Genomic DNA, 363,408 nt, shown 5'->3' with positions numbered 1-363,408 from the left:
GGACGGACCGGGCTCGGCGTTCCCGTCCCACTCCGGTTCCGTGTCGCCAGACGTGGTGTCGCTCATTCTGCGTCGAGGGCCTGCTTCAGCGTCTCGAGATTGATGTTTTCCATGATCTCGACATAGCCCCAGTCCTCGTCGGCCCACTCCTGGGTCTGTCCGGGAATCGGCGTCAGCGGCAGGACTTCGGTGGCGTCGGTTTCTTCGACGAGCTGGTTCGCCGCGGTCTGGGATTCGAGCGGATCCGCGCAGACGTACTGGAGGTCGTGCTCGGCAATGATCTCTTGGGCCCGCTCGATATCCTTCGGCGTCGGCTGGTCGTCCGGTGACAGTCCCGTCAGCGTCTGTACTTCGAATCCGTAGCGCTGGCCGAGATACTGGAAGGCGTTGTGACCCGCGACAAACACGACGTCTTTCGAGGCGCCCTCCAGCGCGGACTGGAACGACTCGTCGAGTTCGTCAGACGATTACGGTACGACTCGGCGTTCTCGGCGTAGGCACTGGCATTGTCGCTGTCGACGTCGACGAACCCGCTCCGGATGTTGTCGACCGCCTGCTTCGCTCGCTCCGGGTCTAGCCAGAAGTGCGGGTCCGTTCCGCCGGAGTGGTCGTGGTTGTGTCCCTCCTCGCCTTCGTGTTCGTTTTCTCCCTCGTGCTCGCCTTCGTGTTCCTCTCCACTCTCATGGTCGTGTTCACCTTCGTGCTCGCCATCGCCCTCGTGTCCGTATTCGCCGGCAGTCTCGGTCACTTCGGGTTCGATGGCCGACCCACTGCTGTTGGTGAGCGTCGCGTCGAACTCCGCGGGAGCGTGCTGGGCGAAGAGTACGTAGTGGCCCTCCGTTTCGATATCGAGGGAGAACGTCGTCTCGCCGGAATCCGCGAACTGGAGGTGGTAGAGTGACTCACTGGACGGCGTGAGGGTCTCTCCGCCTTCTACCGGTGTGTGCGTGTCGTGGTCGCCGTAGAGGGTGGTTGCGGTCTCCTCGACGTGGTGAATGCCGTGGTCGCCGCCCTCTTCGGTTGCGATAACGGCAGCTGCATCTTCGGATCAGGGCCCTCGTGGAACGTGTACGTGTAGGTGCCAGCTTCGAGGTGGTAGAGACCAACCCACTCCCACGGGACCGATTCGCCGTGGTGCTCCTCGTGGTCTCCCTCTTCGTGTTCGTCGTGGCCGTGTTCTCCTTCGCCGTCGTGGCCTTCCTCGTGGCCTTCCTCGTGTTCCCCCTCGTGGTCTTCTTCGTGACCGTGGTCGTGTCCGCCTTCGATGAGGTCGATACCAGCACCAGCAGCGACGATGTCGACATCGGCGTCGTCGTCACGGAGACTCGTCACGAGGTCGTCAGCCCAAGGCTGGAATCCCTCCATCCCGTAGAGGAAGAGATCCGATTCGAGGATCGTTCCCTGTATTTTGGAGCCAGGCTCCCACCCGTGGCCGTGTTGGCCGATCGGGACGAGCGTCTCTGCGGTCGCAGTGTCGCCTGCAACCTGACTGGCCAAGTCCCCGAATACGAAGAACGAAGACTGGGCTTCCGGCCCGGCTCCACCTGAATCATTAGAGCTGGCGTCGTTCGAGAGACAGCCAGCGAGGGAGCCGATGGTGGTGAATCCGATTCCAGTTGCGACGAGTCGTCGTCGGGTGTATCGAGGCATCTGTTGTTAACACTGATAGACTAGATAATAAGAGCTATGATTTTGTGCGGTAGAGTTAATAATCTCTATCTAGGTGAGGGAGGGACTTACTAACCGATGCCGGAATAACTAACGTGGGCTCTGGAATTGCTAATCGTTGCTACCTCAGATTCCGTATTACATAAGTCCGAGAAGCGTGCTAACAGGCATTTAGTAGCTGTGGCACCCAGATACGGTTGCAATGTGCCACTGCTTCAGCGAGTTGACCGAGATGAGTGACGAACAGCGAGCGGAGGTTCTCGAAGAACACTCGATGGAAGAACTCCGCACGGAATACTCCACCGAAGAACTAGAAACCCTCGGCGTCATCGCCTGAGGACACTTCACGTTGGTCCTACCCCGGACGACCGACAGCGTCCGCCCATCACGCAGACCCGGTCGCCTCCCGTTTCTCTGCGTACGCGAGCGTGTAGTAGTCTCGATCAGTTACCTCACCGGGATCGTTCGTAACGAGGGCCTCTTCCGAATCCATGAAGAGTCGCCGTCCGAACGTCACCTCGTACCCTGCTTCAGTCATCTTTTCGTAGGTCGTCGGTGCGTCAGTCACTTTGAACAGGATCAACCGATTCGGACCGATCGGTGCTTCGCCGTCGGTCGCCTCGCGTAGCGTCAGTTCAGCGCCAGCGTCGATGTCGACCCCGAGGACCGAAGCGAACGCCGTCACACTGCTGACACCAGGAACGACTTCGATGTCGATGCTGGGATGCTGCTCGCGAAGCGTCCGACGCAGGTGCCCGAACGTCGAGTAGATACAGGGATCGCCGAGCGTGACGAACGCCGCGTCGGCCTCTCGCGCTTTCGGCGCGACTTCCGCGGCCGCCGTCTCCCACGCTGCCTGGAGTTCTTTGGGATCGGTCGTCATCGGGAACTCGAGGTCACTCAGTTTCGATTCGGAAACGTACTCGGCTGCGACGCGCCGTGACAGTCGTCCCGGTGAGTAGACGACGTCGACCGATTCGAGTCGTCGTTTGCCGCGAACCGTGAGCAGGTCCGCCGAACCCGGTCCCAGCCCGATTCCGTAGAGCGTCATCGGTTACGTGTCCTCCTCGTGGCTCTCGATACCGTCCTGAACCACTTTCTCCGCGAGCACAGCACACGGGACGCGCATCGGCGTCAGCTCGATTCCCAAGAGATCGAGGGCGTCCTCACGGTCGAGGTCACGAACCTCCGAGAGCGTCATTCCTGGGAGTTCTTCGGCGAGCAGGCTCGCACTCGCAATGCTGATCGCACAGCCTTCTCCAGTAAACGTGACCTCTTCGATCGTCTCACCGTCCTTGGCGAGTCTGAGATCAAACGTGAGTTCGTCGCCACAGGAGGTATTCTCGCCAGTGTGCGAGAAGGTAACCGGCGAGAGGCGGCCCCACCTTCGAGGGTTACGGTAGTGATCCAGGATTACCTCCTGATACATTTTAGAACCCTGCATCTATTCGACCTTGTGTCGGGTTGCGAGTCCGGCAAGATGCGGGGCTTCCTCGCTGATAATCTCCGCCGTGGCGAGCTCGACGGCGTTCACACTTCCCGGGAGCACGAACACTGGCACGTCGCGGGCGATGCCCGCTGTCGCACGGGTTGAGACGATACGCGTTCGTACCTCCTCCCACGAGAGCCATCGGAACGCTTCGCCGAAGCCCGGCAGTTCGCGGTCGAAGAGTTCGCTCACCGCGTCCGGAGTGACGTCGTCGACGGTGACTCCCGTTCCGCCTGTGGTCACGACGAGGTCGACATCCGGTCGATCCAGGCAGTCGCTCACTGTGGTCTTGATCCGGACGTAGTCGTCCGGAACCATCCGGCGTGACGTGACGACGTGGCCCGCTTCGACGAGGATACTCGCAATGGCGTCGCCACTGGGGTCGGGTGGCGTCTTTTCGACGCCGTCTCCGCGGGACGAGGACACGGTTACGATGGCCACGCCCAGCGGGTCGATACAGTCGTGGCCGTCGGCATCAGTCGTCCGTCGGTCCGCTGCTGGAGGAAGTTCGCGGTCATTCCGGATCACGATAGGTCACCTACCACGAGGCGTTGTTCCATCGGGGGCTGCGACCACTCCATCGTCCCCGGGAACGGATTCTCGAACGCCTCCCAGTCGTCTTCCATCCCGGTCTCCGAAACGAGGCAGTCGTCGAGCGTATCGGCGATGCTGGATTCGTCCATCCCAGCCCCGATGAAGACGAGTTTCACTTCGCGGTCACCCCACTGTTCGTCCCAGTGGAGGTCCGACCGCGATTCGCGGTAGGACTCGCGCTGGAACTCGGGGAGTGTGACTGCCCACCGCCCGTTGACCTCGACGTGGGTCTGTGTTCCCGCCTGGCTCAGGTCGAGGGCGTAGCGCTCGCGGCCAGCGACCCACAGGTGGCCCTTGGCTCTGACGACGGAATCGGGGAACGAACGGAGCCACTCGCTGAAGCGTTCGGGGTGGAACGGCCGGTGGCGCTCGTAGACGAACGAGTCGACACCGAATTCCTCTGGTGGGTGACGATGGTCGTGCGCTTCGTCGTGGCTATGGTCGTGGTCGTCGCCATGTTCGTGACTGTGGTCGTCCGCCTCCGTCTGGCTCTCGTGGTGGTCGTCTGAATCGACGTCTGTGCTGTCTCCGTGATCGGTCGAGAGTGCCTGTTTCCACCGGGCGGAGTCACTCGCCTCGTCTTGATCGAACCGACCCGTTCCGAGAACTCGTTCCGGGTCGACGGTGCTTTCGGTCGTTCGGACGACGTCGACCCCGGGATGGAGTGTTCGGACGACGCGTTCGACCGCTTCGCGCTCTGTCTCGGAAACGAGATCGCACTTGTTGAGGACGAGTACGTCGCAGAACTCGACTTGCTCGGCGAGGAGGTCCGACAGCGGTCGGGCGTCGTCGTCTGTCGACTTGAGTGGGCGGCCATCGACGAACGCCTGATGGAACTGTGCGGCGTCGACCACCGTGACGGTCGTATCGAGAGCGTACAGTGCCGACGCACGTGCGGGCGAGATGAACCGCTGGGCGATGGGGACTGGATCGCTGATACCCGAGGCTTCGATGACCAGATAGTCGAACTCCTCGTCGAACGCGAGGCGTCTCAGTTCCTGATCGAGTTCGTTCTGCAGCCCACAGCAGATACAGCCGTTCGAGAGCTCCGTGACACCGCCGTCTTCCATCGAGAGTTCGGAGCCATTCTCGATGAGGTCGGCGTCGACATTCACCTCGCCGACGTCGTTGACCAGAACGGCGATATCGTACTCCTCGCCCCCGATGGTAAGGAGGTGGTTGAGCAGGGTCGTCTTTCCGGCGCCGAGCCCGCCACTGAGGATCGTGACCGGGGGTTGCTCGTCGACGGCCATCAGTCGTCAGCCAGTGCGAGTTCGCGCTGTTCGTCGGCGGTGAACGGATCCGGATACTCGTTCCAGTCCTCCTCCATTTCTGCGTCTGAGAGGACACAATCTTCCAGTCGCTCGGTTAGTGTCTCCTGATCGAATTCGCGGCCGATGAACACGAGTTCTGATCCGCGGTCGCCCCACTGGTCGTCCCAGTCCTCTTTGATGCCGGGTCGGGCGGTGAAGTAGCGCTCCTGTTGGGCCTTTGGGAGCGTGGCGATCCACGTCCCTTTCGGACCGGCCCGGACCGACTGGCCTGCTTTGTCGAGCCCCATCGCGATGTCTTCGCGACCGGCGGACCAGAAAAAGCCTTTTGCGCGAACGATACCGTCGGGAAGATCAGCAAAGAGACGAGCGATCCGCTCGGGATGGAACGGTCGGTCGGCGTCGAAGACGAAGGACGTGACGCCGTGTTCATCGGCGGCTGACTCGTGGTGATGTCCGTGCTGGAGTTCACGCTTCCACCCGGCGGACTGGCTTGCTTCCTCGAAGTCGAATCGACCCGTGTTCAGGATCTCCTCGGGATCGACGGCGCCGTGTTCGGTCCGGATGATCTTCGCTCGCGGCTGGAGCGTCTTCAGGACGGCCTCCATCTCCTCGAGTTCGTCGTCCGGGACGAGGTCGCACTTGTTCAACAGGAGAACGTCGCAGAACTCGATCTGGTCCATGAGGGCTTCCTCGGGGACACGATTGCCCTGCGGCTCCATTTCATCGTCAGTGAGCACCTGTCCGGAGTCGAAACCCTGCCAGAAGCTGTGTGCGTCGACGACACTGACCATCGTGTCGAGTTCGTAGACCCCCGTAGGGTCGAACTCCGCGTCCTCAAATCCGCGGGCGAACGTCTGGGCGACCGGAATCGGTTCGCTGATTCCAGACGATTCCACGAGGAGGTATTCGAAGTCTCGCTCTTCGGCCAATCGTCCCACTTCGTCGAGCATATCGCCACGGAGCCGACAGCAGATACACCCGTTCGACAGCTCGATGATCTCGTCGTCGTTCTGGGTGAGATCCGACTCGCGTTCGACGAGGTCGGCGTCGACGTTCACTTCGCCCATATCGTTGACTAAGATGGCAGCGTTCAGTTCCTGCTCGCTACTGAGAATGTGGTTGAGCGTCGTCGTCTTGCCGGCACCGAGGCTTCCGCTGAGAATTGTCACCGGGATTGGGTCGTTGTTGAACGGCATACGCGGGTTATGAATCTACTATACTAAAATACTAATTATTACGGTACAGTTCCCACAGTCATAACAGATACTAATAACTCAGAATAGAATTTTAGTACATGAGCGTCGTTAGCATCTCGATGCCCGAAGCGTTACTCGAACGCATCGACGAGTTCGCCGACGAACACGGGTACAGTGGTCGAAGCGAGGTCGTTCGCGAAGGCACACGGACGCTACTCGAAGAGTTTCAGGGGCAAAATATCGACGGACAGAAACAGATGTGTACAGTATCGGTGGTCTTCGAGTACTGTCAACCCGCCGTCCAACAGCGTCTCACGGGAGTACGCCACGAATACGATGCTATCGTCTCCGCGACTACCCATGCACACGTCCAGGACCAGTACTGTATGGAGTTATTCGTCCTTGAAGGGACCACGGAGGCACTATCTGGCTTCGTCAATACCGTCCGGGCAGTACCGGATGTCCAAGCGGTGGATTACTCGATTACCTCATTCGGAAGAGATCCCATTGATCAGCACATCGAGTCGTGAAGGCAAGTTGAAATCCACAGGAACGGATAGGCGCCGCGTGCTTGTATTCAGTGAGATAGGGCAGCAGCAGTTCGGACAGAGGGTGCAGTTATCTGCATGGGCGGCATCTGCGTCCATATGCCCGAAGAGGTCCTGTTCAAATCGGAAAGCGACCAGAGTCGAGAGGAAATCGCAGCGTATCTTCGCCGTGTAGCCGATAAATTGGAACAAGGAGACGGAATCACTCTGAAAGCGGGATCCGATTCCGTGACAATGGAGCCGCCAGCTCGCCCGACGTTCGAGGTCAAAGCCGAACGTGAGGGGCCGACAGATGGACCCGGTGAATTGAGTATCGAGTTCGAACTCGAATGGGACGAGAACGGCGCTGATGGAGATCGTGAGAGCAGTCAGCTGGAAATCGAGTGAGAACCAGCCGTGAGTACAGCCTAGTGCTCCGCGAGGAGCATCAGTTTGACCCGACTCACCGCATCGAAATCGCGCAAGCGATAGGTGAGGTCCCGGACACGCGGTGCCGGTCCGCTGCAGAAGAGTGTCTCGAGACACCATTCTCCTTCATGGATATGATTCGTGGTCGTGATGACGTCCTGAAACTGATGTTGTACGTCGTGAATCTCTTCGATAACCGCTTCGTGTTCGTAATCGAACGCGATGATAACGACGACGTCGCCTTCGATATCCTCCAGTCTGGTGTGTACCTCGATATACTCCTGCATCGCTTCGCGGACACCACGCGAACGTGAATCTAATCCCTCTGCCTGCCACGTCTCATCGAACTCGGAGAGGAGGTCGTCGGGGATGTTGAAGCTCGTGCGCATTAGGTGTTAATCTGTACCCCACACTTATGAGTTGTTAGCAATTGAATCTGCTAGATTATGATAGTGGCCGACGGTGGGTGAATCATTTTTCCGGTGTTCGAACACACCGTGCTGTAACGATATGGCGGCGAAAAGACAGTCTTCAGGGTGATACAGGCCTGTTGGTTCGTATTGCTTTCACTCGTCGAGTCGCAACGGCGAGTATTGTCGCCAGTATCGTCAGCGCAACAGCGCCCGCAGCTGCAATCTCGTGTGCCGGGGAGACGTGCTGGACGGTGCCGTTCACAATCGGTTCGACCGGCAACAGGGTGTGATGCGGTGTCCCGACAATCGGGACGAAGTAGTCGACAAGATCGTTGAATCCGTACCAGATTACGGCAACGAGAATCGCTCGACCCGGAAAGTCACTGTAGCGATGGATGAGGAACGCTTGGACGACCATCCCCAAGTGTGAGACGAACAGGAAGGCGTACATCACGTTCGAGGCGAGTTCTCGTCCGAACAGTGGAACGACCTGCGGTGGTGGCGTCACCGTCGCGAGAAACGCGTCTGCGAACACCGTCAGGACGTACGGCGTCCAGAGGCCGAGTTTGATACAACCGAAAAACGCCAACACGTTCAGGTACTCGTTCGACCGGCCGAGTTTGTACAGCGCCAGCGAGCAGGCGATGAACAGCGTAGCCGTCGGACTGTCCGGGACGACCGGCCACGCGACGACCGGCTCGAGCTGGAACTGGGGGATGTAGTACCAGAAGCCGAATGCCGTTCCCGCGAGGTTGATCGCGACGATTACCCACGCGTACTGCAGGGCAACGGTCTCTATCCGCCGAGGAAGTGGCGCGAGATACCGAGGGAGGCGCTCAGTCGTGTCCGCGCCCATCTGGAGAGGGTGTCTGTGTGGCTCCCAGGTTGTCGGCTTCTGTGAGGAGCGCCACCAGATCCGCTTCAGTCACTGGCTGTTCGGTCGCCCCCAGCCCTGCATCGCGAGCCACACGAACCGCACTCGGCGGGTGAAGGTTCGCGTCCGCCAACAGCTCGTCGTCGTAGAACACCGCTCGGGGCGTTCCGCTTCCAACGACGTTGCCGTCGGCCATCACACAGACTCGATCTGCGACTTCAGCGGCAAATTCGAGGTCGTGCGTCGACAGGACGACGCTGATACCGTCCTCGTGAATCTGCTCGATTCGCTCGGCGACCAGTTGGGACCGCTCGGGGTCGAGCCCTGCGAGCGGTTCGTCCAGCACGACCACGCTCGGTTCGAGGACGAGCACGCCGGCGAGGCCGACGAGGCGTTTCTCGCCGCCGCTTAGATAGTGAGGAATCCGGTCTTCGAGGTGGCCCGCGTCGACAGTCGCGAGCGCCTCACGAGCGCGCGCTCTCGCTTCATCACCGGGGACGCCGTAGTTCTGGAGGCCGAACATCACGTCATCGAGGACCGTGGGCGCGACGAGTTGCGTATCGGCGTCCTGGAAGACGAAGCCAACTTCTCTCCGTGCGTGTGCCTTGTTGTCTTCGGTGATCGGCGTGCCGTCGACGACGAGTTCGCCGTCGTCGGGAACGAGCGTCGCGTTCAGGTGTTCGAGTAGCGTCGACTTCCCGGCACCGTTGCCGCCGACGAGTGCGACGACTTCGTCGGGGTACACCGAGAAGTCGACATCGTGCATGCCGACCGTCCCGTCGGGGTAGGTGTGGGCCTCACACTGAAGATCGACGAGCGGTGAATCGTCTCGACTCACAGTCTCACCCCGTAGACCGCGACCGCTGCGTAGCCGACGACGGCAACATACGAACCGACCACGATGAATAGTTCGTGGATCGGTGGCCGCGAGACGTCGCCGTACAGCGTGATGTCGCCGTTGTAGCCACGGGCTTCCATCGACTTGACGAGTCGTTCTGACTGCTCGATTGCCGACAGCATCGTCATGCCGAGGATTCTCGCGTACAGCCGTTTGTTCGACCAGAACTCCGAGAAGTTCGCACCCCGAGAGAGCGCGGCTTTCACAGATCCTCAAGCGTCTCGATCATGACGAACGTGAACCGATAGGTGAGCAGCGCGATCTGGTCAATCGGCCGTGGGAGCAACCGCCCGAGCATGTACGCCACGTCGGTGTATTTAGTCGTCATCGACGCCATCAGGGCGAACGTGACGACCGTGAGTGATCGACAGCTGAGCTCCCCGAAGAGCACGAGCCCTGCCCACGTGACAGAAAGTTCACCGAGCGGCGTCGAGAGTGCGCCACCGATCGGCGTTCCCGGTTCGAGAAACGCCAGCGGCCCGGCGACCGAGACGATGAATAGCATCGGGAGCGTGTACCAGCCAGCGAGTCGTCGGTATGGCAGTCCCGCGAGTCCATAGACCACCAGTACGGCTCCGTATAGTCCGGCCAGGAGCGCAAGGCGGTCGAACACCGTGACGGCGAGGACGAGTGCACCGACGACACCGACCTTCGTCCATGGATTGACGCGGTGTAACGGTCCGTCTCGCCGTTCGGCGAACGCCGTGATGAGCCGCGGATCGGGAACGTGGTTCGAGAGTGTCGTCACGGTTACCGAGCTGGGCGTTCTCCGTCCTCGAAGCCACCGTAGCGGTCGACGTAGACGTACAGTCCGATACCGAGGACAACCAGTACGAGGACGATCGCGCCGAATTCGAGCATCATTCCGCCCTTCCGAATGGGGCCGGCCACCACGATACCGCGGCCGAAGTCGACAAGCGAACCGCCACCCTCCTGCACACCGCGCTGGAGGGCTTTCGCTGAGCGTTTGGCCCACGGCAGTGCGCCGCCGGTTGCGGTGAAGCCCCAGTAGCCGGCTGCGAGGAAGGCTGCGAACAGTCCGAGGAGGCCGCCGTACTGCTTCCAGCGCTGCATCAGGCCGTCACCCCGGTCGGCTCCTCCTGGGTGTCACGGTCGGCGAGGCCGACGAGGTCGGGGCGGACGGACGCGAGGAACTGGACGATGAAGCCCGTCAGGATCCCCTCGATGACGGCGACGCCGAGGTTGAGCCCGACGAGACCAGCGACGGCAATCGTCAGATCACCACGGGGGAGCGCGCTTCCGTTCACGCCGCTGACGACGATGATCGCTCCCATCAGGAACGCGCCCGCCGAGAGGCCGAGCGTCGCGGCACTGGCGCTGGCGGGGAAGACGTCCCAGTCCATCCCCATCAGCGTCTTGAACGCGTAGTAGGCGACGATGGCTTCGCTCGCGTTGACGAGCGTATTCGCCCCGAGGAGGCCGACTGCACCGTGGCCGAGCGCTGCCGAAAAAATATTGACGACCAGTGCGATGAGCGCTCCGAGCAGCGGGCCAGCAAGAATCCCCACGAGGCCAGTGAGGTTCATGTGGATGCCACCCCACACGGGGATGTTCAACTGGAAGATCGCGAAGCTCGCGGCCGCTCCGATGCCCGCGAGCGCTATCTGGTGTGTCTTGATGCCGCCCTTCCGAACTCGGTAGACGACGGCACTGATCAGTCCGGCGCCAAGCAGCGTCCAGAGTACCAGTGCCCATAGCGGGAACGAGCCTTCTCCGAGGTGAATGTGTGCCATCTCTGTTTTGCCAATTTTGGTAGCGATTATAATAAAGTTGCTGTACTAGCCCACAGTAGATAACAATCATAGCGTAGAATGGCGGTTCGTCTTGATAGAGAAGGGAGCTAACTTCCGTCGCCGCAAGTGATTTCGAACCTATTACTCGCGGATCTGTTCGTTCATGGCATCGACAGGTACGACCGTGTATTCGACTGAAACTGACTCGTCTGCTCCTCGAACGGTTCCGATGAATCGCAGGACGTCGTCGTACGCGGCTTCGATGACGAACGTCTCGACACAGCCGGCGTTGCCTTCGAGGCAGGTGTGGGAGTTCGACCGGATTGACGCTTCGAATTCGTGGCGGATATCCATCATCCGGCGTTCGATCTCCGGCTCGTCGTATCCGAAGACAGCCGTAACTGTCGCCAATACCCGCCGATCCTCGTCGTCTGTCTCTTGGTACTCTTCGAGCAGCGACTGGCACGCTTCGCGGATGACCTCACTTCGTCCGGTGTAGCCGTGTTCTTCCGCAAACGTATCGAGATCGTCCCGGAGTCGCTCCGTCATCGAGGAGCTCACGATGGGCATATATTAAAAATTGTCTCGAAGATAATAGAGATAGCGGTCTAGTAAATCGCTGTTAATAATCTTGCTGTAAGAGCGTATCAGTGGCTAGTGTCGACAGGACTTCCGAGCGCATCCCTAATTCGCGCGACGTGGTCCACGAAGTCACGAGAGGTCCGTTCACGTGGGCGCTCTAAGTCAATAGAGAACGTCGACTGCACGGTTCCCGGGTCGGCATCCATGACGACCACGCGATCAGCGAGGGTCACTGCCTCGTCGATGTCGTGGGTGACGAACACGACGGTCTGTCCGGTTTGCGTCCAGATATCGAGCAATTCGGCATGCAAGCGGTCGCGCGTCCGAGCGTCAACACTACCGAACGGTTCGTCCATCAAGAGGATCTCTGGATCGGGGGCGAGCGCGCGAGCGATACCGACGCGCTGTTTCATGCCGCCGGACAGCTCCTTCGGGTACGCGTCCTCGAAGCCGTCGAGCCCTACCAGGTCGATTAACTCCCGGACCCGTCCCTCGCAGTCGGGACAGTCACAGGCGGGCCGGTCAAGGCCAAACCGGATATTCCCGCGGACGGTTCGCCACGGGAACAGCGCGTACTCCTGAAAGACCATCCCCCTGTCCAGCCCAGGACCGGTAACCGGATCTCCACCGACCAGTATCGACCCACCATCCGGATCGTCAAGCCCGGCGATTGCTCGCAACAGCGTCGTCTTCCCACACCCCGAGGGACCGACGACACAGCAGAACTCGCCCTCCGACACCGAGAACGAGACGTCATCGAGCGCCTGCGTCGACTCGTATGACCGGCTGACGTTCTGGATAGTGATCTTCTCACGTGAGTCTCGACCGGTAGACGAGTCCGAACTCAGCGCCATGCGAGGACCCTCCGTTCGAGTAGTCGGAACCCGACGTCCATACAGAGGAACGCCAGGCTGATGAGGAACATGTAGGCGACGCTGGTCGCCATCGCGAGATTGTTCGAGGCGTTGATAATCTCGTAGCCGACGCCTGGTGCGCCGAACAGCTCGGCACCGACGACGATCATCCAGCAGCGACCAATGCTCGTCCGGAACCCAGTCAGCACTTGGGGTGCCGCACTCGGGAGCGCGACGAGTTTCAGCATCGAGAGGTCGCGCTCGACGCCGAGCGTCGATGCGGCATCGGTCAGTTCGGTCGAAACGCCCTCCACGCCACCGTAGGCGCCGTAGAAGTTGATCCAGAACGCGCCGACGAAGACGATGAACGCCGCGCCAGTGTGGTGGATGCCGAACCAGACGATGGCGAAGACGACCCACGCCAGCGGCGGGATCGGTCGCAGTACTCGGACGAGTGGTCGCAGCCAGTCGTCGAGCACACCGTTCCAGCCCATCGCAAGGCCGAGACTGATGCCACAGAGCGCGCCGAGGAGGAGGCCGGGAACGTAGTGGAACAGCGTCTGTGCGAGGTGTGCGAGCCCAGTCGGTAGTACGAGACTCGACCCCAGAACGGGAACGACAATCGCCGTTGAGGTCGCAAACAGGTCGATAAACGCGTGTACTGATTCGAGGGGGCCCGGCACCAGATACGACGGCTGGGTCGTCATCGCGCCAACCCACCAGACGAGCAGGAACACGACGAGACCGCCCAAGCCGCGGAGATACCGCCGCAGATCCCCCTCGAAGCTGCCGGCGACCACCGCGTTAGAACTGGTGTCGGTACGTGTACTCATTCCTGAATGGCGTCGTAGGGGTCGAACGCGAACAGATTTTCAGTCGCGACCGGATCCTCGATGTTGCCGACGTTGGCGACGAACTCGCCCATCGTCGCGGCCTGGTCGGTGATCGCGTGCGGGTTCGAGATGAATTCGGATGCCTTCGAGTCTATGGCGGCCGTCGCGAGGTCCTCGCTCACGTCGGAGCCGATGACCGTGGCGGCGTGGGCGGCGGCCGCATCCGGTGAGTCCGCCGTGAACTCGGTCGCTGCGACGTGCTGTTCGACCAGCGATTGGGCGACGGCGCTGTCGTCGAGCACGTGCTGGTTCGCGAAAAGCACCGTCACCGGGTGGGCTTCCAGTATATCTCCAGACCAGGCGAGTTCGCCGAAACCGTCATCTTGGCCGATGACCGTCGCGAACGGCTCCTGGATGATCGTCGCGTCGATATCGCCCGACTGGATCGTCTGGACCGCCTTCGCTGGCGGGACTTTTGACTTGTTGATTGCGGACTCCACCTCCCCCACGTTCAAGTCTTCCTGGATCCAGTATCGGAGGAGGATGTCGGGGACACTCCCGTCCGGTGGGGCACCGAACCGGACCTTGCGGCCGCGCTCTTCCTCGAAGCGCTCGAACATGGCTGGGCCTTCCTGTTCGTAGAAATCGACGAGTTCGGTCGTCCCCATGATCTTGAAGCCATTTCTCGAGTTCGCCGCGAGGATACCGGCGTTGGTCCCTTTGTCAACGAGGACCATTGCAGGAGTGATCCCGAAAAGCGCAGCGTCGACGTCCCCACTCGCGAACGCCTTGACAACACTGGGGCCGGAGCTGAACCGCTCTATTGAGACATCTGCCGGAACGTCCTCGTAGTACCCCTCTTGCTCCATCACGTAGTGTTGCATGTTCGGGTAAATCGGGACGTACGCGACCGTGACGGAATCAAGTGATGCACCTCCCTGACCGAGACAGCCAGCAATTCCCGTCGCAGCAATCGTGGATGCGCCTGCCTTCTGGAGTAGACTTCGGCGCGAGATTTGAACCATCAGTATTGCTAACTCTAGAAGTAGTTCTAATAATACCTGTGATTCTAGCAAAAGTAGTTAATACTGATAGAGGATAGATTTCGGAGATGTTGCTAGAGTTAGCGTGAATTCAGCGGGAATCCCGCGAGCGACCGCAGGGAGCGAGTGGAACGAGCGGAAGGAAGTGGACTCGCCGGAAGGGGCAGAACAGTATCAGTTCATATCGGCCAGCGGGCCAAAGTCGTCGACGGGTAGCACTGAGTAGTCGATTGTGAGCGTGTCCTTCGTCGCTCGGATCTTCCCGACGAACGTCGAGATCTCTTCGAGCGACCCTTCGAGTACGAACAGTTCCATGCAATGATGGCCGCCGACGTGGCTGTGGAAGTTCGATGCGACGATGTCCTCGTGCTCGTGGCGGAGGTGCATCATCTTCTCCTCGACGCTCGTCGTTTCGTAGTCGAAAACCACCGTGACGACGCCCATCAAGTCTCGATCTTCAAGTTTCTTATCCTCGAACTCACCGAGGAGATTCCGGCTTGCTTCACGAAGTACCTCACTGCGGCCAGTATAGCCGTGGTCGTCGGCGAACTGGTCGATTCGGTTAAGCAATTCCTCCGGCATCGAAACGCTGACCACACTCATATAACAATATGGACTACAAGAAATATTAAGGATTATCATTTTCAGCTGCGGCATTACAGTGATTATGGATATGCCCTCTCAGGATAGTGGGATACCGGCACTCTAAGAGACACCGAGTTACTTCGAAATTGTCGAGTGTTGCTGAAGCGAATATCAGGGTTAGTCGGAAGCTTGTGACGTATCTTGTTGGAGCGGAGAAGACAGAAGGTACGCATCAAATCCATCTTCCGAAGTTGTGGTTCTGCGCGAGGTCATTCGTCGCCGAGTTCCGAGAGCCGAGCCTGGATTTCCTCGGCATCCGCCTCAGAGAGCGCCTCAACACCGAACTGAACGAGTAGCGGGTAGAAGTGGCGGTTCTTCTTGAACTCGTCCTGGCCCGCCTTGCGGAGCTTTAGCTGGGACTCGAGGTAGGTATCCTCCATCTCGTCGAGGACATCGTCGGGAATGTAGATCGTCCGCCCATTCCACTCGTCCTTGATGTTCGTCTTCGTTTTGCTCGTTTCGTTCGTTTCACTCGTTGAAGTCGATTCGGTCGTTTCGGTCGATGAACTGGTTTCCACCGTTTCACTCACCTCACTCGTTTCGCTGGATTCGACCTCATCGTCCTCCTCCTCGTAGTTGCCCTCGATGCCGGAAGCATCACCCCAGCCATCGCTCATGCTTCCACCTCCTCAGGAGCAGTCTTGTCAAACGTCTCGTCGAACAGGTCGGCAATCTCGTTGAACAGGTCGCGTGCATCCTCGACGCGCTGGTTCTCCTTGCCGAAGCCAAAGACGGACACCCCCTCGCCGATCGACTGGGAGAGGTCGGTCCGCTTCGGGATCTCGAACACCGGGAGGAGTACGCCGACTTGATCTCCTCGATGGTGTCGCGGTGTTCAGCGTTCTGCTCGACACGGTTACAGACAATTGCGAGCCGATTGATGTCTCCGTACGCCTGTTCGAGGGAGCTCAGCTGCTTTGCGAAAATCTGGAGGCTGTTGGCGTTGAGCTTCTCGGGAATGACGGGGATGACGACGTTGCCGGTCGCGACGAGGGCGTTGTCGGTGAGGACGTTCAGTGATGGCGGCGTGTCGACGATGATGTAGTCGTAGTCCTTCTCGAGCTCGTCGAGTGTCATCTCCAACCGCTCGCGACTCTTCGGCGCCTCAAGCAGCGTCTGGATGTTCTTGTTGTTCGCGAGTTTCTCGCTGGCGGGAAGGATGTCGAATTCCTCGTGCTCGACGATGATGTCGTTCACCGACTCCATCTGGTCGAAGTCAAGGACGTCGAACAGCGTCGTACGGTCGGTATCGTAGTACAGGTCGTTGTAGCCAAGCGAGCAGGTGAGCCCGCCGTGATAATCGATATCGACCAGGAGGACGTCGTGGCCTCGGGCGGCGAGTGCGCCGCCAGTATGAATGACGTCGGTTGTTTTCCCCGCGCCCCCTTTCTGATTCGCCACCGTGATTCGTGCGGTATTGGTGTCGGTCATTATCTTCGTTTCGCTCGTTATGTTCGTTTCGTTCGTTTTGGTCGTTTAGTTCGGTGCGTTCGGTGAGGGTGTTTCACTCGGTGAGAGGATTACTACAATGTTAAAACCAACTGTTCGTTCCACTCGTTGAGTATAATTCGTTCATTCCTATCACATCATTCATTTCGCTCGTTTTGTTCGTTACGTTCACCGAACACTCTCTGTTTCAGCGTCGGACCAGCTCGTTCCGGTAAATTCGTTCATTACGCGAAACACTCTCGATGCGTTCGTTTCGTTCGTTCTGTTCGTTTCTCAGAGACTCCCACCCAGGGTTCGTCCAGATCTATCGCGAGGTGAGCGTATTGGCGAAAACGGGGCTTAATCTACCAAATCCACCATTGACCGTAGTTCAGATTCAATCTCCGTCATCTGATCCGGCACCCAATGGAATCGCTCCTCTATCCCCTTGTCAGTAAACCGGAGTGAAGCTCGTACGTCACGGTTCCGGTCATGTTGGAGGAGGGCGAGAGCGTACGCGAGCATCTGTGGTCGATAGTGCTCCGCGAGTTCATCCGATGTCGTAGCTGAGAGGTCGTTGGTCTTGTAGTCGATAATGTGGAATGCGTCCGGCGTGACGAGCAGCCGGTCGATATCACCGACAATCCGCGACTCATCGATTCGAGCGACAACAGAGTATTCGTCGTAAATATTCTGAAGCTGGGTATCGGACTCGATGTGATCAACAAATTCGACTGCATCTGCAGCGTGGTTGACAGCATCACGGAGGTCCGATTCTGTCGGCTCCTCACCAGCCATCTGACTCAAACGACGGATCAGGGTGGTCCACTCGTCTCTCGGTGGACGAAGTTCGTTGATCCGGTGGACGACCGTCCCAAACGTCGTTGGACTCAGGCCGGCCGACTCCTCACGCTGAGAGTAACTGTGACCGTCTGGAGACGCATCCGCCACCGCATTCACGAGGGTCGTAGCCGCGATCCGTTTCGCCGGCGCTAACGACGGCGGTGACGGAATCGATATCTCCGGCGCTGAATCAACAGCGTCGTCGTCGGTGTACCAGTCTACTGGGCGCGGCGGTCTGCGAACAGTATAGCTGGCTCCATCTATCTCAGCACGGGCCTGTCCGTCACGAACCGCCTCGCCGACGAGTGCTCCGTCGAGGAGGGCTGGCTGTAACCAGTCGCGCCACCGGTCTGCGTCGTCGAAGGCTGCAGGCTCGCCGAGTTCGATTGTATCGGACTCGTCGACACCGATGTCGTGCGTGCCGCAGAGAAGGAGGTGATCCCGCGTTCGTGTACACGCTACGTAGAGGAGGCGTTTCGACTCCGCCCGCTCCTGTGGACGTGACCGTCGGTCGGCGTACTCGTGGACGGCCGTCTTCTCGATGGAGAACGCATCGCCCGGATTCGGCCCGCCGACCGCCGGCACCGGCGGCGCGTCATCAGTTCCGTCCACGAGTCGAACGTAGCCATGGTCGTCGACGGACCGACCGAAGTTGAGATCACTCCCGAGATCGGGGACGGTGACGATCGGGAACTCAAGTCCCTTCGCGGAATGGATCGTCATAATCCGGACGCCCTCGGCGTCACCCGGAATATCTGCCTCCCCCTCACGAGGGTCGATCTCGGCTTGGCGGTCGATCCGGTGGAGCAACCCGGCAGCTGTGTGAACACCATTCTCGCTCCAAGTACGGACCTGGTCGCGGAACTTCTCGACGTTCGCGACGGCCTGTCGACCGCGTTCATCTGCACTCACACTTGCCAGATACCCGGTGTCGTCGATCACCCGGGACAGCAGGCGGTTCCACGGGAGGACGCCATCTTCGGACGGCGTCGCACAGCCGCTGAGAGTCCGCCACGTTGTGAGGAGGTCGAACGCGTCCGCGAGCTGTGGATCGTCCGTCTCGGCGAGCGCGTCCCACACTGAATCAGCCTCTGCGACCGCCGGTGCGAGGCGATCATCCGCGAATCCGAACAGCGGCGACCGAAGCACCCCGTAGAGGGAGACGTCGTCCTGTGGATCACCGAGTACTCGAAGCAGGTTCGTGAGCGCCTGGACCTCAGGCGTATCGTAGAACCCGACGCCACCGACGACAGTGTAGGGGATGTCGTACTCCTCAAGGGCGCGCTGATACCGATCCAAATGGGTTCGCCGGCGGAGGAGGATTGCCGTGTCGTCCGGCGTAGCGTCGCGATGGACACCTGTATCGGGGTCTTGGACTGTCGGCGGATCGTCGAACAGGTGGGTCAGTCGAGCAGCGAGCGCTTGCGCCTCGGCCTCGATAGTGTGGTCCAGCGCGCCTTCGGCGACCGGATGGTCGTCGCCGAAGAGCTCCGCTGCCGTATCGGCGTCGTCTGGGACAGCAAGATACTCGACACTCCCGGTCAGTCCCTCGATGTCCTCAACACGGTCGCGCTGCGTACTCAGTCCCTGAGGTGGCGCTTCGTAGGGTTCGTGGGTATCACCTTCTGGTTGGAACAGGTACTCGAAGAGCTCGTTCAGGAATGATAACGGCTCGTCCAGCGTCCGGAAATTCCCGGAGAGTTCGAGGGCGGTCGGACTCTCGGCATCGCTGTCGGGAACGTCGTCAACCCCACGAGCCTCGTTGACGGTCTGGAGTTCTCTGCGCGCATCCCCGAACGTCGTCACGTCGGCCCCACGGAATCCGTAGATGCTCTGTTTCTCGTCGCCGACCAGGAAGACGTTCGACGCCGCCTGCTCGTCAACGCCCGTGAGGAGCTTGACCAACTCCCACTGACGCGGGTCCGTGTCCTGAAACTCGTCGACCATCACGGCCGCAAACTGCTCTCGGAGCCGCTCCGTGACGGCATCGTTCGCTCGCAGGAACTCAAGCGTTGTCTCGATCACGTCGGGGAAGTCGAGCGTATCGCGTCGCTCCTTCTCGTCGGTGTAGGTTGCGAGGACGTCGTCGAAGACCCGCATCAGAGCCAGCGCGTAGTGAGCGCTATTCGCTTCCAGCTCCCCCGGCGTCGTCTCGACTGCATCCGCGTGCGGTTCGACGGCCGCGATGACCGCGTCGATAGCGTCCTTCAGGTCGTCGTAGACGTCACCGTACTCACCCCAATCGTCCCGGTCACCGACGACGTACCCCGAACTGCTGTACAGGCCACCGTTCTTCTTCTCACAGGCCTCGTAGAGGTCGAGGATTGCCCGTTGACAGTCGCGAGGATCACTTTCCTCCGGGTCGGCCGAGAGTGTGGTCGCGACTTCGGTGAAGGTCCGGTAGGCTCGAAGACCGTCTTCGTCGGCGATAGCGCCCTCGCGGTCGACACGGCCCGCAACCGTGCGTAGCTGCTCAAGGAGTCCGTCCGCATACAGCGTCTGTCGAGCGTCGGCAACGTCGAGATCACAAACGACCTCCCAGCAGATATCGACGTAGTCGTCGACTTCGGCGTCACGCCACGCCTCGAGGACAGCCTCGCTCTGTGGGCGCTCATCGAGTAGTCCAGTGAGTACATCGACCAACTGGTCGCGACTCCAGAGCTGGGCAAGGAGCTCCACGTCGTCATCGTCCTGGTTGCGTTCGAGGAACTCCGTCACGACTTCGCGTTGGAGTGTCGCGGCGCCGTCTTCGTCGAGCACGTCGAAGCCGAGCGGGACCGGAGCCTCGACGGCCCGTTCTCGCAAGAGCCGGGTACAGAACGCGTGAATGGTGTGGACATAGCCGTCCTCCAGATCGTCGAGGACGTTTCGCCAGCGGTGGTAGGCCTCTGGTGAGTCGACAGCCTCGAGCCGATCGTACACCTCCTCCCGAACGCGCTCGGTCAGTTCGGCAGCAGCCTTTCGTGTGAAGGTGATCGTGACGATGTTCTCCGGCGTGAGTGACGGGTTCTCGGCCAGTATCGTGACGTACCGCTCGGTGAGCGTTGTCGTCTTCCTGTCCCGGCGCCGGCAGTGATCGCGACGTTCCGGCCCTGGACGAGCGCGTCCTCCTGTTCCTCCGTGAGCTGAATCTCCTCGGGTTCCTCAGTCATCGCTCATCACCGTCTCGATGTCCTCGTCGTCGCGAACACGCAGCGGAACGTACGCTGCGTCGTCCTTGTGAACCGCGTCGACGAACTCCCGCTTGCGGTGATGGCGGACATCGCACGCCCGACGGTAGTCACAGTATCGGCAGTTCGCTCCGCTGGCCGAGAGAAGCGTCGTGTGGAACCGTCCGTTGCTGATCGCCTCGTCGATCTGGCCCAACCACTCCGGAACGACATCGTTCAGGAACCGGCGGAGTTCGACCTCTGAATCGAACTTCGATTCGACGCCGCGTGGAACCTTGAGGTCGTTTGGCGGTCGCACCTGATAGTACGTCGCCGAGAGCGAGCCCTCCGCGAACAGGTCACCGTCGACGACGTTGGCCGCAGCAAGCAGATAGATAGGGAGCTGGAACTTCGTGCCGCCGGTCGTCTTCGTCATATACGGTGCTCGCCCAGTCTTGTAGTCGTAGAGCGTGAGCGTCGGTTGTTCGCCATTCCGATTCACGTCAACGCGGTCGATGTAACCCCGAATCGAGACAGTCGAGCCGTCCGGTCGCTCAACTGTGAACGGCCCAGCATCCGAGTCGGGAAGTCCCTCGCCGAACGGGGCCTCGAACAAGTGTGGGCGGTCAGCGCCGTCCCGCGAGAGTTCGTTGTCGAGGAAGGTAGCGAACAACCCCTGTTCCGGTGCGTCGTGAGGTTTGCTCCCGGCCTCGTACGGAGCACTCTCGCCGTCACCCAGGCCCGCGAACAGCTCCGCCTTCCACCGTTCGTAGAACAGGCCGTCGTACTCAAAGTCAGCATCCCGGAGTTCTTCGACAGCAATCTCGCGAAGGTGTATCGCCAGGTCGTTCCGGTCGAACTCGGTGAGGTCGACATCATCTTCGGTTTCGTCCTGTAGATCCGCGAAGAACCGTTCGAGGACGTCGTGGACGTACGATCCGGTTTCGAGGGGCGTAGGGACGACCTCGACGTCGTCGGGATCCTCGATTCCGAGCACTTCGTCGGCGTAGAACTTGAACCCACACTCGACGTATCGCTCGATCCGACTCGCGCTGTAGGGTTCTCGTTCCGACGGAGGATAGACCTCAGCTACGGTCTCGGGTTCTAACACGCCGTCGTGTTCGGAGAGGCCAGCCGTTCCCCTGTTGTCCGCACAGTGGAGTCCCCGATCCGTGCGCTTGGTCTGCTCGGGGAGAGGTCACCTCGGTCGCCGGCGTGGCTGACTGCCGCACGCCGGTTCGTTGTTGCGGCGACGTGCCGCTGAAGGTCTTCGCGGGAGCCCACGCGGTCATCGACGCCGTCTTCGGGTTCGATACCTGTTACGCGCTGGAGTTCGTCGAGCACCGGCGACCGGACGACGGCGGATTCGTCATCGCCCGTCTCTTGTGTGGTGATCGTGAGTTCGTCGACGTTCGCGAGGAGCGTCGCGAAGAGATAGCGCCCCCGGAGGCGCTCGTCGCCAGTGTCGAACCGCGGATGGGCGTCGGTCATCTCCTCGAAGAAGGCCGGGCGTTCCGGCGTTACCGGGAAATGCTCGCTCGTCAGGCCCACGAGGAACACCTTCTCGAACGAGCGCATCCGGGCGTCGAGCAGCCCCATCACCTCAACGTGACCGCCAGCAGCGCGCTGTGGAACCCGAATCGGCACGCCATCGAACGCACGGGTGAACAGTGCCAACGGAGAGAGGTCGCTATTGACTGCCGCCAGCGACTCGAACGAGGAGAGGACCTCGTCCACGAGGTCGTAGGCTCGCTGTTCGACGGCTTGCTCGGCGCCGCTGGCGTAATCCTCCGTCGCCGCCTCCAGGTCGAACCGTTCGTCCAACAGTCGTCGGAGCGTCTCGGTCGCATCCTCAACGTCGCCTGTTTGGAGCGTCTCTAGCGTGGCCAGCAGCTCCTCGATCAGTGCCGCCGCCTGGTCGTCGACGTCATCGAGCAGGGGTGATACAGAAACCGTGTCGCGCCGGCGAGCAGCTGCCGTGACGGCGTTGGCTTGGTCGGTGTCGACGACGTTGACCAATGGATTCGCTAACAGGGACGTGAGGTCCTCGGCCCGCGGGTCCGGTTCAGCGAGGTTTAGGAGGTCGTGTACAACGCTTCCGGTGAACGTCCGGTTCAGCTGTGAGGCGGCAGTCGTGACGTGCGGGATGTCGAACGTATCGAACGTGTCCTCGACGTACCCCGAATAGGCCTCGGTCCCCGGGACGACGACGGCCAGGTCGTCGGGGTCGCGACCACTGGCTAACTCAGTCCGGAGTTCACGAGCGACGAAGCGAACCTCGCGCTCGGGCGTCGGGAGTTCACGCCATCGCAGAGTGTCTGGAGCAGGGACAGTGTCCGGGTCCGGGCGGTAGAGCGCCTCGGTAATCGTTCCGAAGGCCCGCCCTGACTCGTTGAGGGGTTCGAGTTCTACTGCCTCAAAGTCCAGCGCTTCGTAGACATCCAGCGCATCTTCCGCAACGGCGTCGACTCCGCTCCGGCCATCCTGGTGGAGCGGCAGCAGTGCGATCATCGGAAGTTCGTCGGCGAGGCGTTCGATGAGGCGGCGTTCGACAGGACGGAACTCGTGATATCCGGAGAGGAGGACGACATCCAGTTCCGGGGAGAATGTTGAGAGTGACTGCTCCGTCGTCGCGACGGCGTCGAACATCTCTCCCCGAGTACAGACCCACTCGTCGACGTTGTCAGCGTGGAGATTCCGGTAGTGTCGGTACGCGTCGACAGTGGCTTTCGCAATACGGTCATCGAGAGCGGAGCCCTTGAATTCCGCTACGAGCGCGTCAGCGGTCCCGACGCCGGCGTCGTCGAAGAGTGAGAAGCGGCTACTGAACGAGTCAGCGAGAGCGGCAGAGGCCGGTTCGCCGGCGAGTGCACCATCTCCATCTGTTTCGGCTGTGGTTCTGTCAAGCGCGTACTCCGCCAGCCGGCGGTTCAGCTGCCCGGAGAGGGGTTGAACCGGACCGTGGAGATGCTCATACCACTCCCGAACGACCGCATCGAGCGTCTCGGCACGAAGACGGAGGGGTTCGTGGGATGCGGCCCAGCGGTCCTCGACCATACTCCGGCGAGCGTCGTTCCGCGTTATGTAGAGGATACTCCCCAGCGAATCGGTTGCAATGTCATCAGCCCGCTGAAATGCCCGTTGTTCCAATTGGGCGTGTTTCGGACCGGTGAGAAGCGTTGAATCCATCGAACACTCCCTACCAAGATATCGGTCTCACTTCACTCTTGGCGAGACTGACAGCTTAGGAGCACCATAATTTGCTCACGGAGATATAAAAGGAATCTGAATTCCCTCAACGAGCGCTATTCACCAGATCACCGGCTCGGAGGTCTCTTGCCGCGTTCAGTCTATCTGAATCGCCTTGCTAGCGGCGTCAAGTGGATCTGTGTAGAAGACAAGCTGAAGCTGATCGAGAAGCTCGTCCGGTATCTTCGCCATATCCTCCTTGTTTTTGGCTGGCAGTAACACTGTCTTAGCCCCGGAATCTGCTGCTAATTGTAGCTTGTCGACCAGAGAACTCACGGCGACCAACTCCCCCATCAAACTCATAGCACCCAGAACAACTGCCTGAGAGCGGACAGGCCGGCCAAGAATACCTGAAACAATCCCTACAAGCAAGCCGACACTCGTCTCGCCGCCCTCGTTTGCGTCGGAGGGATTGAGCACTTGAACATTAATGTTGTACTCTTCCAGCGTCTCATCGCGGCGGAGTTCTCGCATATTTGCCTGGAGATAATCGCACGCCGTTTCGAACGATTCTTTCATGTCACTTCCCGGAGTCCCCGAGATATTCGTCTTACCTGATCCTGGGAGTGCCTGTGTTTCAATTCGGAATGGTGCGTGGCGACCCTCGCTGTTCCCGATTGTGTAAACCGTCCCAGGTTGCTGTGTTCCTGGGGGAATGAGTGTCTCATCGGCCTCCTCCGGAACCGGCACGTAGATTTCCTCTTTCGTCTCAAGATCGAGGTACGAGAACTCCACTGCTCGATATTCCATTCCTCCCATCCGCTTCAGTTGCTCCTTCACCCTTCTCCGGCCCTCCATTGCGAATTCCAGGTATTCGCGGAGTTCTTCCTTGGTGTACTCCCCATGCGGGTGAAGTAATTTGAGCAGACCAGAGACGGTTTTCCGGACAGCCCTTTCGTCTCGTTGGTTCAGGTGATCGCCGAATGCAAACTCCTCGTTGATCACGTCGCTGTAGGATTCCTTTCGGAGTTCGCGCACGAATTCGGCGAAGTAGTCCACGATAAATCCGAACTGGTCACCGAAGAACTCGGAGCGCATCTTCGGAACTTCCCATCCGGGAAGATAGTAGTGGAAGCGGTCGATAAGGGCGAGATCCTGCATATCCTCGGGGAACGGTTCAAAGAGATGGGAGCTCTTGAGAACGCCTTCGACGTCGAGGTCGATGTTTCCGACGTAGACCATCGAAGCCTGTGCAGTGAGCTCTTCAGTTCCGCGGGAGAAGCTCCCGGACTCCATGTAGTCCTTGAGCATCTGGACTGCTTCGGAGTCGCTGAACTGGAGCCCACCGACTTCGTCGAAGGCGACGACGTCCCAGCGGCCGACGAGGCCAATCCGACCGGTGTTGAGATTCAGGAAGAGCTTTGCAACGGTCGTCTTACCGCCGGAGATGAGGATGGAGTGCGGGCTAATCTCCCGATACAGGTAGCTCTTCCCGGTTCCACGGGGACCCAGCTCGACATAGTTGTAGTTCGACTCAACGAGCGGAATACATCGAGTGAGGAAGAGGAACTTCTCGCGCTCCGAAAATGCGGAAGGATCGTATCCAATGCTTTGGAGCAGGAGGTCAAGCCATTCGTCGCGCGTGAATTCACGGCGACGGTCCTTCAGCTGGTCGAGGTCGAGATTCGAAACCTGAATCGGTTTGAACGAGTCGATTCCGAACAGGCTCTTCGGACTGTTTGCGTTATCGGGGAGGTATTCCAGGTCGATGATAGCCCACACACCGCCGCCGAGGAGCTTGGGATGTTTACTGACGAGATGCTCGTTGATCTCCACATCGCTCAGGCCGAGATTCACGAACGATCCGATGTAGGCATCCTGTTGCTCGTCGAGTCGGACGTTCACCTTGTCGATGACCCGGTAGCGCCCTCGTTCGCGCACTTCGCTTTTTACGAATTCGGCTTCGTCAGGCCTGACGAAGTGCTTCGACAGAATCTCTTTGACCTTTTCGAGTCCCTCCTCAAGTGATTCCTCATCATCCGTGGCGCAGTACTGCCCGATAAGGTACTCCAGAACGTAGGTGGGTACGTTCGCGCCAGATTTGATGTCCTGAACGAGATCCTTCCGGACGACGCGTCCGGGAAAGACGTCGAGTGCTTTCTGGTCGACGTCCTCAGTAGTCATTGTAAAGGAGGAACAGAGCCGGGGGCATATTGGTGTCGGTAAAACTGGGCCAATCCATTATCGACGACTGCTTCGAATCTACTCTCGGGCCGACCGGCACAAATCGTTGAGAACGGGCAGTGGTTAGACGTCGAATCCCATATCGTCATCCCCGAAGAGCAGATCGAGATTCACCGTCTGCTTGCTTATCGTCTCTCTGGTGTCCGTATCTATGACCTCGAATTGGACCGTGTCCTCTCCGGAGATCGCGCCTTGTTTGAGCCTGACTCTGGTGGTATTGGTTCCCGGCGAGATCTCCATCGAAGCAGGGTCTGCAACGGGCTCACCGTCGATGTTCGCACGAACTTCCAGAGTCGGTGCTGGGTCGAAGGCAACTTGACCGCTTTTGGCCTCGATTTCCACAGGGACAATGGAGTTCGTGATCGGATCGGGGATGGAAACGTCGTAAGTGATCGACGCGCTTTCCTCGATTCCTTCGGTCGTTACGGTGAGACACGGGACAAGCAGCTCTTGGAGAGAAATCCCGCCGTGGAAGTAGCGCATGTTCCCACCCTGTGCCTTGAAGCACGCGACACTTCGGGGGAACAGCAACTTCAGGTCGGGGGCATCGATTCCGAGGTCAGAAAGCGCATCGGGGTCGATCTCGATGAACTCGTCCGTATCGACGAGTGGAGTATCGCTGTCGGCAGCGGCGAACCGTCGCTTTACGATGGAGGCGAGGTCAGGGGATTCGACCTTGAGATCGTCAGATAGTCGGTCTGTGTAGAGGAACCCGTGATCGCTTGTGATGACGAATCGGGTGTATCCGGCTTGCTTGAGTCGCTGGACTGTACGTTCGACGTCGTCGACGTGCGAGGCGACTTGGCTGAACGCTTCGTCGTCGTCGAGATTCTCACCGAGTTTGTCTATCGTCCCGGAGTAGACGACGCGAGGAACTGGCTCGGACTCGGTCAGCTGCTCCAGCGAGATGTCGCTCACCTCGTCCATGTCTACGACTTCGAAGCCCGCGTTGCTGAGCCGTTCAATGCGGTCCGATTTGCCGTTCATCTCCTCGCCACCGCTGGTCACGACGAGGTCGTCATCGTCCAGAGAGAGTCCGAGTTCTCCGGGGAGGTGTGCTGCCATCCCAACTTCGGTAATCGACGGCAGCGCTGCACTGACAGCGCTCAGGTTCTGTTCGAAGTCGGTCTGGCGGCCGAGATTCTCCTTGATCGCTTCGGCGAGTTCGTAGCGCAGGCCGTCACAGATGATGATCGCCGTTCCGTTATCCAAGTCAGCGAACTCCTCGTAGAACGAGGCCTGGGGGGTTCCGAGCGTCGGATCGTCACTCAGGATATCGGCGAGCGGGCGATTGACGCCCTGGAGGAAGGACATGTAGTGTCTGGTGACCCGCCGTTTCACCACCGGTTCCTTCGGGTAGACGAACGTGGTCTTCCGGGTTGCATCGATATATCGCCGATAGGACGCGTCGATCTGCCACCAGCCGTCGTCGCCCGTGTAGGCCTGGGCGAGTTCTTCTGACGTGAGGGTCTTCGCCTCGTCCGCGTCGACGGTTCCAATCTGCTGGAGGGTTTCGATGGCCCGGGCAGGGACGGACCAATCGACGAGGTCCTCGTTGCTCCAGAAGCTGTTCTGGCGGCTCGTGACGGTCTGTTCGAGATCGGCGGCGATGTCGGGGAGATCAGCGTACGTCTCTTCGGCGAGTCGTTCCATCACGAGCCGGATGAGGCCCATGTCGATACCTTTGAACGCAGTAGCGTCCCAGTGGGCGCGTTCCGATTCCACGACGGTCTCCGCAAGGTCGTAGTCTTCCTCGATTCGTTCGGCGTAGCGCCGGAACTCGGCAGGGGCGTACTGCTGCCACTCGTCACAGAACGTCGCAGCTGCGCGGGTATCGTCCGCCGCGAGTTCGTCGTACCGGGACGTCGGTGCTCGGCTGGCCACCTCGCCGAAGAGAAGCTGAGTCGCAGCTCTTTCGGGTCGAGCCCCGCCGTGACACCGTACTCCTCTCGGAGCTGGGCGTCCCAGGCGTCTGCCATCGCGTTGTCCTCAATTGTCTCACGATACTCTTCCGGGTTCGAGAGGTAGGCCCGTACCCACTCGTCCGTCTCCGGGCCAGCAGTGTCGAAGAGAACACAGAAGAACGCCAGGCGCTGAACCTCGCGGTTCTGGCCCCAGTCCTCGTAGGCATCGGGTATCTCCTCGTCGTGCTCGACGAGGAACTGCGTCACGGGCGTGTCGTCGATGTCCTGGCCTACACGGTACTGTCGCCCGAGTGCGTGGATGTCGCGGAACCACTCGGCCTCGTTCCTTGATTCAGGGATGTAGAACAGCCAGTTCTTCTCGTAGTTCGGGTCTTCTTCGTAGAGGCGGCGCTTCAGTTCGAAGTAGCTGCCATCGTAGCGCGCGAGCGTAACGTTGTCGAGGGCAGCTTCGACCTCGTCGAGGACGCCCTTGTACTTCTCCTGGGCGTCGTACCACACCCAGACCGGGTGTCGGTCGAACTTCTGCCGGAGTTCCGTGATAATGCTGTCCGCGAGATCTCCCATTAAAACTCCTTTCCTACGATAGGCTGAAGGTTGTTTCGGGTAGTCTTTCGTGCTTCGATTGGTGTCCATCCCTTATTCACATTACACCAGAGCATCTAAATCTCCCTTTAAGCTCTGAAATGCCTCCTCTGCCGCATCAATGTCCTTTGCTCCAGTGACGACCACTTTACCGGACGCAAATATCAATATCACTACTGGGTGGTCGTCAGGCCGAAAAACGAGACCTGGGAACTGTTCAGGCTCATACTCTGTATACTCTAATCCCAGACCAATTGCGAGCGCGTTTAGGTTCTGAACCTGGTCTAATTCTCCTGTACATACGTAATTCTGCATAGAGAACCATTTATCATCTGGTGTATCCAGTACTCCCCTGTCAGAAAGAAGTTCCAAGAAACGTCTTCTACAGTGGTAGGCTTCCTCTTCGGACGTTGATCCTGTAATAATATATTTTCCAGTTCTATAAACCGTAATCAGTGGCTCCACATCTTCGAGCCTTACATAGGCACCTGGGTACTTATCTGGATCAAACTCAACTTCCTCGAAATCGGCTGTTAGTCGATTTAGATCAATCTCTATCCCCAAATCACCCGACCCTACTGCGTTAACTACCTCTAAATCCATATTGGAGAAACGGCCGACTTTACCTCATCGAGAGTAACTGGACTTCAGTTTGGGAAGCCCAGTTTCGAGGACTTCGTACTGATCCCATTCCTTGAGGTTCTCCCAAATACCCTTCTCAACGTCAACTGTGACGCCGTCGTCAATCATTTTATCTATGGTTTCACGGAATTGTTCGAGATCATCAAGTTCGGTCTGGACCTCCTCCTGTCTATTCAGGAGATCTTTGTCTGGATTTTCCCGGTTTGTCTGAGCGTTTAAGGTTTCGAGTTCATTTTCGAGCTCGTTGATCCGCGGATCAAGATACTGTCCTCGGAGCTTCGGAAGGGTATTTTCATCTATTCCGTGGTAATAAAGGAAGCAACTGAACTCCTCAGCAGGGCTTTCGATTTGCCAATAAATCGGAATACGCTGCCCTCGGCGACGATATTCTTTGCAGTGGTGATATCGGAAGAACCGATTCTGAATCCAGTCAGCCACCTCTCGCCCCAAATGGTCATTAAATCGAGGTCGCCATTCATCGTCTCCCGTTAAATGCTGAACCACTTCATCTACATACCAACCGATATTCTCTTCATAACTATCACCAATTGGAACAATTTCACTATCGGGTGCCGGAAGCTGGTCGAAGGTATTCCAGTGACCAAGCGCATGTCCTATTGCAAACGAAAGCTGATCCTCAGCATATATCTCTTTACGCTCTTCATCATATGATTCACGGCGAAGATCTGCAATCGTAAATGGGGAGACGCCGAGTTCTTTTGAAGCTTCTTGTAGATCATCACCAGAGAAGGATTCAAACGCCCCCCTAAGTTTTTGATATTCTTCATCTGTTACGACCGTTGGCTCCACACCAATTTGATCGACTAGCTCCGGAACTGGCTGGTCAGACGTCAGTACGTAATCTTTTCCGATCACTCGTTCACTCTCCTGGTAAATTTGCTCTCTCGTGTCGTTAGATATTTCGTAATAGTCGAAAACTGCTTCTGAGATCTTATGCCGAATAACCAGCAAAGCCGAATCAAGAAGATCTTCTTTGAAGAGATATTCACTCATTGACTCACTTCTGAACTTCTCACCTCCGTGATAAACTGGAGCAGTTTCTAAATAGGATTGCCGTTCTTCCTGCACTTCAATAGCAATTTCTGATAGACGTTCGATTTCATCGTTCCGCCAACTAGTGTCGATAGGGATACGTTCAACGTCACCAATCTGAATGTTCAGGCCCGGATTCAGACCCTCAATAACGAATTCCGCCAGTGATGAATTGAGATAGCCAAGAATGTGAAGTATTCGGTCATTCTCGTGTGGCCCAATAAATGGGCTCCCGTCACTCGGAATCCAATTAGCTGGGAGGTGACGAACGACAAGATCGCCAAACCTTCGGTATGTCATTCCTTCATCAAAGTATCTGTCCTCGCTGGGGACGATACTATCATCGGTTGATTTGATTTCTGCTCCGTTATTTTCCCACAATGCTTTCATATTTGAGGCTTCGAAGAATGGCTCTCCCTCGCCGCTCATTACATACCTGTTCCAAGAATTATCGTTCGGGTCAACTTCCCAGTCATACCGAACAAAACGGTCGTCATTTCCGGTGTCAAGTCCCCTCAAGACATCAGCAGTATCTTTTAGATTCCCATACTTAATGAATAGGTCCAAGACTTCTTTCCCAAACCAATAGATAAATGGAGATCGATCAATTTCCAGGAATGCTGACTGGTTAGCGAAGTACTGTCGCTCTGAACTGTCTCCTACCCTAAGGTCCGTTATTGTATTGTTTAATGCTGCTGGCCTATCGTCTGCTCCTATTAAACGAATAAAACGGGACCGGCGGTTGTGCTTGGAGTTAGAAATCAGTGTACAGACATTCATGTAAGCTTCATCTCGGTTAGTAAGATGAACGACATCAACGAACTCCGAGTTCTCTAGAAGTTTTGGCCGAAGGCCCCGGAAGCTGTAATTGAACATAAATGTCTCTGGGGTGATCATAGACGCTAGTCCATCAGGGGCGAGAAACTCTGTGTTCCGCTCAATGAATGCAGCATAGGTATCCCTGCTGCTTTTGTAAGTGTCCTTAAGGAACTGAGTCAGGTCATCGCCCATTTTACCGCTATCAAGATATGGGGGGTTAGAGACGACAACACTGTAGTCCGCAACGAGTAGATCCACTAATTCAACTGTCTTTTCCACTTCTTCTGCAAACATCTCCTCAACGGGGTCGTTATGATCCAAAGCTTCAGTCGCCAGTTCCCTAACTGAGTCAAGGAGTCGATTCTTTACTTCTTCCCACGTTTCTTCGCCACCTTCACTAGTAACAAATGAGCTTTGAGTCGCAAGCCCTCCCTCTGACGTGAATTGAGACTGGCCTGATTCTTGAATTGAGTCACGGTGCTCATCAAGAATCGATTCAATCCGATCCTCAATACGGATGAGACTGCCGAACTCTCGGATGTTATCGAAGCTTCGCCAGAGTTGCTCTAGTATTTCTTCTTCGAGCTCCGACTCTGTTCGTTCAAGTACCTCCTGCTTCCTATCTCCGTTAATAAGTACCGCGTCGGCTGAAGCGATGTTCAGCTGTGGGATTGCAACTTCTGGTGATTGCTCTTTGGCCTTCAAATAAAGCGAGAGCGCGGCGATTTGCGCAGCCCCTGAATCGATATCGATACCATAGAGGTTGTTTCTGAGAATTTCCCGCGGTATGTATTTCTCTGGGACTTCCCCCTCCTCCAGATACATTTGATAAAGGATGTCAAAAGAATAAAACAGCATATGACCGCTGCCACAGGCGGGGTCAAGAACCGTAATTTCCTCAACTGACTTTTCTTCCCGGTTAATTAGTGAGTCTTGGGGGGGTGCAAGGTAGAAGCAATTCTCCTCACTGTCGATATTCGTCCGCTCCCCTTTCATTTCAAGCCACGTCCGCCCAAGAGAATTATCAACCATCCATTCGACAATATAACGTGGCGTGAAAAGCTGGGTCTTTGTTGCTATATCGGTACCTGAGACTTTGTAATTCTCTTCGTCGATGCGTTCGTCGATATCCTCACGCTCCTCCTCACCGAAATACTGGTACACCCAGCCCAGAGCTTCGTCGCTCTCCCAGGCTTCGTCGTCAATTGCGTCCAATTCGTCGAGAACCTCTTCTCGAACCTGCGCATCGAGGTCAATAGCGGTGTGTTCGGATTCCTCGAAGATCATCCGAATCTCCGCACCGATCTCCTGGTACGCCAGGTCAAGTGCGGCACCAAAACCGTCGTCTTGCGCGTTGGTGAGTTCACCAGCGATTTCGGCCACGGTGTGGTGCATGTACGACCGGTTGCCGTACTCCGGCCGTTCAGTGATGGTCTCCTCGACGAGACCACGAACCTCGATGGTTTTTAGCGCGACGAATCGGTTGAGATAGGTCTTCGTGGCTTCGCGGACGTAGTTAGTGATCGACCGTTCCAGGTTTCCATCCGTGGATTCGAGTTCTCGTTCGATGGCTGCGTCTATTCTATCGCGGGTGTGGAGTTCCTCGGCAGAGAGATGCGTCAGCTGATCCTGTGGAAGTTTCTTGTCCTCATAGATGCCGTACTTTTCGAGCTGGCGGCGAAGCTCGTCTTCGAGCGTGTGGCGTGTGCTGATGATAGTGCTTCGGATGGTTGAGCGTTGATCCGACGAGAGACCAGGTTGACCGTGTGTCGTGGACATGGATATTAGAGGGTCGCGTACTGCCACGAAACGGGCGGGACGGCAGTACGCTGTGTCGTGATTCCCGCCCGCGATGACATACCACCGACAAGCAGTTGGCGTCTCTTATAGTATTGGGTCACGGGCTCGTTCCGTCACCGTCTCGACACAGGTCGAGAGATTCAGCGCAGAGGGTTAGTTCGAGAAGTTACCCTACCGGAACCGGATCTCGACGTCTCCCTCTTGGTCAAGGAGTTCTTCGACCTTCTCTCGGAGGTCGGTGATTGGCTTCTCGATGTCGTCAACCTCAGTCACGACGGTGTTCCCGAAGATGTCGGACGTGTCCACTTTCTTGCGGGTCTTCCCATCGTCGTCATCATCCTCGATGTCGTCGATTTCGTTCTTTGCTGCGCTCTCGTACGCATCGACAGTCTGGATGTGCTCGATAAGGCGTGTGAGCGAAGGTGTGGGGTTGATGTGGTCCTTGCTGGAGATGTCCAGATCGACCGATCCCTCGCCCTGGCGCTCCGTCAAGTCCGATATTGCCGACTCCAGGTCATTGTCGTCGATGTCGTCACCTGCGTACGCACGGACGTTTTCGATGGACGCAGTGTAGGTCTCATAGCGCTGTTCGTACAGTTCCTCGTACGTCGAGGCGAAGGCCTCCGCTGCAGTCCGATAATCGGTCTTGACGTCGTTCCACTGCTCAATGACACCCTCGGTGTCCAGCGTGTTCTTGACGCGGTCAGCAGCGTCACGAGCTTCGTCGCTTATGTGAACGATGTCGTGATCAGCTGCTTCATCCACGAGTGTTTCCCACTCTCCAGAGATGAAGTCCTGAATCGTTTCGTACTCCTTCAGGTGGTTCTCGCCACCCGTTTCGCCACAGAACTCGGCAACTGCTTTTGCCGTTTTAGCGAGGTTCTCCAGTTCGTCCTCGAACTCGGCGAACTTCTTGATGCGCTTGGCGGAGGTGGGCTGCTGGAGGAGGTTGTTGAGTCTGTTCTGGAAGTCCTCGACGTCGTCGGCCAGCGGGAAGCCTACTCGCCGCAATTGCGAAAGCAGGGTGCTCGTGGTAGACTCCCATGTATTCGCTTCCTCGCGGATCCCCTCATCGACTGCTTGGTCGGTGGATTGGACTTTGCGGTCGAACAGCCGGTCGAGGAGTTGCTTTGCGTCCTCTCGCGTTTCGACGTCAACAGTCTCCCGCTCGTCGAAGGAGGTGTTCTTGAACTTCGTAACCTGGGTGAACAGCTCCTGTGCGCCGTCCTCCGTATACGTGCTGTACGTTCGCTCCTTGTACGTCGGGATGATAGCACCGTGTCGGAAGAGGACGGCAGCGGCGAGTCTGACGACGTTTCTGCTCCAGCCGTATGGCGGCTGTGCGAAGTGGCTGATTAGGTCGTCTCCAGTACGGTCTTGACCGGCTTTTTCGCGGCTCTGGATTTCGTCTTCGACTTCAGACGCGATGTATGCTTCCGCAAGAAGGTCTCCGTCCTGAATGACACCCAGTTCGGTGAGGGCTGCGGGAGTTGACGACTTATCAAGGTCACCGAATATGTCCTTGATATGACGGTCCTTCACTGAAGCAGAACCGTGGTTGAACTTGTGGAAGACCTTCGGGATGGCGTTGTCTGTCTTCCGTGATACGAGCGAACTGAGTGAGGTGTTGGTCGCGTCGAACTCCTCGGTATCGCCGTTGTAGATCAGTACGCCGCGTTGGAAGCTGCGTTTGAACTCGCGCTCGACTTCGCTGCGGAGGCGCTGGAGGTCCTCTTGCTTCTGTCCGAGTGCTTCCTGTTCTTCCTGGCTGAGTTCGTTCCCGCGCTTCTCTTTGACGACGGTGTTGATCTGGTAGATCGATTTCAGCTTGTCGTAGATGGTGTGTTGCTTCTCGTCGTCGGCGATCCAGTAGAGGGAATCGTCCTCACTGAAGCTCTGCGTCTTCAGACCGTCCGGGTCGAGGTCCTCGTATCGCTGGTAGATCGGCGAGTAGGTCTTCAGGTCGATGTAGCCCTTAGACGTGATCTCCTCACCGTCGATGTTCAAGTTCAGCTGGAACGTCTTCCCCTCGTAGTTGACGCGAGAGGTTTCGTCGAGGATGTCGTTCAGGAAGCGCTTGGACGACCGGCGGATGTCGCCAGGACCGACTTCGATCCCCTTAATCTCGTTTTCGAGCTCACGTTCAGTTTCGCGGAGGAACCGGTATCCTTCTTCGCTCCGGCCGACAAAGCCGGCGTCGACGAGCGCGTCAAGCGTATCCTCCACCTCGCCCTCCAACTCCTGGGTTGGCCCGAGTTCACGCTGGAGTGACGTGGCAATGTTGTCCGCTGTGTTCGGAATCCAGGGGAGCTGCTGGAGGAGGTAGAGAGATTTGAGGACGCGCCGTGCGGTCTCCGTGTCGGCGTCCTTCGGTTTCGCCTCGCGGATGGATTTGACGTCACTGCTGGGAATGTCGTTGCTGATCTCGTCGAAGATCATGTCCAGCGTGACCAGCGCCCCAAGTTCCTCGTTGTAGAGGTACTCCTCGTCTTTAAGGACGCTCTGTGTGACGTCAATCAGCGTCCGCTCACTCCCGGCCAACTGATCGTCGGAGCCTTTTCCGAGTGACTTGAAAATTTCCGGAAGGATGTCGAGCTGGTAGGGAAGGAACGGGTAACAGTCGATGAAGTTGTCCCGAGTAATCGGTTTCAGACTTTGGCTAGATTCGAGTTTATACTTTGCCGAGAGGAACCCTTCATGCTCGTCGTAAAGATCACCGATTGTACCCCTGTACTCCCCTTTTTTACTGAGAACACGGTCGCGGACGACTTTATCCAGGTTCTCGGAGGTGAGGTCGAACCGATGTGGGAAGCGGTCGATGACCTTCGATTCCTCGGCTTCCTTTTCCAGCACGCCGGGAATCAGCTGTTGGAGCTGCTCCTGAGACGTGACTCCGAGGAAGATTTTCCCCTTGCCCTTCTGTCCGAATTCCTCGACGATGCTCTGTAGCTCCAAGAGGAGTTGTCCGTCGTCGCCGATGAATTGGGAGATCTCGTCGATGAAGACGAAGTACCGACAGTTGTCTCCCGTCTCCTCCTCCCGTTTCTCGACGTAGTCCACGATGTCCTCAGCGAGCGTCGAAGGGTTGATCAGGACGTTATCCTGAACGTCATCAATCGCCCGAGCCGCATCGTCTTCGTCGTCGAATTCGTCGGTTGCCTCGACCAAGGCAGTCTCCATGTCCGACCGGACGAACATAGCGTCCTTGCGGGCCTCCGTCCAGTCTTTCCCGGTGTTCGTCTCGATGGCGTTGACGAAGTCGTCGTAGACTCCCAGATTCGAGTTCCTGCTCCATTTGGGCGACCCAGGGCATCGACGCGTAGCCACGTGAGGTGTTGAACTCCCGGTGAATGATCTCCGTGATTGACTCGCTCCCGGAGGCATCAGCTTTCGCGCCGATCTGAAACATCAGCACCTCCGAGTCGAATTTCTGCGTCACGGAGCCGACCGCACCGTCGAGCATTTCGTTGCCCTCGATGCGATCCCGGAACATATCGGCCGCCTGGGTATCGTCGAATTCGCGGTTTTCCAGGACGTGCCCGAGGATCTTCATGAAGTGGCTCTTCCCGGAACCGAAGAACCCCGAGACCCACATGCCGACGTCTTCCGTCTGTGCGTGTTCGGTGTCGATGACGGCCTCTAATGCGTCCGAAAAGTGCCGTTCGAGCTGCGGTGTGAGGATGTACTCTTCAAGCTCTTTCTTGACGACACTCGGGTCGTCGTTGTCGACCTTGACGACGCGGTCGATTTTCCGATTGATCGACCGGTAGAAGATTTCGTGTATCTGGTGTGATGTAGTAGTGTCACTCATGTCCGATCACCCTTGCGCGGTAATATGTTCCTTCAGATTCATCGAGGAATCTTAAGCTCTTGTCATCGACTGTCGCCGGGTAACAGAATACGATTGGGGTCTCGTCCGGCGTATTCGTTTCTAATTGTCCCATCAGAGTGGACGCGCTTGCAAACGGATAGAGAATACCCATCCGGTAGACGATGACAGTATCTGCTGTCTCTGCCTGTTCGGCGATTGCTGAAGCCAGCTTCCCCATCTCACCGTCGTCCAGCAGCGACGATTTCAGGCCGTCGAGTAGCTGCTCTTTGTCTCGGCGTTCGAGGTCAATGACGTTATCCAGAATCCCGCGTTCTTCGAGGATCGTGAAGACCAGATCACGCATATCGATTGCTGCGACGTTCTGGTCGTGATATTCCAGTTTCTCGATGAGGTTTCGAACCTCTTCATCGACCTCAATTTCGTCGCCCGGGTCGTACGTGAATACGATGAATGGGACCCCCGCTCGCTTCCCGACCTCGTCACGGTCATCTCGAACGAGCCGTTCGACCTCTTCGAGCCGTTCCTGGAACTCAGAAGGCATCGATGAGATCCTCCATACTGTCGTGCTTTCTCACGAGTCGTTGTGTAGAGCCACGTTTCTCATAATTTACGTACTGCGGGGAGATATCTCGAATCCGTCGCTGTACTTCCGACTCGTTCATAAGGAACAGTTTCCAGTCGTCGTGTTCAATAATCTCTGATGCCGAGTTCACGTCTTTCTGGAATAGTCGATACACCACGTACGCGATAGTCTCATCAGGGATGTATGTGACTGCAAATTCCTTCCGTTGGGTTCCCTCTAAGAGACCGAAGTTGCGGAGGGCGGTGAGGTACTTCGTAGCGGCCTCGTTTATTGTTGACTCAGAGCGATCCCGCAGGTCGGCGTAGTTCTCCTGAATCGATTCGATGAACTCTACGATGTCGACTGCTTGGACGGAGAGCGTTCCACGCTCAAATTCGGGGTAGAGGAAATCGGTGGTAACGAGTCGGATGAACGGATCTTGGGCGAACTCGTAGTAGAGACACCAGTCGATAACGTCACTACGGACCTCCGAGGTTATCACCTGCATCAGCGGGGTCTCGGTGTACTCCTCTTTGTCGGGGATGTGTCGACGCGTAACCTCCCGAAGAATGTTCGTTCTATATTCGTCAGTATTCTTGTTCAGGATATTCCCCTCGACGACACGGCGTTCCAGCTCCTCGTAGGAACCACATTCGACGTAGGTTTGGAGAATCCGTTTCGTCTCGTCGATGTACGTGCTGTGATGGGCGATTTTCGGGTCGAGGCTCTCTTCGTTCTCTACCTCTTCTCCATCCTCTGGTTCGACGGGTTCGTTACTCATACGAACTCATCACGCGTTCTCTGATTTAAGTTCTGACTCAAGGGTGTAGTACGGCACCTGAAGCTGGTCGGTGCACTGCCCGTAGCCCCGGAGGAGAGTGGTGAGGATTCTCCATTTGTCGGGCTCAATCTCATCTTGCGTATAACTTCTCTCGCCAACCAGATATGATTCACCCGTCCCTGGATTCTGCTGAGGCTCAGTGGTGTCTGAACTGGAGATATTCGACGCAGTTGCGGTAATAATACTGTCTGTCCAGCCCTCTTCCAGCGGCTGGACCGACAGGTCTTCGAGTGCTTCAAACGTCAGTTCGTCGTTGCTCTCCAGTTCCTCGATTGCAGCGGTAAGGCGTGATTCTATCTGGGGCCCAAAGGAGAAAAGCGAGATTGAGTCATCAGCAACTCGATCCGATTCTGCTTTGCGGCCGACTTTCAATGCGAGAGTGATTCGGGATTTCAGCCGTGTTTTTGGGGTTACTTCAGACAGCCGGGTGCGACCAGTCCCAGACAGAACCCGTGACTCCCACCAATCCTGATTACTCGATTCACCGACCCGTTCTACTATAAGGCGGGAAGCGACAAGATCCAGAAAGAAGTCATCGGCCATACCTGCTTTCTCAAGCGTTTCTCTGGTCGAGGCGAACACGTCAGCGACGTCAGCAGGGGTCATATGTGCACTCACAATAGGGGAGGGTTTAGAACCAGCGTCTCTGGTTACTCTTGGTTTCCGTAGGAGTTTAATCGCCGAGCGGGGATGAGTCCAAGATACCACCGATACACTATGGAAAATACAAGCAAAGGGGATCGGGTCCGAATAGATATCCCCGACGAAACCGATCCAGACCACCAATATCACGGAGAACACGGCGTAATTGTGAATATCTTCTCGGACGACGCCGGCAAGGAAACAGGAGATTCACGGGATTCACGACTCTATCGAATCCAGCTCGAATCAGGAGAAACGGTTGATGTTCGATGGCGAGCTATCCGTCCCCCAATTAAATAGCTGACTTCGAACAATCTGACTCAGTTAACGGGGTCTCAAGTATTCCGGAAATATACTACTTCCACAAAAGAATCGCGTCACTGCGTAGGGTTGTGTTTTATAATGAACACCGAATAGGGGTTTCCGGAAACAACCCGGTCACGCTTTTACGGTTAGGGCAAAACCAGTCTATCAAGCAACGATGATCCGCGATGCTCGCGTTCTCCGCGCCGGATTCGTCCCTCGGGAAGTTGAGCATCGCGACGCGGAAGTTAACCACCTCTAGCGTCCTCGAGCCCATCACGAACGGAGAACCCGCCGACACCGCTATCGTCACCGGACCCAGCGGAACGGGGAAGACGTGTATCTCGAAGTTCGTCACGGAACGACTGCGCGAGGAGGTCCTCGACGTCGAGGCCATCTACGTCAACTGCTGGCGTAACTACACCCGATTTCGGACGCTCTACCAGATTCTCGACGACCTCGGCGCGACCATCGACATCCACCGGCAGTCGACGCCGCACGACGAACTTGTTGATCGCCTCCAGCAGCACGACGGCCCGCGAACCGTCGTCATCCTCGACGAGGTCGACCAGCTCGAAGACCCCAGCGTCATCTACGACCTCCACAGCCTCCCGCAGTTCGCAATCATCTGCATCGCGAACAAGGAAGAGGAGCTGTTCAGCCGCGTCGACGACCGCCTCGTGAGCCGACTGCGCTCCAGCGAGCACGTCCGGATGGACAAGTACCACGACGAGCAGCTGTACGACATCCTGAGTGCTCGGGCAAAGTGGGGGCTCGACGAGGACGTCATCACCGACGACCAGCTCTACCGGATGGCCGACGCGGCCGCCGGCGACGCCCGCCTCGCAATCGGCATCCTTCGAACGGCCGCCGGCAAGGCAGATCGCGAGAATCACGAGCGTATCACCGACGACATTCTCCTGGACGCCGCCGAGGATGCTCGGGCCCAGATCAAGCAGAAGAGCCTCGACTCGCTCACGCCGCACCAGCGCGTCGTCTACGACGTCGTTCGCGAGCACGGCCCGGTCGGGCCGAGCGAAATTCACGAGCGCTATACCGAGGACGTCGATGATCCGCGGACGAAGCGGACTATCCGCACGTACCTCTCGAAGATGGAGCAGTACAACCTCCTCGAGGCGGAAGGGACGAGTCGAGACCGAGAGTACTCGCTCGTCGATTCGGCAGCGGCGTCGCCGATGCAGTGACCGTTACGCCGTCAACTATCCCGAACTGAACTCGCCGAGGCCTGATTGCTCGTGGTCCAGCGGCTCGATGACCTGGGGATCGTCGTTGCCGGGGTTGTTAACTCGCGTCGAGATCTCGTAAGCGTCAGATCGTCCTTCGGATACGGCTGGCACAGTTCTTTGCGGGTGTCCGGATCTGCGGCGAGCCAGTCAGATTCCGCGTCCTGTGGAAGGACGAGCGGCATCCGGTCGTGGATTGAGTTCATCAGGTCGTTCGGCTCCGTTGTGAGAATTGTCACGCACGAAATCGTCTCGTCGTCGCCCTCCCAGACGTCCCAGAGCCCGGCCATCGCAAACGCGGGGTCGTCCTCCCGGTGAATCCGGTAGGGTTGTTTCGACCCGCCGTTCGGTGATTTCCACTCGTAGAACCCCGACGAGAGGACAAGACAGGGACGTGATTCCCACGCCCGCTCGAAGACGCGTTTCTCGCCGGCAGTCTCGGAGCGAGCGTTGATGATGCCCTCCTCGTGCTCATCCGCCCAGAACGGAATCAGCCCCCAGTGGTAGGCGTCGATCTCGTCGGAGGCCTCGTTCGTGATGATGTAGAGGTCCTCACCTGGCGCGATGTTGTATTGGGGTGTATACCCGCCGTCAGCGACGACCTCCGCATCGAAACGGGCCTCGAGGTCGGCCCGATCGATGAAAAGCGAGTTTCGACCACACATACATCCTGATCCAACTGGGAGAGTCTTCAACGTATTTGAAAATGTGAAGGGCTGGTTCTGAGGCCCCTTCGTTTGATGGTAGATTTGGGATGATTGGCAAGTACAGAGGTTCTATACAACAGAGGAGGCGTCTATGGAAAACAGATAAACGGTACTTCTCTACTGACAACCTACAAAACTATTTCACCATTACATCCGATTGGTGTAAGCATGAAACGGGTGTTCTTCGACAAGATAGATTCTGTGGGTACATTCCCAGATAACAGAATCAAGATGGATATCATCTTCCAGGATAGTAACGGGAATGAGTATGTCTGGACGCCGAAGTGGGAAGAGGTGATGAGTATATACGCTGAGTCAGAGAGAGTAGAGGAAATGAATCTGGCAGGCGGAGAGTGGTTGGAGGAGTTGAAGGAAAAGAAGCAGTTCAGTGACGAGGTGCTGGATGAACTGGCAGAGGTTATCGCTGACGGACGTAGTACGGATGAGATAGCTGATTTCTTCGAGATAGTTGGATTTGACGCGGATGAAATGAGGTACAATTTAAGCCATGATGATCCGTTGCGGAGTAAGGCTGAGGGCCATAGTAATCGCGTTTATATTGCTAAAGAGAAGTTGCAAGAGTTGAACAGCGAGGATTACCGATATGTTGTGCAGATTGTTCAGAAGGCCGCGGATCCTAAGCAGTATATCGGCGAGCAGAAGAAGCATCAAGAAGTGGTAGAGAAGTTGAATACGGCTTTAGAGTTTGAAAATCTCCGTGTTACGGAGGATGGGCGGGTTCTTCCGATAGAAAAGGACGGTTGAATCCTTCCCCTTCGTGTGTGTAAGACTCGCAAGCTTACGTACCGGCTATTGGTATGTGGCCAAGAGGATTTCTACAGAGCCGAAAAGCCTCTGAATCGTGCGATTAGAGCTCGGTCGGTGGCAGAAGACCACAGAGAACAGGTGCTTGGTCAAGAAGTGCGTCGAAGAGCCGTTCAGTCGGTCGATACAGTGCGTGGTGTTCATCAACAGAATAAGGCGTTTTCTCATCATCTGTGTGTGAGAGAAACCCGCTTTCCAGGAATGGGGCAAGGGTACTATCCAGCGCAGTTCCGGAACGGCCAGATTCGACTTCGAGTGTGTGTCGAGAGAATTCAGAAAGGAACCGTGTACAGCAACTCAGGACGTGAGCACGTCGATCAGCGAATAGTTCGTTGAGCGCAGTACGATGGGTGCGTGTCCAATACTCATCGAGTTTGACGTATGTGCGAACGATCGGGGATAGCTCGTTCAAGGAACCAGTAGCATGGACGATGCCAAGGTCGTTGAGCGCATGTTGGTCTTTGGTGTCCAAAGACTCGCCGAGGGGATGGAGAACAGTTTGAAGCGCCTCGTGGTACCGCGAAGTGAGGAATTCCCCGGCAACAACGTGGGCGTTCACGATATTTCGAGTTGGGTGCATCGACTCGTGGTGGTCGGGGTTTCGGTGGTCGACGTGGGTTCGTGGATAGCTCATAGAGCACCTCTTCCAACGTGGCGTTGAGCATTAACATTCCGAGCAGTCAGGCTCGAGACTGCAGCTAGGTAGGTTTAACCAACACACCGCTGTCAATACGGCCGGGTGTTGGTTAACACGAAGTACGCTCGATTCAGGAACTATTCTCGGAAATAGGATCCAAACGGAGACAACTCGGGACTGTACCGGGATTGGAGGGGATCACATCGAGTTTCCTGAAACGCGGAAGCGACACGCCGCGGCTTATCGGGAACGTAGACAACTAGTCGAGTATGGGAGAACACTCAACGTCGAACCGATTGGCGGTGGACCAGCCAACTCGGGGAGCTGACCGCAATCGGTCCCTCGCTGACCAGGCCGATCCGGCTACGGACGGGATGTTGTTGCCGTCACTCGGCGACGGCATCACCCTGCTCGACGTCGAGGGAGGCCGCGGCGTCCCGATCCTGCACTCGCTCGTGCTCGACCATCTCCTCCTGCACGACGGACCCGCCTTCTGGGTCGACGCAAACGGCCACGCGACGACGACGACACTCGCTCAGATCGCGCCCAGTCAACGGTTGCTCAACCGAATCCACGTCGCACGCGGATTCACTGCCTACCAGCACTACGGCGCCGTCTGTGATCTCCCGACGGCAGTGAACAAGTCGATCCAGATGTCCACCACCGACGCCAGGGCGGCCGGTCGAGGGGAACCGAGTCGTGACGAGGACACGTCGCCCCACACACCCGCCCTCATCGTCGCGCCGGCCGTCGATGCCCAGTACCGCGCCGAAGATACCCTTGGCGAGACCCACGCGAAAACCCTCCAAGCCCGCGTCCTTGCCCGGTTAGCGACCTACGCCGAGGGGTACGACATCCCGGTGCTCGTTACGCGAAACGAACGAAACGAATTCACCGAATCGATCGCGACGGTCGCCGACCACCACCTGGAGTGTGAGCAAACCCGGATGGGGCCACGGGTCGTCGGCGAGGACTTCGAGACGCTCGTCTATCCCGTCGACGACGGCGCGTACTACCAGACGACGTTCGCGTACTGGCGGCAGCTGCTCGCGGCACGCGCCACGCAGGTCGGCGTGGAACCGACGACGCCGGCGCCGTCGACGCCGACTCCGGAAGGCGTCGGAACGGGCGTCACCGCTGACGGTGAGACGGTGGCGACCACCACGGACCCCTTGCTTGATGCGTGGACGGCGACCGGGACAGGAGGCCGATAGCGATGGGGCGCACGAACCCGACGTACCGGGATACGCTCCGGGCCATCGAAGAGCGCTGGGCGGAGTTCCGCCGGGCACTGCGGCGTCGCGACCAACCACGTTTCGACCGGCTGTTCGAGTACGCCCGCAAGCACGCCGACGCGAGCGGGCTGTTGAACCACCAGAACCCGCTGCTGCCGGCGCTGCTCAGCATCGATCTCGAACAGGAGGAGCGCCTCGACGACCACGAAGAGCGCCTCGAGGAGCTCGAAGCCGCGGTCGCAGCACGCGATGACCAGGAGAGTGCCCCACCGGACGCGAACCCGTGACGATGCCGTTCAGTATCGACTTTCTGGACGACGGCCGCGTCCTGAGTGGGAGGCAACCGCCGACGGCGCCGTCGCGACCGAGCGCGATGACTACACCCCACGCTTCTACGTGGCCGGTCGCGACCCTGATGCCGACCTCGACCTCACGACACTCGAGTCGGTGTACGACCAGCACCCGGACGTCGTCGCGACCGAGATGGTTACGCGACGGCCGGGCTTTCGACGAGACGAGGAGGCCGTTCTCACGGTCGACGTCGCCCACATCGACCGCATCACTCCACCCGCCCGGCAAGCGCGCCAGTTGTCGGCCTATCCAGTCGGGGATCTCGCCTGCTTCAACGTCGACTTCTCGCGAGAGTTCCGATACTGTCTGGAGACCGGCGCCGATCCGACGCCGGCGAGCGAACTGTCGACGCTCCGGCTCAGTGTTCCGGTGACCGAAACGAGCAACGACGTCTACGAGGAACTGTCCGTCGGCGGCGACACCGTCACCGGCTCGCCGACGGATATCCTGACCGCCGTCCAAGGGGCACTCGAAGCGCACGATCCGGACGTCCTGGTCTGCTCAACCAGCGAGATCGTCCCGACCCTGTACGAGATGGCGACGGCTGCCGGCGTCGACGACTTCTCGCTGAGTCGGTGGCCGGACATCGACTACCAGCAGCTCGCGAGCCGGTCGACGTACTCGAGCTACGGCCGCGTCGGCCACTCGCCGGCGCGGTACAACGTCCCCGGGCGGGCAATCATCGACGAGTCGAACACGTTCTTCTACGGGGAGACCAACCTCGACGGCGTCCTCGACCTCGTGTCGCGCTCGAACAAGCCCGTTCAGGAGCTCGTGTGGGCGTCGATCGGGAACGTGCTCACGGCGATCCAGATCTGCGAGGCCCACGACCGCGACGTCCTCGTGCCATGGAACTCCTGGCGTCACGAGTTCTACAAGCCGATGGGGACGCTCCACGACGCCGACCGTGGCGGCTTCATTTTCGCGCCCGAGGTCGGGTTTCACGAGAACGTCCATGAACTCGACTTCTCCTCGTTGTACCCGAACATCATCTGTACCCGGAACGTATCGCCGGACGTCATCCGGTGTGACTGCCACAGCGACCGCGACGACGTCCCCGGCCTCGGGTACTCGATCTGCGACGACCGGGGCTACCTCGTCGACGTCCTCCAGCCGATCATCGACGCCCGCGACGAGATCAAGGCGGCCATCCGTCACGAGAAGGAACGGGACGACCCCGACAAGGACCGACTGGCAGAACTGAGGGGCGGTCGGGAGCGCTGAAGTGGATCCTCGTCGCCTGCTTCGGCTATCAAGGGTTCAGCAACGCGAAGTTCGGCCGCATCGAGTGCCACGAAACGATCAACGCGTTCGCTCGCGAGATTCTGCTGACGTCGAAACAGCGACTGGAAGCTGGCGGCTGGCGCGTCGTCCACGGCATCGTCGACTCCATCTGGGTGACCCCGGACCCCGACATCGACAACGATGACCGCGAGGACCTCGGGACGCTCGCGACGGAGATCACGGAACGCGTCGAGATTCGGCTCGAACACGAGGCCCACTACGACTGGGTGGCGTTCGTGCCGCAGCGCGAGAGCGACGCCGGCGCGCTGACGAAGTACTTCGGCAAGGTCGCCGGCGACGACGACTTCAAGATCAGAGGCATCGAAGCCCGGCAGCGCTCGACCCCGCCGTTCATCGAGAACGTCCAGCGGGACTGTCTCGAACGGCTCGACGCGACTCGATCTCCGGACGCCGTACTCGACTGTCTCCAGGACGCGATCAAATGCCTCCACGCTGGAACGGTGCCGGTTGAGCAGCTCGTCGAACGGAATCGTGTCTCCAAGCCGCTGGAAGGGTACACGCAGAACACACAGAACGTGGCGGCGCTGAAGCGGGCTCGGGACCAGGACCTCGCCATCTACCCAGGACAGGATATCGAGTACGTGGTCGTCGACGACGAGAAGAGTTCTCGAGGGCGGGTCGCGTTGGCCCACGAAGAGATAGAGTCGTACGATGCGTCGTACTACGAGACGCAACTCGTCAGAGCTGTCGAGAGTGTGCTGGCACCGCTTGGCTGGGATCGGACAGAAGTTCGACGCGAGATCGCGGAAACTCGGGAAACGGACTTGACCGCCTTCACCGAGATTGGAAGAAGTTAACCAACACTATCGAGATATCGGGAGAGTTGTTGGTTATACTGAGCGCTCTTATGCAAAGCTGCGGAAAGACCGTATTGTTACACTGAACCGGCGCTAATGTGGCGATATGGTTTCTGCTCAGCCAGCGTTCGGAGCGATGTTTCGAGAGCTGATCGAGCTGGGCGTCGTCGAGATCGACACAGAACCGCTCGATGCCCGTATCAAGCGGCGACTCAAGGAATTCTGGGAGAATACGTCCTGTCCACGGTGCGGCCACCAGAGCATCGTGACGTGGGAGAGTATCGACCGAACCTGGTGCCGTGACTGCAATTTCAAGCCGGTTTTCACCTACGGAACCCCGTTCCACGAGAAGCACCTCTCCTGCGGCGAGGTGCTTCTCGCGTTCACGCTGTACGCCGATACGTTACTGAGTCTCAACCAGATCGCGCCGTTCTTCGGTCGAGCCTATAGAACCGTCTATACAGCCATTCGAGACGTGGAAGCCGCAGTTCAGCGCGGCTTCCCCGTCGTCTGGAAGCTACTCGACCAGACCATCGATGGACCGACGCAAGTCGACGAATCCGGCGAGGTTTGTTCGGGCTACAAAGGCCAAGAGCCGCCGCGGAACAGCCGTTCACGCGGCTGCTCGTCCCAAACAGGCCGATCACGCTGGCGAGGTCGTCACGGTGATCAGCTGACGCTCGTCGCGGCGTGCCGCGACTCGCTTCGCGTGATTCGCAGCCAACTGGGCATCGACTACAGCGGTGATCTTGAACCGGTGATTTAGGAGGTTGAAGACCTCTCACAGCCGCTGGGAGAGGTCTGGACCGACGGACTCCAGGCATACCGACAGATGGAGTTTGACCACCTAACGGTCGTCCACAAAGAGCGGTATGTTTCGCCCGAGGGCGTTCATATTAACCAGGCTGAGTGCCTGTTTTCGCTCGTCCAGCCGTGGTTGCGGAAGTTTCGCGGCCTGTCCAAGCAGGGCTTGGAGCAGGCCGCTCACACCTTTGGCATCGTTCGGTCACTCAACCTAGCGGGTGAATCCGCCGAGCCAATCGTTGAGTGTCTCGTTATCGGGGCTTTCCGCGATTCTACATAAGAGCGAGTAAAGGTTCGACCTAATCACTATCAAACATGCTCTCCACGCTACTCCTCTGAAACGTGCTTCACAAGTGTGTTTCACGATTCTTCGTAGTGGGCGTGGTAGTCTGCGAGATACGACCGGAGTTCCTCCTCGTCCGGGGTTCTGTCGTATCGGACAAAGTACCCGGCGATAGCGTTTCCGAGTACGAGTGACGCTCCGGCTGATAGGCCTTCAGCGAGACCGAGCACGTAACCACTCTTGAAGTGATCGTCGACGTTGCGGACGCGACGCGGACTCGGGATCTGCGGAGTACTGACAGTCAGTACTCCGTCAGCACTGGCAAGCGTCGCGCCTTTTAGTGAATGCATGACGAATTGTGAAACGCCGAGTTGCTTTCGGAGCCGCTGCACGGACGATTTCGTTCCGGAGTCGGGAACAAGTGTGTCGCAGAGTTGTCGAGTCTGATCGCGATTCGCAGTAACGACGACGGATACATGTTCATCAAGCTTCTTAAGGGCATCACACCCCCATTCGATTGTTTCACTCGAGAGCTCTGAAACTTGGCCAGTTGATAGATGAACGAACGAGGGTGGCGATTCGAGTTGGGGCCAAAGTTCTTCAGCCATCCCTTCGAGAATATCGGGAAGATCGGGTGTCGCCCACCATGTACCGAGAGCGACGGCTGCAGTCTCATCGAAACTGTCGACCAGTTTCGAGCGATCGCTCTGTTCCGTGAGAGTCGACCAGTTTAGCGGATCGGTGTTCGGTTCCGTCAGCAGGAAATTCCTGTTTTTGAACCGGACATAGTCCGTTGAGGTCGTCGGTCCGACGCTGATTATCGTCTGATCATTGAACGCCGATTCGAACTCCGGGTGGATCGGACTCCCGAACCGACCGACGAGCGTCAAATCGTACCCCAGACCGTTGAACACGTTGCCGAGGTGAGAGGCGTGGCCGCCCGGTTCGGTTTCAGTTTCTCTCCAGAGGGCACGTGGCGAACTCTCGCTGGCCTCGTACTTTACGAGCGACTCTCGGAACCGCTCGAACTGCGAGATGTGATTGTAGCGGTCACCGGAGGGTTCAATAAATTCGCGCATGCGGTCCACGAACGCATCGAACCCGATTGCGATGGAGGCGTCGCCTAATTCTGTGGGGAGCTCCGAACGACATTGTTTAAGATAGCGTGCTGTCTCGTTGGTTGGGTCGTTGCTGTCATGGCCATCGTACTCCCTGATGACGATTCGTTCAGCCGCGTAGTCCACTTTACGAGCCCCGATACCCCCGACACTGGCGAGTGTCGGTTGAACAGTATCGGCGTCAAGGTGTAGCGAAAGTGTGAGAGATGCCCTGATGTCGTATTCGGTAAAATAATAACTGGTGAGCGTCCCAGCCCGTTCGACGGCTTCACCGCTTTCCGTATCGTAACCCTCGAATTTGACTTCGATATCATCTATCGGTCGGCGGTCGGCGAGTTCGTCGATGTCTTCCAGACAATCACGGATCCGAAGGTATTCGCTGGGCAGCGATGCAGAACGCTCCTGACCGGCGATGGACCGAGCGTAGGGCCACACGGATTCAGAAACAAACCGATCGAGGACGAACACCAACCGTGGATTCGAGACGTAGTAGGCTTGGTCGTCCTCACTCTGCCCCCGGAAACCACGACGTGCCCAGTAGAGTGCATGATCTCGGTCCGCAATCAGTACGAAGTCCTCAGTCGAGGTTACGCCACGGACATCGTCAACGGTGTCCGGAAGCGTACGGTCGATAGCGACCGAGTCTTCGCTCGTTTCCAGGGGTGAAAGGTCTGAGATGATCAGACGGAGTCGCAAGTCTTCACACTCGGCCAGGAGGTCAGTGATCTCGTCGAGGCGGTCGTAGGGAACGAGCAGGAGAACATCTCGCTCGGCAGTCGAAATCAGGTCGGTGACGTACTTCTGAATCGTCGACTCGCTTTTGAACAACGCAACTCCGCTCTCGACGGTTTCGACGCTCTCATGGAACTTTTCCAGTTCGTCTTCGGCACGTTCGATTTCTTCACGCACCTGTCCAAGCGCTTCGCTTGGGTTGACCGCATACGCTTTCCGCGGATAGTCGTCGATGACTTCGACAAAGCCATCGTCACGGAGCGAGCTGACCGTGTCGTACACGCGTTGTTTGGGCACATCACTCATCTCGGCGAGATCGTTCATCGTCTGTGTCCCGCCGCGGACGAGCGCGAGATACACTTCAGCTTCGTACTTGGAGAGCCCGACGTGATCTCTAAGCGTCTCGTGGAGCATCGCTATCTTTGCATCGTCCTCTCCTCTCATTGTCTAGACCTCAGTCTACCACGGTAAGCCATTTACTTTCCTGTCGCTCCCTATGCGTCCGGGACACATAGATTTATACAATTTCATCACTCCTGTGGTTAATATGAATAGCACCAACAATGTTCCCGCTGGAGCTACCAGAATGGAACGGGATATCCTGTGTCTGACCGTCTCTGAACCGACACGGGCTCAGTTGCGTGCGTACGGCAAACACGGCGGCACTCACTGCACGCTCGACGATCTGACCGCAACAAAAATCAACGATACCGACGTGTTTTGGTGGCACCGGACGACATCTCTCGACGAGACGAGCCGCGAGGCGCTCACGTCTATCGCCGAGCAGATTCGCCCGTTTCTCGAAGACGGCGGCGGACTTCTCCTCACGCATGGTGCACTAGAGGGTGCCAGTATACTGGGGATCGAAACGTATGATCCAGATGTCACCCAGCACGCTAGAGCTGACAACGACGGGTACCTCCTCCGTCGCGCGTACACCAGCCATCCACTCTTCGACGAAATAGACGCCCTCCGACCGGGGGAGACGCCTGTATCAAGTGGCGTCGCCACTTACTACGAGTCTCTGATGCCACACGATGCAGACGTGCTTGCGGCTCGCCAGGCCGACGGCACCGATAAATACGCCCAGAAGTCTATTCTCCGATGGGGAGTCGGAGATGGTCGCGTCCTCGGGATCGGCCACGGTCTGAATTTCGAGCGAGAGAGCAGCGTACAACAGAAGTTACTCTCGAACGCCGTGTCGTATCTCGCTGGAGGCGAGACTGAGCCGTCGCCCATTGGTCGGCCGAAAGGTCGCCAGGAGTTTTCCGCGCTTCGTGATACGGTCGACGATGCAAAACACCGGCCAGCCTACCACTTCACGCCGCCGGCGAATTGGCTCAACGATCCGAATGGTGTGGTCCAGTGGAACGGGCGGTATCATCTGTTCTACCAGTACAACCCGGCCGGGCCGTTCCACGATACGATCCACTGGGGACACGCCGTCAGCGACGATTTGGTTCACTGGCAAGACGAACCGATCGCTCTCGAACCGGACCCTGACGGGCCCGACTCCGACGGTTGTTGGTCGGGGTGCTTCGTCGACGATGACGGCATCCCCCGCGTGATGTACACTGGCGGCGACGGGTGCGACCAGCTCCCGTGCCTGGCCCGGGCCGAAGACAACACGCTTCGATCCTGGAGAAAAGAACCCACGAATCCGGTAATAGAGGAGCCACCGGCTCATATAGATATCCTGACTAGCATTGACTGGAACGCCGAGTTTCGGGACCACTGCGTCTGGCGTGCTGACGGTGACTGGTACCAGCTCATCGGGAGCGGGATCGCTGACGAGGGCGGAGCGGCGCTGCTCTATCGGTCCCCGGACCTGCATGAATGGGAGTACTGTCATCCAGTGCTGACTGGCGATTGGCGCGAGACAGGACCGATGTGGGAGTGTCCGGAACTCCTGAGATTTGGCGACGATACGGTCCTCCACGTCTCGGACTATTCAAACGTCTGGTACTTCCTCGGCCCGTACAACACAGAGTCGGATCGGCTGGAACCACGAGAGCGTGGCATCCTCGATCACGGTGTCTTTTATGCACCGCAGTCGTTCACTGACGACGACGGACGAACGATTACGTTCGGTTGGCTTAAGGAGGATCGAGACTCGACAGCTCAGTGGAACGCCGGGTGGTCCGGCGCGATGTCGCTCCCGCGCGTTCTCTCTACAGAAGCGGGACGCCTGCAGGTCGATGTCCCGAGCGAGGTGACTGATCTACGTCGTTCTCATCAGTCGTTCGAGGATGTGACGATTCATCCCGACGAGAGCGGACACCTACCCGGAGTCTCGGGAGATACCCTAGAAATCCGGGCAACGGTCAATGCGGAACGGACAGGCGAATTTGGGTTCGTCCTGCGGGCGTCCCCAGACGATCAAGAGCGGACAGTCATCCGCGTGCGGCCACAGTACCGCGAACTAGTGGTTGACCGATCGGCTTCGAGTCTGGATGATGCACCGGCCGACCAAAACCATTCGATGCCGATTCGGTTGACAGAAGACGGTAAGTTCGAACTGCGATGTTTTCTAGACCGGTCGGTCTTAGAACTGTTCACCGCCGATGCACAATGTCTCACCTCGCGGATCTATCCCACGCGAGAAGACGCAGTCGAAATCGATCTCTACGCCGAAAACCGGCCAGTAACCGTTCAATCACTCGATGTGTGGGAGATGGGAACGATGCGACCCTCTACCAGTATAAAGGATTAATCACAGCTGTGGGGAAAAAATTAATACGAAGGGGTCCACAGTGGCTGGTGATGAGTAGGATAATGATCGAAAATGTACGAAAGGAGTACGACGACGACTCTGGGATCATCCGGGCCGTCGATGATGTAACCCTTACCGTCAACGACGGCGAGTTTCTCACGATCGTCGGCCCATCCGGCTCAGGGAAGTCGACGTTGCTCCGGATGATCGCCGGCCTGGAGGACATCACGGACGGCGAGATCCGCATCGGCGAACAGGTGGTGAACAACGTCGCACCACAGGATCGCGGCGTGGCGATGGTGTTCCAGAACTACGCGCTGTACCCTCACATGTCCGTCCGGAAGAACATGTCCTACGGACTGAAGCTCACGACGGACCTCTCGAAGGGAGCAATCGAACAGCGAGTTGAAGAGACTGCGGAGATGATGGGAATTGAGGATCTGCTAGAAAAGAAGCCTAACAACCTCTCGGGCGGCCAGCAGCAACGCGTCGCCACGGGACGTGCCATCGTCCGCCAGCCTGAAGTGTTCCTGTTCGACGAACCGCTGTCGAACCTCGATGCGAAGCTCAGGCTCCACATGCGGACCGAACTCCAGCGTATTCAGGAAGACCTGGAGACGACCTCGGTGTACGTCACTCACGACCAGACCGAGGCGATGACGATGTCCGACCGGATCGTCGTCCTCAACGACGGCGAAATCCAGCAGGTCGGCACACCCCGCGAAGTGTATGCAGAACCGGCCAACCGGTTCGTCGCTGATTTCATCGGCTCGCCGTCGATGAACTTCTTCGGCGTCACACTAAATAATGACCGACTGGTTGCTGACGCGTTCAGCTATACTGTTTCGGATGAGATAGCAACCCGTATCCGCCGGCGTTCGACGGGCGACTCCCTCGTGCTCGGGATCCGTCCCGAACACGTTGCAGTCGGCACTGGCGAAGACGATGTCACTGCGACACTCGATGTCCTTGAACACGAAGGGAGCGACAACTACCTCTATCTCTCGTCCGGCGACACGGAATGGACGGTCCGCGTCGACGGGAGTACCAACTTCAGATCGGGAGAGGAAGTCGCGTTCACGCTTCCTGAGGAACACGTCCACGTTTTCGACGACATGACCGACGAGAACCTTCTCACCGAGGATGAAACCGGCGTCACGGGGTCAGAGGAGGCGTCAGCAATCAAATCCTGACGAACAGCACCATACAAAAATACACCAGCGACTCACGACCAATGTCAGATAATACCAACCGTACGACCGAATCGAACACTGATCGCATCTCGCGTCGCGCTGTCCTTACGACCAGTGCCGGAGCACTTGCGGCCGGACTCGCGGGCTGTACCGGTGACGGCAACGGCGGCGATGGAGGCAGTGGCAGTGATGGTAGCGACGGCGGCAGTGGCACGACCACGGGGAGCACAACCGACCAGCAGGTCGAAATCGAATTCTGGGACTACTTCGGCGGCACCGAGGATTCCGAGATGAAGAAGCTGAAAAACGAGTTTGAGGAACGGAATCCCAACATCACGGTCAACACGCAGGCGGTGCCGTTCGGCGACGTCCCAACAAAGGTCGTCTCGGCTGCGGCCTCAGGGAACACGCCGCACGTGTTCACCTACTGGATGTCGTTCTCGTCGTACTACGAAGCGAAGGGCATCCTGGACCCCATCGACGACTACCTGTCGGACGGGCTGAACCCGTACTACGACCTCGTCGAACCCGCTGCGACGGCCGGTGGCAACGTCGTTGCCCTGCCGATGGATATCCACGCGATGATGCTTGCGACCAACGACACGGTCCTTGAGGAGGCCGGCGCCCCCATGCAGCCGACGACCCACGACGAGTTCGTCAGTGCAGCCAACGCCATCCAAGAGAACACCGACAAGCGGCCGTTCTTCCTCCAGACTGCGAACAACAGTTTCGCCGGTTTCCGGGTCTACTACTCGCTGCTTCGCCAGCAGGGTGGCAAAATGTTCGAGGGCGAGGACGGCGACCTCGGCCAGCCAGTGTTCCATGAGAGCGACGCAGGGATAGCCGCCGCTGAATTCTACGACTTAGTGACCGGCCAGCGCAACTGGGACAACGCAGACGACATTTCGGACTCGAACATCCGCGTCAACGAGTTCAAGAACGACCAGGCAGGGATGGGGTTCATCGGCAACTGGACAGCCAATAACTTCCAGAACGAGCAAAACGAGTTTATCGACGGTCTGGAGTTTACCTACCACCAGCCCTGGGGTTTCGGCGGCGACACCAAGAGTACGTTCTGTGAGAGCAATGGCTTCTTTTTCCCATCGAACCCGGACCATACCGAGGCCGAGAAGGAGGCGCGGGTGAAGTTCGTCGAGTACGTCACCCAGAACAACCCAATCTGGGCGACGAAGGCGACCCACCTCCCCTCGACGCCAGAGGTGGCGACCTCGGACACGGTGACCAGCCACCCGATCTACCAGAAGTACGAGATTGTCAAGACGCTCCAAGAGATGGCGAGCAATGGTCAGCTCACCTACCAGCCACGGGCGACGATCGACCTGTACGCACCCGAGATCGGGAAGTCACTGTCGTCGATCTACGCTCAGAACATGGAACCCCAGGAGGCGCTCACCCAGTCGGCCAACGCCATCAGCGACAGGATGAGCTAGCATGTCGGTGGAATCGGATACCGGACCGGCGTTCGCGGCCGACCTCCGACAGTGGATCGACCGGGAGACACTCGAGGCGTACGCCTTCGCGCTGCCGTACCTCGCCATCTTCGCGGTGTTCCTCGTGTACCCCTTATTGAAAGGACTGTACATGAGCTTCTTCGAGTGGAACCTTCTGAACCCGGCGCAGTCGGAGTTCGTCGGCCTCCAGAACTACGCGACTCTGCTTCAGGACCCGATGTTCTGGCAGGCGCTCAAGAACACCACCTGGTTCGTCGTGCTGACGGTCCCGTTGCTGTTGCTCGTCAGCCTCGCGATGGCGCTGGGGATCAACCGCGGCGTGAAGGGTACGAAGGTGCTGAAGTTCTTCTACTTTGTCCCGTACGTCATGACCGTCTCTATCGTCGGGTTCCTCTGGCTGCAGCTGTACTCGGCAAACGGCGCTTTCACCCATCACGTCGGCTGGCTCGTGGGCAACGTCCTCGGCCAGGAAGCGTTCGCGATGCCCGCACTGGCCCTGGTGACCGTCTGGTGGCAGGCCGGCTTCTATTTCGCAATCCTGCTGGCGGGCAGACAGGGCGTCTCCGAGCGCCTCTATGAGGCCGCCCAACTCGACGGTGCTGGTCCTCTCCGGCAGTTCAAGGACGTCACTCTCCCACAGATGCGCAACTCCATCATGTTCGTGCTGATCGCGGGAACCGTCTTCCAGTTCCGGGTGTTCGGCCAAGTCCAGACGATGACGACAGGCGGTCCGAACGGTTCGACCAATACCCTGGTGTACTACCTCTACCAGCTGGGCTTCCAGACGTTCGACCTTGGGTACGGCGCCGCCGTCGGCTACGTCATCCTGATTATCCTCGTTGGGGTCTCAATCATCAACTACTACCTCGTCGGCCAGGGGGTGGAGGGCTGATGTCGTTTGCCGACACGGCCAAAGACCTGATCGACGTCCGGGTGGACGTTCAGACCCTCTACGAGGTCGGCGTCTACGTGGTCCTGTACGGCCTGGCGCTGCTGTGGTTCATCCCTCTGCTCCGGATGTTCGCGCTGTCAGTGACCCCCTCGACACAACTGTTCGGCTTCCAGTGGGTCCCCACCCGGGTGACGCTCGCGTTCTGGATCGAGACGATCACCACGAGCGACCTGCTCGGACGCTGGATCCTCAACACGTTCATCATCGCCAGCACCACGACCGCTCTCATCGTCGTGGTCGACTCCATGGTGGCGTTCTCGCTGACGCGCCTAGAGTGGCCGGGACGCAAGGCCATTCTGGGGATCATCATCGCGTCATTCATGGTTCCGCCCCAGATCAACGTTATCCCGCTATTCACGCTGATCAATCGCCTAGGGTGGGTCAACAGCTACCAGGCCCTTGTTTTTCCGTTCGTCGCCGGGCCACTCGGGGTGTTCCTGCTAGTGCAGTTCTTCCGGGACATCCCCGAGGATCTTGAGGAGTCAGCTCGCCTGGACGGCTTCTCGACGTTCCGCATCTACGCCCAAATCATCCTTCCGCTGTCGCTGCCGGTGATCACGGCCCTGGCGCTGTTCGTGTTCGTCTGGAGCTGGAACCAGTATCTCTGGCCGCTGATCGTTCTGCAGAACGAGGCGGCGTACACCCTGCCCGTGGGCGCGACCACACTGCAGAGCGTCTACGCTCAGGAATCTAACCGCTTGATGGCGAACCTGGCGCTCATCTCGCTGCCGCTGTTCATCGTGTTCCTACTGTTCCAGGACAAGCTCATCTCTAGCGTGCAGATGCAGGCAGGGACGGGATAGCTTATGGCTGGAGATCAGGAGTCGTTCCGACGTGCGGTGGCGAGCGTTCCTGGGTTCGTCTACCGGAATAGCCTGTCTCTTGTGGTCATCAGTGTTGTCTGGTTTTTTGTGTCGCTACCGCTCGTGACGATCGGCCCAGCCACACTTGGGGCCTACGCGGCGATTCTGGACCTCCGGAGTGATCGCAATCGGATTGATCGATCACGCGTCTGTCACACGCTGCGAATGAACGGCGTTGCTGCATTGCTGTTCAGTGGCGTCCCCGTCGCCTTCGGTGCCGTCGCGGTCACCTACGGTGTCACAGCTTTGCGAGAGGGATCGCTGGTTGGCGAGGGGGCCGCCCTCCTCACGGGGTATACGGCGTTATACGTCGCGTTGGCGTTGGTGCCGACGTTCGTCCGGTTAGCCCATGGCGATAGCCCCATCGAAGCGCTTCGATTCGGTCTTGGCTGGCTGGTTCGCCATCCCACTCCCGCACTGACTACTGGCATACTTTCGATTGTGCTCTTCGCATTGCTTGCGCTGTTAACTGTTGCGTTCGTCCTACTGTTCGCTGGTTCCACGTTCGCGCTTCAAATTACGGTTGTGGAGGCGGTAGCGGGACAGTCCAGGCAGTCGCCATCAACAACACCGGTCAGAGAGCCTGCAGATACTTGACAGTGGACAGTCTGCTGTCTTGCTATTCTCCGAGCCACTTCTGAAATACTCTTGATCACAGCAATTGTGTTCTGCGCGCTCCATCGCTGCAGAGGTCTTTTAGAAAGTACTCTCATAAAAGTCGTACTCGATTTCGACGAGCATGGGTCGACCTATTGACGAGTATTAGCAGCCGCTATCACTTTTGACTATCCAAGGGGGTGGGATAGAAACGTTCTCAGGGTTAGACGGCAGGGCTAGCGGAATAGAATGTCGACACAAGCCCTGCCACCAGTAGATACGGTTGAGAACGTCTTCAATCTCTTGGAGACGGAGATCACACTGTTAGGTGAGCATCTTGATTCGTCGTTCCTTGAGCAATTCGAGGGGTTCGCCCCCGCGGCTCGGGGGCGAACACCGGATTTCGACCCGTATGGACTGTTTCTGACCCATCTGTACTGCTTCCACAACGATATCTACGGTCAACGAGCGGTCTATCGTGCCCTCCAAGACGAAACCGTCTGGCGGCAGTGTGGCTTTCCACATGCCCCGTCGCGTGACCCGATCAAACGCTTCAGAAGCGACTTTAGCATGACTGCTGAGGCGATTTTTAATCATCTGGTCGAGCAGGCCGCCCGGCGCGGCCTGCTCTCCCCGACGTTCCGGATCGACTCGACGGAAGTACGGGCGACACCCCGAGATGACTCCGACGGGGCGTGGAACTACGATCCAACAACCGATGAGAACTACTTTGGCTACGGCTGTACACTGGTCACGACTGCGAACAATGTCCCGGTTGCTGCAGCGTTCACAGACGGCGAGCAGGTTGATGAGGAGACGGCGATGCGCGTCACGCGTGACGCGCTCGCCGTCGAGAAACCGCTGTGGATGATCGGTGCTTCAGCGTTCGACATCTTGAACTGGCACGACCTGCTGCTGGAGGAGCAGGTCGTGCCAGTGGCTCCGTACAATCACCGGAACACGGACGATCCCCTCGATATCGAGTACCGGGTTGAAGACCGCGTCACGAACCACTTCGACGACATCGGTGTGTCGCAGACACAGCTCAACGAGACCTACGCTGACAGGTCACAGGTCGAGAACACGATCAACGTCTGCAAGGAGGGCGGTCTCGGGCGCGTTCCCGCCCGAGACCGCGCCATGGCGAAGGCACACGTGTTCTTATCGGTGTGTCTTCGGCTTGTCGTAGCGATCACGAATTACGAACGAGGAGGTGATCCGAGCAGTCCGAACTTAGCGCTATGAGGGTGATTTTATCCCACCCCCCCTACGACAGCCTACGAATAAGCGTCATTAAACTCCCGTTCACGGCTTATCAGCTCTTCGACACCGTGCTCAAGAATACCGCGGCCCATTGCCGTCGGCCGATAGTATGTATAAAAACCCTGGCTGTCAGCGGTCCGTCGCTGGCGCTTGTCGACGAGCCCGACATCGACGAGTTCGTCGAGATGGTAGTGGAAATTGTGGGATTCAACATCGACCGCAGTCTTGAGGTCGGCAGCACTCAGTTCGTCGTTGGCGACGAGCGTGCGGAGGATCCGGAACCGCGTCGGGTGGCCGATCGCCTGTTGCATAGCGAGATACTCCTCAAGCGTCAGCCCGCTATCCTCGGGAAGCGGCGGGTCCGGCTGACGAACCCCCTCTATTGGATGGCGATCGGTTTCGGACATTTGCGGGTGCCTCGGGTCCTACGTTGGGACGCCACGTACTTAGTCGTTCTCGACTAGAATATTCCTGAAAACACCGATATTTATATGCTACCGTTCCGAACCGACGAGCCGAATGCGGCAACGGATTATCGACAATCTCCCCCGTGCCGCTGGTGATTCAGATGCGCTCGCTCCAGTCCGGCGGGAACAGTTTCTCGTCTATCTGATGGGACCGTACCGGACATTCGACGTCGACGCACTGTTGCCGGCGGACGCCGATGTCGAAACCGATGCCCCGTCGTTTGCGACGTGGGACAAGACCAGCGGCGAGTACGCCGAAGACGAGGTGTTGCGGCTCCTGCAGGAGACGCGGGACTGCCTCCGCGACCGCGGATTTAATGCTTTTCTCGCAATCGACGTCGGGATTCCGCTCGACGAGATGGATGCCGCCACACAGAGTATCGCCTTTGCGCAAGCGAGTAATGCAACGATCTTCATCGCTCCACAGGTCGGCGACAACCTCGGTGTCGGGATCGAGATCGGGAGCGTCCTCGAGGATATTCTGTCGACAGTTGGAATGCAGGGACCGGCAGCCGATGCAACGCCGCCCGCGCGTGCGCGACGGGTTATGGTCGCGACCGAACCATCGGTTCGAAGTGCGATGCTTGGCGCCGTCCACGCGCGCTGGGACGCCAGTGTCCGGACCTTCACCGATGCCGCGGACTGCTGTCGGCTCTGCGCACAGTTCTGTACTCACATTCAAAACGAAGAACTCTATGGCTCGCTCACCCGTCTAGACTGATCGGACTCGTGGTCATCCCAGGAAGACCTCTTCGCCGGATCTGCTGCGAGAGTCACCCGACAACGATACTCAGCTATTGTACCTCGGAACCTGTTCGAAAGCTCGTGAGTTCGTCGATTCGGTCTTCCAGGTCCTCGATTTCGCTGCGGAGGACATCCGCCTCCTCGCTTTCAGTGGCCGCGAGTCGGTCTTTTAATCCCTGCAATCGCGTCTCTTTCACGTCCTCGTTGATGTCGGCTTTCCTGACGTACGCCCGCTCGTCGATATCGTAGATCCGCTGCTCTTGGAGGGTTCAAGCACAGAAACAGATAGCGTCAGCTGTCGAGAGTGAGGACAACATCTGCGTCCCAAAGGAGAGTGTACTGACTGTAATGCCCCTTCCCCTCCCCGGTACCTCGTCGACTCCCGGCAATCTCTAAGAAGCAAAGTTCGTTGAGTAGTTGCCGCGTCCGCTCAGCTGATAGCGGGTCGGTCCCGATCTGATCGCAAACATCAAGATACGTCTCGCGTATTCGCATCGTCCGGAACCATTCCCGGTCCGGTTGGTTTTTAGTGAGGTTCGCGAGCGCTACCAGGACGTGCTTGCTGTGGGGCGGGAGCCCCGAAATGAGTTCAAGCAGTCGATCAACTTCCGCTGAAGCCCGAGCGTCAGAGAGGTGAGATTCTTTCACCCGGTCGGCATTCTCTTTGTTCGCTTGGTCACCAGCGTACCGGAGAAGGCGCATTGCCTTTCGTGCGTCACCGTGTTCCTTTGCACTCAGTGCGGCAGCACGAGGAATCACCCCGTCATCGAGAACTCCCTTAGCAAAGGCATCAGTCCGATTCTGAAGGATTTCTCGGATTTGAGCTGCATCATAGGGTTCAAAGATGAACTCGTTGTGTCCGAACGAGCTCTTTGTGCGTTCACTCATATTGTCCCGGTAATTGATTTTGTTCGACACCGCAATCACCCCAATCGGAACATCAACACTTCCATCCTCCCCTGCTCGGGAAAGTGCCATCAACAAGTCGTCGTTATTGAGCTTATCAACTTCATCTAGAACGATGATGGCGGCGTCGTAAAACTCGTTCAGGACCGACCAGACCCGCTCAAAATACTCGTTCTCCGAAATCCCCCGTGCTGGGAACTTAATGCCACTTTCTGGTGGGTTAATCTCACGACCGTACTTGCTCAGAGCGTCGGAATTTCCCTTCGCCTGCTGGCAATTAACATACCCCGTAGCAAGTCTCACATCTCGGTTCTCGGCTTCTTCTTGAGCGATTTTGGAAACGTGCTTTGCGACGAGTGACTTTCCACAGCCCGTTTTTCCGTAGATGATGATAGAATTTGGCGGCTGCCCAACGACGATTGGTCCGATTTCACCAGCAACCTTCTCGATCTGCTCATCGCGACCGACTATTCGCTTCTCACTGGGGACATAGTCGATTTGAAGAATTTCCCGTTGCTCGAAGATCCCACAACCCCCCTCATCAACACTCTCAAAGACACTGTGAACCGTCTCTGACCCCTCGTTGCTATCCATTATTAAGGCCAGACGACAGCCAGTGAAATAAATATTTGGTACCAAGTTATGAGTAATAACTCCTTCATAGCGTTTGAAAGTCTAATATTGAGGGTTTTCTCCTTACACCAAACCGGGTCTACACACACCTAGTTTGGAGTAAGGAGAGGACAGACACACACCTAGTTTGGAGTAAGAAAGTCGGGAAGGGTGAGACGCGGATTAGGAGCAGTTGAGTTCGTCCTAGTTGATTTGTTGTATCTGCTTCTACTACACTACTACTTACTAGGATAACTAGACTAAAGAAACACACATAGTTTGGAGTAAGAAATCCCCTCTAAATTCAATTGAACACTCCTTTGCCACACACCTCATAGAATCCTTACTCAAAATCTGGTGTGTGTCTCTTCGCCTTTGTCATCTATTCCTTATGTATTCGAGAGAACTCGATCACTGCAGTCAGTTCCAGAACCGCTAGTCAACCGCCTCGGGATCAAGCCCCGAGGTTTGCCAGTGGACTCCGACTCTACCTTACATAATCCATCACTCGAGAGTCAGTGCTGTTCGTATACTCAGGTTCATCAGCTACTCTGACCCAGCCAGCGTCCCGTGCGCTGTTGATAGGTGTCTGCCCCGGTGTGCTGCAATCCGGGGCTCCGCCAAGTTCTTCGTAGACACACTGTGGAATCACAAACGTGAGTTCGTTCCGGTCCGCGAAGCGTTCGAGCGCCGTATATTTGTTATTCCGCTGTCGGCCACAAGCAACGAAGAATCCCGTGTCTGCGACCCACGCCACAGACTCGTCAAAAGGGTCGAATAACTCACTCATGTCTGTCGATCAATCCTCCGCTGACGGTTCCTGATCACGGGCGTTTCGGATATCGTCGAAGTAGGGGTCAGCGGATTCCATATCCTGAACGACATCTCGGAGTGCATGCAACACGGCAACCGCGAAGGCGTATTGGAGATCGAGCTCGCGGGCAGCGACCCGCTCAGACATCCCACCACCGACATACGGGATTGCATACATGAGGGCAGCAGCAAGCTTCCCAAGCCCATATTTTTCCAAGAGAAGATCGAGATCCTGGTCCTGCGGTGAGCGGCCAACAGCCTCGATAAGGGTTGGAGTGACAGTGTATTCGTCACCGTCGAGATCCGCAGTAAGCGTAATCGGGACTGCAGAATACGTGTGCGTCTTCTGAGTCTCGTCTCGGGTGACTACACCGAGGTCGACGAGTGTCCCCATATCCGAATACGCCGTCGTCCGAGGCATATCCAGCGTCGCAACGATATCGTCGATAGTGGCCTCTCCATCGCGAAGGACGAACGTGTAGAGACGGGCCAGCCGTGGTTCTTCCAGCAGCTGTGCGATCGACATGAGACCATTTATAGCCCGTTCCGGATCGCCCGCAGCTTTCGACATACGATTCATAATTCATATATTGAGTAATAACTGTCGGGGCGACATTGAGCAGAGAGTACGAAACCCCTTGAATGAGACCTATTGCTGGTGTCGGTGGATTTCATCGCGAACGATAGTCCTGATGTCCTGCTCCGGGAGGTCTGTGTCATCGGGAATATCCGGTTTCCCAAGTGGTTCAAGCTCTTGAGCGGCAGCTTGGAGCCGCTCATCTTCAGCTTCAGCGTAGAAATAGAGGTCGCGACGGTCGTCTTCGAGGGCCCTCAACGTTGATTCAGCAACAGGCGTTCCATCAGCTGCTTCAGCATAGGTATAGCCTTGCTCAACGCGTTCGAGCGCGCGACGAATAGTAAGGAACTGGTCGGCGTTGACCTGGAGATAGCCGTCTTCGACATCAAACCCGGCTGGCGGCCGGCCAGTCCATCGCCCGGCCTCTTTTGCAGCGTCAATACCTGATTGAATCCGGCGGAGCTTCTGTTTGTGCTCAACCCGGGCGAGGTCACCCATCACACCGGCGATAAGCTGACTCACTGCTCTGTCGACGAGGTCATCCTCAAGGCTAATTTCCAGCCCGACTTCCATATCCTGAACGCTAGTTTCGTGACTGAGACAGAACTCCAGGAACTCGTGGATTTCGCCGCCACCGAGTCGAGAAAGACGTGAGAGTTCGTGGACAACGACGATGTCCAGGGCCCCGTTTTTGATATCTGCTCGGAGTCGCTGGTACTCTTCACCGCGGTCAGTTTCGGTCCCGCTGATGAGATCCGCGTAGGCGTGAATTTCTGGCTCATCATACCTGTCTTCGGCAAACTCCCGGAGTTCGTCGAGCTGTCGTTGCGGGTCTTGGTCTGTTGTCGAGACACGGGCATAGATGCCGATTTTGGGCATACTTTCTGCGGTGTCGGTCGAGTATATAAGTTATCAGACTTCTAACGGCACCGTAGGAAGGACTTCCTTCTTGTAAATGAGCAGATTGAGCGTATCTCATCGGAAGATAACCAAACCCGATATCCTTCTACTATCATTTCCTCTTCTCCGTCGAAAATGATAATGAGCTTAAAATATCTTTTATTACGTCAAAATAGAACTTCATTTGTGACTGTCTGCTCGGCTGAGGCAATGTACTGGCGGCGGCTAACGGAGACTGATCTCAAAGCCAAACTCGGATATTGGGGGAATCCTGGCGGCGGCGGTGCTCACGCAAGAATCTACTTACCAGGTGATCCCGAAGACATTGCCGAATTTTTCAATCACAACGAGTGGGATGGTGGTCCGGATGGAACGATCCGCGTCCAATTGGCGCCTGTCCAACAGTACGAGGAAACCAAGGCCGAAATCGAAATCGACTACAATAACGGTCGAAACGAGTGGCAATTACCTGGCAATTCAACCGATTATCCGCTTTGGGAAACAGAACATGGGTTTATACCTAGTGCTGACGAACTTTTTGATGATGAACACGAGAATATGACTGCAGATCATGTTCCCATATTGTATTTCGTCCGTGACTCACAAGGAAGGTTTCATACTCGGATGGTGTATAATAACTCTCCAGAGAGGTTAGACCCGTTTAATATTGCATTTGACCAACGGGCCGGAGATAGCGCGAGTGGAATTGTCAAATTTAAATAAATGGTAATAGATAATATCTTAACAAACGAAACTATGGCTCTTCATAAACAGAAACATGTAACATCTTTGCAACGGCTTTATTCAAGCAAATGTCTGGGAGGTTATCGGTTTGATGTCTACTGAGGAGACGATTTTTTCGAAAGCATTCGCCAGTCTCGTCGATCAAGAGCGGCCCGAGATTTACCGGGAATCATTAGCACATCTTGTATCGGGGAAAAACGTGGTTTTCCAAGGTCCGCCTGGAACCGGAAAAACCCGGGCTGCACGGCTACTCTCACGATGGGTTTGTGGTGGGAATTCCTTTGACCTCATAACTGCTCACGCGGAACTTACCCGGTATGACCTTATCGGGGGATACACACCTGATAGTGACGGTGGCTTCACGACACAGGCGGGACCACTCGCAGAAACCGCTAAATTGTGCCAGCAGGGCCTCCGCTCGGATGGACGGCCGGCCTGGTTGATTATCGACGAATTGAATCGGGCGAACCTAGATCAGTCCTTCGGAGAAGTATTCACCCTGCTTGACCCGGATTATCGTGATACCGAAAGGCTCCAATATGGAGATGAATCAACCTATCTCCCGCACTCCTTCCGTATTCTCGCGACAATGAACACTTACGACCGAGCCCAGCTATTTGAACTCGGCTATGCATTTAGACGACGATTTGCTTTTGTAGAGGTCGGAACCCTCCTGAAGACCAGTTCATCTAAGTCAAATGACGAAGAAGAAATAGATATTCCAGCAGTACCTGACTATGAATCTCTCAAGAACGAGATTATCAAAGAGAGCGTTATTGAGAGTCTTTCATACTCCCGAACTATCTTTGAGACTTTCCCACTTTCGGCCGAGGCACAAACTGAGCAGGGCCCGTTTGGAAGGGACGCCTACCCTATCGAGCCAAGCTATGCTAGCGAGGAACTGATTGAGGAACAGTTTGAGTCTCTCTTTGAAGATCTTGACCACTACAAAGGTGAACGCGATTTTATTGATGTGTTGATTGAATTTTGTTTTATTGCGGCCAATAACGACCTCCTTGAAATTGGCCAAGCAATGGTCATTGATGCGGTAAAGTTCCTTGTGGTATATGCACTTATGTTTCCTGATGAGGTGAGCGGCGAGACTGTTGAACAAGCAGTTATTTCCTATATTGTTCCGCAATTTGAGATTGTCATGCCGGAGCTCCGACAGGCTGAAACAATCGGAACGGAGGGTGAGGTAACAGAGAACTTCGATTGTACAGTACGAGCAGCTAGTGCACTGGGACTAGAGCGTGTCGCTGCGCAGTTGCGGGATATGCAAGCATCAAGTGGGTTCACGTGAACTCAAACGCCTACAAAGAAGTAGCTACGAGAGGACGCTATACCCAAGAAGATCTTGATTTGAATAAAGCTCAGTGGGGCAATTTTAAAACCTACGTTGATGCTGTTGAGCTGGCAGTCAACTCGTCAAACAATTCTCCCCGCATTGTTGGAAGTGAAGAGTTCCGCCCCGGGGCTTGGGTGGGTAACTACAATAACTTGGTTTCTGTCACCCCAGAAAAAGTTACTACCGAACAATATGAGAAGATGGTAAATGAGGTTGCTAGCTTTGTCCACCTATTCAAAAAACCGATAGCAGATGCTATCTTACCAGAACAACCAGACTTAATTGTCGAAGGCAAAGTTGCATACCCTCGCTACAGTCAAACACTCTTATTCTATACGGAAGAACTACTTGCAGGGCGGCTACCCGTCCAGATACGGCGAAAGTCGTCCCGTGGGTTCGAATTTGAGGGACCTCCGGACCTCCAGGGGGTGATTAAAGAACGGGCAAGAGGCTCGCATATGCTTGTTTCACGTGAAACTAAATTTACGTTTGATACACCTGCCAACCATTTACTATACGAGTTTCATAGTCAAATGGCAGCTCACCTCGATCATTTGATTGAGAACTATGCACATTTACCGGAAAAAATTCCAAAACAACTCCAGCACCATATCAACTTTTTAAATACGGCTGTTCCAGAAGATGTTGTAAACAGTGATGCTAGTCCTGCCCTCAGAGATCCCACTGTCCTCGCTAAAATCCGAGGTCAATCATCCGGAGTAATAATGGAGATTGTGGACCTCTGGGAGGCATATCTCCATCAACGTGCACAGCTTGACCCCTTCGAAAATTTTGCTACAGCAATCAAACCAATTTACGAAGTATTCGAGATCTGGTGTCTGCATAGGGTGTTGGAAATTCTTGAAAATGAGTATGGTTCCTGGACCCCGAATCGTGACCGGAGTGCAGCCTCCCAGTTCGTATTTGAGGAAGCTGACGCAGTGTTATATTACGATACAAGTGTGAGCTCTCATAGTCGATATGTAGCAAATGAAGATGCTTTTGGAAAACGAGAGAGTGGGCGGCCTGATTTTGTGTTTGTTCTCAATGGCGAAATCAGGTGGCTGGCCGATGCAAAATTCCAAAACTTAGATCGACTGGGTATATCAGGCATACAGCGCTTCCTCGGATATCTGATGGACTTTATTGACACTAGCTTGGAGCAGACACCGCCAACGGCGTTACTTGGTATTGGTGACAGTTCATCCATCAAGACCTTCTCTGTCGAAGGAATACAGGTTCATCAGCTGAGCCTAATGAGCGCTGGCACACTTGAATCAACAGGATTGGAAGCAGTTCGTGATATGATTGTCGAGGAAAGTTGAGCAAACATTATTCTAATTCTCTGCACATATGGAAGATGAAATGCTTTGGCAGCCGGATAAACATCTGAGCAAGGTTTCAATCATTTAATGAGGTTGACCTAGTTCTGCCTCTAACACTACCGTCATAACTGGAAGATATGTCTTCAGTTCAAATAAGCGCACCATCTGTGAGAACGTTTTCAATATGCTCGAATACATCAAAGGCGTCTTGAACATTGTGAACACCGGTGATAGTGACCTTTCCGTTAGAGAATAGCAACACAGTACAATCGATATCCTCTGGATTGTGGATTACCGCAGGGAATTGTTCCGGTTCATACTCTGATTGTTCCATTCCGAGAGATACTACTACAGCAGCCAAATTCAGACTAGAATTAAAATCACCAGTTACAACCAGATATTTCAGTGATACAGACTCCAGCATCTCGTCCCGATTTATTCCAACATCAATTGAGCTTAGAGTCTCGAACAGCCAGCGGACAATGTCCAGAACCTCACCCCAAGACGAAGCGCCTGCAACGGTGTACGACCCTGATCGAAACACCATCGCTACCGGAGATTGCTCCTCCGGCTTGAGATACACTCGGCCAGGAAGCACGGTTTTTTCAACCGAAAGTTCAGCACCCAGTACGTCTGTATCGATTTCACCAGCCCCTAACACGCCCGAAGCGACAACATTGACTATCTGAAGACCTCGAAATTCGTCTCCTTCCGTTCCGACAGGCGTGTCCATGTACTATAGGTTCATACAGGAGTGGTGAAAATCAGCGTTTGGTCAGTCGTCCGCGTACGACTCCAACGTCTCCGAGTCGATATCCTCCGGCTCCCGACCATACTCAGCGTCGAAGTTTTTCATATACTCTATCTCGTCCTCAGCCAGCCCATACATTGGGCCAATCAAGTCGTCCACGCGATCAACAATCGGTTTGAGCTCCGCTGCGTTCTCAATCACAGTCCGAGCTTTCCCGACGAACCGATATTCCATCGCCTCCCATAGCTCCTCGCTTACCTCAATGATGTCTTCCCTATTCGCTTCAAGTGTTTCTTGATCTGGGAAGGGGAACGGTTCGATTTCCCACCAGTCAATGTTGCGCCCGTTCTTGTACACCATCCAGTACCAGTAGTAGAGTGAAGACTGGAGCGTGATGAAACTCATACGCCGTTCAAGATCCGACGAGAAGTACATCCGGTACATACTTGTTGGAGTGGTCTTGCCTTGTTCCTCGTACAAATTCACCAGCAATGGGTTAATCCAGTACAGGGCACCACGACGACGCCACATCAAGTAATCTGTCTCGTTATCTTGAAGTGCGTCCGAGAACGTTCGGTCACTGGCCTCTTTCAACTTCTCAAGCGCACTTCTCGCAGTATCGTGGCCAAGCTTCGGGATAGACAGGTTCTGACCATCACCAATCTTGTCCCCCAGAGCAAGCCCGTTCGCCTTCGCGTAGCTGATATTTGACAGCGTCTCGTTTCGATTCTCGGTGGTGAACCGGATATACCGACTTGTGTAGATGTCCGGGTCGTGCTCTCCGGTTAGCTTTCCAGTGATGATAGCTGGCTTCACGTGTGCACCCTCAAAAATTCGAGATGGGCGGTGTGCAAAACACGCCATCCGTGTTTTCTCCAACCGGCGCGTGAGATGTTTTCGTGCAGGTTCTTCGCGCTGATCGTAGGCAATGCGAAGCGTTGTGATGTTCCCGAAGTGCCCGCCGAGTTTCAGTAGCTGTAGTTCACGCTCTACGAACTGTGCAGCGATATCGTTGATTCCGCCCGTCTCATACGCACTAACTAGATACTTCGCATTGTTAGAGAGAATGTCCCCATACGGTGGGTTTCCAACGACAATGTCGAACACCATATCGTAGTTCCCGTTCTCGTCTTCCTTGCGGGCCTCCGGGAACTCTGCAGTCCAATGGAATGGCCTGCCCTCTATACGCTCTAAATCGGAGTGGAGCGGGCGACGCTCAACTTTGTTGTAATAGAACTGGTCTTTCTCGGCAAACTCAATCAACGCCTCAAGGATTTGCTCGGCAGCTTCAGCCTGACTGGAAATCCCGTTGCGGTTCTTCCTATCAGTTAGACTATCAATGTGGTTCACAATATCCATCTTCCCGCTCTTTTGCATATGATGGACATCGAACCCAGCATCCTCGAGATCCGCTATTTGCGTATCAGTGAACTTCTCTTTGTCAGTACGCTTGATCGATACTGTGTCGATGTACTGTCGTAGTTCTACAGGAGAAATTTCATCTGCAAGCTCGTACAGGACCTCTGAATCTCGGATTTCACTCTCGACAGTTTGGGTTAACCGGTCGATATACTCCTTGTTGAGATCATCTCGAAGGTCGTCTCGAAGATCGTCGATTGCTGTTTTCGATCCTTCGTTTTCCTGCTTGTATTCTTTCCGCTGGGTGAGGATTTCTTCCATTCGGTCGCTATACTCATTCAGCGTTGTAGCACCGTACCCAACAGTCGGCAGGCCAATCAGTGAGTTCCCCTCGAGGATATTCACATCAATGTTGGGGAGACGGCCATAGCTCTCCTCCCAGTCGTTCCCCTCCAAAATTTTCAGCCATGTTCGCAGTTTGGCAATCTCGGTGGCAACACGGTCAACATCGACGCCATAGATGGAGTTCAACGCAATATCGCGTTTCTGCTGGTACTTCTCTTCAGGTGACGGGTCATCACCGCCGTGCTGACCACGGTGAATGGACTGGAGTACTTGATGCAGTTGTTCCATCGCAGCCGTCAAGAAGTGACCAGAGCCACATGCAGGATCAAGAACAGTCAGATTAAGAACCGCCTCACGAGCTTTGTCAAGACCCTGGGTGCTTCCGTACCAGCCCTCGCCTTCCTCAATGTGTGCCAGAATTTCCTCCAGAGACTCTGCTTCAGCCTGCCGTCGGAACGTAGACTCTACCTCCTCGTCCAGCGTTTCTGCAAACGATTCGATGATAGTTTCCTTGACCTCACCGTCAACGGCTTGGGAGTTAATCAGGTGTGTAACGTCGTTGGGCGTGTAGTAGGCGCCAGTCTCCTTTTGTCGGTCCTCCGCCTCGCTAATGTGGTTGATGGTCATTTCGAAAACGCTTCCCAGAATCGCGGGATCGATTTCGAGGTCCATCTCATGGTTGCCCTCAATCAGTTTGTCGATGACGAGCACCATTGAAGTGTTCCGAACGTCGTAGTCGTCTTCTTGCCTGAGATTTTGACGGAACAGTCCACCGTTCAGATACGGGATTTCATCGTACCAGTCGCCGTGGAGCTCACGGTCTTCACGGGGTTCGTTGAACAGATCATAAAATAGGGGTTTGATAGTTGTTTCGTAGAGAGAAGTTGGGATGCCCTCGCTGTAGTTTTCGACACGCTCGTGCAGGAACCCTTCCTCGAGAACGCCTCGCTCCTCAAGGAATCGAATGAACATCAGACGGTTCACGAGTGTGACCGCGAACACATCCTTGTCCTTCCTCGAAGCGCCGTCAGGCGCGTCAATATCGTTTCGAAGGCACGTATCGTAATTGTGCTCGTCTGACTCACCAAACAGTACTTCGATATAAATCTCGAAGAAGTCATCGACATCTCGTTTTCGCTGGTCACGGAACTCCGTGGGTGCTGTTTTCGTGAGGAGCGGAACAAGATGGTCGGGTTGGAATGTCAGCGCGAACGCTTCCAGCTCGTTGTCAATATCGATGTCAGAGTCTGGGAGCGCTTGCTGGCTGATGATGTTCTCATTGCGTGCTAACTGCCGGAGGGCATCTCTGAAGCTGTGATGTCGGACAGCTTCGTGCTCGAAGAAGTCACCACCACGTTCAGTGCGGTAAACAACCCAGTCGAGCCCATCAGTAGCGATTCCGTCGTTCGGGAAGGAGATGTTGGACAGATAGTCGTCTACAAGCTCATCTTCAGCATCCTCGATCTTGTTCAGAGATTTGTTCTCCCCGACAATTTCGAGGGTCTGGTCGCCGTTCTGTTCCTCAAGCTTGAAATCCGGGGTTTTACGCTGTGAGGTCGGTCGCCCAGGAGATTTATGAAGACCGACTGCATTCAGGACTGGGTTGATGAGGATATCTTCTGTCCACGTTTCGGGTTCGGCCCCAATATCCCTCCTGGTGATGTTTCGATCACCGTTGAGGATTCGCTCGATTTCGTGGGGGTCGTCGAATTCATCTTCGAGTTCCTCAAGAAAGTTAGCGAGGACATCTCGAAGGTTAGAAACTGTGGTCACGTTGTCTGAATATATAATTATGGTATCTTCATACTTTCCCTCTAATCACCAAAGCGGGACTCCGTTTCCGAGTCAAGTACCGTCACTCGCTCAATATCGCCCTCTAGCAACACAATCGATTCGGTAACTCCGTCTGAAAACGGTTCGTCTGTCTCCTCATCGACCCAGTAGACGTCGTCCAGCCACAGTTCGTGGGGCTTCTCGGCGCGACTATATTCACTTACCCGGCCAATGATACGGGCATCACTTGGCGTTTTCACACGCACAACAGACGCATCGTCCATCGCCCCCTCCCACGGCTGACGGCGATGTCTTCGGTACTCACTGCGACTCCACAACACATGCTGTACTTTGCTTCGCACCTCGTAAATCAACTCCAACGAATACACTACACCCAGCGCAATTGCGATGCTAAAGTAGATTGCAACCAAGTCTAGCCGAAACTGAGGCGTGAAGAAAATCGACTCTAATTGCCCAAGACTGGTGACTGGGGAGTAGAACACTTGGTATACGCCTAGAAACATTGTGTCGATCAGCAGACTGGAAATCAGACTTGCAACTAAGATTTTGAATCGAGAGGGTTCGCGTTCAACAACACCAATCGTGGTCGCCAGCAACACCGAAATGAATCCTGGTGCGACAAGTGCGGCTAACCCAACGATACTCAACGTGGTAACCGAGACCATGTGTTATCGTTACTCGTCTGAAGAACTACCGCTAGAATCTTCGCTAGAGGTAGTGTCACTGCTAACCTCTTGTCCAGACCCGCCTTCCTCCGTCGGGATATAACCAGCGCCGTCTTCGGGAGACCATCTGGTTGTCTCAACCTTTTTTCCCTTCGAGTTCGCCCGCTGCTTCGACCCGGACAACGCTTCCCGGTTTTTCTTTTTGCTTTTTGAGAGCTCCCGCTTCGTGCTCGACGAACCGCTTGAAGAATCGCTGCTGGAGTTGGTGTCCGAGTCGTCGCTCATACTTCACGAGTATCAATAGAGCATAAAAAGCGTTAGCCTATCGTAGGTTGATTTTGATGCCCAGAATATTCCTGCACAGGTTCTTCAGTGAGTAACTGGAGCTGAAGTAGGATCTGTTAACTTTGGAGGCGGATCCGAGACAGTGCGAGCATAGAGGTACGCAGAGGGTCCTGGTTTGAGTAATGTCTGGACTGCGGTGTTTCGAACCTTAGTAATCAGATTATCAGGTGGGAAGATATTTTGGTCGTGATTATCTCCCGAATCATTGGTTCCCGCCCTCGCCACCATGGATTTTCCTCTTGTCGTGGGGTACCCGTCAACGAATCCGCGAGTGACCGTCCGGTGCGTTCTCCACAGGCGTTATCAAGGGTTATCGTTCCTCGTTCGCGTACTGGTAGTTTGGACGGACTTCCTCAAGAAGGTCTTCTACGATTTCCCAGAGAATCAGGGAGGGAGTCTGTTGGGTGAACGTGATTCCCCAGCGATCCTCCCCATTGTCGGCTGCGTATTGGAAATGTGCCCGTCCAAGATCGGCGTGGTCCTCGTCCTGATGCCATCCAGCGTGAAAGCCCGTGTTCGGGTCGGTGTAGTTGATACGGAACCAATCGTGAGGGTCCTGCCGGTACCATTTGATGGTCAGCTCCGGCGAATCAGGGCCTGTCGGGGGGTCAAGACGGTCTGGATCGAAACTCGCCCGCAGCTGCTTGGCCTCAATATCGTTTGGAACGTACTCGACTGTCGTAATTTGTGGCACGCGATCGAGGACGTCCCGCTTCAGTTGGGCGTAGAGATTCGCGTTTGGGTCGCCTCCGGGATGAGGGACTGACATTCGTTAGCTGCTAGCCTCAGCAGGGTCTGTCGTTGGGGCGAGGAAGTCCCACTCGCGGATGGCGAACCCGACGATTTTGATGCGCCGCTGCAGGTGTTCCCACTCACGAGCGATTTCACGGCGCTGGTCCTCCTCTTCGCCGTCGAGGATCTCGTCAGCTAGGGTCCCACGAAGCTGATTCGGTGACTCGACGTCGAATGTGTCCTCCCAGTCACGAATTTGTGCCTTCATCTCGGCCAGCCGATCCGTAAGCTCCTCGACGGTATGGCCGCTGTCTCGAAGGCGCATCGCTTCCTGCATCGCCTGCCGACGGTAATCAGGGTAGTACGTGGTGTGGGTACCGCTTTCGTCACGGTGGAGAATACTGTCGTCAACGAGTCGTTCAAGAACGCGCTTGGTAGGCTCGTGTGACCAGCCCGCTTCAGAGGCGATCCAATTCGCTGTCCGCGGCTCCGACAGCTGCCGTGCGACCATCCGTACACGGTCCTCGCCCGTCGTCTGACGGTTCATCAGGCTCTCAGAATATGATTCGTCTTCGGTCATAGTCTACCGTTCGCACTCTGGCTTAATATAGATTGAGGTAGTTCATTCTATATCGAGTGTTATCCTCTGACCGATCGTTCGACACATACAAACTGGATCCATAACTTAGTCATCTCCCGTTCTTGGCGGCTCTACTGCGGGGAAGGCGGCGTCAAAAGACGATTGCGGCAGTCATGTTTATTGGACGGCGTCAGGGCAGTTGAAACTGGTCGTGCTTCTCGACACAATCGGGGACGCCCGCCGACCTGCATCTGTTCACGAAGTCATTTAATATGCTCTCCGAGTATTGTCCGATAGCAAGATGGGGCACGTCCACTACCACCACCCTGCAGACAAGCAGTTCTCCCTCGCTTTCGTCAATCCAGACCCCGAGAATCTTGTGTCACAAATCGTCGACTACGATGGGAATGTAGCCGTGAAAGTCATGGAATACGAACTTGATGCAGAGTTCTACGGTGTCTACACATCTCGGGTCGGCGGCGGTGCAGTGAGCGAGATCGAACTTGACCTTAGTGACGCTCTCGCGGACATGACTGAAGACAACGGAACGATTGTCGCACGGCTTCTGGAGATCTATCGGGCGCTCCTCTCACAGAACGAGGAAGAAGAGGGGACGCCTGTGGAGGCCTACAAGAACATCGACATTGACGCCCTCCCCGAAGCGTTTGATGAGACATCGTGGGAGGGGACGGCAACAGATGTCGCTGGTCGCCTCGCATCGAATCTGATTCTCAAGCACGCTCTTCCCAACGGGAATCACCGGACTGCTGTGGCACTGGTACAGTTCTACCTACGCCGTATCAACACCGACTTTTCGATGCCCGAAACAAAAACCGAGATCGAACCCGAGACCTACGACTGGCGAGAGTGGGTCAACGAGTATATTAACGAATCAAAGCGTCTCCTGACCGTTCGTCGGAAGAACGTCCTGTTCAAACATTTGCGTGAGTTCGGAGCCACAACGCTTGAGCGGAAACATCAAGTCATGATCGATTTGTCAGAATATGAGCTTGATATGTATCCGCATGAAGCGAAGGTATTCTACGCCGAAAAGCACCAAGACCTCTGGATAGAATTTGTGGAGCAAGCAGTTGAACGAGCCGGCTTTCCAGAGTTGACCGACACTACGGGGATATCTAAAGCGGAGTTCGCAGAGAAAATCCGGCGGCTTGACTAGCAGACTGCGTTAGTCTTGGAGAGTAGCGACTAATCGGCCCGTTTCCTCGGCCTCCTCGCTACGCGACATCCCGTATGTCGCGAGCGCCTCGTCTACCGCCTCGTCAAGACTCATAGTTCAAATTTAGCTGTGTGATTGTATAAACTCTTGCATCACCCTACACGCATGCCATACGGAAGTGAGATATGGTCGTGATTATCGCGGTATGCTTGACCGCGTTTTCTACTGATTTGCACAGCGTAGTCTCAAAAGCGTTGTTTGAGGAACCAACACTCCTTTATCGTTGGCCACGAAACCAACGTGGTAGCGGATGGAACCAACGGCCGATGATCTCGATGGATACGATAACGCAACAGTGTACGACGATGGGACTGTCGTTCGTGTATCGATCCGGCGGACGGACGACGACGCCTATCCGTCGGGGTGGCGGTACACGCTTCACTACGGAGCGTTGACCGCCGGTCCCAAGACGCTCGACGACGGAACGATCCGTCGCTATGACAACTCACACGAGGACACAAAAGGCCATGAATTACACGTCGCTCCTGACCCGGAACCGGCGTTCATCGAGTTCCCGGGCATCGAGGAACTCTACGAACAGTTCTGGGACGAGATTCCGAAGCCACGCTTCGGTCCATCCAAAGACAATGGTGATACCCATGACTGAACAGAATGTGCTCGTGGTCACGGTCGACAACGAGACCAACCCGTACGAAGAAGGCCTCGAAGCGATTCAGACACTCAAAGAAGGAGAGTCCCTCAACCGGCCAGCCACTGTCCGGTTCCCAAACGAGAGTCAACTAACTGATGTGTTCAACGAACGGACATACACGCTCTTGCGCGTAATTAGGGACGAAGAACCCGACAGCATTCGTGAGACAGCACGACTGGTTGGCCGTGACAAGAAGAACGTCCACGAAGAACTCACAACACTCGAAGCGCTGGGCGTCATCCGCTTCGAGGCTGTCGGGCGGGCAAAGAAGCCAGTGTTCCCCTACGACGATCTCGTCGTCTCGCCGCTTGCTCACGACTCCGGAGATGAAGCCACTGCCGCTCCGTAATCTCTCGTTGTCTTGGGCAATTGGTCGTGATTATCGACGCATACTCGACTGAGTAGAATTATCAGTATAGAAATATTGTTAATGACGTGTAACATTGTGACTATCATGACGGTCCTTCTCGCCTTGGAGATAGACACCGAGGATTTCGCGCTTAGTCGTATCACCGCAGGCGAGGAGGATATTCACATCCTGCTCGACCGGGTCGTCCCGCTCGGTGACGAGGTAATACCTTTCTTCTGGGTGGAGGGAGTGGACTTCGAGTCGTTCGAGCGTCGCGTCCGGGCGGCACCTCAGGTGGAAAACCTAGAAGCGCTCAACCGCGTTGACGGGAGCATCCTGTACAGGGTCAAGTGGGACGGGAGCGTGTGCACGTTCACTTCGATTCTGATCACCAGCGGAGCGACAGTACTTGAAGCCCACGGCACCAACTCGTGGTCGTTCCGCCTCCGATTCGACAACCATGCCGCCCTTCGGGATTTCCACGCGCTCTGTCGGGACGCGGATATCGATTTCGAAGTTATCAACATTGCTACAGAGGCGTCGCCGATGCGCGACGACGTCCGCTACAATCTCACGCCCCTACAACACGAGACGCTCGTGACGGCCATCGAACGCGGCTATTTCGATATCCCCCGGCAAATTACGCTGGAGGAACTCTCAACGGAGTTCGACGTGAGTTCACAGGCGCTCTCGGACCGGATTCGGCGGGCAGTACAGGAGGTTCTCACATCCTCGCCGTTGCCGACGACAGCCGCGGGACTCGACGACTGACACTCTTTCAAAGCTCATTAGGATGTCTCAACGATATTTGGCATGTCGCCAGAACTATCACTGCTATTAATGGAGTCATTGGAACTGTCACCGCTATTGGTGGAGTCGCCGGAGGGGTCGCTGTCGTCGCTACTGGCGGAGTCGTCTGAATTCCCGCCGTTGGTGGAGGCGCTGGACGAGTCACTGTCATCCGCACCAACCGGTCTGTCACTCTGACTACTGCTAGTGTCGCCGGATGAATCGCTGTCGTCTCCGTTGTCGGCGTCACTATTTGTATCGCTGTCACCGCTGTTGGACTCGGTATCTCCTGAACTGTCGCCGTTGCTGGTGTCGGTTGAGGAGTCACTCTCACCGGAACTGTCGCTGCCGGTGGAGTCACCGGGCGAACCGTCGTCGTTTCCACTGTTGGCTATGCCTGCACTGTCGTCACTGCCAGTGTCACTCCCGCCGGAATCATCACCGCTGCCGGAGTCGCTGGACGAGTCACCGCCGCTGGCGGTGTGCGGGTCGCTGCTGTCGTCGTCACTAGTTGGATCGCCGTCACTGGCTGCATCGTCGTCGCTGTCGGTGGTCTCGGTGCCATCGGAGCTGCCCGAAGCGTCATCGTTGGTGCTGTCTGCGCTCTCCCCGTCAATTGATGTCGCGTCGCTGTCATCCGTCGTCGCCGATGCCGAGTTCTGGCTCGCATCGTCCGACCCAGTCGCTCCGTCGTCACTGCCCGACTCGGTGTTGGACGCGGGTTCACCTTCCGGTGCATCGGTGTCGCCGCCCGGTTCGCTGTCGCCCGCAGACTGGTCGGATGCGTCGACGCCGCTGGATTCGTCGTCGCTGGCGGACGAGTCGGTCCCGTCACCGACAGTCTGGGGCGTCTCAACCTCCCCGTCGGTGCTGCCGTCACCGGGGACGGCAGCCGTCCCAGACGCTACACCGTCGGTTGGTGGCGTGTCTGACCCGTCGTCCGATTCGTCCGGGGTGGACGCGCCGGACCCGCTGCCGTCGTCGGGTGCCGACACCCCGTCGGCGTCCGAGTCGTCGTCTCCGCCGCCGGTCGAATCCCCCTCGCCGCCGTCGTTGGGCACCCCGACAGCAGGGTCCGAGTCGGTGGTAGCGCTGTCGCCGCCCGACCCGTCCGACGAGTCCGGAGTGGGCGGCATGTCGCCGGCCGGTGGCGTGGCCAAGTCGCCGTCGGTCGTGTCTGAGCCGCCAGTGGTGTCCGTTCCGTCGTCGGAGGGGGCGTCCTCGGCTGCCGGCGTGCTATCGGCGTCACCGGCCGTCCCGCCGTCCGGAACCGAGGGCGCCTCTTGGCCGCGCTCGTCACTGCTCTCTGGACCGGACGGACTTTGGCTCGCTGTCTGGAGCGACGACATGCTCGGTCCGCCGTTCGAACCCCCTCGTGGTGGGGCGGCTTGAACCGCGAGGTCCGAGGTGGTGCCGTCCGTGCTGAAGGTGACCGTCACTGGCTCCGAGTCGCCAAACAGCGCGTGTGTGGTGATTGGTGCCCCCGGAACGGCAGCGGTCATCATCGCCGTGACGGTGACGGCGGTGACGAACACGACAAGCAGCCGGCTCATGTCCCGTCCTCCATCTCGACGCCACCGCCGACGGCGGTCGGCGCTGCCTCCTCCGCCGCTTCCGGGGCAGTCGGGTCGACACTTAGGGTCGTCCACAGCGCGAACGCAAGGCCGAGGAGGCCGGCAGTCACTATCCCGACCGAGACCGGATGGGGCACGCCGGTGGTGGCCACCTCGCGGGAGACGTTCCAACCCGCGTAGCCACAGAGGACGGCCGTCGAGAGGAGCGTCAGTTTGAGGTCAGGGGCGGGCACGCCGACGGTGTCGTCGGTCGCCGCGTCGTTCTCGACTGCCGCTGGTTCGGCGGCCATCTCCGTAGGCTTGCTCACCGTCACTGGGGGCGTCCATTCGACGAGTTCGGCTCCCGCCTCGCTGTCCGTCGCCACCGCGTCGAACATCGCCGCGATGTCAGTCCCGTCGGTCGGCGTTTCGTCCGACATCGAGTCGTCATCCTCGGTGGCCCACCGGCGGAGCGAACTCACGCCCAACAACAACAGCGGGACGACCACGAGCGCGATCTGTCCGGTCGGCGTGTTCGCCCAGATGATTACGTAGCCGATGAGCGGGATGGTGTGGACCACCCGCCCAAGGACGCTCCCGGGAGCGACCGAGGCGGTGTCGGGGTTGCCATTGGCGTCGCCTTTCGTGATGTACTGCCCGTCCTGAACACCGACGACTCGGTGAGTGACGGGTATTGACCCGCCGTTGGAGAAGGTGATGATATCACCGACCTCGACGGACGCCGCGTCCGAGACGATGACGACATCCCCGGGGGAGAGTGCGGGCTCCATGCTCCCAGAGAGAATGACGAAGCCGTGGTCGGCGCCGACCGTCTGCGGGACCGCGAAGACGAGAAACGGGAGGAGCGCGAGAACCAGACACAGGGTGCCGGCTGCTTTCGTTGCCTGTCGGAGCCGCTCGCTATCGATACCGCGCTGATCGTCGCTCCCCTGGTTCTGCCGCCCTGTCGCCGGTTCGGTATCGTTCGTATTGAAATTGGTATCGTCGGTCATGGTCGCCCACCTCCACGGGCGAGTTGGGTCAGCGGGGCCGGACAGCTCCCGTCCGAGAGCGTCGGGGCGCAGACGCTGACGACGATGTTGCTGATACCGTAGTTGGTCCCGTTGTTGTCGTTGACGGGCGTGTAGACGAGCCCGTCCGTGGTACCGTCGAGGTCAGTCGTGTCGAAACCGAACGCGTCCGCGCTGCGCGGGTAGTGTTCGTACGGTTCGGGCCCCCCCTTGACGTCGACCGCACAGAGCGGGAGCAGGGGGGTCTCCTCGTCAGTCGTGAGCGTGAACGCGACGCCGCCGTCGCCGTCCATCGCCGTCACCTCGATGCCGTAGCCGGCCAGCCCCTCGTCGAAAGAGTAGGTCTCGCCGACTTCGAGTTCGGTGTCGACTTCGACCTTCCCGATCATCCAGCAACAGTCACAGCTGTAGCCGGGTGGGCAGGGTTCGGTGTCGCTCGCACTGAATGGGTTGAGCGTCCCGTCGGTGTTTCGACACTGCACCGCGCGGATGTCAAGCGGCAGTGCGACGGACTCGCTGCCCACGTACGCGGCCAGTTCGTACTCCGCGAGGATGAACAGCTCGTCGGCAATACAGCCGCTCTCGTCGACCGGTGGGCTCTCCGCAAGCCGGACACCCTCGCGGAGCGAATCGGCCACCTGGCGGAGCGACCCCGAGGCGATGGTCGATCCGGCCCTTCCGTCCGCGTCACTGTAGGACAGCGTCACCGTGAGGAGTTCGCCCAGCGTCGTCGCTTCGGGACAGTCGGCCCAGAGCCAGATGCGGGCGGGGTTGTTGGTGCCGCCGCGGTCCTGCGGGAGACTGATTCTGAACAGATCACGGACGGGCGCGCCGGTTGAGAGGTCCTCGACGTGACCGGCGAGGGTCGTTCCGTCGCCGACGCCGTCAGGCGCCGTCAGGTCCGGTCCGTCGGGCCCGAGATCCCGCCAGTACTCGACGACGATATCGACAAGTCCGGCCGTCATCTGGGTCTCCATCGTTTCCCGGTCGCTCAGTAGGGCGACTGCGTTGTGGCCGGCGAGGCTGCCGACGCTTCCCACCGCGAGTGCGCTGAGCAGGCCGCGGCGTGAGAGGGTCATTGGCCGGTCCCTCCGTCGAACGGGCTCGACGCACCGACGGGGACCGCGCCGAACCGCAGGTCGAAGACGACCCCGTCGCCCTGCGAGCGGTTAGTCGCGGTATCGGCAGGAAACTCCCATTCGAGTGCGAGACAGCGGCTCTCCCCCGGGGCCACCGAGTCGAGGACACGCTGCCCGTCGTCGTCGCCCACGTCGCTTGTCGCGGCGAACGCGACGCTCAGCGGCGTGCTCGCGACGATGGGGCTTTCGAGCTGTTCGGCGAAATCACGGCGGCCGTTACAGGAGCCAAGCGGCGCGCCGTCGCGCCAGAGTGCCACCACGAGTTCGTCGTCGAGTTCGCCGTCGGTCGGCGAGGTGTCGCCCGCGGCCTGTTCCGGTTCGTTGATACCGTTCTCGCTGTCGGCCCCGATAGCGGCCTGCAGCCAGATATCGACAGGCTCTGAGGGGACGCTCAGGTCGTCGGCCACTTCCAGGCCCACCACGAGCGTCCCGTCGTCGCCGGGCATGACGTCGCCGACGGTAATCACCGGGCCGGCCGCCTCGATCACGAACTCCGCGTCCGTGACGTAGGCCGGGTTCGTCGCCGGGTCCAGCGTGTCGTCCAGTCCGGGGTCGCTCGTGCCGTTTTGCGTCTCCTGGAAGACACCGTTGTAGCGTTCGTACCACGCCACCCGGACCCGTCGGTCGTCGGGGTCCCCGTCGGCCGCGTAGGTGTAGTGCGTGTAGCGTGGCTGTCCGCCCAACCCGGCGACGCTGCCGAGCCCGAGGGTGCCCACACCGAGGGCGGCCAACAGTTCTCGTCGTGTAACTCTCATTTCTGAATCTCCGTCGTCGTTCGTACGCTCTGCAACACCGCTATCGTCGATAGGTATGGTGTGGTTGCCGGATCGGTATGGACCCCGGATAGGGGACCACCGGGGCGTCAGCGAGGGGTCGGATATCAGGCCGTCGCTGGGCCGCTCCCGTCGTTGTTGCGCTCCTGCTCGGTGTAGAAGCCCAGGTCGAAGCCGAGCGTGTCGCCCTGCACTTCGTTGCCGACCTCGAAGGGCAGTTCCCACGAGAGTGCGACACAGTACATCAGGCCGTTGCCTTCGAAGGCGTCGCGGTCTTCGTCGGTCGGTGGGTCCGATAGCTCGTCGTACACCGTCAGGACGTTGCCGTCCAGCGGAATGCCGTTGCCGGCCGCCATCGCCGCGAGCACGTTGTCCAGCGTGTCCTCCATGATGACCTTCTCGGCGACGAACTGGCTGGCCAGCACGCCGAAGACGGTCGGGATAGTGACGGGGTCGTCCACATCAAAGAAGAACAGGGGGTTGCTCCCCGGTCCGCCGGCCGCGCCGGCCATGTCCTGGAGGACGCTGTCGTTCGCGCTTCCGACAGAGACGGTGTAAAGGTCCGTTGCCGGGGACGGCGAGGCACTTCGCGCGTCCGTCGCCGCGTCCTGTGGGAAGCTGAACTGCGTCGAGCCCGTGCCGTTGAATGACTCGCCGTCCGAGAGGACGATGTTCGAGGCGTCGACACCCGAGCGACCGTTGGCCGCCAGTTCGTCCTGGGCGTCGTCGACACCCTCGCCAATGTAGGTACCCGTGGCGATACCACCGGCGTTGCTGTCGGGGTCCGGGTCACCGTCGCCGTCGAACGGGTCCGACGGTTCGCCGCCGGTGACGACGTTGGCCAGTTTCTGGCGCAGCCCCGTGAGGGCGCTGTCGACGACCGAGAGGTCGCTGGTCAGCCCCTGCAGGATACCCGTGCGTGGCTCGGTGTCGTCGCTGCCTTCCCCGTCGAAGTAGGCGACACCGACCTGCACGTCGGCGTTCTGGGCGTCGAGGTACTGGACGAACTCTCGGGTCGCCAGCTCGACAAGGTCGATTTTCGTCGTCTCGTCGTAGTTGCTGCCGTTGACCTGGATGGAGTCCTCGCTGACGACGCCTCCGTACTGGCGGTACAGCATCGAACCGGAGAAGTCGAGCGTCAGCATGATGTCGGCCGGCTCGGCCTCGTCGTGGACGTTGTCACAGTCGGCGTCGTACCAGAGCTTCGCCTGGATTGCGCTCGCGAGGTCGCCGCCGTCGGGCGTGTCCACGGCGAGTTCCGGGTCGGTGTTGACCCCCTCGCTCTCGGTGACGTTGTCGGCTTGCATCCAGATGTAGCCGGGGTTGTCACAGAGGTGGAGGCTGAACGTAATCTCGCCCTCGTCGCCGGGTTTCACGTCGTCCAGTTGGACGAGTGTCTCCTGAACGTCGCCGGTCGTCGGGTCGGTTCCGAAGGCGGCCTCATCGATTGGCGGGAGGTTCTCGCAGTTCAGCACCGGAAGGTTCTCCCCGTTGCTGTCCGGGTCGTCCTCGTCGAGGAAGTCGCTGTACTTTATTTGCCCGTCGTCGTTGTCGGCGACGATGGACTGCTCGCCGTCAGCGTCGTGGTCCGGGTGGGCATTGACGAACACGGTCTCGTCGTTTGCTGTGTAGGTCTGTTGCCAGTCGACCAGCAGGTCGAGTTCGCCCGCCACGAGGGAGTTGTCGGCAAACGATTCGCGGTCGCTGAAGTACGCGGACGTACCCAGCCCCGCACCCGCGGAGGCGATACCGACGGCTCCGAGGCCGGCCAGCATTTTCCGCCGGGTGAGGTTGTGAAGTTGTGGTTTGTGAGTCATTGTAATGCTATATTGGTTATTCAACAAGAATGGGCGGCGCGGTTACAGCGCGGTGCCGAACGGTGCGTCGTTGTTGCGGCTCTGTTCGGCGTCAACGACGATGTCGAAGGTGAGCGAATCTGACTGGACGTGGTTCCCAACCGCGAACGGGAGTTCCCACTCAAAGCCGATACACTGGGTCGTCGCGCCGGGGTACGGTTGCGTACTGTCTTCCTGTCGGTCTCCGTCGAGGAGGACGCCCTCCGAGAGTTCGTCGAACACCTCGGCCATCGTCCCCTCGATAATCTTCTGTTCCCCCGCGAGAACGACCTGTGCGATTTCCGCGTAGACGGTGTCGAGGTCGCTCGGGTTGGGGGCGATGAAGGCGTCGTCGGGCGAGGACGCGAGGCTCTCTAGGAGCGTCGTGTTCGCACTGCCTAACGCGATAGTGAAGATGCGGATACCTGCGGCCTTGGCGTTGTCGGCCGCGGTGGTCGCGGCGCTGGCGTTGGAGTTACCGTCGCTCAGCAGAATCATCACCTTGGACGCACCGGGGGTCGCGTTCGCGCCGTTGAGGAGTTCGTCGGCCCCCTCGTTGACGCCAGCCGCGATGGAGGTGCTCCCTCCCGCAGTGTAAGAATTGATCGCGTTCTGGACGGCCGCGTAGTTCGTCGTCAGCTCTTGGTCGGTCGTAGCGCCGCTGCTGAACGACACCGCGGCCGCCTCGTCCGGTGATGAGAGGTTGCCGACAAAATCACTCGCGGCGGTTTTGAGCGCCGACAACGGCGACCCGCTCATGGAGCCGGAGACGTCACTGACAAGTGCGACTTCCAGTTCCTGTTGCTGTCCGGTACCGGTCGGTTCGTAGACGTTGTCACAGTCCTCGTCGTACCAGACACAGACCTCGATGGCGTCTGCGAGCTCACCAATACCGTCGGTGTCCACGCCCTCCGCCACGATTTCGGGGTCGGTCTGGCCGTTTTCGGTGTTCTCCGTGATAGCGCCCGAGAGCTGGAGGTACGCCGGGTTGTCACAGATGTGGAAGCTGATAGTGACCTCGCCGGAGTCGCCGGGTTTCACGTCGTCAAGCGTGAAGATGGGAATCTCGTCGCCATTAACGAGGTACTCGTCGGCCTCGGGCGAACAGAAGTCGAAATTCTCGCCTTGGACGAGGTCCTCCCACTCCTGCATGTCAGCGGGGCTGGGTGCTTGGTCAAGCAGGTAGACGCCGTCGCCCAGCGCCTCCGCGTCGGGGTAGTTCTCCTGAATGGCGTCGAATTGGTTTTCCCCCCCGGTATACGTCGCCTTGTAGTCGAGTTTGAGGTCGACCGTCCCCGCGGTGAGTCTGTTGTTGATGAATGACTCCTCGTCGCTGAAGAACGCCGAGGTGCCCAGGCCCGCCCCCGCCGAAGCGACGCCGACGGCACCGAGGCCGGCAAGCATCTTCCGCCGGGTCAGGTTGTGGAGTTGTTTCTTTTCAGCCATGGTTTGTACTTACTCTGGCGTGGGGGTCCCCGGTGCCGGGTCGTTCTGGAACGGGGTGTCGTTGTTGCGGACCTGTTCGGTCTTGAACGCGAGGTCGAAGCTCAGCGTGTCGCCCTGGATGACGTTGCCCACCGCGAAAGGGATCTCGAACAGGAGGTAGAACGTGTAGGTGTCCCCGGCGCCGATTGCGAGGGGCACACCCTGGTCGTCCTTGATGACGTAGCCGCCGTTGGCCGCGTCGAGGATGCCGTTTGCTTCACGCGCGGTGGTGTGGTGCTGGTCGCCGTCGACCACGCCGCCGGTGTCGGGCTCACCGTACGCGACCGATAGGCTGTTCCCGGCGTTGTTGAAGACGGGGTCGAGCACCGAGAGGTCGGTCTTCATACCGCCGCTGGAGCCGTCGGTCGGGCCGCTGTAGTCCTGCCAGACTGTGCTCAGCAGGAACTCGCCGAGGTCGGCGTCGTTGTCGGCGTCGCCTTCCGCTTCCTGTTCCGGTTCGGGGTTCGCGCCGCCGGTCTCTGCGAACTCTTCCGTGCACACCTGCACGTAGCCGGGGTTGGACTCGATGTCGATGTCGAAGCAGATGATGCCCCAGTCGCCGGGCTTGACATCGTCGACCTCCAGGCCCACGACGGCGTCCTGACTGTCCGCGACTTCGGCAAGCCCGAGGCCACCGTTGTTGACCCAGTATTCGTTTGCGGCCACGACGGTCGCACTGACGGACATGTCGAGCGTCCCGGCGGTGATCGAGTTGCCCTCGAACTCTTCGGTGTCGCTGAAGTACGCGGCGGTGCCAAGTCCCGCGCCTGCGGAGGCGAGCCCCACTGCGCCGAGGCCGGCCAGCATTTTGCGTCGCGAGAGGTTGTACAGTTGTTGGTTGTCGTCGGTCATGGTTCATGCACCCGGCGTCGCCGCCTGATGTCGGCGGGTCGCTTCGGGTTGTCTGGTACCTTGGGGGGATGGGACTTCCTTATTGAGTGATTGAGCGGATAGCAGGCCTTTGTGGCCGAAATATACGACCTTCGTACCGCAGCTGGCAGCGATTGCAACGCCGCCATACCGGTATCGAGCGGATAGCTACAGTGTCCATACCAGTTCGTCCAGCGGCTGTACCGCACACGTTCAGGATACTAGTCAGATACAGCCCCATCGTACCCACAACCGTGCCGACCGTCCAGTGGGCATACGGGACGCGTACGCTCGCCGTGCCGGAGTGTAGGCGACTCATGGCTAATCCCCCGGCGGTCTCTCAGACGCGTGAACAAGATGTTCGGTCGCGACAGGCTCCCGGCGGACGACGCCTACGAACTGCTCAGTAACGACCGTCGGCGCGAGACAGTCGCGACGCTGCTTGCCAACACCGAACGCGAACTAACGCTACGGGAGCTCTCCGAACGCGTCGCAACGCGGGAGACAGGCGTCGATCCCGCACCACGGACTCATCGCGCGAGCGTCTACAACGCCCTCCACCAGACACACCTACCGAAACTCCAGACGCTCGCACTCATTGAGTACGATCGTGATCGAAAGCTGGTCCGCCCACGGCCGGCAGTGCGGTCGCTCTATCGGTACATCGACACCGTCGCCTGTTTCGGACTCTCGTGGGCCGAGTACTACCGCTTGCTGGGCATCGTCAGTCTCCTTAGCGTGGTCGTCGTCCTCGCCGAGGTGCCGTACGTCCCGGGTATCGACCCACTGGTACTCACTAGCGCGGCGCTAGCAGTGTTCGCACTCTCGACAGCCTCCCAGCTCGCCAAAACGTTCCGGGTGATGCTGTCGCTCCGGCGGAATTAATCCTGCTCGTTCATCGCCGCCCGCATTTCCTCGGAGATCGGTAGTTCCAGCAGCCGGGTCCCACACGCTCTACACGCCGCCGTGACGACTTCGTGGGTCGAACAGCAACTCTCCCGAACCGTCTCGTCGAGTTCAACGAGACCACCACAGCGGGGACAGGACTCCGCAAACAGGCGTAACGTCCCCGCGACTTCGCTCCGCATCGACACCGACAGCCTGTCCCACTCGTCAACCCGCTCGGCCAGCAGTTCCATGCCGGCCATATCGGCGAAGAAGGCCGTCCGTGAGGGCCACGAGCCGAGCAATTGGCCGTCGAGGTACGCAGCCAGCCCCGTCTCACCGTCGGCGATGAGCAGGTCGTCGGTCGACACATCAAGCAACGCTGCGAGGGCGGTCTGTTCCCCGTCGACGTCCGCTTCGAGCAGTGCCTGAGTTCTGGACGCCCACCGCGTCGCAAACGCCAAGTCCAGTCTGAGATCCGCCCCGTCGGGCGTCGTCGCCAACAGGTCCGCCCGGAACAGCACCGACCCGGGGTCGAACGTCCCGTCTGTCGCGGTCATCGGTTCCTTGTCGAACCACACGAGCACCCGTGCCGGGAGGTACCGTTTAGTCAGGGCCGGCGTTCCCGGAACCAGATAGCCACGCAGGTAGATGAGTACCAGTGACCCGACACCGACACCGACAGCCAGCGTCCGGGACTCGATGGCAACCAGTGCAGTCAACACCACAGCGAGCGCGACGTTGACGACCGTACAGGGAACACATCGGTTCCGGCCGGTGTACTCGGGATTTCTGAGGCGGGACCGAGCGGGGGTATGGCCATCTGAGGACATAGTGACTGACAATCAGTGACCTTACGAGGGAGGAAATCATAGGTATGGTTCGCGTATCCCGCTCTCCGGTCAGGTGCCCGGCCGGTCGCTTCGGTCGTGTGACAGTGTTTTATATTCCTGATGTCGCCACAACTGAGTGTAACTGTCAGTCACGTAGCAAACTTGATCGTAGCTGTGACGTTCTAGTAGCTATATCAATAGTTTTCGTACGCAACCTCAATTACTATTCCATTTTGTTGTCAATTAGTTACCGGAGGGGTGTGAGTGAAAGAACACACAGACAACAGACAACTCAAATCAATAACGACCGACGAACTATTTACGACACTCAGCAACAGACGCCGCCGCTACGTCCTCCACTATATGAAACAGGACAATGATGCTGGTCAGGTCCCAATCCGGGAGCTCTCGGAACAGCTCGCGGCATGGGAAAACGGTGTCGGGACGGATGCGGTCAACCCAAAGCAACGAAAACGAATCTACAGTGCGCTTCATCAGACCCACCTCCCGAAGATGGACCGACTCGGCATCGTCACATACGACCGGAACCGTGGCACAGTGACGATGACCGATTCGCTCGAACAGTTCGATATCTACTTTGGACTGGCCCACAAGCGAAACCTCCCGTGGAGCCAAGTGTATCTTGGACTCGGCGCGGTCTCGGCCACGCTCGCGGTCTGTGTCTGGCTCTCGGTGTGGCCGTTCGGACTGGTTCCCGACATCGCGTACGCGATGCTCATATCAGGGTGGTTCCTCGCGGTGAGCGGATACCACGTCTTCCACGACCGGTGGCGATTCCTCCGGGAGAGTGACGAACCACCGGAGATCGCGATTCCGAGGCAAAGACGAGCGGTATCGGAAGCATCAGCGGCTGAGGGTGCGACTGAGAGTCCTTCGACCGCCACGGTAGACGACCCCTCGACGAACCTGGGTCCGAACGGGGCCGGGGGGGCTGGCGCCGACACCACTGCCGTCAACTCTCCAACGGACGAAGACTAACGATGGATCGCCAGTATCGCTGGACTACAGTGCCTGTGTGACATCGCTGCCCTCAACTGACGTGGAGGGACACGGCGCTCATCGACGGTAGTACGGAACTCCGGGCTACTGACTCGAATACACAGCAGAAAAGACAGTTATTCGTCCCCGGTGCGTTCCTCTGCGATCTCGGACGATTCCTGGACAGTCTCTCGAATCTCTCGTTCTATCTGGTCTCTTCCCTTCTTGAACTCCCCTATCGCTTGGCCAGAAGACCGCGCTAGACCCGGTAGTTTGTTCGCACCGAACAGGAGTATCGCAATCGCGAGTATCGCTAACAGCTCTGTTCCGCCGGGCATACCGATGACCAGTGAGGCAGTCATAGTTCAGTACTACATTAGACAGCGATATTCATCAGTATGATACTGTTACTGGCTGGTTCGTGACCACAGCGGTACGGCTCACCTCCTGCCAGAGTTCTCAGAACAGTCGGCAGTCAGTTTGGAGGGCCACTGAGCAGCTAGGTCGTCCGAACAGTTCTGAAATCAACACTGTGAGCACTGTTCTTTGGCCCAGGATCTACGTATTCGATTTCGGTGCCTTTCACGCTAAGCAGAGGTAGCAGTTCCCTCAAGAGAACTGGTCGTGATTATCTCAGCATGTTCAATCGAGTTGTCTAACGATCAATGCAGAGGATGCAGTCATCACAGGGACTGCGTTATTTTCAGAATTGTATCTCTGAATAAGTTATTAGAACGAACGTGCGAATTGATCGCAGCAACATCCACCGAAGGCAGTCAATGCTCGGTGACCGCTCGCTCGTGAATCCAGCCGCTGACGGCGCCAATGGGAAGGGTCAGCCAAAACGTGGTGAGGAATCCGACGATGCCGACGAGCAGACCGAGCTCCACGGACGCCCTCGGCTGGGAGGGACTGGTGGCGATCAAGACGGGGACAACCAGCAGCGTCGCGACGACGTAGGTCAGCACCGTCGCAATAAAGCCGGCGAGGGGCCCGCGGTATGATATTGACTCGGGAAGCAGTAGCCACGCCACGGCGCCGCCGGCGAAGGCGGCCGGGACGACGAGTGGAATCGCCAGCAGCCCAACATACGTGAGTTCGCCCGTGACCGCAATCGGCCCGCCAAACAGCAGCGTCTGGATGCCGGTCAGGGTGACGAATGCCACCGCTGCGGCCAGCGCCGCCGTGGCGACGGCGTAGCCGGCACCGATGGCCGGTCGGCTCGCGCCGGGAAGCCGCCCTGGACCGTAGCGTTTACAGAATGCACCGACCCTCTTCACAGCGGTCGTGCTCATACCGTAGTATTCCCTCCCACCGGGTATGTTTCCACCGGCTAGCCTGTTTGACGGTGCTGAATGAAGAACGAGCCGGCTGTGTTTTTGAACCCGCTATGTCCGGAATTGACCGCCTAAAGATCTGTACTGATTAGATCGAGGTGAAACTTGTGGCGTTCGAGCGGTCTCTCACGCATAGATGCTGTGCTGTATTGATCCCTTGTACTGACCGATCATTCTTTCTCTGCAGACCGATCTCGATTTGTGCCAGATTCGCGCTCCGTATTCAGCAGAACGGTGAGAACATATTACCGGTCGAGGATTTCAACAGAGCTAATGAGTTCATCTACGCTCCTGTTCTCACTCGCGCAGGTGTGGATTCTCCGGGGTAAACCAGCCGGCAAGGCCGCCTGCATCGGTTCGGATTCCGACTGTCCGGCGTGACCAATCGACTACGGCCTTCCCCAGTGAAAAAACGACGACGGGAGCGAGAACTGCTAAGTCGATTCCGGCAGATCCACCTGCTGGGCTAGGAATGGCAACCCCGCCCGAGACCAACTCCAGTAGCAGTCCCAACACCACGAGGCCGATAATAGTCACAGGAACCACAGCCACGCCCAGCAGAATATAAAAAACAACAACCCGCTGTGCGGCCTCTACCGTCATATACGCCGACCAGTCTTCGTACGTATTCGGGACGAAGTATTCTCGTCGGAGTTCGGCTAATTGCGACGTACAAACCGCCAGTGACCCGAGGATGACTGCCGGTGACTCAAGGGCAGCTACCGGATTCGAGACGATGTCGCTCAGATACGCCCACAGCATGGCGAGAAACAGCGTAACAGTCAGAGACCGGCCGACAACGCGGAAGTTCCGTCGGTATATCGGTGGCAGGCGTGACCCGATTGCGCCCGGAAGAACATTCTCTATCCAGTCGATCGGCTCAGGGTCGCCACTCCAACGCTCTTGGTCAATCTCTTCATGGCTCCCGTACCCGACGATGTAGAAGTCGCGGTCGTCCAGTACGATTGGCTGCCTCGCGAACAGTGCCGCCACGCTGTAGGCAGCGACCATCACGACAACCTCGACCCAGTATAGAACCAGGATTTCAGACGCACGCCATCCCAGAAAGGCCACCCCTGCGGCCGGGAGCGCGTTCGACACGAGGACGAGGATCAGTGTGGACCAATGTTGATCGTTTGCCCGTCGGAGGGTCATTGGAGACATTCAACTGGGTGTCAGTATCGCTGAATCAACGATGTTTCCATCTACGAATCTCGGAGTGAAACTTGACGCGACGTGTGGAACCGATGGCCGAGCGAGAAACAATACCGTGGCCAGCAAAGACATATGTTGGAATCGGTGCTTCTTGACATGAGACCGTGACCTGGCTTCTTTAGCAATCGGGAACACAGGCAGGCGTAGACCCTATGACTGAACGCCATTGTCCGGTGTGTGATGGCCAAATGGAGAAGACGAACGTAACCGCTGAGGGAGTCGGTGACCTCTACGTCGAAACAAAAAGAGACGGTGGTGTGCTTGACCGACTCGGTGTCGGGCATCAAACGCCGCTTCATGCGTTTCTTTGTCCCGAGTGTGGGTTGACACAGCTCTATACCGAACTTTCAGAATGACAGCCTTCCAAGCGTGAACCGAGAGGAAACGAACCTCGCGTAACCAGTCGGGCTACACCTAACAACGGCGGGGTTTCCCGAGCATTGAGATATTTGTCAGTAGTGGCGTGTGAGATACAGACGAAGCGTTATAGTATCGAGGATCCGCTAATTTATAGACGGTACCATAGGGCTGTTCGCAGTCGGCCGGTCTCAACTCCGCAGGGTGCGCTCTGCGGTCCGCGGCAGTTGTTGGCTCTGAGACTGTCGATAAGTATTTTTTACACACCAATCAAATAACGGGATGATGTCAGAGCAGCCCTCCAATAGGTCGAGTAGTCTCATTAGTACAGGAACCAAGATCACAGCGGTCTTTGTCATCCTCGCTCTCGTATCGGTATTTGCGACAACGATCGTGACCGACCGTCAGTGGATTCATTTCGCTGTGCTACTTGGAGTCGGTGTCATCTTTCCGACACTCGTCAACGAATGGCGTAGCTGAATTTCTTCGGCCGAACCGACGACATGCAGCGGGAATGCTATGAATCCTTGATCTCGATATCCTTGTTCCCTTTCTCGTTCTCCCCATATTGGCTCCGGAGGTAACCTGGAATGAAGCCTGAGCGGTCGGATTTGATTAATCGGAACGCGCGTCCCGGACGGTGTTATCACCAATTCTTGAGTGATCAAATTGCCCAGTACCGATGATAACAATGACAATAAAATAGATTTATTTGTGGTTAAGAACTTAGCACCAGTCATGGAAGAGTTAAGCAAAACCCGTCTCGGGGTGATTTGTTTAGTGATAATTATTTATCTCGTAGCGTTAATCGGGTATACGTCCAATAATGATTCCTTGATGCAGCTTGGCGTTATGTCTTTACTCGTAGCTATCCTCATCTCAGCAGGTTTTGTTGGATATAAGAAAAGCCGTGAACCGGAGCCGCGCTCAAATCTATAAAATACTGGTGGACATTCTCGCCAGTTTCAGCGGTCGGAGGCGGTAGTTATACACATCTACTGAGTGCGTATTTCAAATCGATTGGTCGGAAAGATAGACAATCTGTCAGGTTACTTCATTAAGTACAGGGAGTGAGTCTTTTTATTATTGGGCGCAGCACCAACAGAGTCTTTTCATGAGAATACAGTTCTCAACTATGGTTTCAACGGAAAATCAACGATTTTTCATATCCGCTCTGGCAGGGCTGGTCGTTCTCTTTGGGCTGGTTTCGTTGACCAACCTGCCTACGTTGGTGAGACTGCCGGCCACCGTCGTAGTTGGCCTTGCAGTGCAAGGAATACTCAAGTTGACCGCTCAGTAAGCAGGTCCACTGAACAGCTGGTTCGTCCCAACGCTTCTGAAATCAACTCCGTGAGTACTATCTATTGGTTCAGTATCTGTGTATTCGATTTGTGCTCATACGTCCCGCGCTATTCACGGCATCAGCTCTTTCGGAGAAACGGGCCCTGCTTCTCGCCGGAATATCGCTGATCGGGGCGTGTTTTCGCTCCTCTCAGGAACGGTCAGCATACGATTCTTGCCATCTGTGTCTCGTAACTGGTCCGGGCCTGGCACGAGCTTCCCGCCGACGGATCGTATCAGGACCGGCCGCCAGCAGAGGCACTCAAACTGGGCCTTCGACCGGTTGGGAGGTCCATTATCATCGCGCTGTACGTGGTTGCTTCAACTACCGGCCTGGTGGTGATCGCTGCGTTCGCCGCGCCTGAGCTCCCGGCAGAACCGGTCGCCTTGTTAATGTACATCGTTCCGGTCGATGGCGCTAGGGTGTGGTTACAGGACAGCGCTATCGGATCGGTCCTCCGACATCAGGCCTGCAACCGCGCCGTAGGTTCCAGTGGGGATCGACAAGTATCTGAAAGAGATCTAATATTCCAGTCAGGGAACCGGACACGCTGCAGACCCACGTCCTCTCGTTTGCGTCACTCATCTGTGGACCTCGGAGTGAATACCGTCCGGTTTGGGCATCGTCGAGCAACTAACGAACGGTCTTATGACCGACAATAGCCATACACAGTTCATCGAAAACCTGTGCAGTACGCACGACCGGCCGGCATGTCCCTCCCACTGGAGGGATATACAATTTGTGGGGAGTTTCAACCCAAGAAACGCAGCATGGCTACCTATATTTGTCCCGCAGCATCTACGGACGTAATGTCCCTGAATATCGGAAAAGCCCTCCAGGACGGGTTCGACCGGACAGTGACACGAAACGGACTGCTGTTGATCGGTGTATTTGTCGCGTTCGGTGCGCTGAACACGGTGATCTCACAGTCGGTGTCACTCGGCGTACAACAGTGGTTCCAGGGGATTTCGGCACAAGCGGTACAGCAATCGTCGTTTGGCGGTTTCGGTGCGGCACAAACAGTGCTTGCGGTCCCGCTTCCACTGCCCGTCGTCTTGCTGCTCGCGCTGGGAACCGCACTCCTCGCGGAAGCGCTTCGGATCGTCGGGATCAGGGCGTTTGCAGCCGAACAGACACGGTCACCGACGGATCCAACCCTCCGGAACGGACTCCCACTGGCGATGCTGAACGGTGCAGTCGGTGGGACTATCGCGACCGTTCTCACGTATCTCGGTACAGCGCTGCTGATCCTCCCGGGAGTATTCGTTGCACTCTCGTTTTTCTTCGTCAGACAGGAGATCGCGTTGCAAAACAAGAACTTCGTTGCGGCACTCCGGGACAGTTGGGAACTGTCACGCGGTGAGCGGCTCGAACTGTTCGGACTTGGGGCGCTCGTTTTCGTCGTCAGTGTGCTCGCGAGTAGTCCGGCGACGGTGTTGTTCTTTTTGAGCCCGCTCCCGGCACTTGCGCTGGGGATGATCACCACTGGCATCACGACAGTGTTTGGAATCGCTGTGGCGACATGCGCGTACCAGCAACTTCAGGAGGATGACCAAGCTCCGCGCACCGGCTCGACGGTAGCGGATTCAACCCAGGACGACACGGTGGGGGTCTAATCGGTTGGTCACACAGATCTCACTCTCCAGTTGTGGGTGGTCTATGAGGAGGTCCACTGGCCGACCACAGGGGTCCGATCTGACAACGGTCGACGGCCTGGACGGTGGTCAGAGCTAGCCCCAAACCTGTGATTGGGTGATACTCCGAACCGAAGTTCTGATTTGTTGTGATTTCACGACGAGAAACGATGCGTAGCCACTCGCCAGCTAACCCGTCGGTCACCGCGACCGCAGTTACCGTCGTCGCGAATCTGCTCCCACTCTGGGGTGTCTGGGTCGGCGACTTGGCGGTCGGTTCGCTGTTGGTCATCTACTGGGTCGAAGGGGGAGCGACGGTACTCTTTGCGACAGTGAAGGCACTGCTCGCCCAACAGGGCTCACCCGACGTCGCCGGGATTGAGCCGCTCTCCGAACTGCGGGAAAAACGTGGCGGGGTATCGCTCCGAGCAGGCTGGCCACCCGTGTATCCGCGAAACCTCCCGTTCGCACTTTCGGTTCTGGGACTGTGGACGGCTGCGGTCGTCCCGGCCTCTGCCGCCTACTGGGTCGTGGTCGCGCCACAAGTTCGCCTGACACCCGTGCTGGCGCTTGGTATCTCCGGGCTGTTGATTGCGCAAGGTCGGGAGTTCCGCTTCGATTACCTACGCAAGCGCGAGTACACCGACACGTCCGCCAGGGAGATACTACTCGAACCGACACAGATCGGCCTCCTGTTAGCGGTCCTGGGATTTATCGGGATGATCGACGAGCGACTGGGTGGCCCGCTCGTACTCAGCGTCCTCGTGCTCGTCAAGACGGGGGCCACAGTTCGTCAGTTGTTCGTTGAACACCCAGCCCTGCCGGTCCCCGACCGACTCGAGGGGCGGTTCACCGAGACGGACCTCGCCGAGACGGCACCCGAAATCGACCCGCCCGATGGGGAGCCACAGAGTAGCGTCGCCGTCGCACCGTCACCTGTCCTCTTGGCGGCGCTCCCGACCGTCGCACTGGGATTCCTTCATCGGGGCGTCTTGGGAGTGTTCGCTTTACTGGGCTTTGCAGTCCTAGTTGCCGGGCCAGTTTGGCTCGCTCCGTGTGTTGCTGTGGTCCTCATCGTCGTCGGGGCCAGGATCGGCAGCTACTACCTGCGATACGGCACCATCGAGTACCGCCGTCACGAGGAGTATCTCGTCGCACACGATACGCTCTTGGATGCCCCGCAGTGGGTCGTGCCGGTCGACGGAGCGAGGTTCTCGGTCCGGAACGCCGCCACCGACCGGCTGCTGGGTACCGGAACGTTAGAGATAGAGCGTCTCGATCCCGACGATACGTCGGTACAGTTCGGACCGGTGGCGGATCTCGACGCCGCGGTCGAAACGCTGGACCTGCCGGTCGTCGAGACGGACCGTCCCGAGCGGGATCCTGCCGTAATTGCCGCGGCGCTGTTGCTCGCACTTTCCTTGTTGGTCGTCCCTGCCGGCCTCCTGTTCAGCCCGGCGGTGAGCGACGCGGAGCTAGCTGGGCTGGCAGTGGCCATCGGTCCGATGTTCCTGCTCCCGGTCGTCGCACTGGTCTGGGTAGCGCTCCGGTGGATCTGATCGGACGTGCCGACAGCGCAATGCGGAATCGGGCCATCCAGTGCTGCCCGAGGCCGATCACGAGTGGCGCACACGGATGAGTTACGGGAGAAGGACGCCAACGAATACAGTTATCGCAATACTTGCTCACGTTGAGAGATGTATAATTTAGTTATTACTATTGGGGATAGGATAGCGACCAACCCGACCCGATAGCGAGCTAGGTTTCACGGGAAATTTATCTCATTGTAGCAAGTGGCGGTGGTGCAGGATGGTTGTTAAGGCCTAATTCGGCGGATATCGGTTATCACACTCGCATAAGTCACCTACGGTAGCTTGAGGTCTATGCGATATCGTGCATATCGGCGACGAGAGGACAGGGGACGAATACCTGCTCGCTCCTGTCAGCGGTTACGAGCTGACATTGACCGGCTGTCGCGGGTGACCGCTCTTTGCTGCCAGCCACCCGCCCAGCCGCCCCGAGAGCGCGGCGATAACCGCGGCGAACCCGACTACGAGCGGGACGAACACCGCCAGCATCACGACTGACACCACTGTGAACCATGCGGGCTGGGCTAGCCCCAAGACGGAGGTGATGACGTTGGGGACCGACCACAACACGGGCAGGCTGCCGATGGCCCCAGTCCGAAACCCGACTGGGGTGCTTTCGAGGCCATGGCGTTTCGCCAGATAACCAGCAGCGAGGGCGGCGAGAGCCACACCTGAGATATCCCAGGTCCCACCGACGTCCTGCCAGTTCAGTGCAAGCGTGAGCGGGAACGACGCGACGCCGGCTAAGAAGGCGTACCGCCATGTGGGAGACGACCGTAGTCGCTGGATGGTGGAGGGCGACATATATCGTAGTGACAACGAGAGCGACATAAGATCTTTGCTACGACACGATATCGGCCAGACTGTCAAAAAGCAGCGCGAGGTCCCCGCCACGCTGTGTGCAAGAGGTGAAGCGTGTCACTCGGGGTATATTGTATGTATAAATACCGCTCACACAACAATTTTCTCACTCGGACTAAACCCGTAGTTCAAGTAATCCGATGGTACACGACTACTGGGCGGCGGTTGCCGTAGGATCTTTGACCACGAACGTCTGCAGTAATCGTTTCCACGACACCGCCAAGACGAGTACCCAGAGGCCAGTCCAGACGTTCACCATGGCTGGAGCACCGAGAACACCCTGTCCCGACAGTACCCCCTGTTTGAGTAGCGGATTCGCCATATCCAAGACAACTATTGAAAAGAGTTGTTTCGGGAGAAAGAACATACCGACGAAGACAAGCCATCGTTGCTTGCCGGTCAGGATTCGGAAGGCGCGATATAGCGGTGGGGCGATGAGAAGTCCGACGATCGTCACGCCGGTTGCGAGGAGAATTGTCGGATCCGTCGAAGTGAACACGCCTCGAAGGATGACCATCTCATCACCGCCACCACCCGCGACAGTCGACAGTCGTCCCCAGGGCATCGTAGCGAAGACGAGGCAGAACCCGAGCGAATTTTTTACCTGATTACTGTCTGATTTAAGAAAAAAGTATCCGACCCATAACAAGCCGTAGCTCCACACAAGTCCCGCGATTGGTGCCAGAACGATCTCCGGTGTCTTATAACAAGCAGTCTGCCAGGTATTGAAATTCCGTGCCCCCCAAGCCCCACAGATCAGCCGACCGACAGCTGTGTGTGCGATTTCATGGAGTTCGTTGTGGACGAACAGGAGGGCCACGAACGCGATTCCCCAGCGGGTATCGACATTCAAGGAGAGTTCTGTTGCGGAGTGGTGGGGTGCTGAGTCACTAGTTGCCATCCGAACCGCTACCAGTACCCGTCACTGATACTGACGATACCGTTTCCGATTTCAATCAATCCGCACTCGTTCGTGCGTTCGCCGATGGCACACACTGCACAGTCACTCGCCCCACGTTCTGTCTCGGCCTCAATTTGGTACTCCCCACGCTCAAGCGAAGTTCGAACACTCACCGTCTCGAGCGGACCGACCGCCAGCGTACGTTCAATAACACCGTCGCCATCGGTATCAGTGAACCTCACTGTAATCCTGCGCCCCTCTGTGTGGTCATAGTTGCGGATAACGAGGGTTTCGGCTTCTCCTCGGTCGCTCTCGACTGCATGGTGGGTCGTTGTGTCGCCGTCCGATCTATGCATCTGCATGTGTATCACTCTAGATTCTATGATTGTATATGCAGTTCCCGTGTTTCCGGAAGTGAAACACTGGGACCACCGTTAGTGCTGTCTAACTCATAGACACTCAGGACGCGACAGTAGAGAACGATGGTGAGTCACGACCCACGTAGGTTCGACAGATTGAGCCGCCGGAAAAGGAGTTCACTACCAGTCGTAACGACCAGAACACCGAGACACAGTGGCAGGAGTCCAGCAACCCACACAAGCAGGGTGAACAACCCACCAGACTCACCACCCACCAAGAGAACAAACTCGCCGAATGCCCATGTCACACCAAACAACCAGACAAGTGACGTCCAAATGTCATGCGTGACCAGCAGGTACACCGGAACCACGAACTGCCCCGCGATTACGAGTGCGAACCCGACCAACACGGGGGCAACAATGAGCGCATCTCCGACTGGATCGAACGCGAATCGCCAGAAGATGAGCCGGACTCCGGCCCACAGACCGAGCATCACCGTCGCATACGTCGCTCCACCGCCAACCAGCAGTTGGCGTTTCGTTACGAACCGCCGACCGGTAACCGACAAGATGACAGCCCCAACCGCGGCTATCACTGCAACGACCGTCGTCAGCGTCGGATCAAACGCGTGACGTGGCGTGGTCTGTCCCACAATAGATCCGCTCAACGTGAATATCTCCGACCACGATGTCGCGGTTATCAACATCACCCGCCATTGACACACCAGTAATTAAAAACGCTCGTCCGAATCCGACCGTAGATTCGTTCAAACCACCCTGACAGAAAAACAATCACTGTCGATTTATTACGGTGTGATTCGGGGAAGAATATGTTGGTACACAGGGTTTCAGAGAACAGTCCTCATGCTGTATCGCTTTCACTGAGTCGGATAGTACAAATGGCTCGTAACTCATAATTGCGTATCATTACGATTTATTATCCGGCGCCAGTGCACCGACAATATGAGGTTCCCCTCCCCCTCATACAGAGAGTATGTGGAATTCGTAGCGACCGTACTCGCGACTATTGGTGTTCTTCAATATCTCGGAGCTTTTGGCTCACTCGGTAATATTAGTATAAATTATTTTGTTGGCTTGGCCTTCATCTTGCCAGTGTTTACGTACCTTTTGACAGTCGTTTGTGGGAATATTCCTTGGATTCCACGGTGGGATAGAATGGTTCGGGAGGGGAAATAAAAGAGTTCAACTTGCACTACAGAACATGATTGATGAAATTCTGGGATTCGTTTTCGATGCATTGCTAGAACTCGTTCCTGCTGTTGTCTGGAAGCTCTTATTTCTTCTAATCGGGATTATGATGATAGGAATTGGTCTGACAGTTCTTGAACAATCAACACAAACAGGAGGAGCACTGATTGTTGTCGGGACGTTATCAATGATTGGTTCACTGGTCTCGCTATATCGATAGGGGGACGATATGCTGTATTGAATAGTGCCCTCTGAGCCGTCGTGAAGCGACGCTGATTTTGAAACTACCGGTACCACCCGCTAACAAGGATCTCAGCACCCGCTGTTGCTCGCACTCTCGCTATTGGTCGTCCCAGCCGGGCTCGTGTTCAGTCGGGCGGTGAGTGGAGCGGAGCTACCCGGGCTTGCGGTGGCCATCGGAAAATCACAGGTCAATATAGCTCCACGGTGATCGTCTCTCCCGCTTCGGTAGTGAACCTGTGTGCGTCTTCCCCAGCGACGGACATCTCGTACGAATCACGAGAAGGGAGCTCAGCTTCTTCGAATCGCTTCTCGACAGCTCGCCACTCGATCTGTATCGGGGCGCCCCGTGTCTCACTGGCGCCGATGGTGGCCGCTGCACCTGAATCGACGACGGATCCCACTATGACGGGGATATCCTGTTTCGTCTTTCCGTCTCCCACCACGCAACGAAAACTTGGTAGCTCGAACGCGTGTCTGAACAACGCGCTCTCGTTTGTGACTTCGATAGTACCAATCCGATCGGTCTCTGTATCGATCGTCTCGGCGATCGTCACCTCGTACCGTATTACCTCGCCTTCGTTCCGGTCGACGGCCGCAAGTGTGAGAGCCGCGCCGACGAGAACCACTCCGGTCGTACCGGCCAGCTCGATCCCGGCCCCGCCAACGACACCCGAACTCAGCAGCCATCCCAAACCCACGAACAGCACCGCCGAGATCGCGGAAATTGCAAACCGGCCGACCCGCTGACGATTGTACCACTTCACAAGGTAAAACGACGAAACGGCGTATCCGGCGCCGCCGGTCACGAAGCCCACGAGTGAGGCGGTACCGTCCCCGAACACCCCGACGGCCAACAGCGATAGGGAGCCAGCGTACAGTAGCGCGAGTTTGGACGTAACCGAAAGCGAGAGCAGAATATCGCGGGCGAAGTAGACGACCGCGAGGATACCGAAGACCGCACCGAACCCGTACGCAATCACACTCGGGCTGACTGGACTCATGATCGGCCTCGACTCTGAGCGTGTACCGTAGGTTCCCGTCTATCGACTCGTGTGATAGGCATTTTCGGGCAGGGTGACAGACGTACTCACACAGCGCGTTTCAGTATCTGTGGGACGACGATAACTTCGAGGGCAGCTATGCCGAGTGCTGCCCACCGGATAGTCCCGTCGAGGAACGCGAACGCGATGACTGTGATGATGACGGCGTTGATAGCTGGGAGTCCGTACTGGACGAGCGGGCTCTGGAGGATGGAGGGCATACAGCATTAGCGAACGAATGACGGATATTAGTAATTTATATTCGGAGGGACGACCCCAGCAGGACTACCGGTTTGACCACCTCCAGGGGTCGTGTATAGCTACTGTCGACGATCGGGGGGAACTGTATGCGTCGGTGGATACGGATGCTGACGAAGATCCATCCCTACAGCTACATAGTTATCGGAGTCACGGGAGTGAGTCTGACCGTCGTACTCGGCCGTCCGGGGCGCTACACGGTCGGTATTGCTACCCTCGAGTTCGATGGGTTCTGGTTCGTACTCGTCTGTTCACCATGCTGCTTGTACGTTCTGTCACTGACGAGTACGATCCAGCCGAATATGACGCGGGGCAGTAACGCGACGAACGAGCAGTCTAATTTCGAACCAACAGGCCAGAGCAGGATCCGAGGGGTTGTTGGCTTCACTCATCGCTGCTTAAATATCGGTCTCGAATCTTCTTGAAAGAGTAGATCACGACATTGATCGCCAGCACGAGAAGGACAGTGAGTACCATCCCGACTGGGTCAGTCGCACCGTACTGTAGTGGAGCACCAGACTGGAGGACAGCAGCGTTGGCAATCATCTGCGGGGACCACATTGTAGTTCCTATGAAAGATGAAATTGATTACGATACCACTATGTCTCGCCGTGCCGGCCGCTGATCGGCGGCGCAGTCACGACCCACAGGTCGTAGCCAACGACGGCAGCCATTGCGGCTGTCGGAACAGCAAGCAGTAGTCCGCCGGCGGGGTCGAAGTCGACGCCGGACAGCGAAACGCCCACGTAGAGGGCCGTCAACGACGGGCCGCCGGCGAGGGCGGCGCCGAGTCGCACCTGGCCGCTCCGGAGATAGCCCCCGCCCCAGGCGACGAGTCCCGGGACGATGACTATCAGGGAGAGCACAGCCAGCAGCCCACCGTAGACACCGCCGACGAAGTCGTTCGGGCCAGCTGACGTGACTAGAGCGGTCCCGAACAGCCAGACGAGAGATGCAAGAAGCGTCACCTGGGCAGTCCAGCGTTGCCAGTCCGGCATCGTAGGACCGTCGCGCCGATACAGTGCGTACAGCCCAGCGAGGACGAGCACGTTCGCGCTGACGGTTAACGCCGGGACGACGACGCGCTGTGCCCATACCGCGCTGAACGGCGCCGGGTCGAACACGTACGAATCCCCCGGCCGAGGGGCAGGCCAGACCCCGATCGGGAGCATCGCGCCGAGCAGACACAGCGCGCCGACGACGGCCAGCGGTCCCCCACTCCGTGTCGAGGGACGCCACATGGTCAGTCACCTCCGAGCGCTGCGACAACACCGTCGGTCGAGACCGTTACCAGACCGCCATCGAGGACCGCCGGGGGCTGGAGTCCGTCCCGCAGCGGATACCGCCAGGTCGCGTCGCCGTAGTCGGCCGTGAACGCGACCAGCCCGGCCGACTGGAGCGTCAGCAGGCCGTCGTCGGCGGCAGCGGTCACGGCGCCGCTACCGACCTGCGAGCACCACCGTGGCGTCGGCTTCCCGTCTGCCACCCGGTCGAACGCGAACGTCGCGTCGCCGGCCTCGCCCGGTGACTCGACCGCGTAGATAGTCTCGGGCGTGACGACCGGCGGGGTCAGAAACCGACCGCGATCGATCCGCCACTGTTCGGAGCCGTCCGACAGCGCCCGACCGACGAGACCGTCCCCCGTGCTGAGATACACCGTCCCGTCCGCGACGACGGCGTGCTCGTTCGTACCCGTCGGCACGGTCCACTGGCGCTTGCCGGTTTCGGCGTCGAGAGCGACCGTCTGCTCCCCGCCGACGAGGATCGTGTCGTCGGCCACCGCTGGGTCCCTGGCGTCGACTGAGGCCGTCCATCGTGGACTGCCGTCACGAGTATCTACCATCGTTAGCCCGTCGGTTGTCGGACAGATTACCCCCTCACCGGTTCGCGCCGGCGTCCCCGCACCTGTCACGTTGTCCGCACGCCACAGACTGCCCCCGTCCGCGATGTCGAGGGCGACGACGCCGTCGGCCGTCGGACAAATCACCGTCTCGTCCGTAACGATCGGGGACGCTAGGTTCTGGCCGTACCCGTGTGCTGACTCAACGGCCGCCGGCACGAGGTCGCGGCGCCATCGTTCGGTGCCGTCACGGAGCGACAGGCCGAACAGCCCTGCTTTGGTGGCTACCATGACCGTCTCCTCGGCGACGATCGGTCCACTCGTCAGCCGCTCAGTCTCGTCTCCCGAACTGACGGGGATACTCGACCGCCACTGGACTGACGGCGTCGGTGACGGAAACTCCACTGGAGTGTACCCAGTGTTCGCCGCGTCGAACCGCGGCGACGGCCACGCGCCATCGGGAAGTGTCTCGAAGGCCGACCCGTCGGCCGTCCCGACGGTGTGTGACGGCTCCGGTGTGTCGGTGTCAGGACAGGACGAGGAGCACCCGGCGATACCGGCGACCGCACCGGATACGACTGTCCCGAGGAACGTACGTCGCAACGTGGAGGGCATCAATTACGGTGTCTGACCGATTTACAAAAATAACTAGCGGAGTCTCTCAGTTAGAGAGATACCCCACTGTGTGTTACACGGGGTCCATCAGGCGCCTCATAACCAGGCGAAGAGTTGGTGGGAAATGTATATACTGATCTCACGGGAACTCACACCATATTTGTTTCCAGGAATCGTCATTTAGTGTATGCGCCCTGCCCTCCGATACGTCAGTTCACTAGGTGTTGGAGCGATAGTCACAGCGCTTGCCGCGGAGTTTGCCACAACAGATCACCTGCTTTTGATTTCGCTCCTCCCACTCTACGTGAGCGTCACGTCGATGATACTGGCTCACAGACAGCAATGGGTTTCGCTTTCCCGTGATACTCCCGATTGGTCGGCACGGAAGCGAGGTGCCATTATCGGGGGTATGGGTGCATTCACCGGCTCCCTGCTGCTTCAAGCCTCGGTTCCTGCGGGCGTTGCTGGGTTCGGGTTGTTGCTCCTCGGTATGGCTGGAGTGGTTGCCGACGTCGACGAACTGTGAGCGGTCCATGTGAGCAGCCAAGTGATACTGAGAGGGGCTAGTATCGGACTGAACACCACCGGCGGCTTCAGCAGCTACGCTGAAAGGTCTGCATACAGCCGGGTCATCCCACACTCCGGACAGAGATATGCATGGAGCGGGGTTTGATGTCCGATACCGAGTCGGTCGAGTACGCCGCCATCTCTGTCAGTGTCGACATAGAGGTCTCCGATTCCTTCGGCAGTGACAGCTGTCTTCTCCATCTGGAGATCACACTCCGGACAATGGCGTTCGGCCATGAGTTTCAGATACGGTTTTGTTGCCGACGAATAAAGGACTCGGGTCACTATTTCACGGTCGGAGAGAGATCCGACGATCGAGAAACATGCCCCTGTCTCGGCGAGTGACATCCTCCGCGCCGTGAACGGCGCGGCTTCCCGGCATGGGAATACCAGCTACGTTTCGCTGTTGCTGGCAGAGGGTTCTGACCCGTGGAAAGTCGAGAGGGTCATCTGCGAGGATTCCTCGCTCGTCTCTCGGTGGGTCGTGGCGCTGTCACAGGCGCTCCCATCCCGTGAGATGTCATTGCCCGCCGGTTTCAGCGGCAGGCTCTCACCCCACGGGTCATGGCGGTCAGCGATGTTGACCGCCGCGTTGATGTCTGCGTGGTATTCCGATACCCAACACTCGTCGTTCGTACACCGGAACTCGTCACCGTTGCGGTAGCCGACGTGTTGGCAGGCGTGGCAGGTCTGGCTGGTGTACTCCGGCCAGACGTACTCGACAGGAATACCGGCGGCTCTGGCTTTGTCTTCGATGCGTCCCTGCAACCGAGCGAACGCCCATGCGTGGAGGCGTCGGTTCATCCACTCGCCGTAATCGAGGTCTTCGCGGATGTACGAGAGGTCTTCCAGAACGACAACAGGCTTCTCGAATCGACAGGCGTACTCGATGGCACGTCGAGACGCCTTCTCGATGATGTCAGTGAGTGCGTTCTGGTAGTGGTCGAATCGCTCGTCTATCCGCCACTGGGCGGCGTCACGCTCTTGCAGGCGGGTGAGTGTCGTGAATATCTCTTTGCGAAGGTGGCGGGCACGCCCGCCGTTGACGAGGAGCGGGTTGCTTGGTGACCCATTCTCGCAGGCACAGCCCGCGAGCAGGTGAGCTTCACCGATGTCGAAGCCGACTGGCGTCACGTCATCGTCAGTACTGTCGTAGTCGGGTTCTTGCACCTCGTAGTCGACGGTGACGTGCAGTTCCCAGCTCGTGCGGTGACGCTGGAGACAGAACTCTCCCACTTCGGCACTCTCATCGAGGAGGTCATGCCACAGATCGGCTTGGGCGGGATTGATCCGCACCGGAAACCAGAGGTGGTAGTCCTCGTGGTGTGGGAGTTTCACGTACCATTCGATAGCGTTCTCTGGTTGGTGGTCAAGACTGAATCCTCGTTCGGTAAATCGGACTGGATGGTCGTCTGCAAGTTCGTCGGTATCATCAACCAGTTCGGGGACGTAGTTTTTCAGCGCGTCTTTGGCATAGCTGGACAGGTCGTAGGGAGTCACGACCTCGTTGACTGCATTTTTCGTCCCACAGCCAGAGTCAAAAGCGTCGTGTAGTGCTTCTCGGTAGCCCGAGAGTGTTTCCTGAAGCTTTCGCTCTTTGTGGGCTGTCGGGGGCGCAAGTGTGGCTTGGAGTGTCTTAGTTGCTGTTGCCATCGACTTCGAGACCTTTTTCGATGAGTTCCCGGTAGGCGCGAGGGTGGCGAACGCCGTTCTCCCGCGCATACGCTTTGACGCGCTCGTGAAGTTTGCTTCCGCGTTCGATATCTACGTCAATCTTCACAGTAATAGTTATGTTTTTAGTAAAGTAAAAAGTTATGTTTCCGGTATTCAGGACTGGCTAGACAGTGTGGTTGATCCCCTGGCAGACGCGCTTCCTCCCCGCCCTGTTTGTTCCTCGGTTCCGACAGGTGTCGGAACACTTGTCACTCACGGAAAGGGCGGGGTTTCCGCGCTGTATCAAGATGAAACAGTTCAGCGTCGACAGCAGACGTGAAGCCGCGTGACATACGAGCTCCCGATTGAGAGGGCATTATCGCCGTTCTGAGACAGCGACAGCCGTCTCGACGTCGACAGTGATCCACGCAGTCGTCGTGTTCTCCGCAGAGCGAGTCGAGACGAAGGTTACCTGGTCAGTCTCAGGGTCTAGAAGCGCATCGACTTGTGGCGGTGCCGTGTCAACACCACGTTGCCGTGGATGGTCATCACCCCAGGAACTGGAACTGTCTTGGTCATCGGTGTCAGTCATACTCGAAGAAGTGAGTGGCGACGTAATCAAACGGAGAGCAGTGTTTTCAGTGCTGAGACGGTCGTTATCCGTGAGTGCCCACTGCTGCACTTGTCGTACATGTTCTGAGTTCCAGAGACAGGCCCGGCGTCTGTCGTCGTCCTGTCGCCATGCGAACGAGTGGGCCGTCGGCCCCCGGGGATCCCTGAGTTATGTAATGCTGTATTCGATCGCCGGTGACTGGTCACACGAACGGGATCAACGCCCCGAACGGGACTGTCCAGGACATCGCGTGGTTGACCGCGGTCACGGCGAGGTTCTCCGTTCGCTCGTAGACGACCGCCCAGACGGCGCCAGCGCCACTGATGGAGAGGATCGAGTACACGAAGTGTTCGGGCGGCGAGAGCGCGAATACGATTGTGTGCATCAGTCCGAACGCGACGGCACTGACAAGAACGATACCGACGGTCCCCAAATGGGGCCGGAGCCGTCCCTGGACGATCCCGCGATAGAGCAGTTCCTCGACTGGCGCCGCGAACACGTACAGACCGGGTATCACTACCACCCAGAGGATCGGCCGGTCTATGAGTAGCGCTTTCGTCCCCTCAGCGCCATGTGACGCGGAGGGCGTCGAGATCCCGATAGCCGGAAGCACGAGTGTCAACCCGGCACTAACGGCAAAGAGTACGAACGGCAGCACCGCTATCCAGCCGAGGTCCTCGAGAGTCGGCCACCGCAGTTTCACATACCGCACCCGGTCGCCAGCGATCATCAAGAAGACGACGGCAACCACGGCGAACCCGACCTGTGTGCCGGATCTGGCGACGACCGCGTATGCATCCGTCCCTGCGATACCGAGGGTTGACGCGAGGAGAGAGGTCACGAGGATACCGCCGAAGGCCGCGACGCCGCCTGTGACGGCCAGTCCGAACGTCGAGAGGACCGCCCACACCGCCATCCGGTCGGGAACCGCGGACGCCTGCCTGGCGATGACGCTCATCGGTCCACCTCGTGGTGGTTACCCCCGATGCAGCGTAATCGTGACCCGCCTTGGGCTCGTTCGGTCCAGTACGGCTCTTGTCGACCGTGGGCCGCGACACACGGTGGCGAAGCCCCCCGTGTGTGGGCCAAATCAGTCCATCGCATCTGGTCGGTCGATCGGACGACGCCGTATTGAACCCCAGGAACCGTTTAGGACGCTTCACTCCCTAATACGAACGTATACCGGCGATCCATGAATTGGTGTACGGGCGTACACCCGGACCGGAGATAGGATCGAAACGGTCGACAGGGGGGAGATTCGGACCGGTTCTGCTAGCTTTTATTTCGTGTCGGTCTATGCTGTTGGCATGTCCGACGAACCGGCATCGCTGTTGACCAAGAACCAGCGCGAACGCGTGGCTGACGGATTCGAGTCGGTACAGGGGGCGAAACGCCGCCGGGACCGACAGCGGGTCCGCCGGCGGGTAGCCGCAGGGGTCGAGGATTTCGGCTACCTGCTCGACTACCCTGACGACCAACTGGCGGCGGCGTTCGATGACCGCGACGACGAGGCCGTTGAACGAGCTCTCGCCGAGATGCGAATTGTGAGCGAACGGATACGACTGGTACACGGTCTCGACCAAGAAGACGTGGTCGCACAGGCCAGGGAGCGCCTCCGGGAAACCGACACTGACGAGCGAACCCTTGAAACGGTCGAGCTGTGGACCCGCGAGGAGGTCAAGGCGGGGTTGCGGCCGAACTAGAGGCCGAATACGAGCCTTCGGCTTGGAAACGCCGTTCTGAATTGGCCCTGAAACTCGGGGCCATCTTGACGTTACCTGGGGTTCTGCTTGTTCCGGTTCCATTCGGAGCGGTACCCCGAGCGATCGACGGTGCCTTCGCCTTCGTCGCACTCGTCTTCGGCGGTCCCGCGCTCGCATTCGGGCTGAGTATCCTCCTGGCTCGCAGTTTCAAGTACGATCTCGTGCCTGCAATTCGCAGACTCGTCGACGACCCCGCGGGAACAGTCCGGACTCTCTGGAACCGCCTCTAATGACATCTTCTGTCAACTCGCGAGTACTCTCCTCGATCCGCTATAAGACGGCGTGAATACCTTCGCATATCAGATTTCCTCTAGTAAGCCTATTCGGTCAGCACCTCAACATCGAACTTCGAGTGCCAGCGGTACCGTCGCCCTCCCCAGACAAACGTGTCTCGCACAATGGCGTACAGTCCGAGCGGCATGGCTATCGCAAGCGCCGGGACCGTCAGGAGAAGCGAAAGCCGACGAACCCCGAACATAGCACAGATACCGACTGTCAGTCCAGTCAGTGCCAGCGCGAGCGGTGGGAAGACGATACACCCGACGAGGCCAGCCACGAGCATCCCGAACGAGAGTTTCGCCGCCGTAGGGTCGTGAGTTGTGAAGATCTGATTGAACCGGACGTGACGTTCAAGTGTCTGACGGAGACTGCCGCCGATCGGTACCGTCCTAACGCGTCGTACCGACGTAACATCGGTGTGCTCCCCGAGGAGGCCATCGTCGCTGACGGTCTGGCGGAGCTCCGAGCGGAATTCGGCTTCGTCAAGATCATCTCTGTCGAAGATGACAGCTCCACCCCATGCGTGGTCGCCGACGTACGTCCCGAGCGTGCCGCCGAGCGCGTAGATCGGTTCCAGTAGAACCGCAAGCGGATCCTGGCCGGCAAACTCCGGTAGCTCCGTTGTCGGGCCGTGTTCGGCGTAATCCTGCTGGAGTCGGTCGAGCCAATCTGGTGGATGGTGAAAGTCGTCGTCGGTCCAGACGATGCGGTCGTGGCTAGCGGCTTCCATCCCAGCAGCGATGGCGTTCGCTTTGCCGGAGCACCCAGTGGGGTCACCAGCAGTGACCAACTGGACGTTCTCCGGGAACTGTGCTCGTCCCGCGATCGGATCGTCCTTTGTATCGTGGATGATGAGGAGTTCGTCCTCGGGACCCAACTGTGCGGCGACGTCGTCGCAGGCTTCGGTCCAAGACACCGTCGGGAGGAGTACGCTTGTCGGTATGCGTGTAGACATTGATGACTCACTATGATAGCTTTCCAGGGCGAGACCGGACTCCGCCACTTAGCAGACTGATGACGACACTGCCAGCAACCGCGAACGTGACAACTGTTACCGTGAGTGCGGCGGACAGGCCGACTTCCTGCCAGAGGACGAATGCATCTGGTGAAGCCGTCAGTACGCCCACGTGGACGACACCCCTGTGATACCCTACCGGTTCAATAGCACCCGTCAGGGCCAGAAACGTTACTACTGTCCATGGCAGTGCCCCCACCACGCCGGCTACGGCACTCACCACGATCCTGCGACGCTGGCGCTGGAGTCCGTGCCCTGCGAGCCAGCCACCGGCGACAGGACCGATTCCGGTTGGGACGGCCAGGCATACGGCGATGCTGCCAAGCAGTGTCTGTGCGATGGTCCGCAATACAGTCTGTGTCTGGGTCTTCGACATCCGTACCTGGATACTGAGCGTACGTATGAATGGCTGTTTCTCGTGGCTTCATTAGCTGAAGCCAGACAGAAAGCCTAGAACGGCACAACCTATATTGACGAATCAAGAGATGACCCATGTACCGTGTCCGAGGTGCAGGATCCTGAAGCACTCGCAGACCTGCTCGGTGACGAGTGTGCGCGCACGATTCTCATCGAGGCGAAAAAAGAGCCTTGCTCGGCGGCAGAGCTCAGTGACTGCGCCGGGGTATCGGAGCCGACGGTCTACCGCCGACTCGAACGACTCCGCGAGTATGATCTTGTCACCGAGGATATCCAGCCAGTCACCGATGGGAAGAATTACAAACTCTATCGGACAGAACTCGACGGCATCGAACTTGATCTCAGCGAAGACGGCTTCGAGATTACGATTTCACGTCGGGAACGGATGGCCGACCGTTTCACACAGTTCGTAGAGGGTACCTGACATGCTTGATATACCACTCCAGATCGACCTCGAAACGCTACGCACGATTCGACAGATGAGCGAGGTGGTTCCGATGATCCTCGGATTGGCCATTAGTTACCTCGCCTACACAGCATACCGCCAAAACCAGAGCCGTCCGATGTTGTACATCGCGATTGGATTCATGCTAGTGTTGTTCGTTCAGGCCCCGCTGGCCCTAGTTTTCAGTTACGTCTTGGAACTTCCCACCCCGGTCCTCAATAGCCTCCTCCAAATCCCCGAGTTCGCCGGTCTGGGGCTGATCCTCTACGGGCTGTGGGTGCCACGGCGGGACTGACATCGATAGCTCACAGACAGACAACCGTCCGCGTGCCGAATGCACCGGTGATGTGGTGACGCCACAACCGAATCCGAGCTCTGTTGTTGACTTCAGCGAGTGAAGCCAGCAAAACCGCCCTTTTTCTATGCGTCCATATCTTCAGGTGTCGATGGCCCAACCAGATACCGACACCAACTTCGAACGAACCGACTCCCGGTCGGGTGATGCCAACCAGCGAGCCAATCGCGGTGGAATCACGGGACACGTCGTCTCCGTGTTATGGAACCGAACCGAGGGTCGCCCCCGTGCACTCTGGCGTATTCTTGGCGCAGTGGTCGCCGGATTCGTGGGGGTGCGCGTGGTCCCGGCGCTGGCGCTCGCAGGTACTGAACTCCCGCCGTCGGTGACCGGAGCCGCAATAAATCTTATTGCTGCCCTCGCCGCCCTCGTCACGGCGGTTGGCTTCGCGAAGTATGTAGACCGGCGACCGTTGACCGACTACGGACTCACATTTGGCCCGTCGTGGCTCAAGGACTTCGGCGCTGGTAGTGCCATCGCCCTGGCAGGGATGGCGGTGGCACTCCCCGTGAGTCTGATCGCCGGGTGGGCGACCGTCTCCGAGTTGTTCTCGGGTGGTACCGGAGCGAACGCGCTACCGTTCGCCGTCGCGTTCGGCCTGTTCGTCATCCAGTGGGTGCTGGTGGCTTTCTGGGAGGAGTTGATCCATCGGGGCCTCATTCTGACGGGCGCCGTCGAAGGATTCCGAAATCGGTGGCTGTCCGACCGTGGCGCGGTCGTGGCAGGCGTGGTGGCGTCCGCGCTGATATTCAGTATCACGCACTTCCCAAACTCCCCGGCTGCGTTCGGATCCCGGCTCCTACTGGGGGTTATCCTCGGCGCAGCGTACGTGTGGGCCGATTCACTGGCGCTGCCGATGGGCCTCCACTTCCTGATCAACTTCGCGACGAACAACATCTACGGCCTGGCCAACGTCAGTGAAGCCGCGGAGGTTGCGCCGATGCTGATCCGGCCGACGTTCGCCGGCCCGTCACAGTTCGTCGGGGTGTTCGGGCTGGTCAACACCGGAGCGTGGCTCTGTGTCGCTGCGCTCACTGTCGGATACGTTGTCCTCCGGAACGGCGATCTTAGGTCGCGGCTGTCCTCAGCGTACACGCAGTGAGAGTGACCGAACCAACTCTCTTCGATCTGCTGCATTGAATCTCTGCATCTCATACGTTATGCGTGCCTTTCGATGATGAGAAACTGGATGCGAAGTTGCAGCGAGGGAGAAACCCACACCGGGATTGGAACAGCACCACGGTGGATACATAGCGGTTGTGGTGAGATTAGACTAAGGAAGGCACTAATTGAAATTCTACTGTGACGTTCTTGTGGTGGTCGTGATTATCTCAGTAATCTAGGTCAATTGGACTGAGATTCTCACCCCGTTTATTCGAATTCTAATCTCTCGGTTGAGACTCTTTGTAATTGGTGGGTGCTACGTTGGTTAGGAACCTCTATTCCGAGATTCTATGTATTTCCTGCACCTAGCCGGAAGTTCTATACATTACTATCTCTCTAGCGATAACTGAGAGCTAGACCGCCGGCGTAGACTAGGAGGCAATTTCAACAATGATCGAATTAATGGACGCCACGGCCGCAAAGATTGTTTTGGCAGTTCAGCGTGGCGATTCTATCAATCGTGTCGCGAGTAAGATTGACATCTCGTACTCGTGGGTGTACGACTGGATCGAGCGGTTAGAAGACGCTGAAATTGTCGCCATTACCGATAGTGGACTCCAGATCGTCGACCACGAAATGCGTCAGCAGTACGCCGAGATGATTGCCGCGTTGTACAGCCGCGACACCATCTCCCAGGAGGACGCGTACGTCATCCCGCACTTCGGCGGCATGGAGTTCGCGTACACAGAGATCGACGCTGCGTACGTCTGGACGCACGGGGGCTACCAGATCGCTCGCGGTCACGACGACTACCCGGTGTTCATCGAAGTCCACGACCGTGACATCGAACGGTGGATTTCGTTCTTCCAGCAGTTCGGTGTCGACACGACGATCAACGAGCGCCCGGACGCCAGCGATGTCGACGGGAACGTCCACTACGTGTTGTTTCCGAAGACCGACGGTATCGACGCCGAGTGGGTCGACGGCAACCCCGTAATTCCGTTGGATACCGCCGTCGACCAGATGATGGAGAACCGTCCGGCATACGAGCCCGCCTTGGAGATCATCGCTAACGAGTACGACAGGGACGTCGACGCGTCGCACCACAGCGCGATGAGCGGGGACTAACGGGGCTGATAAAATGAGTCTCCCTGAGCGCCAATCCGAACTCGTCGACACGCATCGGGCGGTACGGGACGCCGAACTGCTGTACGTTCTCGTGGGTGGCTGGGCGGTCTCGGCGTTCCAGACGCGGTTCACGACGGACATCGACACCGTAATTCCGGACACGGCACTCGATGAGTACGACTCGCTCCTTCGCGACCTCGGGTACGAGAAGCAATTCGAGAAGGACATCTCGAACGAGTACGACGGTCGGATGGTCCAGTACACGAAGCAGGTTGGAGATAACGAAGTCAAGTTCGAGGCACTCGTCGACGCGATGGGGTGCCGACAGACGGACGCGGAGTGGTCGTATCGCTATCTCCACGAACACAGCACCGTCGAATCGCTTGAGGTCGCCGAAGACCTCGATGGTCGAATCCCGGAGCCAGCCCTCCTCTTCGCGATGAAACTCCACAGCGGCCGGAAAGCTGATACCCGCGACCTCGTCGTCATCAGCACGCGTGCGGAGTTCGACCGTATCGAACGGCACGTCCATCGAGGAGACCCGAAGAAGCTCGATGGTCAGATCGAAATAGTGTTAGATCGACTCCAGCAGGACGGCTTCAAAGACTCGTTCAAGGGAGTCTTCCGACAGGAAACGCTACCAGCGGATGCGGTTGACGACCTCGTCTCGTTCCTGTCCGAGCAGCGAGACCAACTTCGGTAAGGTGCCTGGCGCCGTCTCGGGAAACAACTGAATGTTCGACGATTGCTGACCACAGTAAGTAAGGGAATAAGGAAATTATCCACAGGGCTCGAACTGTGGACGATACACTATTGATTCGTGTCTGTCAGCAGGGTACGATGTGCCCCTGGAATGTTGGTCGTGCTTCTCGCAGCATGCAATTGAATTCAACCGGCGTGGCACCATTGGCCGGTAACCAATAGCGGTCTCGGTATCTTCAGATGGAATCGATCTCGTTGATTGCTTCGGTCGCGAGCGCACCTAATTCATCGGCCTCAATGTGCGAGTAGCGCTTACGAATCATCTTCTCTGAGCTATCGAGATACCGAGCGGCAACCGTGTATCCGAACCCGCGGACAAGGATTTCGCCCATTCCCCGTCGGCCGCCATGAGGAGCGAGATAATCGTGTTTCGGATGCTCAATGTCGACCTCCGCTGCCTCTGAGAGCCGCTGGAGAATCGACCGTGCCCCATCTGTCGTAATCGACGGCGGGTGGATATCCTCGTCGAGAGCCAACAAGAAGTCCCGAGCGTACTCATCACGGTGGTCATCGATTGCGCCTTGCTCGCCCAGTTCGTCCCGCACGAGCGTTGCAAGCGTCCGCTGATCGAACGTTGGAAATACTGGCCATTGTACCGTCGGTGGATCCATCAGCGTTCGATAGTTCCGGAGGGGCGCGATCACCGGACCGGGGAGACTTGCAATATCCCACTGCTGTTTCTTCCGATAGACATCCATGTTCCCGTCGTCTAGCGAAATCTCTCCCCACTGGACACCACGCCGCCGTGGATCGTTCGGGTCACGAAGGAGTTCACCAACTCGAACAGCTGTATATGCGATCACAAAGACTAGAGCACGGTCACGAGCCGCCTTCAGAATCGTGTATCGCGCTCGCTGCCTATCGAGAGGATCGACATCCTCCGGAAGAGTTCTGTACGTCTCGATTGCATCGGTGACTCGGTCGTCGACGTACCGGGTGAGTGTATGACGCTGCTGGGGCGTCCATATCTGCTGGTCGCCGGGTTTGCGACCGTCGTCATCCGGAAGTGGTGCCGTCGCGCTTGCCCGCCGGGCGTAGTGCCCCTCAAGATATCCCTCGTTCGTACACCAGCCACACCATGCGGAGATATAGTGGTAATACGTGTGTATGGTGTTTTGCTTGAGCGCGCGGTCACTGCCGAGATGCCGGGCGTACGCCCGGAACACTCGTTCATCGAGATCTTCGAAAGTTGGGTCACGGTCGACATCATCGGGGACGATTCCCGTCCACTCGTTCCGACCGCAGTCGCCGGCAGCCCACCGGCCGAACCGTTTGAGTTCGCGGGCTGCATTACGACGGTAGTTCCCGCCGTCACCACCACGCCCTTTCCCCTTGTCTTGGAGGTAGCGTTCGAAGGAGTCCGCGAGCGATATCGAATCAGCACGTGGTGCTGCGGGAGCCAGTTCGATCACGGGAGCAGATTGTCGTCAAGAATGTCGCTGCAATCAATCGGAATCCCCTCCCATGCGGCTTTCACAGCCTTGTATCCAGTCCACCCTTCTCGTTCCAACAACTCCCCACACGCTTCACAGAACTCGCGACGAGAAATGAGATCGTTATCGTAGAGAATGTAGAACAGAAACGGCGGCGTCACGACACGGATATCTTCGTCTTGATCGTCAACAGCGCGGCGGATCGAGCGTCGGCCCGCCGCGTCCATCAAAATAACATAGTCGATGGCCTCTGGGTTCTGTACCACTTCCTGTCTGAGCGATTCCTCGCCGGCGTCCGCGCCGTGGGGCCGGGGCACGCTCGTCACCTGCGTGAGCGGTGTGTCGTCATCCGCAAGCGCCGCAAGTGCAGCACGGCTTCCGTGATGGAGTCGGTACGGGCGACTCCCTTCAGGCGCGGTCTCGCGCGTCTCCTCGGCGTGTCGCTCTAGCTCCTGTTTACAGACGTTTGTCGTTGTGAGGCCGACGTGTTCAGTGATTTGGGTCCACAACGAGCTATTCGCAACAGCAATCAGCGTATCCGTATCGACGAGGATCGGATACCGTGTGTCACCACCAGCCATTCAGACAAGATAGTCGCTGGTGTCCGTCTCAGTAGCCTCGCGGAAGGCCTCAGTGTCCTCTTGGAGCAAATCGAACTCCTCGCCAAGGAGTACTCGAGCAGCGTCCTCTGAGATATCGCCCGCCGAGTAGCGCTCGTAAATCGCGATTTTGTCGTCGTCGGTCATCGCTCTCCGAAGCATCTCAGTAAGCCCCTCACGTCCGAGTTCACTGATATTGATGCCACCAAGATGGACGGCATCGAGTTCGTTTGCCGCCTCCTTGAGCGGGCCAGCACGGAATTTAATCGTATCGTCGAGCGATTCTTGACTCATAGTAGGGAGTACGGAGGCCGGTCGGATAAGTTGTTCCCCCTTGTGGGAACACATGGGTACAGACTCCCTCGTCTTCTCGGGCTGATTCGCAGTGGTGACTCCCACAATGAGTGGTTGAGTAACAGCTGGTCATGCTTCACGTGGGAATCGAGATCACAGCAGTTCTTACAACGATCACGATTAGCGCATCGACCACCTCACCGATTTTCCGGAAGTTTCCGGAAACAGTCAGCTTCCACAATCAAAACCACCAGACGGAAGCCACCAACGGCAGTATTACCCCCTCCGAAAGACCTCTTTCCGGAAACACCCCAGCCAGCATTTTATATCGGGCTGGAAAACAATTGCAGTATACCAATGATCCGCGATGCCCGTGTCCTCCGTGCTGGTTTCGTCCCTCGGGAGGTCGAGCATCGCGACGCCGAAGTCAATCATCTCTCTAGCGTTCTCGAACCAATCACAAACGGCGAACCCGCCGACACTGCCATCGTCACCGGGCCCAGCGGGACGGGCAAGACATGTATCTCACAATTCGTCACCGAACGACTTCGGGAAGAGGTACTGGGCGTCGAAGCAACCTACGTCAACTGCTGGCGCAACTACACCCGGTTTCGAGCGCTCTATCAGATCCTCGATGATCTCGGTGAGACGATCGATATCCATCGGCAATCGACTCCCCACGATGAGCTTGTCGACCGTCTCCAACAGTACGATGGGCCTCGCTCGGTGATTATCCTCGACGAGGTCGATCAACTCGAAGATCCAAGGCTCATCTACGACCTCCACAGCTTGCCACAGTTCGCGATTGTCTGTATCGCGAACAAGGAAGAAGAGTTGTTCAGTCGTGTCGGCGACCGGCTCGTGAGCCGCCTCCGGGCCAGTGAACACGTTCGGATGGACAAATACCACGACGAGCAACTCTACGATATTCTGCGTGCCCGCGTAAAGTGGGGTCTCGACGAGGACGTCGTCACCGACGACCAACTCTATCGGATCGCCGACGCAGCCGCCGGTGATGCCAGACTAGCAATCGGTATCCTCCGGACGGCTGCCAGCAAGGCTGATCGCGAAAATTCCGAGCGAATTACCAACAATCTCCTCCTCGATGCGGCCGAGGACGCTCGAGCACAAATCAAGCAAAAGAGTCTCGATTCGCTCACTCCACACCAGCGAGTCGTCTACGATATCGTGCGTGACCATGGTCCGATCGGACCGAGCGAGATCCACGAGCGGTATGCCGAGGCAGTCGACGATCCACGGACGAAACGGACCGTCCGAACGTACCTCTCGAAGATGGTCCAGTACAACCTCCTCGAAGCAGAGGGGACAAGTCGAGATCGAGAATACTCGCTCATGGATTCGGCCGCTACCTCGCCGATGCAGTGACGAAGCGGAACTCGAGAATTGGCCCGGACTCAGTGCACTGAGGCCGGATTATCTTTGGACAGTCGTTTCTGAGGTTGTTGACTCGCTTGGGGCCCGAATGCGCCCAGATCAGACTCGTTTGTGTAGCCTTAACCAACAGTTAGTCGCGCGTATCACAATTGTTGGTTAACAGGAGTGGGTTTGTTTCTGGAAACGTTCCCGGAAACGGTCGAGCGTCCGCGAAAACCCCGTGACTCCGAGCGGTTCACTATCTCTGACGTGCTTTCCATGAAACCCGGAAGTGCCACGCCGCGGCTTATCTGGGTCGTGGCTATCTGTGTGAGTATGGGAGACAACCAGACATCGACCCGGTTGGCAGTGGACCAGCCGACCCGAGGCGCTGATCGTAATCGATCCCTTGCTGATCAAGCGGACCCGGCCACGAACGAGTTGCTGTTGCCGTCACTCGACGACGGCATCACGCTACTTGACGTCGAAGGGGGCCGTGGCGTTCCAATCCTCCAGTCACTCGTACTCGATCATCTCCTCTTGCACGAGGGTCCTGCCTTCTGGGTTGACGCGAACGGTCACGCGACGACGACCACACTCGCTCAGATTGCGCCCAGCCAGCGATTGCTCGACCGTATCCAGGTTGCACGCGGGTTCACCGCCTACCAGCATTACGGCGCCGTCTGTGATCTCTCGACCGCTGTAAACCAGTCTATCCAGTCGACTGCTGTCGACACATGGACTCCCGCTCACCGGTCAGGGGGAAATAACGGAGACTCATCTCCCCACACGCCGTCTCTCATCGTGGCGCCAGCAGTCGATGCGCAGTACCGCAGCGACGATACGCTACGGCAGGGACAGGCTGCGACGTTACAGGCGCGAACGCTTGCCCTGCTAGCAACATATGCTGACGGCTACGACGTTCCGGTGCTCGTCACACGGAGTACAGTCGACGAATTCACCGAGCCGGTCGCGACAGCCGCCGACCACCATCTGGAGTGTCAGCAGACCCGAATGGGGCCGCGGTTCGTCGGTGACGACTTCGAGACGCTCGTCTATCCCGTCGACGACGGTGCATATTACCAGACGACGTTCGCGTACTGGCAGCAACTACTCACAGCCCGTGCTACGCAGGTCGGCCTCGAACCCTCGTCACCGACATCCACGGCGGAGACGACAGACGTCGGAACGGCGACAACAGATGATGGTGAGACGACGTCCATCGCCACAGGGCCCCTTCTGGATGCGTGGACGGCAACCAGCACTGGAGGGCACTAACGATGGGGCGCACGAACCCAACGTATCGGGATGCGCTGCGGGCGATCGAAGAGCGCTGGGCGGAGTTCCGACGGGCGCTCCGTCGCCGGGACCAACCGCGCTTCGACCGGTTGTTCGAGTACGCTCGTGAGCACGCCGACGCGAGCGGTCTGTTGAACCACCAGAATCCAGTCGTCCCCGCTCTGTTCAGTATCGACCTCGAACAGCAAGCCCGCCTCGATGGCCATGAAGAGCGCATCGAGGACCTGGAAGCCGTCATAGAACCACTCCGCGATCAACAGTCACTGGACGAGGGAGAAGACGAACAATGAGCGACCTCAAAACAGTCGCCTTCGATATCGAGACGACTGGCTTTGAGACCTCGGACCGACTGACTGTCGTCGGCTTCGATACGGCAATCAGTTCCCGCGTGTTTCTCAATACCGGCGATGACCCAGTACCGTCAGGCCTCGAAGACCGGTTGAATGCAGAACTGCGGACGCCGCTCACACTGTCAACACACGAGAACGAGTCAGCGCTGCTCGAAGGGATGGCAACGTTTGTCGAGTCGACGTTCGCCGACCGGGAGTTCAAACTCGTCGCGTACAACGGCGATACCTGGAACGGTGGCTTCGATCTGCCGTTCCTCCGGACACGGCTTACCACCCACGACATCGGGTGGCCGTTTGCTGATCTTCCCTACGTCGAGGTGCTGGATGTCTTCGAGTCACGGTTTAACACGTCTGAGGATACTCTGGATGGAGTCTACGAGGAACTCATCGGGGATGGCCTGGGTGACTTGGATCCGTTTGCCGATAGTGCAGAAGCAGTCACCGCGTGGAAGACCAGAGATTTCGAGCCGCTGGTCTTGCACAACGTCGCCGATATTCGACGGACACGGACACTGATGGACCTCGCCGAACGGTACTGTTCGACGTCAGATTTCTCGATGAAATCTCTGGAGCCAGTCTCCAGCCAATCATAGCGATGCCGTTCACAATCGATTTCCTCGACGACGGTCGCGTCATAGAATGGGACGCAACAGCCGACGGTACTGTCGCAACCGTGCGCGATGACTACACCCCACGCTTCTATGTCGCCCCTCGTGACCCCGATGTCGACCTCGACCTCACCGCACTCCAGTCCGTGTATGAGAACCATCCGGACGTCGTCGCGACCGAGAGGGTTTCACGACGGTCTGGCTTTCGACGGTACGAAGAAGCCGTCCTCGCCGTCGGTGTCACCCATATCGGCTGCGTCACCTCGCTTGCTCGGCAAGCACGCCAGCTGTCGGACTATCCGATTGGGGATCTCGCCTGCTTCAACGTGGACTTCTCACGAGAGTTCCGGTACTGTCTGGAGACCAGGACTGATCCGACCCCGGCGAGTGAACTGTCGACGCTCCGGCTCGGCGTCCCGGTGACCGAAACGAGCAACGATGTGTACGGTGAGCTGTCCGTCGGCGGAGACACCGTCGCTGGCTCACCCAGGGAGCTTGTAGCCGCCGTCCAGGCAGCCCTCGAGACACACGATCCGGACATTTTGGTCTGCTCGACGAGTGAGATCATCCCAACCCTCTACGAGATGGCGACCGAGGCCGGCGTCGACGATTTCACGCTGAGTCGGTGGCCAGATGTGGACTATCAACAGCTGGCGAGTCGGTCGACGTACTCAAGCTACGGTCGCGTCGGTCACTCCCCGGCACGATACAACGTGCCCGGACGGGCCATCATCGACGAGTCGAACACGTTCTTCTACGGGGAGACGAACCTCGATGGCGTCCTCGACCTCGTGTCGCGCTCGAAGAAACCGGTTCAGGAACTTGCGTGGACGTCGATCGGGAACGTCCTTACGGCGATTCAGATCTGTGAGGCCCACAATCGCGGTGTCCTCGTTCCGTGGAACTCCTGGCGTCACGAGTTCTACAAGCCGATGGGAACGCTCCACGATGCCGACCGTGGTGGCTTCATCTTCGCACCCGAGGTCGGCCTCCACGAGAACGTCCACGAACTCGATTTCTCGAGCCTGTATCCGAACATTATCTGTACCCGGAACGTCTCACCAGATGTCATCCGCTGTGACTGCCACAGCGACCGCAACGATGTCCCTGAACTCGGATACTCAATCTGCGACGAGCAGGGCTACCTCGTCGACGTGCTACAGCCGATCATCGACGCTCGCGACGAGATCAAGGCGGCAATCCGGCGCGAGACGAATCGGGACTACCCTGACGAGGACCGACTGGCAGAGCTCGAGGGGCGGTCGGGAGCGCTGAAGTGGATCCTTGTCGCCTGCTTCGGCTATCAGGGGTTCAGCAACGCGAAGTTCGGCCGCATCGAGTGCCACGAGGCAATCAACGCATTCGCTCGCGAGATACTGCTGACGGCGAAACAGCGGCTGGAAGCCGGCGGCTGGCGCGTCGTCCACGGTATCGTCGACTCCATTTGGGTGACCCCAGACCCCGACGTTGACGACAAAGATCGTGAGGACCTCGAGGCACTCGCAACGGAAATCACCGAGCGCGTCGAGATTCGGCTCGAACACGAAGCCCATTACGAATGGGTGGCGTTCGTCCCGCAGCGCGAGAGCGACGCCGGTGCGTTGACGAAATATTTCGGGAAGGTCGCCAACGAAGACGAGTTCAAAATCAGAGGCATCGAAGCCCGGCAGCGGTCGACCTCGCCGTTCATTGAGGACATCCAGCGGGACTGTCTCGAACGGTTCGACGCGACTCGATCTCCGGACGCCGTACTCGCCTGTCTCCAAGACGCCATCAAGCGCCTCCACGCTGGAACGGTGCCGGTCGAGCAGCTCGTCGAACGGAATCGTGTCTCCAAGCCGCTGGAGGGGTACACACAGAACACCCAGAACGTGGCGGCGCTGAAGCGGGCTCGGGAGCAGGAGCTGGCTGTTCACCCAGGACAGGACATCGAGTACGTAGTCGTCAACGACGAGAAGACCTCGCGAGAGCGGGTCGCGTTGGCTCATGAGGAGATCGAGTCGTACGATGCGTCGTATTACGAGACGCAACTCGTCAGAGCTGTCGAGAGTGTGCTGTCGCCAATGGGATGGAATCGGTCAAAAATTCGCCGAGAACTTGCGGAGACACGGGTACCGGAGTTGACAGCGTTCGCGAATACGGAGAGAGATTAACCAACATAAGGATCGTCCAGAACGAACTTGTTGGTTAATTAGGATCGACACAAGACCGAACCTCCACACCCCGGTTGCGATATGAAATCGAGAAGACCACAACCATGTTCCTATGTAACACACCTCGCTCAGAATTAATACACCCCGAGTCATGAGGAGTAATTAGACTCACAGACGAGGTGCTTCGACATGCTGACTGCTAAACCCACCCAACGGCCCGCTTCCCTGCCGATAGCCGTGGGTGGCCCGTGTTTGCTACACGGTCAGCGTGTCGAACCGGACAGTACGCTCCGGATGGAATCTGACGTCGAGCAATTCGACGCGATTCCGTCCGGCGATATCCGGACTACTTCGCCCGCATAACGCGGCCCCTCACGCGGACTACCCGTTCGGGGCCGGGGAACACGGGCCTGCCGCCTGCCACACTCCACACAGCCTGCTCTATCACGGGTGGACTGTCTGGGTGCTACTCGCGGCACAGTGATCCAGTCCGCATCGGATAGCGGTGCGGACGTGTGGCCGTTGCGGGCTGCCCGCTCCGCGGTCACGAATACACGACACCCACAGATAGCGGCGCCTCTGTGAAGCCCCGGAGTCCCCGCTGGCGAGGGACGCGGGACTTTGAATCCCGAGGTCGGGAGTTCGATTCTCCCCGGGGCGATGGCCGTCGCGTGCCGACGTGGTGTAACTCGGAAGCATACGGCCCTGTCACGGCTGCGATTCGGGTTCAAATCCCGACGTCGGCGTTCCGATCGGATGCCCATCGAGGCAGGCACACGCGGTCGACACGATGTCGACGGCGATGGACCCGGAAGGGTCTGCAACCTGCATGAGCCGGTGTGGCATTCGAGACTGCGCAGGCAGTCAGAGTACGCCCCCGCGAGGTCAGGAGCGCAGTCACTCCTGGCCTCGCACCCACAGACGAATAGACACACAATTGCTTTCGGGTCGATGGTCTAGCGGTCGAAGATCCGTGCCTTGGGTGCACGAGACCGAGGTTCAACTCCTCGTCGACCCATCTGCCGCGATGGTCTAGCCTGGTCGGACGCCTCCCTGCTACGGAGGTATCCCGAGAGGGATTCCCCGGTTCAAATCCGGGTCGTGGCGTCCTGCTGGAAAGCAGGGTTGAGGAACACCCCTCTTTCGAGGTGAGACAGGCAGACAGGTGACTGCACTCGATTTGAGATCGAGAGCCGAGAGGCTTCGGAGTTCGACTCTCCGTCTCACCGTGTGGCGGGGTTCCCCTAGTTCGGCCAAGGGGCCGTGCTGGAACCACGGTGCCTGCGAGGGCACGGGTGTTCAAATCGCCCTCCCGCCGTGTGGGCAGGTAGTTTAACGGGAAAACGGCCGCCTCCAGAGCGGACGATGGTCGTTCAAATCGATCCTTGCCCATCTCCGCGGTAGCCAAGCGGCCAACAGCGGCGGGCTTAAGACCCGCTGAACAGCTCTTCGAGGGTTCGAATCCCTCCCGCGGAACTGCGTCGCCATACCCAAGTGGTCAACGGGGCACGGTTGAGGGCCGTGTGTGCAGACTATCGCAGGTTCGAATCCTGCTGGCGACATGCCAGTCACGGTGCTGGCTCCGATATTGTGCGTCGCCGTACCCAAGTGGTCAACGGGAGGCGGCTCAGAACCGCTGGCGTAGGTCCTGCCGAGGTTCGAATCCTCGCGGCGACATGCTGCGGGATTGGGTAGCCTGGTCGATCCCGGCTGGCTCATAACCAGCAGACCCACGTTCGAATCGTGGTCCCGCAATCGCAGTTTCGACGACAAATCCTCCTGGGGCCCCCTAGCTCAATTGGCAGAGCACCCGCTTGCTCACGGCTTCGCCGTTCGCTATCCGCGGTTCTCGCTCCGCTCAAACCGCGCGCCGCAAGCGGGCGACTCCGGGTTCGAGTCCCCTAGGGAGTCCATCCACTTCCCGTGGTCCAGCGGTCGATGACGCCGCCCTGTAGAGGCGGAGACGCACGTTCGACTCGTGCCGGGAAGATCTGGCAGTTAGCTGTTTACGCAGTCAACCGCCGCTGTGGGACGGTGGAAGAGCCTGGTTCACCAACTCTCTCAACGGGTTTTCACCGGAAATCCGGTGCGACGCTGAGAGTTCCTTCGTCACACTTCTAACGTGGTCACGCAGGTTCGAATCCTGCCCGTCCCATCTGCTCCAGTGGAGTAGCGGGCAAACTCGCGGCCCTCTCACGGCCGAGCCCCCGGTTCAAATCCGGGCTGGAGCATTGGCAGACAGTCCAGTGGAGTGGATGTGCCGCTCACATCGGCAAGATCGCAGGTTCGAATCCTGCTCTGCCAATGCAGGCGCGTAGCTCAGTGGTCAGAGTCCCTCGCTGATAACGAGGTCGGCAGCGGTTCAAGTCCGCTCGCGCCTATGCGTATCGGTGGTCCAATTGGCAAGACACCAGCCTTCCAAGTTGGTGACCCCGGTTCGATTCTGGGTCGATACACTGTGGGCCCGGAGCCTATGAGAACAGGCAGCCGGCTTTTAATCGGCAGATAGCGGGTTCAAATCCCGTCGGGCCAGTCTGCCGGGCGGTCCCGCATGGTGCGGGAGGGTGGCTGTTACCCACCTTGTGTGAGGTTCGATTCCTTGGCCTGGCGTGGGGACCTGCACTCTCCCCATCTCCTCACCGCCCTGTCTTCGTGCCACGGTGGCAGAGTGGTCCAACGCACCCGCTTGCAGAGCGGGAGATCGTCGGTAAGAAAACCGTTCGCGGTTTTCGAGCCCTGCCAGTCGCGCACAGCGAAGCGAGCACGTCTGGCAACGGTTCGAATCCGACTCGTGGCTTGCTCCCGGAGTCCCCGCTGGCGAGGGATGCTACCCTTTCGAGGTAGAGGCCAAGGGTTCGATTCCCCTCGGGAGCATCGCGGAACGATAGCGCAACTGGGAGTGTCCCGGTCTGAAGAACCGGCGTGTCCAGGTTCCAGTTCTAGTCGTTCCATGCGCCCACAGCGAGTGGGCGCGCTGTGGCCGGGTTGGGGTAACTGGCAACCTTCGGCCCTGTGACGGACGAGCAGCGAGTTCGAGTCTCGCACCCGGCCTTTGCCTGTGTGGCGTAATCGGCAGCGCACGTCCGTGGTATGGACGCGGTCCAGGTTCGACTTCCGGAAGACTGCGTCTTCCGGCCCTTGCAAAGTCTTCGACTTTGCTCAGTCCTGGCACAAGCTTTCGGGACACCGTCGAGGTAGTGGGTTACTTCCTCTTGTAAGGAACAGCAGCTCACCCACCACCGACTTTCCGGTGTCCCACCATTCGTTGGTGGCCGTCGAGACGGAGTATTCCTTCCTCAGGCATCCAGCGGGTTCGACTCCCGCACCGCTCCGTCGGTTTTCCGGCCTCCACTCAGTCATGGCGACTGTCGAGTCGAAGCGTTCCTTCGAACTGGTATACATCAGGTTCAAGTCCTGACGGTAGGCTCCGGCCTATCGTGACGTCCGGGCAAAAGGATCGTCCCGACACCGGACCCGCTTCGATAGTTTTCCCGTCGCCACCATTCAGTCGGTGGTCGTCGAGTTGGAGCGTTCCTTCGCCCCTCAAGCGACAGATCCGGGTTCGAGCCCCGGGAGCGGATCGGCCGCTCTGGTGGAACTGGTACCACGGTATTTCTCGCTCCAACGATTTTCCGACCACTGCCTGTCCCTGTAGCTCAGTCCGGAACGAGCACCGGCCTTCGAAGCCGGGTGTCACAGGTTCGAATCCTGTCAGGGACGTTCTCCGCTCGTGGTGAGCGGGCCTTGGCGTCGACTGTTGCGACGCCAGTGATAGCATGGAGCTGAACGATACGAAACAGACGGTCACGGAGGCGACACGCACCACCAACCACGAGGGCGGTGAGGCGTTCCAGCTTGCGGACCCACGACTCGCACTGTACAAACGAACGATCAACCAGCTGCTGGAGGACTCGTACTACGAGGACGACACTGAGCATCTCCAAGCGGTCATCGAGCGGTTCGACGCCACAGCATCCGAGGACCCGGAGTTCATCCTCAAACTCGCCGCGTACGCCCGCCAGGAGATGCACCTGCGGGATATCCCCCAGGTCCTGCTGGTGCTCGCGGCCAACGACGACCGCTTCAAAGACGACTCGGACGAGTCGCTCATCCGAGCATGGACGCCGGCCATCGTCCAGCGAATGGACGAGACCGCGACGGCGCTGGCCGTCCACGACAACCTGTTCGCCGGGACCGCGCCCTGGCCGCTACGGCGCGGTATCGAGGACGCGCTGGTCGGGATGGCAGACGCGTACACCCTAGAGAAGTACGCACTTCCACGTCGTGAGGTGACGCTGCACGACGTGTTCAACCGCATCCACCCGACGCCCGCCGACGAAGAGCAAGAGGAATTGTTCGAGCGGTTCATGCGCGGAGACCTCGACGACTACCCGGAGGTCGATCCCCTGCCGTCGCCGAACACGTGGGAGACGGTCATCTCCGAGCAGGGGAACACGGCCGAGGCATGGGAGCAACTCATCGAAGATGACGAGTACTCTCTCCCGATCTTCGCCACGATCCGGAACCTCCGCAACATGCTCGACGCCGGCGTCGACGAGGCAACCATCATCGGCCACCTCGATCTGGAAGCAGTGCGTCGGGCGCCGCTGTACCCGTTCCGGTACTACCAGGCGTACAAAGCGCTCCAGGACGCAGGGCTCGATTCGCCTGCAGTCGAACGCTGGCTGGAACAGGCCGTCGACGTGGCCGTCGAGCACGTCCCTGACGGGCTCGGCGACACGTTCGTCGGCGTCGACCTCTCCGGGTCGATGACTGCGACACTCTCCGATCGGAGCACTCTCCAGCGCAAGGAGATCGGTGCGTTGTTCGGTGCGGTGATGGCCGAGCAGGGCGCTCGTATCGGCGGGTTCGGGTCGGATTTCCAGCAGGTGTCAACGCACGTCGATACGCCGGTGCTCCAGCGCCAGCGGGCAGCCATGGGCATCGATACTGAGGTCGGGAACTCGACGAACGGCTGGAAGGTCCTCGACTACCTCCGCGAGGAGCACATCGAGGTCGACCGCGTCGTCCTGTTCACCGACATGCAGATCTGGGACTCGACGGTCCAAATGGTCGATGGCGACCGGACAGTTCGTGATGCGTTCGAGGCATACCGCGAGGAAGTCGCGTCGGAGACGGCGCTGTACATGGTCGATCTTGCCGCGTACGGCGACCTCGTGACACCGGAGGGCTACGAGGACGTCTACAACATCTCGGGCTGGTCGGAACAAGTCCTAGAGTTCATCGGCTACGCCGAGGAGCCAGGGCAAGTCATCGGCGAAATTGCGGCGTACGACCCATCCTAACCCACTTATTGCAGTTTCTGCGCGAGTAGTGTAGTCTGGTCGATCACGCAGCCGTGCCATGGCTGGGACAGGTGTTCGAATCACCTCTCGCGCATTTGGAGTTTCCTGATGGAACGCTCCTGCCGGGTCAATTCACCAATGGAGGCGACAATGACACTCACCAATGACACTGAAACGAATCAGACCACGATGACGGTAACTGTCCGCGTTCCGAACGGGACGGACGGTGACCTGCTAACCGACGCTGAGCGGCGACTCTCTCGTGCGGATGGTGTCTCTGGTGTCACTGCTGGGGAAATCAAGCAGCTTCAGCCCGGCCTGTCGGCGACGGATGTGACCGTCGAAGTCACCATCGAAACGACGGGGACACAAAGTCCTCGATCAGTTGTGGAGTCGCTTGAGGCGCTCACCGGTATCGAGGTTAATGTCCAATAAGCTCTGACCAGACCACACCACTATTTTCGAAGCTTCGACCAGTATGCAGTCAGTGTTACCAAGACACTATTCGCTGTGTGGTCATTCCGCAGTTTTGCATGGGAGAATCGGGCGAAGGAGTTCTCCAATCGGTCTGCGAGAAAGAAACAAAGTGAACCCCACAATGTCCGCCGTTCTTTTGTCAGCCTATACGAAGGGCGAGAACGGATGAGGGCAGTCCAGGATCAGGAATTCGGACCCCACTATGTCCGCTGTTCTTATCGAACCCAGGAGAAGGATTGCAGTTTATCCTGATCAGGTATATTCCGAGAGAGTCGTCTCCTGGTCGACCATCTGAGCAACGGATTCGTGGATTCCGACCTGTGCAACTGTTTCCTCGAGAGCAGTCAGAATCATTTGAGTATCCATATCAAGCGAATATTCCCGATAGGTCCCGCCACGGCGCCCCTCGTTTCGCTCAACTGCGGAGATGATTCCGAGCATAGAGAGTTCGCCGAGATGGTCCCGCATCCGGCGTGGAACTAATGGATCAGCGCCGACTTGCTCAGCAAAGCTCGTATATCGGGGGCGAACGTCACGAGAGCGCACGGGCGTTTTCCCCTGTTGCTCGAGCGTGAGGAGGGCGTAGAGAACAAGGTGTCCGTGTTGGGTAAGGCCGGAAATACCTTCACGAATCCGTCCGCGCTCAAGTTCTTCGCGGGCGTCACGAACAAGATTGTCGGTGATGGTGTCAGTGTCGTGATCACGAGCCAAATCCCCGGCTTTCATCAGTAAGTCCAGAGACTGTCGTGCGTCACCAGCGTCTTTCGCGCCGTATGCAGCACACAGCTCAACTACGCCGTCGTCAATGACTCCCTCGTGAAAGGCAACTTCGGCCCGCTGTGAGAGAATTTCAATCAGTTCGTTCGCATCATATGCTGGGAACTGGAGTTCTTCTTCGCACAGTGAACTCTTAACTTTAGGAGAAAGGTCATCGCGAAACGAGAAATCATTAGAAATCCCAATTATTCCGATTTTTGCCTCGGTCAGGTTGCCGTTAGCCCTAGCCCGGGGGAGTTGGTAGAGTATGCTGTCGTCTTCGATATGATCGACTTCGTCTAATACGATAATGATGGTTCCACCACACGCATCAAGTTCCGACCAAAGCATATCATACACAGTCGCTCGCGGATATCCAGTAGTCGAGATTTGGTTTGAGTCGGCGCGAAACTTGTTGACGAGTCGGGTAGCGATTTGATAACTGCTGGAGAGTCCATCACAGTTGAGGATCTTCACGGTCAGCTCAATGTCATCGTACTGGGCGGCGTCTTCGATGAGATGGTCCAAGAGGAATCGAGTCCCAGCAGTCTTCCCAACACCGGTCTTCCCGTAAAGGAAAATATTGTTGGGTTGCTCACCGTTGATCACCGGCTGGAGAGCTGTTTTATATCGCTCAAGTTCCTCATCGCGACCGACGAGTTTAGCCGGTTGGTAATCCTCTCGAAGGGCATCGCGATTACGATAGATCTCGGTATCCCGTTCAAACATGCCCATTTAGCGAACACATTGAAGAGCAGGATAATAAAACCACCCTGTCCGCAGTGTCCGCTGTTTCCGCTGTTCTGAGAGTATAAAAGAACGCCGAACACTCTCACCCCACTATGTCCGCAGTAATCGTGGAAAAGGGTGGCCCTTGTTTTCAACTCCACCCCATCTTACTAGTTTATTAAAGATAGGTTTATATTATAGCGGTTTGTACTTACCGAAAAATTTGTTATACTTGTAGTGAGCGGACTACTGTCCGTTCTTTTTGTCCACATTCATCGGAGTTCCCCTCTTTCTTACTAGAGAACAGCGGACACGGTGGGGTGGGGGTATCCCTCTACGCTTGGGTCTCCATTTTTTTACTGAATCCATATAATGGAAAGTCAGTCGCTCTCTGGATGCTCTCTTCTATCAATAGCACCCCATCGTGTCCGCTGTTATTTTGTTATCTTTTCTATCGGTGCATCAGGAACGGCGGACACAGTGGGGTGCTCTACAAGGCTATCTCGGTATTTTTTCGTCCCCTGGCGTCAACTACACTAATACAGGCTCTCCTACCTATTGTCTCCACACAGCTATTCAAGCAAGGATCTACACCCCACCATGTCCGCAGTTCTTCGACTGCCATTCACTGATCGTTATCGAGAACAGCGGACACAGTGGTGTGTTCAGTCGTCCGAGTTGACTGGCCCTTTGTACTTGGATGTCACCGTATCACCTTCTCGCCACTGCCAGTAGTAGTAGCGGTTGTCGTTAATCTCCTTGATCGTGATCGTCGCCTTCGACGGGACGTCGTCCGGAAGATCGTCTGGCCGCTCGTCAATCTCGTCGTCCTCGGATTCCTCAAGACGGGCCTCACGAGCTTTGTGCTCTGCCAGTTCATCGGCGTAGCGTGCGACGTGCTGGAGCTGGTCGTAGCCGTTGAGTGTATTGACGAGATCTGTCGGGAGTTCCGCTGGCGGTGTCGGTGGCTCATAGGACATCAGCGGTCGCCTCGTATTAACCAACAAATCGCGCATGAAAAGCATTGTTGGTTAATCAAGATCGATCCTGACATATTTAATATATTTAAGTATATGCAACTGAATTGCTGACTCCGATTCGAATTTTTGCCCTCCTGGGGAGGTGGAGAGGATCTTGACATGACCGAATCGCTCCAATCCTTCAGTAGTATCGACAGCGACGCAGACCTCAGTCCCGACGCAGAGAGCGTTGCCCGGTGTGCCACGATTGCCAGTGCGCCCGATCGAGACGGCGTCGACTGGGCAACCCCTGACGAGGACTGGGGGCTCACAACTCGACGACCACTGACCTCGATCAACACCTCGGCGGGCCGTGCTCGCCCCCAGCAGACGCGGTGGGTGATCGAGGGCGACGTCGGAGCCTATGTTGCCACGCACGGCGACGGGGACCTGCTCGAAATCCCGGAAACGTACGGGGAGTTCAGCGAGATCGACACGCAGGTTGCCTTCGTCGACGGACGCAGCGAAGACTACGGATTCGGCATCGACGGACAGGCGGTCGAGAAAGCGCTTCGAGTGCTCACTGGCGGGGGCCGCTACAAGGCCAGCCAGTACACTCTCATTCCCTGTGGCCGCCAGCCCTGGGTGCTGACCGGGCCAGAAGGGACGCTGCTGTGCAGTTGTATGCCAGTCGACCGCCCAGAAGATGGTGGGCCGACAACCCAGGTCGCAACGTCTGCAGGCACCATCGAGATCGAAGAAGACGACCCGAAAGTTCTCGCTGGCGCCGCACGCTTCGTCGAGTTGCTCGCAGACGTCGACGGCGCAGTGGCCGACCACTGCACCTACGACTCGCTCCGCGGGCGGACTCGCCACACCTTCGTCGACAAGGACGGCGAGGAACGGACGATCGACGCTCCCGACCTAGCCCAGCTGGCCAGTCTGGTAACCGACCCATCCGTGATCCAGGGCACCATCGGGCGTGGCATCCAGCCACCGACCAGCGGAGAGCCGATCGTTGCCGAGTGGGACGGTCTTGACCATTCCGTCGACGACCGCGTCGACGGCGAGATTATCGCTGGCTACGAGTTCGGCTGGGAGCAATCCGACGACTGTCTCGAAGCCGTCGCGACCGTCCGAGAGTACCGCATCAGATCGAGTTACTCAACGTGGACGGTTGACTACCGAACCGATCGGCTCGCTTCGGTCGTTCCTTAGCCCGCCTCCCGTTTTGTGTTCCCCTCCGGGAAGTGGAGGGTATTCGAAATGTCACAGTCCTCAGCAGCGTGTGGAACCGACACGACGACCGACAGCCCCGACGTCAGCGGGTCCGAAGCGTCCTCGACGAGCGACGAGCCAGACGGCCTCGATACCGAGGACCTGTTCACGTTGGATTCGCCCCGACATCTCCGGATTAGCGGCGAAGTCCAGGTGTTCGATCAGATCTTCACCGCCGCCGGGGCGGTTGCGGACGAGGTTCGAGTTGGTGTGTCGACGTCGACGCTCGCGATCAGGGCGGGCGACGTCATGAACCACCTGATGGTCGACCTGAGTGTCGACGGAGACTCTTTCGAGACGTTCACGGCGGGTCCGGGGACGCTGGGGGTGGCTGTCGGCCGGGTCCGAGAAGCACTCTCGATCGGGGAACCGGACGACCTCGCGCAGTTCTCTCTCAAAGCCGCAAGCGGGGCGCTGGAGATCACGATCAACGGAATTTCCCGAACTGTGGACCTCGAACCAGTCGAGTCGCTTCGCCATCCACCGAATATTCCGCCCGTGGAGTTGCCAGCGACGGCTCACTTCGACCAGGGGGACTTCGAATTTGCACTCAAGGCAGCAAAGAAGGCCAACGACCGGTTCGATCTGATCGTCGACCCCGACGCTGCCGAACTCCGATTCGAGGCTGTCGGAGACACCGACAGCATGGTCTATCGGCGGGAGGCGACCGATCTGGTTGCATTCGACCCCGCTGACGTCCAGGCGGCGTTTGACGCCGATCTGGCCACATCGGTGAGCAACGGGCTACCAAGCGGGACCAACCGTGTTCTGCACATCGGCGACGACGTGCCACTCGTCGTCAAGTCGCAATTCCCCGACGCGGACGGAGCCTGCCAGTTCATCATCGCGCCGAAACTGCCCGATGAGTAGCTGAGTGGCAGTTTTTCTCCGGAAGCAGTGGTGTGTCTAACCAACACTGGATCCTGTTGGTTAATCCGATTTTCTGCGCCCCTGGCGGGTGAGGGGCAACCCTCGTGAGCACGATGGATCCTGCAATGCCAGACTACGAGCGCTTCGAGCGCCGACAGATCGCACAGGACCGCGACCGACAGCGGCCAGATACCGTCGAAATCGACGAGCAACGAGCCCGCGACATTGTCCAGCGGCTAGCCGACCAAGGGACGGTCTCGTTCATCCCGGGAGCGGGGGTCATCTGTCACGATCCGTCGGGCAAGCTATTCGAGTCTAACACTGCGCTGGCGTGCTTCCACAAGGGGTGGATGGCAGCCGAAACCGAGTAAGCAACAACACTGTCTGTACTGTTTTCTTCATCTCTTCACCGGGCAGTACAGTCCATAGCGATACCAATCGAGACGAGAAGAACGATGGAAATGCCACAAAGCGTATACGAACGGTGACCGTTGTCAATCTAATGTCCCTAATAGTGCCGTTCCGTGAGAAACCGTCCCTCCGTCGGCCAGGAATAGCCCTTCTCGGCCTGCTGACCATGGTCTTGATCGGTGAGTGGCTGCTCACGATCGCTGTCGGTGGTGTTCGCCAGGGATCCTCGGATTTCCCGGTGTGGCTCCCTGAGCTCGGATCAATCGGTGAGACGATTGTATTCTATAGCACGCTGTTCGATGTCCTGAAATTCGTTGCAATCCCGGCGGTCCTCCTGTGGCTTGCCTACCAGTACGGTCGTTACTCGATCGGTACCTAAGCACGTCTACCAAACAGTAGAATCACTCACCCAACTCTGAAACAAGACGGCTGCAGCAATAACGACTTATTCAATTAGCCGTGATTCAGTCAATACAGGGTACGTAGTGAGCAATTGAATAAAACCGATACGATTCCAATTTGTTACCAATAAGCCATCTGTTTTGATCATATAAAATAAAGCAGGGGTTATCCCCAGTCACAGAGTAACAGGATGTTGGAACAAGGTCGCCTCTGACAAGCGCTACGATTCAGAACTCATAGCGTTGGTATCATAATCCCAGCTGAAACGGAAGAACGGACACTGGGCCATGACCGTGAAGCATGGGACAGAGTCTGCTTTTCCGCCCACACCCCCCATTATAATAGGATGCGCAGTTCCACTCGTCTCTTGAAAACCTAATACCAAGGGAGTCTGTAGCCAATACGCACACCTACTGAGCAGCTGGTTCGTCCCAGTAGTTCTGAAAACAGCACTGTTCTCTGACAGCCTGAGCCAGCTCCCTCAAGCAGTACAGCAGCGGGATTTTCTGCCCCCCAGGGAAGGTGCGGGGTCGTGCCCGAGAGCGCGATCCGACACAGAACGATGTCGACGATACAGAGCAACCTCCCCGACCAGGAGCACAGCCAGCAGACCACTCTCTTCGACGGTTCGGACAGCCGTGCCGACGACATGCGCGAGCGCCTCAACGGGTGGGTCGAGGACCTTGCAGACCTCACCGACGAAGCCCAAGCCAGTGAGAAGTTCCAGCGCTGGCTGGACGTCCAGTCGAAGTTCCACGACTACTCGGCCCGGAACACGCTGCTCATCAAGATGCAGTGCCCCGAGGCGACCCGCGTTGCGGGGTACAACACCTGGAAAAACGAGTTCGACCGCTACGTCCAGGAAGGCGAGTCGGCCATCTGGATCTGGGCACCCATCATCACCAACAAGTGCCCAGAGTGCGGGAACTCGCCGTCCTACCACGAGAACACTGACTGCGAGTACGACGAGACCGACCCCGACGAGTGGTCCCGTGGACTGGTCGGGTTCCGGCCAGCCAGCGTCTTCGACATCTCACAGACCGACGGCGAGCCACTGCCCGAACTGGAGACCGAGACACACGGCGACCCGGCGGGACTCGTCGAGGACCTCCTGGCTGCGACCGACGAGATCGGCGTCGACGCCCAGCTCGTCGACTCCGACGAGTGGGACCACGGGTCCGCAAAGGGCGTCTGTTCGCGCCGGAGCGTGACAACGACCAATCCCGTGGTCGAGGTGGAGCACCAGGACAACCGGGCCGCGGTCGCGAGCGTGTTGATTCACGAGTTCGCCCACGCCCAGCTCCACTTCGACGTCGAAGACGGCACGGAGCGGGACAAGCGTGAGGTCGAGGCCGAAGCCGTCGCCTACATCGTCTGTCGGCACTTCGGGCTGGACCCGGACAACTCGGCGTTCTATCTCGCTGCCTGGGATGGGGACGCAGCCGAGACGCTACGGGACCGGTTGGATCGCATCTCCTCAACAGCAGCGGACCTCATCGACGCTGTCGAAAACGACTGATCGGCGCCCTTCCGATACGTCGTTGAATTGTATATCGAGTCTGCCAGTGTTTCGATAAGTGAAACCGACACAAGGCTTAGGTTTCACTCCATCCACTCTGAGCGTGGAAGGGTTTTGTCACACGCTCCTTCCATCTTTCCCCTTTGCATGACTTCGGATGATCCGATCTTGGGTACGTGTCCGGAGTGTTCCGAGCCAATTCCAGCGGCGTGGCTGCTGATCGAATACGAGAAAGCTGACGGAGACACTGGCGTGTGGGCTGAATGTCCAGCCTGCGAGACTGTTGTTAGGCCGGTGTAAGTGACCTCCTCCGCGCCCTGAAGGGCGCGGCTTCCCGAACCGCACCGCAAGCGTTGGGATATTTACTGGTCTACGGGCAAACCTGTTCTTGTGGGGCGACTCGCCCCGTCGATTTGTCGAACAGGCGCACCGATGGCTGGGCCAGACAGCCGTTACTCCTATCCACAGAGGGACTCGGAGTTACCGTCGCTCGCATATTCTCCGCCGCGTTCAAGTCGCTGTTAGCAACCAACTCGCAGTTCTCACAGACGTACAGACCACGTTCGACACGGTTCGAATCGGCTTTCATCCCACAGGCACAGCACGTTATCGACGTGGCCAGCTCGTACTCATCGACTCGCTCTACCTCAATCCCGCGTTCTTCAGCCTTGTACTCGATGTGACTCAGCAGGGTGTCAAACGCCCAGTCGTGCAGACGCTTGTTCCCGTGGCGGCCCCAGTCTTCATCCACACGAATGTTCTTGGGATGCCCGACCGCTATCGTCTCTACGCCACGGTCTGCACATTCCGCTACGATATCTTTCGAGAGTGCGTGCAGGTAGTGGGTCTGCCGCCGAGATTTCTTCTGGCGTGCCCACTCTGCATGGGTGCTAGGGCCGTTCTCGCCTTCTGTATTGTATTCTTCCTGGCGGAAGTAGTGGGCGTCTTCTTTCAGGGCGTTCCCTGGATATAGCAACGTCTCATCCCCGACTGAGACAGCCGCAGTATTACAGATTCCGAGGTCAACACCAGCCGTCTTCTCGCCAGTTGAGTCAGTGGCGTCGATGGCGATTTTACAGACGAAGTGGAGTTCCCAGTGGTCGCCGGTCCAGACAATACGGACCTGCTGTACGTCCTCGACGGCAGTCAGGTCTGCGTCCGGGCCGGTGTCGTATTCACAGAGGATGAAGTCACTCCACCCATCTTTCAGGTTCTTCCCTTTCGACAGCCGGACTTGCTGGTGTTCGGAGTCGAGTTTGAAGCCGTCTTCTTTGAACGTGATTGTTGAGCGTGGCCGGTCGTCACCGTGTTTCCGGTAGCCCGGTGGGTTAGCGTCTGGGTTGTCTTGTTCGAACCAGGACTGGAAAGCGCCAGCCAATTCTTCGACGATTGCCTGGCTTGATTGGGCGTTCAAATCTTTCCAGCACGGTTGGTTCTTCATGTAGGACTTGAGCGGTCCTTCCTCGGGTATTTCACCGGTTTCGTCCCAGATATGGCCAGCAGTCCACCGAGCGACGTTCCAGATTTTACTGCCGGAACGAGCGAGTGAATCGAGGTCCTGCACGACACCCCCACGATCGTTGGTGAGTGTCGCTGTAATGGTGCGTGTCGTGACCAGATTCACTATACATAGCCTATGACAGCACGATGATTTAATGGCTTTGTATCGGTATTGAATATCCAGCCGAGCGAAGCAGTGACGCCTTCTTACCGGAGCGTACGCGATTCACGCCCGCCCTGTTCGCTCCTCGGTTCCGACTGAGCGTCGGAACACTCGTCACTCACGGAAAGGGCGGGATTCTCTCGCTGAATCAAGATAGATCTGCGCCATCGGTGGAACACCCATCTGAGCTTACGGCCTTCACCCTCGGGGTCAAGCCCCGAGGCACTCGGCCTGTTCCGCCTGTAGATTCCCTCACTCCGGTCAGTACAAGATGTCTATGGCTCATCCCAGGTGAGGCTCTCAACGGTCGGAAATTCAGTTTTTGCGGTTTGTGGCGGATTATAGTATCGGGACTTGATGTCGTAGTATCCGAACTCCGGCGGGATACGAGTACACGCCTCTGCCAGATTTGCGTCAGCTGTGTGAGTGATGATACGGATTCGGCTGTTCCGCTCGAACAGTCGAACCGCTAATGCAACTAATGCCGCGTCTATCCAGTTGTTCGTCTCTGGGTACTTGCTCTGCTGGTTGAGAAACGAATCCGCGACGAACCGCGCTTGCTCTACTTGGCCAGCATTGGGGTCGTAACCGTCAGATCGGTTCCCGGGGAGTGGTGTCGCCACTCGAAGCCATCCTTCTTCGATTGCCGCATCAAGATACGGGTTTGCCGGTGAATCAACGGTTCCAGTATCTGCGAGTTCGTGATAGACCGCTGCTGGCACCCAGATCTCGGTCTCACCTTCCGCAACGGCACGCTGAAGCGATTGTAACTGCGGACTGGGATGTTTCCCGAGATTCCGAAACATCACGGTGTCCGCGATGTTTGCAGTATATTTCTTCGCCATTACGGTTACTCGTCGAAGAGTTCGTGTCGTAGATTGCTTTCTTCGTCGTCGAAATCATCTGGTGTGTATGTTGTCGCAGCCGAATTGTCGTCACCAAGATCAAGAATCGAATAGAGCGCCTCGACAAGATCGTACGTGGTTCCAGTGGAAAGGCCTGTAAGTTCAGCCATCTGTCGGATCGTGACATCTCCCTCGCTGTGTGCATTCACAAGGTCGTGTGCGAGTGCGAACGTGACGAGGCCACTATCGTCGAGAACGCGTTGGATAGCTGGATACTCATCTTCATGCGCAACGATTTCGACAAGTTCGGGTGTAACCGAGACCTGCGTGTTACGAACTGTCAGCTTCAGCTCGAACTCCTCGGCTGCGTACACAGCAGTCCCGGCGTCGTCTCCAACTTGGCTGATCAAACCAGCCTGTTCCAGCTTGTGAAGGTAATCGTAGACAGTCTTTTTCGAGACCGGTGTCGTTTCGACGAGTTCTGGACCGGTCATCGTTCCTGCCCGCCTGATCGACGTGTAGAGGGCAGCAAGATCTGTATTGTCAAGTAACTCCGTGAACGCCGGAATGTTCGTAATCGTCCTCGGAGTTTCCCCCGCGTTTCGAACGTGTTCCGTGTCGTAGCTCATATCGTATAGAATTACGAAACTAGAAACTATAAGTGTTTGCCTCTGACACGAGTCCAAGAGTTCCTCGGTATCCAGCGTCGTCGAGAGAGAAGCTCAGGAGAAGATGGAGTCGTCGTCCACCGAGAAATCGACGTTGCCACCGAACGCGGCCCAGAACAAGCCCAGCAAGGGACCAGCGATCGCCAGGAAGAACAGGTTACCCAATGGGTGGGGCGGCAGCAACTCCCAGAACGAGAGGGGATGCAGCGAGATTGCTGGCCCGACGAAGAACAGCACCCACCAGCCTGCCCAGATCGTCGTTGCGATCCACCGCGTCGCGAACAGCATCCCGACGAAACTGAATCCCAGGACCAGTAGCGTCGACCCAACGGGGCCGAACCCCCATACGCCGAACACCAGCAGCGGGACCGTTAGCACCAGGCAGATCGGTCCCAAGATCGCTCCCATGATAGCTCGAGCAACGGGGGAGTGGCCACTGGACTGGCCCTGTCGCCGGCGTTGCGAGCCCCCGGTGCTGACATCGTGGTCGTGGGCCTCGTTGTGGCAGCGCTCGCAGAGTGTGACGAGATTCTCGAGGTGGTTCGACCCGCCGTGACTCAGCGATGTCTGGTGGTGGGCGTGCAGCACCGGACTGTCGGGGCCACCGTAGGGTCCGCTCGGCGTTCCACAGGCCCGACAGGTCCGTTCATGGACCAGCGTGAGATCGCGCTGTCGGGCGGGTTCGTCCTCGCGGCAGTGGTGTGGTACTTCCTCTACGCCCGAAACAAGACCACACAGCAGGGTGTGCTCTCGGACTACATTCAGCATCGTGACGAGGAGCTTCCCGACCAGGTGGTCAGTGCCGCAGACGCCGTCGCCCCGACGGCGGACGAGGGCCCGACGATCATGGTCGCGCTGTCGAACCCACGAACCGAGAGCGCCCTCATCACCCTCGCCAGTGCGCTGGCGAAACACGAGGGCGGACGGGTGCTGGCGACCCATATCGTGACCGCCCCGGACCAGACAGCACTCGACACAGCTGCGGAAAACCGGTCGCGGATAGACTCCTCCTCGGAGAAGCTGCTCACGGCTGCGAAAGCCGACGGTGGCGCACTCGATGTGCCGATAGAGACGAAAACGATTCTCTCACACAGAGGAATCGAGGAGGTGTTCGACGCGGCCCGGACGAACGATGCCGACACCGTTGTGATGGGGTACGGTGGGACGCAGTTCGCCGGTGGCCGTGCTGGAGGGGCCCTCGACGAACTGGCACACGACCTCCCGTGTGACTTTCTCGTGCTGGACGGACAGGATCTGACTCTTACCGACGTGCTCGTACCGACTGCCGGTGGTCCGTCCTCCGACCTTTCTGCGGAAGTGGCTCGTGCGCTCCAGGACATCACAGACGTGACGGTATCCCTCTTCCACGTCGTCGACGCCGGCGACGAGGAGGCGGGTCGCGAATTCATCACCGATTGGGCGGCTGACCACCAGTTATCGGCCACAGAAATCCTCATCGAAACAGGAGACGTTGAGACGGCAATTGAACGAATCGGAGAGGACTACAGTCTGGTCGTTATCGGGGCAACTGAACGTGGCCTGCTGTCCCGTATCGTTCGCGGGTCGCTGGTATTGGGGGTTATCGAAACGCTCGATACTCCGGTCCTCCTGGCTGAGCGGCCATCGTCTCGGTCGCTTCGGGAGCGGCTCTTCGGTCGTAACTAGCTTTATTTGTTCTATTTTCTACACTCACCACCAGCCAGAGACAACTGAAGCCCATCGTTCAATCGAGCGGAATGAACTCCCTCCGTATTGATTGGCCAAACAGCGTACTCAGCTGAAAAGCGTCTCAATCTTCGGATTCATCGCACCAATAGCCAGTAACCTCGTCTCCATTATCACGGTCACCTACCCGATACGCCGGGCGGATTTATCGGTGCAGGCTGTGTACGATCCCCTGTATGCCTGAAGAAGTCCTGTTCAAGTCAGAGAGCAACCAGAGTCGAGAAGAGATTGCATCGTACCTCCGGAAAGTCGCGGACAATCTCGACAGCGGCGAGGCGATCAACCTGAAAGCAGGCTCCGAGTCTGTAGCGCTGAACCCACCTGCCCGGCCGACATTTGAGGTCAAAGCTGAACGCGAAGGTCCGGCTGGCAACATGACTGAACGGAGTATCGAGTTCGAACTGGAATGGGACGAGAACGACGGTGAAGAGGGCGGTGGAAGTGGTCAATTAGAAATTGAGTAGTCACTCTGCACGTCTACTGAACAGCTGGTTCGCTGACTTCAGCGTGAAAGAAATGAGGGTACCATGCTGAACTCATCCTCTGTATCTCGCACGTTACGATTGGCAGTTCTCAGTCAGGATACAGACGGCGCTGGTTGCGGAATCCATGGCCGCTGACAGCGATTTTCTGCCTCCCTGCAGAAGCGAGGGAGCTGAGAATGACCACCACGCAGACTGAACGAACCCGCGGCCGCTTCGTACTCATCGGCTGTGGCGACGCGAAAACCGACGATCCAGCCGACGCTCGCAACCTTTACACGTCGTCGTACTTCGCAGTCAAGCGAAAGTACGCTGAGGCGGCCGTCCAGTGGGCACGAACCGCCGACCGGCAAGCAAACGCTTGGGGCGTCCTCTCCACCGAACACGGCGTGTTGCTGCCCCGCCAGACGGTCGCACCGTACGACACAACGATCGAGGACCTGCGGGGCGAACCAATCGACGGAGAACCACACTACCAGCTCCCGTCGGGGGACCGAGTCGAGACCCGACTAGATCGGTGGGCGCTCCGTGTCCACTCGGCGGTGGGCGACTGGCTCCGCCGCCCGTTCGCCGCCGATCAACAGGAGTCCCCGTGTCGGGAGCTGGTCGTCCTGGCAGGCAGCGATTACGTTGATGCTCTTCGCGAGCGCGGGATCTTCGACGGACGGCCGACCGCAATTCGAACCGGTCGCGAGACCTACCGAGCGCTCCCGCCGAAAGCGACTGTCCGGTTCCCCTTCCAGGTGCGGGAGTTCGACGGGATGTTCCAGCAGATGGATTGGCTCTCCGACCGGGCCGAGTCCCTCGATGCAGCCGCCACGCCCGCCAGAGAATCGGAGCTCTCAGCCTTCGACGGAGGCTTCGAGCGCGAACGTGCCTCGTGGCAAACAGACCACAGTAGCGTCGACGTCGACGGCACTGAGCAGGCAGGCCTGGACGCATTCGAAGACGTCCCCGAACGGTTCCGTGCCACGAGGCAGACGAGTCTCGCGACCGACGGCGGCGAGGGAGGCCAAGATGTCTAGCTCACGAAGTCGTCATATCGAACGGGCAGCCGACGTTCGCGTCGGGACCCCGCTCGATCGAGAGACGATCCGGACCACTGAGACTGGGTTCCTGGCCGTCTGTGCTGACCACCACTGTTCCTGGCAGGGATTGTTCCCGAGCCGGGAGATGGCCAGCGAAGCAGTCGAGACGCACGTCGAGCGAGCCCGGCGGTCGCCAGACTACCAATACCACTACGGAAGCCAGTATCCCTTCATCGTCGAGTTGCTTGACGACACGACCGCACGAGTCTGTCCCGATCAGGATCTGGAGCCGCTCAAGCCATGGAAGGCCAGCTACGACGGTCACGGACTCACGCGAGCAGAGTGCGGGCGGCCACCTCTCGACGAGGAACTGCATCGGGGGGACCTCCTCGAGTGCCACGGTCCTGGTGATGGAATGGTCCTCCAGGTCTCTCGCACCCGATCGTTCGGCCTGCCCGCGTTCAGCATCGTCTACGTCTCGCCGGAGGCCGAGACCAACGAAGACGGAAGTTATCGGGAAGCGGACTACCGCTACCTCAACGAGTACGTCGCTCGCGACGGCGAGGCGGTTCGTGTCCCCGACTCCGATCGGCTGTCGTTCCTGGGGCAGACAGACGCACAGAGCGACCTCCGGCGCTGGAATTAACCAACACTGGGTTGGATGCCGTTGGTGTGTTGGTTAAGACGTAGCCGACCCCCGTTTTCTGTTCCTCTAGAGGGTGAGAGGATGTCGACAGACAGTTCCACTCCGACCGAGGAAACGGCTCACAACCACTCCGGCGGCTTCGAGTTCGTCACGCTCGCCGGCGACCACGAGATCGAGGCGGCGTACTCCTGGCGGTACGTCGACCGTATCAAATTGCGGGAGGGCGATACAGTCCGAATCGAGGACACCGACGGCTACTGCGGGGAGGACGAGGAGTTCCGTTGCACCTGCGGCGAGGAGTTCGAAAGCGAGGTAGCGGCGAAGATCCACCTCCGGGAACAGGCAGTTCAAGGGCCGCCAGTGCCCAACGCCGACGCCCCGAACCCGATCTCTTGGCAGGACGAAGTGACTAACGAGTATGACGGGTTCGTCCAGCTCCGCCTGGGTCGTGGTCGTTCCACCGGCAAGGTCGTCGACGGACAGGAGTATCTCGTCGCCGTCTCCCGGGCAACGTACACGCCGCCAGCTGGGTTTCGGTTCGATGCCTGGGAACCCCTGGAGTCCGGACGGCTGACGTTCCCGTCGGGCCGACCACTGTTCTCGGCGCGGTTGCTGTCGCGAGCGCTCGCGACGCTCGTCGACGGCCACCGGTACTCCCCCGAGCGGTACACACTGTACTACTTGGGCGAGGACGGGATGCTCTTGGAAGGACCAACTGACGCCATTCTGGTCGCTCCGAAACAGACCTCGCAGTAGCCTATACCGCGGTTTTCTGTTCCTCCAGCGGGTGAGAGGATGGCTACTCACCCACCCACGCAGTCGTTCCAGCATCGCCCGTCGACGAGCTGTAACTATCCGATCCACGCCGGCGGCGACCCGTTCACGGCGCCGCTCGGGGTCCGGTTTGCCGACCACGTCGACGTCGCCCCGATCAACCGGGAGACCGCAGCCGCCGTCTACGAGGCACATCATTCCTACATGGACTCGCTGCCGTTGGTCAACCTGGCACACCATGGGCTGTACTTCCAGGAATCGCTCGTCGGCGCGATCACCTACCGATATCCGCTGATCTCGAAGAAGCGAATCCGGTACGGCGTCGACGGCCAGTTGCGTCCCGAACCCGTCGACGTCAAGGCATTGCCACGAGGTATTCGTCCAACAGCCCGCCGGGTCCTCCCGTCGACAGACAAACCCGTTGTCGACAGCGAGGTCGTCGCCGGCGACACCATCGTCGAGGCCGCGCGGATCTGTCTCGGTGTTCGGATGCCCAACCTCGCGTCAGCAGCGCTAGCCCGCTCTCAGGAGCGGTTCGTTCGTGACCACGAGGAGCGCGGTATCCGATTCCTGTTGACGTGGGTCCGAGCCGATTTCGACGGCGCGATGGTTCGGGCCCTCCGAGACAAAGGCTGGACCTGTACGGGATATCGAGAGCCCGGCCAAGCGAGCAACCGCGAGGACAAGCCGATCCGGGAGCGATACAAATGGCGGTTTCTCTGCCCGGTCGAGCGCGTTCGCGAGCAGTCGACGCTCAGACGGTGGTCAGAGTGACCATCCAGTGTTCGACCTGCGGGCAACACTGGGAGCGCGACCCAGCGCTGGAGGTTGCCTGCCCGTCCTGTGGCGCAGACGTCGGCAGCCAGTGTCACCGTCCAAGCGGGCATCCCTGTGCTGTCCATGCGGGGCGAGACAAGCGAGCGCTCCGCGAGGTTGCGGGCTACGAGCAGTGTTCAGGGACGGACCCAGAGCAGCCCAACGCTTCCACAGAGAGGGGACAGTCAGGTATTACTCAGTGGGTAGAGAAATAACTCAAACAGTATTTTTATGTTATTTTCCTTGGGAAATGGGAAAATATGTTGCCAGCAACTGTTAAAGAAAGTCTGGTAAGCATTCTGGAGACGGATCGTCAGGCGGCTAGAAACGTAGCTGTCCAGTGGTTTGAGGATGCGTCACACAACGATGTCGATCTCGCAAAGGCCGACGGCCAGACCACGCTTCGGTCCTGCGGGTTCACGGCGGTCTTCGAGCACGGCGACGGCGGGTACGAGTCCCAGGGAACAGCCTCACTCAATTTCGTGTACGATGGCGAGGAGTACATTCTTCGGAGTCTCACGGTTCCTTTCGAGCCGGTGAGCCACGCCGTCGGGGCCGGAGGGTCGGTTCGGTTCCCGCCGTTGAATACCAGTTAGAGAACTCCCTCGATTGTGGCCCCCTGGTACAGTAGCTGATATTCTGAAGCCTGCAATTCAAGTACCGACGGAGTGTACAGAATAATATGAGTCAAGTGGCACGTCAGATCGTTCGTGAACTCCATGACGAGCCACATCTAGAGGGACGACGAATCACGGTTCAGTTCATCAAGACACAGATCGAAGACCGTGGTCTCAGTCCCCGAACTGTCGCTGACCGCCATGATATTGATGTCGCAGATGTGTATCGTGCACTCACGTATTATTACGATCACCCAGAAGAGATGCAGGTCGTAGAAGCCGACAGAGAGGCAGCGATCGAAGAGCACGAACACCTGACCACCGATCCTGACGACGTCCGGGACTGATGGCGTATCGTATTTTGGCCGACGAGAATATTGAGCGTGCGACGGTCACGTATCTCCGGAAGCTCAGTCACGACGTGGAGTGGATTCGAGACGTCTCCGAACTTGGTGTCGGTAGTTCTGATACCGCTATCGCCAGTTACGCGACGGCCGGAAATCGGCTGATTCTGACCCAGGATGATGATTTCTTTACCGAGATGGACCTCTCTCAGAGTCCAGGGGTTCTCTTCCAGAAAGACCAGACGCTCGCTGCACGCGAAGTCGGCGACATCGTCCACGAAATGTCTGAGTATCTCGATCAAAAGGATGTCACGCTGGAATATGTCAGTTCTAACTGGCTGTAAGAGGAGTTGACAGCTCGTCGGTTTCCTACCGTTACAGACAGACTAGCTCTCTCCCCCGGGTTTTGTGTGCCTCCTTGGAGGTGAGAGGATGTCTCGAAACCAGTCTCGACCCGGCAGTGTGGGTGTCTCGTGTCAGAACCACTCGGCGTTCATCGAGTCCATCGCGAGGAGCGCTGGCGAAGACGCTAGCGACGACCTCGAAGCCGTGGTCCTGCGGGCGGTCGCCCGGCACTCGGAGATCCTGGATCTGCCGGACGTACTGGAACTGCGGACGGTCCTGGACGTCGACCTCGACGAGACGGCGCCGCTGGAGGCCCGAGTCGCGACGATCGTCGACGCCATCGAAGCAACGGTCGCCAGCTGGCCCCAACAGGAGGCCCCGGAATGAGCTCGGAGGGGACCGCAACGCTGGGCGACTTCGGCGCCGGTGTCCGACGGTCGGAGGCGATGATCGACAAAGAGCAGGCGGCCATCGACGCGACCGTAGGCCAGTGGGAGTTCCAAGCCCGGACGCGGAACATGATCGGGTGGCACGTTCCCGAGACGACGGCGGCGCTGCTCCTGCGGTCGACGAACCAGGGCTGGGCGCTCCGGCGGGCTGGGAAGTTGATCGGGTCTCGGGATACACTCGACGAGGGACTCTCCTTAGCTCGCAAGCACATGCAAGAGCGCCCGGAGGGCCAGCGATGAGCGACGATCGCGACGCCATCCTCGACGAACTCCCGCCCGAGCGGCTGTTGGACGGCGACCACCTCCAGCCGATTCTCGCTGGGATTCGCTGTATGCGCTCTGTCGAGACCGTCCAGCAGTACCTCGCGTACGAAAACCAGCACCGGAACCGGACGCCGGTGCAATCGTACTTGCGGATGCGAGCGCGGGAGCTTCGTCGAGAGGAATCCGAGTCAGGTGAGCAGATTCCGGGCTGATTTTCTGCACCCCCGGTGGCTGAGGGGTGTCCCAACGAGGACGTCCCGCCTGCAACACATGGCTACCACAGAGACCACGACGAAGATCGACGTCGAGGAGGCTGGCCCGGACAAACGCACCGTCGCCGCACTCACCGAGGTGATGACCGTCCTGGATTCGATCGGCCGGGCGCGGGACGCACTCGGTCTGTTCCTGGTCAACTCCAGTTCTGGCTCCGAGTATCTCGTCGACACCTCCCAGGGAACGTGCGAGTGTCCCTGGCAACAGTACAACCCCCGCCAGGAGTGCAAGCACCGCAAGCGGGTCGCCTTCGCGACCGGCGAGCGACCCATCCCCGAGTGGATCGGCGCCGACGCCCTGGACGACCAGTTCGGGATGCACGTCGACGGCGAGCCGCGCCGAGCAGTGGCCGACGGGAGCGCCGCACAGGCCCGTGTCGACGATGGCAGTGTCACCGATCCAGCCGAAGACCCCTTCGCAGTCCACTCCGAAGACGAGCCACGGACCAAGCGGGCCCAGCGCGAGTCTATCGACGTCGCCTTCTTGGAACAGCCCGGTGTGTACGAGGTTCACTCGGCGTCGGACAGTCGCTACGAGGTCGACGTCCTTGAGGAGACGTGTACCTGTCCCGACACCGCCGATCGGTGCAAGCACCTCCGCCGGGTCGATATCGAGATCCGCGAGGGGCTGGTGCCCCGCCCCGACGGCAAGCTTCCCGACGCCTAGACAACCCATCCAGCAGAACATTCAAGCATGTACGTAAGGAATTCTTACATAGAGAAAATAATGAGCACTGACGAACCAGAACTGACGACGGTTACCTCGAAAGGACAAATCACAATTCCGAGTCGGCTCCGTGACGAATTCGGACTTGAGCAGGGAACGAAACTGATGGTCGTCCCGACGGAACACGGCCTGATGTTGAAGAAACTCGAACTGCCCTCCGTCGAAGAGTTTCAGTCGCGTGTCGAGGGGCGATCGGGGACGGTCGAGCTTTCGATGGACGACATCAACGAGCTCGTTCACGAAGGGCGAGATAGCGATACATGAAGGCTGTTCTCGATACGAACGTCCTAATTTCTGGAGTCATCGCAACCGGTGTTCCGCACGATTTGATGACCGCTGGATTCAAAGATGATTACCAGATTATCGTCTCCGTGGAGACACTCACCGAATTCAGGGAGACGCTTCTGAAGTACCCTGATCGCTTCCATCTGGACCCCGAGGAAGTACAGAAGGAGGTTGAAACGGTTCGGTACTTCGCCGATTTTGTCGACCCAGATGTGGAGATCTCCGCTGTGGAGGATGATCCGGATGACGACAAGTTCCTCGAAGCAGCGGTAGCTGGCAACGTCGATTACGTCGTCTCCGGCGACAAGCATCTGCTTGGACTAGAGACTTTTCGGGGAATCGAAATCGTTGAGCCACGGACATTCTACGAGCGGCTCGGACTCTAAAACGTCTTCCTAGCCGACGCGGTTGTTTTCTGACTCCCGAGGCGGGTAGAGGAGCGATTCTCCATGTCTTCGCGACCTGTCCAGACACGACTCGACGCATCGACGCAGAACTGTCCCGAGTGTAGCGCCAGCCTGGCCACGAGTAGCGAGGGAACACACTGTTCGGAGTGTGGCCTGGTCGTCGACGAGCAGCCTGTCGACCACGGCCCCGAGTGGCGCTCGTTCGACGACGAGGAGTGCAAGCGGACCGGCGCTCCCCGAACAGTCCTGCGCCACGACCGGGGCCTCTCGACGACCATCGGGGCCGCCGACAGGTCGGACATCTCCGCAAGTCGGCGCCGGCGACTTGCTCGACAGCGGCGACTCCACAGCCAGTCGAAGTTCGAGAGCAAGCGCGATCGGAATCTCGCGCACGGCCTCGGCGAGATCCGCCGGATGGTCAGCGCCCTCGAACAGGCCCACGCTGTGAGAGAGCGAGCCGCGGCACTCTTCCAGCAGGCCCAGGACGCCAGCCTCCTGCACGGGCGGTCGATCGAAGGCGGTGCAGCGGCCGCCGTGTACGCTGCTGGCCGGTGCAACGGCGTCGTTCGCATGAGCGACGTGGCCGAGATCGCTCGGTGTTCAGAAGAGCATACCTGGACCTGTTACCGGGCATTTCAAGCAAATCTCGAACTCCCGATTCCTGTTACCCTGCCCGTTGATTGGGTCCCAAAAGTCTGCTCGGACGTTCCCCGACGGGTGCCCCACGACGTGCAGCAGCACGCGAGCCAGCTAGCCGAGCGGGCCACTGAATCCGCCCAGATCAACGGAAATCCGGTGGGCATCGCAGCCGGTGCGGTGTATCTCGCCAGTCGGAACGCCGACCAGCGGATCACGCAGGAAACTCTGAGCGGGGCCACCGATCTCTCGACAACGACAATTCGGCTCTGGTTCCAGCGACTCCAGACCCACATCCTTGACTAAGAACTCGGTCAGTACATCTTTGATGACGGCAGTAGTGGGTTAGATATGTCGTTCAGTGTTAGTTGGCACACGCTGCTGGACGAGGCTGAAGAGCTTTCAGCCGATGCGGTGCTGGTGACACCACTTTCACAGACGCCGTTCCGGATCAGCGATACACAGGAACATCGAATTATCATCGAGTACGTCGAAAAAGACGAGACACGGCCACTCCAACGCGAGCAATTTGAGACGCTGTTCCGTCGGGTTAGCGATGCGTCGGCTCAAGAGTTCGATCTTGACCGGTTACCACCCGACGCTGAGCCGTTCGCTGCGGTTTGGTCACTCCACCCGCGCATGGAAGTCGATGAAGACATTGGCGTCATCCGCCAGACAGACCTCGAAACGACTACACAACTGGCCACATCCGGACAGGAAGACGAACAGACTGAGCGCGAAGAGCCGGATTTACAGCTCTATAGCGATGCGCTCCTGCTGACCGACGCCTTAGAACGCCACGATATGACCGATCCCACAGCGATCGAAACGAACGCACTCGTGGATCTCTATACGATGCTGTCAGATGTCCAGCGTAGCGCTGACGATCTTCGCAAAGAGATCGCCGACGTTCTCTTGAGTCGGCTCCATCACGACCAACCTGTCAGTGGACAGTTCGGCTCGGTCCAACGGACGACGCGTAGCCAGCGCGCGCTCAAGGACGAAGAAACGGTGGTGAACGCGTTGGAAGCGGCCGGTATCGACCGCGAACGGGTTACCAGTCTTGACCGCAACAAAGTCGATGATGCACTTGCGGTGACCGAGCTTGCAGAATCGGATCTCTACGAACTCGACACGACCGAGTACGTCCGGAAAGCCGATGTCGACGAGGAGTCCAAGGAAACACGGCTGCAAGGACTGAAAGATCGGCTCGCGGCTAGCGACGCTGCTGACGATGAGGTAGAGCAGTTACAAGCCGAGATTACGGAGCTTGAAGACCGTATCGAGGAACTCACATCGTTCACATCTGCTACTTCCTATCACACCTCCTCAACCGGAGGATAGTCGTTCGTGACCCGGCTCAACTGGTGGTGCTGGACTGGTCGGTAGAGTACAACGTTTGTTCTCATTGACTCTCAGGCTCGACCAGCGGGAAGCAATAGCCGATGGCTATCATGGCTGTTGCCACTGAGACGACGAGAAGAGGCGATAGCCATTCCGGATACACTCCTGAGAGTCCGACGATAACCAGTGGGAGGCTCCAAGCCAATCCAAACATTAGCAACGACCCACCGAGCAGACGAGTTCGGTCGTACCGAAGCAAAGAGAGTCCGAACGTCCCAATGCCACCCACGAACACGGCCAAGAGCGTGAAGAAGACGGTATCAACACTGACTGGTAGGACCGTTACGTCGGGGACGAGACCACTGGCGTCAGCTGTGACAGCCCACGCTACTATTGCGATGCTCCCAACCGGAAGCGCCGCCACGAGCGCAACCCCGACGGCAGCTGATGTCGGTGTACGGTCCGAGAGGTACTGATACGACCGAAGCAGTACGAGCGGGAGTAAGACGAAGCCGATTCCGAACGGAATTGACTTGAGAAGCCATGCGAACGGAATCTCACGTAGAATATCACTGAGGGCACCGCTAGTAGCTTCGATGAATATCAGGACGCCAGCAATCGCCAAGAGTCTCCCCGTCCAGTGTTCGATCTCATCTACTTGACTGCTAGCGAGGGCCATATCTGTAATAGACAACTCTCAGAAATATAATTGGTGCAACGCTGACTATGCACACAAATTGAGGCTATCAATCACTTTTCTAATATGAAATAAGGTAGTGGGATGTTACTGTCAAACCTTCAAAATAGAGTAGGTGGCAGACGGCCGCGACAGCGGTTTTTTGCGCCCCCAGGGGGTGAGGGGCGCTCCACAGAGAGCGTCCCGACACAGAACGATGTCTGTCAACAGCCAGGCCGACGGAGTCGCACAGCCAGCAAGCAAACCCGCTGATATTCTCATCGACGAGGTCAACGCACCAACACACCAGGTTCCCTGGCAGTCGCTGGAAGCGAAGGTCCCAACGCTCCGCTCGCCAACGGAGGTGGCTGCCTTCGTCGAGTGTGTTCTGGTCGAACTTCGCCACGAGCCAGTGGCCGCTCGGTACCGCACCAAACAGACGCAAGGCGGTGTCGAGACGATCTGGTGTCGCACCGAGCACACGGGACTGACCGTCGACGCCGAGTACGTCCAACTCCGGAATGATCCTCGAAACGGCGTCGACATCGAACCCTGCTCGCGAGCAACGGTCCGGGAGGCGCTCTGTGAGTGTCTCGATCACGAGGAACTCGGCCGCATCGACGTCCAGCCACTGGCCGCCATCACCCTGGGGGACCAGCGATGAACGAGTTTCAGGCCTTCGCACTGGTGGGCGGGTTCGCGAGTGTGCTCGGCGGAATCGGGTTGGAGATTCTGCTGTCTCGGCGGGACGGTGTCTCCGAGTCACTCGCCAGTGCGCCGACGGTGATATTCTCCTCAGCAGGCGTCGGGCTGGCACTATCGCCGCTGCTGGTCGCGACGATGCGGGCCGGGACCCTCTTCGGCTACGGCGTCGGGATCGTTTCGTTCCTGCTGCTGGCAGTAGTCCTGTTTCGGATCGTCGAAGCGATCCGCGGAGCAGCGAAGGCACAGGCGCTGCCGGACCACTAGCGCTAGCGCTCGCGAGTCGGGAGGGAAAGATCACCGAGAGCAGCCCGCTGGCGAAGCACACACAGATGCGGGCAGACCTCGGTCGACTGGAAGACCTGGCAGCTACACCAGCCAGCATGCTCGCCAGTGGAATACTTGGCGAGCGAGCAGTTGGCCGGGCAGTCGCCGTCGACAGTCACTAGAAACAGGTCCGGGCGACCGCCGCGGTCGATGTCGACGCTGGCCTCGAGTGCAGCCGTCCAGGTCGTCGACCGGGACTGGCGAATCGTCTCGAAGTCGAGGTCTCGCGTGCCCTCGGGTTGGTGGGCAACCCGCTGGTTCGGGACAGAACAATCGCTGGTCGGGGTGGGGGACTCGGCTGTTTTCATGGTGAGTCCTCGTGGTCTTTCGTACTAGCGCTAAGTGCAAGAAAGTTGGGATAGGCGCAATCTACGCCTGATTTTCTGCATCTCAGGGGAACTGAGAGATCCGCTATGGGTAGTGCCTACAGATCCAGTTCACGGAACGCAAGTCAGGAGCGAACGTGGCGCTGGAAAGACGAATCGGATCCCGAACCACTGCCGCCATCTTGGGCCGACGGCGGCCGTCGCGAGTCGCCAACGTCAGAGCAGGTCCCCGTGTATGCAGTCCAGGTTCGCACCGGGCTCTTGCTGGAGTGGAAGGTCAAACCCGCCAGCCGGAAAGTCACCGGAGCACCGCTGCGCGAGCGGCCAGCGATCCGAGCCGTCTACGTCACGGAAGACGCCACGCAGGCGATCGTCGGGGAGTGGGATGCGACAGAGAAGTCCAGCGGCTGGGTTCCCGACGAGGACTTCGCCAGTGTCCTCGCCAAACGCCCCGAGAAACTCGACCCCGTCGGGCCGACGGATCAGCAAGTGTTCCAGCGCCTACTGGCTGATCTGTACGACCTCGGTCACTGTGCTTAACCAACACTGGACCGGGGAGGCGTATGGTGTGTTGGTTAAGACGCAGCAATCCCCCGTTTTCTGTTCCTCCAGAGAGGTGAGAGGATGGCTTCTCCACACGTCGACGTCGACGACCTCATTGCGACGCTCGAACAGATCCGCCAGCGCGGCCACAGCGCCCACACTGTCTTTCGCGACTGGGTGGAGTTGATGTTGTTCGCTCTTCAGCGCCGGGACGAGCCCTATCTGGAAATTCTGGAAGGTTATCGCGAGCGGGCCGACATGGACCAGCCCGACGGGCAACGCTCCGCGGATCTGTTCGCCAACGCATTCGGTCAGCTGCAAGAACGGATGGCCGAGACCGATGCTGACGTTCTCGGGGCGGTGTACGAAGAGTACGGGATGTCCAGCGACGCCTTCGGTCAGCACTTTACCCCACACCCCGTCTGCGAGATGATGGCCGAGATCTCCGGGATCGTCGACGACAGCGAAACCGACGGTCGACAGACAGTCCTCGATCCGGCCTGCGGGAGCGGGCGGATGCTCCTGGTCGGCGCTCGACACCAGCCCACGTCGCTGTTCGTCGGGCAGGACAAGGACCCGCTCTGTGCCAAAATGGCAGCGCTAAACTGCTGTTTCTTCAACATCGATGCGTACATCGTCCAGGGCGACTCGCTGACCGTCAAGTACCAACGAGCCTGGCAGACATCCCACTCTCCGATGGGCGGGAGTGTTCGCGAACTCGACGAAGACGAGACCGAGGACCTCCGGGACTCGCTGACCGCGGCGTTCGAGAACATGGCCAAGGAGCAGTCCAAGGACGACGCTAGCCAGGCGTCCGAAGCCCAGAACGTGAACGTCTCGACGCTATCTGGCCGCGAGCAGGCGTCGTTGCTAGCCTTCGACAGCGACCACTGACCGCACTTTTCTGCGCCCCAGCGGGGTGAGGGGCGTTCCAGAGAGAGCGTTCACGACACAGAACTATGTCGACGCAAGAGCAACCAACACTGCCAGCAGAGAAAGGCGAGGAGTACCGAGAACCGGACGCAGACGAGCAGGACACCGAGAAGGCGACATCGACGGCCGGAGACGATGCGTTCCCCTCCCTGACTGTCGACGCTCGCGGCGTTGCAGAGCGGTTTCGCCGGGTCGGGGACTGGGAGCACACCGAAGCCCTGGAGACACAGGAAATCCGACTCTCGCTCTCCCACGAGATCCAGTCCTACGGCGAGTGGACCGACCTCATTGCCCCGGAGTTTAACCCGCACCGTCCCACGGTCAGGAAGGGCGATATCATCGACCGGTTGTTCGACCAACTCTCAGAACACTACGAGCGTCCGTCGGCGTCGTCGGACGACCCGGCCACCTGGACGATCAACATCAGTGGGTCAGCGGCCGCGTGGCGACGGTTCTTCCTGGAGTACGTTCAGACCGGCGCAGAGGAACACGAACACGCCTATCACGCCGTGGCACATCTCAGCCAGCTCCTCGGTCCAGACATCGCCGGCGACGGTGCAGCGCTAGCAGCACTCGATCTAATCAACGAATACGATCTGGACCACTCCAGAGAACAGTTCGTCGAGGATCTGCAGGAAGACGCGGACGACGAGTAGGACAGGACACCCCTCTATCGACCTGTTTGCCAGGAGATCAAAAGTTGCCACGATCTCCAGTGCCAGCAAAACCGTTCAGAAACCGTACCGTTTGTGCGCCTCGTCGATTGGCACAATCTCCAACACACGGACCTCTGTTTCATCCTCCAAGACGGTGTAGATGGCCGTGTAGGTCCGGGAGATGTGCAGACGGTACCGGTCACGCCGTCCGTCAATAGGGAGCTTTTCTTTGTCGCCCTGACCGCGCCCTGGATATGGGTTCTCGGCAAGATAACCCATTTTCTCCTTGCAGATTCGCTTGGTCTTCTCGTCGGCTATGCTAAGGAATTCACGGGCATCCTCACCGAGTAGGACGTCATATTCAGACATCCGAAAGGGATGTCAGATCGCCACTGTCAGCCTCTTCCAGTTCTTGGAAGCGCTGTTCCAGATCCTGTCGTCGTCGCTGTTGGGCGAGTTCTTGCAGGAGCTCATCGTACGTCTGCCCCGGCTCTTTCAATTCGTGGAGTTCCTTTCGCGTTTCCTCGGTCACTGGGATGCGCTTGTCCGCTGACATTGTTCTACACGTAGGTACAGGCCTGACAGTCTTAACAGTTAGTCTTAACAGTTCTCCCCAGCACCCGACTTCGATCGAGATATCTTGGATGACAACGGCCAGAATAGGCCCGAAAAGTAACCCACTCCCATGTTACGCTGAAGCGGAAAACAGAGTAGCAATTTCTGTTATTTGCTTGCCGAGACACCCCTCTATCGAACTGTTCTGTTTTAGTTTCACCCAGGTGGGTGAGGGTTTAAATCATATGACGAGAACAAGAAGGTGTGTGACCGATCGAAATCCTGAGTTCGATCCTGCAGACATCCGTGGCGCCGCGAGCTCGGATCCCAATGGCGGCTGTCGTGATCCGGGGCGGCCGCCCGGCAACTATCCGACCCGTGACAGGGACGATACCAGTCCCTGTGCGACCTGCTGGCGGGACATCCCCATAGGGGAGCTCGAGTGTCCATTCTGTGCCAACGAGGAAATCAGTGACTGGTCGGTCCCCGAGAGTATGCAGGAGGCGACCGTCGAGCCCTGGTCGTTCGGGCGTGTAGTGATCGCCGTCGTCGAGGCTAACTCCGACTACCACGCACGGGCGTTGGGAGCTGCAGCCTTTTCGATCGCGAGCGAAGGCGATCTGGCCCGTGACTTCGATGTCCCCTACGCGGAAGTCATGCCCCGAGCGGAGTTGAATTCTGAGCCATCGAGGACGCTTGCGAAGGGCTGGCCGAACCTACCACCGGAAGCGTCGGTCGACCACCCCGAGGGGCGGGCTATTCTGGAGGCCGCCGTCAAGGCGACCGATTGGGGCGCTCCAGATGCCGAGCCCATCATCTATCGCGAAGACGGGACGCCGCTGACCAACTCGACAGCCTACGAAGCCCTCTCGGCAGCGATGAATCTCGCCGAGGACGACTACTGGGTCGTCCCGGGTTTCGTCAAGCGCTACGAGATCGACCCCGACGGCGATGCTGTCACCCGGATGGTCAGCGAGTCATCTGTCGAGTACGAGTACTACTGCCGGACCTGTGCCGACATGCGGACCCACACGCACATCGAAACGGACGGATTCACGAGTCATCCCTACATGGACCGGCCGATCTGGGTCTGCAACAACTGTTGCCAGCCTCGGCACGAACCGACCACGGACGACAGCGGCGAGGACACGCCCGATCATTTCCCGGACGGCCTCACCAAAGACGATGCCCACGGCAACGATCCGACTCCTGAGGATCTGGCTGACAGGGAGTTCGAAGAACAAGTCGAGACCTATCAGGAGCGTCTCGGAACGTATCCCTGGAAGTAACGTCGCGGGAGCAAACCTGGGGGGTTCGAGAATCTCCCGCGACAGTTAGGGAGTTGTACAGGTGACAAATAGAGTTGATGATGCCATTCGTCAGTGTCTGGCTGGACGCTCGCTACTGAATTCTATATTGAGCAATGCTTGAGGAGCCACATTCCGGACAGGTTTCTGCCGACTGTTCGACGGTATAGCCACACTGTCGGCACTCAAATACCGGTTCTGATGAAGTCACGAACTCCCGGATACGCTCACGTATCATCGGCAGGTTCGGGATGGACGACTGTGCCACAGCTGGGACAGTCGGCCCAGATCGCATCCTCGCCATCTGTATCTTCGTACTCAAGTAGGATATGGAACCGAGTCAGGTCCGTATCACATTCCGGACATCGGCCGATTCCGTCGGTAGTTGATGACATATTGGTCATGGAGGGCGTTGTAGCTGGTTGTATGCACGCTTCTTTGTTAATTATTGTCAAGAGAGAACGAGCCTTCGTGGCTAGATTATCCTACTCTCCACTACCAGTTTGCTCTGGGCTCCGATGGATACGACTGGACACACTTGATTCCGAGTTGGTTGACCTCTCCCCGGACCTGAAGACGGAGGTATGCGTTTACGGCCTGTATCACACCCCGTTTGCAATATGAGTCTATGTACAGTTGCTCCACGACCCACCCCATTTGCAATATGAGCGCATGAACAATTGCCCCACTACCTACTCCCCGTTTGCAATATGAGCTTGAAGCCAGAAACTCCCGTTTCGCAGGAGATTCTCCACATCCCCCCCTTTTGCAATATGAGCTACCGTAACCTGATGGATTGTAAATTTGAAGTATAAAATATCAAAGTGACAACCGCACTCTCAAAATGTAGTTATGCTTTAGCCTCTCTGCTTGCGAATTCTTGGGCGATGACTGGGTACCAACACCCCGTTTGCAATATGAGCATCTAACGGATTGAACATGTTCAAAGGCGAAGCGACACCCCGTTTGCAATATGAGCTGCCAAAATTGACCATACCCATATTCTCTATTTGGATCTCGTTCAGAAACTCTTGAGATTGTTCCGAACGACCGGTTTGATCATGTCCTCTTCCTCCAAGATATCAGCAAGCCGATCGTCCTTGTCGGCTAGTGTCTCGACCATCACCTCAGCAGAGAGATTGTGGAAGATATACTCAGCGAAAACACCTCTCTCGTTGCCCCGTCCCTTCCGGTTCAACTCGATGACCTCGTAGGTATCCAGCTCCCGCATCCACCGTAGAAAACTGTGCTTCGAACGCTGCTCAATATCCTTGTGCTCAGTGATCCAGTTGTAAAGTGTATGCGCGACGGGAGCAGGCACAGACTGTTCAGTGAACAAATCTGATTGCTTGAGTTGCTGCTGGCCATATTGATTGACAATAGCAGCCGCGAAGAGCGAGACTTGCTTCTGGACGGAGACATTTTCGATTATATCGACGACATAGTTTTTCTCGACTTGGTTTTTCGCTTGCTCCACGTGCTCAGTGGTGACGATGGTTTCTTCACGTCGGTTCGCAATATTTCCGGCCTCTCGAAGGAGGTCAATCGCAAAACGGGCGTCCCCTTCGCCCTGAGCGGCGATCGCTGCGACGTACGGGATCACTTCCGTGTCGAGAGCTTCTTCGTAGAAAGCATCCTGACGGTGTTCCAAGATTTCTCGGAGTTCCTCAGCGTTGTAGTCCGCGAACGAGACCTCGGTTGGATTGAACGTACTGTCAGTTCGGGAATTGAGTCCGTTCATCAAGTTGTTCGGACTGTTTGTCGTGACGATAAGCGTGAATGCGCTGTCCATCTTGCCGATCCGTTTTGCTCGTGAGAGTTTGTAGAGAATATCCGAGAACGCAGGCGCTTTGTCTTTGTTTCGGTTGTCTCCCACGAGGAGGTCTAACTCGTCAAGAATCACGATTCCGAAGTCAAGATGATCGTCGACAATCTCGAAGAGACGATCGTAGCGAGAGCTCGTCGAGACACCAGTTTTCGAGGTATATCTCAGGTCCAGCGCTCGCTCAAACTCGTGAGTAATCTGGTGGACAGCCTCATGTTCCGACTTCTTGTGTTTGCCGTTTATCTCTACGAACTCCATCTCGATATCCCGTGTTTCACCGATATTGATAGCCTTCGTCGCGACAGTCCCGGCGATAAGAGTTTTTCCGGTACCGGAAGGACCACGAAGTAACATATCCTCGGGCTGGTCTCCATGAAGAGCCGGTTTGATGATGTTGATGACTTTATTAAGTTGTTCGTCTCGTCCGACAATTCGGTCCTCGTCAACGATAGTGTCCGGCTCGATGAGATCCTTGTTTTTGAAGACGGTATTATACTCGCTTGTGAGCTGATCGGTGATAGATAGTTGCTGTGAGTCGCCATTTCCCGACTCCTGATTCATGATTGTCGGTTGTTTCAACCGCATCTTGCAAATACCTTTCCCACCACCTGCAAGAAGAGAGCTGAACAGATACACTTTTCTTGAATAGCTGATCAGATTTTTCAGGGAACGTTAGAATTCACACCCACCCCCCATTTGCAATATGAGCGGGGACATCGAAGGAAGGGGGTCGACCTCACGACCACCCATTGAGACGCCTGTATTTTGGGAAAACAATATTAAGAGGTTCTGAACCACCGATTTACAAATAACATTCTATAATAGGAAATATTTTTATACCCCCGACTGAAACTAAACCCATAGTGCAATTAGTTCTAGATACAGATAGTGTATGAGTATCTAGAGTATCTTTTGATAGCTTCTCCCAGTGATGATCCTATTCATCCACTTTTCGCACTTGAGGCCCCTGTGCAGGTGTTTCCGTTCGACGCCTGTGTTTCTCTGGTCTCGTCTCCCAACGCTATATCGATGAAGCTCATATTGCAAATGGGGGGTGGGTGTTCCACTCCATTACATCGTCAGTTCAACCTCTTCGTCTGAAATTCGCCCACTCAACCAGGGTTCGTGGTCTTCTTTCTCGATCGAGTCGTCTACGAGTATTACTCCCCTGAAAAATCAGGGTACATCAGCATTCGGTAATTTGTCTACAGAACACTTTTCACGCATGGATGACCCAAGCACCAGTACACTCCTCACATTCACACTGAGGTGACTACTGCTTCCCGCACAGGCGTACCTTCCACCTTCGCGTGCCCGCTCCGACAGCGGTTATCGAATGCCGCTGAAACATCCCTTTGTTGGGTATGTTACGCAGAGGAATGACAACACGCCACGGGCTCCCTGCTGAGCTCTTTTTATCGGTTTATTCGCGGTTCTAAAACCTCTCATGGATGTTCTATCGGTTTCTGGCCGGTTCTTGACCCCGTGAAAGGTGGTAAAACGATCCGGCGAGGGGTGAAGCGAGCCGAATCCACACTGATAGTCTGCGCTTTATAAGGGGGTACCAGTACATGGATGACGTACGCGATTCAGTCATGTCCACTGCCGATCCCTCCATCCCACGCCCGCCCGCGGTCGCATCGAACCTCCAGGCACTCCTGGCGACGGTCGTTGAGACGATCGTGTCCCTGTTCCAGGGTATCGCCTTCTGGGCGACGATCCCGCTGCCGCTGGTCATCGCAGGCACGCTCGCGACCAACGTCGTCGCGACCCGCCCGCTCCTGGTCGGTGGCTTGGTCGTCCTGAATATCGTCTGTGCTGCTCTCGGTCACAACTACTCGCCAAAGGCATGAGCCTCGCAATGTCCACCACCCACGATACAGAACAGCAATTCAGCAAGACGACGCTGTTCTGTCCGACCTGCGAGCACGCCAGCCCGATCGAGGGCGACTGGATCATGGACGATGCCCTCCATCGCGAGCGGCTTCTCTGTCCTCGCTGCGGTGCCATCGTCGTCGATCAGCCGTCGACGTAGAAAATCTCGCTGACGGCGAGTTGGATGTGTTTGTGGGCCGGACAAAGGATAGCCAGGAGCTAAGAATTCATCGATCGACAATCCCGTACGACCACGTGGGAGGGCCTTCTTTGATCGTCCCAACAAGGTCGGGAATCTCTGCTTGGAACAGCAGAGCTCGACCTTCCTGTCGAACCGCCCGATACTCGACGGCGATAGGCGTGAATCGAGCAGTCCCTTCGCTAGCTCTGAACTGAATACTGCCGCCATCGACACTGAATTGTTCTCCGGTCTGGGCTGCCTTATCCGAATCTGGATACGCAGCCACCACTGTTTTTGTTTGTTCCTCAAGGTCGATACCAACGGACTGTGAACGTGGGGCTGTCTCACCGTCTTCGATGTACGCCGGCCCGTATGTCGTCACGATATCCATGTTCGCGACATGCCTGACAGGGTGATCATCCAGATTACGCTCTGTTCCGGCTCGCTCTAGCGTTTCCTGTAGGTGATAGTCACTCTCGTCACCTGTCAAGTCACCATCTGACCCAACCTCTACGAGCAATAGTCCATCTTCGATTACAGTTACTTTGTGGATTAGTTGCCCATTATCACTGAGTCCTCCCCCACCTCCCTCCAGCACAGTCATCCCATTCAGTTCACGTCCGTTAGCTGATGTCAGGTCCTTCAAACGTTGTTTCAATTCTGGTTTCGAAGATGACTCTGGTAGTTGGAACACAGCTACATGACGTTGCTCTTCTGCTTCACCCGTCTTGTCGATCGTGAGCGCAGCCATAGCAGGAATGTCTCGGCTATGGTGCCAACCACTCCCCTCCTGCCCAACGACAAATGGCTCGCCACCAGCTACCACATCTTTTGGAATGAGTGGCAGTCGTCCCTGTTCATTCACGTATGCTGCGGGCGCGGACAGCCATGAGACGAACTCAGGCCACGTTACGCCGTTCATCGTTTTCACTTGGCTATAGAGATTGTAGGGTTCAGCATATCCGGATGAAATTCCGGGACCGTTTTCGGACGGTTTGACCCAGTTTGAACCGCGGAGAGTCACATCGCGCTCTTCTTCACCGAATGCCCCCAGACATCCCGTCAAACTGGCACTCGCGGCTACGCCACCTAACGTACGTAGCACCGCTCTCCGATCTGTACGTGAACTATCGGACAAGTTCTTGGTCATTTCTTAATAAGCCCGAGCGGGTCATTAAAATTCTTCCTCAACCCAGGAAGGCCGGGAAACAGCGGTACTTCCCAGTTCCTGGATTTGGTAGCTTCTGTTTTCAGCTATGCCGGTCTCGCCCGATGATGAAGTTTTCACCTTGATATCTACAGAGCGAGCTATACTTTCCGGGTCAACTAAGAGTGACCCACTTGACTCCGCAACAGTATCATCAAAGGCATTCTGGCTTACGCTTTCTATCTTGAATTCAACAACTGGCCGACCACTACGATCGGTGGTCTGTACTGGAGTAAATTCTGAAATTTCGAGAATATTCCGGAGATAGTATCCTCGGATATGTTTGATAATATTCGCCCACAAGATCTCTTCATCGCCTGGGAGGTCTTCTCTATAATAACTGTTCGATGCATGAAAGTCGCTGAAAGATCTCTCTGTTTTTCCTGTGTAGTATTCATAACCACTATGCGTTTCGTATTTTATGTATAATGTCTCACCATCAAAATACACTTCATTGGCAAAATCAGAGTCCCCAACTTTCCGGTAGTGGCGATTATCCTTGAAACCACTGTGAAAGCGTAATGTTGTCCCGTCATGCTCTAGTCTGACATCGTACCCATTGTTAGCCAACGCAGTACGTGTTGAACCAACAATGGTAGCAGGGTCAGTGATCCCGTCTTGCGAGGTTCCAGCGGGGTACTCTTCCTCTGAAATATTCGGGCCTCCAAAACTGGAACATCCTGCAACCGATGCACTAACTATACCAGCACCTGATATGGCAAACTCCCGTCTGAACATGCTGTTAGACATTTATCTATTCACTCCAGCCACCGCGACACTTCGTTGACAATCCATCTGATAAATTATTGGGAAATTCCAACACAAAAGCTGAATGGATACGGTAATTATATTACCTACCGACATATTAGCTCCGACGTGTGAACGTCAAATCGGTTCTCTTGTGGATTGGCAGTCTCTTGTTGCTACTTCTCGGCGTTGTGTTTCTGTTTGGCGCCCCACCTATCGGGATTGTTCTGATAGTGGCGGGGCTGTACTTGCTTCCCGCAATAGAATTTAATTTCCAGATCGTTGAGGCACTGTTCTGGCTCGGCGGTATCGTACTCATCCTGCTGGGACTACTGTTCCTGAGTTCGACAGTGATCGGAGGTGTACTCGGTATCCTCAGTGGATTGTTAGCACTGCCACCGGCCAGAGATCTGTTGACGAGCCGTGTGGAACTCAGATTTGAACGGGCTATCATGGCTACCATCGTACTACTCGTCGCCGGGGCGTCGTTCGGTGCCATCTATGTCCAGGAAAGTCAGTCAGACCCGCCAACGATCAAACAGCACGATGCAGGTGAACAATTCAGCGTCGAGGGAACGACCAGTTCCGTTGCGTTCACGGTTGAGAAAGTTCGAACAGTCCCGACACTCCAGCCAGGTGAAACCGACGGCCAGGACGGCGAAACAAACATACTTGTCGTCGTCCGCATGGAAAATTTGGGTGAAGACCCAGTCACAGTCTGGAAAGACGATCTGGCTGTCGTAACTGAGGATGATGAGGTGTACCAGTCAGCAACAGAGGTCTCTAGTGACATCCCCTCTGACGACGAGTACACAGGGGTATCTGTCGGTGAAGTAAGCCCTCGGATTGAACCTGGAGGAGAGCTCCGGAGAACGTACGTTTTCACGGCCACTGAAGACGGAACATATCTATTCACGGTATCGACTACCGAGCAGTTCTCGCCTGCTGCCAACCACTACGTTCCGATCGGGCGCGTCGAAGTCGACACGGAGTGAACTGTACTGAGCAACTACTATTCTCATCAAAAACCCATTATGAATGACAAATCGTACACACGACGGCAGTTTGTTCGAACAGGTGGAATCGCTAGCATGCTCGCAATCGCGGGGTGTAGCGGCGAAAATGAATCAGTAACTGACCCTGACCCGCCGGATGTTGAGGAGCAAACTGAGGTGGAATCGGTGGAGCCGGTTGAGACCAATCAAACACCGACAATCAACGAGGAACAGTTGACGCCTGATGGCTATCCGCGAATAACGATGAACTGGGTGAACTATTTTAAAAATGCCCTCCCATCCCTATCAGAGGAATCTCTACTAGTCGCGACAGCTGAAGACGCCCCGCAGAGAGCGCTTGACCTAGGCGTCGTTAGTATGGTATCAGGTGCCGGGTATTATGAAGAGTACCAGACAGCCTATGGAGCCAAGGAACGGTTGCGAGTTGATGTCGGGGACACGTTGGAGACATATCACGTAGACACTCTGGAAGTAACAGAAAAAATCGAGGTCGACAGCTATCCGAACACGGTACTCATCCTTGAGAGTAATCTGGATTTGTTCGCACTCACGCGGGCAGGTGGACTCATCGCCGGTGGGAGTATCGACAAAGACAATTACATGGACCCCAAGCAAACCCTTATTGACCAGCTTCAGACCGGGGAGCAGCCCGAAGGTGGTGGGATGGCGCAAAATCCGTGGGACATTCTGCCTCTATTTGATGAGCAATACGGGCACGAGTCGCTCGATCTTTCGACGAACAACGCCGCAAGCACGCCGATGGATGGCTTCTCCAAAGAGCAGGCAAAGGAACTCGTTCTGGAGTGGTACGATGAGTCCAAATACGATGATGATGACTTCCAATACCGTGAAACACGGCTTGATGACTACCCTATCGATTCACACGAAGCATACGATGTCATCGTCAACGTTCCGGATGAGAATCTAAGTGCTACAGTCACAAGTTGGGTTGACTCGGAATACGCGACTCGCCACGCTCAAAAAGTGATTTCGCAGACGCGATGGACCTTCCACCCCGCGTTCCTCAATGAGGACTACCAAGAATCCAGTCTCGGCCCGTATGATAGTTCTAACAACGGTGTCGAATATCCGAACTGCGGATTAGTTACTGAAGATGGCGTTCATAAACTCAGAAAACAAACAGAGGCCCCAAGTCAGGAAAGACCGATTACGTACGATGTGTTTTCCGGGAACATAACAATTGTGCGATAATATTTTCTGCACTGTGGCCTGCGAGATTGGTGATTCCTCAGGGTATCGGGGGAGGTTCGTCGATCACGGGGCTACTTGACATGGCAATACTAATCTGGAACTGGTGCCACTGGTAGAGAGTCTTAGAGGCTTGAGATGGACCTTAACCAACTAATTCCCCCCTGCCGAGCTGATGTTGGTTAAGATAACATTGTCCACTCTTTTGTTTCAGTCTGTCTCGATCCTGAAGCAGCGTATCAACGTCCTCGCCAACACGTGTGCCTATGCATGCACAGTCCCAACTGGAGGTATGCCCAGCTCGTCTCGGTCTATCCTTGCGATCTTTCTAGTCACGCTGCTTGTCCTCGCTGGCTGTGTCTCAGGTGGTCCGATCGAGTCGCCCACCGAGTCACCGGTGGAGGAAGCCACGACGGCTGGGGCAACACAGACGGCAGTCGAGGGAACTGTCGAGGTCCATTTCATCAACGTCGGACAGTCGGTGAGTACGCTCGTGGTCGGACCCACAGGAGAAACGATGCTCGTTGATACAGGGCATTTCACCGACGACGGCGAGTACGTCTTGCAGTATCTCCAGGCCCACGGCATCGAGCGGCTGGATCATCTGGTCGTCTCGCATAACGACGCGGACCACATCGGCGGGAACGCGGCGATTATCGACTACTACGAGACCGAAGCCGACGGCATCGGTGCGATCTACGATCCCGGTATCGCCGCGAGTACACAGACGTATTCGGAGTACTTGGATGCCGTCGAAGACACGGTGTGACGCTGTACGAGACCCGCGAGGGGGACCGAGTTCGGATGGAGGGTGTCGATGTCGCTGTGCTTGGTCCGCCCCAGCCCTATCTCGAAAACGGCGCTCGTAACGAGAACAGTATCGTCCTCAAACTCACCTACGGGGAGACGAGTTTCCTCCTGACTGGTGATGCCGAAGATGATCAGGAGGCCTATCTTGTCGACACCTATGGTGAGCAGTTACAGGCGACGGTTCTGAAAGCTGGCCACCACGGTTCAGCCTCTTCGACGAGCGGCTCGCTGCTTGATACGGTCCAGCCCCAGGCAGTCATCATCTCCAGTGCCTACGAGTCACAGTATGGCCATCCCGCCGAGGCAGTGTTGGAACGGTCAGCTGACCGGTCGATTCCGGCCTACTGGACAGCAACACACGGCAATATCGTTCTCGTGAGCGACGGCTCCGGTGTCGCCGTCCGAACACAGCAGGCGGCCCCGACGGAGCCGACAGCAGTACGCGAGGGAACGGCGATCGCTCCAGGCACCAGTGGGGACGTGGTTGAACGAGATCGCTACGGCGGCCAGTCTGGTGCGTCACCAGCGACGGTCGCTGATACCGATGGGAATTCGAATGCGCTAGAAATTGTGTCGATCACAGCTGACCCAGCGGGTGATGATCGCCAGAACCTCACCGGCGAGACAGTCACGTTCCGCAACGGTGGCGACGAGTCGCTTGAGTTGTCTGGATGGACCGTCGCAGATGCCGCTGGTCGGACTTACACGTTCCCGGACGGTTACACGCTGGCTGCCGGGGAGACGGTGACGCTGCACACTGGGTCAGGGACAGATACGGCGACGGATCTGTACTGGGGATCGGGGTCACCAATCTGGAACAACGGCGGCGATACGGTAATCGTACGCAACAGTGATAGTGATACTGTACTAACAGAACAATACGAATGAGTGAAACTATCGCCCTTGACGATGGCACATACACGGCAGTCGTCGATACAATCGAGGACGGGTTCGCGACGGTGTTTTTCGAACGCGATGGAGCAGAGGTCGGCAATGCAGTCCTGGAGGAAGCAGCGATGCCCGAGGCTGCGGGACAGGATGCGATTTTCTCTGTTGAAATCGAGTCCGGGTCAATCACAGACTGGGCATACGACGCAGACACGACGGAGTCACGCCAAGACGCTGCGCAGAGTCGGTTCGACCGGCTCTCGAGTCGACCCCCTTCGGATGAAGAGACGTAATTGGATGCCTTCGATGCTACGAACACTAATTTGACATCAGTCTAAGCCGCCGTCTATGACTCGTGCGGCCTGCCGGACCAGTGCATCGTGAGGGTCAGTTTCTGGCCGGCGTTCGAGTACTTGATTGAACGAGTCGTTGAGTGTGGTCTCCGAGCGGCAGGCTATCGCGGTCGCAGCGACTGATGGACTCCGAGAGGCTCCAGCCGAACAGTGAACTAAGACACGGTCGCCGGAGTCTCGATGGGCAACAACCGTGCGCACAGCCTCGGTAAACGCTTGGGAATCGTTCTGGGGACCGTCGGTCATAGGGACGCTTTCGACCGTCACATCAGATAGAAACCCACTGCGTGGTTCGCCGTGTGTCAACGAGACAACGGTCGCGATGTTGTGCTCATGGAGTAGCACCTCGTCACTGGCGTCCTCGGTGGTCCCGACGAACAATCCATCTGCAACCTCGTCCATGCCCTCAGATCACTCCTCGCTGCAGTCGTACACGACTTCGACACTCTCGGAAACAGTAATCGGCGCTGGATGGAGATCAACGTCTTGACTCGAGGCCAGTGCCTCGTCGACGATGCTCTCGAACCCAGAGCTCATGTCTTTCGTCGTCGCCTCGTGCATCGCTGTCACGGTGAGGCCCTCGGCAGCTGCGATCCGTTCGGCTTTCTCACGAGCGCGGTCCATCGCTGAGGCGATAGCCTCGTTCTGGAGGGCCTGCCGGGTTTCCTCGTGGAACTGAAACTGGACCGTCTGGATCTGGCCGCCGGCGTTCGTCACGTCGATCACGACCGACTCGGCATGGTCCAGGACACACTCGATCTGGAACCGTTCGGTTGCCTCGAACGGCGCATCAGTAGCGGGATCGAACGCCTCAGTCGTATCTTGCACCTGCACCTCAACTGTCGTGACCTGCTCGGGTGCGACCGCGGTAATCGACTCTCGCAGCGTGGCCGCTCGATCTTTGACGACGGCGCGCGCATCCTTCGCGGAGTCACCTGGACCTGTGACGTAGGCCTCCACGATCGCGACCTCCGGGACTGCCCCAGATCGACCAACGGCGTCGACAGTCACCGTCGGCGATTGCATAACCGAACCGACCTTCTCGAACAGTATCAAATTTTGTCAGACGGTCTGGTACTTGCGACTGGGACTCAGTGTGGAAGTTTCCCCTGTGGTCGGTTGTCAGCATCTGGGACTCGTTTCGATCTGGGAGCTTGCTTCGTCCGCGGGGTAGCATACAACCTTAACCAACAAAACCTCCTTTATTGATGGTATGTTGGTTAAGAAATTCTGATAACAACCACCGGGTTAATCCACAGTGATTCCCGGGACAGACAGCTCTATATAGTAAATTCGTGGTTCGTCTGCCGCTGGATCGCTGGGAACCGAATGCAGCAGGTCCTGACGGGCCGTCACAGCCAGCACAATCGAATCGAGGATATCGTCTCGGCGGGACCTCCTTGCGTAGGTAGTTCTCCCGTGTCTCTTCGTAGAGCGCTTCTGCGTTCTCGAGAGTCTCGGACAGGAGGTACATTCAGAGCGCACGCCCTTGTTGCGAAGACTTTGCGTAGGCGATCGGCTGGTCGTTTAGGGCGGCAAAGCACAACTCCGGATGACTCTCCTTGACCTGTCCGTCGTACTTATCGCCGACAACAGCGCCGACTTCAACGATCTTCTCTCTGATGTAGAACGCTTGCTGGGACAGCCCGTGTCCGACGGTGTCCTTGTGAGCCTGGTTTGCCTCCTCATAGTCGTCTGCGTTCGCTGCGGCCTCACAGGGTGGCCAGAACACCGACGAGCGACGGCTTCCCAGAAGGTCTCTCGCGTGTTGGTCACACCGCCGGCGCTCAGCCTCGGGAAGTCCGATCGGGATATCGACGAGGATATGCTTGGCGTGGTCGTGCGCATTGCGAAGGTCCGCGAACTCCCCGTAGGTCTCAGTATTCGCCCCGTCGGGGGTGATGACAGTCGCAACCCAGCCAGCGGGACAGGCGTCGACACCGACAACAGTGTCGTCGTTCGACATGGCGTATCAGTTCGACGGTGGCATGAAAAAGACGGGTGTCGACAGTCTGGAGAGCTGTCGACCTCCTCGATACGCTCGGTGTGGTTCGAGTGCGTGAGACACCACAGCGAAACTGCGTTTCGATCGATCTGACTCGGCTACAGAAGGACGATCCCATCCTTGCTATCGAACAGACCGAATTCCACGAGCCAGTTCGGGCGTTCGTCGGCCGCGTTCGAGAGCAGACCGAAAAAACGGACGACGTCTCCTCCGTCGAAGCCGCATCGCTCAACTGAACGCAAATATATGAAGCTCACAAAGATATATTGCATTTGAAATCGTAGTAGCAACTATGACGGAGTTTGACCCGGCGCCGGAGCCATCAGCCACCGAGCGGCGGTGGCAGCAGGACGAAGATACGTTTAGTCGTGTCTACGATGTTGCCATGGGAATTACCTCGCCCACCCCTGCAGCCGAAATTGCAGATATTGCAGGTTGCTCTCCAAACACTGCAAAAAAGCATCTTGACCGGTTGGTAGACATGGGCATCGTCAGTGTGACCCGTACTGGTCGATCCACGCAGTACGAACGTAACGAGGGATATCTAGAATGGCAAGATGCCAGTCGGATTGCGAACGAACTGACTGTCGAGGAGATTATCGAACGGGTCGGTGAACTTGAAGACGAACGGGCCAATTATGAAGAAGAATTTGAAGCTACCGATCCAGCTGCTGTGAGCGTGTACGATGACGCCAGCCACGAGACGATTCATGACCGGATGGCTGCAGTCAGTGAGTGGCGTGGTGTGATTCGAGACATTCGACTGTACGAACTCGCCCGTCAGCTCGCAGAGAACGATGGACATCTCATCCCAGCATAGATGGAGCCAGACCCAGCAGATTCGAATGCAGGGTCACCAGGTCCACCCGACCGACAGACGCTACAGCTTTTAGACCGGCACCTTCGAACTGAGACACTCATTGTGGAGACGGAATTCGATCCAGACACCTATGAACCTCGCCTCCTTCACGCCCTATTTGACGCGGGACAGTATCCTGAAGCCGTCGTAGCTGCTCGACTCGATATTCGCTGGTTCACGACGGGAGATTTTTCGTTCCACTACATCGAAACGCATCAGGATGATAGCCGATGGGAGTGTCGCTGGGATCGTCATCCCAATCCACACAATGCACGACTGCACTTTCACCAACCGCCAACTGCAATAGAGGCTACCGATTTGTCACTGTCATCGCGCCATCCGCTGGACGTCTATTCTACTGTGCTTGATGCTATCGAAGGACGTATCAAATCGCTTTGGGAGAAGTGACTTTATTGCAGTGTTGAGACGACCGGGATTCTACTGGGGGTGTCACTGTCCGGTAGCGGGCTACGTTTCGGGGAAACTGACACCGGGAATGGGCCCCGCAGACGGCAGGATTAACAGGTTGCTTCCAGTCTTGGTCTCGTGTCATGCCTTCCTTTCAGTGGCGACCAGAAGCCTCTCTCTGTACAGTGGTATCAGCAGCGGCAGAAGAGTCTACTCGGAGACGACTTCCGCGTCTTCAGGCGGCTCGATCTCGATAGCCTCGGCTCCGCGATCGATTTCTTCCGGAGTTGTCCCCGTCGCCTCGGCGAGCACTTCACTCAGCTCGTCGTGAGAGAGGGGCTTGGGGTCGTTCGTCTCGGAGTCGGTCGCCATGATAGCTCTACTAGAGCGTCTAGGCTCGAGGGTTATGACGTTACGTACTGGATTCGAGCCTCCATCTGGCCACTATCGAGGCGCTCCTGGCGAGATGTCTCCGTTGTAGACATCGATGAAGTACTGTGCCTCGTCGGCGAGGGGACTCCACACACCGGCGGATGACGGCTCCTCGGTTTTGGGGAGTCCTCCGTGGCGAGGGTGGACTTTCGTCATGCTCCCATCCGGCCGTCGGACGTCGATGTGGAGCCCCTCCCGATAGACATCGTGGCCGCCCCCCGACGTTTCGTTGTGGTCGAACCGAGCGATGACTGTCCACTGGGGCGTATCCGGGAGGTTGATGTAGTGGAGCTGAACTAGAAACCGCGGGACGTGGTTCTCCTGCTGATCAAACCCGACCGTGATTCGGCAGTCGCTTCGCCCGGCGCTGACCGTCTTCGATGTATCATAGTTTGAGGGCTCCAGTGACCGGGTCATCTACGGATTCGACCACTCTTGCGAGCGGTTTTAGCCTGTCGTCTTCGGAGCCATCTACCGGCTGACGCCAACAGAAGGTTACCGTCAGTCATTGTTGATTTCAGAGTGTCGCTCGGACAGCGTGTTTGAGTGTATCTCGCTCCGGTTTTTCGGTATAGTTTCCGCCGAAGCTGGAACGTTCTGAGATACTGTGTCAGCTTGTCCTCCTTGACTCCACAGCGACTCCTCAGCAGTATCAACAATCTCCTACGCAAGAGCGATTGAAGTAACTCGTGAACTCACCCTGGGGTCAAGCCCCGGGGCAGTCGCCTTGTACCGCCTGTACAACAGTGTCCGAGACTTGGATGGCTGAGATCTAATAGCAAATACAAGGGTCTCAAGGTATATACAGCCATTCGACTTTTCTTTCCAATCGCATCAGACGGAAAGTTGAAGTACCGTCCCTAAGAACGCGACTAGCGTCAAGAGAGGAACACACGATACCCACTGCTGATGGGTATTAGAAGCAGGAAACAAAGGGGCTGTTAATTCAGCCCCTTGGTTGGACACCTCCTGCTTCTGAGGCCCCGATAATAAGCGTTTCCCCACGACCAGAGACATCGCTGCGTCGCTGCGGGACTCGTCGACTGTCCGAATCCACGCTCATCGTCCACCAAGAGCTGTGCGTGGACCTTCGCTGTCGAGGGGTTCCACAGCACTCGTCCCGGCAGCCGGGCAGTCTCTGGTCCTGCCCGCGCCGTGGTCGGCAAGACCTGGTTCGATTCCAGACGCAGGCCTGCAGTATGCACCTGGCTGTTCCCTACAGCGAGAGGGCGAATCGGCATCAAACGACTGGCGAAAGCACGTCAACGGAGGTGGACCCGGATGTGTGAGGACTGTCTGACCCGCGAGGAGGTTGAGGAGATTGTCGCCGAGGAGACGGCCGAGCTTCGAGCAGAACTTGAGGGGGAACGCGAACAACGGAAAGCGGCCGAGGCCGAACGCGATCGCCTCCAGGAGCGCGTCGACGAACTCGAAGCCCGTGCCTACATCGACTGGGACAGTGGCGACGAGCGTGATATCCAGATTGTCGCGACCGATGGAACTCGGTACCCACTCGGACGGGCAGTGAAAACGAAAGTCGCAGAGACCGATCTTCAGGAGCGCCTCGACGACCTTCGCGACCGACTCGCCGAAGGCGACCTCGCGGAAGCAGAGCCGGAGCCAGAGTCACCGACGATCGAGACCGAGACCCCACTGGAGGACATCGTCGCCTTGCCCGAATCGGTCGCCGAAACCGAGCTCTCGGCCAACCAGCAGCGTGCTCGGTTCCTTGCAAGGGATGTCCGCGACTACGCCGACAAGGCCCCAGCTGGCTGGTGTCTCACTGCCGGCCAGGTCGGGACAGTGCTGAAGGCCGGGCTGGACATCACGCCACATAGTGAGACCGTCCGGCGGGTGATCCAGATCCTCGAAGACCTTTGCGACGACGCGGCGACCGTCCGGAAGCGACGGGGCGAGAAACGCATCGTCTTCGACGAAGATCTCGTGCAACGCCTCGAACGACAGCAGGCTAACGACGGTGTGAGGACGGCACCAGCATAGGAGTGTGAGGAACGCCACGATTCCGCCAGGACTCTGGCTAGGCCAACGCTAACCATTGACCGTACCGCCGCATTCTCCCCCTCTCGCTAGCAACAGCACTCGAGAACCGCTTGTGCCGGACAGTCGTGTCAACGGCTGTCCGCACAGAATTCCTTGGAACGGACAGGTTTCTGTCCCTCACAGCAGTGTGAGGCGGCAGAGGTGGTCAAACAGATCACCCGGGTCTTAGCGGGGAAGTCCCAGTATCTATTAATGGATTCTCGCGACGTTTCAAAGAGTTAGTGACTCGCGTTTAGGTATCCTCACGAAGGGCTGGGGATATCTCCTCGATGGCCCTGACAAACTCCTCCGGTCGTTGGGAGCCGATCAGGATTGTCCGTCCATCCGTCCGCTCGATCCAGACGCCACGATTGCCACTGACGTTGTATGCGATTTTCCCAGGCGCCCACCGAATGCCCCAGCCACCGAACTCACCGATTGGGCTGTATTCTGTAGATTCGTATGACTCGGTTTCCGCCCACGAAATGCGACGGAAGGAACGATGCAGGGGCCACATCTCGACATAGATGCCGTCGGCTCTCACTTCGGTCCGGAGACGAAGACTGTAGACCAGGCCTGCAACCAGGATGACGATCACGAGTCCTCCCCACGAAATGGGCCCTAACACAAGCAGCAACAGTGCCACTCCCCCGAGCAGCGCCCAGAGCCACGGCTGACGAAATCGCTGTACTTCCTGAAACAGTGGGTCTTGTTCCATGGATAGGTCACACCAAATTGGTGCTACTCGGTAATGGTTTCTCCGGCCAGTGTGATTCGATTGTGCCAGTTATACGCTGTTCAAAACTGTCGTGTCACCTGATGGCACACCGTCGATACTCTGAATGCAGGTGCTGCGCGATATAGTACTGAAACCAACTGAACCGTTCCACAAGCGGGTCCACGAGGGGTGGATAGAACGAGATGGCTTCCACGGTCGGTTCGTGATCACGCATTCGCCCGACGAGATAGAACCGCTGCTGAAATATCGGGTAACCTTCACCCACGGGCGACTTGAGGGGTTTGAACGGGTTTGGTTAGAGTCTCCCCATCCCTTGCAAATACCCGGTTCGGGACAATCTTAACGACGCTCTCAGGACTCGTTCAAACAGGGCAACTCCCAGTGAGGATGCTTCGTCACCACTCCAGATAGAGCATTTCGGATATGAACATTGAACAGCAGTCCATCGAGGAACAGACTCTTGACTCGGTCTTTATGTTGGCCCATGTACTGTCGTAGGAAACGAATACACCCGTGGAAGTTCCACAAATTGTTGGTTTTGGGACCATTGGCAGGGAGATCTTGCCTCTTCGCCTCTATAGCTACCGCTCAGCGGTGTCCACAATCTTCTACGCGAACAATGCTCGCGACGATATCGGTGGAATCAGCGCACTCAAGGAGTTGATCAGTACAGCTGTCGTTCCTTTTCCTCTCGTTCCTCGTCGCGTTGCTGCTGTGCCTTCTGGCGGCGGCGGCCGCGTCTGTATTGGATGACGCCCGGGATGATCGTGTTTTTCAGATCCAGAACGAACGACACGAAGCCGTACGCCCAGAAGAAAAACAGGACCAGCATCAGGCTCCACCAGAGGGTACCAGGCATTGTGTGTTAGTCGTCGGATTCCGCCTCGCTGCCGGCTGTCGCGCCGCCGGCTCCGATCGGTTCGAGCTTGTGGACGATCGCGTCACCCGAGGCGGAGTCGAACAGGTGGACGTTCCGCCTGTCGATGACGACCTCGACGTCTTCGTCCTCGGCGATCGCCGAATCGGGGTCGATGCTCATCAGCAGTTGGTCGTCGGTCGTCCGCTCTTGATCCATCGAGGTCTCCCCTTCGCCTAGCAGCAAGTAGGCGAAGATCTCGTCGCCCATCGGTTCCAGGATGTCCGTCCGTGTCGGGATCGGCATCGACGGGTCGGGAACCTCGCTTCGTTCCTGGGACGGATAGATGTCCTCCGGTCGGATGCCGATCGTCAGATCGTCACCGACACCGACGCCCTCGACGGTCGTCGGATCGAACTCTAGGGTAAAGTTCGGCGTCTCCAGCGCGTTCTCCGAGACCGTCGCCGAGACGAAGTTCATCGACGGCGAGCCGATGAACCCGGCCACGAAGAGGTTGTCGGGCTCGTTGTAGCAGGTCAGCGGCGGTGCGATCTGCTGGAGACTCCCCGCGTTGAGGACGGCGATCCGGTCCGAGAGGGTCATCGCCTCTTCCTGGTCATGGGTGACGTAGATGATCGTGGTGTCCAGTTCCTTGTGGAGGCGCTGAAGTTCGGTCCGCATGTGGACTTTCAGCTTCGCGTCGAGGTTCGCCAGTGGCTCGTCCATCAGGAACACGTCCGGTTCGCGGACGATCGCCCGGGCGATCGCGACACGCTGGCGCTGGCCGCCGGACATCTCTTCGGGCATCCGCCCGAGCATCCCTTCGAGTTGGACGATGTCGGCCGCTCGCTCGACGCGGCGGTCGATCTCGTCTTGGGGATAGTCTCGGAGTCGGAGGCCGAAGCTGATGTTGTCGTAGACGTCCATGTGGGGGAACAGCGCGATGTTCTGGAACACCATCGCGATGCCCCGGTCTTTCGGCGGGAGGTTCGTCACCTCCCGGTCGCCGATGAATATCTGCCCCTCGGAGGGGATTGTCAGCCCGGCGATCGTCTCCATGGTCGTCGATTTCCCACAGCCGGACGGACCGACGAAACAGATGAACTCGCCGTGGTCGATGTCGAGGTTCATGTCGTCGACCGCGGTGACTACTTCACCTTGATCGTCGTAGCGTTTCGTGACGTGTTCGAGTTTGACTCGTGCCATTGTGTTACTCCTTGAGTGCTCCTGAGGTCAGTCCGCTGACGATGCGTTCCTGTGCGACGACGACGAGGATGACGACGGGGAGGACCCCGACGATACTCGCAGCCGCCATGAGGTTGTACTGGGTGGTGTACTGGGTCTGGTAGCTGAGTATCCCGCCGACGATCGGTGACCACTTCGCCGCCTCGGGCGAGGTAGCCATGATCGAACTGAAGAAATACTCGTTGTACACCGCGATAAAGGTCAGCACGGAGGCCGTCGCCACACCCGGCGCCGACAGCGGCATGATGACCCGGAACAGCGCGCCGAGTCGCGTCGTCCCCTCGACGCGTGCTGCGTCCTCTAACCCGTCGGGAATCTGCCCGTAGAAGGTCGTGAGGATGAAAATCGACAGCGGCATGAACAGTGCGCTGAAGGGAAGAATCATCGATCCCGGCGTGTTCAACAGTCTCGGCGGCGTGAACAGCGGTATCTGTGTGAACGGCAGTAACAACGGCTCGTTGCCCGCGAAGGCCTTGAACAGCGGGATGACGAACGCCGCCGGCGGGAAGTAGCTGATCGCCAGGATACCCAGCATCAGGAGCGCACGGCCGGGGAATCGGAGTCGACCGAAGACGTATCCCGCGAGACTCGCGACGATCAAGACGATGATGGTCGTGGTGACCGCCAGCGCGAAGCTGTTCAGCATGTACAGGTGGAACGGTACCTGTTCGAAGACCGTGATGAACGCTTCCGGATTGAACCCCTTCGGCGTCGGCAGGGGGATGGTGAACCCACCGAGCTGGGGCAGGAAACTCCCGGCCAGGAGGTTCCCTTCCGGCGTGACTGCCAGCACGGCCAGCCAGTAGAAGGGGAACAGCGTCGTCACGAGGAAAAACACCATCGCGGCGTAGAACAGTGACCTGTAGAGGCCTTCGGGGTTGGCTATCACTCGTTTGGCCCAGCCACTGATCCCGCCTTCGTCACTCGCGTCGGTGTTGCCAGTTGTCGTTGCCATGTTAGATCGCGTCCTCCCCTTGCCAGAGGATAATTCCCATCACCACGATTCCGATGATCGCCGCAGTGACGAACGCGATGGAGGCGGACACGCCCTCACGCGTCGTGAACGTTGCCACGACCATACAGGACAGCGACGGAACGACGGTACAACTCGACACGGTGTCGATGATACCGTAGACCCGCATCGCCTGCACGGAGCGGAACAGTACGGCGATCCCGATGGTGGGCAGGATCAGCGGGAAGGTGATGTACTTGAACTGCTGCCACTTGGTCGCGCCCGCGACCTTCGCGACGTTGTAGAGGCCGCGGTCGATGCTCTGGAGCCCGGCGAGTATCAATAGCGCCATGAACGCCGAGGTCTTCCAGATGTCAGCGACGATGATGATAAACACTGCACTGGCGGTGTCGTTGAGCGTGTTCGTCGGCGCTAATAACCCAAGATCCGCGAGGAACGGCGTCGCGAACCCGATGTTGGAGTTGAACATCAGGAAGAAGATCATCCCCTGGATAACGACCGGGACTGCCCACGGGATGATGATGGCCGCGCGGATCCACCGACGCCCGTAGAAGTCCTGATTGAGGATGAGCGCCTGTCCCAGCCCGATCAGGGTCTCGAAGAGGACGCTCACCACGGCGAAGACGATCGTGACGACCAGGGCGCTGTTGAGCATCCCGGTCAGTGTTAGCTCGGTCGGGAGGAAGGAGGTCCCACCGGGGAGGTACCGATCCAGCTCACCGGTGAACAGCTCGACGTAGTTCCCGACTCCCACGAAGGTCGTCGAGGAGAAGTCCGTCGAGAGACGGAACAGCGACAGCTCGAAGGTCCTGAGCAGTGGGTACAGCGCGACGATACCCAACAGGACGAACACTGGGACCAGTAACAGATACGCATATTGGGTGTCGCTCAAGTTCTCCATTCGCCGAGTCAGTTCAACAAGGATACCAGAGCGGCGTGATTCCCTGGACTGGCGGGTCGATGCCTCTGGGCTCACGGATTGCCTCCCGCTAGTGTCGTTCGCATAATGGTGTTGAGTGAGTAAAATCCAACCGCAGCTCAGGTGCTGCTCTCAGTTTGCTTCAGCCGGGACTGGAGAGTGGCCATCGCTTCTGCGGAGGATACATCCTGATTGACCGCGCGGTTGGCTTGCTGGGAAATATTGCTGGATTGATCGCTCCAGACCGATGTGACAGGGCGAGCCATCGTGTTCTCACCGGCCACGCGGAGCGTCTCCATGTAATTGCCCATCGGATCGATGTTCGCCGCTTCGCTGGAGTTGAACAGGCTTCCCCGTGGCGGCAGCCATCCCTCCATTTCTAATAGGAACAGTTGGAACGCTTCGCTCATCGTCGCCTCGATAACCTGAGTGACTGCATCGAGTTTCTCGCTGTAAGGGTTGACAGTAATGTGCCAACCACCCAGTGCGGACGTCGTCCCTCCAGTACCCGGGAACTCCGCGTTGCTTTCCGAGACCGCGTAGGGAATCGGCATCGTTCCAAGGTCGTCGCCGAACTCCGAGGCGGCCTGATTGATGGCGTATGGCCAGTTCCGGTGGAAGAGCGCGTTCCCGTCGAGGAACGGGGCAAGCGATCCGTCCTCAATCCACCCGAGGATCTCCGTCGGGGTGAACCCGCCGCCGTACCCTTGGAGTTTGTCGAAGTCCTCGTCGTGAACGAACTTCCGCATCATGTTCAGCGAATCGATAACCGGCTGGGAATCGACGGTGACGGGCCGGTCGCCAACCGGGCCAAAGAGGTTCTCGCGACCGCCGAAGTAGGCGCCACCCCACGAAGACAGGACTTCGTTGAACGTACAGCAGGCGGTTCCCTCGTAGATATCCCACTGGGTCGTAAAGCCGTACTCGACATCCATCGCGTCAACCGTGTCCGCCGCGACGTTCGACCACTCCTCCCAGGTCATCGGCTCTGTGGCCCAATTCTCCGACTCGGGGCTGTAGCCGGCTTGCTCGACGAGGTCCTTTCGGTACAGCATCGTCGGGTAATCGGGGTAGAGTGGCACGCCAAAGAGGTCGCCACTCGACGGGTCAATAGCTGTCTCGGTGAAGCCACTGAAATACTCCTCGTCGATCGTCGAGAGCATCTCCTCGGTCAGGAGCTCCGAGAGGTTGGCAAGTTGGCCCCTCTGGATGAAGATGTTCACCCACCCGTTGTCCATCATGAACAGGTCAGGTTTGGTCTCCTGTGAGCCCAGAAGCCGGTTGTAGTTGGCCCGTCGCTTGCCGCTATCGGGTTGGCCCTGTTCGAACTCGATTTGGATATCGTCTGAAAGCCCACCCTCGTCATGAAGTGCGTCACGAACCTGATCAGCGTGGTCCTGGACCACCGTCGCATCGAAACCCCACGAGACGGTCGTTGATCCGCTGTTCCCGGCATCACCGGCCTGTGTTCCGTTATCGTTCGCGTTGCCATCACCATCGTTCGAGGAACTCGCACAGCCTGCGAGACCAGCAATCCCCGAGACGCCAACTCCCGTGACGAACCGTCGCCGCGAGATGCTGCTTCGCTTTCCATCCGTTTTCGAGTATTCTGACATTGTCCGCTTTGTCAATCAAAATACGCACACTTATACTTTAGGGATTTAAATTGAGATATCACAAGAACTTTATCTGCAGTTCGCCCCACCTCTGGTATGGGACTCCGACGGTCACTTGATGACTACAAGCAAAACAGAGACACAGAGGACCGATTTCCTGGTGAGCGGCGCACGCAATTGGGACAGTTTACTGGATCGGAACGGCGACTCGTCCACGTTAGTCCGGATGGGTCACTGCGAGACTATTCGTATCCACTCTCCGGGCTCCACGGAATCTCTGCATCCCGGTTCGGTGTTCAGGTCGACGGGAGAGTCACATGGTTTGATGCCAACGACGGAGCAACACAGACAGCCGAAGGAGCTTCGTTCGTCGAGACGATCCACAGTTTCGAGCGGTTCGATATTGTACAGCGCGATTTCACCGATACTCTCTCACACGTAACCGTGTTCGAACTCCGAGGTGAGGCCCCTGACCGACTCGAAATCGTCGGATTCGTCGAATTCACCCCGGAGGGACAGGAAGGGCGAATCGGACAGTTGATTCACGACGGCGAGACTGTGGAACTGTATCATAACAGAGAACACGACTATCTCGGCGCGTCGACGGAACTGGAAGTTACACCACAGGTGTTAGAGACATTCGACGAGATTCTGGCCGACGAACCACAGTCGTTCCCACGAGAGGATGCTGCCGAGAGCTATGAGGGAAGCCGTCTTACAGGGGGTGTGAGTTTCCGTGCCGAACTCAAAAATGGACGGACGACCATCGTTACGACACTGTCGGACATCGAAGAACAACCACGGTCGGCCGGCCTCGAACAGGTCGGTAACCAGATACAGCATTATAGCTCCTCGAATTCGTTTACTGCCAAACAACGACCAGAACCGCTTACCGATGATACGAACCGGCTTGTCGAAACGGATCTAACTGTCCTCGATCTCCTTTCGGCACCGACGGGTGCTCGGATAGCAGGTCCCGATTTCGATCCACATTACCAGTACTCCGGCGGGTACGGGTACACATGGTTTCGGGACGACGGAGAGATCTCGATGTTCCTGTTGGAGGCTGGCGAGAGACTTGGCCTCGATGTGGCGGAACAACACCGGAAGAGCGCCCAGTTGTATCTCCGGACGCAGCTGGCTGATGGGCGGTGGCCCCATCGTGTGTGGCCAATGAATGGCCGCCTGGCACCTGGATGGGCAAACGGCCACCTCGAGGGATCTGAAACGCAATATCAAGCTGACCAGACAGCGAGTGTCCTTATTTTCCTCGCGAACTACCTCTCTTCACACCACGGATCACTCCCTGAAGACACGATTCGAGATATCGAAACGGCCTTGGAGTTGGGGATAGAAGGGATGGACCTCTCGCTGGAGGCAGATGGGTTACCGACTGAATGCGAAAACGCTTGGGAGAATATGAATGGTCGGTTTACTCATACAGCTGCGAAATTTCTGCATGCCTATAGCGCAATTGCGACCACACCACTAAATACGTCGGTCCGAGACCACGCTACAACGCAGGCTGAACACATTTATAATGCCCTCAAGACGATGTGGTGTCCCGACCGGGGCATCTACGTGCTTCGACTGGATGAAGGCGAACTGGACGTGCGAGTCGACAGTAACACGTTTTCGTTGATCGACGCACATCTAGCCTACGAAGACGTAGGTGATGTCAGTGACGAGCGACGCCGTCGGCTCGGCACTCACCTCGAAACAGCGTTTGACTGTCTTTGGACGGAGACAGATAGCATCCAAGGGTTAGTGCGGTTCGAAGACGATACGTGGCGGCGACGCGACCAGTCGAGTGAGAAAGTGTGGACCGTCTCGACTGGTTGGGGCGCGTATGCCGCTGAAAAGGCTATCCGACTGGGAGTATCGGACCACGGATTTGACCCTACAGTATGGTCAGATAGACTGTTCACTGAGATCGACCTCTCCGGGTCGCTTTGTCTCCGCTCTGGATACCTGCCCGAACAGTTCTTTGACTCTGGTAAGCCAGACAGCGCAACGCCACTTGGCTGGTCTCACGCGATCCGCCTCGCAACGTATGCGGCACGGAGTACTCGGGAAGCGAAAGCCGAATCGGGGCAAACGTCAAGTAACTACTGAAGAGTCATTGGCGCCACAGCTGTGTCGATACTAACCTTTATCCCCGGTATCTGTCCAACGGTTGGATATGGTGGAGGACAACATTGTCGACGAACTCACTCGCTTCGGTCTATCGGAGAAGGAAGCACTCGCTTACGTCTCGGTCCTCCAGAACGGGTCGACGACGATGCGTGTGGTCTCTGAAGAGACAGATATCTCGAAGAGTTACGCGTACGATATTGTCGGAAAACTAGAGGAACGTGAGCTCATTGAAATCGACGATCACGTCCAACCGACACAGCTACGGGCGATCCCTCCCTCGGAAGGCATCGAAAACCTTGTTTCACAGTTGCACAGCATCGAGACGCAATTAGATGACCTATTCGATTCAGAGAGCTACGAACAACAAAAGTTCAGTATCATCAAATCACGTCGAACGATACTCACGCAACTCGTTGATCTAATCGACTCCGCGACCGACGAAATTGTTCTTGCGCTTCCTGCCTCGGTACTCCATCGGGTTGAGGACTCCCTTCGGGACGCACAGGAACGTGGCGTCTTCTGTATGCTGTTGGTGACTGAATATGATGATGAGGTCGAAATTAGCGATTCGATAGCAAACGTGGTACAGACGTGGGACGCACCTGCACCAGTCACCCTCACTATCGACCGATCAGATGGCATCGTCTCGTCAGCTGATGCCGTATTGAACTCGAATTCGGACGAGTACGCGATATACCATGCGGAAGAACAGATCGTTTCCTCGCTGTTCGACTCGTTTATCGCGAATTACTGGCTGATGGGAGAGCAGCGACACGCTGCACAGAAGGGATCGCTGCCGGCAACGTTCACCAGTTTCCGTCCTGCGGTGTTCGAAGCGGCGCTGTACTTGATGGATGAACAGCCACTTACTGCTGAAATGGAGGTTCGGCCGACACAAAGTGACGACTCCTTCGAGATAGTTGAGGGAACCATCGTGGAGGTAAAACAGAGCATCGTGCGGCCATTCTCGAACGAGTTCCCGACACAGGAATCGTTCGTCGTCGAAACGCCGGACGGTACGTTCACCGTTGGGGGTGCCAAGGCGTTTATTGAGGACTTCGAAGCACGGAACATCACGTTGAAACGAGAGCCTGATAGGTGAGTACTCGGGACCAACGAACTGAAAAGTACAGTTTATCGAATTTTCAGGATGAGGAGACGTTTCGCGCATCGATCTCCTCGACCCTAATGCGGCTCATCAGGTGACTGGCTGGTAAACGCTTACAGCAATTTCTGCACTCCCCAGGGGCGAGGGACGCTCCACAGAGAGCGTTTCGTCATAGCCCTGTATGATGACGACTCTCCAGCCCGTGTTGCACAGCAGCCAGACCCTGAGGCGCTCGTGGAGTTCGGCGACGTCGACGCGGAGTTCCGCCAGCTCGTTGCCGAAACGCTCGGCACATCCGAGTTCCTCAACACTGAACTGCTCGGCGGGGACGATCCAGTCCTGGTCGTCGAGGAGGTCGATCGCGGTGACTGACGATCGACTCTTTCTCGTCGTCAAGGGCGTCGGTCCTGCTGACTTCCCTGTCCACGAGACCGATCCGAACAAGCGCGACGAGGCGGTCGCGCTGGCGGACGATATCTTCGAGCTGCTCCAGGAGGACTACGACAAGGATGTCGACGGCGTCGTCTCCGTGGTCAATCCCGACGCCCACGAGCAATTGCAGAAAACCGAGCGCTAGCTGCGAGGCTCGTACTGAAGCAGGGAACCACTGGTATCTATCTCAGGGCTGGCAGACCGGGCTGTGCAAGATACACAGCGCGTATCGCTCACTGATCAAGATTGACGTCGGTAAACTCAAACCGGGCTCCGTCGTCAACCCCATCGACGACCGCAACCTGCCAACCGTGGGCCTCGGCGATCCGTTTGACAATCGTCAACCCAAACCCCGTCCCGTCGCTTGCCGAAGTGTGTCCGGGGTCAAACACATCCTCACGGGTCTCTTCGGGGATCCCCGGGCCGGTGTCTTCGACGTAAAATCCGCTGTCGTCGATTTGGCCGACGCGAACGGTCACGGCTGGCCCGCCGTGTTCGAGTGCGTTCCGAAAGAGGTTCTCGAAGACGTGCTGGAGTCGACTTCGGTCACCAGTGATCGTGACCTTGTCCGCGATCTCGATGGTTGCCTCGTCTGTTCGGACGTTTTTCCAGCACTTACCGACTATATTGACTAACGCTATCGGTTCGGGGTCTGAGACGACTTGGCCCTGTCTGGCGAGTGTAAGTGTATCGGAGATGATTTCTTCCATCCGATCAAGCGACTCGACTATCGGGGCAAGATGCTCGCTATTGCAGTCGTTGGCGAGCAGTTCTGTCCGGCCCTGTGCGACGGTGAGGGGATTGCGCAAATCGTGGGACACCACGCTTGCGAACTCGTCAAGTTGCTCCTTCTGGCTCCGGAGTTGTCGTTCCTGTTTGACCCGCTCGGTGACGTTCCGTGTGATCCCGATGATCTGGGTCACCTCCCCGTTCGTGATAACTGGCGTGAGAACCGTCTGCCAGAACCGTGCGCCCGTCTCGACGGGGAGTTCCTCCTCGTACGAAATCGATTCACGGGCTTGGACACACCGGCGGTAGTTAGCCTGGAGCTCTGCTCCGATCTCCTCACCGAACACGTCGGTTGGGGTCTTTCCACGGACCTCACCGGTTGTAATCCCAGTCTGTTCCTCGTAGGCCCGGTTCAGGCGCTCGAAGCGAAACACGGACTCCGTATCCTCTGACTCGACGGTCAGGAAGAAAATACTATCCTCGACAGTCTCAAGGAGTGTTTTGTACTCTTTGGCGAGCCCCCGAAACTGTCCTTCCTGTCGTTTCCGCTCGGAGATGTCACGGCTATTCACGAGGATCCCGCTGATGTCCGGATCGTCGAATCGATTTTGCAGCGTTGCCTCGATCCAACACCACGAGCCGTCGGCACGACGAAACCGCGTCTCGATCACCTGGACGTCATCAGGGTTCGTCTGAATGGTCTCGATAGCATCGGCAACGGCATCACGGTCGTCGGGATGTTGATACTCGTAGCCGACCTCTCCGACCAACTCCTCGGGCTCGTATCCGAGCGTCCGAGTGACTGAGGGGCTCACGTACGTAATCGTTCCATCCGAATCGATGATCGTCGCAATGTCCGAGGATTCTTCGACGAGCTCCCGATGCAAGTCCGCTTCCATATGAGTGCTATGACGGGTCTGTACATAACTAACAGCTCCGAACATAGAAAGCCAGCCCCGATGGATACAACGCGCGTATTCAACAGCTAGGGGACTACACACTCCTGTACGTTGATTATGGTCTAAACGTTTCCTCAAACAGGATAGCACTTGACTCGGTATCAGTATAGACAATAGTGATTTTAAGTTCATCAGCTTCTGGCCCTGTTCTGTCCGGTGGTTCACGGAAATCGGCTCCACCAACCTTTATTCGGAATTGTATTGTATCCCCCGCAGTCCATGTATTTGGATCTGCAGGAACGATAACTTGGTTCGGTGCTCCGTTACTGGTATCGATTATATCGTCGCCTTGAACATTTGTGGAGTCAATAGCATTCGAGAAGTGGCTATCAGCGGGTAAATTGACCAATCGTGCGTTGGCATCAAGACTTGGACCAGATGCCTGAACGATAATCTCAATATTCTCAACGTTCACCCTATCGCCTGCAACATGGGTAATTCGAACAATCTGCTCATCAGAACCACTACCGGGTTCAAATTCACCGCTCGTTTGTCCTACAACTGGCGCAGTGTCGTTGAGGTCTTCTGTGAATCCAAGAACGAATATCGAGATAGTTGCGGTTAGTATGACTGCAATTGCGACCATCAAAATAACCGAAATAACAGGTGAGACAGCTCGGTTCGGTTCCACAGGTCCAAGATCCTTATTCATAGAATGAACCACCGCCTTGATAAATAACCGTCTTACTTCTCACAGCTCTCTGCCGACTGTATCCTCTGTATCTTGCACGCCAACCTGTGGCAATATCAGTAGGCTGATTGTTCTTCCATCAGCTTAGGCAAGAGCCAGCCGCGATTTTGTGTACCCCTGTGAGGTGAGGGGTTACCCGATATGAGCACTGAGCAGCAGTCCGTCGACGAACAGCCGCAAGAACACACCACCGACGACGTCGACATCGAGGCCGGACACCAGGAGGCACAGGCAACCGGCAAGGTCTTCGAGGGCTAGCAGCGAGGAGGCCGGTAAGATGGTTTGTCCGGACTGCGAGCGTCCGTACCCGTCGCCCTCGACGGCCTGTGTCTCAAAGCGCTACCAGATCGACGGAGCGACCTACGATCCGATTCTGTGGGGTGAGGAAGCTCGGTTCCGAACCTACGAGCAACAGGTCACCACCCTCGAAACGCAGGTCCTCACCGGGGGGCGTGGGCGTCTCTCGAAAGCCGATGTCCGCCAGCAACTCGATCGGTTTGTCGCGACGACCGACCCCGAGACCTGGAACAACCGCTCCTGTCCCGCCTGTGGCGTCGAGCAGGGCGAGTACCATCATCCTACGAGGAATGCCCTGCCTGTGGCGGACAGCCGCTGCTCTGTCCCTGTGAGATCGACATCGAGGTCATAGGTCTCAAACGTGACCGGACTAACGGCCAGTCTCTTCTATTCAGTTTTTGTGTCTCAGTGGGACGGTGATGTTACTCTTCCCACAAATTTGTCTGTTCTAACCGTTCGAACCGAAGTTGGTGGGTCCGATACTCTGTCAGGTATGCCGTGGGACTTCCAAGTCGATACGTTTCATCCTCACTATCGAGTAAGAGCTGATTCTCGATTCCACTCTCACTGTTGTGCGGTTCGATCAAGTGCTGTTCGACACCGGATAGACAGCCGCTGAGTGTCTCTTCTTGACCATCACTTCGTCGCACGACTTCGGCTGTAATCCAGTGTGGCTCACCCGACCGATAGAGAATCGTCCCATCGTATACCGCCCTCAGAAAACTATCATACTGTTCTGGGAGCCGAGCGCGCCATGCCAGCGCAATCTCTTCGCCTAACGTCCAGTAGTTCCCAAAGAACGAGCTTGCGTAGACGTTTCCAATATTTCGGTTGTTGAATACGACAGCGCGATCCTCACTGCGCTCCCAGCCAAACAGGTCTGGTGTCGTACTGACCCCCTGTTGACGATCAGCAACGAGAAACGCTGGCATTTGATACTCACAGAAGCGTACTGCCTGTGCGAAGCCAGCGTAATCGAGGTCATACACCCCTGCTGGGTCACCGGAGATCAGCAATGCAACGAATGTACAGTCGTAGTACGTTTCTGAAAGTGTATCCCTGAGTTGACGGATAACACCAACCGGTAGCGCTGCAATTAATTCGGTCTCTGCGTCACGAATGATTTGCTCAACTCGGCTGACGGTAGCTTCCCGTGAGCGGAGGATTTCGAGATGTTCTCCAGCAGGTTCCGTCGATGTGTACAGGTCGTTCAATGAATCTCGCGCGGATTCAATATCAGTGACGAGATCATCAAGCTGATCGCCCGGTGGTCGTGCACGAATTCGTTTCGGCGACGTATGATCGTCAACTTCGATCAACCCTAGCTGGTCGAGGTTATCTGCGAGTCGGTAGATGTACCGCTGTGACACATCCGTTCTCGATGCGAGTTCGGTTGCATTCGTGGCACCAGCAGCAACGACCTCAATATACACCTGGATCTCCTTTTCTGTCAGGCCGATTCGAGAGAGCGTGTCGATGATGTCAGACTCGTCAAGATCCATAACTTGGGCTGTGGCAACTACCGCGTGAAGAAATCGGTCGTACGACGCGATACGTCTTGTGACGAACCTCGCACTTGGATCCTATTACAGGAAGTCCTGTGATAGGGTCAGCAACGAGGCCGCAGACCAGCTAAAATTCGGTGAGTTCAGCCGTTCACCGGTCAGCGGGTTGTAATTCTCGTGGATAGGCCGATCCCCGAGGATGCCCTCACCGTGATGGAACAGCTTTTTGGTAAGCTCTGTCGCGACCTGGCTGTAGCCATATCGCTCGAGCCCTTCGATAGCGAATTTCGCTTGGTCCAGCCAAACGTTCCCTCGCCAGTAGGACTGCGGGTGGAATTCAGGCGCTGACCGTGCCACGGTTGGGAAGGGGAGATACGTGTTGAACTCGGACTCATCGGTCAGTACGTCGACGACTGCCTCAGCCTGTTCCTCAGTAGCGACACCTGCCCAGAGCGGAATGGCTCCCTCGATCGCGCGGCCGACACCACGTGCTTCGATCAGTGGCGTTTTGTCGGTCGTGATGTCATAGAAGAAGCCCGTATCCTCGTGGAACATGTGTGTCTGGATATAGCCTCGAACGTCATCGGCCGCGCGTCGGTACATATCTGCTCTCGCAGATTGTCCGATTGTGTCCGCGATTTCCGCGAGATACTGTTTCTCGGCGTAAAGGTACGAGTTAAGATCGACAGACTCCTGATCAAGCGAGTACCCCACGAGGTTACCGTTGTCCCGGTTTTCAAGCACTGACGCATCGTCGAACCGTGGGGCATTGTCCATCCCACTTTCCCAGGCAGCTGCTGTGACGATTGCTTCTTCTGAGTCGTTCGATGGATGGACAGTTGCGCCATATTCGGCGATCCCGTTTCCGTCGTGGTCGCGCGTCCGATACCACCAGTTGTGGTACTCTACTAACTTGGGATACAGCGCTTCGAGGAAGTCGACATTCTTGTTCTGTTGGTATATTTCCCAGGCGGCCCACGCCGCAAGGGGTGGTTTTGAGTTTCGTTCGTTCCAGTTCCCACCGCCGTTGTCGGGTGTATTGTACGCGATAAGGTCCTGGATCATCCCCGCGTCCTGCGGACGCGTCTCGGATTCTTCGGTCACCTGGTGGTCGAACATCGACCACATGAGTTGTTCCGCCAGCCCAGGATCGAATCGGGCCGTGCCGACGGCTTGTTTCCACGTATCCCAGGCCCAGAATCCGCCGGCGAACCATTTATACGAGATTGATGGGGTCATCCCATCAGATTCGACGGCTCCAGCCGGGCTCCGCCAGTTTCCGATGAGCGTCTCGACCGCTTTGATACCCACTTCCTCGTAGGTGTCTACTGTATTATTGCTAACCGAATCGAGATATCGGTCCCACCGTTGTTCAACACTACCGATATACTCGTCGGGATGAGAGCGAATTTGTTTGGTTTTATCGGCCTCTGGACCCGCCTCTTCGCTGGTCAGAGTATACGACTCCGTCCAAGCGAGCTGCTCCGTATCGCCTGGGGAGAGAGTGATTGGTGGTTGCCGGGTCGTTGTGTAACTGTCCTCAGAGATAGTTGTCGTCACCGGTGCATCGTGGGTAACCTCGAATCGTTCTTCACCGCTGGTCATGTACGACCACGTCTCGCGGACGCGGTCGAAAGTCACCCGGACCCCATTCTGTCCTGTTGTAAGCGACGGGGCATCGAACTGATTCGGTAGAAGTGACCCGCTCCACTTTGCCATCAGCTGCCGGGGAGTGTCGCCAGTGTTCTCAATCCTAGCTGTTACCAGCGCCGAGCGATCGGTCACGAACCGGAGGCGAAGTCGAACAGTCAGTCCCTCCAGTGTGAACTCTTGCTCGAGAAGACCAGGATATGATTCGATATCCGCTTCTGCGTCGGCTAATGGAACCTCTTTCTCCGTCTGCTTGTCAACCAGAGAGAGTTGCGTGAATCCTTCGCTGAGGAACCACGCGTACTCTTGGGCAATATACAGTGGGCCAGTGAACGATCCGAGTCGGTCCGTGTCGTCTTCGCTTGGCAGCGCATACCCATGCCAGGCGCCGTTATCAGCGAACAGCGTGATGTCCATATCGGCGTCAGGCTGTGCCGCTATTGGAACGCCATTGTGGTCCAGTGTCGAAGGGTGTGTCCCGCCGGGAACTGCTGGTGGGTACGGACCCGCACGTGCAGTCCCGATCATTGTCGTCAGGACAGAGCCTGTACCCGCCAACCCTGCGAGTTGGAGTATCTGTCGTCGGTTATACTGTCTGCCAGTGTGTGATGTGTCGTTGTGTGCCATCGTCGATCGTGGTGTGTACCCCAGTTAGCCAGGACGCCGCAACCGTTGTGCCAGTGGCGCCCATGGCCCGATTGGACTCCTCGGGGAAGGTTTTGATAAGAATTCTCTAAATTTGTCACGCGACTGTTCGTCCCCGTTCGGGTGATGTTATTTTTCGTCCGAACTGGCAGGATAGCCGCGGCGAGGGGCCCAGCGGTGGTATAGTCTGAAAGCGCTCCGGTTTCGTTGCTACGAGGTGGCTAGTGGTGAACAAGACCAATGGGAGAAAGCCAGGCCGGTGCTGCCCAACCGGCTGGCGTGCCTCTGACAGTTTACAGCGACACTGCACTCACACTAATGGATGCGTTGACATAAGCAGTGCAGTAACACTGATGTCATTGTATGAACCTAACATCGAGGCCCCTGAGCCTGCAGTGTATCCCCCAGTTAGCAGACGGGGCGGGTCCCAATCGGACGGTACCCCTTCGAACTGATGTCCAGGGACCGCCGCCCGATTCATATCACTGGGCAGTCTTGGAATACGCTTTGTGGCAGTCGTCTTTCCACGGAGAAACCTATGGACGGGCTCCTAGGCCAGCTGGAGCAGCTGGGCCGCTCGCCTGGCGTGGCTTTGTGCGTCCCCGGCGGGTGAGGGACGATGTCTGAGAACACCTGCCCGCGCGAGGAGTGCAACGCCGAAATCGTCGAGTCCGAACGGGTCGCCTGTGTCGACGGTGAGTATACAGAGACCGCGACTGTCGGCCGGTACGCGGCGACGTGCGCGAACGGCCACCTCGAAGTCGAGGATGTCCCCGAAGCGCTCTGAGGATCGGTGATCCGCTTTTCCAAGGAACGATCTCGTGTACATCAGATCTCTATTTTAACCGGTTTGCACCGAAACACACAGTATTCTGTGCTTACATAGATTTCTGTATGCCAACCATCACAGTCAATGTTGACGACACGCTGAAAGAGCGAATGGACAACCACCCGGAAATTAACTGGAGCGAGGTCACCCGACAGGCTATCCAGGAGAAGATCGAGGCGCTCGAAATGATGGATACACTCACTAGCGAGAGTGAACTGACTGAGAGCGACGTGCAGGAAATCGCGAACAAAATCAACGAGAGCGGACGGGCGCGTGTCGAGGAGAATTCGGAGTAGACGCACGGATGAAGCTGGTAATCGACGCCAATGTTGTCATTTCTGCTCTCATCGCTGATTCGAAAACGCGGGAACTCATCGTTACGCTCGACCCGGATCTCTTGACGCCCGCGTTCGTCCACGATGAAATCGAGAAGTACGAAGATCTGATCGTGGCGAAATCTGGGATGGAACCGGACCGAGTGACACAGTTTATCGACCTTCTGTTTCAGTACATTAAGGTCGTTCCTGCTGAGGAATTCTATCCAGCCATCGAAGAAGCAGACGCGGCGATTGGTGATACTGATCCCGATGATGTGCTCTATTTGGCGTGTGCCATCGTCAGCGATGTGGCTATCTGGAGTGATGATTCCGATTTCGGTGAACAGAACCTCGTTACGTGGTACTCCACAGGTGATGTGGTCAACTCGTTCGACACGGTCTGACACACATAACTCCCACATACCTGTGTCTTCAAGAGAGACTGAGAGAGTGCTCGCGTACGTCGGAGTCGCGCGCGGTTGGAGACGAGAGCGACACGACTACACTGGCGTTGGCAGTCGATCGCTCTCAGGGTGGGGCTGGCAGGCGGGAGCAGCAGCCGAGCACAGGGCGTGTCCCGGATGGAAAGGGAGCGGCGTCAGTCCATCGCGTCGACCACACACCGGAAGCCGATGTTTCCGGTTGAACTGTCGGGCGTGTTCTTCGATCGGGCAGGGACGCGGTAGCGGTTGCACCATGACCGGTGACAGAGATACGACCCGCCGCGCATCACACGCTGGGTACCATCTTCGGGACCCGTGGGATCTACGTGGCTGTAGTCGTCGGTCGTGTGATAGTCCGGACTGAACCAGTCGGCACACCACTCCCAGACGTTGCCCGAGACGTTGTACAACCCGTAGCCGTTGGGTTCGTAGGCATCGACGGGGGCCGTCCCGTGATACCCGTCCGCTGCCGTGTCGTGACTGGGGAAGTCCCCCTGCCAGATGTTACAGCGGTGCTCGCCGTCGGGCCGCAGTTCGTCGCCCCACGGGAAGCGTTTGCCTGAGAGGCCACCGCGGGCGGCGTACTCCCACTCGGTCTCCGTCGGGAGACGTTTGCCCGCCCACTCGGTATAGGCCCGAGCATCGCGCCAGGAGACGTGTGTCACCGGGTGTTTCAGTCGCTCGCGGTTGTCGAGGACGTTCGAACTCGGCCCGTCGGGCCGGAGCCACGTCGTGCCCGCGACGGCGACCCACCAGGGCGCGGCGTCGACCCGCTGGCGGACGTACCCGCTGTCGGCGTCGGCGACGAAGTCGGTGAAGACGAACGACCAGCCGTATCGTTCAGCGTCGGTGGTATACCCCGTGTCGCGGACGAACGCGAGGAACTCCGCGATCGTTACCGCATGGCGGTCAACGTAGAACGGCGACAGCGTCACCTCGCGGGTCGGCCCCTCACCGTCCTCGGGGAACCCCTCACCGGAGTCGGTCCCCATCGTGAACGTCCCGCCGTTGAGGCGAACCATCCCGTCGGTCCGCTCGTCGGCCGCGTCGGCGGGAACCGTCCGCTCTCGCGCGGTGTCGGTACCCGTCACGTCGCCGCCGTCACGGGATGGCCGAGGCCCCGACTCACGGTCCGGACCACAGCAGGCCGGATCGTCGTCGGTCATATTGGCGTGTCACCAGGCCACGAACGAATGTGTTTCGACACGCTCACGAACGGGGCCGCCCTGTCCGCTTGGCGGGCTCCACCGATCATCTGTCGGTCGGGAATGATCGCGCCCGTTCGACTGTCCGCACCTGTCGCTCACTCCGGTCAGTCCGCCGGTAGTATGCCGCCAGTTCCTCGGGGTCAACGTAGTAGAACGGGCCGCTTTCGACGGCCATCCGAGCGAGCGGATCGGTCCCGCCAGCGTCCGTCGTCGCGAGCATCTCGTCCCGCCAGTCGGCCAGCCGGCCGCGCAGGCGGTCGGCTACCTCCGGCCGGTCGGCCACGAGGTTCTCGGTCATGTGCGGGTCCGCCTGGCGGTCGTGGAGGAGTTCGAGGCCGGCAGCTGGCCCCTCGGTGTCGGGCGCGTTGAACAGCTCCGGATGTGAGAACACGCCAGGATGGAGCAATCGGATATATGCCCAGTCGTCCTCGTAGACTGCGCGGCTGAACGTGAAGATGCCGTGGCCACAGACCAGCGCGTTCCGGCCGTCGACCGAGCGGTCACGGAGAGCATCGGTCAGCGGCCTGGCGTCCCAGCCGTCGGGTACCGGCGCGTCGAACAGGGGACACAGCGTCGCGGTTAGATCGAACTGGTACACCTGCGCATCGATGGTGCGGTCGGGATCGGTGACGATCGGTCCGGCGACGATCAGCGGCACGCGTTGTGTCGGCGGGTGTGCGAGACCGTGCTCGGCGTAGAGTCCGTGTTCTCCCAGCGCCTCGCCGTGATCCGCGGTGACGATGATCGTCACCTCATCGCGGACACCCGCCTCGTCAAGCGCCGCGAGGAGCCGCTTGACGTGGCGGTCAATCCTGCGGATGCTGGCGTCGTACCCGTCGACGAGGTGGACGACATCCGTGGGCGTTTCGAAGCGGTCCAGGATCGGCCAGTCGCCGTACTGGGCCTCGTAGTCGGGGTCGTCGACGACGTCAGGCGTGGGCCAGAGGTCCGCGCTGCGGGGACCGGTCATCCCGCGCTGGGCGGCGAGGGCGTCACCGTCGGGCCAGTCCAGTGTCCAGTCGCCGTCCCGGAGCGTCTCGACATCGTCGGCCACGTCGTGGTACGGGTGGTGGACGCCCCAGTACTGGACGTGCAACAGCCAGTCGTCGTCGGTCGCGTGGCGGTTGAGCCAGGCAGTGGCTTCGCGGGTCACGTCCACGGCTGTCTCGTCGTCCTTCCGCGTCGTCGGCTGGATCGCATCGGTAAACGAGCCGCTGAAGTGGTACGCCGAGTGGTGGCTGCCGAAGCTACTGACCGTCGCGGTCCGCACGCCGTGTCGTGAGAGGTGTCGGAAGGCGAGGGGGGCATTCGGGGCAGCGTCGTGACCGCTCGCATTGTAGTCGTACCACTGTCCGTCGCCGAAGTGGGTGACAACGCCGGTTCGAGCGCCGAACCGGCCCGCAGCCAGTGCCGTCCGGCTTGGAAGACATGGAGTGTCCGAGGCGTACGCCCGCGTGAACCGGACGCCCTCTGCCGCCAGGGTGTCGATACCGGGCGAGGTCGGGCGGTCGTACCCGTAGCAGCCGAGGTGGTCCGGTCGCAGCGAGTCTATATCGATGAGGAGCACTCTCACGGCGTATCACCGCTGGCGGTGGCGGTCACGTCGACGCCGTCGACGAGAGCGGCGACGGCCTCACGGCCGATATCGACCGACGACGGCGCCGTAGTAATGCCCTCGTCGGGGTCGAGTCCGAACAGGGCCCGCAGGAGCGCGAGCGGTGTCGACGCACCCCAGGCCTGGGGTTCGCAGGCTGACGGGTACTGGTACGGCGTCTCGTCGGCGAACCCGCAGTACAGTTCGGGGACGCGCTGCCGGTCGAAGGTCCGACAGGCCTCCAGGACATCGGTCGCGATCCGCTCGGCCGCCTCGTGGAAGCCGTAGCCGGCGGCTCCCAAGGCGACAAGGGCGTTGTCGTGGGGCCAGACGCTCCCGACGTGGTAGGAGACGGGGCTGTACCCAGCGTCTTCGCTGCTCATCGTCCGCACCCCCCAGCCCGTGTTCAACCCGTCGTCGAGGAGCGTCTCGACCACCGCATCCGCCCGGTCGGGGTCGACGATTCCCGACCAGAGGCAGTGGCCGACGTTGGAGGTCGTCGAGTCGACCACCCGCCCGTCGCTGGTCAGCGCTGTTCCGTAGTATTCCCGGTTGGGGAGCCAGAAATCGGCGTCGAACCATTTGGCGATGCGCTCAGCCCGGCGTTCGTACTCGCGGGCGTCGGCCTCCTGACCGCGCTCGCGAGCCATCGCGGCCGTCCGTCGGTAGGCGTCGTAGACGTACCCCTGTACCTCGGCGCTGGCGAGCGGCGCGTCCGCCGGCCGTCCGTCGGCGAACTGGACGCTCCGTTCCGTATCCCGCCAGGCCTTGTGAACCACTCCCGTACTGTCTGCCTCGCAGTAGTAGAGGAACGGGTCGTCCCGGCCCCGGTCGGTCGCGGTTTCGAGCCAGTCGACGGCGCGTTCGGCGGCCGGCCAAAGCTCCTCGAGGAGCGACTCGTCGTTGGTCCAACGCCGTGTCTCGTCGAGGACGACCAGCCACAGCGGCGTCGCGTCGATGGTACCGTAGTAGGGCGTGTGGGGTATCTCCCCGCGTTCGGCCAGTTCACCCTGCCGGATCTCGTGGAAGATCTTCCCGGGTGCCTCCTCACGGTAGGTGTCCTCGCTGGTACCCTGTTGGACAGCGAGATACCGGAGTGTCCCGGCCGCCAGCGTTGGGAGGACGGGGAGAGCGTTGTACGCCGTCAGCAGGGCGTCGCGGCCGAACACGGTCGCGAACCACGGTACGCCCGCCAGGGAGACCGGTCCGTAGTCGGTGGCCGTCACGAGCGCGCGCAGGTCCGACACGGCGCGTTCGAACACCGTCCTGTAGCGGCTCTCCCCGAGAGCGTCAGTGTCGACGCCGAGTGAGGGACCGCCGGCGGCGTCGACCGCGCGGTCGAACAGCGACCCCTTGGCCACGCTGTCGGTCCCGTCGGGGAGCACCGCCATCGTCACCGTGGCGGACGCCTGCGAGGCCAGCGGGAGTCTGAACGTCCCACCGCGGGGAGTCAGTGTTTCCGGGGTAGGTTCGAACCACACGGTCGTCGTCGCGCCGCTCGCGTCCGCCGGGTCGTAGCGCCACCTGATTCGGTCGTCCGCCGCGGTACGTTCGACCTCGCGGTCGATGCCCGTCGAGAAGCCCCGAACCTCGAAGAGATTCTCGAAGTCGGCATCGACATCGACCGACAGCCTGAGCGTCGTCGCCGACCGCGCGTGGTTGGCGACACGTACCCGTTCGACCAGGCCGAGGCCCTCAGCGACGACCTGGTCCCGTGTCAGCGCCAGGGTCGTGTGTTTCTGTTCCGCGGACTCGTCTATCTTGTTCACCGTCGAGGCGGCGTCAGCGTAGGTGACCCGCCGTCGCCACGGCGACCTTAGGTGGCTACCTACTGATTTGAGGGCCGTGTTCTCGACGGAAACGTCCAGATCGGAGAGGTAGCGCGTGTCACGGTGGAACAGGCCGCCGGCCCCGTCGAGCGTGAACGCCTCATCGGTGACGAGGAACGTATGGCCGTCGACGAGCACTTCCTCAGTCATCGTCCTGCTTGTGTGACTCCGGAACGGGCGTGTTCGACTCCCCAACGGCCGTCTCGTCGATACGCTCGCCGGAAGCTGGGTCGAAGAGGTGGACCTGGTCGGGGACGGGCCGAACGCTGACCCGGTCGCCGGTGCCGACGTTCTCGCTGGAGTCGACCTGTGCGACGAACTCCTCGATCCCGGGAGGGTCAAAAAACAGGTAGCGGTTCGCCCCGTGGAACTCTTCGAAGGCGACCTCCATTGACAGCCACTCGCCGCCGCCAGGATCGTCCTGCCTGACCGCGACGTGTTCGGGGCGCACGCCGAGGACGACCGACCGGTCGCCGACGATGTCGGTTTCGACCGGTACCGAGAGGGTGGCGTCGCCGAATCCGCCGACACGAACCCTGTCGTCCCCGACGGTGGCGTTGACGAGGTTCATCGTTGGGCTGCCGATGAACCGGGCGACGAAGAGGTTGGCCGGCTCGTAGAACACCGTCTCTGGGGAGCCGAGTTGCTGGATCTCCCCGTCGTTCATCACGGCGATGCGGTCGCCCATCGTCATCGCCTCGCTCTGGTTGTGGGTGACGTGGACGGTAGTGATGCCCAGCCGTTTCTGGAGCCGAACGATCTCGGTCTCCATCTGATCCCGGAGGTTCGCGTCGAGGTTCGCCAGCGGCTCGTCGAGCATGAATGCGGCCGGGTTGGTGACGATGGCCCGCCCCAGCGAGACGCGCTGTTTCTGGCCGCCAGAAAGCTCACTGATGTCCCGTTGCAGCAGATCGTCGATGTCGAGCATCTCGGCGATGTCCTCGACGCGGGCCTCGATCTCCCCGTCATCGAGGTCGCCCTGCATCCGGAGATTGAACGAGATGTTTTCGAAGACACTCATGTGCGGAAAGAGCGCAAAGTTCTGGAACACGAGCGCTACGTCCCGCTTGCGGGCCGGGATGTCGGTCACGCGGTTCTCGTCGATGTAGACGTCCCCCTCGGTTGGGGTCTCCAGCCCAGTAATAGTCCGTAACAAGGTGGTCTTCCCGCAGCCGCTGGGGCCGACGAGGACGAGCAGTTCGCTGTCCTCTATCTCGAAGTCGACATCGTCGACGGCCGTTACATCGCTGAACTCCTTTGTCACATTGTCGAGTCTGATCGTACTCATGGAATCACCCTTTGTACTCCGCGCCGGTGAGTCCGGCAACGAACTGCTTCTGGAACGTCACGAACAGTACGAGGATCGGCAGCATCGCGATGAGGCTGGCCGCCCCCAGCAACCCCCAGTTGACGACACCCTGACGGGAGATGAACCGGTAGATCGCCACCGGGTACACCCACTTGGCTTCGCTGTTGGTGAACGTCAGCGGGATGACGAACTGGTTCCACGCGCCGACGAACGCGTAGATTGTTACGGCGCCCAGCGCTGGCTTCGCGAGCGGGATAATGACGCGGAACGCCTGGAACCGCGAGGCCCCGCCGACGCGGGCCGCCTCTTCCAATCCGTCGGGGACGGTGTCGAAGTAGCCCTTGATCAGCCACGTTCCGACCGGGATCGTGTTAGCCGAGGCGACGATGATGATGACCAACAGCGTGTCCAACAGGCCGATGATCGAGAAGATGCGGTACAGCGGGATGATCATCGCTAGGAACGGGATCATCTGGACGGACAGGATGGCGACCATCAGGTAGTTCTTGTACTTGATGTCGTACCGGGAGAAGGCGTAGCCTGCCGGCGTCGCGATTGTGAGGACGAGTATTGCGGATCCGCCGGCGACGATGACGCTGTTGATGAGATACTGGCCGACGAACTCTGTCTGCGTGAGGATCGTCTGGAAGTTCGTCGCCGACACCGTCGAGGGGACGATATCCGGCGGGAACCCGATAGTGTTTGGCGGCTTGAACGCGGCGACGAACAGCCAGTACAACGGGACGAGGAAATATACCGTGGCGCTCACGAGGACGGCGAACCCGACACCCCGCAGGAGCGCATTTTCGGGGTGCTTCCTGGCGTACTCGATTCCGTTCCGGACGCGGTAGCGTGATTCGAGGAGGCGTTGTTGGACACTCATTGTTCAGATCGCTTGTTCGATGCCGCCGAACGCCTTCAGGTAGAACGCCACTGTACAGAGGTTGAAAAGGAACAACAACACTGCGAGGGCGCTGGCCTTCCCGAAGTTGCCGACGCTGAACGCCGTCTCATACATGTGGAGCGCCAACACCTCCGTCGCGTTGAGTGGTCCGCCGCCGGTCATCACGAGGATCATCCCGAAGACGTTGAACGTAAACAGGGTCACGAGAATGAGGTTCATCAGGAGGAAGGGCCGAAGCAGGGGAAGCGTCACGTTCCGGACGGTCTGCAGTCGCGAGGCGCCGCCGACGCGGGCGGCCTCATAGAACGACTCCTGGATGCTCTGGAGACCGCTCGTCTGGAAGATGAGCGAGAACGGCGTCCCGCGCCAGATGTTCATCACGACGATACCGACCATGGCAAACTCGATACTGTTGAGCCACGCCGGCGGGTTCGCCCACCCTAGCCACATCAGAAACTGGTTGACAAGTCCAACCCGTGAGTTCAGCAGGAACTGCCAGGAGTAGCCGACGATGACCGCTGTCGTTGCCCACGGCAGGATGAACGTCGCCCGGAAGAACTGCGAGAGCCGGTCGCCCAGCCACGAGCGGTCCAGCAGGATGGCGAGGACGGCGCCGATACCGACCTGGCCGACGACGCTGGCGCCGACGAAGACGACGCTGTTTCGCATCACCTTGTAGAACAGTGGGTTGTTGAATATCTCGACGTAATTCTGGAAACCGACGAACGTCTGCTGGTCGAGGTTGTAGATCTTCACCTCGTAGAGACTGAGCTTGAACGCCCAGACCGCTGGGTAGAGGATGAGCCCGAAGACGATGGCGAACACCGGCGCGATCATGAGGTAAGGCAACCGCGCGTCGATGGCCTCGTAGAGCCGTTCGGCCCGTGTGAGCCGTTCGCTGGTGCTAGTACCGGTGTCGAACTCGGTGAGATACGTCGGATCTGAATCGGACATGCGGACGGGCGCTTACACCTGGTTCCGGAACTTCTGTGCGGCGTTCTCCAGGGCTGTCTGTGGTTCAGCCCGATCGAAGGCGACTCGCTGGAGTTCGGGGTTCAGCACCGAACTGACCGTCGACCAGTTGCTGACCGGTCGGGTGCCACCGTACTCCAGCATGTCCTTGATGGTCTCCGACCAGAGAATATTCTCCCAGACGTCACTGGCATCGAGCAGCGACTGTCGGGTCGGGATGCGGCCGGTGACACGCGCGATCTTTCGGTTGAACTCCTGGGTGCTGATGCGGGTCATGAAGTCCCGAACGATGTCGGGGCGGTCGGTGGTATTGAACGCCGCCCACGCGAACCCGCCGTTCATCGTCGCCGGCTGCCCCCCCTCCGGGTGGGGTGTGAGGCCGAAGCCGAACTGCTGTTTGATCTCCTCGTTGGACATCCCCTCTTGCCGGGCGAAGAAATCGAGCCACGAGCCGTACACCGGTGTCGTCGCGTAGGTGCCGCCGATGAACTCCCGGGGCATGTTGTGATCGCCGAAGATGGGCTCCTGCGGGCCGAAGTCCTCGGTGTTGTAGATGGCGTCGTAGAACGACGCCGCCTGAACGCCGTCCTCACTGTTGAATCGTGGCGTGGAGCCGTCGGAACTGAGGAACTGGCCGCCGGCGCTGAACAGCGGCACGCTCCAAATACCGGAAGCGACGATGACGCCCGTCCCGTAGGTTTCCGGCGGATTGTGGACCTGCTTGCCCAGTTCGTAGAACTCCGACCACGTCTCTGGCGGGCTCTCAGGGTCGAATCCGGCCTCGTCGACCATGTTCTTGTGCCAGTACATCCCGCGGACGTCAGTGGTGATGGGGAACCCGACCAGATCTCCCTCCTGCTGGACAGCCGGCTTGAACCCGGCGAAGTAGTCGTCGAAGTTGACTGCGTCCTTCATGTCGCTGAACGACATCAGTTCCCCGCTCTCGTAGAACGACCCTAGCCAGATCTGGTCGATGGCGGCTACGTCTGGCGCGTTGCCACCCCCCACACGTGTGAGGAGTTGCTGTCGCATGTTCCCGTAGGGAATCTCTCGGAAGTTCAGCGAGATGTCGGTGTCGTACTCACCGTTCAGTTCGTCGATGACCGGCGCGAAGTGCTCTTTCGCCCTGTCGCCGTCGACGTCGACGTACTCTAGCGTGAACGACTCGGCGGTCATCGTGTCAGTCGTGGTGCCACCGTCGCCGCCCGCAGTGTCCGTATTGTCGCTACCGTCGGTCTCTGTCCCACCCCCGCTGTCGCCACCACAGCCCGAGAGAAGCGCGGTCACACCGGTCACACCGGCCGCCTTGATGAACCGGCGTCGCTTCACGTCCGTCCGTGGACTGGAATCTGACATGATTCATTATGCATTAGAAATAGTTTCCTATTTAATAATAGGGGGTAACAACTATCTCTAGTAGTTGTAAAACCCCCAAATCTAATATATCCAATGTGAGTAGGGTCGGTATGGGTACGTATGCGACACACCCCACGCTGGACCAGTCGGCGGCCGAAACGGTGCTCAACCCTCCCGGCGAGGGTGAGGGCAACTGGATCGGTGCGCCATGTGTCCACGACTACGACGGCACTCGGCTGCTCGCCGTACGTGAGCGGACGCCTGAGGAGCGTGGCCGCGAACTCCGAATCTACCGGGTCGACGACACCTTGGAAGAGCTGTGGTCGGTGACAGCCGACGAATTGGCCGTGGTCAGCATCGAGCGGCCGGCCATGGCGACGGCCCCAGACACTGGACGACTTGTGCTGTACGTACCGGTCGACCACGGAGCCAACCAGTGGACGATCCAGCGACTTGATGCCGTCGACCGGCCGGCCGACCTCGACCCCGCGACTACCCGGGAAGTGCTGACGCCGTCGGCCGGGACCACGGACGCAGTGACAGTGAAAGACCCCTACGTGCTGACGGTCGGGGGGCGCTACTACATGTTCTACGCGGGCCACGACGGCGTCTCCGAACGGGCCCACCTCGCGACGAGCGTCAACGGCGAGACCTTCGCCCGTGTCCCGGAAAATCCGGTGTTGGACCGCCAGTACTGGCACGACCACCACACACGCGTTAGCTGCGTTCGCCCGGCGTCCGACGCTCCCACGTGGCAGGTGTTCTACGAGGGCAGCAGCCACACCGACCACGGCGAGACATGGAACCTGCGGACGGGGGTGGCGACGGCCGAGCGACTCGCCGCCGTGGTCGACACGGCCCCCGACGGACCCCAGTATGCCGCACCGACGACCGGGACCGCGACCGGAGTTGACGAGTTCGCGACGCTGCGGTACCTGGACGTGGCACCGATCGCCGACGGGTACGAGGCGTACTACGAGGTCGCCCGCGCGGACGGAGCCTTCGAGCTCCGCCGCGCCCCCCTGACCGATGAGTGAGCCACGGGTTATCGAGGAGCTTCAGGGGCTGGGCCTGACGGAGTACCAGTCCCGTACCTACCTCGCCGCGGTGAAACTCGGGCGGTCCCGGCCGACCGATCTCGCGGAGGAGTCCGGGGTGCCACAGGCCCGGATCTACGACGTCATCGACGACCTGAAGAGCGAGGGACTGGTCGAGGTCCACTCACAGGCCCGCGGGAAAGAAATCACGGCCCCCTCGCCGAAGACGGTGCTGAACCAGCTGAAACGCCGTCGGATCGACGACCTCTCGGAGACGGTGTCGACGGCTGTTTCGGAGCTGGAGAGCGTTTACCACCGAACCGAGGAGAACCCCGACGCGTTCGTCACCATGGTCGGGCGCGAGGATTCGGCGATGCGTCACGCACGGCAGGCCATCGCCGACGCCGAGTGGTGGCTCACGCTCTCGGTCAACGTGACTCGCTACCCCAACCTCCGATCAGACATCGAAGACGCATTGGACAGGAACGTCACAGTCAGGCTGCTGTTGCTCGGCGACGAGACTATCGTCTCCGGGACGGACTTCGACGACCGCTTGCGGGTGCGCCACCGGGCGACCGCCGACACGTTCATTGCGGCGGATCGGAGCTACGGCGTCTTCAGTAGCAAACACCCGGCCCGGTCGGGCCAGCCGTATATTATCACCCAGGAGCGAAACCTCGTGCTCCTGTTCCAGAACTACAGCGAGCAGATCTGGCCCGCCTCGACAGTTGTCCAGGAGGGCAGCGACGGAGCGCGGCGTTACCTTGATCCCTGGCACGCCATCAACGACCTCGAATCGGAGTTTGAGGCCGGTACCGACCTCTACGCCACCGTCCGCGGGACCCACACGGAACGACACCGACAGGGGTCCTGGGAGGGTGAGATCGTCGACTACGAGATCGCCGGTCCGACGGATGTCGACTACAGCGTCGCGGTCCCACAGGAGGTGTCGCTGACGGTCGCGACGGACGACGGCACCGTCACCGTCGGAGGCTGGAAGGCGACCATCGAGGACATCGCCGCCGAAGGCGTCGAGATCACCCGACTCTGACCATGACCGTCGGTGTCTGCTACTTCCCGGAACACTGGGACGAGTCGACGTGGGAGGGTGCGGTCGAACGGATGGCCGAGGCCGGTATCGAGACCGTCAGGCTCGGCGAGTTCGCGTGGGGTCGACTCGAACCCGCACGCGAGGAGTTTGACTTCGCGTGGCTCGATACGGTGCTCGATCTGCTGGCTGATCACGACCGGGAGGCGCTGCTCTGTACCCCAACGGCGACGCCACCGAAGTGGCTCGTCGACGAGCGGCCGTCCGTCAGACGGGTGGCCGAGGACGGCACAGTCGAGGGGTACGGCAGCCGGCGGGAGTACTGTTTCAACAGCACGGCCTACCGCGCTGAGACGGAGCGCGTCGTCAGCCGTCTGGCCGAGCGGTACGCCAACCGTGACGTCGTCGTAGGCTGGCAGATCGACAACGAGTACGGCTGTCACGGGACGGTCCGCTGTTACTGCGACGAGTGTGCCGAGGCCTTCCGGACGTTCCTCCGGGAGCACTACGACGACGCGGCGACACTCAACGAGGCGTGGGGGACTGCGTTCTGGAGCCAGCAGTACGACAGCATTGACGCCGTCGAACCCCCGCGACCGACGCCGTCGGCCCACCACCCTTCGCTGTTGCTCGACTACGCCCGCTTTGCCAGTCGGAGCGTCGTCAAGTACAACGCGTTGCAGGCGGCCCTCCTCCGCGAGGCCAACGACGGCTGGACGTTGACCCACAACACGATGGGGCAGTTCGAGGAACTAGACCTCCATGCGCTGGGCGAGACTGTGGACTTCCTATCTTGGGACTCCTACCCGACCGGGTTCGTCCAGACCCGCGAAGACGAGCCTGCGACGGTCGACGAACTCCGGGCCGGCGACCCCGACGAACTCGCCCTGAACCACGCCCTCTGTCGCGGGGCCACTACGGAGCCGTTCTGGGTGATGGAACAACAGCCCGGCGACATCAACTGGTCGCCAACGAACCCCCAGCCCGGTGAGGGTGCGATGTCCCTCTGGGCACTGCACGCGACCGGTCACGGAGCCGACACGGTCGTCTATTTCCGGTGGCGTGCCTGTTCACAGGGACAAGAGCAGTACCACAGCGGCCTGCTGAACCACGCCGGCCAGCCTGACCGCGGGTACGACGACGCCACCGTGGCCGCCGACGACATACGTGCGCTCCCCTCGCTCCCGCAGCCTGAAGCGAGCGTCGCAGTACTCCATGATTACGAGAACGCCTGGGCGCTCCGGGAACAGCCCCACGCGCCGGACTTCCACTACTGGACGCACTTGCGGACGTATTTCGACGCCCTTCAGGCGCGTGGGGTCACGGTGGACATCCGCCACCCGGCGGACTCCCTTGACGGATACGACGCCGCTGTCGCCCCAACCCTGTACCTCGTCAGCGACGGGAGAGCCGACCACTTGGAGTCGTATGTTCGGGACGGCGGGACCCTCCTGCTCACAGTCCGCGCCGGATTCAAGACCCCGCACAACCGGGTCCACGAGACCCCGCGTCCGGGTCCGCTCCGGTCGCTTGTCGGCGCGACCGTCACGGAACATGAGACAATCCCCGATACCGTCGACACGACGGTCCACTACCGCGGTGAGTCCTACGACTACCGGACGTGGGGCGAGTGGCTCGAAAGCGAAGGAGCCAGGATCGTCGGAACCTACCCCGACGGCGCCGGGTCCGGTTCGGCTGCCATCACCATCCACGAGGTCGGTGAGGGAGCAGTGACTTACGTGGGCGTCTGGCCCGAGCGGCGGCTGGCCGACACCGTCTGTACGGACCTGCTGTCGAGGGCGGGCGTCCCACACCGAGACGAACCGTTGCCGGACGGCGTCCGGGTGGCCCAGCGCGGCGACCACTGTTTCGTGACGAACTTCACATCTGACCGAGTCCGGGTCGACAGGCTGTCGGGTGACCCGGTCGTCGGGCGGACCCCCCTCGGCGGGTACGACTACCTTGTCGGTCGGGGCGACGCGACCGAACTCGGGGTGGCCGCCACGGACTTGCCCGACTGAGCGCGGTGCCGACGGTCGGACAGAAACGCAGGATGCCGCTCGGCCGGGACGACACCGACACGAGCAGTTCGGGCCCGCGACGAGCGCGCCGCCGAGAGGGACACCAACTCCGCTCAGAAGTGCTGATGCGTAGCTGGTTCGATAGTCGGTCGGTCCCCCTCAACGGTTGCGATACTGTCGGCCAGCCGCTCTCGAAGTTCGTCCGCGACCGCCGCGTAGTCGTCGTGACCTACCAGGTTCACCCGCTGATAGGGGTCGGCCCGCAGGTCGTAGAGGTATCGCTCCCGGTACCTTTCGCTGGCGGGACTGTTGGTCCCCGCTGCGTCCGGATCGTAAACGCCGTAGGTCCAGCGATCCGTCCGCAGCGCACGCCCGAGCGCGGACTCGCTGATCTGTATGAACACCTCGTCGCGCCAGTCATCGGGCACGTCGTCGAGCAGCGATAGCAGGCTCCGGCCGGCCATCTCCTCGGGCGGGTCGATGCCGGCCGCGTCCAGCAGCGTCGGCGGGAGGTCGAGCAGACTCGTCAGCTCCGAGACGCGGCCGCAGTCCGCGAAGCCCGGACCCGTCGCGACCAGCGGGACCCTGACAGACCCCTCGTGACAACTGCGCTTGTACTCCTCGTTCCGGGTCCGGAAATGCGAGCCATGGTCGGCGGTGAAGACGACGATGGTGTCGTCGCGAACCCCCTGCCCGGCTAACGTCTCCAGCAGGTCACCCACACACTCGTCGATGCGCCGACAGATGCCGTAGTAGTCCGGCAACGACTCGTACCAGTCGCCTGGGACCCCCTCCAGGTCGGGGGGCACCCAGGGATTGGCGTAGCGGTCGGCGTATCCCTCCGGGGCGACGTAGGCCTCCATGTCGTTCTGGTGGTGTGGTTCCAGATAGGAGAGAACGCAGAAGAACGGTCGGTCCCGGTCACGTTCTAGGAACATCCGTGCGTGCTCGGTCATCGCGTCGACGCGGTACCCGTCGAAGTCGACGCGCTCCCCGTTGTCATTGTAGACGTACCCTTCCTCCGGGTGGGAGGTAAACTCCAGGATGTCGGCCGCCCGCCAGTAGTCGTAGCCCGCCTGTGCGTCAGGCGGGACCGGGTCGGTCCCAGTCGTGGCGAGGTGCCACTTACCGATATAGCCTGTGTCGTACCCCGCTTCGGCGAACTGTCTCCCGAGTAGGTGGGCCGCGTCGGGTAGTTCGATTCCGTTCTTCCAGACCCCGTGGTCGGTGGCGTACTGACCCGTCTGGATCGACGCCCGAGCCGGCGCACACAGCGGCTGCGGGGAGATCGTTTGTTCGAACAATGTCCCCTCGTCGGCCATCGCATCGACGGTCGGGGTCAACTCCATCGGGTTCCCGTAGGCACCGACGGTGTCCCAGCGCTGCTGGTCGGTCAGGACGACGAGGACGTTGGGAGGACTGTCGTCGCTCACAGTGTGAACAGATACCATGGAGGGGGGAAAGTCTTGGTCCACGCGAGGACGTGGCCAGTCTCCTCCTGAACTCCCCCGCGAGCCCCGCTCCGAGACGAGAGACAGTGGTCCGGCGCTCGGAGCGACCACGATTGAGCGTGGACGAACGCTTACCTTGTCCCCGCGATGTGCATACTGGCATGTGCGCCCGCATCCGTCCATCCCACGGAACGCTACTACACAGGCATCCGGGGGAGAGGTGGTGAATCGTGCCCGATCACCGACCGAACATCCTCTGGATCTGTACCGACCAGCAGCGCTGGGACACGCTGGGTTGTTACGGGGCCGACCACATCGACACGCCTCATCTTGACGAACTGGCGGGCGAGGGGATCCGGTTCCAACGGGCCTACTGCCAGTCGCCGGTCTGTACGCCGAGCCGCGCCAGTATGCTGACTGGACGGTATCCGCGGACGACCCGCTGCCGGCAGAATGGCCAGCCGATGCCTCGCGACGAACGCCTCGTCACCACACACCTGTCTGAGGCCGGTTACCGCTGCGGATTAGCCGGAAAGCTCCACCTCTCGCCGACGAATCCCGACGACAACACGGACGCAACCACCCGTGAACCAGCCCGCTCGCTTGACGACGGTTACGGCACGGTCCACTGGTCACCGATGCCGGGGGACGATTCGCCAGACAATCAGTACCGCCAGTGGCTCCGGGGCCGGGGAGAGTCTTTCGAACGGACGCCCTACGAGGGGTCATCCTACGTCGAAACGTCGATGTCGCCCGACAACCACCAGACAGCGTGGTGTACCGACCGCGCAATCGAGTACGTCCGGACGGGGGCCGACGCAGATCATCCGTGGCTGTTCTCGCTGAACTACTTCGATCCTCACCACCCGTTCGACCCACCCGCGGCCTACTTGGAGAAGTACGTCGATCGAATCGACGACCTCCCGCCGCCGAACTACGCACCCGGAGAACTCGACGACAAGCCCGCCGTCCAGCACGAGGCCGCTCACACTGGTCGGCTCGAAGGAGCGAACATGAGTGCCGACGAACACCGCCTCGTCCGGGCCGCCTACTACGCCATGATCGACTTCGTCGACGACCAAGTGGGCCGGTTGCTGGCCGAACTTGACGCGACCGGCCAGCGGTCGGACACGATCGTCGTGTTCACCGCCGACCACGGCGAGATGTTGGGCGACCACGGTATCTACAAGAAAGGGCCGTACTTTTACGAGCCGGCCGTGCGGGTGCCATTGATCATCTCACAACCTGGAACCGTCCACAAGGGAGACATCGTCGACGACCTCGTGGCGCTGACTGACTTGGCACCCACACTGGTCGCGGCAGCCGGGCTAGAGCAACCCGCGGGGATGCAGGGACGCTCTCTGTGGCCCCTTGTCAGGACTGACGGGACCACTCCGACCCGACCACACCGGGAATCCGTCTACTGTGAGTTCTACGACGCCACGAAACGGCACACCGACCCTCGAGTCAACGCGACGATGGTCCGGACCGACCGGTACAAGCTCGTTACCCACCACGATACGGATGACGGGGAACTGTACGACCTCGCCACAGACCCGGTCGAGCGGCGCAACCGCTGGGCTGACCCGGAACTTGCCGAAACAAAAGCCCGGTTGCTTGGGACGCTTGCCGACCGGATAGCCGGGACGGTCGATCCGCTGCCCGAGCGGCTGGGGAGCTGGTGAGACGGTTCGCCGGTCGCCGGATACGTGCCCCGTCCTGGCGGAGGTATTGTGTCCGAGGCTGGTCGTTACTGGGTACTTCGCGTTTGCCGTCGGCTGCCTCTCCCCCGACTACGAACCCGCTGACACCGCCTCCGATCTGGTTGTCTCGGCGGATACCGAGAGTATGGACAGTGCCAGTATGTCGAGCGGCATGAAATCTGAGGTGCCGTCCGCGATCGATTCGTTCCTCTCGGATGCTAACGGGTACGAGGGGACGATCCGGGACGCGACCGGCCAAGATTCGGTCACTGTCGGCGTCGGCGGCGGCCTGGTGTTTGATCCCCCGGCACTCCGTATCGACGCCGGGATGATCGTCAACTGGGAATCGATGGGCGGCAGGCACAACGTCGTCTCGTCAGAGGATTCAAGCTCCGACTTCGACAGCAGTGACCCCACGGACGACACCGACACGACGTTTTCCCAGTTGTTCGGTAACACTGACCTCCAGTTCTACATCTGTGAGGTGTACGAAGGGAGCGGGATGCTCGGCGCAATCGAGGTCGTCTGAAACCGGGTTCCGGGTTACGGCCCCTTCTAAGTTGTAACCTGCTGTCGGCGCTTGTCTTGTCCGATCAACGGAACACCTGTTCTGTGTTTGACTGCGGTGACGATAGATACGACTGCACTGGCATTGGCAGTCGGTCGCTCTCCCGTGGGCCAGACGGCCGAGCAAAGCGGCCCGACTCTCCGATTGGAACCGTCGTAGGGCTGGCAGCCGGGTGCAGCGGCCGAGCACAGGGCGTGTGTCGGCGCGGGACTGACGGGCCGGGCTGGGTAGGTCGGTTGCTGGGTGTCGCCTGCTGGCCGCGCAGCCGCCGCTGGGCGGCTCTCTGTCTGTCGCCGGCGTCGGTTGGGTGGATGGGATTGGTACAGGGACGGATGGGTATCGCGACTGGGATGGTTTCGATGGGACTGGAACCACTGGTATGACGGACTCTTTCGACACTGCTGGGTCTGTCGGGACTCCTGTGGACGGGACGATTTTCACTCATGGTAATAGCAGGACTGTCGGGACTACTGCAGGAGCCAGGGCTTCCAGGACGACATCGACGCGGGAGTCGGCCCAGCACATCGTGAAAGCCCCACGCCGCTGGCAGTCGAGCAGCTGGTGTTGTATCGAGTCTGGCGCCACTATTGGTATAGCGACCAATAGAGTTATTCCATTGGCCTACAAACCAATGGCTGAGGATGGGCTCGCTGACCGATGATGACCTCGATGGCATAAGCAAGGGGCAGAAGTACCCTGACGGGACTGTCGTCCGTGTGTTCTGCATGCGGACTGACCGCGGTGCGTACCCGTCGGGGTGGGCCTACAAGCTCCATTACGGCACAACAGAGCCAGATCCGCCCCGTACGCTTGAGGATGGGACGATTCGTCGGTACGACAACTCGCACGAGGACACAAAAGGCCACGAACTCCACGTTGCGCCCGAGACAGAACCAGCGATCATCGAGTTCCCGGGAATGGTCGAACTCTGGGAACGGTTCTGGAGCGAGATTCCGAAATCCGAAATCGAGGTCAAATGAGACCATCACCACGGTGATACCCATGAACGAATCAACGCCACCGCTGCATCCGATGGAACGTGAACAGCTTCGGGCTGCGTCGACGCTTGTCGCGACAGTCAACTCGTCCGACGAGTTTCACGACGACGTCACTGACGACATCAAGTCACTGGAACACGGTGATTCAGTGGACGCGACGCCGACGCTGTCGTTCACCAGCTACGACGATCTCATGGAGACGCTGACGCCGCGTGTCCTCGAACTTATCGAAGCTGTTCGCCGAGAAGAACCATCTAGCATCAACGAGACTGCCCGAGTTGTGGACCGAGACATCAAAAATGTCCACGAGGAACTCAGTCGACTTGCTAAGCTGGGAATCATCTTCTTTGAGGAAGACGGACAGAGCAAGCGCCCAGTCGTCTGGTTCGACGAACTCGTGATCAATCTCCCGTTTGATCCCGAATCAGGCGATACAGCGGCCGCAGCGCCATAGGAGTACGACTGGGGCTTGATAGGGCGGTTGCAGCAGCGCTCGCCACGTACACTCTGTCTCGCAGCGAGGAAGCAGAAGAGGCTGGCCGAATAATAACTGGCGTGGGGCTGGCAGCCGGGTGCAGCAGGCGAGAGCACGGCGTGTATCGACGTGGGACTGACGGGCTGGGTAGGCCGGGTGGCTGGGTATCGCCTGCTGGCCGCGCAGCCGCCGCTGGGCGGCTGTCTGTCGGCGGCGGTGGGATGGCGAGGCCGGCGTAGGGATGATCGGGAACGACGGGGAGTGTGGTCCAGGCGGGACCGGGACTGCTGGCACGAGGAGCGCTCGTGGCACTGCTGGGTCTGTCGGGACTCCGTGATCTGTCGGGACGACTGCTGGGGACGGGACAACTCTCACTTCTGACGGCGGTGGGACCGTCGGGACTACTGCAGGAGCCAGGGCTTCCAGGACGACGTCGACGAGGCAGTCGGGCCAGCAGCATACCTTGAAAGCCCCACGCCGCTGGCGGTCGCTCAGCGACATATCGCGCAAACCGCGCGCGACAGTGGGTCGCTGACCCGACCACAGCAAGCGCCAGCGGCGAGCCCCTTTCAGTCCCACCCGTCCGCAACAGTACCGCGACAGCACAGTACGGCGGAGACGGCGCGCGCGTTTCTCGCGCACGGTTCTGAACGAGGAACCCGCTTGGCCTGCGCTCCCTCGCCGGAACGAGCACGTCGCGGCGGAGAGTCTTGCTTACGACGGCAGGCCGCCGATCCGCCGGCGGCTGACCGGAGTCAGCCTTGGCGGCATCGACGCCCTGCCGCCGACGCTGGCGGCTCTCTGTTGCTCCTCCGTTCACGGGCATGTGGCGCTCTCTCAGCACCGCCCGAGCGCCATTCCGGGCTTTCGGCATCCGGCACTCGCTTGGCCGCGCGGGATGCTGGCTCAACCGCGACCGCACAAGATATCCCCCACCCGCCGGGATGTCAACCAAGCACTGGCTTTTATATGCTATTTCGGGATGAAACGAGAAAACCTAAAAGCCGCGCAGACACCACTAAGATATCCGAATATTGTACTTGAAGCGAAGCCATTCAACCACAGTCTTTAAGTGGTAGGCACCCATAGCCTTATGTACGGGAAGGCACGAGACACGCGGCACTCACGAAGCGGTTTCGTGTCGCAGGAAACCGGGTGTAGCAGCACCCGGCAAGTGTCTTCTCGTAGGAACCCAGAAGACAATGTACGCTAGCAATTCGAGCGGTAAGAAGGCATCGGCAGACGTTGACCAGACGATCCAGCTTAGTGCGCGTGTTGACGGCCCTGAGCATCTGCTTCAGCAGGTCGCAGAGACCGAGAACGGCGACGAACTCGATTACCGGCCTAACCGGGGCCTCGACTCTCGCGGGAACTTCTACGAGCGTCAGAACGACTACGACTGGACGCGAGACACAGAGGTCGGCCCGAACCGTCGCCACGGCGAGACGTTGGCCGCCCAGGAGCAACGGCTTGGCGAGGAAGCTGAACAGGTACGGCACCGGGAGACGGCACACGCGGCACACGCCGACGGTGTGGAACGCGCTCGGTCCAGCCGCCAGCTGACCGACGCGGACACGGACCTCGATCACCCGGACATCGCCACGCGCCAGACGGACCCCCGCGAGAAGATGGACGCCGAGACGCTCGCGGAGGTCAACGAACGCGCCCGTCGGGTGGCTCGCCAGACGACCATCACAAGCGCCGCAGCGGGGCGCTGTATCGCTGAGACGGTGGCCAGCGGTGGCAGTCCCCTAGACGGCGAACTCGACGCGCTGATGGCCGCTCGCGACAGCATGAACTCGCCGGTCCCGTTCGCGGAAGTCGACGCAGACGGCGGTGAGGTGACTGTCGAGGGAGAAGTCACCCACATCATCGAGGAGCCGGCCAGTCGGAACCAGTACCAAGTTCTGTACCTCGAAGACGACGCCGGCACGAGCTGTAAACTCACCGTCTGGGACAAGGCTCTCCACGGCACCATGGTCCGCACGCTCCACGAAGGCGATCGGGTGCGGATTTACGCGGGCAAGCCCGGCGAGTACCGTGGTACCACGACCGTCGCAGTCACGAGCAAGTCGACCATGTGCATCCTCGAAGACGGCGATGGCCCGGCCCCGACGGGTGACCGACGGGCCTCGTGGGGCTGTTCGGGTGACAGCCCGCGGACGGCACCGTGGGACGCTGAGAGTGACACCCACCAGTGGATTTCCCACGTCGACATGGAGAATGCTGTTGAGGTGACGCTCTCGGACTAATCGCGGGAGTTCCTCGCCTCGCCTCGACGACTGGCCTGGTGGGGGAGCGGTCCTCACCCCCGTCGGCGCGGAGCCACCTCGCGCACGCGGCCTCGCCGCCGCCCACCGGCAGGCCGGGGCGGCGGCGAGACAACCGCGCGCACGGACTGGGCAGCCGCCAGCGACCGCGCTCGACGTGGGTCAGTCTGGCCGGGTGCTGGTCGCGACGGACGGCTGGGTGGACGTCGGCCTGGGCCAGCCAGCCGGGCGACGGGGGTGGTCAGTTCGGGTGGCGCGTCTCACGCGCAGCGCCGACGGGTCGCTGCGCTCGGCGCGGTCACGCGCCTCGCGGTCGGTCCATCGTGCTCACGAGGTTTCGCGCGATCCCCGCCGACCGCTGGGAGGGAGACGGGAACCACATTCGTGGCTGGTTCGTTGAGATCTGGACGCGGGTGGGGGTTGCGCCGGTCTTAACCAACGTTGGGTCGGGTGATCGCGGGTATGTTGGTTAAGCGTCGGGGGAGCGCTCCTGTCCCGCTGCTCGCCGGCGTGGATTTTGTGCGGCCGCAGGCGAGTGGCGGCCATCTCAGGGTCGTCAGGAGGTGATAGATTTGGGAGAAATTCAGTGCCCTCGATGTAAGGACACCTTCATCACCGAACTGGATGGGGTTCGGTTTCGGTCTGGTTCCTTCTACGATGCCGACCGCGGTGAATCGTTCGACCAGCTCTGTGAGGATTGCCACCGTACGGTGGTCAAGGAGCAGTAGCTGACGAACCGTCTTCATTTTTTCGTGGGACTGGGTCGGGGATGTGTGCGACGGTCTGTTTCAGGAGCCGCTCTTTTTCGTCGTCGATCGTATCCTCTTCGACGAGGACGCCTTCGACTTCCTCGCTTCGGCTGTGGTACTGGATGACGGCCTCGTACCCGTAGCGGTTCTCTGAGCCTGCTGGATACCAGTGTTTCACTCGGACCTGAAACTCGCCGTCTTCCCAGGTCCACAGTCTGACTTTGATAGGACGCTCGAGCTGTTCGCGAGCGATCTCGATCACTTGCTCGACGACTGGGCTGATCAGTTCCATTGGCGGGACAATGCGATCTTCCGGGAGCTGTCGCTCTGGACATGGTGGTCTCTCGTACATGAAAACCGTTGCACTCAGACGTTGCTCGGCATCGGTTAAATCGCTTGGGACCAGGACGGCACCGATCGTCGACGATCAACAGAGAGTCCTCGCGCACGTCGGAGTCGTGCGCGGTTGGAGACGAGAGCGACACGACTGCACTGGCGTTGGCAGTCGGTCGCTCTCAGAGTGGGGCAGACGGCCGGGCGAGACAGCTGCTGGCTGGGGGACGCCCTGGTCGGCTGGGCAGCGAGTGCGGGACGGGCGGGACACCCGGTGGAACGTACAGCGTCACCGTCCCACCGACCCTCCAGGCTTCTTCTCGGCGCGGTGTTTCCGTTGGCGTCGACGCCACTGCGACTCCTCGCTGACGCGAGGTTCTCGACCGTCGACGGACGGGACCCCGCGCTGTCGAAGACTTCCCATCGCGGGCGGTGCCGCGGAACTATCTACGGCGCTTCTGGGTGAAGGCGTCGGTCGCGGGCTCGCAAGCAGCGCCCGCGACTGGAAGCATCTGGCGCGCTTCGGTCCGGCGACGGACTGCTCGCTGAGGCGAGCTTCCCCGTCGACTTCAGTCAGCGCTTGGACGAGCGCCATCACTCCGGAAGTGCCTCGTATCTATCTCTTGGGTCCTCACGGACCCACCACCCCCTGCGGTGGGGGTGTCGGTATCGGCTCGCCCCACTGGCCGGATGCGATGTCTTGCCCTCGGGGCATGGGGCGACCCAGTCGGGACTCAGCGACGAGAAAGTGGGGACGCAGAAACACGCCCCAACACTCCAACAAGTGAAACGTATCGCCGCGTTCGTCAAAAAGGTATTGTCGACTAAAAAGCGTCGAGATGTCGTCACGACGGTCCTGAAGTGGGTCGTAATGGTCACGACCGCGCTCCTGAACGCCGTGACGGTCGCCCAGCACCTGGGGTAGCCAGGTCGGGCGGCCCGACGGTTCTCTCTCATTTTTCGCTCGCTCTGTCTTGTGGTCTCGAAGCGAGCCGGTAGTCTGGCGTGTCGCGAGCGTGGGTCTGCCGGCCCTGGCTGAGCCTCCTGGATGGCTGGATGGCGCGGGTTACGCGCGGCGCCTCCGGAAGACTCGCGATGCTCGTCTTCCGAGCCCTCGTTCGCTGTCGCTCACGAGGACGACGGGTCGCTGCGCTCGGCGCGATCGCGCGCCTCGCGGTCGGTCCATCGTGCTCACTACGTTACGCGCGATCCCCGCTGACGGCGGGGAAGGGTGGGTGTCGGTGGAGGGGTTTGGTAGGGTGGACGTCGGGGGAGATTTTGTGTCGCCCCAGCGAGGATGATGGCGCTTATTTGCTTCCGATACGAGGGAGTGTGTAAGTAACGATGGCAAGTGATGATTGTACTCCATCCGAACAACCGGTTCCGCTGTCAGAGGGTGATCGAGTGCTGATCCATCGCGATGGATTCGATGGTGAGGTGCTTGGGACGGTGACAGTTATCGATGACGAGAGCGAAGAGATCGCGGTCCATCCAGATGGTGTTCCAGAGGGAATGCAGTTCGAACGGACGAACCTCCAGCTGATGACTCGCGCGGAGAACCGCGATCCGCCAGAGCTATCGTATTTCATAGGTGATCGTGTGCTGGATGAGAAGCGGCCTGGCACTGTCACTGGTAAGGTGGTCGAGGCCTCCCAACGGGCAGGGAAGTACCGAGTCAGGTTTGGGCCGGACTCGGGGATTGTCGAGCGCGAACAGCAGGAGTTGTCGCTGGTCGCTCGGCGAGGTAGCGAAGCGTAGCCTCGGATTCTTCTTGGGTTGCTAACACAGCCGGTGGGCCGGGCAGGCCAGGGTGCATCGAACGGGGTCCCCAGGGCTAGGCGCCGCCGCAATTGATAGTCAGATTCGTGGTAATTCATGACCGCTTAGGGTGCGCGCTACCGCCGAAAGTTGTGGGGCAAGATAAAGGGACACGGTGTGAGCGAAAAATCCGGCTGCCGTCTTGCGATTTGTAGTACATCACTCCGCTATTTCGTACCGTGTCTGTGATGTACCCGTCCGCCTTCTTGCGATTTCGTACGAATAAATATAGAAATTAAATAATTTACCGGATAGATTATGTTTGTGGTGTTCAGTCCAGGCTGCTCAGGCAGAGAGAGGAAAAGTCCTTGTAGACGATGAATCGCTGAGTCAAGCAGCTCTAAAAAATCTAAAAGGTAAAGAAGTGGGTGATATAAACGGCGTAGTCGGAGTAGTGAATATGAAATTAAGAAGGGTATTCGGAACAGCGGGTCAGAAAATAAGGGGTGATTCTTCTGGCTAGATCACATAAACTCGGAAGCTCCGAACTCATCAGAGTCTTCAGACTGGCCCTCCGATCCATCTTTCTCCTCTTCCGATTCTAACAGTTTCTCTATATCTTCGTCGTCGTGGACTGGCTCGTCATCTGGGGTGTGAGTGTCCCCTTCTGGAGACTGGTGATTGGTGTTGGCAACTGAGTTGTCCGCCCCATCAGATTCAGTCTCAGTTGAGCCGGGAGACTCTGGCTCATTGGTCACTTTGTCAGGGGCGGTCGCTTGCACGCCCTCGGAGTCAGTGACGTCATCTATCTCTTCAGTATTGTCGTCCTCAAACAATTCCGAGGCGTCATCAGACGGTGCCTGCTGGTCGTCGACATCGACTTGTTCGAGGAATTCAGTGTGGAACTCATCGCTCATCTGTAGGGCTTCGGTGTGGGCAGTCACTTCGTTGAGAATCTCTTTAGGAGTCAGGCCAGTCTGGTCGTGGAGGTCCATGAGGAGTTCCTTGATTTCGATGGTCGCGTCGGCACCAATCTGAAGCGAGAGGACTCGATCGTCGAGCATCGAGCAGACGTCCTCGAAGGCGTCGATATGCTTCGGATCAGAGATCGGTGGCCGGTCGAGATCGAGTCGGTCGAGTGCTTCGTCCCACTTGGCATAGGAGAACGCCAGCGACGGCGACTCGACATCATCAGCAGCCCACACGTCTGGATCGACCGCGTCGTCCCCACCAGACTCGTTTTGACTCGACGATTCACTGTCGGACTCTGACCCTCCGAGCCGGGACCGCAGTAGCGCGAGCCAGCTGTCAGTGTCTTCGAGATTATCCTTCGTGTCGTCCAACGACACCGGCGACTCGACGCCCCTCTCAGGGAGGTTGTCGCGAACCTCGTGAAGTTCGTTGGCTTGGCCATGCCACCAGTCAGTCCGGCGGACGGTGACACATTCCCCTGGCCCGAACTTCCGGAGCTGTCCGGGAGTCAGCGGATTCTGGTCTTTCTCTTGGTGGCGTCGACGGTTCTGCTCGCTTTGGGACTGGTCGCCGGTCGATCTAGAGACGGCAACCATCTCCTGCGTTTCGAAGGTCCGGTGGTCGCCAACCTCGTCGAGAACGAACTGCGTGGTCTCCCGGTCGCCGGGGCCGAAGTACACGCCTTGGGGGCAGTTGCCCAGGATACCGGAGACCGTCGAGTAGGTGTCCTTCAGCTGGCCGACTGTCTGGACGCCGACCAGCGCACGGGCTTTCTCCTTCCGGCCGCGGGCGGTGAGGTTCGTGACCTGGGAGAGTGGCGGGAGTTGGTCGATCTCATCGAGGATATGGACTGTGGGGTTCGGAGCTTCCATAGCGTACCGGATCGACCAGTCCAGCAACAGCTGGAACATCGGTCCGAGTGTCGCCATCCGCGAGGGTTCGGAGTCGATGATCAACACGCGCCCATCGGGGTTCCTGATGTACTCGTTCAGTGAGAACTCCCCGTACTCCGCGAAGTCGTCGACGAACACCGGACGAGTGTGCTCACGAAGCGTCTGGTAGACGTTCCGTGCGCCTTTCCCCTGGTCGGGATCGAGGTGACCAGCGTCCAAGCGCTGGTCGTATTCGCTGAGTTTCTGATATAGTTCGATATGGCCTTCTTCGAGTAACTGCACGAGATCGAGATGGCAGAGTTCCTCACGGCGGTTGTTCTTTTGCGCCTCCAGATGGAGGTACATCAGGACGTCCTCGAAGACCTGTTTGGCCGGCGTGTGGAACGGGTTGTGCCCGTCGGGTTCGCCGAAGATTGTGCGGGCAATCTCTCGGAAGTCACGCCGGCTGTCAGCGTCGTTGAACAGGTTCCAGACCACGTCCCCATTCTGGGCGCTGATCCGCTTGACGTCGAAACCAAGATCCTCATAGAAGCGCTGGAAGTCTTCGCCGGCGTCGTGTGCGATGACCGCCGTGTCCCGATGATAGGGAAACTGGTAGGCCAGCATTTGCATAGCCGAGGTCTTCCCCGACCCTGTCTCGCCGATTACGGCTGTCGATACGTCCTGATCGATTTTCGGCGGTGTCGGGGCGTCGTCGCTCTTGTCGTCGACACCATCCAGTGGGACCACTAATTCGTCTTCGTCACTGTCGTAGGGGTCCATCGAGAGCGACGCTGGGGATGTCCGCCGCAAGAGATCGCCGCCGGCCACGGCTACGAGAGCGGCGCTATACAGCCCGGTCGAGATCGTATACGAGACGTATGGCAGTGAGATACCGGGAAATTGGAAGCCAGCGAAGATTCCGATGATCGAGAGCCCCGCGACGATGTGGGCGAACGGACCCAACAGCAGCCAGAGAAACTGCCCGTTCAGCAGTGCAGGGAGGAAGAATATCGCTGTGACCGCGGTGAAGCCGAGATAGAGGTAGCGCCAGGCCCAGAAGCGTTTGTGGAGTGGCTTGTCGGCATCGACCCACATTGCGGGGAACACGAACATGAAAAAGGCCCAGAAGAACATCACGACACCGTCGTCACGCAGTTGGGTCGGGACCTCCGTGTTCTTCTGGCCCGGCTGGGTGGTTGGGTCGGAACTCACTGCGCACCACCCATGCCGAAGTCACGCTCTGGTTCTTGCTCCCGCTGCGGTTCGGGCTCTTGCTCTCGGTCTGGTTCGACTTCTTTCCGAGCTTCCGGATCTAGCTCTTTCTCGTGGGCTTGTTCGCGACGTTCCTCAGCGCGCTCTTGCTCTCGGTCAACGTCGCGCTCTTTGAGTCGTTCCTGTTCACGGAACTGTGATCGAGCCCGCGATCGGAGGCGTTGAATCTCCTGTCGATCCATCCGTAACTCCTCTTCACGGCCCGTTGCAGCAACGTGAGCGTGGGTATAGCAGCTGTCATTGTGAACAGCGTAGAGGTAATTCGCAGTGGGTTTTTCAAGCAGCTCATCTCGCATGAGCTGTCGGGTGTTTTCGCCTACTTCTTGTGCTGTGTATCCTGCCTCTGGGTTCGGAGAGACGATGTAATGCCGTTCAAACCCGAACTGTCGGCTCTCTTCAATAAAGTCTGATACCTCCGGGTCCGACAGTTCTCGGCCAGTTGGATTCCGGAGCGGGACTCGCTGATCGCGATTGGGGTCTCTATCCCGACGGATATACTCGACTAGATCTCCAGCTCCACTCTGCTGGAAGTCGGTCTTGAGTATCATAGTTCGCTGCTATTGGCAGGCTGATCCGAACCTGTCGCTTGGTCTGGTTCCGACGGAGCAGTGGTCTCATCGGTGTGCGAACTTCCCTTATCACTACGTGATGAATCATTCTCCGCCTTTTTTACGCGGGCTGCTGCCGTCTGCATTGCCTCTTTTCGGTGAGGGGAGCCATATTCTGATTTAAGCAACTCCCAGATCGAGATCGCGTAGACAGTCCGGAGCGACTGAATATCTGTGATTTCTTCATCAACAGCTGTTTCGAGCCGCTCAATCGCTGCTTCTAGATCTCGGCGAGCATCATCAATCGTCACTTCAAGCCGTTGGCTCGGGTGATAGCGTTCTTCCTGACTCTGTGAAGTGGTATCCTCCAGGTGTTCTTTCAGCACCTGTTCACAGAAATCCGAAACGCTCAGTCCAGCTTCATCTGCCTGATCGTTGATTCGCTGTTTTGTCTCTTCAGAAGTGTAAAAGTAGACTGGCTTGTCATCAGGCATTAATCCTCACCTCGCTTTGTGGCCAGATTCTCCAGTTCCTTTTCGAACTTTTCAGCTCCAGACTCCAGTGCGTCTTGCCGTTGCTCCGCACTATACTCGCTACTTAGTAGCTGCCACAGAGCAATCTCGTAGAGTAGTTCCTGTTCTGGTGCAGGATCTATCACAGAATCAATATTCTTCTGTACGTCACTCACAAGTGTTTCAATTCGGTCTTCAATCGAAACCTCATCAGCGCGCTCATCACGGACTTCACGTGCAATCCGCTGTTCAACAGCCTCCAAACAATACTTTGAGACTGTCTGTCCGTGTTTGGAAGCCTGTATCTCTATCTGCTCTTTCTGTTCCTCGGTTCCATACATCGTGATCTTCTTTCGAGTCATTCTGAAGAGCCTCCAGTATCTGCGGTGGTTGTGTCAGTTGAGCCGCCGTCAGCAACCGCTGTCGCCGTTCCATTCTGTTCGAGGGCCACACGAACCGAATCCATCAGCTCTTCCTGAGAGAGCCCGGACAGCACTTTCTCCGCCTGCTCTGGCTCGAACCCGAACCGCTCGGTCAACTCGTGGCGAAGTCCGTGGGCGTAGACGAACTGCTCGAACTCCTTGATCTGCTCTGGCTGGCTATCCACCAGCGCCGCCAGTGCATCCCGACCGTGAGCATCGAGGTCGATCACTCGCTTTTCCTCCCACGAAGTTCGGATCGTCAGCGGGTAGTCCCCGTGTTCGTCGACCCGGACCAGCGCTTGGGAGAAGCCCTGGCCTTCACCGATCGACTCCTTGCCGGCCTCAGCCGTGTTGATGTAGTGCTGTTGCTCGCTCGTGAGTCCGGCCCTATTCGCCGTCTTCTCGCCCAGGTCTGGCTCGCGGTGATGGACCATGATCGGGCACATTCCGGCGATCTCTTCGGCCACGCCTTCGTCGTAGAACTCTTGGAGCGTCTGGGAGAGCATCACCAGCCGGAGTCCAGCGTGGCGCTGGTGGCGGGCGATCTGGTTCAGGAACGCCAGATTCGCATCGTCGTTGAACAGGTAGTGGGCTTCGTCGATGATGATCTCGACCTTTTGATCCATGTTCTTGGCCTGCTGGTAGAGATTCGACAACAGCAGTTGCATGATGAACGACTGCTTGCCTAGGCCGCTGCCGGACCCCTCGATCTGCTGGAGGTCCAGATATACCGCCTTACTGTCGTCTTCAATCAGGTTCAGGTTCGACTCCTCGGAGAGATTTCCGTAGGTTGAGCCCTGCCGGAACGGATGCAGTGCCACCGACAGTTCGTTGGCGTATTCTCGAATCTTCTGTCGAGAGGACTCGGTGGTTGCACCGGGGAACAGCGACGGGTCCTCTTGGATGTCGTCGATCAGGTCCAGGAAGTCCGCCATGCTGGGGGAGTTCTCCGGTGTGTGCGTCGACGGGTCGTCGGGGTCGATGTCGGACTGCTCGAAGATCGCGTCGATCAGGAACGTGATCAGCCCCGAGTGCATCTCCAGGTCGATGTCTCTCGATTTCAGGAAGTTCTCGATTACCCCGAAGACCTCGTCTTTCTTCGAGGCGACCGGTTGCATGTCCGGGGACTTTCGCAGGATGTGTTCCGGTGTGGGATGCATCTCACACGGGTTCAGTGGCGTCTCTCCGCTGACCGTGATCGTCTTGGCGTCGAGCATCTTCGCCGACCCACGCATCCCGGCGACGGGGTCGATAAACACCTGCTTGACGTCCGATCGTTTTTTCATCATCCTGATCGAGCGGGCCTGTGTCCCGTGGGATTTCCCGCCGCCGGGCATTCCGGTGACCAATTCGGAGTGGCCAGTCTCCAGTTCCCAGGGATCGATCAGCAGCGACGACCCGTTGTGGCCGTGGGTGCCGTATTCGATTCCGTCTTCCATGCGGAGGTAGTTCGACGAGAACGGAAACATCGACCCCAGGGCCTCGCCGGTCATCGCCGACAACCGGCCACGGCCGAGTTCGTTCCCGCCTAGTGGCGAGACAGTGACCATGCCCTGTTCTTGGCGCCGGGTTGCTCGTTTGACCGAGCAGTTCGCCGGGGCGTCCCGCAGGAGGGTTTCCAGCTGGTTGGTCTGTGTTCGCAGTTCCTCTTTCGAGTCGGCAGTAATCCGGACGAAGACGCCGGCCTGGTAGAGCGAGGCTCGGTTGCGTCGGACTAACTGGCGGAGGTATTTCGCTCGGTTGATATCGTCGCGAACGTCCTCGGCTTCGAGTTCGCCCATGTCGTTTTGGACCATCCGTAGCGAGGTGATCCACTCGGACATGACCTGGACCGCATCTTGGGAGTCGTAGGGGTTGATGTGGATGTTCACGTCGGCCCGGAGGTCCGTATCCAGTAGTAGCCGCTCGAAGAGGCCGTTGGTCGGATGTTCTGGGAAGGTCTCGATCCAGAAGGTCCGGGAATAGGTCTCGTTCTCGATCAGCGTGTAGTCCGTGTGCCAGTCGATTGCCGTCGGCGCTACGATCGACTGGTGCTTCCGACCCGGCTGGGAGACATCCGGTGAGATGTACTCGATTTCTTCGGCAGCTTCCTCGACGTGTTCCAGATCTTCTCTGGCTTCGGTCTCGTTAGCTTCTGTCTCCTCGGTATCGCCGGCGTCCGCTGGAGCGGCGTCTGCATTATCATCGTCAGCGAGGTCCTCGGCAGTCAGCGCGTCGTCGACGTCGTCGCCGTCGTTGTCCTGGTCCTCCGAATAGCTGATCGGTGAGATGCCGGCCGTGGATGCGAAGTCCGAGTGCGGCCGAGACTCGCAGGCCCAATAGTCCTTGGTGAGCTGTGCGAGGTCAAACGGCGAGACTGCATTTCCACGACAGCGATAGAGGTTGTCGACCGCTCGCGAGACGTTCCCCAGGCGGTCGTTCAGTTTCTTCGTCTTGTACTTCTCGCGCTCGGCGTCGGTGAACGTCTCTGGGGTGAGCTTCGAGACGGCTTTGCCGATCCCGGGAAGGTCTTCGAAGTAGCCCAGCAGCGATGTCGACTCCCGCTCGAGTTCGTCGATGTCACTGTCGGTGACCGTGACGATGATATAGTATTCCCGCTGCATTTCCGTTGAATCCTGGATTTCGCCGTCATCGTTGGTATAGCGGTTGACCCATTGGGAGAGAACGCCCCGAAGCATGGGGAGATTCTGGACATCGGGGTCCTGCAAGCGCTCTTCGTGGGCTTCGATATGTGGCCGGTTGCTCACGTTGGTGGTCGTAACGTAGATTTCGGCGGTCCCTTCGAGGGCGGTGACGAGATCCGTGAGCGAGGAGACAGCGTTGGCCCACTGTTTACCATCTTCGAGGGCCATGTTTGCCGGGCGGACTTCGACAGCTCCGACGTGGGCACCGTCGACGCGCTCGATTCCGTGGGGCATGATCCGATTGAGGCGGGTGACATGGCGGGTATCTTGATTGCCATCGTCGATGGTGTGTTCCTCTTTCTGGACGGCGAATCGCAGTCTCACCATGAGCCACTCTGTCAATCGGTAGTAGCTGGGTTTGACCTGGAAGAGTGCAAACAGCAAGATTTCGAGGGCGATGACGGCTCCTGTTGCTGGCAGGAACGCACTTGCTGGCACGAAGGGGATGCCCAGGAAGAGGAAATACCCGAAGATCGGGACGACGAACAGGGCGAGTTCTGCCAGGGTATACTCTCCCCAGAACTCGGTTTTGCTCCCGAGGGATTCGTGAATGATGTTCGTGCTGTACTCGGTGTTTGTCTCACTCATGAGTCATCACTCTCCGTAGTTTCCGTCTCGAAGGGGTCTTCGTAGGCTTCACGACCGAGCATGTCATTGTCGGTCGCGAGTGCTTCGTCGATGGTTTGGCTGGAGTCTGAGCCCACGTCGGTGTCTCCAGTCTCGGAACCGCGGTAGTCGGACTGGTGAGAACTCCGCTCGGTTGCTTCAGGTGTGTCCTGGGTCGTTTCTTGGGACCTGTTGTCGAACCCTTGTTGATACTTTTCGGCATCTGGGTTCGCGACGAGATCCGATGGATCGAGCTCCGACGTTGTGGCTAACTTCTTCTCTTGAGGGGGCTGATCGCCTGGGGAGGTATCTGTGATTTCGGTTGCCGATCGCCCGGGGGTTTCGACCCCCTCGGTGGTGGGAACTTCATCACCTGGCTGGGGTGGATCAGCCGACACCGGTTCCGATCCACTGCGTTCTCCCTGGGGCTGGGATGGTGGCTCGGAGCCGTGCTCACCAGCAGACGTGCTAGTGTCACCCGATTCGGTTACTACAGACTGGCCGGAGTCCTGGCCCTGGAGATCAGCGAGGGGGTCGGACTGGGTAGTGGTAGTCCGTGGTCCAACTGGCGTAATCCGTTCCGGTTCAACGGGTGAATCACGGCCGTCATCGCCGTCCCAGCCTTCGGGAACGGCAGGCTCTGGTTCGTTGGTATCTGTCGGCTGGGGACTGTCTGTGGGGACAGCAGCGAGGTCAGCTTCTGACACTTCGATTTCTCCGGGCAGATTGACTGGCCGTACGGTGGCTTCCTTCCCAGGTACGGGGGGCTTTGTGACCGTCGCCCGGCTATCAGCAGCCTTGAACTCATCGGCGGTGATCCGAACTGGATCCCCGGAATTGAACTGACGGTCAACCTCTGGTCCGGGTTCGTACATCGCCACCTCAGAGGCATCCAGTGTCATGTCTTCGGACCGCTCACGAGACTCGGGGCGGACTTTGACGTGACCAGGGACGGAGCTGGTGACGACAGCGCGTTTATCAGTGTGGTCGAAGTCCTCTGAGTCGATTACCACGCGGTCGCCTTGAGAATAGCCATCTTGCGAAGCGTCGGCTATCTCGGAGCTGCTTTGACCGGACTCCGTCGCACTGAACCAACCGCTCCCGGTCGAATTAGTGTCGGGAGATTGTTCTGGACCCTCCGCAGATTGACCTGGGGTCTCTTGATCGGTGTTCCTTCCCGAATCTTCGGGGGTGTTTCCGTCATCCGTCGAAAACCGACCTAATAGTCCTCCGTTTGTGTCTTCTGCATCCGTGTCGGAACTTCTGGATGTGCTCTCCGATGGCTTCTCATCAGAGGTGTTTTCGGCCGATGAACTACCTGTACTACTACTGCTTGAGGGGGTTTCCTCCGCTTCGGAACTACTTTGGCCATCCGACCCACTCTGAGCGAGTTGCTGAGAGGCGAGGCTGCGGTGAACCTGTGCGACCTCCGTACTGGGATTTTTCCCTTGGATAGCTTTCTGACCAGCAGCGACTGCTGATCCAGCTGCAGGTCCGGCGACGGCAGTTGTTCCGAGTGTCGCGCCCGCTCCAGCGATGGCAAGACTACTTTTCGTTGCTGATGAGAACATGTCTGCACCCTTCGTAGCCAAAGAACTGCTTTGCTCGACGAGTGCACGCTGTGATTTCGCTGCGAACAGGAGAATAAGAAGATCGAGAATAGTGCTTAAGCTGGTTGAGAGGCCCCACGTATGGTGGACCATAGCGAGGCGAATCAAGATTGCTGCGGGGATATTGGCTACTAAGAGTCCAGGATATGCACCCGCTATTTTCGCTGACAGGCCTGCAAAGCGGTTGAATGGCCAGACCTCTAACACCCATAGTGTCCCGAGAACGGGCATGAAGAGGGTAAGCAAGATCAACCCTATCCAGCGGCCAATGAATATCAACAATGTCTTTATGTATATGTATAGTGATAGTAATATCACGACGATGAGAAGTCCGATATCGGCGGTCCAGACGGCATAAGCCGATGATAGGAAAGCTGTAACTGAACTTCCTGTTGGTGCTGTATCAACTATTGCCCAGCCAATCGCGTTGGATACCTGTCCAGCAAGCGATGCGACCGGAAGCCAGAAGAAAACCGACATAAACGCAAAGAAGAGTCTTCGGCCGGTCTTTTTCCGGACCACTGGGTCCATTGACCGGTACCGAAGTCCGAGTCCGGCGACAATGAGAAACTGAAGGCCCAACGCTAATCCAAGAGACACTCCCCAGTAAATATCGTCCATGAAGAGCTGCCACGGATAGTTACTGACGTTACTGAAGGCTATATCAAAATGAATGCCACCAACTGAACTCCTTGGACCCCGTGGTGCTGGCGTTCCAATGATTGGATCAACTAAGGCTGCAGTTTGATTATTAGCGCCTTCTTTGACATCTTGCGCGGTGGTTTGCATAAACCACTCAATAACCTTCGCGAACTGGTCAGCGATATGATTGGAACTTCCTGTGAAATTGAAATCGAAGTTACGAACCCCTGGCCCTACCGCATTTTTTCCGGTAGGCGACGTGATAGCCGACATCCCATCAGCTCCTTCCATCGTTGTGTCAGAACTGATGTTGATTGGGGCAGGCTCAGAGGTGGCTGTGCTAGTGTCTCCACCCAATTCACTTTTGAAGGGAGCAGATTCCTTGGCTCCAGGCATCTCTCACTCCTGAGTTGTCTCTGGGGTGTCCGTCGCCGGCCCAACATTTCTGGCAGTCCCTAAGGTTTGCGTACAGTTTCGCCCCCCTTCGTGCTCGTATGTTACCGGAACTTTTGCTACGATATCTTCTGCAAATTCAAGGGCCACTCGGATCGTTGCATCTCTGGTTCCGAAGTCAGAGCAATCAAATTCTTCATAAAAGAATGAATGTATTTTAAGCAGAAGTTCATCGCCTCCTCTTATCATCCCCCACCGGTTGTCGAATCCTCGAGATGAACCACTGTCCGGCCGGCCCGCGTTTGCGGGTGCACCCTCATAATCAATCGAGTTAGCAAGTCCAGGTTTGTTACCGTGATTCTCAAGTACGATCCCTATCGGCTCAAGCTGGGAATCCGACTCAAGTCTCGAAGAATTAGAAGCTCGTATGACTTCCTTCAGCCGAATATCCGGACGATACGGGAAGGAAACCTCTCTTTCTTCATCCTCGCTGATTAGAACCAATTTGCCTCCTTCCGGGGGGTAGTGTTTGTCAATAGCAGCGTAGGTGAGTGGGATGTCAGCTGTCCCTTCATCAACTGCATTCCTGTGGAACACTCTGTCGTTAGCGACCAGACGGATTTGAGTGATCTCGACACTGTCTGTTACTGTCACCGACGCGAATATCTGTGGGCGCCCACTCACCTCTTTAACCGTGTATTCGATTGATTCGATTGGTGTATTGTCTGTCGCAGGTGTCGGTGTTGGTGAGGTAGTTGCTGTTGAGTTCTCATTTGTCGATACGACACCTCCACAGCCAGCGAAGGCAGTTAATCCGCCCCCGATCAGACCGAGTGCTGTTCGACGGTCGATTCGCGAGTCAGTCTCTGAAGTCGTGTGTTGTGTCATTTGAGTACATTCCGATAAGTCGTCCATTTGTCAGTACGTCTGCTAAGTACAGCATCGCCAGCATCGGCCCGAACGATAGCAGCGTTAGAACTGCCAGCTCGATCAGGTGTTTGAACGCCGGGAACCCTCCACCGACACGCTGTGTCGTCTCGGTTTGCCCCATCGCCGCGACAACCGGCCCAAGGCGTATGAACTGATCCCACCACGGCTCCGGCGGTATATATCGTATCTCAAGCTCCCGAACGTTTGTCTGGGGGATTCTAACGACGATGGTGCCGCTGGCGGACGTGTTTATGACTGTTGCAGGAGAACGGGGAGCGCCACCGGTTGTGTAGGCACGAGTTATGTTAAGGCCAGTTCTCGCACCTAGCTGTCCAGGATCGAGAATCAGCGTCCCTTGCTTAACCGGCTGGTCAGTGGGCGACAGAATCGAGATCTCGATTTCTGTCCCGTTCTTGCTCCGGTTCGTTACCTCGGCAGTCAGGTTCGTCGGGTGGACAACAGTAGGCTTGTTCAGCCATCCCGATTCCTTGCTTCCACGAACGATCCCGGTTACCACAACGTCCTGGTATTTGTACGGGTTATTCGAGCCAGCTTCTCTCACCTCGACCCGTTGAGTCTTCGTATAGCCCTCTGTTATGTTCAGGTTCACCGACACAGAGGTATTGACAGGTCCATGGGCGGTCGGCCCACTAGCCCTCGCTACGCGGAAATCCTCGTTATTGCGTGTGTAGTCACCATTAGTGCCGGTGTATTTGGTCGCTGCCCCCCGTTTCTTGCCGATTCCAGACACTGGGGCACTTTTCAACGGGGCAGCGTGTACCCGGAGCGGGCGGATCTTGTTGAACGGCGGTCCGCTGGAGGTACTTCGTGGACTCGTCGACTTCGACCAGTGTTCCCAGCCCGACGGGCTCCTTGTATAGAAGAACCACCGACTGTGGACACTCTCACCAGCGTTGGGAAACTGAATATTCCGCCACATCCGAGGCACGTTTACTACGGCCCCGCTGCTGTTGCGATGGTCAGCCGTTTCCCCGTAGACTGCTCCGTCCAACTTTTGAGTTCTTACCCGTCGTGCATCCGAGACCTCCTGACTGACGACTTTCTTCGAGGTCTTAATCGTTCCATTGGCGCTGAACGTCGTCGTTTTCTGGAGGGTCACGGTGACCGTCCCGTTAACTTTCAGCGTCGAGTTCCCGGTGGTATTCGTGAACTGGAACGTAGGCTTCGTGCCCGAGGAGACGGAGTCCTCGATTGAGCCGTTGGTCCATAATTCCAGATCCTCGATTTCAGTGTCGACGACGGCCCAAGTGACCGTCCGTGTTGGCGTGACCGTCGACTTAGGGGTCTCAACACGATAGTTCGTGATCGCTTTCACTGATCCATTTGGCCGGACGTACTGGGTTGTCCCGTTGTGGTGATGAACGATCGTCGAGGGAGTTACCCGGAAGATTTCGATGTAAGCGTCTTTGATCGGTCCGTTCGATGTCGGTGCTGCACGAGCAGGATGGACGGAAACCCGCTTGCCCAAGTCATTGTACCGGCCTAATTCACCATCGTTCCAGCTGCTCATGTCCGGGGGAGACGGAAACCGGATGTCTGTATTACACGCCAGAGAACCATAGACTGCTGTTGAGTTCTGTATCGCACTCTGGTTGAAACTCGCATTTGGATAGTCAGGATCACCGGACCAGTACACTCTGAATGAGACACTATCGAACGAATGGCTCCGAGCGGGCGGTTCCGTCCCATTCGGATGTTTCGTGGGCGAAGAGGACCCGTTGAAGCAGTCGATCTGTCGGTACCCACCGGCCAGACTCTGGGCTGTCTCGCTGTCGACAGCCGCGTCGCTGGCGTGCTGGGGTGCCGAACCGGCGGCGGCCGGACCGGCTATCGCAGCGAGGGAGAGGACCAACAGACCGATTTTGAGCACAGGGGACATGGGGACGAGGCAGTATCCGGGATTAGTATGGCATCACACAGCTAGAGAAGCCAAAGCCGATCGTACTGCCAACCTTGTCGACGAGTTCGGGAGCGACAATCGCGAGAGCGACGATCCCGAAGCCAGTGGCGGTCAGGATCAGATCCGACCGGGCCTTGTTCTTCTTGTTCGGGTTCCCCGAGGAACGCATGTACGAGAGGCCCGAACGGCCCATGAAGAACATCGTCGCTGGGAGTCCCAGGCCGGCGATCGCGCCGAAGATGAGTCCGATTCCGTCGGCAACTGGAGTTGAACAGAATACACTCCCGATCGTTGAGGTGTTTGCTGCGACGACGGGCATCACGTAGAGGGAGGCCTGGCCTCCCAAGAGCATCCAGAGAAACCCGGCCTGTGCTGTGACGTGGGCGAGTGGATCTTGGAGGGTTGCTTCGGCGTGGGTTTTGGCCTGCGAACGCAGTGTCTTGAAAAGCGGTTCGTCGGCGGGGGTATCAGGATCAGTAGTATCGTCAGTCATTGGTAACTGTGGTGGGTGTCTCAGACGTGTCGGTGTCCGGAATGGCCTGTCTACTCAGCATCCATCGGATGAACTCCTTCTGATAATCGTGGAGTGTGATGCCAGACGATGGGTCAGGCAGATGTTCTTCGGGAATCTGGTCGTTTGGAATAACCTCTTCGTCGAGCTTTTGCCGGACAAATCCCGAGATGTTGAAGCTCTCGGCGTTCTCTTCGAACTCCTTCTGATAGTCTCGGAGTTGGATGATCTTTTGTTCCATCGCTCTCCGTCGAAATGTACCTGCTTCATCGAATAAAAATTCACGGATAATAGATCAAATTTAACGGGGTACAATTCAGGGAATACTGTGTATTCCTGAATTGTGGGGGTGGGGGTGATAGCGGAACATATTATGGTAAAATCTAGAACTATTCCTGAGTGCTCTGACGACGTGCTGGAACACTTGAAAGAGGGGGTAGAATCGTGGACCCACAAGAGAGGCTACTCACTCGTCATCGAAGACATCAGAGTTGTCTTGGGCAAGCTCGCTGGCTTCGATGTGGGAGTACATCTGGCTCGTGGTTGAAGGATCAGCATGTCGAAGCGTCCGCTGTGCAGCTGCGGCCCCTCGTTTGCGGTACAGTTTCTCCCCGACGCCGCGACGAGCGCCGTGGAGAGTGAGGTACTCGCCAGCCTCGACGTTGAGTCTTGGAATGTCAGCTTCGGGACTCCAGCGTTTCAGGAGGGACCTGACGCCAGAGGTCGTCAGTGATGGCGGCGCGATCGGGTTGTCGAGAGCGAACTTCCAGGGGTCACCTTCCGGGCGGTCATAGCCTGCCGTCTCGATGGTCTCGTAGATCGTTGGCGCGTGTCGAGATGGGAAGACGGGCAGTCATCATCCGGTGGTGAGAGTAGTGTCTGCAGACGACTGAGTGGCTCGATCGCTTGGTCGGGGAGCGGTGTCGATTCGACCTGCTGATTCTTTCCAAGGACCGTGATCGTCCCTTCATCGAGATCGACGTCGCCATCGGCACACCAGTCGATTTACGTCCCGACGACTCGTTTGAGGTTCGTAGCGTAGTTCGGGCTCTTTCCTTCCACGAACTCCTCAAGAGCGTCCGAGAGGCGACGTGAACCCCTGGAGTCGTCAGCTGGCATGGAATCGGATGAGTAGAGTGCAGCACGGCAGGTAAATCCACCGCACATTACTGATGGTCCAGTACTGACACAATGACCAATCCACTGGTACTCCGGGACCCGATATAAAGAGGTTATACGAATAAGCTACAGAGCAATACAGTTACGGGTCGTTCCCTATTCGTATGGCAATGAAAACCCGCGCCGACCGGGATAGCGCGACCGACTTAGAACTCTATCTCCCCGCCGGGGTCACGCCGTCGGGCGAACCCAGTCGGCTCAAGCGCCTCTGGGGAGACCTGTTCAACCATGGCGTCGAACCTCCGAAATAGATCGTAATGTGCGAAGACAAACACAATCAGAACCACCCAAGCGTGGACCAGTCGGACCGCATCGTTCCCCGAAACCTCCGGCAGACGGGCGATGCCGATGTCGATCTGGTGATATCGAACCGGGTCCGGGAGTCCCCGTTCTGGCACCTCTCCGTTGAGGAAGGCTGTCATGAGGCAACAGTGTACAACCATATGTATCACCCCCGGGCGTTCATCGACCCCGAGGACGGCGGGGCGGAAGCCGAGTACGACCTGCTAGTGAACCACGTCGCGCTGTGGGATGTCGCGGTTGAGCGTCAGATCCGTGTCAAGGGCCCCGACGCCGAGGCGTTCGTCAACTTCGTCATCACGCGGGACGCGACAGATATCGAACCGATGCGGGGTAAATACGCCATCTGCTGCACCGAGGACGGCGGCATCCTCAACGACTTCGTCCTGTTGCGCCCCGACGACGACGAGTTCTGGTTCTCCATCGCCGACGCGGATCTGCTGCAGTGGCTGGAGGGCGTCACGGTCGGGAACGATTTCGAGGTTGATATCGACGAGATCGATGTCTCGCCGATGCAAGTACAGGGCCCGAAATCCCCCGACGTGATTGAGTCGCTCATTGACGCCGGGATCGAAGACGTTCCGTACTACGGCCTGTTGGAAGCGACGATCAACGATATCCCGGTGTTGGTGAGTCAAACGGGCTTCTCCGGGGAGGCGGGCTTCGAGATCTATGTCCGTGAGGCGACGACGAACGCCGAGGCAGTGTGGAACCCGGTTCTGGAAACCGTCAAAGACCACGGCGGTGCCGCGGCGCCGGTGAACGGTCGTCGACGGATTGCCGCCGGGATCCTGTCGCTGGGGCAGGATATGGACTACGAGACGTCGCCGTTCCAGGTCAATCTCGGCTACCAAGTCCCCGACGACAAGGAGGCCGACTACATCGGGAAAACCGAACTGGAACGCCAGAAGGAAGCCATCGAAGACGGCGTGTATCCATTCAAGCACAAACTGGTGGGACTGAAAATGGCCGGCGAGCCGATCATCGAGTGGGCCTCGGACTTCTGGCTCATCTCCGACCCCGAGACGGGCGAAGAGTGTGGCTACCTGACCTCGGCGGGATGGAATCCGGAGCTCGAAGCCAACCTCGCCCTCGGCTACGTACCGGCAGAGATGCTCCAGGCCGCGACCGACGGTCCGCTTGACGACTCGATCTACGACGCCGACATCGACTTGGAGTTTGAGGTACACCTCCCGGATGAGTATGCAGAGGAGCCCGGCGAACCTGTTTATGCGACGGTAGCGAAGGTCCCGTTCAAGCAGTCGGCCAATCCTAGTGCCCGCGAACAGGCCAAGATTCACGCTAGGGACGGAACGGAGGAGTGAGCGCGATTCATACCATTAAGAGTCAAGAAAATGACTTTTGCTGTGACTCAACGTAATGCCGGTCGATCGGGAAGGAGAATATATTAAACCTCCTACCATACAGGACGATGACTGGTATTAAAGCTGCTGTGCGAATCGAGCATCCCGACATAGTGCTCACAGAGACCGTCGCACACGACCGAACTTCGAGCGTCAGATCGGTGTCAGAGGCAGGGACCGACCCGACCTCAGGAAAGTTCTTCTACCGTGTAGAGTCGTCTGACTTCCCCCGGTTCGAAGACGGACTGCGGAAGGACCACACCGTTGGCGAATTTGAGCGGGTGATTGAAACCGGAGACGGGAAAGCGATCTACAGTTTCGGGTATACCGACGAAGCAAAGATCTTCTCGCCGGTCATCTCGACCGAGAACGGTGTCGTGCTCGATATGGAGAACGACGGAGACGCCTGGATATTCACCGTCTGGCTGCCCGAACGGACGAACTTAGCTGCTCTTTGGGATACTGCGCGACGGCACGACATCGACATCGAGTTACTGCGTGTGAACCAGTATACCAGTTTAGGCTCGACGGACGCCGGGTTGACCGACAGTCAACGGGAGGCACTACTCGTCGCACTGGAAGCGGGGTACTTCGAGGAACCACGGAACGCAACGCTCGGCGAGGTCGCCGCTGAACTGGACATCTCGCAGCCGGCGGCCGGCGGGCTCCTTCGACGTGGAATCGAGCGACTCATCGTCTCGTCTCTGGCGGAGGAGAGTGACCGACCTGACTGACGGCCGTCCGTTCGCCGCCGGGTCAGAAAGTCGGTGGACAACCATCGCGGCCGGATGGCTGCTGCTTCTGTTCGTCGGTGCTTACCTGATCACGCCAGCCAGTCTCCTCCCGCTGGTGATGAGCGACCTCGGAATCACCGAGGCCACAGCGGCCGCCCTCGTCTCGATGCCCCAGGTCGCTGCAACAGTGATTGGGATTCCAGTCGGAATTTATCTGGACCGCGTCGAGACCCGTGTGACGGTGCCATGTGCAGCAGCCGTGCTCCTCGTCGGCAGCGCTGGTGACTGGGTCGCTGCCAGCGGGGGCACCGTTTCGTTGTTGATCGCCTCGCGATTGTTCGCAGGCGTCGGGATGTTCGTGCTGTGGGTGGTCTGCATCAACGTCGCAGCGAGTACGTTTCCACCGACGAGGCGGGCGACAGCGACGTCTGTGATCATCTCCGGCTATCCGGCGGGATACGCGCTCGGGCACCTGGGTGCGCCACGCGTCGCCGCGGTCGTTGGCTGGCCGGGGGTGTTTCCAGCCTTCGGCGTCGCGGTGCTGGTGACGTCGGTCGCCTTCTACGTCGCTGTCGGGCGCGTATCGCGGTTCCACACGTCTACGGAACCGATGACGCTACTCGGGTTCAAACAGGTGGTTCGGAACCGGAACGTGTGGGCGGTTCTCGCCGTCACGGTGCTGGGCTACTCGCTGTATATGATGTTCAACTCCTGGATGCCGACGTACATCACCCGACGGTTCGGCGTCCCGCTGGCGGAGAGCGGCGCGTTCGTCGCGCTGTTTCCCGCCGTCGGGGTCTTCGCTCGCCCGATCGGTGGGTGGCTCTCGGATGCGGTGCTGGGCCAACGGCGACGGCCCGTCTTCGCCGGTTCGTTCGTCGGAGCGACGGTGCTCGCGGTCGCGATGTTTTACAGCACGACGATCGCGGTGCTGGTCACGATACTCGTTCTCGCAGGGGTGTTCGTCCAGCTCCAGATCGGGTTGATGTACCAGTCGATACAGGAGTTCGTTGAGCCTCGGGCCGCTGGGACGGCCGTCTCACTGGCGAGCGTGGCCGGGTGGTTGGGATCGTTCGTCGCACCCGTAGTGGCTGGGGAGTTAGTCGCCAGCACGGGGATCGACGCCGCCCTGTTCGTGTTCGCGGTCGGTCTCGGCCTGACTGGTGGACTTACTGTCTGGCAGATGGCCGAGTCCGGCGAGTCTACGGCGCTAGTCTGATTGTACCCCAGGTTGGCCATCGGTGAGAGAATCCAAGCATGTGCTCGAGCAGTGACTCCAGCCGTCCCCTGTACTGACTCCCAGCCGTTCCGATTGATGGGTCGTCCCCTCGGATTCGCTGACTGTCTACCGGAAGCTGGTCTGATTTGTTCGCTGTTGCTGATAGGTTAGCAGTTTAAGCGACCGGTTTGGGGCGGGAAATCCGTGGGGCAATACAAAGGGCCAACTCACTGTTTCGAAAATCGGTCGCACTCCTGCGATTTGATGGAATCACATCTCCGCGATGGGGTCTCGCTCTCGGTATCGCATATCACCAGTGCCGGCAACTGGAACGCGACCGAGCGGATCGCCACGGAGTTCTCGCCGGAACACTGGCAGGTGCTGAAAGCAGCTGTTGACCACGGCTATTACGAACGGCCTCGAGTTGTCTCCGTCTCCGATCTAGCGTCGATACTCGACGAACCCCGCTCGACCATCCAGTATCGACTCCGGACCGCGGAGGACCGTATCGTGTCGCAGTTTGTCGAGCAAACACTCTAATCAGGGTGATTGAACGAGGGTGGTTCCATATGCATCGAGAGGGCCAATCTCAACAATCGTCGTAGAGTGAAGAGTTGAGATTGTCTGAATCAGAATAAAACAGTGTGGCTGGCACTGACTAGTTCTGGATCTCCCCAGCTGGCGTTTTCCTGTCAGTGTTTGGTTCGGTGGTTCGTGGTTTAGTGGTGTCTGAAGCGTCGTAACCACTGTTTCGCGCTGGATTGACTGCCCCCTCCAGACGGAGTGGAAGTGGGCGTTTCGCATGGTCACAGTTTGGAACCACTTTTCGATGTGGTTCCGGATTCGATAGTCGAGCCGACCGCTCAGGTCGTACCGTGAGAGGGCAGTCAGATAGCCACCAGCATCGGCGAGAAACACTGAATCGGCGACATCGTGTTTCTGAGTGAGCCGACTTAGGAACGCCGCCGCGGGGTCTATCCCGCGGCAGCTGAACACGTCGACTTCAAGCAGTAACTTTGACTCTTGGTCGACCGCCGTGTACAGCCACTTTCTCTCGCCGTCAAGCGCGATTTTTTCGGACAGAGTTTTCGATTGTCGCAGGACAATGCCATTCTTATCCCCTCATATATATAATAGGTACTCGATGACATCGACTACAGATGAGGTAATCACGGTACTCCGAAGTGCGTACTTAGAAGAACTGGAAACAGTTATGAACTATAGGACGAATTCAATTGTTCTCGATGGTGTTCGAGCACAAGAGATCAAAGAGAGCCTCGAAGAAGATATTCTGGAAGAACTCACACATGCAGAGTTGCTGGGACAACGGCTAAAACAGCTCGACGCTCGACCACCTGGATCAGCCGAGTTTACTGCCCAGCAAGAAAGTCTTCAACCCCCTGAGGATTCGACCGATGTTCTGGCAGTCATCAGAGGCGTTCTCGACGCTGAAGAAGACGCAATTTCGACGTATAGACAATTAGTTGATCTTGCACGTGAGGCTGACGACCCAGTTACGGAGGACTTGGCAGTAGAAATTCTCGGGGATGAAGAAGCACACCGGACGGAATTTCGTGGATTCGAAAAGGAGTACAGCGAAAGCTGAGCCACGAGTGAAGTGTTTCGGCACATCTCTCTACCATCGTGGTGGGCAATGTCGGGTTGTCGTATGACAAGCACGTAACTATTCATTTCCGGTCATAATATATAATCGTCCTGTGGAGAGCCCTGCCGGTCAGATCTTGTGCCTATCACTGACGAGCCTACGGAAAGCTAACCGATGCCTCAATATGCCACCTGTGGTCATCAGATATACGAGCAGTTCAAGAGTGTATAAGGTATGCGACAGGAAAGTGTACGCGTGTTCGAGCTGCTCGACGAACGCAGGTATTGGCGAAGCGACCCAGAAGCGACGTGCGGATCAATCAGAACAAGGACAGCACCCTATGACCGATCACTTCGCCGAGATATAAGACTCAACGAGGGCCGCCTCCGCTTTGCGCAGCCTGTACGAAACCGTTGAGCGTGGCCAATCGAGTTCCGCTGCAAGCTCATCAAGAGTCGTTTCGCGTGGGGTTTCGTAATATCCCTCTTCGGCGGCCAGTTCAAGCACTCGGCTCTGTTCAGGCCGAATAGAAACTGAGTCGAACAGCGTGAGCAACGGGCCAGTCGCGTCGCTCACGTGGTCAAAGTGGAAAGACAATCCATCTTGGAGAAGGCCGCCTAACGTGTCGTACAGCATACCGACTTTCTTATCGTCCTCCATAAGGATGCGCCAGCGCTCTGTGTTCCCTTCACGGATAATCTCGAAGAGAAGTGCCCCTGTTATATACCGGTTAGTGATAGTCGGGACAGAGTCGCAGTGGACGAGATTTTCAAAATAACTGTAGACGAGGCTTCGTTGTGAGCCGTTTTCGAGTACGTCACTGTAATGACGGCCACCACAGGCGCGGTCGCTGATACTCAACTGGTTATAGGTCGACCCCGTTAACAGTGCTGTCGCTTGTTCGACGAGTGAGGTGGGGCCAGTTATGCGGTCCAACCGCCAGAGCTGCGCGTTGCCCATCGAACAGAGGAACGTCGTCGAACGGGCTTCCGGTGTCTCGATGAACAGGTCCATCAGCTCGTCAGTGTCGGCTTCGTACCGGATTTCGAAGACGAACTCCCGCATCTACTGTAACCTGTGCATCAACGATACAGTCAATTTCGATTCGCATCGGGCCGTTATCCATGTCGGTATGCTGGAGAGTAGCCACGCTAGTTCTGGCTACTTGTCGTAGGACAACGAAATTCTCAGGGCGACATGGTCACAAAGGTTGAGTATGAGTAATACTACTGCTGATGGCTCTCTGCCGTGGTTTGTCAAAGTCGTCATAGCTGTCGCACTGATGGTCGTTCTATTCATCATCGGTATCGATCTGCTCACGTTCGCTGCAGCGTGGTAGCCAAACAAGGCTGACCGCGTAGGTCACAGTCTGACAGTCAGTTCTTGCGTAGTGATTGTCGGCTACCAAGGCTAGAATTATATGGACAGGTCAGGTGTCCATAGGTAGACTAGTTCCGCCGCTTGCTATGGTGTGTTGCATATGAATTCAGGGCTGAGCGGTACCCCAGAGTCTGTAAGAAATGCTGTCGTTACTCCTGCGTGGCTCGAAGAGCACCTCGACGAGGTCGGATCTGAGTCCCCTGACCTACGCGTAGTGGAGGTAGACCTCAACACCGCGTTCTACGACCAGGGGCACATTCCAGGTGCGGTCTGTATCGACTGGCAGCAACAATTACAACACGCGACTCGACGGGATATCCCATCGGAAAGCGCGTTAGCTGATCTGCTCGGTGCGCGTGGCATCACAGAGGATTCGAGGCTAATCTTGTACGGTGATAACTCGAACTGGTTTGCGGCCCATCTGTACTGGATGCTTTCGTACTACGGCCACGAAGAGATGTACCTACTTGACGGAGGACGGGAGCACTGGCTTGAGTCTGGGCGGCCGACAACGACTGCTGTGCCGTCCTATCCAAGACAGTCGTATCGCACACGTGGCCCGTACGAACACGTCAGAGCATATCGTAGCGCCGTCAAACGGGCACTATCAAAGCCAACGAAATTTGTCGATGTCCGGTTACCAGAGGAGTACGACGGCACTATTCTTGCCCCGCCCGGCATGACTGAGTCGGCCCAGCGTGGTGGTCATATCCCCGGCGCGAAGAATATCGTGTGGTCCAAGAATCTTCAGTCTGACGGGCGGTTCAAATCGCCCGAGACACTCGTGGAGCTCTATCGAAATCGGGGGATAGATAGAGACAGCGATGTCATCGTCTACTGTCGCATTGGCGAGCGGTCGTCATTGACGTGGTTCGTCCTGTCCGAGCTGCTGGGCTATCCATCGGTCCGTAACTACGACGGTGCGTGGACAGAGTGGGGGAATCTCATCGGTGTCCCGATTGCAACTGGCTCAGACCAGTAGGGAGCATTTCCACGGAGGTATTGTCACAGGCCAACCGGACGACTAAGTCACGGAGGACGTGACCCTCTGGTATGCGTTCGATGCCTGTCTCGCGATTGCCCCTCGTCGGGCTACTTGCAATTCCGTTCGTGGTCGCGTTCGTCGTCGTCCTTGAACCAGTCGCATTCTTAGCGGTTATCAATACGATCCTCATCGTTATCGCCGTCCGTTTGATGTTCGGGTCAGACGACCTCGATACGCTTGAGCGTGGGTGGTCTCGGATACGATGATGGCCGGCGGCCACGGCACTGGAGTTATGACTGGTGATGTCGGCCTCGTTATCTTCGCTATCGTCGGCCTCCTCGGTGGCGCGCACTGTCTGGGGATGTGTGGACCGCTTGTCACACTCTACGCCGACCAGTTGGGGGACGACGGACCACTCAGGTGGCCTGAAATCCGCCAACATCTACTCTTCAACTTCGGCCGAACAGTGAGCTATGCATTGATAGGGGGGCTCATGGGACTGCTTGGGACCGTCGTCTACGACACGGCGGCAGTCGTCGCACTGGCTGATACCCTCCGGGCGGTCGCCGGAATCGCCGTTGGTGGGTTTATTATCGTCACCGGGGGACTGTATCTACGTACTGGGACGACGGCTGGCGCGGTGGCTCGAATCGGGTATGGGTCGCTGTTCTGGCGTCTCAGCACACGGTTACATCAGCACGTCGACCAGTGGGTCGGCGGGCCACGTATCGTCGCGCTGGGTGCGGTTCACGGGATACTCCCGTGTCCGCTGCTCTATCCGGCGTTTCTGTACGCCTTCGCCATCGGTTCGCCGGCCTACGGTTCGCTCGCATTAGCCGTGCTCGGACTCGGAACCGTCCCCGCAGTGTTCGGGTACGGCGTCGCGGTCAACTCGGTTTCTCCGCGATTCCAGTCCGGACTCCATCGGACACTCGGTGCCGTATTCCTGATTTTGGGGTATCTGCCGTTGTCGCACGGGCTGTTGATTCTCGGTATCGAACTTCCCCACCCGTCGATTCCGATATACCAACCCTTGGGGTGATTCGGTGGGTGACTGTACGCTCTGTGGCCTGCCCACACCGGAGCCACCACACGCTTCCTCGGATATCGACGGCGAGTACTGCTGTCGGGGCTGTCTCACCGTCGCTCGGACACTCGACGAACAGCCCGAGGAGGCTCCCGTCGACGAGCATCTCGACACGGGTCCGGCGGCGGCGGACGTGGAGGGGGCCGAGGCGTATCTCGATGTCTCAGGGATGCACTGTGCGACCTGCGAGCAGTTCTTGGAGACGACAGCGACTGACGTCGCCGGCGTTCGCGCCGCTGAAGCGAGCTACACTTCGGGAATGATGCAGGTGGTATACGACCCAGACCAAACAGGGTTGACGGCCGTGGCCGAGGGCGTTTCGACACATGGCTACGACGCCCGGGAGCGCGCAGACACGGGAGAAGACGACGACCAGCAGGCAGTAGGCCGCCTACTCGTCGGTGGGTTTTTTGGAATGATGACGATGATGTGGTACATTCTGTTTCTCTATCCCGTGTATCTCGGTATCGGACCGGGCGGCGGGCTCGTCAACCTCTCGGGTCCGGCCGGGGGGTATCTGTTCGCGAACGTCTGGGTCATGGTGACCGTCGTGCTGGGATACACCGGCTATCCCCTCCTCCGCGGGGCGGTGGTCAGCCTCCGGGTCGGCCACCCGAACATGGATTTGCTGGTTGCCGTCGCGGCGACGACCGCCTACGTCTACAGTACCATCGCGATGCTGCTCGGGCAGGTGGACGTCTATTTCGACATCGCGATCGTGGTCGTGCTCGCCGTGACCATCGGTGATTACTATCAGGAGCGCGTGCGTCGACGCGCAACCAGCCGCATAGCGGCTATTACCGACGAACGTAGCGAAACGGCGCGACGTCGAACAGCGGCAGGGACGGAGACAATCGACCACTCCGAGATTGATGGTCGTGATGAACTGGTGGTTCAAGAGGGCGAACGGGTCCCCGTCGACGGGAGCGTTGTCGAAGGAACGGGTGCGGTCGACGAGGCGTTAGTCACCGGGGAGTCACTCCCGATCACGAAAGGTCCCGGCGACGAGGTCATCGGCGGGGGCACTCTCGTCGATGGCGGGTTGGTAGTCCGTGCAGACGAGGAGCCGACGAGCACCGCCGACAGACTGGTCGAGACCCTCTGGAACGTTCAGAGTGGCGTCGCCGGTCCACAACGGCTCGTCGACCGCATCGCCACGGTGTTCGTCCCGCTGGTATTTGTTCTCGCAGTCCTGACCACTGTCGGCCATTTAGCGTTTGGGTCGGGTACTACCCCGGCACTGTTGACCGGATTGACGGTTCTCGTGGTCTCCTGTCCCTGTGCGCTGGGATTGGCGACACCGATGGCGGTGGCTGCGGGTATCCGTGACGCGCTCGCCGACGGTATCGTCATCACCGACAAGGGCGTCCTCGAGACGGCCACGGAGATAGAGACGGTTGCGTTCGACAAGACCGGGACGCTGACGACCGGCGAGATGGCTGTTCGGGACGTCGTCGGGGACGACGGGACGCTTGCGTACGCCGCGGCGATCGAGCAGTTCGCGACCCATCCGGTCGCCGAGGCCATTGTCGATGCCGGCACCCCCCGGGATGACCCGGTCACGGACTTCGAAAACTACCCCGGGCAGGGCGTCGGTGCGACCGTTGGGGACCGCGAGGTCCTCGTCGGCGGTCACTTCCTGATGGCCGACCGCGGCTGGACCATCCCGTCGGAGTTCGAGGACCGCTACCGATCGGCACCGGCCGATACGGTTCCCAGCTACGTGGGCTGGAATGGCCGGGTCCGGGGCGTCGTGGTCGCCGGGGACGAGTTCCGACCAGAGTGGGAGTCAGTTCTGAACGAACTCGCCGAGACCTACCGTGTCGTCGTCATCACCGGTGACGACCCGGGAGCCGCCCGCCGGCTCGACGACCACCCTGCCGTCGACGAGGTGTTCGCCGGCGTCCCACCGGAGGCGAAGGCGGCTGTCGTCGAGCAGCTGACAGCGACTGAAACGGTCGCGATGGTCGGCGACGGGAGCAACGATGCGCCCGCGCTCGCTGCCGCCGACGTTGGTATTGCGATGGAGCGTGGCACCCGGCTCGCCGTCGACGCTGCGGACGTGGTCGTCACCACCGACACCCTCACTCCAGTTCCGTCGGTCTTCGAGACGACTCGTGGAACCCGCCGTCGGGTCCGGGAAAACCTGGGCTGGGCATTTCTCTACAACGGTATCGCCGTCCCGCTCGCGGTCGCCGGTGTGCTCAACCCCCTTTTCGCGGCCGTCGCGATGGCGACCAGCAGCCTGCTCGTGGTCCTCAACTCCACGCGAGCCGTCCGCAGTCGGCCCGTGGCCGACCGACGGTGATCCGGGAGTTGTCCTGTGACAAACCAGTCTACAAACCTGTCGAGTCAATTCACTCGAGACAAGATGGATACAAACCACAGACGAGCGGGTACGACAGACACCCACCCCGTATGGGCTGGGCGCTCCGGCAGTCGCTCCGTACGGCGCGTGGTGATTCGAGGGGTACTGTCGGTGAGCGCACTCGGGGCCGCTGGCGTCGCAGCCGCGCAGGGGACGGGTGGCGACGCCTCGGTCGGCGGCTCGGGACTCTACGTGACGGCGGCGGCGCTTGTGCTCACAGGGCTCGCTATCGGGGCGGTCTACCTGCTCAGCTGGCGTGACAGACCGGAACCGACGTTCGCTCCGGCGAAGCAGACGGAAGAGCGTGTGCCCCCCAAGCGGGACACCGGACCAATGTACGAGTCCAACGTCGACACGGGTGAGACGGAGTCGGTCGACCACGACGCCTTCGACCCCATCGGGACCGGAACGATACTGGTCATCTACTTCCTCGTCATCACGCTCGCGTGGCTGTTCATGTACTTCGTCGAGTTCCTCGACAACGGGCCGACGGTGGTGGGCTGACGTGCACGTCCACCGATTCGAACGGCTGTGGCTGGTCGGTGCGCTCACCCTCATCGTCCTCTTTATTGGAACGGTGACCTACGGCGCGGTCGGCGCCGGCTACGGGATGGTTGACGCGACCGGCGGGGAAGTCGACCAGACGAACCCGACGGCCTCGGACAACTTCCGAGAACCGGGCGTCTACAACGGTAGTGAACCGAACCACTACGACGTGTATATTGAGGCCGTCCAGTTCGCGTTCGTCCCGGGGACGAGCGAGCCTATCCGTCTTCCAGCCAACAGCACCGTCACCTTCCACGTGACCAGCGGCGACGTGGTTCACGGTTTCGAGGTCGTTGGGACGAACATCAACACGATGGCCGTCCCTGGACAGGTCGCAACGGTCACTGTCGAGTTCGATGAACCCGGCGAGTACGGTCTCGTCTGTAACGAGTACTGCGGGAGCGGGCATCACACGATGGAAGGGTCGCTGGATGTCGTCCCGCCCGCGGAGTTCAACGAGAGTGAGGTGAACTGAGATGGCACATCCGCACAAGTCAGAGCGACCACAGACGTACGAGGCAGACGAGACTCAGCTGAAAGACCGCCTCGCCTTCATCGACCGGTACCCGAATGCCGCACGAATTACTCGGCTCTCACTCAGCGTCTCGTTTACCGCCCTCGCTATTGGTGCTATCCTGGGTATCATCCAGGCGCTGCATCGGACGAACGTCTTCCGCGGACTCATCAGCTCAGCTGACTACTACTCCGTGCTGACCGGACACGGCGTCCTGCTCGCGCTGTTTTTCACCATCTTCTTTCTGACGGGCATCTTCACCTGGGGGACCAGCAACAGCCTCGGCCGGAAACTCTCCTCGCCGCGGTTCTCGCTCGCCTGGTTCCTCCTGATGCTCTCGGGCGCGGTGATGACGTCGACGGCCATTTTTGGCGGTCTCGTCGGCCAGATACCCTTCTCGGCCGACGTCCTATATACGTTCTACGCGCCGCTGCAGGCCCACCCGCTGTTCTACGCGGGACTGGCGACCTGGCTCGCGGGGACGTGGCTCGCCGGCGTCGACTGGTTCCGGACGTACTACCAGTGGCGACAGGACAACCCGGGCGAGCGCATCCCGCTGCAGATGTTCATGATCATGACGACGATGCTGATGTGGTACATCGCCACGCTCGGCGTCGCCGTCGAGGTGCTGGTCTTTCTCCTGCCGATGTCGCTGGGGCTCATCGAGAGCGTCGATCCCCTGCTGACCAGGACGCTGTTCTGGTATTTCGGCCACCCAGTGGTGTACTTCTGGCTGATGCCGGCCTACTTCACGTGGTATACCGTCCTGCCGAAACTTTCGGGCGGTCGGCTGTTCAGCGACCCGCTGGCTCGTGTGGTCTTCATCCTCTTTCTCCTGCTGTCGACGCCTGTGGGCTTTCACCACCAGTACGCCGACCCCGGCGTGCCGGAAGGGTTCAAGTTCATCGCGATGACCAACACGATGTTCCTGTTGCTCCCGAGTTTCCTCACCGCCTTCACCGTCGTCGCGAGCATGGAGTACGGGGCCCGCCAGCGGGGCGGCACGGGGTATCTGGGCTGGCTGAAGTCGCTCCCGTGGGGGAACCCGGCGTTTGCCGGCTGTGCGCTCGCGGGCCTGATGTTCGCCGCCGGGGGCTTCTCGGGCATCGTCAACGCCGGGATGAACATCAACTCACTGGTCCACAACACGCTGTGGGTCCCGGGCCACTTCCATCTCACCGTCGGGACGGCAAGCGCCTTGACGATGATGGCCATCAGTTACTGGCTCTACCCGCAGATTACCGGCAAACGCCTGCAGTTCTACGGCGTCGCCCAGATACAGCCGTACATCTGGTTCATCGGCATGGGGCTGATGTCCAACGCGATGCACCGAGCGGGGCTGGCCGGTGTCCCCAGACGGACTGCGGAACCGCAATACCAGCAGTTCGACTTCGCGCCGCTGCTGGGGTCGATGTCGGAGATGCGTCTCCAGATCGCGATCGGTGGGTCGCTGCTGACGTTGGGTGCGCTCATGTTCGTGTTCGTGATGGTCGGAACGTGGCTAGCCGAGCGTGGGCGGGGTCGGTTGCGCGTCGACAGCCACCTTCCCGAACCCATCTCCGGAGCTTCGGACAGCCCACGGGTGCTGGACAACGTCAAACTCTGGTTCCTCATCGCCGTCGTGCTCGTCGCCATCGCCTATGGGTTCCCCATCTACTCGATGGTGGCCGATGGTGTATTCAGCCCCGCCGCGCCGCCGTTCCCGGTGTGAACACCTGATTACCACGCACGCGCTCGGCCTCCCACTTGGTTGTCACACGATAACCAGACGTTCAATTTTCTGTCCTCCAACGCCCGAATGAATGCGTACAGTCACACTTCTGTCGCGCCAACTCAATCGCATAGTGCTAGTCCGGGTTCTTGCAGCTGATGGAAACCAATGGGTCCCTGAGAGGCAAGAATGAGACAGCGCATAGTCATCGTCGGCGGGAACGCCGGCGGGATGAGCACCGCGACCCGCCTCAGGCGGTTGGACGAGGACGCGGACATCGTGGTCCTCGAGGCCGGCGACTACGTCTCTTACGCGAGTTGTGGCCTCCCGTATCATCTCGACGGGACGATCCCAGAAGACGACCTCGCCGTGCTCACGCCGGAGGTGGTCAGTTCGATGTTCGACCTCGATGTCCGGACGAATCACAAGGCTACCGGTCTCGACACCGAGTCCCGAACGGTGACGGTCCGCTCGCCGGACGGTCGGGAGCGCCTGTCCTACGACTCGCTCGTCTTGGCGACGGGTGCGGCACCCATCGAACCGCCGATAGACGGTCTCGACGAGGTCGAAACACACTCCGTCCGGACCATCGACGACGTGACAGCTATCAGAGAGCGGGTCGAGGACGACGGTGTCGACCGGGCACTCGTCGTCGGTGGCGGATACATCGGCCTGGAGGTGACGGAGACGCTCCATGAGGCAGGGCTGTCCGTGATCACCGCGGAGATGGAGTCACAGGTGATGCCCCGCACTCTCGGACCGGCGATGGCCGCCCACGTCCACAATCACGTTCGCGATGCCGGCGTCGACCTGCGGCTGGACACCATTGTCAGCGCGTTCCGGCCCGGAGAGGTGACGACGGTCGAGTTCGGCGACGGCGAGACGAAGAATGTCGACCTCGTCGTGCTGGCGGCCGGCGTCAGTCCGCGGACCGACCTCGCCGAGGATGCTGACCTCGACATCCACGACTCCGGGGCGATTCGTGTCGGCGATCAATTGCGCACGTCCGCGCCGGACGTGTACGCGCTCGGCGACGCAGCGGCGGTTCCGGCTGTCGGTGGCGAGCACGCGTGGGTTCCGCTGGGTGGTCCGGCCAACCGACAGGGTCGCGTGCTGGGCACCGTTCTCGCTGGGCGGGAAGACCACCTCGACCCGGTATACGACACCGCGGTCGCAAAGGTGTTCGACCTAACGGTGGGTGCCATCGGCGAGACCGAAGCGAGTATCGGTGACGGCGAGGAACTGGAGAAAGTGTATGTCTACCCGCCGAACCACGCGGAATACTACCCCGCCGCCGAGCGGTTCTGGCTGAAGCTTCTGTTCGACCCAACCGACGGGACTGTTCTGGGTGCCCAGAGCGTGGGTCGCGACGGCGTCGACAAACGAATCGACGTGGTAGCGACGGCGATGCAGAACGGGGCCACGGTGTCGGAGCTTGCACAGCTGGACCTTACGTACGCGCCGCCGTACTCCTCAGCCAAGGACCCGGTCAACATGGCCGGGATGGCCGCAGAGAACGTCTTAGAGGGACTCGTCGACCTCATACACTGTCACGATCTCGACAGCGAGGATCGGCCGCTACTCGATTGCCGCCCGCCGGAGATGCGCACAGCGGAGGGTCACATCCCCGACGCGCTGAATGTTCCACTGCCCGCTCTCCGGGACCAGACCGACGAACTGCCCAACGAGGTCGTCACCTACTGCAAGATGGGGCAGACATCCTACGCCGCCGGTCGCGTCCTCGAACAGCACGGTATCGAAGCGGCGAGCCTGAGCGGCGGCTACGCGCTCTACGACGGCGTCCAGCGCGACCGCGCGGCCCGGGCCGACCCGCCGCTGATCGACGACTACGATTGAGACTGTGGCTGTACGTTCGGGCAGCTATTCGCCCGTTACGGTGCGATACAGGGTAGATGCGTACCGCCCGGGGTGGGCCGGTACTGGCGTTGTCAAACGACAACCCTGCAGCTACGCGTTCGTAGCGACAACCGGTGTGTATGTCGTTGGGTCAGAAAATGAAACGGCGGATACTCGGCTGTCGTATCTGTATCCCCGCGCTGTTCACGGCCGGTATCGCTATTGCTGCAATCGCCCTCGGGGTGGCGACCGACGACATGGTGACTGCGCTCGGAGCCCTCCTGCTCGTCCCGAGCGCGGTGTTGCTGTTCGCAATCGGCCTCAGACGCGAGAATACGGCACTGTCGGAGCGGCGGACGAACTGATGAGGGGCCTCGGCTCGGTGCTGTCTCGTCTCGCTACTGGCGACGACCCGCCTGCCGACCGGGGACGTGGGGCTACGGACTGCTGCGCGATACGTCGGCCCTGGGAGAGACATGGTACGTTCCCAGTCTAATAGAACGGGCGGGGTATTGATAATAACACGCACACGATATCAATTCATGAGCCGGACACAGCGATTCATCGTTGCTGGTGGCGGCCGCGTCGGCAAACAGACCGCCGAAAACCTCTCCGAGCAGGGCCACGACGTCCTGCTCATAGAGTCCGACGAGGATCGCGTCGAGGCGTTGGCCGATGCGTATCTCGGGCCGGTCATCCACGGCGACGCCACGCGCCCGTCGATTCTCGAACAGGCCGACGTGGCCGATGCCGACGCCATCGCCGCACTCACCGACGAGCCGGGTACGAACCTCGCGATATGCATGGAGGCCCAGCAGTACGCCCCGTCGATTCGGACCATCGCGAGAGCGAGGACGGGGACCGAACAGGAATACGACGAGGTGATTGACGCGACGCTGCTACCCGAGTATCTCGGCGGCGACTACGCGGCGGATATGCTGGTCGGGGAGGACGTACGGACGCTCGTCTATCCGACTGCCGAGATCGATATCATCGAGGTCACCGTCGCGCCATCGGCACCCGTCGCAGGGCGACGGCTCGACGAAATCGCGCTTCCCGAGGGGAGTTTGCTTATCTCAACAGCGGACAGAACGGAACTGGCCAGAGCGGATACCGTGCTGGAACCCGGCGAGGGCTACGTTCTCGCTGTCAAGTCGACCGTCGCCGACGAGGTGCTGAATCTCATGCGCGGTTGACTCCGCGACAGTCGAGACAGCGCGGTGTTACGTTGCGGTTCTGTACGGAGAAGCTTCCCGCCCGAGTCCTCGGAGCGAGCGCCCCGAAACCCGGTCGAACTTGCTGACTGTGCGGTGACCACCGGGTATCAGCGTTCGGCGAGCCGGCGCTGAATCAGTTTGTCAACGTTGTAGAGCAACGCGCCGACGGAGGCCAGTACTGTCGCCAGATAGACGATGAACTGTGGCGGCCCCGTCGTCGCCCCGCCCAACGCCGCGCCGACGAAGCCGACTGCGATGACCTCAACCCACGTGACGACGATACGCGACAGGAGCCACGTCCCGGTCGCCACCCTCAATACGCCTCCTCGGGCGTGATGGGGCCGCTGAAGGCCGAGTACAGCACCACGAAGTAGATGGCCACCAGCGGCAACAGCAGCGACGCGCCGATGGTCATCAGATTCAGCGGCAGCGTCGAGACGATGGTACCCCGGACCGTCGCTCCCGTCGCGGGGTCGATAGCGGGGTACATCAGTATAGCGACGACGGCGACGAGCCCGTAGGTCAGCACCGCTGCCGCCCCGAGCGCCAGCAGGCTCTGTTCACGCCCCAGTGCCACGACGTACCCCGCCGCCAGCCCGATAGAGGCCACGACGAGGGCGACAATAGCGGGGTCCAGCAGCGCTTCGAGGCCGCCAGGCAACCGTACGGCGAGAACGCCAAGCGTGACGACGACGGCGAGTAGGTACCCCACCGTCGCCGCCGTCCCGTAGGTCGTCACTGCCTCGGGCAGTCGCTCGCGGCCCTTGAGTTGCAGGAACGCCGCCCCTGAGACGACGGTCAACAGCGTCACCGTGACGCCAACGACGAGACCGACGAGTGTCAGCGACCGACCACTGCCGACGAGCCAGTTGCCGGCGAAGGCACCGAGCAGGAACGGCGCGAGGACGCTACCGGTGACGAACGCCCGCCCCCACCAACGCTGCCACTGGCTGTCGTGGCGCTGCTCGTACATTTCCGGGGCGAGTCCACGGAGGATGAGCGTGCCCAGAATACCGAACATCAGCAGGTAGTGGCGGCTGAACAGGCCGGCGTAGGCCGGCGGGAACGCGGCGAACAGCGCCCCGCCGAAGACGACCAGCCACACCTCATTGCCGTCCCAGAACGGGCCGATGGCCGCCAGCACCGTCTCGCGCTCGTCGTCCGTCTCCAGCAGCGCGAATATCGCGCCGGCCCCGAAGTCGAAGCCGTCCAGAAAGAGAAACGTGGCCAGCATCGTAAATACGAGGACGAACCACAGCTCCGGTAGTGGGAGGCCAAAGAGCGGCCCGGCTGCGAGAGACTCGACGCTAGTCATCGTCGGCCACCCCCGGTGCCGGCGTCTCCGGTCCCGTCGTCGGCGACTCCTCGCGGTTCACCCGGAGCTGGTCGCCGCCCGGCGGCCCGTTGCGGATGATGCGCCAGACGACGTAGCTGTACAGCCCCAGTAGCGTCGTATAGACGCCCACGAACCCGACGAGTGTGATGGTCGCCTCGGTGCCGGTCAGCCCCGGCGAGACGCCCGCACTGGTGCGCATCACGTCCTGGATGACCCACGGTTGGCGGCCGACCTCCGTCACTATCCAGCCGAGTTCGACGGCGACGATACCGAGCAGCGACGACCCCATCAACGCCTTATGCAAGAGGCCGTCCTCCAGCAGCTGTCCCTTGTACCAGCGGTAGCCGCCCCAGAGCGCCAGCAGGATGAACCAGAAGCCGAGCCCGACCATCGCGCGGAACGCCCAGAACACGATGGCGACGGGTGGGGCTTCGGTCTCGAAGTCGTTCAAGCCGCGTATTTCGGCCGTCGGATCACCCCCGCTGGCCAGCCACGAGGCACCGCCCGGTATCCCGATACCGAACAGCTCCTTCGCTCTCGGGTCGGTGAAGCCGTCGACACTCGTCGGCACAGCGACGATGTATTCGGGGACGTATGATTCGGTTTCCCAGACGGCCTCCATCGCTGCGAACTTCTGTGGCTGGGTCTCGGCGACGTGGCGGCCGTACATGTCGCCGTGGAGGACCTGCAGCGGCGCGGTGATGAGCAAGGCCACGAGACCAATCTTCAGCGTTGCCTCCCAGAAGTTCACGTTCTCGACGGGGTAGCCCCAGACGTGGTGCCGGAACACGTAGTAGGCCCCGACGCCGGCCATGAACAGTGCGACCGACTCGACGGCCGCGTTCTGCATGTGGACGTACATATAACCAAAGCGGGGGTTGAGATACGCAGCTATCGGGTCGGTGAGGTGGACGATGGTCTGGCCGTTCTCCGTAACCAGTTCGTAGCCACGCGGGGTCTGCATCCACGAGTTGGCGATGAGAATCCACACCGCCGACAACCACGTCCCGAGGCCGACAGCGATACTGGAGACGAAGTAGAGTTTGTCGCCGACACGGTCCCGGCCGAAGACGAACACACCGAGGAAGGTCGCCTCCAGCATGAACGCCATCATCCCCTCGACGGCCAGTGGCCCGCCGAACAGTTCGCCGGCGGCCGTCGAGAAAGCTGCGAAGTTCGTCCCGAACTCGAACTCGAGGACGATACCCGTGACGGTGCCGACGACGAACGAGATGGCGAATATCTTGGTCCAGAAGCGACGCAACTGTTCGTATATCGGCTCGTCAGTCCGGATGTCCTTCCACGTGAAGTAGATGAGAAACGGGGCCAGGCCCATGCTCATCACGGGGAAGATGATGTGGACGATCGTCGTGACTGCGAACTGGAGCCGACTCGCGATTACTGGGTCGATCATGGTTTGAAACCGTGTGGCTGCGGGGCTGTCGTACAACAAAACGGTCGCCGTGCGGAAGCCTTAGCTCCAGTTTTGTCGTATGACAAGGGAGCGATTTACTGGCACAGTCGCCTCTATCCCGGTATGGAAATTCGGTGGACGGTGCTCGCACTCGTGGTGGTCGTGACAGCGGTCATGATGGTACGAGGAATCGTTGCAGTTCAGCACGGCGAGTTCGGCACCGTTGGTCGACAGCTTGGGGTCGGTGCCATCGTGTTCGCCTTCGGTGTCGCATTGGTCCGCAACTGGCACCGGGTTGGTCGCTAGTCCGGGGCACAGACTCGACATCCACTTGCCCCAAGTCAACAACGCGTTAAGATACGTACAAACACAAAATACCCACCAATCAAGGTGTAAGCGTCCTGTGAAATTTGAAAAGATACTCTACGTCGGTACCGATTTTGACTACGTGTCAGAAATAGATAACGAGACGCCAGACACAGTAACGGTCGATACCGCCGAGACAGCCGAGAACGTGGACTCATTTCCCGCGGATGGTGTCAACAGTGTCGTTGTTGTCGACACGACCACAGTCAAGCGTCCGGCCCAACTCGTACAGTCTCTTTCCGACCGACTGGACGAGACACCGGTGGTGGCAGTCGTCGAACCGACGACGGACCCGCTGGTCGTGTTCGATGTTCTGATGGCCGGGGCAGTCGATTACGTGGAACGCGATGCGACCAGCGGTCAACCGACACAATTGTTCGCCTATCTCCAGGCGATGGTGGGTTCAGATACGTATATTGACGACGAGGATATGCAGCGACTGTTCCGGCGGGAACTCGAAACCCGCCGTCAGACCGAGACGCGACTGGCAACAATCCTCGACCGCATCCCTCACCCGATGTTCTACCGGGACACGGACGGCGTCTATCTGGGGTGTAACACGGCGTTCGAGACATTCTGTGGTGAGCCGAGAGAGGAGATAATCGGGTCTCGGACTGAGGAATTGCGAAGCGAACAACACGCAGCGGTGTGTGAAAAACACGACGACAAAGTACTCGAGACGGGTGAAAAACAGGTGTTGGAGGCCACCATCACTCTGCAGGGGGAGGAGCGACATGTCCGCACTCACAAGGCGCCACTGAGCGCCGACCGGACGGGTATAGAGGGTATCGTGGGCAGCATCGAGGACATCACCGAACAACGAAGACAGGAACAGACCCTCCGGGAGCAGACGGAGAACCTCGAAATCCTGAACAGCGTCACGAGACACGACATCCGGAACGACCTCCAAGTAGTTCTCGGGATGGCGGAGGTGCTCCGTGACCACGTCGACGACGATGGGATAGAATATCTCGAGACGATGGTCACAAAAGGACACCATGCCGTCGATATCACTCGTCAGGCACGTGACCTCACGGAGACGATGCTCGACTCGGAGTTCGGTACGGATCGGATTCCACTCAAGTCAACCCTTGAAACCCAGATAGACGAGATACGTAGCACCTACTCACAGGCTATCGTCACTGTCGATGGAGAGATTCCGAGCACGGCAGTGGTCGCTGACGGCATGTTAGCGTCGGTCTTTCGGAACATCCTTGCCAACGGTATCCAGCACAACGACAGTGCAGTCCCACAGCTTCGCGTGTGGGTACAGACCACTGACGAATGGGTCACGGTCCACATCGCGGACAACGGACCGGGCGTTCCGGATGACCGGAAAGACGAGATATTCGGGCGCGGTGAGAAGGGACTAGAGAGTTCCGGCACTGGGCTGGGCCTGTATCTGGTCGATACACTCGTCGACCGGTACGGTGGCGACGTATACGTGACTGATAGTGACGAGGGTGCCGAGTTCGTTATCAGCCTCCCGCGGGCCGACCACTGAGGGCTTCTTGTGGGACTAACGGTAGCCCCACTTCGCCGCAGCATCGGTGGATGCCCACAGTAGATACAGAAGAGTTTTGCACGCCAGTTACAATTTAGTACACGAATGTCGCTACCTATCGACCCACAGCAGTTCGACCCGGAGGAAATCGGGGAAGTTCAGACGACGCTGGAGATGGACCACGAAGCGGCCGTCGACCACGTCCGCGAGGTGTTTGAGGACGCCGGCTTCGGGATGACGACGGAGTTCTCTCCCTCGGAGATGCTCAACGAGAAGATCGACGCCGACCGAGACCCATACTATATCCTGGGGGCGTGTAACCCGGCGGTCGCCGGCCGGGCGCTCGACGTCAGCGACGGGCGAATCGGGGCGCTGATGCCATGTAACGTCGTCGTCTGGGAGGAAGAACCGGGTATCCAGAAAGTGTACCACATCAGCATCATGCGTATCGCCCGTCTCGTCGGGATGGCTCCGGACAGCGAGGCGATGGCGGATATCCTGGCCGACACCGGCGAGCTAGTAGACGAAGCCTTCGACAACCTGTAACGATGCGGCACCACACCTTCGATGCCGACCGTGCGGGCGATCTCGAAGCTCCCGCGCGGCGCTACTGTGTCCTCTCCACGGAGGAACTGCGCTGGGCGCTCGACTGTACCCCCGGCGACACCGTGGTTGACCTGGGAAGCGGCACCGGGTTCTACACGGACGACATCGCCCCCGACGCCGGCCAGGTGTACGCCGTCGACCTGCAGCCGGAGATGCACGAGTTCTACCGCGAGAAGGGGGTCCCCGAGAACGTCGACCTCGTGACCGCTCCGGTCGACGAAATGCCCCTCGATACTGACAGCGTCGACCGGGCCTTCTCGACGATGACCTACCACGAGTTCGCGACGGCCGAGGCCATCGAGGAGATTCACCGTGTCCTCCGGCCGGGCGGCCGACTCGTCGTCGCCGACTGGACAGCCGACGGGGAGGGTGAGCGCGGCCCGCCATCGTCCGAACGGTACTCGCTGGCGGAGGCGGTCACCACGCTCGAAGATGGCAGCTTTACCATCGAGTTCGAGGCCGACCGCCCCGAGACATTCCTCCTCGTGGCGACGGCCCAGTAGGTAGGCCTGCAACCGACTGCGGCTGACAGTATCACGATTGTCGACGCGTCGACGCCCGTCGGTCGGCACAGAATTACAACAGTTCGAGCGGTAGCCCAGCCAGCACCTGTACCGCACCCGCGACCAGCATGATACCCCCCGCGACACGCGTGAGCGTGGAGCCGGAGACGCCCGCGCCGCCGGTTAGCATGTCGGACCCGTACCCCACGGCGACGGTGGCCACGACCATCGGGAGCGCCACGCCCACCGCGTACATCGAGAGAACCACGGCACCCGGGAGCGGTGCCACCGCGAACGCCTGTGCGACCACCGCCAGCAGTATCGGCACGGTACACCCCGCGGCGGCGACGGCGTAGACGCCACCGAAGAGGAACAGACCCAGCGACGTGTCTCGGTGCTCCGGGAGCGCGACGTGTATCGATGGCGCGTAGCCGGTAAGCGTGACGGCACCGAGCACTATCAGAAGGCCGCCTGCCACGGGTTCCAGTCCGTCGAGCGACGACACTACGCGGCTGTCGAGGATGTAGACGGCGGCCGTCAGCGCCGCGAAGACGACGAGCACGCCCGCGGCCGCCGCCAGTCCCTGTTGTAGTGGTCGCGTCGTTCCCCGGCCGCCATGCTGGTCGGCGTAGTAGCCGACGTAGCCCGGGAGCAACGGAAACACACAGGGGGCAGCGAACGTCGTCAACCCAGCGCCGAACGCGAACGCGAGCGTCACGCCCGGGCTCATCCGTCGGTCACCGCCCGGATAGCCGCAAGGAGAGCGTCGACGTCGAAGGGGCCGGTGTGTCGCCACGCGATCCCCTCGTCGAGCACGAGCGTCGTCGGCACCCGCGTCGCGTCGTACCGCTGGGCGAGCGCCGTCCCGTCGTCGAGGCCGACGGGCCAACCCCCGTCGTGGGTCCGCCACCACTCGCGCACGTCAGCCCGGCTGACCGAGAGGCCGACCGGTTCGCTCGTCACCGACAGGAACGGGACCGAGTCGTCCGCGCGGCGATACGCGTCCGCGAGCACCGCCATCTGGTCGGCACACGTCGAACAGGTCGTGGCGAAGAACTCTAGCACCAGCGGGCCGTCGGCCGGCGGCACGGTGACCGTCCCCGCGTCGCTACCGGGTGCGTCGAGCGTCTCGACGGTGACCGGCGCAGCGCTCTCGTTCCCTGACCGCCACGGTCGGACGTAGAGAGTTCCCGTGCCCACGGCGGCGGTCCCGCCGATGGCGGCGAGGAGGTGGCGACGACGCATACCGGTCACCCCGAGCGCTGGACGACCGTTCGGGTGTCCGCGAGCACCTGCTCGGCGTCCGGCTGGGAGGTACGGTAGGCGCGCTCGACGTACCCCTCGGGGTTGATGAGGAAGGTCAGCGAGAGGTGATTGAAGTCGTACCCATCGACCCTGCTGCTCTCGCTGACGCGCTCGTACGTGATGCCGAGTTGCTCGTCGACGACGCGCTCTGCCGCCGCCGGGTCGGGAGGACGGAGGAACTCCCAGTTGCCGGCGTCGCGGTCGACACCCATCCGGTCGGCGTACTCCCGGAGCGCCTCGGTGTCGTCCCGTTCCGGGTCGAAGGTGATGGCCAGAAATCGGACCGAATCGGCCAGCCCCTCCTCGACGACCCCGTGCTGGACACCGACCAGCTGGCCGATGAGCTGGACACATTCGGCCGGACAGGTCGCAAAGAAGCCGGTGACCAGCAGCGTCTCGTCCAGCTGTTCGGTCCCGATCGTCTCGTCCGAGAGCGGGTTCGGGAGCGAGAAATGCGGAAACGCCTGCCCGTGGGCGGGGTACGGGAGATCCTCGCTGTCGAACTGGCGGTCGGCCGGCGCGTTCAGGACGACGTTCGACTCCGAGAGACAGCCGGCGACCGACGCTGTCCCGACCGCTGTAACCCCCTTGAGTAGCTGTCGGCGTCGCATCGGTCATAATTGGCGAATCACGCGGAAAAGCGGTCTGGTGGGACTCTCGTAACGGTTCGTCGAACATACTAGACGGACGTTGACACACGACGTTTCGACGACCGAACCAGACGGTGTTTTGCCCGGGGTCCCGTAGTCAGAGGCGAGATGGGCTCGAGACTGTCGCTCTGGCAGACGGTGACCGCACTCACCGTCCTCCTCGCCGTCGTCGTGTTCGGAGCTGCGTTCGTGGTCGACCTCAGCAGCGAGCGTCCCGGCCCCGTCCCGTTCGACCGGACCGTCCAGCGCGGTATCACAATGGCCGACGAGCAGCGCGCGCTCAACCGTGATATCACTATTCCCCGAGCGCAGGTGTTCTACTCGCAGTACCGCTACGTCGTCGGCTACGTCGGCCTCGACCGGACGGTGGCGGCGCTGACAGAGCCGGGCCACGAACAGCAGTTCGGCTACCCGCTCACGGTGTACGTCACCGACTACAGCGACACGGGGGCTCGCTGTGGCGAGAACGGGACGCTTCGGACTGACTCGTCGCCGAGGTGGGTGGGCGCGAGCGAGGCCCACTACGTCGTCAACGGGAGCGCACGGACTCCCTCGGGTCTCGCTGTGGTGCCGTTCGGAAACCGCGACGCCGCCGACGTGTTCGCCGACAGCTGTGGCGGCGGGGTCGTCGACTGGGCGACGGTCCGGTCCCACTCGTTCGAGGAAGACGGGGCCGCCACCATCCGACAGCAGGTCGACGATCGGCAGGTGACGGCCAACGCGACTGTCCGGGCCGCACGAGCACTTGACGCTCGGCCGGTCTCGGTCGTGGTCGGTGAAGACGCCCCGACGGTGCAGGCAGCCGTCGACGAGGCCCCACCCAACACCACCGTCGTCGTTCCCAACGGCACCTACCGCGAGCAGGTGAGCATCGACGAGCCACTGACGCTCCGCGGGCGGAACGCCACGCTCGACGGCGGCGGCAACGGTACCGTCGTTGCGGTGATGGCCGACCGCGTGGCCATCACCGACATGGCCATCACTGGTGTCGGGAACCAGACCACCGGCAACCGCTCGGCTATGAACGGCTCGGCGTGGGACGCGACCGTGACAGCGGCCTACGGCAACAGCGACGCGGCTGTCACCGCTCACAACGCCTCTCAGTTGTACGTGGCGAACGTCACTGTCGAGACACGATCGAGCGGGTTCGTACTCAGACGGACATCGGACGCCGTCGTCGAGAACGTTACCGTCAACGGAACTGCAGACTGGCAGGATGGCTTCATGGGCGTCGTCGGGATGCACGCCGACGTCGTCGTCCAGCACAGTACGTTCCGCGGCGGACGCGACGGCATCTATCTCCACCGGGCCGACGGGACCGTCGTCCGCGAGAACACCTTCCTCAACGACCGCTTCGGGGTCCACCTGATGTACACTTCCTCAACGCTGGTCGCCGACAACGTCGCCCGGGGACCGGAGTACGCCGGCGTCGTCGTCATGACGAACCCCGAGAGCAACGCCGTCGTCGGCAACGACGTACGGAACGCCGGGAGCGGTATCATGATGGCCGGCAGTCGGAGCTACATCGGCCACAACGTCATGGCCAACACCACGCGGGCGCTGTCGGCCAACGCCGGGCGGTCGCTGTACGAACACAACGTCGTCTACGGGAACGACATCGGTATCACCGCCGCCACGGTCCTACCGTCGAACACCGTCACCGAGAACGACTTCGTGGCGAACGACCAGCACGCCGTCTCCGGCCCCGGGCCGTTGCGGCGGTACACTGACGACGGCCGGGGGAACTACTGGAGCGGTGCTTACGACCTCTCGGCGGACGATGGGTCGACACTGACCCAGCCGTACTCACCGACCGACACCGTCGACGGGCAGCTCCACCACACCAACGCCGCGGTGGTGCTTCGCTCGGCCCCGAGTGTCCGCGCGTTGCGGGCGCTGCGCGGGACGACGCCTGGGTTCCGCCGCGGGAGCATCGTCGACACCGCACCGCTGGCCGAACCTGCCAACCCCGACACACTCACCATGGTACGAAACGGAACCACGACGGAGGTACCGCCGTGACGACCGAGCCGTATCTGTCGACCGACGACCTGACCAAGTCCTACGGTGACGTGACGGCCGTGGACGAGGTCACCCTCGACATTCCTGGCAACGCCGTGACGGGGCTCATCGGCCCGAACGGCTCGGGGAAGACGACCCTGCTTGAACTCCTGTTAGGTGTCGAACGGCCCACGCTGGGCTCTGTCTCTTACCACGGCCCCGAAGCCGTCAGACGATTTGGTTACCTGCCACAGCGGCCGACGTTTCGCCCGGGCTTTACGGTCGCCGAGACGGCTGACTTCTACGCCGGGCTCGTCGACGACGACCCGGACCGGCTGCTGGAGTCGGTCGGGCTGGGAGCCGTGGCCGACCGCCCGGTCACCGGGCTCTCGGGCGGGATGACGCGGCTGCTGGGTATCGCGCAGGCGCTGGCCGGCGACCCGCCCGTGATGGTGCTCGACGAACCGGCCAGCGGGCTCGACCCGGCGATGAGCGATCGGATATTCGAGGTCGTCGAGTCCATTGCCGCGGAGGGCCGGGCCGTGGTGTTGAGCTCACACGAACTCCCGTTGGTCGAGCGGACTGCCGACCGACTGGCCGTCCTCGAAGCCGGGCGGCTCCACACCACCGGCAGCCCGGCCGAACTGCGGGAGCGGACCGGCGGCCCGTTACACGAGACGTTCACGTCGCTGCTCGCCGGCGAGACGGGCGTCGTCACCGCGGGGGGCGACCGATGACGACGGCCGACCGCGTCTGGCATGTGTTCGCTCGTGAGGTCAGGGCGGCGGCCCGCTCGCGGAGCTACTTGGCGCTGGGGCTCGTGACGGTCGTCGCCGTCTTCGGCGTCGCTATCGCCGGCGGCGGACCCACGGGCGGATACGTGCCGACGGTGGTCGACGTGCTCGTCGTCGTGGAGCTGCTCGTGCCCGCCGTCGCCTTCGCCATTGGCTACCGGGCGCTCTCGGACCCGATCTCGCGGGGCGAACTCGATGTACTGGAGACGTACCCGCTCCCGATATGGGGGTACGTCGGCGGCACGTACGCGGGACGGGCGGTGATACTCGTGGCCGTCGTCGGCGTCCCGCTGGCGGCACTTGGCGTCCACGTGGCCACGACGGCCGGTCCCGAGACGACGGTGTTCGCGAGCCACCGAGGGGTCGACTCGCCCCTGTTGTACCTCCGGTTTCTCGCAATCACGCTGGTCTACGGTCTCGTCTCGCTGTCGCTGGCGGTCCTCCTGTCGGTGCTTGCCGGTTCGCGGAGCCGCGCGCTCGTGCTCTCGCTGGCCGGCCTGCTGGTGCTCACCGTCGGCGGGGACGTGGCCGTCTTCGCGGCGCTGGACGGTGGTATCCTGACCAGCGAGTCACTCGGCGGCGCACTCTCGGTGACACCGGCCGGGGCGTACCGCGGGCTCGTGTTCGACCAGGTGCTGTACGTGGCCGTCCCGATCCGGTCGTCGTTCGTCCCAGGGTGGCTCGCCACCGTCGCACTGGGTGGCTGGTGGGTATCGACACTGGTGGGCGCGGCGGCCGTCGCGCAACTGCGATGAGTTAATTGCCGTCGGCCAACACTTTGTCGACGAGCAGCCTGAAGCGGTCGACGAGGCGGTCTGCAAGCGAGGCGGTCACGTCGCCCAGCAGGCGACGTGTCTCCGCTGGCCGGACCAGTTTAACGCCGACACGTCCACGAGCGCCGTACGACTTCTCGACGATGCTCGCGTCGGCGAGCGACAAGACGTGCCACGCGACCGTACTGCGGTTCAGCTCAGCTCGGCCGCGCCCAGCGGGCCGTCCTCCAGCAGGTGCCCGAGCAGTGCGCGGGCCGTTTCGCGCCGAACGAACGGGAGGACGCGGCGCTCCCACGGGTCGTAGGACCGGTCGAAGTAGTGTGTCTGGCCCCGGATCTCTTCCGCGACGATGTCACCGGCCGGGTTGAGCTTCCGGAGGTGGTACTGGGCCTGCCCCCGTCGCGATATTCAGCTCCTCTTTGAGCGCGCTGAAGTGGACCACGGGTTGGCCCGAACGTAGTCGTGCACGCGCTGTCTGACCGTCGCCATTGGGTAGTTCGACCTGATATCCCACAGTGAACTACCCTACCCTACTCACTCGCCGCTGACGCGGCTCGTTCCTTGAGGGTAGGGCTTCCTGCTTCAACGACGCGCTTTGCAGACACCGAATTGGTATCCACAGGGAGCGCAGTCTCCACAGGCGTTGATTCGGAGTATCCCACTCCTACATCTTCGAGGCCGCGAGAAAGGATGTTCCATGCCGCGTTCGCGTCCCTGTCTGCCTCGAATCCGCAGGCTGGACAGGAGTGTTCACGGACCCACAACGGCTTGTCCGTCGAAACGCCGCACGACGCGCACTCCTTGGTCGTCCCGCTCGGGTTCACGGCGACGAAATGCGTGCCTTCGCGTTCGCACTTGTATTTGAGCATCCGCAGGAACGTTCCCCACGCCGCGCCTGCCCGGTTGCGCGAGTTGCCCGGCAGTTCGACCAAGCCTTTCGCGTCCAAGTCCTCTACGGCCACCAAGTCGTACTCGGTGGCGTAGTAGTTCGACAGTTTGTGGAGGAAATCACGACGCTTTCGCTTGAGGTCGGCGTGGCGTTCGGCTACAATCTTCCGCTGTTTCTCCCAATTTTCTGACCCGTGTTCCTTCCGCGATAGTTCCCCCTGTGCGTGTTCCAGCCGCTCGCGTTCGGTTGCGATGTCTGGCGATTCGACGGCAGTTCCGTCGGTGTCGTGAGCGTACTTGAGAATTCCCACGTCGATGCCGACGCACTTCTCGGGATTCTCGGGCTTCGCCGGTGGAGAGTCAGGCGTTTCGATGCCGAGGACGGCGTACCACTTCCCGGTCGGTTCCTGCTTGATTGTGACGGTCTTAATATCAACGTTGTCGGGCAGGTCACGGTGGAAGGTGAGCGGGATTTCACCGAGTTTCGAGAGCCACAGTCGCGTTCGACCGCTCGTGTTTTTGAGCTTGAAGCCGGATTGACTGTAGGTGAAACTGCGGTACTCGCCGGGTACCTTCCAGTTGAGCGTCCCGACGTGGTGGCCGTTCTCCTTGCGGCCACGGAGCGTGGTGAGGTTGTCGTACAGCCGTTGAACGACTTTCTGGAGAACCTTCGAGTGAACGTCCTTCAGGTCGGTCCACCACTTCTTGAGGTCGGGAAGCCGTTTTTGCTCGGAGTATGCCAAGGTATCGTCGTGTCGATTGAGTCGGTAGAGGAAGTGGTTGTAGACCTGTCTACAGGTATCGACAGTCCACGCTAACTGGTCTTCGAGAGCGTCGGACGGACGAAGCCGATACCTGTAGTTGTAGTTCATCTGTTGGGCTATTCGTCAGTGGCTTCGCTTGTCCGGACGATTTTCACATCCGCGCCACGCCAGTCCTTCGGAACGAGGACGTGAGCGCCGTTACCAGTCGCTTTTACCGTCCCGGTGATGACCTCGTGGCCTTCTATCTCGTGACTGTCCATCAACCATGTTTATACTTCGTTTCAACATAAACGTGGCGGTGGGCCTGTGGGCCTGCCACCGAATTGTTTATGAGAACTGTGCGGCGCTGTATCCCCTCTCTACTCGCTCCCTTCGGTCGCTCCTTGAGGAAGGGGCCTTAGCGCCTCAATTCAGGTAAAAACAGCCCGTTGCCCGTTCTCAGTTGGCAGGAATACCCGGTCAACCGCTGCTGACCAGTTCGCGCTGGATGTCCTCGGCGGGGAGCGTCTGGCCGCCGTACTCCTTGACGAACGACTCGGCGTCGCCGCTATCGCCGAAGGGGACGATAGCGGTGCCCATCGCGCCCTCCACGTCCGAGTTGGCGACGACGGTCAGGGCCGACAACGGGGCGAACGCAGACGCGCCGAGGTGATGTGAAAGCACGGTGGCCATGCCCTCGGTCCGGAGGTCGTAGTCGACGGCACTGTAGTCGGTGAGATAAGTTGTCGTCGGTGTCCATCCCTGCTGTTCTTTGGCGAACCGGTGACGGTAGGTACAGGTCGTGCTACAGAAGCGGGCCGGTGCGTCCTGAGCGGTCGGTGTGTTGTCCCGGTAGTAGGTCTGGCCGACCGGCCCGGGATGCTCCGATATGACCATCCCGCACTGGTCGCAGTTGTCGTCCGCTGCGATGGTGACCGGCTCAGCCGTATTACCGCCGCTCTGACACCCTGCAAGCGCCAGTAGCGTCGCCGTGCCGGCAAGCACCTGTCGCCGTGTTGGGCCAGGTGTACGTTCTGACATACGCGAACCTACCGCAAGGACGGACAAATGGCTCTTGGTGGGGTCGTCGAAAACCAGTCACTCCGGGGAGCCCGGGGTATCGACGAGGAAGATAGCCGCCAGCACCAGCAGGGCAATCGAGAGGTCGACGCCGTGGCCAGCGAGATGGTGGATCGGCATCGGGACAGCGCCGAAGACGGTGCCGATGCCGACGAACGACCGGACGACGAGTAGACCGATGGCAACCGTCAACAGCAGGTACGGCTGGCTCTTCCGGCGGAGCGCACCGGCGGTGGCGACCAGAAAGAGCGCCGCGGTCCCCAGCGTTGCGAGCCCGATGACCACGAGCAGGGCCGTCGCCTGGCCCTGCCCAAGCCAGGTACCGGTCAGTTGAAGCATACTTCTCCCCGTTATTTTGGGAGTCACCGTCGAAACAGTTTCGACACCTACTGGGTCGTCGTGGCAGCCATTGTTGTACAATTCGTGCAAAACAGATAGACCAGACGAGTGCGTTCGTACTGGTGATGACCGACGAACTGGAGGAGATTCGAAAGCAGAAACTAGAGGAAATTCGGAACGGGGAACGGCGGACGGACGAGGACGCATCCGCCGACGCGTCGCCGAGCGAACTGGTCCACGTCGGCGGCGCGGAGGAACTGCAGGAGACCGTCGGCGACGGGGTCGTCCTCGTGGACTTCTACGCCGACTGGTGTGACCCGTGCAAGCAACTCGAACCCGTCGTCGAGCGCGTCGCGGCCGGCACCGACGCGACGGTGGCGAAAGTCGACATCGACGCGAACCAACAGCCGGCCGTCCAGTACGGCATCCGTAGCATGCCGACACTGTTGCTGTTCGCCGACAGGGAGCCGGTCGAGCACCTGGTGGGGATGCAACAGGAACCACGACTCCGCTCGCTCATCGAGAGCTACGCCTGATACTGTCGTCGTGCCACCACGGCTGACGGCACTGCTCGTGGTCATAGTGTCACCCGAACGCGCGCGACGGACATGGCCGAGTGTGGGTGGCGGCCCTACCATCCCGAGTCAGACGGCGACCTTTATTGTTTGTATTGTACAATCGAAGCGCTATTGTGCCCGGGCGATCAACTGTACAGTATGGAACGAAACGTCGGTTCGACGGACAAGACTGCCAGAATCCTGCTCGGTGCCCTCGCGGGACTCTTCTCGCTAGGTATCCTCGCCAGTGCCGTTCCGCTGCCGGCGATACTCGCGCCCGTGCTCGGGGTCGGCTCGGTGATACTGCTGGCCACCGGCTTCACCGGGTTCTGTGGCCTGTACGGTCTCCTGGGTGTCGACACCTGTTCGGTCGACACCCGGTGAACGGGCGGGTTCGATTCCGATGTGAGACAGTATTCGTCGGCATTGGCCGAATCAAGTGTACGCAGCAATATACGCGAAACCGCCAGCGAGAGCGATTAGAACCACCAATTGTACCACAATTAACAGTAGCCGTTCTTTGAGTCCCGTCGAAAAGCTGTCCCACTCAGTGGCCATGCTAATATATAACCGCTAGCTGATGAATAAATATGGTCACTACATACGTGCTGTCCATCTCGCACGCTGCTACCTGATAGAGACCAGAGAGAACTGTTTTCGGTAAGAGCCGTTACACTAGTCACGCAGCAGGTATCTGAGGACGTGCCACAGCTGGAAACCGTGTACCCACGCGGTACCGCGCGGTTTCTGCACTTCCCGCGTGGTAATCGGGACTTCGCCGATGCCCGCACCCTCGTCGGCCGCTTCGAGCACGAACGTCCCGCAGGTACACACCGTGTCGAGGTCCAACTGCATGGCAAGTTCCCGACGGAGCGCCCGCAGTCCGGTTCCCGAGTCGGTCACGTCGACCCGGAGTCGTGCGAGGCGGTTGAGAGGGTGTGCCGAGGGCCGGGCGGTGCTCGCCGTCAGCGTCGAACGTGACGAGCACTTCGGCCTCACTCTCGCGAGACCCTCGCTTGAGCGCTTCGACGTAGCCACGGTTGGTCGGCTGTTCGACGACGCGTGCCCCAGCATCCCGTGCCTCGCGAACCGTCCCGTCGGTCGAGCCGTCGTCGACGACGAACACGTCGAAGCGATCGGTTAGCGATGCTACTGTCGGGCCGATTCGACCCGCTTCGTCGTACGCCGGTACCACGATCTCGACGGGAGTCAAGAGGAGTCGCCCCTCAGCGGTTCTGGACCGCGTGGCCGAGCGATTTGGCTATCGAGAGCGCGTACCGGGCGCCCGCAAGGAACTCCCCGTCGCGAATCCCTGCCCAGACGTCTCCGAGGCCGACGGGCCCGTTGGCGTCCGCGTCGCCGAGCGCGCCGAGGACGGTCTGCAGCGCGCCTCGGGTGTCGTCTTTCGCCGCGGTGTCTGCCAGTTCGCCCAGCGACCCGCCGGTCCCGGCAAGCGAGACCACCGTCTCGTCGTTGAGGGCCGACTTGGCCAGCGACGCCAGTTCGGCCAGTTCGACCACGTCATCAAGTGCACCGCTGCGCTGGAGCCGAGCGAGCGTTTCGATGGCCTCGCCAAGCGTCTCCCCGTTCTGGCCGACGACGGTCGCGAGCGAGACGGTCTCGTCGGTCGCGACGGCGTCGGCGGACTCGGTAAGCCGTTCGCCGGTCCGGGCCAGTTCGGCGACCATTTCGTCGTCCATCGCGGCGGTACCGAGTTCGGCTACCTCAACCAGTTCGTTGACCGTATCGAGGTTCCGGACGAACGTGGCAAAGGCCTCGGGGTTCTCCTTGATGGCGGCGCTCAGTTCCACCGGCGGCTCGTCGGGCGAGGGCTGTTGTTCACTCATCGGTCGGCACCTCAGAGCAGCCCCCGGGCAGTGAGCCAGTACGACTCGTTGTAGGCGAGCTTCGACCAGTGCATGGCTTGGGTCGGTTCGCTGGGTTCCGGCGGTCGCTCGTAGTCGAACTCGACGAAGGTCGCGTCATCCATCCCAGTCTCGATGAAACAGATGGTCTTGCCGCCGTAGACGGCCGCCGCCGGCTGGCCGCGGACCTCGCTCGCGAGGCGCTGGGCGACGACGTTGGCCTGATAGTGGGCCGCGCTCCCGGCCTTCGGAACCCCGGTCTGGGCGGCGTCACCGATGGCGTAGACATCCTCGAAGCCGGTCGCTTCGAGCGTGTGCTGGTCGACGTCGACCCAGCCACCGTCGCCGAGGCCGGCCGACTCGACGAAGTCGCTGCCGGTGTGTGGCGGGATGGCGACGAGGAGGTCGTACTCCAGCTTCGTCCCTTCCATCGACGTGATGGTCTCGGACTTGGGATCGACGGCCTCGGCGTTGAACACCGTCTCGACGCCGATATCGCGCTCTCGGAGTCGCGGGTCGGCCCACTCGGCGATGTGTTCGTTCCCGTGGACCCGCATGATAGGATAGGTGTAAGTGATGTCGAACTCGTCCCGGCGACCACGTTCTCGGAGCCAGTCGTCGACCATGAACGTGAACTCCAGCGGCGCCGCCGGACACATGTGTGGCGTCCCGACGACGCTCAACACGATGTGCCCGCCGTCCATCGTCAGGAGCTCGTCACGGAGGGCCTGTGCACCGTCTTCGCCGTAGAAGTGGTGGCTCCCATCGGCGAGGCCCGGGACCCGTTCAGGGTCGAGCTGGGCCCCCGTTGCGACGACGAGTTTGTCGTACGGCGCTGGGTCTATGGCATCGACGAGTTCGAGTTCCTTCCGGTCGTAGTCGATGTCCACGACGTAGTCGTGCCTGATGGTGACGCGCTCGTCGACGACCTCTCGGAGGGGTCGTCGGCCGTCCGCGGGTTCACGCTGGCCGAAGGCCACGTAGAGCCACACTGGCTTGTAGACGTGGTCTTCACCGTCGTTGAACAGCGTGATTTCGACTTTGTCAGCGGCTATTTCCGCACCGAGTTTCTCCGCTAGGGTGTTTGCAAGTACGGTGCCACCGGTGCCGCCGCCGACGATTGCGATGTGTTCAGTCATAGCTTCCTCACGTGAATCCTGTTGTGGTCGCCCTGGTCTACGACATCGGTGACCTCGTTGCCGGACTTCTCGGCCCACTCCTCAACCTCGGTCGGCGACTTCTCGGCGTCGCTCAGCAGGGCGATGACAGTACCGGTATCGACGGCCCGAACCTCGGAGATGAGATCCATCAGCGGACCCGGACACGTCGCACCCCTGGCGTCGACGGTCGTATCTGCCTCAGATTGACTCTGATTGGTGGTCATGGCTTCTCGTCTGTATGTAGGCAAGGAGATCATTTAATAGTGTGTGGAAATTCCAAGACTATGGAAAACAATCGGTTGTCCATGCCTCGCTACGTCTAAGCGAGCGTACAGCGGGTCAGTCGCGGCTACGGCCGAAAACGAAGACAAGCAGTGCCCCGATCAGTACCACTTGGACGGCCTTGTCGACGTAACCGACGAGCGTGTAGTTGCCTGCTTTTATGAAGAGCCACATCGGTATCTGGACGGCCGTGTACGGGATCGCCGCGAGGGCGAGTTCACGTCTGCGAACGCCTCGAAGGTACAGCGCCGCCCCGCCGAGAAATCCCAGACCGGCGAGCACGAGCGGTGGCGCGCCCTCGACGACCCCGGGGTAGATGTGTGTGAACGCAGTAATGACCACGAGCACGACAATTCCCTGTTCGAGTGTGGCCAGCGAGCTCATTCGTCCACCGGTCGAGTGCGACTGTGTCTCTGGCATGTCCGGGAGAACGCGGTAGGCCGATATGTAGTTGAAGTTGTCACACGCCAACGGCCGGCTGGGAGCTCTTTGTATTGTGCCAGCTGAACAATCTTATACTGGCAGTCGGACCCCGAACGTACGGCGTCAGTCGCTGTGGTTCCGGGCCATCCACCGGTGACACAGGGCGAGACACCGCCATATAATCATGATACGGAGACACCTCGAGACGCTGAAAGCCAATCTTATCTACGTCGTCATCGGCGCGCTAGTCACTGGCCTCGCCTATTGGCAGGTGGCCGGCAAGAGTACCCGCGGGCTGTTACAGACAGCCATCATGCCGGTGTTGTTCCTGATGATATATCCGATGATGATCAATATCGACCTCGACGAGATACGTAACCTGCGGACACACGGTCGGCCGGTGGGGCTTAATCTGGTGGTGAACTTCTTGCCCACCCCGCTGCTGGCCGTCCTGCTCCCACGGGCCTTTTTTGCCGGTAACGCCGAGTGATCCATCGAGCTCTGCTTCGCCGCACTCATCCCGACCTCCGGGATGACCGCAGCCTGGACCTGGCTGGCCGACGGCGACCTGGAGTCAGCACTGGTCGCCATGGCGGTGAACCTGCTTGCCGCGGTCGCGATACTCCCGGTGTACCTGTCAGTGATGATACCAGGAAGTGTCGGGTCCGAGCCGACGGCGCTGTACCGCTAGCTCGCACAGGTCGTCGTCGTACCGATGGTGACCGGGAACCTCACCCGGCGGCTCCTCCACTGTCGGTACGGTCCGGAAGGGTTCCGCCAGCTGAAACCCACCTTCGGCGGACTTAGCTCCGTCGGCGTCATGCTCATCGTATTCATCGCGATGACGATGCGGTCGAGGGCGATCCTCGCCGATCCAGTTACGTCTGCCAGGCTTATCGTCCCGCTCGTCGTGTTTTACGCCGCCGTGCTGGTCGTCGGGTCGGCCCTCGGGAGCGTCTTCCTCGGCGACGAACAACGGGTGCCACTGGTTTATGTCACGAGCATGCGGAATCTCTCGATAGCTGTGGCAATCGTCGTCGCCGCCGGGACGCTGCCGAACGGAGCCGTCCTGCCCATCGCGCTGGCGTACATCCTCCAGCCGCCGTGGGCGTCGTCTACCTGCACTACCGGCGCGGCGTCGTCGGGGAAGGACTGTCACTCAGGGAGGCCGTTGCCAGACTCGTATGAGAATTAAGAATATAAAACTCTTCATTAAAAATTGTATTTTGCAAATAGAAAGGGTCCTTTACTACATTCCATCCAAGCACAGATGCAATGGTAGTCGAAACCGACGAACTGCAGTCGAAGCTCGAAGAGAAAGGTGAACTGATACTCGCGGTGTCTGAGTTCGATGATCCCCTGGAGATGCATCTGCACGACACGGAGATAACGGACGGAACCGTCCGAATCCAGCTGACGGACGGCGTCCTCACATTCGACACGGACGAGGTTGTCGCGGTGTGGCACCACACGCACTCGCTGGCCGATTTCGGACTCGAAGACTGAGACCGACAGTCCGGGCCGGCCAGCGCCCGATCACCAGGGCTGGAAGTGCGGAAGCGGGACGGCCGGAAGCGCGATGCCGAGCGCGGCGAGACCGTGTTGCAGCGGGATGTAGCCGAGCACGACGAAGGCGACACCGAGGCCACGGTGGAGGCGCTGACGACTGCCGATATCCAGTCCGTCGAACACTGTCCCGGTTACGAAGACGGCCGGAACGGTCCCAAGCCCGAGAGCGCCAAGTGCTGCCGCCCCACCAAGTGCAGAGCCTTGCACGAAGGCGTACAGGTACGCCGGGTACAGCAGCGGACACGGCAGGAATCCGTGAACGGCACCGAGGCCGGCGATGCGGTAGTCGCCGACCCACTCGTCGACTCGCTGGAGCATGGCATTCCGTAGCCGGCTCGTTACTCGGTCGAGGCCTGAAATCGGTACGGTTCGCACACCGTTGCCGGTAACGTAGCCGACACCAACGACGGCGACGACGAGACCCACGACGATACCCGTCACCGCCCTGACTTCCGTCGCGACGAGAGTTACCTCCCGGACGCTGACGAAGGTGAGCTGGCCCGCAAGCCCGAACAGCCCACCCAGAAGCGTGTAGGTGGCCGTCCGTCCGAGGTTGAACATCGCATGCTGGCGAATCTCCCGGAACGACAGGACGTCATCGCGCCGGCCCTCGTCCATCCGGTCGGCGTACATCGCGACCAGCGGCCCGCACATTCCGATACAGTGGGCCCCGCCGAGCAGGCCGACGAGTACCAGTACCGGCAATCCGAGCGTCTCCGTGCCAAGCAGCGGATTGGCAGGTGTACAGGACTGCATCGTCAGCTGGTCGCCTCAACGACCGTCTTGATGTCCGAGAGCACGCGCTGGTGGTCGGGCCGCTCGGTCCGGTAGGCCCGCTCGACGGTGCCGCCCGGGTTCCGAAGGAATGTAAGCGAGAGGTGCCGGAAGTCGTATCCCTCCAACCGTTCGGACGTCTTGGCGTCGATACGGTCGAAGGTCACGCCGAGCTTCCCCTCAACGACGGTTTCGGCGCGCTCCGGGGAGTCCGGCCGGAGGAACCGCCAGTTCCCCGCCGACAGGTCGACGTTCATCTGCTGTCCGTACTCCCGGAGGGCCTGTGCGTCGTCACGGCTGGGGTCGAACGTGACCGCGAGGAAAGTCACCTCCCCATCGATGCCCCGCTCGATGGTGCCGTGTTGGACGCCAGCCAGCTGGCCGATGAGCTGGACGCACTCGGCGGGACAGGTGGTAAAGAAGGCGGTTACTACCAGCGTGCCGTCGACGTCGTCGCTCGCGACCAGTTCGTCGGCCAACGGGTCGGGGACGGTGAACGACGGCAACGGCTCTCCGTACGTCGGATACGGGAGGCTCCCACCGTCGTGTTGCTGGTCGGCCTGTGGGGCGAGCACTGTTTCGCCGCCGTCGTCGCCTCTGAGTGCAGCCGTGAGACAACCGGCACTCGCAGCGGCGACGCCAAGACTGCCTGTGAGGAAGGCCCGTCGCTGCATGGGTCATTCTTTCTAACTGCCGGAGGTAAGCGGTATGGTGGGGTTTTCGAAACGGTACGACGGTCGTACCAGACCGCATTTGATTAGCGCGTCCGGACATCGAGATATGGCACGAGGGACTATCCCGACACTGGACAGACGGACGATGCTCGCACTGATGGGAAGCGGGTCCGCCGCCGCTCTGGCGGGCTGTTCGGGCGGCGGTGACCGGACCTCGACCGCGACGTCGAGTGGCGGGGTGCCCGAGCAGTACCGGACGGCGACGAGTCTGAACGGCCAACAACGCGACCCCTCGACCCTCTCGACGCAGAGTACCGTGAACTACCAGTCCGAGCCACAGGACGGCCAGCAGTGTTCCGGCTGTACCTACTACATCCTCGACAAGAACGGCGACGGCGTCGGTGCCTGCGGTATCGTCGAGGGGACGATAGACCCCAGCGGGTACTGCACGAGTTACGTCGCTCACGAGGGGAGCGAAACCGCGACCGAGTCCCAGGCGTCGGTCGACGTCCCCGAGGATGCACGGTGTGCCGTCTGTGACATGATGGCCACAAACTTCCCGGACTGGAACGCACAGGCCGTCCACGACGACAACACCCGGGCGTTCTTCTGCACGTCCGGCTGTGCGACGACGTACTACGCCGTCCCGGACCAGTTCGCGGCGACCGACGCCGACATCACGGGGCTGTGGATCAGGGACCTGAACTCGCGGGAACTCATCGATGGAACAGCCGCGTACTACGCCCTCGAGACCGATGGAGACCGTCTCGACGACCCGATGCAGGTCAATCCCGCTCCCTTTGCCGCCCGCGAGGACGCCGTCAGCTACGTCGACGAGGTCGACTACCTTACCGAGGACGACATCGTCGAACTGACCGCTTTCGACGGCGAACTGGCCGAGCAGTACCGTGGCCAACTCGTCGAGTAGTCGGACCACTGGTGGGCGACACCGGGCGTCGCCCTTTCGTGTTCCCGGTTATCGATCCGTCGTTCGACGGGATGTTCACCCATCGGAGGGCATAAATGTGCCCGCAGTCTTGTACTATATACACATGACTGGCGTGGCGGTAATCGGTGGCGGACCGAGCGGACTGAGCGCAGCGATTTACATGGCCCGGGCCGACCGGCGCACGCTTGTCTTCGACAGCGGCGGCGGGACGACCCGGGACGTCGATACGATGGAGAACGTCTACGGCTTTCCCGACGGCGTGACCGGCCCCGAACTGGTCGAGCTCGGGCGCAAACACGCGACGAAGTTCGGCGCGGAAATCGTCGAGGAGGAGGTCGTCCACGTCGGGCTTGCCGGCGACAGCTACCGCGTCGAGACCACCGACGACGAGTACAAGATAGAGGGCGTGATACTGGCGACCGGTGCCGACTACGAGCGGCCCGCTATCGCCAAGGTCGAAGCCTACGAGGGCGACGGCGTCTCCTACTGTGTCGAGTGTGACGCGTTCTTCTACCGCGACAGTCCCGTCGCCGTGGTCGGTACCGGGAACTACGCCGCGAAGGAGGCGTTGATGTTGCTGGACTACACCGACGACGTCCGACTCCTGACCAACGACTCCCCGTTCGAGGCCGACCCCGAACTGCAGGACCGGGTCGACGACGCCGGTATCCGGGTTGTCACCGACCGGCTCGAAAGGCTGGTCGGCGAAGACGGACTCAAGGGCGTCCGCACCAAGACGGGCGACCGCATCGACATTGACGGCCTGTTCGTCGCACTAGGCACTGCCGGTGGCACCGATATCGCGGAGATGCTCGGTATCCCGGTGGAGGGCGGGGAGGTACAGACCGACCCCGACCAGTCAACGACCGCCGAACGGGTGTACGCGGCCGGCGACGTGACCGGCGGTCACCAACAGATATCTACGTCAATCGGCGAAGGCGCTCGGGCGGCCATCAATCTCCTTGAGGAGTTCCGCGGGGCCGACTACGTCGACTACAAGAAAATCGACGACGCGGCGGCTGACTGACGAGCGATTCGACGGCACGATAGTATTGTATAGAAATCACAAGTATATTGGATACTGGGTGCGTAGACTCACCCGATGACCTCGTTCGACCAGCAACAGGTGACCGGTTCACTCACTCCGAGCGAACTCCGGGCGGACATCCCCGGGCTCCAACGGGGCGTCTACATGAACTACGGCGCACATGGGCCGAGCCCTCGATACGTCGTCTCGGCTGCCCGTGAGTTCTTCGCGTCCCACGAGTACGCCGCGTTCGTTGAGGACGACCCTTACCGAACCGCCTTCGACGCTTTCGACGATGTACGGGCGCGTGTGGCCTCGTTCGTCGGTGCGGAACCCGACGAGATCGCGCTGACCGAGAGCACGACGGCCGGCATCAATGCGGTAGCCGACAGCCTCGGACTCAACGCCGGGGACGTGGTGGTCCGGACCGACCTCGAACACCCCGCCGGAACCTTGCCGTGGCAGCGGCTGGAGCGGGAGGGTGTCGAGGTTCGCGTCATCGAGACCGAGAGCGGTCGTCTGGACCGTGAACGCTTCAAAACGGCCGTCTCGGGTGCGGACGTCGCGTGTTTCAGCGCGGTTACGTGGACGCACGGCACCAGACTGCCGGTCTCCGAGCTGGTCGATATCGCGCACGACGCGGGCGCATTCGTGCTGGTCGACGCCGTGCAGGTACCAGGCCAACTGCCGATGGATGTCTCGGCGTGGGGGGCCGACGCTGTCGCCGCGGCGGGCCACAAGTGGCTGCTGGGGCTCTGGGGCGGGGGGTTCCTCTACATTGACGGCGACACGGCCAACTCACTCCAACCCAGAATGGTGGGCTACCGGAGCGTCGAGACGCCGACGGCGGACCCGTTCGAGTACGCGGCGGGCGCCCGGCGGTTCGAGCTCGGGTCAGCCAACCCCGCCCTGCACGTCGCGCTCGCGGAGGCCATCGATACCATCGAAGACGTGGGTGTCGACCGTATCGAGTCCCGAATCCGGACGCTCGTGTCCCATTTCACCGAACAGGTGCCAAGCGAGCGACTGCTGAGTCCAGTGTCACCCGAGTCCGGTCTCGTGACTGTCGGCGTCCCGAATCCGGAGGCGACGGTCGAACGGTTGGCCGATGCGGGTATTGTCGTCCGCTCGCTGCCAGAGCCCTCAGCAGTGCGAGCGTCGATACACGCAGTCAACACCGAGTCGGAAGTCGACCGGCTCGCGACTGAACTGAACGCGGACCTCTGACGGACGGAGTCAGCCGAACCGATCCGGCCGACGCTGGTGGGCGGCGACCAGTTCGAGGAAGTTGCCGAACACCGTCGTCGCATCACGGGCGGCCGCGACCGATTCGTCGGTAATCGTCGCCGTCACTGCCGCCCGCCGGTCGTCGGTGAGCTCCTTGTTACCGATGACCCACTCGGCCGTTTCGCGGTCGTACTCGGGATGGAACTGGACGCCGTAGCGCGTACCCAGACGGAACGCCTGTATCCCGTAATCGTTTCGCGCCAGTTCGGCACTGCCCGGCGGTAGTTCGGCGACTCTGTCCGAATGGGTCTGGAACGCGGTGAATGACGCGGGCATGTCGGCAAACAGCGGGTCGTCGCCCCGCCGGCGAACCGTTCGGTAGCCCAGTTCGTGTTCGCCCATGTCGACCACGCGGCCGCCGAGGGACTGCGCGAGGAACTGATGGCCCCAGCAAATCCCCAGCGTCGGCACGTCCGCTCGATGGACGTCCCGAATCCACGACGTGAGGTCGTGAATCCAGTCGAGGTCGTCGTACACCGACGTCTGTGAGCCGCTGACGACCACGCCGTCGTACCGTCGGTTTGGTCCGGTCGGGACAGGTGGAAACCGACCGTCGCTGACTTTGTACACCTGCGTCTCGGCGTCGAGCGACCGGCTCAGGTTGCGCTCTGCGGGCGTCTCACCGACTGATGCGTCGACGATTGCGATTGTTTGGTTCATTTGTTTACTCCAGCGGGAAATCTCACAGGGGCTGTCGCCGCTCAGACGAGCAGCTGGATGTCGGATTCGGCCATGTGCTGGAGTGCAGTGGCCGCGCCGACCCCAACGGTGACGTCGTCGTAGAAGTCGTCCTCGTCGTAGTCCATCAACTCGATGGTCATCTGGCAGGCCTGGAGTTCGACACCCTGGTCCAACGATAGCTCGATGAGTTCGTCGATCGTCGCCGTTCCGTTGTCGTCGATGCGCTTTTCCATCATACGTGTCGCCATCCGGTCCATGCCTGGCAGTGCCGCCAGCGCGTTCGGCATCGGCATGTTCGGATTTCCGACAGCCGACAGCTGGAGGTTCCCGGACTTTCCCTCGTGGAGGATGTCTAGCCCCCAGAAGGTGTGGAACACGACGACGTCCCAGCCGAAGGCGGCCGCGGTGCTGGCGAGGATGAGGGGCGGATACGCCATGTCGAAGGTTCCCTGAGTGGCGACGATGGTCATCTTCTTCTGTTCGTCGTCGGCTTCCAGGTCGGCGACGGTCTCCTCGAGCTCTTCGATTCGGGCCTGTAGCTCGGCCTCGGTCATCGAATCGCTGTCGCCCGCCGACGGTGTGTCCGTACTCATGTTAGGCCGTCTTCTCGACGTAGTGCTTGTACACGTTGCCGTCCTCAACCTGTTCGAGTAGTTCGACGCCAGTCGTTCCTTCAGCCCATCCCTCGATGTCGCTCATGCTGCCGCTGTCCGTGGCCAGCACCTCCAGTACCGACCCCTCGGCGAGGTTGTCGATGGCGTTCTTGGTCTTGACGACGGGCATAGGACACGATGCACCTTTCACGTCGAGCGTCTCCGTGATATCGAATGCTTCATTCATTGTTGGAAGGACTCCAGCTACTGTATTGGAGCTACTACACAATATTATCTCGGTGGTTAAAAGAATGTCGATTATTGTGCTATAATAGAACTTCTGTATACGGGGAGAGGGGAAAAATAACCCACTCAGAGCCCTTGAAGCGACAGTTATTGTTTCAATCGAACTATACTCAGATATTGATATTGTGTATATTGGGAATTTCTATACAAACTCTTTTATCCTTCAACCCTGTACCAATGAGTGTACTACATGAACGCTGAAGACTTCCCGACGCCGGACGCAGAAGTCGAATCTGTCCCACCCGAAACGCTGAAACAGCGAATCGACGGCGGAGAGTCGGTCACAATCCTCGACACGCGCATGTCGGGGGAATACGAGGAGTGGCATATCGACGGTGATAACGTCGACTCGTCCAACGTTCCGTACTTCCACTTCCTGGAGGATGACTTGGACGAGGGCGTGCTCGAAGAGGTTCCCGAGGACCGCGAGGTCACGGTCCTCTGTGCCAAGGGCGGTGCCAGCGAGTACGTCGCGGGCACGCTGGCAGAACGCGGCTACGACGTGCACCACCTCGAAGACGGGATGAACGGCTGGGCCCGCATTTACGACGCCGTCGAAGTCGCCGAGTACGACGGTCCCGGGACGCTGCTGCAGTACCAGCGCCCGTCCTCCGGGTGTCTTGGCTACTTCGTCTACGACGACGGCGAGGCCGCGGTCATTGACCCGCTTCGGGCCTTCACCGACCGCTACCTTGACAACGCCGATGAGCTGGGTGTCGACTTGAAATACGCACTCGACACACACATTCACGCGGACCACATCTCCGGGGTTCGTGACCTTGACGACGAGGGCGTCGAGGGTGTTATACCCGCGGCGTCCGTCGACCGCGGCGTCACCTACGCCGCCGACCTCGCCAACGCCGAGGACGGTGACGAGTTCCACGTCGGCGACGTGACCATCGAAACCGTCGCGACGCCCGGCCACACCACCGGGATGACCTCCTACCTCGTCGGTGACAGCCTGCTCGCCACCGGCGACGGGCTCTTTATCGAGAGCGTCGCCCGGCCGGACCTCGAAGAGGGCGACGAGGGCGCATCCGACGCCGCGCGCATGCTCTACGAGTCGCTGCAGGAGCGCGTGCTCACGCTGCCCGACGACACGCTCGTCGGAGGCGCGCACTTCAGCGACGCGGCTGAACCGGCCGACGACACCACCTACACCGCACCACTCGGCCAGCTCGTCGAGGAGATGGACGCGCTGACCATGGACGAGGACGACTTCGTCGAAACGATTCTGGCCGACATGCCGCCGCGGCCGGCCAACTACGAGGACATCATCGCGACGAACCTCGGACAGAACGCCGTCGACGACGACGAGGCGTTCACGCTGGAACTGGGTCCCAACAACTGCGCGGCGAGCCAGGAATCGCTCGCGGGTGACTGAACAGTAATGGTAGCTGATCCAGTCCCGCTGCAGTTGGCCGCCGAACTGTTCCCCAACGGCATCAGCCGGTACGCCATCGGCGGGCTCTTCGTCGGTCTCGGCGCGGCCGTAATCTACGTGGGCACCGGTATCAGCGCCGGCGCGAGCACGTTCCTTGAGTCGACGCTGTCGTACGTCTCCGGCCAGTCGCGGTTCCAGCAGTACGTGGCTTCACGGGACTGGCGGATCGTGTTCACGCTCGGTATTATCCTCGGGGCTGCGGTGTACGCGGTGGTCTATCAGGGCGGCGCGTGGACAACAGACGTCTCGTGGTGGCGACTCCTGTTGGGCGGCGTCTTCGTCGGCATCGGGACACGAGTCGGGAAGGGCTGCACTTCGGGCCACGGCGTTTGTGGCGTGGGGTCGGCCTCGAAAACGTCCATTGCGGGCGTGCTCGCCTTCCTGTTGGTGGCGATACTGACCGCACAGATCGTCGCCGCACTGGGGGTGACGCCGTAATGACGGGGTCCAGTGACCGCCATCCGCTGTTCATCCCGCTCGTGCTTGTCGGCGGACTCATCTTCGGCTTCGGGCTGGGCTACAGCCACATGGCCCGCCCCGAAGTGGTGTTGAACTTCCTCCAGTTCGAGGACTTCGGCCTGCTGTTCGTGATGTTTGGCGGCGCGGCCGTCACGGGGGTCGTGTTCTTCGTCATGCCGCACGTGCTGGACCGAGCGCCACTGACCGGCGATCGGTTCGAACGCCGGCTCAAGTCCTTCGACCGGAACGTGCTGGTCGGCGGCGCTGTCTTCGGCGTCGGCTGGGGGCTGTCAGGCATCTGTCCTGGTGCTGCCTACGCCAGCCTCGGGATCGGCAACGTGACGATCCTCTGGGCGCTGGCAGGGATGTTCCTTGGGGCGTACCTGCAGGGATGGTGGCGAAGCCGGGCAGCCGACAGCGTCGACCCCGCACCCACGGGTGCGGACTGAACACTACTCACGTCTGTCGCAATGGAACTCCAACTTCTCGCCCTCTTCCTGACCGCCGGTATCGCCAGCCTGTTTATGTCCTGGGTCATCGGTGCCGGCTCCAGCGGCGCGACACCTTTCGCGCCCGCCGTCGGTGCCAACGCTATCTCGACCATGAAGGCGGCCTTTGTCGTCGGCATCTTCGGGCTCGCCGGTGCGGTGACACAGGGGGCGAACGTCTCGGAGGCAGTCGGACGCGGCCTCGTCGGCGGTGTCACCCTCCCTGCAACGGGTGTCATTGTCGCACTACTGGCAGGCGCCGGACTCATGGCCGTCGGCATCTACACCGGCTACCCCATCGCGACGGCCTTTACTGTCACCGGCGCGGTAATCGGTGTTGGGATGGCCCTCGGTGGTTCGCCGGTCTGGGATAAGTACCAGCAAATCGGGGCCATCTGGGTGTTGACACCGGTCGTCGGCGGCGGCCTCGCCTACGCAATCGCCAGCGTGTTGCCGCGGCCGGACGTTCCGGAAGCGGCCACGATTCCGACGCTGGCTGCGTTGGTCGGTGTCGTGCTTGCCAACGTCGAGTTCGCGTTTCTCGGCCCCGGTGGCGCTCCAGGCTCGCTGACCGGCCTTGGACGGCGGCTGCTCGGCATCAATGGGCTCGTAGCGATAACCGTGCTCTCCGGTGTCGTCGCCCTCGCGGTGTGGGGCATGGTGTATCGAGATATCCGCCGCGACGAAGCCGGCGGGCTCAGGCACGTCCTGTTGGCGCTCGGTTCATTAGTCGCCTTTTCGGCCGGGGGCAGTCAGGTCGGACTCGCGGTCGGCCCGCTGCTCCCACTACTGGAGGAGGTCGGGATGCTCTCACCAGCGGTTGTCCTGCTGGGCGGCGGCCTCGGTATCCTCGTCGGATCCTGGACCGGCGCGCCTCGGATGATAAAGTCGCTCGCACAGGACTACTCTTCACTGGGGCCGCGGCGCTCTATCGCTGCACTCGTCCCTTCGTTCCTCATCGCCCAGCTCGCCGTCTTCCTCGGTGTGCCGGTGTCGTTCAACGAGATCGTGGTCAGCGCCATCATCGGAAGCGGCGCCGCGGTCGGAGGGAGTGAGGCTGTCGATCCGAGAAAAATTGCGCTTACGGTCGGCGCGTGGGCCGGGTCGTTCGCCCTCGCTCTGGCGGTTGGCTTCGGATCCATGACCGCGATGAGCGCGCTCTGACCGTCAGGCTGTCCGTAGCGGCGGGACGAGGTAGATGTCGAACCCAGCGTTCTCCATCACGTTCTGATAGCGCGCCAGCTTCTGTTCGCGCCGCTTGCTGAAGTTCATTCCCACGTGGACGTTCGATGGGATGACCGTGACGAGGTGGATGGTGTCGACACCGATGCGGCCGAGACAGTCCAGACACGTCTCGTTCTGTATCGCCGCTTCACTCGCCGCCGAGAGGGCTGTCGCATAGATGGCCCTCATATTCGACTGTACGTGGCCGACCATTAATATTGTTTTATATGTACAATATTAGTGTGCGAGAGAAGGGTAATAGACTGTAAAATGTTGGCTGCGCTTGTAGTCGTAACACGGGGTCCTGCCAGACTGATATCCACTCGGGAGCGCGTTGGAGAACGGCGCGCGCAACTTAATTACGCCCGATAAAGTGGTTTTAGAACGGCTAACGGAGCTTCCAGATATCTGTATAATGTATACAGATATTTCCGTGGGATAGCGGTGTGATACCCTGTAGTAATATTGTTTTTTCTACCCAAAACCGTTATCAGTACCCTCCGGCTAGGGTGGACTAATCAGAAAAGTATGATATGCACACGACAGCACAATTCAGGAGGCGGGTACCGATGGTAGACCTCGCGGCATTCGCATCGATGGGCGCAGGCGGTGCCGACGCAGCGATGCTCATCGGCGCAGTGCTCCTAGAGGCTGCGGTCCTCTACGTCGGCTACGGCGCGCTCGAACAGGCATTCGGAGACCGTGTGGTCACACAACTCAAAGGGGAGTGACGGATGGAGATACTGGGACTCAGTCTGGCGGTGTTCGTGCTGTTCATCGGGTTCGGTCTCCTCATCGGCGTCCTCTTCGGCTTTTTCGGGATGGGCGGCTCGTTTCTGGTCACGCCGGCACTGTTGGTGATGGGTTATCCTACACGGGTCGCCGTGGGGAGCGGACTCGCGTTCGTCTTCGGAACCTCGGTCATTGCGACGCTGAAACACCGCGACATGGGACAGGTAGACTACAAGCTGGGGATACTGATGATCGCGGGCACAACCGCCGGCATCGAAGTCGGGAAAGAGATTGTCCTCCACCTCGAGACCCTTGGGATGGCTGGCAGCATCATCAGCGTCACGTACGTTGTCCTGCTGGGCGGTATCGGCGCTTTCGTCACGTACGAGGCGCTGCGAGGTGGCGACAATGATGGTGGTATCGATCACGACGCCGCGGACGCGAAGGTTGACCCCGACGACATCCCGGACATCGCCAAGAAGATTCAGTCGTACAACGCCCCACCGATGATATCGCTACGTGGGGACGTTAGCGTCTCGCTGTGGCTGATACTAGCCGTCGCGTTCGTCACCGGACTGCTCTCAGGCTTCCTCGGTGTCGGGGGTGGGTTCATTCGTATGCCCGCATTGTTCTACCTCATCGGCGTGCCAGTTCCCATCGCCGTCGGGACAGACCTCTTCGAAATCGTCTTTTCGGGCGGTCTCGGGAGCTTCCTGTACGCACTGGACGGCGGTGTCGACCTCTCGATCGTCCTCCCGCTGCTTGCAGGGAGCGCCTTCGGTGCCCGTGTGGGCTCGGCCGCGACGAGTATCGTCGACGAAGACGACATCAAGATCTACTTCGGGCTGATGCTGCTCGGTGGCGCGCTAGCTGTTGCAGTTCGTGAAATCGGAAACGTCTACGGTATCGACGTGCTCAATACGGTCAGTCTGGTACTCATCCTCGGCTCCGCGCTACTGGTCAGCGGGGCCGTCGTCTACAGCAGCATAACTGCGCTCCGGGCGGACGGTCAGTCGTCCTCACCTACCTGAAGAAGTTGTCGCGCACAATTGTGTAAACCACACACAAATCTTTTTACTGCCAGCACACCTCTTTTCAACTATATCAATGCCAGACTCGATGAGCGAACAACTACAACAGGATATGCAGTGTGAGGGGCTGCTAGAGTGCTTCCACGGCCTCAAGGAACTCGACAAGGAGTGTTTCTGGGCGCTCGTCACTGCCGAGGAGCCACTCACCGTCGACGAGATAGCAGAAGCCGTCGACAGAGAACGGTCGACCGCCTACCGGGCAGTACAGCGCCTGCTCCAGACCGGCTTCATCCAGAAAGAACAGATCAACTACGACCACGGCGGCTACTACCACGTCTACCGGCCCACCGACCCCTCGAAGATTGCAGGAGAGATGCAACGGATGCTCAACGACTGGTATGCCAAGATGGGACAGCTCATCCAAGAGTTCGAGACGAAGTACGAGAACGAAACCGAGTCGCCCCCACAAATCGAAAGCTAACCCGGCTAACTTTTAGACTGCTCTTTGCGGGTTACTCGGTTCTCGTCGAACCGAGTTTCCAGATAGCGGGATGTCCGCATCCTAGCCGTTACCCGTTGTACCCATATGCAGCAGTCAGAACAGACTGCTCTGACAAACTCGCCTCCTCTTCGAAACGAGGCGGTTTCTAACCCCGCATCAGATTCATGACTTCGTCGGCGACGTCCGATTCGAGCGCGACGACGTACCGGCTGCCGGGTGTCAGCGTCGTGTCGGGCCGGGCGATTCGGTTGCCGTCGGCGTCGGAGACAATCAGCGTCCCTTCGGGAAAGCGCACGTCGGCCAGTTGTTTTCCTGCGGCCGGCGCCCCTTCGGTGACCCGGATAAGCATGATATCGAGTGTACCTGTCACGTCCGCCAACGTTTGTACGTCGCTGCCGAGAATCTCGTTTGCCGCCACTCGAGCACCCGCCCGCTCGGGGAACAGTACTGCGTCTACAAACCGAGTGTAGGACTCACCGGCCGCGCGGTCGATACGAGCCACCGTCCGGATGCTGGGAGACAGCTCCGTGGCGGCGAGACACACCGCGAGATTCAACCCGGTTTCGCCCGTGAGCGCGCCGATTACATCGGCCTGCTCAATACCGGCCTGTTCGATAATGTCGGGATTGGTCGCATCCCCTTCTATGACGGTCGCAATCCACTCGTCGGCGATATCCGAGACGAGTCTCTCGTCCTGTTCGATTATCGTTACGTCGTGACCGAGGTCAGCAAGTATTTCGGCTGTCTGGAAACCGACGCGTCCGCCACCGGCGATGATGATGTCGAGATCTCTGGTCATGTGTTTTAGTCTTCGGCCTCCGAGATGACTTCCGTCTCAGCATCTGTCGGTCTGTGGTCGGGTTGGGCTCGCAATCGCTCAAGTGCGACGTAGGTGACGCCACCAAGGAGGAGCCACACTACGCTGAGCACCAAGGCTAGAGGGTCCGTCCGAATCAGGTACTCGACGAGCACCGCGGCCAGAACGAGATTGAGCACGACGCCGATGACCGGCGGTGCCGGATAGAACGGCATCTCGTACGGACGGTTCATGTTCGGTCGCTCCCGCCGGAGCCTGATTACGGCGACGTTGACGATAATAAACGACAGCAGGAAGAACAGGCTGGCCATATTACCGGCGCTCTGTGTCGGTAGTGCCACCGACCCGAGCATCACTACTGCGCTGGCGAGGATTGCCACGAACGGCGTCCCGTATCGGTGGTGAATCTGGCCGAAGGAGGGCAACAGCTGTCCCTCTCGACCCATCGAAAACGCTACCCGCGAGGAGGCGATGACAACCGCGTTGAGGGCAGTCAGCGTCGAGAAGACTGCCCCGAAAACAATGAGCGCCCCGCCGTTCTGGATTATCGGCAGTCCAGTCGGCATAAACGACGTGGCCGCCGCGGCAATACCTGCCTCGCCGGCCTCAGCGAGTCCCTCTGCCCCGAGCGTACCAACAGCGACCGTTACGACAGCGAGATAGACAATCACGGTCGCAATCAGGCTCAGAAAGATCGCTTTCGGGATGTTCTCACGGGGATTCTGGACTTCTTCAGTGACAGTCGTGATGAGGTCGTATCCCTCAAAGGCGATGAACGTAAGCCCCATGGCCGGAAGGACAGCGACCGCGCCAGCTCCCTCGGGGAACAGCGGCTGGAACTCGGCCCCAGAAAACATTGGCGACGCGAGACCGAAGCCGACGAACACGAGCAAAATGGTCACCTTGATAATAGTGAATATCGTCTCGGCACTGCCACTCGCAGCCGTCGAGACAGCGTTAAGCGCCACCAATCCCAGAACGGCGACGAACGCCAGCATGAACGCGAGCGGTACCCCCGCGTCTACGACCGGCACCACGACAGCACCAACCTCGTCTGGCGGCGGGACGACGCCATAGACGTGCAACAGTTCAAGGAAGTTTGGCGCGAAGCCCAGTGCGTACAGCCCTCCCGCTATCATATAAGCGAACCAGAGCATCCAGCCCATCATAAACGAGGGGAGGTCTGCAAAGATTTCCCGGACAAAGGCGTAGCCGCCGCCGCTTTTCGGGATTGAGGCGGCCAGTTCCGCGTACGAGAGACCGGTAAATGCTGTGACGACACCGTTCAGTGTAAAGACGAGGATTGCTGCCGGGCCAGCAATCTCGGCGGCTAACCCCGTCAACACGAAGATGCCGGCACCAATCATCGCCCCCATACCGATCATCGTCGCGTCGAGCAACCCGAGTTCGGCCTCCGGTGATCGGGTCTGACTCCCACTCATTACTCAGAATCACCTTTTCGCTGGGCGTGCATCGTACGGGATGTAACCCATTTAGGTGAATAAACTACCATGGGTGAATCTTTCAGACTGGGAATGGTACAGGTATTTGATAATCCCCCTGGAGGGTGCTCCACCTCTCAAGATCCATGCTCCAACTGCGTAGGACCAACGGCAGATCGAAAATATATGAATATCGAAACTATTTTTGCAGTCTTCGAAAGCTGACAGCGGGCCTGCGACCGGGTTGACCAATAGAAGGCTTGCCTTCCGCCGGTCTGCTCAACCCGAGCGCCGAGCTCAGCTTTACAGAACAAAGTATGAACACGAGCTGAGTTCACCCAGGAGTGAAATCGTGGGGTTCACACGGTCACAGACAGTGTAGCCCACGGTTGGGTGTTCCGAACTCACGGTGGTTTGGTTTCGGACCGACTCAGTACAGCCCCCGGTGGAGATTAGAAGTGGCGGCTCTCCTCTAATCCTTAGCACATTAGTGCGTGATGGGTAAAGAATGCCAGAAACCGCTCACACCCCTACAGACAGTCAGTCACAGAAACAGACTCTACCCCCTCGAATCTGATCAACCGTCTCGTGGCTCATGTGCCGTCACACGATCCACTCGTATAAATAGATTATATGTAATATCGGCTTACTTAATAAGCTAATTCAGATCCAAAACTCGTCTTGCTGGCCAGTCACTGACTCAATAGGGCTAACTGTAGTCTTCATCTAAGCATCGATGCCCTCGTTGGAGAATCTACCGTCGATCTCGTCAGCTGGCATAGCGCCAGTATTCCTATCAATTGTCACTAGAAAGCGACAACCAATCCCTACTGCTAGATCGGAACTCGTCATTTGGGATCGGTGGCTCTGTTGAAATCCTCAGTCAGTGATACGTGCTGATCCGGCTGCGATCAATACAGCATATTCATACAGCACTAGCGGAACGGGTAACGATGTTCAACTGGGTGACTGTCTCTGTTTCTCATCGTCTCCGAGTAACCAATAAAGTGCCAAACCCAGTACTGCTTCAAGCGGGCCAAGGAGCACTGCTACGAGTAAAAAGAGGAAGTACACGAGCATACCGGATATGCTCTCAGTGAAAGGGCTGGTGTCCATATCTCCAAGTCCAGTTGGTTAGATGATAGAACTTGCGGGGCAATAGATTCGCAGTCATCAGCGAACAGCTGTTTCGAGAGAGGAGATATATGAAGAAGAGAAGCAACGGAGCCGGATCGGTATCTTTGGTGTCTGATTGACCTGAAGCTAATAGATCTCGTCTTGGTCCCTGGATTCGAGCGGACAGACGTATATTCGCAGGATTTCCCCTGGGGAAGCGGCCTCATGAGGGGGTTGCAGCTTTCACGTTTCCCAAAGGGCGGCGGCCTCCTCGAACCCACAGCACATTATTGGTTTAATGTGCAGTGTAACGGCTATACCACAAATCGCCATTTCCAAGCCTTCTACACCGCTTCTACCCCAATATCCAGAATTATAAACTGTATAGCGCTATAGGAATTTGTGAACGTTGGAAGTTCACAGTTTCGGAGGATGAGATATTTCTGGGCCAAATTGCTGTCGTCTCGGATTATTTCCCTACGATCAACCGCCGATATCGAACCTTCAACTCCGACTCTGTTAGATAGATGTGAGAAAAACCGTGCATTCTAGCGATGTCTAACAGCGTAGCTACTGGTGAGCTGCGGACTCAGTGGGGGTTCAGCCCGTCAGTCAGGCGGGATCAACGCCGAGACAACAATCTCAACACACTCACCTGCGGTTAGGACCGGCGCGTACTCCATCTCGCTGTCGACACCCGCTTTCAGCAGGAAGTCGGTCAGCCGCCAGATATTGTAGAGTAGTACTGCGAACACGAAGTAGAACAGACGCACGCGGTAGTCCTTCGACGACGTCTTCGCCAGGAAGTCGTGCTTGATGGATTTGTACTCGCTTTCGATCTGCCAGCGGCGGCTGTACCGCCGACAGAACGACTCGGCTTCCTCCGGTCCGACTCGGAGATTCGTGGCGAAGACAGTCGTTCCCTCGCCTTTTGTCGACGGGACGTACAGAAACTGCATTGAGTGCTCTCCCGACTCAACGTGTACAGAGGCCGATTCGACGGCTACGTCTTCTCCATCACTCTCCATCGTCTCGATCACCTCCTTCTCCGTACTGGTGATTCGCTTCGGGATGAGATAGTTCACACCGAGATTGGACAACGTCTGAAAGACACGCATCGAGTCGAACTCGCGGTCGCAGAGCACTGTCTCGATTGGAACGTGCTGCTTAGCTCGCCGAACCAACCGACGGACGACACGGTGGATCTGATTGGGCGGGTTCCCGTCCCACGCTGAACTCTCTCGGACAGGTTCGACGGCCAGAATGAGTGGGACATTGAGCCCAACGATCGACAGGGTAGCGAATTTGAAGGCTCGCTCCTTATGACTGAGCCCGCTGACCATCGCCATTCCCTCGACATCGCCATAGTACGGGACGGTCGTGATGTCGATTGCAGCTGTCACCGGCCGACGGAACGATGCTTCGGATTCGATGACCGAGAGCAGTCGATCGGCCACTGCATCGAATCCATCGATCAGCTCCCCTGGCGCAAACTGTTTGATCGTTCTAAGATGCGTATCGCCGTGTGGACTGCTGTCCGAGCCGTGTCGATACTGAAACCGAGCCGCTCCTTGCGGCGTCCCGCAGTTGACCATTCCCATGAACGTCTGCAATTCGAAGAACTGCGTGTCTTCGTAGGTCGTGTTCGCAGCGCGACCGGAATCAAACTCATCGAAGCCGTGATCACGAGCGAGTCGAGTCGTCCGGTAGATTTGCTTGTCGGAGAATTCACACCCAGCCGTCTCATCATCAGTGGAGGGGTCCACTTCGTCGACGATCTCTGCTTTCGGCCGGACAGCGGGAGCTGAAAACTCGCGGTCGTGAGATTGTTTAATGACGAAGTGCGAAGCAATCTGGACGAACTCCCGAACGCCGTCGTCGAAGCGTTTCCGCCACGTTCGGGACAACACGGATTCATCGGGGATGTGTTCCAAATCGAGTGGTCCGGCGAGTTCTTGGTACCGAGCCAGCGCTCGATAGCTCTCACCTGTTGCCTCTCGGTAGATGAGGAGCCGAACCATTCCGAGAAAGGAGTGTGGAGCAGGATGCCACTCTGGATAGCTATCGTTGAGGTATTCCGTCTGGATTGAACTATCTGCAACGCTCAATAGCAGGGAGTCACCTTCTCGCAGCTGCTCAGTGATTTCGATTCCTGTGTTGTAGGCGTCGGTCATCCGGCAGGCACGGTCAGAAAGCGGGTCCAGTGACTCCCCCATTAATTCTCGATAAGATTGGTTCGACAAAAGTGGCCGCGGAAACGTCTGTTCTGTGGCGCTACCCGCGGATTTAGATACTGCTCGTTTACACGACGATCTCGGACTACTAGAAAAGCGAATATTACTATTCTTCCCATTGTTATCAATAATAGCTAATTCGACATAGAGTATTAATACCTTCATCTCGGAACTTCTGGTATGAGCTATCGGAAGGTGAATTACGAGGACGTCGAACAGGTTTCAGATGCGAAGCATTTCCTGAGTGAACCGCTCGGCTGTCGACAGGTCGGCGTGACCTTCTCCCGATGTCCACCAGGATGGAACAGCGAACCACACGACCATGTCGATGACGAGCACGAGGAAGTCTACGTGTTGGTCAGTGGGACTGCCGAAGTTCGAGTTGATCAAGAATCGGTTCCTGTTGAAGAGGGAGATGCTGTCTGGATTGCGCCCGAGGCAACGAGGCAGATCAGGAACGGTGAGGAGGAAAGTGCCTTCGTCCTGATTAGCGCCCCCGAATTCGATTCCTCCGGGAGTTCAGATGATGCTTGGAACCTCACTGGATTCCAGGGATAGATCCAGACGATAGACATCTGATACTCGGCTATCTTTACTCTTGAGGCCCTCTCCTAACGGTATCTCTCACCCTTTACTCCTGAATACACGAGCTAACCAGGCGGTCACCTGCTTCCGTGACGTGGTCTCATTGTTGTCGAGTTCCCAGCTGGCAGCACTCGCAGCGTCCGCGAAAGCGAAATACTCCCAGTGCTGCTGAGGAAGGTAATCTGGACGGTCAGGAGCCTCTCCGACCAGAACGTGTCTCTCGGTCGTGACCCGGCTAGAGAGGTGCTGGAAGTTCGAGGTGGTCGGCGCTATCTGGAAGTCTCGACGAATGAGGTGCTTGGCACTAAAGGCGTGAGCGGCGCAGGAATCGATCGAGACGAGACCGACGTTCTGCGCCCATCGGCGTGCATCGACGACAACCGCCTGTGGCTCACGAACCTGCTGAAGCGCCGCAAGCTCGAACGCGAGCGTCATGGTGTCGGTGGTCATCGATTAGAAGAGGACGGCACCACCCCATCCGATGAGTAGCGAGAAACCGATGGCAGCTGCTGCCTGCCGGAGCAGCATCCGACCAGCGTACCTCGGGGAGAGCTCCTTCGCGACCGTAATCGCCGTCACCAGGCACGGAAGTAGCACCCCGGCTAGGTAGACGGCGGTCAGTACCTGTATGGGGCTCATTGCGGACAGCGTCGCACTGAGGCCATCCGACTGTAACAGGAGCAGACCGTCCTTCCGGATCGACCCCATCACGACGACAAGTGCTGTCTCACCGGGGAGGTTGAACAGTCCCATCACTGGTCCGAGAGCTTCACCCATCACATCCAGGACTCCAAAGTAGGCCAGCAGTGATGCGACGAGGACGATCCCGGCGAAGACAGGGAGCGCCTTCAGGAAGAAACTCCGAACCACGGTTCTGGTCTCGCGCCACACAGACTGCCAGTTCGGCCACTGGAGGAACGCACGGTTTTCGGTGGCGAGTGACGCTGTTCGCGCACGCTCGGGTGCGATCAGGCGCGCATAGACGAGTGTCGTGACCGTGAGAATCCCGACGTACGGGAGAACGAGCCACGGCATCTCGACGGCTGCGAACACAGCGAGCGTCGCGGGGAACTGATACGAGCAGGCCGAGCCGAACCCAATCGCCGAGACTGTCGTCCGACGCGTACAGTCCGAACATCCTCGAGTGCTGGTGACCGCCGGGACGTTACAACCGAATCCCATGACCACTCGAACGAGATCCCGACCGGTGAGACCCACGCGCCGAAGGTGTGGGTGGAGTGACGCCGTGATTCGCGTAACGAGCCCGCTCTTCTTGTAGGCGGCCATGAAGACCGCAAAGATGAGAATCGTCGGCCCAGCCCAGACGAACAGGAACGGCCCCATCGAGAGCAGGCCGTAGTCTCCACCCAACACTGCAGCGAGGGGTCCTGGAAGATCGTTGGCCCACTGGACTGCGGGTTCCAGGAGGGAACTCACTCGGGGAGAGAGTTCGGCAGCCACAGCGTTTGCGAAGTGAACTGCGACCGCGGCTGGCAACAGGAGCAAGACGATACTGACGAACGGACCGAGAAGCGGATGTTCGATAATCGTCTCCGGCGGGTCGAGATGAATCCCCGTCTGTCGGTGAACCCGCCCCGGGAACTCGTCGACGTCGCGGAGCGCGTTGACGAGCTGCTTGTGGTCGGTTCCGTCGATTGCAGTGCCGCCGCCGTCAGTTGCGACGCGGGAGACGTTTCGCGCGTCCACTGGAGCGAGCGGAACTCCGAGATCGTCGGCGAGCGCGTTCAGTTCAGTGCGTGCTTCGGTCGAATTCTCCACTTTGTCCCAGAACGTCACTGCGATGGCGCCGACCTTTCCCTGCACCAGCGGCAGCAGGTCTTCGAGATCGTCGTCGATGTTCGTCGCGCGAACGACGAGTAACACGGTCTCGGTCTCTTCGACGGCGCTGATCGCCGTCCGAGTGGTCTCGGTGTCCGTCCCGAGCAGGATGCCGGGTGTGTCGACGAGGACGAACTCGTCTGACTCGTATCGCTCGATATCGACGGTCGTTCCGCGAAAGTTCCCGGTCGTCGGCGTCGTCCCGGAGAGGCCAGCGACGAGTTCCGATTTCCCGACGCTCTCCTTGCCGACGACCACGACGGTTTCCTTCCCGTCGTTCTCGGTCGATGGGACGTTGTCAGTGACGTTCCGTGCGTCAGTCATATTTTTTGAACCCCATCTTCGGAGCCAGTTCCCGGAACGATTGCCGGCAGAGCCAGATGTCGTACTTACCGACGAGACCCTGTTCGCGTCCCGTCATCCGGCAGACGTGTCGGTCGTCGTCTCTCGAATCGTTCGACTGCTCAGTTCCACTGTCTTTCTGCGGAGTATCTCGTGTCATGATTAGCAGTCGCACATGTCGGGTTCGCAGCAGGACAAGTCCTCGAGGAACATGCCCTTCTCACGGTACTCGTCGAGGGGAGTGCGGTCGACGTCGAGTCTGGAGGCGATTTCGTCAGCCACGACGGCGAAGCGCTGTCTGAATTTGTAGATGAAGCAGAACTGCTGGCCGTTGTGCGCGACCTTTGGACCGGCGAGAAACAGGCCGGGAGTGATGGTCGACTCGTCCCGTTCGGTCAACTGGGGCTGGCCATTCTCAAACTCGAAGTATTCGTCGACGAGGCCGAGTCCGCTCTCGAATCCAGTCGCGAGCACTGGCCGATTCCGTGTCCTAAACGACGCGCCGTCGGTCCCGAGTACGTCGAACGTCCCCTCCTCGACGTCGACGCGCTCGACTCGGATTCCGTCTTCGAGGGCGATCGGTGCGTCGTGTTCGAATGCGTCCTGCAACCGCTGGCTCGTGTATGGGGAGAGTACTTCGCTCGGATCCGGTCCCCGGAACTGCCACGGCCCGTCCTCGTCGACGACGAGCACTTCGTGACCCAGGTCGGCAAGTGCAAGTGCCGCGTCGATACCGCTCTCGTACCCGCCGACGACGACGATGGGGTCCTCGACGCACTCGTCGGCGAACGCACTCCAGGATTCGACTCGGGAGTTGTGGACGCAGTGGTTCGCGCCGGGGAACGGATCGTCGTTCGGTTGCCCGAACTGCCCGGCTGCCTAGATGACGAATCGACTGTGGATGACGCCAGTAGACGTGTGGAGTATGAATCCGTCGTCGTGTCGCTGTACCGATTCCACCTCGACACCGGTTCGGACGGGTAAGTCGTGAAACTCGACGACTCCTTGGAGATATTCGGCGTACTCTCCGCCGGTCGGGTGTTCACGGTCGAGTGCAAATGCGGGTGAGGTGTCAGTGGTGACGGCGTTGAGGTCGCGGCAGCCGAAGCTGTTGCTGGGAAACGATGGCGTGATGAGGCGCATCTCTTCTGGCCACTGTTGGAACGACGCCCCGACTTCGCCTCGCTCGAGGATGGCGTAGGAGTCGAGACCCAGATCCGCGAGGACGGCCCCAAGACCGACGCCTGCGGCACCTGCCCCGACAATCGCTACGTCGAGCGACTCGTGTTTACGGGCTTCTTCGAATGTCACTGTTAACAATATAGGGTAGTGGATAGCCAATTATAAATAATATACTCTCTAGTCTTAATAACAGATGAGTCGAGAGACGATTCCCGTCACCGTGCTGAGCGGCAACCTCGGCGCGGGCAAGACGACCGTGCTGAACAACCTCCTGAACACGCGAACGGACCTGGACGTCGCGGTCCTCGTCAACGACATGGGCGAGGTGAACGTCGACGCCGAGCGCGTCGCCGAACACTCGGACATCTCGGAGGACGACGAGGACCTGATCGAACTGTCGAACGGCTGTATCTGCTGTGAGCTACGCGGCGACCTGCTGGACGCACTCGCGAAGCTCGCACAAGCCCGTGAGTTCGACTACCTGGTCATCGAGTCGACTGGCGTCGCCGAACCGTTGCCCGTCGCCCAGACGCTCACCATGGGATTCGACCAGGGAGACCTCGACTCCACGGAGTTCTACGAGGAGACCGGCATCGAGGTGATGGACTACTACGAACTCGACACGACGGTCACCGTGGTCGATTCCCACCAGTTCTGGACGACGTTCGATTCGAAGGAATCGCTGATGGACGGCGACACCGAGAAGGACCTTGGAAGCCTCTTGGTCGAACAGATCGAGTTCTGTGACGTTCTCCTGTTGAACAAGTGTGACCTCGTCGACGAGGAGACGCTCGACGAGATCGAAGAGATGATCGAAGTGCTGCAACCGCGCGCGGAGATCATCCGGACCGAACACGGTGTCGTCGACCCGGACACGATCATCGATACTGGTCCGTTCGATTTCGAAGCAGCGAGTCAGTCCGCGGGCTGGATGCAAGAACTGCAGGAACCCCACGAGTCTGCCGAGGAGGAGCACGGCGTCACTTCGTTCGTTTTCGAGTCCCGCCGACCGTTCCACCCCGAACGATTCGCCGAGTTGCTGGACGAGTTTCCGACGAATGTGGTCCGGTCGAAGGGCCACTTCTGGCTCGCGGGGCGTGAGGATATGGCACTGGGGATCGACATCGCTGGACAGTCGATCCGACTCGAACCTGCAGGGCGCTGGATCGCAGCGCTTCCCGAGGACGAACAGGCCCAGTACCTCGAAGCGTCGCCGGAACTGGAAGCCAACTGGCATCCCGAGTACGGCGACCGCTCGTCACGACTCGTCCTCATCGGTACCGACATGGACCACGATGCGCTCCGAACGGATCTCGATGCAGCTACACTGACCGACAGGGAGATGGATGCCGACTGGAATGCATTCGAGGACCGCTTCCCGACGTTCGACTTCGAAACGGCGGACGAACAGACGGAAGCGACAGATGCTGACGACGCGGAAGAAGTGGGGTTGGCTGATTGACCATGCCGAGCAAACGAACCCTATTCCAGCAGTCCGTCGCAAAGTCTGCCTCCCGTGAGACGCGCCGAGAGGCGGTCAGTGAGCTGAGACGGATAGGTGCCGTCGACCAACTCAGCACACTCACGCAGACCAACGGCATCGCTGGCCCTCTCCGGCGAGCGGCTGTTAGGGAACTCAAAGCACTCGGCGCGACGGAGGCGCTCGAAACGATTTCCGAGAGCCGGGCGGTCGACCCCGCCATCAGAGAGCAAGCACAGCTATGAGTTCTGAACCGAAGTCCCCCTCGACGGAGACGCCGACCGAGGATCTACAACGCCACGTGGATCGTCAGCGAATCGGGTTCGTTGGACCCGAAGGCGCTGGTAAAACGACCGTCGCCACGATGGTCTCGAATCGACTCTCCGAACGGACCGACGTTGCAATCGTCGGGGAAGCCGCAACGTTTTTCGAACAGCCGTCGGCCTCGCCTGAGAACGTCGGTCCGCTGGGCGTCCACTGGACAGTCGTCGATCACTCCCCGGGAACGGATTCTCTCGAAACTGCCGGTGACGCACTCGATACTGTCTTCGTCGTCGTGACACCAGCGATGCTGGACCGTGTGGCTGCCTACGAGCGCGTGATAGACCAGGTCGACTCCGACGTGTTTCTCGTCGTCAATCGCTTCGAGGAGCGCTACCGTGACAGACTCAGGGATTTCGACGGTCCCGAACTCGCGGAATACTTCTACGAAGACACCACCCTCGCAGCGGCGATATCTGATGAAACGGTTCCAAAGTTAGGAGAGTGGACGACTGAGGCGATACTGTTGGAGTCGCTCCAGCCCGAACGGCTTGACACCGCCGAAGCGATGGCGACCCTCGACCGTGGTCACCAATCGATTGTCAATGTCGAGGTTGAGAGTGACGCATCGGCTCTGGCAGTGGCTCGATCGTTCCGCGAAAAGGGCTACGCTGCAGACTTCTTCCGGTGTAACTGCCGCTGTCACGACGGACACGTCCTCGCCCGTGCACGACCACCCAGGACCTGACTCCGTTTGCCTATATCCTCTCCTCGATTTCTTTTCCTACTGCGTCGTCCGTCCAACGAACAGTCGAATCAATGGTCGAGGCCCACTCCCGATCAGACTATGCGACGTATTAACTCTATAGTCGTTATTAACAACTCTTATTACTATTCGCTCTAGGATTGCTAATCACGATGCAACAGACGCTTTCACGACGCCAGTTACTCGGTGGCCTTGCAGTTGGCGCGACGGCTACTGCTGCCGGCTGTCAGTCGGTGTTCGCCGGCGATGGAGCCGACAAAGAGTCGTTCACGGTCGCTCTGGCCCGAGATCCGACGGAGGAGAAGTGGGATGCCTACGGCGGGATAACCCCGTACTACACGCATGTGTATGAGCCACTCGTGGACACGACGGACGAGATGGAGACCGCACCGTTGCTGGCCACCGAGTGGGAGGCCGTCGACGAGACGACCTGGGAGTTTTCGCTTCGGGAGGGCGTTACGTTTCACAACGGTGACGCCCTAACCGCCGAGGCCGTCGTCCGCTCGTTCGACCGGGTGTTCGAACAGTTCTCGTGGGTCCCGGGTTGGATTGGGGTCGAACCGGACGGCGTCACAGCGGTAGACGACACTACCGTTCAGTTCCAAACGACGGAGCCGTTCCCCGCGTTCCCGGGGACGATCTCTCACCACTACTTCGGTATCCAACACCCCGACGCGTCCGAGTCACCGGTCGGAACAGGTCCCTTCCGAGTCGCGAACGTCGAGGAGGAACAGTCGATCACACTCACTCCGTACGAGAACTACCGAGACGGAAGGGCGAACCCCTCGGAACTCACCTTCGAGTGGGTCAAAGACCCCAATACGCGCGTTCTGTCGCTACAGGACGAATCGATCGACGTCGCACAGAAAGTCCCGAAGAGTCAGGCTGCAACCGTCGGGGATGCGACCGGGACAGCGATCGAAACCAATCTAACCCCCAGTGCGGGGCTCGTCGCTGTCAACCTCTACGAGTCACCGACCGACGACGAACGGTTGCGCAAAGCCCTCAACTGGGCCGTCGATCAGGAGCAGATCGTCGAGAACGTCCTGAACGGGATCGGTGAGCCGGCGCGAGGCCCGTTTTCGTCGATCATCCCGTGGGCGATCCACGATGAGCTTCCGACGTATGGCCCGGACAGGGACCGGGCACAGGAGCTGGTGGAGGAATCCAAATACAGGGGTGAACCGCTGTCGATCCTCGTCAACAGCGAGAACACCGACGACGCCACGATCGCACAGGTGCTCTCAGGCTGGTTTGAGGAGATCGGTGTCACGAGCGAGATCCGACAGGTCGACCCCGCGTCGTTCTACGACACGTTCACGTCAGGCGAGGCGAACCTGACGCTCGTCAGCTTCGGGTCGAACAGTGCCGCCTGTGATTACCTTGTCAGGGCGATGTTCCACTCGGAGGGGAGTGACAATCGGAAGCTCCACGAACAGAACGGGACTGGCGTCTACAACCCCGGCGCCGAAGTCGACCGCCTCATCGAACAAGGGTACCGGGCCGAGACGACTGCAGCGAAGCGCGAGCACTACGGCGACGTTCAGCAACGGGTCGTCGATACCGGCGCGGTCGTCCCCCTGTACTACAACGAGTCCGTCTTCGGTCGACAGGCCGATGTTTCCGGCATCGACTGGCATCCGGTCGACAACATGATCGAATGGTCCGATATTTCCCGTAGCGACTGATATGAACGCCAACGAGAACGGGAGTAATTCGGTTTCTCGTCCGATGGAGGCCCGTTACCATCTGGAGGAGGGCACTGACGAGCGATGAATGGGCGGGATCTGTTCAAGCGGCTCCTCACGATGGGGGTCGTCCTGTTCGGCGTTTCAATCCTTACCTACGGGATGATCTTCGTTACCCCCGGAGATCCGGCGCGAACGATCCTCGCACAACAAATGGGTGGACAGAGCCCATCTCAAGAAGCGGTCGAACAGTTCCGTGCAGCTGAAGGACTCAACGACCCGTTCCCGGTCCAGTACGCCCACTGGATGGGAGAAGTACTGCGAGGTGACCTCGGCCAGTCGTATTACAGCGACCAGGCGGTCTCTGCGATGATCACACAGCGAATCCCCAACACACTCGTCCTTGCCGGCGCGTCGATGCTCGTCGCCATAGCTATCGCGATTCCGGCCGGAATCGCGAGTGCGGTCGACCCGGGCAGCCGAAACGACTACGCCGCACAGATGGGTGCGCTCGTCGGCGTCTCGATGCCGAACTTCTGGCTGGGCTACTTGCTCATCATCGTCTGTTCGCTCTGGCTCGACCTCTTCCCCGTCGCCGGCACTGGTGGTCTCGAATATCTCGTTCTCCCGGCGCTGACGCTGGGGTCCGGGATGGCCGCGGTTATCGCCCGGCTGGTTCGAACGGCGATGCTCGACGTGCTCGACGAAGCGTACGTCCAAACAGCTCGATCGAAAGGATTGCGCGAGCGGATCGTGGTCTACAAGCACGCGCTCCGGAACGCGCTCGTCCCCGTCGTGACCATCGTCGGTCTCCAGTTGAGTTACGTCCTCAACGGCGCAGTCGTCGTCGAGGTCGTGTTCCAGCGTCCGGGACTCGGGACGCTACTGGTCGATGCCATCTTCGCACGCGATTATCCGGTCGTGCAGGGCGTGACGTTACTAATCGGTGTCATCTTCGTGCTGACGAACTTCGCGGTCGACCTGACGTACAGCCGGCTCGATCCCCGGATCGATCTCGGGGGTGAATTGACGTGAGCGAGCAGCCAGCCGGAGCGGCAACACAGACGGAGATCGACCGACGGAGAGAGTGGCTAGAAGTGATCCCATCGGATCGCCTCGCACGGGTCGGTCTGGGTATCGTGCTCGGACTGCTCACACTCGCGATATTCGGTCCGATGGTATCGCCGTACGACCCGGTCACGCAGGACCTGTCCAACCGGCTCGAATCGCCGTCGCTCTCCCATCCGCTCGGCACCGACCAGCTCGGGCGCGACGTCCTCACGCGACTCCTCCACGGTGCGAGGCTGTCGTTCGGTATCGCTGTGGCCGTGACGAGCGTGCGACTCGTCGTCGGTACGGCGGTGGGTCTGGTCGCGGGATACGCCGGCGGATGGGTCGACGAGGCGCTGATGCGACTCGTCGACACGCTGTTGGCGTTTCCCGGAATCGTGCTCGCGCTCGTCATCGCCGGGATTCTCGGTCCGAGCCTCGTGAACGTGATGCTCGCACTAGCGGTCGTCGGCTGGGCGTCGTACGCCAGGCTGGTTCGAAGCAAAGTCCTCTCGCTCCGGGAGCGCGAGTTCGTGACCGCCGCCAGACTGCTCGGCAGATCCAGAACGCACGTCGTCATCCGCCACCTGATTCCGAACGTCATCGCACCGGTGGTCGTTCTCGCGACGCTCGATATCGGTGGCGTGATTCTCGGGACGGCCGGACTGTCTTTCCTCGGCCTGGGTGCGCAACCGCCCACGCCGGAGTGGGGAACGATGCTGGCATCGGGGCGAAACTACCTCCGGCAGGCGTGGTGGCTCGTCAACGCCCCCGGCATCTGTATCATGCTCGCCGTGCTCGGGTTCAACCTCCTCGGAGACAGTCTCAGGGACCAGCTCTCGCCGACACAGTCAGCACAGATGGAACAACTATGAGCGATCCACTGCTTCGCGTCGAAGACTTGCATACCCGGTTCGACACCGACCGCGGAACGGTCCACGCGGTAGACGGGGTATCGTTGACCGTCGACCGAGGCGAAGTCGTCGGCGTCCTCGGCGAGAGCGGCAGCGGCAAGTCCGTCACTGCCCGGTCGATCTGTCGGCTCGAAGACCCGGGACGGATCGTCAGCGGGTCGATCGCCTTCGACGGGACCGAGCTGACGACTGCCGACGAGTCGACCGTCCAGCGGATCCGCGGGAACGACGTCTCGATGGTCTTCCAGGACCCGACGGAGACGCTGAATCCGGTGTTCCCGATCGGCGAACAGATCGCCGAGGCGGTCCGGATACACGAAACCGAGGACCGGCAAGGGTTGTTGGATTTCCTCGGTCTACCCCCGTTTCGGGACCAGACGGCCTGGGAGAGCGCACGCGAGCGCGCCGTCGAGTTGATGGATCGGATGGACATCCCGAATCCAGAATCGCGCTCCTCGGCGTTCCCGCACGAGTTTTCGGGTGGACTCCGTCAGCGCGCGGTTCTCGCAGTCGCGCTCGCGAGCGAACCCGAGCTGCTGATCGCCGACGAACCGACGACGGCGCTCGACACCACGACGCAGGCAGATATTCTCGGGCGGCTGCGATCGCTGAGCGACGACCGGGACATCGGTGTCCTCCTCATCTCTCACGATCTCGGCGTGATCGCCCAGACGTGTGACCGCGTCGTCGTGATGTACGGTGGCCGGGTCATGGAGGCCGGCCCGGTCGAGCGGATACTGACCGCGCCGGAACATCCGTACACCAGAGCGCTGCTCGAGTGTTCGGTCCGGAACAGCAGCCGGGACGAGCGGGTTCGGTCACTCGACGGCCGCCCACCCGACTCCGTCGGGGGGCACGAAGGGTGTCCGTTCGCCGACCGTTGTCGGCACGCGACCGCGACGTGTCGTGAGGGCCCTATTCTGATGACCGAACGCGCCGCAGACCATCGGCTGGCTTGCCCGGAAGCGCCCCTCTTTGCCGCGCAAGCGTCATCTCGTGGGCAAGAGGCGCCGATGGTCGATGGAGGACGACAGCATGACACGGAGTGACCGAACCGCGGACGAAATGCTCCCGGTGATCGAGTTACGGAACGTCTCGAAGGCGTTCTCGAGAGCGGACTCGCTCCTCGATCGACTGTGGGGCGGCGACGAACCGCAACGAGCGGTCTGTGACGTGTCACTGGCCGTCCACAGCGGAGAGACCGTCGGGCTCGTCGGTGAGAGCGGCTGTGGAAAGTCCACGCTCGCGAAGACCCTCACCGGTCAGCTCACGCCGGACCAGGGTCAGGTTCGTCTGAATGGCACTCGTGTCGGCGGAATCTCGGAGCGGTCCACTGCCCAGCGTCGACAGACCGGTGTCGTGTTTCAGCACGCACGCGGAAGTTTCGACCCGCGGTGGACGGTCGGTCGGTCGCTCTCCGAGGCACACACCGACACCGAAACGGAGGCGGCAGTGGCAACTGGGATGGACAGCGTCGACGAACTGTTGCGGAGCGTCGATCTTGACCCGAGAATCGCCGACCGGTATCCCCGAGCGCTATCGGGCGGGCAGATTCAGCGCGTCGCCCTGGCCCGAGCCCTGGCCCACGACCCGGAAGTGATCGTCCTTGACGAGCCGGTTTCCGGTCTCGACGTGGCCACGCAGTCGACGGTGCTCAATCTGCTGGCGGATGTACAGCGCAGATTCGGTGTCGGATATCTCTTCGTCTCCCACGACCTCGCCGTCGTCCGATACCTCGCGGACAGAGTCGCGGTTATGTACGCCGGGGAAATAGTGGAAGCGGGCGATGTGAGCGGTCTATTCCAGCATCCGAATCACCCGTACACCGAGGCGTTAGTCCGCGCGATTCCCAGTGACGATCCCCGAGACGGCCCGCCGACGCCGCTCGACGGTGACCCGCCGGACCCGGCGGACCGACCGACCGGGTGTCCGTTCCATCCGCGCTGTCCGGCCGCAACGACGGAATGTGCCGAAAATCATCCCGACTTCGAGATGGTCGAACCGACGCGTGTTCGCTGTCTTCACGCTCCCGAGGCCACGGGCGAGAGCGGCGCCGACCGGTCTCGGGAGTAGAACGCAACTGTCAGATTCACTGAAAACGATGACTGAGAACTACGACGTAGCGATTGTTGGCGGCGGTCCAGCGGGCTGTTCGGCCGGAGTGTTCTGTAGCCGGGCCGGGCTCGACACCGTCGTCGTATCGAACGGCCGTTCGACGCTCCAGAAATGTGCGTTCGTCGAGAACTACCTCGGCTTTCCGGCAGGGGTCGAACCCCAGTCGTTGTTGGAGCTGGTCAAACGACACGCTCGCGAGGCGGGCTGTACAATGATTGAGGAGTCGGTTGCTTCTGCAGCGGTCGCGGAGAGCGGCTTCGTTCTCACGCTCGACCAAGGGTCGATCACCACCGATCGACTACTTGCGGCTTCCTGGTCCGATGGCGACTATCTCGAAGCGCTGGACGTCGAGACGGTGCCCGAATCCGGTTGTGGTTCCGTTTCCGTGGTTCCGACCGACGACAGAGGGGAGACCAACGTCGACGGCGTGTACGCCGCTGGCCGGATCACCGACACCCACCACCAGGCGATCGTCAACGCAGGCGACGGTGCCCGCGTGGCACTCGAGATCGTCGAAGAAGTCGACCCCGAATTCTACAACGATTGGGTCGCACCCGAAGGCTACTACGAACAATACGACCGCGAGGTGCCGGTCGGCGTCGAAGAGATCGACCATAGCGAACGACGACACCGTGTCGAGTACGCAAACGAATATATGCGAACGTTCTTCGGGTCGAGGTAAACTACAAGCCGACGCCGACGCATTCTCTCGGAACGTATTATGTAGAACCGTCTGGTGGGCGGTTAGTTATTCTGGTGAGCGAATTAATACTGCGTAGCAATTCTACTGACTTCATTTTTAATAACCCTTTTAGTGACTCAGGGCCTCAGTTGTTAATGTAATGTCGTACACCTGCTCCAGTTGCGATGCACAGTTCCAGAGCGCTGCTGGCGTGACCCAGCACGTCGCGCTTCACCACAACACGTGTGCCGAGTGCGACGAGAAGTTCGAGGAGACCGACGCGCTGCGCGACCACATCCACGAGAACCACTGAGCGAATAGCTCGCCGAGAGTTCGCTGGAACTCCCCTTCTCTGTCAGGGCCAATCGTCATCAACTGTTGACGCACTCTCAAGCCGCCAGTCCGCAGCCGTTGCAGCGTCGGTCAGTGATTGGAAGGACCACTCAGGCACTGTCTCTACGATCCCGTCGGTCTCGTCCGTCCCGACGAACACGTACCGTTCCGTCTCGAAGTGATTTCGAAGACTCGAGAGTGCCTCTTCGATTGAACGCGGACCCGATAAGAAGTCCTGGGGGTATCCCGCCTCTCGTACTCGCCGTCGTTCGACGAAGGACGACTCCGAGGAGACGATCCCGATGTAGCTGGTCCACGTTGCGGCGTCTTCGAATGCTCGTTTCGGTCGTGCGAGCTTCTCGAGTGCCTGTAACGAGAAGGCGAGCGTGAGGTCGTTCGAAGGCATCTTAGGACCTTCCTCTGGGGGCCGACGGTACTCCCCGTGAACCGGCCCCGGCTCCTGATGCGAGGAGCCGTTCTGCGACTCGACGAGCACCGACGATATTCCGGGCGAAAGGACCGACGCTGGGTTCTGCGAGCGCTCCCGAAACGTACACCGCAGAACGGCTGCCATCGGTCCCTCGCCACGCGAGCGTCCGGTCGTCGAGGACGGGAAAGCCGCCAGCCCCGCGCTCGAGTGACAACGACTCGGCGACGGATCCGACTAATGGATGCTCTGGGACTGGATCGAGTCCGGTCGCGAGGACAACTTGTGCATTCGTTGCGGTCGTGCCGTCGTCGAACCGCACCAGTAATCCCTCGTCTGTCGCGTATGCAGACGCGATCTCGCCGCGTCGGAGTTCGAGGTCGTCACAGTCACGGGCTTCGTCCAGTCGACGTTCGACGTACGGCGGAATCGTCGCGTCGTTGCGGGCGGCCCGAATCCGGTCAAGACGGGCCTTCGACCCCGGCGGGAGCGTGTGAATCTCCTGTTCGATGTGTCGCCAGTTGATCCAGTACGGGTCGGCTTCGGTCAGTTCGATATCGAGGTCGTGACGCGAAAGGAGTGTCACGTCTGTGTGTTCCGAGAGGCAGCAGGCAAGTTGCCCAGCGGTGATACCGCCCCCAACGACGAACGTCGGCCCCGAAAATTCCGCTGCTGTCGTCGGGTCGAACTCGTCGTACCAGACGTGAACGAGCGGGGCGTCGTCCGGGAGTGACGTCCCCCACGTGGGGAGCGTTCGCGAGCCACCGAGTCCGATGGCTAACACGACGTGGCGAGCTTCGAGCGACCCAGCATCCGTCTGTACTTCGAGTCGATCGCCTGCCCCAGTCCTGGTAACTCCCGTCGCCCTCGACTGGAGGTGACACTCGTGGATACCACGCCGGTCAATGACGTTTCGAGCGTGGTCGAGAAAGAGTTCCAGCGTCGGTCGATTTGGATAGTTTTCCGTCGAGACGAGTTCGGCCTCCCGACCTGCCCCCTCCGCGAACGATTCAAGCGAGAACGGCTCTGTGCCGATATGGTGGACGAACGTCGACCGGAGCGTTCGCATTCCGCACTGACGAGCCTTGGTCTCGAACGACGCGAGTAACTGCTCGCGAGGTTCGACGAGACAGAGGTCCTGGTGTCTGTACGCTCCCTCGGTGAGGAGATAGTTCGCCAGGCACGTTCCGTGAATACCGCCACCGATGATCACGTACTCGTAGGACTTTGGCCCGCTCATCGTGTGATCGGTGTCCAGTCCGTCGACGGTCACTCTCGCTCGCCTCCGTCGGCTTCGAGTCCTTCTCGGGTCTGTCCGGGCCGTTGGCTTCGGAGCCGTTGAACGGTTGGGAGACGATGCGCCAGCCCCTGGAAGCCGAGGGCGACAGCGTACACAGCAATCGCCGCGACGACAATCGAGCCACCGGCCGCAATTCCATAGACGTACGATAGTGTCACACCGGCTATCGCCGCGAACTCGGCAGCAAGGACCGCCAACCAGATAGACTGCTTGAAACTCCCGGCGACCTGCGCCGCGGCGGCGACCGGAACGACAAGCATCGCAGCGACCAGAATGACGCCCATGATCTGCATCGCGCTAACGACGACCATCGCCGTGAGCACGACCATGAGGCGTTTGTACAGGCGGACATTCAGTCGCGCCGCGCGGGCGGCCGTCGCATCGAACGTGACGTACAGGAGTGGCCGATACGCCAGCGTGACGAGGCTGCCGACGAGGACGCTCATCAACACGAGAATCCCGACGTTCTCCGTCGAGACGGTCGCCAGACTGCCGAAGAGGTAGGCGTCGATGCCGACCGCAATGCCACCGTCGGTTGCAGTGATGAGGATACTGCCGACGGCGAACCCGCCCGTCAGGACGATCGCCAGCGAGGTGTCGCTGTACGCCCCGGCGTGTTCGACGAGTAACTCCACGAGCAGCGCCGTGACGACTGCGACCACGAACGCGGTGAGCAGCGGGGACAGCGTGAGCGAGAGGGCCGAATTGAGGAACAGTCCGACGGCGACGCCGGCGAAGGCTGTGTGTGCGAGGGTGTCGCCGATCATCGCCATCTCTCGATGGACGAGGAACGTCCCGACGATCGGGCCGATGACAGCGATACATACCGCAGCGAGGTAGGCTCGCTGCATGTAGGGATATCCAAGCATCGGTGTGCCGAGCAGGTCGGCCAACACGTCCATTCCGGGACCGAAGATGTGGTCGAGGAACCACTCGACGCCGTCGATGAGTATGCCACCGATCCATAGGACAGCGGTCACTTCGTCGAACGGCACGCCTGCGTCAAGTGAGGAGGATTGCATCATGGTCAGTGGTCGTGGTGGAGGACGTGCTGATCGGTCCCGTACGCTTGCGCGAGGGCGTCCGTTTCGACGAACGTACTGGGGTCACCGTCGAAGTACAGTTCGCGGTTGAGACACGCGATATCCGTCGCGTAGGTGGTGACGACCCCGATGTCGTGTTCGATGAGGATGACGGTCAGCCCGGTCGCATTCAGGTCGTGCAGGAGGCTGTAGAACTCCTCTCTGGATTCGGCATCGACGCCGACCGTCGGTTCGTCGAGTGCGAGCAGGTCGGCCTCCGAGGCGAGCGCACGGGCGATGAAGACCCGTTGTCGTTGGCCACCGGACAGTCGGCCGACTCGACGAGACGCGATATCTGTGATTCCGACCTGTTCCAGCGCCTCCTCGACCGCTCGCCGGTCCGCTGTCGAGAATCGGCCGAAGAGCCGCCGCGGGTACCGCCCCATCTCGACAACTTCTCGAACCGTGACCGGCATATCGCGCGCCGCCTTCGTCGCGTCCTGTGCGACGTATCCGATTCGCTCACCGGCGTCGAACTCGTGGGCGGGTTCGCCGAACAGCGAAACCGTTCCACTGTCGGGCCGTCGGAGACCGAGCATCAGGTCGAGCAGCGTGCTCTTGCCGCTGCCGTTCGGCCCGACCAGTCCGAGGAAGGATCCGGGTTCGACGTCGATCGACACCGACTCGAGAACCGGGATCTCTCCGTAGCCGAATGTGACGTCGTCGACGCTGATGAGAGGGTCTCCCGCCCGTTCCCTCTCCGTCGTTGCTGTCGTCATCGGTAGTCGTCGAGGTCGACGAACGAGTTCCCGTACGCCGTAATCCAGGTCGTCGTCCGATACGGAACAGCCACGTCCGGCGGATAGATCGTACAGACGGGTCTCTCCGCAGGGCCGACAACCAGTGCCATCAATCCCGAACGAGGGCTCTCGGACGGACCGGGCTCGGCGTTCCCGTCCCACTCCGGTTCCGTGTCGCCAGACGTGGTGTCGCTCATTCTGCGTCGAGGGCCTGCTTCAGCGTCTCGAGATTGATGTTTTCCATGATCTCGACATAGCCCCAGTCCTCGTCGGCCCACTCCTGGGTCTGTCCGGGAATCGGCGTCAGCGGCAGGACTTCGGTGGCGTCGGTTTCTTCGACGAGCTGGTTCGCCGCGGTCTGGGATTCGAGCGGATCCGCGCAGACGTACTGGAGGTCGTGCTCGGCAATGATCTCTTGGGCCCGCTCGATATCCTTCGGCGTCGGCTGGTCGTCCGGTGACAGTCCCGTCAGCGTCTGTACTTCGAATCCGTAGCGCTGGCCGAGATACTGGAAGGCGTTGTGACCCGCGACAAACACGACGTCTTTCGAGGCGCCCTCCAGCGCGGACTGGAACGACTCGTCGAGTTCGTCTAGACGATTACGGTACGACTCGGCGTTCTCGGCGTAGGCACTGGCATTGTCGCTGTCGACGTCGACGAACCCGCTCCGGATGTTGTCGACCGCCTGCTTCGCTCGCTCCGGGTCTAGCCAGAAGTGCGGGTCCGTTCCGCCGGAGTGGTCGTGGTTGTGTCCCTCCTCGCCTTCGTGTTCGTTTTCTCCCTCGTGCTCGCCTTCGTGTTCCTCTCCACTCTCATGGTCGTGTTCACCTTCGTGCTCGCCATCGCCCTCGTGTCCGTATTCGCCGGCAGTCTCGGTCACTTCGGGTTCGATGGCCGACCCACTGCTGTTGGTGAGCGTCGCGTCGAACTCCGCGGGAGCGTGCTGGGCGAAGAGTACGTAGTGGCCCTCCGTTTCGATATCGAGGGAGAACGTCGTCTCGCCGGAATCCGCGAACTGGAGGTGGTAGAGTGACTCACTGGACGGCGTGAGGGTCTCTCCGCCTTCTACCGGTGTGTGCGTGTCGTGGTCGCCGTAGAGGGTGGTTGCGGTCTCCTCGACGTGGTGAATGCCGTGGTCGCCGCCCTCTTCGGTTGCGATAACGGCTAGCTGCATCTTCGGATCAGGGCCCTCGTGGAACGTGTACGTGTAGGTGCCAGCTTCGAGGTGGTAGAGACCAACCCACTCCCACGGGACCGATTCGCCGTGGTGCTCCTCGTGGTCTCCCTCTTCGTGTTCGTCGTGGCCGTGTTCTCCTTCGCCGTCGTGGCCTTCCTCGTGGCCTTCCTCGTGTTCCCCCTCGTGGTCTTCTTCGTGACCGTGGTCGTGTCCGCCTTCGATGAGGTCGATACCAGCACCAGCAGCGACGATGTCGACATCGGCGTCGTCGTCACGGAGACTCGTCACGAGGTCGTCAGCCCAAGGCTGGAATCCCTCCATCCCGTAGAGGAAGAGATCCGATTCGAGGATCGTTCCCTGTATTTTGGAGCCAGGCTCCCACCCGTGGCCGTGTTGGCCGATCGGGACGAGCGTCTCTGCGGTCGCAGTGTCGCCTGCAACCTGACTGGCCAAGTCCCCGAATACGAAGAACGAAGACTGGGCTTCCGGCCCGGCTCCACCTGAATCATTAGAGCTGGCGTCGTTCGAGAGACAGCCAGCGAGGGAGCCGATGGTGGTGAATCCGATTCCAGTTGCGACGAGTCGTCGTCGGGTGTATCGAGGCATCTGTTGTTAACACTGATAGACTAGATAATAAGAGCTATGATTTTGTGCGGTAGAGTTAATAATCTCTATCTAGGTGAGGGAGGGACTTACTAACCGATGCCGGAATAACTAACGTGGGCTCTGGAATTGCTAATCGTTGCTACCTCAGATTCCGTATTACATAAGTCCGAGAAGCGTGCTAACAGGCATTTAGTAGCTGTGGCACCCAGATACGGTTGCAATGTGCCACTGCTTCAGCGAGTTGACCGAGATGAGTGACGAACAGCGAGCGGAGGTTCTCGAAGAACACTCGATGGAAGAACTCCGCACGGAATACTCCACCGAAGAACTAGAAACCCTCGGCGTCATCGCCTGAGGACACTTCACGTTGGTCCTACCCCGGACGACCGACAGCGTCCGCCCATCACGCAGACCCGGTCGCCTCCCGTTTCTCTGCGTACGCGAGCGTGTAGTAGTCTCGATCAGTTACCTCACCGGGATCGTTCGTAACGAGGGCCTCTTCCGAATCCATGAAGAGTCGCCGTCCGAACGTCACCTCGTACCCTGCTTCAGTCATCTTTTCGTAGGTCGTCGGTGCGTCAGTCACTTTGAACAGGATCAACCGATTCGGACCGATCGGTGCTTCGCCGTCGGTCGCCTCGCGTAGCGTCAGTTCAGCGCCAGCGTCGATGTCGACCCCGAGGACCGAAGCGAACGCCGTCACACTGCTGACACCAGGAACGACTTCGATGTCGATGCTGGGATGCTGCTCGCGAAGCGTCCGACGCAGGTGCCCGAACGTCGAGTAGATACAGGGATCGCCGAGCGTGACGAACGCCGCGTCGGCCTCTCGCGCTTTCGGCGCGACTTCCGCGGCCGCCGTCTCCCACGCTGCCTGGAGTTCTTTGGGATCGGTCGTCATCGGGAACTCGAGGTCACTCAGTTTCGATTCGGAAACGTACTCGGCTGCGACGCGCCGTGACAGTCGTCCCGGTGAGTAGACGACGTCGACCGATTCGAGTCGTCGTTTGCCGCGAACCGTGAGCAGGTCCGCCGAACCCGGTCCCAGCCCGATTCCGTAGAGCGTCATCGGTTACGTGTCCTCCTCGTGGCTCTCGATACCGTCCTGAACCACTTTCTCCGCGAGCACAGCACACGGGACGCGCATCGGCGTCAGCTCGATTCCCAAGAGATCGAGGGCGTCCTCACGGTCGAGGTCACGAACCTCCGAGAGCGTCATTCCTGGGAGTTCTTCGGCGAGCAGGCTCGCACTCGCAATGCTGATCGCACAGCCTTCTCCAGTAAACGTGACCTCTTCGATCGTCTCACCGTCCTTGGCGAGTCTGAGATCAAACGTGAGTTCGTCGCCACAGGAGGTATTCTCGCCAGTGTGCGAGAAGGTAACCGGCGAGAGGCGGCCCCACCTTCGAGGGTTACGGTAGTGATCCAGGATTACCTCCTGATACATTTTAGAACCCTGCATCTATTCGACCTTGTGTCGGGTTGCGAGTCCGGCAAGATGCGGGGCTTCCTCGCTGATAATCTCCGCCGTGGCGAGCTCGACGGCGTTCACACTTCCCGGGAGCACGAACACTGGCACGTCGCGGGCGATGCCCGCTGTCGCACGGGTTGAGACGATACGCGTTCGTACCTCCTCCCACGAGAGCCATCGGAACGCTTCGCCGAAGCCCGGCAGTTCGCGGTCGAAGAGTTCGCTCACCGCGTCCGGAGTGACGTCGTCGACGGTGACTCCCGTTCCGCCTGTGGTCACGACGAGGTCGACATCCGGTCGATCCAGGCAGTCGCTCACTGTGGTCTTGATCCGGACGTAGTCGTCCGGAACCATCCGGCGTGACGTGACGACGTGGCCCGCTTCGACGAGGATACTCGCAATGGCGTCGCCACTGGGGTCGGGTGGCGTCTTTTCGACGCCGTCTCCGCGGGACGAGGACACGGTTACGATGGCCACGCCCAGCGGGTCGATACAGTCGTGGCCGTCGGCATCAGTCGTCCGTCGGTCCGCTGCTGGAGGAAGTTCGCGGTCATTCCGGATCACGATAGGTCACCTACCACGAGGCGTTGTTCCATCGGGGGCTGCGACCACTCCATCGTCCCCGGGAACGGATTCTCGAACGCCTCCCAGTCGTCTTCCATCCCGGTCTCCGAAACGAGGCAGTCGTCGAGCGTATCGGCGATGCTGGATTCGTCCATCCCAGCCCCGATGAAGACGAGTTTCACTTCGCGGTCACCCCACTGTTCGTCCCAGTGGAGGTCCGACCGCGATTCGCGGTAGGACTCGCGCTGGAACTCGGGGAGTGTGACTGCCCACCGCCCGTTGACCTCGACGTGGGTCTGTGTTCCCGCCTGGCTCAGGTCGAGGGCGTAGCGCTCGCGGCCAGCGACCCACAGGTGGCCCTTGGCTCTGACGACGGAATCGGGGAACGAACGGAGCCACTCGCTGAAGCGTTCGGGGTGGAACGGCCGGTGGCGCTCGTAGACGAACGAGTCGACACCGAATTCCTCTGGTGGGTGACGATGGTCGTGCGCTTCGTCGTGGCTATGGTCGTGGTCGTCGCCATGTTCGTGACTGTGGTCGTCCGCCTCCGTCTGGCTCTCGTGGTGGTCGTCTGAATCGACGTCTGTGCTGTCTCCGTGATCGGTCGAGAGTGCCTGTTTCCACCGGGCGGAGTCACTCGCCTCGTCTTGATCGAACCGACCCGTTCCGAGAACTCGTTCCGGGTCGACGGTGCTTTCGGTCGTTCGGACGACGTCGACCCCGGGATGGAGTGTTCGGACGACGCGTTCGACCGCTTCGCGCTCTGTCTCGGAAACGAGATCGCACTTGTTGAGGACGAGTACGTCGCAGAACTCGACTTGCTCGGCGAGGAGGTCCGACAGCGGTCGGGCGTCGTCGTCTGTCGACTTGAGTGGGCGGCCATCGACGAACGCCTGATGGAACTGTGCGGCGTCGACCACCGTGACGGTCGTATCGAGAGCGTACAGTGCCGACGCACGTGCGGGCGAGATGAACCGCTGGGCGATGGGGACTGGATCGCTGATACCCGAGGCTTCGATGACCAGATAGTCGAACTCCTCGTCGAACGCGAGGCGTCTCAGTTCCTGATCGAGTTCGTTCTGCAGCCCACAGCAGATACAGCCGTTCGAGAGCTCCGTGACACCGCCGTCTTCCATCGAGAGTTCGGAGCCATTCTCGATGAGGTCGGCGTCGACATTCACCTCGCCGACGTCGTTGACCAGAACGGCGATATCGTACTCCTCGCCCCCGATGGTAAGGAGGTGGTTGAGCAGGGTCGTCTTTCCGGCGCCGAGCCCGCCACTGAGGATCGTGACCGGGGGTTGCTCGTCGACGGCCATCAGTCGTCAGCCAGTGCGAGTTCGCGCTGTTCGTCGGCGGTGAACGGATCCGGATACTCGTTCCAGTCCTCCTCCATTTCTGCGTCTGAGAGGACACAATCTTCCAGTCGCTCGGTTAGTGTCTCCTGATCGAATTCGCGGCCGATGAACACGAGTTCTGATCCGCGGTCGCCCCACTGGTCGTCCCAGTCCTCTTTGATGCCGGGTCGGGCGGTGAAGTAGCGCTCCTGTTGGGCCTTTGGGAGCGTGGCGATCCACGTCCCTTTCGGACCGGCCCGGACCGACTGGCCTGCTTTGTCGAGCCCCATCGCGATGTCTTCGCGACCGGCGGACCAGAAAAAGCCTTTTGCGCGAACGATACCGTCGGGAAGATCAGCAAAGAGACGAGCGATCCGCTCGGGATGGAACGGTCGGTCGGCGTCGAAGACGAAGGACGTGACGCCGTGTTCATCGGCGGCTGACTCGTGGTGATGTCCGTGCTGGAGTTCACGCTTCCACCCGGCGGACTGGCTTGCTTCCTCGAAGTCGAATCGACCCGTGTTCAGGATCTCCTCGGGATCGACGGCGCCGTGTTCGGTCCGGATGATCTTCGCTCGCGGCTGGAGCGTCTTCAGGACGGCCTCCATCTCCTCGAGTTCGTCGTCCGGGACGAGGTCGCACTTGTTCAACAGGAGAACGTCGCAGAACTCGATCTGGTCCATGAGGGCTTCCTCGGGGACACGATTGCCCTGCGGCTCCATTTCATCGTCAGTGAGCACCTGTCCGGAGTCGAAACCCTGCCAGAAGCTGTGTGCGTCGACGACACTGACCATCGTGTCGAGTTCGTAGACCCCCGTAGGGTCGAACTCCGCGTCCTCAAATCCGCGGGCGAACGTCTGGGCGACCGGAATCGGTTCGCTGATTCCAGACGATTCCACGAGGAGGTATTCGAAGTCTCGCTCTTCGGCCAATCGTCCCACTTCGTCGAGCATATCGCCACGGAGCCGACAGCAGATACACCCGTTCGACAGCTCGATGATCTCGTCGTCGTTCTGGGTGAGATCCGACTCGCGTTCGACGAGGTCGGCGTCGACGTTCACTTCGCCCATATCGTTGACTAAGATGGCAGCGTTCAGTTCCTGCTCGCTACTGAGAATGTGGTTGAGCGTCGTCGTCTTGCCGGCACCGAGGCTTCCGCTGAGAATTGTCACCGGGATTGGGTCGTTGTTGAACGGCATACGCGGGTTATGAATCTACTATACTAAAATACTAATTATTACGGTACAGTTCCCACAGTCATAACAGATACTAATAACTCAGAATAGAATTTTAGTACATGAGCGTCGTTAGCATCTCGATGCCCGAAGCGTTACTCGAACGCATCGACGAGTTCGCCGACGAACACGGGTACAGTGGTCGAAGCGAGGTCGTTCGCGAAGGCACACGGACGCTACTCGAAGAGTTTCAGGGGCAAAATATCGACGGACAGAAACAGATGTGTACAGTATCGGTGGTCTTCGAGTACTGTCAACCCGCCGTCCAACAGCGTCTCACGGGAGTACGCCACGAATACGATGCTATCGTCTCCGCGACTACCCATGCACACGTCCAGGACCAGTACTGTATGGAGTTATTCGTCCTTGAAGGGACCACGGAGGCACTATCTGGCTTCGTCAATACCGTCCGGGCAGTACCGGATGTCCAAGCGGTGGATTACTCGATTACCTCATTCGGAAGAGATCCCATTGATCAGCACATCGAGTCGTGAAGGCAAGTTGAAATCCACAGGAACGGATAGGCGCCGCGTGCTTGTATTCAGTGAGATAGGGCAGCAGCAGTTCGGACAGAGGGTGCAGTTATCTGCATGGGCGGCATCTGCGTCCATATGCCCGAAGAGGTCCTGTTCAAATCGGAAAGCGACCAGAGTCGAGAGGAAATCGCAGCGTATCTTCGCCGTGTAGCCGATAAATTGGAACAAGGAGACGGAATCACTCTGAAAGCGGGATCCGATTCCGTGACAATGGAGCCGCCAGCTCGCCCGACGTTCGAGGTCAAAGCCGAACGTGAGGGGCCGACAGATGGACCCGGTGAATTGAGTATCGAGTTCGAACTCGAATGGGACGAGAACGGCGCTGATGGAGATCGTGAGAGCAGTCAGCTGGAAATCGAGTGAGAACCAGCCGTGAGTACAGCCTAGTGCTCCGCGAGGAGCATCAGTTTGACCCGACTCACCGCATCGAAATCGCGCAAGCGATAGGTGAGGTCCCGGACACGCGGTGCCGGTCCGCTGCAGAAGAGTGTCTCGAGACACCATTCTCCTTCATGGATATGATTCGTGGTCGTGATGACGTCCTGAAACTGATGTTGTACGTCGTGAATCTCTTCGATAACCGCTTCGTGTTCGTAATCGAACGCGATGATAACGACGACGTCGCCTTCGATATCCTCCAGTCTGGTGTGTACCTCGATATACTCCTGCATCGCTTCGCGGACACCACGCGAACGTGAATCTAATCCCTCTGCCTGCCACGTCTCATCGAACTCGGAGAGGAGGTCGTCGGGGATGTTGAAGCTCGTGCGCATTAGGTGTTAATCTGTACCCCACACTTATGAGTTGTTAGCAATTGAATCTGCTAGATTATGATAGTGGCCGACGGTGGGTGAATCATTTTTCCGGTGTTCGAACACACCGTGCTGTAACGATATGGCGGCGAAAAGACAGTCTTCAGGGTGATACAGGCCTGTTGGTTCGTATTGCTTTCACTCGTCGAGTCGCAACGGCGAGTATTGTCGCCAGTATCGTCAGCGCAACAGCGCCCGCAGCTGCAATCTCGTGTGCCGGGGAGACGTGCTGGACGGTGCCGTTCACAATCGGTTCGACCGGCAACAGGGTGTGATGCGGTGTCCCGACAATCGGGACGAAGTAGTCGACAAGATCGTTGAATCCGTACCAGATTACGGCAACGAGAATCGCTCGACCCGGAAAGTCACTGTAGCGATGGATGAGGAACGCTTGGACGACCATCCCCAAGTGTGAGACGAACAGGAAGGCGTACATCACGTTCGAGGCGAGTTCTCGTCCGAACAGTGGAACGACCTGCGGTGGTGGCGTCACCGTCGCGAGAAACGCGTCTGCGAACACCGTCAGGACGTACGGCGTCCAGAGGCCGAGTTTGATACAACCGAAAAACGCCAACACGTTCAGGTACTCGTTCGACCGGCCGAGTTTGTACAGCGCCAGCGAGCAGGCGATGAACAGCGTAGCCGTCGGACTGTCCGGGACGACCGGCCACGCGACGACCGGCTCGAGCTGGAACTGGGGGATGTAGTACCAGAAGCCGAATGCCGTTCCCGCGAGGTTGATCGCGACGATTACCCACGCGTACTGCAGGGCAACGGTCTCTATCCGCCGAGGAAGTGGCGCGAGATACCGAGGAGGCGCTCAGTCGTGTCCGCGCCCATCTGGAGAGGGTGTCTGTGTGGCTCCCAGGTTGTCGGCTTCTGTGAGGAGCGCCACCAGATCCGCTTCAGTCACTGGCTGTTCGGTCGCCCCCAGCCCTGCATCGCGAGCCACACGAACCGCACTCGGCGGGTGAAGGTTCGCGTCCGCCAACAGCTCGTCGTCGTAGAACACCGCTCGGGGCGTTCCGCTTCCAACGACGTTGCCGTCGGCCATCACACAGACTCGATCTGCGACTTCAGCGGCAAATTCGAGGTCGTGCGTCGACAGGACGACGCTGATACCGTCCTCGTGAATCTGCTCGATTCGCTCGGCGACCAGTTGGGACCGCTCGGGGTCGAGCCCTGCGAGCGGTTCGTCCAGCACGACCACGCTCGGTTCGAGGACGAGCACGCCGGCGAGGCCGACGAGGCGTTTCTCGCCGCCGCTTAGATAGTGAGGAATCCGGTCTTCGAGGTGGCCCGCGTCGACAGTCGCGAGCGCCTCACGAGCGCGCGCTCTCGCTTCATCACCGGGGACGCCGTAGTTCTGGAGGCCGAACATCACGTCATCGAGGACCGTGGGCGCGACGAGTTGCGTATCGGCGTCCTGGAAGACGAAGCCAACTTCTCTCCGTGCGTGTGCCTTGTTGTCTTCGGTGATCGGCGTGCCGTCGACGACGAGTTCGCCGTCGTCGGGAACGAGCGTCGCGTTCAGGTGTTCGAGTAGCGTCGACTTCCCGGCACCGTTGCCGCCGACGAGTGCGACGACTTCGTCGGGGTACACCGAGAAGTCGACATCGTGCATGCCGACCGTCCCGTCGGGGTAGGTGTGGGCCTCACACTGAAGATCGACGAGCGGTGAATCGTCTCGACTCACAGTCTCACCCCGTAGACCGCGACCGCTGCGTAGCCGACGACGGCAACATACGAACCGACCACGATGAATAGTTCGTGGATCGGTGGCCGCGAGACGTCGCCGTACAGCGTGATGTCGCCGTTGTAGCCACGGGCTTCCATCGACTTGACGAGTCGTTCTGACTGCTCGATTGCCGACAGCATCGTCATGCCGAGGATTCTCGCGTACAGCCGTTTGTTCGACCAGAACTCCGAGAAGTTCGCACCCCGAGAGAGCGCGGCTTTCACTAGATCCTCAAGCGTCTCGATCATGACGAACGTGAACCGATAGGTGAGCAGCGCGATCTGGTCAATCGGCCGTGGGAGCAACCGCCCGAGCATGTACGCCACGTCGGTGTATTTAGTCGTCATCGACGCCATCAGGGCGAACGTGACGACCGTGAGTGATCGACAGCTGAGCTCCCCGAAGAGCACGAGCCCTGCCCACGTGACAGAAAGTTCACCGAGCGGCGTCGAGAGTGCGCCACCGATCGGCGTTCCCGGTTCGAGAAACGCCAGCGGCCCGGCGACCGAGACGATGAATAGCATCGGGAGCGTGTACCAGCCAGCGAGTCGTCGGTATGGCAGTCCCGCGAGTCCATAGACCACCAGTACGGCTCCGTATAGTCCGGCCAGGAGCGCAAGGCGGTCGAACACCGTGACGGCGAGGACGAGTGCACCGACGACACCGACCTTCGTCCATGGATTGACGCGGTGTAACGGTCCGTCTCGCCGTTCGGCGAACGCCGTGATGAGCCGCGGATCGGGAACGTGGTTCGAGAGTGTCGTCACGGTTACCGAGCTGGGCGTTCTCCGTCCTCGAAGCCACCGTAGCGGTCGACGTAGACGTACAGTCCGATACCGAGGACAACCAGTACGAGGACGATCGCGCCGAATTCGAGCATCATTCCGCCCTTCCGAATGGGGCCGGCCACCACGATACCGCGGCCGAAGTCGACAAGCGAACCGCCACCCTCCTGCACACCGCGCTGGAGGGCTTTCGCTGAGCGTTTGGCCCACGGCAGTGCGCCGCCGGTTGCGGTGAAGCCCCAGTAGCCGGCTGCGAGGAAGGCTGCGAACAGTCCGAGGAGGCCGCCGTACTGCTTCCAGCGCTGCATCAGGCCGTCACCCCGGTCGGCTCCTCCTGGGTGTCACGGTCGGCGAGGCCGACGAGGTCGGGGCGGACGGACGCGAGGAACTGGACGATGAAGCCCGTCAGGATCCCCTCGATGACGGCGACGCCGAGGTTGAGCCCGACGAGACCAGCGACGGCAATCGTCAGATCACCACGGGGGAGCGCGCTTCCGTTCACGCCGCTGACGACGATGATCGCTCCCATCAGGAACGCGCCCGCCGAGAGGCCGAGCGTCGCGGCACTGGCGCTGGCGGGGAAGACGTCCCAGTCCATCCCCATCAGCGTCTTGAACGCGTAGTAGGCGACGATGGCTTCGCTCGCGTTGACGAGCGTATTCGCCCCGAGGAGGCCGACTGCACCGTGGCCGAGCGCTGCCGAAAAAATATTGACGACCAGTGCGATGAGCGCTCCGAGCAGCGGGCCAGCAAGAATCCCCACGAGGCCAGTGAGGTTCATGTGGATGCCACCCCACACGGGGATGTTCAACTGGAAGATCGCGAAGCTCGCGGCCGCTCCGATGCCCGCGAGCGCTATCTGGTGTGTCTTGATGCCGCCCTTCCGAACTCGGTAGACGACGGCACTGATCAGTCCGGCGCCAAGCAGCGTCCAGAGTACCAGTGCCCATAGCGGGAACGAGCCTTCTCCGAGGTGAATGTGTGCCATCTCTGTTTTGCCAATTTTGGTAGCGATTATAATAAAGTTGCTGTACTAGCCCACAGTAGATAACAATCATAGCGTAGAATGGCGGTTCGTCTTGATAGAGAAGGGAGCTAACTTCCGTCGCCGCAAGTGATTTCGAACCTATTACTCGCGGATCTGTTCGTTCATGGCATCGACAGGTACGACCGTGTATTCGACTGAAACTGACTCGTCTGCTCCTCGAACGGTTCCGATGAATCGCAGGACGTCGTCGTACGCGGCTTCGATGACGAACGTCTCGACACAGCCGGCGTTGCCTTCGAGGCAGGTGTGGGAGTTCGACCGGATTGACGCTTCGAATTCGTGGCGGATATCCATCATCCGGCGTTCGATCTCCGGCTCGTCGTATCCGAAGACAGCCGTAACTGTCGCCAATACCCGCCGATCCTCGTCGTCTGTCTCTTGGTACTCTTCGAGCAGCGACTGGCACGCTTCGCGGATGACCTCACTTCGTCCGGTGTAGCCGTGTTCTTCCGCAAACGTATCGAGATCGTCCCGGAGTCGCTCCGTCATCGAGGAGCTCACGATGGGCATATATTAAAAATTGTCTCGAAGATAATAGAGATAGCGGTCTAGTAAATCGCTGTTAATAATCTTGCTGTAAGAGCGTATCAGTGGCTAGTGTCGACAGGACTTCCGAGCGCATCCCTAATTCGCGCGACGTGGTCCACGAAGTCACGAGAGGTCCGTTCACGTGGGCGCTCTAAGTCAATAGAGAACGTCGACTGCACGGTTCCCGGGTCGGCATCCATGACGACCACGCGATCAGCGAGGGTCACTGCCTCGTCGATGTCGTGGGTGACGAACACGACGGTCTGTCCGGTTTGCGTCCAGATATCGAGCAATTCGGCATGCAAGCGGTCGCGCGTCCGAGCGTCAACACTACCGAACGGTTCGTCCATCAAGAGGATCTCTGGATCGGGGGCGAGCGCGCGAGCGATACCGACGCGCTGTTTCATGCCGCCGGACAGCTCCTTCGGGTACGCGTCCTCGAAGCCGTCGAGCCCTACCAGGTCGATTAACTCCCGGACCCGTCCCTCGCAGTCGGGACAGTCACAGGCGGGCCGGTCAAGGCCAAACCGGATATTCCCGCGGACGGTTCGCCACGGGAACAGCGCGTACTCCTGAAAGACCATCCCCCTGTCCAGCCCAGGACCGGTAACCGGATCTCCACCGACCAGTATCGACCCACCATCCGGATCGTCAAGCCCGGCGATTGCTCGCAACAGCGTCGTCTTCCCACACCCCGAGGGACCGACGACACAGCAGAACTCGCCCTCCGACACCGAGAACGAGACGTCATCGAGCGCCTGCGTCGACTCGTATGACCGGCTGACGTTCTGGATAGTGATCTTCTCACGTGAGTCTCGACCGGTAGACGAGTCCGAACTCAGCGCCATGCGAGGACCCTCCGTTCGAGTAGTCGGAACCCGACGTCCATACAGAGGAACGCCAGGCTGATGAGGAACATGTAGGCGACGCTGGTCGCCATCGCGAGATTGTTCGAGGCGTTGATAATCTCGTAGCCGACGCCTGGTGCGCCGAACAGCTCGGCACCGACGACGATCATCCAGCAGCGACCAATGCTCGTCCGGAACCCAGTCAGCACTTGGGGTGCCGCACTCGGGAGCGCGACGAGTTTCAGCATCGAGAGGTCGCGCTCGACGCCGAGCGTCGATGCGGCATCGGTCAGTTCGGTCGAAACGCCCTCCACGCCACCGTAGGCGCCGTAGAAGTTGATCCAGAACGCGCCGACGAAGACGATGAACGCCGCGCCAGTGTGGTGGATGCCGAACCAGACGATGGCGAAGACGACCCACGCCAGCGGCGGGATCGGTCGCAGTACTCGGACGAGTGGTCGCAGCCAGTCGTCGAGCACACCGTTCCAGCCCATCGCAAGGCCGAGACTGATGCCACAGAGCGCGCCGAGGAGGAGGCCGGGAACGTAGTGGAACAGCGTCTGTGCGAGGTGTGCGAGCCCAGTCGGTAGTACGAGACTCGACCCCAGAACGGGAACGACAATCGCCGTTGAGGTCGCAAACAGGTCGATAAACGCGTGTACTGATTCGAGGGGGCCCGGCACCAGATACGACGGCTGGGTCGTCATCGCGCCAACCCACCAGACGAGCAGGAACACGACGAGACCGCCCAAGCCGCGGAGATACCGCCGCAGATCCCCCTCGAAGCTGCCGGCGACCACCGCGTTAGAACTGGTGTCGGTACGTGTACTCATTCCTGAATGGCGTCGTAGGGGTCGAACGCGAACAGATTTTCAGTCGCGACCGGATCCTCGATGTTGCCGACGTTGGCGACGAACTCGCCCATCGTCGCGGCCTGGTCGGTGATCGCGTGCGGGTTCGAGATGAATTCGGATGCCTTCGAGTCTATGGCGGCCGTCGCGAGGTCCTCGCTCACGTCGGAGCCGATGACCGTGGCGGCGTGGGCGGCGGCCGCATCCGGTGAGTCCGCCGTGAACTCGGTCGCTGCGACGTGCTGTTCGACCAGCGATTGGGCGACGGCGCTGTCGTCGAGCACGTGCTGGTTCGCGAAAAGCACCGTCACCGGGTGGGCTTCCAGTATATCTCCAGACCAGGCGAGTTCGCCGAAACCGTCATCTTGGCCGATGACCGTCGCGAACGGCTCCTGGATGATCGTCGCGTCGATATCGCCCGACTGGATCGTCTGGACCGCCTTCGCTGGCGGGACTTTTGACTTGTTGATTGCGGACTCCACCTCCCCCACGTTCAAGTCTTCCTGGATCCAGTATCGGAGGAGGATGTCGGGGACACTCCCGTCCGGTGGGGCACCGAACCGGACCTTGCGGCCGCGCTCTTCCTCGAAGCGCTCGAACATGGCTGGGCCTTCCTGTTCGTAGAAATCGACGAGTTCGGTCGTCCCCATGATCTTGAAGCCATTTCTCGAGTTCGCCGCGAGGATACCGGCGTTGGTCCCTTTGTCAACGAGGACCATTGCAGGAGTGATCCCGAAAAGCGCAGCGTCGACGTCCCCACTCGCGAACGCCTTGACAACACTGGGGCCGGAGCTGAACCGCTCTATTGAGACATCTGCCGGAACGTCCTCGTAGTACCCCTCTTGCTCCATCACGTAGTGTTGCATGTTCGGGTAAATCGGGACGTACGCGACCGTGACGGAATCAAGTGATGCACCTCCCTGACCGAGACAGCCAGCAATTCCCGTCGCAGCAATCGTGGATGCGCCTGCCTTCTGGAGTAGACTTCGGCGCGAGATTTGAACCATCAGTATTGCTAACTCTAGAAGTAGTTCTAATAATACCTGTGATTCTAGCAAAAGTAGTTAATACTGATAGAGGATAGATTTCGGAGATGTTGCAGAGTTAGCGTGAATTCAGCGGGAATCCCGCGAGCGACCGCAGGGAGCGAGTGGAACGAGCGGAAGGAAGTGGACTCGCCGGAAGGGGCAGAACAGTATCAGTTCATATCGGCCAGCGGGCCAAAGTCGTCGACGGGTAGCACTGAGTAGTCGATTGTGAGCGTGTCCTTCGTCGCTCGGATCTTCCCGACGAACGTCGAGATCTCTTCGAGCGACCCTTCGAGTACGAACAGTTCCATGCAATGATGGCCGCCGACGTGGCTGTGGAAGTTCGATGCGACGATGTCCTCGTGCTCGTGGCGGAGGTGCATCATCTTCTCCTCGACGCTCGTCGTTTCGTAGTCGAAAACCACCGTGACGACGCCCATCAAGTCTCGATCTTCAAGTTTCTTATCCTCGAACTCACCGAGGAGATTCCGGCTTGCTTCACGAAGTACCTCACTGCGGCCAGTATAGCCGTGGTCGTCGGCGAACTGGTCGATTCGGTTAAGCAATTCCTCCGGCATCGAAACGCTGACCACACTCATATAACAATATGGACTACAAGAAATATTAAGGATTATCATTTTCAGCTGCGGCATTACAGTGATTATGGATATGCCCTCTCAGGATAGTGGGATACCGGCACTCTAAGAGACACCGAGTTACTTCGAAATTGTCGAGTGTTGCTGAAGCGAATATCAGGGTTAGTCGGAAGCTTGTGACGTATCTTGTTGGAGCGGAGAAGACAGAAGGTACGCATCAAATCCATCTTCCGAAGTTGTGGTTCTGCGCGAGGTCATTCGTCGCCGAGTTCCGAGAGCCGAGCCTGGATTTCCTCGGCATCCGCCTCAGAGAGCGCCTCAACACCGAACTGAACGAGTAGCGGGTAGAAGTGGCGGTTCTTCTTGAACTCGTCCTGGCCCGCCTTGCGGAGCTTTAGCTGGGACTCGAGGTAGGTATCCTCCATCTCGTCGAGGACATCGTCGGGAATGTAGATCGTCCGCCCATTCCACTCGTCCTTGATGTTCGTCTTCGTTTTGCTCGTTTCGTTCGTTTCACTCGTTGAAGTCGATTCGGTCGTTTCGGTCGATGAACTGGTTTCCACCGTTTCACTCACCTCACTCGTTTCGCTGGATTCGACCTCATCGTCCTCCTCCTCGTAGTTGCCCTCGATGCCGGAAGCATCACCCCAGCCATCGCTCATGCTTCCACCTCCTCAGGAGCAGTCTTGTCAAACGTCTCGTCGAACAGGTCGGCAATCTCGTTGAACAGGTCGCGTGCATCCTCGACGCGCTGGTTCTCCTTGCCGAAGCCAAAGACGGACACCCCCTCGCCGATCGACTGGGAGAGGTCGGTCCGCTTCGGGATCTCGAACACCGGGAGGGAGTACGCCGACTTGATCTCCTCGATGGTGTCGCGGTGTTCAGCGTTCTGCTCGACACGGTTACAGACAATTGCGAGCCGATTGATGTCTCCGTACGCCTGTTCGAGGGAGCTCAGCTGCTTTGCGAAAATCTGGAGGCTGTTGGCGTTGAGCTTCTCGGGAATGACGGGGATGACGACGTTGCCGGTCGCGACGAGGGCGTTGTCGGTGAGGACGTTCAGTGATGGCGGCGTGTCGACGATGATGTAGTCGTAGTCCTTCTCGAGCTCGTCGAGTGTCATCTCCAACCGCTCGCGACTCTTCGGCGCCTCAAGCAGCGTCTGGATGTTCTTGTTGTTCGCGAGTTTCTCGCTGGCGGGAAGGATGTCGAATTCCTCGTGCTCGACGATGATGTCGTTCACCGACTCCATCTGGTCGAAGTCAAGGACGTCGAACAGCGTCGTACGGTCGGTATCGTAGTACAGGTCGTTGTAGCCAAGCGAGCAGGTGAGCCCGCCGTGATAATCGATATCGACCAGGAGGACGTCGTGGCCTCGGGCGGCGAGTGCGCCGCCAGTATGAATGACGTCGGTTGTTTTCCCCGCGCCCCCTTTCTGATTCGCCACCGTGATTCGTGCGGTATTGGTGTCGGTCATTATCTTCGTTTCGCTCGTTATGTTCGTTTCGTTCGTTTTGGTCGTTTAGTTCGGTGCGTTCGGTGAGGGTGTTTCACTCGGTGAGAGGATTACTACAATGTTAAAACCAACTGTTCGTTCCACTCGTTGAGTATAATTCGTTCATTCCTATCACATCATTCATTTCGCTCGTTTTGTTCGTTACGTTCACCGAACACTCTCTGTTTCAGCGTCGGACCAGCTCGTTCCGGTAAATTCGTTCATTACGCGAAACACTCTCGATGCGTTCGTTTCGTTCGTTCTGTTCGTTTCTCAGAGACTCCCACCCAGGGTTCGTCCAGATCTATCGCGAGGTGAGCGTATTGGCGAAAACGGGGCTTAATCTACCAAATCCACCATTGACCGTAGTTCAGATTCAATCTCCGTCATCTGATCCGGCACCCAATGGAATCGCTCCTCTATCCCCTTGTCAGTAAACCGGAGTGAAGCTCGTACGTCACGGTTCCGGTCATGTTGGAGGAGGGCGAGAGCGTACGCGAGCATCTGTGGTCGATAGTGCTCCGCGAGTTCATCCGATGTCGTAGCTGAGAGGTCGTTGGTCTTGTAGTCGATAATGTGGAATGCGTCCGGCGTGACGAGCAGCCGGTCGATATCACCGACAATCCGCGACTCATCGATTCGAGCGACAACAGAGTATTCGTCGTAAATATTCTGAAGCTGGGTATCGGACTCGATGTGATCAACAAATTCGACTGCATCTGCAGCGTGGTTGACAGCATCACGGAGGTCCGATTCTGTCGGCTCCTCACCAGCCATCTGACTCAAACGACGGATCAGGGTGGTCCACTCGTCTCTCGGTGGACGAAGTTCGTTGATCCGGTGGACGACCGTCCCAAACGTCGTTGGACTCAGGCCGGCCGACTCCTCACGCTGAGAGTAACTGTGACCGTCTGGAGACGCATCCGCCACCGCATTCACGAGGGTCGTAGCCGCGATCCGTTTCGCCGGCGCTAACGACGGCGGTGACGGAATCGATATCTCCGGCGCTGAATCAACAGCGTCGTCGTCGGTGTACCAGTCTACTGGGCGCGGCGGTCTGCGAACAGTATAGCTGGCTCCATCTATCTCAGCACGGGCCTGTCCGTCACGAACCGCCTCGCCGACGAGTGCTCCGTCGAGGAGGGCTGGCTGTAACCAGTCGCGCCACCGGTCTGCGTCGTCGAAGGCTGCAGGCTCGCCGAGTTCGATTGTATCGGACTCGTCGACACCGATGTCGTGCGTGCCGCAGAGAAGGAGGTGATCCCGCGTTCGTGTACACGCTACGTAGAGGAGGCGTTTCGACTCCGCCCGCTCCTGTGGACGTGACCGTCGGTCGGCGTACTCGTGGACGGCCGTCTTCTCGATGGAGAACGCATCGCCCGGATTCGGCCCGCCGACCGCCGGCACCGGCGGCGCGTCATCAGTTCCGTCCACGAGTCGAACGTAGCCATGGTCGTCGACGGACCGACCGAAGTTGAGATCACTCCCGAGATCGGGGACGGTGACGATCGGGAACTCAAGTCCCTTCGCGGAATGGATCGTCATAATCCGGACGCCCTCGGCGTCACCCGGAATATCTGCCTCCCCTCACGAGGGTCGATCTCGGCTTGGCGGTCGATCCGGTGGAGCAACCCGGCAGCTGTGTGAACACCATTCTCGCTCCAAGTACGGACCTGGTCGCGGAACTTCTCGACGTTCGCGACGGCCTGTCGACCGCGTTCATCTGCACTCACACTTGCCAGATACCCGGTGTCGTCGATCACCCGGGACAGCAGGCGGTTCCACGGGAGGACGCCATCTTCGGACGGCGTCGCACAGCCGCTGAGAGTCCGCCACGTTGTGAGGAGGTCGAACGCGTCCGCGAGCTGTGGATCGTCCGTCTCGGCGAGCGCGTCCCACACTGAATCAGCCTCTGCGACCGCCGGTGCGAGGCGATCATCCGCGAATCCGAACAGCGGCGACCGAAGCACCCCGTAGAGGGAGACGTCGTCCTGTGGATCACCGAGTACTCGAAGCAGGTTCGTGAGCGCCTGGACCTCAGGCGTATCGTAGAACCCGACGCCACCGACGACAGTGTAGGGGATGTCGTACTCCTCAAGGGCGCGCTGATACCGATCCAAATGGGTTCGCCGGCGGAGGAGGATTGCCGTGTCGTCCGGCGTAGCGTCGCGATGGACACCTGTATCGGGGTCTTGGACTGTCGGCGGATCGTCGAACAGGTGGGTCAGTCGAGCAGCGAGCGCTTGCGCCTCGGCCTCGATAGTGTGGTCCAGCGCGCCTTCGGCGACCGGATGGTCGTCGCCGAAGAGCTCCGCTGCCGTATCGGCGTCGTCTGGGACAGCAAGATACTCGACACTCCCGGTCAGTCCCTCGATGTCCTCAACACGGTCGCGCTGCGTACTCAGTCCCTGAGGTGGCGCTTCGTAGGGTTCGTGGGTATCACCTTCTGGTTGGAACAGGTACTCGAAGAGCTCGTTCAGGAATGATAACGGCTCGTCCAGCGTCCGGAAATTCCCGGAGAGTTCGAGGGCGGTCGGACTCTCGGCATCGCTGTCGGGAACGTCGTCAACCCCACGAGCCTCGTTGACGGTCTGGAGTTCTCTGCGCGCATCCCCGAACGTCGTCACGTCGGCCCCACGGAATCCGTAGATGCTCTGTTTCTCGTCGCCGACCAGGAAGACGTTCGACGCCGCCTGCTCGTCAACGCCCGTGAGGAGCTTGACCAACTCCCACTGACGCGGGTCCGTGTCCTGAAACTCGTCGACCATCACGGCCGCAAACTGCTCTCGGAGCCGCTCCGTGACGGCATCGTTCGCTCGCAGGAACTCAAGCGTTGTCTCGATCACGTCGGGGAAGTCGAGCGTATCGCGTCGCTCCTTCTCGTCGGTGTAGGTTGCGAGGACGTCGTCGAAGACCCGCATCAGAGCCAGCGCGTAGTGAGCGCTATTCGCTTCCAGCTCCCCCGGCGTCGTCTCGACTGCATCCGCGTGCGGTTCGACGGCCGCGATGACCGCGTCGATAGCGTCCTTCAGGTCGTCGTAGACGTCACCGTACTCACCCCAATCGTCCCGGTCACCGACGACGTACCCCGAACTGCTGTACAGGCCACCGTTCTTCTTCTCACAGGCCTCGTAGAGGTCGAGGATTGCCCGTTGACAGTCGCGAGGATCACTTTCCTCCGGGTCGGCCGAGAGTGTGGTCGCGACTTCGGTGAAGGTCCGGTAGGCTCGAAGACCGTCTTCGTCGGCGATAGCGCCCTCGCGGTCGACACGGCCCGCAACCGTGCGTAGCTGCTCAAGGAGTCCGTCCGCATACAGCGTCTGTCGAGCGTCGGCAACGTCGAGATCACAAACGACCTCCCAGCAGATATCGACGTAGTCGTCGACTTCGGCGTCACGCCACGCCTCGAGGACAGCCTCGCTCTGTGGGCGCTCATCGAGTAGTCCAGTGAGTACATCGACCAACTGGTCGCGACTCCAGAGCTGGGCAAGGAGCTCCACGTCGTCATCGTCCTGGTTGCGTTCGAGGAACTCCGTCACGACTTCGCGTTGGAGTGTCGCGGCGCCGTCTTCGTCGAGCACGTCGAAGCCGAGCGGGACCGGAGCCTCGACGGCCCGTTCTCGCAAGAGCCGGGTACAGAACGCGTGAATGGTGTGGACATAGCCGTCCTCCAGATCGTCGAGGACGTTTCGCCAGCGGTGGTAGGCCTCTGGTGAGTCGACAGCCTCGAGCCGATCGTACACCTCCTCCCGAACGCGCTCGGTCAGTTCGGCAGCAGCCTTTCGTGTGAAGGTGATCGTGACGATGTTCTCCGGCGTGAGTGACGGGTTCTCGGCCAGTATCGTGACGTACCGCTCGGTGAGCGTTGTCGTCTTCCCTGTCCCGGCGCCGGCAGTGATCGCGACGTTCCGGCCCTGGACGAGCGCGTCCTCCTGTTCCTCCGTGAGCTGAATCTCCTCGGGTTCCTCAGTCATCGCTCATCACCGTCTCGATGTCCTCGTCGTCGCGAACACGCAGCGGAACGTACGCTGCGTCGTCCTTGTGAACCGCGTCGACGAACTCCCGCTTGCGGTGATGGCGGACATCGCACGCCCGACGGTAGTCACAGTATCGGCAGTTCGCTCCGCTGGCCGAGAGAAGCGTCGTGTGGAACCGTCCGTTGCTGATCGCCTCGTCGATCTGGCCCAACCACTCCGGAACGACATCGTTCAGGAACCGGCGGAGTTCGACCTCTGAATCGAACTTCGATTCGACGCCGCGTGGAACCTTGAGGTCGTTTGGCGGTCGCACCTGATAGTACGTCGCCGAGAGCGAGCCCTCCGCGAACAGGTCACCGTCGACGACGTTGGCCGCAGCAAGCAGATAGATAGGGAGCTGGAACTTCGTGCCGCCGGTCGTCTTCGTCATATACGGTGCTCGCCCAGTCTTGTAGTCGTAGAGCGTGAGCGTCGGTTGTTCGCCATTCCGATTCACGTCAACGCGGTCGATGTAACCCCGAATCGAGACAGTCGAGCCGTCCGGTCGCTCAACTGTGAACGGCCCAGCATCCGAGTCGGGAAGTCCCTCGCCGAACGGGGCCTCGAACAAGTGTGGGCGGTCAGCGCCGTCCCGCGAGAGTTCGTTGTCGAGGAAGGTAGCGAACAACCCCTGTTCCGGTGCGTCGTGAGGTTTGCTCCCGGCCTCGTACGGAGCACTCTCGCCGTCACCCAGGCCCGCGAACAGCTCCGCCTTCCACCGTTCGTAGAACAGGCCGTCGTACTCAAAGTCAGCATCCCGGAGTTCTTCGACAGCAATCTCGCGAAGGTGTATCGCCAGGTCGTTCCGGTCGAACTCGGTGAGGTCGACATCATCTTCGGTTTCGTCCTGTAGATCCGCGAAGAACCGTTCGAGGACGTCGTGGACGTACGATCCGGTTTCGAGGGGCGTAGGGACGACCTCGACGTCGTCGGGATCCTCGATTCCGAGCACTTCGTCGGCGTAGAACTTGAACCCACACTCGACGTATCGCTCGATCCGACTCGCGCTGTAGGGTTCTCGTTCCGACGGAGGATAGACCTCAGCTACGGTCTCGGGTTCTAACACGCCGTCGTGTTCGGAGAGGCCAGCCGTTCCCCTGTTGTCCGCACAGTGGAGTCCCCGATCCGTGCGCTTGGTCTGCTCGGGGGAGAGGTCACCTCGGTCGCCGGCGTGGCTGACTGCCGCACGCCGGTTCGTTGTTGCGGCGACGTGCCGCTGAAGGTCTTCGCGGGAGCCCACGCGGTCATCGACGCCGTCTTCGGGTTCGATACCTGTTACGCGCTGGAGTTCGTCGAGCACCGGCGACCGGACGACGGCGGATTCGTCATCGCCCGTCTCTTGTGTGGTGATCGTGAGTTCGTCGACGTTCGCGAGGAGCGTCGCGAAGAGATAGCGCCCCCGGAGGCGCTCGTCGCCAGTGTCGAACCGCGGATGGGCGTCGGTCATCTCCTCGAAGAAGGCCGGGCGTTCCGGCGTTACCGGGAAATGCTCGCTCGTCAGGCCCACGAGGAACACCTTCTCGAACGAGCGCATCCGGGCGTCGAGCAGCCCCATCACCTCAACGTGACCGCCAGCAGCGCGCTGTGGAACCCGAATCGGCACGCCATCGAACGCACGGGTGAACAGTGCCAACGGAGAGAGGTCGCTATTGACTGCCGCCAGCGACTCGAACGAGGAGAGGACCTCGTCCACGAGGTCGTAGGCTCGCTGTTCGACGGCTTGCTCGGCGCCGCTGGCGTAATCCTCCGTCGCCGCCTCCAGGTCGAACCGTTCGTCCAACAGTCGTCGGAGCGTCTCGGTCGCATCCTCAACGTCGCCTGTTTGGAGCGTCTCTAGCGTGGCCAGCAGCTCCTCGATCAGTGCCGCCGCCTGGTCGTCGACGTCATCGAGCAGGGGTGATACAGAAACCGTGTCGCGCCGGCGAGCAGCTGCCGTGACGGCGTTGGCTTGGTCGGTGTCGACGACGTTGACCAATGGATTCGCTAACAGGGACGTGAGGTCCTCGGCCCGCGGGTCCGGTTCAGCGAGGTTTAGGAGGTCGTGTACAACGCTTCCGGTGAACGTCCGGTTCAGCTGTGAGGCGGCAGTCGTGACGTGCGGGATGTCGAACGTATCGAACGTGTCCTCGACGTACCCCGAATAGGCCTCGGTCCCCGGGACGACGACGGCCAGGTCGTCGGGGTCGCGACCACTGGCTAACTCAGTCCGGAGTTCACGAGCGACGAAGCGAACCTCGCGCTCGGGCGTCGGGAGTTCACGCCATCGCAGAGTGTCTGGAGCAGGGACAGTGTCCGGGTCCGGGCGGTAGAGCGCCTCGGTAATCGTTCCGAAGGCCCGCCCTGACTCGTTGAGGGGTTCGAGTTCTACTGCCTCAAAGTCCAGCGCTTCGTAGACATCCAGCGCATCTTCCGCAACGGCGTCGACTCCGCTCCGGCCATCCTGGTGGAGCGGCAGCAGTGCGATCATCGGAAGTTCGTCGGCGAGGCGTTCGATGAGGCGGCGTTCGACAGGACGGAACTCGTGATATCCGGAGAGGAGGACGACATCCAGTTCCGGGGAGAATGTTGAGAGTGACTGCTCCGTCGTCGCGACGGCGTCGAACATCTCTCCCCGAGTACAGACCCACTCGTCGACGTTGTCAGCGTGGAGATTCCGGTAGTGTCGGTACGCGTCGACAGTGGCTTTCGCAATACGGTCATCGAGAGCGGAGCCCTTGAATTCCGCTACGAGCGCGTCAGCGGTCCCGACGCCGGCGTCGTCGAAGAGTGAGAAGCGGCTACTGAACGAGTCAGCGAGAGCGGCAGAGGCCGGTTCGCCGGCGAGTGCACCATCTCCATCTGTTTCGGCTGTGGTTCTGTCAAGCGCGTACTCCGCCAGCCGGCGGTTCAGCTGCCCGGAGAGGGGTTGAACCGGACCGTGGAGATGCTCATACCACTCCCGAACGACCGCATCGAGCGTCTCGGCACGAAGACGGAGGGGTTCGTGGGATGCGGCCCAGCGGTCCTCGACCATACTCCGGCGAGCGTCGTTCCGCGTTATGTAGAGGATACTCCCCAGCGAATCGGTTGCAATGTCATCAGCCCGCTGAAATGCCCGTTGTTCCAATTGGGCGTGTTTCGGACCGGTGAGAAGCGTTGAATCCATCGAACACTCCCTACCAAGATATCGGTCTCACTTCACTCTTGGCGAGACTGACAGCTTAGGAGCACCATAATTTGCTCACGGAGATATAAAAGGAATCTAGAATTCCCTCAACGAGCGCTATTCACCAGATCACCGGCTCGGAGGTCTCTTGCCGCGTTCAGTCTATCTGAATCGCCTTGCTAGCGGCGTCAAGTGGATCTGTGTAGAAGACAAGCTGAAGCTGATCGAGAAGCTCGTCCGGTATCTTCGCCATATCCTCCTTGTTTTTGGCTGGCAGTAACACTGTCTTAGCCCCGGAATCTGCTGCTAATTGTAGCTTGTCGACCAGAGAACTCACGGCGACCAACTCCCCCATCAAACTCATAGCACCCAGAACAACTGCCTGAGAGCGGACAGGCCGGCCAAGAATACCTGAAACAATCCCTACAAGCAAGCCGACACTCGTCTCGCCGCCCTCGTTTGCGTCGGAGGGATTGAGCACTTGAACATTAATGTTGTACTCTTCCAGCGTCTCATCGCGGCGGAGTTCTCGCATATTTGCCTGGAGATAATCGCACGCCGTTTCGAACGATTCTTTCATGTCACTTCCCGGAGTCCCCGAGATATTCGTCTTACCTGATCCTGGGAGTGCCTGTGTTTCAATTCGGAATGGTGCGTGGCGACCCTCGCTGTTCCCGATTGTGTAAACCGTCCCAGGTTGCTGTGTTCCTGGGGGAATGAGTGTCTCATCGGCCTCCTCCGGAACCGGCACGTAGATTTCCTCTTTCGTCTCAAGATCGAGGTACGAGAACTCCACTGCTCGATATTCCATTCCTCCCATCCGCTTCAGTTGCTCCTTCACCCTTCTCCGGCCCTCCATTGCGAATTCCAGGTATTCGCGGAGTTCTTCCTTGGTGTACTCCCCATGCGGGTGAAGTAATTTGAGCAGACCAGAGACGGTTTTCCGGACAGCCCTTTCGTCTCGTTGGTTCAGGTGATCGCCGAATGCAAACTCCTCGTTGATCACGTCGCTGTAGGATTCCTTTCGGAGTTCGCGCACGAATTCGGCGAAGTAGTCCACGATAAATCCGAACTGGTCACCGAAGAACTCGGAGCGCATCTTCGGAACTTCCCATCCGGGAAGATAGTAGTGGAAGCGGTCGATAAGGGCGAGATCCTGCATATCCTCGGGGAACGGTTCAAAGAGATGGGAGCTCTTGAGAACGCCTTCGACGTCGAGGTCGATGTTTCCGACGTAGACCATCGAAGCCTGTGCAGTGAGCTCTTCAGTTCCGCGGGAGAAGCTCCCGGACTCCATGTAGTCCTTGAGCATCTGGACTGCTTCGGAGTCGCTGAACTGGAGCCCACCGACTTCGTCGAAGGCGACGACGTCCCAGCGGCCGACGAGGCCAATCCGACCGGTGTTGAGATTCAGGAAGAGCTTTGCAACGGTCGTCTTACCGCCGGAGATGAGGATGGAGTGCGGGCTAATCTCCCGATACAGGTAGCTCTTCCCGGTTCCACGGGGACCCAGCTCGACATAGTTGTAGTTCGACTCAACGAGCGGAATACATCGAGTGAGGAAGAGGAACTTCTCGCGCTCCGAAAATGCGGAAGGATCGTATCCAATGCTTTGGAGCAGGAGGTCAAGCCATTCGTCGCGCGTGAATTCACGGCGACGGTCCTTCAGCTGGTCGAGGTCGAGATTCGAAACCTGAATCGGTTTGAACGAGTCGATTCCGAACAGGCTCTTCGGACTGTTTGCGTTATCGGGGAGGTATTCCAGGTCGATGATAGCCCACACACCGCCGCCGAGGAGCTTGGGATGTTTACTGACGAGATGCTCGTTGATCTCCACATCGCTCAGGCCGAGATTCACGAACGATCCGATGTAGGCATCCTGTTGCTCGTCGAGTCGGACGTTCACCTTGTCGATGACCCGGTAGCGCCCTCGTTCGCGCACTTCGCTTTTTACGAATTCGGCTTCGTCAGGCCTGACGAAGTGCTTCGACAGAATCTCTTTGACCTTTTCGAGTCCCTCCTCAAGTGATTCCTCATCATCCGTGGCGCAGTACTGCCCGATAAGGTACTCCAGAACGTAGGTGGGTACGTTCGCGCCAGATTTGATGTCCTGAACGAGATCCTTCCGGACGACGCGTCCGGGAAAGACGTCGAGTGCTTTCTGGTCGACGTCCTCAGTAGTCATTGTAAAGGAGGAACAGAGCCGGGGGCATATTGGTGTCGGTAAAACTGGGCCAATCCATTATCGACGACTGCTTCGAATCTACTCTCGGGCCGACCGGCACAAATCGTTGAGAACGGGCAGTGGTTAGACGTCGAATCCCATATCGTCATCCCCGAAGAGCAGATCGAGATTCACCGTCTGCTTGCTTATCGTCTCTCTGGTGTCCGTATCTATGACCTCGAATTGGACCGTGTCCTCTCCGGAGATCGCGCCTTGTTTGAGCCTGACTCTGGTGGTATTGGTTCCCGGCGAGATCTCCATCGAAGCAGGGTCTGCAACGGGCTCACCGTCGATGTTCGCACGAACTTCCAGAGTCGGTGCTGGGTCGAAGGCAACTTGACCGCTTTTGGCCTCGATTTCCACAGGGACAATGGAGTTCGTGATCGGATCGGGGATGGAAACGTCGTAAGTGATCGACGCGCTTTCCTCGATTCCTTCGGTCGTTACGGTGAGACACGGGACAAGCAGCTCTTGGAGAGAAATCCCGCCGTGGAAGTAGCGCATGTTCCCACCCTGTGCCTTGAAGCACGCGACACTTCGGGGGAACAGCAACTTCAGGTCGGGGGCATCGATTCCGAGGTCAGAAAGCGCATCGGGGTCGATCTCGATGAACTCGTCCGTATCGACGAGTGGAGTATCGCTGTCGGCAGCGGCGAACCGTCGCTTTACGATGGAGGCGAGGTCAGGGGATTCGACCTTGAGATCGTCAGATAGTCGGTCTGTGTAGAGGAACCCGTGATCGCTTGTGATGACGAATCGGGTGTATCCGGCTTGCTTGAGTCGCTGGACTGTACGTTCGACGTCGTCGACGTGCGAGGCGACTTGGCTGAACGCTTCGTCGTCGTCGAGATTCTCACCGAGTTTGTCTATCGTCCCGGAGTAGACGACGCGAGGAACTGGCTCGGACTCGGTCAGCTGCTCCAGCGAGATGTCGCTCACCTCGTCCATGTCTACGACTTCGAAGCCCGCGTTGCTGAGCCGTTCAATGCGGTCCGATTTGCCGTTCATCTCCTCGCCACCGCTGGTCACGACGAGGTCGTCATCGTCCAGAGAGAGTCCGAGTTCTCCGGGGAGGTGTGCTGCCATCCCAACTTCGGTAATCGACGGCAGCGCTGCACTGACAGCGCTCAGGTTCTGTTCGAAGTCGGTCTGGCGGCCGAGATTCTCCTTGATCGCTTCGGCGAGTTCGTAGCGCAGGCCGTCACAGATGATGATCGCCGTTCCGTTATCCAAGTCAGCGAACTCCTCGTAGAACGAGGCCTGGGGGGTTCCGAGCGTCGGATCGTCACTCAGGATATCGGCGAGCGGGCGATTGACGCCCTGGAGGAAGGACATGTAGTGTCTGGTGACCCGCCGTTTCACCACCGGTTCCTTCGGGTAGACGAACGTGGTCTTCCGGGTTGCATCGATATATCGCCGATAGGACGCGTCGATCTGCCACCAGCCGTCGTCGCCCGTGTAGGCCTGGGCGAGTTCTTCTGACGTGAGGGTCTTCGCCTCGTCCGCGTCGACGGTTCCAATCTGCTGGAGGGTTTCGATGGCCCGGGCAGGGACGGACCAATCGACGAGGTCCTCGTTGCTCCAGAAGCTGTTCTGGCGGCTCGTGACGGTCTGTTCGAGATCGGCGGCGATGTCGGGGAGATCAGCGTACGTCTCTTCGGCGAGTCGTTCCATCACGAGCCGGATGAGGCCCATGTCGATACCTTTGAACGCAGTAGCGTCCCAGTGGGCGCGTTCCGATTCCACGACGGTCTCCGCAAGGTCGTAGTCTTCCTCGATTCGTTCGGCGTAGCGCCGGAACTCGGCAGGGGCGTACTGCTGCCACTCGTCACAGAACGTCGCAGCTGCGCGGGTATCGTCCGCCGCGAGTTCGTCGTACCGGGACGTCGGTGCTCGGCTGGCCACCTCGCCGAAGAGAAGCTGAGTCGCTAGCTCTTTCGGGTCGAGCCCCGCCGTGACACCGTACTCCTCTCGGAGCTGGGCGTCCCAGGCGTCTGCCATCGCGTTGTCCTCAATTGTCTCACGATACTCTTCCGGGTTCGAGAGGTAGGCCCGTACCCACTCGTCCGTCTCCGGGCCAGCAGTGTCGAAGAGAACACAGAAGAACGCCAGGCGCTGAACCTCGCGGTTCTGGCCCCAGTCCTCGTAGGCATCGGGTATCTCCTCGTCGTGCTCGACGAGGAACTGCGTCACGGGCGTGTCGTCGATGTCCTGGCCTACACGGTACTGTCGCCCGAGTGCGTGGATGTCGCGGAACCACTCGGCCTCGTTCCTTGATTCAGGGATGTAGAACAGCCAGTTCTTCTCGTAGTTCGGGTCTTCTTCGTAGAGGCGGCGCTTCAGTTCGAAGTAGCTGCCATCGTAGCGCGCGAGCGTAACGTTGTCGAGGGCAGCTTCGACCTCGTCGAGGACGCCCTTGTACTTCTCCTGGGCGTCGTACCACACCCAGACCGGGTGTCGGTCGAACTTCTGCCGGAGTTCCGTGATAATGCTGTCCGCGAGATCTCCCATTAAAACTCCTTTCCTACGATAGGCTGAAGGTTGTTTCGGGTAGTCTTTCGTGCTTCGATTGGTGTCCATCCCTTATTCACATTACACCAGAGCATCTAAATCTCCCTTTAAGCTCTGAAATGCCTCCTCTGCCGCATCAATGTCCTTTGCTCCAGTGACGACCACTTTACCGGACGCAAATATCAATATCACTACTGGGTGGTCGTCAGGCCGAAAAACGAGACCTGGGAACTGTTCAGGCTCATACTCTGTATACTCTAATCCCAGACCAATTGCGAGCGCGTTTAGGTTCTGAACCTGGTCTAATTCTCCTGTACATACGTAATTCTGCATAGAGAACCATTTATCATCTGGTGTATCCAGTACTCCCCTGTCAGAAAGAAGTTCCAAGAAACGTCTTCTACAGTGGTAGGCTTCCTCTTCGGACGTTGATCCTGTAATAATATATTTTCCAGTTCTATAAACCGTAATCAGTGGCTCCACATCTTCGAGCCTTACATAGGCACCTGGGTACTTATCTGGATCAAACTCAACTTCCTCGAAATCGGCTGTTAGTCGATTTAGATCAATCTCTATCCCCAAATCACCCGACCCTACTGCGTTAACTACCTCTAAATCCATATTGGAGAAACGGCCGACTTTACCTCATCGAGAGTAACTGGACTTCAGTTTGGGAAGCCCAGTTTCGAGGACTTCGTACTGATCCCATTCCTTGAGGTTCTCCCAAATACCCTTCTCAACGTCAACTGTGACGCCGTCGTCAATCATTTTATCTATGGTTTCACGGAATTGTTCGAGATCATCAAGTTCGGTCTGGACCTCCTCCTGTCTATTCAGGAGATCTTTGTCTGGATTTTCCCGGTTTGTCTGAGCGTTTAAGGTTTCGAGTTCATTTTCGAGCTCGTTGATCCGCGGATCAAGATACTGTCCTCGGAGCTTCGGAAGGGTATTTTCATCTATTCCGTGGTAATAAAGGAAGCAACTGAACTCCTCAGCAGGGCTTTCGATTTGCCAATAAATCGGAATACGCTGCCCTCGGCGACGATATTCTTTGCAGTGGTGATATCGGAAGAACCGATTCTGAATCCAGTCAGCCACCTCTCGCCCCAAATGGTCATTAAATCGAGGTCGCCATTCATCGTCTCCCGTTAAATGCTGAACCACTTCATCTACATACCAACCGATATTCTCTTCATAACTATCACCAATTGGAACAATTTCACTATCGGGTGCCGGAAGCTGGTCGAAGGTATTCCAGTGACCAAGCGCATGTCCTATTGCAAACGAAAGCTGATCCTCAGCATATATCTCTTTACGCTCTTCATCATATGATTCACGGCGAAGATCTGCAATCGTAAATGGGGAGACGCCGAGTTCTTTTGAAGCTTCTTGTAGATCATCACCAGAGAAGGATTCAAACGCCCCCCTAAGTTTTTGATATTCTTCATCTGTTACGACCGTTGGCTCCACACCAATTTGATCGACTAGCTCCGGAACTGGCTGGTCAGACGTCAGTACGTAATCTTTTCCGATCACTCGTTCACTCTCCTGGTAAATTTGCTCTCTCGTGTCGTTAGATATTTCGTAATAGTCGAAAACTGCTTCTGAGATCTTATGCCGAATAACCAGCAAAGCCGAATCAAGAAGATCTTCTTTGAAGAGATATTCACTCATTGACTCACTTCTGAACTTCTCACCTCCGTGATAAACTGGAGCAGTTTCTAAATAGGATTGCCGTTCTTCCTGCACTTCAATAGCAATTTCTGATAGACGTTCGATTTCATCGTTCCGCCAACTAGTGTCGATAGGGATACGTTCAACGTCACCAATCTGAATGTTCAGGCCCGGATTCAGACCCTCAATAACGAATTCCGCCAGTGATGAATTGAGATAGCCAAGAATGTGAAGTATTCGGTCATTCTCGTGTGGCCCAATAAATGGGCTCCCGTCACTCGGAATCCAATTAGCTGGGAGGTGACGAACGACAAGATCGCCAAACCTTCGGTATGTCATTCCTTCATCAAAGTATCTGTCCTCGCTGGGGACGATACTATCATCGGTTGATTTGATTTCTGCTCCGTTATTTTCCCACAATGCTTTCATATTTGAGGCTTCGAAGAATGGCTCTCCCTCGCCGCTCATTACATACCTGTTCCAAGAATTATCGTTCGGGTCAACTTCCCAGTCATACCGAACAAAACGGTCGTCATTTCCGGTGTCAAGTCCCCTCAAGACATCAGCAGTATCTTTTAGATTCCCATACTTAATGAATAGGTCCAAGACTTCTTTCCCAAACCAATAGATAAATGGAGATCGATCAATTTCCAGGAATGCTGACTGGTTAGCGAAGTACTGTCGCTCTGAACTGTCTCCTACCCTAAGGTCCGTTATTGTATTGTTTAATGCTGCTGGCCTATCGTCTGCTCCTATTAAACGAATAAAACGGGACCGGCGGTTGTGCTTGGAGTTAGAAATCAGTGTACAGACATTCATGTAAGCTTCATCTCGGTTAGTAAGATGAACGACATCAACGAACTCCGAGTTCTCTAGAAGTTTTGGCCGAAGGCCCCGGAAGCTGTAATTGAACATAAATGTCTCTGGGGTGATCATAGACGCTAGTCCATCAGGGGCGAGAAACTCTGTGTTCCGCTCAATGAATGCAGCATAGGTATCCCTGCTGCTTTTGTAAGTGTCCTTAAGGAACTGAGTCAGGTCATCGCCCATTTTACCGCTATCAAGATATGGGGGGTTAGAGACGACAACACTGTAGTCCGCAACGAGTAGATCCACTAATTCAACTGTCTTTTCCACTTCTTCTGCAAACATCTCCTCAACGGGGTCGTTATGATCCAAAGCTTCAGTCGCCAGTTCCCTAACTGAGTCAAGGAGTCGATTCTTTACTTCTTCCCACGTTTCTTCGCCACCTTCACTAGTAACAAATGAGCTTTGAGTCGCAAGCCCTCCCTCTGACGTGAATTGAGACTGGCCTGATTCTTGAATTGAGTCACGGTGCTCATCAAGAATCGATTCAATCCGATCCTCAATACGGATGAGACTGCCGAACTCTCGGATGTTATCGAAGCTTCGCCAGAGTTGCTCTAGTATTTCTTCTTCGAGCTCCGACTCTGTTCGTTCAAGTACCTCCTGCTTCCTATCTCCGTTAATAAGTACCGCGTCGGCTGAAGCGATGTTCAGCTGTGGGATTGCAACTTCTGGTGATTGCTCTTTGGCCTTCAAATAAAGCGAGAGCGCGGCGATTTGCGCAGCCCCTGAATCGATATCGATACCATAGAGGTTGTTTCTGAGAATTTCCCGCGGTATGTATTTCTCTGGGACTTCCCCTCCTCCAGATACATTTGATAAAGGATGTCAAAAGAATAAAACAGCATATGACCGCTGCCACAGGCGGGGTCAAGAACCGTAATTTCCTCAACTGACTTTTCTTCCCGGTTAATTAGTGAGTCTTGGGGGGGTGCAAGGTAGAAGCAATTCTCCTCACTGTCGATATTCGTCCGCTCCCCTTTCATTTCAAGCCACGTCCGCCCAAGAGAATTATCAACCATCCATTCGACAATATAACGTGGCGTGAAAAGCTGGGTCTTTGTTGCTATATCGGTACCTGAGACTTTGTAATTCTCTTCGTCGATGCGTTCGTCGATATCCTCACGCTCCTCCTCACCGAAATACTGGTACACCCAGCCCAGAGCTTCGTCGCTCTCCCAGGCTTCGTCGTCAATTGCGTCCAATTCGTCGAGAACCTCTTCTCGAACCTGCGCATCGAGGTCAATAGCGGTGTGTTCGGATTCCTCGAAGATCATCCGAATCTCCGCACCGATCTCCTGGTACGCTAGGTCAAGTGCGGCACCAAAACCGTCGTCTTGCGCGTTGGTGAGTTCACCAGCGATTTCGGCCACGGTGTGGTGCATGTACGACCGGTTGCCGTACTCCGGCCGTTCAGTGATGGTCTCCTCGACGAGACCACGAACCTCGATGGTTTTTAGCGCGACGAATCGGTTGAGATAGGTCTTCGTGGCTTCGCGGACGTAGTTAGTGATCGACCGTTCCAGGTTTCCATCCGTGGATTCGAGTTCTCGTTCGATGGCTGCGTCTATTCTATCGCGGGTGTGGAGTTCCTCGGCAGAGAGATGCGTCAGCTGATCCTGTGGAAGTTTCTTGTCCTCATAGATGCCGTACTTTTCGAGCTGGCGGCGAAGCTCGTCTTCGAGCGTGTGGCGTGTGCTGATGATAGTGCTTCGGATGGTTGAGCGTTGATCCGACGAGAGACCAGGTTGACCGTGTGTCGTGGACATGGATATTAGAGGGTCGCGTACTGCCACGAAACGGGCGGGACGGCAGTACGCTGTGTCGTGATTCCCGCCCGCGATGACATACCACCGACAAGCAGTTGGCGTCTCTTATAGTATTGGGTCACGGGCTCGTTCCGTCACCGTCTCGACACAGGTCGAGAGATTCAGCGCAGAGGGTTAGTTCGAGAAGTTACCCTACCGGAACCGGATCTCGACGTCTCCCTCTTGGTCAAGGAGTTCTTCGACCTTCTCTCGGAGGTCGGTGATTGGCTTCTCGATGTCGTCAACCTCAGTCACGACGGTGTTCCCGAAGATGTCGGACGTGTCCACTTTCTTGCGGGTCTTCCCATCGTCGTCATCATCCTCGATGTCGTCGATTTCGTTCTTTGCTGCGCTCTCGTACGCATCGACAGTCTGGATGTGCTCGATAAGGCGTGTGAGCGAAGGTGTGGGGTTGATGTGGTCCTTGCTGGAGATGTCCAGATCGACCGATCCCTCGCCCTGGCGCTCCGTCAAGTCCGATATTGCCGACTCCAGGTCATTGTCGTCGATGTCGTCACCTGCGTACGCACGGACGTTTTCGATGGACGCAGTGTAGGTCTCATAGCGCTGTTCGTACAGTTCCTCGTACGTCGAGGCGAAGGCCTCCGCTGCAGTCCGATAATCGGTCTTGACGTCGTTCCACTGCTCAATGACACCCTCGGTGTCCAGCGTGTTCTTGACGCGGTCAGCAGCGTCACGAGCTTCGTCGCTTATGTGAACGATGTCGTGATCAGCTGCTTCATCCACGAGTGTTTCCCACTCTCCAGAGATGAAGTCCTGAATCGTTTCGTACTCCTTCAGGTGGTTCTCGCCACCCGTTTCGCCACAGAACTCGGCAACTGCTTTTGCCGTTTTAGCGAGGTTCTCCAGTTCGTCCTCGAACTCGGCGAACTTCTTGATGCGCTTGGCGGAGGTGGGCTGCTGGAGGAGGTTGTTGAGTCTGTTCTGGAAGTCCTCGACGTCGTCGGCCAGCGGGAAGCCTACTCGCCGCAATTGCGAAAGCAGGGTGCTCGTGGTAGACTCCCATGTATTCGCTTCCTCGCGGATCCCCTCATCGACTGCTTGGTCGGTGGATTGGACTTTGCGGTCGAACAGCCGGTCGAGGAGTTGCTTTGCGTCCTCTCGCGTTTCGACGTCAACAGTCTCCCGCTCGTCGAAGGAGGTGTTCTTGAACTTCGTAACCTGGGTGAACAGCTCCTGTGCGCCGTCCTCCGTATACGTGCTGTACGTTCGCTCCTTGTACGTCGGGATGATAGCACCGTGTCGGAAGAGGACGGCAGCGGCGAGTCTGACGACGTTTCTGCTCCAGCCGTATGGCGGCTGTGCGAAGTGGCTGATTAGGTCGTCTCCAGTACGGTCTTGACCGGCTTTTTCGCGGCTCTGGATTTCGTCTTCGACTTCAGACGCGATGTATGCTTCCGCAAGAAGGTCTCCGTCCTGAATGACACCCAGTTCGGTGAGGGCTGCGGGAGTTGACGACTTATCAAGGTCACCGAATATGTCCTTGATATGACGGTCCTTCACTGAAGCAGAACCGTGGTTGAACTTGTGGAAGACCTTCGGGATGGCGTTGTCTGTCTTCCGTGATACGAGCGAACTGAGTGAGGTGTTGGTCGCGTCGAACTCCTCGGTATCGCCGTTGTAGATCAGTACGCCGCGTTGGAAGCTGCGTTTGAACTCGCGCTCGACTTCGCTGCGGAGGCGCTGGAGGTCCTCTTGCTTCTGTCCGAGTGCTTCCTGTTCTTCCTGGCTGAGTTCGTTCCCGCGCTTCTCTTTGACGACGGTGTTGATCTGGTAGATCGATTTCAGCTTGTCGTAGATGGTGTGTTGCTTCTCGTCGTCGGCGATCCAGTAGAGGGAATCGTCCTCACTGAAGCTCTGCGTCTTCAGACCGTCCGGGTCGAGGTCCTCGTATCGCTGGTAGATCGGCGAGTAGGTCTTCAGGTCGATGTAGCCCTTAGACGTGATCTCCTCACCGTCGATGTTCAAGTTCAGCTGGAACGTCTTCCCCTCGTAGTTGACGCGAGAGGTTTCGTCGAGGATGTCGTTCAGGAAGCGCTTGGACGACCGGCGGATGTCGCCAGGACCGACTTCGATCCCCTTAATCTCGTTTTCGAGCTCACGTTCAGTTTCGCGGAGGAACCGGTATCCTTCTTCGCTCCGGCCGACAAAGCCGGCGTCGACGAGCGCGTCAAGCGTATCCTCCACCTCGCCCTCCAACTCCTGGGTTGGCCCGAGTTCACGCTGGAGTGACGTGGCAATGTTGTCCGCTGTGTTCGGAATCCAGGGGAGCTGCTGGAGGAGGTAGAGAGATTTGAGGACGCGCCGTGCGGTCTCCGTGTCGGCGTCCTTCGGTTTCGCCTCGCGGATGGATTTGACGTCACTGCTGGGAATGTCGTTGCTGATCTCGTCGAAGATCATGTCCAGCGTGACCAGCGCCCCAAGTTCCTCGTTGTAGAGGTACTCCTCGTCTTTAAGGACGCTCTGTGTGACGTCAATCAGCGTCCGCTCACTCCCGGCCAACTGATCGTCGGAGCCTTTTCCGAGTGACTTGAAAATTTCCGGAAGGATGTCGAGCTGGTAGGGAAGGAACGGGTAACAGTCGATGAAGTTGTCCCGAGTAATCGGTTTCAGACTTTGGCAGATTCGAGTTTATACTTTGCCGAGAGGAACCCTTCATGCTCGTCGTAAAGATCACCGATTGTACCCCTGTACTCCCCTTTTTACTGAGAACACGGTCGCGGACGACTTTATCCAGGTTCTCGGAGGTGAGGTCGAACCGATGTGGGAAGCGGTCGATGACCTTCGATTCCTCGGCTTCCTTTTCCAGCACGCCGGGAATCAGCTGTTGGAGCTGCTCCTGAGACGTGACTCCGAGGAAGATTTTCCCCTTGCCCTTCTGTCCGAATTCCTCGACGATGCTCTGTAGCTCCAAGAGGAGTTGTCCGTCGTCGCCGATGAATTGGGAGATCTCGTCGATGAAGACGAAGTACCGACAGTTGTCTCCCGTCTCCTCCTCCCGTTTCTCGACGTAGTCCACGATGTCCTCAGCGAGCGTCGAAGGGTTGATCAGGACGTTATCCTGAACGTCATCAATCGCCCGAGCCGCATCGTCTTCGTCGTCGAATTCGTCGGTTGCCTCGACCAAGGCAGTCTCCATGTCCGACCGGACGAACATAGCGTCCTTGCGGGCCTCCGTCCAGTCTTTCCCGGTGTTCGTCTCGATGGCGTTGACGAAGTCGTCGTAGACTCCCCTAGATTCGAGTTCCTGCTCCATTTGGGCGACCCAGGGCATCGACGCGTAGCCACGTGAGGTGTTGAACTCCCGGTGAATGATCTCCGTGATTGACTCGCTCCCGGAGGCATCAGCTTTCGCGCCGATCTGAAACATCAGCACCTCCGAGTCGAATTTCTGCGTCACGGAGCCGACCGCACCGTCGAGCATTTCGTTGCCCTCGATGCGATCCCGGAACATATCGGCCGCCTGGGTATCGTCGAATTCGCGGTTTTCCAGGACGTGCCCGAGGATCTTCATGAAGTGGCTCTTCCCGGAACCGAAGAACCCCGAGACCCACATGCCGACGTCTTCCGTCTGTGCGTGTTCGGTGTCGATGACGGCCTCTAATGCGTCCGAAAAGTGCCGTTCGAGCTGCGGTGTGAGGATGTACTCTTCAAGCTCTTTCTTGACGACACTCGGGTCGTCGTTGTCGACCTTGACGACGCGGTCGATTTTCCGATTGATCGACCGGTAGAAGATTTCGTGTATCTGGTGTGATGTAGTAGTGTCACTCATGTCCGATCACCCTTGCGCGGTAATATGTTCCTTCAGATTCATCGAGGAATCTTAAGCTCTTGTCATCGACTGTCGCCGGGTAACAGAATACGATTGGGGTCTCGTCCGGCGTATTCGTTTCTAATTGTCCCATCAGAGTGGACGCGCTTGCAAACGGATAGAGAATACCCATCCGGTAGACGATGACAGTATCTGCTGTCTCTGCCTGTTCGGCGATTGCTGAAGCCAGCTTCCCCATCTCACCGTCGTCCAGCAGCGACGATTTCAGGCCGTCGAGTAGCTGCTCTTTGTCTCGGCGTTCGAGGTCAATGACGTTATCCAGAATCCCGCGTTCTTCGAGGATCGTGAAGACCAGATCACGCATATCGATTGCTGCGACGTTCTGGTCGTGATATTCCAGTTTCTCGATGAGGTTTCGAACCTCTTCATCGACCTCAATTTCGTCGCCCGGGTCGTACGTGAATACGATGAATGGGACCCCCGCTCGCTTCCCGACCTCGTCACGGTCATCTCGAACGAGCCGTTCGACCTCTTCGAGCCGTTCCTGGAACTCAGAAGGCATCGATGAGATCCTCCATACTGTCGTGCTTTCTCACGAGTCGTTGTGTAGAGCCACGTTTCTCATAATTTACGTACTGCGGGGAGATATCTCGAATCCGTCGCTGTACTTCCGACTCGTTCATAAGGAACAGTTTCCAGTCGTCGTGTTCAATAATCTCTGATGCCGAGTTCACGTCTTTCTGGAATAGTCGATACACCACGTACGCGATAGTCTCATCAGGGATGTATGTGACTGCAAATTCCTTCCGTTGGGTTCCCTCTAAGAGACCGAAGTTGCGGAGGGCGGTGAGGTACTTCGTAGCGGCCTCGTTTATTGTTGACTCAGAGCGATCCCGCAGGTCGGCGTAGTTCTCCTGAATCGATTCGATGAACTCTACGATGTCGACTGCTTGGACGGAGAGCGTTCCACGCTCAAATTCGGGGTAGAGGAAATCGGTGGTAACGAGTCGGATGAACGGATCTTGGGCGAACTCGTAGTAGAGACACCAGTCGATAACGTCACTACGGACCTCCGAGGTTATCACCTGCATCAGCGGGGTCTCGGTGTACTCCTCTTTGTCGGGGATGTGTCGACGCGTAACCTCCCGAAGAATGTTCGTTCTATATTCGTCAGTATTCTTGTTCAGGATATTCCCCTCGACGACACGGCGTTCCAGCTCCTCGTAGGAACCACATTCGACGTAGGTTTGGAGAATCCGTTTCGTCTCGTCGATGTACGTGCTGTGATGGGCGATTTTCGGGTCGAGGCTCTCTTCGTTCTCTACCTCTTCTCCATCCTCTGGTTCGACGGGTTCGTTACTCATACGAACTCATCACGCGTTCTCTGATTTAAGTTCTGACTCAAGGGTGTAGTACGGCACCTGAAGCTGGTCGGTGCACTGCCCGTAGCCCCGGAGGAGAGTGGTGAGGATTCTCCATTTGTCGGGCTCAATCTCATCTTGCGTATAACTTCTCTCGCCAACCAGATATGATTCACCCGTCCCTGGATTCTGCTGAGGCTCAGTGGTGTCTGAACTGGAGATATTCGACGCAGTTGCGGTAATAATACTGTCTGTCCAGCCCTCTTCCAGCGGCTGGACCGACAGGTCTTCGAGTGCTTCAAACGTCAGTTCGTCGTTGCTCTCCAGTTCCTCGATTGCAGCGGTAAGGCGTGATTCTATCTGGGGCCCAAAGGAGAAAAGCGAGATTGAGTCATCAGCAACTCGATCCGATTCTGCTTTGCGGCCGACTTTCAATGCGAGAGTGATTCGGGATTTCAGCCGTGTTTTTGGGGTTACTTCAGACAGCCGGGTGCGACCAGTCCCAGACAGAACCCGTGACTCCCACCAATCCTGATTACTCGATTCACCGACCCGTTCTACTATAAGGCGGGAAGCGACAAGATCCAGAAAGAAGTCATCGGCCATACCTGCTTTCTCAAGCGTTTCTCTGGTCGAGGCGAACACGTCAGCGACGTCAGCAGGGGTCATATGTGCACTCACAATAGGGGAGGGTTTAGAACCAGCGTCTCTGGTTACTCTTGGTTTCCGTAGGAGTTTAATCGCCGAGCGGGGATGAGTCCAAGATACCACCGATACACTATGGAAAATACAAGCAAAGGGGATCGGGTCCGAATAGATATCCCCGACGAAACCGATCCAGACCACCAATATCACGGAGAACACGGCGTAATTGTGAATATCTTCTCGGACGACGCCGGCAAGGAAACAGGAGATTCACGGGATTCACGACTCTATCGAATCCAGCTCGAATCAGGAGAAACGGTTGATGTTCGATGGCGAGCTATCCGTCCCCCAATTAAATAGCTGACTTCGAACAATCTGACTCAGTTAACGGGGTCTCAAGTATTCCGGAAATATACTACTTCCACAAAAGAATCGCGTCACTGCGTAGGGTTGTGTTTTATAATGAACACCGAATAGGGGTTTCCGGAAACAACCCGGTCACGCTTTTACGGTTAGGGCAAAACCAGTCTATCAAGCAACGATGATCCGCGATGCTCGCGTTCTCCGCGCCGGATTCGTCCCTCGGGAAGTTGAGCATCGCGACGCGGAAGTTAACCACCTCTCTAGCGTCCTCGAGCCCATCACGAACGGAGAACCCGCCGACACCGCTATCGTCACCGGACCCAGCGGAACGGGGAAGACGTGTATCTCGAAGTTCGTCACGGAACGACTGCGCGAGGAGGTCCTCGACGTCGAGGCCATCTACGTCAACTGCTGGCGTAACTACACCCGATTTCGGACGCTCTACCAGATTCTCGACGACCTCGGCGCGACCATCGACATCCACCGGCAGTCGACGCCGCACGACGAACTTGTTGATCGCCTCCAGCAGCACGACGGCCCGCGAACCGTCGTCATCCTCGACGAGGTCGACCAGCTCGAAGACCCCAGCGTCATCTACGACCTCCACAGCCTCCCGCAGTTCGCAATCATCTGCATCGCGAACAAGGAAGAGGAGCTGTTCAGCCGCGTCGACGACCGCCTCGTGAGCCGACTGCGCTCCAGCGAGCACGTCCGGATGGACAAGTACCACGACGAGCAGCTGTACGACATCCTGAGTGCTCGGGCAAAGTGGGGGCTCGACGAGGACGTCATCACCGACGACCAGCTCTACCGGATGGCCGACGCGGCCGCCGGCGACGCCCGCCTCGCAATCGGCATCCTTCGAACGGCCGCCGGCAAGGCAGATCGCGAGAATCACGAGCGTATCACCGACGACATTCTCCTGGACGCCGCCGAGGATGCTCGGGCCCAGATCAAGCAGAAGAGCCTCGACTCGCTCACGCCGCACCAGCGCGTCGTCTACGACGTCGTTCGCGAGCACGGCCCGGTCGGGCCGAGCGAAATTCACGAGCGCTATACCGAGGACGTCGATGATCCGCGGACGAAGCGGACTATCCGCACGTACCTCTCGAAGATGGAGCAGTACAACCTCCTCGAGGCGGAAGGGACGAGTCGAGACCGAGAGTACTCGCTCGTCGATTCGGCAGCGGCGTCGCCGATGCAGTGACCGTTACGCCGTCAACTATCCCGAACTGAACTCGCCGAGGCCTGATTGCTCGTGGTCCAGCGGCTCGATGACCTGGGGATCGTCGTTGCCGGGGTTGTTAACTCGCGTCGAGATCTCGTAAGCGTCTAGATCGTCCTTCGGATACGGCTGGCACAGTTCTTTGCGGGTGTCCGGATCTGCGGCGAGCCAGTCAGATTCCGCGTCCTGTGGAAGGACGAGCGGCATCCGGTCGTGGATTGAGTTCATCAGGTCGTTCGGCTCCGTTGTGAGAATTGTCACGCACGAAATCGTCTCGTCGTCGCCCTCCCAGACGTCCCAGAGCCCGGCCATCGCAAACGCGGGGTCGTCCTCCCGGTGAATCCGGTAGGGTTGTTTCGACCCGCCGTTCGGTGATTTCCACTCGTAGAACCCCGACGAGAGGACAAGACAGGGACGTGATTCCCACGCCCGCTCGAAGACGCGTTTCTCGCCGGCAGTCTCGGAGCGAGCGTTGATGATGCCCTCCTCGTGCTCATCCGCCCAGAACGGAATCAGCCCCCAGTGGTAGGCGTCGATCTCGTCGGAGGCCTCGTTCGTGATGATGTAGAGGTCCTCACCTGGCGCGATGTTGTATTGGGGTGTATACCCGCCGTCAGCGACGACCTCCGCATCGAAACGGGCCTCGAGGTCGGCCCGATCGATGAAAAGCGAGTTTCGACCACACATACATCCTGATCCAACTGGGAGAGTCTTCAACGTATTTGAAAATGTGAAGGGCTGGTTCTGAGGCCCCTTCGTTTGATGGTAGATTTGGGATGATTGGCAAGTACAGAGGTTCTATACAACAGAGGAGGCGTCTATGGAAAACAGATAAACGGTACTTCTCTACTGACAACCTACAAAACTATTTCACCATTACATCCGATTGGTGTAAGCATGAAACGGGTGTTCTTCGACAAGATAGATTCTGTGGGTACATTCCCAGATAACAGAATCAAGATGGATATCATCTTCCAGGATAGTAACGGGAATGAGTATGTCTGGACGCCGAAGTGGGAAGAGGTGATGAGTATATACGCTGAGTCAGAGAGAGTAGAGGAAATGAATCTGGCAGGCGGAGAGTGGTTGGAGGAGTTGAAGGAAAAGAAGCAGTTCAGTGACGAGGTGCTGGATGAACTGGCAGAGGTTATCGCTGACGGACGTAGTACGGATGAGATAGCTGATTTCTTCGAGATAGTTGGATTTGACGCGGATGAAATGAGGTACAATTTAAGCCATGATGATCCGTTGCGGAGTAAGGCTGAGGGCCATAGTAATCGCGTTTATATTGCTAAAGAGAAGTTGCAAGAGTTGAACAGCGAGGATTACCGATATGTTGTGCAGATTGTTCAGAAGGCCGCGGATCCTAAGCAGTATATCGGCGAGCAGAAGAAGCATCAAGAAGTGGTAGAGAAGTTGAATACGGCTTTAGAGTTTGAAAATCTCCGTGTTACGGAGGATGGGCGGGTTCTTCCGATAGAAAAGGACGGTTGAATCCTTCCCCTTCGTGTGTGTAAGACTCGCAAGCTTACGTACCGGCTATTGGTATGTGGCCAAGAGGATTTCTACAGAGCCGAAAAGCCTCTGAATCGTGCGATTAGAGCTCGGTCGGTGGCAGAAGACCACAGAGAACAGGTGCTTGGTCAAGAAGTGCGTCGAAGAGCCGTTCAGTCGGTCGATACAGTGCGTGGTGTTCATCAACAGAATAAGGCGTTTTCTCATCATCTGTGTGTGAGAGAAACCCGCTTTCCAGGAATGGGGCAAGGGTACTATCCAGCGCAGTTCCGGAACGGCCAGATTCGACTTCGAGTGTGTGTCGAGAGAATTCAGAAAGGAACCGTGTACAGCAACTCAGGACGTGAGCACGTCGATCAGCGAATAGTTCGTTGAGCGCAGTACGATGGGTGCGTGTCCAATACTCATCGAGTTTGACGTATGTGCGAACGATCGGGGATAGCTCGTTCAAGGAACCAGTAGCATGGACGATGCCAAGGTCGTTGAGCGCATGTTGGTCTTTGGTGTCCAAAGACTCGCCGAGGGGATGGAGAACAGTTTGAAGCGCCTCGTGGTACCGCGAAGTGAGGAATTCCCCGGCAACAACGTGGGCGTTCACGATATTTCGAGTTGGGTGCATCGACTCGTGGTGGTCGGGGTTTCGGTGGTCGACGTGGGTTCGTGGATAGCTCATAGAGCACCTCTTCCAACGTGGCGTTGAGCATTAACATTCCGAGCAGTCAGGCTCGAGACTGCAGCAGGTAGGTTTAACCAACACACCGCTGTCAATACGGCCGGGTGTTGGTTAACACGAAGTACGCTCGATTCAGGAACTATTCTCGGAAATAGGATCCAAACGGAGACAACTCGGGACTGTACCGGGATTGGAGGGGATCACATCGAGTTTCCTGAAACGCGGAAGCGACACGCCGCGGCTTATCGGGAACGTAGACAACTAGTCGAGTATGGGAGAACACTCAACGTCGAACCGATTGGCGGTGGACCAGCCAACTCGGGGAGCTGACCGCAATCGGTCCCTCGCTGACCAGGCCGATCCGGCTACGGACGGGATGTTGTTGCCGTCACTCGGCGACGGCATCACCCTGCTCGACGTCGAGGGAGGCCGCGGCGTCCCGATCCTGCACTCGCTCGTGCTCGACCATCTCCTCCTGCACGACGGACCCGCCTTCTGGGTCGACGCAAACGGCCACGCGACGACGACGACACTCGCTCAGATCGCGCCCAGTCAACGGTTGCTCAACCGAATCCACGTCGCACGCGGATTCACTGCCTACCAGCACTACGGCGCCGTCTGTGATCTCCCGACGGCAGTGAACAAGTCGATCCAGATGTCCACCACCGACGCCAGGGCGGCCGGTCGAGGGGAACCGAGTCGTGACGAGGACACGTCGCCCCACACACCCGCCCTCATCGTCGCGCCGGCCGTCGATGCCCAGTACCGCGCCGAAGATACCCTTGGCGAGACCCACGCGAAAACCCTCCAAGCCCGCGTCCTTGCCCGGTTAGCGACCTACGCCGAGGGGTACGACATCCCGGTGCTCGTTACGCGAAACGAACGAAACGAATTCACCGAATCGATCGCGACGGTCGCCGACCACCACCTGGAGTGTGAGCAAACCCGGATGGGGCCACGGGTCGTCGGCGAGGACTTCGAGACGCTCGTCTATCCCGTCGACGACGGCGCGTACTACCAGACGACGTTCGCGTACTGGCGGCAGCTGCTCGCGGCACGCGCCACGCAGGTCGGCGTGGAACCGACGACGCCGGCGCCGTCGACGCCGACTCCGGAAGGCGTCGGAACGGGCGTCACCGCTGACGGTGAGACGGTGGCGACCACCACGGACCCCTTGCTTGATGCGTGGACGGCGACCGGGACAGGAGGCCGATAGCGATGGGGCGCACGAACCCGACGTACCGGGATACGCTCCGGGCCATCGAAGAGCGCTGGGCGGAGTTCCGCCGGGCACTGCGGCGTCGCGACCAACCACGTTTCGACCGGCTGTTCGAGTACGCCCGCAAGCACGCCGACGCGAGCGGGCTGTTGAACCACCAGAACCCGCTGCTGCCGGCGCTGCTCAGCATCGATCTCGAACAGGAGGAGCGCCTCGACGACCACGAAGAGCGCCTCGAGGAGCTCGAAGCCGCGGTCGCAGCACGCGATGACCAGGAGAGTGCCCCACCGGACGCGAACCCGTGACGATGCCGTTCAGTATCGACTTTCTGGACGACGGCCGCGTCCTAGAGTGGGAGGCAACCGCCGACGGCGCCGTCGCGACCGAGCGCGATGACTACACCCCACGCTTCTACGTGGCCGGTCGCGACCCTGATGCCGACCTCGACCTCACGACACTCGAGTCGGTGTACGACCAGCACCCGGACGTCGTCGCGACCGAGATGGTTACGCGACGGCCGGGCTTTCGACGAGACGAGGAGGCCGTTCTCACGGTCGACGTCGCCCACATCGACCGCATCACTCCACCCGCCCGGCAAGCGCGCCAGTTGTCGGCCTATCCAGTCGGGGATCTCGCCTGCTTCAACGTCGACTTCTCGCGAGAGTTCCGATACTGTCTGGAGACCGGCGCCGATCCGACGCCGGCGAGCGAACTGTCGACGCTCCGGCTCAGTGTTCCGGTGACCGAAACGAGCAACGACGTCTACGAGGAACTGTCCGTCGGCGGCGACACCGTCACCGGCTCGCCGACGGATATCCTGACCGCCGTCCAAGGGGCACTCGAAGCGCACGATCCGGACGTCCTGGTCTGCTCAACCAGCGAGATCGTCCCGACCCTGTACGAGATGGCGACGGCTGCCGGCGTCGACGACTTCTCGCTGAGTCGGTGGCCGGACATCGACTACCAGCAGCTCGCGAGCCGGTCGACGTACTCGAGCTACGGCCGCGTCGGCCACTCGCCGGCGCGGTACAACGTCCCCGGGCGGGCAATCATCGACGAGTCGAACACGTTCTTCTACGGGGAGACCAACCTCGACGGCGTCCTCGACCTCGTGTCGCGCTCGAACAAGCCCGTTCAGGAGCTCGTGTGGGCGTCGATCGGGAACGTGCTCACGGCGATCCAGATCTGCGAGGCCCACGACCGCGACGTCCTCGTGCCATGGAACTCCTGGCGTCACGAGTTCTACAAGCCGATGGGGACGCTCCACGACGCCGACCGTGGCGGCTTCATTTTCGCGCCCGAGGTCGGGTTTCACGAGAACGTCCATGAACTCGACTTCTCCTCGTTGTACCCGAACATCATCTGTACCCGGAACGTATCGCCGGACGTCATCCGGTGTGACTGCCACAGCGACCGCGACGACGTCCCCGGCCTCGGGTACTCGATCTGCGACGACCGGGGCTACCTCGTCGACGTCCTCCAGCCGATCATCGACGCCCGCGACGAGATCAAGGCGGCCATCCGTCACGAGAAGGAACGGGACGACCCCGACAAGGACCGACTGGCAGAACTAGAGGGGCGGTCGGGAGCGCTGAAGTGGATCCTCGTCGCCTGCTTCGGCTATCAAGGGTTCAGCAACGCGAAGTTCGGCCGCATCGAGTGCCACGAAACGATCAACGCGTTCGCTCGCGAGATTCTGCTGACGTCGAAACAGCGACTGGAAGCTGGCGGCTGGCGCGTCGTCCACGGCATCGTCGACTCCATCTGGGTGACCCCGGACCCCGACATCGACAACGATGACCGCGAGGACCTCGGGACGCTCGCGACGGAGATCACGGAACGCGTCGAGATTCGGCTCGAACACGAGGCCCACTACGACTGGGTGGCGTTCGTGCCGCAGCGCGAGAGCGACGCCGGCGCGCTGACGAAGTACTTCGGCAAGGTCGCCGGCGACGACGACTTCAAGATCAGAGGCATCGAAGCCCGGCAGCGCTCGACCCCGCCGTTCATCGAGAACGTCCAGCGGGACTGTCTCGAACGGCTCGACGCGACTCGATCTCCGGACGCCGTACTCGACTGTCTCCAGGACGCGATCAAATGCCTCCACGCTGGAACGGTGCCGGTTGAGCAGCTCGTCGAACGGAATCGTGTCTCCAAGCCGCTGGAAGGGTACACGCAGAACACACAGAACGTGGCGGCGCTGAAGCGGGCTCGGGACCAGGACCTCGCCATCTACCCAGGACAGGATATCGAGTACGTGGTCGTCGACGACGAGAAGAGTTCTCGAGGGCGGGTCGCGTTGGCCCACGAAGAGATAGAGTCGTACGATGCGTCGTACTACGAGACGCAACTCGTCAGAGCTGTCGAGAGTGTGCTGGCACCGCTTGGCTGGGATCGGACAGAAGTTCGACGCGAGATCGCGGAAACTCGGGAAACGGACTTGACCGCCTTCACCGAGATTGGAAGAAGTTAACCAACACTATCGAGATATCGGGAGAGTTGTTGGTTATACTGAGCGCTCTTATGCAAAGCTGCGGAAAGACCGTATTGTTACACTGAACCGGCGCTAATGTGGCGATATGGTTTCTGCTCAGCCAGCGTTCGGAGCGATGTTTCGAGAGCTGATCGAGCTGGGCGTCGTCGAGATCGACACAGAACCGCTCGATGCCCGTATCAAGCGGCGACTCAAGGAATTCTGGGAGAATACGTCCTGTCCACGGTGCGGCCACCAGAGCATCGTGACGTGGGAGAGTATCGACCGAACCTGGTGCCGTGACTGCAATTTCAAGCCGGTTTTCACCTACGGAACCCCGTTCCACGAGAAGCACCTCTCCTGCGGCGAGGTGCTTCTCGCGTTCACGCTGTACGCCGATACGTTACTGAGTCTCAACCAGATCGCGCCGTTCTTCGGTCGAGCCTATAGAACCGTCTATACAGCCATTCGAGACGTGGAAGCCGCAGTTCAGCGCGGCTTCCCCGTCGTCTGGAAGCTACTCGACCAGACCATCGATGGACCGACGCAAGTCGACGAATCCGGCGAGGTTTGTTCGGGCTACAAAGGCCAAGAGCCGCCGCGGAACAGCCGTTCACGCGGCTGCTCGTCCCAAACAGGCCGATCACGCTGGCGAGGTCGTCACGGTGATCAGCTGACGCTCGTCGCGGCGTGCCGCGACTCGCTTCGCGTGATTCGCAGCCAACTGGGCATCGACTACAGCGGTGATCTTGAACCGGTGATTTAGGAGGTTGAAGACCTCTCACAGCCGCTGGGAGAGGTCTGGACCGACGGACTCCAGGCATACCGACAGATGGAGTTTGACCACCTAACGGTCGTCCACAAAGAGCGGTATGTTTCGCCCGAGGGCGTTCATATTAACCAGGCTGAGTGCCTGTTTTCGCTCGTCCAGCCGTGGTTGCGGAAGTTTCGCGGCCTGTCCAAGCAGGGCTTGGAGCAGGCCGCTCACACCTTTGGCATCGTTCGGTCACTCAACCTAGCGGGTGAATCCGCCGAGCCAATCGTTGAGTGTCTCGTTATCGGGGCTTTCCGCGATTCTACATAAGAGCGAGTAAAGGTTCGACCTAATCACTATCAAACATGCTCTCCACGCTACTCCTCTGAAACGTGCTTCACAAGTGTGTTTCACGATTCTTCGTAGTGGGCGTGGTAGTCTGCGAGATACGACCGGAGTTCCTCCTCGTCCGGGGTTCTGTCGTATCGGACAAAGTACCCGGCGATAGCGTTTCCGAGTACGAGTGACGCTCCGGCTGATAGGCCTTCAGCGAGACCGAGCACGTAACCACTCTTGAAGTGATCGTCGACGTTGCGGACGCGACGCGGACTCGGGATCTGCGGAGTACTGACAGTCAGTACTCCGTCAGCACTGGCAAGCGTCGCGCCTTTTAGTGAATGCATGACGAATTGTGAAACGCCGAGTTGCTTTCGGAGCCGCTGCACGGACGATTTCGTTCCGGAGTCGGGAACAAGTGTGTCGCAGAGTTGTCGAGTCTGATCGCGATTCGCAGTAACGACGACGGATACATGTTCATCAAGCTTCTTAAGGGCATCACACCCCCATTCGATTGTTTCACTCGAGAGCTCTGAAACTTGGCCAGTTGATAGATGAACGAACGAGGGTGGCGATTCGAGTTGGGGCCAAAGTTCTTCAGCCATCCCTTCGAGAATATCGGGAAGATCGGGTGTCGCCCACCATGTACCGAGAGCGACGGCTGCAGTCTCATCGAAACTGTCGACCAGTTTCGAGCGATCGCTCTGTTCCGTGAGAGTCGACCAGTTTAGCGGATCGGTGTTCGGTTCCGTCAGCAGGAAATTCCTGTTTTTGAACCGGACATAGTCCGTTGAGGTCGTCGGTCCGACGCTGATTATCGTCTGATCATTGAACGCCGATTCGAACTCCGGGTGGATCGGACTCCCGAACCGACCGACGAGCGTCAAATCGTACCCCAGACCGTTGAACACGTTGCCGAGGTGAGAGGCGTGGCCGCCCGGTTCGGTTTCAGTTTCTCTCCAGAGGGCACGTGGCGAACTCTCGCTGGCCTCGTACTTTACGAGCGACTCTCGGAACCGCTCGAACTGCGAGATGTGATTGTAGCGGTCACCGGAGGGTTCAATAAATTCGCGCATGCGGTCCACGAACGCATCGAACCCGATTGCGATGGAGGCGTCGCCTAATTCTGTGGGGAGCTCCGAACGACATTGTTTAAGATAGCGTGCTGTCTCGTTGGTTGGGTCGTTGCTGTCATGGCCATCGTACTCCCTGATGACGATTCGTTCAGCCGCGTAGTCCACTTTACGAGCCCCGATACCCCCGACACTGGCGAGTGTCGGTTGAACAGTATCGGCGTCAAGGTGTAGCGAAAGTGTGAGAGATGCCCTGATGTCGTATTCGGTAAAATAATAACTGGTGAGCGTCCCAGCCCGTTCGACGGCTTCACCGCTTTCCGTATCGTAACCCTCGAATTTGACTTCGATATCATCTATCGGTCGGCGGTCGGCGAGTTCGTCGATGTCTTCCAGACAATCACGGATCCGAAGGTATTCGCTGGGCAGCGATGCAGAACGCTCCTGACCGGCGATGGACCGAGCGTAGGGCCACACGGATTCAGAAACAAACCGATCGAGGACGAACACCAACCGTGGATTCGAGACGTAGTAGGCTTGGTCGTCCTCACTCTGCCCCCGGAAACCACGACGTGCCCAGTAGAGTGCATGATCTCGGTCCGCAATCAGTACGAAGTCCTCAGTCGAGGTTACGCCACGGACATCGTCAACGGTGTCCGGAAGCGTACGGTCGATAGCGACCGAGTCTTCGCTCGTTTCCAGGGTGAAAGGTCTGAGATGATCAGACGGAGTCGCAAGTCTTCACACTCGGCCAGGAGGTCAGTGATCTCGTCGAGGCGGTCGTAGGGAACGAGCAGGAGAACATCTCGCTCGGCAGTCGAAATCAGGTCGGTGACGTACTTCTGAATCGTCGACTCGCTTTTGAACAACGCAACTCCGCTCTCGACGGTTTCGACGCTCTCATGGAACTTTTCCAGTTCGTCTTCGGCACGTTCGATTTCTTCACGCACCTGTCCAAGCGCTTCGCTTGGGTTGACCGCATACGCTTTCCGCGGATAGTCGTCGATGACTTCGACAAAGCCATCGTCACGGAGCGAGCTGACCGTGTCGTACACGCGTTGTTTGGGCACATCACTCATCTCGGCGAGATCGTTCATCGTCTGTGTCCCGCCGCGGACGAGCGCGAGATACACTTCAGCTTCGTACTTGGAGAGCCCGACGTGATCTCTAAGCGTCTCGTGGAGCATCGCTATCTTTGCATCGTCCTCTCCTCTCATTGTCTAGACCTCAGTCTACCACGGTAAGCCATTTACTTTCCTGTCGCTCCCTATGCGTCCGGGACACATAGATTTATACAATTTCATCACTCCTGTGGTTAATATGAATAGCACCAACAATGTTCCCGCTGGAGCTACCAGAATGGAACGGGATATCCTGTGTCTGACCGTCTCTGAACCGACACGGGCTCAGTTGCGTGCGTACGGCAAACACGGCGGCACTCACTGCACGCTCGACGATCTGACCGCAACAAAAATCAACGATACCGACGTGTTTTGGTGGCACCGGACGACATCTCTCGACGAGACGAGCCGCGAGGCGCTCACGTCTATCGCCGAGCAGATTCGCCCGTTTCTCGAAGACGGCGGCGGACTTCTCCTCACGCATGGTGCACTAGAGGGTGCCAGTATACTGGGGATCGAAACGTATGATCCAGATGTCACCCAGCACGCTGAGAGCTGACAACGACGGGTACCTCCTCCGTCGCGCGTACACCAGCCATCCACTCTTCGACGAAATAGACGCCCTCCGACCGGGGGAGACGCCTGTATCAAGTGGCGTCGCCACTTACTACGAGTCTCTGATGCCACACGATGCAGACGTGCTTGCGGCTCGCCAGGCCGACGGCACCGATAAATACGCCCAGAAGTCTATTCTCCGATGGGGAGTCGGAGATGGTCGCGTCCTCGGGATCGGCCACGGTCTGAATTTCGAGCGAGAGAGCAGCGTACAACAGAAGTTACTCTCGAACGCCGTGTCGTATCTCGCTGGAGGCGAGACTGAGCCGTCGCCCATTGGTCGGCCGAAAGGTCGCCAGGAGTTTTCCGCGCTTCGTGATACGGTCGACGATGCAAAACACCGGCCAGCCTACCACTTCACGCCGCCGGCGAATTGGCTCAACGATCCGAATGGTGTGGTCCAGTGGAACGGGCGGTATCATCTGTTCTACCAGTACAACCCGGCCGGGCCGTTCCACGATACGATCCACTGGGGACACGCCGTCAGCGACGATTTGGTTCACTGGCAAGACGAACCGATCGCTCTCGAACCGGACCCTGACGGGCCCGACTCCGACGGTTGTTGGTCGGGGTGCTTCGTCGACGATGACGGCATCCCCCGCGTGATGTACACTGGCGGCGACGGGTGCGACCAGCTCCCGTGCCTGGCCCGGGCCGAAGACAACACGCTTCGATCCTGGAGAAAAGAACCCACGAATCCGGTAATAGAGGAGCCACCGGCTCATATAGATATCCTGACTAGCATTGACTGGAACGCCGAGTTTCGGGACCACTGCGTCTGGCGTGCTGACGGTGACTGGTACCAGCTCATCGGGAGCGGGATCGCTGACGAGGGCGGAGCGGCGCTGCTCTATCGGTCCCCGGACCTGCATGAATGGGAGTACTGTCATCCAGTGCTGACTGGCGATTGGCGCGAGACAGGACCGATGTGGGAGTGTCCGGAACTCCTGAGATTTGGCGACGATACGGTCCTCCACGTCTCGGACTATTCAAACGTCTGGTACTTCCTCGGCCCGTACAACACAGAGTCGGATCGGCTGGAACCACGAGAGCGTGGCATCCTCGATCACGGTGTCTTTTATGCACCGCAGTCGTTCACTGACGACGACGGACGAACGATTACGTTCGGTTGGCTTAAGGAGGATCGAGACTCGACAGCTCAGTGGAACGCCGGGTGGTCCGGCGCGATGTCGCTCCCGCGCGTTCTCTCTACAGAAGCGGGACGCCTGCAGGTCGATGTCCCGAGCGAGGTGACTGATCTACGTCGTTCTCATCAGTCGTTCGAGGATGTGACGATTCATCCCGACGAGAGCGGACACCTACCCGGAGTCTCGGGAGATACCCTAGAAATCCGGGCAACGGTCAATGCGGAACGGACAGGCGAATTTGGGTTCGTCCTGCGGGCGTCCCCAGACGATCAAGAGCGGACAGTCATCCGCGTGCGGCCACAGTACCGCGAAGCTGGGTTGACCGATCGGCTTCGAGTCTGGATGATGCACCGGCCGACCAAAACCATTCGATGCCGATTCGGTTGACAGAAGACGGTAAGTTCGAACTGCGATGTTTTCTAGACCGGTCGGTCTTAGAACTGTTCACCGCCGATGCACAATGTCTCACCTCGCGGATCTATCCCACGCGAGAAGACGCAGTCGAAATCGATCTCTACGCCGAAAACCGGCCAGTAACCGTTCAATCACTCGATGTGTGGGAGATGGGAACGATGCGACCCTCTACCAGTATAAAGGATTAATCACAGCTGTGGGGAAAAAATTAATACGAAGGGGTCCACAGTGGCTGGTGATGAGTAGGATAATGATCGAAAATGTACGAAAGGAGTACGACGACGACTCTGGGATCATCCGGGCCGTCGATGATGTAACCCTTACCGTCAACGACGGCGAGTTTCTCACGATCGTCGGCCCATCCGGCTCAGGGAAGTCGACGTTGCTCCGGATGATCGCCGGCCTGGAGGACATCACGGACGGCGAGATCCGCATCGGCGAACAGGTGGTGAACAACGTCGCACCACAGGATCGCGGCGTGGCGATGGTGTTCCAGAACTACGCGCTGTACCCTCACATGTCCGTCCGGAAGAACATGTCCTACGGACTGAAGCTCACGACGGACCTCTCGAAGGGAGCAATCGAACAGCGAGTTGAAGAGACTGCGGAGATGATGGGAATTGAGGATCTGCTAGAAAAGAAGCCTAACAACCTCTCGGGCGGCCAGCAGCAACGCGTCGCCACGGGACGTGCCATCGTCCGCCAGCCTGAAGTGTTCCTGTTCGACGAACCGCTGTCGAACCTCGATGCGAAGCTCAGGCTCCACATGCGGACCGAACTCCAGCGTATTCAGGAAGACCTGGAGACGACCTCGGTGTACGTCACTCACGACCAGACCGAGGCGATGACGATGTCCGACCGGATCGTCGTCCTCAACGACGGCGAAATCCAGCAGGTCGGCACACCCCGCGAAGTGTATGCAGAACCGGCCAACCGGTTCGTCGCTGATTTCATCGGCTCGCCGTCGATGAACTTCTTCGGCGTCACACTAAATAATGACCGACTGGTTGCTGACGCGTTCAGCTATACTGTTTCGGATGAGATAGCAACCCGTATCCGCCGGCGTTCGACGGGCGACTCCCTCGTGCTCGGGATCCGTCCCGAACACGTTGCAGTCGGCACTGGCGAAGACGATGTCACTGCGACACTCGATGTCCTTGAACACGAAGGGAGCGACAACTACCTCTATCTCTCGTCCGGCGACACGGAATGGACGGTCCGCGTCGACGGGAGTACCAACTTCAGATCGGGAGAGGAAGTCGCGTTCACGCTTCCTGAGGAACACGTCCACGTTTTCGACGACATGACCGACGAGAACCTTCTCACCGAGGATGAAACCGGCGTCACGGGGTCAGAGGAGGCGTCAGCAATCAAATCCTGACGAACAGCACCATACAAAAATACACCAGCGACTCACGACCAATGTCAGATAATACCAACCGTACGACCGAATCGAACACTGATCGCATCTCGCGTCGCGCTGTCCTTACGACCACTTGCGGCCGGACTCGCGGGCTGTACCGGTGACGGCAACGGCGGCGATGGAGGCAGTGGCAGTGATGGTAGCGACGGCGGCAGTGGCACGACCACGGGGAGCACAACCGACCAGCAGGTCGAAATCGAATTCTGGGACTACTTCGGCGGCACCGAGGATTCCGAGATGAAGAAGCTGAAAAACGAGTTTGAGGAACGGAATCCCAACATCACGGTCAACACGCAGGCGGTGCCGTTCGGCGACGTCCCAACAAAGGTCGTCTCGGCTGCGGCCTCAGGGAACACGCCGCACGTGTTCACCTACTGGATGTCGTTCTCGTCGTACTACGAAGCGAAGGGCATCCTGGACCCCATCGACGACTACCTGTCGGACGGGCTGAACCCGTACTACGACCTCGTCGAACCCGCTGCGACGGCCGGTGGCAACGTCGTTGCCCTGCCGATGGATATCCACGCGATGATGCTTGCGACCAACGACACGGTCCTTGAGGAGGCCGGCGCCCCCATGCAGCCGACGACCCACGACGAGTTCGTCAGTGCAGCCAACGCCATCCAAGAGAACACCGACAAGCGGCCGTTCTTCCTCCAGACTGCGAACAACAGTTTCGCCGGTTTCCGGGTCTACTACTCGCTGCTTCGCCAGCAGGGTGGCAAAATGTTCGAGGGCGAGGACGGCGACCTCGGCCAGCCAGTGTTCCATGAGAGCGACGCAGGGATAGCCGCCGCTGAATTCTACGACTTAGTGACCGGCCAGCGCAACTGGGACAACGCAGACGACATTTCGGACTCGAACATCCGCGTCAACGAGTTCAAGAACGACCAGGCAGGGATGGGGTTCATCGGCAACTGGACAGCCAATAACTTCCAGAACGAGCAAAACGAGTTTATCGACGGTCTGGAGTTTACCTACCACCAGCCCTGGGGTTTCGGCGGCGACACCAAGAGTACGTTCTGTGAGAGCAATGGCTTCTTTTTCCCATCGAACCCGGACCATACCGAGGCCGAGAAGGAGGCGCGGGTGAAGTTCGTCGAGTACGTCACCCAGAACAACCCAATCTGGGCGACGAAGGCGACCCACCTCCCCTCGACGCCAGAGGTGGCGACCTCGGACACGGTGACCAGCCACCCGATCTACCAGAAGTACGAGATTGTCAAGACGCTCCAAGAGATGGCGAGCAATGGTCAGCTCACCTACCAGCCACGGGCGACGATCGACCTGTACGCACCCGAGATCGGGAAGTCACTGTCGTCGATCTACGCTCAGAACATGGAACCCCAGGAGGCGCTCACCCAGTCGGCCAACGCCATCAGCGACAGGATGAGCTAGCATGTCGGTGGAATCGGATACCGGACCGGCGTTCGCGGCCGACCTCCGACAGTGGATCGACCGGGAGACACTCGAGGCGTACGCCTTCGCGCTGCCGTACCTCGCCATCTTCGCGGTGTTCCTCGTGTACCCCTTATTGAAAGGACTGTACATGAGCTTCTTCGAGTGGAACCTTCTGAACCCGGCGCAGTCGGAGTTCGTCGGCCTCCAGAACTACGCGACTCTGCTTCAGGACCCGATGTTCTGGCAGGCGCTCAAGAACACCACCTGGTTCGTCGTGCTGACGGTCCCGTTGCTGTTGCTCGTCAGCCTCGCGATGGCGCTGGGGATCAACCGCGGCGTGAAGGGTACGAAGGTGCTGAAGTTCTTCTACTTTGTCCCGTACGTCATGACCGTCTCTATCGTCGGGTTCCTCTGGCTGCAGCTGTACTCGGCAAACGGCGCTTTCACCCATCACGTCGGCTGGCTCGTGGGCAACGTCCTCGGCCAGGAAGCGTTCGCGATGCCCGCACTGGCCCTGGTGACCGTCTGGTGGCAGGCCGGCTTCTATTTCGCAATCCTGCTGGCGGGCAGACAGGGCGTCTCCGAGCGCCTCTATGAGGCCGCCCAACTCGACGGTGCTGGTCCTCTCCGGCAGTTCAAGGACGTCACTCTCCCACAGATGCGCAACTCCATCATGTTCGTGCTGATCGCGGGAACCGTCTTCCAGTTCCGGGTGTTCGGCCAAGTCCAGACGATGACGACAGGCGGTCCGAACGGTTCGACCAATACCCTGGTGTACTACCTCTACCAGCTGGGCTTCCAGACGTTCGACCTTGGGTACGGCGCCGCCGTCGGCTACGTCATCCTGATTATCCTCGTTGGGGTCTCAATCATCAACTACTACCTCGTCGGCCAGGGGTGGAGGGCTGATGTCGTTTGCCGACACGGCCAAAGACCTGATCGACGTCCGGGTGGACGTTCAGACCCTCTACGAGGTCGGCGTCTACGTGGTCCTGTACGGCCTGGCGCTGCTGTGGTTCATCCCTCTGCTCCGGATGTTCGCGCTGTCAGTGACCCCCTCGACACAACTGTTCGGCTTCCAGTGGGTCCCCACCCGGGTGACGCTCGCGTTCTGGATCGAGACGATCACCACGAGCGACCTGCTCGGACGCTGGATCCTCAACACGTTCATCATCGCCAGCACCACGACCGCTCTCATCGTCGTGGTCGACTCCATGGTGGCGTTCTCGCTGACGCGCCTAGAGTGGCCGGGACGCAAGGCCATTCTGGGGATCATCATCGCGTCATTCATGGTTCCGCCCCAGATCAACGTTATCCCGCTATTCACGCTGATCAATCGCCTAGGGTGGGTCAACAGCTACCAGGCCCTTGTTTTTCCGTTCGTCGCCGGGCCACTCGGGGTGTTCCTGCTAGTGCAGTTCTTCCGGGACATCCCCGAGGATCTTGAGGAGTCAGCTCGCCTGGACGGCTTCTCGACGTTCCGCATCTACGCCCAAATCATCCTTCCGCTGTCGCTGCCGGTGATCACGGCCCTGGCGCTGTTCGTGTTCGTCTGGAGCTGGAACCAGTATCTCTGGCCGCTGATCGTTCTGCAGAACGAGGCGGCGTACACCCTGCCCGTGGGCGCGACCACACTGCAGAGCGTCTACGCTCAGGAATCTAACCGCTTGATGGCGAACCTGGCGCTCATCTCGCTGCCGCTGTTCATCGTGTTCCTACTGTTCCAGGACAAGCTCATCTCTGCGTGCAGATGCAGGCAGGGACGGGATAGCTTATGGCTGGAGATCAGGAGTCGTTCCGACGTGCGGTGGCGAGCGTTCCTGGGTTCGTCTACCGGAATAGCCTGTCTCTTGTGGTCATCAGTGTTGTCTGGTTTTTTGTGTCGCTACCGCTCGTGACGATCGGCCCAGCCACACTTGGGGCCTACGCGGCGATTCTGGACCTCCGGAGTGATCGCAATCGGATTGATCGATCACGCGTCTGTCACACGCTGCGAATGAACGGCGTTGCTGCATTGCTGTTCAGTGGCGTCCCCGTCGCCTTCGGTGCCGTCGCGGTCACCTACGGTGTCACAGCTTTGCGAGAGGGATCGCTGGTTGGCGAGGGGGCCGCCCTCCTCACGGGGTATACGGCGTTATACGTCGCGTTGGCGTTGGTGCCGACGTTCGTCCGGTTAGCCCATGGCGATAGCCCCATCGAAGCGCTTCGATTCGGTCTTGGCTGGCTGGTTCGCCATCCCACTCCCGCACTGACTACTGGCATACTTTCGATTGTGCTCTTCGCATTGCTTGCGCTGTTAACTGTTGCGTTCGTCCTACTGTTCGCTGGTTCCACGTTCGCGCTTCAAATTACGGTTGTGGAGGCGGTAGCGGGACAGTCCAGGCAGTCGCCATCAACAACACCGGTCAGAGAGCCTGCAGATACTTGACAGTGGACAGTCTGCTGTCTTGCTATTCTCCGAGCCACTTCTGAAATACTCTTGATCACAGCAATTGTGTTCTGCGCGCTCCATCGCTGCAGAGGTCTTTTAGAAAGTACTCTCATAAAAGTCGTACTCGATTTCGACGAGCATGGGTCGACCTATTGACGAGTATTAGCAGCCGCTATCACTTTTGACTATCCAAGGGGGTGGGATAGAAACGTTCTCAGGGTTAGACGGCAGGGCTAGCGGAATAGAATGTCGACACAAGCCCTGCCACCAGTAGATACGGTTGAGAACGTCTTCAATCTCTTGGAGACGGAGATCACACTGTTAGGTGAGCATCTTGATTCGTCGTTCCTTGAGCAATTCGAGGGTTCGCCCCCGCGGCTCGGGGGCGAACACCGGATTTCGACCCGTATGGACTGTTTCTGACCCATCTGTACTGCTTCCACAACGATATCTACGGTCAACGAGCGGTCTATCGTGCCCTCCAAGACGAAACCGTCTGGCGGCAGTGTGGCTTTCCACATGCCCCGTCGCGTGACCCGATCAAACGCTTCAGAAGCGACTTTAGCATGACTGCTGAGGCGATTTTTAATCATCTGGTCGAGCAGGCCGCCCGGCGCGGCCTGCTCTCCCCGACGTTCCGGATCGACTCGACGGAAGTACGGGCGACACCCCGAGATGACTCCGACGGGGCGTGGAACTACGATCCAACAACCGATGAGAACTACTTTGGCTACGGCTGTACACTGGTCACGACTGCGAACAATGTCCCGGTTGCTGCAGCGTTCACAGACGGCGAGCAGGTTGATGAGGAGACGGCGATGCGCGTCACGCGTGACGCGCTCGCCGTCGAGAAACCGCTGTGGATGATCGGTGCTTCAGCGTTCGACATCTTGAACTGGCACGACCTGCTGCTGGAGGAGCAGGTCGTGCCAGTGGCTCCGTACAATCACCGGAACACGGACGATCCCCTCGATATCGAGTACCGGGTTGAAGACCGCGTCACGAACCACTTCGACGACATCGGTGTGTCGCAGACACAGCTCAACGAGACCTACGCTGACAGGTCACAGGTCGAGAACACGATCAACGTCTGCAAGGAGGGCGGTCTCGGGCGCGTTCCCGCCCGAGACCGCGCCATGGCGAAGGCACACGTGTTCTTATCGGTGTGTCTTCGGCTTGTCGTAGCGATCACGAATTACGAACGAGGAGGTGATCCGAGCAGTCCGAACTTAGCGCTATGAGGGTGATTTTATCCCACCCCCCCTACGACAGCCTACGAATAAGCGTCATTAAACTCCCGTTCACGGCTTATCAGCTCTTCGACACCGTGCTCAAGAATACCGCGGCCCATTGCCGTCGGCCGATAGTATGTATAAAAACCCTGGCTGTCAGCGGTCCGTCGCTGGCGCTTGTCGACGAGCCCGACATCGACGAGTTCGTCGAGATGGTAGTGGAAATTGTGGGATTCAACATCGACCGCAGTCTTGAGGTCGGCAGCACTCAGTTCGTCGTTGGCGACGAGCGTGCGGAGGATCCGGAACCGCGTCGGGTGGCCGATCGCCTGTTGCATAGCGAGATACTCCTCAAGCGTCAGCCCGCTATCCTCGGGAAGCGGCGGGTCCGGCTGACGAACCCCCTCTATTGGATGGCGATCGGTTTCGGACATTTGCGGGTGCCTCGGGTCCTACGTTGGGACGCCACGTACTTAGTCGTTCTCGACTAGAATATTCCTGAAAACACCGATATTTATATGCTACCGTTCCGAACCGACGAGCCGAATGCGGCAACGGATTATCGACAATCTCCCCCGTGCCGCTGGTGATTCAGATGCGCTCGCTCCAGTCCGGCGGGAACAGTTTCTCGTCTATCTGATGGGACCGTACCGGACATTCGACGTCGACGCACTGTTGCCGGCGGACGCCGATGTCGAAACCGATGCCCCGTCGTTTGCGACGTGGGACAAGACCAGCGGCGAGTACGCCGAAGACGAGGTGTTGCGGCTCCTGCAGGAGACGCGGGACTGCCTCCGCGACCGCGGATTTAATGCTTTTCTCGCAATCGACGTCGGGATTCCGCTCGACGAGATGGATGCCGCCACACAGAGTATCGCCTTTGCGCAAGCGAGTAATGCAACGATCTTCATCGCTCCACAGGTCGGCGACAACCTCGGTGTCGGGATCGAGATCGGGAGCGTCCTCGAGGATATTCTGTCGACAGTTGGAATGCAGGGACCGGCAGCCGATGCAACGCCGCCCGCGCGTGCGCGACGGGTTATGGTCGCGACCGAACCATCGGTTCGAAGTGCGATGCTTGGCGCCGTCCACGCGCGCTGGGACGCCAGTGTCCGGACCTTCACCGATGCCGCGGACTGCTGTCGGCTCTGCGCACAGTTCTGTACTCACATTCAAAACGAAGAACTCTATGGCTCGCTCACCCGTCTAGACTGATCGGACTCGTGGTCATCCCAGGAAGACCTCTTCGCCGGATCTGCTGCGAGAGTCACCCGACAACGATACTCAGCTATTGTACCTCGGAACCTGTTCGAAAGCTCGTGAGTTCGTCGATTCGGTCTTCCAGGTCCTCGATTTCGCTGCGGAGGACATCCGCCTCCTCGCTTTCAGTGGCCGCGAGTCGGTCTTTTAATCCCTGCAATCGCGTCTCTTTCACGTCCTCGTTGATGTCGGCTTTCCTGACGTACGCCCGCTCGTCGATATCGTAGATCCGCTGCTCTTGGAGGGTTCAAGCACAGAAACAGATAGCGTCAGCTGTCGAGAGTGAGGACAACATCTGCGTCCCAAAGGAGAGTGTACTGACTGTAATGCCCCTTCCCCTCCCCGGTACCTCGTCGACTCCCGGCAATCTCTAAGAAGCAAAGTTCGTTGAGTAGTTGCCGCGTCCGCTCAGCTGATAGCGGGTCGGTCCCGATCTGATCGCAAACATCAAGATACGTCTCGCGTATTCGCATCGTCCGGAACCATTCCCGGTCCGGTTGGTTTTTAGTGAGGTTCGCGAGCGCTACCAGGACGTGCTTGCTGTGGGGCGGGAGCCCCGAAATGAGTTCAAGCAGTCGATCAACTTCCGCTGAAGCCCGAGCGTCAGAGAGGTGAGATTCTTTCACCCGGTCGGCATTCTCTTTGTTCGCTTGGTCACCAGCGTACCGGAGAAGGCGCATTGCCTTTCGTGCGTCACCGTGTTCCTTTGCACTCAGTGCGGCAGCACGAGGAATCACCCCGTCATCGAGAACTCCCTTAGCAAAGGCATCAGTCCGATTCTGAAGGATTTCTCGGATTTGAGCTGCATCATAGGGTTCAAAGATGAACTCGTTGTGTCCGAACGAGCTCTTTGTGCGTTCACTCATATTGTCCCGGTAATTGATTTTGTTCGACACCGCAATCACCCCAATCGGAACATCAACACATCCTCCCCTGCTCGGGAAAGTGCCATCAACAAGTCGTCGTTATTGAGCTTATCAACTTCATCAGAACGATGATGGCGGCGTCGTAAAACTCGTTCAGGACCGACCAGACCCGCTCAAAATACTCGTTCTCCGAAATCCCCCGTGCTGGGAACTTAATGCCACTTTCTGGTGGGTTAATCTCACGACCGTACTTGCTCAGAGCGTCGGAATTTCCCTTCGCCTGCTGGCAATTAACATACCCCGTAGCAAGTCTCACATCTCGGTTCTCGGCTTCTTCTTGAGCGATTTTGGAAACGTGCTTTGCGACGAGTGACTTTCCACAGCCCGTTTTTCCGTAGATGATGATAGAATTTGGCGGCTGCCCAACGACGATTGGTCCGATTTCACCAGCAACCTTCTCGATCTGCTCATCGCGACCGACTATTCGCTTCTCACTGGGGACATAGTCGATTTGAAGAATTTCCCGTTGCTCGAAGATCCCACAACCCCCCTCATCAACACTCTCAAAGACACTGTGAACCGTCTCTGACCCCTCGTTGCTATCCATTATTAAGGCCAGACGACAGCCAGTGAAATAAATATTTGGTACCAAGTTATGAGTAATAACTCCTTCATAGCGTTTGAAAGTCTAATATTGAGGGTTTTCTCCTTACACCAAACCGGGTCTACACACACCTAGTTTGGAGTAAGGAGAGGACAGACACACACCTAGTTTGGAGTAAGAAAGTCGGGAAGGGTGAGACGCGGATTAGGAGCAGTTGAGTTCGTCCAGTTGATTTGTTGTATCTGCTTCTACTACACTACTACTTACTAGGATAACTAGACTAAAGAAACACACATAGTTTGGAGTAAGAAATCCCCTCTAAATTCAATTGAACACTCCTTTGCCACACACCTCATAGAATCCTTACTCAAAATCTGGTGTGTGTCTCTTCGCCTTTGTCATCTATTCCTTATGTATTCGAGAGAACTCGATCACTGCAGTCAGTTCCAGAACCGCTAGTCAACCGCCTCGGGATCAAGCCCCGAGGTTTGCCAGTGGACTCCGACTCTACCTTACATAATCCATCACTCGAGAGTCAGTGCTGTTCGTATACTCAGGTTCATCAGCTACTCTGACCCAGCCAGCGTCCCGTGCGCTGTTGATAGGTGTCTGCCCCGGTGTGCTGCAATCCGGGGCTCCGCCAAGTTCTTCGTAGACACACTGTGGAATCACAAACGTGAGTTCGTTCCGGTCCGCGAAGCGTTCGAGCGCCGTATATTTGTTATTCCGCTGTCGGCCACAAGCAACGAAGAATCCCGTGTCTGCGACCCACGCCACAGACTCGTCAAAAGGGTCGAATAACTCACTCATGTCTGTCGATCAATCCTCCGCTGACGGTTCCTGATCACGGGCGTTTCGGATATCGTCGAAGTAGGGGTCAGCGGATTCCATATCCTGAACGACATCTCGGAGTGCATGCAACACGGCAACCGCGAAGGCGTATTGGAGATCGAGCTCGCGGGCAGCGACCCGCTCAGACATCCCACCACCGACATACGGGATTGCATACATGAGGGCAGCAGCAAGCTTCCCAAGCCCATATTTTTCCAAGAGAAGATCGAGATCCTGGTCCTGCGGTGAGCGGCCAACAGCCTCGATAAGGGTTGGAGTGACAGTGTATTCGTCACCGTCGAGATCCGCAGTAAGCGTAATCGGGACTGCAGAATACGTGTGCGTCTTCTGAGTCTCGTCTCGGGTGACTACACCGAGGTCGACGAGTGTCCCCATATCCGAATACGCCGTCGTCCGAGGCATATCCAGCGTCGCAACGATATCGTCGATAGTGGCCTCTCCATCGCGAAGGACGAACGTGTAGAGACGGGCCAGCCGTGGTTCTTCCAGCAGCTGTGCGATCGACATGAGACCATTTATAGCCCGTTCCGGATCGCCCGCAGCTTTCGACATACGATTCATAATTCATATATTGAGTAATAACTGTCGGGGCGACATTGAGCAGAGAGTACGAAACCCCTTGAATGAGACCTATTGCTGGTGTCGGTGGATTTCATCGCGAACGATAGTCCTGATGTCCTGCTCCGGGAGGTCTGTGTCATCGGGAATATCCGGTTTCCCAAGTGGTTCAAGCTCTTGAGCGGCAGCTTGGAGCCGCTCATCTTCAGCTTCAGCGTAGAAATAGAGGTCGCGACGGTCGTCTTCGAGGGCCCTCAACGTTGATTCAGCAACAGGCGTTCCATCAGCTGCTTCAGCATAGGTATAGCCTTGCTCAACGCGTTCGAGCGCGCGACGAATAGTAAGGAACTGGTCGGCGTTGACCTGGAGATAGCCGTCTTCGACATCAAACCCGGCTGGCGGCCGGCCAGTCCATCGCCCGGCCTCTTTTGCAGCGTCAATACCTGATTGAATCCGGCGGAGCTTCTGTTTGTGCTCAACCCGGGCGAGGTCACCCATCACACCGGCGATAAGCTGACTCACTGCTCTGTCGACGAGGTCATCCTCAAGGCTAATTTCCAGCCCGACTTCCATATCCTGAACGCTAGTTTCGTGACTGAGACAGAACTCCAGGAACTCGTGGATTTCGCCGCCACCGAGTCGAGAAAGACGTGAGAGTTCGTGGACAACGACGATGTCCAGGGCCCCGTTTTTGATATCTGCTCGGAGTCGCTGGTACTCTTCACCGCGGTCAGTTTCGGTCCCGCTGATGAGATCCGCGTAGGCGTGAATTTCTGGCTCATCATACCTGTCTTCGGCAAACTCCCGGAGTTCGTCGAGCTGTCGTTGCGGGTCTTGGTCTGTTGTCGAGACACGGGCATAGATGCCGATTTTGGGCATACTTTCTGCGGTGTCGGTCGAGTATATAAGTTATCAGACTTCTAACGGCACCGTAGGAAGGACTTCCTTCTTGTAAATGAGCAGATTGAGCGTATCTCATCGGAAGATAACCAAACCCGATATCCTTCTACTATCATTTCCTCTTCTCCGTCGAAAATGATAATGAGCTTAAAATATCTTTTATTACGTCAAAATAGAACTTCATTTGTGACTGTCTGCTCGGCTGAGGCAATGTACTGGCGGCGGCTAACGGAGACTGATCTCAAAGCCAAACTCGGATATTGGGGGAATCCTGGCGGCGGCGGTGCTCACGCAAGAATCTACTTACCAGGTGATCCCGAAGACATTGCCGAATTTTTCAATCACAACGAGTGGGATGGTGGTCCGGATGGAACGATCCGCGTCCAATTGGCGCCTGTCCAACAGTACGAGGAAACCAAGGCCGAAATCGAAATCGACTACAATAACGGTCGAAACGAGTGGCAATTACCTGGCAATTCAACCGATTATCCGCTTTGGGAAACAGAACATGGGTTTATACCTAGTGCTGACGAACTTTTTGATGATGAACACGAGAATATGACTGCAGATCATGTTCCCATATTGTATTTCGTCCGTGACTCACAAGGAAGGTTTCATACTCGGATGGTGTATAATAACTCTCCAGAGAGGTTAGACCCGTTTAATATTGCATTTGACCAACGGGCCGGAGATAGCGCGAGTGGAATTGTCAAATTTAAATAAATGGTAATAGATAATATCTTAACAAACGAAACTATGGCTCTTCATAAACAGAAACATGTAACATCTTTGCAACGGCTTTATTCAAGCAAATGTCTGGGAGGTTATCGGTTTGATGTCTACTGAGGAGACGATTTTTTCGAAAGCATTCGCCAGTCTCGTCGATCAAGAGCGGCCCGAGATTTACCGGGAATCATTAGCACATCTTGTATCGGGGAAAAACGTGGTTTTCCAAGGTCCGCCTGGAACCGGAAAAACCCGGGCTGCACGGCTACTCTCACGATGGGTTTGTGGTGGGAATTCCTTTGACCTCATAACTGCTCACGCGGAACTTACCCGGTATGACCTTATCGGGGGATACACACCTGATAGTGACGGTGGCTTCACGACACAGGCGGGACCACTCGCAGAAACCGCTAAATTGTGCCAGCAGGGCCTCCGCTCGGATGGACGGCCGGCCTGGTTGATTATCGACGAATTGAATCGGGCGAACAGATCAGTCCTTCGGAGAAGTATTCACCCTGCTTGACCCGGATTATCGTGATACCGAAAGGCTCCAATATGGAGATGAATCAACCTATCTCCCGCACTCCTTCCGTATTCTCGCGACAATGAACACTTACGACCGAGCCCAGCTATTTGAACTCGGCTATGCATTTAGACGACGATTTGCTTTTGTAGAGGTCGGAACCCTCCTGAAGACCAGTTCATCTAAGTCAAATGACGAAGAAGAAATAGATATTCCAGCAGTACCTGACTATGAATCTCTCAAGAACGAGATTATCAAAGAGAGCGTTATTGAGAGTCTTTCATACTCCCGAACTATCTTTGAGACTTTCCCACTTTCGGCCGAGGCACAAACTGAGCAGGGCCCGTTTGGAAGGGACGCCTACCCTATCGAGCCAAGCTATGCAGCGAGGAACTGATTGAGGAACAGTTTGAGTCTCTCTTTGAAGATCTTGACCACTACAAAGGTGAACGCGATTTTATTGATGTGTTGATTGAATTTTGTTTTATTGCGGCCAATAACGACCTCCTTGAAATTGGCCAAGCAATGGTCATTGATGCGGTAAAGTTCCTTGTGGTATATGCACTTATGTTTCCTGATGAGGTGAGCGGCGAGACTGTTGAACAAGCAGTTATTTCCTATATTGTTCCGCAATTTGAGATTGTCATGCCGGAGCTCCGACAGGCTGAAACAATCGGAACGGAGGGTGAGGTAACAGAGAACTTCGATTGTACAGTACGAGCAGCTAGTGCACTGGGACTAGAGCGTGTCGCTGCGCAGTTGCGGGATATGCAAGCATCAAGTGGGTTCACGTGAACTCAAACGCCTACAAAGAAGTAGCTACGAGAGGACGCTATACCCAAGAAGATCTTGATTTGAATAAAGCTCAGTGGGGCAATTTTAAAACCTACGTTGATGCTGTTGAGCTGGCAGTCAACTCGTCAAACAATTCTCCCCGCATTGTTGGAAGTGAAGAGTTCCGCCCCGGGGCTTGGGTGGGTAACTACAATAACTTGGTTTCTGTCACCCCAGAAAAAGTTACTACCGAACAATATGAGAAGATGGTAAATGAGGTTGCAGCTTTGTCCACCTATTCAAAAACCGATAGCAGATGCTATCTTACCAGAACAACCAGACTTAATTGTCGAAGGCAAAGTTGCATACCCTCGCTACAGTCAAACACTCTTATTCTATACGGAAGAACTACTTGCAGGGCGGCTACCCGTCCAGATACGGCGAAAGTCGTCCCGTGGGTTCGAATTTGAGGGACCTCC

General features: G+C 58.8%; 348 protein-coding genes, 20 tRNA genes and 27 pseudogenes. 192 read left to right on the top strand and 203 right to left on the bottom strand.

The window, feature by feature from the left end; all coding sequences use genetic code 11:
* Positions 1-62: 62 nt before the first annotated feature.
* The 8 genes from P0204_RS21225 to P0204_RS20305 form a co-directional block, all read right to left on the bottom strand.
* Positions 63-407, bottom strand: a complete 345-nt coding sequence (locus P0204_RS21225) for a metal ABC transporter solute-binding protein, Zn/Mn family (RefSeq protein ID WP_419181159.1) — start codon at positions 405-407, stop codon at positions 63-65.
* A complete protein-coding gene (locus P0204_RS21220; RefSeq protein WP_473092356.1) occupies positions 338-748 on the bottom strand; it encodes a metal ABC transporter substrate-binding protein in 411 nt (136 codons plus the stop codon). Before P0204_RS21220 ends, P0204_RS21225 begins: the two co-directional genes overlap by 70 nt.
* A gap of 185 nt (positions 749-933) precedes the next feature.
* Positions 934-1,650, bottom strand: a complete 717-nt coding sequence (locus P0204_RS20330; protein WP_276224273.1) for a metal ABC transporter solute-binding protein, Zn/Mn family — start codon at positions 1,648-1,650, stop codon at positions 934-936.
* Between the two features lie 403 nt (positions 1,651-2,053).
* Positions 2,054-2,719 (bottom strand): cobalt-factor II C(20)-methyltransferase, encoded by a 666-nt coding sequence (locus P0204_RS20325; protein ID WP_276224271.1) that lies wholly within the window; start codon positions 2,717-2,719, stop codon positions 2,054-2,056.
* Between the two features lie 3 nt (positions 2,720-2,722).
* Entirely contained in the window at positions 2,723-3,112 is a 390-nt protein-coding gene (locus P0204_RS20320; RefSeq protein WP_276224269.1) for an iron-sulfur cluster assembly scaffold protein, read from the bottom strand.
* Complete coding sequence (locus P0204_RS20315; RefSeq protein ID WP_276224267.1) at positions 3,113-3,685, bottom strand: MogA/MoaB family molybdenum cofactor biosynthesis protein; 573 nt, start codon at positions 3,683-3,685, stop codon at positions 3,113-3,115. It lies immediately after the preceding gene.
* Complete coding sequence (locus P0204_RS20310) at positions 3,682-5,004, bottom strand: GTP-binding protein (RefSeq protein ID WP_276224266.1); 1,323 nt, start codon at positions 5,002-5,004, stop codon at positions 3,682-3,684. Before P0204_RS20310 ends, P0204_RS20315 begins: the two co-directional genes overlap by 4 nt.
* Positions 5,004-6,221 carry a GTP-binding protein gene (locus tag P0204_RS20305; RefSeq protein ID WP_276224265.1) on the bottom strand — a complete coding sequence of 406 codons (1,218 nt, stop codon included), beginning with the start codon at positions 6,219-6,221 and terminating at the stop codon, positions 5,004-5,006. Before P0204_RS20305 ends, P0204_RS20310 begins: the two co-directional genes overlap by 1 nt.
* A gap of 98 nt (positions 6,222-6,319) precedes the next feature.
* Between P0204_RS20305 and P0204_RS20300 the strand changes: the two genes are divergently transcribed.
* Both P0204_RS20300 and P0204_RS20295 read left to right on the top strand, forming a co-directional pair.
* On the top strand, positions 6,320-6,751 hold the full coding sequence (locus tag P0204_RS20300; protein WP_276224263.1) for a CopG family ribbon-helix-helix protein: 432 nt from the start codon (positions 6,320-6,322) through the stop codon (positions 6,749-6,751).
* A 117-nt stretch (positions 6,752-6,868) separates the two neighbouring features.
* The gene (locus tag P0204_RS20295; RefSeq protein ID WP_276224262.1) at positions 6,869-7,156 is read left to right on the top strand and encodes an amphi-Trp domain-containing protein; all 288 of its coding nucleotides are present in this window, start codon (positions 6,869-6,871) and stop codon (positions 7,154-7,156) included.
* Positions 7,157-7,176: 20 nt separating this feature from the next.
* Here the strand turns inward: P0204_RS20295 and P0204_RS20290 are convergent, their stop codons facing one another.
* The 24 genes and pseudogenes from P0204_RS20290 to P0204_RS20170 form a co-directional block, all read right to left on the bottom strand.
* Complete coding sequence (locus P0204_RS20290; protein ID WP_159903723.1) at positions 7,177-7,566, bottom strand: CopG family ribbon-helix-helix protein; 390 nt, start codon at positions 7,564-7,566, stop codon at positions 7,177-7,179.
* 142 nt (positions 7,567-7,708) lie between these two features.
* Positions 7,709-8,446, bottom strand: a complete 738-nt coding sequence (locus P0204_RS20285; RefSeq protein WP_276224258.1) for a DUF1405 domain-containing protein — start codon at positions 8,444-8,446, stop codon at positions 7,709-7,711.
* On the bottom strand, positions 8,427-9,230 hold the full coding sequence (locus P0204_RS20280) for an energy-coupling factor ABC transporter ATP-binding protein (protein ID WP_276224463.1): 804 nt from the start codon (positions 9,228-9,230) through the stop codon (positions 8,427-8,429). The genes P0204_RS20285 and P0204_RS20280 overlap by 20 nt, the downstream gene beginning before the upstream one ends.
* A 68-nt stretch (positions 9,231-9,298) precedes the next feature.
* Positions 9,299-10,110 (bottom strand): annotated as a pseudogene (locus P0204_RS20275) (energy-coupling factor transporter transmembrane component T family protein).
* A 2-nt stretch (positions 10,111-10,112) separates the two neighbouring features.
* Complete coding sequence (locus P0204_RS20270; protein WP_276224256.1) at positions 10,113-10,436, bottom strand: cobalamin transport operon protein; 324 nt, start codon at positions 10,434-10,436, stop codon at positions 10,113-10,115.
* Complete coding sequence (locus P0204_RS20265; protein WP_276224255.1) at positions 10,436-11,116, bottom strand: energy-coupling factor ABC transporter permease; 681 nt, start codon at positions 11,114-11,116, stop codon at positions 10,436-10,438. The genes P0204_RS20270 and P0204_RS20265 overlap by 1 nt, the downstream gene beginning before the upstream one ends.
* Before the next feature lie 141 nt (positions 11,117-11,257).
* Complete coding sequence (locus P0204_RS20260) at positions 11,258-11,665, bottom strand: CopG family ribbon-helix-helix protein (protein WP_276224253.1); 408 nt, start codon at positions 11,663-11,665, stop codon at positions 11,258-11,260.
* A 98-nt stretch (positions 11,666-11,763) separates the two neighbouring features.
* Positions 11,764-12,552 carry an ABC transporter ATP-binding protein gene (locus P0204_RS20255; protein WP_276224251.1) on the bottom strand — a complete coding sequence of 263 codons (789 nt, stop codon included), beginning with the start codon at positions 12,550-12,552 and terminating at the stop codon, positions 11,764-11,766.
* Positions 12,543-13,385 carry an ABC transporter permease gene (locus P0204_RS20250; RefSeq protein WP_276224249.1) on the bottom strand — a complete coding sequence of 281 codons (843 nt, stop codon included), beginning with the start codon at positions 13,383-13,385 and terminating at the stop codon, positions 12,543-12,545. The genes P0204_RS20255 and P0204_RS20250 overlap by 10 nt, the downstream gene beginning before the upstream one ends.
* On the bottom strand, positions 13,382-14,410 hold the full coding sequence (locus tag P0204_RS20245) for an ABC transporter substrate-binding protein (RefSeq protein ID WP_276224247.1): 1,029 nt from the start codon (positions 14,408-14,410) through the stop codon (positions 13,382-13,384). The genes P0204_RS20250 and P0204_RS20245 overlap by 4 nt, the downstream gene beginning before the upstream one ends.
* Positions 14,411-14,602: 192 nt before the next feature.
* The gene (locus tag P0204_RS20240; RefSeq protein ID WP_159903741.1) at positions 14,603-15,031 is read right to left on the bottom strand and encodes a CopG family ribbon-helix-helix protein; all 429 of its coding nucleotides are present in this window, start codon (positions 15,029-15,031) and stop codon (positions 14,603-14,605) included.
* Between the two features lie 251 nt (positions 15,032-15,282).
* Positions 15,283-15,690, bottom strand: coding sequence for a DUF8160 family protein (locus tag P0204_RS20235; RefSeq protein ID WP_276224246.1), 408 nt, complete (start codon positions 15,688-15,690; stop codon positions 15,283-15,285).
* Positions 15,687-16,504, bottom strand: a pseudogene (locus tag P0204_RS20230) (ParA family protein). The gene P0204_RS20235 and the pseudogene P0204_RS20230 overlap by 4 nt, the downstream one beginning before the upstream one ends.
* A gap of 357 nt (positions 16,505-16,861) precedes the next feature.
* Positions 16,862-20,496, bottom strand: a pseudogene (locus P0204_RS20225) (UvrD-helicase domain-containing protein).
* A pseudogene (locus P0204_RS20220) lies at positions 20,489-23,550 on the bottom strand (PD-(D/E)XK nuclease family protein). Before P0204_RS20220 ends, P0204_RS20225 begins: the two co-directional pseudogenes overlap by 8 nt.
* 288 nt (positions 23,551-23,838) lie before the next feature.
* Positions 23,839-25,866 (bottom strand): protease Lon-related BREX system protein BrxL, encoded by a 2,028-nt coding sequence (gene brxL / locus P0204_RS20215; RefSeq protein ID WP_276224245.1) that lies wholly within the window; start codon positions 25,864-25,866, stop codon positions 23,839-23,841.
* Positions 25,867-25,989: 123 nt separating this feature from the next.
* Entirely contained in the window at positions 25,990-27,651 is a 1,662-nt protein-coding gene (locus P0204_RS20210) for a PglZ domain-containing protein (protein ID WP_276224243.1), read from the bottom strand.
* Entirely contained in the window at positions 27,579-28,415 is an 837-nt protein-coding gene (locus P0204_RS20205; protein ID WP_276224241.1) for a hypothetical protein, read from the bottom strand. Before P0204_RS20205 ends, P0204_RS20210 begins: the two co-directional genes overlap by 73 nt.
* A gap of 81 nt (positions 28,416-28,496) precedes the next feature.
* Positions 28,497-29,036, bottom strand: a complete 540-nt coding sequence (locus P0204_RS20200) for a TATA-box-binding protein (RefSeq protein WP_276224239.1) — start codon at positions 29,034-29,036, stop codon at positions 28,497-28,499.
* Positions 29,037-29,060: 24 nt separating this feature from the next.
* On the bottom strand, positions 29,061-32,726 hold the full coding sequence (gene pglX, locus P0204_RS20195) for a BREX-1 system adenine-specific DNA-methyltransferase PglX (protein WP_276224238.1): 3,666 nt from the start codon (positions 32,724-32,726) through the stop codon (positions 29,061-29,063).
* 192 nt (positions 32,727-32,918) lie between these two features.
* Positions 32,919-36,131 (bottom strand): BREX system P-loop protein BrxC, encoded by a 3,213-nt coding sequence (gene brxC / locus P0204_RS20190; RefSeq protein ID WP_276224236.1) that lies wholly within the window; start codon positions 36,129-36,131, stop codon positions 32,919-32,921.
* Between the two features lie 419 nt (positions 36,132-36,550).
* Positions 36,551-37,120: a BREX protein BrxB domain-containing protein gene (locus tag P0204_RS20180; RefSeq protein WP_276224234.1), complete on the bottom strand. Its 570-nt coding sequence runs from the start codon at positions 37,118-37,120 to the stop codon at positions 36,551-36,553.
* Positions 37,110-37,922 carry a BrxA family protein gene (locus P0204_RS20175; RefSeq protein WP_276224232.1) on the bottom strand — a complete coding sequence of 271 codons (813 nt, stop codon included), beginning with the start codon at positions 37,920-37,922 and terminating at the stop codon, positions 37,110-37,112. Before P0204_RS20175 ends, P0204_RS20180 begins: the two co-directional genes overlap by 11 nt.
* A gap of 9 nt (positions 37,923-37,931) precedes the next feature.
* Positions 37,932-38,588, bottom strand: a complete 657-nt coding sequence (locus P0204_RS20170) for a BrxE family protein (protein WP_276224230.1) — start codon at positions 38,586-38,588, stop codon at positions 37,932-37,934.
* A gap of 111 nt (positions 38,589-38,699) precedes the next feature.
* Here P0204_RS20170 and P0204_RS20165 point away from each other — a divergent pair, with 111 nt between their 5' ends.
* The gene (locus P0204_RS20165; protein WP_276224229.1) at positions 38,700-38,924 is read left to right on the top strand and encodes a DUF8139 family protein; all 225 of its coding nucleotides are present in this window, start codon (positions 38,700-38,702) and stop codon (positions 38,922-38,924) included.
* 181 nt (positions 38,925-39,105) lie between these two features.
* Positions 39,106-40,132 (top strand): annotated as a pseudogene (locus P0204_RS20160) (Cdc6/Cdc18 family protein).
* Between the two features lie 15 nt (positions 40,133-40,147).
* On the opposite strand, the pseudogene P0204_RS20155 reads toward P0204_RS20160, so the two are convergent.
* A pseudogene (locus P0204_RS20155) lies at positions 40,148-40,836 on the bottom strand (SOS response-associated peptidase).
* A gap of 210 nt (positions 40,837-41,046) precedes the next feature.
* Between P0204_RS20155 and P0204_RS20150 the strand changes: the two are divergent.
* The 6 genes and pseudogenes from P0204_RS20150 to P0204_RS20125 all read left to right on the top strand — a co-directional run bounded on the left by P0204_RS20150 (position 41,047) and on the right by P0204_RS20125 (position 47,112).
* Positions 41,047-41,643 carry a hypothetical protein gene (locus P0204_RS20150; protein WP_276224227.1) on the top strand — a complete coding sequence of 199 codons (597 nt, stop codon included), beginning with the start codon at positions 41,047-41,049 and terminating at the stop codon, positions 41,641-41,643.
* Positions 41,644-42,127: 484 nt separating this feature from the next.
* On the top strand, positions 42,128-42,364 hold the full coding sequence (locus P0204_RS20145) for a hypothetical protein (protein ID WP_276224225.1): 237 nt from the start codon (positions 42,128-42,130) through the stop codon (positions 42,362-42,364).
* Positions 42,365-42,609: 245 nt separating this feature from the next.
* Positions 42,610-43,554 carry a hypothetical protein gene (locus tag P0204_RS20140; RefSeq protein WP_276224223.1) on the top strand — a complete coding sequence of 315 codons (945 nt, stop codon included), beginning with the start codon at positions 42,610-42,612 and terminating at the stop codon, positions 43,552-43,554.
* A 2-nt stretch (positions 43,555-43,556) separates the two neighbouring features.
* On the top strand, positions 43,557-43,862 hold the full coding sequence (locus P0204_RS20135; RefSeq protein ID WP_276224221.1) for a DUF8156 family protein: 306 nt from the start codon (positions 43,557-43,559) through the stop codon (positions 43,860-43,862).
* 2 nt (positions 43,863-43,864) lie between these two features.
* Positions 43,865-46,028 (top strand): annotated as a pseudogene (locus tag P0204_RS20130) (type B DNA-directed DNA polymerase).
* A gap of 106 nt (positions 46,029-46,134) precedes the next feature.
* Positions 46,135-47,112: pseudogene (locus tag P0204_RS20125) on the top strand (IS1595 family transposase).
* Between the two features lie 80 nt (positions 47,113-47,192).
* Here P0204_RS20125 and P0204_RS20120 read toward each other — a convergent pair.
* Positions 47,193-49,409 carry a TrmB family transcriptional regulator gene (locus tag P0204_RS20120; protein ID WP_276224219.1) on the bottom strand — a complete coding sequence of 739 codons (2,217 nt, stop codon included), beginning with the start codon at positions 49,407-49,409 and terminating at the stop codon, positions 47,193-47,195.
* A 52-nt stretch (positions 49,410-49,461) separates the two neighbouring features.
* On the opposite strand from P0204_RS20120, the gene P0204_RS20115 reads away from it, so the two are divergent.
* From P0204_RS20115 to P0204_RS20085, 7 genes are all read left to right on the top strand, one after another.
* A complete protein-coding gene (locus P0204_RS20115) occupies positions 49,462-51,678 on the top strand; it encodes a glycoside hydrolase family 32 protein (protein ID WP_276224218.1) in 2,217 nt (738 codons plus the stop codon).
* A gap of 50 nt (positions 51,679-51,728) precedes the next feature.
* Positions 51,729-52,871, top strand: a complete 1,143-nt coding sequence (locus P0204_RS20110) for an ABC transporter ATP-binding protein (RefSeq protein WP_276224216.1) — start codon at positions 51,729-51,731, stop codon at positions 52,869-52,871.
* Positions 52,872-52,912: 41 nt separating this feature from the next.
* Positions 52,913-54,322: an extracellular solute-binding protein gene (locus tag P0204_RS20105; RefSeq protein WP_276224215.1), complete on the top strand. Its 1,410-nt coding sequence runs from the start codon at positions 52,913-52,915 to the stop codon at positions 54,320-54,322.
* Position 54,323: 1 nt separating this feature from the next.
* On the top strand, positions 54,324-55,235 hold the full coding sequence (locus P0204_RS20100) for a carbohydrate ABC transporter permease (RefSeq protein ID WP_276224214.1): 912 nt from the start codon (positions 54,324-54,326) through the stop codon (positions 55,233-55,235).
* On the top strand, positions 55,235-56,098 hold the full coding sequence (locus P0204_RS20095; protein ID WP_276224212.1) for a carbohydrate ABC transporter permease: 864 nt from the start codon (positions 55,235-55,237) through the stop codon (positions 56,096-56,098). Before P0204_RS20100 ends, P0204_RS20095 begins: the two co-directional genes overlap by 1 nt.
* Positions 56,099-56,101: 3 nt before the next feature.
* Positions 56,102-56,755, top strand: a complete 654-nt coding sequence (locus P0204_RS20090) for a hypothetical protein (RefSeq protein ID WP_276224209.1) — start codon at positions 56,102-56,104, stop codon at positions 56,753-56,755.
* Positions 56,756-57,004: 249 nt separating this feature from the next.
* On the top strand, positions 57,005-58,000 hold the full coding sequence (locus tag P0204_RS20085; RefSeq protein ID WP_276224207.1) for a transposase: 996 nt from the start codon (positions 57,005-57,007) through the stop codon (positions 57,998-58,000).
* A 32-nt stretch (positions 58,001-58,032) separates the two neighbouring features.
* Here the strand turns inward: P0204_RS20085 and P0204_RS20080 are convergent, their stop codons facing one another.
* Positions 58,033-58,425, bottom strand: coding sequence for a winged helix-turn-helix domain-containing protein (locus P0204_RS20080; protein WP_276224206.1), 393 nt, complete (start codon positions 58,423-58,425; stop codon positions 58,033-58,035).
* 112 nt (positions 58,426-58,537) lie between these two features.
* On the opposite strand from P0204_RS20080, the gene P0204_RS20075 reads away from it, so the two are divergent.
* A complete protein-coding gene (locus tag P0204_RS20075; protein WP_276224204.1) occupies positions 58,538-59,206 on the top strand; it encodes a DUF7509 family protein in 669 nt (222 codons plus the stop codon).
* A gap of 73 nt (positions 59,207-59,279) precedes the next feature.
* Here P0204_RS20075 and P0204_RS20070 read toward each other — a convergent pair.
* The 5 genes and pseudogenes from P0204_RS20070 to P0204_RS20050 all read right to left on the bottom strand — a co-directional run.
* A pseudogene (locus P0204_RS20070) lies at positions 59,280-59,495 on the bottom strand (DUF7983 family protein); the annotation flags it as partial.
* A 25-nt stretch (positions 59,496-59,520) separates the two neighbouring features.
* Entirely contained in the window at positions 59,521-60,729 is a 1,209-nt protein-coding gene (locus tag P0204_RS20065; RefSeq protein ID WP_276224202.1) for an orc1/cdc6 family replication initiation protein, read from the bottom strand.
* Between the two features lie 508 nt (positions 60,730-61,237).
* A pseudogene (locus P0204_RS20060) lies at positions 61,238-61,537 on the bottom strand (PIN domain-containing protein); the annotation flags it as partial.
* Between the two features lie 9 nt (positions 61,538-61,546).
* Positions 61,547-62,131, bottom strand: a complete 585-nt coding sequence (locus P0204_RS20055) for a DUF7437 domain-containing protein (RefSeq protein ID WP_276224200.1) — start codon at positions 62,129-62,131, stop codon at positions 61,547-61,549.
* Between the two features lie 78 nt (positions 62,132-62,209).
* Positions 62,210-63,016 carry a recombinase family protein gene (locus tag P0204_RS20050; RefSeq protein ID WP_276224199.1) on the bottom strand — a complete coding sequence of 269 codons (807 nt, stop codon included), beginning with the start codon at positions 63,014-63,016 and terminating at the stop codon, positions 62,210-62,212.
* Between the two features lie 162 nt (positions 63,017-63,178).
* Between P0204_RS20050 and P0204_RS20045 the strand changes: the two genes are divergently transcribed.
* From P0204_RS20045 to P0204_RS20035, 3 genes are all read left to right on the top strand, one after another.
* Positions 63,179-63,760: a hypothetical protein gene (locus tag P0204_RS20045; protein WP_276224198.1), complete on the top strand. Its 582-nt coding sequence runs from the start codon at positions 63,179-63,181 to the stop codon at positions 63,758-63,760.
* A 112-nt stretch (positions 63,761-63,872) separates the two neighbouring features.
* Complete coding sequence (locus tag P0204_RS20040) at positions 63,873-65,084, top strand: McrB family protein (RefSeq protein WP_276224196.1); 1,212 nt, start codon at positions 63,873-63,875, stop codon at positions 65,082-65,084.
* Positions 65,081-66,454, top strand: coding sequence for a hypothetical protein (locus tag P0204_RS20035; RefSeq protein ID WP_276224194.1), 1,374 nt, complete (start codon positions 65,081-65,083; stop codon positions 66,452-66,454). The genes P0204_RS20040 and P0204_RS20035 overlap by 4 nt, the downstream gene beginning before the upstream one ends.
* Before the next feature lie 148 nt (positions 66,455-66,602).
* On the opposite strand, the gene P0204_RS20030 is transcribed toward P0204_RS20035, so the two are convergent.
* The 6 genes from P0204_RS20030 to P0204_RS20005 form a co-directional block, all read right to left on the bottom strand.
* On the bottom strand, positions 66,603-67,187 hold the full coding sequence (locus P0204_RS20030) for a TATA-box-binding protein (protein ID WP_276224192.1): 585 nt from the start codon (positions 67,185-67,187) through the stop codon (positions 66,603-66,605).
* Between the two features lie 42 nt (positions 67,188-67,229).
* Positions 67,230-70,682 (bottom strand): Eco57I restriction-modification methylase domain-containing protein, encoded by a 3,453-nt coding sequence (locus P0204_RS20025; protein WP_276224190.1) that lies wholly within the window; start codon positions 70,680-70,682, stop codon positions 67,230-67,232.
* A 41-nt stretch (positions 70,683-70,723) separates the two neighbouring features.
* Positions 70,724-71,368 carry a DUF6338 family protein gene (locus tag P0204_RS20020; protein WP_276224188.1) on the bottom strand — a complete coding sequence of 215 codons (645 nt, stop codon included), beginning with the start codon at positions 71,366-71,368 and terminating at the stop codon, positions 70,724-70,726.
* Positions 71,369-71,377: 9 nt separating this feature from the next.
* Complete coding sequence (locus P0204_RS20015; RefSeq protein ID WP_276224187.1) at positions 71,378-71,653, bottom strand: hypothetical protein; 276 nt, start codon at positions 71,651-71,653, stop codon at positions 71,378-71,380.
* A gap of 370 nt (positions 71,654-72,023) precedes the next feature.
* A complete protein-coding gene (locus P0204_RS20010; RefSeq protein ID WP_276224185.1) occupies positions 72,024-72,482 on the bottom strand; it encodes a hypothetical protein in 459 nt (152 codons plus the stop codon).
* A 3-nt stretch (positions 72,483-72,485) separates the two neighbouring features.
* Entirely contained in the window at positions 72,486-73,025 is a 540-nt protein-coding gene (locus P0204_RS20005) for a DUF7342 family protein (RefSeq protein ID WP_276224183.1), read from the bottom strand.
* 301 nt (positions 73,026-73,326) lie between these two features.
* Here P0204_RS20005 and P0204_RS20000 point away from each other — a divergent pair, with 301 nt between their 5' ends.
* The 4 genes from P0204_RS20000 to P0204_RS19985 all read left to right on the top strand — a co-directional run bounded on the left by P0204_RS20000 (position 73,327) and on the right by P0204_RS19985 (position 76,034).
* Positions 73,327-74,202 carry a DUF8172 family protein gene (locus tag P0204_RS20000; protein ID WP_276224181.1) on the top strand — a complete coding sequence of 292 codons (876 nt, stop codon included), beginning with the start codon at positions 73,327-73,329 and terminating at the stop codon, positions 74,200-74,202.
* Positions 74,203-74,512: 310 nt separating this feature from the next.
* Positions 74,513-74,869, top strand: coding sequence for a toxin-antitoxin system TumE family protein (locus P0204_RS19995; RefSeq protein WP_276224180.1), 357 nt, complete (start codon positions 74,513-74,515; stop codon positions 74,867-74,869).
* Entirely contained in the window at positions 74,862-75,263 is a 402-nt protein-coding gene (locus P0204_RS19990) for an HVO_A0114 family putative DNA-binding protein (protein ID WP_276224178.1), read from the top strand. The genes P0204_RS19995 and P0204_RS19990 overlap by 8 nt, the downstream gene beginning before the upstream one ends.
* Before the next feature lie 105 nt (positions 75,264-75,368).
* Positions 75,369-76,034 carry a helix-turn-helix domain-containing protein gene (locus P0204_RS19985; protein WP_276224177.1) on the top strand — a complete coding sequence of 222 codons (666 nt, stop codon included), beginning with the start codon at positions 75,369-75,371 and terminating at the stop codon, positions 76,032-76,034.
* Positions 76,035-76,051: 17 nt separating this feature from the next.
* Here P0204_RS19985 and P0204_RS19980 read toward each other — a convergent pair whose 3' ends face one another.
* From P0204_RS19980 to P0204_RS19950, 7 genes are all read right to left on the bottom strand, one after another.
* Positions 76,052-77,605, bottom strand: coding sequence for a hypothetical protein (locus P0204_RS19980; RefSeq protein ID WP_276224175.1), 1,554 nt, complete (start codon positions 77,603-77,605; stop codon positions 76,052-76,054).
* Positions 77,602-78,618 (bottom strand): signal peptidase I, encoded by a 1,017-nt coding sequence (locus P0204_RS19975; RefSeq protein ID WP_276224174.1) that lies wholly within the window; start codon positions 78,616-78,618, stop codon positions 77,602-77,604. The genes P0204_RS19980 and P0204_RS19975 overlap by 4 nt, the downstream gene beginning before the upstream one ends.
* Positions 78,615-79,715, bottom strand: a complete 1,101-nt coding sequence (locus P0204_RS19970; protein WP_276224172.1) for a hypothetical protein — start codon at positions 79,713-79,715, stop codon at positions 78,615-78,617. The genes P0204_RS19975 and P0204_RS19970 overlap by 4 nt, the downstream gene beginning before the upstream one ends.
* Entirely contained in the window at positions 79,712-80,530 is an 819-nt protein-coding gene (locus P0204_RS19965; RefSeq protein WP_276224170.1) for a hypothetical protein, read from the bottom strand. Before P0204_RS19965 ends, P0204_RS19970 begins: the two co-directional genes overlap by 4 nt.
* A 125-nt stretch (positions 80,531-80,655) precedes the next feature.
* Positions 80,656-82,365, bottom strand: coding sequence for a vWA domain-containing protein (locus P0204_RS19960; protein WP_276224167.1), 1,710 nt, complete (start codon positions 82,363-82,365; stop codon positions 80,656-80,658).
* A gap of 42 nt (positions 82,366-82,407) precedes the next feature.
* A complete protein-coding gene (locus P0204_RS19955; RefSeq protein WP_336406477.1) occupies positions 82,408-83,829 on the bottom strand; it encodes a vWA domain-containing protein in 1,422 nt (473 codons plus the stop codon).
* 9 nt (positions 83,830-83,838) lie between these two features.
* Positions 83,839-84,720, bottom strand: coding sequence for a SipW-dependent-type signal peptide-containing protein (locus P0204_RS19950; RefSeq protein ID WP_276224165.1), 882 nt, complete (start codon positions 84,718-84,720; stop codon positions 83,839-83,841).
* Positions 84,721-85,095: 375 nt separating this feature from the next.
* Here P0204_RS19950 and P0204_RS19945 point away from each other — a divergent pair, with 375 nt between their 5' ends.
* On the top strand, positions 85,096-85,623 hold the full coding sequence (locus tag P0204_RS19945) for a DUF7344 domain-containing protein (RefSeq protein ID WP_276224164.1): 528 nt from the start codon (positions 85,096-85,098) through the stop codon (positions 85,621-85,623).
* Here the strand turns inward: P0204_RS19945 and P0204_RS19940 are convergent.
* On the bottom strand, positions 85,620-86,456 hold the full coding sequence (locus P0204_RS19940) for a DUF8054 domain-containing protein (RefSeq protein ID WP_276224163.1): 837 nt from the start codon (positions 86,454-86,456) through the stop codon (positions 85,620-85,622). The two genes, P0204_RS19945 and P0204_RS19940, sit on opposite strands and share 4 nt — an antisense overlap.
* Before the next feature lie 264 nt (positions 86,457-86,720).
* Between P0204_RS19940 and P0204_RS19935 the strand changes: the two genes are divergently transcribed.
* Complete coding sequence (locus P0204_RS19935; RefSeq protein ID WP_379801971.1) at positions 86,721-87,455, top strand: DUF7344 domain-containing protein; 735 nt, start codon at positions 86,721-86,723, stop codon at positions 87,453-87,455.
* Between the two features lie 137 nt (positions 87,456-87,592).
* Here P0204_RS19935 and P0204_RS19930 read toward each other — a convergent pair whose 3' ends face one another.
* From P0204_RS19930 to P0204_RS19920, 3 genes are all read right to left on the bottom strand, one after another.
* Entirely contained in the window at positions 87,593-87,817 is a 225-nt protein-coding gene (locus P0204_RS19930; RefSeq protein ID WP_276224159.1) for a Sec-independent protein translocase subunit TatA/TatB, read from the bottom strand.
* Between the two features lie 414 nt (positions 87,818-88,231).
* Positions 88,232-88,750 carry a hypothetical protein gene (locus P0204_RS19925; RefSeq protein WP_276224157.1) on the bottom strand — a complete coding sequence of 173 codons (519 nt, stop codon included), beginning with the start codon at positions 88,748-88,750 and terminating at the stop codon, positions 88,232-88,234.
* A 339-nt stretch (positions 88,751-89,089) separates the two neighbouring features.
* Complete coding sequence (locus P0204_RS19920; protein ID WP_276224155.1) at positions 89,090-89,947, bottom strand: DUF6498-containing protein; 858 nt, start codon at positions 89,945-89,947, stop codon at positions 89,090-89,092.
* Between the two features lie 699 nt (positions 89,948-90,646).
* Between P0204_RS19920 and P0204_RS21285 the strand changes: the two genes are divergently transcribed.
* The 3 genes from P0204_RS21285 (at position 90,647) to P0204_RS19905 (ending at position 94,899) form a co-directional block, all read left to right on the top strand.
* A complete protein-coding gene (locus tag P0204_RS21285; RefSeq protein ID WP_473092355.1) occupies positions 90,647-90,844 on the top strand; it encodes a DUF7987 family protein in 198 nt (65 codons plus the stop codon).
* 1,671 nt (positions 90,845-92,515) lie between these two features.
* Positions 92,516-93,322 (top strand): DUF7847 domain-containing protein, encoded by an 807-nt coding sequence (locus P0204_RS19910; protein ID WP_276224153.1) that lies wholly within the window; start codon positions 92,516-92,518, stop codon positions 93,320-93,322.
* Between the two features lie 188 nt (positions 93,323-93,510).
* The gene (locus P0204_RS19905; protein ID WP_276224151.1) at positions 93,511-94,899 is read left to right on the top strand and encodes a DUF6498-containing protein; all 1,389 of its coding nucleotides are present in this window, start codon (positions 93,511-93,513) and stop codon (positions 94,897-94,899) included.
* Positions 94,900-95,289: 390 nt separating this feature from the next.
* Here P0204_RS19905 and P0204_RS19900 read toward each other — a convergent pair whose 3' ends face one another.
* The 4 genes from P0204_RS19900 to P0204_RS19885 all read right to left on the bottom strand — a co-directional run bounded on the left by P0204_RS19900 (position 95,290) and on the right by P0204_RS19885 (position 97,757).
* On the bottom strand, positions 95,290-95,733 hold the full coding sequence (locus P0204_RS19900) for a DUF5518 domain-containing protein (RefSeq protein WP_276224149.1): 444 nt from the start codon (positions 95,731-95,733) through the stop codon (positions 95,290-95,292).
* A gap of 208 nt (positions 95,734-95,941) precedes the next feature.
* Entirely contained in the window at positions 95,942-96,691 is a 750-nt protein-coding gene (locus P0204_RS19895; protein WP_276224148.1) for a hypothetical protein, read from the bottom strand.
* Positions 96,692-96,699: 8 nt separating this feature from the next.
* Entirely contained in the window at positions 96,700-97,047 is a 348-nt protein-coding gene (locus tag P0204_RS19890) for an Ig-like domain-containing protein (protein ID WP_276224146.1), read from the bottom strand.
* A 134-nt stretch (positions 97,048-97,181) separates the two neighbouring features.
* The gene (locus tag P0204_RS19885) at positions 97,182-97,757 is read right to left on the bottom strand and encodes a hypothetical protein (RefSeq protein ID WP_276224144.1); all 576 of its coding nucleotides are present in this window, start codon (positions 97,755-97,757) and stop codon (positions 97,182-97,184) included.
* Between the two features lie 434 nt (positions 97,758-98,191).
* Between P0204_RS19885 and P0204_RS19880 the strand changes: the two genes are divergently transcribed.
* Positions 98,192-98,479, top strand: a complete 288-nt coding sequence (locus tag P0204_RS19880) for a hypothetical protein (protein WP_276224143.1) — start codon at positions 98,192-98,194, stop codon at positions 98,477-98,479.
* Positions 98,480-98,690: 211 nt separating this feature from the next.
* Here the strand turns inward: P0204_RS19880 and P0204_RS19875 are convergent, their stop codons facing one another.
* The 4 genes from P0204_RS19875 to P0204_RS19860 all read right to left on the bottom strand — a co-directional run bounded on the left by P0204_RS19875 (position 98,691) and on the right by P0204_RS19860 (position 102,255).
* Complete coding sequence (locus P0204_RS19875; RefSeq protein ID WP_276224142.1) at positions 98,691-99,317, bottom strand: hypothetical protein; 627 nt, start codon at positions 99,315-99,317, stop codon at positions 98,691-98,693.
* A 272-nt stretch (positions 99,318-99,589) separates the two neighbouring features.
* A complete protein-coding gene (locus P0204_RS19870) occupies positions 99,590-99,763 on the bottom strand; it encodes a hypothetical protein (RefSeq protein ID WP_276224141.1) in 174 nt (57 codons plus the stop codon).
* A 636-nt stretch (positions 99,764-100,399) separates the two neighbouring features.
* Positions 100,400-101,041: a hypothetical protein gene (locus P0204_RS19865; RefSeq protein WP_276224139.1), complete on the bottom strand. Its 642-nt coding sequence runs from the start codon at positions 101,039-101,041 to the stop codon at positions 100,400-100,402.
* A gap of 2 nt (positions 101,042-101,043) precedes the next feature.
* Positions 101,044-102,255 carry an outer membrane protein assembly factor BamB family protein gene (locus P0204_RS19860; RefSeq protein ID WP_276224138.1) on the bottom strand — a complete coding sequence of 404 codons (1,212 nt, stop codon included), beginning with the start codon at positions 102,253-102,255 and terminating at the stop codon, positions 101,044-101,046.
* Positions 102,256-102,442: 187 nt separating this feature from the next.
* On the opposite strand from P0204_RS19860, the gene P0204_RS19855 reads away from it, so the two are divergent.
* Positions 102,443-102,781 (top strand): DUF8153 family protein, encoded by a 339-nt coding sequence (locus tag P0204_RS19855; protein ID WP_276224137.1) that lies wholly within the window; start codon positions 102,443-102,445, stop codon positions 102,779-102,781.
* Between the two features lie 74 nt (positions 102,782-102,855).
* On the opposite strand, the gene P0204_RS21210 is transcribed toward P0204_RS19855, so the two are convergent.
* The 4 genes from P0204_RS21210 to P0204_RS19835 form a co-directional block, all read right to left on the bottom strand.
* Entirely contained in the window at positions 102,856-103,170 is a 315-nt protein-coding gene (locus P0204_RS21210; protein WP_379801980.1) for a hypothetical protein, read from the bottom strand.
* A 45-nt stretch (positions 103,171-103,215) separates the two neighbouring features.
* Positions 103,216-104,475 (bottom strand): transposase, encoded by a 1,260-nt coding sequence (locus P0204_RS19845; RefSeq protein ID WP_276224135.1) that lies wholly within the window; start codon positions 104,473-104,475, stop codon positions 103,216-103,218.
* On the bottom strand, positions 104,459-104,602 hold the full coding sequence (locus tag P0204_RS19840; protein ID WP_276224133.1) for a hypothetical protein: 144 nt from the start codon (positions 104,600-104,602) through the stop codon (positions 104,459-104,461). The genes P0204_RS19845 and P0204_RS19840 overlap by 17 nt, the downstream gene beginning before the upstream one ends.
* Positions 104,603-105,290: 688 nt before the next feature.
* The gene (locus P0204_RS19835) at positions 105,291-106,046 is read right to left on the bottom strand and encodes a CPBP family intramembrane glutamic endopeptidase (RefSeq protein ID WP_276224132.1); all 756 of its coding nucleotides are present in this window, start codon (positions 106,044-106,046) and stop codon (positions 105,291-105,293) included.
* Between the two features lie 349 nt (positions 106,047-106,395).
* Between P0204_RS19835 and P0204_RS19830 the strand changes: the two genes are divergently transcribed.
* Entirely contained in the window at positions 106,396-106,791 is a 396-nt protein-coding gene (locus tag P0204_RS19830) for a hypothetical protein (RefSeq protein ID WP_276224130.1), read from the top strand.
* 379 nt (positions 106,792-107,170) lie between these two features.
* Here the strand turns inward: P0204_RS19830 and P0204_RS19825 are convergent, their stop codons facing one another.
* The gene (locus P0204_RS19825; protein ID WP_276224128.1) at positions 107,171-108,085 is read right to left on the bottom strand and encodes a glycosyltransferase family 2 protein; all 915 of its coding nucleotides are present in this window, start codon (positions 108,083-108,085) and stop codon (positions 107,171-107,173) included.
* Positions 108,086-108,644: 559 nt separating this feature from the next.
* Here P0204_RS19825 and P0204_RS19820 point away from each other — a divergent pair.
* The 5 genes from P0204_RS19820 (at position 108,645) to P0204_RS19800 (ending at position 112,297) form a co-directional block, all read left to right on the top strand.
* A complete protein-coding gene (locus P0204_RS19820) occupies positions 108,645-108,986 on the top strand; it encodes an ArsR/SmtB family transcription factor (RefSeq protein WP_276224126.1) in 342 nt (113 codons plus the stop codon).
* A gap of 1 nt (position 108,987) precedes the next feature.
* The gene (locus tag P0204_RS19815) at positions 108,988-109,302 is read left to right on the top strand and encodes a DUF7521 family protein (protein ID WP_276224124.1); all 315 of its coding nucleotides are present in this window, start codon (positions 108,988-108,990) and stop codon (positions 109,300-109,302) included.
* A 151-nt stretch (positions 109,303-109,453) separates the two neighbouring features.
* Positions 109,454-110,464, top strand: coding sequence for a CPBP family intramembrane glutamic endopeptidase (locus P0204_RS19810; RefSeq protein ID WP_276224123.1), 1,011 nt, complete (start codon positions 109,454-109,456; stop codon positions 110,462-110,464).
* A 464-nt stretch (positions 110,465-110,928) separates the two neighbouring features.
* Entirely contained in the window at positions 110,929-111,594 is a 666-nt protein-coding gene (locus P0204_RS19805; RefSeq protein ID WP_276224458.1) for a helix-turn-helix domain-containing protein, read from the top strand.
* A 13-nt stretch (positions 111,595-111,607) separates the two neighbouring features.
* Positions 111,608-112,297, top strand: a complete 690-nt coding sequence (locus P0204_RS19800; RefSeq protein WP_276224121.1) for a hypothetical protein — start codon at positions 111,608-111,610, stop codon at positions 112,295-112,297.
* 235 nt (positions 112,298-112,532) lie between these two features.
* Here P0204_RS19800 and P0204_RS19795 read toward each other — a convergent pair whose 3' ends face one another.
* From P0204_RS19795 to P0204_RS19785, 3 genes are read right to left on the bottom strand one after another with little or no spacing between them, the layout of a single operon-like run.
* Positions 112,533-113,765 (bottom strand): phage integrase SAM-like domain-containing protein, encoded by a 1,233-nt coding sequence (locus tag P0204_RS19795; protein ID WP_276224457.1) that lies wholly within the window; start codon positions 113,763-113,765, stop codon positions 112,533-112,535.
* Positions 113,765-114,370 (bottom strand): hypothetical protein, encoded by a 606-nt coding sequence (locus P0204_RS19790; protein WP_276224119.1) that lies wholly within the window; start codon positions 114,368-114,370, stop codon positions 113,765-113,767. Before P0204_RS19790 ends, P0204_RS19795 begins: the two co-directional genes overlap by 1 nt.
* Positions 114,371-114,682 (bottom strand): DUF8065 family protein, encoded by a 312-nt coding sequence (locus tag P0204_RS19785; RefSeq protein WP_276224118.1) that lies wholly within the window; start codon positions 114,680-114,682, stop codon positions 114,371-114,373.
* 357 nt (positions 114,683-115,039) lie between these two features.
* On the opposite strand from P0204_RS19785, the gene P0204_RS19780 reads away from it, so the two are divergent.
* The 27 genes from P0204_RS19780 to P0204_RS19650 all read left to right on the top strand — a co-directional run bounded on the left by P0204_RS19780 (position 115,040) and on the right by P0204_RS19650 (position 126,207).
* Positions 115,040-116,068, top strand: coding sequence for a Cdc6/Cdc18 family protein (locus P0204_RS19780; protein WP_276224117.1), 1,029 nt, complete (start codon positions 115,040-115,042; stop codon positions 116,066-116,068).
* Between the two features lie 324 nt (positions 116,069-116,392).
* The gene (locus P0204_RS19775) at positions 116,393-117,334 is read left to right on the top strand and encodes a hypothetical protein (protein ID WP_276224115.1); all 942 of its coding nucleotides are present in this window, start codon (positions 116,393-116,395) and stop codon (positions 117,332-117,334) included.
* Between the two features lie 2 nt (positions 117,335-117,336).
* The gene (locus P0204_RS19770; protein WP_276224113.1) at positions 117,337-117,645 is read left to right on the top strand and encodes a DUF8156 family protein; all 309 of its coding nucleotides are present in this window, start codon (positions 117,337-117,339) and stop codon (positions 117,643-117,645) included.
* Positions 117,642-118,298, top strand: a complete 657-nt coding sequence (locus tag P0204_RS19765; protein WP_276224111.1) for a hypothetical protein — start codon at positions 117,642-117,644, stop codon at positions 118,296-118,298. Before P0204_RS19770 ends, P0204_RS19765 begins: the two co-directional genes overlap by 4 nt.
* A 2-nt stretch (positions 118,299-118,300) precedes the next feature.
* On the top strand, positions 118,301-120,466 hold the full coding sequence (locus tag P0204_RS19760; RefSeq protein ID WP_276224109.1) for a type B DNA-directed DNA polymerase: 2,166 nt from the start codon (positions 118,301-118,303) through the stop codon (positions 120,464-120,466).
* A 585-nt stretch (positions 120,467-121,051) separates the two neighbouring features.
* Positions 121,052-121,127: transfer RNA gene (locus tag P0204_RS19755), tRNA-Gln, on the top strand.
* Between the two features lie 12 nt (positions 121,128-121,139).
* Positions 121,140-121,212: transfer RNA gene (locus P0204_RS19750), tRNA-Asp, on the top strand.
* Between the two features lie 199 nt (positions 121,213-121,411).
* Positions 121,412-121,484: transfer RNA gene (locus tag P0204_RS19745), tRNA-Pro, on the top strand.
* A 3-nt stretch (positions 121,485-121,487) separates the two neighbouring features.
* Positions 121,488-121,573 (top strand) — tRNA-Ser (locus P0204_RS19740).
* A gap of 125 nt (positions 121,574-121,698) precedes the next feature.
* A tRNA-Ser gene (locus P0204_RS19735) sits at positions 121,699-121,784 on the top strand.
* Between the two features lie 3 nt (positions 121,785-121,787).
* A tRNA-Trp gene (locus P0204_RS19730) sits at positions 121,788-121,858 on the top strand.
* A gap of 2 nt (positions 121,859-121,860) precedes the next feature.
* Positions 121,861-121,942: transfer RNA gene (locus tag P0204_RS19725), tRNA-Leu, on the top strand.
* A 4-nt stretch (positions 121,943-121,946) separates the two neighbouring features.
* Positions 121,947-122,028: transfer RNA gene (locus tag P0204_RS19720), tRNA-Leu, on the top strand.
* A 32-nt stretch (positions 122,029-122,060) separates the two neighbouring features.
* A tRNA-Leu gene (locus P0204_RS19715) sits at positions 122,061-122,143 on the top strand.
* 3 nt (positions 122,144-122,146) lie between these two features.
* Positions 122,147-122,221: transfer RNA gene (locus P0204_RS19710), tRNA-Met, on the top strand.
* A gap of 162 nt (positions 122,222-122,383) precedes the next feature.
* Positions 122,384-122,456: transfer RNA gene (locus P0204_RS19705), tRNA-Tyr, on the top strand.
* Between the two features lie 38 nt (positions 122,457-122,494).
* Positions 122,495-122,621 (top strand) — tRNA-Arg (locus P0204_RS19700).
* 3 nt (positions 122,622-122,624) lie between these two features.
* Positions 122,625-122,697, top strand: a tRNA-Glu gene (locus P0204_RS19695).
* Between the two features lies 1 nt (position 122,698).
* Positions 122,699-122,771 (top strand) — tRNA-Val (locus P0204_RS19690).
* Positions 122,772-122,774: 3 nt separating this feature from the next.
* Positions 122,775-122,847, top strand: a tRNA-Ile gene (locus tag P0204_RS19685).
* Positions 122,848-122,850: 3 nt separating this feature from the next.
* A tRNA-Gly gene (locus tag P0204_RS19680) sits at positions 122,851-122,922 on the top strand.
* A gap of 342 nt (positions 122,923-123,264) precedes the next feature.
* Positions 123,265-123,340 (top strand) — tRNA-Glu (locus P0204_RS19675).
* 105 nt (positions 123,341-123,445) lie between these two features.
* A tRNA-His gene (locus tag P0204_RS19670) sits at positions 123,446-123,517 on the top strand.
* A gap of 594 nt (positions 123,518-124,111) precedes the next feature.
* Positions 124,112-124,186 (top strand) — tRNA-Arg (locus P0204_RS19665).
* Positions 124,187-124,242: 56 nt separating this feature from the next.
* Positions 124,243-125,772, top strand: a complete 1,530-nt coding sequence (locus P0204_RS19660; protein ID WP_276224108.1) for a TROVE domain-containing protein — start codon at positions 124,243-124,245, stop codon at positions 125,770-125,772.
* A gap of 19 nt (positions 125,773-125,791) precedes the next feature.
* A tRNA-Gly gene (locus P0204_RS19655) sits at positions 125,792-125,866 on the top strand.
* Between the two features lie 14 nt (positions 125,867-125,880).
* On the top strand, positions 125,881-126,207 hold the full coding sequence (locus tag P0204_RS19650; RefSeq protein ID WP_276224106.1) for a hypothetical protein: 327 nt from the start codon (positions 125,881-125,883) through the stop codon (positions 126,205-126,207).
* 294 nt (positions 126,208-126,501) lie between these two features.
* Here the strand turns inward: P0204_RS19650 and P0204_RS19645 are convergent, their stop codons facing one another.
* Together P0204_RS19645 and P0204_RS19640 are read right to left on the bottom strand one after the other, a co-directional pair.
* Positions 126,502-127,740 carry an orc1/cdc6 family replication initiation protein gene (locus tag P0204_RS19645; protein WP_276224104.1) on the bottom strand — a complete coding sequence of 413 codons (1,239 nt, stop codon included), beginning with the start codon at positions 127,738-127,740 and terminating at the stop codon, positions 126,502-126,504.
* A gap of 659 nt (positions 127,741-128,399) precedes the next feature.
* Positions 128,400-128,714: a DUF6788 family protein gene (locus tag P0204_RS19640; protein ID WP_276224102.1), complete on the bottom strand. Its 315-nt coding sequence runs from the start codon at positions 128,712-128,714 to the stop codon at positions 128,400-128,402.
* A 159-nt stretch (positions 128,715-128,873) separates the two neighbouring features.
* Here P0204_RS19640 and P0204_RS19635 point away from each other — a divergent pair, with 159 nt between their 5' ends.
* The 6 genes from P0204_RS19635 (at position 128,874) to P0204_RS21280 (ending at position 133,473) form a co-directional block, all read left to right on the top strand.
* Positions 128,874-129,911 (top strand): hypothetical protein, encoded by a 1,038-nt coding sequence (locus P0204_RS19635; protein WP_276224100.1) that lies wholly within the window; start codon positions 128,874-128,876, stop codon positions 129,909-129,911.
* A 48-nt stretch (positions 129,912-129,959) separates the two neighbouring features.
* Positions 129,960-130,841 (top strand): beta clamp domain-containing protein, encoded by an 882-nt coding sequence (locus P0204_RS19630; protein WP_276224098.1) that lies wholly within the window; start codon positions 129,960-129,962, stop codon positions 130,839-130,841.
* Positions 130,842-130,954: 113 nt separating this feature from the next.
* The gene (locus tag P0204_RS19625; protein WP_276224097.1) at positions 130,955-131,212 is read left to right on the top strand and encodes a DUF8069 family protein; all 258 of its coding nucleotides are present in this window, start codon (positions 130,955-130,957) and stop codon (positions 131,210-131,212) included.
* A gap of 131 nt (positions 131,213-131,343) precedes the next feature.
* Complete coding sequence (locus P0204_RS19620; RefSeq protein WP_276224096.1) at positions 131,344-131,631, top strand: hypothetical protein; 288 nt, start codon at positions 131,344-131,346, stop codon at positions 131,629-131,631.
* 585 nt (positions 131,632-132,216) lie between these two features.
* Entirely contained in the window at positions 132,217-133,173 is a 957-nt protein-coding gene (locus P0204_RS19615) for an ArdC-like ssDNA-binding domain-containing protein (RefSeq protein WP_276224094.1), read from the top strand.
* Between the two features lie 147 nt (positions 133,174-133,320).
* On the top strand, positions 133,321-133,473 hold the full coding sequence (locus tag P0204_RS21280; protein WP_465260847.1) for a DUF7837 family putative zinc-binding protein: 153 nt from the start codon (positions 133,321-133,323) through the stop codon (positions 133,471-133,473).
* Positions 133,474-133,543: 70 nt separating this feature from the next.
* On the opposite strand, the gene P0204_RS19610 is transcribed toward P0204_RS21280, so the two are convergent.
* From P0204_RS19610 to P0204_RS21205, 5 genes and pseudogenes are all read right to left on the bottom strand, one after another.
* On the bottom strand, positions 133,544-134,800 hold the full coding sequence (locus P0204_RS19610) for an RNA-guided endonuclease InsQ/TnpB family protein (protein WP_276224484.1): 1,257 nt from the start codon (positions 134,798-134,800) through the stop codon (positions 133,544-133,546).
* Positions 134,801-135,111: 311 nt separating this feature from the next.
* Complete coding sequence (locus P0204_RS19605; protein WP_276224092.1) at positions 135,112-135,681, bottom strand: PIN domain-containing protein; 570 nt, start codon at positions 135,679-135,681, stop codon at positions 135,112-135,114.
* A gap of 5 nt (positions 135,682-135,686) precedes the next feature.
* A complete protein-coding gene (locus tag P0204_RS19600; RefSeq protein WP_276224091.1) occupies positions 135,687-136,310 on the bottom strand; it encodes a transcriptional regulator in 624 nt (207 codons plus the stop codon).
* A 93-nt stretch (positions 136,311-136,403) separates the two neighbouring features.
* Positions 136,404-136,757: a hypothetical protein gene (locus P0204_RS19595; protein ID WP_276224089.1), complete on the bottom strand. Its 354-nt coding sequence runs from the start codon at positions 136,755-136,757 to the stop codon at positions 136,404-136,406.
* A gap of 90 nt (positions 136,758-136,847) precedes the next feature.
* Positions 136,848-137,006, bottom strand: a pseudogene (locus P0204_RS21205) (HNH endonuclease); the annotation flags it as partial.
* Here P0204_RS21205 and P0204_RS19590 point away from each other — a divergent pair.
* The 17 genes and pseudogenes from P0204_RS19590 to P0204_RS19510 form a co-directional block, all read left to right on the top strand.
* Positions 136,995-138,014, top strand: a pseudogene (locus P0204_RS19590) (universal stress protein); the annotation flags it as partial. The pseudogenes P0204_RS21205 and P0204_RS19590 sit on opposite strands and share 12 nt — an antisense overlap.
* 236 nt (positions 138,015-138,250) lie before the next feature.
* On the top strand, positions 138,251-138,538 hold the full coding sequence (locus P0204_RS19585; RefSeq protein ID WP_276224088.1) for an amphi-Trp domain-containing protein: 288 nt from the start codon (positions 138,251-138,253) through the stop codon (positions 138,536-138,538).
* 197 nt (positions 138,539-138,735) lie between these two features.
* Positions 138,736-139,581 carry a DUF6884 domain-containing protein gene (locus tag P0204_RS19580; RefSeq protein WP_276224087.1) on the top strand — a complete coding sequence of 282 codons (846 nt, stop codon included), beginning with the start codon at positions 138,736-138,738 and terminating at the stop codon, positions 139,579-139,581.
* Positions 139,574-140,230, top strand: a complete 657-nt coding sequence (locus tag P0204_RS19575; protein WP_276224086.1) for a hypothetical protein — start codon at positions 139,574-139,576, stop codon at positions 140,228-140,230. Before P0204_RS19580 ends, P0204_RS19575 begins: the two co-directional genes overlap by 8 nt.
* A gap of 81 nt (positions 140,231-140,311) precedes the next feature.
* Positions 140,312-140,986: a hypothetical protein gene (locus tag P0204_RS19570; RefSeq protein ID WP_276224084.1), complete on the top strand. Its 675-nt coding sequence runs from the start codon at positions 140,312-140,314 to the stop codon at positions 140,984-140,986.
* A gap of 39 nt (positions 140,987-141,025) precedes the next feature.
* Positions 141,026-141,778, top strand: a complete 753-nt coding sequence (locus P0204_RS19565) for a hypothetical protein (protein ID WP_276224083.1) — start codon at positions 141,026-141,028, stop codon at positions 141,776-141,778.
* A 302-nt stretch (positions 141,779-142,080) separates the two neighbouring features.
* A complete protein-coding gene (locus P0204_RS19560) occupies positions 142,081-142,416 on the top strand; it encodes a hypothetical protein (RefSeq protein ID WP_276224081.1) in 336 nt (111 codons plus the stop codon).
* An 86-nt stretch (positions 142,417-142,502) separates the two neighbouring features.
* Positions 142,503-142,784, top strand: a complete 282-nt coding sequence (locus tag P0204_RS19555; RefSeq protein WP_276224079.1) for a DUF433 domain-containing protein — start codon at positions 142,503-142,505, stop codon at positions 142,782-142,784.
* The gene (locus tag P0204_RS19550) at positions 142,784-143,125 is read left to right on the top strand and encodes a DUF5615 family PIN-like protein (protein ID WP_276224077.1); all 342 of its coding nucleotides are present in this window, start codon (positions 142,784-142,786) and stop codon (positions 143,123-143,125) included. The genes P0204_RS19555 and P0204_RS19550 overlap by 1 nt, the downstream gene beginning before the upstream one ends.
* Positions 143,126-143,213: 88 nt before the next feature.
* Positions 143,214-143,513: a hypothetical protein gene (locus P0204_RS19545; RefSeq protein ID WP_276224076.1), complete on the top strand. Its 300-nt coding sequence runs from the start codon at positions 143,214-143,216 to the stop codon at positions 143,511-143,513.
* Positions 143,510-143,815 carry a hypothetical protein gene (locus P0204_RS19540; protein WP_276224073.1) on the top strand — a complete coding sequence of 102 codons (306 nt, stop codon included), beginning with the start codon at positions 143,510-143,512 and terminating at the stop codon, positions 143,813-143,815. Before P0204_RS19545 ends, P0204_RS19540 begins: the two co-directional genes overlap by 4 nt.
* Positions 143,812-144,051 carry a DUF8129 domain-containing protein gene (locus P0204_RS19535; protein WP_276224072.1) on the top strand — a complete coding sequence of 80 codons (240 nt, stop codon included), beginning with the start codon at positions 143,812-143,814 and terminating at the stop codon, positions 144,049-144,051. Before P0204_RS19540 ends, P0204_RS19535 begins: the two co-directional genes overlap by 4 nt.
* A gap of 58 nt (positions 144,052-144,109) precedes the next feature.
* Positions 144,110-144,778 carry an SWIM zinc finger family protein gene (locus tag P0204_RS19530; RefSeq protein WP_276224069.1) on the top strand — a complete coding sequence of 223 codons (669 nt, stop codon included), beginning with the start codon at positions 144,110-144,112 and terminating at the stop codon, positions 144,776-144,778.
* 60 nt (positions 144,779-144,838) lie between these two features.
* Positions 144,839-145,102: an AbrB/MazE/SpoVT family DNA-binding domain-containing protein gene (locus P0204_RS19525; protein ID WP_276224067.1), complete on the top strand. Its 264-nt coding sequence runs from the start codon at positions 144,839-144,841 to the stop codon at positions 145,100-145,102.
* Positions 145,099-145,509 carry a putative toxin-antitoxin system toxin component, PIN family gene (locus P0204_RS19520; RefSeq protein WP_276224066.1) on the top strand — a complete coding sequence of 137 codons (411 nt, stop codon included), beginning with the start codon at positions 145,099-145,101 and terminating at the stop codon, positions 145,507-145,509. Before P0204_RS19525 ends, P0204_RS19520 begins: the two co-directional genes overlap by 4 nt.
* Positions 145,510-145,572: 63 nt before the next feature.
* Positions 145,573-146,472 carry a transcription initiation factor IIB gene (locus P0204_RS19515; protein ID WP_276224064.1) on the top strand — a complete coding sequence of 300 codons (900 nt, stop codon included), beginning with the start codon at positions 145,573-145,575 and terminating at the stop codon, positions 146,470-146,472.
* 45 nt (positions 146,473-146,517) lie between these two features.
* Positions 146,518-147,510 carry a DUF7983 family protein gene (locus P0204_RS19510; RefSeq protein ID WP_276224063.1) on the top strand — a complete coding sequence of 331 codons (993 nt, stop codon included), beginning with the start codon at positions 146,518-146,520 and terminating at the stop codon, positions 147,508-147,510.
* A 61-nt stretch (positions 147,511-147,571) separates the two neighbouring features.
* Here P0204_RS19510 and P0204_RS19505 read toward each other — a convergent pair whose 3' ends face one another.
* Positions 147,572-148,189 (bottom strand): hypothetical protein, encoded by a 618-nt coding sequence (locus tag P0204_RS19505; RefSeq protein ID WP_276224061.1) that lies wholly within the window; start codon positions 148,187-148,189, stop codon positions 147,572-147,574.
* 214 nt (positions 148,190-148,403) lie between these two features.
* Here P0204_RS19505 and P0204_RS19500 point away from each other — a divergent pair, with 214 nt between their 5' ends.
* Both P0204_RS19500 and P0204_RS19495 read left to right on the top strand, forming a co-directional pair.
* Entirely contained in the window at positions 148,404-148,850 is a 447-nt protein-coding gene (locus P0204_RS19500; protein WP_276224059.1) for a DUF8030 family protein, read from the top strand.
* Positions 148,847-149,155 (top strand): hypothetical protein, encoded by a 309-nt coding sequence (locus tag P0204_RS19495; RefSeq protein WP_276224058.1) that lies wholly within the window; start codon positions 148,847-148,849, stop codon positions 149,153-149,155. The genes P0204_RS19500 and P0204_RS19495 overlap by 4 nt, the downstream gene beginning before the upstream one ends.
* Positions 149,156-149,157: 2 nt before the next feature.
* Here P0204_RS19495 and P0204_RS19490 read toward each other — a convergent pair whose 3' ends face one another.
* On the bottom strand, positions 149,158-149,523 hold the full coding sequence (locus P0204_RS19490; protein WP_276224055.1) for a hypothetical protein: 366 nt from the start codon (positions 149,521-149,523) through the stop codon (positions 149,158-149,160).
* 105 nt (positions 149,524-149,628) lie between these two features.
* Between P0204_RS19490 and P0204_RS19485 the strand changes: the two genes are divergently transcribed.
* The 3 genes from P0204_RS19485 to P0204_RS19475 all read left to right on the top strand — a co-directional run bounded on the left by P0204_RS19485 (position 149,629) and on the right by P0204_RS19475 (position 151,673).
* The gene (locus P0204_RS19485; RefSeq protein WP_276224053.1) at positions 149,629-150,081 is read left to right on the top strand and encodes a hypothetical protein; all 453 of its coding nucleotides are present in this window, start codon (positions 149,629-149,631) and stop codon (positions 150,079-150,081) included.
* Between the two features lie 84 nt (positions 150,082-150,165).
* Entirely contained in the window at positions 150,166-150,978 is an 813-nt protein-coding gene (locus tag P0204_RS19480; RefSeq protein WP_276224051.1) for an N-6 DNA methylase, read from the top strand.
* Positions 150,979-151,043: 65 nt separating this feature from the next.
* Entirely contained in the window at positions 151,044-151,673 is a 630-nt protein-coding gene (locus tag P0204_RS19475; RefSeq protein ID WP_276224050.1) for a hypothetical protein, read from the top strand.
* Between the two features lie 75 nt (positions 151,674-151,748).
* Here the strand turns inward: P0204_RS19475 and P0204_RS19470 are convergent, their stop codons facing one another.
* The gene (locus P0204_RS19470; RefSeq protein ID WP_276224048.1) at positions 151,749-152,042 is read right to left on the bottom strand and encodes a type II toxin-antitoxin system RelE family toxin; all 294 of its coding nucleotides are present in this window, start codon (positions 152,040-152,042) and stop codon (positions 151,749-151,751) included.
* Positions 152,035-152,229: a DUF7557 family protein gene (locus P0204_RS19465; protein WP_276224046.1), complete on the bottom strand. Its 195-nt coding sequence runs from the start codon at positions 152,227-152,229 to the stop codon at positions 152,035-152,037. Before P0204_RS19465 ends, P0204_RS19470 begins: the two co-directional genes overlap by 8 nt.
* 493 nt (positions 152,230-152,722) lie before the next feature.
* Between P0204_RS19465 and P0204_RS19460 the strand changes: the two genes are divergently transcribed.
* Positions 152,723-153,517: a hypothetical protein gene (locus P0204_RS19460; RefSeq protein ID WP_276224044.1), complete on the top strand. Its 795-nt coding sequence runs from the start codon at positions 152,723-152,725 to the stop codon at positions 153,515-153,517.
* A gap of 245 nt (positions 153,518-153,762) precedes the next feature.
* On the opposite strand, the gene P0204_RS21275 is transcribed toward P0204_RS19460, so the two are convergent.
* Both P0204_RS21275 and P0204_RS19455 read right to left on the bottom strand, forming a co-directional pair.
* Positions 153,763-153,930 carry a DUF7837 family putative zinc-binding protein gene (locus P0204_RS21275; protein ID WP_473092354.1) on the bottom strand — a complete coding sequence of 56 codons (168 nt, stop codon included), beginning with the start codon at positions 153,928-153,930 and terminating at the stop codon, positions 153,763-153,765.
* 626 nt (positions 153,931-154,556) lie between these two features.
* On the bottom strand, positions 154,557-155,921 hold the full coding sequence (locus P0204_RS19455) for a Cdc6/Cdc18 family protein (protein WP_276224043.1): 1,365 nt from the start codon (positions 155,919-155,921) through the stop codon (positions 154,557-154,559).
* A 1,010-nt stretch (positions 155,922-156,931) separates the two neighbouring features.
* Between P0204_RS19455 and P0204_RS19450 the strand changes: the two genes are divergently transcribed.
* Both P0204_RS19450 and P0204_RS19445 read left to right on the top strand, forming a co-directional pair.
* Positions 156,932-157,213 (top strand): DUF8028 family protein, encoded by a 282-nt coding sequence (locus P0204_RS19450; protein WP_276224042.1) that lies wholly within the window; start codon positions 156,932-156,934, stop codon positions 157,211-157,213.
* A gap of 8 nt (positions 157,214-157,221) precedes the next feature.
* Positions 157,222-157,395 carry a DUF8106 domain-containing protein gene (locus P0204_RS19445; protein WP_276224040.1) on the top strand — a complete coding sequence of 58 codons (174 nt, stop codon included), beginning with the start codon at positions 157,222-157,224 and terminating at the stop codon, positions 157,393-157,395.
* A gap of 67 nt (positions 157,396-157,462) precedes the next feature.
* On the opposite strand, the gene P0204_RS19440 is transcribed toward P0204_RS19445, so the two are convergent.
* Together P0204_RS19440 and P0204_RS19435 are read right to left on the bottom strand one after the other, a co-directional pair.
* Positions 157,463-158,566 (bottom strand): hypothetical protein, encoded by a 1,104-nt coding sequence (locus P0204_RS19440; protein ID WP_276224037.1) that lies wholly within the window; start codon positions 158,564-158,566, stop codon positions 157,463-157,465.
* 24 nt (positions 158,567-158,590) lie between these two features.
* A complete protein-coding gene (locus P0204_RS19435) occupies positions 158,591-159,373 on the bottom strand; it encodes a hypothetical protein (protein WP_276224036.1) in 783 nt (260 codons plus the stop codon).
* 128 nt (positions 159,374-159,501) lie between these two features.
* On the opposite strand from P0204_RS19435, the gene P0204_RS19430 reads away from it, so the two are divergent.
* The 4 genes and pseudogenes from P0204_RS19430 (at position 159,502) to P0204_RS19415 (ending at position 163,586) form a co-directional block, all read left to right on the top strand.
* A complete protein-coding gene (locus tag P0204_RS19430; RefSeq protein ID WP_276224035.1) occupies positions 159,502-160,365 on the top strand; it encodes a hypothetical protein in 864 nt (287 codons plus the stop codon).
* Between the two features lie 96 nt (positions 160,366-160,461).
* Positions 160,462-161,598, top strand: a complete 1,137-nt coding sequence (locus P0204_RS19425) for a hypothetical protein (RefSeq protein WP_276224033.1) — start codon at positions 160,462-160,464, stop codon at positions 161,596-161,598.
* A 289-nt stretch (positions 161,599-161,887) separates the two neighbouring features.
* Positions 161,888-163,293 (top strand): annotated as a pseudogene (locus P0204_RS19420) (lamin tail domain-containing protein).
* On the top strand, positions 163,290-163,586 hold the full coding sequence (locus tag P0204_RS19415; RefSeq protein WP_276224032.1) for a DUF3006 family protein: 297 nt from the start codon (positions 163,290-163,292) through the stop codon (positions 163,584-163,586). Before P0204_RS19420 ends, P0204_RS19415 begins: the two are co-directional and overlap by 4 nt.
* A 36-nt stretch (positions 163,587-163,622) precedes the next feature.
* On the opposite strand, the gene P0204_RS19410 is transcribed toward P0204_RS19415, so the two are convergent.
* From P0204_RS19410 to P0204_RS19400, 3 genes are all read right to left on the bottom strand, one after another.
* On the bottom strand, positions 163,623-164,048 hold the full coding sequence (locus P0204_RS19410) for a dual specificity protein phosphatase family protein (RefSeq protein ID WP_276224031.1): 426 nt from the start codon (positions 164,046-164,048) through the stop codon (positions 163,623-163,625).
* 9 nt (positions 164,049-164,057) lie between these two features.
* Complete coding sequence (locus tag P0204_RS19405; RefSeq protein WP_276224030.1) at positions 164,058-164,672, bottom strand: SIMPL domain-containing protein; 615 nt, start codon at positions 164,670-164,672, stop codon at positions 164,058-164,060.
* 448 nt (positions 164,673-165,120) lie between these two features.
* Positions 165,121-165,612: a DUF429 domain-containing protein gene (locus P0204_RS19400; protein WP_276224029.1), complete on the bottom strand. Its 492-nt coding sequence runs from the start codon at positions 165,610-165,612 to the stop codon at positions 165,121-165,123.
* A gap of 38 nt (positions 165,613-165,650) precedes the next feature.
* Here P0204_RS19400 and P0204_RS19395 point away from each other — a divergent pair.
* The 3 genes and pseudogenes from P0204_RS19395 to P0204_RS19385 form a co-directional block, all read left to right on the top strand.
* A pseudogene (locus tag P0204_RS19395) lies at positions 165,651-165,866 on the top strand (DNA polymerase subunit beta); the annotation flags it as partial.
* Positions 165,867-165,943: 77 nt separating this feature from the next.
* A complete protein-coding gene (locus P0204_RS19390) occupies positions 165,944-166,471 on the top strand; it encodes a winged helix-turn-helix domain-containing protein (RefSeq protein ID WP_276224028.1) in 528 nt (175 codons plus the stop codon).
* Complete coding sequence (locus P0204_RS19385; RefSeq protein ID WP_276224026.1) at positions 166,472-166,918, top strand: toxin-antitoxin system TumE family protein; 447 nt, start codon at positions 166,472-166,474, stop codon at positions 166,916-166,918.
* Positions 166,919-167,128: 210 nt separating this feature from the next.
* Here the strand turns inward: P0204_RS19385 and P0204_RS19380 are convergent, their stop codons facing one another.
* The 3 genes and pseudogenes from P0204_RS19380 to P0204_RS19370 all read right to left on the bottom strand — a co-directional run.
* The gene (locus tag P0204_RS19380) at positions 167,129-167,290 is read right to left on the bottom strand and encodes a hypothetical protein (RefSeq protein ID WP_276224025.1); all 162 of its coding nucleotides are present in this window, start codon (positions 167,288-167,290) and stop codon (positions 167,129-167,131) included.
* A gap of 72 nt (positions 167,291-167,362) precedes the next feature.
* Positions 167,363-167,767 carry a DUF7718 family protein gene (locus P0204_RS19375; RefSeq protein ID WP_276224023.1) on the bottom strand — a complete coding sequence of 135 codons (405 nt, stop codon included), beginning with the start codon at positions 167,765-167,767 and terminating at the stop codon, positions 167,363-167,365.
* A 100-nt stretch (positions 167,768-167,867) separates the two neighbouring features.
* Positions 167,868-167,982 (bottom strand): annotated as a pseudogene (locus tag P0204_RS19370) (IS1595 family transposase); the annotation flags it as partial.
* Between the two features lie 649 nt (positions 167,983-168,631).
* Here P0204_RS19370 and P0204_RS19365 point away from each other — a divergent pair.
* The gene (locus tag P0204_RS19365) at positions 168,632-169,351 is read left to right on the top strand and encodes a hypothetical protein (protein ID WP_276224021.1); all 720 of its coding nucleotides are present in this window, start codon (positions 168,632-168,634) and stop codon (positions 169,349-169,351) included.
* Positions 169,352-169,643: 292 nt separating this feature from the next.
* Here P0204_RS19365 and P0204_RS19360 read toward each other — a convergent pair whose 3' ends face one another.
* From P0204_RS19360 to P0204_RS19335, 6 genes are all read right to left on the bottom strand, one after another.
* Positions 169,644-170,108 carry a hypothetical protein gene (locus P0204_RS19360; protein WP_276224019.1) on the bottom strand — a complete coding sequence of 155 codons (465 nt, stop codon included), beginning with the start codon at positions 170,106-170,108 and terminating at the stop codon, positions 169,644-169,646.
* A gap of 685 nt (positions 170,109-170,793) precedes the next feature.
* Entirely contained in the window at positions 170,794-170,988 is a 195-nt protein-coding gene (locus P0204_RS19355) for a DUF8005 family protein (RefSeq protein ID WP_276221563.1), read from the bottom strand.
* Positions 170,989-170,994: 6 nt separating this feature from the next.
* Positions 170,995-172,191: an ABC transporter ATP-binding protein gene (locus tag P0204_RS19350; RefSeq protein ID WP_276221561.1), complete on the bottom strand. Its 1,197-nt coding sequence runs from the start codon at positions 172,189-172,191 to the stop codon at positions 170,995-170,997.
* A gap of 4 nt (positions 172,192-172,195) precedes the next feature.
* A complete protein-coding gene (locus P0204_RS19345) occupies positions 172,196-173,185 on the bottom strand; it encodes a carbohydrate ABC transporter permease (protein WP_276221559.1) in 990 nt (329 codons plus the stop codon).
* Position 173,186: 1 nt separating this feature from the next.
* The gene (locus P0204_RS19340; protein WP_276224018.1) at positions 173,187-174,104 is read right to left on the bottom strand and encodes a carbohydrate ABC transporter permease; all 918 of its coding nucleotides are present in this window, start codon (positions 174,102-174,104) and stop codon (positions 173,187-173,189) included.
* 137 nt (positions 174,105-174,241) lie between these two features.
* Positions 174,242-175,738, bottom strand: a complete 1,497-nt coding sequence (locus P0204_RS19335; protein WP_276224017.1) for an extracellular solute-binding protein — start codon at positions 175,736-175,738, stop codon at positions 174,242-174,244.
* A 96-nt stretch (positions 175,739-175,834) separates the two neighbouring features.
* Between P0204_RS19335 and P0204_RS19330 the strand changes: the two genes are divergently transcribed.
* The 4 genes from P0204_RS19330 to P0204_RS19315 all read left to right on the top strand — a co-directional run bounded on the left by P0204_RS19330 (position 175,835) and on the right by P0204_RS19315 (position 179,559).
* The gene (locus P0204_RS19330) at positions 175,835-177,853 is read left to right on the top strand and encodes a DUF7997 domain-containing protein (protein ID WP_276224016.1); all 2,019 of its coding nucleotides are present in this window, start codon (positions 175,835-175,837) and stop codon (positions 177,851-177,853) included.
* Between the two features lie 67 nt (positions 177,854-177,920).
* Complete coding sequence (locus P0204_RS19325) at positions 177,921-178,976, top strand: TrmB family transcriptional regulator (protein ID WP_276224014.1); 1,056 nt, start codon at positions 177,921-177,923, stop codon at positions 178,974-178,976.
* Positions 178,977-179,216: 240 nt separating this feature from the next.
* The gene (locus P0204_RS19320; RefSeq protein ID WP_276224012.1) at positions 179,217-179,354 is read left to right on the top strand and encodes a hypothetical protein; all 138 of its coding nucleotides are present in this window, start codon (positions 179,217-179,219) and stop codon (positions 179,352-179,354) included.
* Positions 179,347-179,559, top strand: coding sequence for a hypothetical protein (locus P0204_RS19315; RefSeq protein WP_276224010.1), 213 nt, complete (start codon positions 179,347-179,349; stop codon positions 179,557-179,559). The genes P0204_RS19320 and P0204_RS19315 overlap by 8 nt, the downstream gene beginning before the upstream one ends.
* Positions 179,560-179,647: 88 nt before the next feature.
* Here the strand turns inward: P0204_RS19315 and P0204_RS19310 are convergent, their stop codons facing one another.
* Positions 179,648-181,042 carry a sensor histidine kinase gene (locus P0204_RS19310; protein WP_276224009.1) on the bottom strand — a complete coding sequence of 465 codons (1,395 nt, stop codon included), beginning with the start codon at positions 181,040-181,042 and terminating at the stop codon, positions 179,648-179,650.
* Positions 181,043-181,157: 115 nt separating this feature from the next.
* The gene (locus tag P0204_RS19305; RefSeq protein ID WP_276224455.1) at positions 181,158-181,754 is read right to left on the bottom strand and encodes a type IV pilin N-terminal domain-containing protein; all 597 of its coding nucleotides are present in this window, start codon (positions 181,752-181,754) and stop codon (positions 181,158-181,160) included.
* 316 nt (positions 181,755-182,070) lie between these two features.
* Between P0204_RS19305 and P0204_RS19300 the strand changes: the two genes are divergently transcribed.
* Positions 182,071-182,442 (top strand): hypothetical protein, encoded by a 372-nt coding sequence (locus P0204_RS19300; RefSeq protein ID WP_336406481.1) that lies wholly within the window; start codon positions 182,071-182,073, stop codon positions 182,440-182,442.
* A gap of 70 nt (positions 182,443-182,512) precedes the next feature.
* Here P0204_RS19300 and P0204_RS19295 read toward each other — a convergent pair whose 3' ends face one another.
* Both P0204_RS19295 and P0204_RS19290 read right to left on the bottom strand, forming a co-directional pair.
* A complete protein-coding gene (locus P0204_RS19295) occupies positions 182,513-183,592 on the bottom strand; it encodes a TrmB family transcriptional regulator (RefSeq protein WP_276224453.1) in 1,080 nt (359 codons plus the stop codon).
* An 84-nt stretch (positions 183,593-183,676) separates the two neighbouring features.
* Entirely contained in the window at positions 183,677-185,662 is a 1,986-nt protein-coding gene (locus P0204_RS19290; protein ID WP_276224451.1) for an MGH1-like glycoside hydrolase domain-containing protein, read from the bottom strand.
* 847 nt (positions 185,663-186,509) lie between these two features.
* On the opposite strand from P0204_RS19290, the gene P0204_RS19285 reads away from it, so the two are divergent.
* The 3 genes from P0204_RS19285 to P0204_RS19275 all read left to right on the top strand — a co-directional run bounded on the left by P0204_RS19285 (position 186,510) and on the right by P0204_RS19275 (position 187,440).
* The gene (locus tag P0204_RS19285; protein WP_276224449.1) at positions 186,510-186,677 is read left to right on the top strand and encodes a hypothetical protein; all 168 of its coding nucleotides are present in this window, start codon (positions 186,510-186,512) and stop codon (positions 186,675-186,677) included.
* A 107-nt stretch (positions 186,678-186,784) separates the two neighbouring features.
* The gene (locus P0204_RS19280; RefSeq protein ID WP_276224447.1) at positions 186,785-187,015 is read left to right on the top strand and encodes a hypothetical protein; all 231 of its coding nucleotides are present in this window, start codon (positions 186,785-186,787) and stop codon (positions 187,013-187,015) included.
* An 8-nt stretch (positions 187,016-187,023) separates the two neighbouring features.
* Positions 187,024-187,440, top strand: coding sequence for a PIN domain-containing protein (locus P0204_RS19275; protein ID WP_276224446.1), 417 nt, complete (start codon positions 187,024-187,026; stop codon positions 187,438-187,440).
* A gap of 194 nt (positions 187,441-187,634) precedes the next feature.
* Here the strand turns inward: P0204_RS19275 and P0204_RS19270 are convergent, their stop codons facing one another.
* The 7 genes from P0204_RS19270 to P0204_RS19240 form a co-directional block, all read right to left on the bottom strand.
* A complete protein-coding gene (locus tag P0204_RS19270) occupies positions 187,635-188,645 on the bottom strand; it encodes a formylglycine-generating enzyme family protein (RefSeq protein ID WP_336406480.1) in 1,011 nt (336 codons plus the stop codon).
* An 85-nt stretch (positions 188,646-188,730) separates the two neighbouring features.
* The gene (locus tag P0204_RS19265) at positions 188,731-190,260 is read right to left on the bottom strand and encodes a sulfatase family protein (protein ID WP_276224444.1); all 1,530 of its coding nucleotides are present in this window, start codon (positions 190,258-190,260) and stop codon (positions 188,731-188,733) included.
* Positions 190,257-192,260, bottom strand: coding sequence for an amylo-alpha-1,6-glucosidase (locus P0204_RS19260; RefSeq protein ID WP_276224443.1), 2,004 nt, complete (start codon positions 192,258-192,260; stop codon positions 190,257-190,259). The genes P0204_RS19265 and P0204_RS19260 overlap by 4 nt, the downstream gene beginning before the upstream one ends.
* Complete coding sequence (locus tag P0204_RS19255) at positions 192,253-193,398, bottom strand: ABC transporter ATP-binding protein (protein ID WP_276224442.1); 1,146 nt, start codon at positions 193,396-193,398, stop codon at positions 192,253-192,255. Before P0204_RS19255 ends, P0204_RS19260 begins: the two co-directional genes overlap by 8 nt.
* Before the next feature lie 4 nt (positions 193,399-193,402).
* Positions 193,403-194,302: a carbohydrate ABC transporter permease gene (locus P0204_RS19250; RefSeq protein ID WP_276224441.1), complete on the bottom strand. Its 900-nt coding sequence runs from the start codon at positions 194,300-194,302 to the stop codon at positions 193,403-193,405.
* A 3-nt stretch (positions 194,303-194,305) separates the two neighbouring features.
* Entirely contained in the window at positions 194,306-195,277 is a 972-nt protein-coding gene (locus P0204_RS19245; protein WP_276224439.1) for a carbohydrate ABC transporter permease, read from the bottom strand.
* A 12-nt stretch (positions 195,278-195,289) separates the two neighbouring features.
* On the bottom strand, positions 195,290-196,651 hold the full coding sequence (locus P0204_RS19240; RefSeq protein ID WP_276224437.1) for an extracellular solute-binding protein: 1,362 nt from the start codon (positions 196,649-196,651) through the stop codon (positions 195,290-195,292).
* Positions 196,652-196,761: 110 nt separating this feature from the next.
* Here P0204_RS19240 and P0204_RS19235 point away from each other — a divergent pair, with 110 nt between their 5' ends.
* The 3 genes from P0204_RS19235 to P0204_RS19225 are packed head-to-tail and all read left to right on the top strand — an operon-like array spanning position 196,762 to position 200,757.
* The gene (locus tag P0204_RS19235; RefSeq protein ID WP_276224435.1) at positions 196,762-197,688 is read left to right on the top strand and encodes a hypothetical protein; all 927 of its coding nucleotides are present in this window, start codon (positions 196,762-196,764) and stop codon (positions 197,686-197,688) included.
* The gene (locus P0204_RS19230) at positions 197,681-198,739 is read left to right on the top strand and encodes a TrmB family transcriptional regulator (RefSeq protein WP_276224432.1); all 1,059 of its coding nucleotides are present in this window, start codon (positions 197,681-197,683) and stop codon (positions 198,737-198,739) included. Before P0204_RS19235 ends, P0204_RS19230 begins: the two co-directional genes overlap by 8 nt.
* Positions 198,740-198,741: 2 nt before the next feature.
* The gene (locus P0204_RS19225) at positions 198,742-200,757 is read left to right on the top strand and encodes a beta-galactosidase (protein WP_276224431.1); all 2,016 of its coding nucleotides are present in this window, start codon (positions 198,742-198,744) and stop codon (positions 200,755-200,757) included.
* Positions 200,758-200,870: 113 nt separating this feature from the next.
* On the opposite strand, the gene P0204_RS19220 is transcribed toward P0204_RS19225, so the two are convergent.
* Positions 200,871-202,190 (bottom strand): sulfatase family protein, encoded by a 1,320-nt coding sequence (locus P0204_RS19220; RefSeq protein WP_276224430.1) that lies wholly within the window; start codon positions 202,188-202,190, stop codon positions 200,871-200,873.
* Between the two features lie 248 nt (positions 202,191-202,438).
* Between P0204_RS19220 and P0204_RS19215 the strand changes: the two genes are divergently transcribed.
* From P0204_RS19215 to P0204_RS19195, 5 genes are all read left to right on the top strand, one after another.
* A complete protein-coding gene (locus P0204_RS19215) occupies positions 202,439-203,893 on the top strand; it encodes a sulfatase family protein (protein WP_276224429.1) in 1,455 nt (484 codons plus the stop codon).
* Positions 203,894-204,056: 163 nt separating this feature from the next.
* Positions 204,057-204,440, top strand: a complete 384-nt coding sequence (locus P0204_RS19210) for a halocyanin domain-containing protein (protein ID WP_276224428.1) — start codon at positions 204,057-204,059, stop codon at positions 204,438-204,440.
* Between the two features lie 680 nt (positions 204,441-205,120).
* The gene (locus tag P0204_RS19205) at positions 205,121-205,459 is read left to right on the top strand and encodes a toxin-antitoxin system TumE family protein (protein ID WP_276224426.1); all 339 of its coding nucleotides are present in this window, start codon (positions 205,121-205,123) and stop codon (positions 205,457-205,459) included.
* A 22-nt stretch (positions 205,460-205,481) separates the two neighbouring features.
* Positions 205,482-205,931 (top strand): HVO_A0114 family putative DNA-binding protein, encoded by a 450-nt coding sequence (locus P0204_RS19200; protein WP_276224425.1) that lies wholly within the window; start codon positions 205,482-205,484, stop codon positions 205,929-205,931.
* Between the two features lie 1,223 nt (positions 205,932-207,154).
* The gene (locus tag P0204_RS19195) at positions 207,155-208,204 is read left to right on the top strand and encodes a single stranded DNA-binding domain-containing protein (protein WP_276224424.1); all 1,050 of its coding nucleotides are present in this window, start codon (positions 207,155-207,157) and stop codon (positions 208,202-208,204) included.
* Positions 208,205-208,936: 732 nt separating this feature from the next.
* Here the strand turns inward: P0204_RS19195 and P0204_RS19190 are convergent.
* A complete protein-coding gene (locus P0204_RS19190; RefSeq protein WP_276224421.1) occupies positions 208,937-209,263 on the bottom strand; it encodes a hypothetical protein in 327 nt (108 codons plus the stop codon).
* A gap of 1,445 nt (positions 209,264-210,708) precedes the next feature.
* On the opposite strand from P0204_RS19190, the gene P0204_RS19185 reads away from it, so the two are divergent.
* Positions 210,709-211,062, top strand: coding sequence for a hypothetical protein (locus P0204_RS19185; RefSeq protein WP_276224419.1), 354 nt, complete (start codon positions 210,709-210,711; stop codon positions 211,060-211,062).
* A 524-nt stretch (positions 211,063-211,586) separates the two neighbouring features.
* Here P0204_RS19185 and P0204_RS19180 read toward each other — a convergent pair.
* From P0204_RS19180 to P0204_RS19125, 11 genes are all read right to left on the bottom strand, one after another.
* A complete protein-coding gene (locus P0204_RS19180; RefSeq protein ID WP_276224417.1) occupies positions 211,587-214,121 on the bottom strand; it encodes a type IV secretory system conjugative DNA transfer family protein in 2,535 nt (844 codons plus the stop codon).
* A complete protein-coding gene (locus P0204_RS19175) occupies positions 214,118-214,729 on the bottom strand; it encodes a relaxase (RefSeq protein ID WP_276224415.1) in 612 nt (203 codons plus the stop codon). The genes P0204_RS19180 and P0204_RS19175 overlap by 4 nt, the downstream gene beginning before the upstream one ends.
* Positions 214,726-215,223 (bottom strand): hypothetical protein, encoded by a 498-nt coding sequence (locus tag P0204_RS19170; protein WP_276224413.1) that lies wholly within the window; start codon positions 215,221-215,223, stop codon positions 214,726-214,728. The genes P0204_RS19175 and P0204_RS19170 overlap by 4 nt, the downstream gene beginning before the upstream one ends.
* Positions 215,223-215,603, bottom strand: coding sequence for a hypothetical protein (locus tag P0204_RS19165; RefSeq protein ID WP_276224412.1), 381 nt, complete (start codon positions 215,601-215,603; stop codon positions 215,223-215,225). The genes P0204_RS19170 and P0204_RS19165 overlap by 1 nt, the downstream gene beginning before the upstream one ends.
* Complete coding sequence (locus P0204_RS19160) at positions 215,600-218,935, bottom strand: VirB4 family type IV secretion system protein (protein WP_276224411.1); 3,336 nt, start codon at positions 218,933-218,935, stop codon at positions 215,600-215,602. The genes P0204_RS19165 and P0204_RS19160 overlap by 4 nt, the downstream gene beginning before the upstream one ends.
* Entirely contained in the window at positions 218,932-221,478 is a 2,547-nt protein-coding gene (locus P0204_RS19155; RefSeq protein WP_276224410.1) for a TrbL/VirB6 family protein, read from the bottom strand. Before P0204_RS19155 ends, P0204_RS19160 begins: the two co-directional genes overlap by 4 nt.
* Positions 221,479-221,604: 126 nt before the next feature.
* The gene (locus P0204_RS19150; RefSeq protein ID WP_276224408.1) at positions 221,605-222,486 is read right to left on the bottom strand and encodes a hypothetical protein; all 882 of its coding nucleotides are present in this window, start codon (positions 222,484-222,486) and stop codon (positions 221,605-221,607) included.
* Positions 222,458-224,059 carry a DUF8186 domain-containing protein gene (locus tag P0204_RS19145; RefSeq protein ID WP_276224406.1) on the bottom strand — a complete coding sequence of 534 codons (1,602 nt, stop codon included), beginning with the start codon at positions 224,057-224,059 and terminating at the stop codon, positions 222,458-222,460. Before P0204_RS19145 ends, P0204_RS19150 begins: the two co-directional genes overlap by 29 nt.
* Before the next feature lie 391 nt (positions 224,060-224,450).
* Positions 224,451-224,942 (bottom strand): hypothetical protein, encoded by a 492-nt coding sequence (locus P0204_RS19140; protein ID WP_276224405.1) that lies wholly within the window; start codon positions 224,940-224,942, stop codon positions 224,451-224,453.
* Complete coding sequence (locus P0204_RS19135; protein WP_276224403.1) at positions 224,935-225,201, bottom strand: hypothetical protein; 267 nt, start codon at positions 225,199-225,201, stop codon at positions 224,935-224,937. Before P0204_RS19135 ends, P0204_RS19140 begins: the two co-directional genes overlap by 8 nt.
* Before the next feature lie 1,084 nt (positions 225,202-226,285).
* Positions 226,286-226,561 (bottom strand): hypothetical protein, encoded by a 276-nt coding sequence (locus P0204_RS19125; protein WP_276224401.1) that lies wholly within the window; start codon positions 226,559-226,561, stop codon positions 226,286-226,288.
* A gap of 21 nt (positions 226,562-226,582) precedes the next feature.
* Between P0204_RS19125 and P0204_RS19120 the strand changes: the two genes are divergently transcribed.
* The 4 genes and pseudogenes from P0204_RS19120 to P0204_RS19105 form a co-directional block, all read left to right on the top strand.
* Complete coding sequence (locus P0204_RS19120; protein ID WP_276224399.1) at positions 226,583-227,764, top strand: aminomethyltransferase family protein; 1,182 nt, start codon at positions 226,583-226,585, stop codon at positions 227,762-227,764.
* A 107-nt stretch (positions 227,765-227,871) separates the two neighbouring features.
* Positions 227,872-228,537: a helix-turn-helix domain-containing protein gene (locus tag P0204_RS19115; protein ID WP_276224397.1), complete on the top strand. Its 666-nt coding sequence runs from the start codon at positions 227,872-227,874 to the stop codon at positions 228,535-228,537.
* Positions 228,521-229,756 (top strand): MFS transporter, encoded by a 1,236-nt coding sequence (locus P0204_RS19110; RefSeq protein ID WP_276224395.1) that lies wholly within the window; start codon positions 228,521-228,523, stop codon positions 229,754-229,756. The genes P0204_RS19115 and P0204_RS19110 overlap by 17 nt, the downstream gene beginning before the upstream one ends.
* A gap of 258 nt (positions 229,757-230,014) precedes the next feature.
* Positions 230,015-230,296: pseudogene (locus P0204_RS19105) on the top strand (helix-turn-helix domain-containing protein); the annotation flags it as partial.
* Positions 230,297-230,414: 118 nt separating this feature from the next.
* Here the strand turns inward: P0204_RS19105 and P0204_RS19100 are convergent.
* Positions 230,415-230,833: pseudogene (locus P0204_RS19100) on the bottom strand (IS6 family transposase); the annotation flags it as partial.
* A 67-nt stretch (positions 230,834-230,900) separates the two neighbouring features.
* Here P0204_RS19100 and P0204_RS19095 point away from each other — a divergent pair.
* On the top strand, positions 230,901-231,362 hold the full coding sequence (locus tag P0204_RS19095; RefSeq protein ID WP_276224391.1) for a ferritin-like domain-containing protein: 462 nt from the start codon (positions 230,901-230,903) through the stop codon (positions 231,360-231,362).
* A gap of 348 nt (positions 231,363-231,710) precedes the next feature.
* Here the strand turns inward: P0204_RS19095 and P0204_RS19090 are convergent, their stop codons facing one another.
* Positions 231,711-232,427 (bottom strand): helix-turn-helix domain-containing protein, encoded by a 717-nt coding sequence (locus P0204_RS19090; RefSeq protein ID WP_276224389.1) that lies wholly within the window; start codon positions 232,425-232,427, stop codon positions 231,711-231,713.
* A 415-nt stretch (positions 232,428-232,842) separates the two neighbouring features.
* On the opposite strand from P0204_RS19090, the gene P0204_RS19085 reads away from it, so the two are divergent.
* The 10 genes from P0204_RS19085 (at position 232,843) to P0204_RS19045 (ending at position 243,006) form a co-directional block, all read left to right on the top strand.
* On the top strand, positions 232,843-233,724 hold the full coding sequence (locus P0204_RS19085) for a sulfurtransferase (RefSeq protein WP_276224388.1): 882 nt from the start codon (positions 232,843-232,845) through the stop codon (positions 233,722-233,724).
* 71 nt (positions 233,725-233,795) lie between these two features.
* A complete protein-coding gene (locus P0204_RS21270; protein ID WP_473092357.1) occupies positions 233,796-233,993 on the top strand; it encodes a DUF8131 family protein in 198 nt (65 codons plus the stop codon).
* Positions 233,994-234,019: 26 nt separating this feature from the next.
* Positions 234,020-234,769: a sulfite exporter TauE/SafE family protein gene (locus tag P0204_RS19080; protein ID WP_276224386.1), complete on the top strand. Its 750-nt coding sequence runs from the start codon at positions 234,020-234,022 to the stop codon at positions 234,767-234,769.
* Positions 234,770-234,773: 4 nt separating this feature from the next.
* Positions 234,774-237,122, top strand: a complete 2,349-nt coding sequence (locus P0204_RS19075; protein ID WP_276224385.1) for a heavy metal translocating P-type ATPase — start codon at positions 234,774-234,776, stop codon at positions 237,120-237,122.
* Between the two features lie 171 nt (positions 237,123-237,293).
* Complete coding sequence (locus P0204_RS19070; RefSeq protein WP_276224384.1) at positions 237,294-237,686, top strand: halocyanin; 393 nt, start codon at positions 237,294-237,296, stop codon at positions 237,684-237,686.
* Between the two features lies 1 nt (position 237,687).
* Complete coding sequence (locus P0204_RS19065; RefSeq protein WP_276224382.1) at positions 237,688-238,203, top strand: cytochrome c oxidase subunit II; 516 nt, start codon at positions 237,688-237,690, stop codon at positions 238,201-238,203.
* Between the two features lies 1 nt (position 238,204).
* Positions 238,205-239,953: a b(o/a)3-type cytochrome-c oxidase subunit 1 gene (locus tag P0204_RS19060; protein ID WP_276224380.1), complete on the top strand. Its 1,749-nt coding sequence runs from the start codon at positions 238,205-238,207 to the stop codon at positions 239,951-239,953.
* Between the two features lie 189 nt (positions 239,954-240,142).
* Positions 240,143-241,810 (top strand): FAD-dependent oxidoreductase, encoded by a 1,668-nt coding sequence (locus tag P0204_RS19055; protein ID WP_276224378.1) that lies wholly within the window; start codon positions 240,143-240,145, stop codon positions 241,808-241,810.
* Positions 241,811-241,968: 158 nt separating this feature from the next.
* Positions 241,969-242,175 carry a hypothetical protein gene (locus tag P0204_RS19050; RefSeq protein WP_276224376.1) on the top strand — a complete coding sequence of 69 codons (207 nt, stop codon included), beginning with the start codon at positions 241,969-241,971 and terminating at the stop codon, positions 242,173-242,175.
* 177 nt (positions 242,176-242,352) lie between these two features.
* Positions 242,353-243,006 (top strand): potassium channel family protein, encoded by a 654-nt coding sequence (locus tag P0204_RS19045; protein WP_276224374.1) that lies wholly within the window; start codon positions 242,353-242,355, stop codon positions 243,004-243,006.
* Positions 243,007-243,134: 128 nt separating this feature from the next.
* Here the strand turns inward: P0204_RS19045 and P0204_RS19040 are convergent, their stop codons facing one another.
* From P0204_RS19040 to P0204_RS19030, 3 genes are read right to left on the bottom strand one after another with little or no spacing between them, the layout of a single operon-like run.
* A complete protein-coding gene (locus tag P0204_RS19040) occupies positions 243,135-243,338 on the bottom strand; it encodes a hypothetical protein (RefSeq protein WP_276224372.1) in 204 nt (67 codons plus the stop codon).
* A 2-nt stretch (positions 243,339-243,340) separates the two neighbouring features.
* Positions 243,341-244,342 (bottom strand): cytochrome d ubiquinol oxidase subunit II, encoded by a 1,002-nt coding sequence (locus tag P0204_RS19035; protein ID WP_276224370.1) that lies wholly within the window; start codon positions 244,340-244,342, stop codon positions 243,341-243,343.
* Positions 244,335-245,777 carry a cytochrome ubiquinol oxidase subunit I gene (locus P0204_RS19030; RefSeq protein ID WP_276224368.1) on the bottom strand — a complete coding sequence of 481 codons (1,443 nt, stop codon included), beginning with the start codon at positions 245,775-245,777 and terminating at the stop codon, positions 244,335-244,337. The genes P0204_RS19035 and P0204_RS19030 overlap by 8 nt, the downstream gene beginning before the upstream one ends.
* 123 nt (positions 245,778-245,900) lie before the next feature.
* Here P0204_RS19030 and P0204_RS19025 point away from each other — a divergent pair, with 123 nt between their 5' ends.
* The 4 genes from P0204_RS19025 to P0204_RS19010 all read left to right on the top strand — a co-directional run bounded on the left by P0204_RS19025 (position 245,901) and on the right by P0204_RS19010 (position 248,756).
* Entirely contained in the window at positions 245,901-246,083 is a 183-nt protein-coding gene (locus P0204_RS19025; RefSeq protein WP_276224367.1) for a DUF8073 family membrane protein, read from the top strand.
* A gap of 25 nt (positions 246,084-246,108) precedes the next feature.
* A complete protein-coding gene (locus P0204_RS19020; protein WP_276224365.1) occupies positions 246,109-247,647 on the top strand; it encodes a PAS domain-containing sensor histidine kinase in 1,539 nt (512 codons plus the stop codon).
* Positions 247,648-247,752: 105 nt separating this feature from the next.
* Entirely contained in the window at positions 247,753-248,193 is a 441-nt protein-coding gene (locus P0204_RS19015) for a DUF302 domain-containing protein (RefSeq protein ID WP_276224364.1), read from the top strand.
* Positions 248,194-248,195: 2 nt separating this feature from the next.
* Complete coding sequence (locus tag P0204_RS19010; RefSeq protein WP_276224362.1) at positions 248,196-248,756, top strand: class I SAM-dependent methyltransferase; 561 nt, start codon at positions 248,196-248,198, stop codon at positions 248,754-248,756.
* Between the two features lie 73 nt (positions 248,757-248,829).
* Here the strand turns inward: P0204_RS19010 and P0204_RS19005 are convergent, their stop codons facing one another.
* Genes P0204_RS19005 through P0204_RS18995 form a run of 3 tightly spaced genes read right to left on the bottom strand, consistent with a single transcriptional unit; the run spans position 248,830 to position 250,672 of the window.
* On the bottom strand, positions 248,830-249,486 hold the full coding sequence (locus tag P0204_RS19005) for a cytochrome c biogenesis CcdA family protein (protein ID WP_276224360.1): 657 nt from the start codon (positions 249,484-249,486) through the stop codon (positions 248,830-248,832).
* Positions 249,483-250,001, bottom strand: coding sequence for a TlpA family protein disulfide reductase (locus tag P0204_RS19000; protein ID WP_276224359.1), 519 nt, complete (start codon positions 249,999-250,001; stop codon positions 249,483-249,485). Before P0204_RS19000 ends, P0204_RS19005 begins: the two co-directional genes overlap by 4 nt.
* 5 nt (positions 250,002-250,006) lie before the next feature.
* Positions 250,007-250,672 (bottom strand): SCO family protein, encoded by a 666-nt coding sequence (locus tag P0204_RS18995; RefSeq protein ID WP_276224358.1) that lies wholly within the window; start codon positions 250,670-250,672, stop codon positions 250,007-250,009.
* Between the two features lie 147 nt (positions 250,673-250,819).
* On the opposite strand from P0204_RS18995, the gene P0204_RS18990 reads away from it, so the two are divergent.
* The 3 genes from P0204_RS18990 to P0204_RS18980 are packed head-to-tail and all read left to right on the top strand — an operon-like array spanning position 250,820 to position 254,261.
* Positions 250,820-252,733, top strand: coding sequence for a NosD domain-containing protein (locus P0204_RS18990; RefSeq protein WP_276224356.1), 1,914 nt, complete (start codon positions 250,820-250,822; stop codon positions 252,731-252,733).
* The gene (locus tag P0204_RS18985) at positions 252,730-253,449 is read left to right on the top strand and encodes an ABC transporter ATP-binding protein (RefSeq protein ID WP_276224354.1); all 720 of its coding nucleotides are present in this window, start codon (positions 252,730-252,732) and stop codon (positions 253,447-253,449) included. The genes P0204_RS18990 and P0204_RS18985 overlap by 4 nt, the downstream gene beginning before the upstream one ends.
* On the top strand, positions 253,446-254,261 hold the full coding sequence (locus tag P0204_RS18980) for an ABC transporter permease (RefSeq protein ID WP_276224352.1): 816 nt from the start codon (positions 253,446-253,448) through the stop codon (positions 254,259-254,261). The genes P0204_RS18985 and P0204_RS18980 overlap by 4 nt, the downstream gene beginning before the upstream one ends.
* Position 254,262: 1 nt before the next feature.
* On the opposite strand, the gene P0204_RS18975 is transcribed toward P0204_RS18980, so the two are convergent.
* The 6 genes from P0204_RS18975 to P0204_RS18955 form a co-directional block, all read right to left on the bottom strand.
* Complete coding sequence (locus tag P0204_RS18975; protein WP_276224351.1) at positions 254,263-254,445, bottom strand: hypothetical protein; 183 nt, start codon at positions 254,443-254,445, stop codon at positions 254,263-254,265.
* Between the two features lie 26 nt (positions 254,446-254,471).
* Positions 254,472-254,630: a hypothetical protein gene (locus P0204_RS21200; RefSeq protein WP_419181164.1), complete on the bottom strand. Its 159-nt coding sequence runs from the start codon at positions 254,628-254,630 to the stop codon at positions 254,472-254,474.
* Positions 254,631-254,809: 179 nt separating this feature from the next.
* Entirely contained in the window at positions 254,810-256,039 is a 1,230-nt protein-coding gene (locus tag P0204_RS18970; RefSeq protein WP_276224350.1) for an RNA-guided endonuclease InsQ/TnpB family protein, read from the bottom strand.
* Between the two features lie 8 nt (positions 256,040-256,047).
* Positions 256,048-256,191 carry a DUF2080 family transposase-associated protein gene (locus P0204_RS18965; protein ID WP_276224348.1) on the bottom strand — a complete coding sequence of 48 codons (144 nt, stop codon included), beginning with the start codon at positions 256,189-256,191 and terminating at the stop codon, positions 256,048-256,050.
* A gap of 199 nt (positions 256,192-256,390) precedes the next feature.
* A complete protein-coding gene (locus tag P0204_RS18960) occupies positions 256,391-256,951 on the bottom strand; it encodes a nitrous oxide reductase accessory protein NosL (RefSeq protein WP_276224346.1) in 561 nt (186 codons plus the stop codon).
* 57 nt (positions 256,952-257,008) lie between these two features.
* Positions 257,009-257,329 carry a DUF7471 family protein gene (locus P0204_RS18955; RefSeq protein ID WP_276224345.1) on the bottom strand — a complete coding sequence of 107 codons (321 nt, stop codon included), beginning with the start codon at positions 257,327-257,329 and terminating at the stop codon, positions 257,009-257,011.
* Between the two features lie 125 nt (positions 257,330-257,454).
* On the opposite strand from P0204_RS18955, the gene P0204_RS18950 reads away from it, so the two are divergent.
* Together P0204_RS18950 and P0204_RS18945 are read left to right on the top strand one after the other, a co-directional pair.
* A complete protein-coding gene (locus P0204_RS18950) occupies positions 257,455-257,865 on the top strand; it encodes a thioredoxin family protein (RefSeq protein ID WP_276224344.1) in 411 nt (136 codons plus the stop codon).
* A gap of 180 nt (positions 257,866-258,045) precedes the next feature.
* The gene (locus P0204_RS18945) at positions 258,046-258,270 is read left to right on the top strand and encodes a YgaP family membrane protein (protein ID WP_276224342.1); all 225 of its coding nucleotides are present in this window, start codon (positions 258,046-258,048) and stop codon (positions 258,268-258,270) included.
* A gap of 291 nt (positions 258,271-258,561) precedes the next feature.
* Here P0204_RS18945 and P0204_RS18940 read toward each other — a convergent pair whose 3' ends face one another.
* From P0204_RS18940 to P0204_RS18915, 6 genes and pseudogenes are all read right to left on the bottom strand, one after another.
* Positions 258,562-258,789 carry a hypothetical protein gene (locus P0204_RS18940; RefSeq protein ID WP_276224486.1) on the bottom strand — a complete coding sequence of 76 codons (228 nt, stop codon included), beginning with the start codon at positions 258,787-258,789 and terminating at the stop codon, positions 258,562-258,564.
* Between the two features lie 106 nt (positions 258,790-258,895).
* Positions 258,896-259,081 (bottom strand): annotated as a pseudogene (locus tag P0204_RS18935) (glycosyltransferase); the annotation flags it as partial.
* 31 nt (positions 259,082-259,112) lie between these two features.
* Positions 259,113-259,733: a helical membrane plugin domain-containing protein gene (locus tag P0204_RS18930; protein ID WP_276224340.1), complete on the bottom strand. Its 621-nt coding sequence runs from the start codon at positions 259,731-259,733 to the stop codon at positions 259,113-259,115.
* An 11-nt stretch (positions 259,734-259,744) separates the two neighbouring features.
* Complete coding sequence (locus P0204_RS18925) at positions 259,745-260,890, bottom strand: NAD(P)/FAD-dependent oxidoreductase (RefSeq protein ID WP_276224338.1); 1,146 nt, start codon at positions 260,888-260,890, stop codon at positions 259,745-259,747.
* A complete protein-coding gene (locus P0204_RS18920) occupies positions 260,887-261,135 on the bottom strand; it encodes a sulfurtransferase TusA family protein (RefSeq protein ID WP_276224336.1) in 249 nt (82 codons plus the stop codon). The genes P0204_RS18925 and P0204_RS18920 overlap by 4 nt, the downstream gene beginning before the upstream one ends.
* Before the next feature lie 115 nt (positions 261,136-261,250).
* On the bottom strand, positions 261,251-261,613 hold the full coding sequence (locus tag P0204_RS18915) for a hypothetical protein (RefSeq protein ID WP_276224334.1): 363 nt from the start codon (positions 261,611-261,613) through the stop codon (positions 261,251-261,253).
* A 187-nt stretch (positions 261,614-261,800) separates the two neighbouring features.
* Here P0204_RS18915 and P0204_RS18910 point away from each other — a divergent pair.
* Positions 261,801-262,804 (top strand): annotated as a pseudogene (locus P0204_RS18910) (arsenic resistance protein).
* Positions 262,805-262,891: 87 nt separating this feature from the next.
* Positions 262,892-263,122: a hypothetical protein gene (locus P0204_RS18905; protein WP_276224333.1), complete on the top strand. Its 231-nt coding sequence runs from the start codon at positions 262,892-262,894 to the stop codon at positions 263,120-263,122.
* A 30-nt stretch (positions 263,123-263,152) separates the two neighbouring features.
* On the opposite strand, the gene P0204_RS18900 is transcribed toward P0204_RS18905, so the two are convergent.
* Together P0204_RS18900 and P0204_RS18895 are read right to left on the bottom strand one after the other, a co-directional pair.
* Positions 263,153-263,941, bottom strand: a complete 789-nt coding sequence (locus tag P0204_RS18900; protein ID WP_336406479.1) for a sulfite exporter TauE/SafE family protein — start codon at positions 263,939-263,941, stop codon at positions 263,153-263,155.
* A 2-nt stretch (positions 263,942-263,943) separates the two neighbouring features.
* Positions 263,944-264,633, bottom strand: coding sequence for an SCO family protein (locus tag P0204_RS18895; RefSeq protein ID WP_276224332.1), 690 nt, complete (start codon positions 264,631-264,633; stop codon positions 263,944-263,946).
* Between the two features lie 106 nt (positions 264,634-264,739).
* Here P0204_RS18895 and P0204_RS21015 point away from each other — a divergent pair, with 106 nt between their 5' ends.
* From P0204_RS21015 to P0204_RS18875, 3 genes are all read left to right on the top strand, one after another.
* Positions 264,740-265,561 (top strand): nitrous oxide reductase accessory protein NosL, encoded by an 822-nt coding sequence (locus P0204_RS21015; RefSeq protein ID WP_336406478.1) that lies wholly within the window; start codon positions 264,740-264,742, stop codon positions 265,559-265,561.
* 124 nt (positions 265,562-265,685) lie between these two features.
* Complete coding sequence (locus P0204_RS18880; RefSeq protein WP_276224331.1) at positions 265,686-266,609, top strand: NAD(P)/FAD-dependent oxidoreductase; 924 nt, start codon at positions 265,686-265,688, stop codon at positions 266,607-266,609.
* Positions 266,610-266,684: 75 nt separating this feature from the next.
* Positions 266,685-267,836 carry an aminotransferase class V-fold PLP-dependent enzyme gene (locus P0204_RS18875; RefSeq protein ID WP_276224330.1) on the top strand — a complete coding sequence of 384 codons (1,152 nt, stop codon included), beginning with the start codon at positions 266,685-266,687 and terminating at the stop codon, positions 267,834-267,836.
* A gap of 9 nt (positions 267,837-267,845) precedes the next feature.
* On the opposite strand, the gene P0204_RS18870 is transcribed toward P0204_RS18875, so the two are convergent.
* The 3 genes from P0204_RS18870 to P0204_RS18860 are packed head-to-tail and all read right to left on the bottom strand — an operon-like array spanning position 267,846 to position 269,417.
* Positions 267,846-268,556 carry a type 1 glutamine amidotransferase gene (locus P0204_RS18870; protein WP_276224329.1) on the bottom strand — a complete coding sequence of 237 codons (711 nt, stop codon included), beginning with the start codon at positions 268,554-268,556 and terminating at the stop codon, positions 267,846-267,848.
* 41 nt (positions 268,557-268,597) lie between these two features.
* A complete protein-coding gene (locus P0204_RS18865) occupies positions 268,598-269,170 on the bottom strand; it encodes a DsrE/DsrF/DrsH-like family protein (RefSeq protein WP_276224328.1) in 573 nt (190 codons plus the stop codon).
* 1 nt (position 269,171) lies between these two features.
* On the bottom strand, positions 269,172-269,417 hold the full coding sequence (locus P0204_RS18860) for a sulfurtransferase TusA family protein (RefSeq protein WP_276224326.1): 246 nt from the start codon (positions 269,415-269,417) through the stop codon (positions 269,172-269,174).
* A 249-nt stretch (positions 269,418-269,666) separates the two neighbouring features.
* On the opposite strand from P0204_RS18860, the gene P0204_RS18855 reads away from it, so the two are divergent.
* The 4 genes from P0204_RS18855 to P0204_RS18840 are packed head-to-tail and all read left to right on the top strand — an operon-like array spanning position 269,667 to position 273,031.
* Positions 269,667-270,860, top strand: coding sequence for an MBL fold metallo-hydrolase (locus P0204_RS18855; protein ID WP_276224325.1), 1,194 nt, complete (start codon positions 269,667-269,669; stop codon positions 270,858-270,860).
* 6 nt (positions 270,861-270,866) lie between these two features.
* Complete coding sequence (locus tag P0204_RS18850; RefSeq protein WP_276224324.1) at positions 270,867-271,358, top strand: YeeE/YedE family protein; 492 nt, start codon at positions 270,867-270,869, stop codon at positions 271,356-271,358.
* Positions 271,358-271,828: a YeeE/YedE family protein gene (locus P0204_RS18845; RefSeq protein ID WP_276224323.1), complete on the top strand. Its 471-nt coding sequence runs from the start codon at positions 271,358-271,360 to the stop codon at positions 271,826-271,828. The genes P0204_RS18850 and P0204_RS18845 overlap by 1 nt, the downstream gene beginning before the upstream one ends.
* Positions 271,829-271,849: 21 nt before the next feature.
* Positions 271,850-273,031: an inorganic phosphate transporter gene (locus P0204_RS18840; protein WP_276224322.1), complete on the top strand. Its 1,182-nt coding sequence runs from the start codon at positions 271,850-271,852 to the stop codon at positions 273,029-273,031.
* Positions 273,032-273,064: 33 nt separating this feature from the next.
* Here the strand turns inward: P0204_RS18840 and P0204_RS18835 are convergent.
* Positions 273,065-273,280, bottom strand: a pseudogene (locus P0204_RS18835) (universal stress protein); the annotation flags it as partial.
* A 380-nt stretch (positions 273,281-273,660) separates the two neighbouring features.
* Here P0204_RS18835 and P0204_RS18830 point away from each other — a divergent pair.
* The 3 genes from P0204_RS18830 (at position 273,661) to P0204_RS18820 (ending at position 275,335) form a co-directional block, all read left to right on the top strand.
* On the top strand, positions 273,661-273,822 hold the full coding sequence (locus P0204_RS18830; protein ID WP_276224321.1) for a DUF7512 family protein: 162 nt from the start codon (positions 273,661-273,663) through the stop codon (positions 273,820-273,822).
* 3 nt (positions 273,823-273,825) lie between these two features.
* Positions 273,826-274,854 carry a sulfite exporter TauE/SafE family protein gene (locus P0204_RS18825; RefSeq protein ID WP_276224320.1) on the top strand — a complete coding sequence of 343 codons (1,029 nt, stop codon included), beginning with the start codon at positions 273,826-273,828 and terminating at the stop codon, positions 274,852-274,854.
* 76 nt (positions 274,855-274,930) lie between these two features.
* On the top strand, positions 274,931-275,335 hold the full coding sequence (locus tag P0204_RS18820; RefSeq protein WP_276224319.1) for a helix-turn-helix domain-containing protein: 405 nt from the start codon (positions 274,931-274,933) through the stop codon (positions 275,333-275,335).
* 166 nt (positions 275,336-275,501) lie between these two features.
* Here P0204_RS18820 and P0204_RS18815 read toward each other — a convergent pair whose 3' ends face one another.
* The 3 genes from P0204_RS18815 to P0204_RS18805 all read right to left on the bottom strand — a co-directional run bounded on the left by P0204_RS18815 (position 275,502) and on the right by P0204_RS18805 (position 280,947).
* The gene (locus P0204_RS18815) at positions 275,502-276,155 is read right to left on the bottom strand and encodes a potassium channel family protein (protein ID WP_276224318.1); all 654 of its coding nucleotides are present in this window, start codon (positions 276,153-276,155) and stop codon (positions 275,502-275,504) included.
* 5 nt (positions 276,156-276,160) lie between these two features.
* Positions 276,161-277,615, bottom strand: a complete 1,455-nt coding sequence (locus tag P0204_RS18810; RefSeq protein WP_276224317.1) for an APC family permease — start codon at positions 277,613-277,615, stop codon at positions 276,161-276,163.
* Positions 277,616-279,339: 1,724 nt separating this feature from the next.
* Positions 279,340-280,947, bottom strand: a complete 1,608-nt coding sequence (locus P0204_RS18805) for a transposase (RefSeq protein WP_276224478.1) — start codon at positions 280,945-280,947, stop codon at positions 279,340-279,342.
* Positions 280,948-281,145: 198 nt separating this feature from the next.
* Here P0204_RS18805 and P0204_RS18800 point away from each other — a divergent pair, with 198 nt between their 5' ends.
* Complete coding sequence (locus P0204_RS18800) at positions 281,146-281,523, top strand: cupin domain-containing protein (protein ID WP_276224316.1); 378 nt, start codon at positions 281,146-281,148, stop codon at positions 281,521-281,523.
* 66 nt (positions 281,524-281,589) lie between these two features.
* Here the strand turns inward: P0204_RS18800 and P0204_RS18795 are convergent, their stop codons facing one another.
* The 4 genes and pseudogenes from P0204_RS18795 to P0204_RS18780 form a co-directional block, all read right to left on the bottom strand.
* A complete protein-coding gene (locus P0204_RS18795) occupies positions 281,590-282,000 on the bottom strand; it encodes a DUF7124 domain-containing protein (protein ID WP_276224315.1) in 411 nt (136 codons plus the stop codon).
* Between the two features lie 3 nt (positions 282,001-282,003).
* On the bottom strand, positions 282,004-283,713 hold the full coding sequence (locus tag P0204_RS18790) for a nucleoside recognition domain-containing protein (RefSeq protein ID WP_276224314.1): 1,710 nt from the start codon (positions 283,711-283,713) through the stop codon (positions 282,004-282,006).
* Complete coding sequence (locus P0204_RS18785) at positions 283,706-283,891, bottom strand: 30S ribosomal protein S14 (protein ID WP_271963589.1); 186 nt, start codon at positions 283,889-283,891, stop codon at positions 283,706-283,708. Before P0204_RS18785 ends, P0204_RS18790 begins: the two co-directional genes overlap by 8 nt.
* Before the next feature lie 2 nt (positions 283,892-283,893).
* Positions 283,894-285,042 (bottom strand): annotated as a pseudogene (locus tag P0204_RS18780) (NAD(P)/FAD-dependent oxidoreductase).
* 64 nt (positions 285,043-285,106) lie between these two features.
* On the opposite strand from P0204_RS18780, the gene P0204_RS18775 reads away from it, so the two are divergent.
* The 10 genes from P0204_RS18775 (at position 285,107) to P0204_RS18730 (ending at position 294,182) form a co-directional block, all read left to right on the top strand.
* Positions 285,107-286,375 (top strand): GTP-binding protein, encoded by a 1,269-nt coding sequence (locus tag P0204_RS18775; RefSeq protein WP_276224313.1) that lies wholly within the window; start codon positions 285,107-285,109, stop codon positions 286,373-286,375.
* Between the two features lie 2 nt (positions 286,376-286,377).
* Positions 286,378-286,638, top strand: a complete 261-nt coding sequence (locus tag P0204_RS18770; protein WP_276224312.1) for a hypothetical protein — start codon at positions 286,378-286,380, stop codon at positions 286,636-286,638.
* A complete protein-coding gene (locus tag P0204_RS18765) occupies positions 286,635-287,402 on the top strand; it encodes an ATP-binding protein (RefSeq protein ID WP_276224311.1) in 768 nt (255 codons plus the stop codon). Before P0204_RS18770 ends, P0204_RS18765 begins: the two co-directional genes overlap by 4 nt.
* Positions 287,403-287,572: 170 nt before the next feature.
* Positions 287,573-289,108 (top strand): ABC transporter substrate-binding protein, encoded by a 1,536-nt coding sequence (locus tag P0204_RS18760; protein ID WP_379801933.1) that lies wholly within the window; start codon positions 287,573-287,575, stop codon positions 289,106-289,108.
* Positions 289,109-289,192: 84 nt separating this feature from the next.
* Positions 289,193-290,143, top strand: a complete 951-nt coding sequence (nikB, locus tag P0204_RS18755) for a nickel ABC transporter permease (RefSeq protein WP_276224310.1) — start codon at positions 289,193-289,195, stop codon at positions 290,141-290,143.
* 35 nt (positions 290,144-290,178) lie between these two features.
* Positions 290,179-291,033 carry a nickel transporter permease gene (gene nikC, locus P0204_RS18750; protein WP_276224475.1) on the top strand — a complete coding sequence of 285 codons (855 nt, stop codon included), beginning with the start codon at positions 290,179-290,181 and terminating at the stop codon, positions 291,031-291,033.
* Positions 291,030-292,121, top strand: a complete 1,092-nt coding sequence (locus P0204_RS18745) for an ABC transporter ATP-binding protein (RefSeq protein ID WP_276224309.1) — start codon at positions 291,030-291,032, stop codon at positions 292,119-292,121. The genes nikC and P0204_RS18745 overlap by 4 nt, the downstream gene beginning before the upstream one ends.
* Positions 292,108-293,145, top strand: a complete 1,038-nt coding sequence (locus P0204_RS18740) for an ABC transporter ATP-binding protein (protein WP_276224308.1) — start codon at positions 292,108-292,110, stop codon at positions 293,143-293,145. Before P0204_RS18745 ends, P0204_RS18740 begins: the two co-directional genes overlap by 14 nt.
* A gap of 28 nt (positions 293,146-293,173) precedes the next feature.
* The gene (locus tag P0204_RS18735; protein WP_276224307.1) at positions 293,174-293,869 is read left to right on the top strand and encodes an NAD(P)/FAD-dependent oxidoreductase; all 696 of its coding nucleotides are present in this window, start codon (positions 293,174-293,176) and stop codon (positions 293,867-293,869) included.
* 160 nt (positions 293,870-294,029) lie between these two features.
* Positions 294,030-294,182 (top strand): C2H2-type zinc finger protein, encoded by a 153-nt coding sequence (locus P0204_RS18730; protein ID WP_201287904.1) that lies wholly within the window; start codon positions 294,030-294,032, stop codon positions 294,180-294,182.
* A gap of 42 nt (positions 294,183-294,224) precedes the next feature.
* Here P0204_RS18730 and P0204_RS18725 read toward each other — a convergent pair whose 3' ends face one another.
* The 11 genes from P0204_RS18725 to P0204_RS18675 form a co-directional block, all read right to left on the bottom strand.
* Positions 294,225-294,608: a DUF7124 domain-containing protein gene (locus tag P0204_RS18725; RefSeq protein WP_159903703.1), complete on the bottom strand. Its 384-nt coding sequence runs from the start codon at positions 294,606-294,608 to the stop codon at positions 294,225-294,227.
* Position 294,609: 1 nt separating this feature from the next.
* Complete coding sequence (locus P0204_RS18720) at positions 294,610-295,902, bottom strand: FAD/NAD(P)-binding protein (protein ID WP_379801937.1); 1,293 nt, start codon at positions 295,900-295,902, stop codon at positions 294,610-294,612.
* Positions 295,899-296,951 (bottom strand): metal ABC transporter permease, encoded by a 1,053-nt coding sequence (locus tag P0204_RS18715; RefSeq protein WP_379801939.1) that lies wholly within the window; start codon positions 296,949-296,951, stop codon positions 295,899-295,901. The genes P0204_RS18720 and P0204_RS18715 overlap by 4 nt, the downstream gene beginning before the upstream one ends.
* Positions 296,952-296,956: 5 nt before the next feature.
* Complete coding sequence (locus P0204_RS18710) at positions 296,957-297,730, bottom strand: metal ABC transporter ATP-binding protein (RefSeq protein WP_276224306.1); 774 nt, start codon at positions 297,728-297,730, stop codon at positions 296,957-296,959.
* A complete protein-coding gene (locus tag P0204_RS18705; protein ID WP_094495650.1) occupies positions 297,727-297,948 on the bottom strand; it encodes a DUF7511 domain-containing protein in 222 nt (73 codons plus the stop codon). Before P0204_RS18705 ends, P0204_RS18710 begins: the two co-directional genes overlap by 4 nt.
* Complete coding sequence (locus P0204_RS18700) at positions 297,945-299,534, bottom strand: metal ABC transporter substrate-binding protein (RefSeq protein WP_276224305.1); 1,590 nt, start codon at positions 299,532-299,534, stop codon at positions 297,945-297,947. The genes P0204_RS18705 and P0204_RS18700 overlap by 4 nt, the downstream gene beginning before the upstream one ends.
* 403 nt (positions 299,535-299,937) lie before the next feature.
* The gene (locus P0204_RS18695; protein ID WP_276224271.1) at positions 299,938-300,603 is read right to left on the bottom strand and encodes a cobalt-factor II C(20)-methyltransferase; all 666 of its coding nucleotides are present in this window, start codon (positions 300,601-300,603) and stop codon (positions 299,938-299,940) included.
* Positions 300,604-300,606: 3 nt separating this feature from the next.
* A complete protein-coding gene (locus P0204_RS18690) occupies positions 300,607-300,996 on the bottom strand; it encodes an iron-sulfur cluster assembly scaffold protein (RefSeq protein WP_276224269.1) in 390 nt (129 codons plus the stop codon).
* On the bottom strand, positions 300,997-301,569 hold the full coding sequence (locus P0204_RS18685) for a MogA/MoaB family molybdenum cofactor biosynthesis protein (protein WP_276224267.1): 573 nt from the start codon (positions 301,567-301,569) through the stop codon (positions 300,997-300,999).
* The gene (locus tag P0204_RS18680; protein WP_276224266.1) at positions 301,566-302,888 is read right to left on the bottom strand and encodes a GTP-binding protein; all 1,323 of its coding nucleotides are present in this window, start codon (positions 302,886-302,888) and stop codon (positions 301,566-301,568) included. Before P0204_RS18680 ends, P0204_RS18685 begins: the two co-directional genes overlap by 4 nt.
* Entirely contained in the window at positions 302,888-304,105 is a 1,218-nt protein-coding gene (locus P0204_RS18675) for a GTP-binding protein (protein WP_276224265.1), read from the bottom strand. Before P0204_RS18675 ends, P0204_RS18680 begins: the two co-directional genes overlap by 1 nt.
* A 98-nt stretch (positions 304,106-304,203) precedes the next feature.
* On the opposite strand from P0204_RS18675, the gene P0204_RS18670 reads away from it, so the two are divergent.
* Together P0204_RS18670 and P0204_RS18665 are read left to right on the top strand one after the other, a co-directional pair.
* Positions 304,204-304,635, top strand: coding sequence for a CopG family ribbon-helix-helix protein (locus tag P0204_RS18670; protein ID WP_276224263.1), 432 nt, complete (start codon positions 304,204-304,206; stop codon positions 304,633-304,635).
* Positions 304,636-304,752: 117 nt separating this feature from the next.
* Positions 304,753-305,040, top strand: coding sequence for an amphi-Trp domain-containing protein (locus P0204_RS18665; RefSeq protein ID WP_276224262.1), 288 nt, complete (start codon positions 304,753-304,755; stop codon positions 305,038-305,040).
* Between the two features lie 20 nt (positions 305,041-305,060).
* On the opposite strand, the gene P0204_RS18660 is transcribed toward P0204_RS18665, so the two are convergent.
* From P0204_RS18660 to P0204_RS18540, 25 genes and pseudogenes are all read right to left on the bottom strand, one after another.
* Positions 305,061-305,450 carry a CopG family ribbon-helix-helix protein gene (locus tag P0204_RS18660; RefSeq protein WP_159903723.1) on the bottom strand — a complete coding sequence of 130 codons (390 nt, stop codon included), beginning with the start codon at positions 305,448-305,450 and terminating at the stop codon, positions 305,061-305,063.
* Between the two features lie 142 nt (positions 305,451-305,592).
* Positions 305,593-306,273 (bottom strand): DUF1405 domain-containing protein, encoded by a 681-nt coding sequence (locus P0204_RS18655; RefSeq protein WP_276224469.1) that lies wholly within the window; start codon positions 306,271-306,273, stop codon positions 305,593-305,595.
* A 36-nt stretch (positions 306,274-306,309) separates the two neighbouring features.
* Positions 306,310-307,113 (bottom strand): energy-coupling factor ABC transporter ATP-binding protein, encoded by an 804-nt coding sequence (locus P0204_RS18650; protein ID WP_276224463.1) that lies wholly within the window; start codon positions 307,111-307,113, stop codon positions 306,310-306,312.
* 68 nt (positions 307,114-307,181) lie between these two features.
* Positions 307,182-307,994 carry an energy-coupling factor transporter transmembrane component T family protein gene (locus P0204_RS18645; RefSeq protein WP_276224304.1) on the bottom strand — a complete coding sequence of 271 codons (813 nt, stop codon included), beginning with the start codon at positions 307,992-307,994 and terminating at the stop codon, positions 307,182-307,184.
* A gap of 2 nt (positions 307,995-307,996) precedes the next feature.
* Positions 307,997-308,320, bottom strand: a complete 324-nt coding sequence (locus P0204_RS18640) for a cobalamin transport operon protein (protein ID WP_276224256.1) — start codon at positions 308,318-308,320, stop codon at positions 307,997-307,999.
* Positions 308,320-309,000, bottom strand: a complete 681-nt coding sequence (locus P0204_RS18635) for an energy-coupling factor ABC transporter permease (RefSeq protein ID WP_276224255.1) — start codon at positions 308,998-309,000, stop codon at positions 308,320-308,322. Before P0204_RS18635 ends, P0204_RS18640 begins: the two co-directional genes overlap by 1 nt.
* 141 nt (positions 309,001-309,141) lie before the next feature.
* Positions 309,142-309,549, bottom strand: coding sequence for a CopG family ribbon-helix-helix protein (locus tag P0204_RS18630; RefSeq protein WP_276224253.1), 408 nt, complete (start codon positions 309,547-309,549; stop codon positions 309,142-309,144).
* 98 nt (positions 309,550-309,647) lie between these two features.
* On the bottom strand, positions 309,648-310,436 hold the full coding sequence (locus P0204_RS18625) for an ABC transporter ATP-binding protein (RefSeq protein WP_276224251.1): 789 nt from the start codon (positions 310,434-310,436) through the stop codon (positions 309,648-309,650).
* A complete protein-coding gene (locus tag P0204_RS18620) occupies positions 310,427-311,269 on the bottom strand; it encodes an ABC transporter permease (protein ID WP_276224249.1) in 843 nt (280 codons plus the stop codon). Before P0204_RS18620 ends, P0204_RS18625 begins: the two co-directional genes overlap by 10 nt.
* The gene (locus P0204_RS18615) at positions 311,266-312,294 is read right to left on the bottom strand and encodes an ABC transporter substrate-binding protein (protein WP_276224247.1); all 1,029 of its coding nucleotides are present in this window, start codon (positions 312,292-312,294) and stop codon (positions 311,266-311,268) included. Before P0204_RS18615 ends, P0204_RS18620 begins: the two co-directional genes overlap by 4 nt.
* 191 nt (positions 312,295-312,485) lie before the next feature.
* Positions 312,486-312,914: a CopG family ribbon-helix-helix protein gene (locus P0204_RS18610; protein WP_159903741.1), complete on the bottom strand. Its 429-nt coding sequence runs from the start codon at positions 312,912-312,914 to the stop codon at positions 312,486-312,488.
* 251 nt (positions 312,915-313,165) lie between these two features.
* Positions 313,166-313,573 (bottom strand): DUF8160 family protein, encoded by a 408-nt coding sequence (locus P0204_RS18605; protein ID WP_276224246.1) that lies wholly within the window; start codon positions 313,571-313,573, stop codon positions 313,166-313,168.
* Positions 313,570-314,388: a ParA family protein gene (locus P0204_RS18600; RefSeq protein ID WP_276224303.1), complete on the bottom strand. Its 819-nt coding sequence runs from the start codon at positions 314,386-314,388 to the stop codon at positions 313,570-313,572. Before P0204_RS18600 ends, P0204_RS18605 begins: the two co-directional genes overlap by 4 nt.
* A 357-nt stretch (positions 314,389-314,745) precedes the next feature.
* Positions 314,746-318,380, bottom strand: a pseudogene (locus P0204_RS18595) (UvrD-helicase domain-containing protein).
* Positions 318,373-321,435 carry a PD-(D/E)XK nuclease family protein gene (locus P0204_RS18590; protein ID WP_276224302.1) on the bottom strand — a complete coding sequence of 1,021 codons (3,063 nt, stop codon included), beginning with the start codon at positions 321,433-321,435 and terminating at the stop codon, positions 318,373-318,375. Before P0204_RS18590 ends, P0204_RS18595 begins: the two are co-directional and overlap by 8 nt.
* A gap of 289 nt (positions 321,436-321,724) precedes the next feature.
* Positions 321,725-323,752: a protease Lon-related BREX system protein BrxL gene (gene brxL, locus P0204_RS18585; RefSeq protein WP_276224245.1), complete on the bottom strand. Its 2,028-nt coding sequence runs from the start codon at positions 323,750-323,752 to the stop codon at positions 321,725-321,727.
* Positions 323,753-323,875: 123 nt separating this feature from the next.
* The gene (locus tag P0204_RS18580; RefSeq protein WP_276224301.1) at positions 323,876-326,302 is read right to left on the bottom strand and encodes a PglZ domain-containing protein; all 2,427 of its coding nucleotides are present in this window, start codon (positions 326,300-326,302) and stop codon (positions 323,876-323,878) included.
* Between the two features lie 81 nt (positions 326,303-326,383).
* A complete protein-coding gene (locus tag P0204_RS18575) occupies positions 326,384-326,923 on the bottom strand; it encodes a TATA-box-binding protein (RefSeq protein ID WP_276224239.1) in 540 nt (179 codons plus the stop codon).
* A 24-nt stretch (positions 326,924-326,947) separates the two neighbouring features.
* Entirely contained in the window at positions 326,948-329,560 is a 2,613-nt protein-coding gene (locus P0204_RS18570) for an Eco57I restriction-modification methylase domain-containing protein (protein ID WP_419181163.1), read from the bottom strand.
* Positions 329,536-330,612: a BREX-1 system adenine-specific DNA-methyltransferase PglX gene (locus P0204_RS18565; RefSeq protein ID WP_276224299.1), complete on the bottom strand. Its 1,077-nt coding sequence runs from the start codon at positions 330,610-330,612 to the stop codon at positions 329,536-329,538. The genes P0204_RS18570 and P0204_RS18565 overlap by 25 nt, the downstream gene beginning before the upstream one ends.
* A gap of 192 nt (positions 330,613-330,804) precedes the next feature.
* Positions 330,805-333,222, bottom strand: coding sequence for a BREX system P-loop protein BrxC (brxC, locus tag P0204_RS18560; RefSeq protein WP_276224467.1), 2,418 nt, complete (start codon positions 333,220-333,222; stop codon positions 330,805-330,807).
* The gene (locus P0204_RS18555; RefSeq protein ID WP_276224297.1) at positions 333,161-334,444 is read right to left on the bottom strand and encodes a hypothetical protein; all 1,284 of its coding nucleotides are present in this window, start codon (positions 334,442-334,444) and stop codon (positions 333,161-333,163) included. The genes brxC (P0204_RS18560) and P0204_RS18555 overlap by 62 nt, the downstream gene beginning before the upstream one ends.
* Positions 334,437-335,006 carry a BREX protein BrxB domain-containing protein gene (locus P0204_RS18550; RefSeq protein WP_276224234.1) on the bottom strand — a complete coding sequence of 190 codons (570 nt, stop codon included), beginning with the start codon at positions 335,004-335,006 and terminating at the stop codon, positions 334,437-334,439. Before P0204_RS18550 ends, P0204_RS18555 begins: the two co-directional genes overlap by 8 nt.
* The gene (locus P0204_RS18545) at positions 334,996-335,808 is read right to left on the bottom strand and encodes a BrxA family protein (RefSeq protein WP_276224232.1); all 813 of its coding nucleotides are present in this window, start codon (positions 335,806-335,808) and stop codon (positions 334,996-334,998) included. Before P0204_RS18545 ends, P0204_RS18550 begins: the two co-directional genes overlap by 11 nt.
* A 9-nt stretch (positions 335,809-335,817) precedes the next feature.
* On the bottom strand, positions 335,818-336,474 hold the full coding sequence (locus P0204_RS18540; RefSeq protein WP_276224230.1) for a BrxE family protein: 657 nt from the start codon (positions 336,472-336,474) through the stop codon (positions 335,818-335,820).
* A 111-nt stretch (positions 336,475-336,585) separates the two neighbouring features.
* On the opposite strand from P0204_RS18540, the gene P0204_RS18535 reads away from it, so the two are divergent.
* Both P0204_RS18535 and P0204_RS18530 read left to right on the top strand, forming a co-directional pair.
* Positions 336,586-336,810 carry a DUF8139 family protein gene (locus P0204_RS18535; RefSeq protein WP_276224229.1) on the top strand — a complete coding sequence of 75 codons (225 nt, stop codon included), beginning with the start codon at positions 336,586-336,588 and terminating at the stop codon, positions 336,808-336,810.
* Between the two features lie 181 nt (positions 336,811-336,991).
* Positions 336,992-338,020 carry a Cdc6/Cdc18 family protein gene (locus P0204_RS18530; protein ID WP_276224295.1) on the top strand — a complete coding sequence of 343 codons (1,029 nt, stop codon included), beginning with the start codon at positions 336,992-336,994 and terminating at the stop codon, positions 338,018-338,020.
* A 15-nt stretch (positions 338,021-338,035) separates the two neighbouring features.
* Here the strand turns inward: P0204_RS18530 and P0204_RS18525 are convergent, their stop codons facing one another.
* On the bottom strand, positions 338,036-338,725 hold the full coding sequence (locus P0204_RS18525; RefSeq protein WP_276224293.1) for an SOS response-associated peptidase: 690 nt from the start codon (positions 338,723-338,725) through the stop codon (positions 338,036-338,038).
* Between the two features lie 210 nt (positions 338,726-338,935).
* Between P0204_RS18525 and P0204_RS18520 the strand changes: the two genes are divergently transcribed.
* The 6 genes and pseudogenes from P0204_RS18520 (at position 338,936) to P0204_RS18495 (ending at position 345,002) form a co-directional block, all read left to right on the top strand.
* Positions 338,936-339,532, top strand: a complete 597-nt coding sequence (locus P0204_RS18520; protein ID WP_276224227.1) for a hypothetical protein — start codon at positions 338,936-338,938, stop codon at positions 339,530-339,532.
* Positions 339,533-340,016: 484 nt separating this feature from the next.
* Positions 340,017-340,253: a hypothetical protein gene (locus tag P0204_RS18515; RefSeq protein ID WP_276224225.1), complete on the top strand. Its 237-nt coding sequence runs from the start codon at positions 340,017-340,019 to the stop codon at positions 340,251-340,253.
* Between the two features lie 244 nt (positions 340,254-340,497).
* Positions 340,498-341,442 (top strand): hypothetical protein, encoded by a 945-nt coding sequence (locus tag P0204_RS18510; RefSeq protein ID WP_276224223.1) that lies wholly within the window; start codon positions 340,498-340,500, stop codon positions 341,440-341,442.
* Positions 341,443-341,444: 2 nt separating this feature from the next.
* Complete coding sequence (locus P0204_RS18505) at positions 341,445-341,750, top strand: DUF8156 family protein (protein WP_276224221.1); 306 nt, start codon at positions 341,445-341,447, stop codon at positions 341,748-341,750.
* A 2-nt stretch (positions 341,751-341,752) separates the two neighbouring features.
* A complete protein-coding gene (locus P0204_RS18500; RefSeq protein WP_276224292.1) occupies positions 341,753-343,918 on the top strand; it encodes a type B DNA-directed DNA polymerase in 2,166 nt (721 codons plus the stop codon).
* Positions 343,919-344,024: 106 nt separating this feature from the next.
* Positions 344,025-345,002, top strand: a pseudogene (locus P0204_RS18495) (IS1595 family transposase).
* A gap of 80 nt (positions 345,003-345,082) precedes the next feature.
* Here the strand turns inward: P0204_RS18495 and P0204_RS18490 are convergent.
* On the bottom strand, positions 345,083-346,687 hold the full coding sequence (locus P0204_RS18490) for a TrmB family transcriptional regulator sugar-binding domain-containing protein (RefSeq protein WP_276224465.1): 1,605 nt from the start codon (positions 346,685-346,687) through the stop codon (positions 345,083-345,085).
* Between the two features lie 23 nt (positions 346,688-346,710).
* Positions 346,711-347,298: a TrmB family transcriptional regulator gene (locus P0204_RS18485; RefSeq protein ID WP_276224291.1), complete on the bottom strand. Its 588-nt coding sequence runs from the start codon at positions 347,296-347,298 to the stop codon at positions 346,711-346,713.
* A gap of 142 nt (positions 347,299-347,440) precedes the next feature.
* On the opposite strand from P0204_RS18485, the gene P0204_RS18480 reads away from it, so the two are divergent.
* The 9 genes and pseudogenes from P0204_RS18480 (at position 347,441) to P0204_RS18445 (ending at position 355,875) form a co-directional block, all read left to right on the top strand.
* A complete protein-coding gene (locus P0204_RS18480) occupies positions 347,441-347,761 on the top strand; it encodes a hypothetical protein (protein ID WP_276224289.1) in 321 nt (106 codons plus the stop codon).
* Between the two features lie 121 nt (positions 347,762-347,882).
* A complete protein-coding gene (locus P0204_RS18475) occupies positions 347,883-349,352 on the top strand; it encodes a glycoside hydrolase family 32 protein (RefSeq protein ID WP_276224287.1) in 1,470 nt (489 codons plus the stop codon).
* Positions 349,337-349,567, top strand: a complete 231-nt coding sequence (locus P0204_RS21195) for a GH32 C-terminal domain-containing protein (RefSeq protein ID WP_419181161.1) — start codon at positions 349,337-349,339, stop codon at positions 349,565-349,567. The genes P0204_RS18475 and P0204_RS21195 overlap by 16 nt, the downstream gene beginning before the upstream one ends.
* Positions 349,568-349,617: 50 nt before the next feature.
* Positions 349,618-350,760 (top strand): ABC transporter ATP-binding protein, encoded by a 1,143-nt coding sequence (locus tag P0204_RS18470; protein WP_276224216.1) that lies wholly within the window; start codon positions 349,618-349,620, stop codon positions 350,758-350,760.
* Between the two features lie 48 nt (positions 350,761-350,808).
* The gene (locus P0204_RS18465; protein ID WP_419181162.1) at positions 350,809-352,200 is read left to right on the top strand and encodes an extracellular solute-binding protein; all 1,392 of its coding nucleotides are present in this window, start codon (positions 350,809-350,811) and stop codon (positions 352,198-352,200) included.
* A gap of 1 nt (position 352,201) precedes the next feature.
* Positions 352,202-353,023, top strand: a pseudogene (locus tag P0204_RS21010) (carbohydrate ABC transporter permease); the annotation flags it as partial.
* 88 nt (positions 353,024-353,111) lie between these two features.
* The gene (locus P0204_RS18455; RefSeq protein ID WP_276224283.1) at positions 353,112-354,101 is read left to right on the top strand and encodes a carbohydrate ABC transporter permease; all 990 of its coding nucleotides are present in this window, start codon (positions 353,112-353,114) and stop codon (positions 354,099-354,101) included.
* Entirely contained in the window at positions 354,098-354,631 is a 534-nt protein-coding gene (locus tag P0204_RS18450) for a hypothetical protein (RefSeq protein WP_276224281.1), read from the top strand. Before P0204_RS18455 ends, P0204_RS18450 begins: the two co-directional genes overlap by 4 nt.
* Before the next feature lie 249 nt (positions 354,632-354,880).
* Positions 354,881-355,875 (top strand): annotated as a pseudogene (locus P0204_RS18445) (transposase).
* Between the two features lie 32 nt (positions 355,876-355,907).
* Here the strand turns inward: P0204_RS18445 and P0204_RS18440 are convergent.
* Positions 355,908-356,300: a winged helix-turn-helix domain-containing protein gene (locus P0204_RS18440; protein ID WP_276224206.1), complete on the bottom strand. Its 393-nt coding sequence runs from the start codon at positions 356,298-356,300 to the stop codon at positions 355,908-355,910.
* A gap of 112 nt (positions 356,301-356,412) precedes the next feature.
* Here P0204_RS18440 and P0204_RS18435 point away from each other — a divergent pair, with 112 nt between their 5' ends.
* The gene (locus tag P0204_RS18435; protein WP_276224204.1) at positions 356,413-357,081 is read left to right on the top strand and encodes a DUF7509 family protein; all 669 of its coding nucleotides are present in this window, start codon (positions 356,413-356,415) and stop codon (positions 357,079-357,081) included.
* A 73-nt stretch (positions 357,082-357,154) separates the two neighbouring features.
* On the opposite strand, the pseudogene P0204_RS18430 reads toward P0204_RS18435, so the two are convergent.
* The 6 genes and pseudogenes from P0204_RS18430 to P0204_RS18405 form a co-directional block, all read right to left on the bottom strand.
* A pseudogene (locus tag P0204_RS18430) lies at positions 357,155-357,370 on the bottom strand (DUF7983 family protein); the annotation flags it as partial.
* Positions 357,371-357,395: 25 nt separating this feature from the next.
* The gene (locus tag P0204_RS18425) at positions 357,396-357,992 is read right to left on the bottom strand and encodes an orc1/cdc6 family replication initiation protein (protein ID WP_276224279.1); all 597 of its coding nucleotides are present in this window, start codon (positions 357,990-357,992) and stop codon (positions 357,396-357,398) included.
* 85 nt (positions 357,993-358,077) lie between these two features.
* On the bottom strand, positions 358,078-358,599 hold the full coding sequence (locus P0204_RS18420) for an AAA family ATPase (RefSeq protein ID WP_276224277.1): 522 nt from the start codon (positions 358,597-358,599) through the stop codon (positions 358,078-358,080).
* A gap of 507 nt (positions 358,600-359,106) precedes the next feature.
* A pseudogene (locus tag P0204_RS18415) lies at positions 359,107-359,406 on the bottom strand (PIN domain-containing protein); the annotation flags it as partial.
* 9 nt (positions 359,407-359,415) lie between these two features.
* On the bottom strand, positions 359,416-360,000 hold the full coding sequence (locus tag P0204_RS18410) for a DUF7437 domain-containing protein (RefSeq protein WP_276224200.1): 585 nt from the start codon (positions 359,998-360,000) through the stop codon (positions 359,416-359,418).
* 78 nt (positions 360,001-360,078) lie between these two features.
* A complete protein-coding gene (locus P0204_RS18405; RefSeq protein ID WP_276224199.1) occupies positions 360,079-360,885 on the bottom strand; it encodes a recombinase family protein in 807 nt (268 codons plus the stop codon).
* 162 nt (positions 360,886-361,047) lie between these two features.
* Between P0204_RS18405 and P0204_RS18400 the strand changes: the two genes are divergently transcribed.
* The 4 genes from P0204_RS18400 (at position 361,048) to P0204_RS18390 (ending at position 362,950) form a co-directional block, all read left to right on the top strand.
* Positions 361,048-361,629: a hypothetical protein gene (locus tag P0204_RS18400; protein WP_276224198.1), complete on the top strand. Its 582-nt coding sequence runs from the start codon at positions 361,048-361,050 to the stop codon at positions 361,627-361,629.
* A gap of 112 nt (positions 361,630-361,741) precedes the next feature.
* Positions 361,742-362,155: an AAA family ATPase gene (locus tag P0204_RS21190; RefSeq protein ID WP_419181160.1), complete on the top strand. Its 414-nt coding sequence runs from the start codon at positions 361,742-361,744 to the stop codon at positions 362,153-362,155.
* Positions 362,156-362,237: 82 nt separating this feature from the next.
* A complete protein-coding gene (locus tag P0204_RS18395) occupies positions 362,238-362,552 on the top strand; it encodes a hypothetical protein (RefSeq protein ID WP_276224276.1) in 315 nt (104 codons plus the stop codon).
* Between the two features lie 68 nt (positions 362,553-362,620).
* On the top strand, positions 362,621-362,950 hold the full coding sequence (locus P0204_RS18390) for a hypothetical protein (RefSeq protein ID WP_276224275.1): 330 nt from the start codon (positions 362,621-362,623) through the stop codon (positions 362,948-362,950).
* Positions 362,951-363,408 lie beyond the last annotated feature (458 nt).

Source organism: Haloarcula halophila, assembly GCF_029278565.1.
Taxonomy (GTDB): Archaea; Halobacteriota; Halobacteria; order Halobacteriales; family Haloarculaceae; genus Haloarcula; species Haloarcula halophila.
The sequence above is the reverse complement of the archived record's forward strand: the minus strand, read 5'-3'. Positions and strand labels throughout refer to the sequence as shown.

What these genes read in the sequence shown, in the direction of transcription:
- P0204_RS20330 (WP_276224273.1), bottom strand. Translation starts at nt 1,650, where the DNA reads ATGCCTCGATACACCCGACGACGACTCGTCGCAACTGGAATCGGATTC.
- P0204_RS20325 (WP_276224271.1), bottom strand. Translation starts at nt 2,719, where the DNA reads ATGACGCTCTACGGAATCGGGCTGGGACCGGGTTCGGCGGACCTGCTC.
- P0204_RS20320 (WP_276224269.1), bottom strand. Translation starts at nt 3,112, where the DNA reads ATGCAGGGTTCTAAAATGTATCAGGAGGTAATCCTGGATCACTACCGT.
- P0204_RS20310 (WP_276224266.1), bottom strand. Translation starts at nt 5,004, where the DNA reads ATGGCCGTCGACGAGCAACCCCCGGTCACGATCCTCAGTGGCGGGCTC.
- P0204_RS20305 (WP_276224265.1), bottom strand. Translation starts at nt 6,221, where the DNA reads ATGCCGTTCAACAACGACCCAATCCCGGTGACAATTCTCAGCGGAAGC.
- P0204_RS20300 (WP_276224263.1), top strand. Translation starts at nt 6,320, where the DNA reads ATGAGCGTCGTTAGCATCTCGATGCCCGAAGCGTTACTCGAACGCATC.
- P0204_RS20295 (WP_276224262.1), top strand. Translation starts at nt 6,869, where the DNA reads ATGCCCGAAGAGGTCCTGTTCAAATCGGAAAGCGACCAGAGTCGAGAG.
- P0204_RS20290 (WP_159903723.1), bottom strand. Translation starts at nt 7,566, where the DNA reads ATGCGCACGAGCTTCAACATCCCCGACGACCTCCTCTCCGAGTTCGAT.
- P0204_RS20285 (WP_276224258.1), bottom strand. Translation starts at nt 8,446, where the DNA reads ATGGGCGCGGACACGACTGAGCGCCTCCCTCGGTATCTCGCGCCACTT.
- P0204_RS20280 (WP_276224463.1), bottom strand. Translation starts at nt 9,230, where the DNA reads ATGCACGATGTCGACTTCTCGGTGTACCCCGACGAAGTCGTCGCACTC.
- P0204_RS20270 (WP_276224256.1), bottom strand. Translation starts at nt 10,436, where the DNA reads ATGCAGCGCTGGAAGCAGTACGGCGGCCTCCTCGGACTGTTCGCAGCC.
- P0204_RS20265 (WP_276224255.1), bottom strand. Translation starts at nt 11,116, where the DNA reads ATGGCACACATTCACCTCGGAGAAGGCTCGTTCCCGCTATGGGCACTG.
- P0204_RS20260 (WP_276224253.1), bottom strand. Translation starts at nt 11,665, where the DNA reads ATGACGGAGCGACTCCGGGACGATCTCGATACGTTTGCGGAAGAACAC.
- P0204_RS20255 (WP_276224251.1), bottom strand. Translation starts at nt 12,552, where the DNA reads ATGGCGCTGAGTTCGGACTCGTCTACCGGTCGAGACTCACGTGAGAAG.
- P0204_RS20250 (WP_276224249.1), bottom strand. Translation starts at nt 13,385, where the DNA reads ATGAGTACACGTACCGACACCAGTTCTAACGCGGTGGTCGCCGGCAGC.
- P0204_RS20245 (WP_276224247.1), bottom strand. Translation starts at nt 14,410, where the DNA reads ATGGTTCAAATCTCGCGCCGAAGTCTACTCCAGAAGGCAGGCGCATCC.
- P0204_RS20240 (WP_159903741.1), bottom strand. Translation starts at nt 15,031, where the DNA reads ATGAGTGTGGTCAGCGTTTCGATGCCGGAGGAATTGCTTAACCGAATC.
- P0204_RS20235 (WP_276224246.1), bottom strand. Translation starts at nt 15,690, where the DNA reads ATGAGCGATGGCTGGGGTGATGCTTCCGGCATCGAGGGCAACTACGAG.
- brxL (WP_276224245.1), bottom strand. Translation starts at nt 25,866, where the DNA reads ATGACTACTGAGGACGTCGACCAGAAAGCACTCGACGTCTTTCCCGGA.
- P0204_RS20205 (WP_276224241.1), bottom strand. Translation starts at nt 28,415, where the DNA reads ATGGGAGATCTCGCGGACAGCATTATCACGGAACTCCGGCAGAAGTTC.
- P0204_RS20200 (WP_276224239.1), bottom strand. Translation starts at nt 29,036, where the DNA reads ATGGATTTAGAGGTAGTTAACGCAGTAGGGTCGGGTGATTTGGGGATA.
- pglX (WP_276224238.1), bottom strand. Translation starts at nt 32,726, where the DNA reads ATGTCCACGACACACGGTCAACCTGGTCTCTCGTCGGATCAACGCTCA.
- brxC (WP_276224236.1), bottom strand. Translation starts at nt 36,131, where the DNA reads ATGCCTCCGGGAGCGAGTCAATCACGGAGATCATTCACCGGGAGTTCA.
- P0204_RS20180 (WP_276224234.1), bottom strand. Translation starts at nt 37,120, where the DNA reads ATGCCTTCTGAGTTCCAGGAACGGCTCGAAGAGGTCGAACGGCTCGTT.
- P0204_RS20175 (WP_276224232.1), bottom strand. Translation starts at nt 37,922, where the DNA reads ATGAGTAACGAACCCGTCGAACCAGAGGATGGAGAAGAGGTAGAGAAC.
- P0204_RS20170 (WP_276224230.1), bottom strand. Translation starts at nt 38,588, where the DNA reads ATGACCCCTGCTGACGTCGCTGACGTGTTCGCCTCGACCAGAGAAACG.
- P0204_RS20165 (WP_276224229.1), top strand. Translation starts at nt 38,700, where the DNA reads ATGGAAAATACAAGCAAAGGGGATCGGGTCCGAATAGATATCCCCGAC.
- P0204_RS20150 (WP_276224227.1), top strand. Translation starts at nt 41,047, where the DNA reads ATGAAACGGGTGTTCTTCGACAAGATAGATTCTGTGGGTACATTCCCA.
- P0204_RS20145 (WP_276224225.1), top strand. Translation starts at nt 42,128, where the DNA reads ATGGACGATGCCAAGGTCGTTGAGCGCATGTTGGTCTTTGGTGTCCAA.
- P0204_RS20140 (WP_276224223.1), top strand. Translation starts at nt 42,610, where the DNA reads ATGGGAGAACACTCAACGTCGAACCGATTGGCGGTGGACCAGCCAACT.
- P0204_RS20135 (WP_276224221.1), top strand. Translation starts at nt 43,557, where the DNA reads ATGGGGCGCACGAACCCGACGTACCGGGATACGCTCCGGGCCATCGAA.
- P0204_RS20120 (WP_276224219.1), bottom strand. Translation starts at nt 49,409, where the DNA reads ATGAGAGGAGAGGACGATGCAAAGATAGCGATGCTCCACGAGACGCTT.
- P0204_RS20115 (WP_276224218.1), top strand. Translation starts at nt 49,462, where the DNA reads ATGCGTCCGGGACACATAGATTTATACAATTTCATCACTCCTGTGGTT.
- P0204_RS20110 (WP_276224216.1), top strand. Translation starts at nt 51,729, where the DNA reads ATGAGTAGGATAATGATCGAAAATGTACGAAAGGAGTACGACGACGAC.
- P0204_RS20105 (WP_276224215.1), top strand. Translation starts at nt 52,913, where the DNA reads ATGTCAGATAATACCAACCGTACGACCGAATCGAACACTGATCGCATC.
- P0204_RS20100 (WP_276224214.1), top strand. Translation starts at nt 54,324, where the DNA reads ATGTCGGTGGAATCGGATACCGGACCGGCGTTCGCGGCCGACCTCCGA.
- P0204_RS20095 (WP_276224212.1), top strand. Translation starts at nt 55,235, where the DNA reads ATGTCGTTTGCCGACACGGCCAAAGACCTGATCGACGTCCGGGTGGAC.
- P0204_RS20090 (WP_276224209.1), top strand. Translation starts at nt 56,102, where the DNA reads ATGGCTGGAGATCAGGAGTCGTTCCGACGTGCGGTGGCGAGCGTTCCT.
- P0204_RS20085 (WP_276224207.1), top strand. Translation starts at nt 57,005, where the DNA reads ATGTCGACACAAGCCCTGCCACCAGTAGATACGGTTGAGAACGTCTTC.
- P0204_RS20080 (WP_276224206.1), bottom strand. Translation starts at nt 58,425, where the DNA reads ATGTCCGAAACCGATCGCCATCCAATAGAGGGGGTTCGTCAGCCGGAC.
- P0204_RS20075 (WP_276224204.1), top strand. Translation starts at nt 58,538, where the DNA reads ATGCGGCAACGGATTATCGACAATCTCCCCCGTGCCGCTGGTGATTCA.
- P0204_RS20065 (WP_276224202.1), bottom strand. Translation starts at nt 60,729, where the DNA reads ATGGATAGCAACGAGGGGTCAGAGACGGTTCACAGTGTCTTTGAGAGT.
- P0204_RS20055 (WP_276224200.1), bottom strand. Translation starts at nt 62,131, where the DNA reads ATGTCGAAAGCTGCGGGCGATCCGGAACGGGCTATAAATGGTCTCATG.
- P0204_RS20050 (WP_276224199.1), bottom strand. Translation starts at nt 63,016, where the DNA reads ATGCCCAAAATCGGCATCTATGCCCGTGTCTCGACAACAGACCAAGAC.
- P0204_RS20045 (WP_276224198.1), top strand. Translation starts at nt 63,179, where the DNA reads ATGAGCTTAAAATATCTTTTATTACGTCAAAATAGAACTTCATTTGTG.
- P0204_RS20040 (WP_276224196.1), top strand. Translation starts at nt 63,873, where the DNA reads ATGTCTACTGAGGAGACGATTTTTTCGAAAGCATTCGCCAGTCTCGTC.
- P0204_RS20030 (WP_276224192.1), bottom strand. Translation starts at nt 67,187, where the DNA reads ATGGACACGCCTGTCGGAACGGAAGGAGACGAATTTCGAGGTCTTCAG.
- P0204_RS20020 (WP_276224188.1), bottom strand. Translation starts at nt 71,368, where the DNA reads ATGGTCTCGGTTACCACGTTGAGTATCGTTGGGTTAGCCGCACTTGTC.
- P0204_RS20015 (WP_276224187.1), bottom strand. Translation starts at nt 71,653, where the DNA reads ATGAGCGACGACTCGGACACCAACTCCAGCAGCGATTCTTCAAGCGGT.
- P0204_RS20010 (WP_276224185.1), bottom strand. Translation starts at nt 72,482, where the DNA reads ATGTCAGTCCCTCATCCCGGAGGCGACCCAAACGCGAATCTCTACGCC.
- P0204_RS20005 (WP_276224183.1), bottom strand. Translation starts at nt 73,025, where the DNA reads ATGACCGAAGACGAATCATATTCTGAGAGCCTGATGAACCGTCAGACG.
- P0204_RS20000 (WP_276224181.1), top strand. Translation starts at nt 73,327, where the DNA reads ATGGGGCACGTCCACTACCACCACCCTGCAGACAAGCAGTTCTCCCTC.
- P0204_RS19995 (WP_276224180.1), top strand. Translation starts at nt 74,513, where the DNA reads ATGGAACCAACGGCCGATGATCTCGATGGATACGATAACGCAACAGTG.
- P0204_RS19990 (WP_276224178.1), top strand. Translation starts at nt 74,862, where the DNA reads ATGACTGAACAGAATGTGCTCGTGGTCACGGTCGACAACGAGACCAAC.
- P0204_RS19985 (WP_276224177.1), top strand. Translation starts at nt 75,369, where the DNA reads ATGACGGTCCTTCTCGCCTTGGAGATAGACACCGAGGATTTCGCGCTT.
- P0204_RS19980 (WP_276224175.1), bottom strand. Translation starts at nt 77,605, where the DNA reads ATGAGCCGGCTGCTTGTCGTGTTCGTCACCGCCGTCACCGTCACGGCG.
- P0204_RS19975 (WP_276224174.1), bottom strand. Translation starts at nt 78,618, where the DNA reads ATGACCGACGATACCAATTTCAATACGAACGATACCGAACCGGCGACA.
- P0204_RS19970 (WP_276224172.1), bottom strand. Translation starts at nt 79,715, where the DNA reads ATGACCCTCTCACGCCGCGGCCTGCTCAGCGCACTCGCGGTGGGAAGC.
- P0204_RS19965 (WP_276224170.1), bottom strand. Translation starts at nt 80,530, where the DNA reads ATGAGAGTTACACGACGAGAACTGTTGGCCGCCCTCGGTGTGGGCACC.
- P0204_RS19960 (WP_276224167.1), bottom strand. Translation starts at nt 82,365, where the DNA reads ATGACTCACAAACCACAACTTCACAACCTCACCCGGCGGAAAATGCTG.
- P0204_RS19955 (WP_336406477.1), bottom strand. Translation starts at nt 83,829, where the DNA reads ATGGCTGAAAAGAAACAACTCCACAACCTGACCCGGCGGAAGATGCTT.
- P0204_RS19950 (WP_276224165.1), bottom strand. Translation starts at nt 84,720, where the DNA reads ATGACCGACGACAACCAACAACTGTACAACCTCTCGCGACGCAAAATG.
- P0204_RS19945 (WP_276224164.1), top strand. Translation starts at nt 85,096, where the DNA reads ATGTTCGGTCGCGACAGGCTCCCGGCGGACGACGCCTACGAACTGCTC.
- P0204_RS19940 (WP_276224163.1), bottom strand. Translation starts at nt 86,456, where the DNA reads ATGTCCTCAGATGGCCATACCCCCGCTCGGTCCCGCCTCAGAAATCCC.
- P0204_RS19930 (WP_276224159.1), bottom strand. Translation starts at nt 87,817, where the DNA reads ATGACTGCCTCACTGGTCATCGGTATGCCCGGCGGAACAGAGCTGTTA.
- P0204_RS19925 (WP_276224157.1), bottom strand. Translation starts at nt 88,750, where the DNA reads ATGAGCACGACCGCTGTGAAGAGGGTCGGTGCATTCTGTAAACGCTAC.
- P0204_RS19920 (WP_276224155.1), bottom strand. Translation starts at nt 89,947, where the DNA reads ATGACCCTCCGACGGGCAAACGATCAACATTGGTCCACACTGATCCTC.
- P0204_RS21285 (WP_473092355.1), top strand. Translation starts at nt 90,647, where the DNA reads ATGATGTCAGAGCAGCCCTCCAATAGGTCGAGTAGTCTCATTAGTACA.
- P0204_RS19910 (WP_276224153.1), top strand. Translation starts at nt 92,516, where the DNA reads ATGTCCCTGAATATCGGAAAAGCCCTCCAGGACGGGTTCGACCGGACA.
- P0204_RS19905 (WP_276224151.1), top strand. Translation starts at nt 93,511, where the DNA reads ATGCGTAGCCACTCGCCAGCTAACCCGTCGGTCACCGCGACCGCAGTT.
- P0204_RS19900 (WP_276224149.1), bottom strand. Translation starts at nt 95,733, where the DNA reads ATGTCGCCCTCCACCATCCAGCGACTACGGTCGTCTCCCACATGGCGG.
- P0204_RS19895 (WP_276224148.1), bottom strand. Translation starts at nt 96,691, where the DNA reads ATGGCAACTAGTGACTCAGCACCCCACCACTCCGCAACAGAACTCTCC.
- P0204_RS19890 (WP_276224146.1), bottom strand. Translation starts at nt 97,047, where the DNA reads ATGCATAGATCGGACGGCGACACAACGACCCACCATGCAGTCGAGAGC.
- P0204_RS19885 (WP_276224144.1), bottom strand. Translation starts at nt 97,757, where the DNA reads ATGTTGATAACCGCGACATCGTGGTCGGAGATATTCACGTTGAGCGGA.
- P0204_RS19870 (WP_276224141.1), bottom strand. Translation starts at nt 99,763, where the DNA reads ATGCCCTCCATCCTCCAGAGCCCGCTCGTCCAGTACGGACTCCCAGCT.
- P0204_RS19865 (WP_276224139.1), bottom strand. Translation starts at nt 101,041, where the DNA reads ATGTGGCGTCCCTCGACACGGAGTGGGGGACCGCTGGCCGTCGTCGGC.
- P0204_RS19860 (WP_276224138.1), bottom strand. Translation starts at nt 102,255, where the DNA reads ATGCCCTCCACGTTGCGACGTACGTTCCTCGGGACAGTCGTATCCGGT.
- P0204_RS19855 (WP_276224137.1), top strand. Translation starts at nt 102,443, where the DNA reads ATGCGCCCTGCCCTCCGATACGTCAGTTCACTAGGTGTTGGAGCGATA.
- P0204_RS21210 (WP_379801980.1), bottom strand. Translation starts at nt 103,170, where the DNA reads ATGTCACTCGCCGAGACAGGGGCATGTTTCTCGATCGTCGGATCTCTC.
- P0204_RS19845 (WP_276224135.1), bottom strand. Translation starts at nt 104,475, where the DNA reads ATGGCAACAGCAACTAAGACACTCCAAGCCACACTTGCGCCCCCGACA.
- P0204_RS19835 (WP_276224132.1), bottom strand. Translation starts at nt 106,046, where the DNA reads ATGAGCGTCATCGCCAGGCAGGCGTCCGCGGTTCCCGACCGGATGGCG.
- P0204_RS19830 (WP_276224130.1), top strand. Translation starts at nt 106,396, where the DNA reads ATGTCCGACGAACCGGCATCGCTGTTGACCAAGAACCAGCGCGAACGC.
- P0204_RS19825 (WP_276224128.1), bottom strand. Translation starts at nt 108,085, where the DNA reads ATGTCTACACGCATACCGACAAGCGTACTCCTCCCGACGGTGTCTTGG.
- P0204_RS19815 (WP_276224124.1), top strand. Translation starts at nt 108,988, where the DNA reads ATGCTTGATATACCACTCCAGATCGACCTCGAAACGCTACGCACGATT.
- P0204_RS19810 (WP_276224123.1), top strand. Translation starts at nt 109,454, where the DNA reads ATGGCCCAACCAGATACCGACACCAACTTCGAACGAACCGACTCCCGG.
- P0204_RS19805 (WP_276224458.1), top strand. Translation starts at nt 110,929, where the DNA reads ATGGACGCCACGGCCGCAAAGATTGTTTTGGCAGTTCAGCGTGGCGAT.
- P0204_RS19800 (WP_276224121.1), top strand. Translation starts at nt 111,608, where the DNA reads ATGAGTCTCCCTGAGCGCCAATCCGAACTCGTCGACACGCATCGGGCG.
- P0204_RS19790 (WP_276224119.1), bottom strand. Translation starts at nt 114,370, where the DNA reads ATGGCTGGTGGTGACACACGGTATCCGATCCTCGTCGATACGGATACG.
- P0204_RS19785 (WP_276224118.1), bottom strand. Translation starts at nt 114,682, where the DNA reads ATGAGTCAAGAATCGCTCGACGATACGATTAAATTCCGTGCTGGCCCG.
- P0204_RS19780 (WP_276224117.1), top strand. Translation starts at nt 115,040, where the DNA reads ATGATCCGCGATGCCCGTGTCCTCCGTGCTGGTTTCGTCCCTCGGGAG.
- P0204_RS19775 (WP_276224115.1), top strand. Translation starts at nt 116,393, where the DNA reads ATGGGAGACAACCAGACATCGACCCGGTTGGCAGTGGACCAGCCGACC.
- P0204_RS19770 (WP_276224113.1), top strand. Translation starts at nt 117,337, where the DNA reads ATGGGGCGCACGAACCCAACGTATCGGGATGCGCTGCGGGCGATCGAA.
- P0204_RS19765 (WP_276224111.1), top strand. Translation starts at nt 117,642, where the DNA reads ATGAGCGACCTCAAAACAGTCGCCTTCGATATCGAGACGACTGGCTTT.
- P0204_RS19760 (WP_276224109.1), top strand. Translation starts at nt 118,301, where the DNA reads ATGCCGTTCACAATCGATTTCCTCGACGACGGTCGCGTCATAGAATGG.
- P0204_RS19660 (WP_276224108.1), top strand. Translation starts at nt 124,243, where the DNA reads ATGGAGCTGAACGATACGAAACAGACGGTCACGGAGGCGACACGCACC.
- P0204_RS19650 (WP_276224106.1), top strand. Translation starts at nt 125,881, where the DNA reads ATGGAACGCTCCTGCCGGGTCAATTCACCAATGGAGGCGACAATGACA.
- P0204_RS19645 (WP_276224104.1), bottom strand. Translation starts at nt 127,740, where the DNA reads ATGGGCATGTTTGAACGGGATACCGAGATCTATCGTAATCGCGATGCC.
- P0204_RS19640 (WP_276224102.1), bottom strand. Translation starts at nt 128,714, where the DNA reads ATGTCCTATGAGCCACCGACACCGCCAGCGGAACTCCCGACAGATCTC.
- P0204_RS19635 (WP_276224100.1), top strand. Translation starts at nt 128,874, where the DNA reads ATGACCGAATCGCTCCAATCCTTCAGTAGTATCGACAGCGACGCAGAC.
- P0204_RS19630 (WP_276224098.1), top strand. Translation starts at nt 129,960, where the DNA reads ATGTCACAGTCCTCAGCAGCGTGTGGAACCGACACGACGACCGACAGC.
- P0204_RS19625 (WP_276224097.1), top strand. Translation starts at nt 130,955, where the DNA reads ATGGATCCTGCAATGCCAGACTACGAGCGCTTCGAGCGCCGACAGATC.
- P0204_RS19620 (WP_276224096.1), top strand. Translation starts at nt 131,344, where the DNA reads ATGTCCCTAATAGTGCCGTTCCGTGAGAAACCGTCCCTCCGTCGGCCA.
- P0204_RS19615 (WP_276224094.1), top strand. Translation starts at nt 132,217, where the DNA reads ATGTCGACGATACAGAGCAACCTCCCCGACCAGGAGCACAGCCAGCAG.
- P0204_RS21280 (WP_465260847.1), top strand. Translation starts at nt 133,321, where the DNA reads ATGACTTCGGATGATCCGATCTTGGGTACGTGTCCGGAGTGTTCCGAG.
- P0204_RS19605 (WP_276224092.1), bottom strand. Translation starts at nt 135,681, where the DNA reads ATGGCGAAGAAATATACTGCAAACATCGCGGACACCGTGATGTTTCGG.
- P0204_RS19600 (WP_276224091.1), bottom strand. Translation starts at nt 136,310, where the DNA reads ATGAGCTACGACACGGAACACGTTCGAAACGCGGGGGAAACTCCGAGG.
- P0204_RS19595 (WP_276224089.1), bottom strand. Translation starts at nt 136,757, where the DNA reads ATGGGAGCGATCTTGGGACCGATCTGCCTGGTGCTAACGGTCCCGCTG.
- P0204_RS19585 (WP_276224088.1), top strand. Translation starts at nt 138,251, where the DNA reads ATGCCTGAAGAAGTCCTGTTCAAGTCAGAGAGCAACCAGAGTCGAGAA.
- P0204_RS19580 (WP_276224087.1), top strand. Translation starts at nt 138,736, where the DNA reads ATGACCACCACGCAGACTGAACGAACCCGCGGCCGCTTCGTACTCATC.
- P0204_RS19575 (WP_276224086.1), top strand. Translation starts at nt 139,574, where the DNA reads ATGTCTAGCTCACGAAGTCGTCATATCGAACGGGCAGCCGACGTTCGC.
- P0204_RS19570 (WP_276224084.1), top strand. Translation starts at nt 140,312, where the DNA reads ATGTCGACAGACAGTTCCACTCCGACCGAGGAAACGGCTCACAACCAC.
- P0204_RS19565 (WP_276224083.1), top strand. Translation starts at nt 141,026, where the DNA reads ATGGCTACTCACCCACCCACGCAGTCGTTCCAGCATCGCCCGTCGACG.
- P0204_RS19560 (WP_276224081.1), top strand. Translation starts at nt 142,081, where the DNA reads ATGTTGCCAGCAACTGTTAAAGAAAGTCTGGTAAGCATTCTGGAGACG.
- P0204_RS19555 (WP_276224079.1), top strand. Translation starts at nt 142,503, where the DNA reads ATGAGTCAAGTGGCACGTCAGATCGTTCGTGAACTCCATGACGAGCCA.
- P0204_RS19550 (WP_276224077.1), top strand. Translation starts at nt 142,784, where the DNA reads ATGGCGTATCGTATTTTGGCCGACGAGAATATTGAGCGTGCGACGGTC.
- P0204_RS19545 (WP_276224076.1), top strand. Translation starts at nt 143,214, where the DNA reads ATGTCTCGAAACCAGTCTCGACCCGGCAGTGTGGGTGTCTCGTGTCAG.
- P0204_RS19540 (WP_276224073.1), top strand. Translation starts at nt 143,510, where the DNA reads ATGAGCTCGGAGGGGACCGCAACGCTGGGCGACTTCGGCGCCGGTGTC.
- P0204_RS19535 (WP_276224072.1), top strand. Translation starts at nt 143,812, where the DNA reads ATGAGCGACGATCGCGACGCCATCCTCGACGAACTCCCGCCCGAGCGG.
- P0204_RS19530 (WP_276224069.1), top strand. Translation starts at nt 144,110, where the DNA reads ATGGCTACCACAGAGACCACGACGAAGATCGACGTCGAGGAGGCTGGC.
- P0204_RS19525 (WP_276224067.1), top strand. Translation starts at nt 144,839, where the DNA reads ATGAGCACTGACGAACCAGAACTGACGACGGTTACCTCGAAAGGACAA.
- P0204_RS19520 (WP_276224066.1), top strand. Translation starts at nt 145,099, where the DNA reads ATGAAGGCTGTTCTCGATACGAACGTCCTAATTTCTGGAGTCATCGCA.
- P0204_RS19515 (WP_276224064.1), top strand. Translation starts at nt 145,573, where the DNA reads ATGTCTTCGCGACCTGTCCAGACACGACTCGACGCATCGACGCAGAAC.
- P0204_RS19510 (WP_276224063.1), top strand. Translation starts at nt 146,518, where the DNA reads ATGTCGTTCAGTGTTAGTTGGCACACGCTGCTGGACGAGGCTGAAGAG.
- P0204_RS19505 (WP_276224061.1), bottom strand. Translation starts at nt 148,189, where the DNA reads ATGGCCCTCGCTAGCAGTCAAGTAGATGAGATCGAACACTGGACGGGG.
- P0204_RS19500 (WP_276224059.1), top strand. Translation starts at nt 148,404, where the DNA reads ATGTCTGTCAACAGCCAGGCCGACGGAGTCGCACAGCCAGCAAGCAAA.
- P0204_RS19495 (WP_276224058.1), top strand. Translation starts at nt 148,847, where the DNA reads ATGAACGAGTTTCAGGCCTTCGCACTGGTGGGCGGGTTCGCGAGTGTG.
- P0204_RS19490 (WP_276224055.1), bottom strand. Translation starts at nt 149,523, where the DNA reads ATGAAAACAGCCGAGTCCCCCACCCCGACCAGCGATTGTTCTGTCCCG.
- P0204_RS19485 (WP_276224053.1), top strand. Translation starts at nt 149,629, where the DNA reads ATGGGTAGTGCCTACAGATCCAGTTCACGGAACGCAAGTCAGGAGCGA.
- P0204_RS19480 (WP_276224051.1), top strand. Translation starts at nt 150,166, where the DNA reads ATGGCTTCTCCACACGTCGACGTCGACGACCTCATTGCGACGCTCGAA.
- P0204_RS19475 (WP_276224050.1), top strand. Translation starts at nt 151,044, where the DNA reads ATGTCGACGCAAGAGCAACCAACACTGCCAGCAGAGAAAGGCGAGGAG.
- P0204_RS19470 (WP_276224048.1), bottom strand. Translation starts at nt 152,042, where the DNA reads ATGTCTGAATATGACGTCCTACTCGGTGAGGATGCCCGTGAATTCCTT.
- P0204_RS19465 (WP_276224046.1), bottom strand. Translation starts at nt 152,229, where the DNA reads ATGTCAGCGGACAAGCGCATCCCAGTGACCGAGGAAACGCGAAAGGAA.
- P0204_RS19460 (WP_276224044.1), top strand. Translation starts at nt 152,723, where the DNA reads ATGCAGGAGGCGACCGTCGAGCCCTGGTCGTTCGGGCGTGTAGTGATC.
- P0204_RS21275 (WP_473092354.1), bottom strand. Translation starts at nt 153,930, where the DNA reads ATGTCATCAACTACCGACGGAATCGGCCGATGTCCGGAATGTGATACG.
- P0204_RS19455 (WP_276224043.1), bottom strand. Translation starts at nt 155,921, where the DNA reads ATGAATCAGGAGTCGGGAAATGGCGACTCACAGCAACTATCTATCACC.
- P0204_RS19450 (WP_276224042.1), top strand. Translation starts at nt 156,932, where the DNA reads ATGGATGACGTACGCGATTCAGTCATGTCCACTGCCGATCCCTCCATC.
- P0204_RS19445 (WP_276224040.1), top strand. Translation starts at nt 157,222, where the DNA reads ATGTCCACCACCCACGATACAGAACAGCAATTCAGCAAGACGACGCTG.
- P0204_RS19440 (WP_276224037.1), bottom strand. Translation starts at nt 158,566, where the DNA reads ATGACCAAGAACTTGTCCGATAGTTCACGTACAGATCGGAGAGCGGTG.
- P0204_RS19435 (WP_276224036.1), bottom strand. Translation starts at nt 159,373, where the DNA reads ATGTCTAACAGCATGTTCAGACGGGAGTTTGCCATATCAGGTGCTGGT.
- P0204_RS19425 (WP_276224033.1), top strand. Translation starts at nt 160,462, where the DNA reads ATGCTCGCAATCGCGGGGTGTAGCGGCGAAAATGAATCAGTAACTGAC.
- P0204_RS19415 (WP_276224032.1), top strand. Translation starts at nt 163,290, where the DNA reads ATGAGTGAAACTATCGCCCTTGACGATGGCACATACACGGCAGTCGTC.
- P0204_RS19410 (WP_276224031.1), bottom strand. Translation starts at nt 164,048, where the DNA reads ATGGACGAGGTTGCAGATGGATTGTTCGTCGGGACCACCGAGGACGCC.
- P0204_RS19405 (WP_276224030.1), bottom strand. Translation starts at nt 164,672, where the DNA reads ATGCAATCGCCGACGGTGACTGTCGACGCCGTTGGTCGATCTGGGGCA.
- P0204_RS19400 (WP_276224029.1), bottom strand. Translation starts at nt 165,612, where the DNA reads ATGTCGAACGACGACACTGTTGTCGGTGTCGACGCCTGTCCCGCTGGC.
- P0204_RS19390 (WP_276224028.1), top strand. Translation starts at nt 165,944, where the DNA reads ATGACGGAGTTTGACCCGGCGCCGGAGCCATCAGCCACCGAGCGGCGG.
- P0204_RS19385 (WP_276224026.1), top strand. Translation starts at nt 166,472, where the DNA reads ATGGAGCCAGACCCAGCAGATTCGAATGCAGGGTCACCAGGTCCACCC.
- P0204_RS19380 (WP_276224025.1), bottom strand. Translation starts at nt 167,290, where the DNA reads ATGGCGACCGACTCCGAGACGAACGACCCCAAGCCCCTCTCTCACGAC.
- P0204_RS19375 (WP_276224023.1), bottom strand. Translation starts at nt 167,767, where the DNA reads ATGACCCGGTCACTGGAGCCCTCAAACTATGATACATCGAAGACGGTC.
- P0204_RS19365 (WP_276224021.1), top strand. Translation starts at nt 168,632, where the DNA reads ATGTGTGAGGACTGTCTGACCCGCGAGGAGGTTGAGGAGATTGTCGCC.
- P0204_RS19360 (WP_276224019.1), bottom strand. Translation starts at nt 170,108, where the DNA reads ATGGAACAAGACCCACTGTTTCAGGAAGTACAGCGATTTCGTCAGCCG.
- P0204_RS19355 (WP_276221563.1), bottom strand. Translation starts at nt 170,988, where the DNA reads ATGCCTGGTACCCTCTGGTGGAGCCTGATGCTGGTCCTGTTTTTCTTC.
- P0204_RS19350 (WP_276221561.1), bottom strand. Translation starts at nt 172,191, where the DNA reads ATGGCACGAGTCAAACTCGAACACGTCACGAAACGCTACGACGATCAA.
- P0204_RS19345 (WP_276221559.1), bottom strand. Translation starts at nt 173,185, where the DNA reads ATGGCAACGACAACTGGCAACACCGACGCGAGTGACGAAGGCGGGATC.
- P0204_RS19340 (WP_276224018.1), bottom strand. Translation starts at nt 174,104, where the DNA reads ATGGAGAACTTGAGCGACACCCAATATGCGTATCTGTTACTGGTCCCA.
- P0204_RS19335 (WP_276224017.1), bottom strand. Translation starts at nt 175,738, where the DNA reads ATGTCAGAATACTCGAAAACGGATGGAAAGCGAAGCAGCATCTCGCGG.
- P0204_RS19330 (WP_276224016.1), top strand. Translation starts at nt 175,835, where the DNA reads ATGGGACTCCGACGGTCACTTGATGACTACAAGCAAAACAGAGACACA.
- P0204_RS19325 (WP_276224014.1), top strand. Translation starts at nt 177,921, where the DNA reads ATGGTGGAGGACAACATTGTCGACGAACTCACTCGCTTCGGTCTATCG.
- P0204_RS19310 (WP_276224009.1), bottom strand. Translation starts at nt 181,042, where the DNA reads ATGGAAGCGGACTTGCATCGGGAGCTCGTCGAAGAATCCTCGGACATT.
- P0204_RS19305 (WP_276224455.1), bottom strand. Translation starts at nt 181,754, where the DNA reads ATGAATAAGGATCTTGGACCTGTGGAACCGAACCGAGCTGTCTCACCT.
- P0204_RS19300 (WP_336406481.1), top strand. Translation starts at nt 182,071, where the DNA reads ATGGTTTGTCCGGACTGCGAGCGTCCGTACCCGTCGCCCTCGACGGCC.
- P0204_RS19295 (WP_276224453.1), bottom strand. Translation starts at nt 183,592, where the DNA reads ATGGATCTTGACGAGTCTGACATCATCGACACGCTCTCTCGAATCGGC.
- P0204_RS19290 (WP_276224451.1), bottom strand. Translation starts at nt 185,662, where the DNA reads ATGGACATCACGCTGTTCGCTGATAACGGCGCCTGGCATGGGTATGCG.
- P0204_RS19285 (WP_276224449.1), top strand. Translation starts at nt 186,510, where the DNA reads ATGTCTGAGAACACCTGCCCGCGCGAGGAGTGCAACGCCGAAATCGTC.
- P0204_RS19280 (WP_276224447.1), top strand. Translation starts at nt 186,785, where the DNA reads ATGCCAACCATCACAGTCAATGTTGACGACACGCTGAAAGAGCGAATG.
- P0204_RS19275 (WP_276224446.1), top strand. Translation starts at nt 187,024, where the DNA reads ATGAAGCTGGTAATCGACGCCAATGTTGTCATTTCTGCTCTCATCGCT.
- P0204_RS19270 (WP_336406480.1), bottom strand. Translation starts at nt 188,645, where the DNA reads ATGACCGACGACGATCCGGCCTGCTGTGGTCCGGACCGTGAGTCGGGG.
- P0204_RS19260 (WP_276224443.1), bottom strand. Translation starts at nt 192,260, where the DNA reads ATGACTGAGGAAGTGCTCGTCGACGGCCATACGTTCCTCGTCACCGAT.
- P0204_RS19255 (WP_276224442.1), bottom strand. Translation starts at nt 193,398, where the DNA reads ATGAGTACGATCAGACTCGACAATGTGACAAAGGAGTTCAGCGATGTA.
- P0204_RS19250 (WP_276224441.1), bottom strand. Translation starts at nt 194,302, where the DNA reads ATGAGTGTCCAACAACGCCTCCTCGAATCACGCTACCGCGTCCGGAAC.
- P0204_RS19245 (WP_276224439.1), bottom strand. Translation starts at nt 195,277, where the DNA reads ATGTCCGATTCAGATCCGACGTATCTCACCGAGTTCGACACCGGTACT.
- P0204_RS19240 (WP_276224437.1), bottom strand. Translation starts at nt 196,651, where the DNA reads ATGTCAGATTCCAGTCCACGGACGGACGTGAAGCGACGCCGGTTCATC.
- P0204_RS19235 (WP_276224435.1), top strand. Translation starts at nt 196,762, where the DNA reads ATGGGTACGTATGCGACACACCCCACGCTGGACCAGTCGGCGGCCGAA.
- P0204_RS19230 (WP_276224432.1), top strand. Translation starts at nt 197,681, where the DNA reads ATGAGTGAGCCACGGGTTATCGAGGAGCTTCAGGGGCTGGGCCTGACG.
- P0204_RS19225 (WP_276224431.1), top strand. Translation starts at nt 198,742, where the DNA reads ATGACCGTCGGTGTCTGCTACTTCCCGGAACACTGGGACGAGTCGACG.
- P0204_RS19210 (WP_276224428.1), top strand. Translation starts at nt 204,057, where the DNA reads ATGGACAGTGCCAGTATGTCGAGCGGCATGAAATCTGAGGTGCCGTCC.
- P0204_RS19205 (WP_276224426.1), top strand. Translation starts at nt 205,121, where the DNA reads ATGGGCTCGCTGACCGATGATGACCTCGATGGCATAAGCAAGGGGCAG.
- P0204_RS19200 (WP_276224425.1), top strand. Translation starts at nt 205,482, where the DNA reads ATGAACGAATCAACGCCACCGCTGCATCCGATGGAACGTGAACAGCTT.
- P0204_RS19195 (WP_276224424.1), top strand. Translation starts at nt 207,155, where the DNA reads ATGTACGCTAGCAATTCGAGCGGTAAGAAGGCATCGGCAGACGTTGAC.
- P0204_RS19190 (WP_276224421.1), bottom strand. Translation starts at nt 209,263, where the DNA reads ATGGAACTGATCAGCCCAGTCGTCGAGCAAGTGATCGAGATCGCTCGC.
- P0204_RS19175 (WP_276224415.1), bottom strand. Translation starts at nt 214,729, where the DNA reads ATGATACTCAAGACCGACTTCCAGCAGAGTGGAGCTGGAGATCTAGTC.
- P0204_RS19170 (WP_276224413.1), bottom strand. Translation starts at nt 215,223, where the DNA reads ATGCCTGATGACAAGCCAGTCTACTTTTACACTTCTGAAGAGACAAAA.
- P0204_RS19165 (WP_276224412.1), bottom strand. Translation starts at nt 215,603, where the DNA reads ATGACTCGAAAGAAGATCACGATGTATGGAACCGAGGAACAGAAAGAG.
- P0204_RS19160 (WP_276224411.1), bottom strand. Translation starts at nt 218,935, where the DNA reads ATGAGTGAGACAAACACCGAGTACAGCACGAACATCATTCACGAATCC.
- P0204_RS19155 (WP_276224410.1), bottom strand. Translation starts at nt 221,478, where the DNA reads ATGTCGGCTATCACGTCGCCTACCGGAAAAAATGCGGTAGGGCCAGGG.
- P0204_RS19150 (WP_276224408.1), bottom strand. Translation starts at nt 222,486, where the DNA reads ATGACACAACACACGACTTCAGAGACTGACTCGCGAATCGACCGTCGA.
- P0204_RS19145 (WP_276224406.1), bottom strand. Translation starts at nt 224,059, where the DNA reads ATGAGCAGCTGGAACGATGGTGAATTAGGCCGGTACAATGACTTGGGC.
- P0204_RS19140 (WP_276224405.1), bottom strand. Translation starts at nt 224,942, where the DNA reads ATGACTGACGATACTACTGATCCTGATACCCCCGCCGACGAACCGCTT.
- P0204_RS19135 (WP_276224403.1), bottom strand. Translation starts at nt 225,201, where the DNA reads ATGGAACAAAAGATCATCCAACTCCGAGACTATCAGAAGGAGTTCGAA.
- P0204_RS19125 (WP_276224401.1), bottom strand. Translation starts at nt 226,561, where the DNA reads ATGACAGCCTTCCTCAACGGAGAGGTGCCAGAACGGGGACTCCCGGAC.
- P0204_RS19120 (WP_276224399.1), top strand. Translation starts at nt 226,583, where the DNA reads ATGTATCACCCCCGGGCGTTCATCGACCCCGAGGACGGCGGGGCGGAA.
- P0204_RS19115 (WP_276224397.1), top strand. Translation starts at nt 227,872, where the DNA reads ATGACTGGTATTAAAGCTGCTGTGCGAATCGAGCATCCCGACATAGTG.
- P0204_RS19095 (WP_276224391.1), top strand. Translation starts at nt 230,901, where the DNA reads ATGACATCGACTACAGATGAGGTAATCACGGTACTCCGAAGTGCGTAC.
- P0204_RS19090 (WP_276224389.1), bottom strand. Translation starts at nt 232,427, where the DNA reads ATGCGGGAGTTCGTCTTCGAAATCCGGTACGAAGCCGACACTGACGAG.
- P0204_RS19085 (WP_276224388.1), top strand. Translation starts at nt 232,843, where the DNA reads ATGAATTCAGGGCTGAGCGGTACCCCAGAGTCTGTAAGAAATGCTGTC.
- P0204_RS21270 (WP_473092357.1), top strand. Translation starts at nt 233,796, where the DNA reads ATGCGTTCGATGCCTGTCTCGCGATTGCCCCTCGTCGGGCTACTTGCA.
- P0204_RS19080 (WP_276224386.1), top strand. Translation starts at nt 234,020, where the DNA reads ATGACTGGTGATGTCGGCCTCGTTATCTTCGCTATCGTCGGCCTCCTC.
- P0204_RS19060 (WP_276224380.1), top strand. Translation starts at nt 238,205, where the DNA reads ATGGCACATCCGCACAAGTCAGAGCGACCACAGACGTACGAGGCAGAC.
- P0204_RS19055 (WP_276224378.1), top strand. Translation starts at nt 240,143, where the DNA reads ATGAGACAGCGCATAGTCATCGTCGGCGGGAACGCCGGCGGGATGAGC.
- P0204_RS19050 (WP_276224376.1), top strand. Translation starts at nt 241,969, where the DNA reads ATGAAACGGCGGATACTCGGCTGTCGTATCTGTATCCCCGCGCTGTTC.
- P0204_RS19045 (WP_276224374.1), top strand. Translation starts at nt 242,353, where the DNA reads ATGAGCCGGACACAGCGATTCATCGTTGCTGGTGGCGGCCGCGTCGGC.
- P0204_RS19035 (WP_276224370.1), bottom strand. Translation starts at nt 244,342, where the DNA reads ATGACTAGCGTCGAGTCTCTCGCAGCCGGGCCGCTCTTTGGCCTCCCA.
- P0204_RS19030 (WP_276224368.1), bottom strand. Translation starts at nt 245,777, where the DNA reads ATGATCGACCCAGTAATCGCGAGTCGGCTCCAGTTCGCAGTCACGACG.
- P0204_RS19025 (WP_276224367.1), top strand. Translation starts at nt 245,901, where the DNA reads ATGGAAATTCGGTGGACGGTGCTCGCACTCGTGGTGGTCGTGACAGCG.
- P0204_RS19015 (WP_276224364.1), top strand. Translation starts at nt 247,753, where the DNA reads ATGTCGCTACCTATCGACCCACAGCAGTTCGACCCGGAGGAAATCGGG.
- P0204_RS19010 (WP_276224362.1), top strand. Translation starts at nt 248,196, where the DNA reads ATGCGGCACCACACCTTCGATGCCGACCGTGCGGGCGATCTCGAAGCT.
- P0204_RS19005 (WP_276224360.1), bottom strand. Translation starts at nt 249,486, where the DNA reads ATGAGCCCGGGCGTGACGCTCGCGTTCGCGTTCGGCGCTGGGTTGACG.
- P0204_RS19000 (WP_276224359.1), bottom strand. Translation starts at nt 250,001, where the DNA reads ATGCGTCGTCGCCACCTCCTCGCCGCCATCGGCGGGACCGCCGCCGTG.
- P0204_RS18995 (WP_276224358.1), bottom strand. Translation starts at nt 250,672, where the DNA reads ATGCGACGCCGACAGCTACTCAAGGGGGTTACAGCGGTCGGGACAGCG.
- P0204_RS18990 (WP_276224356.1), top strand. Translation starts at nt 250,820, where the DNA reads ATGGGCTCGAGACTGTCGCTCTGGCAGACGGTGACCGCACTCACCGTC.
- P0204_RS18980 (WP_276224352.1), top strand. Translation starts at nt 253,446, where the DNA reads ATGACGACGGCCGACCGCGTCTGGCATGTGTTCGCTCGTGAGGTCAGG.
- P0204_RS18970 (WP_276224350.1), bottom strand. Translation starts at nt 256,039, where the DNA reads ATGAACTACAACTACAGGTATCGGCTTCGTCCGTCCGACGCTCTCGAA.
- P0204_RS18965 (WP_276224348.1), bottom strand. Translation starts at nt 256,191, where the DNA reads ATGGACAGTCACGAGATAGAAGGCCACGAGGTCATCACCGGGACGGTA.
- P0204_RS18960 (WP_276224346.1), bottom strand. Translation starts at nt 256,951, where the DNA reads ATGTCAGAACGTACACCTGGCCCAACACGGCGACAGGTGCTTGCCGGC.
- P0204_RS18955 (WP_276224345.1), bottom strand. Translation starts at nt 257,329, where the DNA reads ATGCTTCAACTGACCGGTACCTGGCTTGGGCAGGGCCAGGCGACGGCC.
- P0204_RS18950 (WP_276224344.1), top strand. Translation starts at nt 257,455, where the DNA reads ATGACCGACGAACTGGAGGAGATTCGAAAGCAGAAACTAGAGGAAATT.
- P0204_RS18945 (WP_276224342.1), top strand. Translation starts at nt 258,046, where the DNA reads ATGGAACGAAACGTCGGTTCGACGGACAAGACTGCCAGAATCCTGCTC.
- P0204_RS18930 (WP_276224340.1), bottom strand. Translation starts at nt 259,733, where the DNA reads ATGAGTGAACAACAGCCCTCGCCCGACGAGCCGCCGGTGGAACTGAGC.
- P0204_RS18925 (WP_276224338.1), bottom strand. Translation starts at nt 260,890, where the DNA reads ATGACTGAACACATCGCAATCGTCGGCGGCGGCACCGGTGGCACCGTA.
- P0204_RS18920 (WP_276224336.1), bottom strand. Translation starts at nt 261,135, where the DNA reads ATGACCACCAATCAGAGTCAATCTGAGGCAGATACGACCGTCGACGCC.
- P0204_RS18915 (WP_276224334.1), bottom strand. Translation starts at nt 261,613, where the DNA reads ATGCCAGAGACACAGTCGCACTCGACCGGTGGACGAATGAGCTCGCTG.
- P0204_RS18905 (WP_276224333.1), top strand. Translation starts at nt 262,892, where the DNA reads ATGGTAGTCGAAACCGACGAACTGCAGTCGAAGCTCGAAGAGAAAGGT.
- P0204_RS18900 (WP_336406479.1), bottom strand. Translation starts at nt 263,941, where the DNA reads ATGCAGTCCTGTACACCTGCCAATCCGCTGCTTGGCACGGAGACGCTC.
- P0204_RS18895 (WP_276224332.1), bottom strand. Translation starts at nt 264,633, where the DNA reads ATGCAGCGACGGGCCTTCCTCACAGGCAGTCTTGGCGTCGCCGCTGCG.
- P0204_RS21015 (WP_336406478.1), top strand. Translation starts at nt 264,740, where the DNA reads ATGGCACGAGGGACTATCCCGACACTGGACAGACGGACGATGCTCGCA.
- P0204_RS18880 (WP_276224331.1), top strand. Translation starts at nt 265,686, where the DNA reads ATGACTGGCGTGGCGGTAATCGGTGGCGGACCGAGCGGACTGAGCGCA.
- P0204_RS18875 (WP_276224330.1), top strand. Translation starts at nt 266,685, where the DNA reads ATGACCTCGTTCGACCAGCAACAGGTGACCGGTTCACTCACTCCGAGC.
- P0204_RS18870 (WP_276224329.1), bottom strand. Translation starts at nt 268,556, where the DNA reads ATGAACCAAACAATCGCAATCGTCGACGCATCAGTCGGTGAGACGCCC.
- P0204_RS18865 (WP_276224328.1), bottom strand. Translation starts at nt 269,170, where the DNA reads ATGAGTACGGACACACCGTCGGCGGGCGACAGCGATTCGATGACCGAG.
- P0204_RS18860 (WP_276224326.1), bottom strand. Translation starts at nt 269,417, where the DNA reads ATGAATGAAGCATTCGATATCACGGAGACGCTCGACGTGAAAGGTGCA.
- P0204_RS18855 (WP_276224325.1), top strand. Translation starts at nt 269,667, where the DNA reads ATGAACGCTGAAGACTTCCCGACGCCGGACGCAGAAGTCGAATCTGTC.
- P0204_RS18850 (WP_276224324.1), top strand. Translation starts at nt 270,867, where the DNA reads ATGGTAGCTGATCCAGTCCCGCTGCAGTTGGCCGCCGAACTGTTCCCC.
- P0204_RS18845 (WP_276224323.1), top strand. Translation starts at nt 271,358, where the DNA reads ATGACGGGGTCCAGTGACCGCCATCCGCTGTTCATCCCGCTCGTGCTT.
- P0204_RS18840 (WP_276224322.1), top strand. Translation starts at nt 271,850, where the DNA reads ATGGAACTCCAACTTCTCGCCCTCTTCCTGACCGCCGGTATCGCCAGC.
- P0204_RS18830 (WP_276224321.1), top strand. Translation starts at nt 273,661, where the DNA reads ATGGTAGACCTCGCGGCATTCGCATCGATGGGCGCAGGCGGTGCCGAC.
- P0204_RS18825 (WP_276224320.1), top strand. Translation starts at nt 273,826, where the DNA reads ATGGAGATACTGGGACTCAGTCTGGCGGTGTTCGTGCTGTTCATCGGG.
- P0204_RS18820 (WP_276224319.1), top strand. Translation starts at nt 274,931, where the DNA reads ATGCCAGACTCGATGAGCGAACAACTACAACAGGATATGCAGTGTGAG.
- P0204_RS18815 (WP_276224318.1), bottom strand. Translation starts at nt 276,155, where the DNA reads ATGACCAGAGATCTCGACATCATCATCGCCGGTGGCGGACGCGTCGGT.
- P0204_RS18810 (WP_276224317.1), bottom strand. Translation starts at nt 277,615, where the DNA reads ATGAGTGGGAGTCAGACCCGATCACCGGAGGCCGAACTCGGGTTGCTC.
- P0204_RS18805 (WP_276224478.1), bottom strand. Translation starts at nt 280,947, where the DNA reads ATGGGGGAGTCACTGGACCCGCTTTCTGACCGTGCCTGCCGGATGACC.
- P0204_RS18800 (WP_276224316.1), top strand. Translation starts at nt 281,146, where the DNA reads ATGAGCTATCGGAAGGTGAATTACGAGGACGTCGAACAGGTTTCAGAT.
- P0204_RS18795 (WP_276224315.1), bottom strand. Translation starts at nt 282,000, where the DNA reads ATGACCACCGACACCATGACGCTCGCGTTCGAGCTTGCGGCGCTTCAG.
- P0204_RS18790 (WP_276224314.1), bottom strand. Translation starts at nt 283,713, where the DNA reads ATGACTGACGCACGGAACGTCACTGACAACGTCCCATCGACCGAGAAC.
- P0204_RS18785 (WP_271963589.1), bottom strand. Translation starts at nt 283,891, where the DNA reads ATGACACGAGATACTCCGCAGAAAGACAGTGGAACTGAGCAGTCGAAC.
- P0204_RS18775 (WP_276224313.1), top strand. Translation starts at nt 285,107, where the DNA reads ATGAGTCGAGAGACGATTCCCGTCACCGTGCTGAGCGGCAACCTCGGC.
- P0204_RS18770 (WP_276224312.1), top strand. Translation starts at nt 286,378, where the DNA reads ATGCCGAGCAAACGAACCCTATTCCAGCAGTCCGTCGCAAAGTCTGCC.
- P0204_RS18765 (WP_276224311.1), top strand. Translation starts at nt 286,635, where the DNA reads ATGAGTTCTGAACCGAAGTCCCCCTCGACGGAGACGCCGACCGAGGAT.
- P0204_RS18760 (WP_379801933.1), top strand. Translation starts at nt 287,573, where the DNA reads ATGCAACAGACGCTTTCACGACGCCAGTTACTCGGTGGCCTTGCAGTT.
- nikB (WP_276224310.1), top strand. Translation starts at nt 289,193, where the DNA reads ATGAATGGGCGGGATCTGTTCAAGCGGCTCCTCACGATGGGGGTCGTC.
- P0204_RS18745 (WP_276224309.1), top strand. Translation starts at nt 291,030, where the DNA reads ATGAGCGATCCACTGCTTCGCGTCGAAGACTTGCATACCCGGTTCGAC.
- P0204_RS18740 (WP_276224308.1), top strand. Translation starts at nt 292,108, where the DNA reads ATGACACGGAGTGACCGAACCGCGGACGAAATGCTCCCGGTGATCGAG.
- P0204_RS18735 (WP_276224307.1), top strand. Translation starts at nt 293,174, where the DNA reads ATGACTGAGAACTACGACGTAGCGATTGTTGGCGGCGGTCCAGCGGGC.
- P0204_RS18730 (WP_201287904.1), top strand. Translation starts at nt 294,030, where the DNA reads ATGTCGTACACCTGCTCCAGTTGCGATGCACAGTTCCAGAGCGCTGCT.
- P0204_RS18725 (WP_159903703.1), bottom strand. Translation starts at nt 294,608, where the DNA reads ATGCCTTCGAACGACCTCACGCTCGCCTTCTCGTTACAGGCACTCGAG.
- P0204_RS18715 (WP_379801939.1), bottom strand. Translation starts at nt 296,951, where the DNA reads ATGCAATCCTCCTCACTTGACGCAGGCGTGCCGTTCGACGAAGTGACC.
- P0204_RS18710 (WP_276224306.1), bottom strand. Translation starts at nt 297,730, where the DNA reads ATGACGACAGCAACGACGGAGAGGGAACGGGCGGGAGACCCTCTCATC.
- P0204_RS18705 (WP_094495650.1), bottom strand. Translation starts at nt 297,948, where the DNA reads ATGAGCGACACCACGTCTGGCGACACGGAACCGGAGTGGGACGGGAAC.
- P0204_RS18700 (WP_276224305.1), bottom strand. Translation starts at nt 299,534, where the DNA reads ATGCCTCGATACACCCGACGACGACTCGTCGCAACTGGAATCGGATTC.
- P0204_RS18695 (WP_276224271.1), bottom strand. Translation starts at nt 300,603, where the DNA reads ATGACGCTCTACGGAATCGGGCTGGGACCGGGTTCGGCGGACCTGCTC.
- P0204_RS18690 (WP_276224269.1), bottom strand. Translation starts at nt 300,996, where the DNA reads ATGCAGGGTTCTAAAATGTATCAGGAGGTAATCCTGGATCACTACCGT.
- P0204_RS18680 (WP_276224266.1), bottom strand. Translation starts at nt 302,888, where the DNA reads ATGGCCGTCGACGAGCAACCCCCGGTCACGATCCTCAGTGGCGGGCTC.
- P0204_RS18675 (WP_276224265.1), bottom strand. Translation starts at nt 304,105, where the DNA reads ATGCCGTTCAACAACGACCCAATCCCGGTGACAATTCTCAGCGGAAGC.
- P0204_RS18670 (WP_276224263.1), top strand. Translation starts at nt 304,204, where the DNA reads ATGAGCGTCGTTAGCATCTCGATGCCCGAAGCGTTACTCGAACGCATC.
- P0204_RS18665 (WP_276224262.1), top strand. Translation starts at nt 304,753, where the DNA reads ATGCCCGAAGAGGTCCTGTTCAAATCGGAAAGCGACCAGAGTCGAGAG.
- P0204_RS18660 (WP_159903723.1), bottom strand. Translation starts at nt 305,450, where the DNA reads ATGCGCACGAGCTTCAACATCCCCGACGACCTCCTCTCCGAGTTCGAT.
- P0204_RS18650 (WP_276224463.1), bottom strand. Translation starts at nt 307,113, where the DNA reads ATGCACGATGTCGACTTCTCGGTGTACCCCGACGAAGTCGTCGCACTC.
- P0204_RS18640 (WP_276224256.1), bottom strand. Translation starts at nt 308,320, where the DNA reads ATGCAGCGCTGGAAGCAGTACGGCGGCCTCCTCGGACTGTTCGCAGCC.
- P0204_RS18635 (WP_276224255.1), bottom strand. Translation starts at nt 309,000, where the DNA reads ATGGCACACATTCACCTCGGAGAAGGCTCGTTCCCGCTATGGGCACTG.
- P0204_RS18630 (WP_276224253.1), bottom strand. Translation starts at nt 309,549, where the DNA reads ATGACGGAGCGACTCCGGGACGATCTCGATACGTTTGCGGAAGAACAC.
- P0204_RS18625 (WP_276224251.1), bottom strand. Translation starts at nt 310,436, where the DNA reads ATGGCGCTGAGTTCGGACTCGTCTACCGGTCGAGACTCACGTGAGAAG.
- P0204_RS18620 (WP_276224249.1), bottom strand. Translation starts at nt 311,269, where the DNA reads ATGAGTACACGTACCGACACCAGTTCTAACGCGGTGGTCGCCGGCAGC.
- P0204_RS18615 (WP_276224247.1), bottom strand. Translation starts at nt 312,294, where the DNA reads ATGGTTCAAATCTCGCGCCGAAGTCTACTCCAGAAGGCAGGCGCATCC.
- P0204_RS18610 (WP_159903741.1), bottom strand. Translation starts at nt 312,914, where the DNA reads ATGAGTGTGGTCAGCGTTTCGATGCCGGAGGAATTGCTTAACCGAATC.
- P0204_RS18605 (WP_276224246.1), bottom strand. Translation starts at nt 313,573, where the DNA reads ATGAGCGATGGCTGGGGTGATGCTTCCGGCATCGAGGGCAACTACGAG.
- P0204_RS18600 (WP_276224303.1), bottom strand. Translation starts at nt 314,388, where the DNA reads ATGACCGACACCAATACCGCACGAATCACGGTGGCGAATCAGAAAGGG.
- P0204_RS18590 (WP_276224302.1), bottom strand. Translation starts at nt 321,435, where the DNA reads ATGGTCGAGGACCGCTGGGCCGCATCCCACGAACCCCTCCGTCTTCGT.
- brxL (WP_276224245.1), bottom strand. Translation starts at nt 323,752, where the DNA reads ATGACTACTGAGGACGTCGACCAGAAAGCACTCGACGTCTTTCCCGGA.
- P0204_RS18580 (WP_276224301.1), bottom strand. Translation starts at nt 326,302, where the DNA reads ATGGGAGATCTCGCGGACAGCATTATCACGGAACTCCGGCAGAAGTTC.
- P0204_RS18575 (WP_276224239.1), bottom strand. Translation starts at nt 326,923, where the DNA reads ATGGATTTAGAGGTAGTTAACGCAGTAGGGTCGGGTGATTTGGGGATA.
- P0204_RS18565 (WP_276224299.1), bottom strand. Translation starts at nt 330,612, where the DNA reads ATGTCCACGACACACGGTCAACCTGGTCTCTCGTCGGATCAACGCTCA.
- P0204_RS18555 (WP_276224297.1), bottom strand. Translation starts at nt 334,444, where the DNA reads ATGAGTGACACTACTACATCACACCAGATACACGAAATCTTCTACCGG.
- P0204_RS18550 (WP_276224234.1), bottom strand. Translation starts at nt 335,006, where the DNA reads ATGCCTTCTGAGTTCCAGGAACGGCTCGAAGAGGTCGAACGGCTCGTT.
- P0204_RS18545 (WP_276224232.1), bottom strand. Translation starts at nt 335,808, where the DNA reads ATGAGTAACGAACCCGTCGAACCAGAGGATGGAGAAGAGGTAGAGAAC.
- P0204_RS18540 (WP_276224230.1), bottom strand. Translation starts at nt 336,474, where the DNA reads ATGACCCCTGCTGACGTCGCTGACGTGTTCGCCTCGACCAGAGAAACG.
- P0204_RS18535 (WP_276224229.1), top strand. Translation starts at nt 336,586, where the DNA reads ATGGAAAATACAAGCAAAGGGGATCGGGTCCGAATAGATATCCCCGAC.
- P0204_RS18530 (WP_276224295.1), top strand. Translation starts at nt 336,992, where the DNA reads ATGATCCGCGATGCTCGCGTTCTCCGCGCCGGATTCGTCCCTCGGGAA.
- P0204_RS18525 (WP_276224293.1), bottom strand. Translation starts at nt 338,725, where the DNA reads ATGTGTGGTCGAAACTCGCTTTTCATCGATCGGGCCGACCTCGAGGCC.
- P0204_RS18520 (WP_276224227.1), top strand. Translation starts at nt 338,936, where the DNA reads ATGAAACGGGTGTTCTTCGACAAGATAGATTCTGTGGGTACATTCCCA.
- P0204_RS18515 (WP_276224225.1), top strand. Translation starts at nt 340,017, where the DNA reads ATGGACGATGCCAAGGTCGTTGAGCGCATGTTGGTCTTTGGTGTCCAA.
- P0204_RS18510 (WP_276224223.1), top strand. Translation starts at nt 340,498, where the DNA reads ATGGGAGAACACTCAACGTCGAACCGATTGGCGGTGGACCAGCCAACT.
- P0204_RS18505 (WP_276224221.1), top strand. Translation starts at nt 341,445, where the DNA reads ATGGGGCGCACGAACCCGACGTACCGGGATACGCTCCGGGCCATCGAA.
- P0204_RS18500 (WP_276224292.1), top strand. Translation starts at nt 341,753, where the DNA reads ATGCCGTTCAGTATCGACTTTCTGGACGACGGCCGCGTCCTAGAGTGG.
- P0204_RS18485 (WP_276224291.1), bottom strand. Translation starts at nt 347,298, where the DNA reads ATGAGAGGAGAGGACGATGCAAAGATAGCGATGCTCCACGAGACGCTT.
- P0204_RS18480 (WP_276224289.1), top strand. Translation starts at nt 347,441, where the DNA reads ATGGAACGGGATATCCTGTGTCTGACCGTCTCTGAACCGACACGGGCT.
- P0204_RS18475 (WP_276224287.1), top strand. Translation starts at nt 347,883, where the DNA reads ATGCCACACGATGCAGACGTGCTTGCGGCTCGCCAGGCCGACGGCACC.
- P0204_RS21195 (WP_419181161.1), top strand. Translation starts at nt 349,337, where the DNA reads ATGCCGATTCGGTTGACAGAAGACGGTAAGTTCGAACTGCGATGTTTT.
- P0204_RS18470 (WP_276224216.1), top strand. Translation starts at nt 349,618, where the DNA reads ATGAGTAGGATAATGATCGAAAATGTACGAAAGGAGTACGACGACGAC.
- P0204_RS18455 (WP_276224283.1), top strand. Translation starts at nt 353,112, where the DNA reads ATGTCGTTTGCCGACACGGCCAAAGACCTGATCGACGTCCGGGTGGAC.
- P0204_RS18440 (WP_276224206.1), bottom strand. Translation starts at nt 356,300, where the DNA reads ATGTCCGAAACCGATCGCCATCCAATAGAGGGGGTTCGTCAGCCGGAC.
- P0204_RS18435 (WP_276224204.1), top strand. Translation starts at nt 356,413, where the DNA reads ATGCGGCAACGGATTATCGACAATCTCCCCCGTGCCGCTGGTGATTCA.
- P0204_RS18425 (WP_276224279.1), bottom strand. Translation starts at nt 357,992, where the DNA reads ATGAGTGAACGCACAAAGAGCTCGTTCGGACACAACGAGTTCATCTTT.
- P0204_RS18420 (WP_276224277.1), bottom strand. Translation starts at nt 358,599, where the DNA reads ATGGATAGCAACGAGGGGTCAGAGACGGTTCACAGTGTCTTTGAGAGT.
- P0204_RS18410 (WP_276224200.1), bottom strand. Translation starts at nt 360,000, where the DNA reads ATGTCGAAAGCTGCGGGCGATCCGGAACGGGCTATAAATGGTCTCATG.
- P0204_RS18405 (WP_276224199.1), bottom strand. Translation starts at nt 360,885, where the DNA reads ATGCCCAAAATCGGCATCTATGCCCGTGTCTCGACAACAGACCAAGAC.
- P0204_RS18400 (WP_276224198.1), top strand. Translation starts at nt 361,048, where the DNA reads ATGAGCTTAAAATATCTTTTATTACGTCAAAATAGAACTTCATTTGTG.
- P0204_RS21190 (WP_419181160.1), top strand. Translation starts at nt 361,742, where the DNA reads ATGTCTACTGAGGAGACGATTTTTTCGAAAGCATTCGCCAGTCTCGTC.
- P0204_RS18395 (WP_276224276.1), top strand. Translation starts at nt 362,238, where the DNA reads ATGAACACTTACGACCGAGCCCAGCTATTTGAACTCGGCTATGCATTT.